Annotated in this window: 333 protein-coding genes, 4 tRNA genes and 9 pseudogenes (1 of these 346 cut by a window edge); 195 read left to right on the forward strand and 151 right to left on the reverse strand. The window is 60.8% G+C overall.

The window, feature by feature from the left end; genetic code table 11:
- Nucleotides 1-574 carry the 3' portion of a thiopurine S-methyltransferase gene (locus tag BM059_RS06715; protein WP_074937561.1) on the forward strand. 83 nt of this gene lie to the left of the window's left edge, so 574 of the gene's 657 nt are visible here — the last part of the coding sequence; its start codon lies off the left edge, out of view; it ends in the stop codon at nt 572-574.
- A gap of 59 nt (nt 575-633) precedes the next feature.
- Here the strand turns inward: BM059_RS06715 and htpX are convergent, their stop codons facing one another.
- The 3 genes from htpX to BM059_RS06730 all read right to left on the reverse strand — a co-directional run bounded on the left by htpX (nt 634) and on the right by BM059_RS06730 (nt 3264).
- Nucleotides 634-1506 (reverse strand): protease HtpX, encoded by an 873-nt coding sequence (gene htpX / locus BM059_RS06720; RefSeq protein ID WP_037000842.1) that lies wholly within the window; start codon nt 1504-1506, stop codon nt 634-636.
- 93 nt (nt 1507-1599) lie between these two features.
- Nucleotides 1600-2046 carry a hypothetical protein gene (locus tag BM059_RS06725; protein WP_074937562.1) on the reverse strand — a complete coding sequence of 149 codons (447 nt, stop codon included), beginning with the start codon at nt 2044-2046 and terminating at the stop codon, nt 1600-1602.
- Nucleotides 2047-2052: 6 nt separating this feature from the next.
- Nucleotides 2053-3264 carry a pyridoxal phosphate-dependent aminotransferase gene (locus BM059_RS06730; protein WP_037000845.1) on the reverse strand — a complete coding sequence of 404 codons (1212 nt, stop codon included), beginning with the start codon at nt 3262-3264 and terminating at the stop codon, nt 2053-2055.
- A 278-nt stretch (nt 3265-3542) separates the two neighbouring features.
- Between BM059_RS06730 and msrB the strand changes: the two genes are divergently transcribed.
- Nucleotides 3543-3938, forward strand: a complete 396-nt coding sequence (gene msrB / locus BM059_RS06735; protein WP_037000846.1) for a peptide-methionine (R)-S-oxide reductase MsrB — start codon at nt 3543-3545, stop codon at nt 3936-3938.
- A gap of 42 nt (nt 3939-3980) precedes the next feature.
- On the opposite strand, the gene BM059_RS25365 is transcribed toward msrB, so the two are convergent.
- Complete coding sequence (locus BM059_RS25365) at nt 3981-4154, reverse strand: PA1571 family protein (RefSeq protein ID WP_167364560.1); 174 nt, start codon at nt 4152-4154, stop codon at nt 3981-3983.
- A gap of 305 nt (nt 4155-4459) precedes the next feature.
- Between BM059_RS25365 and BM059_RS06740 the strand changes: the two genes are divergently transcribed.
- Genes BM059_RS06740 through BM059_RS06760 form a run of 5 tightly spaced genes read left to right on the forward strand, consistent with a single transcriptional unit; the run spans nt 4460 to nt 8772 of the window.
- Nucleotides 4460-5575, forward strand: a complete 1116-nt coding sequence (locus BM059_RS06740) for an ATP-NAD kinase family protein (RefSeq protein ID WP_074937564.1) — start codon at nt 4460-4462, stop codon at nt 5573-5575.
- A gap of 9 nt (nt 5576-5584) precedes the next feature.
- Complete coding sequence (locus BM059_RS06745; RefSeq protein ID WP_074937566.1) at nt 5585-6175, forward strand: DUF1287 domain-containing protein; 591 nt, start codon at nt 5585-5587, stop codon at nt 6173-6175.
- A complete protein-coding gene (locus tag BM059_RS06750) occupies nt 6172-6606 on the forward strand; it encodes a thiol-disulfide oxidoreductase DCC family protein (protein ID WP_074937568.1) in 435 nt (144 codons plus the stop codon). Before BM059_RS06745 ends, BM059_RS06750 begins: the two co-directional genes overlap by 4 nt.
- Entirely contained in the window at nt 6599-7006 is a 408-nt protein-coding gene (locus BM059_RS06755) for a DoxX-like family protein (RefSeq protein ID WP_074937570.1), read from the forward strand. The genes BM059_RS06750 and BM059_RS06755 overlap by 8 nt, the downstream gene beginning before the upstream one ends.
- An 8-nt stretch (nt 7007-7014) precedes the next feature.
- On the forward strand, nt 7015-8772 hold the full coding sequence (locus tag BM059_RS06760) for an ABC transporter transmembrane domain-containing protein (RefSeq protein WP_074937572.1): 1758 nt from the start codon (nt 7015-7017) through the stop codon (nt 8770-8772).
- A 7-nt stretch (nt 8773-8779) separates the two neighbouring features.
- Here BM059_RS06760 and rhtA read toward each other — a convergent pair whose 3' ends face one another.
- The 3 genes from rhtA to BM059_RS06775 form a co-directional block, all read right to left on the reverse strand.
- Nucleotides 8780-9631 (reverse strand): threonine/homoserine exporter RhtA, encoded by an 852-nt coding sequence (rhtA, locus tag BM059_RS06765; RefSeq protein WP_037000852.1) that lies wholly within the window; start codon nt 9629-9631, stop codon nt 8780-8782.
- Nucleotides 9632-9705: 74 nt separating this feature from the next.
- Complete coding sequence (ppnP, locus tag BM059_RS06770; RefSeq protein WP_074937574.1) at nt 9706-9987, reverse strand: pyrimidine/purine nucleoside phosphorylase; 282 nt, start codon at nt 9985-9987, stop codon at nt 9706-9708.
- A gap of 139 nt (nt 9988-10126) precedes the next feature.
- Nucleotides 10127-10675, reverse strand: coding sequence for a 3'-5' exonuclease (locus BM059_RS06775; protein WP_074937576.1), 549 nt, complete (start codon nt 10673-10675; stop codon nt 10127-10129).
- 180 nt (nt 10676-10855) lie between these two features.
- Between BM059_RS06775 and BM059_RS06780 the strand changes: the two genes are divergently transcribed.
- From BM059_RS06780 to BM059_RS06790, 3 genes are all read left to right on the forward strand, one after another.
- Complete coding sequence (locus tag BM059_RS06780) at nt 10856-11728, forward strand: NAD(P)-dependent oxidoreductase (RefSeq protein WP_074937578.1); 873 nt, start codon at nt 10856-10858, stop codon at nt 11726-11728.
- A gap of 73 nt (nt 11729-11801) precedes the next feature.
- Nucleotides 11802-12053: a YkgJ family cysteine cluster protein gene (locus BM059_RS06785; protein ID WP_074937579.1), complete on the forward strand. Its 252-nt coding sequence runs from the start codon at nt 11802-11804 to the stop codon at nt 12051-12053.
- Between the two features lie 66 nt (nt 12054-12119).
- Nucleotides 12120-12719, forward strand: coding sequence for an START domain-containing protein (locus BM059_RS06790; protein WP_083413239.1), 600 nt, complete (start codon nt 12120-12122; stop codon nt 12717-12719).
- 63 nt (nt 12720-12782) lie between these two features.
- Here the strand turns inward: BM059_RS06790 and gltA are convergent, their stop codons facing one another.
- On the reverse strand, nt 12783-14066 hold the full coding sequence (gene gltA, locus BM059_RS06795) for a citrate synthase (RefSeq protein WP_074937580.1): 1284 nt from the start codon (nt 14064-14066) through the stop codon (nt 12783-12785).
- Nucleotides 14067-14429: 363 nt separating this feature from the next.
- Between gltA and sdhC the strand changes: the two genes are divergently transcribed.
- The 12 genes from sdhC to BM059_RS06855 all read left to right on the forward strand — a co-directional run bounded on the left by sdhC (nt 14430) and on the right by BM059_RS06855 (nt 28703).
- Complete coding sequence (sdhC, locus tag BM059_RS06800; RefSeq protein ID WP_037051882.1) at nt 14430-14804, forward strand: succinate dehydrogenase, cytochrome b556 subunit; 375 nt, start codon at nt 14430-14432, stop codon at nt 14802-14804.
- Complete coding sequence (sdhD, locus tag BM059_RS06805) at nt 14798-15166, forward strand: succinate dehydrogenase, hydrophobic membrane anchor protein (RefSeq protein ID WP_037000860.1); 369 nt, start codon at nt 14798-14800, stop codon at nt 15164-15166. Before sdhC ends, sdhD begins: the two co-directional genes overlap by 7 nt.
- Before the next feature lie 3 nt (nt 15167-15169).
- Entirely contained in the window at nt 15170-16942 is a 1773-nt protein-coding gene (gene sdhA, locus BM059_RS06810) for a succinate dehydrogenase flavoprotein subunit (RefSeq protein ID WP_037000862.1), read from the forward strand.
- 11 nt (nt 16943-16953) lie between these two features.
- On the forward strand, nt 16954-17661 hold the full coding sequence (locus tag BM059_RS06815) for a succinate dehydrogenase iron-sulfur subunit (protein WP_013715382.1): 708 nt from the start codon (nt 16954-16956) through the stop codon (nt 17659-17661).
- Between the two features lie 249 nt (nt 17662-17910).
- A complete protein-coding gene (locus BM059_RS06820; protein WP_074937582.1) occupies nt 17911-20742 on the forward strand; it encodes a 2-oxoglutarate dehydrogenase E1 component in 2832 nt (943 codons plus the stop codon).
- A 64-nt stretch (nt 20743-20806) separates the two neighbouring features.
- A complete protein-coding gene (gene odhB, locus BM059_RS06825; RefSeq protein WP_037000864.1) occupies nt 20807-22033 on the forward strand; it encodes a 2-oxoglutarate dehydrogenase complex dihydrolipoyllysine-residue succinyltransferase in 1227 nt (408 codons plus the stop codon).
- Nucleotides 22034-22099: 66 nt separating this feature from the next.
- Nucleotides 22100-23536, forward strand: coding sequence for a dihydrolipoyl dehydrogenase (lpdA, locus tag BM059_RS06830; RefSeq protein ID WP_037000865.1), 1437 nt, complete (start codon nt 22100-22102; stop codon nt 23534-23536).
- 239 nt (nt 23537-23775) lie between these two features.
- Nucleotides 23776-24942, forward strand: coding sequence for an ADP-forming succinate--CoA ligase subunit beta (gene sucC / locus BM059_RS06835; RefSeq protein WP_037000866.1), 1167 nt, complete (start codon nt 23776-23778; stop codon nt 24940-24942).
- Nucleotides 24942-25829: a succinate--CoA ligase subunit alpha gene (gene sucD, locus BM059_RS06840; RefSeq protein ID WP_037000867.1), complete on the forward strand. Its 888-nt coding sequence runs from the start codon at nt 24942-24944 to the stop codon at nt 25827-25829. The genes sucC and sucD overlap by 1 nt, the downstream gene beginning before the upstream one ends.
- A 328-nt stretch (nt 25830-26157) precedes the next feature.
- Nucleotides 26158-27471, forward strand: coding sequence for a branched-chain amino acid transport system II carrier protein (gene brnQ / locus BM059_RS06845; protein WP_037000868.1), 1314 nt, complete (start codon nt 26158-26160; stop codon nt 27469-27471).
- Nucleotides 27472-27576: 105 nt separating this feature from the next.
- Nucleotides 27577-28311, forward strand: a complete 735-nt coding sequence (locus BM059_RS06850; RefSeq protein WP_037000871.1) for a DUF599 domain-containing protein — start codon at nt 27577-27579, stop codon at nt 28309-28311.
- Entirely contained in the window at nt 28308-28703 is a 396-nt protein-coding gene (locus BM059_RS06855; protein WP_037000872.1) for an MAPEG family protein, read from the forward strand. The genes BM059_RS06850 and BM059_RS06855 overlap by 4 nt, the downstream gene beginning before the upstream one ends.
- 42 nt (nt 28704-28745) lie before the next feature.
- Here the strand turns inward: BM059_RS06855 and BM059_RS06860 are convergent, their stop codons facing one another.
- Nucleotides 28746-29042: a hypothetical protein gene (locus BM059_RS06860; protein ID WP_074937584.1), complete on the reverse strand. Its 297-nt coding sequence runs from the start codon at nt 29040-29042 to the stop codon at nt 28746-28748.
- A gap of 180 nt (nt 29043-29222) precedes the next feature.
- Between BM059_RS06860 and BM059_RS06865 the strand changes: the two genes are divergently transcribed.
- From BM059_RS06865 to BM059_RS06900, 7 genes are all read left to right on the forward strand, one after another.
- The gene (locus BM059_RS06865) at nt 29223-29702 is read left to right on the forward strand and encodes a PaaI family thioesterase (protein WP_037000873.1); all 480 of its coding nucleotides are present in this window, start codon (nt 29223-29225) and stop codon (nt 29700-29702) included.
- A complete protein-coding gene (locus BM059_RS06870) occupies nt 29699-30145 on the forward strand; it encodes a PaaI family thioesterase (protein ID WP_037000874.1) in 447 nt (148 codons plus the stop codon). Before BM059_RS06865 ends, BM059_RS06870 begins: the two co-directional genes overlap by 4 nt.
- 58 nt (nt 30146-30203) lie before the next feature.
- Nucleotides 30204-31451, forward strand: a complete 1248-nt coding sequence (locus BM059_RS06875; protein WP_074937586.1) for an MFS transporter — start codon at nt 30204-30206, stop codon at nt 31449-31451.
- 244 nt (nt 31452-31695) lie between these two features.
- Nucleotides 31696-33594: a molecular chaperone HtpG gene (htpG, locus tag BM059_RS06885; protein ID WP_074937588.1), complete on the forward strand. Its 1899-nt coding sequence runs from the start codon at nt 31696-31698 to the stop codon at nt 33592-33594.
- A 136-nt stretch (nt 33595-33730) separates the two neighbouring features.
- A complete protein-coding gene (locus BM059_RS06890; protein ID WP_074937589.1) occupies nt 33731-37423 on the forward strand; it encodes a PAS domain S-box protein in 3693 nt (1230 codons plus the stop codon).
- The gene (locus BM059_RS06895) at nt 37420-38424 is read left to right on the forward strand and encodes an HD-GYP domain-containing protein (protein WP_074937591.1); all 1005 of its coding nucleotides are present in this window, start codon (nt 37420-37422) and stop codon (nt 38422-38424) included. Before BM059_RS06890 ends, BM059_RS06895 begins: the two co-directional genes overlap by 4 nt.
- Before the next feature lie 95 nt (nt 38425-38519).
- On the forward strand, nt 38520-39308 hold the full coding sequence (locus BM059_RS06900; RefSeq protein ID WP_074937592.1) for a dienelactone hydrolase family protein: 789 nt from the start codon (nt 38520-38522) through the stop codon (nt 39306-39308).
- 61 nt (nt 39309-39369) lie between these two features.
- On the opposite strand, the gene BM059_RS06905 is transcribed toward BM059_RS06900, so the two are convergent.
- From BM059_RS06905 to BM059_RS06935, 7 genes are all read right to left on the reverse strand, one after another.
- Complete coding sequence (locus BM059_RS06905; protein ID WP_037000883.1) at nt 39370-40149, reverse strand: DUF4394 domain-containing protein; 780 nt, start codon at nt 40147-40149, stop codon at nt 39370-39372.
- Nucleotides 40150-40334: 185 nt separating this feature from the next.
- Complete coding sequence (locus BM059_RS06910; RefSeq protein ID WP_074937594.1) at nt 40335-41048, reverse strand: anti-sigma factor; 714 nt, start codon at nt 41046-41048, stop codon at nt 40335-40337.
- Nucleotides 41045-41593: a sigma-70 family RNA polymerase sigma factor gene (locus tag BM059_RS06915; protein WP_037000885.1), complete on the reverse strand. Its 549-nt coding sequence runs from the start codon at nt 41591-41593 to the stop codon at nt 41045-41047. Before BM059_RS06915 ends, BM059_RS06910 begins: the two co-directional genes overlap by 4 nt.
- 119 nt (nt 41594-41712) lie before the next feature.
- On the reverse strand, nt 41713-42525 hold the full coding sequence (locus BM059_RS06920; RefSeq protein WP_074937596.1) for an XAC2610-related protein: 813 nt from the start codon (nt 42523-42525) through the stop codon (nt 41713-41715).
- A 248-nt stretch (nt 42526-42773) separates the two neighbouring features.
- Nucleotides 42774-43634: a pirin family protein gene (locus BM059_RS06925; RefSeq protein WP_074937598.1), complete on the reverse strand. Its 861-nt coding sequence runs from the start codon at nt 43632-43634 to the stop codon at nt 42774-42776.
- The gene (locus BM059_RS06930; protein ID WP_074937600.1) at nt 43631-44032 is read right to left on the reverse strand and encodes an OsmC family protein; all 402 of its coding nucleotides are present in this window, start codon (nt 44030-44032) and stop codon (nt 43631-43633) included. Before BM059_RS06930 ends, BM059_RS06925 begins: the two co-directional genes overlap by 4 nt.
- 115 nt (nt 44033-44147) lie before the next feature.
- On the reverse strand, nt 44148-45542 hold the full coding sequence (locus tag BM059_RS06935; protein ID WP_074937602.1) for a methyl-accepting chemotaxis protein: 1395 nt from the start codon (nt 45540-45542) through the stop codon (nt 44148-44150).
- Between the two features lie 250 nt (nt 45543-45792).
- Between BM059_RS06935 and BM059_RS06940 the strand changes: the two genes are divergently transcribed.
- A complete protein-coding gene (locus BM059_RS06940; RefSeq protein WP_074937604.1) occupies nt 45793-46803 on the forward strand; it encodes an amidohydrolase family protein in 1011 nt (336 codons plus the stop codon).
- 66 nt (nt 46804-46869) lie between these two features.
- A complete protein-coding gene (locus tag BM059_RS06945; RefSeq protein WP_074937605.1) occupies nt 46870-47334 on the forward strand; it encodes a DUF3859 domain-containing protein in 465 nt (154 codons plus the stop codon).
- Here the strand turns inward: BM059_RS06945 and BM059_RS06950 are convergent, their stop codons facing one another.
- The 5 genes from BM059_RS06950 to BM059_RS06970 form a co-directional block, all read right to left on the reverse strand.
- Nucleotides 47335-47721 carry a diacylglycerol kinase gene (locus tag BM059_RS06950; RefSeq protein ID WP_074937607.1) on the reverse strand — a complete coding sequence of 129 codons (387 nt, stop codon included), beginning with the start codon at nt 47719-47721 and terminating at the stop codon, nt 47335-47337.
- Entirely contained in the window at nt 47718-48422 is a 705-nt protein-coding gene (locus tag BM059_RS06955; RefSeq protein ID WP_037000894.1) for a lipopolysaccharide kinase InaA family protein, read from the reverse strand. The genes BM059_RS06950 and BM059_RS06955 overlap by 4 nt, the downstream gene beginning before the upstream one ends.
- Nucleotide 48423: 1 nt before the next feature.
- Nucleotides 48424-49113, reverse strand: a complete 690-nt coding sequence (locus tag BM059_RS06960; RefSeq protein WP_037000896.1) for a class I SAM-dependent methyltransferase — start codon at nt 49111-49113, stop codon at nt 48424-48426.
- An 81-nt stretch (nt 49114-49194) separates the two neighbouring features.
- Nucleotides 49195-50463 carry a sensor histidine kinase gene (locus BM059_RS06965; protein WP_074937609.1) on the reverse strand — a complete coding sequence of 423 codons (1269 nt, stop codon included), beginning with the start codon at nt 50461-50463 and terminating at the stop codon, nt 49195-49197.
- The gene (locus BM059_RS06970) at nt 50453-51136 is read right to left on the reverse strand and encodes a response regulator transcription factor (RefSeq protein WP_037000898.1); all 684 of its coding nucleotides are present in this window, start codon (nt 51134-51136) and stop codon (nt 50453-50455) included. Before BM059_RS06970 ends, BM059_RS06965 begins: the two co-directional genes overlap by 11 nt.
- A gap of 103 nt (nt 51137-51239) precedes the next feature.
- On the opposite strand from BM059_RS06970, the gene BM059_RS06975 reads away from it, so the two are divergent.
- The 5 genes from BM059_RS06975 (at nt 51240) to BM059_RS06995 (ending at nt 56725) form a co-directional block, all read left to right on the forward strand.
- On the forward strand, nt 51240-53198 hold the full coding sequence (locus tag BM059_RS06975; RefSeq protein WP_074937610.1) for an LTA synthase family protein: 1959 nt from the start codon (nt 51240-51242) through the stop codon (nt 53196-53198).
- Nucleotides 53199-53207: 9 nt separating this feature from the next.
- Nucleotides 53208-53933: a phosphatase PAP2 family protein gene (locus BM059_RS06980; RefSeq protein ID WP_074937612.1), complete on the forward strand. Its 726-nt coding sequence runs from the start codon at nt 53208-53210 to the stop codon at nt 53931-53933.
- Nucleotides 53930-54610 (forward strand): phosphatase domain-containing protein, encoded by a 681-nt coding sequence (locus tag BM059_RS06985; protein ID WP_074937614.1) that lies wholly within the window; start codon nt 53930-53932, stop codon nt 54608-54610. Before BM059_RS06980 ends, BM059_RS06985 begins: the two co-directional genes overlap by 4 nt.
- A gap of 4 nt (nt 54611-54614) precedes the next feature.
- Nucleotides 54615-54965, forward strand: a complete 351-nt coding sequence (locus tag BM059_RS06990) for a hypothetical protein (protein WP_074937616.1) — start codon at nt 54615-54617, stop codon at nt 54963-54965.
- Nucleotides 54966-55099: 134 nt separating this feature from the next.
- Nucleotides 55100-56725, forward strand: coding sequence for a methyl-accepting chemotaxis protein (locus tag BM059_RS06995; protein ID WP_074937618.1), 1626 nt, complete (start codon nt 55100-55102; stop codon nt 56723-56725).
- Nucleotides 56726-56780: 55 nt separating this feature from the next.
- Here the strand turns inward: BM059_RS06995 and fabB are convergent, their stop codons facing one another.
- The 3 genes from fabB to BM059_RS07010 form a co-directional block, all read right to left on the reverse strand.
- Nucleotides 56781-58001, reverse strand: coding sequence for a beta-ketoacyl-ACP synthase I (gene fabB, locus BM059_RS07000; RefSeq protein WP_037000906.1), 1221 nt, complete (start codon nt 57999-58001; stop codon nt 56781-56783).
- A gap of 11 nt (nt 58002-58012) precedes the next feature.
- Nucleotides 58013-58528 (reverse strand): 3-hydroxyacyl-[acyl-carrier-protein] dehydratase FabA, encoded by a 516-nt coding sequence (gene fabA, locus BM059_RS07005; protein ID WP_003240795.1) that lies wholly within the window; start codon nt 58526-58528, stop codon nt 58013-58015.
- Between the two features lie 224 nt (nt 58529-58752).
- Nucleotides 58753-60651 carry a response regulator gene (locus BM059_RS07010; protein ID WP_179529518.1) on the reverse strand — a complete coding sequence of 633 codons (1899 nt, stop codon included), beginning with the start codon at nt 60649-60651 and terminating at the stop codon, nt 58753-58755.
- A 288-nt stretch (nt 60652-60939) separates the two neighbouring features.
- Between BM059_RS07010 and BM059_RS07015 the strand changes: the two genes are divergently transcribed.
- From BM059_RS07015 to BM059_RS07065, 11 genes are all read left to right on the forward strand, one after another.
- Entirely contained in the window at nt 60940-61962 is a 1023-nt protein-coding gene (locus tag BM059_RS07015; protein ID WP_074937620.1) for an NAD(P)H-dependent glycerol-3-phosphate dehydrogenase, read from the forward strand.
- 29 nt (nt 61963-61991) lie between these two features.
- Nucleotides 61992-62339: a DUF4389 domain-containing protein gene (locus tag BM059_RS07020; protein ID WP_037000909.1), complete on the forward strand. Its 348-nt coding sequence runs from the start codon at nt 61992-61994 to the stop codon at nt 62337-62339.
- On the forward strand, nt 62336-62794 hold the full coding sequence (gene sixA / locus BM059_RS07025; protein WP_037000910.1) for a phosphohistidine phosphatase SixA: 459 nt from the start codon (nt 62336-62338) through the stop codon (nt 62792-62794). The genes BM059_RS07020 and sixA overlap by 4 nt, the downstream gene beginning before the upstream one ends.
- A gap of 180 nt (nt 62795-62974) precedes the next feature.
- Nucleotides 62975-64642 carry an AMP-binding protein gene (locus BM059_RS07030; protein ID WP_074937622.1) on the forward strand — a complete coding sequence of 556 codons (1668 nt, stop codon included), beginning with the start codon at nt 62975-62977 and terminating at the stop codon, nt 64640-64642.
- 55 nt (nt 64643-64697) lie between these two features.
- Nucleotides 64698-65141 (forward strand): hotdog fold thioesterase, encoded by a 444-nt coding sequence (locus BM059_RS07035; RefSeq protein WP_037000912.1) that lies wholly within the window; start codon nt 64698-64700, stop codon nt 65139-65141.
- 240 nt (nt 65142-65381) lie between these two features.
- On the forward strand, nt 65382-66185 hold the full coding sequence (locus BM059_RS07040; protein WP_074937624.1) for an AraC family transcriptional regulator: 804 nt from the start codon (nt 65382-65384) through the stop codon (nt 66183-66185).
- Nucleotides 66186-66229: 44 nt separating this feature from the next.
- Nucleotides 66230-66862 carry a LysE family translocator gene (locus BM059_RS07045; RefSeq protein ID WP_074937626.1) on the forward strand — a complete coding sequence of 211 codons (633 nt, stop codon included), beginning with the start codon at nt 66230-66232 and terminating at the stop codon, nt 66860-66862.
- A 98-nt stretch (nt 66863-66960) separates the two neighbouring features.
- On the forward strand, nt 66961-67764 hold the full coding sequence (locus tag BM059_RS07050) for an alpha/beta fold hydrolase (protein WP_074937627.1): 804 nt from the start codon (nt 66961-66963) through the stop codon (nt 67762-67764).
- A complete protein-coding gene (locus BM059_RS07055) occupies nt 67761-68624 on the forward strand; it encodes an alpha/beta fold hydrolase (protein ID WP_074937629.1) in 864 nt (287 codons plus the stop codon). Before BM059_RS07050 ends, BM059_RS07055 begins: the two co-directional genes overlap by 4 nt.
- A 139-nt stretch (nt 68625-68763) precedes the next feature.
- Nucleotides 68764-69567 (forward strand): DUF4892 domain-containing protein, encoded by an 804-nt coding sequence (locus BM059_RS07060; RefSeq protein ID WP_074937631.1) that lies wholly within the window; start codon nt 68764-68766, stop codon nt 69565-69567.
- A gap of 75 nt (nt 69568-69642) precedes the next feature.
- The gene (locus BM059_RS07065; protein WP_074937632.1) at nt 69643-70728 is read left to right on the forward strand and encodes an AI-2E family transporter; all 1086 of its coding nucleotides are present in this window, start codon (nt 69643-69645) and stop codon (nt 70726-70728) included.
- A gap of 67 nt (nt 70729-70795) precedes the next feature.
- Here the strand turns inward: BM059_RS07065 and BM059_RS07070 are convergent, their stop codons facing one another.
- Complete coding sequence (locus tag BM059_RS07070; protein WP_074937634.1) at nt 70796-71809, reverse strand: patatin-like phospholipase family protein; 1014 nt, start codon at nt 71807-71809, stop codon at nt 70796-70798.
- Nucleotides 71810-72042: 233 nt separating this feature from the next.
- On the opposite strand from BM059_RS07070, the gene BM059_RS07075 reads away from it, so the two are divergent.
- From BM059_RS07075 to BM059_RS07110, 8 genes are all read left to right on the forward strand, one after another.
- Nucleotides 72043-72321, forward strand: coding sequence for a hypothetical protein (locus BM059_RS07075; protein WP_037000920.1), 279 nt, complete (start codon nt 72043-72045; stop codon nt 72319-72321).
- The gene (locus BM059_RS07080; RefSeq protein ID WP_037000921.1) at nt 72321-72926 is read left to right on the forward strand and encodes a flavin reductase family protein; all 606 of its coding nucleotides are present in this window, start codon (nt 72321-72323) and stop codon (nt 72924-72926) included. Before BM059_RS07075 ends, BM059_RS07080 begins: the two co-directional genes overlap by 1 nt.
- 123 nt (nt 72927-73049) lie before the next feature.
- Nucleotides 73050-75017, forward strand: a complete 1968-nt coding sequence (locus BM059_RS07085) for a methyl-accepting chemotaxis protein (RefSeq protein WP_074937635.1) — start codon at nt 73050-73052, stop codon at nt 75015-75017.
- 95 nt (nt 75018-75112) lie between these two features.
- Nucleotides 75113-76030, forward strand: a complete 918-nt coding sequence (locus tag BM059_RS07090) for an AAA family ATPase (RefSeq protein ID WP_037000925.1) — start codon at nt 75113-75115, stop codon at nt 76028-76030.
- A complete protein-coding gene (locus BM059_RS07095; protein WP_074937637.1) occupies nt 76030-76986 on the forward strand; it encodes a DUF58 domain-containing protein in 957 nt (318 codons plus the stop codon). Before BM059_RS07090 ends, BM059_RS07095 begins: the two co-directional genes overlap by 1 nt.
- Nucleotides 76983-78965: a transglutaminase TgpA family protein gene (locus tag BM059_RS07100; RefSeq protein WP_074937638.1), complete on the forward strand. Its 1983-nt coding sequence runs from the start codon at nt 76983-76985 to the stop codon at nt 78963-78965. Before BM059_RS07095 ends, BM059_RS07100 begins: the two co-directional genes overlap by 4 nt.
- A gap of 73 nt (nt 78966-79038) precedes the next feature.
- Nucleotides 79039-79809 carry a CHAD domain-containing protein gene (locus tag BM059_RS07105; RefSeq protein WP_074937640.1) on the forward strand — a complete coding sequence of 257 codons (771 nt, stop codon included), beginning with the start codon at nt 79039-79041 and terminating at the stop codon, nt 79807-79809.
- Between the two features lie 106 nt (nt 79810-79915).
- The gene (locus BM059_RS07110) at nt 79916-80713 is read left to right on the forward strand and encodes an acyl-CoA thioesterase (protein WP_037000930.1); all 798 of its coding nucleotides are present in this window, start codon (nt 79916-79918) and stop codon (nt 80711-80713) included.
- 14 nt (nt 80714-80727) lie between these two features.
- On the opposite strand, the gene BM059_RS07115 is transcribed toward BM059_RS07110, so the two are convergent.
- The 5 genes from BM059_RS07115 to BM059_RS07135 all read right to left on the reverse strand — a co-directional run bounded on the left by BM059_RS07115 (nt 80728) and on the right by BM059_RS07135 (nt 85540).
- A complete protein-coding gene (locus BM059_RS07115; protein ID WP_244154387.1) occupies nt 80728-82221 on the reverse strand; it encodes a GGDEF domain-containing protein in 1494 nt (497 codons plus the stop codon).
- Between the two features lie 86 nt (nt 82222-82307).
- Nucleotides 82308-82769 (reverse strand): putative pterin-binding protein, encoded by a 462-nt coding sequence (locus tag BM059_RS07120; protein ID WP_167364561.1) that lies wholly within the window; start codon nt 82767-82769, stop codon nt 82308-82310.
- 133 nt (nt 82770-82902) lie between these two features.
- Complete coding sequence (locus tag BM059_RS07125) at nt 82903-83082, reverse strand: hypothetical protein (protein WP_074937644.1); 180 nt, start codon at nt 83080-83082, stop codon at nt 82903-82905.
- 82 nt (nt 83083-83164) lie between these two features.
- Complete coding sequence (locus BM059_RS07130; protein ID WP_074937646.1) at nt 83165-84628, reverse strand: methyl-accepting chemotaxis protein; 1464 nt, start codon at nt 84626-84628, stop codon at nt 83165-83167.
- A gap of 84 nt (nt 84629-84712) precedes the next feature.
- Nucleotides 84713-85540: a TatD family hydrolase gene (locus tag BM059_RS07135; RefSeq protein ID WP_074937647.1), complete on the reverse strand. Its 828-nt coding sequence runs from the start codon at nt 85538-85540 to the stop codon at nt 84713-84715.
- A 264-nt stretch (nt 85541-85804) separates the two neighbouring features.
- Here BM059_RS07135 and BM059_RS07140 point away from each other — a divergent pair, with 264 nt between their 5' ends.
- Nucleotides 85805-87220, forward strand: a complete 1416-nt coding sequence (locus BM059_RS07140) for an MltF family protein (protein ID WP_037000938.1) — start codon at nt 85805-85807, stop codon at nt 87218-87220.
- A 105-nt stretch (nt 87221-87325) separates the two neighbouring features.
- Nucleotides 87326-87760 (forward strand): DoxX family protein, encoded by a 435-nt coding sequence (locus BM059_RS07145; protein WP_037000939.1) that lies wholly within the window; start codon nt 87326-87328, stop codon nt 87758-87760.
- Nucleotides 87761-87823: 63 nt separating this feature from the next.
- Here the strand turns inward: BM059_RS07145 and BM059_RS07150 are convergent, their stop codons facing one another.
- The gene (locus BM059_RS07150; RefSeq protein WP_074937649.1) at nt 87824-88759 is read right to left on the reverse strand and encodes a LysR family transcriptional regulator; all 936 of its coding nucleotides are present in this window, start codon (nt 88757-88759) and stop codon (nt 87824-87826) included.
- Nucleotides 88760-88908: 149 nt separating this feature from the next.
- Between BM059_RS07150 and BM059_RS07155 the strand changes: the two genes are divergently transcribed.
- Nucleotides 88909-90138 carry an acyl-CoA dehydrogenase gene (locus BM059_RS07155; RefSeq protein WP_074937650.1) on the forward strand — a complete coding sequence of 410 codons (1230 nt, stop codon included), beginning with the start codon at nt 88909-88911 and terminating at the stop codon, nt 90136-90138.
- Nucleotides 90139-90201: 63 nt separating this feature from the next.
- Here the strand turns inward: BM059_RS07155 and BM059_RS07160 are convergent, their stop codons facing one another.
- From BM059_RS07160 to xthA, 4 genes are all read right to left on the reverse strand, one after another.
- Nucleotides 90202-90381 carry a hypothetical protein gene (locus BM059_RS07160; protein WP_074937652.1) on the reverse strand — a complete coding sequence of 60 codons (180 nt, stop codon included), beginning with the start codon at nt 90379-90381 and terminating at the stop codon, nt 90202-90204.
- A 9-nt stretch (nt 90382-90390) separates the two neighbouring features.
- Nucleotides 90391-91380, reverse strand: a complete 990-nt coding sequence (locus BM059_RS07165; RefSeq protein WP_036999379.1) for a TerC family protein — start codon at nt 91378-91380, stop codon at nt 90391-90393.
- Between the two features lie 162 nt (nt 91381-91542).
- Nucleotides 91543-92922, reverse strand: a complete 1380-nt coding sequence (locus BM059_RS07170; protein ID WP_074937653.1) for a substrate-binding domain-containing protein — start codon at nt 92920-92922, stop codon at nt 91543-91545.
- A 102-nt stretch (nt 92923-93024) separates the two neighbouring features.
- A complete protein-coding gene (gene xthA / locus BM059_RS07175; RefSeq protein WP_074937655.1) occupies nt 93025-93837 on the reverse strand; it encodes an exodeoxyribonuclease III in 813 nt (270 codons plus the stop codon).
- 324 nt (nt 93838-94161) lie between these two features.
- Here xthA and BM059_RS07180 point away from each other — a divergent pair, with 324 nt between their 5' ends.
- The 9 genes from BM059_RS07180 to BM059_RS07220 all read left to right on the forward strand — a co-directional run bounded on the left by BM059_RS07180 (nt 94162) and on the right by BM059_RS07220 (nt 112432).
- A complete protein-coding gene (locus BM059_RS07180) occupies nt 94162-94806 on the forward strand; it encodes a GNAT family N-acetyltransferase (RefSeq protein ID WP_074937657.1) in 645 nt (214 codons plus the stop codon).
- Nucleotides 94807-94874: 68 nt separating this feature from the next.
- A complete protein-coding gene (locus tag BM059_RS07185; RefSeq protein ID WP_074937659.1) occupies nt 94875-96605 on the forward strand; it encodes an autotransporter assembly complex protein TamA in 1731 nt (576 codons plus the stop codon).
- Nucleotides 96602-100282 carry a translocation/assembly module TamB domain-containing protein gene (locus BM059_RS07190; protein ID WP_074937660.1) on the forward strand — a complete coding sequence of 1227 codons (3681 nt, stop codon included), beginning with the start codon at nt 96602-96604 and terminating at the stop codon, nt 100280-100282. Before BM059_RS07185 ends, BM059_RS07190 begins: the two co-directional genes overlap by 4 nt.
- A 174-nt stretch (nt 100283-100456) precedes the next feature.
- Complete coding sequence (gene tpx, locus BM059_RS07195; RefSeq protein ID WP_036999390.1) at nt 100457-100957, forward strand: thiol peroxidase; 501 nt, start codon at nt 100457-100459, stop codon at nt 100955-100957.
- Between the two features lie 223 nt (nt 100958-101180).
- Nucleotides 101181-102410: an MdtA/MuxA family multidrug efflux RND transporter periplasmic adaptor subunit gene (locus tag BM059_RS07200; protein WP_074937663.1), complete on the forward strand. Its 1230-nt coding sequence runs from the start codon at nt 101181-101183 to the stop codon at nt 102408-102410.
- Nucleotides 102407-105499 carry an MdtB/MuxB family multidrug efflux RND transporter permease subunit gene (locus BM059_RS07205; RefSeq protein WP_074937665.1) on the forward strand — a complete coding sequence of 1031 codons (3093 nt, stop codon included), beginning with the start codon at nt 102407-102409 and terminating at the stop codon, nt 105497-105499. Before BM059_RS07200 ends, BM059_RS07205 begins: the two co-directional genes overlap by 4 nt.
- Nucleotides 105500-105647: 148 nt before the next feature.
- Nucleotides 105648-108752 carry a multidrug efflux RND transporter permease subunit gene (locus BM059_RS07210; protein WP_074937667.1) on the forward strand — a complete coding sequence of 1035 codons (3105 nt, stop codon included), beginning with the start codon at nt 105648-105650 and terminating at the stop codon, nt 108750-108752.
- Nucleotides 108749-110230 carry an efflux transporter outer membrane subunit gene (locus BM059_RS07215; RefSeq protein ID WP_074937669.1) on the forward strand — a complete coding sequence of 494 codons (1482 nt, stop codon included), beginning with the start codon at nt 108749-108751 and terminating at the stop codon, nt 110228-110230. The genes BM059_RS07210 and BM059_RS07215 overlap by 4 nt, the downstream gene beginning before the upstream one ends.
- 153 nt (nt 110231-110383) lie before the next feature.
- A complete protein-coding gene (locus tag BM059_RS07220) occupies nt 110384-112432 on the forward strand; it encodes a putative bifunctional diguanylate cyclase/phosphodiesterase (protein WP_074937670.1) in 2049 nt (682 codons plus the stop codon).
- 24 nt (nt 112433-112456) lie between these two features.
- Here the strand turns inward: BM059_RS07220 and BM059_RS07225 are convergent, their stop codons facing one another.
- Complete coding sequence (locus BM059_RS07225) at nt 112457-113464, reverse strand: TRAP transporter substrate-binding protein (RefSeq protein ID WP_074937672.1); 1008 nt, start codon at nt 113462-113464, stop codon at nt 112457-112459.
- Between the two features lie 312 nt (nt 113465-113776).
- Here BM059_RS07225 and tam point away from each other — a divergent pair, with 312 nt between their 5' ends.
- Nucleotides 113777-114538 (forward strand): trans-aconitate 2-methyltransferase, encoded by a 762-nt coding sequence (gene tam / locus BM059_RS07230; protein WP_074937673.1) that lies wholly within the window; start codon nt 113777-113779, stop codon nt 114536-114538.
- Between the two features lie 112 nt (nt 114539-114650).
- On the opposite strand, the gene nuoN is transcribed toward tam, so the two are convergent.
- The 13 genes from nuoN to BM059_RS07295 form a co-directional block, all read right to left on the reverse strand.
- The gene (gene nuoN, locus BM059_RS07235) at nt 114651-116135 is read right to left on the reverse strand and encodes an NADH-quinone oxidoreductase subunit NuoN (protein WP_074937675.1); all 1485 of its coding nucleotides are present in this window, start codon (nt 116133-116135) and stop codon (nt 114651-114653) included.
- Between the two features lie 4 nt (nt 116136-116139).
- Entirely contained in the window at nt 116140-117669 is a 1530-nt protein-coding gene (gene nuoM, locus BM059_RS07240) for an NADH-quinone oxidoreductase subunit M (protein ID WP_074937677.1), read from the reverse strand.
- 13 nt (nt 117670-117682) lie between these two features.
- On the reverse strand, nt 117683-119533 hold the full coding sequence (gene nuoL, locus BM059_RS07245) for an NADH-quinone oxidoreductase subunit L (RefSeq protein ID WP_074937679.1): 1851 nt from the start codon (nt 119531-119533) through the stop codon (nt 117683-117685).
- Nucleotides 119530-119838: an NADH-quinone oxidoreductase subunit NuoK gene (nuoK, locus tag BM059_RS07250; RefSeq protein WP_003460477.1), complete on the reverse strand. Its 309-nt coding sequence runs from the start codon at nt 119836-119838 to the stop codon at nt 119530-119532. Before nuoK ends, nuoL begins: the two co-directional genes overlap by 4 nt.
- Entirely contained in the window at nt 119835-120344 is a 510-nt protein-coding gene (gene nuoJ / locus BM059_RS07255) for an NADH-quinone oxidoreductase subunit J (RefSeq protein WP_036999417.1), read from the reverse strand. Before nuoJ ends, nuoK begins: the two co-directional genes overlap by 4 nt.
- A gap of 67 nt (nt 120345-120411) precedes the next feature.
- Complete coding sequence (gene nuoI, locus BM059_RS07260; protein ID WP_013715472.1) at nt 120412-120960, reverse strand: NADH-quinone oxidoreductase subunit NuoI; 549 nt, start codon at nt 120958-120960, stop codon at nt 120412-120414.
- 13 nt (nt 120961-120973) lie between these two features.
- A complete protein-coding gene (nuoH, locus tag BM059_RS07265) occupies nt 120974-121966 on the reverse strand; it encodes an NADH-quinone oxidoreductase subunit NuoH (protein WP_036999419.1) in 993 nt (330 codons plus the stop codon).
- Nucleotides 121963-124686 (reverse strand): NADH-quinone oxidoreductase subunit NuoG, encoded by a 2724-nt coding sequence (gene nuoG / locus BM059_RS07270; RefSeq protein ID WP_074937680.1) that lies wholly within the window; start codon nt 124684-124686, stop codon nt 121963-121965. The genes nuoH and nuoG overlap by 4 nt, the downstream gene beginning before the upstream one ends.
- Before the next feature lie 58 nt (nt 124687-124744).
- Entirely contained in the window at nt 124745-126091 is a 1347-nt protein-coding gene (nuoF, locus tag BM059_RS07275; protein WP_074937681.1) for an NADH-quinone oxidoreductase subunit NuoF, read from the reverse strand.
- Entirely contained in the window at nt 126088-126582 is a 495-nt protein-coding gene (gene nuoE, locus BM059_RS07280) for an NADH-quinone oxidoreductase subunit NuoE (RefSeq protein WP_036999423.1), read from the reverse strand. Before nuoE ends, nuoF begins: the two co-directional genes overlap by 4 nt.
- 1 nt (nt 126583) lies before the next feature.
- On the reverse strand, nt 126584-128365 hold the full coding sequence (nuoC, locus tag BM059_RS07285; protein WP_074937683.1) for an NADH-quinone oxidoreductase subunit C/D: 1782 nt from the start codon (nt 128363-128365) through the stop codon (nt 126584-126586).
- Nucleotides 128366-128428: 63 nt separating this feature from the next.
- Nucleotides 128429-129106, reverse strand: coding sequence for a NuoB/complex I 20 kDa subunit family protein (locus BM059_RS07290; protein ID WP_074937685.1), 678 nt, complete (start codon nt 129104-129106; stop codon nt 128429-128431).
- A gap of 10 nt (nt 129107-129116) precedes the next feature.
- The gene (locus tag BM059_RS07295; protein ID WP_013715479.1) at nt 129117-129530 is read right to left on the reverse strand and encodes an NADH-quinone oxidoreductase subunit A; all 414 of its coding nucleotides are present in this window, start codon (nt 129528-129530) and stop codon (nt 129117-129119) included.
- Nucleotides 129531-130115: 585 nt separating this feature from the next.
- Between BM059_RS07295 and BM059_RS07300 the strand changes: the two genes are divergently transcribed.
- Nucleotides 130116-131513, forward strand: coding sequence for a pectin acetylesterase-family hydrolase (locus BM059_RS07300; RefSeq protein ID WP_074937687.1), 1398 nt, complete (start codon nt 130116-130118; stop codon nt 131511-131513).
- Nucleotides 131514-131558: 45 nt separating this feature from the next.
- On the opposite strand, the gene BM059_RS07305 is transcribed toward BM059_RS07300, so the two are convergent.
- The 12 genes from BM059_RS07305 to BM059_RS07365 form a co-directional block, all read right to left on the reverse strand.
- Nucleotides 131559-132221 (reverse strand): hypothetical protein, encoded by a 663-nt coding sequence (locus tag BM059_RS07305; RefSeq protein ID WP_074937689.1) that lies wholly within the window; start codon nt 132219-132221, stop codon nt 131559-131561.
- A 147-nt stretch (nt 132222-132368) separates the two neighbouring features.
- Nucleotides 132369-133964 carry an isocitrate lyase gene (locus BM059_RS07310; RefSeq protein WP_036999433.1) on the reverse strand — a complete coding sequence of 532 codons (1596 nt, stop codon included), beginning with the start codon at nt 133962-133964 and terminating at the stop codon, nt 132369-132371.
- A gap of 555 nt (nt 133965-134519) precedes the next feature.
- Nucleotides 134520-135329 carry a secretin N-terminal domain-containing protein gene (locus BM059_RS07320; protein ID WP_074937691.1) on the reverse strand — a complete coding sequence of 270 codons (810 nt, stop codon included), beginning with the start codon at nt 135327-135329 and terminating at the stop codon, nt 134520-134522.
- Nucleotides 135326-135967 (reverse strand): DUF7931 domain-containing protein, encoded by a 642-nt coding sequence (locus BM059_RS07325; protein WP_074937693.1) that lies wholly within the window; start codon nt 135965-135967, stop codon nt 135326-135328. The genes BM059_RS07320 and BM059_RS07325 overlap by 4 nt, the downstream gene beginning before the upstream one ends.
- A gap of 8 nt (nt 135968-135975) precedes the next feature.
- Complete coding sequence (locus BM059_RS07330) at nt 135976-136401, reverse strand: GNAT family N-acetyltransferase (RefSeq protein ID WP_074937694.1); 426 nt, start codon at nt 136399-136401, stop codon at nt 135976-135978.
- Nucleotides 136394-137560, reverse strand: a complete 1167-nt coding sequence (locus BM059_RS07335) for a ribosomal protein uL16 3-hydroxylase (protein WP_074937696.1) — start codon at nt 137558-137560, stop codon at nt 136394-136396. The genes BM059_RS07330 and BM059_RS07335 overlap by 8 nt, the downstream gene beginning before the upstream one ends.
- Nucleotides 137561-137638: 78 nt before the next feature.
- The gene (gene purB / locus BM059_RS07340; protein ID WP_074937698.1) at nt 137639-139009 is read right to left on the reverse strand and encodes an adenylosuccinate lyase; all 1371 of its coding nucleotides are present in this window, start codon (nt 139007-139009) and stop codon (nt 137639-137641) included.
- Between the two features lie 148 nt (nt 139010-139157).
- The gene (locus tag BM059_RS07345; protein WP_074937699.1) at nt 139158-140021 is read right to left on the reverse strand and encodes a DMT family transporter; all 864 of its coding nucleotides are present in this window, start codon (nt 140019-140021) and stop codon (nt 139158-139160) included.
- A 2-nt stretch (nt 140022-140023) separates the two neighbouring features.
- Nucleotides 140024-140644 (reverse strand): high frequency lysogenization protein HflD, encoded by a 621-nt coding sequence (gene hflD, locus BM059_RS07350; RefSeq protein ID WP_074937701.1) that lies wholly within the window; start codon nt 140642-140644, stop codon nt 140024-140026.
- Nucleotides 140641-141753, reverse strand: coding sequence for a tRNA 2-thiouridine(34) synthase MnmA (gene mnmA / locus BM059_RS07355; protein ID WP_074937702.1), 1113 nt, complete (start codon nt 141751-141753; stop codon nt 140641-140643). Before mnmA ends, hflD begins: the two co-directional genes overlap by 4 nt.
- 161 nt (nt 141754-141914) lie before the next feature.
- Entirely contained in the window at nt 141915-142355 is a 441-nt protein-coding gene (locus tag BM059_RS07360) for an NUDIX hydrolase (protein WP_074937704.1), read from the reverse strand.
- 104 nt (nt 142356-142459) lie between these two features.
- Nucleotides 142460-144688, reverse strand: a complete 2229-nt coding sequence (locus BM059_RS07365; RefSeq protein ID WP_074937705.1) for an NADP-dependent isocitrate dehydrogenase — start codon at nt 144686-144688, stop codon at nt 142460-142462.
- A 357-nt stretch (nt 144689-145045) separates the two neighbouring features.
- Here BM059_RS07365 and icd point away from each other — a divergent pair, with 357 nt between their 5' ends.
- Nucleotides 145046-146302 carry an NADP-dependent isocitrate dehydrogenase gene (gene icd, locus BM059_RS07370; RefSeq protein WP_036999450.1) on the forward strand — a complete coding sequence of 419 codons (1257 nt, stop codon included), beginning with the start codon at nt 145046-145048 and terminating at the stop codon, nt 146300-146302.
- Between the two features lie 75 nt (nt 146303-146377).
- Here the strand turns inward: icd and cspD are convergent, their stop codons facing one another.
- The gene (gene cspD / locus BM059_RS07375; protein WP_036999451.1) at nt 146378-146647 is read right to left on the reverse strand and encodes a cold shock domain-containing protein CspD; all 270 of its coding nucleotides are present in this window, start codon (nt 146645-146647) and stop codon (nt 146378-146380) included.
- A 231-nt stretch (nt 146648-146878) separates the two neighbouring features.
- Here cspD and clpS point away from each other — a divergent pair, with 231 nt between their 5' ends.
- Nucleotides 146879-147241, forward strand: coding sequence for an ATP-dependent Clp protease adapter ClpS (clpS, locus tag BM059_RS07380; protein ID WP_003460431.1), 363 nt, complete (start codon nt 146879-146881; stop codon nt 147239-147241).
- 29 nt (nt 147242-147270) lie between these two features.
- The gene (gene clpA, locus BM059_RS07385; protein ID WP_036999452.1) at nt 147271-149541 is read left to right on the forward strand and encodes an ATP-dependent Clp protease ATP-binding subunit ClpA; all 2271 of its coding nucleotides are present in this window, start codon (nt 147271-147273) and stop codon (nt 149539-149541) included.
- Between the two features lie 95 nt (nt 149542-149636).
- Here clpA and infA read toward each other — a convergent pair whose 3' ends face one another.
- The 4 genes from infA to trxB all read right to left on the reverse strand — a co-directional run bounded on the left by infA (nt 149637) and on the right by trxB (nt 152442).
- Nucleotides 149637-149855 (reverse strand): translation initiation factor IF-1, encoded by a 219-nt coding sequence (gene infA / locus BM059_RS07390; RefSeq protein WP_002553999.1) that lies wholly within the window; start codon nt 149853-149855, stop codon nt 149637-149639.
- Nucleotides 149856-149992: 137 nt separating this feature from the next.
- Nucleotides 149993-150700 carry an arginyltransferase gene (locus BM059_RS07395; protein ID WP_074937707.1) on the reverse strand — a complete coding sequence of 236 codons (708 nt, stop codon included), beginning with the start codon at nt 150698-150700 and terminating at the stop codon, nt 149993-149995.
- A 54-nt stretch (nt 150701-150754) separates the two neighbouring features.
- Nucleotides 150755-151435 (reverse strand): leucyl/phenylalanyl-tRNA--protein transferase, encoded by a 681-nt coding sequence (gene aat / locus BM059_RS07400; protein WP_074937708.1) that lies wholly within the window; start codon nt 151433-151435, stop codon nt 150755-150757.
- A gap of 56 nt (nt 151436-151491) precedes the next feature.
- On the reverse strand, nt 151492-152442 hold the full coding sequence (gene trxB / locus BM059_RS07405) for a thioredoxin-disulfide reductase (RefSeq protein WP_074937710.1): 951 nt from the start codon (nt 152440-152442) through the stop codon (nt 151492-151494).
- Between the two features lie 194 nt (nt 152443-152636).
- Between trxB and BM059_RS07410 the strand changes: the two genes are divergently transcribed.
- The 6 genes from BM059_RS07410 to cysG all read left to right on the forward strand — a co-directional run bounded on the left by BM059_RS07410 (nt 152637) and on the right by cysG (nt 160405).
- Nucleotides 152637-155045, forward strand: coding sequence for a DNA translocase FtsK (locus BM059_RS07410; protein WP_394327996.1), 2409 nt, complete (start codon nt 152637-152639; stop codon nt 155043-155045).
- A 125-nt stretch (nt 155046-155170) separates the two neighbouring features.
- The gene (gene lolA, locus BM059_RS07415; RefSeq protein ID WP_074937713.1) at nt 155171-155797 is read left to right on the forward strand and encodes an outer membrane lipoprotein periplasmic chaperone LolA; all 627 of its coding nucleotides are present in this window, start codon (nt 155171-155173) and stop codon (nt 155795-155797) included.
- A gap of 3 nt (nt 155798-155800) precedes the next feature.
- Nucleotides 155801-157126 (forward strand): replication-associated recombination protein A, encoded by a 1326-nt coding sequence (locus BM059_RS07420; RefSeq protein ID WP_074937715.1) that lies wholly within the window; start codon nt 155801-155803, stop codon nt 157124-157126.
- Entirely contained in the window at nt 157123-157503 is a 381-nt protein-coding gene (crcB, locus tag BM059_RS07425) for a fluoride efflux transporter CrcB (RefSeq protein ID WP_074937717.1), read from the forward strand. Before BM059_RS07420 ends, crcB begins: the two co-directional genes overlap by 4 nt.
- Before the next feature lie 80 nt (nt 157504-157583).
- Nucleotides 157584-158864, forward strand: coding sequence for a serine--tRNA ligase (gene serS / locus BM059_RS07430; protein ID WP_074937718.1), 1281 nt, complete (start codon nt 157584-157586; stop codon nt 158862-158864).
- 152 nt (nt 158865-159016) lie between these two features.
- Entirely contained in the window at nt 159017-160405 is a 1389-nt protein-coding gene (cysG, locus tag BM059_RS07435; RefSeq protein WP_074937720.1) for a siroheme synthase CysG, read from the forward strand.
- A 57-nt stretch (nt 160406-160462) separates the two neighbouring features.
- Here cysG and BM059_RS07440 read toward each other — a convergent pair whose 3' ends face one another.
- From BM059_RS07440 to BM059_RS07470, 7 genes are all read right to left on the reverse strand, one after another.
- Nucleotides 160463-161461 (reverse strand): glutathione S-transferase family protein, encoded by a 999-nt coding sequence (locus BM059_RS07440; protein WP_074937722.1) that lies wholly within the window; start codon nt 161459-161461, stop codon nt 160463-160465.
- Nucleotides 161462-161550: 89 nt separating this feature from the next.
- On the reverse strand, nt 161551-162531 hold the full coding sequence (locus BM059_RS07445) for a glycosyl transferase family protein (RefSeq protein ID WP_074937724.1): 981 nt from the start codon (nt 162529-162531) through the stop codon (nt 161551-161553).
- The gene (locus tag BM059_RS07450) at nt 162528-162863 is read right to left on the reverse strand and encodes a TusE/DsrC/DsvC family sulfur relay protein (RefSeq protein WP_074937726.1); all 336 of its coding nucleotides are present in this window, start codon (nt 162861-162863) and stop codon (nt 162528-162530) included. The genes BM059_RS07445 and BM059_RS07450 overlap by 4 nt, the downstream gene beginning before the upstream one ends.
- The gene (gene tusB, locus BM059_RS07455; RefSeq protein ID WP_074937728.1) at nt 162860-163159 is read right to left on the reverse strand and encodes a sulfurtransferase complex subunit TusB; all 300 of its coding nucleotides are present in this window, start codon (nt 163157-163159) and stop codon (nt 162860-162862) included. The genes BM059_RS07450 and tusB overlap by 4 nt, the downstream gene beginning before the upstream one ends.
- Nucleotides 163159-163518, reverse strand: coding sequence for a sulfurtransferase complex subunit TusC (tusC, locus tag BM059_RS07460; protein ID WP_036999473.1), 360 nt, complete (start codon nt 163516-163518; stop codon nt 163159-163161). The genes tusB and tusC overlap by 1 nt, the downstream gene beginning before the upstream one ends.
- Nucleotides 163519-163911, reverse strand: coding sequence for a sulfurtransferase complex subunit TusD (gene tusD / locus BM059_RS07465; RefSeq protein ID WP_074937730.1), 393 nt, complete (start codon nt 163909-163911; stop codon nt 163519-163521). It lies immediately after the preceding gene.
- A 138-nt stretch (nt 163912-164049) separates the two neighbouring features.
- A complete protein-coding gene (locus BM059_RS07470; RefSeq protein ID WP_036999476.1) occupies nt 164050-164718 on the reverse strand; it encodes a Bax inhibitor-1/YccA family protein in 669 nt (222 codons plus the stop codon).
- A 165-nt stretch (nt 164719-164883) separates the two neighbouring features.
- Here BM059_RS07470 and BM059_RS07475 point away from each other — a divergent pair.
- The 15 genes from BM059_RS07475 (at nt 164884) to BM059_RS07545 (ending at nt 176721) form a co-directional block, all read left to right on the forward strand.
- Nucleotides 164884-164971 (forward strand) — tRNA-Ser (locus tag BM059_RS07475).
- Between the two features lie 162 nt (nt 164972-165133).
- Nucleotides 165134-165778, forward strand: coding sequence for a response regulator transcription factor GacA (gacA, locus tag BM059_RS07480; RefSeq protein WP_036999477.1), 645 nt, complete (start codon nt 165134-165136; stop codon nt 165776-165778).
- Nucleotides 165779-165780: 2 nt separating this feature from the next.
- Nucleotides 165781-167604 (forward strand): excinuclease ABC subunit UvrC, encoded by a 1824-nt coding sequence (gene uvrC / locus BM059_RS07485; protein ID WP_074937732.1) that lies wholly within the window; start codon nt 165781-165783, stop codon nt 167602-167604.
- Between the two features lie 33 nt (nt 167605-167637).
- The gene (pgsA, locus tag BM059_RS07490; protein ID WP_036999480.1) at nt 167638-168198 is read left to right on the forward strand and encodes a CDP-diacylglycerol--glycerol-3-phosphate 3-phosphatidyltransferase; all 561 of its coding nucleotides are present in this window, start codon (nt 167638-167640) and stop codon (nt 168196-168198) included.
- Between the two features lie 67 nt (nt 168199-168265).
- Nucleotides 168266-168341, forward strand: a tRNA-Gly gene (locus BM059_RS07495).
- Nucleotides 168342-168379: 38 nt separating this feature from the next.
- Nucleotides 168380-168453 (forward strand) — tRNA-Cys (locus BM059_RS07500).
- Between the two features lie 121 nt (nt 168454-168574).
- Nucleotides 168575-168661, forward strand: a tRNA-Leu gene (locus BM059_RS07505).
- Nucleotides 168662-168823: 162 nt separating this feature from the next.
- Nucleotides 168824-170134, forward strand: coding sequence for a tyrosine-type recombinase/integrase (locus tag BM059_RS07510; RefSeq protein ID WP_074937734.1), 1311 nt, complete (start codon nt 168824-168826; stop codon nt 170132-170134).
- Nucleotides 170135-170208: 74 nt separating this feature from the next.
- On the forward strand, nt 170209-171072 hold the full coding sequence (locus tag BM059_RS07515; protein WP_139220709.1) for a hypothetical protein: 864 nt from the start codon (nt 170209-170211) through the stop codon (nt 171070-171072).
- 82 nt (nt 171073-171154) lie between these two features.
- Nucleotides 171155-171409: a helix-turn-helix transcriptional regulator gene (locus BM059_RS07520; protein ID WP_074937738.1), complete on the forward strand. Its 255-nt coding sequence runs from the start codon at nt 171155-171157 to the stop codon at nt 171407-171409.
- Entirely contained in the window at nt 171406-171762 is a 357-nt protein-coding gene (locus BM059_RS07525; protein ID WP_074937740.1) for a hypothetical protein, read from the forward strand. The genes BM059_RS07520 and BM059_RS07525 overlap by 4 nt, the downstream gene beginning before the upstream one ends.
- Nucleotides 171763-171765: 3 nt before the next feature.
- Entirely contained in the window at nt 171766-172833 is a 1068-nt protein-coding gene (locus BM059_RS07530; protein ID WP_083413241.1) for a toprim domain-containing protein, read from the forward strand.
- Complete coding sequence (locus BM059_RS07535) at nt 172823-174727, forward strand: DUF927 domain-containing protein (RefSeq protein ID WP_083413242.1); 1905 nt, start codon at nt 172823-172825, stop codon at nt 174725-174727. Before BM059_RS07530 ends, BM059_RS07535 begins: the two co-directional genes overlap by 11 nt.
- A gap of 295 nt (nt 174728-175022) precedes the next feature.
- Nucleotides 175023-175493, forward strand: a complete 471-nt coding sequence (locus tag BM059_RS07540; protein WP_074937742.1) for a hypothetical protein — start codon at nt 175023-175025, stop codon at nt 175491-175493.
- On the forward strand, nt 175486-176721 hold the full coding sequence (locus tag BM059_RS07545) for a tyrosine-type recombinase/integrase (protein ID WP_074937744.1): 1236 nt from the start codon (nt 175486-175488) through the stop codon (nt 176719-176721). Before BM059_RS07540 ends, BM059_RS07545 begins: the two co-directional genes overlap by 8 nt.
- Nucleotides 176722-176856: 135 nt before the next feature.
- Here the strand turns inward: BM059_RS07545 and BM059_RS07550 are convergent, their stop codons facing one another.
- The 3 genes from BM059_RS07550 to BM059_RS07560 all read right to left on the reverse strand — a co-directional run bounded on the left by BM059_RS07550 (nt 176857) and on the right by BM059_RS07560 (nt 179166).
- Complete coding sequence (locus BM059_RS07550) at nt 176857-177657, reverse strand: hypothetical protein (RefSeq protein ID WP_139220710.1); 801 nt, start codon at nt 177655-177657, stop codon at nt 176857-176859.
- Between the two features lie 922 nt (nt 177658-178579).
- Complete coding sequence (locus tag BM059_RS07555; protein ID WP_074937747.1) at nt 178580-178870, reverse strand: addiction module antidote protein; 291 nt, start codon at nt 178868-178870, stop codon at nt 178580-178582.
- A 2-nt stretch (nt 178871-178872) separates the two neighbouring features.
- Nucleotides 178873-179166 carry a type II toxin-antitoxin system RelE/ParE family toxin gene (locus BM059_RS07560; protein ID WP_036999669.1) on the reverse strand — a complete coding sequence of 98 codons (294 nt, stop codon included), beginning with the start codon at nt 179164-179166 and terminating at the stop codon, nt 178873-178875.
- Nucleotides 179167-179326: 160 nt separating this feature from the next.
- On the opposite strand from BM059_RS07560, the gene BM059_RS25370 reads away from it, so the two are divergent.
- Nucleotides 179327-179497, forward strand: coding sequence for a hypothetical protein (locus BM059_RS25370; protein ID WP_167364562.1), 171 nt, complete (start codon nt 179327-179329; stop codon nt 179495-179497).
- Nucleotides 179498-179502: 5 nt separating this feature from the next.
- Here BM059_RS25370 and BM059_RS07565 read toward each other — a convergent pair whose 3' ends face one another.
- Nucleotides 179503-180171, reverse strand: a complete 669-nt coding sequence (locus BM059_RS07565; RefSeq protein WP_074937749.1) for a hypothetical protein — start codon at nt 180169-180171, stop codon at nt 179503-179505.
- A 176-nt stretch (nt 180172-180347) separates the two neighbouring features.
- Here BM059_RS07565 and BM059_RS07570 point away from each other — a divergent pair, with 176 nt between their 5' ends.
- Both BM059_RS07570 and galU (BM059_RS07575) read left to right on the forward strand, forming a co-directional pair.
- Nucleotides 180348-181709 (forward strand): UDP-glucose dehydrogenase family protein, encoded by a 1362-nt coding sequence (locus tag BM059_RS07570; protein WP_074937750.1) that lies wholly within the window; start codon nt 180348-180350, stop codon nt 181707-181709.
- A 42-nt stretch (nt 181710-181751) separates the two neighbouring features.
- Nucleotides 181752-182591 carry a UTP--glucose-1-phosphate uridylyltransferase GalU gene (gene galU / locus BM059_RS07575; RefSeq protein ID WP_036999484.1) on the forward strand — a complete coding sequence of 280 codons (840 nt, stop codon included), beginning with the start codon at nt 181752-181754 and terminating at the stop codon, nt 182589-182591.
- 48 nt (nt 182592-182639) lie between these two features.
- On the opposite strand, the gene BM059_RS07580 is transcribed toward galU (BM059_RS07575), so the two are convergent.
- Nucleotides 182640-183062, reverse strand: a complete 423-nt coding sequence (locus tag BM059_RS07580) for a VOC family protein (protein WP_074937752.1) — start codon at nt 183060-183062, stop codon at nt 182640-182642.
- Nucleotides 183063-183133: 71 nt separating this feature from the next.
- On the opposite strand from BM059_RS07580, the gene gorA reads away from it, so the two are divergent.
- The 5 genes from gorA to BM059_RS07605 all read left to right on the forward strand — a co-directional run bounded on the left by gorA (nt 183134) and on the right by BM059_RS07605 (nt 186871).
- The gene (gorA, locus tag BM059_RS07585) at nt 183134-184492 is read left to right on the forward strand and encodes a glutathione-disulfide reductase (RefSeq protein WP_074937754.1); all 1359 of its coding nucleotides are present in this window, start codon (nt 183134-183136) and stop codon (nt 184490-184492) included.
- A 7-nt stretch (nt 184493-184499) separates the two neighbouring features.
- On the forward strand, nt 184500-185123 hold the full coding sequence (locus BM059_RS07590; RefSeq protein ID WP_074937757.1) for a trimeric intracellular cation channel family protein: 624 nt from the start codon (nt 184500-184502) through the stop codon (nt 185121-185123).
- Between the two features lie 2 nt (nt 185124-185125).
- On the forward strand, nt 185126-185506 hold the full coding sequence (locus BM059_RS07595; RefSeq protein ID WP_074937758.1) for a VOC family protein: 381 nt from the start codon (nt 185126-185128) through the stop codon (nt 185504-185506).
- 164 nt (nt 185507-185670) lie between these two features.
- Complete coding sequence (gene galU, locus BM059_RS07600; protein ID WP_036999490.1) at nt 185671-186534, forward strand: UTP--glucose-1-phosphate uridylyltransferase GalU; 864 nt, start codon at nt 185671-185673, stop codon at nt 186532-186534.
- A gap of 166 nt (nt 186535-186700) precedes the next feature.
- Nucleotides 186701-186871 (forward strand): con-10 family general stress protein, encoded by a 171-nt coding sequence (locus BM059_RS07605; RefSeq protein WP_036999493.1) that lies wholly within the window; start codon nt 186701-186703, stop codon nt 186869-186871.
- A gap of 135 nt (nt 186872-187006) precedes the next feature.
- Here the strand turns inward: BM059_RS07605 and BM059_RS07610 are convergent, their stop codons facing one another.
- Nucleotides 187007-188389 (reverse strand): iron-containing redox enzyme family protein, encoded by a 1383-nt coding sequence (locus tag BM059_RS07610; protein ID WP_074937760.1) that lies wholly within the window; start codon nt 188387-188389, stop codon nt 187007-187009.
- 316 nt (nt 188390-188705) lie between these two features.
- Between BM059_RS07610 and BM059_RS07615 the strand changes: the two genes are divergently transcribed.
- Entirely contained in the window at nt 188706-189197 is a 492-nt protein-coding gene (locus tag BM059_RS07615; RefSeq protein WP_036999499.1) for an MgtC/SapB family protein, read from the forward strand.
- Nucleotides 189198-189279: 82 nt separating this feature from the next.
- On the opposite strand, the gene BM059_RS07620 is transcribed toward BM059_RS07615, so the two are convergent.
- The 8 genes from BM059_RS07620 to coxB form a co-directional block, all read right to left on the reverse strand.
- Complete coding sequence (locus BM059_RS07620) at nt 189280-189501, reverse strand: hypothetical protein (RefSeq protein ID WP_074937761.1); 222 nt, start codon at nt 189499-189501, stop codon at nt 189280-189282.
- A gap of 144 nt (nt 189502-189645) precedes the next feature.
- Nucleotides 189646-190641 carry a putative bifunctional lysylphosphatidylglycerol flippase/synthetase gene (locus BM059_RS07625; protein ID WP_074937763.1) on the reverse strand — a complete coding sequence of 332 codons (996 nt, stop codon included), beginning with the start codon at nt 190639-190641 and terminating at the stop codon, nt 189646-189648.
- 707 nt (nt 190642-191348) lie between these two features.
- On the reverse strand, nt 191349-191735 hold the full coding sequence (locus BM059_RS07630) for a hypothetical protein (RefSeq protein ID WP_074937765.1): 387 nt from the start codon (nt 191733-191735) through the stop codon (nt 191349-191351).
- An 84-nt stretch (nt 191736-191819) separates the two neighbouring features.
- Nucleotides 191820-192137, reverse strand: a complete 318-nt coding sequence (locus BM059_RS07635) for a hypothetical protein (protein ID WP_036999510.1) — start codon at nt 192135-192137, stop codon at nt 191820-191822.
- A 339-nt stretch (nt 192138-192476) separates the two neighbouring features.
- Complete coding sequence (locus BM059_RS07640) at nt 192477-193286, reverse strand: cytochrome c oxidase assembly protein (protein WP_074937767.1); 810 nt, start codon at nt 193284-193286, stop codon at nt 192477-192479.
- Nucleotides 193277-193630: a hypothetical protein gene (locus BM059_RS07645; protein WP_074937768.1), complete on the reverse strand. Its 354-nt coding sequence runs from the start codon at nt 193628-193630 to the stop codon at nt 193277-193279. Before BM059_RS07645 ends, BM059_RS07640 begins: the two co-directional genes overlap by 10 nt.
- On the reverse strand, nt 193630-196119 hold the full coding sequence (ctaD, locus tag BM059_RS07650) for a cytochrome c oxidase subunit I (RefSeq protein WP_074937968.1): 2490 nt from the start codon (nt 196117-196119) through the stop codon (nt 193630-193632). Before ctaD ends, BM059_RS07645 begins: the two co-directional genes overlap by 1 nt.
- 38 nt (nt 196120-196157) lie before the next feature.
- On the reverse strand, nt 196158-197048 hold the full coding sequence (gene coxB, locus BM059_RS07655; RefSeq protein WP_074937967.1) for a cytochrome c oxidase subunit II: 891 nt from the start codon (nt 197046-197048) through the stop codon (nt 196158-196160).
- A 147-nt stretch (nt 197049-197195) separates the two neighbouring features.
- Between coxB and BM059_RS07660 the strand changes: the two genes are divergently transcribed.
- Nucleotides 197196-197654, forward strand: a complete 459-nt coding sequence (locus BM059_RS07660) for a DUF2231 domain-containing protein (protein WP_036999516.1) — start codon at nt 197196-197198, stop codon at nt 197652-197654.
- A gap of 79 nt (nt 197655-197733) precedes the next feature.
- On the opposite strand, the gene BM059_RS07665 is transcribed toward BM059_RS07660, so the two are convergent.
- A complete protein-coding gene (locus tag BM059_RS07665; protein WP_074937770.1) occupies nt 197734-198147 on the reverse strand; it encodes a CopD family protein in 414 nt (137 codons plus the stop codon).
- Nucleotides 198148-198534: 387 nt separating this feature from the next.
- Between BM059_RS07665 and BM059_RS07670 the strand changes: the two genes are divergently transcribed.
- The 16 genes and pseudogenes from BM059_RS07670 to dctM all read left to right on the forward strand — a co-directional run bounded on the left by BM059_RS07670 (nt 198535) and on the right by dctM (nt 215681).
- Nucleotides 198535-198999: a ferritin-like domain-containing protein gene (locus tag BM059_RS07670; protein WP_074937772.1), complete on the forward strand. Its 465-nt coding sequence runs from the start codon at nt 198535-198537 to the stop codon at nt 198997-198999.
- 73 nt (nt 199000-199072) lie between these two features.
- Nucleotides 199073-199513, forward strand: coding sequence for a DUF2383 domain-containing protein (locus BM059_RS07675; protein WP_074937774.1), 441 nt, complete (start codon nt 199073-199075; stop codon nt 199511-199513).
- Between the two features lie 84 nt (nt 199514-199597).
- A pseudogene (locus tag BM059_RS07680) lies at nt 199598-200559 on the forward strand (GNAT family N-acetyltransferase).
- 497 nt (nt 200560-201056) lie between these two features.
- On the forward strand, nt 201057-202202 hold the full coding sequence (locus tag BM059_RS07685; RefSeq protein WP_244154388.1) for a GGDEF domain-containing protein: 1146 nt from the start codon (nt 201057-201059) through the stop codon (nt 202200-202202).
- A gap of 254 nt (nt 202203-202456) precedes the next feature.
- Nucleotides 202457-203026, forward strand: a complete 570-nt coding sequence (locus BM059_RS07690; RefSeq protein ID WP_074937970.1) for a hypothetical protein — start codon at nt 202457-202459, stop codon at nt 203024-203026.
- A 507-nt stretch (nt 203027-203533) separates the two neighbouring features.
- On the forward strand, nt 203534-203881 hold the full coding sequence (locus tag BM059_RS07695) for an MBL fold metallo-hydrolase (protein ID WP_074937779.1): 348 nt from the start codon (nt 203534-203536) through the stop codon (nt 203879-203881).
- A gap of 202 nt (nt 203882-204083) precedes the next feature.
- Nucleotides 204084-205019 carry a LysR family transcriptional regulator gene (locus BM059_RS07700; protein WP_074937781.1) on the forward strand — a complete coding sequence of 312 codons (936 nt, stop codon included), beginning with the start codon at nt 204084-204086 and terminating at the stop codon, nt 205017-205019.
- Between the two features lie 77 nt (nt 205020-205096).
- Nucleotides 205097-206287: a CaiB/BaiF CoA transferase family protein gene (locus BM059_RS07705; RefSeq protein ID WP_074937782.1), complete on the forward strand. Its 1191-nt coding sequence runs from the start codon at nt 205097-205099 to the stop codon at nt 206285-206287.
- A gap of 14 nt (nt 206288-206301) precedes the next feature.
- Nucleotides 206302-207279 (forward strand): hydroxymethylglutaryl-CoA lyase, encoded by a 978-nt coding sequence (locus BM059_RS07710; RefSeq protein WP_074937784.1) that lies wholly within the window; start codon nt 206302-206304, stop codon nt 207277-207279.
- Nucleotides 207276-207656: a VOC family protein gene (locus tag BM059_RS07715; RefSeq protein ID WP_074937785.1), complete on the forward strand. Its 381-nt coding sequence runs from the start codon at nt 207276-207278 to the stop codon at nt 207654-207656. Before BM059_RS07710 ends, BM059_RS07715 begins: the two co-directional genes overlap by 4 nt.
- Before the next feature lie 39 nt (nt 207657-207695).
- Nucleotides 207696-208637 (forward strand): D-2-hydroxyacid dehydrogenase, encoded by a 942-nt coding sequence (locus BM059_RS07720; RefSeq protein WP_074937788.1) that lies wholly within the window; start codon nt 207696-207698, stop codon nt 208635-208637.
- 12 nt (nt 208638-208649) lie between these two features.
- Nucleotides 208650-209831: a glycerate kinase gene (locus BM059_RS07725; RefSeq protein WP_074937790.1), complete on the forward strand. Its 1182-nt coding sequence runs from the start codon at nt 208650-208652 to the stop codon at nt 209829-209831.
- On the forward strand, nt 209828-212581 hold the full coding sequence (gene ppc / locus BM059_RS07730) for a phosphoenolpyruvate carboxylase (protein ID WP_083413243.1): 2754 nt from the start codon (nt 209828-209830) through the stop codon (nt 212579-212581). Before BM059_RS07725 ends, ppc begins: the two co-directional genes overlap by 4 nt.
- Nucleotides 212582-212690: 109 nt before the next feature.
- Entirely contained in the window at nt 212691-213629 is a 939-nt protein-coding gene (locus BM059_RS07735; protein WP_208606096.1) for a DctP family TRAP transporter solute-binding subunit, read from the forward strand.
- 142 nt (nt 213630-213771) lie between these two features.
- Nucleotides 213772-214401, forward strand: coding sequence for a TRAP transporter small permease (locus BM059_RS07740; protein WP_074937794.1), 630 nt, complete (start codon nt 213772-213774; stop codon nt 214399-214401).
- Nucleotides 214398-215681: a C4-dicarboxylate TRAP transporter large permease protein DctM gene (gene dctM, locus BM059_RS07745; RefSeq protein WP_074937796.1), complete on the forward strand. Its 1284-nt coding sequence runs from the start codon at nt 214398-214400 to the stop codon at nt 215679-215681. Before BM059_RS07740 ends, dctM begins: the two co-directional genes overlap by 4 nt.
- Nucleotides 215682-215690: 9 nt before the next feature.
- On the opposite strand, the pseudogene BM059_RS07750 reads toward dctM, so the two are convergent.
- Nucleotides 215691-215969: pseudogene (locus BM059_RS07750) on the reverse strand (LysR substrate-binding domain-containing protein); the annotation flags it as partial.
- A gap of 179 nt (nt 215970-216148) precedes the next feature.
- On the opposite strand from BM059_RS07750, the pseudogene BM059_RS25175 reads away from it, so the two are divergent.
- From BM059_RS25175 to BM059_RS07780, 5 genes and pseudogenes are all read left to right on the forward strand, one after another.
- Nucleotides 216149-216738 (forward strand): annotated as a pseudogene (locus BM059_RS25175) (transposase); the annotation flags it as partial.
- Nucleotides 216739-217151: 413 nt separating this feature from the next.
- Nucleotides 217152-217784 (forward strand): hypothetical protein, encoded by a 633-nt coding sequence (locus BM059_RS25180; RefSeq protein ID WP_139220711.1) that lies wholly within the window; start codon nt 217152-217154, stop codon nt 217782-217784.
- Nucleotides 217777-219663, forward strand: coding sequence for a helix-turn-helix domain-containing protein (locus tag BM059_RS07770; RefSeq protein ID WP_074937801.1), 1887 nt, complete (start codon nt 217777-217779; stop codon nt 219661-219663). The genes BM059_RS25180 and BM059_RS07770 overlap by 8 nt, the downstream gene beginning before the upstream one ends.
- 11 nt (nt 219664-219674) lie before the next feature.
- Nucleotides 219675-220661 (forward strand): TniB family NTP-binding protein, encoded by a 987-nt coding sequence (locus tag BM059_RS07775; RefSeq protein ID WP_041769449.1) that lies wholly within the window; start codon nt 219675-219677, stop codon nt 220659-220661.
- A 2-nt stretch (nt 220662-220663) separates the two neighbouring features.
- Nucleotides 220664-222121 (forward strand): TniQ family protein, encoded by a 1458-nt coding sequence (locus tag BM059_RS07780; RefSeq protein WP_013715599.1) that lies wholly within the window; start codon nt 220664-220666, stop codon nt 222119-222121.
- Here the strand turns inward: BM059_RS07780 and BM059_RS07785 are convergent.
- Together BM059_RS07785 and BM059_RS07795 are read right to left on the reverse strand one after the other, a co-directional pair.
- Nucleotides 222107-223261: a hypothetical protein gene (locus BM059_RS07785; protein ID WP_137006966.1), complete on the reverse strand. Its 1155-nt coding sequence runs from the start codon at nt 223259-223261 to the stop codon at nt 222107-222109. The two genes, BM059_RS07780 and BM059_RS07785, sit on opposite strands and share 15 nt — an antisense overlap.
- A 390-nt stretch (nt 223262-223651) precedes the next feature.
- On the reverse strand, nt 223652-224689 hold the full coding sequence (locus BM059_RS07795; protein WP_074937803.1) for a DNA-binding protein: 1038 nt from the start codon (nt 224687-224689) through the stop codon (nt 223652-223654).
- A gap of 182 nt (nt 224690-224871) precedes the next feature.
- On the opposite strand from BM059_RS07795, the gene BM059_RS07800 reads away from it, so the two are divergent.
- Nucleotides 224872-225831, forward strand: a complete 960-nt coding sequence (locus BM059_RS07800) for a site-specific integrase (RefSeq protein ID WP_074937805.1) — start codon at nt 224872-224874, stop codon at nt 225829-225831.
- A 62-nt stretch (nt 225832-225893) separates the two neighbouring features.
- Here BM059_RS07800 and BM059_RS07805 read toward each other — a convergent pair whose 3' ends face one another.
- Together BM059_RS07805 and BM059_RS07810 are read right to left on the reverse strand one after the other, a co-directional pair.
- The gene (locus tag BM059_RS07805) at nt 225894-227309 is read right to left on the reverse strand and encodes a heavy metal sensor histidine kinase (RefSeq protein ID WP_185965442.1); all 1416 of its coding nucleotides are present in this window, start codon (nt 227307-227309) and stop codon (nt 225894-225896) included.
- 2 nt (nt 227310-227311) lie between these two features.
- A complete protein-coding gene (locus tag BM059_RS07810; RefSeq protein WP_039588641.1) occupies nt 227312-227989 on the reverse strand; it encodes a heavy metal response regulator transcription factor in 678 nt (225 codons plus the stop codon).
- Between the two features lie 206 nt (nt 227990-228195).
- Between BM059_RS07810 and BM059_RS07815 the strand changes: the two genes are divergently transcribed.
- From BM059_RS07815 to BM059_RS07855, 8 genes are all read left to right on the forward strand, one after another.
- The gene (locus BM059_RS07815) at nt 228196-228555 is read left to right on the forward strand and encodes a co-regulatory protein PtrA N-terminal domain-containing protein (RefSeq protein WP_003139552.1); all 360 of its coding nucleotides are present in this window, start codon (nt 228196-228198) and stop codon (nt 228553-228555) included.
- Between the two features lie 167 nt (nt 228556-228722).
- Nucleotides 228723-229280, forward strand: coding sequence for a cupredoxin domain-containing protein (locus BM059_RS07820; RefSeq protein WP_043242880.1), 558 nt, complete (start codon nt 228723-228725; stop codon nt 229278-229280).
- Between the two features lie 147 nt (nt 229281-229427).
- Entirely contained in the window at nt 229428-229961 is a 534-nt protein-coding gene (locus BM059_RS07825) for a cupredoxin domain-containing protein (RefSeq protein WP_003246762.1), read from the forward strand.
- A gap of 79 nt (nt 229962-230040) precedes the next feature.
- Nucleotides 230041-230289 (forward strand): DUF2933 domain-containing protein, encoded by a 249-nt coding sequence (locus BM059_RS07830; RefSeq protein WP_003246761.1) that lies wholly within the window; start codon nt 230041-230043, stop codon nt 230287-230289.
- Between the two features lie 5 nt (nt 230290-230294).
- A complete protein-coding gene (locus tag BM059_RS07840; protein ID WP_167364563.1) occupies nt 230295-232658 on the forward strand; it encodes a heavy metal translocating P-type ATPase in 2364 nt (787 codons plus the stop codon).
- Nucleotides 232659-233100: 442 nt separating this feature from the next.
- A complete protein-coding gene (locus BM059_RS07845) occupies nt 233101-234045 on the forward strand; it encodes a chromate resistance protein ChrB domain-containing protein (RefSeq protein ID WP_244154389.1) in 945 nt (314 codons plus the stop codon).
- Nucleotides 234038-235399, forward strand: a complete 1362-nt coding sequence (chrA, locus tag BM059_RS07850; RefSeq protein ID WP_074937811.1) for a chromate efflux transporter — start codon at nt 234038-234040, stop codon at nt 235397-235399. The genes BM059_RS07845 and chrA overlap by 8 nt, the downstream gene beginning before the upstream one ends.
- 9 nt (nt 235400-235408) lie before the next feature.
- Nucleotides 235409-235732 (forward strand): rhodanese-like domain-containing protein, encoded by a 324-nt coding sequence (locus BM059_RS07855; RefSeq protein ID WP_015275857.1) that lies wholly within the window; start codon nt 235409-235411, stop codon nt 235730-235732.
- Between the two features lie 47 nt (nt 235733-235779).
- Here the strand turns inward: BM059_RS07855 and BM059_RS25805 are convergent, their stop codons facing one another.
- From BM059_RS25805 to BM059_RS07875, 5 genes and pseudogenes are all read right to left on the reverse strand, one after another.
- Nucleotides 235780-235881: a YHYH domain-containing protein gene (locus BM059_RS25805; RefSeq protein ID WP_449240072.1), complete on the reverse strand. Its 102-nt coding sequence runs from the start codon at nt 235879-235881 to the stop codon at nt 235780-235782.
- A gap of 14 nt (nt 235882-235895) precedes the next feature.
- A pseudogene (locus tag BM059_RS07860) lies at nt 235896-236327 on the reverse strand (TraX family protein); the annotation flags it as partial.
- On the reverse strand, nt 236327-236767 hold the full coding sequence (locus tag BM059_RS07865; RefSeq protein ID WP_031653255.1) for a YqaA family protein: 441 nt from the start codon (nt 236765-236767) through the stop codon (nt 236327-236329). The gene BM059_RS07865 and the pseudogene BM059_RS07860, both read right to left, overlap by 1 nt.
- Nucleotides 236768-237889 (reverse strand): nickel/cobalt efflux protein RcnA, encoded by a 1122-nt coding sequence (locus tag BM059_RS07870; RefSeq protein WP_074937813.1) that lies wholly within the window; start codon nt 237887-237889, stop codon nt 236768-236770. It lies immediately after the preceding gene.
- Nucleotides 237890-237897: 8 nt separating this feature from the next.
- Nucleotides 237898-238191 carry a metal-sensing transcriptional repressor gene (locus BM059_RS07875; RefSeq protein WP_015275852.1) on the reverse strand — a complete coding sequence of 98 codons (294 nt, stop codon included), beginning with the start codon at nt 238189-238191 and terminating at the stop codon, nt 237898-237900.
- A gap of 492 nt (nt 238192-238683) precedes the next feature.
- Between BM059_RS07875 and BM059_RS07885 the strand changes: the two genes are divergently transcribed.
- Together BM059_RS07885 and BM059_RS07890 are read left to right on the forward strand one after the other, a co-directional pair.
- Nucleotides 238684-239421, forward strand: a complete 738-nt coding sequence (locus BM059_RS07885) for a HupE/UreJ family protein (protein ID WP_074937817.1) — start codon at nt 238684-238686, stop codon at nt 239419-239421.
- Between the two features lie 12 nt (nt 239422-239433).
- A complete protein-coding gene (locus BM059_RS07890; RefSeq protein WP_074937819.1) occupies nt 239434-240114 on the forward strand; it encodes a transmembrane anchor protein in 681 nt (226 codons plus the stop codon).
- Between the two features lie 68 nt (nt 240115-240182).
- Here BM059_RS07890 and BM059_RS07895 read toward each other — a convergent pair whose 3' ends face one another.
- The 3 genes from BM059_RS07895 to BM059_RS07905 form a co-directional block, all read right to left on the reverse strand.
- Nucleotides 240183-241487 carry a HEPN/Toprim-associated domain-containing protein gene (locus tag BM059_RS07895; protein ID WP_074937821.1) on the reverse strand — a complete coding sequence of 435 codons (1305 nt, stop codon included), beginning with the start codon at nt 241485-241487 and terminating at the stop codon, nt 240183-240185.
- 33 nt (nt 241488-241520) lie between these two features.
- The gene (locus tag BM059_RS07900; RefSeq protein ID WP_074937822.1) at nt 241521-244499 is read right to left on the reverse strand and encodes a TrlF family AAA-like ATPase; all 2979 of its coding nucleotides are present in this window, start codon (nt 244497-244499) and stop codon (nt 241521-241523) included.
- Nucleotides 244500-245049: 550 nt separating this feature from the next.
- A complete protein-coding gene (locus BM059_RS07905; RefSeq protein WP_074937824.1) occupies nt 245050-245328 on the reverse strand; it encodes a helix-turn-helix domain-containing protein in 279 nt (92 codons plus the stop codon).
- A gap of 86 nt (nt 245329-245414) precedes the next feature.
- Between BM059_RS07905 and BM059_RS25475 the strand changes: the two genes are divergently transcribed.
- From BM059_RS25475 to BM059_RS07935, 6 genes and pseudogenes are all read left to right on the forward strand, one after another.
- Nucleotides 245415-245846, forward strand: a complete 432-nt coding sequence (locus BM059_RS25475; protein ID WP_208606094.1) for a hypothetical protein — start codon at nt 245415-245417, stop codon at nt 245844-245846.
- 11 nt (nt 245847-245857) lie between these two features.
- Nucleotides 245858-246433 (forward strand): DUF6088 family protein, encoded by a 576-nt coding sequence (locus BM059_RS25590; RefSeq protein WP_074937825.1) that lies wholly within the window; start codon nt 245858-245860, stop codon nt 246431-246433.
- 78 nt (nt 246434-246511) lie between these two features.
- A complete protein-coding gene (locus tag BM059_RS25810; protein ID WP_208606095.1) occupies nt 246512-246850 on the forward strand; it encodes an antitoxin Xre/MbcA/ParS toxin-binding domain-containing protein in 339 nt (112 codons plus the stop codon).
- Between the two features lie 393 nt (nt 246851-247243).
- Nucleotides 247244-248304, forward strand: a pseudogene (locus BM059_RS07925) (ATP-dependent nuclease); the annotation flags it as partial.
- A complete protein-coding gene (locus BM059_RS07930; protein WP_037058566.1) occupies nt 248294-249721 on the forward strand; it encodes a UvrD-helicase domain-containing protein in 1428 nt (475 codons plus the stop codon). The pseudogene BM059_RS07925 and the gene BM059_RS07930, both read left to right, overlap by 11 nt.
- Nucleotides 249722-249819: 98 nt before the next feature.
- Nucleotides 249820-250020: a heavy-metal-associated domain-containing protein gene (locus BM059_RS07935; protein ID WP_003139539.1), complete on the forward strand. Its 201-nt coding sequence runs from the start codon at nt 249820-249822 to the stop codon at nt 250018-250020.
- A 19-nt stretch (nt 250021-250039) separates the two neighbouring features.
- Here the strand turns inward: BM059_RS07935 and BM059_RS07940 are convergent, their stop codons facing one another.
- Genes BM059_RS07940 through bufA2 form a run of 4 tightly spaced genes read right to left on the reverse strand, consistent with a single transcriptional unit; the run spans nt 250040 to nt 252335 of the window.
- Nucleotides 250040-250354, reverse strand: a complete 315-nt coding sequence (locus BM059_RS07940; RefSeq protein ID WP_003139538.1) for a hypothetical protein — start codon at nt 250352-250354, stop codon at nt 250040-250042.
- 51 nt (nt 250355-250405) lie between these two features.
- Nucleotides 250406-251197, reverse strand: a complete 792-nt coding sequence (locus tag BM059_RS07945) for an HvfC/BufC N-terminal domain-containing protein (RefSeq protein ID WP_039588637.1) — start codon at nt 251195-251197, stop codon at nt 250406-250408.
- A complete protein-coding gene (gene bufB / locus BM059_RS07950; protein WP_074937827.1) occupies nt 251194-252030 on the reverse strand; it encodes an MNIO family bufferin maturase in 837 nt (278 codons plus the stop codon). Before bufB ends, BM059_RS07945 begins: the two co-directional genes overlap by 4 nt.
- A 44-nt stretch (nt 252031-252074) precedes the next feature.
- A complete protein-coding gene (gene bufA2, locus BM059_RS07955; RefSeq protein ID WP_004577564.1) occupies nt 252075-252335 on the reverse strand; it encodes a BufA2 family periplasmic bufferin-type metallophore in 261 nt (86 codons plus the stop codon).
- A gap of 290 nt (nt 252336-252625) precedes the next feature.
- Here bufA2 and BM059_RS07960 point away from each other — a divergent pair, with 290 nt between their 5' ends.
- From BM059_RS07960 to BM059_RS07985, 6 genes are all read left to right on the forward strand, one after another.
- Nucleotides 252626-252832: a co-regulatory protein PtrA N-terminal domain-containing protein gene (locus tag BM059_RS07960; RefSeq protein WP_074937829.1), complete on the forward strand. Its 207-nt coding sequence runs from the start codon at nt 252626-252628 to the stop codon at nt 252830-252832.
- Nucleotides 252833-253026: 194 nt separating this feature from the next.
- The gene (locus BM059_RS07965; RefSeq protein ID WP_074937831.1) at nt 253027-254832 is read left to right on the forward strand and encodes a copper resistance system multicopper oxidase; all 1806 of its coding nucleotides are present in this window, start codon (nt 253027-253029) and stop codon (nt 254830-254832) included.
- A 12-nt stretch (nt 254833-254844) separates the two neighbouring features.
- On the forward strand, nt 254845-255156 hold the full coding sequence (locus BM059_RS07970; RefSeq protein WP_003246749.1) for a hypothetical protein: 312 nt from the start codon (nt 254845-254847) through the stop codon (nt 255154-255156).
- The gene (locus BM059_RS07975) at nt 255146-256237 is read left to right on the forward strand and encodes a copper resistance protein B (RefSeq protein ID WP_074937833.1); all 1092 of its coding nucleotides are present in this window, start codon (nt 255146-255148) and stop codon (nt 256235-256237) included. The genes BM059_RS07970 and BM059_RS07975 overlap by 11 nt, the downstream gene beginning before the upstream one ends.
- 9 nt (nt 256238-256246) lie before the next feature.
- Nucleotides 256247-257089 carry a c-type cytochrome gene (locus tag BM059_RS07980; RefSeq protein ID WP_003139525.1) on the forward strand — a complete coding sequence of 281 codons (843 nt, stop codon included), beginning with the start codon at nt 256247-256249 and terminating at the stop codon, nt 257087-257089.
- Nucleotides 257079-257522: a DUF411 domain-containing protein gene (locus BM059_RS07985; RefSeq protein WP_074937835.1), complete on the forward strand. Its 444-nt coding sequence runs from the start codon at nt 257079-257081 to the stop codon at nt 257520-257522. The genes BM059_RS07980 and BM059_RS07985 overlap by 11 nt, the downstream gene beginning before the upstream one ends.
- 178 nt (nt 257523-257700) lie before the next feature.
- Here the strand turns inward: BM059_RS07985 and BM059_RS07990 are convergent.
- The 5 genes and pseudogenes from BM059_RS07990 to BM059_RS08010 form a co-directional block, all read right to left on the reverse strand.
- A pseudogene (locus BM059_RS07990) lies at nt 257701-259024 on the reverse strand (OprD family porin).
- A 155-nt stretch (nt 259025-259179) separates the two neighbouring features.
- Nucleotides 259180-259512 carry a DUF2790 domain-containing protein gene (locus BM059_RS07995; RefSeq protein WP_074937837.1) on the reverse strand — a complete coding sequence of 111 codons (333 nt, stop codon included), beginning with the start codon at nt 259510-259512 and terminating at the stop codon, nt 259180-259182.
- Nucleotides 259513-259657: 145 nt separating this feature from the next.
- Nucleotides 259658-262807: an efflux RND transporter permease subunit gene (locus tag BM059_RS08000; protein WP_074937839.1), complete on the reverse strand. Its 3150-nt coding sequence runs from the start codon at nt 262805-262807 to the stop codon at nt 259658-259660.
- Entirely contained in the window at nt 262804-264261 is a 1458-nt protein-coding gene (locus BM059_RS08005; RefSeq protein ID WP_039588624.1) for an efflux RND transporter periplasmic adaptor subunit, read from the reverse strand. The genes BM059_RS08000 and BM059_RS08005 overlap by 4 nt, the downstream gene beginning before the upstream one ends.
- Complete coding sequence (locus BM059_RS08010; RefSeq protein WP_074937841.1) at nt 264258-265520, reverse strand: TolC family protein; 1263 nt, start codon at nt 265518-265520, stop codon at nt 264258-264260. The genes BM059_RS08005 and BM059_RS08010 overlap by 4 nt, the downstream gene beginning before the upstream one ends.
- 1720 nt (nt 265521-267240) lie before the next feature.
- Here BM059_RS08010 and imuA point away from each other — a divergent pair.
- From imuA to BM059_RS08035, 4 genes and pseudogenes are all read left to right on the forward strand, one after another.
- Nucleotides 267241-267830: pseudogene (imuA, locus tag BM059_RS08020) on the forward strand (translesion DNA synthesis-associated protein ImuA).
- Nucleotides 267831-267837: 7 nt separating this feature from the next.
- Nucleotides 267838-269247 carry a Y-family DNA polymerase gene (locus tag BM059_RS08025; protein WP_074937843.1) on the forward strand — a complete coding sequence of 470 codons (1410 nt, stop codon included), beginning with the start codon at nt 267838-267840 and terminating at the stop codon, nt 269245-269247.
- On the forward strand, nt 269244-272312 hold the full coding sequence (locus BM059_RS08030; protein WP_074937845.1) for an error-prone DNA polymerase: 3069 nt from the start codon (nt 269244-269246) through the stop codon (nt 272310-272312). The genes BM059_RS08025 and BM059_RS08030 overlap by 4 nt, the downstream gene beginning before the upstream one ends.
- Before the next feature lie 336 nt (nt 272313-272648).
- Complete coding sequence (locus BM059_RS08035; protein ID WP_074937847.1) at nt 272649-273902, forward strand: OprD family porin; 1254 nt, start codon at nt 272649-272651, stop codon at nt 273900-273902.
- Between the two features lie 33 nt (nt 273903-273935).
- Here the strand turns inward: BM059_RS08035 and pdxR are convergent, their stop codons facing one another.
- Nucleotides 273936-275435 carry a MocR-like pyridoxine biosynthesis transcription factor PdxR gene (gene pdxR / locus BM059_RS08040; RefSeq protein WP_074937849.1) on the reverse strand — a complete coding sequence of 500 codons (1500 nt, stop codon included), beginning with the start codon at nt 275433-275435 and terminating at the stop codon, nt 273936-273938.
- 123 nt (nt 275436-275558) lie between these two features.
- Between pdxR and BM059_RS08045 the strand changes: the two genes are divergently transcribed.
- Nucleotides 275559-276764, forward strand: coding sequence for an NAD(P)/FAD-dependent oxidoreductase (locus BM059_RS08045; RefSeq protein ID WP_036999533.1), 1206 nt, complete (start codon nt 275559-275561; stop codon nt 276762-276764).
- 46 nt (nt 276765-276810) lie between these two features.
- On the opposite strand, the gene BM059_RS08050 is transcribed toward BM059_RS08045, so the two are convergent.
- The 4 genes and pseudogenes from BM059_RS08050 to BM059_RS08065 form a co-directional block, all read right to left on the reverse strand.
- Nucleotides 276811-277674 (reverse strand): helix-turn-helix transcriptional regulator, encoded by an 864-nt coding sequence (locus tag BM059_RS08050; RefSeq protein ID WP_036999534.1) that lies wholly within the window; start codon nt 277672-277674, stop codon nt 276811-276813.
- A gap of 206 nt (nt 277675-277880) precedes the next feature.
- Complete coding sequence (locus BM059_RS08055) at nt 277881-278384, reverse strand: hypothetical protein (protein ID WP_074937851.1); 504 nt, start codon at nt 278382-278384, stop codon at nt 277881-277883.
- Between the two features lie 165 nt (nt 278385-278549).
- Nucleotides 278550-279445 (reverse strand): annotated as a pseudogene (locus tag BM059_RS08060) (chemotaxis protein CheW).
- Between the two features lie 60 nt (nt 279446-279505).
- On the reverse strand, nt 279506-280528 hold the full coding sequence (locus BM059_RS08065; RefSeq protein WP_036999538.1) for a zinc-dependent alcohol dehydrogenase family protein: 1023 nt from the start codon (nt 280526-280528) through the stop codon (nt 279506-279508).
- A 218-nt stretch (nt 280529-280746) separates the two neighbouring features.
- Between BM059_RS08065 and BM059_RS08070 the strand changes: the two genes are divergently transcribed.
- From BM059_RS08070 to BM059_RS08090, 5 genes are all read left to right on the forward strand, one after another.
- Nucleotides 280747-281661: a LysR substrate-binding domain-containing protein gene (locus BM059_RS08070; protein WP_036999541.1), complete on the forward strand. Its 915-nt coding sequence runs from the start codon at nt 280747-280749 to the stop codon at nt 281659-281661.
- A 183-nt stretch (nt 281662-281844) separates the two neighbouring features.
- Nucleotides 281845-283083: a multidrug efflux RND transporter periplasmic adaptor subunit MexE gene (gene mexE, locus BM059_RS08075; protein WP_036999543.1), complete on the forward strand. Its 1239-nt coding sequence runs from the start codon at nt 281845-281847 to the stop codon at nt 283081-283083.
- A 27-nt stretch (nt 283084-283110) separates the two neighbouring features.
- On the forward strand, nt 283111-286290 hold the full coding sequence (locus BM059_RS08080) for an efflux RND transporter permease subunit (RefSeq protein WP_074937853.1): 3180 nt from the start codon (nt 283111-283113) through the stop codon (nt 286288-286290).
- Nucleotides 286287-287675, forward strand: coding sequence for an efflux transporter outer membrane subunit (locus tag BM059_RS08085; protein ID WP_074937854.1), 1389 nt, complete (start codon nt 286287-286289; stop codon nt 287673-287675). Before BM059_RS08080 ends, BM059_RS08085 begins: the two co-directional genes overlap by 4 nt.
- Nucleotides 287676-288126: 451 nt before the next feature.
- The gene (locus BM059_RS08090) at nt 288127-289452 is read left to right on the forward strand and encodes a sigma-54 dependent transcriptional regulator (RefSeq protein ID WP_074937856.1); all 1326 of its coding nucleotides are present in this window, start codon (nt 288127-288129) and stop codon (nt 289450-289452) included.
- A 9-nt stretch (nt 289453-289461) separates the two neighbouring features.
- Here the strand turns inward: BM059_RS08090 and BM059_RS08095 are convergent, their stop codons facing one another.
- The 9 genes from BM059_RS08095 to BM059_RS08135 all read right to left on the reverse strand — a co-directional run bounded on the left by BM059_RS08095 (nt 289462) and on the right by BM059_RS08135 (nt 297160).
- On the reverse strand, nt 289462-290676 hold the full coding sequence (locus BM059_RS08095; RefSeq protein ID WP_139220715.1) for a transporter: 1215 nt from the start codon (nt 290674-290676) through the stop codon (nt 289462-289464).
- A gap of 67 nt (nt 290677-290743) precedes the next feature.
- A complete protein-coding gene (locus tag BM059_RS08100) occupies nt 290744-291472 on the reverse strand; it encodes a hypothetical protein (RefSeq protein WP_074937859.1) in 729 nt (242 codons plus the stop codon).
- 32 nt (nt 291473-291504) lie between these two features.
- Complete coding sequence (locus tag BM059_RS08105; RefSeq protein ID WP_051563890.1) at nt 291505-292200, reverse strand: C39 family peptidase; 696 nt, start codon at nt 292198-292200, stop codon at nt 291505-291507.
- A gap of 59 nt (nt 292201-292259) precedes the next feature.
- Nucleotides 292260-293072 carry a hypothetical protein gene (locus BM059_RS08110; RefSeq protein ID WP_074937860.1) on the reverse strand — a complete coding sequence of 271 codons (813 nt, stop codon included), beginning with the start codon at nt 293070-293072 and terminating at the stop codon, nt 292260-292262.
- Nucleotides 293073-293119: 47 nt separating this feature from the next.
- The gene (locus tag BM059_RS08115) at nt 293120-293692 is read right to left on the reverse strand and encodes a hypothetical protein (protein WP_074937862.1); all 573 of its coding nucleotides are present in this window, start codon (nt 293690-293692) and stop codon (nt 293120-293122) included.
- A 1-nt stretch (nt 293693) separates the two neighbouring features.
- Complete coding sequence (locus BM059_RS08120; protein ID WP_074937864.1) at nt 293694-294101, reverse strand: hypothetical protein; 408 nt, start codon at nt 294099-294101, stop codon at nt 293694-293696.
- Nucleotides 294102-294466: 365 nt separating this feature from the next.
- Entirely contained in the window at nt 294467-296314 is a 1848-nt protein-coding gene (locus BM059_RS08125; protein ID WP_074937866.1) for a diguanylate cyclase, read from the reverse strand.
- Between the two features lie 100 nt (nt 296315-296414).
- On the reverse strand, nt 296415-296837 hold the full coding sequence (locus BM059_RS08130; RefSeq protein WP_074937868.1) for an MAPEG family protein: 423 nt from the start codon (nt 296835-296837) through the stop codon (nt 296415-296417).
- A complete protein-coding gene (locus tag BM059_RS08135) occupies nt 296834-297160 on the reverse strand; it encodes a DUF2834 domain-containing protein (RefSeq protein WP_074937869.1) in 327 nt (108 codons plus the stop codon). The genes BM059_RS08130 and BM059_RS08135 overlap by 4 nt, the downstream gene beginning before the upstream one ends.
- A gap of 108 nt (nt 297161-297268) precedes the next feature.
- On the opposite strand from BM059_RS08135, the gene BM059_RS08140 reads away from it, so the two are divergent.
- Nucleotides 297269-298084 (forward strand): helix-turn-helix domain-containing protein, encoded by an 816-nt coding sequence (locus tag BM059_RS08140; protein ID WP_074937871.1) that lies wholly within the window; start codon nt 297269-297271, stop codon nt 298082-298084.
- Nucleotides 298085-298213: 129 nt separating this feature from the next.
- The gene (locus tag BM059_RS08145; protein WP_074937872.1) at nt 298214-298567 is read left to right on the forward strand and encodes an MmcQ/YjbR family DNA-binding protein; all 354 of its coding nucleotides are present in this window, start codon (nt 298214-298216) and stop codon (nt 298565-298567) included.
- Here the strand turns inward: BM059_RS08145 and BM059_RS08150 are convergent.
- Both BM059_RS08150 and BM059_RS08155 read right to left on the reverse strand, forming a co-directional pair.
- Nucleotides 298553-299275: a DUF1294 domain-containing protein gene (locus BM059_RS08150; protein WP_074937874.1), complete on the reverse strand. Its 723-nt coding sequence runs from the start codon at nt 299273-299275 to the stop codon at nt 298553-298555. The two genes, BM059_RS08145 and BM059_RS08150, sit on opposite strands and share 15 nt — an antisense overlap.
- Entirely contained in the window at nt 299272-300102 is an 831-nt protein-coding gene (locus BM059_RS08155; protein WP_036999568.1) for an undecaprenyl-diphosphate phosphatase, read from the reverse strand. Before BM059_RS08155 ends, BM059_RS08150 begins: the two co-directional genes overlap by 4 nt.
- A gap of 249 nt (nt 300103-300351) precedes the next feature.
- Here BM059_RS08155 and BM059_RS08160 point away from each other — a divergent pair, with 249 nt between their 5' ends.
- The 4 genes from BM059_RS08160 to BM059_RS08175 are packed head-to-tail and all read left to right on the forward strand — an operon-like array spanning nt 300352 to nt 303776.
- Entirely contained in the window at nt 300352-301986 is a 1635-nt protein-coding gene (locus BM059_RS08160) for a methyl-accepting chemotaxis protein (protein ID WP_036999570.1), read from the forward strand.
- Between the two features lie 7 nt (nt 301987-301993).
- Nucleotides 301994-302608 carry a hypothetical protein gene (locus BM059_RS08165; RefSeq protein WP_036999575.1) on the forward strand — a complete coding sequence of 205 codons (615 nt, stop codon included), beginning with the start codon at nt 301994-301996 and terminating at the stop codon, nt 302606-302608.
- 50 nt (nt 302609-302658) lie between these two features.
- Entirely contained in the window at nt 302659-303228 is a 570-nt protein-coding gene (gene pnuC / locus BM059_RS08170) for a nicotinamide riboside transporter PnuC (RefSeq protein ID WP_074937876.1), read from the forward strand.
- On the forward strand, nt 303225-303776 hold the full coding sequence (locus BM059_RS08175; protein ID WP_074937878.1) for an AAA family ATPase: 552 nt from the start codon (nt 303225-303227) through the stop codon (nt 303774-303776). The genes pnuC and BM059_RS08175 overlap by 4 nt, the downstream gene beginning before the upstream one ends.
- On the opposite strand, the gene BM059_RS08180 is transcribed toward BM059_RS08175, so the two are convergent.
- Entirely contained in the window at nt 303744-304211 is a 468-nt protein-coding gene (locus tag BM059_RS08180) for a DUF3429 domain-containing protein (RefSeq protein WP_036999578.1), read from the reverse strand. The two genes, BM059_RS08175 and BM059_RS08180, sit on opposite strands and share 33 nt — an antisense overlap.
- Nucleotides 304212-304278: 67 nt before the next feature.
- Nucleotides 304279-305487, reverse strand: coding sequence for a sigma-54-dependent transcriptional regulator (locus BM059_RS08185; protein WP_083413245.1), 1209 nt, complete (start codon nt 305485-305487; stop codon nt 304279-304281).
- Nucleotides 305488-305714: 227 nt separating this feature from the next.
- Here BM059_RS08185 and BM059_RS08190 point away from each other — a divergent pair, with 227 nt between their 5' ends.
- From BM059_RS08190 to BM059_RS08205, 4 genes are all read left to right on the forward strand, one after another.
- A complete protein-coding gene (locus tag BM059_RS08190) occupies nt 305715-307589 on the forward strand; it encodes a di-heme-cytochrome C peroxidase (RefSeq protein ID WP_074937880.1) in 1875 nt (624 codons plus the stop codon).
- A 33-nt stretch (nt 307590-307622) separates the two neighbouring features.
- The gene (locus BM059_RS08195) at nt 307623-308816 is read left to right on the forward strand and encodes a catalase family protein (protein ID WP_074937882.1); all 1194 of its coding nucleotides are present in this window, start codon (nt 307623-307625) and stop codon (nt 308814-308816) included.
- Nucleotides 308817-308997: 181 nt separating this feature from the next.
- Nucleotides 308998-309264 carry a hypothetical protein gene (locus BM059_RS08200; protein WP_036999583.1) on the forward strand — a complete coding sequence of 89 codons (267 nt, stop codon included), beginning with the start codon at nt 308998-309000 and terminating at the stop codon, nt 309262-309264.
- A gap of 101 nt (nt 309265-309365) precedes the next feature.
- Nucleotides 309366-309593 carry a DUF1272 domain-containing protein gene (locus BM059_RS08205; RefSeq protein WP_036999584.1) on the forward strand — a complete coding sequence of 76 codons (228 nt, stop codon included), beginning with the start codon at nt 309366-309368 and terminating at the stop codon, nt 309591-309593.
- A 49-nt stretch (nt 309594-309642) separates the two neighbouring features.
- Here the strand turns inward: BM059_RS08205 and nfuA are convergent, their stop codons facing one another.
- From nfuA to BM059_RS08220, 3 genes are all read right to left on the reverse strand, one after another.
- The gene (nfuA, locus tag BM059_RS08210) at nt 309643-310227 is read right to left on the reverse strand and encodes a Fe-S biogenesis protein NfuA (protein ID WP_036999586.1); all 585 of its coding nucleotides are present in this window, start codon (nt 310225-310227) and stop codon (nt 309643-309645) included.
- Between the two features lie 70 nt (nt 310228-310297).
- Nucleotides 310298-311317, reverse strand: a complete 1020-nt coding sequence (locus BM059_RS08215) for an acyltransferase family protein (RefSeq protein WP_074937883.1) — start codon at nt 311315-311317, stop codon at nt 310298-310300.
- 166 nt (nt 311318-311483) lie between these two features.
- Entirely contained in the window at nt 311484-313760 is a 2277-nt protein-coding gene (locus BM059_RS08220) for a fatty acid cis/trans isomerase (RefSeq protein WP_074937884.1), read from the reverse strand.
- Nucleotides 313761-313912: 152 nt separating this feature from the next.
- Between BM059_RS08220 and metH the strand changes: the two genes are divergently transcribed.
- Together metH and osmE are read left to right on the forward strand one after the other, a co-directional pair.
- On the forward strand, nt 313913-317623 hold the full coding sequence (gene metH, locus BM059_RS08225; RefSeq protein ID WP_074937886.1) for a methionine synthase: 3711 nt from the start codon (nt 313913-313915) through the stop codon (nt 317621-317623).
- Nucleotides 317624-317775: 152 nt separating this feature from the next.
- On the forward strand, nt 317776-318108 hold the full coding sequence (gene osmE / locus BM059_RS08230) for an osmotically-inducible lipoprotein OsmE (protein WP_036999593.1): 333 nt from the start codon (nt 317776-317778) through the stop codon (nt 318106-318108).
- A gap of 37 nt (nt 318109-318145) precedes the next feature.
- Here the strand turns inward: osmE and BM059_RS25865 are convergent, their stop codons facing one another.
- Together BM059_RS25865 and BM059_RS08235 are read right to left on the reverse strand one after the other, a co-directional pair.
- Nucleotides 318146-318232, reverse strand: coding sequence for a small membrane protein YohP (locus BM059_RS25865; RefSeq protein ID WP_115291545.1), 87 nt, complete (start codon nt 318230-318232; stop codon nt 318146-318148).
- 79 nt (nt 318233-318311) lie between these two features.
- Nucleotides 318312-318659, reverse strand: a complete 348-nt coding sequence (locus BM059_RS08235) for a DUF1883 domain-containing protein (RefSeq protein ID WP_179527705.1) — start codon at nt 318657-318659, stop codon at nt 318312-318314.
- 82 nt (nt 318660-318741) lie between these two features.
- On the opposite strand from BM059_RS08235, the gene BM059_RS08240 reads away from it, so the two are divergent.
- From BM059_RS08240 to BM059_RS08250, 3 genes are all read left to right on the forward strand, one after another.
- Nucleotides 318742-319764, forward strand: a complete 1023-nt coding sequence (locus tag BM059_RS08240; protein WP_074937888.1) for a DUF5924 family protein — start codon at nt 318742-318744, stop codon at nt 319762-319764.
- A gap of 15 nt (nt 319765-319779) precedes the next feature.
- Nucleotides 319780-320829, forward strand: a complete 1050-nt coding sequence (locus BM059_RS08245) for an RNA methyltransferase (RefSeq protein ID WP_074937890.1) — start codon at nt 319780-319782, stop codon at nt 320827-320829.
- A 127-nt stretch (nt 320830-320956) separates the two neighbouring features.
- Entirely contained in the window at nt 320957-322840 is a 1884-nt protein-coding gene (locus BM059_RS08250; protein ID WP_074937891.1) for a methyl-accepting chemotaxis protein, read from the forward strand.
- 277 nt (nt 322841-323117) lie between these two features.
- On the opposite strand, the gene BM059_RS08255 is transcribed toward BM059_RS08250, so the two are convergent.
- Genes BM059_RS08255 through BM059_RS08270 form a run of 4 tightly spaced genes read right to left on the reverse strand, consistent with a single transcriptional unit; the run spans nt 323118 to nt 326899 of the window.
- A complete protein-coding gene (locus tag BM059_RS08255; RefSeq protein ID WP_139220712.1) occupies nt 323118-324194 on the reverse strand; it encodes a polyamine ABC transporter substrate-binding protein in 1077 nt (358 codons plus the stop codon).
- Nucleotides 324195-324243: 49 nt separating this feature from the next.
- Nucleotides 324244-324585 (reverse strand): cupin domain-containing protein, encoded by a 342-nt coding sequence (locus BM059_RS08260; protein ID WP_074937896.1) that lies wholly within the window; start codon nt 324583-324585, stop codon nt 324244-324246.
- A 40-nt stretch (nt 324586-324625) separates the two neighbouring features.
- Complete coding sequence (locus tag BM059_RS08265) at nt 324626-326032, reverse strand: NAD(P)/FAD-dependent oxidoreductase (RefSeq protein ID WP_074937898.1); 1407 nt, start codon at nt 326030-326032, stop codon at nt 324626-324628.
- A gap of 45 nt (nt 326033-326077) precedes the next feature.
- Nucleotides 326078-326899: an AraC family transcriptional regulator gene (locus tag BM059_RS08270; protein ID WP_074937900.1), complete on the reverse strand. Its 822-nt coding sequence runs from the start codon at nt 326897-326899 to the stop codon at nt 326078-326080.
- Nucleotides 326900-327015: 116 nt separating this feature from the next.
- Here BM059_RS08270 and BM059_RS08275 point away from each other — a divergent pair, with 116 nt between their 5' ends.
- Complete coding sequence (locus tag BM059_RS08275; protein WP_036999604.1) at nt 327016-327243, forward strand: DUF2970 domain-containing protein; 228 nt, start codon at nt 327016-327018, stop codon at nt 327241-327243.
- Here the strand turns inward: BM059_RS08275 and BM059_RS08280 are convergent, their stop codons facing one another.
- On the reverse strand, nt 327244-328305 hold the full coding sequence (locus BM059_RS08280) for an ABC transporter substrate-binding protein (protein ID WP_279626470.1): 1062 nt from the start codon (nt 328303-328305) through the stop codon (nt 327244-327246).
- Between the two features lie 430 nt (nt 328306-328735).
- On the opposite strand from BM059_RS08280, the gene BM059_RS08285 reads away from it, so the two are divergent.
- From BM059_RS08285 to BM059_RS08295, 3 genes are all read left to right on the forward strand, one after another.
- Entirely contained in the window at nt 328736-330394 is a 1659-nt protein-coding gene (locus BM059_RS08285) for a nitrite/sulfite reductase (protein ID WP_074937902.1), read from the forward strand.
- On the forward strand, nt 330378-330875 hold the full coding sequence (locus tag BM059_RS08290; protein WP_074937903.1) for a DUF934 domain-containing protein: 498 nt from the start codon (nt 330378-330380) through the stop codon (nt 330873-330875). Before BM059_RS08285 ends, BM059_RS08290 begins: the two co-directional genes overlap by 17 nt.
- A gap of 141 nt (nt 330876-331016) precedes the next feature.
- Nucleotides 331017-331418, forward strand: a complete 402-nt coding sequence (locus BM059_RS08295; RefSeq protein ID WP_021489115.1) for a transcriptional regulator — start codon at nt 331017-331019, stop codon at nt 331416-331418.
- A 238-nt stretch (nt 331419-331656) separates the two neighbouring features.
- Here BM059_RS08295 and BM059_RS08300 read toward each other — a convergent pair whose 3' ends face one another.
- Complete coding sequence (locus tag BM059_RS08300) at nt 331657-333351, reverse strand: DEAD/DEAH box helicase (RefSeq protein WP_036999609.1); 1695 nt, start codon at nt 333349-333351, stop codon at nt 331657-331659.
- Between the two features lie 289 nt (nt 333352-333640).
- Entirely contained in the window at nt 333641-334420 is a 780-nt protein-coding gene (locus tag BM059_RS08305; protein WP_036999610.1) for a spermidine synthase, read from the reverse strand.
- Nucleotides 334421-334556: 136 nt separating this feature from the next.
- Here BM059_RS08305 and BM059_RS08310 point away from each other — a divergent pair, with 136 nt between their 5' ends.
- From BM059_RS08310 to BM059_RS08345, 8 genes are all read left to right on the forward strand, one after another.
- Nucleotides 334557-335885, forward strand: coding sequence for a flavin-containing monooxygenase (locus BM059_RS08310; protein WP_074937906.1), 1329 nt, complete (start codon nt 334557-334559; stop codon nt 335883-335885).
- A gap of 2 nt (nt 335886-335887) precedes the next feature.
- Nucleotides 335888-336820 (forward strand): bile acid:sodium symporter family protein, encoded by a 933-nt coding sequence (locus tag BM059_RS08315; RefSeq protein WP_394327997.1) that lies wholly within the window; start codon nt 335888-335890, stop codon nt 336818-336820.
- Nucleotides 336820-337602 (forward strand): SDR family NAD(P)-dependent oxidoreductase, encoded by a 783-nt coding sequence (locus tag BM059_RS08320; RefSeq protein WP_074937911.1) that lies wholly within the window; start codon nt 336820-336822, stop codon nt 337600-337602. Before BM059_RS08315 ends, BM059_RS08320 begins: the two co-directional genes overlap by 1 nt.
- The gene (locus BM059_RS08325) at nt 337602-338342 is read left to right on the forward strand and encodes a sulfite exporter TauE/SafE family protein (protein WP_074937912.1); all 741 of its coding nucleotides are present in this window, start codon (nt 337602-337604) and stop codon (nt 338340-338342) included. The genes BM059_RS08320 and BM059_RS08325 overlap by 1 nt, the downstream gene beginning before the upstream one ends.
- Complete coding sequence (locus BM059_RS08330) at nt 338339-340132, forward strand: N-acyl-D-amino-acid deacylase family protein (RefSeq protein ID WP_074937914.1); 1794 nt, start codon at nt 338339-338341, stop codon at nt 340130-340132. Before BM059_RS08325 ends, BM059_RS08330 begins: the two co-directional genes overlap by 4 nt.
- A gap of 85 nt (nt 340133-340217) precedes the next feature.
- Nucleotides 340218-341564, forward strand: coding sequence for a class II 3-deoxy-7-phosphoheptulonate synthase (locus BM059_RS08335; RefSeq protein ID WP_074937917.1), 1347 nt, complete (start codon nt 340218-340220; stop codon nt 341562-341564).
- 162 nt (nt 341565-341726) lie between these two features.
- Complete coding sequence (gene loiP, locus BM059_RS08340) at nt 341727-342482, forward strand: metalloprotease LoiP (protein WP_074937919.1); 756 nt, start codon at nt 341727-341729, stop codon at nt 342480-342482.
- A 51-nt stretch (nt 342483-342533) separates the two neighbouring features.
- Nucleotides 342534-342923 (forward strand): lysozyme inhibitor LprI family protein, encoded by a 390-nt coding sequence (locus tag BM059_RS08345; protein ID WP_074937921.1) that lies wholly within the window; start codon nt 342534-342536, stop codon nt 342921-342923.
- Here BM059_RS08345 and BM059_RS08350 read toward each other — a convergent pair.
- The 4 genes from BM059_RS08350 to BM059_RS08365 are packed head-to-tail and all read right to left on the reverse strand — an operon-like array spanning nt 342920 to nt 345785.
- A complete protein-coding gene (locus tag BM059_RS08350; RefSeq protein WP_074937923.1) occupies nt 342920-344113 on the reverse strand; it encodes a winged helix-turn-helix domain-containing protein in 1194 nt (397 codons plus the stop codon). The genes BM059_RS08345 and BM059_RS08350 overlap by 4 nt on opposite strands.
- Before the next feature lie 14 nt (nt 344114-344127).
- A complete protein-coding gene (locus BM059_RS08355; protein WP_074937925.1) occupies nt 344128-344574 on the reverse strand; it encodes a DUF3291 domain-containing protein in 447 nt (148 codons plus the stop codon).
- Nucleotides 344575-344591: 17 nt separating this feature from the next.
- On the reverse strand, nt 344592-345536 hold the full coding sequence (locus BM059_RS08360) for a DMT family transporter (protein ID WP_074937927.1): 945 nt from the start codon (nt 345534-345536) through the stop codon (nt 344592-344594).
- A gap of 24 nt (nt 345537-345560) precedes the next feature.
- On the reverse strand, nt 345561-345785 hold the full coding sequence (locus tag BM059_RS08365; RefSeq protein ID WP_074937929.1) for a DUF1127 domain-containing protein: 225 nt from the start codon (nt 345783-345785) through the stop codon (nt 345561-345563).
- A gap of 97 nt (nt 345786-345882) precedes the next feature.
- On the opposite strand from BM059_RS08365, the gene BM059_RS08370 reads away from it, so the two are divergent.
- A complete protein-coding gene (locus tag BM059_RS08370; protein WP_074937931.1) occupies nt 345883-346737 on the forward strand; it encodes a LysR family transcriptional regulator in 855 nt (284 codons plus the stop codon).
- On the opposite strand, the gene BM059_RS08375 is transcribed toward BM059_RS08370, so the two are convergent.
- The gene (locus BM059_RS08375) at nt 346732-347499 is read right to left on the reverse strand and encodes a sulfite exporter TauE/SafE family protein (RefSeq protein ID WP_074937933.1); all 768 of its coding nucleotides are present in this window, start codon (nt 347497-347499) and stop codon (nt 346732-346734) included. The two genes, BM059_RS08370 and BM059_RS08375, sit on opposite strands and share 6 nt — an antisense overlap.
- A gap of 101 nt (nt 347500-347600) precedes the next feature.
- Here BM059_RS08375 and BM059_RS08380 point away from each other — a divergent pair, with 101 nt between their 5' ends.
- The gene (locus tag BM059_RS08380) at nt 347601-348563 is read left to right on the forward strand and encodes a LysR family transcriptional regulator (protein WP_074937935.1); all 963 of its coding nucleotides are present in this window, start codon (nt 347601-347603) and stop codon (nt 348561-348563) included.
- 94 nt (nt 348564-348657) lie between these two features.
- Here BM059_RS08380 and efp read toward each other — a convergent pair whose 3' ends face one another.
- From efp to BM059_RS08395, 3 genes are all read right to left on the reverse strand, one after another.
- Nucleotides 348658-349230, reverse strand: a complete 573-nt coding sequence (gene efp / locus BM059_RS08385; RefSeq protein WP_003460252.1) for an elongation factor P — start codon at nt 349228-349230, stop codon at nt 348658-348660.
- A 34-nt stretch (nt 349231-349264) separates the two neighbouring features.
- On the reverse strand, nt 349265-350407 hold the full coding sequence (earP, locus tag BM059_RS08390; protein WP_083413250.1) for an elongation factor P maturation arginine rhamnosyltransferase EarP: 1143 nt from the start codon (nt 350405-350407) through the stop codon (nt 349265-349267).
- A gap of 108 nt (nt 350408-350515) precedes the next feature.
- On the reverse strand, nt 350516-350722 hold the full coding sequence (locus BM059_RS08395; protein ID WP_017676961.1) for a hypothetical protein: 207 nt from the start codon (nt 350720-350722) through the stop codon (nt 350516-350518).
- A 502-nt stretch (nt 350723-351224) separates the two neighbouring features.
- Between BM059_RS08395 and BM059_RS08400 the strand changes: the two genes are divergently transcribed.
- Nucleotides 351225-352580 (forward strand): Fic family protein, encoded by a 1356-nt coding sequence (locus BM059_RS08400; protein WP_074937939.1) that lies wholly within the window; start codon nt 351225-351227, stop codon nt 352578-352580.
- Between the two features lie 5 nt (nt 352581-352585).
- On the opposite strand, the gene BM059_RS08405 is transcribed toward BM059_RS08400, so the two are convergent.
- Genes BM059_RS08405 through BM059_RS08415 form a run of 3 tightly spaced genes read right to left on the reverse strand, consistent with a single transcriptional unit; the run spans nt 352586 to nt 354826 of the window.
- The gene (locus BM059_RS08405) at nt 352586-353356 is read right to left on the reverse strand and encodes a hypothetical protein (protein WP_074937941.1); all 771 of its coding nucleotides are present in this window, start codon (nt 353354-353356) and stop codon (nt 352586-352588) included.
- Between the two features lie 36 nt (nt 353357-353392).
- Complete coding sequence (locus tag BM059_RS08410; protein WP_139220713.1) at nt 353393-354502, reverse strand: PIN domain-containing protein; 1110 nt, start codon at nt 354500-354502, stop codon at nt 353393-353395.
- A 54-nt stretch (nt 354503-354556) separates the two neighbouring features.
- Nucleotides 354557-354826, reverse strand: a complete 270-nt coding sequence (locus BM059_RS08415) for a DNA-binding protein (protein ID WP_074937945.1) — start codon at nt 354824-354826, stop codon at nt 354557-354559.
- A 133-nt stretch (nt 354827-354959) separates the two neighbouring features.
- Here BM059_RS08415 and BM059_RS08420 point away from each other — a divergent pair, with 133 nt between their 5' ends.
- From BM059_RS08420 to BM059_RS25480, 8 genes and pseudogenes are all read left to right on the forward strand, one after another.
- On the forward strand, nt 354960-355175 hold the full coding sequence (locus tag BM059_RS08420; protein ID WP_074937947.1) for a DNA-binding protein: 216 nt from the start codon (nt 354960-354962) through the stop codon (nt 355173-355175).
- Entirely contained in the window at nt 355172-355321 is a 150-nt protein-coding gene (locus BM059_RS25375) for a hypothetical protein (protein WP_167364564.1), read from the forward strand. The genes BM059_RS08420 and BM059_RS25375 overlap by 4 nt, the downstream gene beginning before the upstream one ends.
- Nucleotides 355318-355440, forward strand: a pseudogene (locus BM059_RS25725) (Arc family DNA-binding protein); the annotation flags it as partial. The gene BM059_RS25375 and the pseudogene BM059_RS25725, both read left to right, overlap by 4 nt.
- A gap of 121 nt (nt 355441-355561) precedes the next feature.
- Entirely contained in the window at nt 355562-355861 is a 300-nt protein-coding gene (gene pflM, locus BM059_RS25600; RefSeq protein WP_244154395.1) for a lysogeny maintenance protein PflM, read from the forward strand.
- A 4-nt stretch (nt 355862-355865) separates the two neighbouring features.
- Nucleotides 355866-356177, forward strand: coding sequence for a hypothetical protein (locus BM059_RS08430; RefSeq protein ID WP_074937952.1), 312 nt, complete (start codon nt 355866-355868; stop codon nt 356175-356177).
- Between the two features lie 361 nt (nt 356178-356538).
- Entirely contained in the window at nt 356539-356922 is a 384-nt protein-coding gene (locus BM059_RS08435; protein ID WP_074937954.1) for a hypothetical protein, read from the forward strand.
- Nucleotides 356923-356937: 15 nt separating this feature from the next.
- A complete protein-coding gene (locus BM059_RS08440; protein WP_074937956.1) occupies nt 356938-357117 on the forward strand; it encodes a hypothetical protein in 180 nt (59 codons plus the stop codon).
- A gap of 10 nt (nt 357118-357127) precedes the next feature.
- Nucleotides 357128-357330: hypothetical protein (locus tag BM059_RS25480; protein WP_083413251.1), on the forward strand; the 203-nt coding region annotated here is incomplete at its 3' end.

Below are 357330 nucleotides of genomic sequence, written 5' to 3' on the forward strand. Positions count from 1 at the left end.
GCACTGGGCTCGGCTCGGGCTCTCTGAGGAGGCGGCAGTACTGGTGCCGCTGTGTGGCAAGAGCCTCGACCTGGCCTGGTTGGCGGAGCAGGGCCATAGCGTGATCGGCGTGGAGTTGGCCGAGCGCGCGGTGCAGGATTTCTTCGCCGAGCGTGATGTGCAGCCGCAGATCGCTCAGCACGGCGCATTCAAGGTCTATCAGGCGGGCAAGCTGCGGATACTATGCGGCGACTTTTTCGCCCTGAGCCGCGAGGACGTTGCCGACTGCCTGGCGTTCTATGACCGCGCGGCGTTGATCGCGCTGCCAACGGAGATGCGCGAACGCTACGCTGCCCACCTGCAGGCGATTCTGCCGCCGACTTGCCAGGGCTTGCTGGTGACCCTGGTGTACGACCAGCAGCGCATGGATGGCCCGCCGTTCTCGGTCGCCGACGCCGAGGTCGCGCAGCGCTTCACGTCAGGCTGGGAGGTGCGTGAGGTGGAGCGCAAGGATGTGCTGAGCGGCAACCCGCGTTTTGTCGAGAGTCAGCTCGAGGCGGTGGAGGAGGTGGTGTTTCACCTCGCGCGTCGCTGATACGGCAGGGCTAATGAAAAAGGCGACCCGGAGGTCGCCTTTTTCGTGTGCAGCGTCGATCAGCCGCGGCGGCGCAGCGCTTCGATGCGATCTTCCAGCGGCGGGTGGCTCATCAGCAGGCCAGCCAGGCCATTCTTCAGGCCGCCGTTGATGCCGAAGGCGGTCAGGCTGTCGGGCATCTGCACCGGCACGCCCTGTTCGGCGCGCAGGCGCTGCAGCGCGGCAATCATCGCGCCGGTACCGGCCAGGCGGGCACCGGCTTCGTCGGCCTTGTACTCGCGTTTGCGCGAGAACCACATGACGATGATGCTGGCCAGGATGCCCAGCACCAGCTCGGCGAAGATGGTCGCGACGAAGTAGCCGATGCCGTGGCCGTCTTCGTTCTTCAGGATCGCCTTGTCGACGAAGTTACCGAATATGCGTGCGAAGAACATGACGAAGGTGTTCACCACACCCTGGATCAGTGCCAGGGTGACCATGTCACCGTTGGCCACGTGGCCGATCTCGTGGGCCAATACCGCTTTCACCTCATCCGGCGAGAAGCGCTCGAGCAGGCCCTGGCTGACGGCCACCAGTGCGTCGTTCTTGTTCCAGCCGGTGGCGAAGGCGTTGGACTCGTAGGCCGGGAAGATGCCGACTTCCGGCATCTTGATGCCGGCTTCGCGCGACAGCTCCTCGACGGTCTGCAGCAGCCACTGTTCGTGACGGGTGCGCGGCTGGGTGATGATCTGCGTGCCGGTGCTCATCTTCGCCATCCATTTGGACAGGAACAGCGAGACCAGCGAGCCGGCGAAACCGAACACGGCGCAGAAAATCAGCAGGCTGCCATGGTTCTGGCCGGTGAAGCGATCGACCCCCAGCAGTTTGAGGGTGATGCTGGCGATAACCAGCACCGCCAGGTTGGTGGCCAGGAACAACATAATGCGCATCATGGTGTGAACGGACTCCTCACGGGGAAAGACTTTTACTAATGCCGGCTATATAAGGGCGCCCTACAGGGGCTTTCAACTGGCGACTATTTCAAACTATGTCTCTTGGCCGTGCAGCGTGCTCTCGAACAGCAGGCGAGTGAGGCGGGCTGTGCGTTCGCCATGCTGCTGGGCGAGGGCTTCGCGCAGCTGAAAAGCCAGCGTGGCACGCACCCGGCGCACGCTCGGCGGCAACACTTCACCTTCGCGCAGGGCGTGAGGAATGGCGCGCGACAGGCGCAGAAAACCTTTTTCGGTCAGCACCGCCTGATCCAGCGCGTCGTAAGCGATGGTTGATTCGAAACGCAGATAACCTTCTTCGGCCAGCCACAGCAGGGCGCCCAGGCAGGCCTGGTGGCGCTTGCTGGGGAGGCCGAACTCGTCTGGCTCTTCACGCCCGATCAAGTCTTCCACGTACAGCGCCAACTTGCGTGGGAAGGCCTGATAGAGCATGAGCAGGCCGCTCGCGGCGTCCTTGTAGAAGTCGTCGATCTGCAGGTCCATGCCGGTTTACTGGCTGTAGCCCTTGAGGAAGTTGCCGATGCGGCCGATGGCCTGCTCCAGGTCGTCGACGCGGGGCAGGGTGACCACACGGAAGTGATCCGGCCACGGCCAGTTGAAGGCGGTGCCCTGGACGATCAGCAGCTTCTCCGACAGCAGCAGGTCGAGGACGAACTTCTCGTCGTTGTGGATCGGGCAAACCTTGGGGTCGATCTTCGGGAAGGCATACAGCGCGCCCATGGGCTTGACGCAGCTGACCCCAGGAATGTCGTTGAGCAGCTCCCAGGCGCGGTTGCGTTGCTCCAGAAGGCGGCCGTTGGGCAGCACCAGGTCGTTGATGCTCTGGTAGCCGCCGAGCGCGGTCTGGATCGCATGCTGGCTCGGTACGTTGGCGCACAGACGCATGTTGGCGAGGATATCCAGGCCTTCGATATAGCTCTGCGCCCTGTGCTTGGGCCCGGAGATGGCCACCCAGCCGGAGCGGAAACCGGCCACGCGGTAGCTCTTGGACAGGCCGTTGAAGGTCAGGCAGAGCACGTCCGGTGCCAGCGAGGCGGTGCTGATGTGCACGGCTTCGTCGTAGAGGATCTTGTCGTAGATTTCGTCGGAGAAGATCACCAGGTTGTGCTGACGCGCCAGTTCGACGATGTCCTGCAGCACTTCCTTGGAATACACCGCACCGGTGGGGTTGTTCGGGTTGATCAGCACCAGGGCCTTGGTGTTCGGCGTGATCTTGGCGCGCATGTCGGCGATGTCGGGGAACCAACCGGCCTGCTCGTCGCACAGGTAGTGCACCGGCTTGCCGCCGGACAGCGCCACGGCAGCGGTCCACAGCGGGTAGTCGGGCGCCGGAATCAGCACCTCGTCACCGTTGTTGAGCAGCGCCTGCATGGCCATGACGATCAGCTCGGATACGCCGTTGCCGAGGTAGATGTCCTCGATGGTGACGCCTTCGACCTGCTTCTGCTGGTAGTACTGCATCACCGCCTTGCGCGCGCTGAACAGCCCCTTGGAGTCGCTGTAGCCCTGAGCGGTGGGCAGGTTGCGGATGACGTCCTGGAGGATTTCCTCCGGCGCCTCGAAACCGAACGGCGCCGGGTTGCCGATGTTCAGCTTGAGGATGCGATGGCCTTCCTCTTCCAGACGCTTGGCGTGCTTGAGCACTGGCCCGCGAATGTCATAGCAGACGTTAGCGAGCTTGTTCGATTTGCTGACCTGCATGTAAAGAGTCCCGAGCTAAGGAGAGCCCGCGCAAACACGCTGCAAAATTCTCTCGACGAGGAATCTTGGCAGCCTGTAACGCGGGTGACAGACTGGGGTCGAATCATACGTGGCGCTCTGAGCGCGGCAAAGGTATCTGCCGGGCTTTTTTCTGGCCTGCCACAGGGCGCACAGTGACTGGGTAGTCGCGCACCGCCTGCCTTCGCAGCGGTCGACGCCAGGTTCTGGTGCTGCCTGCAACGCCGTGTACCGCCCATTACCGAGGAGGAACCCCGTTCGTGGATAAAGTCGACAAACCCCTGGATAGCTGGCGCGAAGAGCTGACTGACGAGCAGTTTCATGTCTGCCGATTGGGTGGCACGGAGCGGCCGTTTACCGGCGCTTATCACGACAGCAAGATCCCTGGCATCTATCACTGCGCCTGCTGTGGCGAGGCGCTGTTCGATTCGGACGCCAAGTACGACTCGGGCAGTGGCTGGCCGAGCTACTTCCAGCCGATCAACGACGAGGTGATCGCCAGCCTCGACGATTATAGCCATGGTATGCACCGTATCGAGGTCAAGTGCGCCAAATGCGACGCACACCTGGGGCACGTGTTCCCCGATGGTCCACGCCCGACCGGGTTGCGCTACTGCATCAACTCACTGTCGTTGAAGCTGGTGCCGAGCGAGTAAGACATGCCGCGCCAGGCGCGTCGAGTGCCTGGCGCGGTAGGCTCAGGCTTGCTGGCTGGCGCGTTGGCGACTTTCTTCCAGGTCGTCACACGCCTGTCGGATCATGTCTTCGGTAATCGGCACTTCGCGGCCCTGGCCGTCGATGATAAAACCGCCCACCGGCTCCTGCTGTTGCGCGGTAGCGGGGCATTGGGCGGCGTTGTCTTGCAAGCTCATGGCCTGTCTCCTCATCAGTGGTGAGCGCCAGTCTGGGACATCCAGATGAAAGCGCGGTGACAATTAGGAACCTGCTCAAAGTTTGCTGCGTGTCGGCCATGCTGCGTTGAAATCGGGCTCAGAAAGCTCATTTACTACTCGTAAACTCGAATGCGAGCCCAGTCCGTGCCTCGCCCGATTTCGCCTTGCCTGGCTCTAGCTCGCGATACTTTAAACAGATTCCAAGACGGCGGAACTCCGTCACAAAATACATTGCGAAAGTCGTATTGCAGGCTGCATGCCAGCCTGTATGGAACGAGGAATTCATGTCGCGTTTTCATATCGGTTTGATCATCAATCCACTGGCTGGGCTGGGTGGCCCGGCAGCCTTCAAGGGCAGCGACGGCATGGCTGAGCAGGCGCTGGCTCTGGGTGTCGAGCCAAAGGCCGCACAACGTACGCGCACCGCACTTGAACAGTTGTTGACCCTGCAAGAGCGCATAGAGTTCGTCAGTTATCCGGGCGCCATGGGTGGCGATCTTTTGGCGCAGATGGGCTTTGAGCATCGCCTGCTGGGGCAACTCGGCGCACAGCCAACCACAGCAGACGACACCCGCCAGGCGGTGCAGCAACTGCAGGACGCCGGCGTGGCCCTGATTCTCTTCGCGGGCGGTGATGGCACCGCGCGCGATGTCTGCGCCGCTGTCAGGGATGGGCAGCCGGTGCTGGGCATTCCGGCTGGGGTGAAGATCCAGTCCGGCGTCTACGCCATCAGCCCGCGCGCAGCAGGCGAGCTGACGGCGCGCCTGGTAGATGGCGGCCTGGTGCGACTGGCCAGCGGCGAAGTGCGGGATATCGACGAGAACGCCCTGCGTGAAGGTCGTGTGACTGCGCGCTGGTATGGCGAGCTGTGCGTGCCGCACGAGGGCGGCTATGTGCAGGCGGTCAAGCAGGGCGGTATGGAGTCCGAAGAGCTGGTGCTGGCCGATCTCGCCGCCTGGCTGGAGGCGGAGTGGGAGCCGGACGCGCGCTACGTGTTCGGCCCCGGTTCGACCTTGCACGGCCTAGCGCAGAATCTGGGGCTGGAAACCACCTTGCTGGGCGTCGATGTGATCGAAGCGGGGCAGGTGATTGCGCGTGACGTCAACGAAAGCGAACTGTTCGGCCTGGTCGATGGGCACCCGACTTACCTGCTGGTGACCGCGATTGGCGGTCAGGGCCATATCATCGGCCGTGGCAACCAGCAGATCAGCCCGCGCGTGCTACGCGCCGTGGGCCTGGAGCGCCTGCGCGTGGTGGCGACCAAGCGCAAGCTGGCGACGCTGGAAGGGCGGCCGCTGCTGGTCGACAGTGGTGACGTGAGCCTGGACGACGCCTTTCCCGATGCGGTGCGGGTCTGGGCCGGTTATAAGGAAGAGCTGCTGTATCCCTTGAGTCGATAGGAGATCGATATGCGAATGGTGATCGCGCTGCTGCTCTGGTCGCTGGCTTTTGCCGCGCAGGCCATCGAAGCGGACAGACTGGTACTCGATGCACGCAAGCAGGTTGGCGTGACCCTCAGCTATGACCCGGCCTACCGGAAGCTGAGCTATCCAGGCGGCGATGTGCCCATGGCCACCGGGGTCTGCACCGACGTGGTGATCCGTGCGCTGCGTCAACAGGGGTTGGATCTGCAGGAGTCAGTGCATCGCGACATGCGCGGTAACTTCGCCGTCTATCCGAAGAACTGGGGGCTGAGTCGCCCGGACAGCAATATCGATCACCGCCGCGTGCCCAATCTGATGACCTGGTTCAAGCGCCAGGGCTGGGCGCTTGCGGTCAAGCAGGATGCCTCGGCCTACCGCGCCGGCGATATCGTCACCTGGGATCTGGGGCGCGGCCTCACCCATATCGGCATCGTCAGTGACCGTCAGGCTGCAACGGGCACGCCGCTGGTGCTGCACAACATCGGGCGTGGCACGCAGGAGGAGGACATTCTGTTCGCCTACCGCATCACTGGCCATTACCGGCCGCTGGCGCAACAGGCGAGCGCTGGCCAATGACGCAGCAGTCGTTGCCACCGAATCTTGCTGCAGGCGAGCGTGTCGTCCTGTTCGATGGCGTCTGCAAGCTGTGCAATGGCTGGGCGCGATTCCTCATTCGGCATGACCGCCAGCGCCAGTTTCGTCTGGCTTCGGTGCAGTCGGCGCAAGGTCAGGCGCTGCTGGCCTGGTATGGGCTGCCGACCGACCGTTTCGACAGCATGGCGCTGATCGATGAGGCCGGGCTGCATGTACGTTCGAACGCGCTGCTGCGTATTCTCGCTCGCCTGCCCCAGCCCTGGCGCGCGCTTGCCTGGCTGCGCCTGATTCCGCGCCCGCTACGCGATTGGGGCTACGACCGCATCGCGCTGAATCGCTACCGCCTGTTCGGTCGACACGAGGTCTGCCTGCTGCCCAGCGCTGACCATGCCGGGCGCTTTCTGCATGACTGAACCGCGCCTGGCGCAGATCGCCTGGCTTGCGCGGCTGGCCCTGGCGCTGGTGTTCATCTGGCATGGGCTGGCGCCGAAGATTCTCTGGCTCAGCCCTGATGAGGTGGCGATGATCGCGGCCCATGGCCTGCCGGAGCATCCGCTGTTCGCGCCAGAGCTGATCGCGCGCGCCGGCGGCATTGCCGAGATCCTCCTGGGCATCGCGCTGCTGACGGTGCGTCGCCGGCGCTGGCCTTTGCTGGTTGCAGGCGCTGTGTTGCTGGTGCTGCTGCTTGATGTTGTGCTGCTCAGTCCCCATCTGTTGATCCAGGCGTTCAATCCGCTTTCGACCAACCTGGCTGCGCTGGCCTTGTGCGCAGTGGCCTGGCTGGCCGAAGCGCCCTCGGCTGCTGATTCCTGAGACCCGTCATGACATCGATACTTTCTTCCCGCCAGCGCGGCGCCATGCGTCTGGCCTGGCGTTTTATCGCGCCCTATCGCGGCCGAGTAGTGGGCGCGCTACTGGCGCTGATGTTCACGGCGGCGATCACCCTGTCCATGGGCCAGGGCATCAAGCTGCTGGTGGATCAGGGCCTGGCCACACAATCACCGGCCGCGCTGCGCCAGTCCCTGCTGCTGTTCTTCGTGCTGGTATTGGCGCTGGCCTTCGGTACCTATACGCGCTTCTATCTGGTGTCGTGGATCGGCGAGCGGGTGGTGGCGGACATCCGTCGGCGGGTGTTCGATCACCTGATCGAGCTGCATCCAGGCTTCTACGAGAGCAATCGCAGCTCGGAAATCCAGTCGCGGCTGACCGCTGATACCACCTTGCTGCAATCGGTGATCGGCTCGTCGCTGTCGATGGCGCTGCGCAACCTGATCATGCTGATCGGCGGCAGCGTGCTGCTGGTGGTGACCAATCCCAAGCTCAGCGGCATCGTCCTGTTGGCCCTGCCGCTGGTGGTGGCGCCGATCCTGTTGTTTGGCCGCCGCGTGCGCGCGTTGTCGCGGCAGAGCCAGGACCGTGTGGCTGATGTTGGCAGCTACGTGGGTGAGGTGCTGGGGCAGATCAAGACGGTGCAGGCCTACAACCACCAGAACGAGGACAAGCGCCGCTTTGGCGAATCCGCCGAGGCGGCTTTCGATGTGGCGCGCAAGCGCATTGCTCAGCGTTCGTGGTTGATCACCGTGGTTATCGTGCTGGTGCTCGGTGCGGTGGGGGTGATGCTCTGGGTCGGCGGCATGGATGTGATCGCCGGGCGTATCTCTGGCGGTGAGTTGGCAGCCTTCGTGTTCTACAGCCTGATCGTCGGCTCGTCCTTCGGCACCCTGAGCGAGGTGATCGGTGAGTTGCAACGCGCCGCAGGCGCCGCCGAGCGCATCGGCGAGCTGTTGCGTGCCAGTAACGCCATCGTCGCGCCAGAGCAGCCGCAGCATCTGCCGCAGCCGGTACAGGGGCGCATCGAGTTGCAGGGCGTGCGTTTCGCCTATCCGTCGCGCTCGGACAGCTATGCCATCGATGGCATCGACCTGCAGGTCGCGGCGGGTGAGACGCTGGCGCTGGTGGGGCCGTCCGGCGCTGGCAAGTCGACGTTGTTCGATCTGCTGCTGCGCTTCTTCGACCCGCAGGGCGGGCGCATCCTCATCGACGGCGTGCCGATTGATCAGCTCGACCCGCGTGAGCTGCGCGCCAGTTTCGCCCTGGTGTCGCAGAATCCCGCGCTGTTCTTCGGTTCGGTCGAAGACAACATTCGCTACGGTCGCCTGGACGCGAGCCAGGCCGAGGTGGAGGCGGCTGCGCGAGCGGCGCATGCCCATGAGTTCATCCAGCGGTTGCCGCAGGGTTACCTGACTCATCTCGGCGAGGCCGGGCTGGGGCTTTCCGGCGGCCAACGTCAGCGTCTGGCCATTGCCCGAGCCTTGCTCGCCGATGCACCGATCCTGCTACTCGACGAGGCCACCAGCGCGCTGGATGCCGAGAGCGAGCACCTGATCCAGCAGGCGCTGCCATCGCTGATGGCCGGACGTACCACGCTGGTGATCGCCCATCGCCTGGCCACGGTGAAGCAGGCGGATCGCATCGCAGTGGTCGAACAGGGCCGTTTGGCTGCCATCGGCAGCCATGCCGAGCTGATCGAGAGTAGTCCGCTCTATGCGCGTTTGGCCGAGTTGCAGTTCGGTAATTAACCGCCTGCTAGCTCTTGGGTCTGATGGTGGCAGCTGCCCCGGCCGAGGCGACGATGATCGCGCCGACGGCCAGCCATTGGCCCCAGAGTAGTTTCTCGCCGAGAAAGGCCAGGCCGCACAGCGCGGCGACTGCCGGCTCCAGGCTCATCAGGACGCTGAAGGTACGCGCTGGCAGGCGCGTCAGGGCGACCATTTCCAGGCTGTAGGGCAGGGCGGAAGACATCACCGCAACCCCCAGGGCGATGGGCAGCAGATCGAGGCTCAGCAGGTCGGTACCGGCATGCCAGACCCCGATAGGCAGCACCAGCAGGGCGGCTACCCAGGTGCCCAGCGCGACGGTGTGGCGGCCATGTTGGGCGCCGGCTTTCTGCCCGAAGATGATGTACAACGACCAGCAAACGCCTGCACCGAGCGCCAGGCCTGCGCCAAGCGGGTCGATGGCGCTCTGCGTGGCGCCAGTGGGCAGCAGCATCCACAGCCCGGCGATGGCCAAGATCACCCAGACGAAATCCAGCAGGCGGCGCGAGGAGAACAGCGCAAGAGCCAGCGGGCCGGTGAACTCCAGGGCCACGGCGATGCCCAGCGGAATGCTCTGCAGCGACATGTAGAACATCAGGTTCATGCCGCCCAGCGCCAGGCCGTAGGCGAGCAGAGCATGGCACTTGCGTAGATCCAGCTTGGCTCGCCAGGGCTGCATCACCAGCGACAGGATGATCGCGCCGAGCACCAGGCGCAGCGCCGTGGTGCCTTCGGCGCCCACCAGTGGAAACAGGTTCTTGGCCAGCGACGCGCCGCTCTGGATCGAGACCATGGCCACCACGAGCAGGGCGATGGGAACGAGAAGTGCACTGCGTGGCATGGGGCTATGTCCTGGTGCTGATCATCAAAGAAAAAACCGGCCGCGAGGGCCGGTTCTTCGTGGCGCTTGGTGGCTTAGCGGTATTCGCAGAGGTAAGCGGTGTCCACTGCAACCTTCAGCTGGAACTTGCTGTTGGCCTCGACGGTGAACTTGCTGCCGGCCTCATAGGTGCTCCAGCTGTCGCTGCCCGGCAGTTTGACGGTCAGGGCGCCGGCGACGACATGCATGACTTCCAGCTGGCTGGTGCCGAATTCGTATTCGCCCGGGGCCATCACGCCGATGGTGGCAGGGCCTTCAGCCATGCTGAAACCGATGGATTTGACGGTGCCGTCGAAGTACTCGTTGACCTTGAACATCTGCGCTTCCTCTGAAGGGGTTGGAAAAATCGCCGGGAGCCATTTTAAGCGTCGTGTAGCGACGACCCGAAGGGTGGCCGCCATGGCTGGCATGGCTATAAAAGGGGCGTCAGTATGCCCAAGCGCCTTTTCTTCGTCATCAGTCTTTGATGGGTAGCACCAGCGGCAGCAGGCGTGCGGTGTTGCGTGCATCCTCCAGGGCGCGATGCTGTTTTCCTTGAAATTGCATGCCGGCGAGCTGCAGCGCGCTGTGCAGGCCGACAGGGCGCTGTAATTGACGCGCCTTGGCGAAAGCCTGTTTCAGGTTGAGGTGCGGTAAATCGGCCAGCAGGCTGTGCAACTGGTGCTGACGCCATTCCTGCTCCAGCTGATGGCGGTCGTAATCGCCCCAGCTGCTCCAACCGACCAGGCGCGGTGTATGTTGCGTCAGCCAGCGTTCGAATTGGGCCCAGACTTGCGGCATTGGCGCCGCACCGTCGACATCGGCCTGGGTGATATGGGTGAGCTCGCGACAGAAGGCGGTTAGGCAGGGGCGACGCTGAGGCCTGATGAAGCGCTGAAAATGGTCGCGCTCATGACCGTCTGCTCCGACCAGGCTGGCACCGATCTCGATGATTTCCATTTCTTCCATCGCCCAGCCGCCTTCGTCGGTGGTGGCTTCCAGGTCGATGACTAGCCAATGCCCCATGGGCGCTCCTTAGAACCTGTCTGCGATCTGTTGCGCTTCGGCCCCGCTGCATTGAAAAGGTTCCTGGCGTCAGGATCAGGCTCAAGCTCTCTGAGCTAACCCGCTGGCAGTATGGAAGGCCTTTTTGGTCAGGGCAAACGTCGTGTTAGGCTCTGGCGCCTATATCTGGAGGAGGTTGGTATGGCAAAGGTCGCGTTTCTCGGCTTGGGCGTCATGGGTTATCCGATGGCTGGGCATCTGGCTCGCAAGGGGCATCAGGTAACGGTCTACAACCGCTCGCCGGGCAAGGCCGAACAATGGATGGGTGAGTACGCCGGCAGCAGCGCGCCGACACCACGTGAGGCGGTGGAAGGTGCTGAGCTGGTGATGTGCTGCGTCGGCAACGATGACGACCTGCGCAACGTGATTCTCGGTGAGCAGGGCGCGTTCGCCGGCATGGCGCCGGGCGCCATCCTGGTCGACCACACCACAGCTTCGGCCGATGTCGCGCGTGAACTGGCTGCCATTGCGAGCGAGCGCGGACTGGGCTTTCTCGACGCACCGGTATCCGGCGGCCAGGCGGGTGCAGTCAATGGTGTGTTGACCGTGATGGTCGGTGGCGAAGCGCACACTTACGCTGTGGCCGAACCGGTCATCCAGAGCTACGCGCGGATGATGCGCCTGATGGGCCCGGCCGGCAGCGGCCAGCTGAGCAAGATGGTCAATCAGATCTGTATCGCCGGCCTGGTTCAGGGGCTGGCAGAGGCGCTGAACTTCGCCCAGTGCGCGGGGCTGGATGGTCATGCGGTGGTCGATGTGATCAGCAAGGGCGCGGCGCAGTCCTGGCAGATGGAGAACCGCTACAAGACCATGCTGGCCGGCGAGTTCGAGTTCGGCTTCGCGGTCGACTGGATGCGCAAGGATCTGTCGATTCTGCTCGACGAGTCGCGCCGTAATGGCGCACAACTGCCGGTGACGGCGCTGGTCGATCAGTTCTATGCCGATGTCCAGGCCATGGGCGGCGGGCGCTGGGATACTTCCAGCCTGCTGGCGCGTCTGCAGCGTAACCGCTGATCGTGAAAGGTCTCGACGGACGGCGCGTGCCTGATTAGGATCGCCGCCGTTCGCTTCCAGCCGAGGTTGTTTCATGGAGTGTCGTGCTGGCTGCGGTGCCTGTTGCATCGCGCCTTCCATCAGTTCAGCGATTCCGGGCATGCCCGATGGCAAGCCCGCCGGCGTGCGCTGCATTCATCTCGATGCCGAGTTTCTCTGTGCCATTTTCGGGCGCCCGGAGAGGCCTGCGGTGTGTGCCGGGTTCAAGGCAGAAGAGCAGCTGTGCGCCAGTGATCGTGAAAGTGCCATTCGTATGCTGGGTTGGCTGGAGCAGGCAACTGCCTGAGGATATGAACCGCTTGCGGCCCATGTGGGTCGAAACGCAAACAGTCTCACCGGGAGTTGCACGAAGATGATGCGTTATTCCGTTCTGGCCATGCTGTTGTGTGCGACCGCTGCCCAGGCTGCCGAAAGGCAGTGGCAGCTGGAGCGCGAAGAAGACGGTGTGAGCGTTTACCTGGCCGAGGTACCTGGGTCCAAATACAAGGCTTATCGCGGCGTGGTGACGATCAAGGGCGATCTCGCTGCGGTGCAGGCCGCGCAGGAAGATGTCACGGGTTCCTGCGCCTGGATCTTCAGCTGTCAGCAACAGCGACTGCTCGAGACCAAGGGCGATGTCAGCGAGCTGTATACCCGTTTCGAGATGCCCTGGCCGGTCAAGGCGCGTGACTCGGTGATCCAGGTGACCACGCGCACCGACGCCGATGGCAGCATCACGCGACTGCTCAAGGCGGTGCCGGAGCGCTTGCCGGAGGAAAAGGACTTCGTGCGGGTGCAGCGCGTCGATGGCGAGTGGCACCTCAAACCGCTGGATCAGGGCCAGGTGGAGGTGATCTACGAGGTGCATACCGAGCCAGGCGGCAGCGTGCCTTCCTGGTTGGCCAACAGTTTCGTCGTCGATGCACCATTGCAGACGCTGCAGGGCTTGCGGGCTAAGGTCGAAGGCCGCTGAGCTGAAAAGTCGGCAATAAAAAAGGCTGCCAGATTGGCAGCCTTTTTTCGTTTCGCGGCGCTATCAGTCGCGGTTGGCCGGCAGATCACGCTGCTCGTAACCGGTGTACAGCTGGCGCGGACGGCCAATCTTGTACGGACCCGAGAGCATTTCCTTCCAGTGCGAGATCCAGCCCACGGTACGTGCGAGGGCGAAGATAACGGTGAACATCGAGGTCGGAATGCCGATGGCCTTGAGGATGATGCCCGAGTAGAAGTCCACGTTCGGGTACAGGTTGCGCTCTTTGAAGTAAGGATCGGTCAGGGCGATCTCTTCCAGACGCATGGCCAGTTCCAGTTGCGGATCGTTGGTGATGCCCAACTCGCCGAGGACTTCGTCGCAGGTCTGCTTCATCACGGTGGCGCGCGGGTCACGGTTCTTGTACACGCGGTGACCGAAGCCCATCAGTTTGAATGGATCGTTCTTGTCCTTGGCCTTGGCGATGAACTTGTCGATGTTCGACACGTCGCCGATCTCGTCGAGCATGGCCAGTACGGCTTCGTTGGCGCCGCCGTGTGCCGGGCCCCAGAGCGCGGCGATACCGGCTGCAATACAGGCGAACGGGTTGGCGCCCGAGGAGCCTGCCAGGCGTACGGTGGAAGTGGAGGCGTTCTGCTCGTGGTCGGCGTGGAGGATGAAGATCTTGTCCATCGCCTTGGCCAGCACCGGGCTGATCGGTTTGATCTCGCACGGGGTGTTGAACATCATGTGCAGGAAGTTTTCCGCGTAATTCAGGTCATTGCGCGGGTACATCATGGGCTGGCCCATGGAGTACTTGTAGGTCATGGCGGCGATGGTCGGCATCTTGGCCACCAGGCGCATGGCCGACACTTCGCGGTGCTGCGGGTTATTGATGTCCAGCGAGTCGTGATAGAAGGCGGACAGAGCGCCAACCACGCCGCACATGATGGCCATTGGGTGGGCATCGCGGCGGAAACCGTTGAAGAAGGTCTTCAGCTGTTCGTGAACCATAGTGTGGTTCTTGATGGTGCTGACGAACTGGGCCTTCTCTTCCTTGCTCGGCAGTTCGCCGTTGAGCAGCAGGTAGCAGGTTTCCAGGTAGTCGGACTGCTCGGCGAGTTGCTCGATCGGGTAGCCGCGGTGCAGCAGAATCCCTTTGTCGCCGTCGATATAGGTGATCTTCGACTCGCAAGAGGCGGTCGACATGAAACCAGGATCAAATGTGAACCGACCCGTGGCGGTCAGGCTCCGCACATCGATTACATCGGGACCAACAGTGCCGGTCAGAACGGGCAGTTCGACGGGGGCATTGCCCTCGATGATCAACTGCGCTTTTTTGTCAGCCATATGTGGCCTCCTAGTTATGCTTGAAATCATCAGACAGCCCCCCACGCAGGGCCCGCACCACTATAGTGGGATAAATCCGAAAGTCAATTTGCGAGAACCCAGGCAGTAGAAGGGTTTGAACGGTATTTTCAACGAAAAAAGGCCGCTATTTACGCCATTTGTTTAAAGGCCGCAATGCGCTTTTTGGGGGAGGGCATTGCATTGTCATTAGTCTGCTAACTGTCTATACTCTGCGGCCGACCGCCACAGGCTTTAGGGCCGTGTCATGGCGGTTGTCACTCATTGGGTGATGGGTACCTTGCCAGTGCACTTCCCAACAACTTTGCCCTGATCGTTAGGGGCTCTCAGTGTGATAAAAAAGCCGTGAATAGCCAACGACCTGTAAACCTAGACCTTCGGACTATCAAGCTTCCGATCACCGCTTACACGTCCATTCTTCACCGTATCTCCGGTGTCATCCTCTTTGTCGGTATCGCCATTCTGCTGTTTGGCCTCGACAAGTCGCTGGCCTCCGAAGAGGGCTTCGCCCAGGTGAAAGAGTGCCTGACCAGCCCGCTGGCCAAGTTCGTGATCTGGGGTCTGTTGTCCGCTCTGCTGTACCACCTGGTGGCCGGTGTACGCCACTTGATCATGGACATGGGCATCGGTGAGACGCTGGAAGGCGGCAAGCTGGGCTCGAAAATCGTCATCGCCGTTGCGGCGGTCGTGATCGTGCTGCTGGGGGTATGGATATGGTAACTAATGTCACGAATTTCTCGCGTTCGGGCCTCTATGACTGGATGGCTCAACGTGTTTCTGCGGTCGTTCTCGCGGCTTACACGCTGTTTCTGCTGGGCTATGTGATCTGTAATCCGGGTATGGGCTATGCCGAGTGGCACGGTCTGTTCTCGCATACCGCAATGCGCATCTTCAGCCTGCTGGCCCTCGTTGCACTGAGTGTGCACGCCTGGGTTGGCATGTGGACCATCTCCACCGACTACCTGACGCCGATGGCGCTGGGCAAGTGGGCGACTGGTGTGCGTTTCCTGTTCCAGGCCGTGTGTGGCATCGCGATGTTCACGATGTTCGTCTGGGGCGTGCAGATTCTGTGGGGTTTCTGATTCATGGCTAGCATCCGTACTCTTTCCTATGACGCCATCATCGTTGGTGGTGGCGGCGCCGGCATGCGTGCCGCGCTGCAACTGGCTCAGGGCGGTCACAAGACTGCCGTGGTCACCAAGGTGTTCCCGACTCGTTCGCACACCGTTTCCGCTCAGGGTGGCATCACCTGCGCCATCGCTTCGGCCGACCCGAACGATGATTGGCGCTGGCACATGTACGATACCGTCAAGGGTTCCGACTACATCGGTGACCAGGACGCTATCGAATACATGTGTTCTGTCGGTCCGGAAGCCGTGTTCGAGCTCGAGCACATGGGCCTGCCGTTCTCGCGTACCGAGCAGGGCCGCATCTATCAGCGTCCGTTCGGTGGTCAGTCCAAGGGTCCGGACAATCCGACTCAGGCCGCTCGTACCTGCGCCGCTGCCGACCGTACCGGTCACGCACTGCTGCACACCCTGTATCAGGCCAACCTGAAAGCCGGCACCTCGTTCCTCAACGAGTGGTACGCCGTTGACCTGGTGAAGAACCAGGACGGCGCCATCGTCGGCGTCATCGCCATCTGCATCGAGACTGGCGAAACCGTCTACATCCGTTCCAAGGCCGTGGTTCTGGCCACTGGCGGTGCTGGCCGTATCTACGCCTCCACCACCAACGCTCTGATCAATACCGGTGACGGCGTGGGCATGGCCCTGCGTGCTGGTGTGCCGGTGCAGGACATCGAGATGTGGCAGTTCCACCCGACCGGTATTGCCGGCGCGGGTGTACTGGTTACCGAAGGCTGCCGTGGTGAGGGTGGTTACCTGATCAACGCCCATGGCGAGCGCTTCATGGAGCGTTATGCGCCAAACGCCAAGGACCTTGCCGGTCGTGACGTAGTGGCCCGTTCCATGGTCAAGGAAGTCATCGCTGGCAACGGCTGTGGCCCTGACAAGGACCACGTGCTGCTGAAGCTCGACCATCTCGGCGAAGAAGTGCTGCACAGCCGCCTGCCGGGTATCTGCGAACTGTCCAAGACCTTCGCTCACGTCGACCCGGTCGTGGCTCCGGTTCCGGTTATCCCGACCTGCCACTACATGATGGGCGGCGTACCGACCAACATCCATGGTCAGGCCATCACCCAAGATGCCAATGGCAACGACAAGATCATCGAAGGTCTGTTCGCCGTAGGTGAAGTGGCGTGCGTATCGGTACACGGTGCCAACCGTCTGGGCGGTAACTCGTTGCTCGACCTGGTGGTATTCGGCCGTGCTGCTGGCCTGCACCTGGAAAAAGCGCTGAAAGAAGGCGTGGAAGCGCGTGGCGCCAGCGAAACTGACATCGAGCAGTCGCTGTCGCGTCTGGCTGGTGTCAATGAGCGCAGCACCGGCGAAGACGTCGCCCCGCTGCGTAAAGAGCTGCAACAGTGCATGCAGAACTACTTCGGTGTATTCCGTACTGGCGAATACATGCAGAAGGGCATCCAACAACTGGCCGACCTGCGTGAGCGCATCGCGAAAGTCAAAATCGCGGACAAGAGCCAGGCGTTCAACACTGCGCGTATCGAAGCGCTGGAACTGCAAAACCTCCTCGAAGTTGCTGAAGCGACCGCGATCGCGGCCGAGGTTCGTAAGGAATCCCGTGGCGCCCACGCTCGTGAAGACTTCGAAGAGCGCGATGACCAAAACTGGCTGTGCCACTCCCTGTACTTCCCAGGCGAGAAGCGCGTTGCCAAGCGTGCGGTCAACTTCGCGCCGAAGACCGTTCCGGCTTTTGAACCCAAGGTTCGGACTTATTAAGGGTGACTGATATGTTGCAAGTCAGTGTTTATCGCTACAACCCGGAGAAAGACGCTGCTCCGTTCATGCAGGACTTCCAGGTCGACACCGGCGGCAAGGACATCATGGTTCTTGACGTGCTGGCGCTGATCAAGGAACAGGACGAAGGTTTCTCTTATCGTCGCTCCTGCCGTGAGGGCGTATGCGGCTCCGACGGCATGAACATCAACGGCAAGAATGGCCTCGCCTGCATCACGCCGATCTCCGCTGCCGGCCTCAAGGGCGGCAAGCTGGTGATTCGTCCCTTGCCGGGTCTGCCGGTCATTCGTGACCTGGTCGTCGATATGAGCATCTTCTACAAGCAGTACGAGAAGGTGCAGCCGTTCCTGCAGAACGATACGCCGGCTCCGGCCATCGAGCGTCTGCAGTCGCCGGAAGAGCGCGAGAAGCTCGACGGTCTGTACGAGTGCATTCTGTGCGCTTGCTGCTCGACCAGCTGCCCGTCGTTCTGGTGGAACCCCGACAAGTTCCTCGGTCCCGCTGCACTGTTGCAGGCCTACCGTTTCCTGGCTGACAGCCGTGACACCAAGACCGCTGAGCGTCTGGCCTCGCTGGACGATCCGTTCAGCGTGTTCCGTTGCCGCGGCATCATGAACTGCGTGAACGTTTGCCCCAAGGGTCTGAACCCGACCAAGGCGATCGGCCACGTGCGTAACATGCTGCTGCAGAGCGGTACCTGATTCGCAAGTTGCTATACCTGTAACACCTGCGAGTCCGACTCTGGTCGGCCTCGCAGTAAAGCCAGAGCCGCAGCCCACAAAGCCGCGGCTCATACTCGAAAAATATGACGACCAGCAGGGGCATCCGGGCTGGTACCCGGACTATCTGCGGGAACCCAAGTGGCTTTATCCGAGTCGCAGCATCATGACTTTGATTAGGACCATGCGGTATTCGCGCCGATGGTGTCCCCTTACCGAGGGTGACCAAGCATGCAAGAAAGCGTGATGCAGCGCATGTGGGACAGTGCCCACCTATCCGGTGGCAACGCTGCCTACGTGGAAGAGCTCTATGAGCTCTACCTGCACGATCCCAACGCTGTGCCAGAAGAGTGGCGCACTTACTTCCAGAAGTTGCCGACCGACGGCAGCGCTGCAACGGACGTATCGCATTCGACCATTCGCGATCATTTCGTCCTGCTCGCCAAGAATTCGCGTCGTGCCCAGCCGGTTTCCGCCGGGGCCGTCAGCAGCGAGCACGAAAAGAAGCAGGTGGAAGTGCTGCGCTTGATCCAGGCCTACCGCATGCGTGGCCATCAGGCCGCCCAGCTCGACCCTCTGGGTCTGTGGGTGCGTACTGCGCCGTCTGACCTGTCGATCAATCATTACGGCCTGACCGACGCGGATCTGGATACCACCTTCCGCACTGGTGAGCTGTATATCGGCAAGGAAGAGGCAACGCTACGCGAAATCCGCGATGCGCTGCAGCAGACATATTGTCGCACCATCGGTGCCGAGTTCACTCATATCGTCGACTCTGGTCAGCGCAACTGGTTCGCCCAGCGTCTGGAAAGCGTGCGCGGTCGTCCGCAGTTTTCCGCCGAGGTTCAGGCGCACGTGCTCGAGCGCGTCACCGCTGCCGAAGGTCTGGAAAAGTATCTGGGCACCAAGTACCCGGGCACCAAGCGTTTCGGTCTGGAAGGCGGCGAGAGTCTGATCCCGCTGCTGGACGAAATCATCCAGCGCTCCGGCTCCTACGGCACCAAGGAAATTGTCATCGGCATGGCCCACCGTGGCCGTCTCAACGTTCTGGTCAACACCTTCGGCAAGAACCCGCGCGACCTGTTCGACGAGTTCGAAGGCAAGAAGACCGAAGGCCTGAGCTCCGGTGACGTGAAGTACCACCAGGGTTTCTCCTCCAACGTCATGACCGCTGGTGGCGAAGTGCACCTGGCGCTGGCGTTCAACCCTTCGCACCTGGAAATCGTTTCCCCGGTGGTCGAGGGTTCGGTACGTGCTCGTCAGGATCGTCGTAGCGACGCCAGTGGCGAGAAAGTGCTGCCGATCTCCATCCACGGTGACGCGGCCTTCGCCGGTCAAGGCGTGGTCATGGAAACCTTCCAGATGTCGCAGACCCGCGGCTACAAGACTGGCGGCACCATCCACATCGTGATCAACAACCAGGTTGGCTTCACCATCAGCAACCCGCTGGATGCACGCTCCACCGAGTATGCGACCGACGTGGCCAAGATGATCCAGGCGCCGATCTTCCATGTGAACGGTGATGATCCGGAAGCTGTGCTGTTCGTGACTCAGTTGGCTGTCGACTACCGCATGCAGTACAAGCGTGACGTGGTCATCGACCTGGTCTGCTACCGCCGCCGCGGTCACAACGAGGCCGACGAGCCGAATGGCACCCAGCCGCTGATGTACCAACAGATCGCCAAGCAGCGCACCACCCGTGAACTGTACGCTGACGCCCTGATTGCGGCTGGTGCACAGAGCAGCGATGACGTGCAGGCCAAGATCGACGAGTACCGCACTGCGCTGGACAACGGTCAGCATGTGGTCAAGAGCCTGGTCAAGGAGCCGAACAAGGAGTTGTTCGTCGACTGGCGTCCTTATCTGGGCCATGCCTGGACTGCGCGTCATGACACGCGCTTTGATCTGAAGACCCTGCAGGATCTGTCCGCCAAGCTGCTGGAGACTCCGGAAGGCTTCCTGGTACAGCGCCAGGTATCGAAGATCCTCGAAGACCGTCAGAAGATGGGCGCTGGCGGCCTGCCGATCAACTGGGGCTTCGCCGAGACCATGGCCTACGCCACTCTGCTGGTCGAAGGCCATCCGATTCGCATGACTGGCCAGGACATCGGCCGCGGTACCTTCTCGCACCGTCACGCGGTGCTGCACAACCAGAAGGATGCCTCGACCTACGTTCCGCTGAAGAACCTGTACGACGGTCAGCCGAAGTTCGAACTGTACGACTCCTACCTCTCCGAGGAAGCAGTGCTGGCCTTCGAATACGGCTACGCCACCACCACGCCGAACGCGCTGGTGATCTGGGAAGCCCAGTTTGGCGACTTCGCCAACGGCGCCCAGGTGGTATTCGACCAGTTCATCTCCAGCGGCGAGACCAAGTGGGGCCGTCTCTGCGGTCTGACCGTTCTGCTGCCGCACGGCTATGAAGGGCAGGGGCCTGAGCACAGCTCGGCGCGTCTGGAGCGTTACCTGCAACTGTGCGCCGAGCACAATATGCAGGTCTGCGTACCGACCACCCCGGCTCAGGTCTACCACATGCTGCGTCGCCAGGTGATCCGCCCGCTGCGCAAGCCGCTGGTAGTCCTGACGCCGAAGTCGCTGCTGCGTCACAAGCTGGCCATCTCGACCCTGGAAGATCTGGCCGAAGGCTCCTTCCAGACCGTGATCGGCGAGATCGATTCGCTGGATACGAAGAAGGTCGAGCGTCTGGTTCTGTGCAGCGGCAAGGTCTACTACGATCTGCTGGAGAAGCGTCGTGCCGAGGGTCGCGAAGACACCGCCATCGTGCGCCTGGAACAGCTCTATCCGTTCCCGGAAGACGATCTGACCGAAGTTCTGGCCCCGTACAAGAACCTCAAGCACATCGTCTGGTGCCAGGAAGAACCGATGAACCAGGGCGCCTGGTATTGCAGCCAGCACCACATGCGTCGCGTCGCCACTGCGCACAAGAAGTCGCTGCTCCTGGAGTACGCCGGTCGTGATGCGTCGGCAGCGCCTGCTTGTGGTTATGCGTCGATGCACGCCGAGCAGCAGGAAAAACTGCTGCAGGACGCCTTTACTGTTTAACGCCTTCATCCGGCAGGTGGCGAGCGCCGCCTGCCGGTAAACCGAATTTAAGGAAACGCATACAATGGCTATCGAGATCAAAGCCCCAACCTTCCCGGAATCGGTTGCCGACGGCACCGTGGCCACCTGGCACAAGAAGCCGGGCGAAGCGGTCAAGCGTGATGAGCTGATCGTCGACATCGAGACCGACAAGGTTGTGATCGAAGTGCTGGCCGAGGCCGACGGTGTCCTGGCTGAAATCATCAAGAACGAAGGCGACACTGTTCTCTCCAACGAACTGCTGGGCAAGCTGACCGAAGGTGGCGCTGCTGCCGCTGCTCCGGCTGCAGCCCCGGCCGCTGCTGCCCCTGCGCAGGCTGCTGCTCCAGCTGCCGCCGCTGGCGACGACGCCATCCTCTCGCCGGCTGCGCGCAAGCTGGCCGAAGAGAACGGCATCGACCCGAACAGCATCGCTGGCACCGGTAAAGGTGGTCGTGTGACCAAGGAAGACGTGGTCGCTGCCGTCGAAGCCAAGAAGAACGCTCCGGCCGCTCCGGCTGCCAAACCGGCTGCCGCTGCTAGCGCTCCGGTGGTGACCGCTGCTGGCGACCGCACCGAGAAGCGTGTGCCGATGACCCGTCTGCGTGCCAAGATCGCCGAGCGTCTGGTCGAAGCCCAGTCCACCATGGCCATGCTGACCACCTTCAACGAAGTCGACATGACCGAAGTCATGGCACTGCGTTCGAAGTACAAAGACCTGTTCGAGAAGTCCCACAATGGCGTGCGCCTGGGCTTCATGTCGTTCTTCGTCAAGGCGGCTACCGAGGCGCTGAAGCGCTTCCCGGCGGTCAATGCTTCGATCGACGGCAACGACATCGTTTACCACGGCTTCGCCGACATCGGTGTTGCTGTGTCCAGCGACCGCGGCCTGGTGGTTCCGGTACTGCGTAACGCCGAGCAGATGAGCCTGGCTGAAATCGAGAGCGGCATCGCCACCTTCGGCAAGAAAGCCAAAGACGGCAAGCTGTCGATCGAAGAAATGACCGGCGGCACCTTCACCATCACCAACGGTGGTACCTTCGGTTCGATGATGTCCACCCCGATCGTCAACCCGCCGCAGGCCGCGATCCTGGGTATGCACAACATCGTTCAACGTCCGATGGCCATCAACGGTCAGGTCGTTATCCGTCCGATGATGTACCTGGCGCTGTCTTACGACCACCGCCTGATCGATGGTAAGGAAGCCGTGACCTTCCTGGTGACCATCAAGAACTTGCTTGAAGATCCGGCTCGCCTGCTGCTGGAAATCTAAAAGCCAGTCTCCTCCACGACGGCCCTGTTCACAGGGCCGTCCGGTTTATTCGAGAAGGAATACGTTATGACCCAGAAATTCGACGTGGTAGTCATCGGTGCCGGCCCTGGTGGCTACGTAGCCGCCATCAAAGCAGCTCAGCTCGGTCTCAAGACCGCCTGCATCGAGAAGTACCAGGGCAATGACGGCAAGGTCGCCCTTGGCGGTACCTGCCTGAACGTCGGCTGCATCCCCTCCAAGGCACTGCTGGACAGCTCCTGGAAGTACCACGAAGCGAAAGAAGGCTTCGCCGTACACGGTATCGAAGCCAAGGGCGTGACCATCGACGTACCGGCCATGGTGGCCCGCAAGAACACCATCATCAAGAACCTCACCGGCGGTGTTGCCGGCCTGTTCAAAGCCAATGGCGTGACCCTGCTCGAAGGCCACGGCAAGCTGCTGGCTGGCAAGCAGGTCGAAGTGACTGGCACCGACGGCAAGACCCAGGTGGTCGAAGCCGCTCACGTGATCATCGCTTCCGGCTCCAAGCCGGTCGAGATCCCGCCGGCCCCGGTCGATCAGGACGTGATCGTCGATTCCACCGGCGCCCTGGAATTCCAGAGCGTACCGAAGAAACTGGGCGTTATCGGCGCGGGCGTGATCGGTCTGGAGCTGGGCTCGGTGTGGGCTCGTCTGGGCGCTGAAGTCACCGTACTGGAAGCGATGGACAAGTTCCTCGCCGCTGCCGATGAGCAGATCGCCAAGGAAGCCCAGAAGACCCTGACCAAGCAGGGCCTGGACATTCGCCTGGGTGCTCGCGTGACCGCTTCGGAAGTCAAGAAGAAGCAGGTCGTGGTCAGCTTCACTGACGCCAATGGAGAGCAGAAGATGACCTTCGACAAGCTGATCGTGGCCGTTGGTCGTCGCCCGGTGACCACCGATCTGCTGGCTGCTGATAGCGGTGTAGACCTGGACGAGCGTGGCTTCATCTTCGTCAATGACCAGTGCGAAACCAGCGTTCCGGGCGTTTACGCTATCGGTGACGTGGTACGCGGCATGATGCTGGCGCACAAAGCCTCGGAAGAGGGCGTCATGGTTGCCGAGCGCATCGCTGGTCACAAGGCACAGATGAACTACGACCTGATCCCGTCCGTGATCTACACCCACCCGGAAATCGCATGGGTCGGCAAGACCGAGCAGCAACTGAAGGCCGAAGGCGTTGCCGTCAATGTCGGTACCTTCCCGTTCGCTGCCAGCGGTCGCGCCATGGCTGCCAACGATACCGGCGGTTTCGTCAAGGTCATCGCTGACGCCAATACCGACCGCGTACTGGGCGTGCACGTAATCGGCCCAAGCGCTGCCGAGCTGGTCCAGCAAGGCGCGATCGGTATGGAATTCGGCACCAGCGCCGAAGACCTGGGCATGATGGTCTTCTCCCACCCGACGCTGTCCGAGGCGCTGCACGAAGCGGCCCTGGCGGTCAACGGTGGTGCGATTCACATCGCCAACCGCAAGAAACGCTAAGCGTGGCAGTGGCCGACCTGTTCGGCCACTCAAGTTGTTGTAAGCCACCGGGTAGGCGGGGCGTCGCGTAATCGCCTCGTCGCTGCGGTGGTGTTTGCAAGCAGAACCACGTCGGAAGGCCCGCGTCGAGTTCGACTCGCGGTGGAATATCTGGCGGACTGCTTCGGCAGTCACAGGTGGCGCGGTATCAAAAGTACAGCGCCGAATGCGCAATACCTAAACGAAGACGGTAGACAAGCATGAATCTTCACGAGTATCAGGGTAAGCAGCTGTTCGCTGAATACGGCCTGCCCGTATCCAAGGGCTTCGCGGTAGACACCCCGGAAGAAGCCGCAGAAGCCTGCGAAAAAATCGGTGGCAGCGAGTGGGTCGTCAAGGCTCAGGTCCACGCTGGTGGCCGCGGCAAAGCCGGTGGCGTAAAGCTGGTCAAGAGCAAAGAAGACGCCAAGGCCTTCGCCGCCAACTGGCTGGGCAAGCGTCTGGTGACCTACCAGACTGACGCCAATGGTCAGCCGGTCACCAAAATCCTGGTCGAATCCTGCACCGACATCGCCAAGGAACTGTACCTGGGCGCTGTAGTGGACCGCTCCAGCCGTCGCATCGTGTTCATGGCTTCCACCGAAGGTGGCGTGGACATCGAGAAAGTGGCCCACGAAACCCCTGAGAAGATCCTCAAGGCCACCGTCGATCCGCTGGTCGGCGCTCAGCCGTACCAGGGCCGCGAGCTGGCTTTCCAGCTGGGTCTGGAAGGCGATCAGATCAAGCAGTTCACCCACATCTTCGTTGGCCTGGCCAAATTGTTCCAGGACTACGACCTGGCACTGCTGGAAGTGAACCCGCTGGTAATCAAGGCTGACGGCAACCTGCACTGCCTGGACGCCAAGATCAACATCGACTCCAACGCCATGTACCGTCAGCCCAAGCTGCGCGCCATGCACGATCCGTCCCAGGACGATCCGCGTGAAGCCCATGCGCAGAAGTGGGAGCTGAACTACGTTGCGCTGGAAGGCAACATCGGTTGCATGGTCAACGGTGCTGGCCTGGCCATGGGTACCATGGACATCGTCAACCTGCACGGCGGTCAGCCGGCCAACTTCCTCGACGTAGGTGGTGGCGCGACCAAAGAGCGCGTGACCGAAGCGTTCAAGATCATCCTCTCCGATGACAACGTCAAAGCCGTACTGGTGAACATTTTCGGCGGTATCGTTCGTTGCGACATGATTGCCGAAGGCATCATCGGCGCGGTGAAAGAAGTCGGCGTGAAAATCCCGGTTGTCGTCCGTCTGGAAGGCAACAACGCTGAACTGGGCGCTAAAGTCCTGGCAGAAAGCGGCCTGAATATCATCGCGGCAACCAGCCTGACCGACGCTGCTCAGCAAGTCGTCAAAGCTGCGGAGGGCAAATAATGAGCGTCCTGATCAATAAAGACACCAAGGTTATCTGCCAGGGCTTCACTGGCTCGCAGGGCACCTTCCACAGCGAACAAGCCATCGCCTACGGCACCAAGATGGTCGGCGGCGTTACTCCGGGCAAGGGTGGCAGCACTCACCTGGGCCTGCCGGTGTTCAACACCGTCAAGGAAGCCGTAGAAGCCACTGGCGCTGAAGCGTCCGTGATCTACGTTCCGGCTCCGTTCTGCAAGGACTCGATCCTGGAAGCGGCCAACGGCGGCATCAAGCTGATCGTCTGCATCACCGAAGGCATCCCGACCATCGACATGCTGGAAGCCAAGGTCAAGTGCGACGAGCTGGGCGTACGCCTGATCGGCCCGAACTGCCCGGGCGTGATTACTCCCGGCGAGTGCAAGATCGGCATCATGCCGGGTCACATCCACCTGCCAGGCAAAGTCGGCATCGTGTCCCGCTCGGGCACCTTGACCTATGAAGCCGTGAAGCAGACCACCGACGCCGGCTTCGGCCAGTCCACCTGCGTGGGCATCGGCGGTGACCCCATCCCGGGCTCCAACTTCATCGATATCCTGAAGCTGTTCCAGGAAGATCCGAAGACCGAAGCGATCGTCATGATCGGTGAGATCGGCGGTTCGGCCGAGGAAGAAGCGGCTGCCTTCATCAAGGCCAACGTCACCAAGCCTGTAGTTTCCTACATCGCTGGTGTGACCGCTCCTCCTGGCAAGCGCATGGGCCACGCTGGCGCCATCATCTCCGGCGGCAAGGGCACTGCAGACGAGAAATTCGCTGCACTGCAAGACGCTGGTGTGAAAACCGTGCGTTCCCTGGCTGACATCGGCAAGGCCCTGGCCGAGCTGACCGGTTGGGAAGTCAAGAACGCCTAAGCGTTTCTGACCGTTTGCAGAAAGGCCACCTTCAGGTGGCCTTTTTGTTTGAGTGCGTTTTTGCCGCTGTCGAGTTGACCTCGAGCGATACCGGGTTTGGTAAGTGTTGCTGATGCGACAGTCAGTTACGCCAGTTCGACAGCTCGTCTAGCAACTGTGCTGCTGATGGGCGCTTTTCGTTAGTATTCGCGCCTTATCCCGTGTCCGTGGCGCCACAAGCGCCTGGCGATGCCTGCAGTGGTTCGAGCCAAACGCTCGGGCGACGTTTCCCCGATCCCTCAAGGAAACCCCCGCAACTCTTCGATTTCTGCTTCCGGTATTTCCCTTTATGACTCGTTTGAAAGGCTCGGACCTCCTGGCCCTCGGCTTCATGACATTTGCGTTGTTCCTTGGCGCAGGCAACATCATCTTCCCACCCAGTGCTGGCCTGGCTGCGGGCGAGAACCTGCTTCCTGCGGCCATCGGTTTTCTACTGACCGGTGTCGGTCTGCCGCTGCTGACCGTGGTGGCTCTGGCCCGCGTGGGTGGCGGCATGGACCTGCTTACCGCGCCACTGGGCAAGGTCGCCGGTGCCATCCTCGCGGTGGCGGTGTATCTGGCCATCGGGCCTCTTTTCGCGACACCACGCACCGCAGTGGTGTCGTTCGAGATGGGCATTGCCCCGTTCACCGGTAATGAGGGGGCGCCGCTGCTGATCTACACCCTGGTGTATTTCGCTGCCGTGTTGTTCCTTTCCCTCAATCCGGGGCAACTGGTCGACCGCATCGGCAAGTTCATCACGCCGGTGCTTTTGGCGGCGTTGCTGGTGTTGGGTGGCGCCGCTCTGTTCGCACCGGCGGGCGAGATCGGCGTGGTAGCCGAGAGCTACCGTGAGGCTCCGCTGGTGCAGGGTTTCCTGCAGGGTTACCTGACCATGGATACCCTCGGTGCGCTGGTTTTCGGTATCGTCATCGCCAGTGCCATTCGCGATCGCGGCGTTAGCGACGCCGGCCTTATCACCCGTTATTCGGTGACCGCTGGGGTCATCGCAGCCATCGGTCTCTCGCTGGTCTACCTGGCACTGTTCTACCTCGGCGCCACCAGCCAGAGCATCGCTGGCGATGCGCAGAATGGCGTCCAGGTGCTGACTACCTATGTGCAGCACACCTTCGGTAATACCGGTAGCCTGCTCCTCGCAGTGGTGATCACCCTGGCGTGCCTGACCACCGCCGTGGGGCTGCTTACCGCATGCGGCGAGTTCTTCAGCAAGCTGCTGCCAGTTTCCTACCGCAGCGTAGTGATCGTCTTCGGTATCTTCAGCCTGGTGGTGGCCAACCAGGGCCTGACCCAGTTGATCAGTTTCTCCATCCCGGTATTGGTCGGTCTTTACCCCCTGGCCATCGTGCTGATCGCCCTGAGCCTGGCCAACCGTCTGTGGCTTTCGCAGTCGTTGGTCTTCGTGCCGGTGATGACGGTAACCCTGATCTTCGGCGTGGCTGATGGCGTTGCCGCCACGCCATGGGCTGACAAGGTGCCGGCTTGGTTCGGGCAGTTGCCACTGGCCGGTCAGAGCTTGGGTTGGCTGCTGCCGGTGGCAGTGACGCTGGTTGTGATGGTGTTGCTGGATCGCATCCTCGGTCTGCGCCAGCGCGTTACCGCTTAAAACGAGCTGGAAACAAAACAAGGCTGCCCACAAGGCGGCCTTTTTTGTCGAACAAGGAAGCAGGCGCCCTGGCTATAATCGGCAGCAGTCTTACAAGGAGTTGGCATGCTCAACAGCTACCCGTACCTGCCTCATCTTCTGGCCGCACTCTGGTTCGTTCTGTGTTGGGGCGGCTATACCCGTTACGCCTCGGTGAAAGGCCAAACCACCCCCTGTCTCGCCAGCGTGCTGCACCTGTACCGTGAGGACTGGATGCGCCGCATGCTGCTGCGCGACAACCGCATTGCCGACGCCAACGTTATCGGCAACCTCGAGCGCAACGCCTCCTTCTTCGCTTCCAGTACGCTGATCATCCTGGCCGGTATCCTCACCGTGTTGGGCGCTTCGGATCGTGCCTTGTCGCTGCTGGCCGACATTCCTTTCGTGCAGCCAGCCAGTCGCGGGTTGTCGGAGATCAAGCTGCTGTGGCTGGGCGTCATCTTCGTCTACGCCTTCTTCACCTTCAGCTGGTGCATGCGTCAGTACAACTTCGCTGCCGTGCTGGTCGGTTCGGCGCCGATGGTAGGGGAGCGGCATGTCACCGAGCAGGAGCGCAAGGCCTTTGGCGAGCGCACGGCGCGTGTCATCTCGATGGCCGCCAACCAGTTCAACTTCGGTTTGCGTGCCTATTATTTCGGTATGGCGACACTGGCCTGGTTCATCAACCCCTGGTTCTTCATGCTGGTGAGCACCGGAGTGGTCGTGGTGCTGTATCGCCGAGAGTTCCATTCGGATGTGCTGGAAGTAATGGTCTATACCCCAACGCCGGCCGCTGAAGTGGCCAAGGAGAAGAGTGAATGAGCATTCCGTTCTGGTGCGTCTTTATCAGCGCCTTGTTGATCTTCATCGCCAAGGCGCCGGTGGCCAAGGCCATGGCTGCGGAGGGCGGTGGGCGCTACGACAACCATCATCCGCGTGCCCAGCAGGCACGCCTGACCGGCTTCGGCGCACGAGCCCTGGCCGCGCATTTGAACAGTATCGAGGCGTTCCCGCTGTTCGCGGCCGGTGTGCTGATGGCGCACAGCACGCAGACCTACGGCTATCTGATCGACATCCTGGCGATCACCTTCGTCGTCAGTCGCGTGCTGTATATGCTGTTTTACTGGTGGGATCTGCACTGGCAGCGCAGCCTAGTATGGGTGGTTGGCTTGGCCTGCAGCCTGTTGCTGATGATCAGCCCAGCGCTCAGATGAAAAAAAGGCCCGCATTGCGGGCCTTTTCTTTTTCGGCTGAGATTACTGGCCGTCGACAGCGTCTTTGGCTTCGTCGCCAGCATCTTCGATGGCGTCGGCCGCATCGCTGGCCGCATCCTCAATTTTTTCGCCAGTGGTAGGTTCGTTACCCAGGGCTTCGTTGGTTTTCTGTTCGATGGCGTCGCCGGTGTCTTTGGCTGCATCGCCCATGTTCTCCATGGCTTCGGAGACTGACTCCTTGGCCGACTCCATCTTGTCTTCCGGGGTTTTCTCGCAGGCGGCGAGACCCAGGGCAGTGGCAAGCAGCAGGGCATAAGTCAGAGGTTTGTTCACGGTCATCACTCCATGTGTGAGAGTTGTTAGTGGTTGGGTTGACCCCAAAGCGCACAGTCACTTCGAACGCCAGCGGTGTCGATTAGTTCCCTTGGCCCGAATGGGGGCAGCTGAGGCGGGTGTGACTCCAGGCGTAGGGCGCTATCATGCGCACCGTTTTCCGTGGCAGAACAGAGCGGCAGAGTGATGAGCGAGCAGTCGATTCAGGAGCGGGCGCAGCGGTTTCTAGCCGCGCTGCGTCATTGTCAGGTGCTGGGCATGAGTGTCGAGTCGGCTGATGGCAAAGGGCTGACGCTGCGACTGCCATACGCGCGGCACATCGTCGGCAATCCGGACACTGGTGTGATTCACGGTGGTGCCATCACCACGCTGATGGACACGACCTGTGGTATCTCGACGGTCTGCGTGCTGCCGGAGTTCGAAATCTGTCCGACCCTCGATCTGCGTATCGACTACATGCATCCGGCCGAGCCCGGCAAGGACGTGTTCGGTTTTGCCGAGTGCTACCGGGTCACGCCCAACGTCATCTTCACCCGTGGCTATGCCTATCAGGACGATCCTGAGCAGCCGATCGCCCATGTGGTCGGCGCCTTCATGCGCATGGGCAAGGCTGTGAAGGGTGGCGGTGAACTCAAGCAGAACATCCAGCAAGGCGGTGGCGAATGAGCGAGCTGAACCTGGAGCAGCTGGTGGCGCGTGCACATCAGCAGAACGACTATGACCCGCTGATCAGCCTGATTCCCTACGCCAAACTGCTTGGTATCGAGTGCCTGCGCCTGGGCGACGACATGGTCTTGCGTCTGCCGGCCAACCGCGACTGCATCGGTAACCCGGTGCTGCCAGCGTTGCATGGTGGGGTGATCGCCGGCTTCATGGAGCATGCGGCCATGCTTCACCTGCTGATGTTCATGGGCATCCCACATTTGCCCAAAATCATCGACTTCTCGATAGATTACCTGCGCGCGGGTCATTATCGTGACACCTTTGCGCAGTGCCAGGTCTGGCGCCAGGGGCGGCGAGTGGCCAATGTGGCGATCACCGCTTGGCAGACGAATCAGGCCGAGCCGATTGCCACCGCCCGTGCTCATTTCAAGGTCGATGAACCCTGAGTCGATGAGGCTCATGGCGGCACGGCTGCGCAGCGAAATCATGACAAGGATTCTGTAGATGGATGCGTTGCTGATAATTGGCGGCCTGTTGCTGATGCTGGCCGGCCTGGTCTGGCTGGTTATGCGTGCCTTCGCCACCAGCCTGTTGTGGGGCTGGGGCAGCCTGATCCCACCGATTACGCTGATCTACATGGTGCGCCACTGGGCGCGCGCGCGTGGTGCGGTCACGCTGATCGGGCTTGGCGTCATCCCGCTGGTGGTGGGCTTGACCTTGCTGGCCAGCAAGGACGCCGAGCGTCTGGCGGCGATCATTCGCCTGGACTGGCTAAAACCCGAGGTGCAGACGCCGGCGGAGCTGGCTATCGACCTGGGCGGCGAACTCAACGGTCAACCGTTTCGGCCGCAGCAGGGTGAGCTGATCGACGGTGTACTGGTGTTGCGTGAGGGGCTGGATTTCTTCGCCCTGCGCGAACTGAGTATTCGCCTGCCGCAGCCAGTCGACGGCGCCGTGCGCGTCGACGTGTTGCCACAGGACAGCGGCAATCTACCGGAAGTGGAACTGAGCTGGTTGCTGCCGGAGCAGGATCTGCCCGAGGCTCGTCGCCTCAGCCGTGGCTACACCTTGCACCTGGATCTGCAACCGCAGGCACCCAATCGGCTGGTCGGGGATTTCCATCTGGTCTTGCCGCCGCGCTTCAAGACCAGTCTCAGTGGTCGCGTCGAGCTGTACCGTGATCGCCTGCGCTATGTCGACGATCAGGTCGATACCCGCTACGACTCGCGCGATACCGTCGCCCATGTCGTGCAGGACTACCTGCAACGGCGTTTCGCCACGCGTGATGTGCGCGAGCTGAAACTGCCGGTGTTCACCTTCAAGGGCGACACGTTGGAGTTGCAGGTCGATGCGCAGGTTGCCGGGCGTAGCGAAAGCCTGCCGATTCGTCTGCATAAACGGCCCGAGCATGGTTGGGCGGTGGAGGGTGATCGTTTCCCGGCGTTGCCAGCCGTCGTGGCCAGGCAACCTGCCCAGCAGGCTGAAGTCGCGCCTGTCGAGGAGCGCCTGAGTCGCCCGGTCGACCGTCGCCAGCGCTTCAGCCTGGCACGTCTGCAGCGCAATCCCGAGCAGTATCGCAACCTCAGCATGCGCCTGAGCCGCGCCAGCGGCGGCACGGTGGAGGGCCGTTTCGTCGGTATCGATAACGATGGCAACATTCGCCTCAGTCAGCAGATGGGTAGTGGCGGCGGCCAGGCCAGCTTCAGCTTCAAATCGGAAGAAATCAGCCGCTTGGAACTGCTGGAACCGTAGCAACGGGTTTTGGCTAAGCCCTTGAAATTTATCTTGCTGGCCCCATTTGTAGGTCATCGCCGCAAGGGGGGCTTCTAAAAACGTAGGCGAGGCAGCCAGCGCAAGGCAAAAACGGGCGAAAAAGCGGAGTTTACGAGTTGTAAATGAGCATTTTGAGCCTGTTTTTAACGCAGCGATGGCAACGCAGGTAGTTTTTAGAGGTGCCCCATAGCGGTTCCTGTCCTACAGATGGAGTTAGAAGACCATGAGTGTGGAAACTCAAAAAGAAACCCTGGGCTTCCAGACCGAGGTGAAGCAGCTGCTTCACCTGATGATCCATTCCCTGTACTCGAACAAGGAAATCTTCCTGCGCGAGTTGATCTCCAACGCCTCCGATGCCGCTGACAAGCTGCGTTTCGAGGCGCTGGCCAAGCCCGAGCTGCTCGAAGGCGGCGCTGAGCTGAAGATCCGCCTGTCCTTCGACAAGGACGCCAAGACCGTTACCCTCGAGGACAACGGCATCGGCATGAATCGCGATGAGGTCATCGCGCACCTGGGCACCATCGCCAAGTCTGGTACTGCCGACTTCCTGAAGAACCTCTCCGGCGACCAGAAGAAGGACTCGCACCTGATCGGTCAGTTCGGCGTGGGCTTCTATTCGGCGTTCATCGTTGCCGATGAGGTCGAGGTCTTCAGTCGTCGTGCCGGCAGCCCGGCCAGCGAAGGCGTGCATTGGTCGTCGAAAGGCGAGGGCGAGTTCGAGGTTGCGACCGTCGAGAAAGCCGAGCGTGGTACCCGCATCGTTCTGCACCTGAAGAGTGGTGAAGAAGAGTTCGCCGATGGCTGGCGCCTGCGCAACATCGTCAAGAAGTACTCCGACCATATCGCGCTGCCCATCGAACTGCCGAAGGAGCATCACGGCGAGGACGAGCCGGAAGAGATCGAGTGGGAAGTCGTCAACCGCGCCAGCGCCTTGTGGACCCGTCCGCGTACCGAGATCAAGGACGAGGAATACCAGGAGTTCTACAAGCACGTCGGCCATGACTTCGAGAACCCGCTGAGCTGGAGCCACAACAAGGTCGAAGGCAAGCTGGAGTACACCTCGCTGCTCTACGTGCCGGGTCGCGCGCCGTTCGATCTGTATCAGCGCGAAGCGCCCAAGGGCCTCAAACTGTACGTGCAACGCGTGTTCATCATGGACCAGGCCGACCAGTTCCTGCCGTTGTACCTGCGCTTCATCAAGGGGGTGGTCGACTCCAACGACTTGTCGCTGAACGTCTCCCGCGAAATCCTGCAGTCCGGTCCGGTCATCGACTCGATGAAGTCGGCGCTGACCAAACGTGTGCTGGACATGCTGGAGAAGCTGGCCAAGGACAAGCCGGAGGATTATCAGAACTTCTGGAAAACCTTTGGCCAGGTGCTCAAGGAAGGCCCAGCGGAAGACTTCGCCAACAAGGAGAAGATTGCCGGTCTGCTGCGTTTCGCCTCCACCGCTGGCGAGGGCGACGAGCAATCGGTTGCCCTGGCTGACTACCTGGGGCGCGTCAAGGAAGGCCAGGACAAGATCTACTACCTCACAGGCGAAAGCTACGCACAGATCAAGAACAGCCCGCACCTGGAAGTCTTCCGCAAGAAGGGCATCGAAGTGCTGCTGCTCACCGATCGCATCGACGAGTGGCTGATGAGCTACCTGACCGAGTTCGACGGCAAGCAGTTGGTCGACGTGGCCCGTGGCGACCTGGATCTGGGCACGCTGGACTCGGAAGAGGACAAGAAGGCCCAGGAAGAGGTGGCCAAGGCCAAGGAAGGGCTGATCGAGCGCCTCAAGGGTGCGTTGGGTGAGCAAGTCGCCGAGGTGCGCGTGTCGCACCGCCTGACCGACTCGCCGGCGATCCTGGCGATTGGTGAGCAGGACCTTGGCTTGCAGATGCGCCAGATTCTTGAAGCCAGTGGGCAGAAGGTGCCGGATGCCAAGCCGATCTTCGAGTTCAACCCCGCGCACCCGCTGATCGAGCGCCTGGACGCCGAGCCGGATGAGGATCGCTTCACCGATCTGTCGCACATTCTGTTCGATCAGGCTGCTCTGGCCGCCGGCGACAGTCTCAAAGACCCTGCCGCTTACGTGCAGCGCCTGAACAAGCTACTGGTGGAACTCTCCGCCTGATTGGCTAAGCTGTAGAACAAGCCCGCTCCGGCGGGCTTTTCTATGGGCGCGATAGATCAGCCGGATTTGACAAGCGCAGCCCCGTCGTTTCAGATGCTGGCAATTGGCTGGCTTTTTGTCGGTACCCTGGGGTTGTATGTCGATTTTCGAGTTGTTCTTCATCATGGGTGCGGACCCAAGTGTCCTCGTGCTCAGTCGCTACGATGCTCCACTGGTGCTGTTATCGTTGGCAATTGCCGTGTTCGCTGCGGGTATGGCACTGCAATTGGCCGGTGAAGCGCGTGACAGCTCGCATCCGGTCGCCAGGCAAATCACCATTCTTACCGGTTCGCTCGCTCTCGGCGGCGGCATCTGGTCCATGCATTTTCTCGGTATGCTCGCCTTCGAATTGTGCGCGACGGTGCGATTCGATCTGGGCATCACACTGTTGTCGATGCTGCCGAGCCTGGGGGCGTCCTGGGTCGCGCTCAGCCTGTTGGCACGGCGTGATCTGAGCCTGTTGCAGCTGTGTGTGGGCGGCGTGCTGGTCGGTGCCGGTATCGGTGCCATGCACTACAGCGGCATGGCGGCGATGCAGATGGCGCCGCTGTTGCGCTATGACCCCTGGATGTTCGCTCTTTCCATTGTCGTTGCCGTAGCCCTGGCCATTCTTGCGCTGTGGGTACGTTTCGGCCTGGAAGGGCGTCTGCCGACCCTTTTGGCGCTGTTGCTCAGTGCTCTGGTGATGGGCCTGGCCATCAGTGGCATGCACTACACCGGCATGGCGGCGGCTCGTTTCGTCGGTACGCCCGAGTCGGATACGCCGATGGGCGTGGTCGATAGTCGCTACATTGCCATCGCCATCACGCTGCTGACCGTCGCGCTGACCGTTTTCGTAGTAGCGGTCAACACGCTGCTGCGCTATCGCCGCATGAGCCATCAGCTCAAGGCCAGCGAGCAACACCTGCGCTCGATATTCGATACGGCTCTGGATGCCATCATCACGGTGGACCATAGCGGTATCGTGCGCTCGGCCAACCGTGCGGTCTCGCGTCTGTTCGGTTGGACGCCACAAGAGTTGATGGGCATGCACATGCGCTCGCTGATGCCGACCCGTTATGTCGATCAGGTCGAAATGCTGCTAGCCGATTACCTCAGGACGGGGCACCTGACCCTGCCGGCGGGCGAGCAGGAGCTGGTCTGCCTGACTCGTGGCGGTGAAGAGAAATCTGTACGTATCAGCGTAGGTATCACTCATGCGGGTAGCCGTCCGCTGTTCGTGGTGTTCGTTGCCGATATCAGTGAGCGACAGGCCATGGAGAAGGCGCTGCGTGACAGCGAGCAGCAGTATCGCTCGCTGATCAGCAACATTCCGGGGGTGTCGTTTCGCTGCCTGCTCGATCGTGACTGGACCATGCTGTTCATCAGCGATGCCGTGCAAACCCTGACCGGTTGGAGTGCGGACGATTTCATCAGTCAGCGCTGTTCGATCGCCGACCTTTATCACCCGGATGACTACCAGCTCACTGCCAATCAGGTGATCGCGGCCATCGAGCAGGGGCGTAACTATACGGTCGAGTATCGTCTGTTCGACCGTGAGGGCAAGGAGCACTGGATTTGGGAAAGTGGCAGTGCGGTTTGCGACGAGAACGGCGTGCCGCGCTGGATCGATGGCGTATTGCTTGACCAGACCGAAACCAAGCGGCGCAACGCCGAGTACGAAGGCAAGGTCACCGCGATCAGCAAGGCCATGGCGCTGACCGAGTTCGATCTCGAGGGCAATATTCTGGAGGTCAACGATAACGCCCTGACGCTATTCGGTTATGAACCCGAGGAAGTCGTCGGTCGTCACCACACCATGTTCTGCTACCCGGACCAGATCGCGAGTGAAAGCTACCAGCAGGGCTGGGCCGACCTGCGAGCTGGGCACTTTCGTACCGGCGAGTATCGTCGCAAGGGCAAGGATGGGCGTGAGGTCTGGATTCAGGCCAGCTACAACCCGATCCTCGACACCGACGGCAAACCTTTCAAGGTGGTCAAGCTGGCGACCGACCTTACGCCGCGCCGGGTGATGGAGCAGGAGCTGCGTGCCGCGCGTGACCGTGCTGAAGCGGCCGCTGCCGCGCGTAGCAGCTTCCTGGCCAACATGAGCCATGAAATTCGCACGCCGATGAATGCCATCATCGGTTTCACCGATCTGCTGCTGGAGACGCCGCTATCCAGTGAACAGCGCCGTCACCTCAGCACCGTGCAGCATTCGTCGCGTTCGCTGCTGGGGTTGCTCAACGACATCCTCGATACCGCCAAGCTCGATCGCGGCGCCATCGAATTGGAACAGCTGGATTTCTCCCTGCGCGAACTCTGCGAGCAGGTTATCGCCAGCCAGCGTCTGGCGGCCGAGAGCAAAGGCCTGCAGCTTTATCTGGATTACCCGGCAACGCTCACCGAATTCTTCTGCGGTGACCCACTGCGTTTGCAGCAGGTGTTGACCAACCTGCTTGGTAATGCGGTCAAGTTCACTCTACACGGCGAGGTTCGTCTGAAAGTGACGGGCGAGCCGGGTGCCATGCGCCTGGCGGTGAAAGATACCGGTATCGGTATCGCAGCTGATCGGTTGGAGAAGATCTTCGAGCCTTTCGCTCAGGCCGATGCGTCGATGAGTCGACGCTTTGGTGGCACCGGCCTCGGTACCACCATCTCCCGGCAACTGGTTGAGCTGATGGGGGGGCGCTTGCGGGTCGAAAGCAGCGAAGGGCAGGGCAGTTGCTTCAGCGTCGAGTTGCCGCTGCGTGCCGGCAAGCGCCTGGCCTCGCAGCAACGTGCGGTGCTGCCAGAGTTGGGGCAGTTGAACATCCTGGCTGCCGATGACGTGCCACAGAATCTGGAACTGTTGCAATTGACCCTTGAGCACTTTGGCCATCGCGTGCGCTGTGTCGCCGATGGTGAAGGCGCGCTGCAGGCGTTCCTCGATGAACGTTTCGATCTGATCCTGATGGATGTGCAGATGCCAGGTGTCGACGGTCTGGAAGCGTCGCGGCGGATTCGTCAGCTGGAAGCCGCCGAGGCGCGAGAACCGACTCCGATCATTGCCCTGACCGCCAGCGTGCTCGACCAGGATCGCCAGGCCGCCCTGGATTCGGGGATGAACGGCTTCGCCTCGAAGCCGCTGGACGTCAATGCACTGCTGTGGGAAATCGCCCGACTGCTCGGCCTGACCGATGTGCCCAGCGCGGTGGTCAGCGCCACTCGTGTTGCTGACGATGGCCTGTTCGACTGGGTTCGTGGCAGCGGCCTGTGGGGTGGCCCGTTGCGCATGGCTCGGGCGATCAACGCCTTCATTGGCGAACAGCATGACCTGGCTGCGCGCCTCTCCCAGCTGCTGGCCGCACGAGACTGGCGCGAGGGCGAGGCTCTCGCGCATCGTCTGCATGGCGCGGCCGGCAATCTGGCCATGAGCAGTCTTGCGAGTTTGGGGCAGTTGGTCGAGCGGGCATTCCAGGCGCAGGACGAGCAGGCTTTGCCCGCACTGCTCGCGGAGCTCGAGCAGGCGCTGCAGACGGTCAGGGAGGTGGTGCCGCAGGTGCCGGATACCGAGTCTTCGACCGAAACCGCGGTGGTTGACTTGCGCTTGCTGTGTGAGCAGGCAATTCAACTGCGACAGGCACTGCAACGTGGTGGCCTGGATGATGAAGCCCTGGCCGCCATGGAGCAGACCGCCGAGGGGACAGGCTACAGTGCTGCTCTGAACGACGTGCGTCAGGCGCTGGATGACTTCGATTTCGATCAGGCCCTGCTGGGACTCGATCAACTGCTGCGGCAATTGCAAGACGAGGAAACGACCCCATCATGACCCTGGCTGCCGATACGCGTCCGCTGTTGCTGCTGGTCGATGACGAATCTACCAATCTACAGGTCCTGCGCCACATCCTGCAGGAGGACTATCGCCTGCTGTTCGCCAAGGAGGGTGCCCGTGCTCTGGAGATGGCCGAACGTGAGCGGCCCGATCTGATCCTGCTCGACGTGATGATGCCGGGCATGACCGGTTACGAGGTGTGTGAGCAACTCAAGGAAAATCCGCTGCTGCAGGCGATTCCGGTGATCTTCGTTACCGCTCTGGGCGATGTCGATGACGAGGCGCGCGGCTTCGAGGTCGGTGCGGTGGACTACATCACCAAGCCGGTGAGCCCGCCTATCGTGCGTGCCCGGGTGCGCACTCATCTGTCGCTGGTGCGTGTCGATGAGCTCAAGCAGACCCGCCTGCAGATCGTCCAGCGCCTGGGCATGGCCGCCGAGTACAAGGACAACGAGACGGGCCTGCACGTCATTCGCATGAGCCATTTCTCCAAGGTGCTGGCACTGGCTGCTGGTTTCAGCGAAAGCGCAGCCGAGGAGCTGCTCATCGCAGCGCCGATGCACGATGTCGGCAAGATCGGTATCCCCGATGCGGTGCTGCGCAAGCCGGGCAAGCTCGACGAGCAGGAGTGGCAGGTGATGCGCCAGCACGTAGAGATCGGTGCGCGGATCATTGGCGAGCACAGCTCAGGATTGCTGCGCACGGCGCAACTGATCGCCCTGTCGCACCATGAGAAGTGGGACGGTAGCGGCTACCCCAACGGCCTCAGTGGCGAGGACATCCCCCTGGAGGGGCGCATCGTTGCCATCGCCGACGTATTCGATGCGTTGACCAGCGTGCGTCCTTACAAGCAAGCGTGGACCGTGGAGGCGGCGGTGGACTTCCTGCGTGAGCAGAGTGGCCGTCACTTCGATCCGCGACTGGTCGAGCTGTTCATCGCTTGCCTGCCAGAGATTCTGCTAATCAAGGAGCGTTGGGCCGAACAGCCTGCCGCTTGAAACGTTCTGTCTAACTCCTGAGCGTTGCCGATTTGGCCATTGCCGTCTGCGCGGCTATTGTTAGGGACCTACCATTGCCAAGTGCAGGCCTCACCATGCAGAAGAAGACACTGGTTCCCCTGTTATGCGCGGCATTCGCCGGCCTCGCCGATGCGGCCGTCGTGACCAAGCCGATTGCTTATGAGATCGATGGCGAAGCCTTCGAGGGCGTGCTGGTTTATGACGACTCGGTGAGCACTCCGCGCCCCGGACTGCTGGCCGTTCCCAACTGGATGGGGGTGAATGAAGACACCGTGGCCAAGGCTGCACGCGCAGCAGGCAATAAATATGTAGTGTTTGTTGCCGACATGTATGGCAAGTCCATTCGCCCCAGCAATGCCGAAGAGGCTGGTGCCGCCGCAGGCGCGGTGCGTGCTGACCGTCCGCTGATGCGCAAGCGTGCTCAGGCTGCGGTTGAGGTGCTCAAGGCGCAGAGCGGTGAGGTGGCACTGGATCTGAGCAAGCTGGGCGCCATCGGCTTCTGCTTCGGCGGTGGCACGGTACTGGAGCTGGCCCGCTCAGGCGCGCCGTTGAAGGGCTTCGTGTCCTTCCACGGCAATCTGGATACACCCAACCCGGCCGATGCCAAGAACATCAAGGCGCCGGTGCTGGTGCTGCACGGTGCGGACGATCCGGCTGTGCCGCAGGAGCAGGTCGACGGTTTCGTCGCTGAAATGAAGGCCGCCAAGGTGGATTGGCAACTGGTCAGCTATGGCGGTGCGGTGCATTCATTCACTAACCCCAAGGCCAACGTACCGGGGCGCAACCAATATCATCCGGTGGTGGCCGCGCGGGCGTTCAAGGCGATGAACGATCTATTCGATGAGGTATTCGCCGAACAGTGATAGCGGCTTTACCGCGCGTTGAACGAAAGGCTGCGCCCAGTGGGCGCAGCCTTTTTTCGTCTTACTTCGTGGGCAGTACGGCGATGTCGATGATGCCGTCCGGCAGGTCGGCGATGTCGCCCAGGGTGGTGGGCTTGCCACTGGCCAGATCCAGCTGGTGCAGGGTCTTGCCGGTCAGCACGTAGGCCGTGTTGCCGCCTTTGCCATCGCTGGCGATGTCTATGGCAGCCGCCTTGAGACCATCAGCGACCTTGCCGACCACTTGCTGCACGCCATCGTTCGGTGGGTTTTGCAGCATCAGGCTGCTGTTGGCCAGGTCGATGTTGTATAGCGCAGTGCTCTGCGTGCCGGCGTAGGAGTTGGTGTAGGCGCCGGCAACTACCTGCGGCTGTTTGCCGGCGTAGGGGCCATCGGTGGCATAGGCAAGCTTGCCGTCTACCGCGACTTCACCGGTATCGACATTCACCCGCAGGTTGGTGCCGTCCGGGCTCATCAGGCGCAGACGGTCGGCCACCGGGTTGAAGTCGACCACGGCCTGGCCGCTGCCTGGCAGCGCGGTTTTCAGCTTGCTGCCTGCCGTTGCCTTACCGCTGGCAGCATCAAGGGTGTAGAGCTGATCGGTACCGCCGAGGAGGTAGACCTGGCCGCTGGCCGGACGTACGTCCAGGCCGCGCAGGTCGCTGGCGCCGCTGACGGCCATGTTACCGGTGACCTTGAGGCTGGCGACATCGACCTTGAACAGCTTGCCGTCGGCGCCCAGCGCGAGCAGTTCGGTGGCGCTGGCGGCACCTGCGCTCAGGGTCAGCAGGCCGGCGGTGCAGAGGGTAGTGATGCGTTTCATGGTTGTTCCTCACAAAGGTTTCAGCATCGAGACGAAGCCGGTTGGCCCGGCTTCGCAGGTGCCTCGACGAAACACCTGTGAGCTATACCCGCGAGGAACGGGGTTGGATGTCGGCGGATGAAAATATTTTTTCGGCAGATGAGCGATGGTTCAAAAGGTTGCCGGCCGAATGGCCGGCAACCTGCTCAGTTGACGCTGGCCAGCACGGCGCGACCGATATACAGCACCGGGCCGCTGGGGCGGTTATACGGCGAGCCGCCGGCCGGTTCCAGTGTCAGTTCGAACAGTTGCCCCGCCTGCACGGCGCCGATCTGTTCGGCAGGCAGACGCAGTGGCTGACCGGCTTCGACCAGGCCCAGCGAGCGTGGGCCGTCGGCCGGGTCGATCAGCGTCCAGAACTGCAAGGCGCGACCTTCAGGCACTTGGTCGGCGACCAGCGGATCGAGCTGCAAGGTGCCATCGCGGTTGACCTGGATGACCCAGCCCGGCTTGGCGGCTTCGCCGGGCTGTTGCAGCACCACGGTGTAGCGTTTGCCGGCGATATCCGGGGCGCGCAACAGCGGCGTCAGTACTGCGACCAGCAGTGCCATGGCCAGCGCGGCGGCGGTCAGACGCCAGGTCAGCAGGCTGTTCCACCAGTTGCTTAGCGGGCTCGAGCGTGGCGCTTCATGCAGGCCCAGGCTCTGCCTAATGCGGGGCCAGAGTGCCGGGGAGGGCGTCTGCGCCGGCAACTGGTCGCTCAGTTCGAGAAAGTGCCGCTCCCATTCCAGTGCCATGCGGGCGGCCTGCTCATCCTCTTCGAGCAACTGGCGTACCTCTGCTGCTTCCTGCTCGCTGAGTAGGCCGAGCAGGTATTCGCCAATCAGGGCACGGCGTTCTTCGGGATCGTGCGTAATCATGCTTGCAGACACTCCTGCAGCGCGCGCAGGCCGGCGCGGATACGGCCTTTGATGGTGCCCAGCGGTGTGCTCAGGCGGCTGGCGATCTGCTCGTGGGTCAGGCCACGGTAGAAGGCCAGTAGGATCGGATGGCGGCGCGGCCGTTCCAGGCGCTGCAGACAGCGACGCAGCAAACGCTGTTCGGATTGCTCCAGCGCCTGCGCTTCGGCCTGCGGGCTGTCGTCCAGCACGCGTTCAATGAAATCATCGTCCACCTCGGCATGTCGGCCGCTACTGCGCAGGGCATTGAGCACGCGGTAGCGCAGGATGCTGTGCACCCAGGCCCGGCCGCTGCCCAGTTCGCGCTGATAGCGCGTGGCGTGTTGCCAGATGCGCACGAAGGCGTCGTGCAGGCAGTCTTCGGCAATATCGCGCCGGCCCAACATGCTGATGGCCAGGCCGAGCAACTGCCCAGCCTCCTGCCGATAGAGCGCCTGGAAGGCACGTTCGTCTCCACGTGCGCAGGCTTCCAAGGTGCTTTCGTAATCGAAATCGCGATCTGCCATGGGTCATCCGTTGGCCTGAGAAATCCGCATGCAGCTTATACCCGGCAGCTGCGCTTCTGGATCACGCACAGGTAACAAAAAACTGCGGAGGCGTTGCAGTGCATGCAAAGGGTGAGGCTTCAGGGTTGCGCTTGGGCATAGGCCTGGTCGAGTGAAACCCAACGCTCCAGCGGCCCCTTGCGTGAGACGTAGCGAATCAGCAGCCAGTTGCTTTGCTGATCCAAGACTTCGCAGACGTCTCCTTCGATCAAATAGGCCTTGCTGCGGCTGGCTTGGTCTGGGCGGGCGTGGAGGTACAGGCGTGAGGCGGGCACCGTCCAGCGCTGCGGTTGGTCATCGTCGTCGAGCGCTCGGCTGGCGATGATCTTGCCCTGAGGGTTGAGGGTCTTCTCGAAAACGGCAAAGAACACGGGAGCATCGGGATCGTAGTCGTGGCGCACCAGCAGCGTCTTGTACAGCCAAGGTGTGCCGGAATCGTCGAAGCGGTAGGCGTCGTAGTACCAGCGCGGCCCGCTGCGGCAGTGGCTGTAGAGCGCCCGCTCTTCAGTGTTGGGTTGCAACTCCGACAGCTCCGAGCAATTGGCGCGCTCCGTCAGCCCAGGCGGCATCTGCAACCGCTCGAAGCGGTGCTGTGCCGGGCGGTAGAGGTAAAGGTGGTAGGCCGAGTTGACCATCCCGACCGGAACTCGAATCGCCAGATCCGGGTGGCCGTCGAAGTTGTAGTCCTCGATGTTGAAGCTCGGCGCCTCTGCATCGTTGCCTTCAGGGATGCTCAATGCAAGGCGGCTGCCGTCGGGTTGCTGCAGAAAATAGCGTTCGCCTTGTTGCTGTACCTGGGCATGCCGTCCGGGCTCAGATTCGAAATGGGGTAGATCGGCCAGGGCCAGGCTGGGCAGCAACAGCAGGCTGACGAGGGTGCGATACGAGGGCAAGAGGGCAATCCTTGGCGAGCGACAGGCGCCTTTCCAGGTTGTGTGAAAACTACTGCGCTCGATCATGCTGCGTTAAAAACAGGCTCGTGCGCGAGTCCGATCAAAATGCTCATTTACAACTCGTAAACTCGAATGCGAGCCCAGTGCGTTCTTCGCCTGTTTTGCGGGGCCGCCATCGGTATTGCCTGACCTTCGCTCGCTACGTTTTCACACGGCCTGTTTCAGCGCCTGTCTGCGGTTGAGCGGTTTCAGCGCGGCAGTTCGATGCGCGTGGTTTCGCCTGGCACCTGTGGCCAGTCGCCGGCGGCCCAGCGCTGGCGCGCCTGGTCGATCAGCTCCGGGGTGGTGGCGACGAAGTTCCAGTTTATCCGTCGCGGACCGATGGGTTCGCCGCCGATCAGGGCCAGGTGGCACTCGCCGCAGGCGCTGAGCAGAGGCGTTTCACCTGCCGGGATCACTGCCATGGTGTGCCTGGGCAGCGTCTCGCCATCCAGTTCCGCTTCACCATCGATCAGGTACAGGGCGCGCTCGCTGTGTTCGGCCGGGATCAGCAGGTTGGCACCGGCAGTCAGGCGTAGTTCGGCATACAGGGTCGGCGAGCGAACCGGTACCGGCGATTCGAGGCAGAAGCCGCTGCCGGCGATCAACGTGATCTGCACGCCCATGGCATCGCTGCGTGGCAGGGAGGCGGCCGGGTGATGGCTGTAGCTCGGCTCGCACTGCTCGTCGGCCTCTGGCAGCGCCAGCCAGACCTGCAGGCCGTGTGCCCGTTTGTTCTGGCCAAGTTGTGCCGGCGGCGTACGCTCGACATGGGCGACGGCGCGCCCTGCGGTCATCCAGCTCACGTCGCCTGGCCCCACCACCTGATCGGAGCCCAGGCTGTCCTTGTGCTGCAGTTGACCTTCGAACAGGTAGGTGAGGGTGGACAGGCCGATGTGCGGATGCTGGGCGATATTCATGCCGCTGCCGGCGGGATAGTCCTGCTCGAGCATGTGATCGAAGAACACGAACGGGCCGATGCTGCGAAAGCGCGCCGAGGGCAGCGGGCGCAGGATTGGCTGGCCGGCGATGTCCTCGGCGCGCGGGCGAATCAGTTGCAGCTCGCTCATGCCGGGGCTCCAGCCAGGCGGGTTTCGACCTGGATGTCGGTGCTGGTCATCAGCTTGTGGATTGGGCACTTGTCGGCGACGCGCAGCAATTGCTGGCGCTGCGCGTCGTCCAGCGGACCTTTGAGCGACAGCTCGACGATCAGGTGGTAGTTGCCTTCGCGTTCTTCGCTGTCGTCACGCTCGACGCTGACGTCGATGCCTTCCAAAGGCAGGCCGCGTTGGCGCGCGTAGAGCAGCAGGGTCATGGCCTTGCAGGTGCCGAGCGAGGCGTCGAACAGGTCGTGTGGATCGGGGCCGGCGCCCTCGCCACCAAGCTCGGTCGAAACATCGCCGAGCAGTTGGTGCGAACCGATTTCGATCTGCTGCTGCAGGCCCTTGCTGTTGTGAATACGGATCATGGCGCTTCCTTGTAGGCGTGACGGCAATGCCCGTCAGCCTAGGGGCTGTTGGCGTTTCGGCGCAAGCTGCGTTGCCGCGAGAAATGCCAACGGACCCTGATCCAGGCAGGACAGATCACACCAGCGCGGACAACCGCACATCGGCGCCCAGCACGCGCAGTAGCCGGCCCTGGCCGTCGACGATAGGCACCGACACGGTGAAGCAGAAGTCGTCGGTCGCCGAAGAACGGTAGACCTGGGTGATATGGCCGTCCATCCGTTCGACCACGGCGCGGAACCAGGGGCGCTGGCTCCAGTCGCGGCCACGACAGCTGGCCTGCTCAGTGTGCGCGACATCGGCGGCGAAGACGTTCTCGGAAACCTGTACACCGCGGTTGTCGACCAGGTAGAACAGCTCGAAACGGCTGTCGCGTGCCAGCGTATCGGCGAGCAGGCGTTCGGCGCCTGCCACGTCGCCTGCCAGTTCGGCGCGCGTTGCCAACTGCTCGACACTGGCGCGCACGGCTGCGTGGATCTCCAGGCGGAAGTCGCCAAGCCCGGCGAGCAGGCGATCACCATCCTCGCGCACCGCCTGACTGTGGTGCAGCACCTGGCCGGCCTTGCCGAGCAGCTCACCGGCCACCTGGGCGATGTTCTGTACATCGCCGTTGATCGAGCGCACGGCCTGGCCGATCTGCTCGGTACCGGCGGCGATCTGACCGACCTGGCCATCCAGGCGATCCATGGCCTGGCGCGTGCTGTCCAGTCCCTGGCTGACAGCAACAATGCCGGTGCGACCGTCAGCCACGGCCTGGTTCATGTGCTGGCCAGCATCACCGAGCTGCTGCATCCCGTCGCGAAAACGCTCAATGATGGTGCTGACCTGGCCGGTGGCATCGGTGGTGTGACCGGCCAGGCGGCGCACTTCCTCGGCGACCACGGCAAAGCCACGGCCGTGTTCGCCGGCGCGCGCGGCCTCGATAGCGGCGTTCAGCGCCAGCAGATTGGTCTGCTGCGAAATGCTGGCGATCACGCCGATGACCTTGCTCACTTCATCGAGTTGCCCGGCCAGTTGCTGGATCACCAAGGCCAGTTGCGCCTCGCTGGCGTCGATCACTTCGACCTGGCGCAGCACCGCCTGGCCGCTCTGTTGGCATTGGTTGAGGGTCGCGGAAACTTCGGCGGACAGGCGCGCGACCTCACCGGCACCAGGCACCAATTCGGCATCCAGAGTCGTGGTGACTTGCTCGCTGGCGCTGGCGATCAGTTCCGAGGACTGCGCCAGCGTCTGCCCACTCTGCTGGTTGGCGGCGGCGATGCGTGCCAGCTGCGGCGCATGTGCGGCGATGCCGACGGCGGCACCCAGGCTGGCGCGGATACGTTGCTGGAGACCCGCGCTGAAGTCGTTCAGGCGTGTCATCCATTGATAGTGCTCCGGTAGGCGAGTGGTGAGGTCGTGCTGTTGGAACAAAGCGTCCAATGCGGCCTCGTCCTGGGCCTTGCGGGCTGGCTTGCGCAGCAACTGCAACATGATGATTCCCCTGTCTGGTCTGCCTCAGACACTGCAAGCGAGGTGCCATCATCGGCCAGCCAGCCCATGGCCGTCCCAGGCCGTTAGCCGGCTATTTATGTTTCGATCTGGTGCGATCCGTGTTTGCCTGCGCCACATGAGGGCGGCGAGGTGAGCGGGGCTGATAAGTGCCCATAGAACTTGGTCAGTGGCTCGGCGGTCTATGCTGCTCGTACCGTCAGGAGGACTCACCTTGCCCATCTCTCGATCCATGCCATGGATACTTGCGCTCAGTGCCGCTATCGCGTGCAGCGCCCAGGCCCGCGAATACCGCTACAGCGATGCGCACCTGCACTATGTGGACTTCTTCCAGGAAAGCGCCGGCATGGATGAGTTGCTGGAGAAAATGGCGGAGAACAACGTCGATCACGTGATGTTCTCCGGCATTCCGGTGGCCAAGAAGTGGGACGAGGACGAGCCCAAGCGCCCGCGCTATTACGCCGGTGATGACGCCAATGCCTATTGGTACAGCGCCACCGACGTGTTCATCGCCGCCGCCTACAAGCGCTTGCCGGCCGAGCAGCGCAAGCGCTTCCACCCGTTTCTGTCCGGCTTCAACCCCAATGACAAGAACGCCGATGCGCATATCCGCCGCATGCTGGAGCTCGACCCTGGCCTGTGGCAGGGCATTGGCGAGGTCTTCACCCGCCACGACGACCTGACCGCGCTGATTCACGGCAGCGCGCCGCGCGCCAACAACGAGGCGCTGGCGCGGGTGTTCCACCTGGCCGCCGAATACGACCTGCCGGTGATGCTGCATTCGAACATCACCTCCAAGCGCGAACGTGAGCCGCTGTTTCTGGAAGAAATCGAGGCGCCGCTGCGTAACCACCCGCACGTGCGTTTCATCTGGGCGCATGCCGGTACCAGTGCCGAAATTCACCGTCACCAGGAAAAGCTCGACTTTCTGCTGGATACCGTAGAACGCATGCTTGGCCAGTACCCGAATCTTTATATCGACCTTTCCTGGACCATGTTGCGCCCCTATCTGCTGGACGAAAACGGCAAGCCTGATCCGAAATGGGTGCATCTGGTCAGCAGTTACCCGGAACGCTTCATGCTGGGCTCGGACGTGGTCGGCCGTTTCGGCAACCTGGGCGAGTATATGAAAGGCTTCGATCCTTTCCTCGATGCCTTGCCCGAGGACGTGGCGCATAAAGTGGCGCGCGACAACTTCCTCTCCGTGTTGCCGCGCAAGGTACAGGCCGAGCTGGATCGCTAGCGCATCTGTCATCAGGCTGTCACTCGGGCGTCATAGGCTCGCGCTCATCTCAACGAGGAGCGCACCATGCATTACACCCGAGTGGCCATGATGGCCGGTCTATTCGCCTGGGCAGGTCTGAGCCAGGCTGACGTCCGTGTCGACGGGCCGGTGGAATACGGCATCTTCAGCAGTCAGTATCAGGACTTTCAGCCTGGTGAGCGGGTACTGACCCGCAGCAATCAGGACATCGAGCGCACCGAGCAGGTTCCGGCCAAACTCGGCACCAAGTTCGGCATGCGCTACAGCCTGGCCGGCAAGCGCGAGGGGGATACGCCGCTAACGCTGCTGTACCTCACGCCGGGTGTGGTCACCCCGGATGGCCAGCGCCATGACAAGTTCGAAGTGCAGCAGAAGCTGGTAGTCGGTGCACCGCAGGACGTGATGGCTTTCGAGTTCACCGAACATCACGAAGTGGTGCCCGGCGAATGGCATTTCATCGTCTATCAGGGCGATCGCAAGCTGGCTGAGCAGCGTTTCACCGTGCGCTGATCAGAGCAGGATGATTGCCCAGGTCAGGGCGATCATCAGCAGCGCGACCATCTGCGCCGCGCTGCCCATGTCCTTGGCCTGCTTGGACAGTGGGTGCAGATTCAGCGAGATGCGGTCGACCACCGCCTCGATGGCGGAATTGAGCAGCTCCACCACTAGCGCCAGCAATGGCACCAGTACCAACAGCGCCCGCTCCGCGCGACTGACATCCAGCACGAATGCCAGCGGCAGCAGCACCAGATTCAGCCACACCAGTTGGCGGAACGCCGCTTCGCCCTGGTAGGCGGCGCGCAGCCCGGCGAGCGAGTAGCCGGTGGCGTCGAGAATACGTGCCAGGCCGCGACGGCCCTTGAACGACAACGCATCCAGATCGGGACTTTCGCTCATGGCTGCAGCCCGCCCCATGGTGTGCTTAGCGCATGCTGATAAGCCTGGCGCAGGTAGCGCATGTCGGCCTCGGGCATAGCGCCACGATGCCGATCCAGCTGGCCAAGGTCGCGCCGCGAAGCGCTGGAGGCGCGCCACCGTCTTCGGCTTTTTTCCAGATCCAGCAGGGCAATGTCTACATCACCATCGCCACGCACTTTGACGAATAGATGCTTTGCGTAGCAGCAGCCGTGTTGCCAGCCGCCCAGATGCAGGCGTGCAAGGGTGACCGCCAGGCGCTGCAGCATTACCTGGTTGAGCAGCGGCGCGCGGGGTTCGCTGTACCACTGCTCCAGGCTGATGAAACCTGGTAGCGCTTCGGTGACCAGCAGTGCCTGCCACTGCCCGCTTTGCTTGCGTGCGGCGCAGTAGACGATGTTCGGCGTGCGCACACCGAGGCGGGCGAGGGCGCGATAGGCCTGCAGCTCACGCAGAATGGTGGGTCGCCCCCATGGATGGCGCAGCGAGCGGTAGATGTGTCCGCTCTGGCGCTTGCAGAACAGCAGTGGCCGGCTTGTGTCCCAGTGTTGCAGCAGGCGCACACCACTTTCGCCGCCGCGTCGTTGATTGGCTGGCTCGACCCATTCGCCAGGGCTATGCCACCAGCGGTCGAACTCGGTCGAGGGCAGGGCGGTCAGTGCCTGTTCGCTGAGAATACCCATCTCAGACCACCTTGCGCAGAACGTAGGTGCGCCACATGGCGTAGCCGGGCAGGAAGTCCAGGTGGCCGAGAATGCTGAAGCCGGCCTGGTGGAACTCGCGTTCCAGCGTGCTGCGGGCGACGACGAAGCGGTTCTGGTTTTCCGCAGCGCGGCCCTGTGCAGCGCGGCGGGCTTCCAGGCGCTGGCGTTTCCAGGCCTTGTAGTTGCCATCGACCCACAGCGAGACGATCACCGTATCGCGGCTGACGCGATGAAACTCGCGCAGGATCGCCAGGCGGTGTTCGGCCGATTCGATGTGATGCAGCAGGCGGATGCAGAAGATGCAGTCCACCGCGTTGGCGCCCAGGTCGATAGCGAAAGCGGAGGTGCGGAAGCTGTTGACCCGCGCTACCACCTCGGGTGCCTGGGCGGCACGTGCGGTGGCGATCATGTCGGCCGAGTTGTCGGCGGCGAAGATTACCCGGTTCGGTTGTTCGCAGAGCATTGGCCAGAAACGTCCTGCACCGCAGGGCAGGTCGAGCACCAGATTCGGTTCATCGGCCATCTGCAGCGCGCGGCGCGCCACCTGCACGTCGCGCCAGTGCGACAGACGCCGGGAAAGGCCGTCCTGATGCTTGTGCAGGTATTGCTGGGCGTGCTCGAAATCGTACTTGCGGGAAAAATCCAGTTCGATGGGGCTAGGCTTGGGCATGACGAACGTCCCTTGGTGGATACGTTCGTCACCCTAAAGAGCCAGGCATCAAGTTCACGTCAAAGGGATGTGAAAATTTCGTCAAGTGTCGGGGTTCAGTGTCACTCGAAAGCGTGTATGGCCCGGTTCGCTCTGCAGGCTGACCTGCCAGCCCTGTTTGGCGCAGATGCGTTTGACCAGTGACAGCCCCAGGCCAAGCCCCTCGCCGCGTGCCTGCGCGCCGCGCACGAAGGGCTGGAAGATGCGCTCGTGCTGCTCGGCAGGAATGCCGGCGCCGCTGTCCTCGATACGGAAGGCGCCCTGTTCGAGGATCAGTCGCACACTGCCACTTTCGGTGTAGTGCAGGGCATTGCGCAGCAGGTTAGCCATCACCGTGCCGAGAAAGGTGGCGTTGTAACGGCCGTCGTCCTGGCCTTCCTCGGCCAATTGGAAGTCGAGACCCTTTTCCTTCATCAGGGCGCCCCAGCGACTCGCCTGTTCATGGGCGATGGTGGCGAGGGTACGGTCGCCGACGAACACAGCTTCATTACTCTTGTCGCGTGCCAGTTGCAGGAAGGTCTGTACCAGTTCGCGCATTTCCTCGCTGGCGCGGGCGATGCGCGCCACCTGTTCCTTCTCGCGCGGTCCCAGAGGCGCTTCGGCGAGCAATTCGCAGGAGGTGGCGATGACCATCAGTGGTGTGCGCAGTTCGTGGCTGACGTCACTGGTGAACAGCCGCTCGCGTTCCAGGGACTGACGCACCTGGCCCAGTGTGCTGTCGAAGGCCGCGGCCAACTGGCCGATTTCATCGTCGGGATAATCCGGTGCCAATGGCGGCGCCAGTGGGTGCAGCTGATCGCGATGGCGCACCTGCTGGGCCAGGCGGCTGATCGGCGCCATGACCTTGCGCGCCATCATCAAACCCAGGCCCCAGGCGGCGACCACCGTCAGCAGGAAGCCGGCCAGCACCACATTGAACAGCGCATTCTCGCGGGCTTCGAATTCCTGCTGTTCCTGCACCAGCATGTAGGTCTCGCCGTTGATCTTCTGCACGTAGACGTAGAACGCCTCGTTGCCGCTGACCACTTCGTTGAATCCCTCCTGCAAGCCGGTGTACTGCTCAGGAATCAGGTACTGGTCGTGGTAGGAGGAGAAGAACTGCGTACTGCTGTCCAGGCGTGGCGGGCGGCCCTGACGAATGTCCTCGTTGAGCGTTTCGCCCAGCTCGCGGCTCATCTCCTGGGAAACCAGGTGCTCTTCAATGAAGTGCACCACACCGACGATGCTCAGCGAGAACAGGCCGCTGACCATCACCGTCATCAATACGAAGGCGATCAGAATCCGCCGTTCGAAGGGCTGCTTAGACAGCATCGGCGCTCTCCGCCAGGCGATAACCGACACCATGGATGGTGTGCAGCAGGGGGGTGGGGAAAGGCTTGTCGAGCACCTGGCGCAGTTGATGGACGTGGCTGCGCAGGCTGTCGCTGTCCGGGCAGTCGTCACCCCACAGCGATTCTTCCAGCGCCTCGCGCCGCACCACGGCCGGGCTGCGCTGCATGAGGATGGCCAGTAGTTTGAGGCCCAGCGGGTTGAGCTTGAGCGGTTGACCGGCACGGCTGACGTGCAGGGTGTCGAGGTCGTAGCTGAGGTCGGCGACCTGCAGCTGGCGTTTGCGACTGCCGCGGCTGCGACGCAGGATCGCCTCGATGCGCGCCACCAGCTCGGACAGCGCGAACGGCTTGATCAGGTAGTCGTCGGCACCGGCGTTGAGGCCCTGCAGGCGGTCATCCAGGGCATCACGTGCGGTGAGCATGAGGATCGGCACCTCGCTACGGCCATCCTCGCGCAGGCGCTTGCACACCTGATAACCGTCGATGCCGGGCAGCATGATGTCCAGCACGATAAGGTCATAGTGGCCGCTGCTGGCCAGGTGCAGGCCGCTCAGGCCGTCCTGCGCGCAGTCGACTGAAAAGCCCTTGAGCTGCAGGTAGTCGAGCACGTTGGCGAGGATGTCTCGGTTGTCTTCGATGACCAGAATGCGCATCGCGGGGTATTCCTGAGTTTGACGATTTTTTCACACGGCTTTGACGAGAGGCTCACGGCACGCCTCGCACACTGCGGCACGTTCATCCTTCAAGGATCATACGATGCCTCGGCTTCAATACGCGCAACTTCGTTATCTGTCGATCATTCTGCTGGCCTGGCTGGCGGTTTTCTTCCTTACGCGCAGCGTGCTGCTGATCGCACATATGGGCGATGCCGGCGTCACCCTGGCGAACCTGCTTGGTCTGTATGGCGTCGGCCTGGTCTACGACCTCAGCTTCCTGGTCTACGCCGCAGCGCCGCTGGCGCTTTACCTGCTGCTATGTCCTGCCTGGTTATGGCAGCGCCGTTGGCATCAACGTCTGCTGATCGCCCTGATGGCCGTCAGCCTGTTCGCGATGTTCTTCACCGCAGTGGCCGAATGGCTGTTCTGGGACGAGTTTGGCGTGCGTTTCAACTTCATTGCCGTGGACTACCTCGTCTACTCCAAAGAGGTCATCGACAACATCCTCGAGTCCTACCCGATCTATCCGCTGCTGGCGCTGCTCGCAGCCTTGGCCATCGGCTTGACCCTGGCGCTACGCCGGCCACTGCGCGCTGCGCTGCAGGCACCGTGTTTACCACGCCTGCGTGCGGCCTATGCACTGGTCATGCTGGCATTGCTGGTCGGGCTGTGTAGCGGCCTGGTAGGACAGGACGTGCCACGCAGTCTGGGTGGCAATACCTACCAGCGCGAGCTGGCGAGCAATGGCCCGTACCAGTTCTTCGCCGCATTTCGTAACAACGAGCTGGATTATCAGCAGTTCTACGCCACCTTGCCCGATGCCGCGGTGGCCGAGCAGCTGCGCGCCGAAGTGGCCGAGCCCAATGCGCGCTTCATCGGCAGCGACCCGCAGGACATTCGCCGGCTGATCGACAACCCCGGTCAGGCGCGCAAGCTCAACGTGGTGCTGGTCACTATCGAGAGCCTGAGTGCCAAGTACCTGGGCAGCTTCGGCGATACCCGTGGGCTGACCCCGAACCTGGACGAGCTGCGCAAGCACAGCCTGGTGTTCACCAACTTCTACGCCACGGGGACGCGCACCGACCGTGGTCTGGAGGCGCTTACCCTGTCGGTGCCGCCGACACCGGGGCGCTCGATCGTCAAACGCATCGGCCGCGAATCCGGCTATGCCAGCCTCGGCCAGCAGTTGGGCGCGCAGGGTTACGACAGCGTCTTCGTCTATGGCGGTCGTGGCTACTTTGACAACATGAACGCCTTCTTTGGCGGTAACGGCTACCGCATCGTTGATCAGAGCAGCGTCGATGAGGCCGAGATGAGTTTCCAGAACGCCTGGGGCATGGCCGACGAGGACCTCTATCATCAGGCGATGAAGGTGGCCGATGCCGACCATGCGACCGGCAAACCGTTCTTCCTGCAACTGATGACCACCTCCAACCATCGCCCCTACACCTATCCCGAAGGTCGTATCGACATCAAATCGGGCGACGGCCGCGAGGGTGCGGTGAAGTACACCGACTACGCCATCGGCCAGTTCCTCGCCGAGGCGCGTAGCAGGCCCTGGTTCGACAATACGCTGTTCGTCTTCGTCGCCGACCACACTGCTGGCAGCGCCGGACGCGAGGATTTACCGGTGGCCAACTACCAGATTCCGCTGTTCATCTACTCGCCGCGCTACGTCAAACCGGCGGAGTACGCCGACGTGGCCAGCCAGATCGACGTGGCGCCGACGCTGCTCGGTCTGCTCAACCTGGACTACGTCTCCACCTTCTTCGGCCGCAACCTGCTGCGCGCCGACCATGCACCCGGCCGGGCGCTGCTCGGCAACTACCAGCACCTGGGCCTGTTCGACGGACAGAACCTGGCGATTCTCAGTCCGCGTCAGGGCATGCGCCGCCACGACGATGCCCTGGGCCTGAGCCGTGAGTGGCGGGTTGATGGCAGCGATCCGCTGCTGCATCGCGATATCGCGTACTACCAGGGCGCCAGTCATGCCTTTGGCAAGCGGCTGATCGCCTGGCACCCCGATGACCAACCGATCCAGCAGCTCAGCCAGCGCTAAGGAGCGACCATGCCGTCTCGTTATTTCGATTTTCGCCTGGCGTTGGGCATTCCGCTGCTGTTGATGGTGTGCATGCTGGTGATCGATCCCCGCCCAGTGGATTTCGCCCTGGCCAATCTGTTCTACCAGCCTGGCGAAGGCTTCATCGGTCGCCACAGCTTCTGGTTGGAAGACATTCTGCATGACCGCGCCAAGCAGGCGGTGATCGTGCTGGGTGTGCTGGCCATCGCCGGCTTTGTGCTCAGCCTGCTGCCGACGCGCTTGCGCGCATGGCGCCGTCAGCTTGGTTATCTGGTGCTGGCGCTAGGCCTGTCGACCTCGGTGGTCACGCCACTGAAGACGCTGACCGGCATGCACTGCCCCTGGAGCTTGAGCGAATTCGGTGGCCAGGAGCAGTTCACGCCGCTGCTCAGTGAGCGTGCACCCACGGCCAATCCCGGGCGTTGCTGGCCGGGCGGGCATGCCTCGGCCGGATTCTCGCTGCTGGCGCTGTTTTTCGTGCTGCGCGACCGCCGGCCGCGCCTTGCGCGTGCCGCTCTGGTCGTCGCGCTGGGGCTTGGTTCACTGTTTTCCCTGGGACGGATGCTGCAGGGCGCGCATTTTCTTTCGCACAACCTGTGGACGCTGCTGATCGACTGGGTGATCTGCGTGCTGACCTATCGCTGGCTGCTTTACCGCGTCCCAGTGACGCGTCGTTCGTATCAACAGCCCGTCTTGGGAGAAACCTGCCGATGAACCGATTCGTACACAGCCTGCGCCTAGTGCTGGCAGCCCTGATGTTCTTCAGTGCACTGCTGGCACTGCCCTTGAGCATGGCCTGGGGCGCGACGAGCGCGCCAGCCCCCTTGCAGGACGTGCGCCCGGCCAACTGGGCGCAACCCTTGGATACCCGTATCAATCTCTATCGCATGGCGCCCGATCTGTATCGCAGCGCGCTGCCAGCGGCGCAGGACTGGCCGCAACTGCAGGCACTCGGTGTCGCCACGGTGATCAATTTCTACCAGCACGGCGACGATCAATGGCTGGTCGATCCGCGCGTTCAGCAGGTGCATCTGCCGTTGCGCACGGACCGTATCGACGACACCGACGTCATCGAGGTGCTGCGCAGCATCCGCCAGGCGCAGAGTCGTGGCACGGTGTTGATTCACTGCAAGCATGGGCAGAACCGCACCGGGCTGATCGCCGCGCTGTATCGCGTCATCTATCAGGACTGGAGCAAGGAACAGGCCCTGGCGGAAATGCGCGGCGGTGGCTTCGGCGGTGAGGATCGTATGGGCGATGCCGAACGCTACCTGAGTGACGCCAACATTCCAGCGTTGCGTTCGGCCCTGGCCTCTGGCGCCTGCAGCACCAGCCCCTGGGCGATGTGTGCGCTCAAGGATCGCCTGCTGGGTGTGATCGAAGGAGCATGACGCCATGCGCCTCACACGCTTGCTGATCTGCGTGCTTGCACTACTGAACCTGTTCGGTTGCCAAAGCCTGCGCGAACAGATGCTGGCGGCCAATTATCCGCCGGCCTTCGTCGACGGTTTCGAGGCCGGCTGCGGCAGTGGGCGTTCGGCAGTCGGACCGCTGGGTCAATTCGACAAGGACGTACCACGTTATATGGCCGAGCCACTCTACACGCAGGGTTGGGATGACGGGTTTCGCCAGTGTGAGGACGTGCAGCGCATCGATGACTGGCAGGCGCGACGGGAGGAGCGGTGGCGCGATGATGAATGGCGCCAGCATGTCGACCAGGCGATAGCCAAAGCGCTGCGGCGCTAGATTTTTCGCTTATCCTTATAAAGTGCGCGGAAATAGCGCCGATAGCACGATGGGATCGGCGCAATCTCACCCGATTCCTAGCCAGGTATGGCCAGGGATGACTCGATTTCTGCGCGCAAAAGGAGTTTCACGACATGTCGCTGCGTAATCTTTCAATCGCTCCACGGGCTGCTTTGGGGTTCGGCCTGGTGGCTTTGCTGGTGTTGCTGCTCGGTTCATTTTCACTGTTCCAGATGACCGAGATGCGCAAGCAGTCGGAGGCTGTCGATCAGGATTGGCTGCCAAGCGTGATGGCACTGGGCGAGGTCAGCCAGGACATACTGCGCCTGCGTGCCGTGACGCTACGGCTGATGCTCAACCGCGAGCCGGAGGAACTACAGCGCAATCTTCGCTTGGCAGATGATCTGCGTAATGCGCTCAGTACGGCCGATTCATCCTACGAAAAGCTGATTTCCAGCAGCGATGAGCGAGGCCTTTATGAAGGCTTTCGCCGCGCCGAAGCGGCCTACTTGCAGGAGCAGGGCAAGATCGTCGCCTTCGTCCGCCAGGGCAATTTCGACGATGCCATTGTCGTGTCTCGTGGCACGCTCAATCAGCATGCCGATGAAATGACCCGTGCGTTACGCGATCTGTCCGAGCTTAACCGCCAGGGCGCTACCGAGGCGGCTCGCGAAGCCGGACAGGTGTTCGATTCGGCGCGTATCTGGGTGGTGGTGATGATGGTGTTGGCGGCTCTGGCCACCGTGGTTTTGGCGCTGTTGCTGACCCGCAGCATCGTCGCGCCGCTGGCGGAGGCGGTGCGTCTGGCCGAGGTAGTGGCGTCGGGTGATCTGACCCAGAACATCCTCGCCGAGGGGCGTGACGAGCCAGCACAGCTGCTCAATGCGCTTAAAAGCATGCAGCAGAGTCTGCGTACCACCATTCAGAGCATTTCCGATTCGTCCAACCAGCTGGCGTCGGCCTCCGAAGAGCTGCACGCGGTGACCGAGGATTCGACTCGTGGTCTGCATCAGCAAAACACCGAGATCGAGCAGGCCGCCACCGCGGTGAACGAGATGACAGCGGCGGTCGAGGAGGTGGCGCGTAACGCGGTGAGTACCTCCGAAGCCTCGCGCGAATCGAACGTCACCGCGCAGCAGGGCCGTGAGCAGGTGCGCCAGACCGTCGACTCTATCGGCCAGTTGGCTGCCGACGTCACCAGCACTTCGGGCGAGGTGGAGCAATTGGCCGAGCGCGTGCACGAGATCAGCAAGGTGCTCGACGTGATTCGCTCCATCGCCGAGCAGACCAACCTGCTGGCGCTCAATGCCGCCATCGAGGCCGCCCGTGCCGGCGACGCAGGTCGTGGTTTCGCGGTGGTGGCCGACGAGGTAAGAGCGTTGGCGCATCGTACTCAGCAGTCGACTCAGGAAATCGAGCAGATGATCGGCGGTATCCAGAGTGGTACTGATCGCGCCGTCAGCGCCATGCAAAACAGCAATGGCCGTGCCCGCTCCACGCTGGAGGTGGCCCAGGCCGCCGGTGTTGCGCTGGAGCAGATTACCCAGGCGATTTCCTCGATCAACGAGCGCAACCTGGTGATTGCCAGTGCGTCGGAGGAGCAGGCGCAGGTGGCCCGCGAGGTGGATCGCAACCTGGTCAACATTCGCGACCTGTCGATGCAGACCTCGGCAGGGGCCAATCAGACCAGTGCGGCGAGCCAGGAGCTGTCGCGCCTGGCGGTTGATCTCAACAACCTGGTGGCGCGCTTCAAGGTTTGAGGCAGGGCACAAAAGAAAACGGCGCCCGAAGGCGCCGTTTTCATGACCGCAGCGGTTACTTGCCGGCCCAGCGCTTGAGCACCAGGGTGGCGTTGGTGCCGCCGAAGCCGAAGCTGTTGCTCATCACGGTGTCGAGCTTGGCGTTCTCGACAGTGGTGAGCTGGATCGGCATGTCGGCCACTTCCGGGTCGAGCTCGTCGATGTTGGCCGACGCGGCGATGAAGTTGCCCTCCATCATCAGCATGCAGTAGATCGCTTCCTGCACGCCGGCAGCGCCGAGGCTGTGGCCGGACAGGCTCTTGGTCGAGCTGATCGCCGGAGCCTTGTCACCGAATACGGCACGCACGCCTTTGATTTCCGCGACGTCACCAACCGGCGTAGAGGTGCCGTGGGTGTTCAGGTAGTCGATCGGAGCGTCAACGGTTGCCAGCGCTTGCTGCATGCAGCGAATCGCGCCTTCACCGCTCGGGGCGACCATGTCGTAACCGTCGCTCGTTGCGCCGTAACCGACGATTTCCGCATAGATCTTGGCGCCGCGTGCAAGAGCGTGTTCCAGCTCCTCGACCACGACCATGCCGCCGCCACCGGCGATGACGAAACCGTCACGCTTGGCGTCGTAGGCGCGGGAGGCTTTCTCCGGCGTCTCGTTGTACTGGGTGGAGAGGGCGCCCATGGCGTCGAACAGGCAGCTCTGGCTCCAGTGTTCTTCTTCGCCGCCGCCGGCGAAGACCACATCCTGTTTACCCAGCTGGATCTGCTCCATGGCCTGGCCGATGCAATGCGCACTGGTGGCGCAGGCCGAGGAGATGGAGAAGTTGACGCCCTTGATCTTGAACGGTGTGGCCAGGCACGCCGATACGGTGCTGCCCATGGTGCGGGTCACGCGGTATGGGCCGATACGCTTGACGCCTTTCTCGCGCAGGGTATCGATGGCTTCCATCTGGTTGACGGTGGAAGCACCACCGGAACCGGCAATCAGACCGGTACGCGGGTTGGAAATCTGCTCTTCGCTGAGGCCGGAATCCTTGATCGCCTGTTCCATCGACAGATAGGCGTAGGCCGCAGCGTCGCCCATGAAGCGGAACAGCTTGCGGTCGATCAGTTCTTCCAGGTTCAGGTTGACCGAGCCGGACACCTGGCTACGCAGGCCCATTTCGGCGTAGGACGGATTGAAGCGGATGCCGGACTTGCCTGCACGCAGGCTGGCAGCTACGGCTTCTTTATCAGTACCCAGGCAGGAAACGATGCCCAGACCGGTGATCACTACACGACGCATGTGCAAGTCCTTCAAAAACTGTCGGTGGAGGTGAACAGGCCGACGCGCAGGCCTTCGGCGCTGTAGATCTCGCGCCCGTCGACGGCCACGGTGCCATCGGCGATGCCGAGGATCAACGAGCGGCTGATGGTGCGCTTGATGTGAATGTTGTAGGTGACCTTCTTGGCGGTCGGCAGCACCTGACCGAAGAATTTCACTTCGCCACTACCCAGGGCGCGGCCGCGGCCCGGGTTGCCTTGCCAGCCAAGGTAGAAGCCGACCAGCTGCCACATGGCGTCGAGACCGAGGCAGCCTGGCATTACCGGGTCACCCTCGAAGTGGCAGCCGAAGAACCACAGGTCCGGATTGATATCGAGCTCAGCGACGATTTCGCCCTTGCCGTACTTGCCGCCGGTTTCGCTGATGTGAGCGATACGATCGATCATCAGCATGTTTGGGGCGGGCAGTTGCGCGTTCCCCGGGCCGAACAGTTCGCCGCGGCTGCAGGCGAGCAGATCTTCCCGGGTGTAGGCGTTTTGTCTTGTCATGCGAGCTCCTCAATTGTCCCCACGCTTCTAAGGCTGGGCGAATCGTCCTGGCCGGCCATACCTGGTAGGCGTCTGCCGGCAGCCTAGTCATAGACTGTTGCGTTGTGGTGAAAGTCACAGCGCAGTGAGTACAGTTGTACTCTGCTGGTTCTGCATTGTCACATTAGGGAGCAGACCCTCGCAGTTTCCCTTTGTAACTCTGGCTTGTCACGGTAGCTACTCGCCTATGGTCGGGCTGGCAGCCAGCGCAGCAGAATGCGTTGCAAATCTGCTCGTTTGAACGGTTTTGCCAGGTAATCGTTCATTCCTGCTTCCAGGCAGGCTTCGCGGTCCCCCTGCAGGGCATTGGCTGTCAGGGCGATGATCGGCACCTGCTGCCCTGTTTCTAGCTGACGGATCTGTCGCGTGGCTTCGTAACCGTCCATCAAAGGCAGGCGGCAGTCCATCAGGATCGCGGCGTAGCCGTGCTGAGCGTAATGATGCACGGCCTGCTGGCCATCGCCGACCAAACTGACCTGATAGCCCAGGCTGCGTAGCATGGCTTCGATCACCGTCTGGTTGACCGGGTTGTCCTCCACCAGCAGCACTGCTTGGCCGTCGCCGCTGCCGAGCGTCTGATTGTCATTGCTCTGCGATTGCTCGCTGCAGGCCAGGAAGGGCAGCGGTATTTCCAGGGTGAACACCGAGCCCGCGCCCAACTGGCTCTCCGCACGCAGGGTGCCGCCCATGCGCTCGGCCAGGGTCCGAGCGATCGGCAGGCCAAGCCCTGTGCCGCCGTAGCGCCGAGAGATCGAGGTGTCGGCCTGCTGGAAGGCGTCGAACATATGCTCCAGGCGCTCGGCATCGACGCCGATACCGCTGTCATGCACTGCGCAGGTGAACCACAGCACCTGATCGTCCAGCTTCTGCCAGCGGGTCTCCACGCGAATCTGGCCCTCTTCGGTGAACTTCAGGGCGTTGCCGACCAGATTGACCAGGATCTGCCGGATGCGTGTGGGATCGCCGCGCACCTCCAACTGCTCCAGCCCTGGCTGGGTTTCCAGCAGCAGCTGCAGGCCGCGCTGATGGGCGCTGTGCTGGAACACCTGTACCGAGCCCTGCAGCAGCTCCAGCAGGCTGAAGGGAATGGCCTCGAGTTCCAGCGCGCCGCGTTCGATGCGCGAGAAATCGAGGATGTCGTTGATCACCTTGAGCAGGTGTTCGGTGGATTCGGTGGCCAGGGCGGCGTATTCGGTCTGTTCGTCATTCAGGCTGGTGGTTTCCAGCAGTTGCAGCATGCCCAGAACGCCATTCATCGGAGTGCGCAATTCGTGGCTCATCATCGCCAGGAAGTCAGACTTCGCACGGTTGGCTTGCTCGGACTCCTCGCGGGCCTGAATCAGCTCGGCAATCGCCTGCTGCTGCTCCTTGCCGCTTTGCTCGAGCGCGCGCGCCAGGTTGTTGATGTGTCGGGCCAGGTCCGTCAGTTCGTCGTTGCCGCGCTCGACCAGGGACGGACGGTAGTCGCCACTCTGAATGCGCTCCAGGGCCTGGCCCATGGCGCTGAGCGGTTGTGCCAGACGCCTGGCCAGGCGACGAGCGAGCAGGAAGGTCAGCAGCAGGGCGAACAATGAAAGAACGCCGGCCTTGAGCAGAATTTCCTGCTGGCGGGTGTTGAAGGTGTCGTTGGATATGCCTACCACGACCCGGCCCAGGTAACCGTCGCCGAGCGCCTTGCCAAGCGGTGGCAATGTCTGTGCGAGGGGGGGCGGCCCCTGCAGGCGAATAGGCGCTTGGAATACCTCGACCTGCGGGGTGCTATGGCCTTGCTCCTTGGGGCGCTCGACGTAGACCAGGATGTTGTCGTCGCGGTCGCGAACTTCGGCAAAACGCACGTCGGGAGTGCTGAGGGTGGCGCGCAGCAGGGTTTCCAGCGTGTTCAGATTGCCATTGAGCACGCCGTACTCGGTGGCCGGTGCGAGTTGATTGGCGATCAACTGGCCGGTATGGCCCTGCTCCTGACGCAGATCCTGCAGGCGCGTGAAGGTCAGAAATCCAGTCAGCAACAACGTCAGCAATAACGCCGGGCCGACACTGATCAGCTGGGTACGGGTGTGGATGTTCCAGCCGCGGCGCAGGCCGATGGCCGTACCGTCCTTGGCTGGTTGTGGCTCTGCTGCCTGCTGACGAGCGGAGCAGGGCGGAGGCAAGGGGCTGCCTGTGGGCACGAATCGTCCTTGGCAATTAACGTCGATCCGGCATGTTAACCGACCCGCCGCGCTTTGCCAGTCTCAGGCGCACGCACTCTGCGGTAATTCTCGTTTGGCACCTTCGATGGGCGGTCAGTACTGAACTTTTGCCCTGGCCGGGTACTCTCGGCTCCGTATAATGCCCGCAGACCGCCATCACGGATGGCCTCATTCGGAAGACCTATGACACAGCTCCAACCCATTGCCGTACTCGGCGGCGGCAGCTTCGGCACCGCCCTGGCCAATCTGCTGGCGGAGAACGGCCAGCGCGTTATGCAGTGGATGCGTGACCCCGAGCAGGCCGAACAGATGCGCCAGAGCGGGGAAAACCCGCGCTACCTGAAGGGCGTCAAACTGCATTGCGGTATCGAGCCGACCAGCGACCTGAGCGGTGTGCTACAGCAGGCCGAGCTGGTGCTGGTCGCGTTGCCTTCCAGTGCCCTGCGCGATGCGCTGCAACCGGTTGCGCCGCTGCTGGCGGGCAAGATGCTGATCAGCACGACCAAGGGCATCGAGGCCAAGACTTTCAAACTGATGAGTCAGATTCTCGAAGAGATCGCACCTGACGCGCGCATCGGCGTGCTGTCCGGGCCGAACCTGGCCAAGGAAGTGGCCGATCACGCGCTGACTGCGACGGTGATCGCCAGTGAAGACGAAGAGCTGTGTCTGCGTGTGCAACAAGCCCTGCACGGCCGCACGTTCCGCGTCTACGCCAGTGCCGATCGTTTCGGCGTCGAGCTCGGTGGGGCGCTGAAGAACGTCTACGCCATCATGTCTGGCATGGCGGCGGCGCTGGGTATGGGCGAAAACACCAAGAGCATGCTGATTACCCGCGCCCTGGCGGAGATGACCCGTTTCGCGGTCAAGCTTGGCGCCAACCCGATGACCTTTCTCGGCCTGGCAGGCGTCGGCGACCTGATCGTCACCTGTTCGTCACCGAAGAGTCGCAACTATCAGGTTGGCTTTGCCCTGGGCGAGGGCCTCAGTCTGGAGGAGGCTGTGCAGCGCCTTGGCGAAGTCGCCGAAGGGGTCAATACGCTTAAGGTACTCAAGGCTCGTGCCGAAGAACTGGACGTGTACATGCCGCTGGTCGCAGGTCTGCATGCCATTCTTTTCGAGGGGCGTACGCTGGCTCAGGTCATCGAACTGCTGATGCTCGGCGAGCCCAAGACCGATGTCGATTTCATCCCCACTGCGGGCTTCTGAGCCCGGCAGCCAATCAAGGAGCGTGAGTCATGAGTGATGAAAAACAGGAACTGGAGCGTGAGTCGATTCTGCTGCGCATTCTGTGGATGGTGATTTTCGTCATCGTCTGGCAACTGGCTGAGGTGGTGCTCGGTGCAGTGGTGTTGCTGCAACTAGGCTATCGCCTGTTCTACGGGGCACCCAATGCCGGGCTGATGGGCTTCGGCGACAGCCTGAGTCAGTACCTGGCGCAGATCGGCCGTTTCGGCACCTTCAATACCGATGAAAAACCCTGGCCGTTTGCCGATTGGCCGACGCCACGTGCGCCGGAAGGCGAAGTCGCACACAGCATTCCGCCAGCGCCGCACCCCGTGCGCGACGAAGAGCCCAAGCTGTGAGGCTATGGTTGCTGCGTCATGGTGAGGCCGAGCCGCAGGCTGCCAGCGATGCGGCCCGCGAGCTGACGGCCCATGGTCGCCAGGAGGTGCAGCAGGCAGCGGCTCAGCTCGCCGGTCGGCCATTGACCGCCATTGTTGCCAGCCCCTATGTACGTGCTCAGCAAACGGCCGAGTTGGTGCGCAGCGAACTGGGCTTCGCCGGCAAAGTCGTCACGGTGCCCTGGTTGACTCCGGACAGTGACCCGCGTGATGCGCTGAAGTATCTCGATGAGCGCGAAAGCGCCGAAGTGCTGCTGGTCAGCCACCAGCCGCTGATCGGTGCGCTGGGTGGGCTGCTGGTGCACGGTCATCGTCAGGAGTCGCTGCCCATGCGCACTGCCAGCCTGGCAGAGCTGGAAGGCGATATTCCGGCTGCAGGGCTGATGGAACTGCTGGCGCTGATCCACCCCCGTTGACCTTTGCCCTGTGGCTCCGCTTGCGGCGCTGCAGTCGCGTGATGCCCGTTTTATCGCCCCTGAAGGCAAATATTCCAGGCGAGAAACATTTCTTAACTTGCACCTCCTTTGTCTGCGTGGAATATTCAACCAAGCAAGTGCTTGGTTGATTCCTACAAAAACAACAAAGGAGGAAGCCCTGTGGCTGATGTAATCCGTTTGCCGCTCGAGCTGTTCTACGAACGTGAAGCAAGGCACCCGAACAAACGCTACATGGTGCAACCATTGGGGGGCGGCCAGCTGCTGGAGCTGAGCTGGGCCGATGTCGGCGAACAGGCTCGCCGTGCAGCCAATTGGCTGCGAAACCGCGAGCTGCCGCCGGGCAGCCGTATCGCCATCATCTCCAAGAACTGTGCGCACTGGATCGTGACCGATCTGGCCATCTGGATGGCCGGTCATGTCTCGGTCCCGCTCTATCCCAATCTCACTGCCGACTCCATACATCAGGTACTGGAGCATTCCGAAGCGGCTCTGGCCTTCGTCGGCAAGCTCGACGACTGGGCTTCGATGGCTCCGGGCCTGCCGCCGGGCCTGCCGACTGTCAGCCTGCCACTGCATCCACATGGCGACTTCGATTACCGCTGGGATGACCTGCAGCGCAGTGCGCCGATTCAGGATGACCCCAAGCCTGCAGCCAACCAGCTGGCGACCATCATCTATACCTCTGGCACTACCGGCACACCCAAAGGCGTGATGCACAACTTCTCCAACTTCGGCTTCGCCGCCAGCAACGCCATCAAGCTGTTCGGCGTGGGCGAGGATGATCGACTGATCTCCTACCTGCCGCTGTGTCACGTGGCCGAGCGCATGTTCGTCGAGCTGGCGTCGCTCTATGCGGGACAGACGATCTTCTTCGCCGAAAGCCTGGATACCTTCCTCGAAGACCTCAAGCGCGCGCGGCCAACCGTGATGTTCGGCGTGCCGCGCATCTGGACCAAGTTCCAGATGGGCGTGTACAGCAAGATGCCAGCGCAGAAACTCGAGCGCCTGCTGCGGCTGCCGATCATCGGCCGCTTCATTGGGCGCAAGGTGCTGGCCGGTCTGGGTCTGGACGCAATTCGCTATGCGCTGTCCGGCGCCGCGCCGGTGCCCGAGGCGCTGCTCAACTGGTATCGCCGTCTGGGCATGGAGATCCAGGAGGTCTACGGCATGACCGAGAACTGCGGTTATTCCCACGTCTGCCTGCCCGGCAAGTTCAAACAAGGCTGGATCGGCCAGAACAATCCGGGCGTCGAGGTGCGCATCGCCGAGGATGGCGAAGTCCAGGTGCGTAGTGGCGCGACCATGCAGGGCTACTACAAGGACCCAATCAAGACGGCCGAGACGCTGACCGACGATGGCTTCCTGCGTACCGGCGACAAAGGCGAGCAGGATGCCGAAGGTAATCTGCGCCTCACCGGGCGTATCAAGGAAATCTTCAAGACCAGCAAGGGCAAGTACGTGGCACCTGCGCCGATCGAGAACCGCATCGGCGAACACTCACGTATCGAGCAGGTCTGCGTGGTGGGCGATGGTCTGCCGCAGCCGATTGCCCTGTGCGTGCTCTCGGACGCGGGGCGTCAGGAGGCAGCCAACGACAGCCGCGAGGAACTGGAGAGTAGCCTCAAAGCGTTGCTCGCCGAGGTCAACGGTCGTCTCGATCATCATGAGCGGCTGCAAGGCCTGGTGCTGGTCAAGGAGGTCTGGGCGGTGGAGAACGGTTTCCTCACCCCGACGCTGAAGATCAAGCGCGCGGTGATCGAGGGCACTTACGGCGAGCGTTTCGCCGAATGGCAGCAGCGCAGCGAAGCCGTGCTCTGGCACGATTGAGCCTGAGCGGGCCGGCTTGACCGGCCCTGTTTTCAACGCACAAGGAGCGCTCCCCATGGGATTGTGGCAACGAACGCCCGATATCGATGCACTCAACGCGACCCTGAAAAACAGCATTGGCGAGGTACTGGACATTCGCTTCGAAGCCTTCGACGACGAATCGCTCAGCGCCAGCATGGTGATCGACTCACGTACCCATCAGCCTTACGGCCTGTTGCATGGCGGCGCGTCAGTGGTGCTGGCGGAAACACTGGGCTCCACCGCCAGCTACCTGTGCATCGACAGCAGTCGTTTCTACTGCGTCGGCCTGGAGGTCAACGCCAACCACCTGCGTGGCCTGCGCAGTGGACGTGTGCACGCGGTGGCGCGGCCAGTGCATCTGGGGCGTACCACGCATGTCTGGGACATTCGCCTCAATGGCGACGACGGCAAGGCCAGTTGCATCTCGCGGCTGACCATGGCCATCGTGCCCTTGGGCGAGCAGCCTCCGAAGCTCTGAGAGCCTGTTCAAAGTCTGCTGCGCGTCGGCCATGCTGTGTTGAAATCAAGCTGGAACGCCAGCCCGGTCAAGTGCTCATTTACAACTCGTAAACTCGAATGCGAGCCCAGTGCGTTCTTCGCTTGATTCGCGGGGCCGCCATCGGTATTGCCTGGCTCTAGCTCGCTAGCCTTTGAAAAGGCTCTGATATCTGCAATTTCATCCAAGATTTGCCTGATCCATGGCGCTACAGTACGCGTCATGGACCAGATCACTCACATTCAAAGCAGCTTGCCCGGCGTTCGCCTGATCGACGCCGAGTACCGCCGCTTCGCCTTTCCCCGGCATTTTCATCTGGAGTACCACGTCGGCCTGCTGATTCAGGGGCAGCATCGCTACGCCTATGGTGGTGAGCGTCGGCATGTCGGGGCAGGGGACGTGCTGCTGATGGCGCCGGAAGGGATTCATGACGGCGCCTGCCTGGAGGGTCAGAGTTACCGCATACGAGTGATGGCCTTCGATCCCTCCTGGTTGGATGAAGCCAGTCGCACCTTGAGTGGCGGCTGTCAGGGCGCGCCGCGTTTGACCACCAGCAGCTTGCGCCATCCTTTGTTATCGCAACATCTGCAGCGATTTCACGCGGCGATGCTGGAGGGTTCGCAACTGGCGCAGGAAGAGACGCTCTGGCAGGCATTGGCCCATCTGCTGGAAATGGGTTCGACCTTGCGCGTCAGCGAGCCGGACCGTGTCTTCGACGCGCGCACTTGGCAGCAACTGCGTGACTGGCTGGAGAGCCGCCTGGACGATCCGCCCGCGCTGGAGGAAATCGCCGCCTTCTGCGCCATGAGCCCCTGGCAGGCTCTGCGGCGTTTCCGTCAGCACACCGGCTTGCCACCGCATCAGTGGCTGATGCAGCTGCGTCTGCAACGGGCGTTGCCGCTGGTGTTGGCCGGGCAGCCCTTGAGCGATATCGCCTTGCGCCTGGGCTTCTATGATCAGGCGCATTTCTCGCGGCTGTTCCGCCGCACCTACGGTCTGCCACCTGCGCGCCTGCGTCAGGGCTGATCCACCCCGCACACCTCGTATTTTTCAATTTCCTGGAGATCACCATGCAGGAGACGTCCGTCTTGCTGTCGCTGGCTGCCGTGTTCGCGGTCGCTCTTATCAGTCCCGGCCCGGATGTGGCGTTGGTGGTGCGCACCGCCCTGCATCAAGGGCAGCGTGCAGGTTTGCTCAGTGCGCTGGGCCTGGCGTGCGGGATTCTTCTGCACGGCACGTTGGTGCTCAGTGGCGTGGCCTTGCTGCTCAGTCGTACCGAATGGCTGTTCGATCTGGTGCAAGTAGGTGGGGCGCTCTATCTGGGCTGGTTGGGCGTTACTGCGGTGCGCGCCTGGTGGCGCGGCAGTGCTGGCCCAAGGCGCCTGGATGGCGAGCTGGCGCCCTCGATGTTCGGTCCCTGGCTGCGCGGTGTGTTCACCAACCTGGGCAATCCCAAGGCACTGGTGTTTTTCCTGGCCCTGCTCAGCAGCCTGGTGCCGGCCGATATGTCGGTGCCCGGCAAGGTGGCCTGTGCCGCACTGTTGTTCGGTCTCAGCCTGTTCTGGTTCAGCCTGCTGGGTATCACGCTGAGCCGCCCGCTGATGCGCCAGCGACTGCTGCAGGTGGCGCCGAGCATCGACTTCGTCTGCGGCCTGGTATTTATGTTGGTGGCGGCCAGTATCGTCGGGCGCCTGCTGTTATAGCCCTGACCATTGCGCCGCCATCAATGGCCGTTACGGTCATTGCCGCGGGGCCATGGCTGCCGGAGAATCCGGGTATGTTCGCTTTTCGAGTGTGATGCATGCCGCAGCCGATCTTCTTCGCTCATGCCAACGGCTTTCCGTCTGCCACCTACGGCAAACTGTTCGCGGCCCTGGCGCCGGATTTTCAGGTGCGGCACCTGGAGCAGCACGGCCACGACCCGCGTTTCCCGGTCAATGACAACTGGTCGAACCTGGTCGATGAGCTGATTCATCACCTCGAGGGCGGCGACGAAGCTGTCTGGGGTGTCGGTCATTCGCTGGGCGGTGTGCTGCATTACCACGCGGCCTTGCTTCGCCCCGAGCTGTACCGTGGGGTGGTGATGCTCGACTCGCCGGTGCTGACCCTGGCTGACCGCATGGTGATTCGCGCCGCCAAACGCTTTGGCTTCATCGACCGCATCACCCCCGCCGGCCGTACCCTGGGGCGCCGCGAAGCCTTTGCCGATCTGGTCGAGGCGCGGGCGTACTTTGCCGGCAAGAGCCTGTTTCGCCGTTTCGACCCCGAGTGCCTGGATGCCTATGTCAGTCACGGCCTGCAACTGGGCGAGCAGGGGCTGCGCCTGAGGTTCGACCCGGCCACCGAGATCAGTATCTATCGCAGCGTTCCGCATACTTCGCCGGGGCGGCCGCAGCAGTTGGCAGTGCCGCTGGCCATGGTCCGAGGCCGTCACAGCCGGGTGGTGCTGCCGCATCATGCGCATCTGCTGCGGCGTATGCCGCGCGCCGAATATCACAACCTGCCTGGCGGGCATATGTTCCCGCTGGAGCGCCCACAAGCCACCGCCGAGTTGCTGCGACAGCTGTTCAGGCGTTGGGCCGGTAGCCAGGAGCAACGTGCATGAGCATGGATTTCGAGGAAGTTCGTCTGAGCCTGCCACATATCGAGTTGGCGGCTCATCTCTACGGGCCGGAGGATGGTGTGCCGGTTCTGGCCCTGCACGGCTGGCTGGATAACGCAGCGAGCTTCGCGCGTTTGGCGCCGAAGCTGGAGGGGCTGCGTATCGTCGCCCTGGATTTTGCCGGCCACGGTCACTCCGAGCATCGCTGCGCTGGCGCCGGCTATGCGCTTTGGGACTATGCCTTTGATGTGTTGCAGGTCGCCGAGCAGTTTGGCTGGGAGCGGTTTTCCCTCCTGGGGCACTCCATGGGGGCGATCACGGCGGTGTTGCTGGCAGGGGCGATGCCGGAGCGAATCGCTCGTCTGGCGCTGATTGACGGCCTGGTGCCTCATACCGGTGAAGCCGAACAGGCGCCGGAGAAACTGGGCGAAGCCTTGCGCGCCAGGCAGGCACTGACCGATAAGCGCAAGCCGGTGTATGCCGAGATGGCGCGTGCTGTCGAAGCGCGCATGAAAGGCGTGGGTGCGGTCAGTCGAGAGGCGGCCGAACTGCTCGCCCAGCGGGGGCTGATGCCGGTACCGGGTGGTTACACTTGGCGCACCGACAGCCGCCTGACTCTGCCGTCGCCGCTGCGCCTGAGCTGGGCGCATGCGCAGGCGTTCGTTCGTGCGCTGCAATGTCCGGTCAGCCTGGTGTTGGCAGAGCAGGGCATGATGGGCACGCAGTCGGCCGTGCGCAGCTTGTTGCAGGATCTGCCATTCGAGGTGCACCGTCTGCCCGGTGGTCACCATCTGCATCTGGATGATGAAACCGGCGCGCAGCTCGTAGCGGATTGTTTCAATCCATTCCTGCGCTTGCCTTGACTTGCCTGCGGTCGTGGGGAAAGGTGTGGCGGTCTGCCATGGAGGATCGCATGATCGACCCGTTAAACGTCGTCACCCACTGCTTCGCAAGCCCGCCTGCCGCTTCCCTTCAACCGGCTTGCCCTCGATGACGGGGCGTATGAAGCTGTTTTCTGCCGTGCTTGCCACCTTCTGCAGCGGTGCTGTGCTGGCAGCCGATCTACCTGGCAGTCGCGATCTTGAGGTATTGCCGCGTTTTCCCGCCAGCCAGATCGTCGCATTCAAGGAAGCGCCTGATGTCGAGCGTATTTACCCGCAAGGCTCGATTCGCCGCATCAGCGGACGCTTGCGTTTTGAGCGCGAGGTTCTCGTTCAGGGCCAGCACCGTGCAGTGACCTACGAATTGCCGCGCACCCACAGCGCCGATCAGGTTTTCACTGCGTCACGGGAGGCGTTACTGGAGCAGGGGGCCGAGCTGCTCTACTGGTGCCAGGGCCGTGAGTGCGGCGCGAGCAGCCTGTGGGCAAACTCGGTATTCGGTAATTCCACGCTGTATGGCTCCGACGATCAGCAGGCCTACGCGCTGTTGCGCCTGGCCGAGCCGAATCATGAGAGCTTGCTGGCGATGTATAGCATCACCCGCGGTAATCGCCGTGCCTACCTGCATGCCGAGCAACTGGATGCCGAGGCACCGTTGGGTGACCTCCTGCCAACCCCCGCGACCCTGCTGCGTCAGCTACGCACCGATGGCCAGCTGAAACTGCCTGACGAGGCGAAGGCCGACAGTGCCTGGGTAGAAGTGCTGGCGCGCAGCCTCAACCTCGACAGCACCTTGCGCGTCAGCCTGGCCGGCAGCCAGGCCGAGGCCTGGCGTGAGGCTCTGGTCGAGCAACGCGTGCGTGAAGCGCGTCTGGAACTCGGCGACACTGCGGATGACGCACTGAGCGTGCGCTTGTTGCGTTAAGCTAGCGCTCGCAATCGCCTATAACAGAGCGCCCGTAAGGGCGCTTTGTCGTTTCGTCGAAGGGAGTTTCGCTTGATGGCCACTAATGATCGTCTGCTGGTGCAGATTCTGCTGCTCGGCCTGCTGGCAGCCAGCCTCTGGGTGTTGGCGCCATTCTGGTCGGCGCTGTTCTGGGCTGCCGTACTGGCCTTCGCCAGCTGGCCGCTGATGCGCCTGCTGACACAACTGCTCAATGGCCGTATGTCGCTGGCGGCGGGCATACTCACCGGTGTCTGGGTAGTGCTGGTGGCGGTGCCGCTGGTCTGGCTGGGCTTCAACCTGGCCGATCACATCAAGGACGCCAACGCGTTGGTCAAGGATCTGCAGGTCGAAGGCCTGCCGCCACCGCCGAGCTGGCTGGCCAGCATCCCGCTGGTCGGCGATCGTCTGGTGGAGTTGTGGCGCACCATCGATCAGCAGGGCGCAGCCTTCTTCGACACCGTGCGGCCCTATCTGGGGCAGGTCGGCAACTGGCTGGTGGCGCGCAGCGCGAAGATCGGTGCCGGCATGGTCGAACTGGCCTTGAGCCTGGTGCTGGTGTTCTTCTTCTACCGTGATGGGCCACGTCTGGCAGTGTTCGTGCACAGCCTGCTGGAGCGCCTGATCGGCGAGCGTGCCGATCATTACCTGGAACTGGTCGCCGGCACCGTGCAGCGTGTGGTCAATGGCGTGATCGGTACCGCCGCGGCGCAGGCGGTGCTGGCCTACATCGGTTTCGTCATCGCCGGGGTGCCGGGTGCGTTGGTGCTGGGACTGCTGACCTTCGCCTTCAGCTTCATCATGATCCCGCCGCTGATCTGGGGTCCGGCCGTGGCCTGGTTGGTGTGGCAGGGCGAGATCGGCATGGCGATCTTCTTGGGCATCTGGGGCTTCTTCATCATCAGCGGGGTAGACAACATTCTCAAACCCTACCTGATCAGCCGTGGCGGCAATCTGCCGCTGGTGGTGGTGCTGCTCGGGGTTTTCGGTGGCATCCTGGCGTTCGGCTTCATGGGCCTGTTCCTTGGCCCAACCTTGCTGGCAGTGGCCTACAGCCTGCTCAGCGACTGGGTGGCAAACAAGACACCAGTCGCCGAAGCGGTGGTGGACAAACCGCTGCCGGGCGAGGAGCCACGCGGCTGAGCCGCAGGTCAGGTGGGGCGTAGGGCGGGTGCAACCCGCCGTTATCTGGCGGGTTTCAGCGTACTGATCAGCCGCGTTCGCTTTCGTACTTGTCGAGGGTGTCGCGAGCGATCTGCCGACCCAGCATGATCAGCTCCGGAGCTTTGTAAAACTCGAAGAAGCGGCAGGCCCGCTTGGGTACGTTGATCAGGACATCGGGTGGGTAACCGGCGATCTTGTACTGCGCCAAAGAGGTCTGCATCACCTCGAAGCTCTGGTTGACCAGCTCCAGCAGCGACGCCGGCCCGCTGAACTCGGCTACCCGTGAGCCACTGGCGGATTTCGGTGCCGGTTCGTCCTCGTCCACCTTGCGGCTTGGCGCCGCGGCCGGGCTTACATCATCGGCCAGTAGCTGCTCTTCGGCGAGCAGCAGGGTTTCATCCTCACTCTTGCGGCGAAAGCTCGGCAGGCGCGAGCCGAGGCTGTTCATCAATTGATCGATGCGGCCTTTGAGGGCAGCGGGACGTTCGATCACCGGCAACTGGTAGTGATTCTGGTTGGTCGCATTGAGGTTGACCGCGATGATCAGGTCGCAGTGGCTGGAAACCACCGGCACGATCGGCAGTGGGTTGAGCAGGCCGCCGTCGACCAGCATGCGCTTGCCCTGGATGACAGGGGTGAACAGGCTGGGAATTGCCGCCGACGCGCGCATCGCCTGATGCAGGCAGCCCTCCTGAAACCAGATTTCCTGCTGATTGGTCAGGTCGGTGGCGACAGCGGTAAAGGGGATGTCGAGATTTTCGATGTCCACGTCACCGACGATTTCCTGAATACGCCCGAATACCCGCTCGCCGCGGATGGCGCCGAGACGAAAGCTGACGTCGAGCAGGCGCAGCACGTCGAGATAATCCAGGCTTTCCGTCCATTCGCGGTATTCGCGCAGCTTGCCTGCGGCGAAGATGCCGCCGACCACCGCACCCATGGAGCAGCCGGCGATGCAGCCGATTTCGTAGCCGCGCGCTTGCAATTCCTCGATCACGCCGATGTGCGCATAGCCGCGCGCACCTCCCGAGCCCAGTACCAGCGCCACTTTCTTGCTCATCGATGATTTCCCTCTGTGAAGGCTCCGACCTTACTCGGGCGGTGGGGCTCAGCCAAGGGCGCGTTTGCTAGAATCTGTCGGCTGACGTCCCGGAAGGTAGATGGGCTCGCTATCCGTCCGTCGGCGTCGGTATGATCGGGCAAGCGAAGCGGCGGGTACCGGGCACTTTCCCTATGCCGCAGCGTCATAGACTGGGCCAACCCGTAGTCATATCCGTTCGAGGAGTGTGGTCGATGAAACTTTGGATCTGTTTGCCGCTGCTTGCGGTGGCGCTCACCGGCTGCGCCGGCAAGACCGTCTACCGCGATACCTGCGCCAATCAGCTGGATGCCGCCTGGAAAGAACTGAGCATCGCCGAGGCCGAAGGCTTCGCCGGTACCGTGAGCTATTCCAAGGCATTTTCTCTGCTCACCGCTGCCAAGACCCAACAGCAGTTCGAAGCCTACGCAGGCTGCACCAGCAAGGCCGAACGTGCGCGCTTCTACATTCGTGAATCGCGAGCGGGGCGTTGATGCTGCTCGATTTTGCTGCTCTGAGCCCACTCGAGGCTTATCGCTGGATGGCTTCCAGTGTCACGCCACGACCCATCGCCTGGGTCTCGACCCGTTCGGCCGAAGGTGTGGCCAATCTGGCACCGTTCAGTTTCTTTCAAGTCATCAGCGACAATCCGCCGACGCTGCTGGTCAACGTCAACACCCGTGACGATGGCAGCCTCAAGGACACCCTGCGCAATGCCCAGACCAGCGGTGAACTGGCGATTCAGCTGGTCAGCTTCGCGCAGGCCGAAGCGATGAACGCCAGTGCCGCGATCCTGCCCCACGAAGTCAGCGAATTCGCCCACTGCGCCATTGCCAGCCAGCCCTGCGAGCGCATCGACGTGCCGCGTGTCGCCGGTGCTGCAGTGACCTTCGAATGCCGGGTGGCGCAGATTCAGCCTTATCCGGCGCAGCAGCCCAACTGCCATCTGATCTTCGCCGAAGTGCTACTGGCGCACATCGATGACGCGGTACTCAACGAGCAGGGGCGTATCGACCCGCTCAAGCTCGACCTGGTCGGCCGTCTGGGTGGCAGCGCTTACTGCCGTACGCGTGACCTTTTCCAAATGCAGCGGCCCTGAATCCGTTCTGAAAACGACGCCCAGATAACTCTCCCGGCCATCTCGGTGTTTGCTGGCTTGTCGCCAGTAGCGCTGCGATCCTATGTTCCAGAATTGTCAGGCTGTAGTAGGCAGGGGGATGTCATGGGGCGCTCATTGAGCAACCGGCTGGCCAGCATGAGCACGGCCAGCAAGTTGATGCTGGGTTTCGCGCTGGTATTGATGCTGACCGCTCTGGTGGCTGTTACTGGTCTGCTGGCATTACGTGAAGTCAGTGCCGGTGCCGAATTGCAGCAGCGCATGAGTGCGCTCAGCGAACAGGTCCTGCGTATGCGCCAGAGCGAGCAGGCGTTCGCGCTGAGTGGCGACAGCCAGCACGCCGAGCGCCTGGCAGAGCAGGCTGAGAGCATTTTGCAGGCCGGCCTGGCACTGCAAGGTGAGCTCGATAGCGACACAGCGGCGATCCTGGCTCAGGTCGAACCGGCACTGGCCGACTACCGCAGCGCCTTTGCTCGTTACGTCGAGCTGACCGACAACATGCAGCTGTCCTTGCAGGCAGCCGACTGGCTGGTGGTCAGCGCCGCCAACAGCCTGGATCTGCTGCAGGAAGGGCTGGCCGAGGACGGTGTCGACCTGCTCAAGAGCAGCCAGGGCGCGCAGGGTGGCGACTCGGTGGAACAGGCCGGCAAGGTCAGCAAGATCCATCAGTTGTTGCTGCAGGCGCTGGACCAGGCCCGCCAACGTCTGGAGGCCAGCCGGCGCAGCGACAACAGTGAGCAGACACAGATCGCCCAGGCCGGCGAAGCGCAGGCACTGGCTGCCGAATTACGTGATGCGTTGGACGATCCTGGTTACGCCGCGGTATTGGGCGAGGTGGTGGTCAACGTCGACTCCTTCAACGAGCGTCTGAAGGAGTACGCCACCCAGCTGCAACAGCAGAAACAGGTCTATGAGCAACTGGTGGCTCAGGTCGAGCAGTTGCTGCAGCGCGTCGAGTTGGCCCTGGACGCTCAGCGCCAGGCCATGCACGCCGAGCGTCAGGCCAGCAGTGGTCTGATCGTCGGTGCGGCGGCGCTGGCGCTGCTGTTCGGGCTGGGCGCGGCGATCATGATCAGCCTGGCCATCGTGCGTCCGCTCAAGCGGGTGATCGGCTTGGCCGAGTCCATCGCCAAGGGCGATCTCAGCGTACGTATCGAGCAGGATCGTCGCGACGAAATCGGCCAGTTGCTCGCCGCGATGCAGGGCATGGCGGGTAACTTGAGGGAAATGGTCGGCCGCCTGCAAGGCGGTGTGGCGCAGATTTCCAGTTCTGCCCAGACGCTGTCAGCCGCTGCCGAACAGACGCGCCAGGGCGTCAATGGTCAGAAGTTGGAGACCGATCAGGTTGCCACTGCCATCAACCAGATGGCCGCCACCGTGCACGAGGTGGCGCGCAATGCCGAAGCGGCAGCGGCTTCCACCGAGCAGGCCGATCAGCGTGTCGTTAGCGGTAGTCAGGTGGTGCGTCAGACCCTGCAGCGCATCGAACAATTGGCCAGTGCCATGGACGCCACCACCGTGAGCATTCAGCGTCTGAGCCAGGACACTCAGCGCATCGATGCGGTGCTCGACGTGATCAAGAGCGTGGCCGAGCAAACCAATCTGCTGGCACTTAATGCGGCCATCGAGGCAGCGCGCGCCGGTGAACAGGGGCGCGGCTTCGCGGTGGTCGCCGATGAAGTGCGGGCGCTGGCCAAGCGCACCCAACAATCCACTGCCGAGATCGAATCGCTGATCGCGGCTCTGCGCGAGGGCAGCCGCCGCGCCGTGGCGGACATGGAGCAAAGCGCCAGCCTGGTGAGCCTGACGGTTGGCGATGCCAATCAGACCGAGGGCGCCCTGGCGACGATTGCCGAAGCGGTGAGTCTGATTGCCGAGATGAATCAGCAGATCGCCGCAGCGGCTGAACAGCAGACCGCGGTGGCCGAGGAAATCAGTCGTAGCGTCACCTCGATCCGCGATATTGCTGACCAGTCAGCCACCGCCATGGATGAAACCGCCGCGTCGAGTATCCAGTTGGCGGAGCTTGGGCGCGAACTGCAGGGTATGGCTGGGCATTTTCGTCTGACATAGCGTCTGGCCTCACAGATTCGTGAGCAAAAATGTCATAGCGCTTTGCCCTGCACGGGCGCCCCAGTAGCATCGATGCTCTGCATAAGGAGTAAACGATGCGAACCAAACTGGATGCTTGCCTCGACTCGGTCAATCAGGTGGTGCTGGGGAAAGAGGCGCAGGTGCGCCTGGCGCTGACCTGTCTGCTGGCGCGTGGTCATTTGTTGATCGAAGACCTGCCTGGCATGGGTAAGACCACGCTCAGTCACGCATTGGCGAGGGTGCTGGGCTTGAGCTTTCAGCGCATTCAGTTCACCTCCGATCTGCTGCCGGGCGACATCCTCGGCACCTCGGTCTTCGACAAGGACAGTGGGCAGTTCGTCTTCCACCCAGGGCCGATCTTCGCCGAGCTGGTGCTGGCCGACGAGATCAACCGTGCCACGCCGAAGAGTCAGAGTGCGCTGCTTGAAGCCATGGAGGAGGGGCAGGTGACCATCGAGGGCGCGACCCGACCGCTGCCCGAACCGTTTTTCGTCATTGCCACGCAGAATCCGGTCAGCAGTGGCGGCACCTTCGCCTTGCCAGAATCCCAGCTCGACCGCTTTCTCATGCGTCTGTCGCTCGGTTATCCGGCGCAGGCTGCAGAGCGGGCGTTGTTGCTCGGCGATGCCCGGCGCGATCTGCTGCCGCGCCTCGAGCCGATCCTGGATCACGCCGAGCTGGCGCGCCTGCAGGCACAAGTGCCCAAGGTGCGCGCCAGTGATGCCTTGGTCGACTACGTGCTGCGTCTGGTCGAGGCGACGCGTAGTCAGCCGCAGTTCGCCTGGGGGCTGTCGCCGCGCGCCAGCCTGGCTTTGCTCGCCGCTGCCCGGGCCTGGGCGCTGCTGGCCGAGCGTGATTACGTGATTCCCGAGGATGTGCAGGCGGTGCTGCCATCGGTGGTCGGGCATCGCCTGCGTGAACGCGCCGATCCGACCGGCCATGGTGGCGGCAGTCTGGTGCAATGGTTGCTGCGCGAAGTACCGGCACTCTGATGCGGGCAGCACTGAAACCGCTCTGGCGGCGCTGGCTGGCCAGGCGAATTCCGCCGGCGGCGAGCGTGCGCCTGAACCAGCGCCGTATCTTCATTCTGCCCAGTCGGGTCGGTGCTGTTTTTGCCGTGGTGCTGTTGCTGATGTTGTTGGTGGGCATCAATTACCAGAACAGCCTGGCCTATGGCCTGACCTTCCTGCTGATGGCGGTATTCGTCGTCACCATCTTGCATACCTATCGCAACCTGGCCGGGTTGGTGCTCAAGGCCGGCGGCGGCGGGGCGGTGTTCGTTGGCGAACAGGCGCGCTTTCGTGTGCGCCTGGAAAGCCGCGAGCGTGAACACCAGGCCGTTGCACTGGGCTGGCCGCCAGCTGAGCTGGTGGTGCGCGACGTGCCGCGTGAAGGCCTGACAGAGGTCGACCTGAGCCTGCCGGCAATACGGCGAGGCTGGTTGCGCCCCGAGCGGCTGCGGGTGGAAAGCCGTTTTCCCCTGGGTCTGCTGGTGGCCTGGAGCTGGGTCGACCTGGACCAGGCGGTGCTGGTCTATCCGCGGCCATTGCAGGGCGACCTGCCGGTGTCCGCGGGCTTGGGTGACGAGGAGGAGGAAGAGGGCATGCGTGCCCGCGGCCAGGGCGCTGACGATTTTCAGGGTTTGCGCGAGTACCAGCCAGGTGACTCGAAGCGGCGTTTGGACTGGAAAGCCTACTCGCGCGGCCAGGGCCTGTTGGTCAAGGACTTCGCCATGCTCAGCGGCCGTGACCTGTGGCTGGACTTCGACAGCCTGGGAGGCGACAGCGAAATGCGTCTGTCGCTGTTGTGCCATTGGGTGTTGCAGTTTTCCGAGCGCCAGCAGGCATTTGGCCTGCAACTGCCGGGGCAGGTGATTGCGCCGGATTATGGTGAAGGTCACCGCGATGCCTGCCTGCGTGCTCTGGCCCTGTTCGGAGCGCGTGCATGAGCAGCCTGGGTATCCCGAGAGTCGCCCTGACCTGGCTACTGGTCGCCCAGGTGCTGGTGATTGTGCCGCATCTGGTGCACTTGCCGCTGTGGATGATCGCCTTGTGGCTGGGCGCTGCCGGCTGGCGTGTGCAGATTTTTCGCATGCGTGCGCGCTATCCCAATGGCTGGGCCAAGGGTGGCCTGATGCTGCTGGTGCTGGCGGGCATTCTGTTGTCGCGAGGCACGCTGGTCGGATTGGACGCCGCGGTGGTGTTGCTGATCGCCACCTTTATCCTCAAGTTGCTGGAGATGCGCACGCGGCGTGATGCGCTGGTGCTGATCTTCCTCGGCTTCTTCTGCGTGGTAACCGCCTACCTGTTCGAAGACGGCATCCTGGCTGCGCTCTACAGTCTGTTGCCGGTCACGGCGTTGCTGGCTGCATTGGTCGGTCTGCAGCACAGCGGTTTTGCCGAACGCCCTTGGCCAACCCTGCGCCTGGCTGGCGGCCTGATGCTGCAGGCCATACCGCTGATGGTGCTGTTGTTCGTGTTCTTTCCGCGGCTGGGGCCGCTGTGGTCGCTGCCGCTACCCAGCGACAAGGGCGTCACCGGCCTCTCTGACAGCATGGAGCCTGCCGATATCGCCGAACTCAGTCGCTCCTCGGCGCTGGCTTTTCGCGCCAGTTTCGCAGGTGAAGCACCACCGCGAGGGCAACTGTATTGGCGTGCCCTGACCCTGGAGCGCTTCGATGGCAGGCGCTGGTCGCAGTCCAGTTACGCCGATGTGCCGATCACACCGAAATGGAGCAAGGCTGGCGAGCCGCTCGACTACAGCATCATCATGCAGCCCAGCGGCAAGCGCTGGCTGTTCGCTCTGGACGTCGGCGAGATGGACCAGGACAGCGGGCGGATGATGAGCGATTTCCGTTGGCAGAGGCTGCGGCCGGTGGATCGACCGCTGCTTTACCAGGTGCGCTCCTGGCCCGATGCCGTGCGTGAGGCACAGGTCGAACCGCCGGGTATGCGTCAGGCGCTGCAATTGCCCCAGCAGGGCGACCCACGCAGTCGCGCCTGGGCGGCAGAACTGAAGGCGCAGTACCCGCAGAGTGATGCGCTGGTAGCGGCAGTGCTGCAACATTTCAACCGTGAGCCCTACGTCTATACGCTGCGTCCGCAGCCTCTGGGCCGTGACAGCATCGATGATTTCCTGTTCAACACCCGGCGCGGTTTCTGCGCGCACTATGCCGGCGCGATGACCTTCGTCCTGCGTGCAGCGGGCATTCCTGCGCGGGTGGTCGCCGGCTACCAGGGCGGCGAGCTCAACCCCAATGGCAACTACATCCAGGTACGCCAGTTCGATGCGCATGCCTGGGTCGAGTACTGGCAACCTGGGAAGGGCTGGCGCAGCGTCGATCCGACCTTTCAGGTCGCCCCCGAGCGTATCGAGCGCGGCCTGGAAGAGGCTCTGGGTGAGGAAGATGGTTTTCTCGACGACCAGCCGTTCTCGCCGCTGCGTTACCGCGAACTGGCCTGGCTCAACCAGTTGCGTATGAGTTGGGAGAATCTCAATTACGGCTGGCAGCGCTGGGTGCTGGGTTATCAGGGTGAGCAGCAGCTGAAACTGTTGCAGAACTGGTTCGGCAGTTTAGATTGGCAGCGCCTGGCGCTCGCTCTGGTAGGCACTGGAGGGCTGCTGCTCGGTCTGTTGGCGCTCTGGCTGCTCAAGCCCTGGCAGCAACGCGCTGATCCGCAGCGCCAGGTTTTTCGAAAGTTCGAGCGCCTGCTGGCGCGCCATGGCGTACGCCGGGAAACGGGTGAGGGGGCGCGCTCCTTCGCCATGCGTGCCGGGCGGCAACTGCCTGGGCAGGCGCAGCAGATCGAAGCGTTCGCTCGTTGTTTCGAGCAGCAGCGCTACGCTGCTGAACCTGTTTCGCGTGCGGCTTTGTTGCAAGCACTGAGAGAGTTGCGCCAGGCATTGCCCTTGCGCTGGTCGCGCTAGCGACTATCGGCCACTTGTGGGGGATGGGGGTCAGGCTGTTAGCCTGGTATGTCGTCGTTAGGGAGGAGCGAACATGAGCAATTTCATCGAGCACTGCCTGGAGCGTGTTCTGGCCTTGCAGGTGCGCCTGTATGCCTGTCAGGCGCGGCTGGCTGACTGTACCGACACGGAAGCGCTGCATGACCTGCGCATCGCCCTGCGGCAATTGCGCAGCCTGTTACGGCCACTGCGCGGTCTGCAGGCTGTCGATGCGCTGGAGCAGGGCGCAGCAGTGCTGGGGCGTCTCAGTGGCCCGCTGCGTGATCGCGAAGTATTGGTCGCCGAGCTGGCGCGAATGGGCCTGGCCCATCTGGCGCCTGCCGATGAGGCGCAGCGCGCTGCCGGATATGCCGCAATCGCGCGCAGCCGCGAACTGGCGGAACTGATGGCGTTGCTCGATGGCTGGCCGGCGAATTGGTACGAAGCTGCCAGGCAGGGCCAACTGAAGAGCGTGAACAAGCGCATTCGGCGTCGCTTGCAGCGCCAGCAGAGGCAGCTGGCCAGCGCCTTGCGCGATCCTGAACATGACCGTCACCGCTTGCGTCTGCTGATCAAGCGCGTGCGTTATGCCGCCGAAACCTATCCGGCACAGAGTCGTTTGAACAAGGCGGCGCAACTCAGGCTCAAGCGTGCGCAGAGTGCGTTGGGTGACTGGCATGACCACCTGCAATGGCTGGCACAGGCTGAGGCACACGAATCGCTGCGTCCTTGTCGACCCCTCTGGCTGCAGGCCCAGCTAGCTGCCGAACGCCGCGCCGATGACGCCTTGTTAGCGCTGTATGGTGACCTGCCCAGTCCTGGGTAAGGTGTCATTTTCGCCGCCAATATGACCGAATAGGCATTCTGATGGGCTATCGTTCAACTGCCGCCATCCCCTAAGATCGTCGCCATCGAAGAGTCCCGAGGTGCGTATGATCTTTTCCGAAATGCTCGACGCGGTGCGCCGTGATCCCGAAGCTGTGGTGATTCCGGCTGAATGGGGGCAGGGGCGCGCCAGTTTCGGCGGCCTGGTGGCGGCATTGGCGTTCGAGGCGATGCGCGCCAAGGTGCCGCAGGGACGACCGGTGCGTTCGCTGGCCATCACCTTCGTCGGGCCCGTGGCGCCGGATGTTCCGGTCAGTTTTCAGGCCGAAGTGCTACGCGAGGGCAAGGCAGTCAGCCAGATGTTCCTGCGTGCGTTGCAGGACGGTCAGGTGGTGACCGTGGTGCAGGGCAGCTTCGGTGCGTCGCGTACTTCGGCGATTGCCGTGGAGGCTCTTGCTGCTCCGCAGATCGCGCCGGTCGAGCAATGTCAGGAGCTGCCCTACGTACGCAATGTCACACCGGAATTCACCCGCTTTCTGGCCATGCGCTGGGGGATCGGCGGCATGCCGTTCAGCAACACGCCGTCGCGGCAGATGGGCGGCTGGGTACGCCTGCGCGGCGAGAACCAGCCACAGGCGCTCAGCGAAGCTCATTTGTTGGCGCTGGTCGATGCCTGGCCGCCTGCGGTATTGCCGCACCTGAAAAGCCCGGCACCGGGTAGCTCGCTGACCTGGACCATCGAGTTCGTCCAGCCCCTGCAAACCCTCAGCAGCGAGGACTGGTGCCTGTACCGTGCGGATATCGAGCATGCCCGCGATGGTTACGGGCACGTGGCGGCGGCGATGTGGAGTTCGGCGGGCGAATTGATCGCCCTGAGCCGGCAGACCGTGACGGTATTTGGCTGAGCTGCCGGGGTGCTTCAGTTAGTGGCCCAGGCTACGCGGTTGCGCCCAGCGCTCTTGGCTTTGTAGAGTGCCGCGTCAGCTCGCCCCAGTGCGCCTTCCAGGGGCTCGGCCGGGTGCCGGCTGGCCAGGCCAATACTCAGCGTGAGCCTTACCTGCTCGCCGTTCGCGCGGGGTAGCGGCATGGCCTCGACACTGGCACGCAGGCGCTCGGCTACTTGTATGGCGTCGATCTGATCGGTCTGCGCCAGTAGCGCGGCGAATTCTTCGCCACCCAGGCGACCGATGATGTCGACCTCGCGCAACTCCTTCTTGAGCAGTTCCCCCAGCGTGGCCAACACCTTGTCGCCGATCTGGTGGCCGTGGGTGTCGTTGATCTGCTTGAAGTGGTCGATGTCGAGCATCAACAGGGTGCAGGGTTGATCAAAGCGTTCTGCAGTCTTGAGCAACTCCTGGGCGCGCTGCATGAAGGCGTGCCGATTGCTCAGGCCGGTAAGGGCATCGGTGGTGGCCAGTACCAGCAGCTCCTGCTCCATGCCTTTGCGCAGGCTGATGTCATAGCTCCAGATCAGTTGCGCCGGGCCGCCGCGATATTCCAGTAGGCGTCCGGAAACCACGCCCCAATAGGGAGGCTCGCCGGCCAGCAGGCCTTCCCAGTCATCGACGCGGTGACGCGCCAGCAGTGCTTCGCGAAAGTGCAGGGCTTCACGGGCATTACAGAACAGGCGGTTGAGCGAAAAGTCGCTGGCCTGGTCAAGGCTCAGTCGCTGCATTAGGCGCTGGTTGACGAAGTACACCTGCTTGCCGCTACTGTCGGCCAGTACCACATCGCTGGGGCTGGCATCGAGAATTTGCTTGAGCAGGGCTTGGCCCTCGGCCAGCTCGGCGGTACGTTCCGTTACGCGCTGCTCCAGATGCTGGTTCAGCTCGGTCAGGTTGCGCGACAGTTCACGAGCCTCGCGGTAGTTGCCGACCAGGCGCAATACCAGCAGGGAGACCCCGATCAGCAATCCCAGCAGCGCCCAGCCCAGGCCGGTGAAATAGTCGTAAAGGTGCTGGCGCTCGGCATCCAACTCGTTGGCCAGGGATATATTGGTAGCGACCATCACCTCGTGCATCGGCTTTTGTAGCCTAGGCAGGCTCTCGGCGGCCTGCTCGGCGACTTGCCTGGTAGCGGCTGCATCGCCCCATTGCGCCTGCTCATCCCATTGGCGGCTGAGGCTGATGACGCGCTGCAGGGTGCTCTCCGCCGCCGGGCGTGATTCGGGGAGGAAGTCGAACAGGTGCTGACCTTCCAGCGGCTGAGTGAGGCTGCGCAATACCTGCACACGCACCACCAGGTCGTCAGGTACTAACTTGCCTTTGAGTAGGTCCTGTGAGGCCAGCAGCAGGCGATCCATTGCCATGTGAATCTGGTAGGCCTGCCAGAGCTCGCTGTGCAAGGTCGGCAAGGCAAGCTGCCTGGCTTTCTTCTGCACCAGCCAGAGTGAGCCGGCGACGGTCAGGGTCATGGCAATTACCAGCACTGCCAGAGCGATGAGTTTGAGTCGAGAGTTTCTGGCTTGGGCCGTGGCCGCTGGTTTATCTGACATGGGATTCACTCGACATGGATCTCGCTGAGCTGCCAGATGGAGCGGTTGTAGAACATCTGCTGGTGCAGTTCGGGGTGATCGTCGAAGGGATAGATCAGATAGAGCGGGCCATAGTCGCGAATGGACATGAAACGGCCATCGAGTTGATAGGCCACCAGTGGATCGTAGCGCTGGATATCCTCGTAGGGGATGAGGACCGAATAGTCATTGAGTGCCGTGGTATGCAGCGGTCGGCCGTTATCGGCATCTGGAATGTGTCTGAGCAACTGCTGGAGGGGGACGCCCAGCCAGCGCTGTGTGGCGCCTTCCGAGGTGCGCAGTTGTATGGATGCCTGTGGCAGTTCCTGTAACTGGGCGATGCTGAATGTCAGGCGCTGGCCGTCGGCCAGGTGCACGGTCAACGCCGGACGATCCAGCGGGTAGGGCGCGGGCTCGGCATTGGCGTGCAACTGGTAAAGAAACGTCAAAAATAAAGTGACAAAAAAATGTCGTAACGGCGACATACTGCTGTCTTTGGCCAAAATTTTGTCGACTCTATCGCATTGTGACCGAAATCCTCAAATCGTCTGACGAGCGGACATTTGGCTACTTTTGTTTACGTCAGGTGCGCCACTGGACGCCGCTGAACAGAAAATCCGGAAAGGTCACGAACTGCTCGAGTGGCGGGCGCTTGCCGCTGAAGGGCTCTGCTTGCTGCAGTTCAAGACCATGGTCGTGCGCCGGCAGGACCCGTGCCGTGTACAGATCGATGGCAGCGAGGCTGAGCGGGACGAAACGCAACTGTCAGAACCCGATCAGCAGGCGTGTCAGCACAGCAGGAGCAGTGGCACGACGATCAGGCACAGAGGCAGGTTGGGGCGGCTTACAAGCGCAATTGGCGGATGGCCTTGTTCAGCTCACCTGCCAGTTGGGCGAGTTGCTGGCTGGTGGCGGCCGATTCGAGGGTCTGGCCGACCGTCTGTTCGGTCACGTCACGGATGCCCACCACCGAGCGGCTCATTTCTTCGGCGACCTGGCTCTGCTGCGTTGCGGCCACGGCAATCTGCGTATTGCTGTCGCGCATCAGCGCCACGGCGGCGGTGATCGCCGCCAGGGATTCGCCGGCTTCTTGCGCCAGTTGCACGCAGTGGTTGGCGTTCTCCGAGCTTTCGCGCATGAACTCCACGGCGTCGCGAGTGCCGCCTTGCAGGTTGCCGATCATCTGGGTGATTTCGTCGGTGGAGTCCTGCACGCGCTTGGCCAGGTTGCGCACTTCATCGGCGACCACGGCGAAGCCACGGCCCATTTCGCCGGCGCGAGCGGCCTCGATGGCGGCGTTGAGGGCGAGCAGGTTGGTCTGCTCGGCAATGCCGTGAATCACGCCGACCACGCGGCTGATGTGCTGGCTGTCCTCGGCCAGGCGCTCGATGCTACCGGCGCTCTGGCGTACGCCTTGCGACAGGGCTGCGATGGATTGCTCGACACGCTCGACCACCTGCTGGCCAGCGCGCGCCAGCTGATCGGCATTGAGAGACTGGTCGCGGGTGGTGCCGGCGTGATCGGCAATGTGCTGGACGGTCGCCGACATCTCGTTGATCGCGGTAGCGGCCTGATCGGTTTCGCTCTGCTGGCTGAGCATGCCCTTGCGCACAGAGCCCATGCGCTCAGCCATGACGCGTGTGCCGCTGTCGAGTTCGCTGGCTACCTGGCCGACGGTGCCGACCACGCGCTGATAACCGGCTTGCATGGCATTGAAAGCGGCGGCCATCTGGCCGACTTCGTCGCGACTGTCCAGGGGGGCGCGCAGGGACAGGTCGCCGCTACGTTCGGCTTGCAGCATCACGTCCTTCAGGGTGTTGAGGTGGCTGAGCAGAAAGCGGATCAACAATTGCGATGCAGTCAGCAGCAACAGCATCAGCACGGCGACGGCAGCAGCGTAGGTCAGCGCGTGTTGAGCGAACAGGTCGAGCAGGCTGGGCGCGCGCGCCATGACCGCGAGGCTGCGTCCATCGCCGAGGGTGACACGCTGCGCACCGATTACCGGTAAATCGCCGAACCAGGCGTCATGCTCCAGTGCCTGCCAGCCGCTGGCGTCAGGAGCGCCTTGAGCGCCTGCTAGGCTGCCTTGCAGTGCCTGGATATCGGCTGCGTTGGGCAACGCGGCCTGCTGCGGCCACTGTTGCAGCAGGCGTGCCTGGGCCGCGGCTGCCTGGCGCGCATCGACGCTACGCGCCTGCTGTTCGGTATTCAGGGCGAACAGCACCAGCATCAGGCTGATGACGAAGGCAACGGCGTTGACCGCCCAGAATTTGTACTTCAGAGAAAGATTGCTGATCCAGGCGCCCATGCTGTTGTTATCCGTCTCGTTGTGTTCGCTGTTGGCTAAGTGCCAGCAGTATGCCGTGGGTAATAGCCAGAGTCTTGACGTCAATCAATACTCTGGTGCCGCGCCATCCAGTATGGCGGGTAGATCGAAGAACGCCCGCGCACAGGCAGTGGTCTGCGCGGCCAAGATTTCCTCGCTTTGCCCGCGGTGCAGCGCCACCTCCCGCAGCACTTCACCGAGAAAGGCGGGTTCGTTGCGCCCGCTCTTGGGTTTTGGCCGCAGAGTGCGCGGTAGCAGGAAGGGCGCATCGGTTTCCAGCATTAGGCGCTCACCGGGAATATCCTTGAGCAGCGGATGCAGGTGCGTGCCGCGGCGTTCGTCGCAGACCCAGCCGGTGATGCCGATATGCAGGTCGAGGTCGAGGTAGGCATAAAGTGCAGAGCGTTCGCCGGTGAAGCAGTGCACCACGGCCGCAGGAAGTCGGTCGCGATAGTCACGCAGGATTTCCAGCAGGCGCTGACTGGCTTCGCGTTCATGCAGAAACACCGGCATCTGCAGCTCGACGGCCATGGCCAGTTGTTCTTCCAGAGCTTTTGCCTGCGCCGGCCGAGGCGAAAACTCACGGTCGAAATCCAGCCCGCATTCACCCACGGCACGCACCTGTGGCTCGGCCAGCAAAGCCTTGAGCGTGCGGCTGCTGGCATCGTTCCATGAGCTGGCGTCATGGGGGTGCACGCCGGCAGTGCTGAACAGGCGCTGGCCGCTGTCATCCAACTGTCGGCAAAGCGCAAGGCTCGCTTCGCTTTCGTTCAGACTGGTGCCGGTCAGTACCATCTGGCACACGCCGGCTGCATAGGCGCGTTCGAGCAGTGCTTCGGCCTGCGCAGCGAGGCTGGGGTGGGTGAGATTGACGGCGATATCGATGAGTTGCATGGTGCCACCTGTTGAGCGCGAAGGGGCAGAATAGCAGACGCCGTCCGTTCGTCAGAAAGCCGATTTAAAACAATAAGTTGTTCGCTATTTTTAAGGTTGATGCAAGGTTGTGGGGTGGCGCGGTAGCGCTTGGCTGTGCCAATCTCCGCGCCCCCGTGCCTCGTTGGCAGGGCTACGGTCAGTCGCCGTCTGTCGCGTATCGGCGAGCAGCAGGCCAGCAACCGGATGAGGCTTCGGCGGTCAACCGCCTTTCCTGGAGAGTCGATGTCGCGATTGCTGCTGATCCTCTGCCTGTTGGCCATGCTGCCGCTGCCGGTCAGCGCACGCCTGGCCGGCCCGCCCGAGGTCGGTAGCCAAACCCGCAGCGCCCGTGATCTACCCACGATCCGCAGCAGCGGCGAACTGCGCGTTTTGGTCAATCAGAGTCGCAACAGCTCGGGGTCTGTCAAGGGCCAGAGCATCGGTGTCGAGTACCACCGCTTGCGAGCATTCGAGCAGTACCTCAACCGCAATTCCCGAGACGGCCGCAGCCTCACGCTGAAGATCATCCCCAAAGCCAAGGATCAGTTGCTCGGCGCCCTGCAGCGCGGCGAGGGCGATCTGGTTGCCCCTGGCGAACTGCTCAATGTGCGCACCGGGCACGATGTCAGCGCCAGTACGGCGATTCGCCGAGAAGTGCCGTTGGTGCTGGTATCGAAGCAGGGCAACCGGCATTACCGCAGCCTTGAGCAGTTGGCCGGGCGTAGCCTCTCGTTGCCGGCAGGTAGCGCCGTAGGTGAGGCGCTGCGATTGATCAACCAGCAATTGGCGGATCGCAAGCTGCCGCCTATCGTGGTCGAGTGGGTAGATCCCAGCCTGGCCGTCGAAGACGTGCTGGAAATGGTCCAAGCCGGCATCTTCGAGCGCACTGCAGTGGAGCTGCCGATCGCCGAGCGCTGGGCCAAGGTGATGCCTAAACTGCGTGTCGACAAACATCTGGTTCTGGCGCGCGATGGCGACATGAAATGGTTCGTGCGCCCCGATGCGCCGATGCTGCGTGCCAGTATCGACCGTTTCTTCAGTGGCTATCAGAGCCCGGCCGATCAGGATGCTGCATTCCAGCGAGTCTATCGCCGTCTGTACAAGGTGCATTCACCCCTGGGGCGTAACGAACGCCAGCGCCTGGAGAAGGTACGTTCGGTGTTGCAGCAACACGCCGAGCAGCAGGGTTTCGACTGGCTGATGCTGGCTGCCCTGGCGTTCAAGGAGTCGACCTTGAATCCATCAGCGCGCGGTGCGAGTGGGGCGACCGGGCTGATGCAGATCACTCCGGCGGCGGCACGCAGCGTCGGGGTGAGCAACATCCAGAATATCGATGGCAACGTTCAGGCCAGCAGCAAGTACCTGGCAATGATCCGCCGCAATTTCTTCAACAGCCCGCAGCTCAACGAGCGTGAACGCATGGCCTTCGTGCTGGCGGGTTACAACCTGGGCCCGCAACGGGTGCAGAGCCTGCGTGCCGAGGCGCGCAGACGTGGGCTCAACCCCAATCAGTGGTTCTTCCAGGTCGAGCGTGTGGCCATGGAGCAGATGGGGATGGGCGTAGTGAGCTATGTGAATGCGGTGAATAAGTACTACCTTGCTTATGACCGTGAGCGCTATTTGCTCGAGCCGCAGGGGCGACGTCTGACGGCTAATTGAATATCAAATTAATCGATTCATATAAGCGGTATTTTGCTGTTCTATGATCAAATAAATTGGATATTCTATGCGCCATCTACCCCACACAACGAAGGAAGCCTTGCAATGAACAACCTGATCAAAAGCATTACCGCCAGCCAAGCCGGCCTGGGTATCACCATCCTGCGCATCGTCGCTGGCATTACCTTTGCCGCCCACGGCTCGCAGAAACTGTTTGGTTGGTTTGGCGGTTATGGTCTGGCGGGTGTTGCGCAGTGGATGGAGAGCATCGGCCTGGCGCCGGGCTATCTGATGGCGCTGATGGCGGGTAGTGCAGAGTTCTTCGGCGGTGTGGCGCTGATCATCGGTCTGCTGGTGCGTCCTGCTGCAGCGGTGCTGGCGGTGACCATGCTGGTGGCGATCTTCACCGTGCACCTGGCCAACGGCTTCTTCATGAGCAACAACGGCTACGAGTTCGCTCTGGCCCTGCTGGCCATCAGCGTCGCACTGGTATTCGAAGGTGCTGGCAAGCTGTCGATCGATAGCAAGCTCGCTCGCTGATTCGCTCCCGCAACAACGAGAAGGCCCGCATCTGCGGGCCTTCTTGCGTTCAGGGGCGGGCAATCATGCAGCAGGCGCTTGCTCGGCCTTTTTCTCCTGAGCGGCGACCTGTTGCGCCAGTTCGATCATCTGCTCGCGCATCCAGCGGTTGGCCGGGTCCTGATCGGTGCTCTCGTGCCAATACAGGTGGGTTTCCAGCGCGGGGACGTCACCGACCGGCAGCGTCACATGGTGCAGGTTGTGGCGGCGGGCGAAGCGTTCCGGCACGGTCATCACCATGTCGGTCTGTTGCATCACGCTGCTGGCCATCAGGTAGTGCTGCGAGCGCAGGGCAATCTTGCGCTGGATACCCATCTTGCCCAGTGCCAGGTCGACGTAGCCGAGGCCACTGCGCCGGCTGGAGATGTGGATGTGAGTCAGCGACAGGTATTCGTCGAGGCTGATCTTTTCCTTGGCCAGCGGATGGCCGGGGCGCATGGCGCAGACGTAGCGATCATCCAGCAGCTTGACGTGACGAACCTGCGGGTCGGTGTTCAATGGTGCGTCGACGGCAAAATCGAGACGGCCGGCGGCCAGTTCCTTGGTGGTTTCGCGGCGCTTGGCCAGGAAGCTCTCGATGCACACGTTCGGTGCCAGGCGACGCAGACGCTGGAACAGCGGCGGCAGGAGAATCTGCTCCGACAGGTCGGTCATGCTGATGCGGTAGGTCTTGCCGGCCTGTTGCGGGTTGAAGGTGCGGCTTTCCTGCACGGAGACGCGCAGCAGCTGCAGGGCGTTGCGCACCGGGCCGATGATGTTCTGCGCCATGGGTGTCGGCACCATGCCTTGGGCAGTACGCACGAACAGCGGGTCGTTGAAGGTTTCGCGCAGGCGGGCGAGGGCGTTGGAAACCGCTGGCTGGGTGATGCCGACGATCTGTCCGGCACGGGTCAGGTTGGCCTCGGTGTAGATGGCGTCGAAGACGATGAAGAGGTTCAGGTCCACCTTGGTCAGGTTCATGCCGGCAGTGCTCCAGGGGCGTCGATATCAATCGATCATATATCGGTTATGAATGTTCATACACGCTGAAAATAGGTTCGATAAATCTTAAGTGCTGTTCTAGCATCATTTCCACAACCTCTCACCCTTTGTCACAAACAGGTAACCCCATGGATTTCGCCTATTCCCCGAAGGTTCAAGAGCTGCGTGAACGTGTCAGCGCATTCATGGAAGCGCACGTCTATCCGGCCGAAGCGGTATTCGAGCGGCAAGTGGCCGAAGGTGATCGCTGGCAGCCGACCGCGATCATGGAAGAACTGAAGAACAAGGCCAAAGCCGAAGGCCTGTGGAACCTGTTCCTGCCCGAGTCCGCCTACGGCGCGGGCCTGACCAACACCGAGTACGCGCCGCTGGCCGAGATCATGGGCCGCTCGCTGATCGGCCCGGAGCCGTTCAACTGCGCTGCGCCGGATACCGGCAATATGGAAGTGCTGGTGCGTTACGGCAACGAGGCGCAGAAGCAGCAATGGCTGGAGCCGCTGCTGTCCGGCGAGATTCGCTCTGCCTTCGCCATGACCGAGCCGGGCGTGGCCTCCTCGGACGCCACCAACATGCAGGCCAACGCCCGCCGTGAAGGTGATGAGTGGGTGATCAATGGCCGCAAGTGGTGGACCTCCGGTGCCTGCGACCCGCGCTGCAAGGTGATGATCTTCATGGGCCTGACCAACCCGGACGCGCCGCGTCACCAGCAGCACTCGATGATCCTGGTACCGATGGATGCGCCGGGTGTCACTGTACTGCGCCCGCTGCCGGTATTCGGCTACGACGATGCGCCGCATGGCCATGCCGAGGTGCTGTTCGAGAACGTGCGGGTGCCCTATGAGAACGTGCTGCTGGGCGAGGGGCGTGGTTTCGAGATTGCCCAGGGTCGTCTCGGCCCAGGCCGCATCCACCACTGCATGCGTTCGATCGGAATGGCCGAACGGGCCCTGGAGCTGATGTGCAGGCGCGCCGTGAGCCGCACGGCCTTCGGCAAACCCCTGGCGCGCCTGGGTGGCAACATCGACCACATCGCCGATTCGCGCATGGAGATCAACCAGGCGCGCCTGCTGACCCTCAACGCGGCCTACATGATGGATACCGTCGGCAACAAGATCGCGGCCAGCGAGATCGCCCAGATCAAGGTGGTGGCGCCCAACGTGGCGCTGAAGGTGATTGACCGGGCAATTCAGATGCACGGTGGCGCCGGGGTCTCCAACGACTTCCCGTTGGCTTACTGGTACGCCATGCAACGTACCCTGCGCCTTGCCGACGGCCCGGACGAGGTGCATCGCGCCGCCATCGGCAAGTACGAGATCGGCAAGTACGTGCCGCGTGACGTGATGAAAGCCAGTCGCTGATTCAGCGGCTCCGTATAAAGAAGAGGCCCGCTTGTGCGGGCCTCTTCTTTAATGTCTGCGAGCTCAGGGCAATCTGTCGTCCGAGCGTTGCTCCTGATCCAGCCAGTCCAGGCGCACATGCAGTTGCGCGGCGAAGGTACGTGCCGCCAGTTCTTCTTGAAAGGTCAGTGCGCGACGCCCGAATCGTACCTGCCAGAGCAGTTGGCCCTGGCGCTCGATGAGTTCTATGCAGACTTCGGGCATTGCTTCTCCTCAGGTGGCGCTGGCCTTGTCGCGCGTCTTCAGCAGCGACAACAGCACGCCGCCAGCCAGCAGGCCCAAGGTTACGCCAAGTGAGAGCAGGGCTGGAACCTTGATCAGGTCGTGCAGGAAGATCTTGCCGCCGATGTACATCAGCACCAGCGCCAGGGCGTACTTCAGGTAGATGAAGCGGTGCATCAGCGCCGCCAGGGCGAAGTACAGCGCGCGCAAGCCAAGAATGGCGAAGATGTTCGAGGTGTAGACGATGAACGGGTCCTGCGAGATGGCCAGCACCGCCGGCACGCTATCCACCGCGAACACCAGGTCGGCCAGTTCGATCAGCACCAGTGCCAGTAGCAGCGGGGTGGCATAGAGCAGTGGCTTGCCGCTGACCTTGTCCTTCAGGCGCACCAGGAACTTGCCTTCGTGCAGGTCGTCGGTCACACGAATGTGCTTGCGCACGAAGCGGATCACCGGATTCTGCGCCAGGTCTGGATGCGACTCTTCGTCACCGCCACTGCGCAGCATCTTGATGCCACTGAACAGCAGGAAGGCGCCAAAGATGTAGAGAATCCAGTCGAACTGCTGCACCAGGGCCGTGCCCAGGCCGATCATGATCGCGCGCAGGACGATGACCCCGAGAATGCCCCAGAACAGCACGCGATGCTGGTACTTACGCGGGATGTTGAAGTAGCCGAGGATCATCGCCATGACGAAGACGTTGTCCATCGACAGCGATTGTTCCACCAGGAAACCGGTGTAGTACTCCATCGCCTTGGTGCCGCCGAGCTGCCACCAGATCCAGCCGCCGAAGGCGACGCCGACACTGAAGTAGCCCGAATACAGCAGCAGGCTCTCGCGCATCTCGATTTCATGCTGATCGCGATGCAGCACGCCGAGGTCGAGTACCAGCAGGATGATGATCAGTGCCAGAAAGGCCAGCCAGAACCAGCCGGGGGTACCGAAGATGGGGGATGTCAAAAAGGCAAGTAGAGCGTCCATGAGCCCTCCCTTATGTCTGCCTGAGTTGAAAGAAATCCACTCAGTGACTCCGACATCACGGTGAGAAAACTCACCGCCAGAGGGGCCCGGCGTCACGCGGTGCGAAGACTAACGCTGAGTCGACAGGCTGCCAAGCCCCCTGGTGGGGAATATTTTCTGCGGTCAGTAGACCCAGACTTCGACCCGCCGATTGCGAATGCGACCGTTGTCCTGATCATTGGCTGCCACTGGCAGCTCACTGCCCATGCCGGTGATCTCGCGAAACAGCACGCCCTGTCTGGCCAGCTCGCGGCGCACTGCCATGGCGCGCAGTTTCGACAGCAGCTCGGCGCGTTCGGGGTCACTCTTCGGGTCGCCGAAACCGACCAGCACCACCTTGTTCTGCAGCTTGTCGTGTTGCTTGAGATAGTCCAGCACCCGCTGCAGATCGCGCTGGGCCTTGTTGTCCAGGGTGGCGCTGCCTTCCTGGAAACGGAAGTTCACCGACAATCGCTGGGCTTGCTGTGCCAGTTGCCGATAATCGCTGGGCATCTGTGCATCGGCCGTCACCTTCACCGTCTGCACGGTCTGGGCGATGAAACCGCTGCTATCAACGATGGCCTGGCCGCGGGGGCTATGGGTGAATTCGATCAGTGCACGCGCCCAGGGATTGCTCAACTGAGGATCGTTATAGATGAACAGACGACGCGCCAGGGGATAGTCCTCGGTGGCGATCAGCGTGGTACTCGGCGGCATGGGCTGCGAATCGCCAGCCGCGACGGCGACAGCCTTGGCCTGGCGAATGTAGGGCAGGCCGATGAAGCCGATGCCGTTGGGATCGCTGCTCACCGAGTCGGACAGTTGATTGCTGGACTCGAAGCGTTGTGCGGCGGCGGCGAGCGTGCGCCCGCCCGGTGCCAGCACCAGCTCCTTGAAGGTGTCGTAAGTGCCGGAGTTGTCATCGCGCGCATAGGGACGAACCTTGCCAGGCTTGCCACCCAGCGCCGCCCAGTCATCGATCCCCCCGGAGAACAGCTGTGCGATCTGCTCGACACTGAGCGCGGTAATCGGGTTCGATGGGTGAACGATGATCGCCAGGCCGTCGATGGCGATGACCTGCTCGCTCTGCGGGCTATGCATGTCGCCCAGCGACGCCAGGGAGGCGGCTTCGCCATCCTTGATCGGCCGCGACGAGGCGGCCAGATCGGCACTGCCATCCTTGAGTGAGGTAAAGCCGGTGCCTGAGCCGTGCGCCGCCACCTCGACTACGATCAGGCGGCCATCGCTCTGGCGTGCGAGCAGGCGTTGCTCGTTCTCACGGGAGCCATTCTCGCTACGAATGTCATGCAGCCCTTGAGCCTCGAACAGCCCTTTGATCAATTCCGGGCCAAGCTTGGCACCGATGGTGTTGGAGCCCTGGATGCGCAGCACTGGTTGATCGCCTTCGGAGGCGGGCAGGGCAGCGAAGACCGAAAGGGGCAAGGCGTAGCAGATGAAACCGATCAGCAGCAGTGACAGAGTACGACCCCAGAGGTCGCGGTCGGCGGACAGGGCGTGCGGCATGCGGCAGGCACCTTCTAATGGGTGAGAGGAAGTGCCGCGCAGATTAAGTCAGTCAGATTGCAGTGATATGACGGCGTGCGTGATCTGCACGCCTCACGTGTTTCAGCTCAGCTCCAGCCAGATCGGCGCATGATCGGACGGCTTTTCCATGCCGCGCAGATCGTAGTCGATGCCGGCATCCTTGAAGCGCGCCTGCAGCGGCTGGCTGGCGAGGATCACGTCGATACGCAGGCCGCGCTTGGGGTCGTCTTCGAAGCCACGGCTGCGGTAGTCGAACCAGCTGAAACGATCATTCACCTCAGGATTGAGGTGGCGGAAGCTGTCCACCAGGCCCCAGCTCTTGAGGGTCGCCAGCCACTCGCGCTCCTCCGGTAAGAAGCTGCACTTGCCAGTTTTCAGCCAGCGCAGACGGTTGGGCTCGCCGATGCCGATGTCGCAATCTTCCGGGCTGATATTGATGTCGCCCATCACCACCAACGCCTGCTGCGGATCGAAGCGCTCTACCAGCAGTTGCTGCAAGTCGGCATAGAAACGCTGCTTGGCCGGGAACTTCACTGGATGGTCGCGGCTTTCGCCCTGCGGGAAATAACCGTTCATGACGGTCACCGGGTTGCCGTTGTCGTCGGCGAAGGTGCCGTAGATGAAGCGCCGCTGAGCGTCCTCGCCGTCACCAGGGAACCCCTTGTGCAGGCTCAGCGGCGCCTGGCGCGAGAGCAGGGCGACGCCGTAGTGGCCTTTCTGGCCGTGGTAATGCACGTGGTAGCCGAGCTGGCGGATCTCCGCTTCCGGAAACTGCTCATCGGCGACCTTGGTTTCCTGCAGGCCGATCACGTCTGGCTGGTGTTTTTCGATCAAAGCTTGCAGCTGATGAGGGCGCGCGCGTAGGCCATTGATATTGAACGATACGATTTTCATGGGCAGCGGGTCCTGGGCAAAAGGCGATGCTAGCCGATCCTCGACGCTCGCGGCCAGCGCCTGGCGGGTGCCGGGTGGTGATGCTAGGGTCTGTACTAAAAGTCGCTGAGCGAAGGTCAGGCAATATCGATTGCGGCCCCGCAGAAACAGGCGAAAAACGGTCGGAGTCGCGCTCGACTTTACGAGTTGTAAATGAGCATTTTGATCGGGCTCGCGCACGAGCCTGTTTTTAACGCAGCATCACCGAGCGCAGGCACTTTTCGTACAGAGCCTAAGTTGGCTGTGAGGCGCCTGACCCACAACTTATAACAACAGAGGTCCACCATGCCCCATAACGCTCCTGCAGAAGTGCGCATGCTCAATGGTGGTTACGCCCGCGAGGTGCGCTCGCTGCTCTACCATGCCTATCGCCATGAGCCGACCTTTGCCTACCTGTTCGAAGCCGAACGGGCGGGTTTCGACCAGCGCGTGCGCGCGACGATTCGCGAACTGGTGCAGCAGCATTTCGCCGAAGACCTGCCGGCTATCGGCCTGCTGATCGATGATCGGTTGATCGGCGCGGCACTGATCGCACCGCCACAGCGTCGTCTGGACATCACCGAAAGCTGGAGCTGGCGTCTGCGCATGCTGCTGAGCACCGGCTTCGGCTGCACCAAGCGCTACCTCGAATACCACGATGCGGTACTCGCCAGCCTGCCGCCCGGTCCTTACCACGTACTGCCGCTCCTGGGCATTCACCCGGAGTTTCAGGGGCAGCATCGCGGCGAGCAGCTGCTCGAGGCGCTGCACGACTGGTGCGCGCAGGACAGCGGTTCGCAAGGGGTGGTGCTGGATACTGGTAATGCGCGCTATCTGGAGTTCTACCGGCGCCAGGGTTACGAAGAAATTGGTGAGCTGGCCATCGGCCCGGTGGTCGAGCACGTGTTCTTCCACCCCAACCCGCAACCGGTGGTCAGAGCCAGCGCCTGAACCCCGGCTGTCTGGCTGAAACGCAACGGCTCTGGCGCGGGCTGTACTCCGTGGTAGCATCCCTCGCCATGAGTGTATATGGACATATTCGGCGCAGCCTGGTGCTGCTGCTGCTGATCAGTACGGGTGCCTTCGCAGCGAGCGAGCTTGACGTAAGAGTCACCCCGAGCAATTCGGCTCTCAAGGCCAATATCGAAGGTTATGTCGGCAGCCTCGATGGACTCGATGCGCAGTCGCTGCGGCGCATGCGCCGTATCGCCGAAAACGAGGCCGACAAGGCTGCTCAGGCCCTGGGTTATTACCAGGCGCGCATTCGTAGCCGTATCGAGGAGGGCGAAACCCCACGCCTGGTGCTTGAGGTCGAGCCCGGTGAACGCATTCGCCTGCGCAACGTCGACATCCGTATTGAAGGTCCCGCCAGCGAGCTGTCAGCCTTTCGCGTACCCAGCGCCAGTCGCCTGAAAGCCGGCTCGGTGCTCAACCATGGACGCTACGAGGACGCCAAGCGGCTGATCCAGAATCAGGCCTCGCGCTACGGTTTCTTCGACGGCCGATTCTCCCGTCAGCGCTTGGAAATCGATCCGGCTGCTGGCGTCGCCGATATCGAACTGGTGTTCGTCAGCGGGCCACGCTACAGCCTGGGCGATATCGCCTTCAGTGGTGACTTCCCGTTCGATGAAGAGCTGTTGCTGCGCATGGTGCCGTTCGACCCGGACACGCCGTACGACTCCGAGTTGATCGCCGAGCTGTATCAGGCATTGCAGTCCAGCGGCTATTTCGAGTCGGTGCGGGTCGATGCCATTCCCACCCAGGCCAATCAACTGCGCATTCCCGTGACGGTAGCGCTGCAGGTGCGCGAGCCGCGCACCATGGGACTGGGGCTGGGGTTTTCCACGGATGTCGGGCCGCGTCTGCGCGCCAACTGGACGCGCCACTGGCGCAATCCGCAAGGGCATAGCTACGGGGTGGAAACCGAGTTGTCCGCGCCGCGGCAGAACGTTGGCCTGTGGTATGACATCCCCGGTGATCCCCCACTGACCGACAAATTGCGCCTGGCTGGCGGCTATCAATACGAAGAGTTGGCCAGCAATGACAGCCTGAGCCGGCTGCTCACCCTTGGCCCGGAATGGCACAGCCAGCGCTCTGGCGGTTGGCAGCGCGTGCTGTCGGTGAAGTGGCAGCGCGAAGAGTATCGCCTGGGTGACGACTCCGGGCTGAGTACTCTGTTGATGCCCGGTGTCAGCTATTCGCTGCTGCGCAGCGACAACCGCCTCGATCCGAACCAGGGCTACCGCGTGCAGTTCGACCTGCGCGGCGCCGTCGATGGTGTGCTCTCAGATGCCAACGTGCTGCATGGCAACGTCATGCTCAAGGGCCTGACCACCGTATTCGACAATCACCGTCTGCTCGGCCGTGTGCAGTTCGGTGGCACCGAGACCAATGGTTTCTCCTCGGTGCCGCCGTCGCTGCGTTTCTTCGCCGGCGGTGATCAGAGCGTACGCGGTTACGACTACCAGAGCCTGTCGCCGGAGAACAACCAAGGCGACAAGATCGGCGGCCGCTACCTGTTCGCCGTCAGCGCCGAGTATCAGTACAGTCTCACCGACAAGTGGCGCCTGGCGACCTTCATCGACCAGGGCAATTCCTTCAATTCGCTGGACATCCCTACCTTGAAGACCGGCGTCGGTTTCGGCGTGCGCTGGGTTTCGCCGGTTGGCCCGCTGCGCCTGGACCTCGCCCATGCGCTGGATGATGACGGCGGTGTGCGCCTGCATTTCTCCATGGGGCCTGAGCTATGACCCGGCGCCTGTTGAAATGGCTGGCTGGCGGTCTACTCGGCCTGGTGTTGCTGCTCGCCGCGGCACTGTGGACGCTGTTTGGCACTCAGGGCGGCAGCCGTTGGCTGCTGGCGCAGGTACCCGGCCTGCAGGTCGATAACTTCGTCGGGCGTCTGGGCGGTGCCTGGCAGGCGGATGCGCTGCTCTGGCAACAGGACGAGATGCGCGTGGAGCTGCAGCAACTGGACATGGCCTGGTCGCCGTCCTGTCTGTTGCGCCTAACGCTGTGCGTCGAGCGCCTGCATCTGCAGCAGGCAGCGCTGAACCTGCCACCAAGCGGTGAGCCAAGCAGCGAACCGCTGAGCCTGCCGAGCCTGAATCTGCCGCTGCGCTTGCAGCTTGGCGATATTCAGCTGGGCGAGTTGCGTCTGGATGGCCAGACGCAACTGAGCGATCTCGAACTGATCGCCAGCTGGAACGAGCAGGGCGTCGACCTGCAACGCCTGACGCTGCAACGTGATGACTTGAGCCTGGATGTCAGCGGTCGCTTGACGCCGCAGGGCGACTGGCCGCTGGCCTTGAGTGGGCGCCTGCAGTTGCCGGAGGTGGATGGCAAGCCCTGGCAGATCGCCTTGCAGATCGGCGGTGAGTTGCAGCGCAGCCTTGAGCTCGACGCGGACAGCAGTGGATACCTCGATGCTCGCCTGCAAGGCAAGGTGCAGGCCTTGGCGGAGCATTTGCCTGCCGAGTTGCGCCTGACCAGTCGCGACTTCCAGGCCAGTAGCGCCTTGCCGCCAACCTTGCACCTGCAGGATCTGCAATTGACGGCCAAAGGCGACTTGGCGGCTGGCTATCGCGTCGACGGCAGCGCCAATCTGCCTGCCGAGCAGGCGCCGATGCCGCTGACCTTGAGCGGACGTGTCGATGCTGCCGGCGCAGATATCGACTTGCTGCGCATCCAGGCGCAAGAGCAGCACCTGCAGGTCCAGGGCAAGCTGGCCTGGAGCGAGGCCTTCAGTGCCGATGCGCAGCTGGACTGGCTGGATTTCCCATGGCAGCGCCTGTACCCGATGGACGAGCCGCCACCGGTGGCTCTGCGTAACCTGCAGGCCGAGGTCAGCTATAGCGAAGGTAATTACCTGGGTAACTTCGCGGCGCAATTGCAGGGCCCCGCTGGAGACTTCAGCCTGAGCAGTCCGGTCAGTGGCGATCTTGGCCAGGTCAGCTTGCCGCAATTGCAACTGGTGGCTGGCCAGGGTCGCGCCGAAGGTGTGGTCAAGGTCGGTTTTGCTGACGGCATCGACTGGCAGGCGATGCTGCAGCTCAGCGCCCTCGACCCAGGTTATTGGCTGGCGGAGATGCCCGGTGATCTGGCCGGTCCGCTGAATACCTCGGGCAGCTTCAATGCCGGCTCGCTGCAGGCCAAGGCCGATATCGACCTCAATGGCCGCCTGCGCGGCCAACCTGCGCAATTGCAGGTGCAGGGTGCCGGTGCCGGCGAGCAGTGGCAGCTGGAACGGCTACTGGTGCGCCTGGGCGACAACCGGATCAGCGGCCAGGGCGCGCTGGATCAGCGTTTGCGGGGCCAGCTGGAGTTGGCCTTGCCGCGCCTGGGGCAACTCTGGCCCGGCTTGCAGGGCCAAATACAAGGCCAACTGTCCGTGGCCGGCACTTTGCAGGCGCCACAAGGCCAGCTGGCGTTGAGCGGTGAGCGCCTGGCCTTTGGTGACCCCAGCCTGCGGCGCCTGCAATTGGATGCGACGCTGGATGCACGGCAACAGGCAAAAATCGGTTTGAATCTGCGTGGTATCCGTATCGGTGACACCTATCTGGGGCGCTTGCAGGCCGACGGTCGTGGCGATCAGCGTACGCAGGCGCTGGACATCGATCTGCAAGGCCCGCTGCTACAACTGGCCTTGGCCATCAATGGCAACCTCAGCGAACAGGGCGATTGGCGCGGGCGCATCGCCAGCGGTCGCGTGCAGAGCGGTGGACAGGACTGGCAACTGCAGCAAGCAGCGAGCCTGGAACGCCTGGCCAGCGGGCGGTTGAATCTGGGGGCGCATTGCTGGCAATCCGGGGATGCCAGCCTCTGCGGTGGGCAACAGCGGCTGATGCCACAGCCCAGCCTGGACTGGCGTCTGCAGAATTTTCCCCTGGCCAGCCTGCAACCCTGGCTGCCAGAGGATTTCGCCTGGCAGGGGCGGTTGGACGGTCAGCTGAAGGTCGAGCTGCCCGATAGCGGCCCCAACGGTCAGGTCACGCTCGATGCTGGCGGCGGCAACCTGCGTATTCGTCAGCCGGATGAAGAACAGTGGCTGGATTTTCCCTACGACAGCCTGCGCCTGGACAGCACGCTGCGCCCGCAGCGGGTGGACAGCGAGCTGCGCTTCGTCAGCCGACGTTTGGGGGAGCTGGTGTTGCAGGCGCAGATCGACCCGCGCCCGGCGAACAAACCGGTCAACGGCGAGTTTCGTTTGAATGGTTTCGATCTGGCCGTGCTGCGTCCCTTTGTACCCATGGCGGACAAGCTCGAAGGCACGCTGCAGGGCAACGGCAGCATAAGTGGTCACCTGTTGGCGCCGCAGATCAACGGCCAACTGCGCCTGGACGGCGGCGAGCTGTCCGGCAACCAGCTGCCGGTCAGCCTGGAGGGCTTGCAGCTGCAGGCGTTGATCGCCGGCGAGCAGGTGCAGCTATCGGGCGATTGGCGCAGCGGCGAGCAAGGCCGCGGCAGCTTGCGTGGCCAACTGACCTGGGCCGAGGGGCTCAGTGGCGATCTGGCGCTGCAGGGGCAGCGTCTGCCGGTGAAGGTCGAGCCCTATGCCGAGTTGGAGGTCGAGCCGGATTTGCAACTGCAGTTGCGTGAGCAGCAGATGGCGGTCAGTGGCAAGGTCGGCGTACCGCGGGGTGTGATCAGCGTGCGCGAGCTACCGCCGTCAACGGTGAAGGTTTCCGGTGATGCACGGGTGGTTGGGCGTGAGGTGCCGGAGGCCGAGCAGGGCATAGGCATCGCCATGGATGTCGATGTCGAGGTCGGGCAGGACAAGCTGGCCTTCAGCGGCTTCGGCCTGAGCGCCGACCTGCGCGGGCGCGTACACATCGGCGATAACCTCGATACCCGCGGTGAGCTGGATCTGGTCAACGGCCGCTATCGCGCCTACGGCCAGCGCCTGACCATCCGTCGCGCACGTCTGCTGTTCACCGGGCCGATCGATCAGCCATTCCTCGATGTCGAGGCGATTCGCCGGGTCGATACGGTCGTCGCCGGTATCCGCCTGTCCGGCAGTGCCGAGCAGCCCAGTACCACGGTCTTCGCCGAGCCGGCCATGAGCCAGGAACAGGCGTTGTCCTATCTGGTGCTGGGGCGACCGCTGGGGCAAAGCACGGGTGACAACAACATGCTCGGCCAGGCAGCGCTGGCGCTTGGTCTGGCCGGCAGCAGTTCGATCACCACTGGCCTGGCCAACAGCCTGGGCATACAGGATTTCCAGCTCGACACCGAGGGCAGCGGCGTGACCACCAGCGTGGTGGCCAGCGGCAATATCACCGAGCGCCTTAGCTTGCGTTACGGTGTCGGCGTGTTCGAGCCGGCCAATACCATTGCCCTGCGTTACGAACTCAGTCGCCGTCTGTACCTGGAGGCCGCCAGCGGCCTGGCCAGTTCGCTCGACCTGTTCTATCGGCGGGATTTCTGATGGGGGCGCGATATTTCGCTAAATCCCTACATGGCTGCGGGTGTATCGGCAGCGCTTCTGCGCTAGTCTGGACGCATGGTCGGGCCGTGACCTGCCATTCGATGGAGCATTCGCCACGGCGAACCCCATGTCACACATTTGCCCTTCAACCCCCTGAACGATAAGGAAACTCTCATGGCGCAAGTCACTCTCAAAGGCAACCCGGTGCAGGTCGATGGTCAACTGCCGCAGGCCGGCCAACAGGCTCCGGCTTTCAGCCTGGTCGCTGGCGACCTGAGCGACGTCACCCTGGCCAGCCTGGCCGGCAAGCGCAAGGTGCTGAACATCTTCCCGAGCGTCGACACCCCGACCTGCGCCACCTCCGTGCGCAAGTTCAATGCCGAAGTCAGCCAACTGAACAACACCGTGGTGCTGTGCATCTCCGCTGACCTGCCGTTCGCCCAGGCGCGCTTCTGCGGCGCCGAAGGTCTGGACAGCGTGGTCAACCTGTCGACCCTGCGTGGTGCCGACTTCCTCAAGAACTATGGCGTGGCCATTGCCAGCGGCCCGCTGACCGGCCTGGCCGCGCGCGCCGTGGTGGTTCTGGATGAAAGCGACAAGGTGCTGCACAGCGAGCTGGTTGGCGAGATCGCTGACGAGCCGAACTATGCCGCTGCCCTGGCCGTGCTCAAGTAATCGGCAAGTAAAAACAGACGGCCTGCTTAGCAGGCCGTTTTTATTTGTGTACCAAGGCGAACGTTCGGGGTACCTCGGCAGTCTCTTGCCGGCCCAAGAATTTATCGCGGACACAAACAGTTAGTAACGTAAGGGGAGGGTAAAAAGCGGGTAAATGGGCTTTGCTTGACGCGGGCCAGTGCTTATCGTTCCGACTCCCACCAGAAGTGACCTCGCGCCTGCCATGTCGAATGCCCCCTCGTCCTCCTCTAACACCTCCCGCCAATGGCTGATCGGCCTCACGCTGCTTGCCGTGCTGCTTCTGCTGCTGTGGTGGTTCTGGCCGAGCACGCCGCAAGGCCAGCAGATAGGCCGTGGCCGCTTCGGTGACATGGGGCCAGTGCCGGTGCGTGTGGCCGAGGTCACGCAGGGCGAGTTTGCCATCGAGCTCAAGGCGCTCGGCACGGTCACGTCCTATAACACGGTCAACGTGCGCTCACGGGTCGATGGTGAACTGGTCAAGGTGCTGTTCGATGAGGGCCAGCAGGTCAAGGCCGGCGACCTGCTGGCGGTGATCGATCCACGCCCTTATCAGGTGGCCTTGCAGCAGGCGCAGGGGGCGTTGCAGGAAAACCAGGCGCAATTGAAAAACGCCGAGCTGGACCTGCAGCGCTACAAGGGCCTGTACGCCGAAGACAGCATTGCCAAACAGACCCTGGATACCCAGCAGGCCCTGGTCAATCAGTACCGTGGCAGCCTGCAGAGCAACCAGGCGGATGTCGCCACGGCCAAGCTCAACCTCGACTTCACCCAGATCCGCGCGCCCATCGATGGCCGTCTCGGTCTGCGTCAGCTGGATGTCGGCAACTTGGTCAGCAGCGGCGACACCACGCCGCTGGTGGTGATCACCCAGGCCGACCCGATTGCGGTGATCTTCACCATTCCCGAAGGCGACCTGCCGGCCGTGCTGCAACGCCGCCGCGACGGCAGCGTCCTCACCGTTGAAGCCTGGGACCGTGGCGAGCGCCTGAAGCTGGACGAGGGCGTGCTGGAGAGCCTGGACAACCAGATCGACACCACCACCGGTACGGTCAAGCTCAAGGCGCGTTTCGACAACGCCGAGCAGATGCTTTTCCCTAATCAGTTCGTCAACGTGCGTCTGCGCGTCGATACCCGCGAGGCTGCCACCATCATCCCGTCCGCCGCGGTGCAGTTCGGCACCCAGGGCACATTCGTCTATGTGGTAGACGGTGATAACAAGGTGAGCGTCCGGCCGCTCAGCATCGCCGCCAGTGATGCCGAACGCAGCATGGTTACCGAAGGCGTGCAGCCGGGTGAGCGACTGGTGCTGGAAGGCACCGACCGCCTGCGTGACGGCAGTGAGGTTGAAGTGGTCGACCCGCAGGCTGGGCAAACGCCCAAGGCTGAAGGGCAGGGTGAACCTGGCCAGGCTGCCGCCCGGAACGACGCATGAACATCTCCCGCCCCTTCATCCTGCGGCCGGTTGCCACCACGCTGTTGATGGTGGCGATCTTCCTCAGCGGTCTGATCGCCTATCGTCTGCTGCCAGTCTCGGCGCTGCCGGAGGTGGATTACCCGACCATCCGCGTGCTGACTCTCTATCCCGGTGCCAGCCCGGATGTGATGACCAGTGCCGTGACGGCGCCATTGGAGCGCCAGTTCGGGCAGATGGCCGGGCTCAAGCAGATGTCTTCGACCAGCTCTGGCGGCGCCTCGGTGATCACCCTGCGCTTCAATCTGGACGTCTCCCTGGCGGTGGCCGAGCAGGAAGTGCAGGCGGCGATCAACGCGGCGAGCAACTTGCTGCCTGGTGATCTGCCGGCACCGCCGGTGTACAACAAGGTCAACCCCGCCGATACGCCGGTACTGACGTTGGCGGTCAGCTCAAAGACGCTGCCGCTGCCGCAGGTCAATGACCTGGTCGATACCCGTCTGGCGCAGAAGCTGGCGCAAACCAGCGGCGTTGGCCTGGTGACCCTGGCCGGCGGGCAGCGTCCGGCCGTGCGTATTCGCGTCAACCCGGAGGCGCTGGCGTCCTACGGCCTGAGCCTGGCCGACGTGCGCAACCTGATCACCGCCAGCAACGTCAACCAGCCCAAGGGCAATTTCGATGGACCCACGCGGGTTTCGCAGCTCGATGCCAACGACCAGCTGAAATCCGTCGAGGAATACCGCGAGCTGATCCTCAACTACGAGAACGGCTCGGCGCTGCGCTTGAAGGATGTCGCCGAGATCATCGATGGCGCCGAGAATGAGCGCCTGGCAGCCTGGGCCAACCGTAACCAGGCGGTGCTGGTGAATGTACAGCGCCAGCCCGGCGCCAATGTGATCGATGTGGTCGACCGCATCCAGAGCCTGCTGCCGCACCTGACCGAGGGTCTGCCGGCCAGCGTCGAGGTCAAGGTACTCACCGACCGCACGCAGACCATCCGTGCGGCCGTGCGCGACGTGCAGCACGAGCTGCTGCTGGCCATCGCCCTGGTGGTGATGGTGACCTTTCTGTTCCTGCGCAAGCTGTCGGCGACCCTGATCCCGTCCATCGTCGTGCCGTTGTCGCTGATCGGCACCTTCGGCGTGATGTACCTGGCCGGTTTCACCATCAACAACCTGACGCTGATGGCGCTGACCATCGCCACCGGCTTCGTGGTCGACGACGCCATCGTCATGCTGGAGAACATCGCCCGTCACCTGGAGGAGGGCGAGACACCGCTCAACGCCGCGCTCAAAGGCGCCCGGCAGATCGGCTTCACCCTGGTCTCGCTGACTCTGTCGCTGATTGCCGTACTGATTCCGCTGCTGTTCATGGCCGACGTGGTGGGGCGGTTGTTCCGCGAGTTCGCCATCACCCTGGCGGTGGCCATCCTGATTTCCCTGGTGGTGTCGCTGACCTTGACGCCGATGATGTGCGCGCGCCTGCTCAAGGCGGAAAAGCCGGAGAGCGAAGGGCGTTTCTATCAGATGGCCGGCGGAGTCATCGACGCCATGATCGCGCGCTACGGCGTGTGGCTGCAGTGGGTGCTCAAGCATCAGCCGCTGACCCTGCTGGTAGCCGTGGCGACCCTGGGCCTGACGGTGTTGTTGTACCTGGCCGTGCCCAAGGGCTTCTTCCCGGTGCAGGACACCGGGGTGATCCAGGGTATTTCCGAGGCGCCGCAGTCGATTTCCTTCAGCGCCATGAGCGAGCGCCAGCAGCGCCTGGCCGATGTGATTCTGCGCGATCCGGCGGTGGCCAGCTTGTCCTCGTCGATTGGCGTGGACGGTGATAACCCGACGCTCAACAGTGGCCGCCTGCTGATCAACCTGAAGACCCATGCCGAGCGTGATGTCACCGCCAGTGAGGTGATCGAGCATCTGCGCCCGGAGCTGGCGAAGATTCCCGGTATCGAGCTGTTCATGCAGCCGGTGCAAGACCTGACCATCGAGGATCGCATCAGTCGCACCCAGTTCCAGTTCACCCTCGAGTCGCCCGACAGCCCGCTGCTGGAGGCCTGGACGCCGCGCCTGGTCGAGGCGCTGCGCGAGCAACCGGAACTGACCGACGTAGCCAGCGACCTGCAGAACCGTGGTCTGCAGGTGTACCTGGATATCGATCGCGATGCGGCCGCGCGCCTGGGTATCAACGTCGGTAACATCGACGATGCGCTTTACGACGCCTTCGGCCAGCGCCAGATCAGCACCATCTACACCCAGGCCAGCCAGTACCGCGTGGTGCTGGAAAGCCGCGATGGTGGGCGCATCGGCCTGGCCGCGCTGCGCCAGATCCACGTCGCCACCGGCGACGGCCAGCAGGTACCGCTGTCATCCCTGGCACACATCGAGGAGCGCCCGGCCAGCCTGTTGATCAACCACATCGGTCAGTTCCCGGCGGTGACCCTGTCGTTCAACCTGGCGCCGGGCGTATCGCTGGGCGAGGCGGTCGCCGTGATCGAGCGGGTCGAGCAGGAAATCGGCTTGCCCGGTGGCATCAACAGTCAATTCCAGGGCGCTGCCGAAGCGTTCCGGGCATCGCTGTCGTCGACCTTGCTGCTGATCCTGGCGGCCATCGTCACCATGTACATCGTGCTCGGCGTGCTCTACGAGAGCTACATCCACCCGATCACCATTCTCTCCACGTTGCCGTCGGCCGGCGTCGGCGCGCTGCTGGCGTTGCTGCTGACGGGTAATGACCTGGGGTTGATTGCCATCATCGGCATCATCCTGTTGATCGGTATCGTCAAGAAGAACGCGATCATGATGATCGACTTCGCCCTCGACGCCGAACGCCATCAGGGGATGGCGCCCGAGGCAGCGATCTACCAGGCGGCGTTGCTGCGCTTTCGGCCGATCCTGATGACCACCCTGGCGGCGTTGTTCGGTGCCATTCCGCTGATGCTCGCCTCGGGCTCTGGCGCCGAGCTGCGTCAGCCGCTGGGCCTGGTGATGGTCGGCGGGCTGCTGGTCAGCCAGGTGCTGACGCTGTTCACCACGCCGGTGATCTACCTGTACTTCGATCGCCTATCGCGGCGTTTCAGCGGGCGTAGCGCTGCCGGAGTGGTGGTATGACTGGTGCGTGGCTTTTCCTCCCCTCTCCCGCTTGCGGGAGAGGGGCCGGGGGAGAGGGCGGGTGTCGCGCTGTTCTATCGGCCCTCTCCCCAACCCTCTCCACTAGGCGTGCCCCCAATAAATGGGAGAGTGAGCAGGCCATGCCCTCATGAACCTCTCCGCGCCCTTCATCCGCCGTCCTGTGGCCACGCTGCTGCTGAGCCTGGCGATCATGCTGCTCGGCGGCGTCAGCTTCGGCCTGTTGCCGGTGTCGCCGCTGCCGAACATGGACTTCCCCGTGATCACCGTGCAGGCCAATCTGCCTGGGGCCAGTCCACAGATCATGGCCTCTACGGTGGCCACGCCGCTGGAGCGCTCGCTGGGCAGCATCGCCGGCGTCAACCAGATGAACAGCAACAGCAGCCAGGGCAGTACGCGGATCATGGTCGAGTTCGACCTGAACAAGGACATCAACACCGCCGCGCGTGAGGTGCAGGCTGCTATCAACGCCGCCCGCGAGCTGTTACCCAGCGGCATGCGCACCATGCCCAGCTACCGCAAGATCAACCCGTCGCAAGCGCCGATCATGGTCATCTCGCTGACCAGCGATACCTTGAACAAAGGGCAACTGTACGACGTGGCCTCGACCATCCTGGCGCAGAAGCTGTCGCAGGTCACTGGCGTCGGCGAAGTGCAGATTGGCGGCAGTTCGCTGCCTGCCGTGCGGGTGGCGCTGGAGCCGCGTCTGCTCGATCAGTACGGCATTGCCCTGGACGAAGTACGCCAGGCCATCGCCGCCAGCAATGCGTTGAAACCCAAGGGCGCAGTGGAAGACCCGCAGCGCCGCTGGCAGGTGCAGGCCAGCGACCAGTTGGCCAAAGCCGCCGATTACACGCCGATGATCATCCGTTACCAGAATGGTGCTGCCGTGCGCCTGGGCGATGTGGCGACCGTCACCGATGGTGTCGAGGATCGCTACAACAGCGGTTTCTACAACGACAAGGAAGCGGTGCTGCTGGTGATCAACCGGCAGAGCGGGGCGAATATCCTGCAAACCATCAGCGACATCCGCGCCGAGCTACCGGCCTTGCGCGAGGTGATGCCGGCCAGCGTCAAGCTGGAGGTGGCCATGGACCGCTCGCCAGTGATCCGCGCCACCCTGCACGAGGCCGAGCAGACCCTGCTGATTGCCGTGGGCCTGGTGATTCTGGTGGTGCTGGCGTTTCTCGGTCGCTGGCGGGCGGCGCTGATCCCGGCGCTGGCGGTGCCGGTGTCGCTGATCGGCAGCTTTGCCGCCATGTATCTGCTGGACTTCTCGCTGAACAACCTGTCGCTGATGGCGTTGATCATCGCTACCGGGCTGGTGGTGGATGACGCCATTGTGGTGCTGGAGAACATCTCCCGGCACATTCGCAATGGCGAGAATCCGCTGGACGCGGCGCTCAAGGGCACGCGCGAAGTGGGTTTCACCTTGCTGTCGATGAACCTGTCGCTGGTCGCGGTGTTCATCTCCATCCTGTTCATGGGCGGCATCATCGAGCGCCTGTTCCGTGAGTTCTCCCTGACCCTGGCCGTCGCAGTGGTGATTTCCCTGCTGGTGTCGCTGACGCTGACGCCGATGCTCTGCGCGCGCTGGCTCAAGGCTGAGGAGGAGCAATCGCGCAGCCGTCTGCAACAATGGGGTGATCGTGTGCAGGCGCGCGTACTGGCGTTCTACGCGCGCAGCCTGGACTGGGCCTTGCGCCACTCGTTGCTGATGCTGCTGAGTTTTCTCGCCACCATCGCGCTGAACGTTTATCTGTTCGTCAGCGTGCCGAAAACCTTCATGCCGCAGCAGGACACCGGCCAGTTGATCGGTTTCATCCGCGGTGACGACGGCCTGTCGTTCCAGGTCATGCAGCCGAAGATGGAGATCTTCCGCAACGCGGTGCTGGCCGATCCGGCGGTTGAGAGCGTGGCAGGCTTCATCGGCGGCAGCGGGGGCATCAACAACGCCTTCATGATCGTGCGCCTCAAACCCATCGCCCAACGCAGCGATTCGGCGCAGGACGTGATCAACCGCCTGCGCAACACGGTGCCCAAGGTGCCGGGTGGGCGCATGTTCCTCATGCCGGATCAGGACCTGCAGATGGGCGGGCGCCAGGGGCGCAGTTCGGAAAACGAATACATGCTGCTGTCCGACGACCTCGACGCGCTGCGCACCTGGTTGCCGAGGGTACGCGAGGCGCTGCGCGCGCTGCCGGAGCTGACTGGCATCGACGCCCGCGAAACCGAGGGCGCACAGCAGATTCGCCTGGTGGTGGACCGCGAGACGGCGAGCCGTCTGGGCGTGGACATGGACATGATCACGGCAGTGCTGAACAACGCCTTTAGCCAGCGCCAGGTGTCGACCATCTACCAGGCGCTGAACCAGTACAGCGTGGTCATGGAGATCAATCCCAAGTACGCCCAGCATCCCGAGGCGCTGGATCAGATCCAGCTGATTACCGACGACGGTGCGCGCGTGCCGCTGTCGGCCTTCGCCCGCTGGGAGCGCAGCCTGGAGAACGACAGGGTCAGCCACCAGGGCCAGTTCGCTGTGGAGAATATCGGCTTCTCCCTGGCCGAGGGCGTCAGCCTGGACCAGGCAACCCGTGCCATCGATGTTGCCATTGCCCGGCTCAACCTGCCGACCGAAGTGCAGGGCACGTTGGGCGGTACCGGCGCCGCCTTCCAGAAGGCGCAGGACAACCAACCGCTGATGATCCTGCTGGCGCTGGTGGTGGTGTACCTGGTGCTGGGCGTGCTCTACGAGAGCTACGTGCACCCGCTGACTATTCTTTCGACCTTGCCGTCTGCCGGAGTCGGCGCCTTGCTCGCGCTGCAGTTGGTGGGCATGGAATTCAGTCTGATCTCGCTGCTGGGACTGTTCCTGCTGATCGGCATCGTCAAGAAGAACGCCATCCTGATGGTTGACCTCGCCCTGCAGCTGGAGCGCGGCGAGCGCCTGAGCCCGCAGGAATCCATCCGCCAGGCCTGCCTGCTGCGCTTCCGACCGATCATGATGACCACCCTGGCCGCTATTCTCGGCGCCTTGCCGCTGGTACTGGGCAGCGCCGAGGGTTCGGAAATGCGCCAGCCGCTGGGTATCACCATTGTCGGTGGCCTGGTGCTGAGCCAGATGCTGACGCTCTACACCACTCCGGTGGTCTACCTCTACTTCGACCGCCTGCGCCATCGCGTCAACCGCTGGCGCGGCGTGCGTACCGATGCTTCGTTGGAAAATCCGCTATGAACCGAGCTCCCTTCGCCCGAACACTCGTCTCCCTGCTGCTGGCTGGCGTACTCGGCGGCTGCGCCCTGGGGCCTGACTATCAGCGCCCCGAACTGGTTGCGCCTGCGCAGTTCAAACAGGCCGAGGGCTGGAAGGCTGCCGCACCGGCCGACGCTCTGGAGCGTGGCAACTGGTGGGCGCTTTACGGCGATGCCGAGCTCAATGCATTAGTCGAGCGTCTGCAACTGTCCAACCAGAACCTGGCAGCCGCCGAGGCCCAGTACCGCCAGGCACGTGCTTTGGTACGCGGTGCGCGGGCCAGCTTCTACCCGACGCTGTCCGGCAGTGCCGGGGTGACAAGGGCTGGGCAGGGCGGCGGTGACAGCACCATACGCACCGCCGATGGCGTCGCCGTGAGTGGTTCGGGGGCGTCACGCATCTCCAAGAGCTATGACCTCAGCCTCAATGCCGCCTGGGAGCTGGATCTCTGGGGCAAACTGCGCCGAGGTCTGGAAGTCAGTCGTGCCGATTTCGACGCCAGCGCGGCCGATCTGGCTGCGGCGCGCTTGAGCCTGCAGAGCGAGCTGGTGCAGAACTACCTGCAACTGCGTGTCCTCGACGAACAGAAGCGCCTGCTCGATGCCACTGTCGCGGCTTATGCGCGCTCGCTGCGCCTGACCGAGAACCAGTACCGTGCCGGCATCGTGCCCAAGTCCGACGTGTCCCAGGCCACCACCCAACTCAAGAGCACCCAGGCGCAGGCCATCGATCTCGAGTGGCAACGCGCGCAGCTCGAACATGCCATCGCCGTGCTGGTGGGCGTGAGCCCGGCCGAGTTGGCCATCGCACCACGCGAAAGCTTGCCGGCACTGCCTGAGGTGCCCGTGGCGCTGCCTTCGCAGCTACTCGAACGTCGCCCTGATGTCGCTGCGGCCGAGCGCCGGGTGATGGCAGCCAACGCACAGATCGGCGTGGCGGAAGCGGCCTGGTTCCCGGACCTGACCCTTTCTGCCTCCGGCGGCTACCGCGGCAGCAGCTTCGCCGACTGGATCGAGGTACCTAACCGCTTCTGGTCGCTGGGTCCGCAACTGGCGTTGACCCTGTTCGATGGCGGTGCACGCCGTGCCGAGCTGGAACGTAGCGAAGCCGCCTATGACCAGACCGTTGCGCAATATCGCCAGGCGGTGCTGGACAGCTTCCGTGAGGTCGAGGACTACCTGGTACAATTGCGCGTGCTGGAGCAGGAGAGCGGCGTGCAGCAAGAGGCACTGGATGCGGCGCGCGAGTCACTGCGCCTGATCGAGAACCAGTACCGCGCCGGCACCGTCGACTACAACAGCGTGGTCACCGTACAGGCGACGGCGCTGAACAACGAGCGTACCAATCTGACGTTGCTCGGCAGCCGACTGACTGCCAGCGTGCAGTTGATCGCGGCCCTGGGTGGCGGCTGGCAGCTGCAGCAATTGCACGATAGTGAGGCCAGCAAGACAGGGCAGTAGAGTGGTCTTCGTGCACGCACGATTAACCTGACCTGCGGGCTAAGTTTCCGCTAAGATTCGCACTCTAGTATCAAGTGATCGCAACTGGCTATCAGGGATGTAGGGCAGCTATCGCCCTTCGGTCGTGCGTCTTTTTCTGCTCAGAGTCCCACGATGCTGATTGGTAGTTACGATTTCGCCCTGGTCTTTCTCTCGCTGTGCGTGGCGATCCTGGCGTCCTATACCGCTCTCGATCTGGCTGGGCGCATTGCCAGCGCCACTGGCGCGGCGCGCGTACTGTGGATAGGCGGCGGTGCCGTGGCCATGGGCATCGGCATCTGGTCGATGCATTTCGTCGGGATGCTCGCCTTCAGCTTGCCGATAGACCTGGGTTACGACCTCGCCATCACCCTGCTTTCGCTGGCCATCGCCATGCTTGCCTCGGGCTTTGCGCTGTGGCTGGTCAGCCAGCCTGAATTGCCGGCCTGGCATCTATGCCTGGGCGCCGTAGCCATGGGCGCCGGCATTGGCGCCATGCACTACATCGGCATGGCCGCGATGCGCATGCAGCCAGGCATCGTCTATGACCCACTGCTGTTCGCGCTGTCGCTGCTGATCGCTGTCGCCGCTTCTGGCGCCGCCTTGCTGATTGCCTTCCGCCTGCGTCGCCACACGCGCCATGTGCGTCTGTTGCGCGGCGGGGCGGCAGTGATCATGGGGGTTGCGATCGTCGGCATGCACTACACCGGCATGGCGGCCGCGAATTTCCCCGAAGGCAGTTTTTGTGGCGCGGCCTTCAGTGGCCTGGACAGAGGTTGGCTGGCCAGCCTGGTGATCGTCACCACCCTTGCCGTGCTGGCCATCGCCTTGCTGACTTCGATTCTCGATGCGCGCCTGGAAGCGCGCACCGAGCTGCTCAGCAGCTCGCTGGCCAAGGCCAATGCCGAACTGACACAGCTGGCCCTGCACGATGGCCTGACCAAGCTGCCCAATCGCCTGCTGCTGGAAGACCGCATCAGTCAGAACATCCTCAAGATGCAGCGCAATGGCGGTTATTTTGCCTTGCTGTTCATGGATCTGGACGGTTTTAAGCCGGTCAACGATGCCTTTGGTCATCACGTTGGCGATCAACTGTTGGTGGCGGTGGCGCAGCGTCTGCGGGCCCACCTACGCGCCAATGACAGCCTGGCGCGCATCGGTGGCGATGAGTTCGTGCTGCTGGCCGAACTGCGCCATCCGGATGATGCCGCCAATGTGGCCAGCCATGTGGTGGGGCTGCTCAACCAGGTTTTCGATATCGACGGTCATGAGCTGCGCGTCTCCACCAGTGTGGGTATCGCGTTGTATCCGGGAGATGGCATTGACCAGCAGGCGCTGCTGATCAACGCCGATGCTGCGATGTATCACGCCAAGAGTCTGGGCAAGAACGGTTACAGCTTCTTCGAGAGTTCGATGAACAATAATGCGCGGCAGCAGCTGCAGTTGCTGCATGACCTGCGCGTTGCCCTGGAGCGCGGCGAGCTGCGCCTGCACTACCAGCCAAAATTCGCCAGCGGCTCTGGTCGCATGCTAGGTGCCGAGGCCTTGCTGCGTTGGCAGCATCCGCAGCAGGGATTGCTGGCACCGGTGCATTTCATCGGGCTGGCGGAGAAGACCGGGCTGATCATTCCCATCGGTGATTGGGTGTTGGATGAAGCCTGTCGGCAGATGCGTCTATGGTACGAGCAGGGCCATCAGGACTGGCGTGTGGCGGTGAATCTCTCGGCGCTGCAGTTCTGCCATGGCGAGCTGGTGGAAACGGTGCGTGCAACCCTGGCCAGGTATGCGCTGCCGGCCAACTGCCTGACCCTGGAAATCACCGAAAGCACCGCCATGCACGATGTCAGCGCCAGCCAGCAGATACTCGAGCGGCTCGCCGAAATGGGTGTGGACATCGCCATCGACGATTTCGGCACCGGCTACTCCAGCCTGCTTTATCTCAAGCGCTTGCCAGCCAACGAACTGAAGATCGACCGCGGCTTCGTGCGTGATCTGGAACACGATGGCGACGATGTAGCCATCGTCTCCGCCATCGTCGCCCTGGGCCAGGCGCTGGACCTGCGCATCGTTGCTGAAGGAGTGGAGACGCCCGAGCAACAGGCGTTCCTTACCAAATTGGGCTGTGACTCGCTGCAGGGCTATTTGCTCGGGCATCCATTGCCGCCCGAGCATATTCCCAGTTGATCGGCCTCTGGCGGATTTCCGCCGTCAATTGCGCTGCTTGCGATTGACCGTCTGCGCCGCCTTGATCACGTCGCTGCCGATCACCGATTCGAACTGCTGCCATACCGGACGCATGGCGTTGCGCCAGGCTTCGCGTTCTTCACCGCTGAGGGTGATCAGTTGGCTGCGCCCCGAGTCGAGGATGCGCTGGCGGTCGGTCTGGTTGGCGGCTTCGGCCTGTTTGTTCACCGCATAGGTGACTTCATCGATGATGGCTTCCAGCTCCACGCGGATCTGATGCGGGATGCTGTACCAGAAGCGCGAGTTGCTCACCAGCATGTAGTCCAGCACGCCATGGTTGGTTTCGCTGATGAAGGGCTGCACCTCATGCAGTTTCTGGCTGTAGATGTTCGACCAGGGGTTTTCCGCGCCTTGCACCTGGCCACTCTGCAGCGCCTTGAACACTTCCGCGAAGGGCAGTTTCTGCGTATTGGCGCCAACCTGACCAAATTGCGCCTCCAGCACCGCCGAGGGCTGAATGCGGAAGCTCAGGCCATTGGCATCGCCGGGGGTATGCAGCGCGCGCGTCGCGGAGAGCTGCTTCATGCCGTTGTGCCAATAGGCCAGGCCGACAATGTTGTGATCCTCCATCGAGCGCAGCAGTTGGCGGCCCTTGGAGCGCTTCTGGAAACGGTTGACCGCTTCGATGTCATCGAACAGGAAGGGCAGGTCGAACACCTGCAGCTGCTTGGTATACTGCTCGAACTTGGCCAGCGATGGCGCCAGCAGCTGCACTTCATCGTTGCGCAGCGCTTCCAGCTCGTTGGCGTCCCCGTAGAGGCTGGAGTTCGGGTAGACCTCGACCTTCACCTTGCCAGCCAGGCGCTCTTCGACCAGTTGCTTGAACATCAGGGCGCCCTGGCCCTTGGGCGTGCCATCGGCGACGACGTGGGAAAACTTGATCAGGATAGGTTCATCGGCCAGTGCCGTATTGGCACCGAGGGAGGCTAACGCCAAGGCGCAGACGGCCAGAGCGCGGACTGGATTGAACATACTGCTTCCTTTTCTTCTTGTCGGTTGTGGCGCCTTCGGGGCGTCTCTAGTGTTGGTCGCTCCACTGTTCTGCTGCGGGGTGTTGGCAGCGCCCCAGACAGTTCAGAGCTGGTCCTTGTATGGCAAGGGTTATGCCAGTGTGGCGAATTTCCGCCAGCCTGCCTGGGCTGGTAAAAAGCCTGTGACCCAGCGCACAGAGGGTGGCGGATAACCGCCATGTTGCGACGCCTTTGCAGCGGAAATCTGCCGGTGGCGAAGCGCTGCACGCGGCCTGCTATCCTGTGCCGCTCGAATCAAGCCCAGGAGTTTCTGATGAGTTGGTCCGCCCAGCAGTATTCCCTGTTCGAACGCCAGCGTACCCGCCCCGTGCATGATCTGCTGGCAGCGGTGCCGCGTAATGACATAAAGCTGGCCGTCGATCTGGGTTGCGGTCCTGGCAACTCCACTGCCGTGTTGCAGGCTCATGCGCCAGAGGCGCGGGTCATCGGCATCGACAGCAGTGAAGACATGCTGCGTGCAGCGCGTGAGCGACTGCCACAGGTGAGCTTCCAGCTGGCGGATATCCAGTGCTGGCAGGCCGACAGCGCGCCGCAACTGATCCTGGCCAATGCCTCGTTGCAATGGCTGCCCGATCACGCCCAGCTGTACCCACGGTTGCTCGCGCAGTTGGCGCCTGGTGGCTGGTTGGCGATCCAGACACCGGACAACCTGCAGGAGCCGGCGCATCGCCTGGCCCGTGAAGTGGCGGCAGAGGGGCCGTGGGCTGCACAAATCGGCGAGGTGCGTCATGCCGAGCGACACAGCGCGCAGACCTACTACGACATTCTCGGTGCTCAGGCCAGCGAACTGGATATCTGGCGCACCACTTACTTCCATGTGCTGGACGATGCCGCAGCGGTGGTGGAGTGGTTCAAGTCCACGGCGCTGCTGCCGTTTTTGCAGCCGCTGGATGCCGAGCAGCAGGTGGCTTTCCTTGAACGCTATCAGGTGGCGATCAGTGAGGCCTATCCGGCGCAGGCCGACGGGCGCGTGCTGCTGCCGTTTCCGCGGCTGTTTCTGGTGGCGCGGCGATAGGGCAACACGTTGTTGCGGCTGAAGCCCCTCCCACAGAGCGTCCGAGGACTTGTGGCAGGGGCTTTAGCCGCGACCCTTGAAGAAAAAGCCCCGCATCTGCGGGGCTTTTCGTTTACTGCGCCAGGGCAACCAGGCCGGCGTGCTGCACCAGTTCCAGCAGCGGCTGTGGGTACACACCGATGATGAAGGCGAGCAGGGCGACGACAAGCAGCATGATGCCGCCAGCACGCTGACCCCAGTCGAAGGGGGCGTCGTGGCGATGCATGTTGGGTTCGCGCATGAACAGCGTGACCATCACCCGCAGGTAATAGAACACACCGATAGCACTGCCCAGTACCATGGCACCGAGCAGCCACCACAGCTGCGCCTCGACACCGGCAGCGATCACGTAGAACTTGCCGATGAAGCCTGCGGTCAGCGGAATACCGGCCAGCGACAGCATCATCACCGTGAGCACGGCGGTCAGGTACGGACGACGCCAGAACAGGCCGCGGTACTCGTACAGCGCATCGGCATCACGACCACTGTAGGGCGTGGACATCAGGGTGATCACGCCGAAGGCGCCGAGGCTGGTCAGCACGTAGGTGGCCAGGTACACGCCCACGGCCTCCACAGCCAGGCCCTTGCTGGCGATAAGCGCCACCAGCAGATAACCGAAGTGAGCGATGGAGGAGTAACCCAGCAGGCGCTTGAGGTTGTTCTGCAGCAGCGCCAGCAGGTTGCCGATCAGGATCGAGGCGATCGCGATCAGCGTCAGCAGCTCGTTCAACCAGCCGCCGCTCATGGCTGGGGATATTTGGTACAGGCGCAGCAGCACGGCGAACACCGCTACCTTGCTGGCGGTGGCCAGAAACGCGGCCACCGGTGCCGGAGCGCCTTCGTAGACATCCGGCGTCCACAGGTGGAAGGGCACCAGCGACAGCTTGAAGGCCAGGCCGATGAGCATCATGCCGATGCCGATCTGCACCAGCTGGCTGCTTTCACGCGCCAGGCTGACGCCGATATCAGCGAACGCCAGATTGCCCGATTCGGCATACAGCAGCGCCATGCCGAACAGCAGGAAAGCTGAGCCGGCTGCCGACAGCACCATGTATTTGATGCCGGCTTCCAGCGAACGTTTGTTGAAGAAGGCGTAGGCGATCATGCCGTAGGTCGGTACCGACAGCAGCTCAAGACCGATGAACAGGCCCGCCAGATGTTGGGCACTGACCAGCACCAGGCCGCCAGCAGCGGAGAGCAGCACCAGCAGGTACAACTCCTCGCGGTTGCCCGGATAGCCCTTGCCCGATTCGCCGCCCAGGTAAGCGTGGATCAGCGTGATGCAAGCCAGGCTGGCGGCCAGCACCAGGGCCATGTAGTAGCAGGCGAACGTGTCGATCAGCAGCAGCGGGGTGACCTGCAGCGGCGCCACCTCCAGCGTCGGGATCAACGACAGCAGCGCCAGGTTCAGGCCCACTACCGAGAGCATGAAGGTCAGCGCGTGATTGCGCTTGGCGGCGATGGCTAGCATCACCACCACCACGGTGAGGCTGGTCACCAGCAGCGGCAGCAGGGCGATCAGGTGTTGCAGGGTGAATTCGACAGCGTGATGTTCCATAAGACTATCGGCCCGAAGCGAGTTGATTGAGGGCGCTTTCCATCCACTGCTGCACGCCATGCATGCTGGCAGCGGAAGTATCGAGCACCGGCTGCGGGTAAACGCCGAGCAGGATAAGCAGGGCGCCAAGGCCGAGCACCATGGTCAGCTCGCGGGCTTTAAGGCCCGGCAGCGGCGCTTCCTGCTGCACCGGGCCGAAATGGGCGCGATGGATCATTGCCAGGGCATAAACCGAGCCGAGCACCAGGCCGGTGGCGGCCAGCACCACGACCCAGGGTGCACTGGGGAAGCTGCCGAGCAGGATGAGGAATTCGCCGACGAAGTTGCCAGTGCCCGGCAGACCGAGCGCGGCAGCCGCGAAGAACAGGCTGATGGCCGGCAACCAAGACATGCGCGCCCAGATTCCGCCCATCTGGCGCAGGTCACGGGTGTGCACGCGCTCGTAGAGCTGGCCGCAGAGGATGAACAGCGCGGCAGCGGACAGGCCGTGGGCGACCATCTGCACCACTGCGCCCTGCAGGGCGATCTGGCTGCCCGAGTAGATGGCGATCAGCACGAAGCCCATGTGCGAGACGCTGGAATAGGCGACCAGGCGCTTGATGTCGGTCTGTGCGAACGACAGCAAGGCGCCGTAGATGATGGCGAACACACCGAGCCACTGGGCGATTGGCGCGAACTCGGCCGATGCATTGGGGAACAGCGGCAGGGCGAAGCGCAGCAGGCCGTAGGCGGCGGTCTTCAGCAGGATGCCGGCCAGGTCTACCGAGCCAGCAGTCGGCGCCTGGGCGTGGGCATCCGGCAGCCATGAGTGCACCGGCACCACCGGGAACTTCACCGCGAAGGCGACGAAGAAACCCAGCATCAGCAGGTATTCAGTGCCTGGCGCCAGTTGGGTTTTCAGCAGGTCGGCGTAGTTGAAGGTCAGCACGCCGGTCTGATTGAAGTGCACGAACACCAGGGCCAGGATCGACACCAGCATGATCAGACCGCTGGCCTGGGTGAAGATGAAGAACTTGGTGGCGGCGGTGATGCGGGTACGACCGTCGCTGCCGCTATGACCCCAGAGCGCGATGAGGAAGTACATCGGCACCAGCATCATTTCCCAGAAGAAGAAGAACAGGAACAGATCGACGGCGAGGAACACACCGACCACGCCGCCAAGAATCCACATCAGGTTGAGGTGGAAGAAGCCGACGCGGTTCTGGATCTCGTTCCACGAGCAGAGCACCGACAGCACACCGAGCAGGCCGGTGAGCACTACCATCAGCACGGACAGACCGTCCATCGCCAGGTGGATGGTGATCCCCAGGCGCGGGATCCAGTCGATGACGAACTCGTGCGCCCAGCGCGGCTCGCCGCCAGGTGCCGGGGCCAGGGTGAAATCACCGCTGACCCACAGCCACAGGCCGAGGCCGAACAACAGGCCCATGGTGATCAGGGCGATCCAGCGCGGCAGCACGGGGCCGAAGCGCTCACCTTGCCAGCACAGCAGGCCGCCGATGAAGGGAATCAGGATTAGCCAGGGCAGAATCATCAGGCTGTTTTCCTTAACTCAGAAAGAGGATGGCGGCGAGCACCAGTACGGCGCCCCCGGCGATCGAAGCGGCGTACCAGCGCACCTGGCCGTTCTCGCTGCGTACCAGTGCGGCGTTGCCTCCACGCGCGAGCAGCGGAATCAGGCCGATGCCGCGGTCGATGGGGTCGCGGCGCAGCAGGTGGCAAAGCAGAAGGTAAGGGCGCACGAACAGCTTGTCGTAGAGCCAGTCGAAGCCCCAGGCGGCGAACCACAGGGCGCTCAGCAGGCGACCCGGCGCGCTCTGCGCCACGGCAGTGGCGACGCGGCGCTGACCGAGGAAGAGCAGGGCGGCGATGACGATGCCGCTGACTGCGACCAATCCCGACAGCAGCTCGACGCTGTGCTTGGCCTCGCCACCGGCATGGCCGACGCTCTGCGGCAGCACGCCGGCCAGCGGTGGGGTGATCCAGGCGCCGATGAAGGTCGACAGAACGATCAGCACCAGCAGCGGCAGGTTGTGGGCGATGCCATGACCGGCGTGGGCCTCGGTCTTTTGCTCGCCGTGGAAGGCGATGAAGATCAGGCGGAAGGTGTAGATCGAGGTCAGGAAGGCACCGACCAGACCGGCGTAGAGCAGCTCGCTATGGCCACTGGCGAAGGCTTCCCAGAGGATCTCGTCCTTGGAGTAGAAGCCGGCAGTCAGCAGTGGCAGGGCAGCCAACGCCGCACCGCCGACGACGAAGCTGGCGTAGGCCAGCGGCAGCTTCTTCCACAGACCGCCCATCTTGAAGATGTTCTGCTCGTGGTGGCAGGCATGGATCACCGCACCGGAAGCGAGGAACAGCAGGGCCTTGAAGAAGGCGTGGGTCATCAGGTGGAAAATCGCCGCGTCCCAGGCGCCGACGCCCAGGGCGAGGAACATGTAGCCGATCTGGCTCATGGTCGAGTAGGCGAGGATACGCTTGATGTCGGTCTGCACCAGGGCGGCAAAGCCGGCCAGCACCAGGGTCACGCCGCCGACGATGCCGACCAGCTCGAGAATTTCCGGGGTCAGCAGGAACAGGCCATGGGTACGGGCGATCAGGTAGACGCCGGCGGTGACCATGGTCGCCGCGTGGATCAGTGCCGACACCGGGGTCGGACCGGCCATCGCATCGGCCAGCCAGGTCTGCAGCGGCAGCTGGGCGGATTTACCCACCGCGCCGCCGAGCAGCATCAGGGTGGCGAGCCACAGCCAGGTATCGCCGGCCACGTATTGCTGTGGTGCCACCAGCATCAGCTCCTGAATGTTCAGGGTGCCGAGGTTGATGAACAGCAGGAACATGCCAATCATCAGGAACACATCACCGACGCGGGTGACGATGAACGCCTTGAGCGCCGCGTTACCGTTGGGCACGTGCTTGTAGTAGAAGCCGATCAGCAGGTACGAGCACAGGCCCACGCCTTCCCAGCCGAAGAACAGCACCAGCAGGTTGTCGCCAAGTACCAGCAGCAACATGCTGAAGATGAACAGGTTGGTGTAGGCGAAGAAGCGCGAATAGCCTTCTTCACCGCGCATGTACCAGCTGGCGAACAGGTGGATCAGAAAACCCACGCCGGTGACCACGCCGAGCATGGTGGCGGACAGGCCATCCAGGTGCAGGGTGAAGCTCGGTGCCAGGCCTTCGACGCTCATCCACTGCCACAGAGTCAGGCTGTAGGCGCCGCTGGCCGGCGGATTGCCGAGAAAGGCGGCGATTACCCAGGCAGCGCTGGCGGCCGCCAGGCCGATGGAGCCGACACCGATCACAGCACTGGTGTTTTCCGAGAAGCGTCCGCGCGAGAAGGCCAGCAGCAGCCAGCCGAGCAGCGGGAAGAATAGAGTCAGGGCTAGAAGGTTCATCCGCGCATCTCGCTGGCAGCGTCGATATCCAGAGTGTTGAAGCGGCGATATAGCTGCAGCAGGATCGCCAGGCCGATGCTGGCCTCGGCGGCTGCCAGGGTGATCACCAGGATGAACATCACCTGGCCGTCAGCCGCGCCCCAGCGGGCGCCGGCAACGACGAAGGCGAGCGCGGCGGCATTCATCATCACTTCCAGACTCATCAGGATGAACAGGATGTTGCGCCTTACCATCAGACCGACCAGGCCGATGCAGAACAGCACACCGGCCAGGGCCAGGCCGTGTTCCAGAGGTATGCCGGTCATACGGTTGGCTCCTTGGCGTCATGGCGGCCCAGGTGATAGGCGGCGACCAGTGCGGCGAGCAGCAGCATGGAGGCCAGCTCCACGGCCAGCAGATAGGGGCCGAACAGGCTGATGCCGACGGCCTTGGCCTCGACCGTGGTGTGGCCGATGTGGGCGTCGCTGACGTGGTTCAGCAGCACATAGAGCAACTGGCTGAGCAGTAGGCCGCTGAGAATCGCTGGGCCAACCCAGATCCCGGGCGTCAGCCACTTGTGCTCCTGCTCGGCGGCAGCCGGGCCGAGGTTGAGCATCATCACCACGAAGACGAACAGCACCATGATGGCGCCGGCATAAACGATGATTTCCAGCGCGCCGGCAAAGGGCGCACCGAGGGCGAAGAACACCATCGACACTGCCAGCAGCGAGACGATGAGGTAGAGCAGGGCATGCACCGGGTTGGTGTTGGTGACCACCCCGACCGTTGCTGCCACCGCCACACCGGCGGCGAAGTAGAACGCGAATTCCATCAGAGGCTCCTCATTGCACCCCGCTCCCGCTTGCGGGAGAGGGGCTGGGGGAGAGGGTAAGAAAGAGTCATGGCAGCAGGCTCTTGACGTTGATCGGCTCGGCCTCGTTCTGCGCGGCGCCCTTGGGCTTGCCAGCGATGGCCATACCGGCAACGCGGTAGAAGTTGTAGTCCGGGTTCTTGCCGGGGCCGCTGATCAGCAGGTCTTCCTTCTCGTACACCAGATCCTGACGCTTGAACTCGCCCATCTCGAAGTCGGGGGTGAGCTGGATCGCGGTGGTCGGGCAGGCTTCCTCGCACAGGCCGCAGAAGATGCAGCGCGAGAAGTTGATACGGAAGAACTCCGGGTACCAGCGACCGTCGTCGGTCTCGGCCTTCTGCAGCGAGATGCAGCCCACCGGGCAGGCCACGGCGCACAGGTTGCAGGCCACGCAGCGCTCTTCGCCGTCGGGGTCGCGGGTGAGGACGATGCGACCGCGGTAGCGCGGCGGCAGGTAAACCGGCTCTTCCGGGTATTGCAGGGTGTCGCGCTTGCGAAAGCCATGGCTGAAGACCATGGCCAGGCTGCGCAGTTGGGTGCCGGTACCGACCAGCACGTCCCATATGTATTTGAACATTCTGTGGTTCTCCTTACTGGGCCGTGGCCAGCACGACGGCGCCGGTCACCAGCAGGTTGATCAGGGTCAGCGGCAGGCAGAACTTCCAGCTGAAGGCCATGACCTGGTCATAGCGCGGACGTGGGATCGACGCGCGCAGCAGGATGAAGATCATGATGAAGAAGGCCGTTTTCAGCGCGAACCAGAAGAACGGAATCTGCGGCAGGATGCCGAACGGGCCGTGCCAGCCACCGAAGAACAGCGTTACCAGCAAGGCGGACACGGTGACGATGGCCACGTACTCGCCAACGAAGAACATGCCCCATTTCATCCCGGCGTATTCGATGTGGTAACCATCGGCCAGCTCCTGCTCGGCTTCCGGCTGGTCGAACGGGTGACGGTGAGTCACGGCGACGGCAGCGATGAAGAAGGTACAGAAGCCGAAGAACTGCGGAATGATGAACCACAGGTTCTGCGCCTGGTAATCGACGATGTCGCGCATGTTGAACGAGCCGACCTGCGCCACCACGCCCATCAGCGCCAGGGCCAGGAACACTTCGTAGGACACGGTTTGCGCCGAAGCACGCAAGGCACCGAGCAGGGCGAACTTGTTGTTGCTTGCCCAGCCGGCGAACAGCACGGCATACACCGAAAGACCCGCCATGGCGAAGAAGAACAGGATGCCGATGTTCAGGTCCGCCACGCCCCAGTTCGGGGTGATCGGGATGATGGCGAAGGCCATCAGCATCGCCGAGAAGGCGATCATCGGCGCCAGGATGAAGATGAACTTGTCGGCGAACGGCGGCGTCCAGTCCTCCTTGAAGAACATCTTGATCATGTCGGCGGCGATCTGAAACATGCCGAACGGCCCCACACGGTTGGGGCCGTAACGATCCTGCCACCAGCCGAGCAGACGGCGCTCGATGAAGCTCAGCAGCGCGCCGCAGACCACCACCACCAGCAGGATGACGATGGCCTTGAGTACCGCAATGACGATCTCGATCAGTTCGGGCGTCAACCAGCTCATTGCGCGGCCTCCTGCAGCAGGGTCACGCTGGCACCGGCGACTGCTGCCGGAATGCCCGGCAAGCCAACCGGTAGACCGACCAGGCCGACGGCCAGATCATCACGCACCTGCAGCGGCAGGCGCAGCGCCTGACCGTTGACGCGCAGGGCCAGCAGTGCTCCGTCGTTCACGCCCAGGCGTGCCGCTTCCTCACGAGCCAGGGCCACGTACGGCTCGGGTATGCGTTCCTGGATCGGTTTGGCGCGTGCGGAGTTTTCCTCGCTGCCGAACAGGTGGTGCAGTGGCGCCACCTGCCAGGTGCCGGCTGCCGGATTGAACGCTGCATTCACGGCGAACCAGGGCAGGGCGTTACCGGCGGCTTCGAGCAGGCGCACGCCGGGGTCGCCGGCACGCAGATGACCACCGACCTCGTCCTGGAACTTGTTCCAGGCCTGTGGCGAGTTCCAGCCCGGCGACCAGGCGAACGGAATCTGCTGCCGATCTTCCTTGCTGCCTGAATAGCCTTCCATGGAGAAGGCGAAGGCGGTGTCCTGATCCTGCGGCTGACGCGGCTCGTGCACGCTGATATTGGCGCGCATGGCAGTGCGGCCGCTGTAGCGGTGCGGCTCGCGGGCGAGCTTGAGACCCTTGATACGGAACGAGGCGCTCGGCGCGGCGTCCTTGATGCCGGCCAATAGCGGGTTGCTTGCGGCACAGACCTCTGTGACCTGATCCAGTTGCGTCCAGTCCACGGCCTTGCCTTGCAGGGTGCTGTGCAGGGCATGCAGCCAGCGCCAGCCTTCGCGGATCAGGATGTCAGCGTCGTAGTAGCTCGGCTCATAGACCTGGAAGAAGCGCTGGGCGCGGCCTTCCAGGCTGACCAGGGTGCCGTCGCCTTCGGCGAAGGAGGCCACCGGCAGCAGCAGGTGGGCGCGTTCGCTGGTGGCGGTGCGCTGGTGATCGGCGACGATCACCGTCTGCGCAGTGCTGAGCGCCGCATCGACCTTGGCGGCATCGGCGCGGCGGTACAGGTCGTTTTCCAGCACGATCACGGCATCGGCCTGGCCACCATTCAGGGCTTGCAGTGCGGCATCGACGGAGTCGCCGCCCTGCTCTTTATCCAGAAGCAGTGCCAGGCCCAGGCTGTTGGCCTCGGGTACTACCAGGCTCAGCGAGCCGTTCTTTTCACGGTTCTTCAGTGCACTGGCGATGTTGGCGGCAGCTTCGATCAGGGCTTTGTCGCCCAGCGAGGCGCCAGAGACGATCAGCGGGCGGTTGGCGGCGAGCAGGGCGTCGGCGATGCGCTGTACCAACGCTTGCGCTTCGGCTTCCAGGCCGTCGACAGCCGGGGCACTCGGGTCGATGGCGTGGGCCACGGCGAAACCGATGCGAGCCAGATCGGCCGGCGCGGCGTGCACGCTTTCGGCGGCCACGTCATCCAGGCGGGTTTCCGCGACGCTGGCGATAAACAGCGGATGCAGGGCGTGCTGGGCGACGTTCTGCACGGCCGCCATGTGCCAGTCCTGAATCCGCGCGCCGGCAGCGATCTCGGTGGCCTTGCCCTTGACTGCCTGACGCAGGGCCAGGGCCATGCGCGCAGCGGTCTGGGTCAGGTCTTCGCCGAGGACGAAGATAGCGTCGTGCAGCTCGACGTCGCGCAGAGTCGGCGTTGGCAGCGGGCCGTTCTGCAGGATGTCACGGATCAGGCGGATGTTCTCCAGCTCGCCCGCAGCGATACCACTGTAGTAGTTGTCGGCACCCACCAGTTCGCGCAGGGCGAAGTTGGATTCCAGGCTGGCACGCGGCGAGCCGATGCCGATCACACGCTTGCCTTTGAGCAGCTCGGCGGCCTTGTCCAGCGCAGCATCGATGCCGATGGCCTGGCCAGCCAGCAGCGGCTGGCGCGGGCGATCTGCGTTGTTGACGTAGCCATAGCCGAAGCGGCCACGGTCACAGAGGAAGTACTGGTTCACCGAGCCGTTGAAGCGGTTCTCGATGCGGCGCAGTTCGCCGTAGCGCTCACCGGGGCTGATGTTGCAGCCGCTGGAGCAGCCATGGCAGATGCTCGGGGCGAACTGCATGTCCCACTTGCGGTTGTAGCGCTCGGAGTGGGTCTTGTCGGTGAACACGCCGGTCGGGCAGACCTCGACCAGGTTGCCGGAGAATTCGCTTTCCAGCGTGCCGTCCTCGACGCGGCCGAAGTACACGTTGTCGTGCGCGCCGTAGACGCCGAGGTCGGTGCCGCCAGCGTAGTCCTTGTAGTAGCGCACGCAGCGGTAGCAGGCGATGCAGCGGTTCATCTCGTGGGCGATAAACGGGCCCAACTCTTGGTTTTGATGAGTCCGCTTGGTAAAGCGATAGCGGCGGGCGTTGTGCCCGGTCATCACCGTCATGTCCTGCAGGTGGCAGTGACCGCCTTCCTCGCACACCGGGCAGTCGTGCGGGTGGTTGGTCATCAGCCATTCGACGACGCTGGCGCGAAACGCCTTGGATTCCTCGTCGTCGATGCTGATCCAGGTGTTGTCGGTGGCAGGCGTCATGCAGGACATGACGATACGACCACGGGTGTCGTTCTCGTCGTTGTACTGCTTGACCGCGCACTGGCGGCACGCCCCGACGCTGCCAAGCGCCGGGTGCCAGCAGAAGTAGGGGATATCGAGTCCGAGGGACAGGCAGGCCTGCAAGAGGTTGTCTGCACCATCGACTTCGAAATCTTTGCCGTCTACGTGGATAGTGGCCATTTCTTTAAGTCTTCGTTTACCCGCTGGTTAAAGCGGCTGGCTAAGGGAATTCGTCTGTTCAGCTCGCGGTCGCTGGCGTGCGAGGCGTAGTCGCCACCTGGGCCACGCCGGCCTCGAACTCGTCACGGAAATACTTGATGGCACTGCCCAACGGCTCCACGGCGCCTGGCGCGTGAGCACAGAAGGTCTTGCCCGGGCCGAGGAAATTGACCAGGCCGAGCAGGGTCTGGATGTCTTCGCGGGTGCCTTCGCCACGTTCCAGGGCGCGGAGGATCTTCACGCTCCACGGCAGGCCGTCGCGGCACGGTGTGCACCAGCCGCAGGACTCGCGGGCGAAGAACTCTTCCATGTTGCGCAGCAGGGAGACCATGTTGATCGAGTCGTCCACCGCCAGCGCCAGGCCGGTGCCCATACGCGTGCCGACCTTGCCGATGCCCCCGGCGTACATCTGCGCCTCAAGGTGCTCGGGCAGCAGGAAGCCGGTACCGGCGCCGCCAGGCTGCCAGCACTTGAGCGTGTAGCCGTCACGCATGCCGCCAGCGTAGTCCTCGAACAGCTCGCGGGCGGTGATGCCGAACGGCAGTTCCCACAGGCCGGGGTTCTTCACCTTGCCGGAGAAGCCCATCAGCTTGGTGCCGTGGTCTTCGCTGCCCGGGCGGGCGAGGCCCTTGTACCAGTCAACACCGCCCGAAACGATGGCGGGCACGTTGCACAGGGTTTCGACGTTGTTGACGCAGGTCGGTTTACCCCACACGCCGACAGCAGCCGGGAACGGCGGCTTGGCGCGCGGGTTGGCGCGGCGGCCTTCCAGTGAGTTGATCAGCGCGGTTTCTTCGCCGCAGATGTAGCGGCCGGCGCCGGTGTGTACAAACAGCTCGAAATCGAAGCCGCTGCCAAAGATGTTCTTGCCGAGCAGGCCGGCGGCCTTGGCTTCCTCGATGGCGCGGTTGAGGTTGGCCGCAGCGTCGACGTACTCGCCACGCAGGAAGATATAGCCGCGATAGGCCTTGAGCGCGCGCGCGGAGATCAGCATGCCTTCCACCAATAGGTGCGGCAGCTGTTCCATCAGCATGCGGTCTTTCCAGGTGTTGGGTTCCATTTCGTCCGCATTGCACAGCAGGTAGCGGATGTTCATGGATTCGTCGGCCGGCATCAGGCCCCACTTCACGCCCGTGGGGAAGCCTGCGCCGCCACGGCCCTTGAGGCCGGATTCCTTGACGGTCTGCACGATGTCGGCCTGGGCCATCTCGGTCAGTGCCTTGCGTGCGGCCGCGTAGCCGTTCTTCTGCTGGTATTCCTCCAGCCATACCGGCTGGGCGTCGTCACGCAGGCGCCAGGTCAGCGGATGGGTTTCTTCGCTGCGGGTGATGCGGTTGGCTGGGCCGATGGAGGTGAGCGCTTTCATTGATAGGCCTCCAGCAGCTTGGCGACGCCGTCGGGCTGGATGTCGCCGAAGGTGTCGTCGTCGATCATCAGCGCCGGAGCCTTGTCGCAGTTGCCCAGGCAGCACACCGGCAGCAGGGTGAAACGCTCATCGCTGGTGGTCTGGCCAAGGCCGATGCCGAGCTGCTTCTGCATCTCACTGACCACGGATTCATGGCCACCGATGTAGCAGGTCATGCTGTCGCACACCCGGATGATGTGGCGGCCGACCGGCTGGCGGAAAATCTGGCTATAGAAGGTAGCCACACCCTCGACGTCGCTGGCGGGAATGCCGAGGATCGCGCCAATGGCATCGGCGGCGCCGTCTGGCACCCAGCCGCGGGCCTTCTGCACGATCTTCAGCGCTTCGATGCTGGCGGCGCGCGGGTCTTCGTAGTGGTGCATCTCGTGCTCGATGGCCGAGCGTTCGGTTTCGCTGAGGGTGAAACGGTCGGTCTGAATTAGCGTATTCATGTCAGCGGTCCACGTCGGCCATGACGAAGTCGATACTGCCCAGGTAGGCGATCAGGTCCGCCACCATGCTGCCGCGGATCACCGAGGGGATCTGCTGCAGGTGGGGGAAGCTGGGGGTGCGAATCCGGGTGCGGTAGCTCATGGTGCTGCCGTCGCTCGTCAGGTAATAACTGTTGATGCCCTTGGTCGCCTCGATCATCTGGAAGGCTTCGTTGGCCGGCATGACCGGGCCCCAGGAAACCTGCAGGAAGTGGGTGATCAGGGTTTCGATGTGCTGCAGCGTGCGCTCTTTCGGCGGCGGCGTGGTCAGCGGATGATCGGCCTTGTACGGGCCTTCCGGCATGTTCTTCAGGCACTGGTCGATGATGCGAATGCTCTGGCGCATCTCTTCCACGCGCACCATGCAGCGGTCGTAGGCATCGCCATTGGCCGCCAGCGGCACCTCGAAATCAAAATGCTCGTAGCCGGAGTAGGGGCGCGCCTTGCGCAGGTCGAAGTCGCAACCGGTGGCGCGCAGGCCGGCGCCGGTGGTGCCCCATTCCAGCGCTTCCTTGGTGTTGTACTGCGCCACGCCGATGGTACGGGCCTTGAGGATGCTGTTCTTCAGCGCGGCTTTCTCGTATTCGTCGAGTCGCTTGGGCAGCCAGTCGACGAATTCCTTGACCAGCTTGTCCCAGCCGCGCGGCAGGTCGTGGGCGACGCCGCCGATGCGGTACCAGGCCGGGTGCAGGCGGAAACCGGTGATCGCCTCGATCACCTTGTAGGCGCGCTGGCGGTCGGTGAAGGTGAAGAACACCGGCGTCATCGCACCGACGTCCTGGATGTAGGTGCCGAGGAACAGCAGGTGGCTGGTGATGCGGAAGAACTCGGCCATCATCACGCGGATGAAATCGACGCGGGCCGGCACCTTGATGCCGGCGAGTTTCTCCACCGAGAGCACGTAGGGCAGGTTGTTCATCACCCCACCGAGGTAGTCGATGCGGTCGGTGTAAGGGATGAAGCTGTGCCAGCTCTGCCGTTCGGCCATCTTCTCGGCGCCACGGTGGTGGTAGCCGATCTCCGGCACGCAATCGACGATCTCTTCGCCGTCGAGTTGCAGGATGATGCGGAAGGCACCGTGTGCGGACGGGTGGTTGGGACCGAGGTTGAGGAACATGTAGTCCTCGTGCTCGCCGCCACGTTTCATGCCCCAGTCTTCGGGACGGAATCGCGCGGCTTCTTCCTCAAGCTGCTGCTTGGCCAGGGTCAGGCTGAACGGATCGAATTCGGTGGCGCGCGCCGGGTAGTCCTTGCGCAGCGGGTGACCTTCCCAGGTCGGCGGCATCATGATGCGGCTCAGGTGCGGGTGGCCGGTGAAGGTGATGCCGTACAGATCCCAGACTTCGCGTTCGTACCAGTTGGCGTTGGGCCAGATACCGGTGGCGGTGGGCAGGTTGAGGTCGCGCTCGGACAAGGCCACCTTGATCATCACGTCACTATTACGCTCCAGCGACATCAGGTGATAGAACACCGTGAAGTCGGCGTCCGGCAGGCCGCGACGCTGGGTACGCAGGCGCTCGTCGACGCCGTGCAGGTCGTAAAGCATCACGTAGGGGCGCGGCAGGTTGCGCAGGCAGGTGAGCACTTCGATCAGGCGCTCACGGGCGACCCAAAGCACCGGCACGCCGGTGCGGGTCGCTTGCAGGGTGAAACTGTCGTCGCCAAAGCGAGCGCGCAGTTCGGCGACGACGTCCTGGTCGTCAGCCTTGTAAGGCGGTATGGACACAACGGTGTCTTGAGTCATGGTCTCGGTCGCTGTCGATCAACGTAGAAAGTGGGCGTGACGCTTGCGCGGGCAAGCATCGGCTCAGACTTCGTCGGGGCTACGCAGGTTGGTAACGGCGATTCGCTGCTCGCGACGCTGTTCCTTTTGCGAAGGCATTTCGGCACGGTAGACGCCTTGATCGCCTACGACCCAGGATAGCGGGCGGCGCTCCTGGCCGATGGATTCCTGCAGCAGCATCAAGCCTTGCAGGAACGCCTCGGGACGGGGCGGGCAGCCGGGAATGTAGACGTCCACGGGGAGGAATTTGTCCACGCCCTGAACGACCGAGTAGATGTCGTACATGCCGCCGGAATTGGCGCATGAACCCATGGAAATGACCCACTTGGGCTCCAGCATCTGCTCATAGAGACGCTGGATGACCGGCGCCATCTTGATGAAGCAGGTGCCGGCGATGACCATGAAGTCGGCCTGACGGGGTGATGCCCGAATGACTTCGGCACCGAAGCGCGCCACGTCGTGCGGGGCGGTGAAGGCCGTGGTCATCTCTACATAGCAGCAGGACAGACCGAAGTTGTACGGCCACAAGGAATTCTTGCGCCCCCAGTTGACCGCGCCGTTAAGCGCGTCCGAGAGCTTGCCCATGTAGATGTTCTTGTGAACCTGATCCTCTAGCAGCGGGTCGGAAACGACCTCCCGCTGGCCGATAGGATAAGCCTCGTTGGGCGCATCCGGGTCGACCCGAGTAAGTTTGTATTGCATCGCCAAAGCCTCATTGTTTTAGCTTCGCCTGCCGTTCGCGACGTCCCTGCGGAGCCCAATCGAGCGCGCCGATACGCCAAAGATAGACAAGACCTGCCAACAGAATTGCTATGAAAACTGTAGCTTCGATCAGGCCCGCCCAGCCGCTTTCGCGTACCGAGACTGCCCAAGCGAAGAGATAGAGGGCTTCAACGTCGAAGATCACGAAAAGCATCGCGACCAGATAGAATTTTGCTGACAGGCGCAGACGCGCGCTGCCGGTGGGAAGCATGCCCGACTCGAAAGGCTCGTTCTTGCTGCGTCCCCAGGCCTTGCTGCCGAGCAGACTGGAAACACCGAGCATGAAGGCGATGAGCCCACAGACACCCAGCAAGAACACAGCAAAAGCCCAGTTATGGGACATGGTCGTTACCGCATCAGGCATGCCGGTACTCCTTGAACTAAGGAACGGCTTTTAATTAATTAGCTGACAAGCACCACCAAGGGTGCTGACGCAAAGTGTGTATACAATACTATGTGCAAGGAACCTGTAAGTAAATTTTTCAAAGAAAAATTATTCTTGCAGATTGATCATTTCTGTCGAGCTTGTGATTGACTTCTTTCGATCATATCGATCTTGCTCGAGCTGTCTGGTCAGGCACCTTCAGGACTATAGTCCAGGGCTGACACTGCGCAATTCGCACACCTAATTCACCTGACTAATCTGCCTCATTTCGACGACTTATGAGCCTCGGCGAGATGAGCATTTCATTGCCACTTTGGTGCTAAGGCGAAAGCAGCAGAGCAACTGTACGAAAATTCCTGTATCGAATAAGAAACGATGTTATTTATCACTAATTATTATTCTTCCAGGCATGTCGACTCTCCGATCTTGTACTAGCGTGCATGAATCGCCGCAGAGCGATGCGCTACCGAATCGAGCAGTACCCACCATCCGCTGGGTCTGCGAAGTTGCCCCTGCCTGGGCATGCCGACCCTTCGTACGCATAACAACATGAGGGGTTTTGCCATGCCTGTCGTCTTGTCTACGTCGCGTGTCATTCCTGTCGTTCTGCTGTTGGCCCTCAGCGCACCTGCCAGTGCCGAGCTAGGGGATTACAGTTTCTGGCAGGGTCTGAGCAACCTGGTGTCACCGCCCAAGGCCGACAATCCGGTGACACCTGCGCAACGCCTCGGTCCCTATCCGCTCTTGGCCAACCCCAGCGGCTTCAACAGCGGATTCAAGCCCGGCAACTACTACGGCTGGCAAACGATCCAGATGGCGCCGCAGACCGGCGCGGTGTGCGGCAATGGTTCGCCCTACAAGTTCTTCATCAACCGCGTACCGAACACGCGCAACACCATCGTCTACCTGGAAGGTGGCGGCGCCTGTTGGGACTACGCCAGTTGCAGCGGGCAAAGTGGCATACGTGGCGCACGCAACCCGGATGGCATTGCCAATGACTACATGTCGCTGCTCAACCCGGGCGCCAGCCTGGTCAGCCCCTTCGTCGTGCGTTTGCACCCCTGGACGCGAGTCAAGACGCAGAACTGGAACATGGTCTACGTGCCGTATTGCACCGGTGATATCTACTCCGGTGACAAGGTGGCGATATATGAAGACCCGCAGGGGCAGAATCAGCCTCTGGTGTGGCACCACAACGGCCTGCGTAACATGCGCGCGGTGGCGGGCTGGCTGAAGGACAATCTGCCACGGCCGACGCAGATGTTGACCACCGGATGCAGTGCGGGTGGTGCGGGCAGCCTGACCAATTACGCCAACCTGCGCCAGGACATGGCCCCGGATCGGGGCTATCTGATCAACGATTCCGGCCCGGTCTACAGCGCATTGGCCGGCGACAATCAGGCGTACCCGTCGTATCCGCTGCAGACGTTTATCCGTCAGGCCTGGGGCCTGGACGCGCCTCAGGGCCCCTTGCAGTACCTGCAGGCGCGCTTGCCAGGTTTCAATCGCAATGACCTGGGCACGCTGTATTCGGCGCTTTCGAGTAACCTGCCGGGGGATCGTATGGGGCATACGCATTTCTGGCAGGACCTGAACTATTCGTCCTATTCCTACGAGCGCTTCTATCCAGAGATCGGCAGCGCGCCGGATCAAGCGACCAGGGAGGCGTTGATCAAACAGCGCTGGGCGACAGACACCACAAGGCTGCGCAGCCAGCTGGCCAGCCTGGGCAATGTCGGTGGTTATTTCCCGCAGTTTCGCAACGTCAACGAAAGCCACTGCACCAGCATCATCGAGTTCGCCAATGCCGACATTCAGGAGCAGAGCCTGCAGCTGGACAACTTCGTCAGCAGCGTCCTCAATGGCAGTGGGCAGGTACTGGATGCCTCTGAAAGCAGTGACGTGGCCGATCGCAACAAGCCCTTCAACCTGCTCTATTACCTGCTGGACCAGTTGCTCTGATCCGGCGATAAGGCAGCGCTGCGGCGGCCTGGGTTGCCGTAGCGCTCAGTTTTCCGGGCTCTGCCTGTAGCTGCGCTCGCGCGCCTCTTGCAGGCGTTGACGTAGATACTGGTCGCGAGTGAGTCCATCGGGAATGCTCTGCAGGGCCAGCACTTGCTCGACGATGCGTTTTTCTTCGGTTTTGTAGCGTTCGAAGTTGGGATCCGGCTGTTGCGTCAGTCTGGCTTCGCGCTCTGCGCTGATGGCCTGATAGCGTTTTATCAATGTTTCAGCGCGTGTTTTCTGCTCGGTTTCGTTCTCACTGACGGCTTTGATCAGGGCGATCTGCAGCAGCAGAGCTTCGCTCAGTGCCAGTTCCCCTCGCTGTTCCATCGCGTCTAGCCCTTGGCTCAGCTCCCGCGCCTGCGCTTCGCGTTTTTCTGCGTCGAGCTGCTGTGCGTGCTCGATGAAGTCTCTGTAGCGCTGATGAAACGCCAGGCGCTGCTCCTGTTGCTGGATCTCGGGGCGAGCCAGCAGTTGCAGCTGTGCCGTACTGAAGTTTGTCGCTGGAGGCGGGGTGTTGCCTTGTGTGGTTTGAGATGGCGCTGCTTGCTCAGGAGCGAAGCTCGGGTGTTCTTCGGTGGAGGGGCGTTGCCAGTACCAGGTCAGGGCAGCGCTGCCGGCCAGGAGGCAACTGCCTAATAGCAGGATAGAACGAGGTGAGGGCATGGGCATGCTCCACAGGGCGTCATCTGAGCTTAGGAGCAGCGAGGAGGGTTTGCTTGCGAAAACGCAGGCGAAAAAAACCCCGGCAAGCCGGGGCGGATTAGGCAATTGGCCGCTGCGGATGCGTGGTCCGCAGCGGAGGAACCGTTCTTAGTGGAACTGGTTCATGGTGTTGTCTTTACCGCTGGCCTTCAGAGCAGCTTCGCCAGCGAAGTACTCCTTGTGGTTGTCGCCGATGTCGGAGCCAGCCATGTTCTGGTGCTTGACGCAGGCGATACCCTGACGCAGTTCCTGACGCTGAACACCTTTCACGTAGGCCAGCATGCCCTGGTCGGCGAAGTAGCCTTTAGCCAGGTTGTCAGTCGACAGAGCGGCAGTGTGGTAGGTCGGCAGGGTGATCAGGTGGTGGAAGATGCCAGCCTGAGCCGAACCGTCGCGCTGGAAGGTACGGATCTTCTCGTCGGCAACCTGGGCCAGTTCGGTTTCGTCGTACTCGACGCTCATCAGTTTGGCGCGGTCGTAGGCGGAAACGTCCTTGCCTTCGGCAGCCATGGCATCGAATACCTGCTGACGGAAGTTCAGGGTCCAGTTGAAGGACGGGCTGTTGTTGTAAACCAGTTTGGCATTCGGGATGGTCTTGCGGATTTCGTTGACCATGGCCGCGATCTGGCCAACGTGCGGCTTCTCGGTTTCGATCCACAGCAGGTCTGCACCGTTCTGCAGGCTGGTGATGCAGTCCAGTACGCAGCGCGCTTCGCCGGTGCCAGCACGGAACTGGAACAGGTTGGACGGCAGACGCTTCGGACGCAGCAGTTTGCCGCCGCGGTTGATCACAACGTCACCGTTGCCCAGGTCGGCAGCAGAAACTTCTTCGCAATCGAGGAAGCTGTTGTACAGGTCGCCCAGGTCGCCTGGCTCGTTGGTCACGGCGATCTGCTTGGTCAGGCCGGCGCCCAGGGAGTCGGTACGAGCGACGATCACGCCGTTATCGATGCCCAGCTCGAGGAAGGCGTAGCGAACGGCGGCGATCTTGGCGAGGAAGTCGGCGTGAGGAACGGTCACTTTACCGTCCTGGTGGCCGCACTGCTTCTCGTCGGAAACCTGGTTCTCGATCTGGATGCAGCAGGCACCGGCTTCGATCATGCGTTTGGCCAGCAGGTAGGTGGCCTCCGGGTTACCGAAGCCAGCGTCGATGTCGGCAATGATCGGCACGATGTGGGTTTCGTGGTTGTCGATCTGCTTCTGGATCTCGGCAGCCTTGGCCTGGTCGCCAGCTTCGCGAGCGGCATCCAGAGCGGTGAACAGCAGGTCCAGTTCGCGGCTATCGGCCTGACGCAGGAAGGTGTACAGCTCTTCGATCAGGTCGGAGACGGCGGTCTTCTCGTGCATCGACTGGTCCGGCAGCGGGCCGAAGTCAGAGCGCAGGGCAGCGACCATCCAGCCGGACAGGTAGAGGTAGCGCTTGTTGGTGGTCTTCAGGTGCTTCTTGATCGAGATCAGCTTCTGCTGACCGATGAAGCCGTGCCAGCAACCCAGCGACTGGGTGTAGACGGAGGAGTCGGCGTCGTACTCTTCCATGTCCTTGCGCATGATGTCAGCAGTGTACTGAGCGATTTCCAGACCGGTCTTGAAGCGGTTCTGAGCGCGCATACGGGCGACGGACTCGGGGTTGATAGCGCTCCAGCTGCTGCCGAACGTCTCTTTCAGAGCGGCTACAGCCTTGATGTCGTTTTGATATGCGGACATGGTCAATCCTTCAAAAAATGTGTTGGTTGAGCACCGACTACCCACTCAATGCGTGCACGGATGCAACGGCTGCGGGAGGCTTCCACTTCGACGACAAGAAAACGGCTGGGGCGAGGATTGCCCGCGAGGAGGGGGATGTGGCGAACAGTTCGAGAACATCGCGTTGGCCGGCTGGCTCGTGGAAACCTTGGGCACCTGCTGTGTTCGAGCTGTTTGACGCTAACGCTTCCCCGTCCCTCAGGACAACTTCGTTCCAGTCGCAACCTCGTCGTACGGCCTTGTGGGCTGTTGGGACACGGATCATCACGAAGTACTTCGGGGTGATCTGGAGATCCTTTTCAGGACCCCTGGCTAGCGGGAGCGAGGCCATCATGCCTCTGGGAAAATGCTTCGTCAAACGTTTTGTAGTGGTTTTTTAAAACTACTACATATTCAGTCGGCGACTGAGCAGTCACGTGCTGCAGCCCATGGGGCGGGCGTTTCAGGCATTTCGCGGGTTGCGTGGATTGTCCATCCTACTTGTCGGGGTAGGGGCTTCGACTTTGGTCGGGGGTGTCAGTCGAGCGCTTCGACCTTCAGGCGCAGCGACATGTCTTCGCGGCCCTGGGTGGTGTGTCGGCGCAACACGTCGCTGCCGCTGGAGCTGGTCTGCTGGCTGACGCCGCCGAGGGTGATCCACTCGCCGAGACGGCCGCTGACGCGCGTATCGGTGCTTTGCACGTCGATGACGCCGGGGCGATGGTCATTGATCCGGTCACGCTGGCTGTTGATGGATACATGCACCAGCTCGCCAGAAAGGCTGGCGGTCACATAGAAACCGCGGGTCACGTCGCGGTACTGGGTGTCCTGGTAGACCTGGCCGTAAGGCCCGCTACTGGTGGTGGTCAGCGGCACGCTCTGGCCGACCTGAATCAGCGCCGGGTAGCCTTCGGTCGCCTGTACCTGCTGGGTGCCACCGCCACGGCTGTCGGTACTGCGGCGGATGATGCGCACCTGGTCGCGGCCATTCACCTCGCCACGGCCGACCTGAACCTCGGCGTTGCCGGCGCTGAGGGTGCCATCGACGCGATAGCCACGGTCGTTCTGATAATTGCTGTCGGTGCTTTCCACGGTGATCAGCAGGCGCCGAGGGCGAGTGTCGAGTTGTTGCAGCAAAACGCGCACTTCACCGATCTTGGCCGGTGATGCATTGACGATCAGCTGGTTGCCATAGGCGCTGACCTTGCCCTCGTTGCCAAGCATCGACTGCACCACGCCGAGCACGTCGTCGGCGGTGCGGTAATTCAGCGGGATCACCTCAGTGGCTGCATGTAGCGGCAGGCACAGGCCGAGAAGCAGGGCGGCGAACAGCGTGCGCAGGGTCATAGCAGAAAGCTCCGCAGATCGGGGTCGGTGATGCTGGTGTCCCAGGCCTGGTCGAACTGGGCCTGACGTTGGCGCACCCGCGACGGATCGTTGTACAGGGTATAGCCGGACTGCTGGTCGAGTTCAGGGCGCAGAAGCAGCCCTCTGTCGTCGGCGATCAGGTAGGCCTGTTCCTCGCTGGCGTAGTCCGGGTTGAGTTTGCGGATATGCAGGTTGGAGGACAACCGGCGTGACAGGGCGAGCAGGCGATGGCCTTCCTTCACGGCCCGAGTCGGGTCGCGCAGGAGGATGCGCAGGCGCGCCCGCGGGCTGCTCAGCAGGAACCGGGTGCAGGCCTGTTGCACGCTGCTGTGGTGATAGAGCCAAGGCTCCAGGTCATCGCTGTACAGGCACAGGTTGCGCTGCGCCTGCTGGATCAGGGCTAGGACGTGAGCCCGCGCTTGCTGGGGCTGGCTGAATCGCTCCAGACGCTCGTGCTGGCCCAGAACGAAGGGTGCAGGTTCCCATTGCGCGGCATCTGCGGTGACGGGTTCTGGATTGTGCACGGCAAAACGCCCCGGTGATTCGAATTCGATGGCCGCCAGCTCGCTGTGCTCTGGCGTATCGATCGCTTCGACCGGGGCATTTTGTTTGTCCATTACGGCCTCTACTGGCTGGTGCGCACCATATCCACGTGCGAAATGCCGGCGTCGAGGTATTCGTCGCTGACAATCCTGAAGCCTAGCCTTTCATAGAACGGCGTGGCGTGCACCTGAGCGGTGAGCATTTGCTGATGCAGGCCGCGCTTTTCCGCTTCGGCAATCACCGCTTGCATCAGTTTTTCGCCTACTTTCAGGCCGCGCCAGTCCTTGAGCACCGAAACGCGGCCGATATGGCCATCGGGCAGCAAGCGCGCGGTGCCGACCGGATAGTCGCCTTCCTCGGCGAGAAAATGCACGGCGTCGGTATCTTCGGCGTCCCACTCCAGTTCCGGCGGTACCGATTGCTCGGCGACGAAAACGCTGTCGCGGATACGACGAAGCTCGGCATTGTCCCTATGCCAGTCCGCGACACGGACAGTGATCTCACTCATCGGCAAATCCCAGGCTGCCTTGCTTGACCAGCTCCAGCAGCAGGATACGCCCCTCGTCGTCGGCCAGCCAGGCGCCGAGGTTTTCCACATGTAGCGCATCGGCACTGCAGACCAGCTTCAGCAACTGGCACAGGCGGGCCGAAACCAGGCGGCTCTGGCCGCTGGCGAACAGCACCAGGTCTTCACCGACTTCCGACCAGGCCATGCGCGCGCTGGGGTTGCGGATGAGGATGGCGCCGTCTTCCAAGGCGCCGAGGAAGCCTTCTTCCTCGATCTCGATGCCGGCAACCAGCTCCGGGTACTTGGGTTCGGTCATGAACTGGCCGAACCAGGTCATCAGCAGGCGCTCGTCGCTCATGTGCTCATTGAGCAGGGCCTTGAGGCGCTCCAGGGCGTCGCGCTGGATCTGGTTGGGATCCTCGCTCGGCTGAATGTCGGCGTCGCTGTAACGCTCTTCGTCGGGCAGGAACTGGCCGAGAAAATCGGTGAAATGGGTCAGTACTTCAGCGGCGCTCGGCGCGCGGAAGCCCACGGAATAGGTCATGCAATCATCCTCAGCGGTGCCACAGTGGGCGAGGCATGGCGGCAGGTAAAGCATGTCGCCGGGTGCCAGCACCCATTCATCGGTTGGTTCGAATTGCGCCAGGATCTTCAGATCGGCGTGGGGTAGCAGCGGGCTGTCGGAGTCACACATCTGGCCAACTTGCCAGCGGCGATGACCGTGAGCCTGCAGCAGGAATACGTCGTAGTTGTCGAAATGCGGGCCGACGCCGCCACCGGGGGCGGCGAAGCTGATCATCAGGTCGTCGATGCGCCACTTGGGCAGGAACTTGAAGTCCTCCAGCAGCTCGGCCACTTCCGGGACGAACTGGTCGACGGCTTGCACCAGCAGCGTCCAGTCGCGCTCGGGCAGATCCTGGAAGGTGTCTTCGTTGAACGGGCCGCGCTGCAGTTCCCAGGGGCGTTCACCGTGCTCGATCACCAGGCGCGACTCGACTTCTTCTTCCAGCGCCAGGCCGGCCAGTTCGTCCGGGCTGATCGGGCTTTCGAAGTCCGGGATCGCCTGGCGTACCAGCAGCGGCTTCTTCTGCCAGTAATCGCGCAGGAATTCACGGGCTGTGAGGCCGCCTAGCAATTGCAGCGGAGTATCAGGATTCATCAGTAAGCCCTTGAAATAGATAAAAACCTTAAAACAAAAACGCCCGGCTCAGCCGGGCGTCCTCGAGGCTGGTTACGTTCAGATACGCTTGGCCTGGGCCACGGCGTTGCCAATATAGTTCGCCGGGGTCAGTTGCTTGAGCTCTTCCTTGGCGGGGGCTGGCATGTCCAGGCCGTCGATGAAGGCCAGCAGGACCTCGGAGCTGATGCCCTTGCCGCGGGTCAGCTCCTTGAGCTTCTCGTACGGATTCTCGATGGCGTAGCGACGCATGACGGTCTGGATCGGCTCGGCGAGCACTTCCCAGCAGGCGTCCAGATCTTCAGCAATTTTCTGAGCATTGAGCTCCAACTTGCTGATTCCCTTGAGGCTGGCTTCATAAGCGATAACGCTGTGAGCGAAACCGACGCCCAGGTTGCGCAGCACGGTGGAGTCGGTCAGGTCGCGCTGCCAGCGGGAGATCGGCAGTTTGCTGGCCAGGTGTTGGAAGATCGCGTTGGCGATACCCAGGTTGCCTTCGGAGTTCTCGAAGTCGATCGGGTTGACCTTGTGCGGCATGGTCGAGGAGCCGATCTCGCCAGCGACGGTCTTCTGCTTGAAGTAGCCGAGGGAGATATAGCCCCACACATCACGATCGAAGTCGATCAGGATGGTGTTGAAACGGGCGATGGCGTCGAACAGCTCGGCGATGTAGTCGTGTGGTTCGATCTGAGTGGTGTAGGGGTTCCAGGTCAGCCCCAGATCACCTTCGATGAACTGACGCGCGTTGGCTTCCCAATCGATGCTCGGGTAGGCCGACAGGTGGGCGTTGTAGTTGCCCACGGCGCCGTTGATCTTGCCCAGCAGTGGCACGGCGGCGACCTGAGTGATCTGGCGCTCCAGGCGATAGACGACGTTGGCCAATTCCTTGCCCAGGGTGGTCGGCGAAGCCGGCTGGCCATGGGTGCGCGAGAGCATCGGCACATCGGCAAACTTGACTGCCAGCTCGCGGATGGCGCCTGCCAGTTGCTTCATCAGCGGCAGTATCACGTTGTCACGGCCTTCGCGCAGCATCAGGGCGTGGGACAGGTTATTGATGTCCTCGCTGGTGCAGGCGAAGTGGATGAACTCGCTGACCTTGTCCAGCTCCGGCAGCTTGGCCGCCTGCTCCTTGAGCAGGTACTCCACGGCTTTCACGTCGTGGTTGGTGGTGCGCTCGATCTCTTTCACGCGCTCGGCGTGCTCGACCGCGAAGTTCTCGGCCAGCTCGTTGAGTACGGCGTTGGCTTCGGCGGAGAAGGGTGCGACTTCCGGGACGCCTTCATGGGCAGCCAGACGCTGCAGCCAGCGCACTTCGACCAGTACGCGGCTACGGATCAGGCCGTATTCGCTGAAGATGGGGCGCAGGGCGCTGGTTTTGCCGGCGTAGCGGCCGTCGACGGGGGAAACCGCGGTGAGCGAGGAAAGCTGCATGTAGGCGTTCTCGGGCTGTCGGGCTGAAAAGCCATCCTGGGTCACTGCGCATTGCGTCTGCTTCGATGAAGCAGGCTCTAGCTCAGGCACCTGGACGACCTCTGACGAAAAGGGCGCACATCATACATGAAAACCAGCGTTTGGCCGCCTATGCCCGGCGTCTGGCGACCGATAACAGACTGGCGGCGAAGATCAGTGCCGCGCCGAGCAGCGATAGGCTGTCTGGCGTCTCGCCCCAGAGCAGCCAGGCGATGAGGCCGGCGAAGACGATGGCCAGGTAGGCGATGGGGCCAATCAGCCCTGGCGGGGCCAGGCCGTAGGCGCGCGACATGATGAGCTGACTGGCGGTGGCCAGCAGGCCGATGCCGAGCAGCCAGCCAAGCTGGTTGGCGTCTAGCGGTTGCCAGCTCCAAGTCAGCGGGATGGCGGAGAACAGGGCGCTGAACAGTGAGAAATAGAACACGATGCGCGTCGCTGGCTCGCTGTCGCTCATTTCACGGATGGACACGAAGGCGAAGGCTGCCAGCAGGCTGGCCGCGAGGCCGATCAGGGCGGGGCCTTCGAATAGCGCAGCGCTGGGCTTGGCCACCAGCAACACGCCGCACAGCCCGATCAGGCTGCTGACCAGCATGCGCCGAGTCAGCGGCTCCTTGAGCCAGATATGCGCGATCAGCGGGGTGAACACCGGCGCCGAATAGGTGAACAGCATGGCATCGGCTAGCGGCAGGTGGGCGATGGCGTAGAAGAAGCAGTACATCGCCGCCAGGCCGTAGGTGGTGCGCCACAGATGGGATTTCAGCCGCGTCGTGCGTAGCGGGCGAACGCCGCGCACCAACAGCAAGGGCAGGAAGAACAGCACGCCGACCAGGTTGCGGAAGAACACCACCGACTCATTGTTGACGCTGGCGGATATCTCGCGGATGCCGACGCCGGTAAAGGCGAACAGCAAGGCCGAGAGCGCCAGCAGCAGGGCACCCTGAAGGGGTTTGACGCTGCGGCTGGCGGGTTCCATGGTCAGCTTCGAGTTAGCTCGTAGAGTTCTTTGAGCAGCTTGCTGCGGCTGAACACCAGTTGCCAACGATGACCGCCCAACTGGCGCCACAGGCGTGCCGAGCGGATGCCGGCGAGCAACAGGGCGCGGATTTTCGCGGCATTGTTCGGCTGCTGCAAAAAGCGCATGTCGCCATGCACCTGGATGCGCTGGCGGAAGGTGCTGATGGTGTCCTGATACAGGCCGCCGCAGCCGGCGATGACGTTGTCATGAACCAGGCCGAAGTGCTCGACCTGTTGCTGGATCTGATCCAGGCGGCTGCCCATGACCTGCAGCATGTCGCCACGCTTGTCCAGTTGGCGCTCCAGGCCGATCATCGCCAGCGAATAGCGCAGCGGCTCGCGCTGCAGGGCCGATGGGTTGCGCTCCAGCGAGCTGATCAGTGCACGATAGCCATCACGCAGATTGAGGTCGTCGCCGCCGTACACGTCCAGCGTGCTTTTCGGGTCGCGTGCCAGCAGGCTGCCGAGCATGCAGCCCATCGAGGCTTCGCTGACCTGGCCGGTGCGAGCGATCTTGTCCGCCAGCACTGCTGCTTCGAAGACGGCGCCGAGGGCGACCAACTGCTCCTGAATCGGACTCATCGGGCGTCCTCGTACCAGGCTTCGGCGACTTCGATCACGCCGCCACCGAGGCACACTTCGCCATCGTAGAACACCACGGACTGGCCCGGTGTGACGGCGCGCTGCGGCTCGTCGAACACGGCGCGGTAGCCGTTCTCGGTCTTCTCCAGGGTGCAGCGCTGGTCGCTCTGGCGGTAGCGCACCTTGGCGGTCAGGCGGCGCGGGCTGCTCAGGTCCAGCGGGTTGACCCAGTAGATGTCCGAAGCGAGCAGGGCGCGGGAGAACAGCCAGGGGTGTTCGTTGCCTTGGCCGACGATCAGCACGTTGCGCGTCAGGTCCTTGCGCAGCACGTACCAGGGATCATCGCTGGCATCCTTGAGGCCGCCGATACCCAGGCCTTGGCGTTGACCGATGGTGTGGTACATCAGACCGTGGTGACGGCCGATGACCTGGCCCTCGGTGGTCTCGATATCGCCCGGCTGGGCCGGCAGGTACTGCTTGAGGAAGTCGCTGAAGCGGCGTTCGCCAATGAAGCAGATACCAGTGGAGTCCTTCTTCTTCGCCGTGGCCAGTTCGTACTTCTCGGCAATGGTGCGCACCTGTGGCTTTTCCAGCTCGCCGACCGGGAACAAGGTCTTGGCGATCTGCTCGCCGCCGACGGCATGCAGGAAGTAGCTCTGGTCCTTGTTCGGATCCAGGCCCTTGAGCAGCTCGGTACGGCCGTCGACGTCACGGCGACGCACGTAGTGACCGGTGGCGATCAGGTCGGCGCCGAGGCTCAGGGCATAGTCGAGGAAGGCTTTGAACTTGATTTCGCGGTTGCACAGGATGTCCGGGTTCGGCGTACGGCCGGCCTTGTATTCGGCCAGAAAGTGCTCGAACACGTTGTCCCAGTATTCCGCGGCGAAGTTGGCGGTGTGCAGCTTGATGCCGATGCGGTCGCATACGGCCTGAGCGTCGGCCAGGTCGTCCATGGCGGTGCAGTACTCGGTGCCGTCGTCTTCGTCCCAGTTCTTCATGAACAGGCCTTCGACCTGGTAACCCTGCTCCATCAGCAGCAGGGCGGAAACGGACGAATCGACGCCGCCGGACATGCCGACGATCACGCGTTGGGTGCTAGGTGCTTGCATGGGAATCTGCGAGTGAAGCCTGAAAAGCCGTCGAGTTTACCAGAAAGCCCACGAGCGTAGCCCGGATGAAATCCGGGACGGGCATGGCAGCTTTCTATGTTGCCGCCGATAGCAGGGGCGCTATGCATACGGCTCCCCTGGCTTACGGCATGCACTCGTAATCAATCGCGCAGCAGCTCCAGCGGCCCGCTGACGCCGGCCAGGCAGTCATCCACGCATTGCAACACCAGCTCGCTGCGCCAGCGTTCGGGCTGGGCTGCCAGCTCGTCGCGCGTCAACCAGGTAATGCCGCTGATATCGCTGTCCAGCTCGCGTTCTGGGTCGTGGCGCACGGGGCGGGCGATGAAGCAGATGCGCTGATAGGTAACGCCATTGCTCGGCGCGGTATAGAGATAGATGCCGAGCAGGGCGGTGAGCTCCACCTCCCAGCCGGTCTCCTCGAGCGTTTCGCGCAACGCGGCTTGGCGTAGCGACTCATGGGCTTCCAGGTGGCCGGCGGGCTGATTGAGCACCATACGGCCTGCCTTGAACTCTTCGACGAAGAGAAAGCGCCCCTGGTCTTCGATGACCGTGGCGACGGTGATTTGGGGTTGCCAGTCCATATTCGCTCTCTCAAAGATTATTTGCTGGATGAAGCCCTGGAAATTATCTATATCCATGAAAAACCCCGGCACAAGGCCGGGGTTCTTTTTACACCTGGGCCTTATCAGGCATTCAGTGCGGTCAGAGCGGCGTTGAAGGTGGCGCTCGGGCGCATCACCTTGCTGGTCAGCTCAGGGCTGGAGCGGTAGTAGCCACCGATTTCGACCGGTTTGCCCTGTACGGCAGCCAGTTCACCAACGATGGTCGCTTCCTGCTCGGTCAGTTGCTTGGCCAGCGGCGCGAAGTGAGCTTTCAGCCCTGCGTCATCGTTCTGTTCGGCCAGGGCTTGAGCCCAGTACAGCGCCAGGTAGAAGTGACTGCCACGGTTGTCGATCTCGCCGACCTTACGCGCCGGGGACTTGTTGTTGTCCAGCAGCTTGCCGGTGGCCTGATCCAGGGTCTTGCCCAGTACCTTGGCTTTGGCGTTGTTGGTCTTGATGCCGGTTTCTTCCAGCGACACGGCCAGGGCCAGGAACTCGCCCAGGGAATCCCAGCGCAGGTAGTTCTCTTCGACCAGCTGCTGTACGTGTTTCGGAGCCGAACCGCCGGCGCCGGTTTCGTACATGCCGCCACCCGCCATCAGCGGAACAATGGACAGCATCTTGGCCGAGGTGCCCAGCTCCATGATCGGGAACAGGTCGGTCAGGTAGTCACGCAGTACGTTACCGGTCACCGAGATGGTGTCCTGGCCACGGATCATGCGCTCCATGGAAACGCGGATGGCTTCGTTGTAGCCCATCATGCGGATGTCCAGACCGCTCAGGTCGTAATCCTTGAGGTACAGCTCGACTTTCTTCTGCAGCTCGCGGTCGTGAGCGCGCTCCGGGTCCAGCCAGAAGATGGCCGGGGTGCCGGACTGACGAGCGCGGGTAACGGCCAGCTTGACCCAGTCGCGAATCGGCGCGTCTTTGGTCTGGCAGGCGCGCCAGATGTCGCCGGCTTCGACTTCGTGCTGCATCAGCACGGTGCCATCGGCAGCGACGACGCGCATGGTGCCGTCGGCGGTCATTTCGAAGGTCTTGTCGTGGGAGCCGTATTCTTCGGCTTTCTGCGCCATCAGGCCAACGTTCGGTACGCTGCCCATGGTGGTCGGGTCGAAGGCACCGTTGGTTTTGCAGAAGTTGATCATTTCCTGATAGATGCGAGCGTAGGTGCTCTCAGGCATGACGGCCTTGGTGTCTTTCTGCTTGCCGTCCTTGCCCCACATCTGGCCGGAGTTACGGATCATCGCCGGCATCGAGGCGTCGACGATGACGTCGCTCGGGATGTGCAGGTTGGTGATGCCCTTGACCGAGTCGACCATGGCCATTTCCGGGCGATGGGCGTAAACCTCGTGGATGTCGTGGAGAATTTCTTCCTGCTGGGAAGCGGGCAGCGACTTGATCTTGTCGTAGACGCTGCTGATGCCGTTGTTCGGGTTGACGCCCAGTTCCTTGAACAGGTCGCCGTACTTGTCGAACACGTCCTTGTAGTAAACGCTGACAGCGTGGCCGAAGACGATCGGGTGGGAGACCTTCATCATGGTCGCCTTGACGTGCAGGGACCACATCACGCCAGTGTTCTTGCAGTCTTGCAGGGTCTTCTCGAAGAAGTCACGCAGCTTGCCGCAGCTCATGAACATGCTGTCGAACACTTCGCCTTCCTGCAGGGCGAGCTGTTTCTTGACTTCGACCTTGCCGTCCTTACTGACGAACTCGATGCGCACGTCACCGGCCTTGGCCATGGTGATCGATTGCTCGCTGGAGAAGAAGTCGCCGCCGCGCATGTAGTCGGCGTGGGACTGCGAAGCCATGCTCCATTTGCCCATGCTGTGCGGATGCTTGCGGGCGTAAGCCTTGACCGCAGCAGGCGCGCGACGGTCGGAGTTGCCTTCACGCAGAACCGGGTTTACGGCGCTGCCCAGAATCTTCGCGTAGCGGGCGCGAACTTCTTTGTCTTCTTCGCTCTGCGGATCTTCCGGGAAGCCAGGAATGTTGTAGCCCTGAGCCTGCAGCTCGGCAATCGCGGCCTTGAGCTGTGGGACGGAGGCACTGATGTTCGGCAGCTTGATGATGTTGGCGTCGGCTTGCAGAGTCAGTTCGGCCAGCTTGGCCAGGTCGTCATCGATGCGTTTGTCGGCGTCCAGGCGGTCGGCAAAGCTTGCCAGGATCCGTCCAGCAAGAGAGATGTCGCGGGTTTCAACGGAGATGTCAGCCGATGCGGCAAAGGCTTCTACAATGGGCAGAAGCGAATAGGTAGCAAGGGCCGGAGCTTCGTCGGTGAAGGTGTAGATGATCTTCGAAGGGGTGGACATTTAGGGTTAACTCTCTTCTTTGCTGAGCGCGCATAGAAACTCGACCTGCACGGGTAGGCGCTTGAGCCCCATGGTTGGGGCCGGGTCGAGGACTCGCCGCGGTGATGTTGGATGCACCCGTAGAGTGTCGAGCATTCGAGCCGGCAAACAGTGGTGGCCGTTTACCGAATTCAAGAGGTTGCTGCCTGGTTCCAGACAGGTAGCCCCTTATGACTCGTTAGTCACCTAAGCAGTATACCACTGCGGCACCGCGCCGCAGAATGCCCAGTTGAATAAGACCTTTGCACATGTGTTTCACCGGGCGCTTTGCGCTACTCTCGGGGATGCACACTGTCTAACCACAAGATGGAGTCCAGCATGGGATACCAAAAGATCCAGGTGCCAGCCACCGGTGACAAAATCACCGTCAATGCCGATATGTCACTGAGTGTTCCGAACAACCCGATCATCCCGTTCATCGAAGGTGACGGCATTGGTGTCGATATTTCCCCTGTGATGATCAAGGTCGTCGATGCGGCCGTCGAAAAAGCCTACGGCGGCGCTCGCAAGATCTCCTGGATGGAAGTTTACGCCGGCGAGAAAGCTACGCAGGTTTACGATCAGGACACCTGGTTGCCGAAAGAGACCCTCGAAGCCGTACGCGATTACGTGGTTTCGATCAAAGGTCCGCTGACCACGCCTGTTGGTGGCGGCATCCGCTCACTGAACGTGGCCCTGCGCCAGGAGCTCGACCTCTATGTCTGCCTGCGCCCGGTGCGCTGGTTCGAGGGCGTGCCCAGTCCTGTGAAGAAACCAGGCGACGTCGATATGGTGATCTTTCGCGAGAACTCCGAAGACATCTACGCCGGCGTCGAGTGGAAGGCCGGCAGCCCAGAAGCCGAGAAGGTCATCAAGTTCCTCACCGAGGAAATGGGCGTCAAGAAGATTCGCTTCACCGACATGTGCGGTATCGGCATCAAACCGGTTTCCGAGGCCGGTACCAAGCGCCTGGTGCGCAAGGCGTTGCAGTACGCCGTGGACAACGACCGCAGTTCGGTAACCCTGGTGCACAAAGGCAACATCATGAAGTTCACTGAAGGTGCCTTCAAGGAGTGGGGTTACGAGATCGCACGCGAGGAGTTCGGTGCCGAGCTGCTCGATGGCGGCCCGTGGATGCAGTTCAAGAACCCGCGCACGGGCAAGAACATCGTGGTCAAGGACGTGATTGCCGACGCCATGCTGCAGCAGATCCTGCTGCGCCCGGCCGAATATGACGTCATCGCCACGCTCAACCTCAATGGCGACTACCTGTCCGACGCCCTTGCAGCTGAGGTCGGTGGTATCGGTATCGCGCCGGGCGCCAACCTGTCCGATTCCGTAGCGATGTTCGAAGCAACTCACGGCACGGCGCCGAAATATGCCGGCCAGGACAAGGTCAACCCGGGCTCGGTCATTCTCTCTGCCGAGATGATGCTGCGTCACATGGGCTGGGCCGAAGCGGCTGATCTGATCATCAAGGGCACCAACGGCGCCATTGCCGCCAAGACCGTGACCTATGACTTCGAACGTCTGATGGAGGGCGCGAAGCTGATGTCGTGCTCCGAGTTTGGCGACGCGATGATCAACCATATGTGATCAGTTGGCTGATCCAGAGCGTGAAAAAAAGGCCGGTCACATGACCGGCCTTTTCATGGCGATTTGCCAGGATACTCAGGCTTCGACAGTGCTCGCGATAGCTTGCGCCTGGGGTAAGGCCGCAGGGGCCTCCTGATTGGCGGTCACCGCGCTGATATTGACGGCATGCAGCCCCTTGGGGCCTTGCACGATCTCGAAGCAGACCGGCTGGCCGGCCTTGAGCGTTTTATAACCTTCCATCTGGATGGCCGAGTAGTGGGCGAACAGGTCCTCATCTCGGCCATCGGCCAGGATGAACCCATAGCCTTTGGCGTTGTTGAACCACTTGACCTTACCGCTGAGCATGCTGATATCCCTCTGCAAAGGACTCCATCTCTGGAGTATCATCCACTTCGATTCCGCGCGATAACCAACCAGGCTGGGCGAAGGCGTGGAATCCCTGATACCCGCTTATGGGTATTCATTTGTTGTAACACCCTTTTGCCGTTAGTCAAGGCTATACGGCGGATGGCTGAGAACTCAGTCAAACTCCCTCTAGCATCCCCGTTCGCCCGGCCCTGAACCTCTGATTTCAGCATGCATGCAAGTAGCCAGATTCGACTAACATTCAATCAGGATCACCCGGCAGAGCACGAGGATGACTCCTCTGGTATTGCTGTTCAGGAATCCAAGCCAGCATTGCAGGCACCACCGATGTACAAGGTGGTCTTATTCAATGACGACTACACCCCGATGGATTTCGTCGTCGAAGTGCTCGAAACGTTTTTCGGCATGAACCGGGAGCTGGCAACCAAGATCATGCTGGCCGTCCATACAGAAGGGCGTGCGGTATGTGGTGTGTACACCCGCGATATTGCGGAGACCAAGGCAATGCAGGTCAACCAATACGCGCGAGAGAGCCAGCATCCGCTACTCTGTGAAATAGAGAAGGACGGTTAACGCCGGCCACTTGGGTATGAGGTGAAGCTATGTTGAATCGAGAGCTCGAAGTCACCCTCAATCTGGCTTTCAAGGAGGCCCGTGCCAAACGTCATGAGTTCATGACGGTCGAGCACCTGCTGCTCGCTTTGCTGGACAACGAAGCTGCGGCCAGCGTTTTAAGGGCTTGCGGGGCCAATCTCGACAAGCTGCGCCATGATTTGCAGGAGTTCATCGACTCCACCACGCCGCTGATTCCTCAGCACGATGAGGACCGCGAAACCCAGCCGACGCTGGGCTTCCAGCGTGTCCTGCAGCGTGCGGTATTCCACGTGCAGAGCTCCGGCAAGCGTGAAGTGACCGGCGCCAACGTACTGGTTGCGATCTTCAGCGAGCAGGAAAGCCAGGCGGTGTTCCTGCTCAAGCAGCAGAGCGTCGCCCGTATCGATGTCGTCAACTACATCGCCCATGGCATCTCCAAGGTGCCCGGACATGGCGATCACCAGGAAAGCGACCAGGACATGCAGGATGAGGAGGGCGGTGAATCGTCTGCCTCAAGCAATCCGCTCGATGCTTACGCGAGCAACCTCAATGAGCTGGCTCGTCAGGGGCGTATCGATCCGCTGGTCGGGCGCGAGCATGAGGTCGAGCGAGTTGCACAGATTCTCGCGCGCCGCCGCAAGAACAACCCGTTGCTGGTGGGTGAGGCCGGGGTAGGCAAGACCGCTATTGCAGAAGGTCTGGCCAAGCGCATCGTCGACGAGCAGGTGCCTGATCTGCTGGCCGATAGCGTGGTCTATTCGCTCGACCTTGGCGCATTGCTGGCTGGCACTAAATACCGTGGCGACTTCGAGAAGCGCTTCAAGGCGCTGCTCAACGAGCTGCGCAAGCGCCCGCACGCCATCCTCTTCATCGACGAGATCCACACCATCATCGGTGCGGGCGCGGCATCGGGCGGGGTCATGGATGCGTCCAATCTGCTCAAACCCGTATTGTCGTCTGGCGAGATTCGCTGCATCGGCTCCACTACCTTCCAGGAATTTCGCGGCATCTTCGAGAAGGATCGCGCGCTGGCGCGGCGCTTCCAGAAAGTCGACGTGGTCGAGCCTTCGGTGGAGGATACCGTCGGCATTCTCAAGGGGCTCAAGGCGCGCTTCGAGCAGCACCACCACATCGAGTACAGCGACGAGGCCCTGCGTGCAGCGGCCGAGTTAGCTGCGCGCTACATCAATGACCGGCACATGCCGGACAAGGCCATCGACGTGATCGACGAGGCAGGCGCCTACCAACGTCTGCAGCCGGAAGACAAGCGGGTGTCACGTATCGAGGTGGCTCAGGTCGAAGACATCGTCGCCAAGATCGCGCGGATTCCGCCAAAGCATGTGTCCAGCTCCGACAAGGAACTGCTGCGCAATCTGGAGCGTGACCTGAAGCTCACCGTCTTCGGTCAGGATGCCGCCATCGATTCGCTCTCGACCGCAATCAAGCTGTCGCGTGCCGGCCTCAAGGCGCCGGACAAGCCGGTCGGTTCCTTCCTGTTCGCCGGCCCCACAGGCGTGGGCAAGACCGAGGCTGCGAGGCAGTTGGCCAAGGCGATGGGTATCGAGCTGGTGCGTTTCGACATGTCCGAGTACATGGAGCGCCATACCGTGTCGCGTCTGATTGGTGCGCCGCCGGGTTACGTCGGTTTCGATCAGGGCGGCTTGCTGACCGAGGCGATCACCAAGCAGCCGCACTGCGTGCTGTTGCTCGATGAAATCGAGAAGGCGCATCCGGAAGTCTTCAACCTGCTGCTGCAGGTGATGGACCATGGCACGCTGACCGACAACAACGGGCGCAAGGCGGATTTCCGCAATGTCATCCTGATCATGACTACCAACGCTGGTGCCGAAACCGCCTCGCGTGCGTCGATCGGCTTCACTCATCAGGATCACTCCACCGATGCCATGGAAGTCATCAAGAAGAGCTTCACGCCGGAGTTCCGCAACCGCCTGGACACCATCATCCAGTTCGGCCGCCTGAGTCACGAAACCATCAAGAGCATCGTCGACAAGTTCCTCACCGAACTGCAGGCGCAGCTGGAAGACAAGCGTGTCACGCTGGAAGTCAGCGACGCGGCGCGCAGTTGGCTGGCCGAGCGCGGTTACGATGTGATGATGGGTGCGCGGCCGATGGCGCGCTTGATCCAGGACAAGATCAAGCGTCCGCTGGCAGAAGAAATCCTCTTCGGCGAGTTGGCCGAGCATGGCGGCGTGGTGCACGTCGACGTCAAGGATGGCGAGCCCAGCTTCGAGTTCGAGACGGCGGCGGAGGTCGCCTGATCGAATGGCCTCACGGACACTGAAAGCCTCGCTGGCTTTCAGTGAACCAACGAAAACGCCCGGCATATGCCGGGCGTTTTCGTTTGGTGCTTGGCTTAACGGGCGCGGTAGGTGATGCGGCCTTTGCTCAAGTCATAAGGCGTCAGTTCAACACGCACCTTGTCACCAGTGAGAATGCGAATGTAGTTCTTGCGCATCTTGCCAGAGATGTGCGCGGTAACGACGTGCCCGTTTTCCAACTCCACGCGGAACATGGTGTTGGGCAGGGTGTCGACGACAGTGCCTTCCATTTCGAAGCTGTCTTCTTTCGACATGCAGTAAAGCCCTCGGTATCCAGGAAATGGCCCGGTGCAACTGGCGCCAGGCAAAAGCGGCGTGCATTGTGCCCGAAAACAGGGGGCTGCGCCAAGGGGCTTGGATTGTCGAGCGTGTTGAATGGTTGGCCAGGCGGCTAGGTAAGCATTGTCCAGCGCTGGTTGACGAAGAGTTCGATCGGGCGGTACTGGGTCTTGTAGTTCATCTTGCGGCAGTTCTTGATCCAGTAGCCGAGATAGACGGCCTCCAGCCCCAGGCGTTCGGTTTCACCGATTTGCCAGAGGATGGCGAAGCGGCCAAGGCTGCGGCGCTCTTCGGCTGGGTCGTAGAACGTGTAAACAGCCGAAAGGCCATTCGGCAGAGCGTCGGTGACGGCGATGGCAACCAGTCTGCCCTGCAGGCGGAACTCATAGAAGTGTGAAAATGGCAGATCGCGCACCAGAAAGGTCGAGAACTGGTCACGACTCGGCGGGTACATGTCGCCGTCGGCGTGGCGCAGCTCGATGTAGCGCACATAGAGCGCGTAATACTCTTCGGTAAATGTCGGGCGTACGCAGCGAACGACGATATCTTCATTGCGTTTGAGGATGCGCCGCTGCTGGCGGCTCGGGGTGAAGCGCGCTGCCGGGATACGTGCGGGGATGCAGGCAGTGCACTGCTGGCAATGCGGGCGATAGAGGTGATCGCCGCTACGGCGGAAGCCCAGCTCCGACAGTTCGGCATAGACCAGCACGTCCATGGGCTGGCTGGGGTCGAGAAACAGGGTGGTGGCCTGCTCTTCCGGCAGATAGCTGCATGGATGGGGTTGAGTGGCGTAGAACTTCAGGCGGGCCAGCTCGGTCATGGCGTCGTCTCGCAAAGGCCTGACTAAGAGTGTAAGCCAGGCTTGGCCGCTCGACTAGGCGAGCCAATCCGCTGTGGTTGGCAGATCGAGATGGCGCTGCAAGTACTCGGCGAATGTGGCGCGCGGAATGGATCTGGCGCCGAAACTGTGCAGGTGCTGTGTGGGCATCTGGCAGTCGATGAGCACGAAGCCCCATTGCTGTAGCTTGCTGACCAGCGTGGCGAAACCAACCTTGGAGGCATTGTCGGCGCGGCTGAACATGGATTCGCCAAAGAACAGCTGGCCCATGGCCAGGCCATAAAGCCCGCCAACCAGCTCACCGTCACTCCAGACTTCCACGGAGTGGGCGATGGCGCGCTGGTGCAGTTGCAGGTAGGCGTCCTGCATGCCGCGGGTGATCCAGGTGCCATCGGCGTAGGCGCGCGGCTCGGCGCAAGCTTTTATCACAGCCGCAAAATCCTGGTCGAAGGTGACGCTGTAGCGATTTTGTCTCAGTAGCTTGGCCAGGCTGCGAGAAACGTGCAGCTCCTCGGGGAGCAGCACCGTGCGCGGATCGGGTGACCACCAGAGGATCGGTTGGCCATCGTCGAACCAGGGGAAGCAGCCGTGGCGGTAGGCGCTGATCAGTCGGTCGGCACTTAGGTCGCCGCCGGCGGCGAGCAGGCCATTGGGTTCGCGCATGGCTTTTGCCAGTGGCGGGAACTGCAGTGAGTCACGTTGCAGCCAGGTCAGCATGTGCGCTTGTCCAGCGGAGGAGGGGAGGGCGAGCGATGGCGCTCGCCCTTTTGCCATCAGTTACCGTCGAGGAATTTCTCGACATCCAGTGCTGCCATGCAGCCAGCGCCGGCCGAGGTGATGGCCTGGCGGTAGACGTGATCGGCCACGTCGCCAGCGGCGAATACACCCTCGATGCTGGTGGCTGTGGCATTGCCTTCGCTGCCGCCTTTGATCTTCAGGTAGCCGTCATGCATGTCCAGCTGGCCGACGAACAGCTCGGTATTGGGCTTGTGGCCGATGGCGATGAACACGCCGGCCAGTGCCAGTTCTTTGCTGCTGCCATCGGCGGTGCTTTTCAGGCGTACGCCGGTCACGCCGGTCTGGTCGCCCAGTACTTCGTCCAGAGTGTGGTTCCAGTGCAGGCGCATGTTGCCGTTCTCGACCTTGTCGAACAGCTTGTCCTGCAGGATCTTCTCTGAGCGCAGTTTGTCGCGACGGTGCACCAGGTGCACTTCCTTGGCGATATTGGACAGGTACAGCGCTTCTTCCACGGCGGTGTTGCCGCCACCGATCACAGCGACCACCTGGTTGCGGTAGAAGAAACCGTCGCAGGTCGCGCAGGCGGAAACGCCCTTGCCGGCAAATGCTTCTTCTGACGGCAGTCCCAGGTACTGGGCGCTGGCGCCAGTGGCGATAATCAGTGCGTCACAGCTGTAAGTGCCGCTGTCGCCCTTGAGGACGAAGGGACGGTTCTGCAACTCGGCGGTGTGGATGTGGTCGTAAACGATCTCGGTGTCGAAACGCTCGGCGTGCTTTTGCATGCGTTCCATCAGCGCCGGGCCGGTGAGGCCTTCGACGTCACCCGGCCAGTTGTCCACTTCGGTGGTGGTGGTGAGCTGACCGCCAGGCTGGATGCCGGTAATGACCACGGGCTTGAGGTTGGCACGCGCGGCATAAACGGCGGCGCTGTAACCGGCAGGGCCGGAACCCAGGATGATCAGGCGGGAATGCTTGACTTCGCTCATAAAAAACCCCCATAAGCCTTTGTCACAAAAGAGAATGCGTGCTCCAATTGAGCCGCATGGAAGCTGCTGGCGGCTATGCTACACCGAAGCGGGGTGGGTGCGGGAGCTTGGCAATTGGCCTCGGCGTCAGGCTGGCTCTACAATATGCCGCTTCTGCGGTTAACCATCAGATGGACGCGCCAAGGGCGCAGGAAATGGCTGTTTTGAAGAATTCCACCACCCAGATTATCGACTGGCGTCAGAAGCTTCAGTATCGACTGAAGGAAGGCGCATTGATCGCCCTGGGCGCGATGTGCCTGTACCTGCTGATGGCACTGTTGACCTATAACGTCGCTGATCCGGCGTGGGATAACAGTGTGCAGGTCGAGCGCATCATCAACGCCGGCGGCAGTATTGGCGCCTGGCTCTCCAGTGCGCTGTTCGGCGCGCTGGGCTACTTCGCCTATATATTCCCGCTTCTGCTGGCGGCCAAGACCTGGCAGGTATTCCGCACCCGTAATCAGCCCTGGCACTGGAATGGTTGGCTGTTTTCCTGGCACAGCATCGGCCTGGTTTTCCTGATTCTTTCCGGCGCTGCGCTGGGCGATATTCACTTCGCTGCGGCCTCCGGCATGCAGGGCTCCGGTGGCGGCATGCTCGGTGCCAGCCTCGGCGATCTGGCCGTACATGCGCTGAACGTGCAAGGCAGCACACTGGTATTCCTGGCGCTGTTTCTGTTCGGCTTGACCGTTTTCACCGATCTGTCCTGGTTCCGCGTGATGGACCTGACCGGCAAGATCACCCTTGATCTGATCGAACTGATTCACGGCGCCATCACCGGCTGGTGGAACGCACGCAGTGAGCGCAAGCAGATGAAGATTCAACTGCGCGAGCTAGACGAGCGGGTCACCGAGGTGGCTGCGCCGGTGGTGTCGGACCGCCGCGAACAGGCCAAGGTCAAGGAGCGCCTGCTCGAGCGTGAAGAGTCGCTGAGCAAGCACATGAGCGAGCGTGAGAAGCGCCCCGCGCCGGTAATCGCGCCGCCACCCGTGGCCAAGGCGCCAGAGCCAAGCAAACGTGTGCAGAAGGAAAAGCAGGCGCCCCTGTTCGTCGACAGCGCGGTGGAAGGTACCTTGCCGCCGATTTCCCTGCTCGACCCAGCGGAAGCCAAGAAGGTCGAGTATTCGCCTGAGTCGCTCAAAGGCGTCGGCCACCTGCTGGAAATCAAACTCAAGGAATTCGGCGTCGAGGTCGCGGTAGATTCGATCCATCCAGGCCCGGTGATCACGCGCTACGAAATTCAGCCGGCCGCTGGCGTCAAGGTCAGTCGCATCGCCAACCTGGCCAAGGACCTGGCGCGTTCGCTGGCTGTGACCAGTGTGCGTGTCGTCGAGGTCATCCCCGGCAAGACCACCGTCGGTATCGAGATTCCCAACGAGAATCGCCAGATCGTACGTTTTTCCGAAGTGCTGTCGACCCCCGAATACGATGATGCCAAGTCGCCGGTCACCCTGGCACTGGGGCACGACATCGGTGGCAAGCCGGTCATCACCGATCTGGCCAGGATGCCGCACTTGCTGGTGGCTGGTACCACCGGTTCCGGTAAGTCGGTGGGCGTGAACGCGATGATTCTGTCGATTCTGTTCAAGTCGAGCCCGGAAGACGCCAAGCTGATCATGATCGACCCGAAAATGCTGGAGTTGTCGATCTACGAAGGCATCCCGCACCTGCTTTGCCCGGTCGTCACCGACATGAAGGAGGCGGCCAACGCCTTGCGTTGGAGCGTTGCCGAAATGGAGCGCCGCTACAAACTGATGTCGAAGATGGGCGTGCGTAACCTGGCCGGCTTCAATCGCAAGGTCAAGGACGCTATCGAAGCTGGCGAGCCATTGGCTGACCCGCTGTTTCGCCGTGAAAACATGGAGGACGAGGCGCCGCTGCTCAAACCACTGCCTACCATCGTCGTCGTGGTCGACGAATTCGCTGACATGATGATGATCGTCGGCAAGAAGGTCGAAGAACTGATCGCACGTATCGCCCAGAAGGCGCGTGCGGCTGGCATTCACCTGATTCTCGCCACTCAGCGCCCCTCGGTGGATGTGATCACCGGCCTGATCAAGGCCAACATCCCGACCCGTATGGCGTTCCAGGTATCGAGCAAGATCGACTCGCGCACCATCATCGACCAGGGTGGCGCCGAGCAGTTGCTGGGGCACGGTGACATGCTCTACATGCCGCCCGGCACCAGCTTGCCCATTCGTGTTCACGGCGCCTTCGTCTCGGACGATGAGGTGCATCGCGTGGTCGAAGCCTGGAAGCTGCGTGGCGCGCCGGATTACAACGAAGACATCCTCGCCGGCGCCGAAGAGGGCGGCAGCGGCTTCGAAGGCAGCAGCGGCGGTGAAGGTGGCGAGGGCAGCGAGGAAGACCCGCTGTACGACGAGGCTGTCAACTTCGTGCTGGAAAGCCGTCGCGCGTCGATTTCCGCGGTGCAGCGCAAGCTGAAGATTGGCTACAACCGCGCTGCGCGAATGATCGAGGCAATGGAAATGGCCGGTGTGGTCAGCTCGATGAATACCAACGGCTCACGCGAAGTGCTGGCACCCGGTTCCGCTCGCGACTGAATGTGTCTACGCGCGGACAATGCGCTGAATCAGCGGTCTACAGAATTTCACGGCAGCCAAGTGCTGCCGAGCAACGCGAGGTGCGGAGTCGCCTCGCCACTCTCATACGGATTCAAGGGGTTTATATGCGTGTTATTCGCCTGCTGATGCTGGCTGCTCTGAGCTTTACCCTGCTGACCGCCCAGGCTGATGAAGAGGCGGCCACCAAGCGTCTGAGCGAGCTGCTCAGCCAGGCACAGACCATCAGTGCGCGCTTTTCTCAGTTGACCCTCGACGCCAGCGGCACCCAGCTGCAGGAAACTGCCGGGGAACTGCTGCTCAAGCGTCCGGGCATGTTCCGCTGGCACACCGACCAGCCGATGGAGCAATTGCTGGTGTCCAACGGCGAGAAAGTCTGGCTGTACGACCCGGATCTCGAGCAGGTCACCATCCAGACCCTCGATCAGCGCCTGACTCACACACCGGCGCTTTTGCTGTCCGGTGACGTGTCGCAGATTCGCGAGAACTTCGAGATCGACTACAAGGAAGGCGGTAGCGTGGTCGACTTCATTCTCAAGCCCAAGGCCAAGGACAGCCTGTTCGATAGCCTGCGCCTGTCGTTCCGCAACCGTGTGCTCAACGACATGCAGTTGATCGACAGCATCGGCCAGCGCACCAATATCCTGTTCCTCAATGTGAAGATGAACGAGCCGGTCGATAACGGCCAGTTCACCTTCGACATTCCTGAAGGCGCGGACGTCATCCAGGAGTAACGCGTGGATCTGTTTGGCCGCCAACCCGTCGCGCAGCCTCTGGCTGCGCGTTTGCGTGCAACCAGTCTGGACGAATACGTCGGGCAGGAGCATGTACTGGCGCCGGGCAAGCCGCTGCGTGAGGCGCTGGAGCAGGGCGCTTTGCACTCGATGATCTTCTGGGGGCCGCCCGGCGTGGGTAAAACCACCCTGGCACGGCTGCTGGCCAAGGTTACCGACGCGCATTTCGAAACCATTTCCGCGGTGCTCTCCGGGGTCAAGGAGATCCGCCAGGCCGTCGAGGTGGCTCAGCAACATGCTGCGCAATACGGTCGCCGTACTATCCTCTTCGTCGACGAAGTGCACCGCTTCAACAAGAGCCAGCAGGACGCCTTCCTGCCCTATGTGGAAGACGGCACGCTGATCTTCATCGGCGCTACCACCGAGAATCCCTCGTTCGAGCTGAACAATGCGCTGCTATCGCGTGCGCGCGTCTACGTGCTCAAGAGCCTCGACGAGGCAGCGATGCGCAAGTTGGTCCAGCGTGCGCTAACCGATCCGAAAGGCCTGGGCGAACGCCGCCTCAGCCTGCCGGACGAGGCCTTTCAGATTCTTCTGGCTGCAGCCGATGGCGATGGCCGTCGCCTGCTCAACTTTCTCGAGAATGCCGCCGACCTGGCCGAGGACGATGGCGAGCTCGGCGTGGAGTTGCTGCAGAATTTGCTGGGTGATAGCCGGCGGCGCTTCGACAAGGGCGGCGAAGCCTTCTACGACCAGATATCCGCGCTGCACAAGTCGGTGCGCGGCTCCAGCCCGGACGGTGCACTGTACTGGTACGCGCGCATGCTCGATGGCGGCTGCGACCCGCTGTATATCGCCCGGCGCGTGGTGCGCATGGCCAGCGAGGACATCGGCAACGCCGACCCGCGCGCCTTGACCCTGTGCCTCAATGCCTGGGACGTGCAGGAGCGTCTGGGTAGCCCGGAAGGCGAGTTGGCTGTGGCGCAGGCCATCGTCTACCTCGCTTGCGCACCGAAGAGCAACGCGGTGTACACGGCTTTCAAGACCGCCATGCGCGATGCCGCTGAGCAGGGCTCGCAGGAAGTGCCGCTGCACCTGCGCAATGCGCCGACCAAGCTGATGAAGCAGCTCGGTTATGGCGATGAATACCGTTACGCCCACGACGAACCCGATGCCTATGCGGCGGGTGAGGATTATTTCCCCGAAAACCTGCAGCCGCGTCAGTATTACGATCCAGTGCCGCGTGGCCTCGAGCTGAAAATCCGCGACAAGCTGCAGCACCTGCGTCAGCTCGACGCCAGTAGCTCCAGGCAAAGGAGAAAGCCATGATTCGTGTAGCGCTCGCTGTCGCCGTAGGGGGCGCGGCTGGTTCGGTTATGCGCTTTCTGGTTGCCAGCTGGGTAGCCGGTAACTGGCCTCGGCATTTCTACTTGGGCACCTTTGCGGTAAACGTCATCGGTTGCCTGCTGATTGGTCTGCTGTCAGGTCTGTTCCTGACCCGTACCGACCTGCCGCTGGAGCTGCGTACCGGGCTGATTACCGGCGTTCTGGGCGGCTTCACCACCTTTTCGTCTTTCAGTCTGGAAATCATGAAACTGATGGAGGGCGGTCGCGCTCCCGAGGCCTTCGGTTACCTGGCATTCAGTATCATTGGTGGCCTGCTGGCTGCATGGGCCGGTCTGAGCCTGGCTCGATTGGCATCCTGACCCGCTAAAGCTTTACACTCGGCAACCAGCGTCACGCTGGTGGCCGCAATCTTTTTTAGTCGATGTATTGAGACCCGAACATGCTCGATTCCAAACTTGTCCGCACGCAACTCACCGAAATTGCCGAGCGCCTCGCCACCCGTGGCTTCGCCCTCGACGTCGCCCGCTTCGAGGCCCTGGAGAGTCAGCGCAAGTCAGTACAGGTGCGCACCGAGCAACTGCAGGCCGAGCGCAACAGCCGTTCCAAATCCATCGGCCAGGCCAAGGCGCGTGGCGAAGACATCGCGCCGCTGCTGGCGGAAGTCGACCAGATGGGCAGCGACCTGGAGGCCGGCAAGCGTGAGCTGGACGCCATCCAGAGCGAGCTGGACAACCTGCTGCTGAACATTCCCAACCTGCCGCACGAGTCCGTGCCGGTCGGTGCCGATGAAGACGGCAACGTCGAGGTTGCGCGCTGGGGTACGCCGCGCAGCTTCGATTTCGAGGTCAAGGATCACGTCGCCCTCGGCGAGCAACACGGCTGGCTGGACTTCGAGACCGCTGCCAAGCTCTCCGGCGCGCGTTTCGCTTTGCTGCGCGGGCCCATCGCGCGCCTGCATCGCGCCCTGGCGCAGTTCATGATCAACTTGCACACCGGCGAGCATGGTTACGAAGAAGCCTACACCCCGTACCTGGTACAGGCGCCGGCGCTGCAAGGCACCGGTCAGTTGCCGAAGTTCGAGGAAGACTTGTTCAAGATCGTCCGTGAAGACCAGGCCGATCTGTACCTGATCCCGACCGCCGAGGTGTCGCTGACCAATATCGTCGCCGGCGAGATTCTTGATGCTAGACAGCTGCCACTGAAGTTCGTCGCCCACACGCCATGCTTCCGCAGCGAGGCGGGCGCTTCGGGCCGTGATACACGCGGGATGATCCGCCAGCACCAGTTCGACAAGGTCGAGATGGTGCAGATCGTCGAGCCGTCCAAGTCCTTCGAGGCGCTGGAAGGCATGACCGCCAACGCCGAGCGTGTGCTGCAACTGCTGGAGCTGCCGTATCGCAAGCTGGCCCTGTGCACCGGTGATATGGGCTTCTCTGCGGTGAAGACCTATGACCTGGAAGTCTGGGTGCCGAGCCAGGACAAGTACCGCGAGATTTCGTCCTGCTCTAACTGCGGCGACTTCCAGGCGCGCCGCATGCAGGCACGCTATCGCAACCCGGAAACCAACAAGCCAGAGCTGCTGCATACGCTCAACGGTTCCGGTCTGGCGGTTGGTCGCACCCTGGTGGCGGTACTGGAGAACTACCAGCAGGCCGACGGCAGCATTCGTGTGCCCGAGGTTCTGAAGCCCTACATGGGCGGCATTGAAGCGATCGGCTAAGCCGGTGTAAGCGGGGTAGTGCGGCTACCCCGGTTATATAGCGCGCCTGACGATGGGCGCTGTGCGCACCAAGGCCTTTCAGCGTAGTTCGGTGCGCATGGCGCCCCCTACGAACCCGTCGTTCGCCTTCCTACCTCATTCGAGGCTGACTTATGCAATTCCTTCCGCTGTTCCACAAGCTGCAGGATCGCCCGGTACTGGTGATCGGCGGTGGTGAGGTTGCGCTGCGCAAGGCGCGCCTGTTGAGCGATGCCGGTGCTCGCCTGCGTGTGGTCGCCCCGGAGATCCGTAGCGAGTTGCAGGCGCTGGCCGGCGCTGATGGCATGTTCCAGCGCGGCTATGCAAGCAGTGATCTGCAGGGCGTAGCCCTGGTCATCGCCGCCACCGATGACGTCCCCCTAAATGCGCAGATTTCAGCTGACGCCCAGGCGCTGGGCATTCCCGTCAACGTGGTGGATGCGCCGGCGCTGTGCAGCGTGATTTTCCCCGCCATCGTCGATCGCTCGCCGCTGATCGTTGCGGTCAGCAGTGGCGGTGATGCTCCGGTGCTGGCACGGCTGATCCGCGCCAAGATCGAGACCTGGATTCCGGCCACCTACGGCCAACTGGCCAACCTGGGCAAGCGTTTCCGTGAGCGGGTCAAGCAGCTGTTTCCGGACGTGCAGCAGCGCCGTGTGTTCTGGGAGGACGTCTTTCAGGGGCAAATCGCCGAGAGCGTTTTTGCCGGCAAGCCGGAAGAGGCCGAGCGCCTGCTGGAAGCGCGTGTGGCCGGCGCTACGCCGCGCGCACTGGGCGAGGTGTACCTGGTCGGTGCCGGGCCGGGCGATCCCGATCTGCTGACCTTCCGCGCCTTGCGCCTGATGCAACAAGCCGACGTCGTGCTGTACGACCGCCTGGTGGCGCCCGCCATCATCGAGTTGTGCCGGCGTGATGCCGAGCGTATCTATGTCGGCAAACGCCGCGCTGATCACGCCGTGCCGCAGGAGCAGATCAACCAGTTGCTGATCGACCTGGCTCGTCAGGGCAAGCGCGTGCTGCGTCTTAAAGGTGGGGATCCGTTCATCTTCGGTCGCGGCGGTGAGGAGATCGAGCAACTGGCGGCAGAAGATATTCCCTTCCAGGTGGTACCGGGCATCACCGCTGCCTCAGGTTGCGCGGCCTATGCCGGCATCCCGTTGACTCACCGCGACCATGCGCAGTCGGTGCGCTTCGTCACCGGGCACCTCAAGGATGGCAGCAGCGACCTGCCGTGGAAGGATCTGGTCGCGCCAGGGCAAACCCTGGTGTTCTACATGGGGCTGGTAGGGCTGCCGGGTATCTGCGAACAGTTGATCGCTCACGGCCGTTCGGGCGCGACGCCTGCGGCATTGGTGCAGCAGGGCACCACGCAGAATCAGCGTGTCTTCACCGGTACCCTGGAGACCTTGCCGCAACTGGTGGCCGAGCACGAAGTGCACGCGCCCACCCTGGTGATTGTCGGGGAAGTGGTCACCCTGCGTGACAAGCTGGCCTGGTTCGAAGGCGCTCAGAACAGCATCTGACGCTTTTGATGACTGAAGCCTCATTGTCGAGGCTTCAGTCACTCTCCGCTGTCACTTCTAACGTTGAAACACGCCTTTGCCCGGCAGGTGCTGGCGATCATGCGCGTGGGTGAAATCCTGCAGTGGCCCTTTGGGGATCACGCCGGTCGGGTTGATGGTGGCGTGGCTGGCGTAATAGTGCGATTTGATGTGAGTGAAATCCACCGTCTCGGCGATGCCCGGCCACTGATACAGTTCGCGCAGCCAGTTGGACAGGTTCGGGTAATCCTCGATGCGCCGCAGATTGCATTTGAAATGCCCGTGATAGACGGCATCGAAGCGGATCAGCGTGGTGAACAGGCGAATGTCTGCCTCGGTCAGGTATTCGCCGACCAGGTAGCGGTTTTCGTCCAGTAGCGTTTCCAGTTCATCGAGCATGGCGAACAGCTCGTCGAAAGCCTCTTCGTAGGCCTCCTGCGTAGTGGCGAAGCCTGCGCGGTAAACGCCGTTGTTCACTGCCGGGTAGATGCGCTCATTGAGCTGGTCGATACGCTCGCGTAGCGGCTCGGGGTAGAAGTCCAGGCCGTTGCCGGTCAGGCCGTCGAAGGCGCTGTTGAACATGCGGATGATTTCCGCCGACTCGTTGCTGACGATGCCACTGGTTTGCTTGTCCCACAGCACGGGCACGGTGACGCGGCCGGTGTACTGACGGTCATCGGCGGTGTAGCGCTGATACATGTGGCTCAGGTTATCCAGGTGATCACCGCTGGAGCCGAAGTTGCGGTCGAAGGTCCAGCCTTGTTCGCGCATCAACCAGCTCACCACTGATACATCGATCAGCGACTCGAGGCCTTTGAGTTTGCGCAGGATCAGCGTGCGATGAGCCCATGGGCAGGCCAGGGACACATAGAGGTGATAACGCCCGGATTCAGCCTTGAAACCACCATCACCACTTGGCCCGGCGCTACCGTCTGCGGTTACCCAGTTGCGGCGTTGTGCACTTTCGCGCTCGAAGCGGCCACTGTTGCCGGTGTCGTACCACTGGTCATGCCAGCGTCCATCGATCAACAAGCCCATAACGCGTGCCTCCGTCTTGAATGAACCTGGAGTCTAACGTTATGAAGTCGATTGAAAGGTGGAAAAAGCTGGCTTAAACAATCGACTGACTAGATTGAAAAGCGTGCATCCCAGCGTTGCTGGGCCTGCTGGAATGCCTCTTCACGGCCCAGACCTAGCCCGCGCAGGGCGACGGCCATGGTGGCGATCACCGCCAGGCGACCGTAAGGATCATCGTGCTCGCCGCGCCAGAAGGCGCCCAGCACGGCCGGGTCGAGTCGCTCGGGTTTGACATGGCGCTGTGCTGACAGCGCGGGCCATTCTTCGTCCCAGTTCTCGCCAGCGAGCGTGCCATGCAGATGGCACGTACCGTCCGGGTTGGCCTCGATCTCGCCGCCTTCGCCCTTGATCACGATGGCGTGATCACCCAGCAGGCGACTGGTTTCGCGATGCACGGCCTGATAGCCGGGATGGAAGATGCTTTGCAGCCCGCAGCGGGCGCCAAGTGGATTGATCACTCGCGCCAGGGAATGGATCGGCGAGCGCAGGCCCAGGGTGTTGCGCAGATCGATCATGCGCTGCAGTGCCGGCATCCAGTCGCCCAGGTAGCTGTAGGCCAGGTTGTGCTGGTCGAGCGCCGCTCCCACTGCTTGCCAGTCCTGGCAGCAGGGGATATCCAGTTGCGCCAGCAACTGCTCGGTGTACATGCGCCCTGCGGTATGAGCACCACCGCCGTGCATGAAGATACGCACGCCACTGGCGGCCAGCGCTTTGGCGGCCAGCAGGTACCAGGGCAGATGGCGTTTCTTGCCGGCATAGCTGGGCCAGTCCAGGTCGACCGGGATTTCAGGCGCGGCGAGCCGTGGGCGGATGGCCTCAGTGAAGCCGGCGAGCTCTTCGGCGCTCTCTTCCTTGTGCCGCAGCAGCATCAGGAAGGCGCCGAGCTGGGTGTCTTCGACCTTGCCGTCGAGCAACATGCCCATGGCTTCACGGGCTTCCTCGCGGGTCAGACCACGCGCGCCGCGCTTGCCCTTGCCGAGAATACGTACGAATTGGGCGAAGGGGTGTTCGGCGGGCGTGATCAGGTTCATAGGCAATTGGTCGGTTTTGGCAGGCCGGCGAGCTTGGCGGCGAGTTTGGCGGGCGTGCCCTTGAACAGGCGATTGAGGTGCAGGCTGTTGCCCTTTTCTGTGCCGAGTTTCAGGGCCGCATACTTGATCAGCGGACGGTTGGCTGGCGACAGCTGGAATTCCGCGTAGAAGGCGCGCAGCAGGTCGAGGATCTCCCAGTGCTCAGCGCTTAGCTGCAGCCCCTCTGCGGCGGCCAGCGCCTCGGCTACGGGGCGCGACCAATCCTGCAGGTCGATCAGGTAGCCGTCCTTGTCCAGGGCGATGTCACGTCCGTCGACGTTGAGCGTACTCATGGCCAGCTGTTGACCTTGGCGTAGCGAGTGCACAGCTCGACGAACCCCGGATAGTCGACGACCTGAGCACGCTCGGGCGCCTGTAGCGCGCGAGCAGCAAGGTCTTCATCCAGAGCGTAGAGCGCAACACTGGCAGGCATCAATTGCAGCGCCTGCAGGTTGGCGGTGCCGGGCTGCAGTGCGTAGACCGCATCGCCACTGAGCAGCAATGCGTCATTGGCGCCTAGCAGACGCAGGCAACTGGCCAAACGGCTATCAGCGAACGGCGAATGGGAGAGGATATGCAGGGTGGCCATCAGAGGGTGATCACCTGGTCATAACGATCGAGAAGGGCGGTCAGCGCTGTGTCGTCGAGTTGCTGTACCGCCAGATTCAGTTCTGCATCGCTCAGGCCGCGTTCGGCCAGGCTGCGCTGGCTGGCATACAGTTCCTCGACGCCGAACATCGGCAGGGCCTGGAGGTTGGCGCCGAGGTCTTTCTGTTGCAGCTGGCCGGGCTGTTGTCCGGTGCTGAGCTGAAACACACCGTCATCGAGAAACAGCATGCCGATGGGCAGGTCGAAAGCGCCGCCGGCCAGGGCGATATCCAGCGCCTCACGCGCGCCGGGACCACTCCAAGGCGCCTGGCGGCTGATGATCAATAGTGATTTGCTCACTCACGAGCCTCCGAAACAGACAAGTCGGTCGGCTTGCTGCGCCGCTTCATGCAATTGGCCCAGCCCGGATAGATCCCACGGTGCTTCCAGGTTGGCAGCGGGCCTGGCATAGCGCTGCGCTTCCTCGCCATTGAGCACGCCACGACGCAGTGCGGCGGCGATGCAGACCACTGCGTCCAGCCCGTTGGCGGTAACGAACTCGCGCCATTCACTGGGCAGATCAAGCTCGTCCTGCGGGCTGACCACGTTGCTGGCGGCGCTGTGCACACCGTCCTGATAGAAGAACAGGCGAACGATCTCATGGCCGCCAGCCAATGCGGCCTGGGCAAAGCGCAATGCGCGACGCGAAGCGGGCTGGTGAGGGGCGGCGAACAGGGCGATGGCAAACTTCATGGGGCGTCCGACGAGGCAAAACTGGGCCAATGATAAGGCCAGGGTGCCCGGCAAACAAAGAATCACTGCAGCAAAGACAAACAGGCGCGCAAGAAAAAGCCCGCCGAAGCGGGCTTTAGGGGGGGGGGCGAACGGCTATCAGTCGTCGCCGCCCATGATGCCGAAGATCTGCAGCAGGCTGATGAACAGGTTGTAGATCGACACGTACAGGCTGATGGTGGCCATGATGTAGTTACGCTCACCACCATGGATGATCGCGCTGGTCTGGAACAGGATGCAGACCGAAGAGAACAGCACGAAGCCAGCGCTGATCGCCAGTTGCAGGCCGCTGATCTGGAAGAAGAAGCTGGCAACGATGGCGCCCAGCAGAACGAAGAAACCGGCGGTGATGAAGCCGCTGAGGAAGCTCATGTCCTTGCGGGTAGTCAGCACGTAGGCGGACAGGCCGAAGAACACCAATGCGGTCATGGTGAAGGCGGAGCTGATGACTTCAGCACCGTTGGCCATGCCCAGATAGCGGTTGAGGATCGGGCCCAAGGTGTAGCCCATGAAACCGGTCAGCGCCAGGGTGGAAAGCAGGCCCCAGGAAGAGTTGCGCAGCTTGGCGGTGAGGAAGAACAGGCCGTAGAAACCGATCAGCACCACGAAGATGTTTGGATAGGGAACATTGGCGCGCTGGCTGAGGAAGGCGACCAGGCCACTGAAGGCCAGGGTGATGGCCAGTAGACCGTAGGTGTTGCGTAGAACGCTGCTGACTTCCTGTTGCTCAACCTGAGAATGGTTGAGTGCATAATCTCGCTCTTGCATGGCGACGCTCCTGTGGCTACGAGGCTTTCAATTCGAATGTATTGGATCATAACAGAGCGGGATTGCCTGCCAAGACTTAGAGTTTGACAGTGTGTTGCGTTCCGGTAAGATTGCCGCCCGCACTACTGCGGAGGTTTGAGTGTCAGCCTCCGCACTCAAGAATTTGGAAGCGTGGCCGAGTGGTTTAAGGCAACGGTCTTGAAAACCGTCGATGGGCAACTATCCGTGAGTTCGAATCTCACCGCTTCCGCCAATTCTCCAATTGCCTTGACGCAATTTCTGACCTTAATCTGGCGCTTGCTTTTTGACGGCGGTGCACCAAGCTAGGTCAGACCCTGGCTTTTTGCTATGGTGGCCGGCAAGTTCAACCTCACCGTCGCTGCACGGTGGCTGACTAGGTGCAACGAGGTGGCGATTGATTAGGGTCCTGGTTGTCGACGATCACGATCTGGTTCGCACGGGTATCACCCGCATGCTGGCCGATATCGACGGTCTGCAAGTCGTAGGTGAAGCCTGCACTGGCGAAGAAGCCCTGCTCAAGGTCCGCGAACTCAAGCCCGACGTCGTCCTGATGGACGTGAAGATGCCCGGCATCGGCGGCCTTGAAGCCACTCGCAAATTGATGCGCAGCCATCCCGATATCAAAGTCGTCGCCGTTACCGTGTGCGAGGAAGATCCGTTCCCGACGCGCTTGCTGCAGGCCGGTGCTGCCGGATATCTGACCAAGGGCGCGGCTCTGGATGAAATGGTGCAAGCCATTCGCCTGGTATTCGCCGGCCAGCGCTACATCGACCCTCAAATCGCTCAGCAGCTGGCGCTGAAATCCTTCCAGCCGCAGAACAATGGCTCGCCATTCGATCTGCTGTCCGAGCGAGAGATCCAGATCGCCCTGATGATTGCCAACTGTCACAAGGTGCAGAACATCTCGGACAAGCTGTGCCTGTCGCCGAAGACGGTCAATACCTACCGCTACCGCATCTTCGAGAAGCTCTCCATCACCAGCGACGTCGAGTTGGCTCTGCTCGCGGTTCGCCACGGCATGGTCGACGCCGTTAGCTGAAAATGTCCGCACCATTCGATTCGAGTGCCTTCCTGGCGACCTGCAGTGGTCGCCCCGGCGTCTATCGCATGTTCGATAGCGAGGCCCGCCTGCTCTACGTCGGCAAGGCGAAAAACCTCAAGAAGCGCCTCGCCAGTTATTTCCGCAAGACCGGCCAGGCGCCCAAGACCGCCGCCTTGGTGGCGCGCATTGCGCAGATCGAAACCACCATCACCGCCAACGAGACCGAGGCGCTGCTGCTCGAGCAGACGCTGATCAAGGAATGGCGACCGCCGTACAACATCCTGCTGCGCGACGATAAATCCTATCCCTACGTGTTTCTCTCCGACGGCGAGTTCCCACGCCTCGGCATTCACCGTGGCGCGAAAAAGGCCAAGGGGCGCTATTTCGGCCCCTATCCCAGTGCGCTGGCCATTCGCGAGAGCCTGAGCCTGCTGCAGAAAACCTTCCTGGTTCGCCAGTGCGAGGACAGCTACTACAGGAACCGCACGCGTCCCTGCCTGCAGTACCAGATCAAACGTTGCAAAGGTCCCTGCGTCGGCTTGGTCAGCCCGGAGGAGTACGCCGAAGACGTGCGCCACTCGGTGATGTTTCTCGATGGCCGCAGCAATGCCTTGAGCGAGGAACTGTCGGCCAGCATGGAAAAGGCCTCGATGGCGCTGGAATTCGAGCGCGCGGCGGAACTGCGCGACCAGATTTCTATGCTGCGGCGCGTGCAGGACCAGCAAAGCATGGAAGGTGGCACCGGTGACGTCGACGTGGTCGCGGTGATGCTCACGCCTGGCGGCGCCTGTGTGCACCTGATCAGCGTGCGCGGCGGGCGCGTGCTGGGCAGCAAGAATTTCTTCCCGCAGGTGGCGATTGAAGAGGAGGGCGGCGATGTGCTGATGGCCTTTCTCGCCCAGTACTACTTGGGCAATGCCGAGCGCGACCTGCCCAGCGAACTGATCGTCAACGTGCAGCACGAAGACTTCGCCACGCTGATCGAGGCTATCGAGTCGCTACGTGGTCGCAGCCTCAGCATCAGCCTGCGGGTGCGCGGCACGCGAGCCCGTTGGCAGCAGTTAGCGGTGACCAATGCCGAGCAAGCACTGGCGGCGCGCCTGGCTAATCGGCAGCACCTGGCTGAGCGTTTCGACGCGCTGGCTACCGTGCTGGAAATGGACGAACCGCCGCAGCGCATGGAGTGCTTCGATATCAGCCATTCCAGTGGTGAGGCGACGGTCGCCTCCTGCGTGGTGTTCGGCCCGGAAGGCCCGCTGAAGTCCGACTATCGCCGCTTCAATATCGAGGGTGTCACCGCTGGCGATGATTATGCCGCGATGCACCAGGCGCTGACCCGGCGCTTCAGCAAGATCAAGGATGGCGAAGGCAAGTTGCCCGATGTGCTGCTGGTGGACGGTGGCAAAGGGCAACTGGCCATGGCTCGTGAAGTGCTGCAGGAGCTGGCCGTGCCGGATCTGATCCTGCTCGGTGTGGCCAAGGGCACGACGCGCAAGCCTGGCCTGGAAGTGCTCTACCTGAACGACGCCGAGCATGAGTTCACCTTGCCCGGCAATTCGCCGGCACTGCACCTGATCCAGCAGATCCGTGACGAGTCACACCGTTTCGCGATCACCGGGCACCGTGCGCGCCGTGGCAAGACGCGGCGCACCTCGACGCTTGAAGAGGTGGCAGGGATCGGCCCGAAGCGGCGGCGCGAGCTGCTCAATCACTTTGGCGGCCTGCAGGAATTGTCCCGTGCCAGCGCCGAAGAAATCGCCAAAGCGCCCGGAATCAGTAAAAAGCTCGCCGAGTTGATTTATGACACTCTGCACAGCGAGTAGAATGCCCGCTCACCTCGCAGCCTAGTTGTGCCGATGAACATCCCCAACTTGCTTACCGTGCTCCGGGTCGCGCTGATCCCGGTCTTCATCTTGCTGTTCTATTTACCGTTCTCCTGGAGCTATTGGGCTGCCAGCGGAGTCTTCGCGGTTGCTGCCTTGACCGACTGGCTCGACGGCTATCTGGCCCGCCGCTGGGAGCAGGGCACCCCCTTTGGCGCCTTCCTCGATCCGGTGGCGGACAAACTGATGGTGGCAGTGGCGCTGGTATTGCTGGCGGCTGAACACTCCAATCTCTGGCTGACCTTGGCCGCGGCGACCATCATCGGTCGCGAGATCGTCGTATCCGCTCTGCGTGAATGGATGGCCGAGATCGGTGCTCGGGCGCATGTAGCCGTGTCCAACCTTGGCAAGTGGAAAACCGCGGCGCAGATGCTCGCGCTGGTCATACTGCTGGGTAACCCGCCGGTATTTACCTTCTGGGTTGTGCTCGGATATACCCTGCTGGTGGTCGCAGCGGTGCTGACATTGTGGTCCATGCTGCAGTACCTGCTGGCTGCCTGGCCACACCTCAGCACCACCTCGGAAAAGAAATAAGTATTTTTGAATCAAAGGGTTGACGGCGCGTTTCGATTCTATAGAATGGCGCCCGTCGACAAGACAAGCGGGAATAGCTCAGTTGGTAGAGCACGACCTTGCCAAGGTCGGGGTCGCGAGTTCGAGTCTCGTTTCCCGCTCCAGTTTTACACGAGTCGCCAAGGCGGCTCGTTTGCTTCATGGCTGAGTTGCAGAGTGGTTATGCACCGGATTGCAAATCCGTGAACGCCGGTTCGATTCCGACCTCAGCCTCCAATATAAAAGGCCTCGTAGATCCATGATTTACGAGGCCTTTTTCATTCTCCCTGGCGTGCCTTTGCATGCCTTGCGAGGACGCAGAGGGCTGTATATAGTCCGCCCTTCGCACAGCGCTGCCGCCCGAATGGCGAAATCGGTAGACGCAGGAGACTTAAAATCTCTCGCCAGCAATGGCGTGCCGGTTCGAGTCCGGCTTCGGGCACCAATGACATGATTTCAGATGTTCCCTAGTGAACCTGAAACCTACTAAAACCGGCACTCTCAGCCGGTTTTTTTGTGCCCGTATGTTTTCAAATGATTCTGTACAACCCCGAATTTTAGGGATACGTTTAGGGATACGCATGGTTCGACGGAAAAACGTATCCCTATGGCTCGCACTGTAACGCCGCTCACAGACCCGAAATGTGAGGCCGCAAAGGCCCGCGACAAGGATTACAAGCTATTCGACGGGCAGGGCCTCTATCTGCTGGTCAAGCCCACGGGGGTTAAATCCTGGCGGTTCAAGTACACCAAGCCGGACGGGCGGGCCGGTTTGACTGCTTTCGGGAACTATCCAGCTTTGACGCTGAAGGGCGCGCGCACCCGTCGTGCCGAAGCGCTGGCATTGCTCGCCGAAGGCATTGACCCGGTAGAGGCTGCCAGGCTGGCGAAAGTCGAAGAGGCCGCCAAGAGCACCAACACTTTTGAGGCGGCGGCTAGGGCCTGGCACAAGGCCGGGGCGGCGAAGTGGTCGGCCGGGCACGCGGCCACTGTACTTAGCCGCATCGAATCGCACCTATTGCCTGAGCTGGGCGCGCGCCCACTGGCTGACCTGAAGAGTATCCCGTTGTTGATGAAGCCGCTGAAAGCTGCCGAAGCCGCCGGCAAGCTGGAGCTAGCCGGCCGTCTGCGTCAGTACATCGACGGCATCTTGAGGTTGGCAGTGCAGCACGGCCAAATCGACTACAACCCCGCCCGCGATTTGTCCGGGGCCACCGCTACCAGAAAGGCCGTGCATCGTCCCGCCTTGGCGCTGGAGCGCTTACCCGAGCTGCTGGGGCGCATTGAAGCCGACCAAGGCCGGGCCTTGACTAGCCTGGCTGTGCGTTTGGCCCTGGTGGTGTTTATTCGCTCCAGTGAGCTGCGTTTTGCCCGCTGGCCCGAGGTGGACTTTAAACGTGCGCTCTGGACGATACCGGGCGAGCGTGAAGCTATCGAAGGGGTGAAGTTCTCCCAGCGCGGCGCAAAAATGAGAACGCCCCACCTGGTGCCGTTGTCACGGCAAGCCCTGGGGCTGCTTGGCCAAATCCACGTGCTGTCCGGCAGTTATGAGCTGGTATTTCCCGGCGACCACTACCACTACAAGCCGATGAGCGAAAACACCATAAATAAGGCGTTACGGCGCATGGGCTACGACACCAAGACGGAGCTTTGCGGGCACGGTTTCCGGGCCATGGCATGCAGTGCCCTAGTCGAGTCGGGCCTGTGGTCGCGGGACGCGGTAGAGCGCCAGATGAGCCACCAAGAGCGCAACGGCGTGCGGGCGGCGTATATCCACAAAGCCGAACATCTGGAGGAACGCCGACTGATGGTGCAATGGTGGGCTGACTATCTAGATGCAAACCGTGAGCGGCATGTCACGCCGTATGATTTCGCCAATCGGGGCGGGGCGAACGTGGTGGCAATGAAGCGAGCCTAATTTTTTATATCGCCAATCTTGTAAAAAACACCAGCAGCGTAGTTGCGGATTTAATACTTCGCCCGGAGCTTGAAGTGAACATGAAGACGATTACGGAAAATAAAGCAATGGAAATGCTGTGCGAGCTAACGGGTAAAAAAATCACGCCAGACGATATGAAAGAGCTTGCTGATTTTGGCGTGGTTCCGGCCTATATGATTTTTTGTCCTCGTGACAAGGAAATGTATCCTGGGAACAACTTCTTTGTAATTAATGCCGCCTATGACGACCCTTCTTTAATGAATGGCTTTGAGGCAGAAACAAAAAAAATCCCCTACCCACTCCGAGAGGGTGGGGTATTCAAAATGGCGGAGTGGGTGTGTTTTGGGAGCGGGGAGGTCCCAACCCTAAGAACGATGAGCTACAGAGCCTTTGCTAGGAGGGCCGGCGGGCAGCTAGATAAGATTGAAGAGAAGCACTTTGTGCGGGCCTACACGCAAGTTGAGATTAGGCGTTCAGTGGGTAATGTGAAGAAATATCTAGATGAGGGCGACTACCAGAAAGCAGTGCATGATTATTGCGACTCTTCTGATGCCTTCGATATAGAGGCAACAGGAAATTGGCGAGGGATGAGCCCATTCACTGACGCTCCCGATTACATTAGTCCAAATAAGAGAACAAAAGCCAAAAGCGAAAGCCCTAATAGCTCCAAAATTAGAGACTCCGACCTCACAACAATCTCTGCACTGCTACAGATCGTCAATTCGCTCGCCAAAGAAGTCAAAGGCAGAGAGTGGGCGCAAAAAGACATAACGACCGAAATTCTGAATACTTACCCCGGGGCCATCGGAAGCCGAACGATTGCAAGAATCCTCAAGGATGCTAAAGACAGGCGAAAGGTACTTCTTACTGATGGCCGCCAACTGAGCGAGCAATGGGCCACACTGCCTCAGGACTAACCAAACCGGTATTTTTGCAATTGCAATGACTCCGACGAGTAGGGTGCATAACGTGATAAGCCTCAACCACACAGAGGCCCTTATGCACCCGAACAACCCCCAATCAACTAAAGGCCTGATCCGTCAGCCCGCCCTCTGCCAATGGCTGGACGTGACCCGTTCCGGCCTCGCCAAGCTCAAGGCGAAAGACCCGACCTTTCCCAAACCCATCAAGGATGGTGACGCCCGCCAGGCTGCCGCCTATTACGTCGTGGCCGAGGTGGACGCCTGGTTGCAAGCCAAGATTGCCGCGCGGGATAAGGCCCAGGCCGATAGCTCCAAGGGCGCGGCACAATGAGCACCCCGAACTACTGGCGGGAACTGCTCGCCACCCCGGCAGCATCCGCCGCAGACAGCCTATCTGGGCATGTCGACCGCCTGGAGCGGTTGGCCTGTATCGCCGAGTGCCAAGGCGAGCGCTTGAGCACCGGCATTGCCGCCATCGGCGAACTGTTGGACGGCGCAACAGGTGCCGGCCATGTCGATGACGGTTTGGCCGTCGCCATTTGCTCGATGCTGGCCGCGCTGGCGGGGCTATCGGCAGAGCTGGCAACCGTCACCCGTAACGCGCACGGCACCTTGGCCGGCATCCGCGCGGCCGCGCATTGCAGCCCGGCAACTCCCCACCCGTCACCCGTAAGCCAGGACTAACCCATGAGCTATTTTCAACAGCGCCGCGAGGCGTTGCCGGGATCGGCTTGCCTGAAGAAAACCCGGATCGTCGAAGACATTCGCGCGGTGGCCGCTGTCGCGTTGCAGCACGCTGCCGCATTGGTGCCGGAGCTACTGCCGGAAGGCACCCGCAAGAGCAGCGAATGGGTTGCCCGCAACCCCACGCGAGCCGACCGACAGGCCGGGAGCTTTTCGGTTTCCCTGGTGGACGGACGCTGGCATGACTTCGCCTGTGGCGACGGCGGCGGCGACTTGGTGTCGCTGGCCGCCTATCTGTGGGGCGTGAATCAGGCGGACGCCGCGTGCGACCTGGCCCGCCGGCTTGGGCTGCGCCTCCACGCGCTGGATGGGCGGCAGGACACTGGCGATAGTCACGACGACGGCCAACGTCGGCGGTTGGCGGCGGCAAGGCTGGAGGCAGAGCAGCGTACCGCCCGCGAGGCCGAGCAGAAACGCCACAAGCAACAGACCGCCGCCGACTTCGCTCGCCGACTGTGGCAGGCCAGCGCCGCCGCCAACCCGGCGCACGCCTATCTGGCGGCGAAGCGGTTACACGCCCAAGACCTGCGCGAGTATCGCGGCGAGCTGCTTGTGCCGTTGCTCAACACTGCCGGCGAGCTGGTGAACCTACAACGTATCGGCGCCGACGGCGGTAAGCGCTTTCTGTTTGGCGGCCAGGTGCTGGGCGCCTTCCACCTGCTGGGCCAAGTCGAGCCGGGGCGGCGCTTGTTCGTCTGCGAGGGCTGGGCGACCGGCGCCACGCTGTTTGAACACTACGAAGGCGCCGATGCCGTGGTATGCGCCATGAATGCCGGCAACCTGCGCCCGGTAGCCCAGGCCCTGCGCGCCAAGTACGGCAGTCTGATTGAGCTGGTAATAGCCGGCGACGACGACCGCCTAAGCGATGGCAATCCCGGCCGTACGGCTGCCGATGCTGCCGCCCTGGCGGTCGGGGCCATGGTGGTGTTCCCCGAGTGGCCGGCGGGCGCGCCACTGGAACTGTCCGACTTCAACGACCTGCACTGCTGGGACGCTGCCCATGACCGATAGGCCAAGCCAAACGGAGCCGGGCGAGACATTTGGGGCGGCCGGCCAGGGGGAAGCGACGCCCAGCGGCAAGCGGCCGAGCAAACCCGCCAGCAAGCCCGCGCCCAAGAAGCGCAAGGCGAAGATCAAGCACCCCACGGTTACGCCGGCCCGGCCGAGCTGGGCCACCTATGCCAGTTGGGTACAGACGCGGCAAGGCCACGTCCTGGCCCCCGGCCTTTACTTCCACGGCATCCGCGACGATGCGGAAACCGACACGCTGGTTTGTTCGCCACTGGAGGTGCTGGCTATTACCTGCGATGAGCGCGGGGAGAACTTCGGCCGACTGCTGCACCTGCTGCCCAAAGGGGCGAGCGCCTGGAAGCAGTGGGCGGCACCGATGGAGATGCTGGCCGGCGACGGCGCCGAGCTGCGTGCGGTGCTGCTCAACATGGGCGCAACCATCCCGCACAAACAGCGGCAAGCGCTGATGGACTACCTGATGAGCAGCAGCCCGGAACGCCAAGCCATGGCGGCGACGCGCACCGGCTGGTATGGCCCGGCACTGTTCGTCATGCCGCGCCGAGTCATCGGCGGCGGTGACGTGGTGTTTCAGTCGACCGAGGCCGGCGGCCATGAATACGACACGGCCGGCGACCTGGCCGGCTGGCAGGCCGAGGTGGCCGCCCGTTGCCTGGGTAATCCGGTGCTGATTCTTGCCGTCTGCGCGGCCCTGGCCGGGCCTTTGCTGACCCTGCTCGACGCCGACGGCGGCGGCTTCCACCTGCTGGGCGATAGTTCCAGCGGCAAAAGCATTGCGCTGGCCGTGGCCGCCAGCGTGTGGGGTAAACCGCGCGACTTCCTTCGCACGTGGAACGCCACCAGCACGGGACTGGAGGGCGTGGCCACGCTGCGCAATGACACCCTGCTTGTGCTCGACGAAATCGGCGAAGCCAAGCCCCAGGATGTGGGCGGGATCATCTATGCCCTGGGCAACGGCACCGGCCGCCAACGCGGCAAGGTGTCGGGCCTGCCCCGCCAAGTGCAGAAGTGGCGGGTCATGGTGCTGTCCAGCGGCGAGCTGACCATGAGCAAGCACATGGAAAGCGCCGGAATGCGCAGCAAGGCCGGCCAAGAGCTGCGCCTATTGGACGTGCCCACCTATCGCCGCTATGGCGCCTATGACAACTTGCACGGCCTGGGCCTGCCCCATGAGCACACCAGCGAGGATGGCCGCAAGGGTGCCGGCCGGGCATTCGCCGACACCCTCAAACGCGCGACGGCGCAACACTACGGCCAACTTGGGCCGGCCTTTGTCGAGCTGCTGGTGGCACGCGAGCCGACTGCCGAGGCCGCCGCCGAGCTGGAAGCCTTGTTCGCCGACATGCGCCAGGGCTTCCCCATCGGCACCGGGCAGGATGCGCGGGCGGCGGCGCGATTCGCCATCGCCGCCCTGGCTGGCGAGCTGGCCATACAGGGCGAGTTGCTGCCGTGGGCGCAGGGCACCGCCATCGCCGCGATGCGGGAACTGTTCGGCGCTTGGGCCGAGTTCCGGGGCCGTGGCCAGTCCGAAGACGCCAAGATCATGCGGGCGGTGTCCACCTTCATCGACCGCCACGCCGCCCGCTTCGCCAACATCGACGGTACGGACGGCGCCGCCGTGCATGACCGCGCCGGCTGGTATCGCGCCCATGGCGACGGCCGCCTCTACCTGTTCACCGCGCAGGCGCTGGCCGACGCCGCCCAGGGCTTCGATACGCGGCGCGTGCTGGCCTGCCTCGACAATGCCGGCGCCATCGCCGAACGCGACAACGACCGCGACGGCCGCCTGACCAAGCGTGTGCGGGTCAAGGGTGAAGGCGTCGCGCGGGTCTACGTGGTCAATCCCGCCGCCTTGCTGGCCGCCTTGGAGGAATAGCCATGGCAGACCAGAAATCGCCAACCGGGAAACCCCGGGTCACACCGGGAACAAACCGCCAGGTCCAGCAAGCGCGGGTCTTTGCGGGCGCCGTTGCTGGGTCACAGACCGGGAACACACCGGGAACAGCGGCCAGGCTTTTTGTTCCCGGTGTTCCCGGTGTTCCCGGTCAAAACCAATACCGGGAACAGCTACAGCCCCCGTCGTTGCTGGTTGTTCCCGGTGTTCCCGGTGTGACCCAGGCCAACAGCAGGTAGCGCGCTGCAATGGACCAGCGAAAACGGCGCCGCTCGACTTGGCGGCCCTGGGCGCATTCGTTCGGCGGTCGCAACCCGTCACCAACAACGCAGAGCACGGCAGCCCCTCGAATCTGCCCGCCGCGCAGTGGCTGGAACTGCTGGCGGCCGTGCTGGGTTGTTCGCCTGACTGGTTGCTGGAAAGCGGGCGGGTGGATGCCGACGACCTCGCCGCGCGCGGGCGTATCAGTGACGCCGCCCGGTTGATTCGCTCGCACGGCTGGACAACGCCACCGCGCCCGCTGCGTTCGCCGACACCGGCCGGCGATGCCAGCACCACCGCAGCATCGCCTTTGCCCTGGCTGGTGGCCCGCGACGCCTACCTGAGCCACGTCATGGCGTGCGGCATCTGTCGTGCCCACCTCCCCAAATCCCCCACGCACTGCCCGGCCGGCGCCGAGCTGCGCACGCACTACGACCAGCAAACCACACGCCATATCACCTCAACCCTGGAGACTCCCCATGTCTAAATCCGTTGCCGTCAGCCTGTCCGAAGCCGCAATCAAGCGGCATGCAGGCGACAGCGCAATCACCCAACTGCGCGACACCCAGCGTCCTCTGCGCTTTCGCTACCGCCAGAACCGCGAGCGGGGCAGTTTCTACGTCGTGACGCGCGCCCAGGGCAAAGAGCACTGGCACAAGCTCGGCAACTATCCCGACCTCACCGTTAAGGCGGTGTTGTCGGTGCTGCCCAACGTCATGCAGCGCCTGGCCATCGAGCCACAATCGGGCGCGCTGTCCACGTCCGGTTGGTCGACCGTCGGCGAGGTGCTGGAGTGGTATACGCATCGCGTCGCGCACGACGGCAACCTGAGCAAGAACCGAAAGGCCACGGCGCGCTCGGCGGTGAAGTGCCAATTGCTGCCCTGTCTCGGCGCGCTGCGCTTGGTCGAACTGAACCATGCCACGCTAGACACCAAGCTGATGTGGCCGCTGCAATCGCAATACAGCGTGGCGCATGTGCGCTTGGTGTTCGGTGTGCTCAAGGTCGCATTCAAGCAGGCCGCGAGCCTGGGCCTGATCGGCAAGAACCCAATGGCCGACATGACCTTTACCGACTTCATCAAGACCAAGATCAAGCCGAAAGATGCGCGCTTGCGTCCGGTCGATTGTGAACGCCTGCTGGAGCATTGGGCCGCCCGTTACCGTCACGAAACCACGGCGGTCGCCCTGGCGGTGCTGATGCTGGCCCACGGCACGCGGATCGGTGAAACCCGCCAAGCCAAGTGGCGGCACTTCGACCTGATCGGCAAGACCTGGCATATCCCAGCCGTCGACACCAAGACCAAGAAAGCCCACACCCTGCCACTCACCGCCCAGGTGTGCGCCTTCCTGGCCCGCTATCGTGCTAGCCAGGTGGCCCGAGGTTATGACGGCGCCTACCTGTTCCCCGGCGTGCAGGGCCGCCCCTTCAGCGAAATGCAGGCGCAGTTGGCGTTTACCGCGTTGTCGGGCGAGCAATGGACCAGCCACGACCTCAGAAAAACCGCGCGCACCGCCTGGGCTGACCTGGGCGTCGATTACCTGATCGGCGAGCTGCTGCTGAACCATGCGCTGAAGGCCCTGGACGTGACCTATATCCACACCACGGCCGAGGCACAGAAACGTCAGGCTCTGGAGCGCTGGCATGCCTGGCTCGATGAGCGCGGCTTTGCCGCCCTGCACAGTGCGACGGGGGCGACTGACGCCAGGACATAAGCGAGACAGGCCAACCCCAGCCCCTCCCGCCCAGGCCAGCGCCGGCGGGGCTGGGCAGGAGGGTCAGAAATTGATTACAGGGGAGTAGGTATGAGGGCGTATTATCTCTGTCGAAACAGCTTTGCTGAATGTTGACTAATCATCCGGCCATTCAATTTTTCTTAGTGCACTAATCTCTTTCTGAACAAAATCTGCGAAATCAAAGGTAATTGCCGTCCGCGTTCTATCGATTGCAGATTGATGAGAAAGTTCATCATTTATAAAACCGGGCGACAACATGTTGAGCAAGCTATCTAGGTGCTCTTCATTAAAACTCTTCGGCGCAAGAATGGATGGGTCTTTCTTGGCGCGTTCTGGAAGTGTTTTGATATCTAGTAATGCTTGCTTTTGTGCTTCCTCCAGCTTGGCGGCTATGTTGTTGATGGTTAGTTTTAAGTGGGAGTTGTCAGTGCTGCTAAGGACTGTTTCTGATTTGCTTTTTTCTACTCTGTCCCTCAAGCATTGCGCTGCATCTATCTTCAGTATGCTGTCACCAAGTTCATTACGATTTTCAGGGATTCTTGTTTTAGGTGGTTCCATGAGACCAGAGCAAAATGGTGCTGCATAGGCGATACCTTCGATTAGTTCTTGGCGGTCGCGCTTATAAAGTTCGCGCTCTTTAAACTCAAGATTAATGGTTGCTGCCTTTAATTTCTCATTGGTTTCATTTAGTTCAAGCTCTCGGCGAGCGATGCCTTCCTCCAGTGTCGCTACTTTGTATAGGGGAATTACTGTGAAATAAAACACGCCTATGGTAAGGGCGAACAAGCCAAACTGTGACATGTGGCTGATTCGCGAAAGCCATATGTCTAATGTGCTTGTGACGCTATCTGCTTGCGGCTCTCTAGAGCTGGAGGGGCTTCTTGATATGTTTTGTGTTTTTCTTTGGCGCTTCATGTGGGGTCCGTTCCCAGAGTGGGCAGTTGCTAAAAACGCTATCAGAAAACCTATTAACAGGGGCAGACATTCGCTACCGCATCGCTAGTGCCGCAAGTGGGCAGGTTTCCTTACAGTGGGTCCCTCTAACCATTGATTCGACGTCCACGGTCGACAGGCCCGCGCGGTTCGCGAATTTTCCGGCCCGGCGAAATCGCTGCCTTTTGTCCACCTTTTTTGGACAGAAAGCAGGCAAATAGAGCACCTAACGCGTTGTTTTTCCTCGCATCTACCGCCTCATAGAAAGGTGGCAAGGTGGACATGGCAAGCACACCGCCGCAAGCCAAACACGCCACAACCCGTGCTGCCACCGGCTCTAGCGCGCATTCGGGGGGAGGGGTGGTCAAATCCCTGTAACCTCACAGACTCGACACCGAGCGCCTAGCCTTTTACACACGACCGCGAAATAAAAAATTCTGATGTCAGCCCATGCCTGTCTACTCAGTATCGTTACGCGTCACGCCTCCGCATACGAGGGTAGAGCCAGATTTAGGGATACGTTTAGGGATACGCTTCTCTTTCGAGATGGATGCCGCTCAGTATTGGCGAGGCCTGTGGCTGACTGTTCGGCTCCGGCTTCGGCACCATTGACATGATTTCAGATGTTCCCATATGACTCTGAAACCCAATTAAACCGGCCTCTGCAGCCGGTTTTTTTGTGCCGTATGTTCCGGTATGTGTCTGTACGTATGCCTATTTTAGGTAGGGTTTTACCCCGTTAACACGGACACTTTCTAGTAAGTTCACACGGGTATCGTTTGGACAGAAAGCAAAGCCGCCAGGAGGCGGCTTCAATTGACGCACGGTAGAACTTGCTTTCGCCCTTTCTGCGTCGCTGGCTCAACTCAGAGTCAGACTCCTTGCCGGCTTAGCCGGTGATGGATCAGGTATGGGCCGGGGTAGCGTGCAGTTCAATGCCCAGGGCATGCATGACCTTGATCACGGTATCGAACCGTGGTTGCGCGCCGGGGGCGAGGGCCTTGTAGAGACTCGCACGACCCAGGCCAGAGTCCTTAGCTATCTGCGACATGCCGCGTGCTTTGGCCACATGGCCGATCGCGCGGATCAGTTCATCAGTGTCGCCGTCGGCCAGGACTTGAGACAGGTACTCGCTGACTGCCTCTTCACTGTCGAGCAGCTCAGCCATGTCGAATGGGATCAGGGTATGAGGCATGATCAAACCTCCTTTGCCAGTTTCTTGGCCTGCCGGATATCAGCAGGTTGTGTGCTCTTGTCGCCGCCTACCAACAGGACAATGACTATGCCGCCACGGACGGTGAAGTACAGGCGGTAGCCAGCGCCTACATCAATGCGCATTTCAGACACTCCATCACCTACAGACTTCACATCACCCAGGTTGCCCGCGGCGGCTCGATCAATACGGCGCGCGATTGCAACCTTGGCCTTGAGATCGCGTACGGCGGAGTGCCAGTTGGCGAAGGTCTTTGTCTGCTGGATGAGGTATGCCATGGGATGCATTGTATCCGAGTGGAGACACTCTGCAAAGTTCTGGCTGCTGGCAGGCGGCAACAGCCAGATTCCCGCTACCCATGGGGAAAGTTCATCCTGTGGTTTCCCCCGCTTGGGTGGTCGGGCCTGTTCTGGATGGGGCGCCTGGGGAGACGAGAGGATGACCACGATTGATCGGGTGGAAGACCTACCAGATTGGTTTGATCTGGATAAATACGAGGGCAGCGGACAATTTCGTACTGTTGATTGGTTTGGCAGTCTGTGTGCTCGAAAAGAGAAATATTCAGGGCTGCTACCTGATTCGCGGCGTGGTAAAGGCGCTACGCGATGAAGGCTTCATTCCTGAGCCGGTTGTAGGCTCGTGACCGGATTCTCCACGAACACCAGCTGCGACTCATGGCTGTACTTATAAGGTGTCGTTTCGGCATCGGGCGAGTGGTATTTGACGTTGGTAACGGCCAGGCCGATGTGTTTGCTGTTGCTGTCGCCTTCGAAGACATTGATGAAGACGTTGTTGCCTTCGCAGTCGCGCTCGACATAGGTGCCGCAATTGCCGGTGTTGTCCGATTCGCTGGCGGTAAACAGGGCTGTGGTCGACCAGCCATCGAACACCACCAGCGAGTAGCTGCTTGCCGATGAGCCTTGCCCCGAGCCTGAACCGCCGATGATCACGGCGGAATGGCTGTCGCTGTAGTCATCGAGAGTACGGATCTGGTTGTACTGGCCACCGAACTCCTCCAGTGACCGCGCTTCGCCGATCTGCGGGCGCACAAGCAGGTAGCCAGCCCAGAAGTTACGACCGGCGTTCTCATACGCCACGGAAGCGAGATAGGCCTGTTCGCCACCCTTGAGCGTGACGGGCAGCAGCTTCTGGATGGTCGGGCCCATTTCGTTGATTTCTTCTGGAGACCAGGCGGCGATCTGCGTGGACGACGGTGGCGTGGGGGCGGCGGCGAAGGCCGAGCAGGCAGCAGAGAAGGTGAGGGCGGTAACCAGTGAGCGCATGACTGTTCCCTGTAGTCGGTTGGCTTCCAATGCTGCGAGGCAGCGTTGCGTCGAAGATACAAGCCACCTTGGGCCAACGCCAGCGGATGACGTTTGTCATCATTGTTTCGCCGCACCGTCACATCGCTGCCACGGCGATTGGTTGCAATTGCAGCAAAGGCCTGGAGGGTGCTGCGATGCAGATATGCGTGATAGGAGCGGGATACGTGGGGCTGGTGACGGCCACCTGCTTTGCCGAGATGGGCAATCAGGTGGTCTGCGTCGAGCGCGACCCGCAACGCGTCGCGATGCTTTCGCGAGGCGAAGTGCCGATCTACGAGCCTGGCCTGGAAGCGATGCTCAAGGCGCAACTGGCAGGCGGGCAGCTCAGTTTCACCTCGCAGCTGCAGGCTGGAATCCGGCGCGCCGAGGTCATCTTCATTGCGGTGGGCACGCCCAGCGGTGAAGACGGTTCGGCCGACCTGAGCCATGTGCTGGCGGTTGCCGACGAGTTGGGTGTACGACTCGATCACGCGTGCCTGGTGGTGGACAAATCCACGGTGCCGGTGGGCACTGCCGAGCGCGTCGAGCAGCGTATCAATGCGGGCCTGGCGCGTCGGGATAAACGTGCGCGGGTGATGGTTGCGAGCAACCCGGAGTTTCTCAAGGAAGGTTCTGCGGTCGAGGATTTCATGCGCCCGGATCGGGTGATCGTCGGCTGCGACGATGAGCGCGGGCGCGAGCTGATGCGCAGGCTGTACGCGCCGTTCCTGCGCAATCACGACCGCCTGCTGTGCATGGGCGTGCGTGCTGCTGAGTTCAGCAAGTACGCGGCCAATGCCTTCCTCGCCACCAAAATCTCGTTCATTAACGAGATGGCGGCTATTTGTGCACGGCTGGATGTCGATATCGAGGAGGTACGCCGTGGCATCGGCAGCGACAGGCGCATCGGCACGCACTTCATCTATGCCGGCTGTGGCTACGGCGGCTCGTGTTTTCCCAAGGACGTGAAGGCATTGATCCGTACAGCCGAATACGAGGGCATCGAACCGGGCATCCTGCGGGCGGTCGAGGCGCGTAACGCGCTGCAGAAGACGCTGCTGTTCCAGGCCCTGCGTGAGCATTTCAACGGTCACCTGCAGGGGCGGGTCGTCGCGCTTTGGGGGCTGGCGTTCAAGCCCGGTACCGATGATCTGCGCGAGGCGCCCAGCCTGGTGCTGCTCGACGCACTGCTGACGGCCGGCGCCAAGGTGCAGGCTTGCGATCCGGCCGCAACGGCGGCTGTCGCCATGCGCTATGCGTCGGCCGTGGAGGCGGGGCAGTTGGTGCTGAGCGAATCTCCTTACGCTGTCTCCCAGGGTGCCGATGCGCTGGTGCTGGTCACCGAGTGGAAGCAGTTTCGTCAGCCGGACTTCCCGCGTATCCGCGCAGCCATGCGTATGCCGGTGCTGTTCGATGGGCGCAATATCTATGACGCCGATCAGTTGGCTGAGCTAGGTTTTCTTTATCGTGGCATCGGCCGGCCTGCAAGCGGTAGTTGTAAGGCTAGCGCGGCTTGATAGACTGAGCGCGCATTCCAACCACCCCTATTAGGGAGTCCCATGATCAAGAAATGCCTGTTCCCCGCTGCCGGTTATGGCACGCGCTTCCTGCCTGCTACCAAGGCAATGCCCAAGGAAATGTTGCCGGTGGTGAACAAGCCACTGATTCAGTATGGGGTTGAAGAGGCACTCGAGGCTGGCTTGAGTCAGATCTCCATCGTCACCGGTCGCGGTAAGCGTGCACTGGAAGATCACTTCGATGTGAGCTACGAGCTCGAACACCAGATTCAGGGCACCGACAAGGAGAAATACCTGGTTGGCATCCGTCGCCTGATCAACGAGTGCAGCTTCTCCTACACCCGTCAGGTCGAGATGAAGGGGCTGGGCCATGCCATCCTCTGTGGTCAGCCACTGATCGGCGATGAGCCGTTCGCCGTGGTATTGGCCGATGACCTGTGCCTGAACCTCGAAGGCGACAGCGTCCTGGCGCAGATGGTCAAGCTGTACAACCAGTTCCGCTGCTCCATCGTCGCGATTCAGGAAGTGCCGAAGGACGAGACCTCCAAGTACGGCGTGATCGCCGGCGAGATGATCCGCGAGGACATCTACCGCGTCAGCAACATGGTGGAGAAACCCAAGCCCGAGGACGCGCCTTCGAACCTGGCGATCATCGGACGCTACATCCTCACACCGGACATCTTCGACCTGATCCGCAGCACGCCGCCGGGCAAAGGTGGTGAGATCCAGATCACCGACGCGCTGATGCGCCAGGCCCAGCAGGGCTGCGTGATGGCGTACAAGTTCAAGGGCCAGCGCTTCGACTGCGGCAGCGCCGAGGGTTACATCGACGCGACCAATTTCTGCTTCGAGAACCTGTACAAAACCGGCAAGGCGTTCTGATAAGCCTGCAGGTCAACGAAACGCCACCTTCGGGTGGCGTTTTGCATTTCAGGGGATGAGCATCTGTTCCGAGCCAGGCCCGAGTGGCTGGCCGTAGCTGAACTCGACGTAGTTACCAGCCGGGTCGCGCAGGCCGCAGTAATAGCCAACCGGGTAGGGTTCGTCGCGCGGTGGCCAGATCAGGCAGCCATCGTCTTCGGCCATGGCGGCGATGCGGTCGACCTCTGCGCGGCTGCCCAGGGCAAAGCCGAAGTGGCTGTAGTCATTGGCAGCCAGGTGGCGGTCTTGCCCACCCGGCATGATGACGAAGATGAACTGGTACTCCTTGCCCGGCTCGGCCATCCAGACGATACGAGTGCCCTTGCCAGGGCGCTCGTGGATGACCTGCATGGCGCAAAAGCGCTGGTAGAAGGCGATGCAGGCATCGAGATCGGGCACGTGCAGGGCCAGATGGGTCAGGGTAGGGCGCATGGGGTTCTCCTCTGCCTATCAGCTTAGCGCCGGCCTTTACGGTATGCTCCTCGTCTGCCAAGGAGATACCCATGAGTCACGACTTTGACCTGTTCGTTATCGGCGCCGGTTCCGGCGGCGTACGTGCGGCGCGCTTCGCCGCTGGTTATGGTGCCCGCGTTGCGGTCGCCGAGAGCCGCTATCTGGGCGGTACCTGCGTCAATGTCGGTTGCGTACCGAAAAAACTGCTGGTGTACGGCGCGCATTTCGCCGAGGACTTCGAGCAGGCCTCAGGTTTCGGCTGGTCGCTGGGCGAAGCGAATTTCGACTGGCCTACCTTGATCGCCAACAAGAACCGCGAGATCGAACGCCTCAATGGCATCTACCGCAACCTGTTGACCAACAGTGGCGTCAGTCTGTTCGAAGGTCATGCGCGTATCGTCGACGCGCATACCGTCGAAGTGAACGGCCAGCGTCATAGCGCCGAGCGCATCCTGATCGCCACCGGTGGCTGGCCGCAGATTCCCGATATTCCTGGGCGTGAGCATGCCATCAGCTCCAACGAGGCCTTCTTCCTCAAGCAGCTGCCCAGGCGCGTATTGGTGGTGGGCGGCGGCTATATCGCCGTAGAGTTCGCCTCGATTTTCCATGGCTTGGGCGCTCACACCTCGCTGCTCTATCGCGGCGACCTGTTCCTGCGTGGCTTCGACGGTGCGGTGCGCGAGCACTTGCGCGACGAGCTGAACAAGAAGGGCCTGGACCTGCAGTTCAACGCCGATATCGCCAACATCGAGCGTCAGGCCGACGGTAGCCTGGCCGCGACGCTCAAGGACGGCCGCGTTCTGGAGGCTGATTGCGTGTTCTACGCCACCGGTCGCCGGCCGATGCTCGACAACCTCGGCCTGGAGAACGTCGAGGTCAAGCTGGATAAACGCGGCTACATCGAAGTCGATGACCTGTTCCAGACCTCCACGCCGTCGATACTCGCCCTCGGCGACGTGATCGGCCGCGTGCAGCTGACCCCGGTTGCGTTGGCCGAAGGCATGGCGGTAGCGCGTCGGCTGTTCAAACCCGAGGAGTACCGGCCGCTGGATTACAGCATGATCCCCACCGCCGTGTTCAGCCTGCCGAATATCGGCACCGTTGGCCTGAGCGAGGAGCAGGCCATCGAAGCCGGGCACAAGGTGAAGGTCTTCGAGAGCCGCTTCCGGCCGATGAAGCTGACGCTCACCGAAAACCCCGAACGCACGCTGATGAAGCTGGTCGTCGATGCAGGTAGCGACCGCGTGCTCGGCTGCCACATGGTCGGCCCCGAGGCCGGCGAGATCGTTCAGGGCCTGGCTGTCGCACTGAAAGCCGGTGCGACCAAGCAGATCTTCGATGAGACCATCGGCGTGCACCCCAGCGCCGCCGAGGAGTTCGTCACCCTGCGTACGCCGGTCAGCCGCTGAGGACAGCATGGAAAAGCTTTTCTATTTCGCCGACCTGTTCGGCGTTGCGGTATTCGCCATCACCGGTGCGCTGATGGCGGGGCGCAAGTCCATGGACCTGTTCGGCGTGTTGGTGATGGCCATCGTCACCGCACTGGGTGGCGGCACGCTGCGCGACCTGATTCTGGACAATCATCCGGTCAGCTGGATTCGCGATGACACCTACATCCTGATTGCCTCCCTGGCGGCGCTGGGCACGGTGGCCTGGGTACGCATGACCCGGCCGATTCACGAGAAAGGCCTGTTGATCGCCGATGCCTTCGGCCTGGCTGTGTTCACCGTGTATGGCACCGAGCTGGCGCTGCAGCACGGCACGCCGATCAGTACCGCGGTGATCATGGGGGTGATGACCGGCGTGGTCGGAGGGGTGATTCGTGATGTGCTGTGCAACGAGATTCCGCTGATCTTCCAGAAAGAAATCTACGCCACAGCCTGCATCGCCGGCGCGCTGACCTTTATCGGCCTGCGCACCCTGGGCACGCCGCACTGGCTCGATACTGCAGCGGCGATGTTCGTGGTGCTGGCAGCGCGCCTGGCGGCGATCCACTGGCACCTCGGGTTGCCACGTTTTCATCTGTTGGACAGGCATTAAGCATGATCGAGAGACTGGACCGCCTAGTACTGACAGTGGCGGATATCGACGCCACCGTCGACTTTTACGAGCGCGTGCTGGGTATGCGTCACGAGCGTTTCGGCGCAGGGCGCAGTGCTCTGGTATTCGGCCAGCAGAAATTCAATCTGCATCAGGCGGGGCGTGAGTTCGAGCCCAAGGCGATCAAGCCGACGCCGGGCGCCATCGATCTATGCTTGATCACCCTGTGGCCGCTGCAGCGGGTCATGGCGCATCTGGCCGAGCAGGGCGTGACGGTGGAGGAAGGGCCGGTGGCGCGCACCGGCGCCATTGGCCCCATCGAGTCGGTGTATTTTCGCGACCCGGACGGCAACCTGATCGAAGTGAGCCGCTATCCCTCATAGAGACGCCTTGTTTGCAGTGGCACATCTGCATTCGAGGTGCTGTGGGTGTGCCGAATTTTGCAAAAATGCGTCGACGAAGCGACCTCGTCTGGAAATATCTTGAACCGCAAAGGTTCTAAACGGGTCAGGTTCTAGTACCGAATCATTCAACTGGTACAGAACCCATGATCAAGAAATGTTTGTTTCCCGCAGCCGGTTACGGCACCCGTTTTCTTCCCGCTACCAAGTCGATGCCCAAGGAAATGCTGCCGGTGGTCGACACCCCGTTGATCCAGTACGGCGTCGAAGAAGCACTGCAGGCCGGGCTCAATGAAATTGCCATCGTCACCGGTCGCGGCAAGCGTTCTCTGGAGGATCACTTCGATATCAGTTACGAGTTGGAGCACGAAATCTCCAACACCGGCAAGGAAAAATCCCTCAGCGGTGTTCGTCACCTGATCGATCAATGCACTTTCTCCTACACCCGTCAGGTGGAGATGAAGGGCCTTGGCCACGCCATTCTGACCGGCCGCCCATTGATCGGCGATGAAGCCTTCGCCGTGGTGCTGGCCGACGACCTGTGTCTGAACCTCGACGGCGACGGCGTGCTGACCCAGATGGTCAAGCTCTACGAACAATTCCGCTGCTCCATCGTCGCCATCCAGGAAGTGCCGATGGACGAAGTCTCGCGCTATGGCGTGATTGCCGGCGAGGCGCTGCGCGACGATATCTTCCGCATCGACAGCATGGTGGAGAAGCCCAACCCGGAGGACGCGCCGTCGAATCTGGCGATTATCGGCCGTTACATCCTCACACCGGATATCTTCGAGCTGATCAAGCAAACCGAACCGGGCAAGAGCGGCGAAATCCAGATCACCGACGCGCTGATGAAGCAGGCCCAGCAGGGCTGCGTGCTGGCCTACAAGTTCAAGGGCCGCCGCTTCGATTGTGGTTCGGCCGAAGGCTACGTGCAGGCCACCAATTTTTGCTTCGAGAATCGCCACAAGACCCATCCGGTCACTGCCAGCCCACAGCTCAAGGCTGTCTGAACGCCTGCCAGGTCCCTTTAGTGTAGAGATGGCGCGCGCTGCCGAGGGCGATGCCGGCAGCGCTGGCGCCGAAGGTAAAAAAAGCCTGAACGACTCGCGGCTGGGCCTGCCTGACTTCAAGTGGGGGCAATAACGCCTCGCGAGTCACTATCAGGAGGTACCAGCAATGGCGACCAGCAAAAATCCGGGTAACTTCGCAAACGATCGTCAAAAGGCATCCGAAGCAGGCCGCAAAGGGGGCCACAACAGCGGTGGCAACTTTGCCAATGACCGCCAGAGGGCCGCTGAAGCGGGTCGTAAGGGTGGTCAGAAGAGCCAGGCCACTCGAGATTCGTGACGGCTTCGTGACGATCTGACCAAGGTCCGCGTTCGCGGGCCTTGGCGTTTCTGGATCAGCCCGCGCCGCTATGGCTACCTGCTTCTATGCAGAGGCAGGCTGCTTCGAATTAAGTAGATTCAACAGACCGCACCGTTACTGGATCAGCGCCGCAAAGGCTCGAGTGGCTGCCAGACCAGTGTTGGACCAATGCTGCCCAGGTGCTTGCAAAGCGATCAGTCGGAACTCGCGACGATAGGCATCCAGGTTTTGCAGCTCCTCGATCAGATCGCGGCCCGTTTCGCCAGGTTGCGCAGCGCCAGCCAGTGAAAGGGCAGCCCTGTATCTGCGCCGTGGCCGGAAGGGTTTTGCTCGTACCTCCGGTTGCCAGCTGCCGGCGATCCAGTCGTGCAGCAGCTGGCGCTCATAGGGGCTGAACATGCCAAACATGGCGGCCCCCGGCCCCTGGATCAAGCGCCAGAAACGGCTGCAGGCCGGGTCGGTGTCGCGCCGTATCCAGTCGTTGTGCTGCAGTGCTTGGAGAAAACTCTCCAAACTGTCGGAGCTGCACAACCATTGATTGACCGTGCGCCCTGCGATACGGAAATAGTCGGAGTGCATCTGGCTAGCAACCGTGCGCTTCTGCTCGAGCATCTGCAGCACTTGCTGGTGCAGATCGAAACTGTCGATCACTGCCGTGGAGCCCATACCCAGTCTATTGAGCATGTAGCCGCGCATCACGCGCTGGTAGAACGCTTGCGCGTCGCCGGTGCGCGGCAGGTTGGTCAGGACGCTCTGTACAGCCTTGGCCGCGTGCCCGCCAGAACCACTGTCGATGTTCATGTGTAGCTGGAAATAGTAAGTGTCGATGTCCAGCTCCTTCAGCTCGTAGGCGCTGATCAGCATGTCCAGCGGCAACTGTTCGTGGCCAAGGTTGTAGCCGATCACTTCGGGCAGGAACTCTTCGGCCAGCAGGCCAAGCGCCAGTTGGATCGCGCCTTGGCGATACAGCCCATCATCCAGTTCGAGAATGTCCTCACAGCCCTCGCTGGCCAGCAGGCGCCGGTAGAGCAATGCGTGATTCTGCGATGCAACGCCATCGCCGAGTTCATCTAGGTAGGTGCGTACCAGCGGGTAGACGCGATAGTCGCGCCAGTGGGGCAGTACGCCATAGAGCCAGGCACCGTCGACCAGTTTGGTCGGCGCGACAGCGCGGAGAAAGTGCAGGGCATCAGCCTTGCGCGGGAAGTAACGCCGTCCTTCGCCTGCGTGGCGCCCGTTGAGATAGTCCGCGTAATCCTGCGTAACGCGCTGCTGCTGACGCGTGGACCAGTCCGCCAGTTCATAGGGGCTCTGTGGCAGTTCGCAAGGCAGCTCGGCTACTTCCTGCAGGCACTCCAGAAGAAACTCTCGTGCCTGCGGATGGCCAGGCTCAGGCTCGTCCATCAGTTGCTTATAAAGGCTCTGCAGCGGGCCTGAGGCAGGAGTTAGAGAAATGCGCTGGGCGCCGTGGCTGTCGATGAAACTGGCAATCGACATGAATCAAAGCTCCTGAATAAATCCATCTATAAGAGGACGATGTGCTGCATAGGAGCAGTGACCTGAGCAAAAATTCCCTATGAATTTTCGCCTGCGAAAACCACATAAAAGAGCTTGAACTCATGCCGCTGAACGGGCCTCAACTACAGGCTTCACGGGGCCAGGCAAATCACCGCTGCCGATGTGACGGGGCACAGGGAAAAGGCCTGGCGCCTAGGCTGGATTCCTGTGACTGGACAGGCCGCGACAGAAGATTGATCGAACCTCTGCACGTCTGGTCGCTCAGATCAGGGAACAGTCGCGCCGGGGCCGTGCTATGGACATCAGCGAACGCATTCTTGCCACCCTGATCATGGAGTTTTCCGACCTCGGCCAGGTCGAGCACATGACCCGTGCCACTTTGCGCCTGTTGCTGGCGACACTGCTTGGCGGCCTGCTCGGTTATGAGCGCGAGGTGACTGGCAAGGCCGCCGGTATGCGCACGCACATGCTGGTGTGCACGGGCGCAGCGATCTTCGTCATGGCGCTGGAGCAGGATGGCGGCGACAGCGACGCCATGAGCCGGGTTATCCAAGGCGTCGCTGCAGGCATCGGTTTTGTCTGCGCTGGCACGATTCTCAAGGGTCAGCGTATGTCCGATGTGCATGGATTGACCACCGCCGCAGGGCTATGGGCCGCCGCTGCCATTGGCGTGGCAGTGGGGCTTGGGCGCGAAGCGACAGCGGTACTGGCGACATTGCTGGTGCTGTCCGTGCTGCACATTGTTCCGCTGATATTCGTGCCTGGCGGCAACGACAGAGACACCTAGCTGACGGCGCGCTTCCTGATCGCATTATTTCGGAAGGGCACCGATGCCGGTGCGTGGCGGGGAGTTGAGGTCTGCAGTCCGTTCAGCGCTGGACGCGGTACGTCGGTGTAACGCTGCCTTTCTTCGACTGCAAGACGCGGGTGACCTGCACATCGCTGAATTCGCTGGGCCACTCGAAGGTATGAAGGGCGCTCAGGTAGAAGCGCGCCTGATAGGGCGTGAGCTGTTCGCGGTCGGATTCCACCTGCACGCTATGCGACTGGTCGTGCAGGGTATAGCTGATCAGATGCAATGGTTTGGTCATCTCGTGCCTCCGGTTTTGCTGAACGATGTGAGATAGACCCGCTCAATACGCTCGCAAGTTCCCGCCATCCGCCGGGCGGTACGTGTGGCGCGGCCCTCAGGGCGCGCCACACGCCTGTCCCAGCAGTGTCTGGAGCCCCCTGCATCAATGCGTTGCTGATTCAACTTGCTCGGGATGCACGTCAACCTGCTGTTCGCTGCACTGGCGCATGGCTCTCGCACGTTTTTCCAGTGCCAGGTAGGTGGCGCTGGCCACTAGCAGTGGCAGCAGGTAATAGAGCACACGGTAAGCGAGGAGGGCGGCGATCAGGCTAGCCTGACTGTGCTGGTGCTGCAGCAGGGCGAGAAACACTGCTTCCAACACCCCGAGCCCGGCAGGAATCTGCGCCAGCAGGGCTGCCATGCTGCCGATCAGCAACACACCGAGTACTGAGGAGTAGGTGGCGCCATCGGGCAATAGCCAGTAGATCAGGGCTGCCATCAACGCCCAGTTGCTTGCACCGAAGCACAGCTGCAGCAATGCGATGCGCAGCGAGGGCAGGCTCACCGAGCGCGCTCGCAAATGCCAGACGCGCTGCCGGGAAAAGGCGCAAATGCCGACGTAAGCACTGACCAGCCCGAGCAAAGCAAAGCCTAATAACTGCAGGCTGAGCATGCCCAGTGCCCAGTGGCCCGGCAGCTCTACCAGGCGCAGGGAGAAAATCACCCCGGCCAACGCCATGTAACCGGTCCAGTTGGTCAGTACGCCGAGGCTGAGGATGCGCGTCACTGTCGAGGCGCTCAGGCCAAGGCGCATGTATGGCCGATAATGCATCGCCGCGCCGCCGATCCATGTGCTGAGGTTGAGGCTGAAGGCATAACGAACCATCGCCACCGGCATGATCTGCCGCACTGGCAGACGATGGCGGCTGTACTGGCGGCCAAGCAGGTCGTAACAGCCAAGCGCCACGTAGCTGGCGAACGCGATCAGTGCGCCCACCAGCAAGGTTTGCACGCTGTAATCGCTGAACGCCTGATGCACTTCACCCCAGTCCAGATCACGCGCCAGTGTGTACAGCAGCGCGGGCACCGTCAGGAGGAAGAACAAGGTCAATGCGCGTTTGCCCCAGCGCATCCAGGGGTTGTTCTGAACGCCATTCATCCAATCTTTTCCTCTTCATAGCCGCGGGCCTTTTCGTCTGGCCCCAGCGGCTTCAGGTCTTTGCGGTGCGTCGACAGCCAGCCGGTATGGGGCTGTGAGGGCGTACGACGGCCGGTCAGGTAATCTCTCCGTTATCCTTGGTGACGGAACTACGCGGACAAAGAGCTGTTCGGCACGCTGCAGATGCCCGAGCGTGGAATAACTGCAGCACCTCATGAACATTCCCGTGAGGCGAGCAAGGGGGCGCTGGCCATCAGCAGTGCTATACAGCCCAGAGGTTTCACGACTCAGTGCGTAAACTTCAGAAACAGTGATCTCGTCAATAAATGAGAGCACTCACCTCGAGCGCATGATTGAGTGCGGCAAGTACTTATTTTTAATGCAAAAATATTAATCAATCACTTTTGCACATGGAGGCATTTATTTGGCTCACACAACCACGCCCCCGATAGTTGCTACAGGCGATATAAGTGCGCAGGTTTGGATATGTCCTCTTGCCGGCACTCTATCGTCATGTAATAAATCATGTTATCGATCAAGCCATTTGCCAGAGTGCTTATCGTAACTCACCATGAAAAATACCTACTATTAACATCACTCATAGATATAGAGAGCCACTTGGATAATTCGTTCAGATAATTTGGATGATCGGAATATTTACAGCAAAATAAAAAATTAAAAATATCGCTCAAGAGCGTCAAGGACGGCTAAAAGGTGTGATTGGACTTGATCATTTCAATCGTCATGTTGGACGGTATGTTCATGCTGGCTTCATGGGAATGGCTACGTTGTATGTCCCGGCAGGTAAGAATCGAGCGACTGAACTCGATGGTGCTATCAGGGTGAGCGGCGATATGCTCGTCCTTGCTGCAACCCTGACAGAGCGGTTCGACCAGCGCTTCGCTGTGCACCTGGTAGCAGTTGCTATCGATCTCCTGCAAAGAACGCTGCATCGCCTGGGCACTGGGTACCGATTGGGACAACATCACCGCCAGCGCGGGTGGCTGAAAAGGCTGCCAGATCAGCAAAACCACCAGGCAGGTCGAGCCAGCCATGTAAGGCCACTCGTACATCAGCTGGTGCCGATAAGGCATATGCCTTCTGCTTCTCCCTCGCAGGTCTTCGGGCTTTTCGCCGGCCGCTTCTGAGTCGTTGCGTCTGGGCATTTGCGCATCTCCTCATTTCTGGGTGAGTTTTCTCATGGCCCATAAGCGAGAGAGACGCGTACGAAAGAGCGGTTCGCGCGAGTAGGTAGGCAGCTGTGTAGTACTGCAGTGTTTGATTGCTTCGTTGATCGACTCCGCATTTTCATCCAGAGCCATATCGAAATGAATCAGACGAATGAACTCCTGCGGCGGACAACTGCCATCGAGCACACGGACCAACCGCCGCTGCTCATGAGCAATGGTAAGTACGATGCTACCATCTGGCCTGGGCGTCATATCGACTTCGTAATTGGCTAACGCCGATTTGATGTTTTCCAAATCATGTTTCATGAGTCTCTCCTTAACAGCACTCATGAAACATAACGGTGAACACACTGCATACCAACAGTTGGGACGATTGGTAAAAATAAATTTCAAAATGACATCATTCGCCAAGGTTGTACGAACGGGTATGGAATATATGATCATGCGCCAGGGCACAGCCATCGAAATAACCGTGCGCAGAGCATTGGCGAGTGAGCAAAAGTCTTGTCGGCCCAAGTAAATAAAGCGCTTTGCTGTTTCAGGAAAATAGTTTGAACTAATTATTCTGGACGATTTCGTTTCAAGACGAAAAGAACAGAAAACTAGACAATAGCTGTACAGAACCCGCTATTCGATCTGCTCGCTTCAATGCGCGTCCGCAGCCTGACGGCGCCAGATACGCGTCAACCAGCGCCAACTGATCCAGCCGGCAGCGGCCAGATAAACCAGGCTGCCAGGCACCCACATCAACAGGCCAGCCAGTTGTTGGTCTGCCAGGTCGCGGGACTCGCCATAGAAGGTCGTGTTGCCGAAGGTCAGCAGGGCGCCGAGCAAGCCGGTGTGCATCAGCGTTAGCAGAATGGCCATCAGCGCATGCGGTACCTGGCGAGGGTTGGCGCGTAGGCACGACCACCAGAACAGCCAGGCACTGAACAGGAAGCAGGCGTGTTCGATGGCGTGCCACCAGGTGTTATCCAGCGCCAGCATGTACAGGCTCGGGGTGTGCCAGACCCAGATCATCGCCCCGTGCAGCATGGCCAGCGCCACCGGATAGCGACCGCTGCGCAGAATCGCGTTGGATACCGGCGCCATCCACTTACCAAGGACTGCGCGCCATTGCGGCAGGGGACGGCCCAGCGCCCAGAGCGGCGCGATGACGATCATGAACAGCATGTGCTGCACCATGTGCATGCTGGTGCTGGTTTCTGCCCAGTCATCGATGGGGCCGAGCACCGCCAGTACGGTGATGATCATCGCCAGGTGCATCCACACCGCCTCGCGCCCGTGCGGGCGCGCCTTGCGGCAGCCAAGAATGTAAAACAGCCAGGCAGCACCGAGCAGCAGGGCGCTCAGCAGCAACGGTACACGTTCATTCAACTGCAGATGGCCATCGAGCAGGCCGTGGGCGCTGGCAGTAGCGGGTAGCAGGAGCAAGGCGAGCACGATCACAGGCATGGCGGCAGGCTCAAGATGGGCAGGGCAACGAAGACGGTGGCGATGGCGCCGATCAGGTTCACGCCTGCGGCCAGACGTGCCACGAAGCGTGCAGATTGACCTTCACATTCACTCCTGGCCGCGCGTTGAAACAGGCGGGCCAGCGCAAGCAGCAGTACGACGGTAACCAGGCTGAACATCGCGAGTAGGGCATTCAGCCAAGTCCATTGCCCCTGCGCAGGATCAGGCGGCGCCAGTGCGCAACCAACCGATAAACCGCCATAAAGCGCGACGAACCAGACACTCCAGAGCACCAGCCCGAGGGGCACATGGATCGGGTTGTAAGGCGAGCGTATCTGCTGCATCAGACGCCTCCGAAGGTCGGCGGGAACAGCACCACGCTGCAGTAGGTAATCCACATGACGGCCAGGCTGTACTGCCAGAGCTGCTCGACCACCAATGGCTCGTAAGGCGTGCGCTTGCACACGTAGCCATACTGCACCCGCAGCGCCTGCAACGCGCTGAGCACGCTTGCCAGCACCCCATGGGCGAGGCTGTAGACGAGCATCACCACGATCACGGCATCATGCGCAGTGGCGCGCGGTGCCAGGTCTCCGGCCAGCAGAGCCCAGAGCAGCAGCCCGGCGTGCAGGGCGCCCAGCAGCGCCACTCCGACAAAGCAGCTGATCAGCGTTCTCGGCTCACCCTGGCCCTGGCGCAGACGGCGCAGCACCGGGCGTTGCCAGAGCACGGCGATGCTCAACAGGACGGCGCTGGCCAGCAGCACGCGCTGATCAATTACCGGATCGTCCGGCACCAGCCAGTTCGGCGATACCGTCCACAGGTAGAACCAGCCAAATAACAGCGACAGGTACAGGGCACCGTTGGCCAGCAGGGTCACGCCCATACCCCACAAACCCGGGCCATCGCAGGTGCGCGAATGCAGCGGCGGTTCGCCAGGCTGCACGCGTGCATCTGGCGCTGCCAGCGGGTGCGCGCCGTTTTCCCAGCTCCAGCGCAGCAGCACCAGCACGGCAATGAGGCTGGCTGCCAGCGCGCCCCAGTAGAGTTTGCTGAGCAAGCCCAGGCAGGTGAGTGCGATGAACAGCGCGGCCATGAACGGCCACCAGCTGTTGCCGGGTAGGTGGATGATCTCGCGCACCTTGCCCGTCAGCGGCTCGATGCCCCAGGTTTCCCGTCGGCCATGGTCGATCACGGTGAGGGCGAACTCGCCACGGTCGATGCGCGCCTGCAGATCAGGCTCTTGCCACAAGGGGTGGCGGTTGCGCACTGGCGGCAGGCTGACGAAATTGTAGGGGCTGGGCGGCAGATGGGTGCTCCACTCCAGGGTATCCGCGTTCCAGGGATTGTTCGTGGCCTTCTGGCCGAAGCGAAAGTGCAGGACGATATCCAGCAGCACCGTGGCGATGCCGATGGCCATGATGAAGCTGCCGATCGAGGAAATCAGGTTGGGCAGGTCCCAGCCGAGGCCGGACTGGTAGGTGTAGATCCGCCGTGGCATGCCCATCAACCCGGTCCAGTGCATGATCAGGAAGGTCAGATTGAAACCGATGAACACCAGCCAGAACCCCCACTTGCCAAGGCGCACCGACGGCATGCGCCCGGAAAAGTGCGGCAACCAGTAATAGATGCCGGCCAGCAGCGGGAAGAACATGCCGCCCACCAGCACGTAGTGCATGTGCGCCACCACGAAGTGGGTGTCGTGCACCTGCCAGTCGAAGGGTACCAACGCCAGCATCACTCCGGTCAGCCCGCCGCAGACGAAGATCACCAGAAAACCCACCAGCCACAGCATCGGCACGTGATACAGGGGCCGTCCGACCCACAGCGTGGCGATCCAGGCGAACACCTGGATGCCAGTCGGGATCGCCACCAGCATGCTCGCGGCGGAAAAGAACGCCTGCGCCAACTGCGGGATGCCGACGGTGAACATGTGGTGCACCCACAGGCCGAAGCTGATGAAACCGGTGGTGAGGATCGCCAACACCACCCAGCGGTAGCCCACCAGCGGGCGCTGGCAGAACACCGGCAACAGGGTGGAAACGATACCGGCCGCGGGCAGGAAGATGATGTACACCTCGGGATGGCCGAACAGCCAGAACAGGTGCTGCCAGAGAATCGGGTCACCACCGCGCGCCACCTCGAAGAATGGCAGGCCAACGGCGCGCTCCAGCTCCAGCAGGATGCTGCCGAGGATCAACGGCGGGAACCCGACCACGATCATCATGGCCATGACCAGGATGTACCAGGCGTAGATCGGCATTTTGTTCAGCGACATGCCTTCGGCGCGGGTACGCAGGATCGACACCACCAGTTCGACCCCGGCCGATACCGCGGATATCTCCACGAAGGTAATACCGATCAGCCAGAAGTCCGAGTTCGGGCCGGGGGTGTGCACGGCGCTGGACAGCGGCGTGTACATGAACCAGCCGGCCTTGGGCGCGACGCCCAGCAGCAAACTGGCGCAGAGAATCAGCCCACCGAACAGGTAGCACCAGTAGCCCAGCGCCGACAGCCGTGGGAACACCAGGTCGCGTGCACCGAGCATCTTCGGAATCAGGTAGACCGCCAGGCCTTCCATCATCGGCACGGCGAAGAGGAACATCATCACCGTGCCATGCATGGTGAAGACCTGGTTGTAGACGTCTGGCTCAAGAAAGTCGTAGCCGGGTATCGCCAGCTGCGTGCGTACCAGCATCGCCAGCAGGCCGCCGAACAGGAAGAACCCGAGCCCGGTGAGCATGAAACGAATGCCGATGGTGGTGTGATTGACGATGGTCAGCGACTTCCAGCCGCGCGGGTTGCCCCAGACGTCGTTGAACTGATCGTGCATCTGCTCCTGGGCGGCAACCTGTTCGTTGTGTGGCGTACTCACGGGCGCAGGGTCTCCAGCCAGTCGGCGATGGCGCTGAGGTGGTCGGGGTCGAGATCGTCATGCAGCGGCATGGCATTGCCGGGTTTGAGTCGCTGATGCTCGTGCAGCCAGCGCAGCAGCGCGCCGGGCTCGTTGCTCAACACGCCGGCGCCGAGTGATGTTCGTGCGCCGACATCGCTGAGGTCCGGCGCACGTGCGCCTTCACTGACGCCGGCCACGCGATGACACAGGCCGCAATGAGTCGCGAAGGTGTCGCCAGCCGGGCCGGGCAGGGCGCTGATCTGTTGTTCGCGGCGCGCCTGCAACCAGTTGCCGAAGTCGTCTTCTGCGTGAGCCTGCACGTCGAGAATCATGTGAGTGTGCTGCGTGCCGCAGAACTCCGAGCACTGGCCACGGAAGGTGCCGGCCTGATCGGCCTGCAGACGGGTGCGATTGTCCCGGCCGGGGATCATGTCGATCTTGCCGCCCAGGCGCGGCACCCAGAAGGAATGGATGACGTCGGCGCTGGTGACGTCGAGGTCCACCGGCCGACCGACCGGCAAGTGCAGCTGATTGGCGGTGACCACGCCGCTGTCCGGGTAGCGCACCTCCCACCACCATTGATGGCCGATCACCTCGATGCGCATCGGCTGCTCGCCGGCCAATGGCAAGGGCAGCATGCGATGGCCGATGGGGATGCCGAACAGCAGCAGGAGCAGCACGCTCAACGTCGGCAACAGCAGTCCGCCGCCGACCAGCCAGCGCAGGGTCAGTTGACGGGCACGAGCGGCATCCATCTGCGGACGCTCGCGGCGCATGGCATGTATCCACAGTGCCGTGACCACGACCAGCACCAGGGTGGCGAAGGCGCACATCGCCCACCACAGCACCGCCACCTCGCGCGCCATCGGCCCAGCCGGGTCGAGCGTCGACTGCGGCCCCTCGCAGGCGACGAGCAACGGAACTGCCAGCGTCAGCGTGGTCAACTTGAAACAGGGGGCCAGCCATTTGCGCCCCTGTTTCTCATCATCATTCATTCGATCAGGGAGGCCCGGATGGCCGAAGTGAAGGAAGTAATCGTCAGTCGCGCCGCCATTGCCGGGCACCCGCTGCATCCGATGATGATCCACTTTCCTGTTGCCGCCCTGCTGGGCCTGGTGGCGACGGATATCGCCTACCTGATGCTGGCAGATCCATTCTGGGCCCGCGCCAGTCTCTGGCTGGCGGGCGTCGGGGCCTTCGGTGGCTGGGTCGCCAGCCTTGCCGGGCTGGTCGACCTGCTCACGGTCAGCAGCATCCGACGCAAGATTACTGCCTGGTGCCACGCCATCATCGCCGTGATGATGCTGTCGCTGGCATCGCTGAATTGGCTGCTGCGCTATGCAGGGCCGGAGCAGGGCATGGAACGCTGGGCGCTGTACCTGTCGCTGCTGACCGCCGCCCTGATCGGCCTGGCGGCTTATCTCGGCGGGCGTCTGGTGTACGAGCATGGCGTGGGCGTCGACACACGCTGATCGACTCGGCTCCGGCTTGCCAACTACGGGGAGGTAGGGAGAGCAGGGCAGGCCGGGCATGTTCAGGCGTCCTCCGTGGTCAGAATGGCTTGGCTAGCACCAGCCAGAGCGTGGCGCCGATCAGCGCGCTGAGCAGCACGCCGATCAGCAGGCAATCGCGCCGTAGCGCAGATTCAGCGACACGCTCGGTGCGCAGAATCAGCACGCCGCACAGGGCGTGACAGAGCACCATTGCCGCGACGGTGGTGAGCTTAACGATCAGCCAGGGGGCGAAAATCGATTCACGCAGAAACAGCACCGTGCCCGAGCCGATGGCCAGCAAGGCGGCTGGCGTGGCGATCAGGTTGAAGACCGTGCGCGTGAGCTGGGCATGGTCGTGATAGAACCCGTCATCGCTGCTGCGCGCACTGGCGGCGATCATCGCCGGCAGGTACAGCAGTGCACCGCACCAGCCGATCAGCGCCATGAAATGCAGCAGTTTGAGCAGTGGCATCGATGCTCTCCCGTGCGTCCGTTCGTTCCGAGCACGTGGCCCTGGAGGGCAGGCCACGACGTTGTGACTGCCTGGCTGGATGTGAGTTCGGCTGCTCTGCCGAGCAAGCCGCTGTCGCCTCCCGAATGAAAAGAACGAACCGCCGCCCGGGGAAGCAAGAGGCGCGCTCGATTTGTCACCGATGCCTCGCCACGCTCCCCTGGTAGAAGAGTTCGCGACTCGCCCTGCGTTCAAGCTTTTTGTCAGGACGATGACGAACGCCACAGCCTGACTGCCGACAGGAATATTCCCTGAACGATCAGCGCAGTCTGTACGTCGGAACCATGTAAGACCCACGACGGGACATACCACCAAGCAATGGCCGTTAAGTCGGCTCGGAGGCAATTCATGGCTCTCACAGACGATCGTAAAGATCTGGTACGCACCCTCAACAAGCTGATCGAAACCTGCAAGGACGGCGAGGCCGGCTTCAAGGTCTGCGCCGAAGACGTCAAACGACCCGACATGAAGCAACTCTTCTCGCAGCGCTCGCGGCAATGCGCCGAAGCGGCGGAGGAACTGCAACGGGCCGTGCTGCACCTGGGTGGTGAGCCCGAGGACAGCACCAGCGTGGGCGCAGATCTGCACCGCCGCTGGGTCGACCTGAAATCACTGATCACCGGCAAGGACGAAGAGGCGATTCTCAACGAAGCCGAGCGCGGTGAAGACGTAGCCAAGGAGCGCTACAGCGAAGCCCTGACTCAAAACCTGCCAACGGAAATCCGCACGCTGGTCGAGCGTCAGTATCAGGGCGTGCTGCGCAATCACAACGAAGTCAGGGCAATGCGTGACGCTGCACGCGCCAAGAGCTGACTTCCATCTACCGGGTGCCGCGCGCACCCGGTGTGATTGCCACGCACAGGAGAGCCATGTGGGAGGCGTCTGCATGCCAACCTTGGACAAAACCCTCACTCAGCTCAACCACCTCCTGATGAGCTGTCACGATGCTCGCCTGAGTTATCGGCGACTGGCTGGCAGAGCGAGCACATCCGAGCAGCAGCGTCTTTTCAACGAACGCGAACAGCAATGCTCGGCGTTGATCGACTGCTTGCACACACAGATCCTGACCTACGGCGGCCGCCCGGCGCAGCACCTGAGCCTGCTGGGCGCTCTGCGCCATGGTTGGAGAAGCTTTACTGTCTTGCTGCTGCCAGAGCTTGGGCGAACACGCATACGGACTGCCTTGCATAACGAGCAGCGGATACGCCATGGCGTCGAGCAGGTGTTCGCAGAGCAGTTGTCGCCACGGTTTCGTCAGCAGTTGCTGGAACACCGCAGCCTCAGCGTCGACTTCGAAAGTCGTGTCAGGGCGAAACTGGAAACGTAGAGGAGGGCACCTGTCAGGTTTTAAGCCGTGTCTCGGCATTGACCGCGTTATGCCTTAAAATAGCCGGTTGCCGAAAGAACCGTCATGGCCATAGCCATGAAGGGCTTTCATCCTTACAGATAAGTACGGTGAAGATGAACAAGCCTTTCATTTCGCTGTGCCCAGAAATTACTCGGGCACATGCACTGACACTGATGGATTGGTTGAAGGATGAGCGCGTGACTCGCTATCTGAGCGATTCGCGCGATGTCTGCCGATCCATCGAGCAAGCCATTGATCGCACGCAATTGCCGATCCTGACCCATCTATTCAACCGGGGCGGCCGTTTTTTCATGGCCTACGACCGGTATGACGCCCCTGTGGGTTTTGTTCGCCTGATCAAGACCGGCTCAGATTGCGAGATAGTCCTGGCCATCGGAGACAGCGACAAATGGGGGCGAAACCTTGGTGCAGGCACGATCCGCGAAGGCATGAAGCTGGCCTTCCTCGACATGCGGGCCGGGAAACTCATCGCCAAGATCCACTCGGACAACAAGCGTTCGCTGAAAGCTTTTCTGCGCAGCGGTTTTCTGCTCGAGAGCGAAACACCGACCTTGAAAACATTTTCCATGACGTCGGGGCGCTATCTGCAGTTCTTGCGTGAAGATGCCGTTGGCGACTCAGGTGGGATCTACATCACTGAGGTCGACAAGGCCAGGTTAGAGAGCCTGATCGCGCTCGAGGAAGGTCCGGCCGTTGTTGAGCTCGAGCATGAGCTTGAACGGGCCATCGTCGTCAAACCGGATCAGGTGGCGTGCAATGTCGTCACGATGAACTCCAGAGCCTTGCTGCAGTTGGACGACGAAGAGATCGAAGTTGCCTTGGTCTATCCAGAAGACGCTAACAGCAGTGCTGGCAAGTATTCCGTGTGTTCCGAGATCGGCGCGGCCATCCTCGGTTACCAGGAGGGAGACGCCATCGACTGGCGGATCTCCGAGCGGACCCGCCGAATTGAAATCCGGAAAGTGCTTTACCAACCGGAGGCAGCGGGTGATTTCCACCTGTGATTGCTAGCGTTCGCTCATCAGGCACGCAGGCCCCAATAGAACGGGGCCTCGATCTGGATTCTCAAGCAGCCGCAAAAGAAACTCGCCCGGTAGGCACCGCGCGGGTTTCTTTTTGCCCAGGCCGATTCACCTCTCTCGCCCAGTCCTCCCCCCCCTGTAGGAGAGGACTTGTTCGCGAATTCCTCAACCCCACCGAAGAACTGCAGCCAATCGCAAACCTTCTTCTTACCCAATCCAGATACCACCGATCAAAACCCGACCCTCTCTCCAGGGCGATCCCCAAATGGGAAGGGCAGCCCCCACCGCGCCATATTCCCTTCCATTGCTTCCCCGGTTATCTGTGACTAGGATCTGCAGTATTAAATAGCCATGCCAATACAGTAGAAGCGCCGAAGGGATTCCAGGTTGCGGGTGCTTCCATCAATTGTTCTTGCTCGGCTGCTATTGCTGTCCCTCCTACTTACGCGAGTCCTATGACCACCTCCGTCATCCTCGGCATGCTCTGCGCGCATCTATTGTGTTTTTGCGTGATGTTCCTGCTCATCAGTACCCGGCTGAACGGCAAGAAAATGGGCATGGAAGTCTTCGCCCTGGGCAACCTGCTGCTCGGCCTCGCTTATATCCTGCAATTGCTCGACGGCCCGCCGGACTGGGGCTTCATGAGCGTCGTAAACCACACGCTGACTCTCTGCGCTCCGGTTGCCTACTTGCTGGGCGCCATGCGCTTCTTTGACCGCCCAACCCCAGTGCTGCGGCCATTGCTCGCACTGGCTGCTGGCTACTCGGTACTGCAGGTGCTGGTGCAACTGACGCTCGGCGACGCGGCCCGCCATGCCCTGTTGGCAGGCTTTTGCGTATTGCTCTTTTTGGGCATGACAGTCGCCGTGCTTTATGGCCGACGGAGCTTTGCCAAAGATCTGCACGTCGAAATGACGGTGTTCGCCGTGCTGATCGCCGGTATCTGCATCCTCAATGCCGCGAAGTTCGCCATGATCCTCAATGGCGGTGTGGCGGCGCTGGATATGAGCAGCGGCTTCCAGAAAGTCTTCTATATCTACATGTCGTTCCTCGCCACCGTGCTGCCGCCCTGCGCGGTATGGCTGGTGCTGCGCCGTCTCACCGACGAACTGCGCACCCTGGCTGCGCACGACCCGCTTACCCGACTGCTGAACCGACGCGGGCTGATGGATGCCCTGGACGCACACTTCCGCTCCCGCACGGCCGCGCCGGCCTATCTGCTGATCGTCGATATCGACCACTTCAAAAGCATCAACGACACCCACGGCCACAACGTCGGCGACCTCGTTCTGAGTCGTGTTGCCGACGTGCTCAAGGCCAACTCTCGCCAGGGCGATCTGATCTGCCGGCTGGGCGGGGAAGAGTTCGTGGTCATCGCCCTGGATACGGACAGGGCCGGCGTGCTGCAGCTGGCAGAGCGTATGCGTTCAGCGATTGAACAAAGCGAAGTACCCGGCACTGCTATGAAGCAACCGATTCGCTGCACGGCGACCATTGGCGTTTCGGATGAATTCACCAGCGCGCATGCGTTCGATGAGTTTCTGCAGCAGGCCGATGCGGCGTTGTATCGGGGGAAGGCGGCGGGGCGCAATCGTGTCGAATGGGAGCTTGCGCAGGAGGTCTAGCGAGTCATATACAGCGAGCCAAATTCTGCAAACCGGGGTAATCGTAATCCGCCGGACGCTTCGCTCAGAGCAGCATCGCCATCGAATACATCTTGTTTGAGGCATTCGCCTAAATCATCCGTCTCGACCGCAAATTAAGCACCTTCGCTTCACACTCTTTGAGTGGTGGCATGTGGCTATTATTTAGTTTGCTCTCTGCAATTTTGGTTATACAAGGGAGTTGTAATGCGGCAATTTAATAGTGAGGTGAGTTGGTGAGCCGAGTTATCAATCGCGTCATCCGCCAAGCTGCTGAAAGTCTGGGGAGCAGCCTTGATCAGTTTTATCCTTCATATGGTCGGAACGGCCTAAACGAACGCAATCTCACGTACCAGATGGCCAAGGCATTCGAATCGCGCAGCGATGCCTATGCGTTCATGGAGGTACCGTTCCTTAATACTGCGACCGGCCGCTATGACTATCGTATCGATTGCATGTTGTTCGATAAGGATCGGGCGCTCTTCGTCGAGTGTAAGCGTCTGTACAAACCTGAGAAAGCCCAGCAGTTAATTGTCGATTTGCAGCGTATGAACGCCGAAAACCTTGCGCCGGTGCTGGAGAAGTTTACTGCTGAAAAGCCTAGAAGCCGGTCGGTCTATCGGATGATATTAGCTGAAACATGGCAGAAACCCATCACTGAATGGTGGAAAAGCAGTAACTCTGGCAGAACTTGGGACGGCTCCTGGCTACCAGAAGATCGTGGCGTTATTGAGGTCAAGACTTTTGACAATGGCAAGACACTGTACTGGTTGTACGCATACGAGCCGTTGCTGTTCTCCAACTAAGTGCGTCGAAGAGGGGGAGGTGTTGGCTGATGCCCGGCTATCACCGACTGGTAGCCGCAGGCAAGAGTTAATCCTAGCGGGAGATTACTCACGTTCTAGGGCAATCTGAAAAGTCGATCAGTGCCCGAAGCCTTAGGCGCGGAGCTGGAGTAGGAAGAAGGTCCGGCCTACCTGTTCAGTGCTACAGCCTCGTTGGGCAAAGCTGCGTCAGTCGTGTGAATTTCCCCAGAGGCAATGCTCCCGAAAAATGTGGGCCTTGAACGGCAGGCTTTATCAGTGGGCTCGATGCATTTTAGGGTACTTCCCACTACAAGCCGTTATTATTGATGGGAGAGGCCAGAAGCGATGTCCCACATTGGCTTCCAAGAAACAAGTGGAGTCTCACATTGCCTTCCAAAGCGCAGTCGAAGTCCCAAGTTGCCTTCCAATGCCATCAAAAAAGCAAGTCGAATCCGGCCAAAAGTCCCAGACTGCCTACCGCGAAAGGCGGAAGATGATTGGTCGAGGATGCTGCGCTGTTGCCGTGACCGCGCGCTGATCTTCTCGGTGTATGATCAGGGCGTCGAACATAAAGTGACCTTGTGGGGCGGTACCGGACTTAACTTCGGCCCGGATCGTCAGCGCATTCTCGCGTATTCTGCGTCGGCCGAGCGTTTCCGTGTATTGGCCAAAGAGCAGGGGGCCGACATTTTCATGTCGAACCATCCGTCCCGTGATGGCGCGCGAGAACGCTTGCCCATGCTCAAGCAGCGTCAGCCCGGTGAGGCCCACCCCTTTGTCGCAGAGTCAGCGCAGGTACAGGGTGCATTAGAGTTGCTGCGTGACTGTTCCTATGCGCAGGCTCTTAAGCTTTGAATCAAATAGTCTATTAGTCGCGCGACACAGTCAATCAAACGAGATCGTTTGCGCTTAGGTGGTGGTCAGAGGCTTTTACCATTTAGCTTTCAAGCTTGTTAGGCTGTGTCCAAGGCGAAGATCTTTGCTTAGCCATGTCTCGCAGCGTACCTGGTGCAGGATGCATAGTGCCGGGCAAAGGAACGAGAGGAACGCTACCTATATGATCAACCCCTTGCACTTCGATCTGCAGTCTCTGCGCTTGTTTATCCTTGCCGCTGAGTCTGGAAGCCTGACGCGAGCTTCCGAACATGCGCACTTAACGCTTTCTGCTGTTAGCAAACGTATCGCGGAACTGGAGCGTACGGCCGACTGTGCACTGTTCGTGCGTCTGCCGCGTGGGTTGGAGCTGACCCCGGCCGGACAGGGACTGCTTGAGCATGCTCGTACCATCCTCGAAGGCGTTAACCGTATGGCGTCCGATATCAGCGACTTCGCAGTTGGGGTGCGTGGGCATGTGCGTGTGTGGGCTAATACATCCGCTGTAGTGCAGTTTCTGCCCAGGGACATCGCCAGCTTTCTCGCCTTACATCCCCAGGTGCGGATTGGTCTTGAAGAAAAGCTCAGTGAGCAGATCGTCGAGGCAGTGGAGGATGGTAAAGCTGATATCGGAGTCTTTGCGGATAACGTGCCCGCTCCTGGGCTAGAGCGTTTGCCTTACCGCCAGGATCGACTGATTCTGCTTGTTCCGCCTGGTCATCCTCTGGCTGAGGTAGAGCGGACAAGTTTCGCCGATACCTTGGACTACGACTATGTCGGTCTGGCTGCGGGCAGTTCGCTACTTAGACGACTGACCGATGCCGCTGTCGCAGCCGAGAAGATCCTTCGCTTACGTATCCAGGTCAGTAGCTTCGATGCTATCTGCAGGATGATCGAAGCGGGTTTGGGTATCGGTATTCTGCCGGAGATAGCGGTGCGCGCCGAACTGCTTGGCGCGGGTTTGCGTGCGGTACAGCTCAGCGATCCTTGGGCCGTTCGGACGCTCTGGCTGGGTGTCAAATCAGCCGATGCTCTGCAGCCGGAGGCTCGCAAACTGTGGGATTACCTGGGGCAGGCCGCACTCCCTACAGACCCTTTCCATTCTGGAAAGGGTCGTTGAAGAACCTGACATTTTCACTCTGGCCTGACTGATCGACCATCAACCCATCACAACGCTTATGACAAGGGTGATGGGAAATGGACATGCCACTCAAAGGCCTAAGGGTCATCGAGCTGGGTCAACTGATCGCGGGTCCCTTCGCGGCCAAGATGCTCGCCGACTTCGGTGCAGAGGTCATCAAGGTGGAGCCACCGGAGGGGGGCGATCCGCTGCGCAAATGGCGCTTGCTGCACGAAGGCACGTCTGTTTGGTGGGCTGCGCAGTCACGCAATAAGCGCTCTCTCACCCTTGATCTGCGGCAGGCCGAGGGGCAGGACGTAGTTCGCAAATTGGTCGCGGACGCCGATGTGCTGATCGAGAACTTCCGTCCGGGCACACTTGAAAAGTGGGGGCTGGGCTGGGAATCACTGCATGCGCTTAACCCTCGTCTGGTGATGCTGCGTGTATCAGGTTACGGGCAGAGTGGTCCTTACCGTGATCGTCCAGGGTTCGGTGTGATCGGCGAATCCATGGGAGGGTTGCGTCACCTCAGCGGTGAGCCGGGGCGCACTCCTGTGAGGGTCGGCGTGTCCATCGGTGACTCCCTTTCGGCGCTGCATGGTGTCATTGGGGTATTGCTTGCCTTACGTCAGCGAGATCAGAACGGCGGAGTGGGGCAACAGATCGATGTGGCGCTGTATGAATCTGTATTCGCCATGATGGAGAGCCTGCTGCCAGAGTACTCACGTTTTGGCGTCGTTCGCCAGGCGGCCGGTAGCAGTCTCCCAGGGATCGCTCCCAGTAATGCCTATCGCTGCCGGGATGGTCGTTACGCGCTGATCGCTGGTAATGGCGACAGTATTTACAAGCGGCTGATGGAGATGATCGGCCGTCAGGATCTAGCTGAGGATCCCGCACTTGCGACCAATGATGGTCGCGTCGCTCGGGTCGATGCCATCGACGAGGCGATCAGCGCCTGGACTGCAGAGCGTGATCTTGAGGCCGTGCTCGCAGCACTTCACGAAGCGCGTATTCCCGCCGGAAAGATTTATGACGCGGCCGATATCGCCAGTGACCCGCACTACCAGGCGCGTGACATGCTCCTGCCCGGTCAATTGCCGGATGGTACGCCTATCACACTGCCCGGCATCGTTCCCAAGCTGTCCAGTACCCCTGGAAGCATTCGTCGCCCTGCTCCCACCTTAGGGCAGCACACGGATGAAGTGTTGAGCGAGCTGAACATTCCTGCTGAAACCCGCGCCGAGTGGCGTGAACGCGGCATCATCTGACGGAGACTTCTACCATGCAACAACGCCTCTATTTTCAGGAGGTCGCCACCCGCGACGGTTTTCAGAATGAAGCGACATTCATCGAAACGGCCGACAAGATTGCGCTGATCGATGAGCTCAGTCAGTGCGGTTACGCCAAGATCGAAGTGACTTCCTTTACCTCGCCCAAAGCTATCCCGGCTTTGCGGGATGCTGAAGCTGTCATGCACGGCATCAGCCGTAACCCCGAGGTGGAATACACGGTTCTGGTGCCAAATGTTCGGGGTGCCGAGCGTGCGCTGGCGTGCGCTATCGATGAAGCCAATTTGGTGATGTCGGTGAGCGAAAGTCACAACCGTGCAAATCTACGCATGACGCGAGAGCGTTCCTTCGAACAACTGCGCGAGGTCGTCCAGGTCATTGGTCAGAGTCCTGTGGCGGTCAATGTCTCGCTCTCTACTGTCTTCGGTTGCCCGATGGAGGGTGATATTACCGATGACGAAGTGCTTCGCTGGGTCGAGCGTTTCGCCGAACTGAACGTTCGCGGTGTGACGCTTTGTGATACCACCGGGATGGCCTACCCGAGCCAAGTCGAGCGCTTGTGTCGGCAAGTACGGGCACGCTTCCCCCAGTTGCAGTTGACCCTTCACTTCCACAATACCCGCGGAATGGCTCAAGCCAATGTGCTGGCGGCTATCGCGGCGGGCATCGACCGCTTCGACGCCTCTCTCGGCGGGCTGGGTGGTTGCCCTTATGCCCCTGGGGCGAGTGGCAACGCTTGCACTGAAGACTTGCTGCACATGCTCGACTTGATGGGGTACGACACCGGGATCGACCTTTCCCGCTTGTTGGGTGTCGCCGCACGCTTGCCTGCTTTGGTCGGTCACGAAGTGCCGAGCCAAGTGCTGCGAGCTGGACGCCGTCTTGATCTGCACCCGGTACCTGCGCATGTCAACTCGATGGATAAACAGGTCGCCGTTTCCGCCGGTATCACTCAAGGAGCCTCGCAATGATTGACCACCTCGATCACCTCGTATTGACCGCCAGTGACCCTGAAGCGACCACTCACTTTTACACCCAGGTACTCGGCATGCGCCTGGAGACCTTCGGTAACGGTCGAATCGCGTTTTGTTTCGGTAATCAAAAAATCAACCTGCATGTCCGTGGCCGTGAATTCGAGCCTAAAGCGCACTTGCCTGTACCTGGGGCTCTGGATCTCTGCTTCATCGCCAGCGATTCCCTCGATGAAGTGATCAAGCACCTTCAGAAACTCGACTGGCCGATTGTCGAGGGGCCTGTGATGCGCACCGGTGCGACGGGGCCGATTCGTTCGATCTACCTGCGTGATCCCGATCTTAATTTGATCGAGATTTCCGAGCTGGTTGGCTGAGCTCAACCGCGTGCTTAACGATTGACGAAGGTTTCTCTGATGAATGTAGTGTTTCTCGACAGCGACAGCCTGCCTCTGAGCCTGTCACGTCCAGCCTGGGTAAGCAGCTGGAATGACCGTCCCGCGACCTTGCCTGCAGATCTGCTGCGCGCACTTGCCGGTGCGGATATCGTCATCACCAACAAGGTTCGCCTGACGCGCGAGACGTTGCGGCAATCGCCTAATGTGCGGTTCATCTGCGTTGCTGCAAGTGGCTATGACTGCGTCGATGTTGCGGCCTGCCGTGATCTGGGCATTGCTGTCGCAAACGTCCCGGCGTATTCGGCACAGAGCGTAGCGGAATCCGTCATCGCCTCTGTATTTGCTTTACGCAGACAGTTGTTTGCATACCGCGACGCTGCGCTGCGCAAGTGGTCTTCATCCTTGCATTTTTGTGTGCATGCACAGCCGGTTCAGGATGTGCGTGGCGCCGTGCTCGGCATCATCGGCAAAGGTGCAATAGGACAGGCGACTGCCCGTTTGGCCGAGGCTATCGGCATGCAGGTGCTCTTTGCCGAGCACCGTGGCCGAGTCGATGTGCGGCCTGGATATGTGGCATTTGATGAGGTTCTGCAGTACAGCGATGTGATCAGTCTGCATTGCCCGCTGACACCTGAATCGCATGCGCTGATTGGCGAGGCCGAACTGGCGCATATGCGTCCTGGCGCCTTGTTGATCAATACCGCGCGAGGTCCTTTGATCGATGAGCAGGCACTGATTGCGGCCCTACGCAGTGGGCATCTAGGTGGTGCTGCGTTGGATGTCCTTGTCTGCGAACCTCCAGCGGCCACTCAGCCGTTGCTCAATCTCATGCATCCCAATTTGATCGTCACGCCTCATGTGGCGTGGGCTAGCCAAAGCAGCTTGCAGGCCCTGGCAAAAGCCATCACCGAAAACCTCTCGGCATTTGCCAGTGGAAACCCGATCAATCTGGTGTCCTGACAGGGGGCTCGAATGTCATTCACTACCCGACATTCTGCTGATGAGCTTCGCATCCTGGTTGCACCTGACTCATTCAAGGGCAGTCTGGATGCGATAGAAGCAGCGGCGTGCATGGCACGTGGGATAGCTCGTATGCTGCCGGGCTGCTCGATTACGCAGCTACCCATAGCCGATGGCGGCGAGGGGAGTGCCGAGGTTGTTTCAAGCGCACTGGATGGACAATGGGCGTCGCTTGAGGTCACCGATGGAAACGGTGAGCCAAGAGTGGTCGCTTATGCCAGTTGTCGAGACAGTTCAATAGGTGCATTCGCGATCCTGGATGTGGCCAGCATCGTTGGTTTGCCCCATGCCCGGATTGCTCCACAACTGCGAACTACACGAGGGATCGGTGAGGCGTTGAGATTGCTCCATGAGCGTGGCGAGCGAACCATCGTTCTTGGGTTGGGCGGAACCGCCACGATGGAGGCGGGTAGTGGTTTGCTCTCCGAGGTTGCGTTGCATTTTTACGATGCTCAGGGGCGTAGCTTTCATCCCACGTTCGACACCCTCGACCAGATTACTCAGGTTGATCGTCGCACCGACCATCACTGGCTCAGCGAGCTGCGCCTGATTGCGCTCACCGATGTGGAAAGCCCACTGACTGGCCCTAAGGGTGCCAGCATGGTCTTCGGTGCACAAAAAGGCTTTACCAACCTCTCTAGCGCTGACCGTTGTCTTGGACGATTTGCCGAGCGATGTGAAGCTTTTTGGGGGGCTGGTTACAGTGCTGCAGCAGGTGCGGGTGCAGCAGGGGGGCTGGGCTTCGCCTTGGCTCTGCTCGGTGCTGAGTTGCAGCCGGGAGCGACCTTTATATCGGACTGCCTGGCCTTGCCGAAGCGTATGGCCGACTTCGACTGGGTCATTACGGGAGAGGGTTGCTCCGATCGACAGACCCTCTTGGGAAAAGGACCTGCTCATATTGCTGCGTTGGCCCAGACGCAAGGCGTTCCGGTATCGCTGTTGAGCGGTGCAATTCAGGACGCGCAGGATCTCGAAGGTCTCTTCGATGGTTGTTTCTCCATCGTCCCTCATCCGTCGCCTTTGGCATTTGCAATCGCGAATGCTGCTGAGCTTCTCGAGCAAGCCAGCTCGCATCTCGCATCATTTTACGGCGCTGTGCATCGTCATTCGCGGCAGGCCAGGAGTCTTCCATGACTATTAATCCATTCCATGCTCGAAAAGTGCTCATTCAGGCTCGTGATGGGATGCCAGATGCTGGTGAGCGTGCGCGTCTTCTGCTGCGTGAGCTGGGTAGTATCCTTGGGCAGGTTATCCATCAGGCAGAAGGTGAGCGACTGTTCAACCTGATTGAAGACATACGTCGCTTGACCTTGAAAATTCACTGTGACGGCCAGTCTAAAGATCAGCAGGCGCTGACTGACTTGCTCCGAACCCTTTCAGCTGCAGACGCGATCGTTGTCCTGCGCGCATTCACCTACTTTATCCACCTGGGTAACGTCGCAGATGATGTAGCTCTAAGTGAAAACGTACGCGAGCGACAAATACGTCAGGGGGACGACCTATCCCTATTTGGCTCGCTGCAGCAACGTATGCGGGACGCCGGCCTATCCGAGGCGCAGATCCGCGAGCGCCTGCATGAAACTCAAGTCATGCCCGTTCTGACGGCACACCCCACTGAGGTGCAGCGTAAGAGCGTGATCGATGTCGAACGTCGCATTACCGACCTTTTGCAGCGTCGTAGCCGCGAACAGCTGACGCCTTCCCAGCTTCACGCGATTCAAGCCGAATTGCATGCAAGCATTGAAGTTCTGTGGCGCACACGACTACTGCGAAACACACGACTTACCGTGCAGGACGAAATCAATAACGTTCTGGCTTATTTCCCGCGCACATTGCTTGCAGCTGTACCTGCCTGTCAGCAGCTTGCATCTCACCACCTCGGGCAGACGTCACAGCCACTGGTCCGGCTTGGATCTTGGGTAGGAGGGGATAGAGACGGCAATCCCAATGTGACAGCTGAGACCTTGACGCATGCGGTCCGTAGCGGTGCGGAGCTGATTTTTTGTCATTACCAGGAGCAGCTCGCTCATCTGGTTCGCGAATTACCGTTGTGCGATGCACGCAGCCCCGTCACTGAGGAGGTGCGCGCGCTCGCTGAGGTCGCCAGTGATTGTTCCGCACACCACCAGGATGAGCCCTATCGGCGCGCGCTGCGACACATCCAAGTGCGTCTCCATGCCACTCAAGAGCGTCTTTTGGGCGGTAATTCGACGTCGCTGTCCTATGTCAGCCCAGAGAACTTTCTGGACGATCTTCAGGCAATACACAACTCACTGAAGCAGCATGGACTTGGCCATGTTACGCAGGGAAGGTTGGCGTCATTTGTACAGGCCGTCAGGCATTTCGGTTTTCATATGGCAACGATCGACCTGCGTCAGTGCTCCGACGTTCATGAGCAGGTGATTTGTGAAGTGCTCGCGCATGCCGATATATGCGACGACTATTCGCAGCTCAGCGAGGAGGGCAAGGTGAGTCTCCTTGACGGTTTGCTAAATACCGCTCGGCCGGTACTGGATACTCACCATCATTGGTCGTCGAAAACACAGCGCGAACTCGATGTACTGACGATGGCTGCGCGTATTCAGCATGACTACGGCAGCAAGGCCCTTGAAAATCACATCGTTTCGCACTGCCGCTCTGTCTCGGATCTTCTCGAAATTTTGCTACTCGCTCGCGAGTCTGGCTGCATGAATGACGGCTTGTGCAGCCTGAACATCGTGCCGCTCTTTGAAACCATTGCTGACCTTCGCCGTGCTCCGGTAATCATGGGTCAATGGCTGGCTTTACCACTGGTTCGCAGCATGCTGGACAAACGCGGCGGCTGGGTCGAGATCATGCTGGGGTACTCCGACAGCAATAAAGACGGCGGATTCCTGAGTGCCAACTGGGAGCTGCATAAAGCAGGACGTGCACTGCGTGACGCCTGTGTAGCGCAAGGTTTCAAGGTGCGCTTCTTTCATGGCCGAGGCGGCTCTGTGTGTCGTGGCGGCGGGCCTAGCCGCGCCGCGATCCTGGCCCAGCCGAATAAATCGGTGATGGGGCAGCTACGGCTGACCGAACAGGGCGAAACCATCGGCAACAAATATCCGGATCCCGACGCAGGGCTTCGTCATCTCGAAGCACTGATAGCCGCCACTTTAGAGGCGAGCTGTCTACCCGGCGAGCATGATGCCTATGAGGAGTTCCATCATGTGGCTGAAGTGCTCAGTGAGCATGCATTCGGCCAGTATCGTTCATTGGTGCACGAAGACGCGTACTTCGCCGAGTTCTTCCGCAATGCCACCCCATTCACTGAAATAGGTCGTATCAACATCGGCAGTCGTCCGGCTGCACGCAGCGACAGCATGAACATTCAGGATCTGCGCGCGATTCCATGGGTTTTCAGCTGGTCTCAATGTCGTCTGATCCTGCCCGGTTGGTTCGGTTTCGGCAGTGCCATATCGGCTTACCGCGAAACGCACGGGGCGAAAGGTGACCAGCAATTGATCGCGATGCTGCGCCGCTGGCCGTTCTTCCAATCAATGTTCGCCAACTTGCGCATGGTACTGGCCAAGGTCGACTTGACGATATTCGAACGTTATGTCGACCTGATTTCTGCACACGGATACGCCCAGCGCTTACACGGCATAATCAAAGCTGAGCACCTGCTGACAAGCAAAGCTGTTCAATGGTTAAGCCAGTATGAGGACGGCTCGCAAGATGATGGTGCAAGCGCATCCCTCAATAGTCGGCTCGTCTATCTCAATCCTCTGAATCAGCTGCAAGTCGAATTGTTGCGCCGTACACGTGAGCCAGGGATTGAGGCTGAAGAATTACGCCAACTGCGTATTGGCGTACATCTGAGCATCAATGGCATCGCTTCAGGTCTACGCAACAGCGGCTGAGTCCTTGTTTAACTGAAGTACCCCATCCAAAAATAACAATGAGGTAACTGTTATGTGCAAGCGTATTGCTCACTTTCTCTTAATCGGCTGCTCACTGATCTTTGCATGCATGGCAAAGGCCAATAATGATCCAATCACGATAAAATTTGCTCATGTTGTGGCTGAACATACGCCCAAAGGGCAGGGCGCTCTTCTGTTCAAGAAATTGGCTGAGGAGCGCTTGCCTGGAAAGGTCAAGGTTGAGGTCTACCCTAACTCCTCTCTTTTTGGAGACGGGAAGGAGCTAGAAGCTCTGCTACTGAATGAAGTTCAACTGTTGGCCCCCGCGCCTGCAAAACTCGATAAGTTCACGAAGAAGCTACAAGTCTTCGATTTGATGTTCCTTTTCGATGATGCGGCTGCTGCTGAGCGCTTTCAGAAAAGTGAAAAAGCTCTGGCGCTTCTCTCAACCATGGAGGACAAAGGGCTAAAAGGACTTGCGTACTGGTCTAATGGCATGCGCCAGTTCACTTCCAACAAGCCCCTGCGTGAGCCGAGAGATGCGCGTGGTATGAAGTTCCGCGTGCAGCCTTCTTACATCTGGGATGAGCAATACGTTGCACTGCGGGCTGTACCGCGCAAGATGGCTTTTGCTGAGCTCTACCAAGGGCTGCAAACAGGGGTAGTAAATGCGTCCGATAATCCATGGTCGAATATATTCAGTCAGCGCCATTATGAGGTTCAGAAATATGTGACTGAAGCCAATTTGACAATGGGCAATTACGTTCTTTTGACGAATACGAAGTTTTGGAATGGCTTGCCGGATGATGTGCGCCATGAGTTGGATGAAATAGTTGTAGAAGTAACAGATGCGGTGAACAAGCAGGCTGAACAGTTGAATCGAGAGGATAAGCAACGAATTGTCGAATCAAATACAGTCGAAGTGATTACGCTTACTCCTGAGCAGCGTTCTCACTGGCGAGAAGCTGTGCAGCCAGCTTGGAAGAAATTTGAGGCTGAAATCGGTATCGACCTGATTAAAGCAGCGCAAGCCGCAAATAATCCTTAAGCGTTTCCCCTGGCCGTTCGGGTCCACGCCCCCGAGCGGCTTTTTTTGGAGCACGAAAACTCTATTTGCCGTTTTTCAGGCAATAGATTTCGGAGAAATTCGCTCGCTTTCATACAACTACAAAAGATCGACGGAGATACCCATGAACGCTTATCAGCGCGTCTGGGAGCACTTCGAGGAAGGCTTCATTGCTTTCCTCCTGGCGGCCATGACGCTGATCACTTTCGTCTACGTGATCCTCAACAACTTCTACACCCTGTTCTATTGGCTGGGTGACCATTTCGGCGGTAACGAGTTTCTACTCGGCATCGGCGACGCCATTCTCGACATGGCCCAGGCGATGACCTGGAGCAATGCCCTGACCAAGGCCCTGTTCGGCTGGCTGATCTTCTTCGGCCTGGCCTACGGCGTGCGCACCGCCGGCCATATCGGCGTCGACGCCCTGGTCAAACTCGCCCCGCGCGGCGTCCAGCGCGTTATCGGCATCATCGCCTGCTCGGCCTGCCTGGGCTACGCCGGTCTGATCGCTGTCGGCAGCTTCGATTGGGTGCACACCCTGTTCAAGGCCGGCATCGGCGCCGAAGACCTCGGCCATTGCGGCATTCAGCAATGGCACATCGGCATGATCGTGCCGTTCGGTTACGCCATGGTGTTCGTCCGTTTTCTGGAAATCCTCGTCCGTATCCTGCGCAACGAGCAGACCGGTCTCGGCCTGGCTGACGAAGCCGCCGATGCCCTGAAGATCAATGAGCACGAGGAGCCCAAGCAATGACCGTTCTGTTCCTCTTCCTGCTGCTGTTCCTGCTGATGTTCATCGGCGTGCCGATCGCCGCATCGCTCGGCCTCGCCGGCTCGATCACCATCATGCTGTTCAGCCCGGACTCGGTGCGCTCGCTGGCGATCAAGCTGTTCGAGACCTCCGAGCACTACACCCTGTTGGCGATTCCGTTCTTCCTGCTCTCCGGTGCCTTCATGACCACCGGCGGCGTGGCGCGTCGTCTGATCGACTTCGCCAACGCCTGCGTCGGCCATATCCGTGGAGGTCTGGCCATCGGTGCGGTGCTGGCGTGCATGCTGTTCGCTGCGCTGTCCGGTTCGTCGCCGGCGACCGTGGCCGCAGTGGGCTCCATTGCCATCGCCGGCATGGTGCGTTCCGGTTACCCGCAGGCGTTCGGCGCCGGCATCGTGTGTAACGCCGGCACCCTGGGCATCCTGATTCCGCCGTCGATCGTGATGGTGGTGTACGCCGCCGCCACCGAGCAGTCGGTGGGCAAGCTGTTCATGGCTGGCGTCATCCCCGGCATCATGCTCGGCGTCGTATTGATGGTGGCGATCTACATCGTCGCGCGCATCAAGAAGCTGCCGGCCCTGCCGCGTGCCAGCTTCCGCGAGTGGTTGCGCGCTGCACGTGAGGCGTTCTGGGGCCTGCTGCTGATGGTGATCATCCTCGGTGGTATCTACACAGGCATGTTCACCCCGACCGAGGCCGCGGCCGTGGCGGCGGTGTATGCCGGCTTCGTCGCCCTGTTCGTGTACAAGGACCTGAAGATCCGCGAGTGCCCGAAGGTGCTGCTGGAGTCCGGCAAGCTGACCATCATGCTGATGTTCATCATTGCCAACGCCATGCTCTTCGCCCACGTGCTGACCACCGAGCAGATTCCGCAGACCATCACCGCCTGGGTGGTGGATCTGGGTCTGCAGCCCTGGCAGTTCCTGCTGGTGGTGAACATCGTGCTGCTGATCGCCGGTGCCTTCATGGAGCCGTCAGCAATCATCCTGATCCTGGCACCGATCCTGTTCCCGATCGCCATGCAACTGGGCATCGACCCGATCCACCTGGGCATCATCATGGTGGTGAACATGGAGATCGGCCTGATCACGCCGCCAGTGGGGCTGAACCTGTTCGTCACATCGGCGGTGACCGGCATGCCATTGACCGCAGTGATCCGCGCGGCCATGCCGTGGCTGATGCTACTGCTCAGCTTCCTGATGATTATCACCTACATCCCGGCCGTGTCCATGGCCCTGCCGAACTGGCTGGGGGTGAGCTAGGCAACCGTCGATACCGAAGGCAGCATCGTTCTGACGCAGCACAATGCAGTTGTGCTGCGTCAGGTCCTTGGGGCTTTCGGGATTGCCGAAGGCTTCCAGATAGGAGGGGGCTGCGCACAGTCTGCGTCTGTTCGCAGCAATCTTGCGGGCAATCAACCGGGAGTCGGGCAAGTCCCCGAAGCGGATGGCAACGTCCGGCAGGTTGATCGGCCGGTCTGTCAGGTGCAGTTGTACCTCGACCTCCGGATAGAGCCGGACGAAGGAAGAAATTGCAGGGCAGACATGCGTAGAGGCGCGAAGGTCTGTGCATTAGACGAAACGAGGAGGGCGCCAGAGTCCTACGGGCTCTCGCTTAATCACTGGCTGGGTCAGCATATCTCTGGGCGTGAGGGAGGAGGGGATGTGTAGTGGTCTACTGATCCCGGGCACCGATTTAGGCGAAAATCCTCGCCATAGAGAGGTGTCTGATGAGCAAGCAACGACGTACATTTTCCGCCGAATTCAAGCGAGAGGCTGCTGCCTTGGTATTGGACCAGGGTTACAGCCATATCGAGGCCTGCCGCTCACTGGGAGTGGTGGACTCGGCATTGCGCCGTTGGGTGAAGCAGCTCAAGGCGGAACGCCAAGGCGTGACCCCGAAGAGCAAGGCGCTGACGCCCGAGCATCAGAAGATTCAGGAGCTGGAAGCCCGGATCAACCGGCTGGAGCGGGAGAAAGCGATATTAAAAAAGGCTACCGCTCTCTTGATGTCGGACGAACTCGATCGTACGCGCTGATAGACCAGTTGAGTGAGCAGGAGCCAGTGGAAGTGGTCTGTTCAGCCTTCGATGTGGCGCGGTCTTGCTAATACGCCCACCGTCTTCGACGACGCCATGTCGATGCTCGCCGCGTTGCGCTACGCAGCCAGGTCAACCAGTTGTTCAGCCAGAGTCGAGGCTCGGCCGGCAGCCGCAGCATCCTCGGCATGCTGCGCGAAGACGGCGTGACAATCGACCGCTTCCGCGTGCGTCGGTTGATGCGGGAGTTGGGGCTGGTCAGCAAGCAGCCGGGGTCACATTAAGTCGGTCAGATTTTCGGCCACAGTCTCCTTTATGCACTTTATTTGGAGACGCTCAGGGAGGGCGACCATCAATACCTGATTGATCTTTAAGTATTTTCTTTGAACGGGATTTGTCTCCTTTTTGATCAGAAGGCTCAGACACTTGCGACTCCGTAATAGTGAAAACAAATTAATTTGAAACTTTTCCCCCAGTCGCTAAAAGCGACTTTGACTGAATAGCCTTTGGCGATTTTCAATTCAATTAATTATTACCAATCTGCTTCTTATCTCCAAAGATTCTGAGTTGCGCAGAATTTCCCACCATAATTCTTGAGAATTTGAAACTTTAACGCTCGCTCTGCAAATATGAAACTTTTGTAAGCTGCTAATTTGCCAGGGAATTATAGTGCACAAGCTGAGAGGCCATATAAATGGCAGCCTTTATTACATTGGAAGCAAGGGGTAGGCCGGCGGGCGCGCCTGAGTTTCTGGCATACAGCCCTAAGCAGAATACCCAGGTAAGGCTTTACTGTCGACCGAGCTTCTGGCGCTGGGCTGGGCTAGAGTTTAATCCCTTTGCCACAGAAGTGCTTGTAAATCAGGCTACTTTAAATTTGGAGAGCAAAAAAGTATCAGTTGCAATTCAGTACGAAATGCATGGCGTTTTACATTTTATCTTTTCCAGGCGTGAAGTCACCGAAAATACTGAAGCTGAGATAATCGAGTATTGCGATAGCTGCGATATCAAAGCTGAATTCTTAGGGGCTAAATGCCTGAGTGAAGAGCAGACGTACGCAGAAAATTTGCTTTGCATGTTGTCGTATATTAACAAATATAGAGAGATCTTCACTGAGAAGAATCTTGAATTTGCATTTCATTCGATTGATCGAAGCAAGGGAACAATAAGCAACTCAGTTAATGACTTGCAGGCTAGATATGGCGAAGGCGCAGCGGCGCTGCTGTTTGAGCTTGTCAGGCGGGGCAGGGTAGGGCTATTTGATGTTCGATGCAAAAGAATCAGTGGATTAACTCAGCTAGATGTCATCCGGGTGAGACATGAATGACTCCACTCGCTTTTCTCGCCGTGAGTTCCTTGCTGCTGGGAATTCATGTGATGCGTGGAGGTGTATAGATGTTGATCTTATTGCCGAGGATATAAGAGAGGCAACAGATAACAGAATTAAAGCAATTAGAGCTTATCTAAAGAATGGAGCCACCCTGCGCGAGATAGAAGATGCGTATGGTCTTTCGCGAGCAACACTGTATAGATCCATTAATAGATGTCTTGCATTGGATACGGATGGAGTGGTTATTGGCTTCAAAGGAGCCATACCATATAGGCGCATTGGCGAGAAAAAATATAATCGTGAGAAAGATCTAGGCTATTCGAATGATGGAGTGACTCAAGGAGATGCCGGGGCATTTAGCAAACTAATAGCTGATCATCCTGAAATAAAGTCCTGGCTGGAAAAAATCGCTCGAAATTATAAGCCAAGGAGCCAAGGTGGCGTTAGCTTCGACGTTATACATAATGCATTCTTAGTGCATTGCACATCATTGTCGATCAGTAATGATCAATATCCATTCAACCGAAAGACACTCGCCCGCTCAGCCTTGAGAGAACATCTAAGGTCGAAGAGCAAAGAGTTGAAGGCGCTAGATGAAAAAGAAAGGAATGCCTCTGACATAAATTACAATGTGCCTCCTACCGATATTCTGCAGCAGGTAGAGACTGACGGCCACATGCTCGACATCCGATTGGTCATTGAAGAATTAGACAGTTTCGGACAGCCAATCAGATACGAAATCTTAAGAGTTTGGCTAATACTACTCATTGATGTCTTTTCGCGCTGTGTACTGGGATACTCCATTGCTTTAGGCCATACGTACGACCAGATTGATCTTTTAAAAGCTATATTCAACAGCTTAACACCTCATCAAAAGCAGCCCCTGATTACGCCAAATGTTCATTATTCGACCGCAGGAGGGTTCCCAAGTGAGCACGGCTACGCTTGGGAAACTTGGTCAACTCTCAAGCTTGATAATGCTTGGGCCCATAAGGCCACGAATGTTGTCCGAGTTCTTCATGATCGAGTAGGGTGTGTTGCTGAGTTTGGCCGCCCTCATACACCTAATGATCGAGCCATTATTGAGCGATTCTTTTTGTTTGTTGTGCAGCATTATTCGCATAGGATTATTGGCACGACCGGCAGTGATAGTCGAGATAAAATAATTGAACGCTTATCTCCCAAGTCGAAGAACCCGCTGAAGCTACTGCTTACACTAGAAGAGCTAAAAAGTACCATTGATATTTTGATCTCTGACTACAATGGTCGGCCCCACTCGTCGTTGCAAGGTCATTCACCACTGGGGGTGTTCTGTCTTTGTGGCGATCAGAACTCTCTTCCACCCAACACATTGCCTGACGCTCTCAGGGAACCGACCTTATTTTCAATGGCTCGGGAATCGGTGGTCGTTCGAACCTCATCAAAATACGGTGGTGCTTACGTTAACTTTGCATATCTAAAGTATAAAAACCCTGACGTCCTTAGAAGTGACTCCGTTGGCAGGCACATGTTTGTAGAGTATTCACGTGAAGACGTTTCATTTCTTCGGCTATTAGATGAAGACGGCACCTTTGTGGGAGTTCTAAGAGCCCCCCACCCTTGGTACTTACAACCGCACAGTCTCAAAGTTCGAAGCGAGTTATGGAAGGCTACGAAGCAGGGGCAATTTCAATTTGCACGTAATGAAACACCAACTGAGGCTTTTCGGCGTTTAAAATTGGCTACTGGTGACACTTCGCGAAGAGTCGCTACCACCTTATACAAGGAAACGGGGCGTGTTAGTGAAGATCCATCTTCAGTTAAGGGCCGTGACGGTGATACGCCAGAGAGACTTAATCATCAGCGTGTCAAGTTGACCAAGGTCTTCACGCTCTGAGAGGATGGAGTATGGATATCAAAGATATACGGCCAATCCGAATTGAAGAACATCCAGTAAGTAGTAAGACTTATTTAATTCCTACTTATTCCATCGGTGAAACCTATGCGATGGTACTGAAAGCCATTAAGCGACTCGACTCAGGGTTGGTTATTTATGGGCGCGTCCGCTACGGTAAAACGCGAGCAATGCTGTACTGCAGGCAATGTTTAAGTATTGATTTTCCAAGTATTCCAGTGGCTATATTCTTCGCTGAACGCGATCTGTCGCCCAGTAAGGGCGGCTTCTATACCTCTTTGCTGGAGGTCGTTGGGCATGCCAAATGGGAAGATCATTGCAGCATTAGCATCAAAAAATCCAGATTAAAGAATTTTATTATTGATGCAGCGTTTAATGATCCCCGTAGGGTTTTTATTTTATTCATTGATGAAGCATCAAGATTGCTGCCGATTCACTATGACTGGATCAAAGATCTATACAATGCCCTAATGGAGAAAAGTGTTACGTTGTTGCCTATCTTGGTGGGGCAGAGTCAGTTGCTAGGCCATAAAGAAACTTTGCTAAAAGCTGGTGAGGAGGGGGAGGCCATAGTTAATCGGTTCCTTCTGTATGAACACTCATTTCGGGGAATTCGTGACAAAGAGGATTTCGTAGAGTGCCTTGGCTATTATGATAGCGCCGTCTTTCCGGAAGGAAGTAATTGGCCCTATACGCGCTTCTTCTTCCCTGAAGCGTTTGCCGCCGGACTTCGACTGCAAGATTATGGAGATATGCTCTGGGATGCATTCAAAGAGTCCTACAAGGGGCTAGGGATCAAGGCTGACATGGAGATTCCGATGAAGTATTTTACGAAAACCATTGAAATCCTCCTGACTGAATACTGCGAGAGTGATAGCGCGAGTTTCTCGCTTTCTCCGGCGGTCTGTATGTCGCTCATTGAAGAGTCCTGGTTCGCGGTTGCCACCCGCAACTCTAAAATAGCAAATACGTTAGCCTAGACATGATCATTACTCTGCGTGACGAGCTGTTGCGTTCTAAACAGAGATACAGTGGGATAAGGCCGCGATATATTCCATACGAGTCAGTTTATTCAATTCTTTCCAGGTTTGGATTGTTCAACGTTGTTGCTGGCGGGGCTCTGATTGAAATCATCAAACAACATTGTAACCCTCAAATATCCGGCAATAGACATTGCAGGCATTTAGCTTATGTTGAGTCTTTGGGAGTGACTGGCCTACAAGGCTTATTTGGCCTGAGCCTGACGCAGGCCAAGTCTTTATTTCTTTCGCCAACTTTTATTGACCCTGAAAGACATGTGGCTTCTGAGCTTCGATATTGCCCCATTTGTTTGTCGCAAGGCCGGCATTACACGCTATTTCAATATCAGCTCATTGAGGCATGCCCAGTACACTCTGTTGACTTGCTTAATCATTGCCCGCACTGCGCTGCACTTGTGAGTTACAAGTTTAATGCTGCCTTATTCAAGCATCCCTATGGCTGTTGGCGCTGCGGTCGCCAGCTTGGATGTGGGCGTGATCCTCAATCGTTACGGTTCATCAGCGCTCATGGTATGCAGCGCTTGCGGCAGTTCCATAGGATGCTGGGTGGCGAGAACAAGCACCTTGTGTTCGATATCGTCGGCCCAGCAGATCTTCATTGCGATAATGTATTGCAGCTGTCGCATTCCGTTCAGCAGTTTACGCGAGTGGAGGCAGACCTATTTTCTAATCTGCAAGTAATGGCCTGTGATCATTCATTCCAATCTGCGCTGCGCCAGTACCCTACATTCTCGCGCTTCTCTAGGGCAAATCAAGAGGAAGTAGGGGTGGAGAGTGAAATCCTAATCAATGAGTTGGTTAGTATTTCGAAGTCGATTTTCAGAAATATCAAGAAAAACCATTTGGCTGAAATTCGTTTAACTGACAAATCTTTAGAGCTATTGTGGCGTGACGTTCAGGGGGTTTTACTGCCTGCTAACTATTATACTGTGCTCGCTTACATTGATTGGTTATGCTATTGGCGCCAGGCTAAAGTGCCATGTGAATTACTGCGTTCGGCGCATAGCAGCAGGGTGAAAATGGCTGCATGGATAGCGGAGAAGAAAAGGCATAGCCTGTTCCGGCAGACAAGTCCTGAAGCCGAGCGCTGGTTGCTTCGACAAATGCTGGGCTGTGAAGTTGTCACTCTACTCAAACGGCAGATGGAGCAGAGACAGTTGTTGACCCAAGGCGTAGATGCGCCGGACTGCACCGATGTTCCATATCGACGAATTTTGCACCCCGTATGTTGGGCTGTAGTTTTCAGTGAACAGAGTGGTCGTCCACCGAGCATGACATTTATATCGGCTCATTCATGGAATACGGATCGTAATGAAAGTCACTCAGGATTACCATCTGCCGAGGCAAGGTCTCTTCATGGCCAGAGTTTGCAAAAGGTTTTCCGTCTAATCAACGCTTGAACTTTTATTCTTGATGACCGTATCCCAATCAACTTGCTCGTCATTCACCGGTGGTCCTTCGTCCGCTGAGCTTCGCTGTAGTGATATTTTTCGGACGGCTGCATCCCAGTCATCATCTTCATCCTCCTCTTCAGTCGAATTCTGACCAGCAAACAGGTCCTTGGTGAACCTTTTTAACGCCTTGGTAAATGCCGCTTCTTCTTGGGGTAAGAGGTCGGGTGTTGATGGCCCTTCGGGGACGTAGTAATGCTCAAATCCATATAAACCGCCCGCATATCGATAATGGCGCTCCAGGATTATCTCAACCTCATTTTCGGTTAGGGCACGCCAGTGCGCCCCATCCCTGCGATTCATAAGCCAGTGGGATTGTAAATCCATCAAGTCAGCATTTTCGCAAAGGAGGGTAAAGGTGCTTACAGCTGTCATATGATCCAGCTTCACTTTGCCGTTGGCGCGGTGATACATCCACTCTAGAGGTCTGCGATTTATTTGAATGCTATCAAAGCTCAACTGGACAAGCTCGGATGGGCTAAAGTCATATCCCCAGGTCAGTAAGATTAAGGCAAGGTCGCGCTCGGCTTGAGGGCTTTGCGCCAAATGGCGCCGGAAGACGTTTAGAACTCTTGCAGACTCTTGTGCCGATTTATAAGTGAACACTTTGTTGCGCGTCACCCATCGGAACTGCCGGTAAAAAGGGAGCAACTCGTGCAGTAGTTTGTGAGCATCTATTGCTTTGTATCGATGGTGTTGCCACCGGATGACGGATAAAACCATCGAGGCTACTTGCTGACAACTAAGCTCATCAGCATTTAGTAACCCTGACCCAAGCAATTTATTCTCCAGGTTCGCTGATAGTAAACGCCCTGGCATCGCCGGGCATGGATAAAGCGCGACGTGGCTGAGAAAGAAGTCTTTGTAGATAAAGGCTAAAGGGATTGGCCTATCGATCGTGATTTCGTAGGTTGCTTGCAACCAAAGATCAAAGTGCTTCAGGTCGCGTCGGATTTTCACCGACTTTCGGTAAGGAAAGTCCAAAGCGAAATGTTCCGCATCACTTGCCCTTGGTATATCTTCGGCTGGCTGGCTCATTATTGGATCGCTCGCTGTTGTGAAAGCGGCATGACCTCGCAGCGCACGCATGCTCGTATCTGAGTTTAGCTCTGACTGCGTCGATTGTAGGTGCGATCCTCGGCTGCACCTGGCCCACGGCCCAGACCGGTATGCGCGTCCATTATTGCTGTCTTACGGTCACAGAACACCCTCAGCCTCAGCGGCACCACACGCATGCCCCATGGCTGCCAACTCGGCTTTGATTCGGCGATGGCCATAGATCCCATTCAACTCATGGTGGATGGTGCGGTTCCCCTTGCTCAGACGCCGATTCGCCATCTCTCTCGCCAAAGGTGGACGCTGCCAGGCATAAAGAACTACCTCACCGCCGGCGTGCTGAAATTCCCTTGCCTGGCCCGCGAGCATCTCTCGCAATTTGTCTTTCGTTGGCATTCATGTCCTGTTACGGGCCAATAGTTGTCACTTAGCCGAGGACTGATTAGGGCAGTCGCCTGTACTAACTCTTTTAAGCGCCGGCTCTTGGACTGGCGGTGGCAAATGTCCAAGCGCCTTCAATTGGGCAGTAGCTTTGGCTAGCTGTTGCTCCAGGGTCTGTACTTGCTCTGTTTGCACCGTGCGGGCCTCATCGAGTTGAGCCACCTCTCCCTGCAGGGCCTGACATCGCTGCTCCAGCGTTTCATTCGTACGCCCCATACTGGTTAGAGCGCTCTGAGTGCTCACCAAAGCCTGATCCCTCTGCGAGAGGAGCTGCTCCAGTGCATGCTGATCCTTCTGATGCTGCCGCGCCTCGGTGACCAGTCGTGCATTGTCACGGTTCAGCTGAGTCAACTCGTCCTGCTTGATCATCAGCGTTTGTTGCAGCTGGCGTACCTCGGCCTGAAGCTGGCTGATCTGAGCGTCGTGGCGGCGCTGCTCCTGTTCTCGCTGTTCCTTGCTGGCTTGGCGGTAATGCTCCATGCCGTCACGAGCGTGCTGATGCATGTCCTCAAGCGACTGAATGCGCTCATCGCGCTCTTTGACGCGCACCTCCAGATCCCGAAGGGATTGAACCATTCGAGCGTTGTCGATTTCGATAACTTGCCGCTGTTGCTGTTCTCGAAGAGCCAGCTCCTGAGCTGCTTGTAGCTGCTGCGCCAGGCTCGAACTCTGTGATTCGAGGTCTCGCATTCGGGCCTCGAATACGGCCGACTGCTGCTGTACCGCCGAGCGTTCGCGCCTCAGCGTTTCGTGGGCTTCGACCACGGACTGCTGCGCCTCTTGTTTCAGTTGGTCCAGCAACTGTCCCATCAAATTTGTCAGCGGTCCACTCAGCGAATCCCCCGACAAGGTCGGCTCGCTCTCGGCCTCGAGCTCCTTCAGATAGCGGTGGATCGTGCTCTTGGAGCCGGTGTTACCCAGTTCGATGCGAACCGCATCGATGCTGGGGTAAATGCCGCGAGCTAGGAGGTCATTCCTGGCTTTCTGCACGACAGCTTTGTTGACGCCACCGCGGGCCATAAGTGGGCCTCCTGACAATTTCGTTCTGTGGTATGTACTATGTAGATACATGGCACTTTATCAAGAATTTTATTTTTGTTCTGCTTCTATTCTAGAATTGGGTAATCACGAATTATCCAAGGTGAAGCGCCATTTTCGTCGTTTGGCAGTCGCTCACCGGTACACCAAGGGGATGCGCTCAGATGAGCCAGGAGATTGAGCGGTACCTGCAGGCCGGCACCCGCGCCAACACGCGGCGCAGCTACCAGCAGGCGCTTGAGCACTTCGAGGTGACTTGGGGCGGCTTCTTGCCGGCGACCAGCGATGCCATCGTGCGCTACCTGGTCGACCACGCCGCCACGCTGTCCAGCAACACGCTCAAGCTGCGCCTGGCAGCCCTGGCGCAGTGGCATGTCAGCCAGGGTTTTCCGGATCCAACCAAGACCCCACTGGTCCGTCAGGTCCTCAAAGGCATCCGTACGCTGCATCCGCGTCAGGAGAAGCAGGCCGAACCCTTGCAGCTGCGCCAGCTCGAGCAGTGCGTGTTGTGGTTGGAGCGGACTGGCGATCAGGCCCGTGCCGAGGACGACTGGCCGCGGATGCTGCGCTGTTGGCGTGACCGCGCGTTGATCCTGATCGGCTTCTGGCGGGCGTTCCGCAGTGATGAGTTGTGCCGCCTACGAGTCGAGCACATCCAGGTAAGGCCTGGGGAGGGCATGCAACTGTTCCTACCCTGGAGCAAAGGTGACCGGGACAACCAAGGCCAGACCTTTAGCGCGCCGGCGCTGGCCAGGCTGTGCCCGGTACAGGCCTACGTCGACTGGATCAGCCTGGCGGGCATTGCGCGCGGGCCGGTCTTCCGTGGAGTTGATCGCTGGGGGCACTTAGGTGAGCAGGGTTTGCACCCAAATAGCGTTGTCCCACTCATGCGCGCCGTCCTGCAGGCGGCAGGGCTGCCTGCGGAGCTGTACAGTAGCCACTCGCTGCGCCGCGGTTTTGCCACCTGGGCTACCCGCAGCGGCTGGGATCTCAAAGCACTGATGCAGTACGTTGGCTGGAGCGATGGTCAATCCGCATTGCGCTATGTCGAGAGCACAGGAGTGTTCCCTGGGCAGCTGAGTGCGCTACAACATATCTCAAACTGGCCCGAGGGACTGCCATAAGACCGCCTTCGGCGGCCCCGATCCGCACCTAGCCGCGCACTGGGAACACCAGCCAAGTTGGGCTAGCGGTTGGCAGTAGCCGACTTACCGCCAGACCGACAACAGTGGTGATGGGGGAATTCGATATGAAAGCCCGTGAGACCCGCCGCTGAAGTACACCAGATGCGGCCTTTGTGAGCCTCAATGATGGAGCGGGTGATGGCAAGACCGAGCCCGGCATTGCTCGGGCTTCCCTCCCGCCGAGCGGGGTCAACCCGGTAAAAGCGGTCGAAGAGCTTCTCTAGATGCTCTGAGCTGATTGTGTCCCCTGGGTTCTCAATGCTGAAGGTTGTGGAGCCCGCTGTCTCGCGGATCAAAACCGAAATTGTATGTCCCGCCGGCGTGTAGCGCAGTGCATTGGACAGCAAGTTGGAGAGTGCACGATCAAGCATCAGCCGATCTCCCAGCACTTGGCCTGTGCCTGTGAGCGATAGTTCAATGCCATGTTCTTCGGCCAGAAGGTGGTAGTAGTCAAACAGCTTGAAGACTACGTCGGCCAGTTCGATCCTGGCCTGCTCGGGGATGATCAGGCCATTATCAGCCTTGGCCAAGAAAAGCATGTCATCAATCATCCGAGACATGCGCTTCAAGTCCTCCAGGTTGGAGTAGAGATTCTCTTCATAGGCATTGATATCGCGTTTCTTGCTCAGCACGACCTCGGTGTGGGTCATCAGGTTGCTAACGGGCGTGCGTAGCTCGTGGGCAATGTCGGCCGAAAAATTGGAGAGCCTAACGAAGGCATCCTCTAGCCGAGCCAACATCGCATTGAAGGATAGAACCAGTTGCTGAAGTTCCCGCGGCACTGGTTCGAGAGGGATTCGTTCCTGTAACGAGCGAGCGGACATCCCGGAGGCCACATGAGTGACTTGCCGCAGAGGCCTAAGGCCGCTGCGAGCAACCACCCAGCCGAGCGCGGCACTGAACAGGGCACTGATGACCAATCCAATCCAGAACCATCGTTGCAGCGTGTCGAAAAAGTGTGTGTGATTGGTGACGTCAAGAATCAGCAAAGCTGTGAGCGGCTCAGCCTGATCGGCTACCGAGATTTGCGCCGTCATGCCGCGGTACATGTGTTGGCCGTTCTGCCACTCCCACATGCTCTGCTCATTTTCACGTCTGAAACGCTCTGGTACTTCGACTGCTCTGGGGTCGGAGAACAGTACAGAACCGTCACTGGCCAGGATAGTGGCCGCCAGATCCTGATGGGCTCCCAGCAAGGCTCGCAACTGCGGTAATTCTTCCGAAAGGCTCGCTTCACCGCGAGCATTGTTGAGGATATGTTTGGCGGATTCGAGTTTCTCCACCAGGGCCTGCCGATCCAGCATCTTGAAGTGGTGCTGGCTGAGCATATTGAAACTCAGCCCTGCTACCGTCAGGACTGCAATTACCGCGGACATGAACATCAGGCTCATGCGTGCTGTCAGCGAAAGGTGCTTCATATTCACTCCGGCGCATCCATCATGTATCCCATGCCGCGGGCGGTATGAATCAGCTTGAGATCGAAATCGTCATCGATTTTTGCGCGTAGCCGGCGTACCGCGACCTCAATGACATTGGTGTCGCTGTCGAAGTTCATGTCCCAAACCTGAGAGGCAATCAGCGACTTCGGGAGCACTTCACCGCGTCGGCGCAGCAGTAACTCCAGTAGTGAAAATTCCTTCGCCGTCAGGTCAATTCTTTTCCCGCCCCGGACAGCACGTCGCTTCATCAGATCGACTTCCAGATCGGCAATTTTCATGGTGGTCTGCGTCGGCGAACCATTACCTCTGCGCAACAGCGTTCTGACCCTGGCCAGAAGCTCTGAGAAAGCAAATGGCTTGATCAGGTAGTCGTCCGCACCCAGCTCCAACCCTTTAACGCGGTCTTCCACACCATCGCGTGCCGTCAAGAACAGTACGGGGACGTCTTTTCCTGCTGCGCGCAACATGCGCAGCACTTCCCAACCGTCCAGCCCAGGCATCATTACATCCAGAATTAGCAGGTCATAGGCTTCGCTAAGTGCATGCTGAAGGGCATCTGTGCCGGTCATAACCCGGTCGACATTGAACCCAGCCTCGGTGAGACCTTGCTGGAGGTACGTACCGGTTTTGGGTTCGTCTTCAGCTACCAGTAGTTTCATGTGTGCAGACTCCAAAAGTCGGGTGGCCTGAGTTTGCAGGCAAACCGCGGCCCCAACCAGAAGCTTACGAAAATGTAATTCTGACTTCAGCTCACTGACAGGGTGGCTTGTCTAGGGTGCAAGCATGAGTACTAGGTTGTGCTCTCGGCCCTCGACAGACCAAAAGCAGAGGTGCCGGCCATAGTTTGCACTGATGGAGACTGCCCATGAAATCGCTGAAACCTTTGCTTCTGGTTGGTTCGCTACTGCTGTCTTCCATGGCTTGGGCCGAAGGGGGCAGCGACCGTGTATTCGAGCGCATCCAGCAGATGCGCGACAAAGCAGAAGCCGTGCTGATCCAGGCGGAGAAGGCCCCGGTCGGCGAGCGGCATGTGCACATGAAGGAGCATATGAACATGCTCGAAGACATCATGAGCCAGCTGCACAACGAACATCCCGCGCCAAACATGTCTGCCGAAGAGCATCTGGCCTGGATGGAAAAGCATGACAAGCTGGTAGACGACGTGCTGGGTCAAATGATTCGAGAGCACAAGCTGATGATGGCCGACAAGGAATGCCATCAGTAAAGATTTCCCCCATCTTACAGGCCTTTCGTGATTGCTCCTTCGGCCTAGCGGCGCCTTTATGGCGCCGTGCTTTTTCCCAGCTGACGCAATTGTAGTTTTGGGGTCAGCGGCCTGGCAGCAAGCGGGGAATAGCATGAGATTTCCAGCACCCATCTCGAGGTCTCACCATGAAACGCTTACCCCTTAAACTGCTGATCAGCACTCTGTTCATCAGCACCACCTTTCCGGCATTTGCCGAGGTCGGCGGCAGTAGCAATGGCATTGGGCAGCAGGCCCAGGCGACGCCAGCGACTCGTACCATCTTGGTAAAGATGGACGACATCAACTACAGCCAGAAAACGATCGATGTGAAGCCAGGTGAAACCGTGCGCTTCGTTCTGAAGAACGAGGGCGCGTTGATGCACGAGTTCAACATCGGGCAGGCAGCGTCCCAGCTGGAGCACCAGCGCAAGATGGCGTCCTTGTTCAAGGACGGCACACTGACCCCGACCGGCATGGCCGAGCGCATTGTCTGGCATGAGCGTTATGGCACGGGAGACTCCAACCCTCCAGGCTATCCGGAAGTCATCAAAGCCAAGCATGACGACCCGAACGCGGTTCTCGTCGAGCCCGGCACAACCAAAGAGTTCGTGTGGACCTTCCCTAAGGCGGGCAGTTTGAGCTTCGCCTGTACATTGCCTGGGCATTACCAGGCGGGGATGGTCGGTGAGTTTGCTCTGCGTTAGTCCGGCATCGGTGCTACCCGTTGGCCGCGAGCTGGGTAGCACCGATCTGACGAACCTTACTGCGATGTAGTTTTCACGTCAGCGTACCGCCAGCTGCACCTCATTAGCATCGGGACTCATCCCTCCTCAACACCTCAGAGGCACACCATGAAACTCAGACCCGCTTTCATAATCACCACCCTTGGCTTGCTGCTCAGTGCTGCCAATGCGCTGGCCAGCCCGGGCCACAAGAAAGACAGTATTGGGCAACCGGGAGACGGTCAGGCAGTAGATCGCACCATCGAAGTCCGGATGGGGGACATCTTCTTCGAACCCAAAGCAATGGAGATCAAAGCAGGCGAGACAGTTCGCTTCGTCCTGAAAAATGACGGTGCACTGCTACACGAATTCAATCTTGGCAAAGCGGCATCCCATGCCGCGCACCAGAAAGAGATGGCCGCGATGTTTCAGAACGGCACGCTGTCCCCTACAGGTGCACATGACATGAGCAATATGGGCCATGCCATGGGCGGCATGAAGATGGTCGGTATGGAACACGATGACCCCAACAGTGTTCTTGTCGAACCTGGAGCACGCGAAGAGTTGATCTGGACCTTCTCCGCCGCCACCGAACTGGAGTTCGCCTGCAATATTCCAGGACATTATCAGTCGGGAATGGTCGGTAAGGTGACCGTACGCTGACGTTTATTGATACTCGCCAACTCCGTCCAGTCTGAGACACCTATACTGATCCGGCCGCCATTGAAACGAGGCTATTGTCGTGGACCATACCCATCACACCAGTACCACTGAGCCGCCTTTTTGGAAGAGCAAGATTGGCATTGCGCTGATCATGCTGGCCGTAATCGGCATCTTCTATGTAGCGCGTGAGCATTACGGTCATCTTTCGCAGGCCCTGCCGTACCTCATCCTGCTGCTATGCCCGCTGATGCATCTGTTTGGCCACAATCACGGCGGGCACTCCCACTCCAGCAGCACCGCTGTTTCCAAGGACGAAGAAAGGACATAGATCGCATGCAAAAGACCTCCTGCCATCATGACCAGGATCATTCACATAACTCGCACGCCCACTCCGAGAGCCAGCGCGACCCGGTGTGTGGCATGGAGGTCAAACCTGATGGCCCTTATCGCGAGAGCTTTGAAGGGAAGGCCTATCATTTCTGCAGTGCGAAGTGCCTAGAGAAATTCCAAGCAGATCCTCATCAGTACATGAGCCATCAGTCTCATGGGGAGCATCACCAGCACGCGACTCCAGCACCCACATCGACACCTGTAGGTGCTGAATACACCTGCCCGATGCATCCAGAAATCCGTCAACCGGCTCCCGGAAACTGCCCGATCTGCGGGATGACGCTGGAACCTGTCATCCCGGAGCTGGAAGAGGAGGAAAATCCAGAGCTGAAGGACTTCTCGCTGCGGTTCTGGTGGACCCTACCGTTGACCGTCATCGTGACCGTATTGGCGATGGCCGGCCATTCCTTGCAACTGTTTCATGGCACGACCCAGAACTGGGTCGAGCTGGCTCTGGCGACGCCCGTGACGCTATGGGGTGGCTGGGTATTCTTCACCCGCGGCATTGACTCCATCCGCCACCGCAGCCCCAACATGTGGACCCTGATCGGTTTGGGAACGGCCGCTGCCTACCTCTACAGCGTGGCCGCTACCTTGGTTCCGCAGTGGTTTCCGGCGGCCTTTGCCCAGGACGGACGTATCGGCGTCTATTTTGAAGCAGCCGCAGTGATTATCTCACTCACGCTGTTGGGCCAAATGCTCGAACTCAAGGCCCGCTCGCAGACTTCGGCAGCCATCAAGTCACTGCTGAGGCTGGCACCAAAGACTGCGCGTCGCATCAAGCCCGATGGCCAGGAAGAAGATATTCCGCTGACACATGTCCATCAGGGCGACCACCTACGTGTCCGGCCGGGAGAGAAAGTCCCGGTGGACGGTACGGTTCTAGAGGGTGAGAGCGCCGTCGACGAGTCGATGCTTACCGGAGAACCGTTACCCGTGACCAAGCGGGTAGGGGATGCCCTTATCGGTGCCACCATGAACACCCATGGAAGCCTGGTGATGGAGGCGCAGAAGGTCGGTGCCGAGACCATGCTGTCGCAGATCGTTCAGATGGTGGCCAGAGCCCAACGTTCCAAGGCCCCCATGCAGCGTATGGCTGATGCGGTGGCAGGGTATTTCGTGGTCGGGGTGATCCTGATCGCGATTCTGACCTTCTTCGGCTGGGGGCTATTAGGGCCGGAATCAGGCTGGGTATTTGGCCTGATCAATGCGGTGGCGGTGCTGATCATTGCGTGTCCCTGCGCCCTGGGTCTGGCAACCCCGATGTCCGTCATGGTTGCGACTGGCAAGGCCGCTAGCAGCGGTGTGTTGTTCCGCGATGCCAGCGCCATCGAAAATCTATGCAAGATCGACACGCTCATCGTCGACAAGACTGGAACCCTGACTGAGGGGCGTCCCGTATTCCATAGTGCGGAAGGGACAGGCGGTTACGACTCCAATGAAGTGCTGCGCCTGGCTGCTAGTCTCGACCAGGGTAGTGAGCACCCGCTGGCTCATGCCATAGTCGATCATGCGCGCGGTCAGGGCATTGCACTGGTCAAACCGGACACTTTCGAATCTGGCTCGGGTATTGGTGTGCGCGGCCAGGTCGATGACTATCAGCTGCAGCTCGGCAACACCGCACTGATGGACGAGGCGGGCGTCGATATTACCCCGCTGCGCAATCGCGCCGAGCAACTGCGTCTGGGAGGCATCAGCATCATCTATTTGGCCGTTGATGGCCGCCTGGCGGGACTACTGGCCGTTTCCGATCCGATCAAGCCTACTTCTCAACAGGCTGTCTCCAAGCTTCAAAGCGAAGACGTAAAGGTCATCATGGCCACTGGTGATGGCCTCACCACAGCAAGAGCCGTGGCGCAGCAGCTCGGAATCGAGGAAGTGCATGGTGAGGTCAAACCGCAGGATAAGGAGAAACTAGTCGCCGATTTGCAGGGCTATGGCCGTCTTGTCGCCATGGCGGGTGACGGTATCAACGATGCGCCCGCCCTGGCCAGGTCTGACGTAGGTATCGCCATGGGCACCGGTACCGATGTGGCGATGAACAGCGCCCAAGTGACGCTGGTCAAGGGAGATCTGATCGGCATCCTGCGAGCGCGCACCCTGTCAGTGGCAACCGTGAAAAACATGAGGCAGAACCTCGCCTTTGCGTTCATCTACAACGCGATGGGAATCCCGCTAGCAGCGGGGCTGCTGTACCCGCTGACGGGGCATCTTCTGTCGCCCTTGATTGCTGCGCTGGCGATGAGTGTCAGCTCGGCGTCGGTGGTCTTCAATGCTCTGAGGTTGAAATCAACGGACATCGGATAGGCTTCCATACCACCGACCAGGTGATTATTCAGAAGCGCATCTGACCGGAAAATGCCGTACGGTAGTTTCCGGTCCGACCTATCTTGAGTATTCGCATTGGTTCCGACACTAATTCGCATGCCTAACCAACACTGATTCGCACGCAAAACCGACACAACGCGTTTTTCAAAATCGACAGCCTTTCGCACACGTCGACACCTATTCGCATCCTCCGACAGCCATTCGCACGCCCCGACACCGATTCGCATCCCTCCGGCAGCCATTCGCACGCCACCGACACCGATTCGCATCCCTCCGACAGTCATTCGCACCACACCGACAGTTCGCTTTGCCGGTGCCCGGAGATAAGCAGTCACTGACGCTGCAGAGCCCATATCGCAGTTCCAAATAGAGCAGCCGCAGAGTAATGTAGAGATCGAACATATTTGGTGAGATCGCTACATTGATCAATTGGCTATGTCTCGTGATGGCACTGCCTACGGCAAATGCCGCCGAGCGAATGCGGGCTTGGCGGACGCTGAAGAGTGCAGGAGCTGCCGTTCTTCGCGACGGCGTGTACCTATTGCCGGATGGCTCGGCTAGTCGTGAGGTACTGGAGTCCGTCGAGCGTGATGTGCTGGATAGTGGTGGCTCGGCGTCGCTCCTGCCGGTCACTGATCCCCAGGGTGAGCGCTTCATACCTCTCTTTGACCGTGGCGACGACTACACCAGGTTGCGCTCGGAGGTTGAGCCCCAACTGGCCCAGCTGACGCCCGAGAACGCACTGGCGACTGCTCGCCAGGCCCGCAAGCTGCGCAAGTCGTTCGCGCAGATCCAAGCCATCGACTTCTTTCCGGGCGCAGCTCTGCAACAGGCAGACGCGCTGCTGCGTGACCTCGAAGTGGCCATCAACCGCGCGCTTTCCAAGGATGAGCCCACCAGCCACGAGCAAATCATCGAGCAACTCGACCCGCGGGACTATCAAGGGCGAACCTGGGCGACTCGCCAGCGCCCCTGGGTGGACCGCCTGGCCAGCGCCTGGCTGATCCGCCGCTTCATCGATCCAGATGCCAGCATCCTCTGGCTTCCCTCTCTTGATGCATGCCCTGCGGAAGCACTTGGGTTCGATTTCGATGGTGCCCAGTTCAGCCATGTCGGCAACAAGGTCACCTTCGAAACCCTGCAGGCCAGCTTCGGGCTGAAGGCTCCAGGGCTTCAGCGCGTAGGGGCTCTAGTTCACTACCTGGACGTGGGGGGCGCGCAACCCACAGAAGCAACGGGTGTAGAGCGCGTACTGGCCGGACTGCGAGCCAGCATCGAAAACGACGATCAGTTATTGGCTGCGGCCTGCGCCATCTTCGATGGGCTGCTGGCTGCATTCGGCAAGGAAGGACAGAGTGATGAGTGAGACAGCCATGCAAGCGACAGAGCAAGACCAGGACAGGGTAGAAAAAATTGGCCTACTCGAGGCATTTCTGTTCTGGCTGAAACTCGGTTTCATCAGCTTCGGTGGCCCAGCCGGGCAGATCTCGATCATGCACCAGGAGCTGGTGGAGCGGCGGCGCTGGATCTCGGAGCGCCGTTTCCTGCATGCGTTGAACTACTGCATGCTCCTGCCAGGCCCGGAGGCTCAGCAACTGGCCACCTATATCGGCTGGCTCATGCATCGCACTTGGGGTGGGGTGATCGCCGGCGTACTGTTTGTGCTGCCCTCACTGTTCATCCTGATCGCCCTGTCCTGGGTCTACATCGCTTTCGGCGAAGTGCCGGTGGTGGCGGGATTGTTTTACGGCATCAAACCCGCCGTCACCGCCATCGTTGTTCAGGCTGCCCACCGTATCGGTTCACGCGCGCTGAAAAACAACTGGTTGTGGGCGATCGCTGCTGCCTCCTTCGTGGCGATCTTCGCCCTCAATATCCCGTTCCCGCTGATCGTTCTAGGGGCGGCCATGATTGGCTACCTGGGCGGACGCTATGCCCCGGACAAGTTCAGCGTCGGTGGTGGGCATGGGGCATCCAAACAGTCCTATGGGCCGGCATTGATCGACGATGACACGCCACCGCCGGCGCATGCGCGCTTCCGCTGGTCGCGCTTGGCTCTGTTGGTCGCCGTAGGAGCTGTGCTGTGGGCCTTGCCGATGGGGCTACTGACCGCCCTGTATGGTTGGGAGGGCACCCTGACTCAAATGGGCTGGTTCTTCACCAAGGCTGCTCTACTCACCTTCGGCGGTGCCTATGCGGTATTGCCGTATGTCTATCAGGGCGCGGTAGGCCATTACGGCTGGCTGACCCCCACCCAGATGATCGATGGCCTGGCGCTGGGCGAGACCACCCCAGGGCCGCTGATCATGGTGGTGGCCTTCGCGGGCTTCGTTGGTGCCTATGTGCATCAGGTCTTCGGGCCAGAACAGGCATTCCTTGCCGGCGCTGTAGCAGCCAGCCTCGTCACCTGGTTTACCTTCCTGCCCTCGTTCCTGTTCATCCTCGCCGGCGGGCCGCTGGTGGAATCCACCCACAACGAACTGAAGTTCACCGCGCCGCTGACCGGCATTACTGCTGCGGTGGTTGGCGTCATCCTCAACCTGGCGCTGTTCTTCGGCTATCACGTGCTGTGGCCTGAGGGTTTTGCTGGCAGCCTCGATTGGCCCTCGGCGTTGATCGCTGTCGGTGCCGCAGTCGCACTTTTCCGCTTCAAGCGTGGAGTCATCCAGGTGTTGGTGGGATGTGCTCTTGTGGGTTTGGCTATCCACCTGTTGCGTTAGGGAGAGGTTATGGAGCGCATATCGATTCGCGAGCTCGCTGAGTGGCAGGCTTCAGGTCGCTGCTTTGAGTTACTCGATGTGCGCCGAGCTATCGCACGCAACGCTGACGGAGCACAGATCGCTGAGGCGAAATGGTATGACCCCGAACAGCTTTTCTCTTGGAAGGATCAAGTGCCACGGGATCGCCCCGTGATTCTTTACTGCGCTCATGGGCATGAGATCAGCCAGGGGTGTGCCGCTACTCTCTGGGCAATGGGACTGGATGCGCGGTATCTCGTCGACGGCTTTGCAGGTTGGCGTGAAGCCAAGCAGCCGGTGTGCGATTTGGTCTAGCCATCTGGTTCTGACCGCCTCACGAGAGGCGACCAGCACTGCCTAAATCAATGGCAGTGGTACTCGCCCGTGGAGTGGTTGGTATGGCAGCCCTTCGAGTCGGTGCCTCCGCTATGGGCAACTGCGACAGCAGAGGACAGGGCAATCACGGTGGCGATCAGGGCGGCAGCAGGACTCCAAACGCGCCGTACATCAGCCGATCATGAAGCACTGTCGCAACGGTCAGCGTGAATAGCCCCAGCATCAAGCCTGCACGATCGCTGTGATGGACACTCCAAGCAACTATGAGCCCCAACATCAGTGTCGGCATGACATTCAGCGTATTGCTCATCTCGGACAACGCCCGATACGGCAGCTCGGATATGAGGCTGAAAGCCAGTAGCCAGCTCAGATAGCGAAAGTTGTTATCGCTGTACAGATCTCCTGGGCGTGAACGTGACACGTTGGCGGCAGTACCCACGCAGAACAGTGGGAAGGCGAAGCGTCCAACCACGAACAGCCAGGCTGTCTCTTCAGGCCAGAGATAGCGCAGGTGGTCTATGACCATCGTCAGCATGGCAAGCCATTTGACCAGATCCAGGCTGGTCGAGCGCATTACCCCATGATCCCGAGGGTCACCACGGTGAGCACCAAGTATCGAGCAGCCTTGGCCAGCAGCACGATCAAAAAGAAGCTCCAAAAGGGTTCGCGCATGACGCCGGCAATCAGGGTCAGCGGGTCGCCAATGATCGGCACCCAGCTCAGCAGCAGTGACCAACGACCGTAGCGGTGGTAGGCCCGCTGCGCGCGGGCCAGCTTGTCGTCACTGACTGGAAACCAGCGCTTGTGCCGGTAACGCTCAATGTAGAGACCGAGCAGCCAGTTGAGCGCGGAACCCAGAACGTTTCCTGCTGTAGCCACCACCAACAGCATGACCACCGAGTAGTTGCCACTTATCAGCAGGCCGGTGAGCACTGCCTCGGACTGTGCAGGGATCAAAGTCGCGGCACTGAAGGCCGCGAGGAATAGGCCCAGGTAGCCTGATAGCTCCCACATTTAGGCGGTCAGACCGATCCAGCCATGAACGCCGACATAGATACCGACACCAATGATGAGCACGCTCGAGAGGTAGGGCGCGCGACGCGCGACTGCCCCCAGCCATGGCCAACGATTAGAGGCCTGGCGAGCGCCTACTGCGGCAGCTGCGCCGACGGACACCAGCGTCAGCGCCAGACCGACACTAAAGCACAGCACCAGAACAGCCCCGAGTGCGACTTCCTTCACCTGCAGGCACAGCAACAACACCGTGATTGCGGCGGGACAAGGGATCAGTCCCCCGGTCAGGCCGAATAGGATGATCTGCCCAGTGGTGACGTTGCGGTTATTGAAGCGGTTGCGGATGTCGTTGGCGTGGGCTCGCTCATGAGCATCCTGATACCCCTCCACCGACAGCTCCAGGCCCTGCAGATTGGAATGGTCGTGGCCGTGGTCGTGCTCATGGAAATCGAGGTCGTAATCGTGCGAATGGCCCACGTGACCAAGGCTCAGGCGCGCGGTGAACTGATGGGGTTCGGGGATCTCTGACTCCGACTCCAGGTATTCGCCGCACTGCACAAAGCGGAATAGCTGAGCTGTTCCGTCTGGGCGTGTCGTCGACAGGCTCACGTCCTCTGCCGGCCAGGAATGGCCACTCAGGGTGCGCAAGCGCCAGCGCGGGGGAACACCTTCTTCAAAGATCGAAAGCTCGATACGCCCGTGTCCGGTATCGATTCGGCGGGTCTCATCGTGATGGTGATCATGCGCGTGATCACCTTCTTCGAAACGCCACATCTGCTCCCCACGCCAGGTGCGCCAGAGCATCCACAACGCGATGGTGATGATGATCGCGGCAGAAGCGAGCTGGAAGTACGGCTCTGTCGTTTCGGCATTCAGGTTCTGGCCCAGATACATGCCACCCATGGCCACCAGCCAGACCACTGCTGTGTGCGAGATTGTCGCTGCCAAACCCAGCAGGATTGCCTGCTTTACGGTGCCCCGGATGGCGACGATGAAGGCCGCCATCATGGTCTTCGAGTGGCCCGGCTCCAGGCCATGCAATGCCCCCAGGAGGATAGCGCTGGGGAAGTACAGCCAAGCGTGGGACGCACCCTGCTGCAGTAATTCGGCAAAGCTCGACATAGGGAGACCTACAGGTACTTCGTGATCTGCTTGAAGTCTTCAAGGGAGGTGCGCTCGCCAGTGGCGAGAGCGTCCATCGTGTGCTCCAGACAGTGATCGATGTGATCTTGAATCAGGGTGCGCTTGGCCTGGCACACGGCCTTCTCAACGGCATGCAGCTGCTGCGCGATATCAACGCACTCACGACCATCCTCGATCATGGTGATGATGCTGCGCAGATGACCCTCAGCGCGTTTCAGGCGCTTCACGACATCGCTGTGGCTCTGGTGCCGATGGCCATGGCTGTGCTCGTGATCGCTCATGCCTTGAGTCCTATGTCTCGATGATTTACGCTCGCATCCTATCCCCCTGGGGGGATACGGTCAAACGACCCTATTCGCTCATCGCGAGATGCAAGACATAGAAAAATGGCTAGTCGTAGCGCCTCGAAGAAACCCGTTATCGCATTGATACTGGCCTTGCTATTGGCCTGGGTAGGGCATTCGCTGGCCGCCATCAAGACTCCGCTGATACCGGGTGATTACTCTGGCGCTGTGCCCCATGGTCATTCCCATGATGTGGACGCGCCGGCGTTCCCGAGCCACAAACATGCGGCTGACCATAGCCATGAGATCCCTTATCTCGGGTCGGCGCTGACACTGCTGTCACGCCCCGAGCGGGAAACCCCTCCCAACGCGTTGCGGGCAACTGTCCCTGAAGTGCCGATCTACCTGATCGAACGGCCACCACGCTCTAGGTTGTGTTCTGAAACCGGCCGCCTTGCGGCCCAGACCACTACAACCTAGGAAATCGTTATGAATTCGCTTCCCCTGAGCGGGGCAACGGCGCCGATCGCACGCCTGCGTCGACCGCTTTTTCTGCCCCTGCTTGCCATCGCTCTACTGATGGCAGTCATGCCTGAGGCGCTGGCCCACGGTGTGCCCGAAGGAGACAAGGGCTTCATCCAGGAAAGTACCGGCGTGATGTTGATGCCCTTCATCTATATGGGCGCCAAACACATGATCACCGGCTACGACCACCTGCTGTTCCTGTTCGGTGTGATCTTCTTCCTCTACCGCCTGAAGGACGTAGGGCTGTACGTCACGCTGTTCGCGCTTGGTCACTCCATCACCCTGCTCTTTGGGGTGCTGAGCAACATCAGCATCAGCTCTTATGTGATCGACGCCATCATCGGCTTTTCGGTCGTCTACAAGGCCCTGGATAACCTCGGCGCCTTCCAGCGCTGGTTTGGCTATCAACCCGACACCCGCGCAGCAACGCTGATCTTCGGCCTGCTTCATGGCTTCGGTCTGGCTACCAAGATCCAGGAGTTCGAGATCTCTTCTGACGGCCTGATCGCCAACCTGATTGCCTTCAACGTAGGTGTCGAGATCGGCCAGCTACTGGCTCTCGGCGGCATTCTAATTCTGATGGGCTACTGGCGACGTACCGCCAGCTTCTGGCGCCACGCCTATACCGCCAACGTCGCCATGATGAGCGCCGGCTTCTTGCTCATGGGCTACCAGATCACCGGCCTGATCGTCTCTCAGTAAGGAATTCTTTCTATGTTCAATACCAAGCTTCCGACCCTTAACGAACTCCCCTCGACAGCACAGCTACTGCGCTCCACGATCATCGCGGCAATCATTGCCTGCGTGCTTCTGGTTACTGTGGTAATGCCTTCGGAATATGCGATCGACCCCACTGGCGTGGGCCGAGCACTTGGACTCACCCAGATGGGTGAGGTGAAGATCCAGCTGGCTGACGAGGCCCGCGCCGATGAGGTCGCAGCTCAGACTCCAACTCCGCCGCCAGCTGAAGCTATCGCCGTAGCACCTACCGCCCCGGCAACTTCCCCATCAGCTCCTGTCGAGGTCATTCCCGCTCCAGAGCAACCGACTGCGCCTGAGCAGGCAGCTGGTCTGCAGCATGAAATGAGCATCACCTTGAGCCCGAACCAGGGCGCCGAAGTGAAGTTGGAAATGAAGCAGGGAGCCAAGGTGAACTACCTCTGGACTGCCAATGGCGGCGTCGTTAACTACGACACCCACGGCGATCCTTACAACGCGCCGCGCGACTTCTACCACAGCTATGGGAAAGGACGTTCAACCGCGGAAGACTCGGGTGTTCTGGAGGCTGCATTCGATGGCAAGCACGGTTGGTTCTGGCGCAATCGAACTAGCAAACCGGTGACAGTTACCCTGCGCACTCAGGGCGATTACATCAGCATCAAGCGCGTAATCTGACTTCACCAGGCAGCCCTGAATGGGGCTGCCTTCAATGCCTGCAGGCCATACGGCTAGAGCTCTGCGTGCTATTCCACAGAGTGCATTTGTTCAGCCATCTGACTGCACTGTCGTAAAAGAGCACCTAGCACGATTCGTAGCTTGCTCACGTCGTACTCATTGGCGGCGATAGCCTCTGCACTCGCTTTGTAGAACGCATCGGCATAGCTTTCCTTGAAGTCAAGTGAGCCTTGATAGACATCCAATTTCTCTTTGTAGTTCGTCCAAGTCACTTGCGGTGGATTGCGGTCTTTCAGTCGCAGATCCAAATAGCATTCGATCGCCGCAGCTCGACCATTGAGATCAGCGTTGGATACCCCATCAGGGCCTCGTGCGGGAAAACTGCGCAGCTCCTCTAGGTCAGGAAGGACCATCGCGCACATGTTCACGGGGAAGTTGAAGCGCTGCAGGCTGCGGAACGCATCGTGACCTTCTGCGTCGTTGTCAAAGAGAAAAACGACTCGATTGTGGACGTCGATTTTGACGAGCCCTTCCGCGAATTTGGCCAGGTTGCCCGTGCCAGAGAAAGGGTGCCGATCTGCCACTTCCATGAACTTGAAGAAGTCCTGAACCTCAGGGAGAAGGAGCGCGATTGCTCGCTTCAGGATGTGGGTGTCAGATGATCCTTCCGTTGCAATTAAGTACGTTTGGGTGCGACGTGCGCCGGCAACAAAATCACTGTTCTGCGCCCAGCCTGCGCTAACGAATTTACCGTAGTCCCAGACGACCTCAAGGTCTAAATTTTCTGGATTTTCGGCAAGAACTCTCAGCGTTGAATAGGGGCTGAGAAACCCTAGCAGGTTGCCAAAATGACTTCGCTCGGAGTACCCGCCAGTCTCTCGATACAGAGCGCCTGCCGGCAGTTGCTCTATGGCGGCCTCGTGCGAGAAAAAACCGCGTTTTGCCCTGTGCTCCTCGTCGTAGTCAGCGTTGTACTCGTCGCTAAGTTTGCTCACGGCATAGGTTCGTATGAAGGCTACGAACTGATCGAAATCCAGCAGCCCAGATGTGTCAGTTCGCTCAGGGGCTTCCGTATCCAGTCGCTGCTCGTGATCCTGCATTGCGAGGCGATCATATTCGGCCTTTACCGCTGGGAGCGTATAACCAAGCAGTTCGAGTCTTGGAATGAGCGACCTAAGCGGACGACAAAAGCACATTTCACTCTGGGAGACGTCCTCGTCAGGGTGTTGCTCGTAGTACTCATAATTGATGTATTTATGGCGTCGACGCTTACGATCTAACTCTTGGAAGAGCATCCCATGGTCGATGCCCATATAGGTCGTGTTGTAGGTGAGCTCGATGTCGCCCACGGTTAACGTGATGGGTGTGCTCATCGGAACTCCTAATGATGCTGCTCTCGGCTGACTTTATCTGTCGAGTCGAACCCTTAGCCTTCTTGCTCGCTCCTGGAAAGCTGTCGTGCCTCCTTCGAGGATTTCGCAAACAGATTGCCGAATCTCCTCGTTTTCTAGCCCACCTGATATGTAGGTGATCGGAGGCAGGCCACCATCTACATTGGGGCCTGACGCGGCCACAATGATTTGATCGGCATCAGTATTAATGACCAAGTTTGCGTTGTGGGTGACCATGATCACCTGACGCTTTGCCTTCGCTGCAATGAAAAGCGACACCAACTCATCGAACACCGACTTGGGGTCTAAGTTTTCTTCAGGCTGGTCGATGATCAGGGGACGATCGTCCGCATCATCTAGTGCTAGATACAGGAGCAAAAGGACGATGCCCCGCGTTCCAGGAGAGAGCTTTCGAATATCGACGCCGTCGTAGGAAATTTCATAGCGAACGGTCAGGTGATCGGTTCCAAAAAGCCAATGTGCAAACTGCTTCGACCAGGCACGAAACTCAGTTTGCTGGGACTGTACATAAGGCGCATGTGTTAGCAGATCCTTGCTGTACTTTTCCATGAAGGAGGTCATCGCTTCCTGCACTTCCGGTGCCGAGCCGGTTTCCCACGCTGCCTTTAGTTCTTGGATGGCTGCTTTGATTAGTGAGCCGCGGCCATAAAATGGACCAGCCTTCCGCCGATCAAGTAGTTCCTCCTCGGCGATTGTTCCCCAGCTTTCAACATCGGCTATGCGGCGAACCGAGAAGCTGAGTTTTTTGAGGGTGCCGGAAGATGCTGCGAGCCGGGCCATTAATGGTTCATACAAGCTGGCCAACGCGTTCTGCTCGTTAATAATGGCGTCGAAAACGCGTCCGTACGTGTCATTACGCTCGGCTTGCAAGGCCTTGCGACGGGCCTCGGCTCCAACTGCATCAGCGAGGCGTGACTCGAGTACCTGAAGTGCAGTGTTTTCCTGCGCGATCCGTGCTGCTAGCGTCGTGTACTGATCCCGCACGATCTTGTCAGCACTGAACAGTGCCTCAAGGCGTGTCATCTCAGCTGCGATGGGCGCTAGTGGTAGCTTAGAGAGATCGGTAGCCCCATCGATAAGAGGGACATTCGGATCGCCAAGCGGTGGTGCGATGCCATTTAATTTACGGACTTCTCCGTCGGCCCACTTGATGTATGACGCGAGGCCCTCATCGACGTCGCCCTTATACACCAGCAAAAAATCGTCCCACTGCTGGTCGCTTAGTCCGCTGTTCGAATGACGCTCACGAGCTTGGCGAAGCATTTCTGGTGCACGCGTCGCGCGCATGCTTCGAACTTCATCCTGCAGCGCTTCATAGGTCCGACGCTGGTTGCCGAAGGATTGAATCTTGGAGCGAAGGCTTTGAGCCACCTGGCTGAGTTCGGTGTGGCGATTAACGTGGGCCTCAGTGCCTTTGACGACCAGCTTTGCCAGGTCAGCGTTGTAATCTGCGATCAGCTTCTTCTTCTGAGCGACTTGGGTAGTCAGCGCGGCTACGAGGCCTTCCTTTTCAAGCTCGGTAGCAATTCGACTTGAGATGTCTTCTAGCGCGCCGGCTTCGCGCTCACGAGCCTGTTGGAATCGTGCAGTGAGCTGATCTCGAAGCTCTGCGAAATCAATGGCACCGTCGCGATCATCCGGCGAGTGCGAATCAAAAATGACTCGCTCGATCTCCTCTACAAGACCATCAGAAACACCTTTAGCCGAGCAAAGCTCCTCGACGAACTGCTGAGACAAATAGCGCGCCCGAGGAAATGACAAATGCCCATTCGCATCCCTGCCATCGAGGGAGCGCGTAATCTCTGCTCCACCGCCCCAGGATAGCGTCGTTGAAGCATCGCCAAGCAGCTGGCGTGCACGGGCAAGGAATGATGGGCTGATAGCTTCATCAGCACTCCATCCGAATGGCGAAATCGCCTCACAACCTGCGGCGATTATGTCTGCCAAGGCGGTCTTACCTGAGCCACGCGCGCCAATGATTGCTACTAAGCCTGGGTTCAGCGGTATGTCCGGCGTTGTTAGCCAGTCCGCGTCATCGATCCTGACGTGAGAGATGACTTGGGAAGGCATTGCCGTACGGGGTGGCACTTCTCCAACATAGGCCCGACCTTCGGGATCAATGCAGGCCTGGCGAAGCGAGTCGAACTCCAGCCCTCCTTTGATCCACGAAAAACGATTGTCGACAGGCTGCCCCACCGATTGTTGGTTATGGGAGTCACTCCCATGCAAACAAGGCTTACAACCGTCATATCGACTGCGCAAGTCAGCTGCAGTCACACCAGGCCGCAGGCCAAGCCAGAACTCTCGCTGAGACAGACTGCTCGAGAAAATGATGTGGGCGAACTTCTCGATTTCCTGGCGAACCGTTGCATCGGCAGCCTGGCGCAATCCGGACGTACCATCACCAGACCCACCGGCTACCGCGATCAGGATATTTTTCTTTGCCCATTCACTCTCGTGAAAGACCTTTCGCAGCAGGTTGAAATTGACTTTGAACTGCGTTGCGCCGTGCCGTAGAGCCGCCTCATCATCAATGATCGACTGGTCAGCACGCTTGCCGAGCTTGATCAGCTCTTCGCGTGTGCAGTCAAAGTTGTCATTGAATGCTGGAAACTGAAGCCGCTTGAGGAGGCGTTTGACCTCAGACAAATGCTCCGGGTCTTCCGGGCTTACCAAGAGGTGGATGTTCACGAACCCCGACTTTGCAGCTACATCGAGGCGCAGCTCGATGTTGGGGAAAATTAGCTTCACGCCTGGCAATCGGCCTGCGGCTTTGTGCCTGAGAAACTCTTCGTAGGTGTCCGTAACGTAGTAGTCAGTTACGGCAATGGCTTCGATCTGTGGCGTTAGTTTCTCGAGGCTCGAGAGATACTCTCCCCACGGATTTGCAGATCCAAACTGATTGTTGAGCACGGTGCCAGGAGCATGAATATGTGGTTCCCACCGATGCCACTCTGAACCCCGACTAATCATTTGAAGTCCTCACGACCAAAGTTTCCATCCCTTGAGTGCGCAAGGCGCTACCCGTTTGAACCTGATGCAGCATAGTCAGCACGATCGGAGCTTCCGAATTGAGTGCTTTGACAGTATGGCAATGTGCCGCTTTCTCCGAGTGCTGTCCATGACAAGGAGGCGTTTGATGGTTGGGGCTGCTGTGACCGCCGGGATAGGGCGACTGGTTAACAATCGACCAATTATCTATGTCGAGATAATTGCAGATAATTCCCGCGATCCGTTGCTGGCTTTGAGGACCGGAAACCTTGCCAAAGGTCTGAATCAGAGCGGTTGAGTACAGCGGAGCCTAGGTTTCATATGAGGCAGCAACAACGTCTGAGGCACCCGTCCGGTGGCACAGCGCTGGAACTGCTGTACCAGAAATGACAAAGGCGGCCTCAACGAGACCGCCTCAACCAAGTTTCATCACCGGTATACACACCCGGGAGAGGAAGCTCTTGGGCAGGTGCCAAGAATAACACCAATCAAAACGTCACTGCGAAGGCAATGCCGCCACGTCGAGCCGCCTTCAGGTAGACCGTAGATCCGCAATCTCAGCATGGATGCTGTTGAGAATCTGATCCGCCTCGCCCTCCGGTGCCTGTTTTAGATAGGCCAGGATGAGTAAAGAGGCTGGGTGAACCGAAAGAATGGCGGCGACTTGCTCAATCTTCTCCAGCGAAGGCTTCCATTTACCGCGCTCAATTGCACTGATGTAGCTCTGGCTGGGGCCCAGTCCTTCCTGGGGCAATTCCCTCTGTTGCCGAAGCTCTTTAATCACCAGCCCAAGCGCTTCATTCAGTTCCACTTTTGCTGCCTCGCAAAAGGAACGATGAAGCCTTTTCGAGGACAAATGAGCTATGCTGTATATAGCTTAAATGTGGAAAGCCATCGATGTTCACCACCCACCGGCATGCTGAAATCCCGCTCGCGCCAATATTTGGGGAGCCTTACCAGCTGTGGCGCTTTGTTGAGCTCGAGCAGCATCGTCCCTGGTTTTGCGTAACCCTCAACATTGGCAAGGGTAGAGCGAGCTGGAGAACGATGTACCTTGTTGCGTCCGAGGCCGAGCTGGAACAAATGCTGGAAGATACAGCTGCCAGCGCCAAAGTAGAGGACGTGCAAGTAATCACTCCCGCACGGCTGAATGGAACCGGCGCATGGCAGATGGAACCGCTTGCAGAGCTGGTCCGCATCTTCGATACCGATGACAAGGTATTGGGCTATGACCTCAAGACCGCGTCAGGGATTATCTACTCAGATAGAGATCACACCCCCTCGACCGACGTGGGACGCGCTCAAATCTACCGCTCCACGGCTGCCTAACTGCACGCGCCATGAGCAGTCTCGCTGAGGTAATACTCACGCGAGTAGGGTGTCTACCTGAAGGGAGTCTGCTGTCGACTCGAGACCTTCTGCACCTAGGTAGTCGCAGTGCAGTGAACCAGGCTTTTTCCCGGCTAGCGAAGGATGGGCATTTGCTACGAGTGGCGCGCGGTCTATACGTAGCGCCAGTCACCACACGCTTCGGTAAGCGTTCTCCTGTGCCGGAGATGGTGATCCGTTCCCTGGCTGTGGCAACCCGAGAGGTAATCGTCGCCAACGGTGCATGGTCGGCCAATGCCTTAGGCTTGACGCGGCAGATGCCTGTCCGGCAGATATTCCTCACCGGTGGTCGGTCGCGAATCCTGTATTTGGGTAAGACCGAAATAGTGATCAAGCATGCGCCGAAGTGGCAGATGGCTCTCGGGGACTCCTTTGCGGGTCAGGCGGTTCGAGCACTGGCCTGGTTGGGGCCACCTCAATCACGTGGGGCCGCGGTGAAGCTGAAAAAACTGCTACCTGCTTGCGAATGGCGGGCTCTGCAATCAACTAGATCCCTGCTCCCGGCCTGGATGGCGGAGCTTATCTGACACACAAGGCGGGATCTCTGAGATATGACAGTCGGAGCACTTCATCGTCGGTTGGGTTTACCTACAACGCATTAGCAGATGCACCATGCCGCCCTGGATGGACTCCCGACAAAACTGGCTGCAGATCTAGCACATGAGTTAGGCCTGCCATCCTCTCAGGTCGCAAAGTGGATCGGAGCATCACCTCGCCGGGCCGTCATGTCTCCACGGTCAAGTGAGGTCCTCTATCACCTTGTCGAGGTTTTGGATGCTCTTCTGGATCTCTATGACGGCAATCTTGATGGAGCCCTTAGATGGCTGACCTCGCCTAATCTGGCGCTGGCAGCTGAACGGCCGGTAGATCTGCTCGTTACGGAGCCTGGCTGCCGGGCAGTGCTCCAAGTCATCCGTTCCATGGAGCATGGCCTGCCTGTCTAACAGCCTCCAATCGGTTAAAGAAGCGCACGCCTGACCACGGCGTCCCTATCAAAAATGGCAAGTTTCTGACTTATAAGAGAGGCGAGAGGACTCCGTCCGCCCGGCTAGTGGAGCAAATCGAGCAGCAGGTACCGCGATCAGCTCGGAACCTGAATCATCCGCTTTGGCAGGTGCTCCGGACGTCAAAGTCGATCAAGACCTCAGCGTGCCAGTGGGTCCGGCAACTTGATCCTGAGATCCAGCGATTTGCGTTATCAAACGGAGAGGTGTCGATGGGCTGGGGGCGCCATACCTTGGAACCGTTGGAGCGGCGTGCAAGCCTGGATAGCCTTGCCGCTCTTACAATTATGCTCCGCCTCCATCATGAGCAAGGAAACCTGCTGGCAGTGTCGGATTTCGGTTGGAGCGATGCCACAAGCACTCCTTGACGCACATTCTGTGTCGATTGGCGAGGGTGCGATCGCGCTGCACAGCGACACAGGCATCCCCTTCGCTCCCTTGGCACGGGCTCGTCGCGATTGCTAGTGGCAGGGTTGCAAAGAGCTGCAGCTAGCGCCGCGCCAATTGCTCTTGTCGATGAGGTGGAATATGGGCTTGAACCTCATCGGCTCATGCGATTCTTGGACTCCCTGGGCGCAAAGGACGCTGCCGCTCCGCTGCAGGTCTTCATGACGACTCACTCACCGGTCGCGCTGCGCGAATTGTCCGGCAGCCAGTTATTCGTTGTTCGGTCTGGGCCTCAACGCCACAGCGTTATGGCGGCAGGGGAGGCCAACGAAGTACAAAGTACCCTTCGGAAGGACCCAGAGGCATTCCTCGCCAAATCCATTATCGTTTGCGAGGGTGCCAGCGAGGTTGGCTTCGCGCGTGGCCTTGACCAATGGTGGGGCAGCCTTGGCGCTACCTCATTCCTGGCTCATGGTGGCGCTTATGTGGACGCCGGCGGGGGAAGTCCCGATAACAGTCTTATCCGTGGAACGGCACTTCAGAACCTAGGCTATCGCGTGATGGTTTTTGTAGACGCCGACAAACCTTCGACCGCAGGGCTACCTGAAGCATTCTTGGCCGCAGGCGGACAAATTCTGACATGGCGACCAGGTCTCACTCTGGAGGACGAGATCTTCCGCCATCTCAGTGACCAAGCACTCGATGCACTTCTGGCGAAAGCCGAAACAATAGTGGGTGCAGAGCTGATGAATGCGCACATCCAGACGAAGTCCCAAGGACGTGTGACACTACATGACATCAAAGCTGAAAGACTTATTCAGGGCTACTTGCCCGCGACGCGAGAGCTTTTGGGAGCTGCATCTCGTATCCGCAACAGCGGGTGGTTCAAGTCGTTGACAACCTATCAGGAGGTTGCAAGGGACATCGTCGGCCCGTCTCTACAGAACGCCGACCCGGGCTTCATGGCAGTCACGAATCAGCTCTGGACGTTTACAAGTGCCCCTTGAGATCGATCTTTTCGCTATTGAGCGTGGCTCCATAACAGCCCCCGCAGGTTGTGGAAAAACGCAATTGATTGCCGAGACGCTCATCGCGCATAGGCAGAGCAAACCCATACTCGTACTGACGCACACGAACGCAGGCGTTGCGGCCTTACGGGCACGCCTGAGACGAGCCGGCGTTCCTAACTCCGCATATCGAGTCTCCACCATTGATGGATTCTCGATGCGCCTCATCGCTAAGTTCCCAGCGCGAAGCGGCCATAACCCACAGATCTTACAGCTCCACCAGCCCAACACCGACTACCCTGCAATTCGGCACGCCGCCATGCTGTTACTGCAGGCAGGCCACCTTGCTCAGCCTCTCCGTGCCACTTACGCGCGCTTGCTTGTCGACGAATACCAGGACTGCAACGTCGTCCAGCACGCCATCGTGTCAGGTTTGGCCCAGGTGCTACCGACCTGCGTGCTCGGTGACCCAATGCAAGCCATCTTCGACTTTCGTGGCAATCGACTGGTGCATTGGGCGAATGAGGTGCAGCCCCTGTTCCCCGCGGCAGGAGAGCTGAGGATACCCTGGCGCTGGCGGCTGGCCGGAGCTGAGAACCTTGGGCAGTGGCTACTCGCCATACGGCAGCAACTTCAAGTTGGCCAGCCGGTGGATCTGCGCACGGCTCCGGCAGAAGTGCGCTGGGTGCAGCTCAACGCCGGGACCGAAGTCCAGCAGCGGCTGGTGGCCGCTAGAACCGAGTCACCCAACGCTCGGGGCAGCGTCCTCATCATCGGGGACTCCATCAACGTGCAAGGTCGCCATCAGCTCACGAGCCAGACACCCGGCGCCATGGCCGTCGAAGCCGTCGACCTAAGGGACCTCGTCAACTTCGCCAGGAACTTTAACCTGCAGGGTGCCAATGCTCTGGCACAACTTGCGGAATTTGCTTCAAGCGTGATGACGGGGGTAGGTGCAGCAAACCTGCGAACGCGTGTGGAGTCTCTGCGCACAGGACGTGCCCGAACGCCACCGACCCCGGCCGAGGCCGAGGCCGTCGCATTCGTCGGGGAGCCAACACCGCAGCGAGCACTCCTTGTGCTCAACGCCCTCGCCGAACAGCCGGGGGCACGGGTGTACCGACCGGAAGTTCTGCACTGCTGCCGGTCCGCTATGCAAGCTGTGGCGGGAGGTACAGCCGACTTTCTGAGTGCAGCCATTCAAGCGCGAGAACGCAATCGACACCTTGCCCGCCCCATCGCAAGACGCTCGGTAGGCAGCACATTACTTCTCAAGGGGCTCGAGGCGGATGTCTCGGTTGTTCTGCATCCTGAACTTATGACCGCTCAGAATCTGTATGTCGCCCTGACGAGGGGCGCAAGGCACGTAGTGGTGTGTTCATCGAACCCCATCCTGATGCCTGTGAACAACGGCTGAGCCTTATTGTTGCGTTTGCGCACTTGACCTTGCCATCGTGTCAAGGTCGATACTGTCTGTGCGGTAACTTGAGCCGCGGACGAAATGAGGTGAGAGAGATGTTCAGCCTGAATGTTTCGGGTATGGGTTGTGGCAGTTGCGTCAGCAAAATCACGAAGGCCATCCAGACGCTGGATCAGGACGCACGCGTAGAGGTGGATCGGGCAGCCGGCAAGGTCACTGTAGAGAGCACAGAAAGTGCCGAATCGATCCGCGAGCTGATCCAGGAGCTTGGTTATGCGGCCCAGGTCAGCGCTTGAGCGCTGGCCTGCCGACCGACTAAATCTCCAGTTCTGAGAGCTCTTTCAGCCCGTGAATACTGGTGACCTCGTTAGTAATACCTTCATCCCCATCTCGGCCGCGAAGCCAGTTTGAGTGATCGCCTGGCTCGCGCATTTCCAGCGTGTCATAGGAGTAGCGCTTTCGCTTGAACAGGCTTTTCAATGCGGCGAACTCGTGGCTTTTCTCGTCTTCTATTCCGACGACTTTTCCTACAAGCGCCTCCCAATGACCGACGCCGTCGGCCAGCATCGCCTGGTAAGTCTCTGGGTCCAGCAAGGCTTGCTGTTTGAAATGAATGATGCGGTGTGTCATAGACGCGCTCGGGAGTGGCCAAAGAGAAGCCGCTAGCCTATAGGTTCCGGGTCATTCGTGAATAGTTGCCCTGAGCTTTAGCAAACCTTCGTTGACCCACAATTTCAACCAAGTTGCGGCCTGCAGGGGGGCTTGCTCTCCATGTGTTGCGCTCAATGACTCGCAGAGTTCGGCGAACGATCCACCCTCGACGAAAAACCGCAATGCTGACGCCTCTTCTGGCTCCAGGCTTCGGTACTGGCATACGAGGTTATGACGCCAGACCAGACAGTCTCGATTCCCGGCTGGTTGGGTGGCAACGGGAAGCAGATCCCCAGACTTGGCAGCCTTCCACAGCGCCAGGGTGTTGTACTGCAATCGCAGCCATCTGGCAGATGGAGTCAGGGAAACCCTGAATGAAACCCAGTCTTCAGCCGAAAACTCACTGATGGCCTGCAGTGAAAGCGCTTCGACATCCTGAGCATCGAAAGCCAGTGTAAAAGCCCACTCCAGCTCCGCGAGTTCGCGCATCGGTGAAAGTTGAGGTTCCGCAATGTAGCTGCGAATGAACTCGGGCAGCTTTTCACCCAGCCAGCGAATGCTGAAATGCCGCGGTGGCCAGGCGGCGATATAGGCCAGTGCGAGTTGCTCGAACGACTCTTCTCCCAGCCATTGCTGCAGCGCCGGGAAATCCTCGCGCAGCACCGCCAGCAGGCGCGAGCGATAGGCGTTATGGTAGATCCGCAGGCCTTCGAGGGCACTCAGCGCAGTGCAACCCCGGACTTGCTCCAAAAGCTCGTTGGAGGGCAGGGCACCATCTGTCAGGTAAGTTTCAAATGCAGTCTGTAAGGCGCTTAGGCTCAAAGGGTTGCCCTCGATATCACGCCATTGGCGATAGCTCGGGCATGCTCCAACTCGGATAACAGATCCTCGAACGGTGGAAAATGATCATCCCGCTCGATCAACGTCGACGTTGGACCCAAGTAGCTCAAAGTCTTGCTGTAGAGTGCCCAAACCGGGTCAGCGATGGGCTGGTCGTGGGTGTCGATGAGGTATTGCCCGTAATCGCTATGCCCGGCCAGGTGAATTTGACGAATCCGCTCGTGCGGCAATTCCAAGATGAACTGCCATGGGTCGAAATCCTGATTTCGTGCGCTGACGTAGACGTTGTTCACGTCAAGGAGCAATTCGCAACCGGTCAGGAAACTCAGTTCCGAGAGAAACTGCGATTCGCTCATGCTGGACGTCTTCCACTGCACGTAAGAAGAAACGTTCTCCAGCACAATGGGACGTTCCAGAACATCCTGCACTAGACGCACCCGCGCGGCGACATGCAGCAGGCTTTCTTGGGTAAACGGCAGCGGCAGCAGGTCGTGGAGTTGATGGGCGTTGCCGCGACTCCAGCACAAGTGGTCGGAAACCCACTGGGGCTGTACCCGGTCCGCCAGTTGCTTGAGCTGTCGTAGGTAGCCCATGTCCAGGTTATGCGAACCGCCGATCGACAGCGATACTCCGTGCATCACCAACGGGTATTGCTCGCCAATCGCATCGAGAAAGTAGAGGGCCTTGCCACCGCCCACCAGGTAATTCTCGGAAATGATCTCAAACCAGTCGACCGCAGGTCGCTGTTCAAGAATCTGCTGGTAATACTCACTGCGAAGGCCAAGACCGAACCCCAGTGTTTTGTGCTTACTCATTCAAGACTCCAGCAGGGGAGTGGCAGGCACTCCCCGCAACGGCATTATTCGCTGGTCTTACCACCGGCCTCATCGCACTTGGCCTGAGTCATCAGCTTGAAACCCTGGCCTTTACATTCTCCCTGGCCTTTGCAGGCATTTTTGGCGGTCATGCAGTCGTTCTGGCCCTTGCAACCGTTGACGCCGAAGCACTTCACTTCAGCTGCTTTGGTGTCCTGGGCGGCCTGGACAGGCAGGGTAGCAAACAGGCTGGCGGCCACGAGAGCCAGAGCGGCACCGGTAGCGACGTTGGATTTATTCGACATAGTGACAATCTCTCTTAATTGTTGGTGGTCTTATCCGCGGGTGCGAATGACCCTGATTAGCTTAGGCATCGCTGCCGTGCATGCCCTCCCAAGAAATTCGCAAGGCTTTATGAGGGCATGAAAGACAGTACCGAGCCTTCTGGATGGGCTACAAGAAAGAAATAGCAACCTGACAGAACCGTAATGTTCGGCTCAGGTTGCTGACAGGCCCTCTTAGTTAACGTGACATCGAGCCTAAAGCTCGGCCTCTGCAGCTGCAGGGACCACTTAACTTACGAGGAATACCCAAAATGAAATCGATCAAAGCTCTGTTTGTAGTTACTGCTCTGAGCATCTCCAGCTTGGCAATGGCTGAAGGTGGTGCTGACCGAACCTTCGCGCGCATGGAGCAGGCACGCCAGACGTCTCTGGAGGCCTACCGGGTGGCCCAGCAGCAGAAAGTTGAGGCTCCTGTAGCCAGCAGTCCAACCGAGCAAGCAGAGCACACCAACTGCTGAAGTCATCTACCTTACAGAAATGTAATCACCCGGATGGTTGAAATATGGCAGTTTCATACTGCTCTTCGTCGGTAAGGCATTGTGCAATGCACCGACGTGGAAAGTTGAGGGGTAAATCCCCGACATTGAAGCAGCCATGAACCCGAGACCGGGCACACCATCACCGGCTCATTTGACGGATTGGACAAAACGGCATGCAAAGCAAAACCACAAGGCGCACCTTCGTCAAAGGCCTGGCAGCCACCGGTATTATCGGCGGACTTGGCCTGTGGCGCACGCCGGTCTGGGCGGTGAACAGCCTCGGCCAGCCCAACGTACTGACTGGTAACGAATTCGACCTATTCATCGGTGAAACCCCGGTGAACATCACCGGCGCAGCGCGCACGGCCATGACCATCAACGGCTCGCTCCCTGGGCCGATTCTTCGTTGGCGCGAAGGCGATATCGTCACATTGCGCGTGCGCAACCGCCTCAAGGAGGACACCTCCATCCATTGGCACGGCATCATCCTGCCGGCGAACATGGATGGTGTTCCTGGCCTGAGCTTCCATGGCATCGCCCCTGATGGCATGTATGAGTACAAGTTCAAGGTCAACCAGAACGGCACCTACTGGTATCACAGCCATTCTGGGCTCCAGGAGCAGGTCGGCGTATACGGTGCGCTGGTCATCGATGCCAAGGAGCCCGAGCCCTTCAGTTACGACCGTGATTACGTCGTGTTGCTGAGCGACTGGACGGATGAAAATCCAACGCGGGTACTGGCCAAGCTCAAGAAACAGTCGGACTACTACAACCAGCACAAACGCACCGTTGGTGACTTCATCGATGACGTAAGCGAGATGGGTTGGTCCGCCGCCGTAGCCGATCGCAAGATGTGGGCCGAGATGAAGATGAGCCCGACGGATCTCGCTGACGTCAGTGGCTACACCTACACCTACCTGATGAATGGCCAGGCACCTGATGGCAACTGGACCGGCATATTCAAACCAGGCGAAAAGATCCGCCTGCGGTTCATTAATGCCTCGGCTATGACCTATTTCGATGTGCGCATCCCAGGCCTGAAGATGACTGTGGTTGCGGCCGATGGTCTGCACGTCAAACCGGTCAGCGTCGACGAGTTCCGTATCGCCGTGGCCGAGACCTACGACGTGATCATCGAACCAGACAGCGAACAGGCCTATACCGTGTTTGCCCAATCCATGGACCGCACTGGCTATGCGCGCGGCACCCTTGCTGTACAGGAGGGGTTGAGTGCACCAGTACCCAGCCCCGACCCGCGTCCGCTGATTGCCATGGGCGACATGGGTATGGATCACGGCAGCATGGGCGGTATGGATCACGGGAACATGGCCGGAATGGACCACGGCAGTATGGCGGGCATGGATCATGGGAGCATGCAGGGTGGCATGGCCGGCATGGATCACAGCCAGATGGCTGGAATGGATCATTCGGGCATGGCAGGCATGGCAGGTGCCATGCAGGCACACCCAGCCTCAGAGACCAACAACCCGCTGGTCGATATGCAAACCATGACACCAACGCATAAGTTGGACGACCCAGGTATTGGTTTGCGAGACAACGGCCGACGCGTCCTCACGTACTCTGACCTGCGCAGCACCTTCCTCGACCCGGATGGTCGCGAACCAAGTCGCACCATCGAGCTGCACCTTACCGGGCACATGGAGAAATTCTCCTGGTCCTTCGATGGCATCAAGTTCTCTGACGCCGAGCCTCTGCGCCTCAAGTACGGCGAGCGTGTTCGCATCACGCTGGTCAACGACACCATGATGACTCATCCGATCCATCTTCATGGCATGTGGAGCGACCTGGAGGATGCGAACGGCAATTTCCTGGTGCGTAAACACACCATCGACATGCCGCCAGGTTCCAAGCGCAGCTATCGGGTGACCGCCGATGCGTTGGGGCGTTGGGCCTATCACTGCCACCTGTTGCTCCACATGGAAACGGGCATGTTCCGTGAAGTCCGTGTGGATGAGTAAAGGAGATTTCTGATGAGTACTTTTATGAAGCGTAATGCCCTGTTTGGCAGCGCAGCGATGTTCAGTCTTTTGGCTGTTCTGCACGCGCCGACGTCATTGGCAGGTGAGGGGCACAGCGAGCACGAACAACATGCTGCCGAGTCGGCTGCGCCCGACGCCAGTGACAAGCCTGCAGATCAATCGAAAGGCAAGGCCGCTGGCCATCAGATGGATCATGGCGCCATGGACCATGAGGGTATGAACCATGACGATATGGGGCACGAGAAGATGATGGATAAGCATGGCGGCACCGAAGCCGAAGCAGGTTCGAACCATGACCACTAGGTTTTCACGCCCGTCCCTCATAGCGCTGGCCGTGTCGCTGAGTGCACTCAGCGGCGGCGTTACCCAGGCTGCGGAAGAAATGGATCATTCGGCAATGGGGCACGGCTCCATGTCGATGGACCACAGCCAGATGGGCCACGGTTCCGCCAAAGCGCCGATGGAGGGCATGGATCACAGCAAGATGGATCATGGTGCCATGCAGAGCGAATCGGGCAGCATGGACCATAGCCAGATGGGCCACAGCCAGAGCCAAGAGAAGGCCCCAGCCATGGACCACAGCAAGATGGGACACGGCACCATGCAGGGACAGATGGAGGGCATGGATCATTCGAAGATGAACCATGGCTCCGCTGAAGCCCCGAGAACTACCAGTCGTACGCCGATTCCCGTTCTGACGGATGCTGATCGCCAAGCGGCTTTCCCGCCACTGCCTGGCCACAAGGTGCATGACAGCGCCATCAACAGCTTTTTCCTGCTCGATCAGCTCGAATACCAAGACGCAGATGAGGGCAGCACCCTGGCCTGGGATGCGTCGGGTTGGGTAGGCGGTGATATCAACCGGGTCTGGTTCCGCTCCGAAGGCGAGCGTACCAACGGCGTTACCGAGGACGCTGAATTACAGCTGCTGTACGGCCGCTCGATCGGCCCTTGGTGGGATGTCGTCGCGGGCGTTCGCCAGGACTTTAAACCGGAGTCGCCGCAGACTTGGGCTGCCTTCGGTATCCAGGGCATGGCGCTTTACGCCTTTGAGGCCGAAGCCACGGCCTTCGTCGGCGAGAATGGCCAAACTGCTGCCCGACTGGAGGGCGAGTACGACATTCTGCTGACCAACCGGCTGATTCTCCAGCCAACTGCCGAAATGAACTTCTACGGCAAGAACGATCCTGAGCGAGGTGTGGGGTCTGGGTTGGCAAATACCGAGTTCGGCTTGCGTCTGCGTTACGAGATTGTCAGGCAGTTTGCCCCCTATATCGGGGTTTCCTGGAGCCGCTCCTATGGCAACACGGCAGACATGGTGCGCGACGAGGGCGGTGATGTAGACGAGGCGCGTTTTGTCGCCGGTATCCGGATGTGGTTTTGAGAACCTGACATGAAAAGAACAATTAAAACTTTGGTGGCGGCCGGCGTGGTCGGTAGCACAGCTGTCCTGGCCGGCGCCTACTTTGGCGTGGTCAACGTGGGGGCCGACGATCCCCATTTTCCTGCAGTGCATGCGTTTCTCACGATGGCCCGTGACCGCTCTATCGAAGTCCGTTCGCGGGACATCGAGGTTCCCAACCTGGATGATCAAGCTCTTATTCGCGCCGGTGCGGGCAACTACAACTCCATGTGTATCGGCTGTCATTTGGCGCCAGGTGTGGCGGAGACCGAGCTAAGCCAATCGCTTTATCCTGCGCCCCCCAACCTCGCCAAGATCGGTGTCGATGGCAATCCGTCAGCAGCGTTCTGGGTGATCAAGCATGGCATCAAGGCAACGGGTATGCCTGCGTGGGGCAAGAGCATGGGAGACGAGTACATCTGGGGCATGGTTGCCTTCCTCAACCAACTGCCGACGATGGATGCCAAGCAATACCAAACACTCGTCGCATCCAGTGGCGGCCATCAGCACGGTGGTGGGGAAACGCAGATGCATAACCATGAAGGACAGCACGGCGACAACAAGCCTGGCCATCATGACAATAGTGGCGGTGGCGATGACCATCATGGATCAGGTGATGCTGGAGAGCCTGGTCATCACGATGCCGCGGCTACGGATAGCGAGGGTGGCTCCGCACCTAAGGCAGGTCACCATTCGGATATGAGTGGCGATGACCACCATGCTGGAGATGAGGCGTCGTCCAACGGAGGTGATCATCACGCCGAGCAGGCTCCGAACGCCTCGCCCAAGACCCACACCCACGCCGATGGCAAAGAGCACGTACATGAAAGCTAAATATCTGGCCTTACTGGCCGCTCTCTCCGTCACGCCTGCGGTTCAAGCAGCTGATGCCCTGACGATTGATGTCCATCGTGATGCCAATTGCGGATGTTGCAAGAAGTGGATTTCACACCTCGAAGCGAATGGCTTCAAAGTCGTCGACCATGTTGAAAGCAACATGACAGCAGTGAAGCAAAGACTGGGCGTCGCGCCACGGTTAGCGTCTTGCCACACCGCGGTGATTGACGGCAAGTTCGTCGAAGGTCATGTGCCGGCGGCTCAGGTCATCGAACTCACCAAGCGCGATGATCTGCTGGGCATCGCTGTTCCCGGGATGCCGGCGGGCTCCCCCGGCATGGAAGTCGATGGCGTACAGCATGCCTACCAGGTCATTGGCTTGACCAAGACGGGTTCTGATCAGGTCGTTGCAGAATATCCCGCCCAGTAGTACTGCCTGCCAGCACGGCCGCTTGTGTGTAGTGGCCGACTCATTTTCATACGTCCTTTAACCTAAGTAAAAAAGGCGCCCTAGGGCGCCAAGGGCTGTCTCCAAACCAAAGGAGCACTACGAGGGGACAGCAGGACCAAGGAGCGAGCGGGGCAATCAACCCGCTCGCTTGCCAGGGTTAGAGAACTTCCAGCGGGTACTCGACAATCAGGCGGAACTCATCCAAATCCGACTCGAAGTCGGTGGCGCGAGTCGTGGCTTGTCGAATGCGAAAGGATATGTCCTTCAACGACCCAGACTGCACAACGTACTTGGCCTCGATGTCCCGCTCCCAGCGCTTCTGGTTGGTCAACGGATCGCCGTTGTCATCACGGCGCATATAGACTTCGTTGGCGTTGCTGTAGTCGGCATCCCAGCCCTGGGCATATCGAGTCATGAAGCTCAATCCAGGCACACCGAAAGGCTCCATATCCAGGTCATAGCGCACTTGCCATGACTTCTCCTTCGGCGAGTTGAAGTCGCTGTACTGGATGGAGTTGTCGAGGTAGATGGAGTCCGATTGGCGCAAGTAGTCGAAGTCATCATCGCCATTGTTGCGCTGGAGACCCACCAGCACTGTATGAGCGCCGAATTGGATGCCGACCTTGCCGCTCCAGATGTTGTTATCGAAGCTCCCGAGGAGCTGCCTCCCTTCATCGACCGCCTTGTAGTAGTTCAGCCCGCCGATCAAGGCGACATCGTCCGCAAGCGGGTAGCTCAGCGTGGTGCCCGCGTAATATTGATTCCAGGCATCCTAGGCGGCTGGTGTAGAGACTAAAGCCGACGTTGTCATTAAGCGTGTAATCACCACCGAAATAGGCGATCCATGGCGAGTCCACTTCGCCCGCGTAGAAGGTAGCGAAGCCGTCGCGCATGCTGCTGGTATTGGGTTGGCTCATCGAGTGGAGGCGACCGCCTTGAAGCGACAGTCCTTCCACGCTGCTGTTGAGCACGGTGATACCTCGGAAACTCTCCGGTAAAAGCCGCGCATCACCGTATTGGACGACAGGGCTGACAGGAAAGACGTCGCCTACCTTGATCTCGGTATCCATGAACCGAGTTTTCACCGCGCCCCCCAATTTGGAGTAGTTGTCCTCAGCCTGCCCAAGGCTGTTGTAAGGCATTACATCGACTGAGCCCCCGGCACCAGAACGGCCGTCGCCGGTGTCAAGCTTGAGCCCTAGCATGGCAAAGGCATCGACACCAAAGCCTATGGTGCCCTCGGTGAAACCAGACTCGAATCTGCCTATCACGCCATGCGCCCACTCTTCCGAATAGCCATTACCCGAGCTGCTGGACTGGCCTTTACGGAAATCGCGGTTGAAGTAGAGATTTCGATTGAGAATGGTCAGGCTGCTGCCTTCGATAAATCCCTCGCCTTTCTCGCCGGCGGCCATTGCAGCTTGCCCGGTACTGACGCTCAGAGTGAGCAGAGAAAGTCCTAACAGGGTTCTGTTATTCATAAATGCTCCTGATGTTATTGGCAGTTGTCATTGTGTGGTCGCATATATGTGCCAAGCGCGCTGGGCATAACCAGCGCGCCTTGGCCATATTTCCACATGCCAAATAACGTCAGGGTGACTTGAAAATTACTTTTCAGTCAGCGCGATGTCATTTATCAGTTTTGGTTTTGGCAACCTGTCCCGGCTGCCCGGTATTCAAGAATATTCAGATCGCCATTGGAGTCCTCGTAGGTCATCTGGGCCGGCATCACACCGCAGCTAGAGTCCGTCGGGGTAGTGGCCACGACCCTGGCGATATCGAGTTTCATGCCGTAGCGGTAATGAATAACTTCAGGCGGATTCTTTCCGTTAGCGGCAGCATACTCTTGCATGGCCTGCTCATTGGCCTGAATCATCCGACCATAAACACGATCAGCGCCGCCTTCTGCCAGAGTGGCAGAGGAAACAACCATAGCGGCAAGGGCTGCAATAACTTTGAGGCTTTTCATGTTTAATCACTCCTTCAAGGTGGTGATTAAAATATATCCGCTCAACCTGTCATAAAAATGAAGTCAAAGTTACATCGCCGTAATGCTTCCTGCCGCGTTACCCGGGCGAGTCAGCTTGGCGCGTGGCTTGCCCGGGTTTGTAAAGCTATAGCTCCTGCGGTGCGCGAACCTTCTGTGTACGCTGCCTTCGCATCAGCCAGTACGCGGCCGGCAAAACCAACATGGACATCAGCGGCGCGGTAATCATGCCGCCGACCATGGGCGCGGCGATGCGCTTCATCACCTCAGATCCGGCACCTCCGCCCCAGAGGATTGGCAACAGGCCGGCGATGATCACGGCCACCGTCATCACCTTGGGCCGCACACGCAGCACCGCGCCTTCACGAATTGCCTCCAGTAGGGCCGGATCACCGCTGCGCCCGGTATCCACACGCGCATGCCAGGCGTTCTTCAGGTACAGCAGCATGATCACCCCGAACTCGGCCGAGACGCCGGCCAGGGCGATGAAGCCCACGCCGGTGGCCACCGACAGGTTGAAGCCGAACCAGTAGAGCAGCCAGATGCCGCCCGACAGGGCAAAGGGCAGGGTGGCCATGATCAGCAGGGCCTCGCCGAAGCGGCTGAAAGTCAGGTAGAGCAGCACGAAGATAATCAACAGAGTCGCCGGCACCACCCAGGCCAGCCGCGCATTGGCGCGCTCGAGGAATTCGAACTGACCGGAGTAGGAGACGGTCATGCCGGCGTCGAGTTGTACCCGCTCGGCGACGCGCTGCTGCAGCTCGCGCACGGTCGAGGCCAGGTCGCGCCCGCGGACATCGACATAGACCCAGCCGGACAGTCGCCCGTTCTCGCTGCGCAGCATCGGCGGCCCTTCGGTCAGACTAACCTGGGCGACGGTGCCCAAGGTGATCTGCTGGCCGGCTGGGGTGAGGATCGGCATACGCCGTAGTGCCTGCGGACTGTCTCGCCACTCCTTGGGATAGCGCAGGTTGATCGGGAAGCGGGCCAGTCCTTCAACCGTCTCGCCAATATTTCTGCCGCCGATTGCGCCCGATACCACCGTCTGCAGATCGGCGATGCTCAGGCCATAGCGCGCCGCGGCCAGTCGATCGATCTGGATATCCACATAGCGACCTCCGGTCAGGCGTTCTGCCAAGGCCGAACTCACCCCAGGCACCTCTTTGGCCACGGCCTCGATATCGCGCGTTATGCGCTCGATGTCGACCAAGGAGGTTCCGGACACTTTCACCCCAATGGGGCTCTTGATCCCCGTCGCCAGCATGTCGATGCGGTTGCGGATGGGCGGCACCCAGATATTGGACAGCCCGGGGACCTTCACCGCGCGGTCCAACTCCTCGACCAGCTTCTCCGGCGTCATCCCGGCTCGCCATTGCTCGCGCGGCTTGAACTGCACCGTGGTTTCGAACATTTCCAGCGGTGCTGGATCGGTGGCGGTCTCCGCACGCCCGGCCTTGCCGAATACCCGAGCCACTTCGGGCACCGTGAGGATCATCCTGTTGGTTTGCTGCAGCAACTGGGTTGCCTTGCTCGCCGGCAAGCCGGGCAGGGCCGAGGGCATGTACAACAGGTCGCCCTCGTCCATGGGCGGCAGAAACTCTCCTCCGAGTCTGCTGAGGGGCCAGAGACTGGACAAAAAGACCAGCAAGGCCAGCGCCAGGGTCACTTTTGGCCAAGCCAGCACCCACTCCAGTACCGGCCGGTATGCGCCGATCAGCCAGCGGTTCAAGGGGTTCTGTTGTTCGCTGGGGATATGCCCGCGAATCCAGTAGCCCATCAGCACCGGTACCAAGGTGACCGAGAGTCCGGCGGCAGCCGCCATGGCATAGGTCTTGGTGAAGGCCAGCGGGCCGAACAGGCGGCCTTCCTGGGCCTCCAGGGTGAAGACCGGGAGGAAGGACAGGGTGATGATCAGCAGGCTGAAGAACAGCGCCGGCCCGACCTCGACCGCGGCTTCGCCGATCACCCGCCAGTGCGCCTCGCCCTGTAGCTGCTCACCAGGGTGTCGAGCCTTCCAGGTTTCGATGTGCTTGTGCGCGTTCTCGATCATCACCACGGCGGCGTCGACCATAGCGCCGATGGCGATGGCGATCCCGCCGAGCGACATGATGTTGGCATTGACGCCCTGGTAGCGCATGACGATGAAGGCCATGAGGATGCCCAGGGGCAGGGTGATGATCGCGACCAGCGACGAGCGCAGGTGCCAGAGGAAGAGCAGGCAAACCAAGGCCACCACCACGAACTCTTCCAGCAGCTTGTAGCTGAGGTTATCGATGGCGCGGTCGATCAGTTGCGAGCGGTCATAGGTGGTGACCACCTCGACGCCGGCCGGCAGGCTGCCCTTCAGGCTGTCCAGCTTGGTCTTCACCGCGGCGATGGCATCGCGGGCATTCTTTCCGGAGCGTAGGATGACCACGCCGCCTACCACTTCACCCTGGCCATCCAGCTCGGCAATGCCACGCCGCATCTCTGGCCCCAGCTGAATGGTGGCTACCTGACCCAGCAGCACCGGAACTCCGCTGGCCGAAGCCCGCAGCGGCACATTGCGGAAATCCTCCAGGCTCTCTAGATAGCCTGAAGCCCGCACCATGTACTCGCGCTCCGCCAGCTCCAGGATGGCGCCGCCGGTTTCCTGATTGGCGCTCTTCAGCGCCGCTTCGACCTCCTGCTGAGTTACCCCATAAGCCACCAGCTTTTGCGGATCGAGCAGCACCTGATACTGCTTGACCATGCCCCCGAGGGTAGCCACTTCGGCCACGTTGGGTAGGCTCTTGAGCTCGTACTTGAGGAACCAGTCCTGCAGCGCCCGTAGCTGCGCAAGATCATGTTGGCCGCTGCGGTCGACCAGGGCGTACTGGTAGATCCAACCCACGCCCGTGGCATCCGGCCCGAGGGTGGTGGTAACACCCTCGGGCAGGCGCTCCTGCGCCTGGTTGAGGTACTCCAATACGCGCGAGCGCGCCCAGTAGAGGTCGGTATCGTCCTCGAACAGCACATAAACGAATGAGTCACCAAAGAACGAGTAGCCGCGCACCGTCTTCGCCCCCGGTACCGAGAGCATGGTGGTCGCCAGTGGGTAGGTCACCTGGTTCTCGACGATCTGCGGCGCCTGTCCGGGAAAGCTGGTTCTGATGATGACCTGGGTATCGGACAGGTCCGGCAGTGCATCCAACGGCGTGTTGCGCAGCGACCAGACGCCCAGGGCGGTGATGAACAGGGTCGCCAGCAGCACCAGGAAGCGATTGCCGATAGACCAGTGGATCAGGCGCGCGATCATGGCCGCTCTCCTTGATTGACGAGCCGCTCGACCCGCAGGCCGGAATCCGTCTGGCGGACGCCGATACGCACGTGATCCCCGGGCTTAAGCCCAGCCGCTACTTCGGGGCTGGCCAGTGGAAATGCCATGGTCATACCGGGCATATTCAGGCTCTCGAATGGCCCGTGCTCCAGGGTGACTTCCTCAGCGTCCAGAGCGCGAATCACACCATGGGACTCATGTAGTTCCTTCTCATTGTCCTGCTCGGCATGGCTGGCCATGATGCCCTGCAGGCTGGCTTCCGAATCGATGAGGAACTGGCCGGAGGTGACGACCGCCTGACCTTCCTCTAGGCCGGACAGCACTTCGAGGCGCCCATCGGCCTCGCGGCCCAGACTGATTTCCTGGGGACGGTAGCGTCCGTCGCCTTCGGCCAGCATCACCAATGCACGCTTGCCGGTGCGAATCACGGCTTCACTCGGCACAAGAAGCGCGGGTTGTTCGACGGTACTGTTCAGGCGTACGGCGGCGAACATGCCGGGGCGCAACTTACCGGCAGGGTTGGGTAGCTCGCTGCGTACCGTGAGCGTGCGCGTTTGCGGGTCGGCACTCGGCAACAAAGCGATGACGCGGCCCTGCAGCGGTTGCCCGGGGAAGGCGGTCAGGGTGGCGCGGATGTCAGCCCCAACCTGAACCATTCCAGCCATTGCTTCGGGTATCGCCGCATCGAGCCAGACCGTGGACAGCCCGTTGATCCTGGCCAGGTCCTGACCCGCCTCCACGGTCATCCCGGCGCGTACCTGCAAGGCTTGGAGCTCGCCGGCGATAGGTGTGGTGAGGGTTTGCACCGCCCGCGGTTTGCCGCTGCGGCGAACCTGCTCGATCAACGCTTGAGGCATGCCGAGCAGGCGCAGGCGCTCTTGGGTCGCACTTATCAAGCGAATGTCAGCGGTACGCAGTACCGCCAGGAACTCCAACTGCGCGGCGAACCACTCGGGAATCAGCAGGTCGACCAGGGGGGTACCGGCAGGCAGCACATCGCCCGGGGCACGCCCGTAAACCCGCTCGACGAATCCGCCAGCGCGAGCCTGGAGGTTCGCCACCTCTCGCTGGTTATAGGCCAGGGAACCGACCGCCTCGATACCCGAGGGCAGTACACCGCGGATCACCGGAGAAGTTCGCATTCCGAGGCTTTGCACGGCTTGAGCGGGGACGCTCAGGACAGACGGATCCTGCTCGGATCCCGCGTATTTAGGGACAAGCTCCATATCCATGAAAGGTGACTTGCCCGGTTTATCGAAGCGCTGCTCGGGCTGCATCGGGTCGTACCAATAGAGCACCTTGCGCTCGTCCGTCGGTGCAGAACTGGGCAGAACCTCATGTTTGGCCTGCCGCTGGGCCAGCCAGTAGCCGCCTGCCGCGCCAATGCCCACGGCCAGCAAGGCGACCGCAAAACCAAATGCCGATATCTTCATCTCAGTCCCTCCACATAGGCGTAATACAGGCTTGCGGAGAGCTGGCTCAACTTGCGCTGCTGTTCAATCTGCCGCAGCTGCGCCTCGATCAGGTCGCGCTGTGCGGTAATAACGGATGTGAGCTGGCTGTTACCGGCTTGGTAGGCGGCTAGTTCGAGATCGGCCCGTTTGCTTGCAAGCGGGATCAAGGTTTTTTCGGTGCGTGACAAGGTCCTGCGCAGTTGCTCAAGCTCGGCAATACCGCCTTCAAGCTCAGCCTGATGGGCGCGCAGTAACGCCTCCTGCTCGGCTTCCATCTGCGACACGCTGTGCTGCCTGGCATTGATCTTGGGCCCCTGACGTGTGCCTACGAACAACGGCAGGTCGAAGGTGAATTGCACCATCACCATATCGCCGAACTGGTTGTCGCGATTGTTGTAGGCAAACTCGACACCCCAGTCGGGAGTCTTTTCGGCGATGGCCTCGTTCAGCTCGGCGCTAGCCTCGCCGACTCGGGCCGAGGCAGCGCGCAACTCAGGGTGTGAGGCAATGCGTTGCGGCAGGTGCGGTGCCTCCAGGCTCAGATTGGGAACACCTCCTTGCAAAGGCTGATCGGCCTCGTTGCCTATCCAGCGGCGCAGCTTGGCACGAGCCACTGCTACATCGCGATTCAGCTCGTCTCGCCGATCCTGCAATGCCAAAGCTTCCTGGTCGGCCTGCAACAGCTCGCCAGGCTGAGCACTACCGCCGGCAATCAGCGATTGCACGGTCGAGCGGAGCATCTCGAGCTGACGATCCAGTTGATCGAAGAGGCCAACACTGCGTTCGGCGTAGTACACGTCCAGCCAGCTCACTGCCGTCAGGCGCTTGATTCCCAACTGCATGGCACGTTGCTCGGCTTCGGCCCGCGTCATGGAGGCTTCGGCCAGTTGGCGACGGGCCAGACGCTTGTCGCCGTTTGGTACCTCCTGCATGAGTCCAATGCGGCGCATGGTCATGGAGTCACGATTCAGGGTGTAACGGTCAGGGCCTTCGATCAGCAGGTTGTCGATGCCTAGAATAAGCTTGGGATCGGGCAGGGCGTCTGCGGGCCCTACAGCCTGCTGTGCCGATGCCACCTGCGCCTGGCGCGCGAGGTTCTCAGGGGCACTCTGCTCGGCCAGAGCTTGGGCTCGTTCGAAGGTTAGGGGCTGCGCCTGCGCGGCAAGCCAGGGAGCTGCCCAGAATGCGGCAGCCAACACGCCGAGATAGCCACGGCGTGTGAAAAGGAAAGCGGGCATGCTTTCGCCTCCAATGCGATTGATCGAGGTCGCCACCAAAAACGTGGTCGCGACGATGCGCCTGGTTTAAAGGCGCGAAGATCACTGCATTAGACGAAACGAGGAGGGCGCCAGAGTCCTGCGGGCTCTCTCTTAATCACCGACTGGGTCAGCAATATCTCGGGGCGTGAGGGAAGAGGGGATATGCTCTTGATAACGGTGGTCTGGAGAAGTCCTCCGGTCTTGCATTCCTGGCCGGATTTGCAGGGGGACTTACTGGCCACCCCATCAGACTTATCCATTTGCTCGCAGCACGGAGCATCGGCCATTGCATGGCCCTGATGATCGGCGCTCTGCATCGGGCAAGGCTGTGCCGGCATGCTGAAAGCCATACCGCCGAAGGTCGGCAGCACGAGACTAGCAATCATTACCAGGATCAATCCAATTCGACGCACAGCAATTCACCAGGCGGGCGATAGGGCGACGATAGCAGATTGCCCCGAGGCATGAACGCTCCTTTTGGCAATAGTGTTGATTTGGATCAAATAGAGTGTCATGCAGGGTATCAATCGGGCTCAACTGGTAGCTCCGTTTAACCGGATTTCTCAAGCTCGTAGGGTTCGCACCACCCGCTAGGCGCGCTAGCACAAGACCGGCCTCGCTAGCCGTTCAGTCGAGCCCCAAGTAGGAATTGGGGGCCTGGTCAAACATACTGTTGCTTAGGCGAGATGCAGGGGCTGCCTGCTTCGAGCAGGCCCAATCAGGCACCAAAAGCGAATTCTATAATCGCTCTATAATCACTTTATAATCGACTATAAACCAGATTCTAGAGCGCCCGGCGCTGCCTAAAAAGCCGATCAGTTGCTGTATGCATGTGTCACTTAGATACTGCATACAAGGAGCCCGAAGGAGGGGTGTTTGATCGGGGAGAATGCGCTACCTAGCAAGCGCAACCCTGTACGATACGGACGTCGACTCAGGCTTCTCTACTTCAAGCCGTTACTATTCATAGAAGAGACCAGGAGCAAAGTTCCAAATTGACTTCCAACAAACAGGTGGAGCCCCACATTGCTTTCCAATGCTGTCAAAGAGCAGTTCGCATCCACGCGGCCCGTGTGTCATACCCTGAAGGTGTCTCCTTGGAGTCTCAAATTTGTCGATTCACAGAAGATGAAGTTTCAAATTTTGCTTCCAAACCGCTCACGAGAGAGGTGTTCAGGTGCTTTCTGTTTCAAATTCACCCGATCACAAGAGACACCCGATCAAGAAGGGGCATCTGGCCCAATACGTTATTTAACATAATATACATTATGCGAATCGAAGACTTATCCATCGCGGGGCCTTTCAGCCACAATTTGGCCAGGCTGAATCACTCACTTTGCTCTCCAAGTACCTGAAACTCCGGCTTTATCGATCACTGCCATGATCCATGCAACCCATGGGCGTTGAAAACGTTCGCTCTGCCTTTCTTTCGTCGACGGCCCGAAACGCGTAAAGCGATAGGTTCTTTGCACGCATATGGATGGGTTCGCTTCGATTCAGCTTATGCGCAACAGGATGGAGCGCCTGGGTTGCACGCAGACCGCGACGCCCTATATCCACATGGAGTTTACCCAGGCTGGTCCATGCGGCTGACTTGTCCGCACATCGACATCTAAGTCGATCAACTCATCGCGATTCCCTTGACCCATGCATTGGCTCACACAATACTGTATTCATATACAGTATTTGGTCATTTCCCATGTCATCCGTGGTTGCGCTTGACCGATTGATCGACGCTCGTCGTGTGTGGCGAGGCCAAGTCGTTTCATCGCCATCGGGCGCCAATTTTTCAACTGGACACCCGTTTCTCGACGCTGCATTGCCAGGTGGCGGCTGGCCCAAGGCTGCCCTTAGTGAAATTCTCACGGCTGCGCCAGGCACCGGCGAGCTGAGTCTGCTGTGGCCGACCATTGCCAAGCTTACGGCTGCGGGCGAGCGGGTCGTGTTGGTCTCCCCTCCTCATCTGCCCTACCCCCAGGCCTGGATTGATGCGGGTATCGATTTGCGTCAACTGAGCATCATCCATACCAGTGGCCGCGACGCTTTATGGGTTGTGGTGCTGTGTTGAGCTGGTTGCGTCAGAGCGATGATCGTTCGTTGAGGCGCCTGCAGGTGGCTGCCGGTACCGGGCAAACCCTGGCGTTCGCTTATCGACCGCAGGCAGAAGCCGCCAATCCTTCACCGGCAGCGCTGCGCCTGGTGCTCGAAAGCCAACCAGCACAGCTGCGGGTGATCAAGTGCCGGGGCGGTTTGCCGCCAGCGCAGCCGCTCGCGTTTGCTTGGCATTGAGCCATTCATGCTCTGGGCTTGCATTTTGTTGCCACAACTCGCCATGGACGGCGTACAGCGTCACCGCGCCGATGTTGATGAGCCGTTGGTGTTGCTTACCGGCTCATCACAACGACGCATACTGCAGGCCGTCAATCCAACGGCCCGCGCCCTGGGACTGAAGCCTGGTCAGTCACTGACAGCGGCACAGGCGCTGACGCGCGGGTTTGCTACGGCGGAATATGACCCTGTAGCCATCGAGCGATGGCAACAGTTTCTGGCCGCCTGGGCCTATGGTTTCAGTGCTCAGGTCAGTCTTCATTATCCGCGCTGCCTGCTGCTGGAGGTGCAGTCCAGCTTGGGCTTGTTCGGCCCCTGGCCGCGTTTCGAAGCACGTCTACGCGCTGAGCTTTCGGCACTAGCCTTCCAGCACCGCATCGCCGTGGCGCCAAACCCGGCGGCCGCGCGGGTGCTGGTCAACGTCGGTGATGGGCTGCTGGCAGGTGATGGGCAGACGCTCAAACGGATACTCGATCCATTGCCAGTGGATAGGCTTGGGCTTTCCGCCACGGTAACCACTGCCTTCAAACGCATGGGGCTCAGGCAGTTGCGGCAGCTGTTGGCTCTGCCGCGTGACAGCCTGGCCAAGCGGTTTCCTGCTGAAGTGCTTGGCCATCTCGATACCCTGCTGGGCCATCGTCCACTGGCGCTGGAATTCTTCAAGCCTGCGGATGTTTTCGATGCCCGTATCGAGCTGAATTTCGAGGTGGCATCGCATCAGGCACTGCTGTTCCCGCTACGCCGCTTGACGGCCGATCTGGCGGCTTACCTGGCCGGCCGTGACAGTGGCGTACAGCGTTTCGCCTTGTCTCTCGAGCATCGAGCGGGTGCCGACACCCTGGTGCAGGTGGGCTTGCTCAGTGCCGAACGCGACCCTGGCATGCTGTTCGAATTGACTCGCGGCCGTCTGGAACATCAACAGTTACCAGCGCCGGTGCTGGCCGTACGGCTGGTGGCTCGTGAGTTGCCGGTGTTCATGCCGCAGCATCAGCAGCTGTTTGATGAGCGTCCACAGCAGAATCAGCCTTGGGAGCAATTGCGTGAGCGGCTGCGTGCACGGCTGGGTGATGACGCACTGCACAGCCTTGGTGCCAGAGCGGACCATCGCCCTGAACGCGCCTGGGTGAGCGAGCCGACAAATACGCTACTGCCCGTCAGTGGCCCACGCCCAGGTTGGCTGTTGAGCGAGCCACAGCCATTGCGGGATATCTCGCTACGCATTCTCTCCGGCCCGGAGCGAATCGAATCCGGCTGGTGGGACGGTGAGGACATCCGCCGCGACTACTACGTGGTGCAGACCCGTACCGGGCAACGCGGCTGGGCCTTCCGCCCGGTCGGCAGTGACGGTCCATTGCTGCTGCACGGCTGGTTCGCATGAGCGATTACGCCGAGCTGCATTGCCTATCGAACTTCAGTTTCCAGCGCGGCGCGTCCAGTGCGCAGGAGTTGTTCGAGCGTGCCGCAAGGCTGGGCTATCGCGCCTTGGCGATCACCGATGAATGCACCTTGGCGGGCATCGTGCGTGCCTGGGAGGCATCGAAGAACAGCGGCGTAAAGCTGATCGTGGGCAGTGAGGTGCTGATCGAGAATGGCCCGAAACTGGTTCTGCTGGTCGAGAATCTGCAGGGCTATCAGGCACTTTGTGGCCTTATCACCCGGGCACGGCGCCGAGCGGCAAAAGGTACATACCGACTGCTGCACGAGGATTTCCCTGCGCAGCTCGATGGGTTGCTGGCCATCTGGCTCAGCGAAGGCAGCCCTACTACCCTGCCCTGGCTTCGCTCGGTATTCGCCGAACACCTGTGGCTGGGCGTGGAATTGCACCGGAGTGCGGGCGATGCTGCACGCCTGCAGCACCTGCTCGAACTGGCAGGCGATCACGATCTGCCAGCTGTGGCCTGTGGCGATGTACACATGCATGCCCGTGGCCGCCGCGCCTTGCAGGATTGCATGACTGCTATCCGCCACCATCTTCCCGTGACCGAAGCCGGCGCCTACCTGTTTGCCAATGGCGAGCGGCATCTGCGCCGAGTTGATGAGCTGGTCGAGCTGTATCCGCCCGAGCTGCTCGCCCAGGCCCTGCGCATCGCCGAGCGCTGCCACTTCGATCTCGATCAGCTGGAGTATCACTACCCGCACGAGTTGGTGCCTGCAGGTCATGACGCCACGTCCTGGCTGCGCGTTCTGGTGGAGCGTGGCGCTGCCGAGCGTTGGCCCGAGGGTGTGCCGAACGTCGCTCGTGCGCAGATCGAACACGAACTGGCACTGATCGCCGAGCTGGAATACGAAAGCTACTTTCTGACCGTGCACGACATCGTCCGCTTCGCCCGTGAACAACGCATTCTCTGCCAGGGCCGAGGTTCAGCGGCCAACTCGAGTGTCTGTTTCGCCCTGGGTATCACCGAACTGGACCCGACGCACAGCAGGCTGTTGTTCGAGCGTTTTCTCTCCCGTGAGCGTAACGAACCGCCGGATATCGACGTCGACTTCGAGCATGAGCGGCGTGAAGAGGTGATCCAGTATGTGTTTCGCCGTTATGGCCGAGCGCGTGCGGCGCTTACGGCTGTGGTCAACACCTATCACGGCGCCGGGGCGATACGCGACGTCGCCAAGGCCCTTGGCTTGCCGCCTGATCAGGTCAATGCCCTGGCTGACTGCTGTGGCCGCTGGAGCAACGGCCCACCATCGGCCGAGCGCCTGATGGAAGCGGGGTTCGACCCACAGAATCCACTGCTCAGGCGCGTGCTGATCCTGACTGGTGAGCTGATCGGTTTCCCCCGCCACCTATCACAACATCCCGGTGGTTTCGTCATTTCCGAGCACGCCCTCGATACGCTGGTGCCGGTGGAAAACGCGACGATGGCGGAGCGCACCGTCATCCAGTGGGACAAGGACGATCTGGACATGATCGGCCTGCTCAAGGTCGACGTGCTGGCGTTGGGTATGCTGAGCGCGTTGCGCCGCTGTTTCGGCCTGATCGAGCGCTACCGGGGCACGCAGTGGACGCTGGCGACCCTGCCTAAGGAAGACCCGGCCACCTACGCCATGATCAGCCGCGCAGACACCATCGGTGCGTTCCAGATCGAGTCCCGCGCGCAGATGGCAATGCTGCCGCGCCTGCGCCCGAACACCTTCTACGATCTGGTGATTCAGGTGGCCATCGTCCGTCCGGGGCCGATCCAGGGCGACATGGTGCATCCCTACCTGCGTCGGCGAAACGGCGAAGAACCGATCGACTACCCCTCTGATGAACTCAAGCCGGTCTTCGAGCGCACGCTCGGCGTGCCGCTGTTTCAGGAGCAGGTCATGGAGTTGGCCATCGTCGCAGCCGAGTACACACCCGGCGAGGCGGATGAACTGCGCCGCAGCATGGCCGCCTGGAAACGTCATGGCGGGCTCGAACCGCATCGCCAGCGACTAACCTCGCGCATGCTGGAAAAGGGTTACACGCAGGCTTTCACCGAACGGATATTCCGCCAGATCGAGGGCTTCGGTAGTTACGGTTTTCCCGAGTCGCACGCGGCCAGCTTCGCCCTGCTCGCCTATGCCAGTTGCTGGCTGAAATGCCACGAGCCCGCAGCCTATGCTTGCGCTCTGGTCAACAGTTGGCCGATGGGCTTCTACAGCCCGGATCAGGTACTGCAGGATGCACGGCGGCATGATGTAGAGGTGCGCTCCGTGGACGTACGTTACAGCGACTGGGATTGCAGCCTGGAGTCGAATGAACATGGCGAGCCGGCCATCCGCCTGGGGCTGAGGATGATTCGCGGCTTCCGCGAGGCCGATGCGCGGCGTATCGAACAGGCGCGCCAGTGCGGCGCATTCCGTGATGTCGAAGACCTTAGCCAGCGTGCGTTACTGGATGCATCGGCACGCGAGCACCTGGCCGATGCTGGCGCGCTAAGCAGCCTGGTAGGTGATCGCTATCGGGCGCGCTGGGCAGTCTCTGGGGTCGAGGAACAACTGCCGCTGTTTGCAGGCGTGCCTGCGCCGACTGAAGAAGTCTCGAGCCTGCCGGTACCGTCGCCAGGCGAAAACCTGCTGACCGACTATGCCACCCTTGGCACCACGCTCGGCCCACATCCTCTTGCCATGCTGCGCGAGGCATTGCGCGCCCAGCGCTGCCGCAGTTCCGATGATTTGCAGGCGATTGAGCACGGCCGCCCCGTCAGCATCACCGGCATGGTGATCGGCCGGCAAAGACCGCAAACCGCCAGCGGGGTTATTTTCGTCACCCTCGAAGATGAGTTCGGCCTGGTCAACGTGGTTGTCTGGCACGACCTGGCCGAGCGGCAGCGACGAGTTCTGGTGCAGTCGCAAATGCTGCGCGTCGATGGCCACTTGGAGACCGTCGACGGTGTGCGCCACGTAATCGCCGGACGCCTGACGGACATGACGACGCTGCTGATGGGGCTGGATATTCGCAGTCGCGATTTTCACTGAGCCGTCGGCTGCACCACCAAGCACCGTACGAACGCAAAAAAAAGGCCGCACTGGATCACCAGGCGGCCACAAGTCGTCTTAACCAAAGGAGATGAAGTGGAGCCAGAGCGTCGGCTTGCGGGAGTGATACAAAAGCCGCCGCCCGTGGAATCTTCATCGGGGTGAAGCCTATCGTCCTTCGCCGCCAATACCGCATCGAAGTCGTTGATAGTGATCATCAATCCGCTTGAATAGTGCATCTTCAGGCTGGGTGGTAACTCTAAGCGCGCCCTCTGGGCCGGGCCTTACCTCGATGTGAGGCGCGTTTAGAACAGCACACCAACACCGGGAGCACTCATGCACAAGAAGCACTGTCTCGCGCTGGCTTGCAGCCTCGCGCTGGGCGGGCAGTTGGCTCATGCCAGCAGCCAGTCCGAAGCCAATGGTTTCGTCGAGGACGCCAGCCTCAATCTGTTGCTGCGCAACGCCTACTTCAACCGTGATTACAAAGACAACACCAACGATGCCAAGACTTGGGGCCAAGGCTTCATCGCCACTTTCGAGTCCGGCTTCACCCAAGGCACCGTCGGTTTCGGCGTCGATGCTTTCGGCCTGCTCGGGGTCAAGCTCGACAGCGGCCGCGGTCGCAATTACCGCGCCTTCTTCGACACCGATAGCGAAGGCCGTCCGGTGGACGATCTGTCCCAGGCCGGCGGTGCGGTGAAACTGCGCGTTGCCAATACCGTGATCAAGTACGGCAACCAGTTCCCTTCCCTACCGGTTCTAGCCCATGACGACAGCCGTCTGCTGCCCCAGTCCTTCACTGGCACGCTGGTTACCAGTAACGAGATCGAAGGCTTGGAGCTGAACGCCGGCCGTTTCACCGCTGACAGCCCGATGGGCGACTCGGCACGCGATCCCAACCGCCTCAAGAGCATCGACGTGCTCGGCGGCAGCTACGCCGTCAGTGACGATCTGAGCCTGGCGGTCTATCACGCCGACCTCGAGGACATGTACAAACGCTACTACGCCAACGTCAATTACAACCTGGCGCTGGCGGCTGATCAGGCGCTCAATTTCGACTTCAACATCTACCGCACCAAGTACGACACCGGCTCGGTGGCTGCAGTGGATCTCGGCGGTGATGGCCAGGGGGATCGCAACACCATCTGGAGTCTGGCGGCCAAGTACAGCATCGGCGCCCATGCGTTCATCGTCGCGCATCAGCGCAACAGCGGCGATGCTGGCTTCGCCTATGACTACGGCGATGGCGGCGCCAGTATCTACCTGGCCAACTCCTATTACTCGGACTTCAACCTGAAGGACGAGCGCTCCTGGCAGGCCAGCTACGAGCTGGACTTCGCCGAGTACGGTGTGCCGGGCCTGCGCTACAAGTTCGCCTACGTACGCGGTGATAACATCGATACCGGCAATGACAACAACGGCACCGAACGCGAGATATTCAACCAGATCGGCTACACCATCCAGAGTGGTGCCGCCAAGGATCTGCATCTGCGCCTGCGTAACTCCATCTACCGTTCCAGCACCGACGTAGGGCCGGATCTCAACGAGATTCGCGCCTTCGTCGAGTACCCGCTGAGCATCCTCTGATGGCGACTGCCCCGGCTTCGGCTGGGGCAGTTCTCAGCCTCGCAGCGCCTGCGCAACGGCCTTGGCAGCCTCCTCGATGGCGCGCTCCTCGTAAGGCGCAAAGCCCATGACCAAGCCTGGGCCACGTGGGTTGATGCAGTAACGCGACAGCGGCATGGCATCGATCCCCTCAGCACTCAAACGGTCAAAAGCCTGCTGTTCGTTCTCCACCTGCAAACGGCAGGCGATATCCATGCCTGCACGAATTTCCGGCACATCGATCAGCCCTCGCCAATGCGTGTGCGCGGCTTCAGCGAAGGCAGCGGCGCGCGCTGCGTAGATCTTGCGCATGCGCCGCACGTGGCGATCGAAATGGCCCTCATGGATGAAGTCGGCCAGCACCGCCTGCGCCAGGCTGTTGGCATGCCGTGACATCAGCGCCGACGCGCGGGTGAAGCTCTCGATCAAGTGCGGCGGCATTACCAGATAGGCCAGGCGAATCGAAGGAAACAGCAGCTTGCTGAAGGTCCCAGCCATGATCACCGAGTGCTCAGTGCCTGGCATCGAGCGCAATGCCGGAATGGGCTTGGCGATGAAACGGTATTCGCTGTCGTAGTCGTCCTCGAAGATGTAACTGCCCTGCTCCGCTGCCCATTTCAGCAAGGCCAGACGCCTAGCCGGCGACAGCTCACCCCCCAACGGCGCCTGTCGTGACGGGGTGACATAGGCCAGCCGAGCGCCTGGTGCCAGGCGTATTCCCTCGTCCACCTTGAGGCCGGAGCCATCCACCTGCACGTCCACTCGCCTCACGCCAGAGATGTCCATCAACTGCCGTGCGCCGGGGTAGCCGGGGTCTTCCATCCATACCTCGGAATCACCTGGCGCCAACAAGCGCAGGCAGATATCCAGCCCCTGTTGCACGCTGCCAAGCACCAGGATGCGCTCGGGCGAAACCTGCACGCCACGGGCGATGGCCAGGTAGCCGGCAATGGCCTCGCGCAACTCAGGCAGCCCCGCCGGGTCGGCATCGAGCAGCATCGTCAGACGCGAGCTACGCAGTTGCTGAGTGTGCAACTTGCGCCACAGATCGATGGGAAAGGCGCTGATATCACCACGGTGCGGAAAGAACGGGCGCAGGCCATTTGGCAATGTGCGCCGAGAGAAGATGGGCTCGATCTGGGTCAGACGCTTCAGCCAGGGCGTGTCGGGCGCTGTGCGCTTGCCTTCCACCTCGGCCACCACCTTGCGCCGAACGTATCCGGCATTCAGCGTCGGATCCGGCAATACCTCGCTAACGCGCGTACCGCTGCCGGTGCGCGCTTGCAGATAGCCTTCGGAAAGCAGCTGTTGATAAGCCGCCTGCACCGTGCCGCGCGCCAGGTTGTAGTGCTCGGCCATGGCGCGCGTGCTAGGCAATTTGCTGCCTGCCGGCAGGCGCCCGCCCAGGATCGCGCCACGCAGCGACTCATATAGCCATCCCTGCAGGCTAGTCCCCTCTTCTGGCGTTCCCAGTGGCAGAAAGAGCACCTGCGGTGGCGCTTTGTCGACTGGCATAAGGGCTCCAAAGTGGACTAGTTATTTATGCAGATATTGGATCAATACCATGATCCAAAACAACCTCACAATCGATCCCGTCGTCAGCCAACACCTTTCTTCTCAACTACGGGAATTCACGATATGAAACAGCAGATACTGATCATCGGTGCCGGTTTCGGCGGTATGTGGAGTGCGCTGAGCGCGGTTCGCCTGCTGGACCAGCACGAGCGCCTGGATGTTGCCGTCACCCTCCTCGCCCCCCAAGCCGAACTGCGCGTACGCCCACGCTTTTATGAAAGCGACCTGGTCACTACCGTCGCCCCGCTCGGCCCACTGTTCGATGCAGTCGGTGTGCAATTCGTGCAAGGCAGCGCGACGCGCATCGATGCCGCCGGGAAACGAGTCATCTACCGTGACGCGAGTGGCGCCCAGGCTGAATTGAAGTTCGACCGCCTGATTTTGGCATCCGGTAGCCAGGTCGCCCGGCCGCCACTGGCCGGTATCGACCGCTTCGCCTTCGATGTCGACAGCCTGGAGTCGGCACAACAACTCAACATCCACCTGCAGGGCCTGCGCGATAAACCGGACAGCCAGGCACGCAATACCGTGGTGGTGGTCGGTGGTGGTTTCACCGGTATCGAAACAGCCACGGAAATGCCGGCGCGGCTGCGCGCCATCCTGGGTAGCGAGGCCGATGTGCGAGTGATCGTGGTCGACATGGGTAAACAGGTCGGCAGCGCCATGGGTGAGCAGATCGCCTCGGTGATCGCCGAAGCCAGCGATACCCTGGGTGTGACCTGGAAGCTCGGCAGCCCGGTGTCGATGGTCGACGAGCATGGTGTGCAGTTGGATAACGGCGAGCGCATCGAAGCCAGCACCGTGGTCTGGACTGTCGGCGTGAAAGCCTCGCCACTGACGCAGCAAATCGACGGCGAGCGCGATGCCTTTGGCCGCCTGCACGTCGACCGCAATCTCAAGGTGCTGGGCCAGGACGCCATCTACGCCACTGGTGATACCGCGTATGCCGCGGTGGATGATCGCGGCAACCACGCACTGATGACCTGCCAGCACGCCATTGCCCTCGGTCGCTCTTCCGGTAACAACGCTGCAGCCGATCTGCTCGGTGTCGCGCCGACGCCTTACAGTCAGGTCAAGTACGTCACCTGCCTGGATCTGGGCGCCTGGGGCGCGGTGTTTACCGAAGGCTGGGAGCGCAAGGTGGTGCTGACCGGCAAAGAAGGCAAGGCGATCAAGACCGAAATCAATACTAAGTGGATCTACCCGCCAGAGGCAAAGCGCGAGATTGCCCTGGCTGCTGCCGATCCGCTGATTCCGGTCGTGGCCTGATCGATGTAACCAGCCCAGGGCGCGATTTGCCCTGGGCTGGCGGTATTCAGTCGCTGTAAATCTGCACCTGCAGCTTCGCGGGCGGGTCTTCGCCTTCGGCCCGCGACCATTCACCTGGCGGTTGCCCGACATGCTGGACGAAGGTGCGCGAGAACGACGCCTGCGATGCGTAGCCCACCGCATCGGCGACTACCTTGATCGGCATCCCTTCAAGCAATAGATCCTGCGCCACCTTCATGCGCCAGGCCGTGACATAGGCCATGGGCGTCATGCTCATGACCTCGGCAAACAGCGCGGCGAACTTGGTGCGCGACATCTTCGCCAACTCGGCCAGACGCTCCACGCTCCAGGCTTCCTGAGGTTCCTGATGGATGCAGATCAAGGCAGGCCCCAGCTGGCTATCCTGTAGCGCATACAACAGGCCACTGGTGATGCGACCTTCGCTCACCGCGCGACGCACGAGTAAGACGAACACGTATTCGAACAGCAGATTCAGCGCCTTGTTGCGCCCAGGTGCCGGTGTGCGGAACTCATTGACCAGCGAGCCGATCACCGGCCCGAGCTGTTCCAGGGCGCTCAGCGGAAACACCAGCGTTTCCAGCAGGCCCAGTGGAAACGGCTGCTGCCCTGAACGTCCGAACTGGAACGAGGCGCAGATCAGGTCAACGCCGCCGGGCTGGTGCGCGCGCAGCTTGTAACAGCAGGTGCTGGGGCAGAACAGCACGCTCGGCTCACTGATCGCGATGCGCGGCTTGTCGGCATGCACCATATCCAGCGCGCCTCGCTCGATCACGTGGATGAATGCCATACCAGGGGGTTTGTCCAGCACCAGGGTACCGTCTACCGGGCCGGCGAATAACAGTCGCCCTTGCAGGCTCGTGCGATCGAAGAACTCGGAAAGAACATCCATATTGGCGGCGTCCTGATTAAAGATTCTCTAGGTTGTGAAAGTAAAACCGGTTGCAACCCATGGGGTTGAACTGTCGTAGATTCATAGACAATTTCGCCGATGAAAATTCCAACCGTCATTCACCAAAATTGAGAATCTCCACGATCCGTTTACCCGAGCATTCCCCCCCTCCTTCCCGAAAGATTCGTCAACCCGGCTGCCACCGATCAGATCAATCCGTAAGAGTGGCCATCTTCTTGCGACTGGGCCTGCATCTTGGCGCGCTCCTGCATGCGCTGGGCGATCTCCTCTTCGACTGCCTTCTGTTGCTCAGGTGGCAGCGCCTCGATCTCCTCTTCGGTCATGCCCATTTCCTTGAGTATGCTGTCGCGTACTTTTTCGGCGGGGGTCATTGCCATGTAAGCCTTGAAGGCCTCCAGTGCAGCGTTACCACCCTCGTCACCCAGCGGCTTTTCCACGTGCCCGGAACCGACGGATGTCTCCACCTCGCCCTCCGACGCGTTCTGCAGGGCAACCCGCAAGCGGGCAAAGCCCTCCTCCGTGGCCTGTCTGGCGCGAAACTCGCGCTCGGAATCGGCGTTCGCCGTGCGCGTGGTCTTCTCCACGTTGCGCGCTAGTTGGGCCAGATCGCCCTGCTCTTCACTCTGCTTGTTGCGAAATCCCGTCAGCGATATGCCGCCGTAGCTGCCAATGCCTCCAATCGTGCTCATGCCGTGCTCCTTGACTGAGTTGCAATTGCCAGGCGCACTGATACAAGGCGCATGCCAGCCCACAAGGCGCACCTAATACATTGAAAATATTGGCTTTTATTTTGGATCAGGAAAAAGGCCTGGCAAGCCTTTGCCGTTTCGCGGCAAGGGCTTGCAGTCGCCGTCTCAGTATTGCCCGCTCATCTGCCGAAAGGCATCGAGCAACGCTTGGCTGAGATCGACCGAGGAGAACTTGGTCAGCACCGCGTTGGCACCTACCGAGCGCGCCTTCTCGGTATTCATGGTGCTGTCCAGCGAGGTATGCAGCAGCACGTAGGTGCCGGCGATATCAGGACTGCGGCGAATTTCCTGAACCAGGCTGTAGCCGTCCATCTCGGGCATTTCGATGTCCGAGACCAGCAACTCGAACGGCATACCGGCCTGCTGATAGTCGTGCAGTTGTTCCAGCGCGGCCTGAGCACTGCGCACCGCGGTGCAATCGAGCCCCAACTGACGCAAGACATTGAGTGTTTGCTGCAACGCGACTTGCGAATCATCCACCAACAGCACACGGCGGCCCTGCAGCAGGCGGCCATCCTGGCCATCGAGCAGTTGCCCGACGGGCGCTTCTTCGAGTGCCGGTGCAATGTCGTGCAGCACCTTCTCGATATCGAGAATCTGCACGATGGCGCCGTCGATCTGGGTCACGCCGGTGATGAAGGCGCGATTGCCGGAACCGGCAGGAGGCGGCCGCACGTCGCGAGTGGAGCACTGCACAATGCGCTCGACCCCCTTCACATGCAGGCCCTGACGCGAGCGGCTCACCTCGGTGACGATCAGACAACCGTCGTCCTCGTCAGCGGCGCACCGCGCTCACCGATGGCGCGCGCCAGATCGATCACCGTCATCGCCGCGCCACGCAGGGTGGCGATACCGCGCACATTAGGGTGACGACTGGGTAACTTGGTCAACGCAGGGCAAGGAATGATCTCGTTGACCTTGAGCAGGTTGATCCCCAGCAGGCGGCCGCTATGCAGACGAAACAACAACAGCGATAGCGCGTCGCCAATAACCATACTCATGCAGCTTTCCTTGAACGAACGGTAACCCTACCGGGTATAGCGACCAGCTGGCTGCGGACTTTAATCCGCAGCCAGTTTCAAGGCCACTCGCCCACGGTTCGGGCAGGTTTCCATGTAACGGTGCGCTTCGACGAAATCCTCGAAGTCGAACACCTTGTCGATCACCGGGGTCAGCAAGCGGTCGGCGGTCATCTGGTTGATGTGCGTCAACGCGCGCTGCACTGCCTCGTTGTTCGGCTCAATGCCCAGTTCCGGGCAACCGGTGAAATCCAACACGCAATGACGGAAGAACTGCAGATGCTTCTTGAACGCTGCGCAAGCCGGAAAAGCCGTGTCGTTACCGCCGTTGATGCCGTACAGGATCAATTTGCCGCGCGGCGCGGCAATGTCGCCCAGCAGCTTCATCTGCGGGCCGGCGCACTGATCGAGAATCACCTCGACGCCTTTGCCTTCGGTGTAGCGCTCGACTTCCAGAACCAGGTCCTGCTCTTCGGTCGCGATCACCTTGTCAGCACCCAGGCCACGCAGGAACTCACGGTCCTCCGATGAACTGGTGGAGACGATGACCTTGGCGCCCAGCGCCTTGGCCAGTTGCACGGTCTGCGGTGCCATGCAGTGGCTGGCCTCGGTGATCAGCACGTGCTGACCGGGCTTGAGATGCGCAAGATCGATCAACGCCAAGTAACCGAACAGCAAGCTGGTGTAATGCACGCTGGCTTCGAGCGGGCTGAGCACCTCGGGATAACGGGTCAGGGCGTGGCTGGGCATCAGCACCAGATCACCCCAGGTCGGATAACGGTTCGGCGTGCTTGCCGGGAAACCGGCAACGGCGGTGCCGACTTCAAGGTCGCTTACACCGTCGCCCAACGCGGCCACGGTGCCGGCCAGTTCGAAACCGGTACCGGCAGGAAGCTTGGCCTGCTCGGCCGCCAGGTTCTGCCGCCACAGCACGTCTTTCCAGCCAAGGCCGACCGCCTGAACGCGCACCAGCACCTCACCAGGGCCGGGCACGGGCGTCGGAACCTCTTCGTACTGGAGCACATCGGCATCGCCGAACTTATGAAAACGGATCATGCGGGACATCGCTTACCTCGAGCTTGATCGCGGATTAACACTTCAATGACTGTGGACTCTATCCGCTGTGCGGCGGCGACACTATCAGACTCTATCGATAGTCTTCATGCCTGTCAGTGATTCAGCGGCTTTCAATCCGCTACACACTGCCCGTACTATTGCCCGGGCAAAGGCTCTCATTAGCAGCGCCGTGCTGACAAGGCCCGTATCCCTCGAATGGTACCCGGATGAACCGCAACGACCTGCGTCGCCTCGACCTGAACCTGTTGATCGTCTTCGAGACCTTGATGCACGAGCGCAGCGTGACGCGGGCCGCAGAGAAGCTGTTTCTCGGTCAGCCAGCCATCAGTGCGGCGCTCGCCCGCCTGCGCACCCTGTTCGACGATCCCCTGTTCGTGCGCACCGGTCGCAGCATGGAACCGACCCCACGCGCGCAGGAAATCTTCGCTTTGCTTTCGCCGGCGCTGGATTCGATTTCCACCGCCGTCAGCCGTGCTGCAGACTTCGACCCCGCCACCAGCAAGGCAGTGTTTCGCATCGGCCTGTCCGATGATGTCGAGTTTGCTCTGCTGCCCGCCCTGCTCCGTCGTCTGCGCGCCGAAGCGCCTGGCGTAGTGCTGGTGATTCGCCGTACCAACTACCTGATGATGCCCGGTCTGCTGGCTTCCGGTGAAATCTCGGTGGGCGTGGCCTACACCGAGGAGCTGCCGGCCAACGCCAAGCGCAAGATTCTGCGCCGCAGCAAGGCCAAGCTACTACGCGCCGATACCGTACCCGGTGCGCTTAGCCTCGATGATTACTGCGCGCGCCCGCATGCGCTGGTGTCCTTCGCCGGCGACCTGACCGGTTTCATCGACGACGAACTGGCCAAGGTCGGGCGTGAGCGTCACATCGTACTGGCCGTGCCGCAGTTCAACGGCCTGGCCAGCCTGTTGGCGGAAACCGATATCGTCGCCAGCGTGCCGGACTACACCGCTGCCGCCCTTACCGCAGCGGGCGGCCTGCGCGCCGAAGAACTGCCGCTGCAGACGCAGACCTTCGAACTGCACATGGCCTGGCGTGGCGCCCAGGACAACGACCCCGCCGAGCGCTGGCTGCGCTCGCGTATCCAGATGTTCTGCGGCGATCCCGATAGCCTTTGAACATCCGGTAACGCACCATCCAAGTGCCGCCAGGAACCTTCACGCACCGTCATAGATCGAAATTGATATAAGTCCATCTTTTATCATTCCCGATGATATTGAAATTCATGGCGTTCGATTCGTAGCCCTCCAAGACTCACCGCAGACTCCGCCCATCCACAAATCCGACTGGCGGAGTCACCCATGGAACAGCAGCACAAGAACATCTGGATATTCCCCCTGGCCCTCGCCGGCGTCCTCGCACTCAGCGGCTGCGACCAGGCTGCGCAGACTCAAGCGCAAATGCCCGCCCCCAAGGTCAGTGTCGCCGAAGTGATCGAGCAGCCGATCAACGAGTGGGACGAGTTCACTGGCCGTCTCGAAGCACCGCAGTCCGTTGAAATCCGCCCGCGCGTCTCCGGTTACATCGACAAGGTCGCCTTCGCCGAAGGCACCCTGGTGAAGAAAGGCGATCTGCTGTTCCAGATCGACCCGCGCCCCTTCCAGACTGAAGTCAAACGCCTCGAAGCCCAGCTACAACAGGCCCGTGCCAGTCAGGCACGCGCCGCTAACGAAGCGCGCCGTGGTGAGCGTTTGCGCCAGAGCAACGCCATCTCCGCCGAACTGGCCGATGCTCGCGCCAGCGCCGCTACAGAAGCTCAAGCACAGGTCGCAGCGATCGCTGCCGAACTGGAAAACGCCCGCCTCAACCTCGGTTTCACCCGTATCACCGCCCCCATCGATGGCCGCGTCAGCCGCGCCGAAATCACCGAAGGCAACCTGGTCGGTGCCGGTGAAAGTCTGCTGACCTCGGTGGTGTCCACCGACAAGGTCTACGCCTATTTCGACGCCGATGAGCGCGCCTTCCTCAAGTACATCGAGCTGGCGCGTCAGTCCGGCGCCGACGCCCGTGGCGCCAGCCCGGTGTACCTCGGCCTGTCCGATGAAACCGACCATCCGCATCTGGGTCAGCTGGATTTTCTCGACAACCAGGTCAACCCACGCACCGGCACCATCCGTGGCCGCGCCGTGTTCGACAATCAGGACGGCCGCTTCACCCCGGGTCTGTATGCCCGTCTGAAACTGGTGGGCAGCAAACCCTACGCCGCCACCCTGATCAAGGACGAAGCGGTCGGCACCGATCTGGGCAAGAAGTACGTGCTGGTGCTCGGTGACGACAATGCCGTGGCCTACCGCTCCATCGAGTTGGGGCCAAAGCTGGAGGGCCTGCGTATCGTCCGAAGCGGCCTGAGCAAGGGCGAAAAGATCGTGGTCAACGGTCTGCAACGCGCCATGCCCGGCTCCACTGTCGATCCGCAACCAGTGTCCATGGCCGATGACAGCACCCTCGAACAGCTGGCCCGCATGCGCCAGGCCGTCGATGGCAGCCAGGCCCCGCGTATCGCCGCCGAAAAAATCGATGCTCGCTCGCCGCGTGGCTGATCCAGCCTGCGCCTTGAGGAAAGACCCATGAATTTCTCGCAATTCTTCATCCAGCGGCCGATTTTCGCCGCGGTGCTGTCGCTGCTGATCCTGATCGGCGGCGCCATCTCGCTGTTCCAGCTACCGATCAGTGAATACCCGGAAGTGGTGCCGCCCACCGTGGTGGTGCGTGCCGACTTCCCCGGCGCCAACCCCAAGGTGATCGGTGAAACCGTCGCCTCGCCGCTGGAGCAGGCCATCGTCGGTGTCGAGGGTATGCTCTACATGTCGTCGCAATCGACCATCGACGGCCGCCTGACGCTGACCGTGACCTTCGCCCTCGGCACCGACCTGGATAACGCCCAGGTGCAGGTGCAGAACCGCGTCACCCGCACCATGCCGACCCTGCCCACCGAAGTGCAGCGTCTCGGCGTGACCGTGGACAAGGCCTCCCCGGACCTGACCATGGTGGTGCACCTGACCTCGCCGGATCAGCGTTACGACATGCTCTACCTGTCCAACTACGCCGCGCTCAACGTCAAGGACGAGCTGGCGCGCCTGGACGGCGTCGGCGACGTGCAGTTGTTCGGCATGGGCAACTATTCGCTGCGCGTCTGGCTCGACCCGAACAAGGTAGCCTCGCGCGGGCTGACCGCCACCGACGTGGTCAACGCCATCCGTGAACAGAACCGTCAGGTCGCCGCCGGTGCCCTCGGCGCGCCGCCTTCGGATGCCGGTAACAGCTTCCAACTGTCGATCAACGCCCAGGGCCGTTTGGTTTCCGAGGAAGAGTTCGAGAACATCATCATCCGTGTCGGCGACAACGGTGAGATCACCCGCCTACGCGACATTGCCCGCATTGAACTCGGCTCCAACCAGTACGCCCTGCGCTCGCTGCTGGACAACCAGCCGGCGGTCGCCATCCCGGTGTTCCAACGTCCCGGCTCCAACGCCATCGATATTTCCGACTCGGTGCGCGAGCGCATGGCCGAGCTGAAGAAGTCCTTCCCGCAAGGCATGGACTACGAAGTGGTGTATGACCCGACCATTTTCGTCCGCGGCTCCATCGAGGCAGTGGTGCACACCCTGCTCGAAGCTGTCGTGCTGGTGGTGCTGGTGGTCGTGCTGTTCCTGCAGACCTGGCGTGCTTCGATCATTCCGCTGGCTGCCGTGCCGGTGTCCTTGATCGGCACCTTTGCAGTCATGCACATGTTCGGCTTCTCGCTCAACGCCCTGTCGCTGTTCGGCCTGGTGCTGGCCATCGGTATCGTGGTGGACGACGCCATCGTCGTGGTGGAGAACGTCGAACGTAACATCGCCCTGGGCAAATCGCCGGTCGAGGCCACTCGCCAGGCCATGAAAGAGGTGACCGGCCCCATCGTCGCCACGGCCCTGGTGCTGTGCGCCGTGTTCGTGCCGACGGCCTTCATCTCCGGCCTGTCGGGCCAGTTCTATCAGCAGTTCGCACTGACCATCGCCATTTCCACGGTGATCTCGGCCATCAACTCGCTGACCCTGTCGCCGGCCCTCGCCGCCATCTTGCTCAAGGACCATCACGCGCCGAAAGATGCCTTCTCTCGTGGGCTCGACAAGCTGTTCGGTGGCTGGCTGTTCGCCCCGTTCAACCGCATGTTCGAACGCGCCAGTAACCGCTACGTCGGTACTGTGCGTCGCGTGCTGCGTGGTAGCAGCATCGCCATGCTGATCTACGGTGGCCTGCTGGTGCTCGGTTACCTGGGCTTCTCCAGTACGCCGGCCGGCTTCGTGCCGCAACAGGACAAGCAGTACCTGGTGGCCTTCGCGCAGTTGCCGGATGCCGCCACCCTGGATCGCACCGAGGCGGTGATCAAGCGCATGAGCGAAATCGCCGGCAAGCATCCGGGCGTGGAAAACACCGTGGCCTTCCCGGGCCTGTCGATCAACGGCTTCACCAACAGCCCCAACAGCGGCATCGTTTTCGTCACGCTCAAGGACTTCAGCCTGCGCAAAGACGCAAACCTGTCTGCCGGCGCCATTGCCGCCGAGCTCAATGGCCAGTTCAGTGAGATTCAAGAGGCGTACCTCGCCATCTTCCCGCCGCCGCCAGTACAGGGGCTGGGCACCATTGGCGGCTTCCGCCTGCAGATTCAGGACCGTGGCAACCTGGGCTATGAAGAGCTGTATACGCAGACCCAGAACATCCTCAACAAGGCCCGCCAGTTGCCGGAGCTGAACCCGATGTCGGTGTTCACCAGCTACCAGGTCAACGTGCCGCAGGTCGATGCCGCCATCGACCGTGAAAAGGCCAAGACTCACGGCGTGGCCATCGATGACATCTTCGACACCCTGCAGGTGTACCTGGGCTCGCTGTATGCCAACGACTTCAACCGTTTCGGCCGCACCTACCAGGTCAACGTCCAGGCCGACCAGCAATTTCGCCTGGAACCGGAGCAGATCGGTCAGCTCAAGGTACGCAACAACCGTGGCGAGATGGTGCCGCTGTCGACCTTCGTCAAGGTCGATGACAGCGCAGGTCCCGATCGGGTGATGCACTACAACGGCTTCCTCACCGCCGAGATCAACGGTGCCGCCGCGCCGGGTTACAGCTCGGGCCAGGCCGAAGCGGCCATCGCCAAGCTGCTCAACGAGGAACTGCCGATCGGCATGACCTTCGAGTGGACCGATCTGACCTACCAGCAGATCCTCGCCGGCAATACCGCGATCTTCATCTTCCCGCTCTGCGTGCTGCTGGCCTTCCTCGTGCTGGCCGCCCAGTACGAAAGCTGGAGCCTGCCGCTGGCGGTGATCCTGATCGTGCCGATCGTGCTCTTCACCGCCATCACAGGGGTGATCATCGCGGGCCTCGACAACAACATCTTCACCCAGATCGGCCTCATCGTGCTGGTGGGCCTGGCCTGCAAGAACGCGATCCTGATCGTCGAGTTCGCCAAGGAGAAACAGGAAGAAGGGCTTGATCGTGTCGCAGCCGTGCTCGAGGCCTGCCGCCTGCGTCTGCGCCCGATCCTGATGACCTCGATCGCCTTCATCATGGCCGTGGTACCGCTGGTGCTGTCCAGCGGTGCAGGTGCCGAGATGCGCCATTCCATGGGTGTGGCGGTGTTCTCCGGGATGATCGGTGTGACCTTCTTCGGTCTGCTACTGACACCTGTGTTCTATGTCCTGATCCGCGGTTCCGTCGAAAAACGCGAAGCCCGCAAAGCCGCCCGTCTGCAGGAGTCGCATGCATGAAAGCCTTTGCCCCCGCCCTCCTGACCCTGGCGCTGTCGGCCTGCGCCGTTGGCCCGGACTACCGAACGCCGGTGACCGATCCAGCGCGCATTGCCGCGCTGGAAGCGGCCGATTACGACCGCAGCCGTTTCGAAGCCGCCTGGTGGCAGCAATTCGACGACCCGACGCTGAATCAACTGGTGCAGCGTTCGCTACAGGACAACCGCGAACTGCACGTGGCCTTCAACCGCCTGCGTGCTGCACGGGCGATCCGTGATGATGTGGCCAATGACCGTTTCCCCACGGTCACCAGCCGCGCCAGTGGCGAATTCGGCAAGGCTCAGCAACCGCCAACCAGCGATGAACGCATCCGCCAGGAGCGCTACGACCTGGGCCTGGACATGGCCTGGGAAGTGGATCTGTTCGGCCGCATCCAGCGCCAACTGGAAGCCAGCGAAGCCCGAATCGAACTGGCAGAGGCTGACTATTACCAGTTACAGGTCAGCCTGATTGCCGAACTGGTCGATGCCTATGGCACCCTGCGTGGCGCGCAACTGCGCGAAAACATCGCCCGCGAGAACCTGAAGAATCAGCAGGACTCGCGCGCCATCACCGAGCAACTGCGTGACGCTGGCGTCGGCAACGAGTTGGACGTACTGCGCGCCGATGCCCGCCTGGCCGCCACCGAAGCCAGCCTGCCGCAACTGCAGGCGCAGCAGGTGCGTGCGCAGAACCGCATCGCCACCCTGCTCGGCCAGCGCCCAGAGCAATTGCAGGTCGACCTAACGCCCAAACCATTGCCGGTGATCGCCAAGGCGCTGCCGATTGGCAACCCGGCCGAACTGCTGCGTCGTCGCCCGGATATCCAAGCCGCCGAGCGCCAGCTGGCGGCGGCCACCGCTGAAGTCGGTGTCGCCACCGCTGATCTGTTCCCGCGCGTCAGCCTGTCCGGTTTCCTGGGCTTCACTGCCGGCCGCGGCTCGCAACTGGGTGCATCGGCGGCACGCGCCTGGGGCGTCGCACCCAGCATCAGCTGGGCCGCGTTCGATCTGGGCAGCGTGCATGCACGCCTGCGTGGTGCCGAGGCCGAGGCCGATGGCGCACTGTCGCAGTACGAGCAGCAGGTCCTGCTGGCGCTGGAGGAATCGGAAAACGCCTTCAGCGATTACGCCAAACGCCAGCAACGCCTGGTGGCCCTGGTGCGCCAGGCCGAAGCCAGCCGTGCAGCGGCTGATCAGGCGGCAATTCGCTACCGCGAAGGCACCGTGGATTTTCTCGTGCTCCTGGATGCCGAACGTGAACGCCTGGCTGCCGAAGATGCCCAGGCCTCAGCCGAGGTGGAGCTGTACAGCGGCATCGTCGCTATCTACAAAGCGCTTGGCGGTGGCTGGCAGCCACAGGCCTGATCCCTCTCCCCTCCTTCGCTTGGCAGTTGCTTGAAATCGAAGGGGGGGTATATATGAAGTTGTCGAATTTCCTTTCTTCTAATTATTTCTGACTGGCATTCCTGTCCAGGCACTCAGTATTTATAAATGCCACGTCATGGCAATGTGCCCTCATCGCCACAAATAATTAATCTTTCAAAAGATCAGCCATACATCGGATGGCGAGGATTTAACTTGCCTTGCAGGTGGTATCAACTATAACTCTCCAGACTTGGAACTATTTACCTAACCAATAAATATTAAAATACCTTGCTTATGACTCACAGGCATTTAAATAGGTGAATTCATGCACGGTCGTACCGAATTAATCCGTGCATATTAAGTGCTTCCGATAGGTGGACTGCAAAGCATCCATCATGCCAAGAAACAACCTGCGAGCGCTGTATCTGCCCGTCAAGGCAAAGGAGTTCGTATGCTGGGTTCGCTTGACCATCCCAGACGCCTGTTGATCGTGGAACCTGTAAGCGACTGCGAGCGACTCATTCCCGAGCTGCAAGCGAATAAATGGTTAGTCGACCACGCTGACCTCAATAGCAAGATCGATCCAATTTATGATGTGTGTGTCATTTGCCTACAAGCGCACCACCTCGACTATCTGGAGCGGATAAAACAACAGATTCGTGACAGCCAGACCGAGTGGATCGCGGTAATGAGTGACAGCCTGCGTGGTAATACGGGGCTGGCAAACTTCATATATGAATGGTTCTTCGATTTTCACACGCTTCCTTTTGACTTATCCCGCCTGCATTGCACACTGGGCCGCGCCTCAGGCATGGCCCGTCTGTATCGTCGTATCACCTCGCCCCCGACACTAACGGCTGGAGAGTTACTGATCGGTCAAAGTCAGTCGACTCAAGAGCTACGTCGCTTGATCGACAAGATTTCCCCAACTGATGCCTCTGTCCTGATAACGGGTGAAAGCGGCACAGGCAAAGAGCTGGTTGCGCGCCGTCTGCACAACCAGTCTCGGCGGGCCGCAGGCCCTTTCGTGGCGATCAACTGTGGTGCCATCTCCGAGCAGTTGATCCACTCCGAGCTGTTCGGTCACGAAAAGGGAGCATTCACCGGCGCCAGTCAACGCAAGATTGGTCGTATCGAGTCAGCGGAAGGCGGAACGTTGTTTCTCGACGAGATAGGTGACCTGCCCCTGGAAATGCAGGCGAACCTGCTGCGCTTCCTCCAGGAAATGACCTACGAGAGGGTTGGCTCCAGCAAGAGCATGACGGCAAATGTACGTGTACTGGCAGCGACCCACATAGACCTTGAGGCGGCCATCTGTGCGGGGCGGTTTCGCGAGGATCTCTATTACCGCCTGAATGTGCTGCAGATACAGACGACCCCTCTGCGCCTGCGCAAGGAAGACATTGCCTTGTTCGTCGAACATTTCTCTCGCCAGTACGCCAGCGAGATAGGCCGTCGCCCGCGCAAATTCAGTGATAGCGCAATGAACACGCTGATGAGCCACGACTGGCCCGGAAACGTGCGAGAGCTGGCCAACCGTGTCAGGCGTGCTCAGGTTCTCGCCGAGGGCCGCCAGATAGAAGCACACGATATCGGCCTGGCCGTAACCGCCTCCATGCCTTGCCGCCCGCTAGATGACTACTTGCTGAGCGCCGAACGCCAGGCACTCGAAGATGCCCTGATGCATTACTCAACCAACATGAGTAACGCCGCACGTTCGCTGGGTGTGTCACGACCAACCTTCTACCGATTGCTGCACAAACACCAACTGCGCTGACACGGCTGTTCAGAAGTAGTAGGGAAACTTGATGCTGAACGAGAAGTCCGGCGCGTCGGGTGTCAGTCCGATTGACAGGTTGGGCACGATGGTCAGCTTGTCGCTCGCGGCAAAGGTCATGCCTATGTTGAAGTAAGCGGCGTTGGCATCGCTGCCAGCGATGGTCTGCCAGCCCTGCCCTTCAGGCTTTATCTTGCTCCGCTGACTGATCAGCTCACTGAACGACATCGACATGCTTGCACGTTCGTTGAGCGCGAACGCCACACCCAGGCCGAACTGAAACCAATTGCCCAGATCCACCTTGCCCGGCACCTTGACCCCTCGCTGCGGGCTGATGTCGTCATAGCTTTCCTCAAGGTTGTAGGTGTACGAAAAATTGCCAAACACCACTGTGGGATCGAGGGTCTTGACCAACGTGATACCGGGCGTGATGGACCACACGCCGTTGCCCGTCGGCAGATCTTCCGGGATGCTCAGGTTGTCGTTCCCCGCCACGCGGTCGAGTTTTATCCCGTAGGGTTCAACACCGGTCGGAGCCTTGACCCTCAAGCTCAGGACCACGTCCGGGCTGCCTTCGTCTTCATCCAGCAACTTGTAGGCAATGCCCATGTTGACGTCTCCGAGCCGGGCATCACCCGTCACGGTCGCCTCACTGACCGATGTGCTGGAACCGCCAGCGCCTGCCGACTGATAGGTACTTTCGCGGTAGATCCACGGCGTGTTGATATCCAGCTGCCAACGTTGTGCCCAGTTGTAGCGGCCGGTCAGATCGAAAGTGAAGGTGTCGGCATTGATCTGATCCACGCCGATATTGCCCAGGAAGATCGCATCCAGGGCCAGAAAACCGTTGAGAAACAGCTGGCGTGAATCGTAGTGGCTGTAGGTGATTCCTGGTTCGATGCTGAACGTACCACCGCCGAAGAAGCCACTCGCCTCCTGATACAGGTTTTCCACGCTCGCGGGAGGCTCGGCGTTATCTTTCAAGGCAGTTCCATACCCGGCCGACGCTTCTGCACTGGCCATCTGAGGGTTGCGTGACTGAGGCGTAGCGCCGTTACCTGCCGCTGCCGCCCTGCCCTCGATCTGGCGCAGCCGCTGCTCAAGCACCATCAAGGCGTTCTGCTGTGTCTGATAACTGGCGCGCAGCCCTTGCAATTCCTTCTGCAGGGCCTCGACCTGGGAGTCGTCGGCCGCAAAAGCCACCAGACTGAAACAGACACTCATGCTGAACGTGACGAAGACGCCATATGCTGGGCGCATATACCGGATCCTTGTGCCGTGTGGACACCTGTCAGTAGCCGTGAGGGCGCAAGGCCCGAATTTGCTCGATGCAGTTCTCGAGATTGAGATTTCGCGGGTTATCACGTAGCGCGACGTTCAGGGCCGCCAGGTTGCGGACGTTGTTCAGGGTGCCGGAGATATTGGCGTGCTGCGCCACGCCGCCACCGATTTGCTGGCTACTGGAACCCTGCCCCTGGCTGGCATTCAAGGCGATGCTGATACCGCCGGCGCGAGTGCTGACGTGAACCAGGCCGGCTGCATTGCTGAAGTCCTGGCTGCCGTTCCAGGGCTGTGCATCGGGATCGACAGGTACGTCGCCATTGCCCGTTGTGATTCGTAGCCGCAGATCATTCAGGCCGGTATTGAGATCACCGGCCGTGCGCACGCTTTGCACGATGCCTTGCACGTTTTCCAGGCCAGCACCGCCAGTGATGGTGCCACTGCCTGCTGTAACGTTGCCGTTGCCGGGCGAACTGATCTGGCGTACGTAGAGCGACGGCTGGATCTGACCATTGGCCACGTTCAGGGCCACCTCAGCACCGATGACCTGGCCCGCACTGTTCTGCCAGGTAGACGTCATCACCACACCGAAACTGATGATGCGATCCGGCAACACATAACGACCCCGCAGTTGCGCCAGTTCCTGATCGCTGACCTCGACGGGCTGGAACAAGGTGCTGGCGCCAACCGGTAGACTGGCGGCGAGAATGCTCGCCGCTAGCCATAGTTTTTTGTGCATGACCAACCTCCTGGGCAATCGGCCCAAGTTGGTTAAAAGAAGTCACTCTGGATGAAACCGAACTCCATCAGTTCGGCATCCCTGACGGGACTGAAGTGATCGATGCGGCGCTTCGCCGTCAGCGGTTCCGGTGGTGTCAGCAGTGCATTTTCGCGGTCGTAGCCAGGGCCGATCAGCGCGAAAACGATACCGTTCCATCCCTTGCTGAACTCGCTGAGCCCCATCTTCTTGTGCCCCAGCACGGGGTCGCCGATATAGACGTAGCCGCGGTAGGTACGCTGCAGCACGACAAAGTGCTTGTAGCCACGGACATCGAGCAAAACGATGGCGGGAATCTTGATGCTGTCCAACTGCTGGGCATCAATGCGATAACCACGCGCCCTCAGTCCCAGCGTGGCGGCGTAGTTCTTCATGTCGAGCATGGAGAATCCTTGAGTGCGTACCAGATCGGCATCCGCACTGGCCAGCATGCCCCTGATCACATCCTCTTCGCGCAGCGCCAAGCCGTAAGCCTGGTTGAGAATCGTCGCCATGGCCGCTGCACCGCAGCTGAAATCGGTTTGCTGCTCGACCAGGTTGGAAAAACGCCGCTCACGGATGCTCTCCACCTGTATATGGGCCAAACCACCATTGGGCAGCACGGCAAGGCGTAGTTCTGCAGCACCGGCCAGCGAACAGAGAGCCAGGCAAAGGCAGCAGGTAAAAAATCGAGATCTGGAGCCGAACATGGTGCCTCCAGCATAAGGAGGCGGCGCTATCGATACAGAACGGCAGCGCCGCCATTTCCCTACTGAGCTACACAGGCGTTGCAGCCGGCGGCGATAGCCAGGCTGTTGCTTTGCTGATTACCACCACCGGCGGCAATGTTGACGCCCACGTTGCCCGAGGCATTGGCCAGCGAATCGCTCAGGCTGGCGTTATTGACCACCGGGGTCTGTGGCGTGCGCGGGTTATAGCCGCCACCGCCGAATCCGAAGCCGCTGGCTACAGTGGGCAGGGCTGCATCGACCTCGAACACGTCGCCAAGCTTGTTCTCCGTCTCGTTGCCGCTGGAGGTCTGGGTAATAGTCGACGCCGCAGTAGCGACCAGGGCGTTCTCCGACGCGGCGATCGACATGTCGTTTTTCTGTTGGTTGTAGTTGCCGGCTGCAACGTTGATCGCAACGTTGCCGGTCGCTTCGTTGGCACTGCCCAGCACGCTGGCATTGTTGGGGTTGCCGTAATTGGTCAGGGTGTTGTTATAAGCCTGCTGATCCACACCAATGCTGGCACTGGCACTGCTGGAGGCGAGACCTCCGAACACGAACGCGGCATCGGCGGTCGCAATGGCTGCAGCATTGGCCTGCTGGTTGTTGTCACCGGCGGCCACGTTGACACCGACGTTACCCGCTGCACCATCCAGCGATCCATCAATGCTGGCCGTGTTCTTGGTCTCGTTGTTGATCACATCGTTGCTGTGATTGATTTGCGTGTCGTCGACGCTCGCGTTGGCGCCATTGGGGTTACCGTAGCCACCTCCGAAGCCTTCGGCCTGGACAGTGGTTGCCAACATCGCGGCCAGAGCAAAAGCCAGAGGACTTAGCAGTACTGAGTGTTTCATGGTGTTCTCCTTGCGGTTTTGGGTGTTGACCTTTGTTGCGGCAGGGCTCAATCCACCACCCTGATGCTGAGGTGATTGGCAGAACGGTTGCCAATACCCGCACTCTGGTTCAACTGCACCACGCCACGGCTACCGGCGAAGGCCTCGTTGCTCATGTCAACTCGACGCTCGCCACCCAGGGTGGATACGGTTGAAGCTGAATCGTTGGGGCGCGTTACGCTCTGAGCGAGAGCGCTGTCATCCAGACTCTCCGGCGCGGCGATCAGCGCCACGCTTGCAGAATTGATCTGCTGGTTGGCGATGCCAGCGGCCTGGTTGATGCCGACAATGCCACTGCCGTTGCTGAAAGAATCGCCGGTGATGGAGGCTTGGGTATCAAGTGGCAATGTGCGCTGGAGGAGGTTTTCCTGCCGCTGCACCACGGTGTTCGTTGCCACGCCATCCACCCCCACAGCAAGGGTGCGAGTGTTTACCTGCTGCTGCAGATGGCCCGCAGCCTGGTTGACAGCCAGATTGCCCTGGTAAGCCTGGCCACTGGCGTCGATGCTGGCGCTCATGCTGTCGGCCTCCGCCGACAGGCTGAGCAGCAGCACAATGGAAAACAGCCAATGCTCGCGCATGTCAGCGCCCTCCTATGCTCTGCAAAGGGCGCAAACCTTGCTGCACGCTGCGATTGACCTGATCGGCAATGCCGTTGCTGCGTGCACCTCCCGCGTGGCCCGAACCAAGAACGGGAATACCTTGGTGAGTAGCGGTAGGAATTGGTGTGCCGAGACTTCCCTGGAGCAATCGCTGCGGAAGTGCCAGACCGCTGGAAACGCCGGCAAAGTCGCTGTCACCGAGCTCGCCAGTGACCCCTGTGGCGATGCTGCCGGGATTGACCACGCGCGGATGTGGATCCGGGACTATTGGATTGACCGTTGCCACGCGCGTCTGCACGTCGCGGCTGATGATCACGTCGCCATCACCCGCCTGGGCTACGCCCACCAGCATGGTTACCAAGACCAATATGCAGCAATCCCGCTTCATGCTCGGCATCCTCTCAAGGGTGTCGCTCAATGAGCACACCACTCTCGAAGACAAAGCATGGCTTGGGCCAATATTTACTTATGCTTTTAGAACAATCACTTACAGAAATGTCTTAACTCAGACGAGAGCGTTTTGTTAAGCAGCTGAGACAGCCCAGACCGCACAGAACGTCCGATAAAAGCGTCGCGACCGCTCAAGCCCGAGGGTTTCTGTGGGAAAAGTGGGAGTGTTAAGCGCCTGATTCAGATTGAGCCGGTGCAACGCCATCCGTTGCTCCAGCGAGTCAACCAGGAAGATAAATAAACTCTGCTGTCATTCGTTACTGGCGCATAAACCGCTAATTCGCGAACTGGCAATACACCTGGCTAGCCAACCTCAACGCGATTACGCCCCAGCGCCTTGGCGCGATAAAGCGCTGCATCAGCTCGCTGCAACAACGTCTGCAGGGGAAGTTCTGCCTCGGCCTGCATGGCTGTTACACCTACGCTGATGCTGACGTGGCCTAAGGGCGAACGAACATGAGGCAAGGCCAGCGCCGCCACTGACTGCACCAGCTTCTCCGCCATGCCCTGCGCACTGGCCAGACTGGTAGCCGGTGCCAGGAAAACGAACTCTTCGCCGCCATAGCGCGCCACCAGATCGCTGGAACGGCTGATGGTCGTGGCCAGCGCAAGCGCAACCTGTTGCAGACAACTGTCACCTGCGAGGTGTCCGTAATGGTCGTTGTAAGCCTTGAACCAATCGACATCCACCACCGCCAGGGCCAACGGCTCGCCCATTCGCTGGGCGCGTTTCCACTCCTTGGCCAATACCTCGTCGAAATGACGACGGTTGGCGATGCTGGTCAAGGCATCGGTGAGGCTCAGGGTTTCCAATCGGCTGTTGAGCACCTGTAGCGCTTCGGTCCGTTCAGCTACACGCGCCTCCAGCTCACGCTCGGAGCGTTGCAGGCTTTGCACCAGTTGCTCCTGCGTCTGCAACAACCTGGCCTGCGCCTGGAGCTTTTCCTGGCGCATGACGTTGATACGGTCAGCCAGGGCGAAGGCCAGCAACAGCATCTCCAGCGACGAGCCGATCTGCAGACCGTCCACGGTAAAGGCGTTGGTCGGCAATATGCCCATGGCGCGCAAGCTGGTGGTGGCCCCGCCGAGAATCAGCAGGCCGAAGGCTGCGAGAAAGAAGTAGGCACTGCGTTGACGCTTCAAGGCGCAGGCCAAAGCCACCCCCATCATCACGAAGGCCGTGAGCAGATTGACCACGACGGCCACACGTGAAACCTGCGGTAAGGCAACGGCATAGAGCAGAGGGGAAGCCAGGTACAACGCCACCAGCGCCAGCAACCAGCGGTCGACCCGCGGCAGCAGACGGGCTGTCTGCAGCATGCTGCGCATGAATAACAGCATGCCGCTCAGCGCCAGTGATGCCCCCGAGTAATAGGCCACGTTGGAGTTGAGTGGCAGGCCGAACAGCGTCCAGTCCGGTGCCATGCCGTTCTTGATGGTCAAGGCGCAGACGGCGCACAGTACGAAGGTCACGTAGAGCAAGTAGATGCGTTCTCGCAGGGCGATGAACAGCATCAGGTTGAACAAGATCATCGCGACGGCAATGCCCATATAGCCGGATCGCGCCATGTAGTCCTCGCGCTCGTAGGCCTGAAAACCTTCGACGGACCAAAGCTGCAGCGGCACCAGAAGGCCAATGCTCGACTCGACCCTCAGGTAGACCGCCTGCTGCGAGTGCGCCGCAAGGTACAGCGGGAAGACGAAGTTGCGGTTGTCATAGGCCTTGCTGGTTTGCGGTCGATCCGCCCCGGTGCGCCAGGCGCGATAGCCGCCCTGCTCGTCCGGCAGGTAGGCATCGACATGGGAGATGCGCGGGTTGTCCAACACCAGCAAACGGTTCAGCGCCTGGTCGCTGGAATTGCCAATATCCAGGCGAAACCAGTAAGCCGAACGCGTGAACCCCAGGGCGAAGGACGCGCTAGCGGCCTGCTCGACGCGAAATCGCCCAGCGACCTCGGCAGAGCGGACATCCACCAGCGTCAGCGCGCGCGAGGGATCTTCCAGCAACCCGACATGGGTGGTCAGGATCAACGGCTCCTGATCCATCGCCGTAGCATCGAGCTGGCGAACACCCGCCCAGGCCGACGAAGCGAATATCGACAGGCTGAGCAGTATCCAGAGGGCGAACCGAAAACGCTGATGGGTGTTCATGCGGGATATCGACTGGCGTTCGAATGACACCAGCTCGCGAGTGATCACAGGAAGGCGAGTCTACAAGACAACTCAGGGCGCTGCCAAAGTGCCATGACGATCAGAGCAGCGCCTTACCGATCATTGCTGCCAATACCAGCAGGCAAGCCAATCCCACCCCGTAGGCCAGGCTCCGCCAGGGTTGCCAGCCGCCCAGGTACGTCAGCGTATGGATTGCACGGGCGACGGTGAATGCGCAGAACAGCAAACCCGTCACGTCGTCCGGCGTCTGCAGCGCAATGGCAAGAGCGCCGAGCACGAAGAACAGCGGAATATTCTCCAGGTCGTTGGCCCAGGCACGGGCAGCACGCCGTACCTGGGGTAAATCCTGCGCCATCACGGCGCGGCCAACGAAGGCTGCATCCTCGACATTGGCGAAGGCTCGATACCTGAGCCGGAAGTAGCCCTGGTAACAGGAGATCACCAGCATCTTCAGAAACAGCGCCAGCACGCATAGACCGTACAACTGCAAAAGACCGTTCACCGCCGCAGCTCCAGCGGGCGCGTGCGCAAGAAGCCCTCGACCACGATGTAGGTCAGCGGCCCGATGGAGGCGAAGACCACGGTCAGTGTCAGGTACGGCAGGATCGAAAACAGCGAGCGGCCCTTAGCCCGTGCGTCCCGGTACATCCAGAGTGCGGCCAGCGATGCCAGCAGATAGAGATCGATGACCACCTGAGCGGTGTCGGGCCGCGACAGCAGCTCCAGGCCGAAAGCGAGCAGAGACTGCTCGGCCATCGCCATGCTCCAGGCGGTATAGAGCGAGAACGCCAGCAAGGCGACGAGTGCGAGGTAAGGTCTGCTCATGGGCGGCTCCTGATCGATGATGCGAGCAACTTAGTGATAGGCCCGCCCTACGTTCTATGACCTGTCAGGTCATAGACGTCGCCTCACCCGAACTGCCAGACTCTGCGCATGAATGCCTATCTGCCGCCTCGCACGCTCCCTGCCACGTCCGCAGGTCTACAACTGCGCATGCTCCGTCGCCAGGCAGGCCTCAGCCAGCTCGACCTGGCCCTGATCACCGGCATGTCCCAGCGCCATATCAGTTGCATCGAAACCGGTCGCGCCAGGCCGAGCCCTGCCACCCTGCACGCCCTGCTGATGGCACTGGAAGCCCCGTTGGAACAGTGCAACAACCTGTTCCTGGCCGCCGGCTATGCGCCGCGCTACGGTTCCTTGCCGCTCACTTCGCCATCTCTGGAGGCCATCCGTGGAGCCATCGGCCATGTGCTGCAGGCCAACAACCCCGCCCCGGCGATCGTCCTCGGCAGTCAATGGCAGGTCATGGCTGCCAACGCCAGTACGGCCGCACTGTTCGCCCTGCTGGGGTTGCCAGCGAATGCCGCCGATGAACTCAACCTGCTGGTGACACTGTTGCAGCCAGGTGGCCTGGGCGATCATCTGCTCAATGCCGACGAAATCCGCTCGGTCGCCTGGCAACGCGCCTCTCGTGAAGCCCTGGAGAATCCTGAGCTGGCCACTTTGCTGGCAGGCTTGCCGATGCCATCCGGGCCGGCGTCGCTGGCCAACGACGCTCCCCCGCTGGTGATGACCCACATCGACTCACCCGAGGGGCAACTGAGCTTTCTCTCCACCTTCACCACCTTTGGCATGCCGCTGGACATCACGGTGGCCTCGTTGCGTATCGAGCACCTGATCCCGGCAGACCCGCACACCTGGCAGGTCATGACCCAGGCCTACGAAAACAGCATCAGGCCCTCGACATGACCCAGCAAATCCAGGATGCCCTGGACCTCCTGAGTCGCCACGTTGGTAATGCCCGGAGACAGATCGAAGTACTACGCACGGCTTCCAACGCCCGATAGACTGCCCCTTGGAACTGCCAGGGAGATGCCAATGACAACCGATCAGATCGCCGCCTTCTGCCTCGCCCTGCCGGGTGCTCGCGAAGACCTCAAATGGGGCAGTAACCAGGTGTTTTCCGTGGCGGGCAACAAGATGTTCGCCATCCTCCACTTCATTGGCGAGGACCTGGCCTTCAAGGTCGATAGCGACCTGTTTCTCGGCTATGTCGATCGGCCGGGCATCCGCCCTGCGCCTTATCTGGCCCGCGCTCACTGGGTCAGCATGAGCGCCCAGCGCTTGCCATTGGGCGACGATGAACTGCGCCAGTTACTCACGCGCTCGCATCAACTGGTGGTGCGCAAGCTGCCCAAACGCCTGCAACCCGGCTTGCTACTGGACGAATAAGGGGATGTGACGGGCGATGTAGGCGCCATCGAGCAACAGCAGATCGATCCAGAGCAGTTGATGAGCGACAACGATCAGCCAGAAAACGGCTTGATAGGACACTTTGCGCGTCTTGTGCCGGAAGGTCTGCTGCGCGATCAAAGCCCCCGGCCAACCACCGGCCAGCTCGACCAGGTGCAGGGTGTTTTCTGCCGTGCGCCGGCTACCGCTCTGAGCACTGCGTTTATCCAGCCAGTACTGCAGAAAACTCAGCACGCTGGCCAGCAGATAAAGCGGCAATACCCACCAGAGCCCCTTGCCGAACAGTTTCACGGCGCCAAGCGACGGCAGGACACAGAGCAAAGCAAGCATCAAGGCCTTGCTAGAGAAGTGCTGGATGGAGCCCTGCGTCGCTGGCCGATGCGTGAGTTTGGCGGCAGGCTTTCGCGCTACGGGTGCAGCCTTGCCAGGCGTTTTCGGTTTACGCCGGATCGCCTGACGGTCAAGGCTCAGCTCGCCAGCCAGGCGCAAATGCTCGGCACGCGGCCGACCGCGCGGGTCACGCCCCTCGATGAACAGCACCTCGTCGTCCGGCTGCGGGCGACGGTCACCTCGCATTACCGAGATATGCGCGAAGACCTCGGTACCTCCGTCCTGCGGCAGGATGAAGCCAAAGCCCTTGGCATCGTCCCAGCTTTTCAGGCGCCCCTTGCGCTCGTTGCCGATCACGGTTGCGCTGTGCTCCAGTCGATCAAGTGCAACTGCCAGGTGGCGAGAATCACCAGGCCGAAGGCGATGCGGTACCAGGCGAACACAGCGTAACTGTGGCTGGTGATGAACTTGAGCAAGGCACGCACGGTGATCATCGCCACGATGAAGGTGCTGACGAAGCCGATGGCGAAGATTGGCAAGTCGCTCATCTGCAGGATGTCGCGGTACTTGAACAGCGAATAGACCGTGGCCGCGACCATGGTCGGCATGGCCAGGAAGAAGGAGAACTCGGTGGCAGCCTTGCGCGACAGGCCGAATACCAGGCCGCCGATAATGGTGGCGCCTGAACGCGATGTGCCCGGAATCAGCGCCAGGCATTGAGCGAAACCGACCTTGAGCGCCAGCTTCCAGGTCATGTCGTCGACCGACTCGGCCTTGATCGCGTGTTCGCGCTTCTCCGCCCAGAGCATGATGACGCCGCCGATGATCAGCGCCATCGCCACGGTGATCGGATTGAACAGCCAGTGCTCGATCAGGTCGGCGAAGGCCAGACCGAAAATCACTGCCGGGATGAACGCCAGCAGCAGATTGAAGGTGAAACGCTGGGCTTTCGGGTCATTGGGCAAGCCCACGACCACGCCGAGCACTTTCGCTCGGAACTCCCAAATGACCGCCAGAATGGCGCCGAGTTGGATAATGATCTTGAACGCTGTAGCGGTTTCGCCATTGAAGCCCAGCAAGTCACCGACCACGATAAGGTGCCCGGTGCTGGAAATGGGCAGGAACTCGGTCAGGCCTTCCACTATGCCCAGAATCAGGGCCTGAAAGGCCATCCAGATATCCATCAAATCCCCCAAAGCGCGGCAACTACCTACGCGTAAATTTAGAACGTGGAGCGTGGCCCCGGCCGTGGGACACAAGTCAGTCGCGGAGGTTCCTGGCAACGGTCTAACGCGGTGCTATTCAGGTTCTTTGCCGGGCTGCCGAAATGCTATCAGACAACTAGAGTGAATAATGCCTTGATGTGACAGTATTGCCCTGTGCCCGTCGAGGCAGACCTGAAGCCGACAATTACAACAATCAGGAATTCGTCCATGAACAGCTTGCGTAGTCTTCCCATCAGCCGACGTCTTTGGCTGATTCTCGCGTTGGCCATCCTGACGCTGGTCTTGCAGGGCGCCTATATGCTGCGCCAGATCCACACCGACCTGTACAACGGCAAATCGGAAAAGACCGAGCATGTGGTACAGAGTGCCGCCGGCATTCTCAAGCACTTCCACAGCCTGGAAAGTGCCGGCAGTCTGAGCCGCGAAGAAGCGCAAAAACAAGCCATGGAAGTGGTCCGCGGTCTGCGCTATGACGGCCAGGAGTACTTCTGGATCAACGACATGACGCCCGTCATGCTCATGCACCCGATGAATGCCAAGCTCGAGGGCCAGAACCTTTCCGGCTTCAAGGACCCGGACGGCAAGGCGCTGTTCAACGAGATGGTCGCCATCACCCGCAGCCAGGGGGCCGGTCAGGTTGACTACCGCTGGCCGAAGCCCGGTGCCAGTGATCCGGTACCGAAAATTTCCTATGTCGAGCTGTTCCAGCCCTGGGGCTGGATCATCGGCTCTGGTGTCTATGTCGATGACGTGCAGGCGGAGTTCCGCGCCCAGGCGATGAAAGCCATGAGCATCGGCCTGCTGATCGCCGTGTTGCTGGCGGCGCTGGTGGTGCTGATTACCCGCAGCATCGTGCAACCACTGCAGGCGGCAGTGGACGCCATGGCCAACATTTCCAGCGGCGAAGGCGACCTGACCCGCAATCTCGACACCCATGGTCGTGACGAACTCACCGCGCTGGCCACCTATTTCAATGCCTTTACCGAGAAGCTGCGCCACGTGATTCGGCAGATGCTCGACTCGGCAGGCTCGCTGGATCAGGCCGCACGTTCGCTGGGCGACATCTCCAGCGAGGCGCAGCGCCATAGTCAGCAACAGGCGCAGCAGATGGAGCTGGTGGCGACCGCCGTGAACGAAGTGACCTACGGCGTGCAGGACGTGGCGAAGAACGCCGAACACGCCTCCAGCGAGATGCACACTGCCGAGGATCAGGCCAGCCAGGGCCAGCAGAACATCGAAGCGAGCCTGCGCCAGATCGGCCAGCTTTCGGGCACCATCGACAAGGCGGTCGAAGTCATTCAGTCGCTGGCCAGCGAAAGCACGCAGATCGGCAGCGTGCTGGAGGTGATTCGCTCGATTGCCGAGCAAACCAACCTGCTCGCCCTCAACGCCGCCATCGAGGCTGCCCGCGCCGGCGAACAGGGCCGTGGCTTCGCCGTGGTCGCCGACGAAGTCCGACTGCTGGCGCAACGGACGCAAACCTCAACCGCCGAGATTCAGGGCATGATCGAGCGCCTGCAAGGCAACTCCGAGGCAGCGGTCAAGGTGATCAACGAAAGCAGTCGGGCCTCTCAACTGACCGTGGAGCAAGCCAGCCAGGCCGGCGAAAGCCTCGCCCAGATCGCCCAGTCGCTGCGCAACCTCACCGGGCTCAATGCCTCGATCGCCAGCGCCACCCTGCAACAGTCCCACGTGGTGGAAGACATCAACCAGAACGTCACACAAACGGCCGCACTGGCCCACAACACCGCCGAGTCCGCCGAGCAGTCGAGCGCGGCCAGTCAGCACCTCAAGCAACTGGCCGACCAACTCAATCGTCTGCTTGGGCAGTTCCGCGTATGAGACAAGCATGAGCAGCATGCAGCATCAGGAAGTCGATTTCAGTCGACCACAGAACCAGGACCTGATCTGGGACCTGGACAGCATGGCCCGTCGCGAGCTGGCCGAGCGCTTCATCAAGCTGTTCGAGAACCGCCTGTGCGTCTATTCCGAATCGGTGGGGCAGCTGTACACCAACTACAGCCTGCATTTCCCCACCGATCTCGGTCGCAAGATGGTGGTACTGCCCAACCCCTACGCCTTTCACGACACCCTGCATGGCATCGATAGCCAGGCCATTCGCAAGACGGGCCTGTGCGTCTTGCCAGGCCGGGTTCTGGGCAAACCAGGCTTGCTACTCAGCACGCAGATCAAGGATGGTGGACCGGCGCCCAAGACCATGCCGTTCAAGCCCGCGCTGGCGCAGATCATCAGCAACCAGAAGAAGATCGGCGATCTGTTCCTGCCGGTGCTAATGAAGGGTGATCTGCGCGAGTTCGACCAGCAAATGCCCTATATCCACCTGCATCGCCTACAACTGGCGCGCCTTGAACGACTGTCGAGCTTCGAGCGCGACGACATTCAGCAGACCATCACCCGCAAACTGCTGATGCTCTATCGACAAGCCGACAGCCTGGTGTGCTGAGTCGGCGTCCCCAGTACAATCGCCACCCTTTCCTAGTTTGAGGACGCCGGATGTCCTGGCTCGAACTCATTGCTGCCGGGCTCGGCATCGTGGCGGTCTGGCTGACCGTCAGACAGAACCCCTGGTGCTGGCCCATCGGCCTGGTAATGGTGCTGCTGTATGCCTGGCTGTTCTATGACTGGCGCCTGTATTCCAACCTGCTTCTGCAACTGCTGTTCGCCGCGCTGCAGCTGTATGGCTGGTGGCAGTGGACCCGCGGCGGCGAACGCCACGATGGGCGCACCGTCAGCCGCCTGGGCGTGGCCGCAGTGCTGACTGGACTGCTGAGCGGCGCGCTCGGTGCCGGGCTGCTCGGCTATCTCATGGCCACCTACACTGACGCCAGCTCGCCCTGGCTGGATTCGGCGCTGACCGCCTTCAGCCTGGTCGCGCAGTGGTGGATGGCGCAGAAGCGTCTGCAATGCTGGACGCTCTGGGTGGTGGTGGACCTCTGCTATGTCGCCTTCTTTCTGTACAGCGAGCTGTTTCTCACCGCAGGCCTTTACGCCGCCTTCACGGCTCTGGCCATCAGCGGCTGGCTCAGTTGGCGACGCGACCCAGCACTGCGGAACGCGGCATGAAAGTTCTGGTGCTGACCGGCCCGGAGTCCAGCGGCAAGAGCTGGCTGGCGGCGGAAATACAGGCGCGCTTCGGTGGCGTGGTCGTGGGCGAGTACGTACGCCACTTCATCGACGCGCAACAGCGCGATACCTGCTACGCCGACATCGCCGAGATCGCGCGCGGCCAGTTGGCCTGGGAAGATGCGGCACGGGCAGCCACACCCGCACTGCTGATTCTCGACACGCACCTGTTGAGCAACATGCTGTGGAGCCAATGCCTGTTCGGCGATTGCCCCTCATGGTTGGAGGGCGAGCTGTTGGCGCGGCGTTATGACCAGCACCTGTTACTCGATCCCACCGGCGTGCCCTGGGTCGAAGACGGCCAACGCTGCCAGCCACAGTTGGTCGAGCGTCAGGCCTTTCATCAGGCCTGCAGAGACTGGCTGCTGGCTAACGGGCAGCGCTTCAGCGAACTGTCCGGCGACTGGGGCCAACGCCGCCAGGCCGCACTTGAGCATGTCGCAGCGCTACTCGGCTCAACTGATCAGCACGCTGGCCCAGGCCACTAGCAAGCTCAAGCACACCACCAGTGTCAGTGGCGTGCGCAGTGCCGGGTACCACTGTGGCGCCAGCCCCACCCGCACGGCGTGCATGTCGGCCAGGTACAGGCCGACGAAGGAGAACAGGAAGATCGGCAGCGACAAGCCCATGGGCAGCCCACCGGCCAGAGCAGCCCACCCCAGCAAAGGCGGTATCACCGAAAGCCCCAGCTGCAACTTGGCCTTCTCGTCTGCCTCCTCGCCACGCATGGCCAAGCCCCAGTGAATGGCGCCCATGAAGGCCAGAATCACCGCGGAATAATCCAGCAATGCGTCAAGCACGAACGGACGCCAGCCCAAGGGAATCACCCAGATCCCCAGCGCGCCCCCGACGAATGGAACCAGCCCTGCATACCCCAGCAAAACAGCCAATTTTGGCGGCTTCTCGGCGTCGAACGGGTGCATGACAATCTCCTTGGCGACAGTTTGCCAAGCACCTTAGCAGCGTTTATCGAGCGTTACAGCAAGGGCCTCAGCGCAAGCGATGCTTGTGCAGCAGTCGATAGAAGGTCGGCCGCGATATTCCGAGCGTGCGCGCCGCCTGGCTCATGTTGTGGGTATAGCGAGCGAGGACATCGTTCAGCGCCTGCCGCTCGGCCCGCAGGATGTAGTCCTCCAGCGTCACGGGGGCATCGATGCTGGCCTGCATTGGCTGCAGCCCGAGGTCAGCGGCAAGAATCTGTCGGCCCTGAGCCAGCACCAGGGCGCGCACCACGCGATTGCGCAACTCACGCACATTGCCGGGCCAGGCATGGCTGATCATGGCATCTACCGCCTCGTCGCTGAAACGGCGGTGATGGCGAGCGACCGTAGCGCCAAGCTGCTTGGCGAAATGCTCGGCCAGTAGCAACAGATCGCCAGGGTGCTCTCGCAGAGTCGGCGTGTGCAGTTGCCGGGCCGCCAACAGTTGAAACAGATCCGGCCGGAAGCGCCCCTGCTGAACCGCCGGCATCAGCTCGTCTCGATCCAGGGTGAACAGCGCTGCATGCGGATGGCGCTGCAGGTGATCCAACAGCTTTTGCTGATCCGCTTCAGCCAGTTGCCCAGGGTTTTCCAGCAGTACACTGCTTACCGTTGCAGCGCTGAGCGCAGTGACATCGAGTTCTTCGGCGCAATCGATACAGCGCAGGTAATGTGAAGCACGGGGTGAACGCTGGTGCAGCAATCGCGCCAGCAGGTGCTTACCGCTGCCGGGTTCGCCACTGATGAGCAACGGACCCTCATTGCGCCCCAGAGTATCCAGCAGCTTGCGCAAGCTGCGCGCAGGGCCGCTATTACCGAGAAACTGCAGTGGCGCTCGCCCGCCTTTCAGTCTGGACAATCGAGTAGCCGCCTGAGCCTGAAGCAAGGTTTCCAGCAATCGCGGCATTTCTGGCGGAATCGGCAGCGTTGCGAAGAGCCCTTCGCCGGCCAGCTGTTCACAGGCTTGCATCAATCGTGCGTCGTCCACCAAGGCTACGCCCCCCAGTCCAGAGCACTGCAACTGCTTGAGCAGCGCAGGACTGGGAGGCTGATCGAGATGCAGCAGGAGCGCATCAGCAACATGGCTGGCGAGCATTTCCGGGGAGCAAGGCTTCAAGGTCCAGCCGGCAGCCTGCAATGGCTGGAGCAAGGTGTCGTATGCATCGAAAGGTTCAAGCACCAATAATTGCCGGGATGCGAAGGAAACTGCCTCGAACATATTCCATCCTTGGCGCCATTATTTTGTAATCCCAATAAAAACAATACTTTGGCGCGTGCAATTGTAACGCTAGCAAGAACTTTGACGCCCCATGGATCATTTCTCTATATCCATTGTTCCTGCTGGTTATTGCGCGCCGCTTCAGATCACAGCGATGGCATCTTGCCAACGCTGTGCAGTATTGGCATAACAAGCAACTTAATAAGAACGCCACAAGGATGTCTCTGATGCGTCTGCTCCGCCGTACCCTCAAGCTCATCCTTCTGTTGGCCCTGATCGGCGTCGCAGTGGCGCTGTATTACGTGGCCAATCCCAACCTCCCGGCGTATCAGCAGCCGAACCAGTTGCACTATTTGCAGCAGTGGAGCGAGGAGCAGCGTCAGACCTACTACTACACGCCCCAGGGCACCACAGTTAAAGGCCTGCGCTATGACTGGTTCAACGCGCTGGAAATGCCGTTTGGTAAGGAAAAATTCGCCCGCCTCGACTACCTCGCCCGCTTCGGTTTTCTCACCGATCCGAAGCAGCAGCCCAGCGATCTGAACCCCGGCAATCTGCCGGTCGGGTTTACCCGCCACCAGGACAGCGAGAGCGGCGAGCATTTCCTCGATATCAGTTGCGCGGCCTGTCACACCGGCGAATTGCGTTATAGAGGCCAAGCCGTGCGCATCGACGGTGGCGCGGCCCTGCACTCCCTCGCCTCCACCGTCCCCACCCTGCGCGGCGGCGGTTTCGGCCAGGCGCTGGGCATGAGCATGGCCTTCACCTACTACAACCCGCTGAAATTCCGCCGCTTCGCTCAGCAAGTGTTGGGTGACCAGTACCCACAAGGCCGTGATCAGCTGCGTGAAGATTTCAAGCAGGTGCTCGACAGACTGCTGGCGACGGCATTCAACGATTGGCATCGTGGCCTGTACCCGACCGAAGAGGGATTTGGCCGCACCGACGCCTTCGGCCGCATTGCCAATACCGTGTTCGGTGATGTACTGGACGAGGCCAACTACCGCATTGCCAACGCGCCGGTCAGCTATCCGCAACTCTGGGATATCTGGAAGTTCGACTGGGTGCAGTGGAATGGCTCGGCCATGCAGCCGATGGCGCGTAACGTCGGCGAAGCCCTTGGCGTCGGCGCCAGCCTGCATCTGCTCGACGAGCACGGCAAAGGCGTCGCCGAAGCGGATCGCTACGCTTCCAGCGTGCGCCTGCATGACCTCTACACCCTCGAAGAAACCTTGAAGCGGCTGCAGCCACCGAAATGGCCGGAAACCGTCTTCGGCAAGGTAGACCTGCCGCTGGCCAGCCGCGGTAAGGCGCTCTACACCGAGAATTGCGCCTACTGTCACGCCCCGGATCCCAAGCCCCGTGATCAGCGCCTGGCGCCTGCGCGCGACCCCGAATGGAAGATGCGCGTTGTGCCGATCAGCATCGTCGGCACAGACCCGACCACTGCCGATAACATCGCTGACCATCGCTTCGACATCAGCCGCCTGGGCTGGACCAAGGCTGAACTGTCGCGCCTGGATGTGAAGCTGTTCGGTTCCAGCCTCGATGATGTCGATTTCAAGAGCATTTCCAGTGCCAAGGGCCTGGCCTACATCACTGCCTACGTGGAAAACCGCGCTTATCAGGATGCCGGTATCGCACCACGCCAGCGCAAGGAAATGGACGGCTATGGCCTGCCCATCGGCGTTCAGGAAAAGCGCGGCTACAAGGCCCGTCCCCTCGACGGCATCTGGGCTACTCCGCCCTTCCTGCACAACGGTTCGGTGCCCAACCTGTTCGAGTTGCTGTCACCCGTGTACGAGCGGCAGGCACAGTTCTGGGTTGGCGACTTCGAATTCGACCCGGTGCGCGTGGGCTATCGCAGCGACGAGTTCCCAGGCGGATTCCTGCTCGATACCCGCATCACTGGCAATAACAATGGCGGTCATGAGTTCCGCGATGGCTGTCGCCAGGAAGGTGTAATCGGACGCGCCCTGTCGCCGGACGAGCGCCTGGCCCTGATCGAATACCTCAAAGTGCTCGGTAATGCTGACCTGGAAACTCAGCTCAGCCAGGCACCGGTGCGTCCCTGGACACCTGGCCCCAACTGCGAAGGCTGATTTCAACCGATACCTAGAACAAGGATTGCAACGATGTTGAAACGCTTCTGGCTCTGGCTCGGTCGTCTGCTCGGCAAACTGCTGTTCACCGTCGCTCTGGTCGGCCTGATTGGCTGGGGAGTGGGCGAAGCTTATTACGCCTGGAAATTCTCCGGCCCGGTCTCCACGCAAGAACAGATCGCACCGGATGAAGCGGCGCTGACCCGGCTGATCATCGAAGATGCGGTGCGCATCGTCGAGCAACACCGCGATAACACCCGCGTGCTGCGTGACGCCCACGCCAAGGCCCATGGCTGCGTGAAAGCCGAGGTGCAGGTGCTGGATACGCTGGATGCGTCACTGCGCCACGGCGTGTTCAGCGAACCCGGGCATACTTGGCAAGCCTGGATGCGTCTATCCAACGGTAACGCCTATCCCCAGTTCGACCGTGCCCGTGATGCACGCGGCATGGCCATCAAGCTGCTCGACGTGCCTGGCGAGAAACTCATGAAGAGCCCGGCGCACGCAGGCGAGCAAGACTTCGTGATGTTCAACCATCCGGCCTTTTTCGTTCGCGACGTGGCGGAGTACCACAGCAATTTCGCCGCCCAGGCCGATGGCAAGAAGGTTCAGGCCTTCTTCCCCAGCTGGGACCCGCGCACCTGGGAGCCTCGTCACCTGGTCATTGCCCTGAAAACCCTGGCTCCAGCGCCAGAAAGCCCTGTGGCCACCACCTACAATTCCATCGCGCCCTTCAAGCTCGGTGAGCTGAACATCAAGTACCGCGTGATACCTGCACCGCAGAACTGCCCACCCTACGAGCTGCCAGAGCAGAACAACGCCCTGCCCAACTTCCTGCGCAATGCGCTTTACCAGCAGCTGTCACTGGACCGCGCACCTGCGTGCTTCGAGTTGCAAGTGCAAAAACAGAATGCGCAGTACTACATGCCAATCGAAGATCCGAGTGTCGAGTGGAGCGAAAAGATATCGCCCTTCGAAAGCGTTGCACGTATTACCGTGCAACCTCAGGACTTCGATAGCCGCGAACAAAACCTGTTCTGCGACAATTTGTCCTTCAACCCCTGGCATGCCCTACCAGAACACCGCCCGATCGGCGGCATAAATCGCTTACGCAAATCGGTATATGAGGCAGTCAGTGCCTATCGGCATCAGCGTAACGCGCCAGCCCCCGCTGTTACTGCGCCGCAGCCGAGTGAAGAAGAAACCGAGTTGGAACTTTCGCAGTAGAAAGTTGTAACCCGCAAGACGCCTGAAGTGTTCACCAGGACACTTTACGGCGGCAATAAAACTTTTTTCAGTAACGTGTGACTTATGGGTTCGCTGCGTTCATCAACAGTAATGTAAGGCCAACAGCAATAACCTGATGGCCGCAATTAATTACTGGGATCAACTCGGAGAAACCGAACCCATGAACACTCCGCTGCGTTTTAACGAAGCCCTGCTGATTGCCGATCGCGCCTTCCGCCCGTTCCAGTGCGTAGCCTGGGCTCCGCAGGACGGCACCGGCGTCGTCAGCATCAGCGTCATCGACCGCACCAACACCCGCCTGCTCGGCCGCCAACTGTCCAGCGCCACCTACAGTGACCCGCAACAGCTGGAAGCTGCGCTGCAGCGCTCCCGTGACGAGCTGCGCAGCCAGGGCTTCGACCTGGCGCCGTGGAGCATGCCGGAGTAACTCGTTTCGGGGCGCCTTGCGCGCCCCTCGATTTGCCCGTTGCGCTTAGCCCCCGGCGACTGCAGACTGCTGCGATCACCCACTGTGCCGAGCTTAGCGCCATGCTTGAACTGCGCCCCAATTGCGAGAACTGTGACTGCGATCTACCTGCAGCCAGCAGTGACGCCCTGATCTGCTCCTTCGAGTGCACCTTCTGCCGTTCCTGCGCGGAATCCGTTCTGGCGCTGCGCTGCCCGAATTGCAGCGGTGAACTGGTAAAGCGCCCTATTCGCCCAGCCGAAAAGCTCGAGCGCTTCCCCGCTTCCAGCACGCGCGTACTCAAGGCCTGAAATGAAAAGGGGCGACTCCGGTCGCCCCTTTTACATCTGCTCTGGCCTATCAGTAGTAGGCGTTCTCGCGGTTGCTGTGATCGGTCACATCACGCACACCCTTGAGTTCAGGAATGCGCTCGAGCAAGGTTTTCTCGATGCCTTCCTTGAGGGTGTAGTCAGCCTGGCCGCAGCCCTGGCAACCACCACCGAACTGCAGTACGGCGATGCCCTCTTCGACCACATCGATCAAAGTGACCTGGCCGCCGTGGCTGGCCAGGCCGGGGTTGATCTCGGTCTGCAGGTAGTAGTTGATGCGCTCGTTCAGCGGGCTGTCCTCGTTGACCATCGGCACTTTGGCATTCGGCGCCTTGATGGTCAGCTGGCCACCCATGCGGTCGGTGGCGTAGTCGACGACTGCGTCTTCCAGGAAAGCCTCACTGATGCCGTCGATCCAGGCAGTGAAACTGGCCAGGCCAACGGCGGTGTCTTCAGGTTTCTGCTCACCCGGCTTGCAGTAGGCAATGCAGGTTTCCGCATAAGGCGTACCTGGCTGAGTGATGAAAACGCGAATGCCGATACCCGGAGTGTCCTGCTTGCTCAGCAGCTCGGCCAGGTAGTCTTCGGCAGCTTGGGTAATGATGATGGCGCTCATGGCAACTCCTCACGGTCATGCGGCGAATTGTACGCCAAGTGACGCCCTGAATATAGTCCTACTAATTTACTCAGGATAGTGACTGCAGCCTTCCTGAGTCGGTTCGCTGGCCGACCCAGAGCTTGGCGCGGACGAAAAAGCGCTTTTCGATCAACTCGTAGCTGCCCCAGGCTGCCACTGCGATCACCGGTATGCAGGCAGCGATGACCAGGGTCGGCTCAAGATCGAGTCTGGCCTGCAGATACCAGCCCAGCGATAGCACGATCACGTGCAGCAGATACACCGAGTACGAGCAATCACCCATATGACTAAACAGGCGATTGCCCCTGAACCAAGGCTCCATGGCGATGCAGGCGGCGACTATCAAGACACTCGGTACGCCCCAATGCAGTAAACGCATGGAGTTGTCGAAGTGGTAGATGGTCAGCAGCGCTGCACTGATGACCAGCAGTGGCAGCCATAGGCCCTGACGAATCCAGCCCCGTTTGTAGATCACGCCCAGGCATACCCCGAGGACGAACTCATAAACGATGCTGTTGCGGTAGAAATCGCTCATCCACGGCTGCGTTGCCAGCAGGCTGAACGCTGCCAGGGCCAGGACGATGAATAGCAGGCGCAATCGCTCGGTAAAGACGAAAGCCAAGGCAAACAGCAGGTAGAAGAACATCTCGTAATTCAGCGTCCAGCCGACATTGAGCGTCGGATAGAGTCCAAACCCGCCGGGATTCTCGGCCGGGATGAAGAACAGCGAGAGCAGCAGATGATGCAGGTCGAACTCCTGCACGGGCATCACCGGGTTGACGAAGGCGATGATCAGCGCCGCAATCAGCGAGTAGAGCCAATAGGCCGGGACGATACGCAGCACGCGATTGAGCATGAAGCGCCAGGGCGTGATGCTCTTGCCCTGGGTGGAGAGATAGATCACCAGGCCGCTGATGACGAAGAAGATGTCGACGCCAACAGCACCCCTTTCGGCAAACAGGCGGCCGACGAAGCTGTCAGCCTGAAAATCGAAGAACACCTGCATGACATGATGAAAAACCACAACCCAGGCTGCCAACGCCCGTAACGCCTGTACTGAAACCAACATTGAACCGCCATTCCCCCTGTTGCCGAGATCGAAACCGGGTTGCCTGGAAACAGGCAACCACAGGGTCCGACCGCAGCACAGCGAGAAAGATCAGCGCAGCGAAACAATGAACGACGGGGTGTAAGCCGCGCAGCAGACACCTCAGCGTCTGCCGCGCCAGGTCATGCTAGAGATTCTGGTAGCGATTCATATCCAACACCCCCGCCTCAATTGGCTGGGTTTCACGGATACGCTCGGCCAGATCGTGGAAATAGCGCCAGAACTCGGGATGACTGCGGCGCACGCCCCAACGCTCGACGATAGTCTCGAAGGACTTGGCGTCGCTGACAGCCTCCATCTGCTTGACGAAGGCATCCACCTCAGCGGCTTTGACGTTGAACAGGAAGTTCGGGTAGCTGCTCAGCACTTCCGGGTAGATGGTCAGGGTGTCCAGGCGCGGTTGATAACGCAGCTCCTCGCCCAGCATGAACGCCACGTTGCTATGCGCGCGGTTGCGCAGCAGGCTGTAGATCTCGCGCGAACCGTCGCTCAGCTCCACCCGCAGCATGGTTGCTTCCGGCAATTGATCGATCACCCGCAGGCCACCGGCCGGGCGGCTGGCCAGGCGCGCCAACGCCTGCTCGGTATGTTGCAGTTCCTTGGGCAGGCCATCGCGATAGCAATGCGCGCCCGTGCAGCGGTTGATCGGATCAGGGCGCGCATTGAGCTTGGCGTAGCGCTGCAGCAGCTGTTCGGCGAACTGCTTCTTCGGATCGTTGCCGGCCAGGCCAATGGCGCTTGGTGAGCGGTGATCGACCGAGGTGTAGTCCAGCAGCATCTTCAACTTGCCGCTGTTCTGATACCAGTCATCCAGATAGGCCTCCCGCGAGCGGGCCGGCAACAAACGCAGGAAGTTGACCTCGGCACCGTTGCGGATCAGGTCGAAATACAGGCGCGTCTGTGCCTGATGCGAGACGTTACCGAACACGTCGAAATTGACCACCAACTGGTAGTAGGTGCGCTCCAGCAGCGGATAGTCCAACCACCACAGGGTCTGCGGAATCTCGCCGAGCAGGCCTTTGCGCACCGAAGCGCTGTCGTGCTGACGGAAGATCGACAGCAACGCGTTGTCGTTGCCACTCCAGATGTGCGCCCAGTCCGCGGCAGGTGCGTCAGCATAGGCGTCCTTGCGCAGGTTCTCGTAATCATTGCGCTTGTCGCGGTAGTTACGCCACAGGCCCAACAGATCGCCAATGTCATCGAACTGGCCAGGCATGGCCAGCAGCGGCGTCGCCTCGCGCTGATATTCGGCATCGGTGATATAGAGATCGTGCTCCGGCGCCTGGAACACGGCCCAGAAGTTGTCGCGAATCACGTCAGTGGCGATCTGCCCGCGGCACACCGGGCCACGGATGAAGGTGCGTACGAAGTACTCGGCGTTATCCAGCATGAACTGGTAACGCGCCCGCGCCGGAATCGCGGCGAAGGTTTCGAAGGGATTGGCGCGGCGCTGCGCACCGTAGCCTGGCACGGCATCCAGCGCCCAGTCCTCGCCAAAGAACAGCTCCTTGACCCGCGCCAGCTTGGCGTCACCCAGCGGATAGGTGATGTGCGTCTTGTGCACGATCACGCCCTGGATCGGCCAAAGGCGGTAATAGAACTCGGTGCCCGGATCATCGTTCGGGCGGCGTGTGGCGATGGGGTCGATGGGTTTGCCGCTGGGGGTGCGCGAACGCACCATCTGGAAGAAGTGGCCGGGCTCACCACCCTCGAAGTGCAGGTGGGCGAGGAACAGGTGCTCGTACAGCCAGCGCGACACCAGGTCCTGCCGTGCGCCGGGCGCATTCATGAAGCTTTCCCACTCCGCCACCTGGCGCAACTCAACCGCGCTGGGCTTTAGCGCCTGTTCGGCGACCGGCGCGCCCTGCGCCAACCATTGCTCCAGAGTGGCGTATTCATCATCGTTCAGGCCGGTCACCGCGAACGGCATACCGCCATGGGGGTTCTTCTGCGCGTAGGCGGCGAACTCGCCCGGCAATGGGCAGCTGTTGCTGCGGGTAATGGCAATGTCGAGGTTGTCAGGGAGCTTCGCGTTGGGCTCCAGCGGCTCGCTGCGACCCAGCTCGAGCATGCGCTTAATCAGTGCCGCCTGGCCGTTCTCGCCATCGAGCACCGAATGAAAGTCGCGTTTACGCCAGGCCGCTTCGCCTTGCGCGTCCAGATACAGGCGCGTGGTCGCTTGCGCCTCGCTGCGCATGCCGTCGTAGACCAGTTGCTTGCTGGCGCCACGCAAAATGCCTTCACCGCTGCCGAGATTGAGCTGGCACGGTGCGTCGTAGCAGGTGTGGCAGGCCACGCACTTGTGGGTAAGGATAGGTTGCACGTCGTCGATATAGGAAATCGCTTCCGCACGGGCCAGGCCTGCTGCGAAAGAAAGAAGAAAAAGAGCAGCAGGCTTGAGCATGACCACATCCTTGATTGCGATGCTGGCAATTCTAACGAGACGGCGTCCACAGCAACATGAATGAAATTCATGGAAAGGCCGCCAATGCTCCAGAACCCTGCAGCTTTGCTATCATCGCGCACCTTTGTTTCCGCTTTGCTCAGGTAGTTCTCATGTCCGATCGCAGCGCCCGCCTCCAAGCCCTCCAGCAAGCCCTGAAGGAGCGCATCCTGATCCTCGATGGCGGCATGGGCACAATGATCCAGAGCTACAAGCTCGAAGAGGCCGACTACCGTGGCGAGCGCTTCGCCGACTGGCCGAGCGACGTGAAGGGCAACAACGACCTGCTGCTGTTGACCCAGCCGCAGATCATCGCTGCTATCGAAAAGGCCTACCTGGATGCCGGCGCCGACATCCTGGAAACCAACACCTTCAACGCCACCCAGGTGTCGCAGGCCGACTACGACATGGAGTCGATCGTCTATGAGCTGAACGTCGCCGGTGCGCGCGTGGCTCGTGAAGTGGCCGACGCCAAGACCCTGGAAACCCCTGATCGCCCGCGTTTCGTCGCCGGCGTTCTAGGCCCTACCAGCCGCACCTGTTCGATCTCTCCGGACGTCAACGACCCCGGCTACCGCAACGTCACCTTCGACGAGCTGGTGGACAACTACACCGAAGCCACGCGCGGCCTGATCGAGGGCGGCGCCGACCTGATCCTGATCGAAACCATCTTCGACACCCTCAATGCCAAGGCGGCGATCTTCGCCGTACAGCAGGTGTTCGACGAAGACGGCGTCGAACTGCCGATCATGATCTCCGGCACTATCACCGACGCCTCCGGCCGCACCCTGTCGGGCCAGACCACCGAAGCGTTCTGGAACTCGGTGGCCCACGCCAAACCAATTTCCGTGGGCCTGAACTGCGCCCTTGGCGCTGCCGACCTGCGTCCGTACCTGGAAGAGTTGTCGAACAAGGCCGGCACTCACGTGTCCGCGCACCCCAACGCCGGCCTGCCCAACGCCTTCGGTGAGTACGATGAGACGCCGGCGGAAATGGCGGCGGTGGTCGAAGAGTTCGCCGCCTCTGGTTTTCTGAACATCATCGGCGGTTGCTGCGGCACCACGCCGGGGCATATCCAGGCCATCGCCGAAGCGGTCGCCAAGTACCAGCCGCGCCCGATTCCGGACATTCCGAAAGCCTGTCGCCTGTCCGGCCTCGAGCCGTTCACCATCGACCGCAAGTCGCTGTTCGTCAACGTCGGCGAGCGCACCAACATCACCGGTTCGGCCAAGTTCGCCCGGCTGATTCGTGAAGAGAATTACACCGAAGCCCTGGAAGTCGCCCTGCAGCAGGTGGAAGCCGGCGCCCAGGTGATCGACATCAACATGGACGAGGGCATGCTCGACTCCAAGGCGGCCATGGTGCGCTTCCTCAACCTGATCGCTGGCGAGCCGGACATCTCCCGCGTACCGATCATGATCGACTCCTCCAAGTGGGAGGTGATCGAGGCGGGCCTGAAGTGCATCCAGGGCAAGGGCATCGTCAACTCCATCTCCATGAAGGAAGGCGTCGAACAGTTCAAACACCACGCCAAACTGTGCAAGCGCTATGGCGCCGCCGTGGTGGTGATGGCCTTCGACGAGGTCGGCCAGGCCGACACCGCCGCGCGCAAGAAGGAAATCTGCCAGCGCAGCTACGACATTCTGGTCAACGAAGTGGGCTTCCCGCCGGAAGACATCATCTTCGACCCGAATATCTTCGCCGTGGCCACCGGCATCGAGGAGCACAACAACTACGCCGTCGACTTCATCGAGGCCTGCGCCTTCATTCGCGACAACCTGCCCTACGCCTTGAGCTCGGGCGGTGTGTCCAACGTGTCGTTCTCGTTCCGTGGCAACAACCCGGTGCGCGAAGCGATCCACTCGGTGTTCCTCTACTACGCGATCCAGAACGGCCTGACCATGGGCATCGTCAACGCCGGCCAGTTGGAAATCTACGACGAGATCCCCAAGGAGCTGCGTGATCGCGTCGAGGACGTGGTGCTCAACCGCACGCCGGGCGGCACCGACGCCCTGCTGGCCATCGCCGACAACTACCGTGGCGGCGGTGCCGTCAAGGAAGTCGAGAACGAAGAGTGGCGCTCGCTGCCGGTCGACAAGCGCCTCGAGCACGCGCTGGTTAAGGGCATCACCGCATTCATCGTCGAAGACACCGAGGAGTGCCGCCAGCAGTGTGCGCGGCCCATCGAGGTCATCGAGGGCCCGCTGATGAGCGGCATGAACATCGTTGGCGACCTGTTCGGCTCGGGCAAGATGTTCCTGCCCCAGGTGGTCAAGTCCGCCCGGGTGATGAAACAGGCGGTCGCGCACCTGATCCCGTTCATCGAGGCCGAGAAAGGCGACAAGCCGGAAGCCAAGGGCAAGATCCTCATGGCCACCGTGAAAGGCGACGTGCACGACATCGGCAAGAACATCGTCGGCGTGGTGCTGGGCTGTAACGGCTACGACATCGTCGATTTGGGCGTGATGGTGCCGGCGGAGAAAATCCTGCAGACCGCCATCGCTGAGAAGTGCGACATCATCGGTCTGTCCGGCCTGATCACCCCGTCGCTGGACGAGATGGTTCACGTTGCCAAGGAAATGCAGCGTCAGGGCTTCAGCCTGCCGCTGATGATTGGCGGCGCCACCACCTCCAAGGCGCATACCGCGGTGAAGATCGAGCCGCAGTACAAGAACGATGCGGTGATCTACGTCACCGATGCCTCGCGCGCCGTCGGCGTGGCTACCCAACTGCTGTCCAAGGAGCTCAAGCCCGACTTCGTGCAGCGCACCCGCGACGAATATGTGGTGGTGCGTGAGCGTACCTCCGCGCGCGCCTCGCGCACCGAGCGCCTGAGCTATGCCGATGCCATCGCCAACAAGCCGGCCTTCGACTGGAAGGGTTACGTCGCGCCCAAACCGACCTTTACCGGCGCGCAGGTGCTGGACGATATCGACTTGGCGACCCTGGCCGAGTACATCGACTGGACACCCTTTTTCATTTCCTGGGACCTGGCTGGCAAGTACCCGCGCATCCTCACCGATGAGGTGGTTGGTGAAGCGGCCACCGCGCTGTTCGCCGATGCCCAGGCGATGCTGAAAAAGCTGATCGACGAGAAACTGATCAGGGCTCGCGCCGTGTTCGGCTTCTGGCCGGCCAACCAGGTCGCCCATGACGACATCGAAGTCTACGGCGACGACGGCAAGCCCCTGGCCAAACTGCACCACCTGCGCCAGCAGACGATCAAGCCCGATGGCAAGCCGAACCTGTCGCTGGCCGACTTTGTCGCACCGAAGGAAAGCGGCATCACCGACTATGTCGGTGGTTTTATCACCACCGCCGGGATTGGCGCCGAGGAAGTGGCCAAGGCCTACGAAGCCAAGGGCGACGACTACAACTCGATCATGGTCAAGGCCCTGGCCGACCGCCTCGCCGAAGCCTGTGCCGAATGGCTGCACGAGCGCGTGCGCAAGGACTACTGGGGTTACGCCAGCGATGAGCAACTGGACAACGAGGCGCTGATCCGCGAGCAGTACAAAGGCATCCGCCCTGCCCCTGGCTACCCGGCCTGCCCCGATCACACCGAGAAGGCCACACTGTTCAAGCTGCTCGACCCCGAGGCCGATTACCACACGGCCGGCAAGAGCGGCGTATTCCTCACCGAGCACTACGCCATGTTCCCTGCGGCGGCGGTGTCCGGCTGGTACTTCGCACACCCTGAGGCGCAGTACTTCGCCGTGGGCAAGGTCGACAAAGATCAGATCGAGCAGTACAGCAAGCGCAAGGACCAGGACATCGCCGTCAGCGAACGCTGGCTGATGCCCAACCTGGGTTACGACGACTGATACAAAAGAGCCCGCACTAGCGGGCTCTTTTACTTCATGCAGTGACGAACACGAGGCGACTCGCGCCGATCATCGAAAAACTCGAACTCTCATGCATGAGCGCAGCTCCAACACATGTCGAGCCACTTCGGCTCATTCGACGGAGCGATGACATGTACAAGCACAGCCTTGCAGTAATGGCCGTAGCGGCCGTGATGAGTGGTTGCTCGACCTTCGAGAACCCGACCGACTACGTGACCTTTCGCAATGAGCCTCTGGTCAAGCAGGTCGACCACGGCATGACCAGAGATCAGGTAAGCACCCTCGGTGGCCCGCCTTCGTCGGAAGTACCGAACAGCGTGACCGGCGGCTCCTGCAACAACTACGTGCTGAATGTCGATGGAGTGGAGCAGCCCTATTACGTGGATTTCGACGTCAACGGTCGGGTCGACAGCAAGGGCTTCATGAGCTGCGAGCAGCACCAGGGCAACCAGCGCCGCCTCTGAATCGAATGCGCCCCGCTGCCCGCAGCGGGGCCATTGATTAGAAGATCAGTTTCAGCAGGCCGATAACCACTATCAGGCCAATGATGAAAATGATCCCGACAGTACCGCCGAGAAACTTCAGCATGATGACTCTCCTTTTGCGAGGTTCACCCGTTGTGACCTCGAACAGGACGTCAGCGTTTAGCTTTTTTCTTGTGCTGCAGCTACGCGGGACGGCGGACGATCTTGATGCTGTATTCCATCTGCGGCTTGCGCGTCACGCTCACCGCGCGACGACTGACAGTATCCAGAGTGATGTTCCAGAAACCGCTGGAGGGCACGCGGATCTTCGCCGGGAACTTGATGAAGGCGCCGCCGTGGTAGCTGTGTCGACCGCGGTTCCTGAAGGCACGGAAGTTCGCGTCGTTCATCAGGCGGATGTTGCAGGGCTGCGAACATTGGATGACCACCAGATCGCCCTCTTCCAGATGCTCGCGTTGATGGATGAATTTCATCGTTTTCGGACTCGGTGGTGAAACGGGGGCGCAATAGTGCCGCAAGCGGCCCGGCATCGCCAGCGCCGCTGACGACTCACTTGCACGCAATGCTCGCCCTACCTAGGATGCCCGCCCAACACCGTAACGCGGCTCTTCCATGAAAGTCCTGCTCGACCGTATCCCCACCCTGCTCGCCCTGCTGCGCCGCTACCCCGGTCTGGTCGCCCTGTTCGGCTTTTGCTCCGGTTTAGCCAGTTTTCTCCTGGTCGACCGCCAAGCGCACCTGGCCAAGGTGCTGGGCGCGGTGCTGCTGGTCAGTTGGCTCTGGCTGATCCTCGAGAACCTGCTGCGTGAGCGCATTGCCCGGTGTTTCGGCTTCGAGTTGCCGCTGCCGCTGCTGCGCTACGGCACGCAGATGATCCATCAGGAGAGCCTGTTCTTCGTCCTGCCATTCTTCTTCATCACCACCACCTGGAACAGCGGACAGTTGCTCTTCAGCGGCCTGCTGACAGCTGCCGCACTGGCTTCGATCACCGACCCGATCTACTACCGCTGGTTGGCGCCACGGCGCTGGCTGCTGCTTATCTTTCACAGCCTGACGCTGTTTGCGGTGATGCTCACCGCGCTGCCGGTCATCTTTCACCTCAGCACGCCGGAGAGCTACCGCATCGCCCTGGCGGTTGCCACGGTGCTGGCACTACCGAGCCTGCCCGGTCTGATCGGTTTCGCTGGCTGGCGACGCATTCTGCTGTTGGCAGCACTGCCTATGGCGATGGCCAGTGCAGGCTGGATGGCGCGGGTCTGGGTGCCACCGGCGACGCTGTGGCTGACCGAAGTGGCGATCAGTGATCACTTCGATGGTGCGCAACGCACGCCGGGTGAAAGCCTGGAGCGGGTCAGCCCGGAACAAATGCGTAACGGGCTCTACGCCTACACCTCGATCAACGCGCCGCGCGGCCTCAACGAGCGCATCTATCATGTCTGGCAGCACAACGGCGAAGAAGTCGATCGCATTGCGCTGGACATCAACGGCGGGCGCAAGGAGGGCTATCGCGCCTGGACGCACAAGCTCAACTTCCCGGCCTCGCCCGAAGGCCGCTGGCAGGTGCGCGTGGTTACCGAAGCCGGACAGATGATCGGCGCGCTGCGCTTCGACGTGGTCGCTCCCACGGCCAAGTGATAGCATGCGCGCCCCATGCAGCTCACCGAACTCAACCAACGCCTCGCCGACCTTGGCGCCAAACCCCAGCATATCGGGCGCATTACTCGTGCCTGGCTGCAGGGCAAGGCGTTGGACACCGGCACCAAGCATCAGAAGACCGAGAATTTCCTGCCGTTGACGGTACGCGAGGGGCTGCCAGCCATCGCGGCAAATCTCGAGCAACTGGCGCGGGTCAGCGCCGAGCACCCAGGCGCCGATGGCTCCTCGCGCCTGCTGGTGGAGCTTGCCGACCGGCAAATGGTCGAAAGCGTACTGCTGCCGCGAGACGGCCTGTGCATCTCCAGCCAGGTGGGCTGCGCCGTAGGCTGCACCTTCTGCATGACTGGTAAAAGCGGCCTACTGCGCCAGCTCAGCAGCGCCGAGATGGTTGCCCAGGTCGTGCTGGGCCGCCGCCGCCGTGCCGTGAAAAAGGTGGTGTTCATGGGCATGGGCGAGCCGGCGCACAACCTCGACAACGTGCTGGAAGCCATCGACCTGCTTGGCACCGAGGGTGGTATCGGCCAGCGTAACCTGGTGTTCTCAACGGTTGGTGATCCGCGTGTGTTCGAACGCCTGCCCAAGCAACGCGTGCGCCCTGCCCTGGCCCTGTCGCTGCACACCACCGATGCCGAGCTGCGCCAGCGCCTGCTGCCCAGGGCTCCGCGCATCGATCCCGAAGAGCTGATGGAGTTGGGCGAAGCCTACGCGCGAACCATCGATTACCCGATCCAGTACCAGTGGACGCTGCTCAAGGGCATCAACGACAGCCAGGAAGAGATGGACAATATCCTGCGTCTGTTCAAGGGCAAGTTCGCCGTGCTCAACCTGATCCCCTACAACAGCCTGGAAGCAGATGAATATCAGCGCCCCGGTGGCGAACGCATCGTCGAGATGGTGCGCTACCTGCACAGTCGTGGCGTGCTGACCAAGGTGCGCAACTCGGCTGGCCAGGATGTCGACGGCGGCTGCGGCCAACTGCGCGCCCGCACGGTGGATGTGGTCAATACCAGTCGCCTGCACAGAAAGCTCAAGAACGGTACCTGAGAGCCGATACAAGAGCGTACAGAGAGACCACACGTCCCGCTGGCGAAAAGCCGGCACTGTATTTGCCTTGTAGACAACTGCCTTGCATGGATGCAGCCCCGTCGTCTTGGTGCCCAGGAGCCCATTCATGAAAATCGCCCACAAGGTCGGTATCGCGGCCGCTACCGTGCTGTTCCTTACCACCAGCTTGCTGTCGCTGTCCCAGGTCAGTCAGGTTCGCGACACCCTGCGCAGTCAGGTCGAATCGAGCATTGCCGAGTCGAGCAACGCACTGGCCAGGCAGATCGAAAACTGGCTCAACGCCAAATTGCGCCTGATCGACCTGATGTCGCAGACCATCGATAGCAACTACAGCCCTGAAGAAAACCAGCGCGTGTTCGATTCGCCGCTGCTCAAAAGTGAATTCATCCTGGTTTTTGGTGCACTGGAAACCGACGGCAAGCCAATCAAGAACAGCAACGACTGGAAACCCAGTGCCGATTGGGACGGCCGCAAACGCCCCTGGTACGCGACCGGCAAGGCGGGCAGCCAGGCCGTGCTGACCGAACCCTACGTCGACTCCACCACCAATGAAATCCTCATCTCCGCCGTGGCTCGGATCAGCAACGCTGGCCAGTTTCTCGGCGTGTTCGGTGGCGATATCCGCCTGCAATCAGTCGCCGATGCAGTCAACACCCTGGACTTCAATGGCGCCGGCTACGCCTTCCTGCTCAGCCGCTCGGGCAACATCATTTCCCACCCCAATGCCGAGTACAACGGCAAGCCCTACAGCGCATTGTTCGATGGCCAGAGCCCGGCGCTAGGCAAGGAGCTGCGTGAAGTCGAAGCTGGCGGCAAGAGCCTGCTGGTCTCCTTCACCCCGTTACCCAACCTGCGTGGCATGGACTGGTACATCGGCGTCGTGCTGGACGAAAGCGTGGTGATGGCAGAGGCCAACCGCCTGACCTGGCTGGCCGTGGTCGGCACCGTGATTGGCGTGGCCATCAGTCTGGTGGTGCTGGGCCTGTTGATGAACAGCCTGCTCAAACCACTGGGCCTGCTCAACACCTCACTGCGTGAAATCAACAGCGGCGAAGGTGACCTGACCCGCCGCCTGGCGATCACCAGCAACGACGAGATCGGCGAACTGTCGCAGGAATTCAATCGCTTCCTGCAGACCCTGCAGACCTTGATCGGCGAGGTCATGGGCAGCTCGCATCAAGTACGTGAAAGCACTGCCCTGACTTCCAACGAGTCGGAACAGGCCGCGCGCCGCCTGCAGGAACAGCTGCAGGAGCTCGATCAACTGGCCACCGCCATGCAGGAAATGGCCTCGACTGCCGAGGAAGTGGCACGCAACGCCCAGGCTGCAGCCCAGGCCGCCGTTGCCGCCAACGAAGAAACCGAGAACGGGGTGCGCGTGGTCTCGCAATCGAGTTCTGCGATTCGCCACCTGGCCGACGAGATGGACGAAACCAGTCACGCGATCAACGAACTGGCCAAGCTCAGCCACAACATCGAGTCGATCCTGCAGGTGATCACCAGCATCGCCGAACAGACCAACCTGCTGGCACTGAACGCGGCCATCGAAGCGGCACGGGCCGGCGAGTCCGGTCGTGGCTTTGCCGTGGTGGCTGACGAAGTACGCTCGCTGGCCTCGCGTACGCAGCAGGCGACTCAGGAAATCCGCCAGATGATCGACCAACTGCAAGGCGGCGTGCGTCAGGCCGAGAACCGTATGCAGCAGAGCCGCGATACCGCCAGCAAGACCGCCGAGGATGCAGGCGCGGCCAACGACATGCTCGGCCGCATTCGCGAGGCGATCACCCGCATCAACGACATGAACCTGCAGATCGCTACCGCTGCCGAAGAGCAGAGCGCGACCACCGAGGAGATCAACCGCAACACCACCAACATTCGCGACATCAGCCATGAACTGGCTGGCGGTGCCGAGCAACAGGTGCGCCAGTGCGCCTCGATGGTGGAGCAGGTCGGGCAGCAGGATCGCCTACTGGGCCGCTTCAAGGTCTGATGCCTGAATGACCTTGTCGTAGGAGCGAGCTCTGCTCGCGAAGCTTTTTGTTCATGAGCAAAGCTCACTCCTACTGGAAAAGAAAACGCCGCGAACCTGCAAAGGCTCGCGGCGTTTCTCTTGGGAGATCAGCATCAGGAGTTTCTGAAAAAACTCACAGTCACTCCCGCGAAGGCGGGAGCCCAGGCGTTGCAGACTTTCTGGATTGCCGCCTGCGCGGCAATGACGGCGTTTTCAGACCTTCCCAGGCAATGCCAGGACTCGATTCATCCAGCAATCAGACGCCGCTCTTCACCTTGCTCCAGATGCGCGTGCGCACCCGATCGATCTTCAGCGGCATGGCTTCCAGGGTGTACAGCTTGTCCATCACTGACTCCGGCGGGTACACGGTCGGGTCGGCCTTCAGCTCCGGATCGACCAGACCATCGGCCTTGGCATTGCCGTTGGCGTACTTCACATGATTGCTAATGGCCGCCATCACCTCGGGCTGCAGCAGGTAGTTCATGTAGGCGTAGCCACCCTCCTCGTTGCTGGCATCGACCGGCATCGCCACCATGTCGAACCAGATCGGCGCGCCTTCCTTGGGAATCTCGTACTGGATCTTCACCCCGTTGCCCGCTTCAGCGGCACGGGCGCCAGCCTGCATGATGTCGCCGGAGAAGCCGACCGCCATGCAGATCTCGCCGTTGGCCAGATCGCCGACGTATTTGGAAGAGTGGAAATAACGCACGTTCTTGCGCATTTCCATCAGCAGCGCTTCGGCGCGTTTGTAGTCCTCGGGGTTCTTGCTGTGGTGCGGCAAGCCCAGGTGATGCAGGGCAATCGGCAGCATTTCCGGGCCATTATCGAGGATGGCGACGCCGCACTGGTTGAGTTTGGCCAGTTTGGCCGGGTCGAACAGCACGTCCCAGCTGTCCATCTTGACGTCATCGCCCAGCACCGCACGGACCTTGTCGACGTTGTAGCCGATCCCGGTACTGCCCCAGAGATAAGGGAAGCCATGCTCGTTGCCCGGGTCGTTGACTTCCAGCGCCTTCATCAGCAGCGGGTTGAGGTTGGTCCAGTTCGGCAACTTGCTGCGGTCGAGTTTCTTCAGCGCACCGCCCTGAATCTGCCGAGCCATGAAGTGGTTGGAGGGGAACACCACATCGTAGCCCGAGCGCCCAGCCATGAGCTTGGCGTCCAGCGTCTCGTTGCTGTCGTAGACGTCGTAATGGGTGCCCAGGCCGCTGCTCTTTTCGAACTGTTTGAGGGTGTCCGGGGCGATGTAGTCGGTCCAGTTGTAGATGCGCACGCTGTCAGCGGCATGGGCGGTGCCGGCCAGGATCAGGCACGGCAGGAGTTTCTTCAGCATGGGATACCTCATGAGTTGTTGTTCTAGGCAGCACTGAAAAGGCGCTGATTCAGAAGATCAGCACATAGGTCTTGCGAACCGTTTCTTGTATGTCCCAGATACCGACGGTATTGGCCGGCATCATCAGCGCGTCGCCGGCGCGAATCTCGATGGGCTCGCCGCCGTCAGGGGTGAAGGTGCAACGCCCTGCGACGAAGTGGCAGAACTCCTGCTGCACGATCTGCCGGCGCCAGCGCCCCGGCGTGCACTCCCAAATTCCGGTTTCCACGCCATCACTGCGCTCGACACTGGTGGTCGACGTGATCGCCACCGGCTCGCTCAGGGGCACGGCGACCGGGTTAGACGCTTCCAGGGCGACGTTGGGGGTGTTGCGAAAATGGGTGATGTTCATGTGGACTCCAGGTGAAAGATCGACGAGCACTGACGCCCGCTCAGCCCATCAGGCTTTCCATGCGCACGGCCACGGCCTGCGCCAGACGGCGACGCCAGGCAGAGCTGCGCGGGTTGGCGAGAACTTCGTCCTCATGGACGAAACTGCGGATGATCGCGTTGTAACCAAGCCAGCGACAGGGTTCTGGCTCCCAGCGGCTCAGGCTGGAAATCGGGCTGTCGCTCAATACCCAGGGCTGGCGCAGCAGTTCGCTGTCGCGCCCGAGAATCAGGTCGGCCAGGGTGCGCCCACCGAGGTTGCTGGCACCGACGCCCTCGCCGCCATAGCCGCCAGACAGCGCGATACGGTTGCGCGTGTCACGCAGCATGTGCGGCTGGAAACGTCGCGCCATGCCCAGATTGCCGCCCCAGGAATGGGTGAAGCGCACGTTGCGCAACTGCGGGAAGATTTCGCCCATCAGGTAGCGGCGCAGGCCCAGTTCGTCATCGGTGAGGTTGAAGTCGCTGCGCAGGCGTCCGCCAAAGCGGTAACCACCGCGCGCACCGAAGATCAGCCTGTCATCGAGGCTGCGCTGGCCATAGGTGACCTGACGGCTGAATTCGCTGAAGGCCTGCCCGCGCTCAAGGCCGATACCGGCCCAGACGTCCGCCGGCAGTGGCTCGGTGGCAACGATCAGGCTCTGCACCGGCAACTGGTGATTTCCCAGCGGCGGCAAGCTGGCGGCATACCCTTCGATGGCCGGCACCACCCAATCAGCCGTGACCCGGCCGTGAGCCGTGCGCACCAGGCCAGGCTGCCAGTCGATCACCGGGCTGCGCTCGTAGAGTTCGACACCCAGTCCCTCGACGCAGCGCGCCAGCCCCCGCACCAGCTTGGCAGGCTGGATCGTCGCGCAATGCGGGCTGTACAGCGCGCCGTAGGCATTGGCCAGGCGCAGCTGTGCGGTCAGTTCGCTTGGTGCCAACCAGCGGTAATCGTCTTCGCTCAGGCCCAGCGCACGCAGTTCGTCGAGATATTCACGCAGGCGTACTTCCTGCTCGGGATAGCGCGCGGCGCAATACAGCACGCCGCCCTTGCGCAGGTCGCAGTCGATACCTTCCCGGGCAACCACCGAAGCCACTTCATCGGGAATGCCGTGCAGCAGATCGAAGCCCGCCTTGCGCTCGGTCGCTGGCAGACCGGCGAGCAGGCGATCCTCGCCGAGCAGATTGCCCATCAGCCAGCCGCCATTGCGCCCGGACGCACCGAAACCGGCGGTTTCGGCCTCCACGATCACCACGCGCAGCTGCGGCGCCTGGCGCTTAAGGTAATAGGCGGTCCACAGGCCGGTGTAACCCGCGCCGATGATCGCCACGTCGGCGTGCAGCTCGGCTTGCAGGCTGGGCCGCGCCTGCAGCGGATCATCGAGCTGATCCATCCACAGACTGATGTTGTGCCAGGGATTCATCCACGCCTCCGTCATCAATCGATGACACAAGGCTAGTAGTGGCGATCAGTCGTTGTCTTGCGTGCGTGCCCGCGAGGAAATCTGCTTGAGATAGGCCGTGGGCGACAGCCCGGTATGACGCTTGAAGCAGCTGTAGAAAGCCGACAATGAGTTGAAGCCGGCGGCAAAGGCCAGCTCATCGATACGTTTCAGATCGCTTCCCGCCTGCAAGCCATCGAGCAGATGCTGCAGACGTGCCCGGTTGACGTAGCGGTAGAAGCTTTCGCCCAACACCTGATTGAGCAGATGGGAAATCTGGTTGCGGCTATAACCGGTGGCCACCGCCACCTGCTGCAGATCCAGTTCGGGGTCGAGGAAGGGCTGGCTGCGCTGAAAATAATCCTGCAGATCCTGCGCCAGTTGACCGAGCTGACGGGTCGACAACCCCAGGCGGCTGATCGCCGGGCGTGAGCTGGTAGCCTCGCCAGCGCCACGCGCCTCACGTACCAACGTGGCGTATTCGTTGATGCGCCAGATCAGCCCATCGCGCACGGTAATGGCTTCGCCGGTGCGGAACGACACCAGCCCTTCCCCACCCTGCAGGCTGGTGCAGTACTGGATGAAGGCGGTGTGGCCGTCGATGCGGATGCGATCGACGTGTTCCAGCAGCTCGCCAGGACGGCGCGGCAGGTTGTTCTCGACGTACTCGCGCAGCTCACCCAGGCGCATGCAGCGCTGCTGATAGAAGTCGTTGTACTCAATCTCCGGGTGATACAGCGCCATCACCGCCTCAAGGTCACGGTGCTTCCAGCTCAGGTGATAGCGCAGGATGGTCTCGCGGGTACGCTCGGTCTGCGCGGTATCGTCGGGGAAAAGATCGTCAGGCATGGTCAAGGTCGGTGGTCAGCGCTCAGGCAGATTGCCTGATTCGCCGGAGCCAGCCTAGCCCTCGTGCTGGCTCGACGGTTGCGGACTATGCTTGCAGGACAGACGGAGAGGCGACCATGAACGATCAGGACAAAGACCCCGAGCAGGCCCCGCTGACCCTGCGCGAGATGTTGCAGAGCATACTGGCGGCAGCGCTCGGCGTGCAGAGCGGGAAGAACCGCAGCCGCGACTTCAGTCGCGGCAAGCCCAGCCACTTCATTCTGCTCGGCGTTCTCTTCACCGCTTTGTTCGTTGTGATACTGCTGGTGGCGGTAAAACTGATTCTGCACCTGGCGACCGGCTGATCACTCCAGCAGGGATGCGATCGAGCAGTCATAGCGCTGCTGCTGCGGGTGCTTCAGCAGGCTGAACTGGCGAAAATCCATGTCGATATCCGGTCGGGCGAGGCGTTTCAGCAGCGTCTTCGACTGTGTCCTATTCACCGTACGTAACAACCGCGCCACTTGGTCTTTGCCACCATGCTCGACGAAATCCAGTCCTTGGGCATGATCATTGAGCATCACCAGAGCGCAGGCGCCCAGCAGAAAGTGGCCGCTGGCCAGGACCTCGATGCGTCCATCGATGCGCGTCTGCAGCACGCGATCCGAGTTGTTCAAGGCGGCGTAGTGCAGCTCTCTACCCAACTCTGCGGCCGCGCGCATCACGCCAAAAGCCATTTCATCATTGGCGGACCAGACCAGGCTGACTTGCGGATAGCGCGGCAACAGGCCGATTGCCTGTTCATAGGCTCGTTGCTCCTGCCACTCACCGTGCACAGCCTGCACCAGCTTGATATGCGGTGCTCCATTCAACGCACGCTGCAGGCCCGCCAGGCGCAGGATCGAAGAAGGCGTTTGCTTGACCCCGGAAAACGCCAGCAACTCGGTCGACTGGCCCTTGGCGAGGGCGATCAGATCACGCCCCATCAAGTAGCCGGCCTCCTCGTCGTTGGGTACCAGGCTACCCAGCCAGTTGCCATGGCGTTCGCGGCTACCACCAATCAGGGCCTGCTGCTCCTCGGTCAGCGTGCTATGCAAGGCAAACAGCTTGACCTTGCTGTTCTCGAACAGGCGCAATACCACCGGCCCCTGGAACTGCTCGTTGGTAAAGATCAGGTAATCGGGATGCTCACCATCGAGCACCTGCCGCGCATTGCCCAGCATGCGCGCCGGGTCACGCTCGCCATACAGCACCTTCAGCTCGATGCCGAGATCACCGGCGGCGTCCTGCATGTAGCGGCTGTAATCGGTCCAGAAGCGTTCGCCGGAGTAACCCGGGTTTAGAAACACCACCGTTGGCGCACGCGGCTGCGCCAACGCCAATGCATAGCAAAGCAATAACCCCAGGCCCAGCACCCACCTGTTCACGACGCCTCTCCCCAATTGACGGGCGCAGTATAGGGTGCAAATGATAAAAGGCCGACCGCTAATGCGCGTCGGCCTTCGATCTCACTGTCCGCTGACCCAGAAAACCGCCGTGCCCACGGCCAGCAGGATCAGGCAGAAGATCGCCCAGGCATCGGTGACGCTGTCGGTGTTTTCCGTCTCGGTATGTTCGCTCATGGCTCCCCCTCTTCTTGTGCTTTTGGGTGACGCACACTGTATTTAAGACCAGCCTCAGCCATCGCTCAAACCATATGGTTATGCTTTGGAGCAGTCTTATTCCTTAAACTCAGGTTTATATATTCAAACATCACTTTTACGCATAAACCTGAGCTGGTATCGTGCCCCGGCTCCTCGGGGAGTGCGCGGCCGTGCGCGCTGATTGGCAGTAAGTAGCCTGAAAACAGGACCCTTCATGTACGTATATGACCAGTACGATCAAAAGATCGTCGAGGATCGCGTCAAGCAGTTCCGCGATCAAACCCGCCGCTACCTCGCCGGAGAGTTGAGCGGCGAGGAATTCCGTCCGCTGCGCCTGCAGAACGGTCTGTATATCCAGCGTTTCGCGCCCATGCTGCGCGTCGCCGTGCCTTACGGCCTGTTGTCGTCCGCCCAGGTTCGCGTGCTGGCGCGCATCGCCCGTGACTACGACAAAGGCTATGCCCACATCAGCACCCGGCAGAACGTCCAGTACAACTGGCCGGAGCTGGAGGACGTGCCGGAGATTCTCGCCGAGCTGGCGACCGTGCAGATGCACGCCATCCAGACCAGCGGCAACTGCATCCGCAACACCACCACCGACCAGTTCGCCGGCGTGGCCAAGGACGAGATCGTCGATCCGCGCCCGTGGTGCGAAATCATCCGTCAGTGGTCGACCTTCCACCCCGAATTCAGTCACCTGCCGCGCAAGTTCAAGATTGCCGTCAACGGCGCAGTGAGCGACCGTGCCGCCATCGAAGTGCACGACATCGGCCTGGAAGCGGTGAAGAACGCAGCCGGTGAACTGGGCTTCCGCGTTTCCGTCGGTGGCGGCCTGGGTCGTACCCCGATCGTCGGCAGCTTCATCAACGAATTCTTGCCGTGGCAGCACCTGATCAGCTATCTCGACGCCATCCTGCGTGTTTACAACCGCTATGGCCGTCGCGATAACAAGTACAAGGCGCGCATCAAGATTCTGGTCAAGGCGCTAACCCCGGAAGTGTTCGCGCAGCGCGTAGACGCCGAATGGGCGCACCTCAAGGATGGCCCGACCACCCTGACCGAAGCCGAAGTCGCCCGCGTTGCCGCGCACTTCGTCGATCCGGCCTATCTGACCCTGCAGGACGAAGACGCCCTGCTCGCCCAGCAGAACGCCGAACACCCTGGCTTCGCCCGCTGGCGCGAGCGCAACACCTTCGCCCACAAGAAGCCTGGTTACGTTGCCGTGACCCTGTCACTCAAGCCCACCGGTGTGGCGCCGGGCGACGTTACCGACAAGCAGTTGGACGCCATCGCCGACCTGGCCGATCGCTACAGCTTCGGCGAAGTGCGCAACAGTCACAACCAGAACATCATCCTCGCCGACGTCGAGCAGCGTCAGCTGCTGGCCCTGTGGGGCGAGCTGCGTGAGCAAGGCTTCGCCACGCCGAACGTGGGCCTGCTGACCGACATCATCTGCTGCCCGGGTGGCGACTTCTGCTCGCTGGCCAACGCCAAGTCGATCCCGATCGCCGAAGCCATTCAGCGTCGTTTCGACGATCTCGACTACCTGTTCGACATCGGCAATATCGACCTGAACATCTCCGGCTGCATGAACGCCTGTGGTCACCACCACGTCGGCCATATCGGTATCCTTGGCGTCGACAAGAAAGGCCAGGAGTTCTATCAGGTATCGCTCGGCGGCAGCGCCGGTCGTGACGCCAGCCTGGCGCAGATCCTCGGCCCATCTTTCGCCGAAGCGGACATGGCCGACGTGATCGACAAGATCATCAAGGTCTACGTCGAGCAACGCACCGAAGAAGAAAGCTTCCTCGATACCTACCGCCGCGTCGGTATCGACCCGTTCAAGGAGCGCGTCTATGCAGCGAATCATTAAGAACGGTCAGGTGGTCGACGAGACCTGGCACCTGCTGGCCAAAGACGTGACCCTGGACGCCATCCCCAACTGCGACGACATCATCGTGCCGCTGGCGTTGTGGGCCGAGCATGCGCATGCGCTCAAGGCCCGCGATGGCGGCCTGGGTGTGTGGCTGGAAGCGGGCGACGAAATCGAGGAAATCGCCGATGACCTCGCGCACTTCCAGGTCATCGCCCTGGAGTTCCCGGCCTTTACCGATGGCCGCCACTCCTCCACCGCCTACCTGCTGCGCACTCGCTACAGCTACAAGGGCGAAGTCCGCGCCATTGGCGACGTACTGCGCGACCAGCTGTTCGCCCTCAAGCGCGTGGGTTTCGACGCCTTCGCCCTGCGTGCAGACAAAGACCCGTTCGACGCCCTGAAGGCCTTCGAGGAGTACAGCGAGGTCTATCAGGCGTCAGCCGATCAGCCGCAACCGCTGTTCCGCCGCCGCGCCTGACCACTGGCAGCTACGCGCCCAAAACGCCCCGACTGGTTCGGGGCGTTTTGCTTTGTAGATCCCCCCACGCGCAATTAGGTCGAACCGTCTGCCGCCCTCGAAGTCGGACCTTATGAGTCCATTGCATAGGGAGAGACAGCCATGAAGCATGACTGGGACCTGATCGAACGCCTGCTGCATGAGGCACAGAACTCCGCTGGCAAGCCGTTTGCGCCACGCCGCTACGCCGAAGACTTGGCTGCGGAACGGGAAAACGCGGGCGATCCCGTACACGATCTCGACCACCTGCGCGCCGAGGCCACTCGCTATGAAGCGCGCCTGCTGGAAAGCGGTTTTATCGAGCCGCGTCCGGAAGACCAAGGCGGCAATGGTGAAAACTTCGTGCTCACCGCTCGCGGCGCACAGTTGCTGAGCATGCTCGACAGCAGCATCCCCGGCAGTGAGCACCCGCGCGAGGTGCTCGATGAAGCTGGCGCGGCGGCACTGACGCCGGAGGTATTCGACCGCCTGGCGCCCAAGGCCAATCTCAGCGAAACCGGCTGACAGGCTGCTGAAAAAACTACCTGCGTTGCCATTGCTGCGTTAAAAACAGGCTCAAAATGCTCATTTACTACTCGTAAACTCCGCTTTTTCGCCTGTTTTTGCCTTGCACTGGCTGCCTCGCCTACGTTTTTCAACGGCCTGTTCTCTGCTCTTACACAAACACAAACGAAAACGCCGCGCCCTGTCAGGGGCGCGGCGTTTTCAGTTGATCCTGTGGCGAGGCGCAAGGCCTAGCGGATCAATCCTCGCGATAGCGACGAAGCTTCAGGGCCTTGCCAGCGACACGAGTGTCTTTCAGCTTGCCCAGCAGACGGTCCAGGCCGTCTTCCGGCAGCTCGACCAGGCTGAAGGTTTCACGGATCTGAATACGACCGATCGCTTCGCGCGCCAGGCCACCTTCGTTGAGGATGGCGCCGAGCAGGTTCTTCGCGGCGATGCCGTCACGAGTACCCAGCGCGGTGCGGCAACGCACACGACCTTCGGTCAGCGGCACCGGTGCACGGCGTTCGCGGTATTCGCTGCGCTCACCACCACGATCAGCACCACGGTCGCTGTCGCGCTCACGACGCTCACGCGGAGCACCGCCAGCGCCCGGCACCAGCGGCTGCTCGCGCTCGACAGTGGCCAGATCCAGGGCCTGACCGTTGGTGGCCTTTTTCAGCAGCGCAGCGGCCAGGGCACGCGGGCTGCAGCCGATATCGGCGGTCAGGCGGTCGAGCAGATCGCCATGACTTGCTTCGGCATCGGCCACCAGCGGCGCCAGACTGTTGGTCAGTTTCTTGATGCGGGCATCGAGAACCTGCTGGCCGTTCGGCAGTTTGACCTCACCGACCTTCTGCCCGGTGACGCGCTCGATCACCTGCAGCATGCGACGCTCACGCGGCGTCACCAGCAGCAGCGCACGGCCATCACGACCGGCGCGACCGGTACGACCGATACGGTGTACGTAGGACTCTGGATCGTACGGCATGTCGACGTTGAAAACGTGGGTGATGCGCGGTACGTCGATACCACGAGCAGCCACGTCGGTCGCCACGACGATATCCAGGCGGCCATCCTTGAGCGATTCGATCACTCGCTCACGCTGGTTCTGGGCGATATCACCGTTCAGCGCAGCAGCCTTGTAGCCTTTGGCTTCCAGGGCACTGGCCAGATCCAGGGTGGCTTGTTTGGTACGCACGAAGGCGATCAGCGCGTCGAAATCCTCGACTTCCAGCAGACGCAACACGGCGTTGGTCTTCTGGTCGGCGTGGATCATCAGATGCGCCTGCTCGATGCGCGAGACGGTCTGAGTCTTGGCAGCGATCTTGATGTGTTGCGGCTCACGCAGGTGCTTCTCGGCAATGGCGCGAATCGAGTGCGGCAGCGTGGCGGAGAACAGCACGCTCTGGCGGCTTTCCGGCATGGCTTCGAAGATCACTTCGAGGTCATCCATGAAGCCCAGCTTGAGCATTTCGTCGGCTTCGTCGAGTACCAGGTACTGGATGGTCGACAGCACTTTCTCGTCGCGACGCAGGTGGTCGACCAGGCGACCAGGCGTGGCGACGATGACCTGAGCGCCCTGGCGGATGGCCTTGAGCTGCGGGCCCATCGGCGCGCCACCATAGACGGCGACCACATTGAGGCCAGGCATCTGCTTGGAATAGGTTTCAAACGCGGTGGCGACCTGCAGGGCCAGCTCGCGGGTTGGCGCCAGAATCAGTGCCTGTGGCTCACGCTTGGCCGGGTCGATTTTCGACAGGATCGGCAACGCGAACGCTGCGGTCTTGCCGGTGCCGGTCTGGGCCTGGCCGATCATGTCCTGGCCGGCGAGGATCACCGGAATGGCCTGCGACTGGATCGGAGACGGCTCTTCGTAACCAACGGCGGTCAGAGCGGCGAGAATATTGGAGTGAAGTCCGAGCGCGGCGAAGCCGCCGATTTCCTGGGTCATGGGTCTGCCTCAAGTGCATCCGCAAAGACCCATGTTCCAAAGCTGCGCATGCCGTGTAAGACCTTGTGGGTCACCCTGGCAGCCTGGTCGGCGGGGATTTGCGAAAACGTGATGAAAGTGAATCGTCAAGGATAGTCCGCTGGGGACTGGCTGCCGGGTGTTAATTTCCCGGGCGAGTTGCACTACCTGAACGTGGCCAGAAAATTGGCCGGCGCGAACTATACCGGAAAATCCTGACTCGGGTGCTGGTTTTTATCTATTGGCACGCATCCAACCGCTCAACGGCGCATCAAGTGGCCGGGCGCAGCGCTTCGATCAGCGGTTGTAGCGAGTACCCCAGGCGTGGCGCCAGCTCGCCAGCACGCATCTGCAGGCGCCCCATGTTCAAGCGCTGTTCGAGTTCGGCGGGGATCAGCAGCACCACGTTGCCCTCCTTCACCGGGCACTCCCAATAGTGCCGGTGATAGAGGCCGCGCAGCAGTGCCGCGCCAAGCGGCTTGCCGTCATTGCCTGCCCATTGGTTGATGATCAGCCAGCCGCCCGGGTTGAGTTTTTCGCGGCAGCGCTCGAGAAACCGCCAGGCCAGATGCCCGACGCCCGGCCCCTGGTCGGTGTACAGATCAAGAAAGATCAGGTCAGCGGTTTCCGCGCTGTCCAGCAATTCGGTGGCATCGCCGATGCGAATGGTCAGCCGTGGGTCATCGTCCAGGCCGAGAAATTCCATGGCCAGGCGCGGTACGTCCGGGCGCAGTTCGATGGCCTCGACGTCCTCCAGCGGCAGGAACTTCAGGCAGGCCTGGGTCAGGTTGCCGGCGCCAAGACCGAGGAACAGCGCCGTTTCCGGCGCGTCGTGGCACAGCGCGCCTAACAGCATGGCGCGGGTGTAGTCGTACTCCAGCCAGCTGGGATCGCCCTGGAACACGCAACTCTGCTCGATGGCATCACCGAACTCGAGAAAGCGGTAGGCGCCGATCTGCACCACACGGATCACTCCGAAGGCATCACGCACCTCGGCCAGCAGCACCTCGTCCTGCTGCTGCAATTCGTCGTCTGGTGGCAACCCTGGCATCGATACCTCTCCCACAGTGACATCCCGTACCACAAGAGCCGGGCTAAAGGCGCCGATTGTCATTGAAGGCGCTGCCCCTGGTCACGCAATAATTCCAACACTTGCGCAGCTACTCATAACAATAACGAGGTTCGTCATGTACGCCATCATAGGTGCCGGCCCCATGGGCCTGTGCACGGCCCGACAATTGAAGAAACACGGCATCGATTTCGTCGGCTTCGAACTACACAGCGACGTTGGCGGCCTGTGGGACATCGACAACCCGCACAGCAGCATGTACCACTCGGCGCATCTGATTTCCTCCAAGGGCACCACCGAGTTTCGCGAGTTCCCGATGCGTGCCGAGGTGGCGCCCTACCCGCACCAGAGCGAAATGCGCCGCTACTTTCGCGACTATGCCCGGCAGTTTCGTCTGTACGAGCATTACCAGTTCGACACCCGCGTGGTGCAGCTGCAGCGCCTGGATCAGGGCTGGAAGCTGATCAGCGAGCGCAACGGTGAGCAACGCGAATGGCGCTTCGACGGTGTGCTGATCGCCAACGGCACCCTGCATACGCCCAACCTGCCGCGCCTGCCTGGCGATTTCAGCGGCGAGCTGCTGCACTCAAATACTTACAAGAGCGCCGATATCTTCGCCGGCAAACGGGTGCTGGTGGTCGGCTGCGGTAACTCGGCCTGCGACATCGCCGTCGACGCCGTACATCGCGCCACCTCGGTGGATCTCTCGGTACGCCGGGGCTACCACTTCCTGCCCAAGTTCATCCTCGGCAAGCCCACTGATACCTTTGGCGGTGCGATCAAGCTGCCGCGCAGGCTCAAGCAACTGGTCGACGGCCTGCTGGTGCGCGCCCTGGTCGGCAAGCCCTCGCAATACGGCCTGCCCGACCCGGACTACCGCCTGTACGAATCGCACCCGGTGATGAACTCGCTGGTGCTGCACCATATCGGCCACGGCGATATCCGCCCCCGCGGCGACATCGCCGCAGTGAGCGGGCAAAGCGTGACCTTCGCCAATGGCGAACAGGCCGAGTACGACCTGATCCTCATGGCCACCGGCTACAAACTCGACTATCCCTTCATTGCCCGCGACGAATTGAACTGGCCACAAGAGGCCGGTGCACCCCAGCTGTACCTCAATGTCTTCCACCCCGAGCACGACGACCTGTTCATGCTCGGCATGGTCGAGGCCTCCGGCCTGGGCTGGCAGGGGCGTGACGAGCAGGCGCAGCTGGTGGCGCTGTATATCCGTCAGTTGCAGGCGGCCAGTCCTGCGGCCCTGGCTCTGCGCCAGACCATTCGCGCCCAGGCCAGCCAGCGCCTGGATGGCGGTTATCGGTACCTGCAGCTGGAGCGCATGGCCTACTACGTGCACAAGGACAGCTATCGTAGACGCATCGCCGAACACAGCGCCGCGCTGCAGCGTGAGCTGACCAACGACGGCGTACTCGCCGCGCAGGAGGCATGAGCATGGACTCGATCAATATCGCCTTCGACCCCAGCAGCCTGGTGCTGATCAACCTGATTGTCGCCCTGATGATGTTCGGCGTGTCCCTGGATCTGCGTGCCGAGGATTTCCGCCGTATCGCCCGCGCGCCCAAGGCACCAGTGATTGGCATGCTGGCGCAGTTCGTGCTGCTGCCGGCGTTGACCTGCCTGGCCTGCTGGGCCCTGGCCATCGAGCCGCAACTGGCCCTGGGCATGACCCTGATCGCCGCCTGCCCAGGCGGCAGTTTCTCCAACATCATGACCTGGATGGCGCGCGGCAACGTCGCGCTGTCAGTGAGCATGACCGCCGTTTCCAGCGTCGTCGCCAGCGTGCTGACACCGCTCAACTTCGCCCTGTACGCCTGGCTCAATCCACACACGCGGCCGTTGCTGACGCAGATCGAACTGGACCCGCTGAGCTTGCTGCTGGTCGTACTGCTGGTGCTCGGTTTGCCTCTGCTGGCAGGCATGTGGATCGGCCGACGCTTCCCGCAACTGACGCTGAAAGTGGAAAAGCCCCTGCGCCTGTTCGCCTTGCTGGTAATGCTCGGTTTCGTCGCACTGGCGTTCAGCCGCAACCTCGAGCAGTTCACTCGGCATTTCCATCTGTTCTTCTGGCTGGTGGTGGCGCACAACGCCCTGGCGCTGAGCATTGGCTACCTCAGCGCACGCCTGAGCGGGCTGCCGGTGGCCGACCGCCGCGCCCTGACGCTGGAGGTGGGTATCCAGAATTCGGCGCTGGGTCTGGTGATCATCTTCACCTTCTTCCCGCAGGCCAGCGGCATGTTGCTGATTGCTGCGTTCTGGGGTTGCTGGCATCTGGTGTCCGGCCTCAGCCTGGCCTGGCTGTGGTCACGCAGGCCACCTGAGACCGACGCCGTGCTGAGACCTTTGTCCAGCACAGGAGAGCGATGATGCGCGTGATCCTGATCACTGGCGCCGCCAGCGGCCTCGGCTGGCAACTGGCGCGCGCCTGTCACGCACGTGGCGATGCCCTGCTGCTCACCGATATCGATGCCAGCGGTCTCGCGGCTCGCGCCGATGAACTGGGCAGTGAGCGCGTACTGGCCCTTGCTGGCGACATCACCGACCCCGAGTTGCATGCACGCCTGCTCGACGGCTGCCAGCAGCGCTTCGGCCGGTTGGACGTGCTGATCAACAACGCCGGCATCACCCACCGCTCGCCCACGCTGCGCACCGATCCCGCGGTATTTCGCAAGGTCATGGCGGTGGACTATCACGCACCGCTGGAACTGACCCTGGCCGCCCTGCCGCTGCTGCGTGAAAGCCGCGGCCAGGTGGTCGCCATCGGCTCCATGGCCGGCTGGATGCCGGTGCTCGGCCGCGCCGGTTACTGCGCCGCGAAAAGCGCTCTGGGCCAGGCCTTCGAGGTGCTGCGCGCCGAGATCGCCCGTGACGACATCGGTCTGCTGATGGTCTATCCGAGCTTTCTCGATACCCCCATCGACCGCAATGCCCTGGGCGGCGATGGCAAACCGGCCGGCCATGCTCGCTCGACCATCGGCAGAATTCGCAGCGCCGACTGGATGGCAAGCCTGATTCTCGAGGCACTGCAGCAGCGCCGCGAACGCCTGTTCCCTGATCGTGGCAGCTGGCTGGCGAGCCTGCTCTGGCGCCTGGCGCCGGCGCTGTACCACCGCAAGATGAGCCAGCGTTTCGCCGGGGAGATCAGCTGATGGCCCTGGCGCCCTACGCCCTCGGCGGCTTCATTCTGCTGGCCTACACCCTGGAGGCCGTCACCGGCTTTGGCAGCGTGGTCATCGCTCTGTCGCTGGGTGCATTGCTGCTGCCCATCGATCAATTGCTGCCGATCCTGGTGCCACTGAACATCTGCATGACCGGCTACCTGGTGCATCGCCACTGGCAGCAGATCGACCGCCGCCTGCTGCTTGGCACCCTGTTGCCCGGCATGCTCATCGGCACGTTACTCGGCTATTGGCTGCTGCCTTATCTGGACACCCAGGCGCTGAAGGTCGGCTTCGGTGCGCTGATCGTCTGGTTCGCCGGCCGCGAACTATGGCGCCTGCGCCGGGCGAGCGCACCGCCACAACGCCCGGCCTGGCTGACTCGCGTCATTACCATCGCCGCCGGCCTCAGTCATGGCCTGTTCGCCTCGGGTGGTCCGCTGCTGGTGTACGGCCTGGCTGGCACCCAACTGGACAAAGCGCGGCTGCGCGCCACTCTGGTCACGGTCTGGTTCACCCTCAACAGCCTGCTTACCCTCGCCTTTCTGCTCGACGGCCGCCTGCTGCCGGCATTGCCTCAGGTGCTCACCTACGCCCCGCTTCTGCTGCTCGGTGTGTGGCTGGGCGAACGCCTGCATCGACGCTTCGACGAGCGTCATTTCCGCCTCGCCATCTACATCCTGCTGTTGGTCACCGGCATTCTGCTGCTGGCGCCCTGGAGACTGCCATGAGCTACGACATCATCATCAACAACGGCCTGTACTTCGACGGCACCGGCGCGCCGGGCGCAATCCGCCATATCGGTATCCGTGACGGCAAGGTCGAGGTACTCAGCCTCAGCCCGCTGGCCGAGGCCGGTTGCCCCGAGGTGATCGACGCCAAAGGCCAGTGGCTCACCCCCGGCTTCCTGGAGATCCACTCGCACTACGATGCCGAGGTGATCGCCGCACCCGCACTGAAGGAGTCGGTGCGCCATGGCGTCACCAGCGTGACCATTGGCTCCTGCTCCATCAGCATGGTGCTGGCCGACGCCGAGGACTGCTCCGACCTGTTCACCCGCGTCGAAGCGGTGCCGCGCGAGTACGTGCTGCCGATCCTCAAGGAAAAGAAAACCTGGCGCGACGCCGCGGGTTATCGCGCCTTCTACGACCAGTTGCCGCTGGGGCCGAACGTCAATTCCTTCCTCGGCCATTCCGAACTGCGCGTGGCGGTGATGGGCCTGGAGCGCGCCACCAGCCGGGTGACGCCGAGCGACGCCGAACTCGCGCGCATGGAGCAACTGCTCGAAGAGGCGCTGGACGCTGGCTGCATCGGCCTGTCGGTGATGACCACGCGGCTGGACAAGATGGACGGTGACCGCGCCTGGTCCAGCCCGTTGCCGTCGACCTTCGCCAACTGGAAGGAATTCTCTCGCTTGTTCGCCGTGCTGCGCCGGCGCGGCGCCGTGCTGCAGGGCGCGCCGAACGCGGTGACCAAGGTCAACGTGTTCGCCTTCCTCTGGCAGGCCCATGGCTGGTTCAGGAAACCGCTGAAATGCACCATGCTCACGGCGCTGGATCTCAAGTCACAGCCGCTGCTGCACCGTTTCACCCGCCTTTCCGGCTGGTTGGCGAACAGGGTACTGCGCGGCCACTTCCGCTGGCAGACCCTGCCGGCGCCCTTCACCCTGCGTCTGGAAGGGCTCAACGTGAATGCCTTCGAGGAATTCGGTGCCGGCGAGATCCTGCGCAACATCAAGGACCCGGACGAGCTCTACGCCAAGGTCAAGGAGCCGGCGTTCCGCGCCCTGTTCAAGAAGCAGGTAAAGGCCGTGCTGACCAAGGGCCTGTGGCACCGCGACTTCTCCGACTGCTGGGTGACCGAATGCCCGGACGCCAGCCTGGTGGGCAAGAACTTCAAGCAACTGGGCCAGGCGCGCGGCCTGGATGCGGTAGACGCCTACTTCGAACTGGCCTGCCAGTACCGCGAGGCGCTGAAATGGACGACCTGCTACGGCAACCAGCGCGAACCTGTCATGCGCAAGCTGCTGGCCAGCCCTTGGACGCACCCTGGCTTCGCCGACTCCGGCGCGCACCTGCGCTCCATTGCCCAGTACAACTTCCCGCTGCGTTTTCTCAAGTACGTGCGTGATGCGGAGCTGGCCGGCGAGTCGTTCATGGAACTGGGCAAGGCCGTGCGCCGCTGCAGCGGCGAGCTGGCCGACTTCATCGGCGTCGATGCCGGCTACCTGCGCGTCGGTGATCGTGCCGACCTGGTGCTGATTGATCCCGCTGGACTCGACGATACGCTGGATGAACTGCACGAAGCGCCGATGGAGGTGCTCGGCCTGGTGCGGGTGGTCAAGCGCAACGATGCAGCGGTCGCGCTGACACTTATCAACGGTCGTATCGCCTATCGACGCGGCCAGGAATACCCATATGACCTGGGCAAGGCGCAGCGCTATGGACGCTTCCTGCCAGCGCGTGATGTATCGCCGCGCACGCTGCCTGCGCGGGCATTCGAACCGGCCCCGGCGTCATGAGCCGCAGCGTTGGCGATACACGTACGAGCCGCAGGGCTTATCGGTTACCATGCGCCTCCGCCTGATCAACCGCTAGAGACGCAGCATGTCGAACGCCTGGAGCCCCGAAAGCTGGAGGGCCAAGCCCATCCAGCAGCAGCCTGAATACCCTGATGCCGCGCATTTGACCCGCGTCGAGCAAACCCTGGCCGGCTACCCGCCGCTGGTGTTCGCCGGCGAGGCACGCGAGCTGCGTCGCCAGTTCGCCGAGGTCACCCAGGGCCGCGCTTTCCTGCTGCAGGGCGGCGACTGCGCCGAGAGCTTCGCCGAGTTTTCCGCCGCGAAAATCCGCGACACCTTCAAGGTGCTGCTGCAGATGGCCATCGTCATGACCTTCGCTGCCGGCTGCCCGGTGGTCAAGGTTGGGCGCATGGCTGGCCAGTTCGCCAAGCCGCGCTCGTCCGGCAGCGAAACCATCGATGGCGTCACCCTGCCCGCTTACCGGGGCGATATCGTCAACGGCATCGGTTTCGACGCTGCCAGCCGCGTGCCCGATCCCGAGCGCCTGATGCAGGCCTATCACCAGGCCACCGCCAGCCTCAACCTGCTGCGCGCCTTCGCTCAGGGCGGTTTTGCCGACCTGCACCAGGTGCACCAATGGAACCTCGATTTCATCGCCAACTCGGCGCTGGCCGAGAAGTACCATCAACTCGCCGGCCGCATCGACGAAACCCTGGCCTTCATGCGCGCCGTGGGCATGGACAGCGCCCCGCAGTTGCGTGAAACCAGCTTCTTCACCGCTCACGAGGCGTTGTTGCTGAACTACGAAGAAGCCTTCGTCCGCCGCGACAGCCTCACCGGCCGCTGGTATGACTGCTCCGCGCACATGCTGTGGATCGGCGACCGCACCCGCCAGCTGGACGGCGCGCATATCGAGTTCATGCGCGGCATCGAGAACCCCATCGGCGTCAAGGCCGGCCCGAGCATGGACCCGGACGAGCTGATCCGCCTGATCGACACGCTCAACCCGGACAACGATCCGGGTCGCCTCAACCTGATCGTGCGCATGGGCGCAGACAAGGTCGAAGCGCACTTCCCGCGCCTGCTGCGCAAGGTCAAGGAAGAGGGTCGTCAGGTGCTGTGGAGCTCCGACCCGATGCACGGCAACACCATCAAGGCCAGCAGTGGCTACAAGACCCGCGACTTCGCGCAGATTCTCAGCGAAGTCCGGCAGTTCTTTGCCGTGCATCAGGCCGAAGGCACCTACGCCGGCGGTATCCATATCGAGATGACCGGGCAGAACGTCACCGAGTGCATCGGCGGCTCGCGCCCGATCACCGAGGACGGCCTGTCCGACCGTTACCACACCCACTGTGACCCGCGCATGAACGCTGACCAGTCCCTGGAGCTGGCCTTCATGATTGCCGAGACGCTGAAGCAGGTACGCCGCTGACCATTCAAGCCCTGGCCACTGGCCAGGGCGCGAACCGGCTCGCACATCTTCTGTGCGCTATCCGGCATAATGTCGCCCCGTCGCGAGCACCGCACAGGTGTCAAAGCAACACCCAGCCGAAAAGGACTCGCGGCCAACACCCCCCAACAAGGACGATGAACCATGCAACTGCGCACCACCCTCTCCGCTTTCGCCCTGTCCAGCGCTGCACTGCTGACCGGCTGCCAGAACATGTCTCCCGACGCCATGCTGCAATCCGGGCTGATGGCCGTACAAGCGGCGACCCTCAGCGACGCCGAAGTACGCAGCATGTCCGACCAGGCATGCGCCGAAATGGATGCCGAAGCCAACATCGCCGGCCCGAATAGCCCGTACAGCAAGCGTCTGGACAAGATCGCCAACAACCTCGGCCATCAGATCAACGGCACGCCGATCACCTACAAGGTTTACCAGGCCGACGAAGTCAACGCCTGGGCCATGGCCAACGGTTGCGTGCGCGTCTACAGCGGTCTGATGGACCTGATGACCGACAACGAAGTGGAAGGCGTACTCGGCCACGAGATCGGCCATGTCGCACTCGGCCACAGCAAGAAAGCCATGCAGACCGCCTATGCCACCACTGCCGCGCGCAACGCCGCAGCTGCGTCGGGCAACGGCACCGTCGCAGCCCTGTCAGCCTCGCAGCTCGGCGCCCTGGGCGAACAGCTGGTCAATGCGCAGTTCTCGCAAAGCCAGGAAAACGCCGCCGACAACTTCTCCTTCGACCTGCTGACCCAACGCAACATCCCGCGGGATGGCCTGGTCACCGCGTTCGAGAAGCTGGCCCAGCTGGGCGGCGGCGAAAGCAGCATGTTCTCCTCGCACCCGGGCTCCAGCGACCGCGCCGCCAACATGCGTACCCGCCTAGCGACCAAGTAAAGGTGATGTCCAGGGGCTGCAGTGCAGCCCCTGTCTCATTGGGAGATTGCCATGTCGATACTGCGTAACGGCTTGCTGCCGCTCACTCTGCTGCTGCCGCTCGGCGCATGGGGCGATTACGACAAGCAGTACCAGGCCTGCTTGGACGCCAGCGGGATGATCAACAACGCTAGCGTCGCCGGCTGCGCCGAAGGTGTATCGGAAACAGTGAAGAAGGAGATGAACCGCGTCTACCAGCAGCTGTTCCTCAAACTGCAGGACGACGCGCCGCAGGACGCCGAACAACTGGAAACGGCGCAAAAGGCCTGGTTGGTTTACCGCAACGGCCAGTGCGACCTGCAGGGCAAGCGTATCGGCTCACCGATGTACTACACCTGCCCGATGGAGCTGAACATCCAGCGCGTGGAGGAACTGAAGTTCCTGCTGGAAAACGGCGGCTAATCGAGCACGCCGCGCAGGCTGACGCTCGGCGCCAACCACACCTCATCCAGGCCCAACCAATGGGCCAGCGCACGCAGCGAATCGCCCAGTGCCTGGCGTGCCTCCTCGCTTAAAACTGCCTCTTCCAAATGCACGGCATGCACTGCCAAACGCCCGGCTGCGCGCTCGCTGCGCAGGTCCACCCGCGCCAGCAGGCGTTCGTGATGCAGAAACGGCAGCACGTAGTAACCGTACACGCGCTTGGCCTGCGGGGTGTAGATCTCCAACCGATAGCGAAAGCCGAACAACCGCTCGGTGCGCTCGCGCTCCCAGATCAACGAATCGAACGGCGACAGCAATGCACTGTGGCGCACACGCCGGGGGATGCGCGGCTCGTTTCGACAATAGGCCGCCTGCCGCCAGCCCTGCACCGTGACGGGCAACAACTCGCCCGCCTCCACCAGTTCGGCGATACGGCGCTTGCTGTCACTGACGTCCAGCCGGTAGTAGTCGCGCAAATCGCGCTCGCTCGCTACGCCCAGGGCATCAGCCGAACGCAGCAACAGGCGGCGCTGCGCTTCGGCCTCATCAAGCTCCGGGTGGTTCAGCACATCCCTGGGAATGACCCGCTCCGGCAGGTCGTACAGCCGTTCGAAGCCACGCCGCCCGGCAACCGTCACCTCGCCGGCGGCGAACAGCCATTCCAGCGCCGTCTTTTCCGCGCTCCAGTCCCACCAGGGGCCAGCCTTCTCGGTGCGCGAGGAAAGGCTGCCGGCGCCCAGCGCACCACGCTCGCGCACGGCTTGCAGCACACTGTCCAAAACATCGCGACGCTCGACGCCGAACTTCGCCAGTTGGCTGTAGATGCCCTGCCCATCCGCGGCCCGGTGCATACGCCAACGCAGCAAGGGGTAGAGCTCCAGCGGCAACAGCGAGGCCTCGTGCCCCCAGTACTCGAACAGGCGCCTGCGCCGCGCGCGACCCCAAGCAAGTTCATCGAGGTGCTCGGCCTGGTAATGACCGAGCCGGGAAAAAACCGGCAGGTAGTGCGAACGCACCAGGGCGTTGACCGAGTCGATCTGCAACACGCCCAGGCGTTCGATCTGTGCCTGCAGTTGCCTGTGGGCGATGGCGCCACGTGGCGTACGCCCGAAGCCCTGGGCAGCCAGGGCCAGGCGGCGAGCTTCAGCGAGAGAAAGTGAGAGCGTCATGGCGACTCAGCCTATCAGGCTGGCGCCGCGAACGCATGACGGAAGGTAAAGGCCTGCGCCGTCGCGCCATGCTCACGCAGATGAGCCAGGCGCTCAGCGGCCTCGCTCACACCTGGGCGGTGACCCGCCGGCACCCACCACAGCACCTGATGCGCCTGCTCGACGCGTTCGAACCATTCGCGACGGCGCTTGAGCATCTCGGTATGCGCCGATTTGTAGACGTAATCGCTGAGCGACTGCACGTCCTGCCAGAGCGACATATTGACCAGCACGTCGTCCCCGAACGGGCGGATCGCCGTGGCGTCGCCCGCCTCGTCCTGCAAACGCCAGACATAACCGGGCGAACCTTCGGCCAGGGCGTTGATACGCTCCAGATTGGCGACGAAGTCAGCCATCTCTGGTGACTCCAGCGGCGCCTTCATCCAGGCAATATTCAGTTGAGCCAGGTGATAAGCAGACAATTTCCAGCCTCCTTGCGTCAGGGTTGCTGCGGCAAGCCTCGCCAGCCGGCCAGACGGCGACGCAACCAGGCCTCGCTGCTGACCAGGGTGATGCCCGACAGCACCAGTGCGGCGCCGATGATGAAATTGAGGGTCAGTGGCTCATCCAGCACCAACACGCCAAAGCTGACGCCAAACAGTGGGGTCATGAAGGAGAACACCGCCATGTTCGAGGCCAGGTAGCGGCGCAGCAGCCAGAACCAGGTCAGGTAGGTGAAGAACGACACCACCACGCCCTGCAGCAGGATGCTGGCGATGGCCACAGGCGTCCAGCGCAGTTGGGACAGGTCCACCACTATCAGTGCATAGGCCAGCAGCAGCACGAACGCCACCGCCAGTTGATAGAACAAAGTCAGCCCGGGCGGCGCCTCGGACAGACGCGAACCCCGCACGACGACCGTGGTAGCGCCCCAGGCCATGCCTGCACATAGCCCCAGTACATCGCCGAGCAGCATACTGCGATCGATCTCGGCCCAACTACCACCTACGCCGAAGGCCATCACCACACCGCCGAAACACAGCGCGATCCCCAGCCACTGCAGGCGACGCAAGCGCTCGCTAGGTAACAGCAGATGCAGGCCCAGCGCCGAGAAAATCGGTGCCGTGTAAAGAAACACCGCCATATGCGAAGCCGTGGTGTAGCGCAGGCCCAGCGCGATAAAGAAGAACTCCAGCGCGAACAATACGCCGGCCAGAACCCCAGCCAGCCAAGTTGAACTGACCCACTCACGCCAACCGCGCTGCCACAGCAACAGCAGGCCGACCAGCAGTGCGGCAATACCTGAGCGCAAGGCCACCTGAAGCATGGGCGCGATATCATCCGCCGCCAGCTTGATCGCCACCTGCTGGCTGCCCCAGATGGCGCACAGCAGCAGCATCAACTGGAACAGGAAAAAATCGGCGCCCTTGCGTACCGCGGTCATTCAGTAACTCCTGTCATGTGTCACTCACTTTCTCAACGGGTCATCCCAGAACGGCCGTTCGGCCTCCTGCAGCGCATCGGCTCGGGACAGTCCCAGGTCCTTCAATGCAGCATCATTCAGTTGCGCCAGCTGTGCCCGCTCGCGAGCCAGTTGACGCCAGCGCCGCAGCATACGCCATACACCGCCCAGCGACGGCAACCGTTCGAAGTGGATGGCCTGAGCCAACGCATAACCTTTCTGACCTTTCATCTTTTCGCCCTCCCTGTGGGGTTGGCGTCAGTGTCGGGTCGCGCTTAAGATCAATCCAACGAATGTTTCTTATGGCATCCATCTCGAGGATTGATGAATGGCCTTCCACCCCAGTATTGATACCGAATTGCTGCGCAGCTTCGTTGCCATCGCCGACACCGGCGGTTTTACCCGCGCCGCAGAAACGGTCAATCGCACCCAGTCGGCCGTGAGCATGCAGATGAAGCGGCTGGAGGAGGACGTGGTGCAGCGTCCGCTGTTCGAGCGCGACGGCCGCCAGGTGCGGCTGACGCCCGAGGGCCAGGTGCTGCTGGGCTATGCGCGGCGCATTCTCAAGCTGCATGGCGAGGTGCTCAACACGCTGCGCGAACCGCATATGGTCGGTGCCGTGCGCATCGGCACGCCGGACGACTACGTGATGCGCTTTCTGCCGGAGATTCTCTCGCGCTTCGCCCAGGCCTATCCGCTGGTGCAGGTGGAGGTACATTGCGAGCCGTCAGGGCAGTTGCTGCTGCGCCAGGATCTGGACCTGACCATCGTCACCCGCCAGCCCGGCAAGGAGATCGGCCAACTGCTGCGCCAGGAGCGCTTCGCCTGGGCCGTGGCCCAAGGCTTCTGCCCGCACGAGCAGAACCCCATGCCGCTGGCCATGTTCAACGCAGACTGCTTCTGCCGTGAATGGGCCTGCAACGCGTTGGATGCGATGAGCCGCCCCTACCGCATCGCCTACACCAGCCCCAGCCTGTCGGCGATCTTCGCGGTGGTGCGTGCCGGCCTGGCCGTCACTGCGCAGTTGCAAAGCCTGATCACCCCTGACCTGCGCATCCTCGGTGAAGCCGAAGGCCTGCCCCTGCTACCGCTGACCAGCATCGTGCTGTTACGCAACGAAAGCAGCCAGTCACCCGTAACCGAGTGCCTGGCCAATCACATCATCGAAGGTTTTCGCTTATAAGCTGCCGCTCGACTCCAGCGCCAACATCAGCGCACAGAGCAGCAGGAAACCGCAGAACAGGCTGCGTAGCAGGCGCTCCGGCAACGAATGCGCCAGACGCACACCCCAACTGATGCTGAGCAAGCCACCCACTGCCAGCGGTACGCCCATCCACCAGTTGACGTGATCGTGCAACGCATAGGTAAACAGCGTAACCCCGGTGCTGGGCAACGCTAGCGAAAGCGAGAGCCCTTGCGCCACCACCTGAGTGGTGCCGAACACACTGGTCAGCACTGGCGTCGCCACCACTGCTCCACCCACCCCGAACAGGCCGCCCATGGCACCGGACACACCGCCCAGCACGCCAAACCAGCCCCAGTGATAATGCAGCTCGCCGCTGGCCGGCGTCTGAGCCATCAGCATGCGCACCAGATTGTAGGCAGCCAGTGCCAGCAGGAAACCGACGAAGGCCCAGCGCATCGTGCGCGAATCCATCTCCACCGCATACAGCGACGCCAACCAGGCACAGAAGAAGCTGGTAACGCCGAGTAGCAGGGCATAGCGCAAATCGATGCGATTGCGTTGATGGTAACGCCAGATCGCCAACATCACGTTCGGCACCACCATCACCAGTGCAGTCCCCTGAGCAAGCTGTTGGTCGAGCCCGAAGACAATGCCCAGCACAGGAATGGCGATCAGGCCACCGCCGATGCCGAACAAACCACCCAGCGTTCCCAGGCCAAGGCCCAGCAACAGATTCAGCAACAGGTCGAACAGATTCATTGCGCCTCCAGACAGTAGGCGCATGTTAATCAGTCGTGGCTAGCGCGGAAACGCATAGCAACGCACAATGGCTTTGCTTACATCGCACAAGCAGTCCTGCCATGAACCCCGATACCCTGACCGCCCAACTGGAACTCTTTCTCGACGTTTTGGAAACCGGCAGCTTCTCTGCAGCGGCCAGGCGCCATCCGCTCACGCCCTCGGCAGTGGCACGACGCATCGACGCCCTGGAGCGCGCCATGGGCAGCAGCCTGTTCAGTCGCACTACTCATGCAGTGCGCGTCACTCCGGCCGGCCTGGCGTTTGCCGAACGCGCCCGGCGCATCCTCGCCGAGTTGCACCTGGCGCGCGCCGAGGCCGTCTCACTGAGCAGCGCACCAGAAGGCCTGATCCGAATCGATGCGCCCTCGCCTTTCGGCAGGCGCCATCTGGGCCCGGCGATTGCCGAGTTCTTGCGCGCCAACCCCGGCCTGGACGTACAACTGCGCTTGATCGACAGCTTCATCGACCTGCAAGGCGAACACCTGGGTGAAGTGGATATCGTCGTGCGTATCGGCCCCCTGCCGGACAGCCGCCTGGTGGCCACGCCTCTGGCATCCATGACCCGCATCGTCTGCGCCAGTCCGGACTACCTGCGCCGACGCGGCATCCCACGCAGCCCGCTGGAGCTGGAGCAACACGACGGCCTCGACTGGGATAGCCTGGCGCCTCCCTACGCCTGGCGCTTCGAAGTCGATGGCAAGCTGCAGCAGTGCAAGCCCAAACGCCTGCGTCAGACCAGCAACAACGCCGAAACTCTGCTGTTCAGTGCCCTCGCCGGCCTTGGCGTGGCGCATCTGCCCACCTGGATGAGCAGCGAGCACCTGCAACGCGGCGAGCTGATCCCGCTGTTCTGCGAACAGGGCCTGCCGCCCGTTGAGCCAGTGAGCATCTACGCCTTGCGCCTGGAGCGCGAAGCCAGCCCGCGTACACGCTTGCTGCTGAGCTTTCTCAAGCAGCGCTTCGGCTTTCCGCCGCCCTGGGACCAGGCACTGCAAGCCAGCCTGGCCATCCCGCAGCAGTAAGGCTTGTGTGGGGGCGGCTTCAGCCGCGATAGCGCCCTGAAAATCAGGCACAAAAAACCCGGCGACTAGGCCGGGTTTCTCGTGCAGCTTACGCTCAGGCCGGAGCCTGGGTGCGGCCCTTGTAGGAACCGTCACGGGTATCGATCTCGATCCAGTCGTCGATGTCGACGAACTCGGCAACCTTGATCTCGGTACCGTTGCGCAGCTTGGCAGGCTTCATCACCTTACCGGAGGTGTCGCCACGAGCAGCGTTCTCGGTGTAGACAACCTGACGCACGATGGTGGTCGGCAGGTCAACGGAGATCACTTTGCCTTCGAAGAACACGGCTTCGCAGACGTCGCTCATGCCTTCTTCGATGAACGGCAGAACGCTTTCCAGATCTTCGGAACGCAGCTCGTAAGAGTTGTACTCCGGATCCATGAACACATAGTCCTCACCGCTGATGTAGGACAGGTTCACTTCCTTGCGCTCGAGAATCACCGGCTCCATCTTGTCGTCGGCTTTGTAGACGGTCTCGGTCTTGGAGCCGTTGAGCAGATTCTTCAGCTTCATCTTGACGATGGCGCTGTTACGACCGGACTTGGTGAACTCGGCCTTCTGGATCAGCCACGGCTGGCCATCGATAAGGGCCACGCTGTTGACTCTCATTTCTTGTGCAGTTTTCATGCGGATATCCGAAATATGCGGGAGGTACAGAAATCTAGGCCGCGTATGATAGCCAATTTCGGTAAAACTGTTCCAGCGCCATGGCAAGATCCGGCCGGGCGGCCTGATCATCACACCATTGTTCGGCATGTCGCTGCACTGCCGGCCAGACGTTAAGTAGCCCAAGCCAGGCCATTTCCATCCCTTCGCCGGCATTCCATGCCCGCCACAACTCGACTTGACCGGCAGCCACCTCAGGCGCCAGACCGGCGTTATAAATCGCCAGAAACGCCTCGAGTTTGTCCCTATGCGCCCCCTCCTCCTGCGGGTAGATGTGCCAGAGCATCGGCCGCCCCGCCCATTGCGCACGGATGAAGGAATCCTCACCACGCACCGCATTGAAGTCGCAGCACCACAGCAGGCGGTCGTAGTCATCCTGGGCCACGAAAGGCAACACATGGATCAGCAGCTTGCCGCAGCACCGCTGATCCCCTGGCACCAAAGGCGCGCCCCCCAGCCAGAGCTGCAGGTCAGCGAGAATCTTGCCCTGCGGCACCAGCAACTGAGTCGATTGCGCGTCGGCCGCAAGCGCATCCAGCCAACCGGCCAGGCCGGCATTCTCATAAGCGAACAGCGAAATCAGCCGCGCTCCTGCTTCACGCGCCACGCCGAGTGACTGCAAAAAAGCCCGCTGCGCCTGCACATCCGCCTGAAAGGCGCGTCGCTGTGTCAGCAGATCAGCCTCGCGCAGCAAACCGCCCGTGCCCTCGACGAACCCCGGAAAGAAGAAGAACTTCTGCAAGCCTCCAGGCTGCGGCGATGGCAAGCCATGACAGCCGGCGACCCAATCCTCGGCGCTGAGATACTCCAGGTTCAGCCACAAACGGCGGCTACCGCTGGCAACCATCGCGTCTATATACGACGGCGGCAACTGGCAGGCGAAAGCCTCGATCACCACCTCGGCTGGCTCGACCAGGGGGAACGGCTCACGCCATTGGCGCACCTCGACACCAGAGCAATGCTGGCTCTCGACACTGGCACTTGCGTCAGGACACAAGCGCACGAATGCCCCCAGATCATCGACCCACAGGCGCAGCGCATGCCCCTGCTCGGCCGCCAGTTGCCGGGCCAGCCGCCAGGTCACGCCGATATCACCGTAGTTGTCCACCACGCTGCAGAAGATGTCCCACCTGGCCACACGGCGCCCCTTCAGAAAAATGATCGCCATTCTAACCGGCGCGCAAGAAAAAGCCCGCCAGAGGCGGGCCAAGGGGAGCGCTGGAGCGAGCGCGGGGTAAACAGTGAATCAGGCCAGCAGCGAGTCGCCCTCACGGCGAATAGCGCTACTGAGCAGCCAGACCGCCTGGCAAGCCAGCGCAGCCTCACGAGAAGCGAAAGGGCCGGCTTTGGGCTGACCATCTACCATCACCAGCCAGCACGCCATATGACCATCGGACCTGAGCTCAGCCGGTACGGCACTACCAACCAGGGAAACCACATCGATACGGGACATCATGACCTCCAATCCAACTCAATCTCTGTTGGGCTCAACAGTAGGCCGATGCCTCGCCAGACAGAAATCAGTGCTCTCGATAGTGACCATGGATATTGCCAATGGCTGCATCAGGGATGCAGTGAGGGCGGAATACAGGCGATGGAAGACGATCCTCTAGGCTGGGTCAGGCTTGAGATAGATCGGAGGGGAAGAGCAAAAGCAAAAAGCCCCGAAAACTTGTTAGCTTTCAGGGCTTTAGGTATTGCGAAAGTGGCGGTGAAGAAGAGATTCGAACCCGTTTCGGTAGCGTGTCAATCCGTGCCAACCCCGCTCAATACGGGGCTTACGCCCTGCCCGTCTGCTCGATTCGTTGCTATTTGGCTCTATGATTTCGACACTTTTTCGACACATCTCACGCCGACATCACGAACACCACATCTCATTTTTCCTGCTTTTTGAGACGAAAATCCGAAGGCATGATAGGCTACATCTCAATTGCTAGACTTTTTGAGATAAGACCATGATCAAGTATCCACCCGAGCTTGTTCCTAACCCCTTCCTGAGCATCAGCAAGACTTGCCCCGAGCATGTGGGAGAGTTTCTGGAGCTATCCAATGCTTTAGATCAACGGGGTAGGTACCTCCATTACGACAAGCTTAGATTCCGGTTGCCTGCTGGCCTGGACCACTCTCTAGCTTGGTCGGTAATCAAGGCTGCTAGAAACCGGCAGCTATCTGATGTTATCTCGTTGGGCGAACCTATAAAGGTTTGCAGGATGCTGCTAACTCCGGCGATGCAAATGGCTATCTCGGAGACAGACCGGCACACGACAACCGCGGCCTTGGAGTGGATGAGTACAAAAATTGGTGAGCAAAAGCACATCGAGTACTTACTCAAAGACCTCGTTGAAGACGAAGCGATTAGCAGCAGTCAGCTGGAAGGCGCAGCCACAACCACCAAGGTTGCGAAAGATCTACTCAAAAGACAAAGAACACCTAGAACACCTGACGAAAAAATGATTCTTGGAAACTACAGGATGATGAACTTCGCCTGGAAAAGCCGAGACAGAGAACTGACAATCGACTTGATAGCAGAGCTACACCAAGTGGGTGTGGAAGGTATTGATGATGATCGCTACTATCCTGGCGCCTTTAGAGTTAATGATGACGTTGTAGTTGAGGATGGCGACGGAAATATTGTGCATACTCCACCGCCAGCTGCTGGACTTGAAAGACGCCTTAGTAAATTATGCGAATGGGTTAATTCAAATCATACTGATATTTCAAGCAATAACTATATTCACCCACTAATAAAGGCCTCCATTCTGCATTTTGCTATTGGCTATGAACATCCATTCAGAGATGGAAATGGGCGCGTAGCGCGGTCTCTTTTTTACTGGCTTATGTTTAAGCATGAATTTGCCGCATTCAGATACATTGCCATAAGCACACTACTTAAGTCCGCGCCCGCCCAATATGGCAAAAGCTACCTGTATACCGAGTCAGACCAAATGGACTTAACCTATTTTCTTGACTTTCAAGCAAGAATCATCATACGAGCCATCAGCGAATTCAAGAAAGCCTATGAAAACACACTCAAGGACATGACTGAATTTAATGTATTCCTTTACGAGTCCGGGCTGTATGGAAAGCTTTCAGACAAGCAAAAGGTCATACTTCAAGTGGCAAAGAGTGGAAGAGCAAGAGAGTTTACCGCGACAAATGTACAGGACAACTTGGGCTGTTCTTACAATACAGCATCAAGCGCGCTGAATGGTCTAGTTGAAAACAAACTATTTCAAAAACAAAGACAAGGAAGAGAGTGGGTATTCAGCATGATACCTGCAAAAGAAATCATTAAGTCCTGGAGCAAATAAGCCCACTACCCCATCGGATTAAAGCTACTCGCCGCAGAGCAATAGCGCGTTTTCATGCGATCACTGCTTGTCTTACGGTCATTGTCATAGCGGGCGCGCCAGGTTCGGCACTCTTCGTGAAAGTGCTGCTTGGCGGCCTTACGGCATTCGCGGTAGTTGATAGATCCGCGCCGGTGATTGGCGCAAACGCTGGTGCCATCGATGTAGTTGTTCACCGATAGCCATTCAGCTAAATAGTTCGTGCCGCCGTTCCAGCTCTTGATCCACTTAGAAGTACGCTCGCGGCTTACCTGCTTGGCTTGGCGCTGCAGCGTTTGCTGGGGTGCCTGGGCGATTCGATGGGTTGCGGGCGGTGTGTAGGTACTGGCCGGCGGCTTGGGCGTGTAGTTCTTGTCACTGAACACGTTCCGCGAACTGGCAATCGCCCTCGCCTTTTCTTCCTCTGTCCACTCCATCGAAGCGTATGGCTGAGGCTGGTTTACCGGCTCGTATGCAACCTGTTGCGCGGGTGGATCGATGGGGATAGATGGCAAGCTTATAGGCTCTTCCGGCTCGCTGTAAGGCTGTGCCGCCGGTTGTTGGCTGAACAGCGGTTTGCCGTCTACGTGGATCGCCTGCTTGAGCTGGTCAACATTGATCACGATTGGCTTGGCAAACAACGCGATCACGCCCCAGGTAATCGCCGAACCCACGCCCAGTATGACAACCATTCGCCAGGGACCGGGCTTTTTCTTGCTGCGTAGATAGTCTGGTGCGTCGTCCCAGTCGCTTTTCATTTCTCTTCCTTGGGCTAACCTACAAACTTGTTATTATTAATCCCATTCAAGACCGTCATTTGCTATCTGTTCACGTACCGGCTTGTAAGAAAGATCTATTGCAGCGTCCTCAAGCCACAACTCATCAATTTCCGCATTAACAATAAGCCCATTTTCGTATCTAAGACAGACATAGACTTGAATTGCCTCAATGCAGCGAGTACTGAGCTCATATTCCTCAAGATATATGTAGCACTTGTCTTCTGGATCCCAAGGGGAACTATCGTAGTCGGTAACCGTAAAGTCAGCACAAAAATCAACTTTTACTGTCAGTTCTATTTCGGCACCATCCCTCTCCGAATCGATTATATTAATCGCCTCCACAGCAACACTTAAAGCGTCGACGTCAGCAACCTCATACTCAAACTCTTCCAAATCACTACAGCTAAATGCCGCTTCCTTCAAGGCCTCGCCTATCGCTTCTGTTATTTTATCCTTCAGAGCCTCGAAGGCCTTGCTTGCAAGCCTAGCAGGCTCAGCTAAGTCAGCCTCATACTTATTCACCAAGCCAATAAAATCATCCAGCCTCTCCAAATAGATCATCCTATCCGGAAATTCCTCGCAGTATCGCTCCATATCTTTATCAGAGCTAACAACGTAAACTGGCATTGACCGGGCTTCGGCAGTCGCCCGCACTATCTCCAAAGCAAAGGCATCAGGAAATTCATGTTTCTTTCCCGGACTCCCAAAGGGAGGTCTGCTTGAGAAATACCTATCAAAAACAGCGCCAGAGTCCACCGTACTAGTTTCAAGCAACTCTACTTCCTCAGTCGCTTTAAATTCTTCATAAGCAGCCATCGCTCGTTCTAAGACGGCCCCCTTATCCCTTCCTTTAGAAGAAAATTCACGAGGCAGCCCCCCAAATGCACTTAGAAAAGCTAGGTCACGGTTAATTTTTTTTGCTGCCGCTAGCGACTCTTCAGCTCTCGAAATAATGTGCCCCATTACTTCTTTGTCAATTACATCTGGTAACAAAACCCTTATATATTGACTATCTGCAAACTCTTCTAGCTTTGCTAGTACATGCTGACCAAATTGAAAATTTTTGTTCTCATATGATGAAGTATCAATGAAAACAAGCCCTGTTCTTAGTCCTTCGTCACCCATGCTCTTAATCCTTCTTTCGGGCATACCAACGCCTAGCCACTTCCGTTGTAATCGCTATCCCGCGTTTTGATTGGGCAAGTTTGAATCGGCCTCTTCGTATCCTGGCGATACCTGGCCTTTTGCAGGGTCTACCTCTCCCCTCCACAGCCACAGCTCGTACTGAGGGAATACCTTCAGCAGCTCCTCTAGATCCTCGATCCGGGTCTTCACCTTCCGATTGGTCGCAACGGTCTGCCACCGCTGGCGCTCCTTGATCGTAGTGGCCTCAGCCAGCTTGGTGGCCCCAATGTGCCTCACAAGAGTTCTAAGCCTTTCCTCGATCATTCCAAAAAGCTCTTATGATTGATGAATAATTTATTGATAAATAATTCATCAAAAGCCATCATGACCTTGCGCTGATAAATAATTCATCAAGGGGACATTTTGTCCTAATGGCACGAATAGTGACGGAACGAGCATGGAACTGGAAGAGCTGGAACCTTCGAAGCTGATAGGCCCGCAACAGGACGTGGAAACCGTCGAGTCCTGGGCCGACCGCAACGGCCTGACCTACGGCGTAGCACGCGCCTGGGCAATGAAAGGCGTTCTCCCCACCGTAAAGCTAGGCAAGCGCCGCATGGTCAATAGCGCCCTGCTCCGCACCTGGCTGCTGGAACAGGAGTGGACGGCATGAATCCTCCCTTCTATACGCAAGCCGCCTTCGCCGCCCTGGCCGGTGTTGCCGTCGAGCAAGTCGCGCACTGGATCAGAACCGGCGCCGTCGAGAGCGTGAAGCTCGGCAAAACCCGCGTGGTGCTGTTTGCGGGGGTGAACCAATGAGCCGCACTGACCCGCAATTCAAGCTGCGCATGCCGCCAGCCCTCCGCGCTCAGGTTGAGCAAGCCGCCGAACAGGCCAATCGCTCCCTGAACGCCGAGATTGTCACCCGCCTGCAAGCCAGCTTCGCCCAGGCAAAGCCCGAGGTGTCGGCCAATGACCAGCACGAGCCAATATCTGCTGTCACACCCCAGGGAGTGCGGCTGTCCGGGCTGCTTCGCCCGCAATCCCCAGGGCAAGTACATGGCGTTCGTGCGACACCCGCACCCCGAGAACTGCGACTGCTCTGTGTGCTACGTCAATCGAAACTGGGCGACGCTCCCAACATCGTCTCCATCGACTACCTGCCGATCCACACCATGCACCGACTGCCGCCCCGCGCAATGGTCCGTGGTAAATGGTCGGACCCACGTTACGCCGGCCTATACCTGCGAGAAACACAAGCCGTCCAGCCGACCGCCGAAGTACTGGAGCGTTGTGCTCGACACCGGCAAACCAACGCCCTTCGTGCCCCTGCGCGAACCGTTCGAGCTGGTGGGGTGAACGCATGACCGTCTCCTTCCGTGCTGGCCGCTATCTGGTTGCCCTGCTCTGGAATTCGGCGCCTTGGGGCTTCATCGGTTTTGCCGTCGGCTGCGTGTTTGGCACGTTGCAGGCCGTTGAGTTGCTGGAGACGGTAGACGACTACTTCTATCAGGCAATGGCCAAGGTTGTTCACCAGTGCGCCCCCAGCGATCTGGCCAACGCCTCCGATGCTGAACAGGTCAAGGGCCGCGCTCCCGGCTCGTCGGATCACGCTTCACCGATCCGGCGAACGGAAGCACGGGCAGAGCGAACCCTTGAACACCCACCACCCTGAATAGCCTCCGCTCGTGAGTGTGGGGCAGCTCCACCGCCCCGCGCTCCCGAGCCCTCGGCGGCAAGAGTGGGATGACAAGGGCAACGCCCTTGGTGTTCTCCAGACTCATGAATCAAATTGAAGTATCGGAATAATTAAAAGTGTCATTGCAGCACTATTTATCTCAATAAGCAGCGGCACACGTTATTTATTCAAGAGTGATTTTTTAGCTTTTCAGTAGCGTATAACTAGGTACGCAAACCCGTTGCAAGCCGCGTAAATACTGGCATTGGCGAACTTAACAAGTTCCTCTGCCTGGGCTAACTCGGCCTGCAAAAGGGCAAAACCGCGCAATAACGCGCAACTAAGCGAGGAAACACAAATGGCACGTTCGACCATGGAAGTTGCATTTCTTGGCACTCAGAAACTGGCGTTCAACCAAAACGGCACCGACGTAAAAATCGTCAAGGTGTTTTACGGCGATGAGCCAGACGGCATCACCGAAAACGGCCTGTCCATTGTGAGCATGGATGTGCCTGCCGACGTTGCAGATGAGGTGTTCGCCTCTGGTGCCCAATTTGCCCCGCTCGAAACGGTCCGCATCACCTTCGAAGTGGCGCGTGCTGGCAAGCAGAAAGGTAACAACCTGGCTGTGCATATCGAGGCGGTGAACCCGAAAGGCCAGGCCGCCAAGCCTGCTGCCCCGCAAGGCACCCAACAACAGCCCAAGCCGACCGGCACCCAGCCGGACGCGGCCAAGGCCTAACGGGAGGGCGCCGCCGTGCTGATCGTTGATCGCGTGCTGTGCGACTGCTGTGGGCAGCCCATGGGCCAACTCTACAACCAGTCCGCCCCCCAGCCCGACCTGCTGCCCGATCTGAACAAGGCGCCCGCCCTCGTCATCTGCCCCGACTGCATCGCCATGGCTGAGGTCATCCGTGACCCCAGCTTGGCGGAGTAAGGGGGCCTGTATGTCGGTCGTTGCTGTTCAAGTGTGCATGCAGTGGACCACCAACGCGGATGCATCGGTGTCCTGCTCGCAATACGGATGGCAACAGGCCTACCTGATTCCTCCTGAGGCCGCTGGCTATGTAGACATCTTAGTCTCAGGGGGATTTTCGCCAGAGGCGTTCGGCATTGGTTTTGGCGGAACGCTGATGGCTTTCGCAATCGG

This window comes from Ectopseudomonas composti (genome assembly GCF_900115475.1).
GTDB lineage: Bacteria > Pseudomonadota > Gammaproteobacteria > Pseudomonadales > Pseudomonadaceae > Aquipseudomonas > Aquipseudomonas composti.

Bases quoted from the DNA above. Each gene is read 5' to 3' on its own strand.
- BM059_RS07885 (WP_074937817.1), top strand. From the start codon at position 238,684: ATGAATTCGCTTCCCCTGAGCGGGGCAACGGCGCCGATCGCACGCCTG.
- BM059_RS07615 (WP_036999499.1), top strand. From the start codon at position 188,706: ATGGACATCAGCGAACGCATTCTTGCCACCCTGATCATGGAGTTTTCC.
- BM059_RS07965 (WP_074937831.1), top strand. From the start codon at position 253,027: ATGCAAAGCAAAACCACAAGGCGCACCTTCGTCAAAGGCCTGGCAGCC.
- BM059_RS07855 (WP_015275857.1), top strand. From the start codon at position 235,409: ATGGAGCGCATATCGATTCGCGAGCTCGCTGAGTGGCAGGCTTCAGGT.
- BM059_RS07525 (WP_074937740.1), top strand. From the start codon at position 171,406: ATGAGCACCCCGAACTACTGGCGGGAACTGCTCGCCACCCCGGCAGCA.
- BM059_RS07555 (WP_074937747.1), bottom strand. From the start codon at position 178,870: ATGCCTCATACCCTGATCCCATTCGACATGGCTGAGCTGCTCGACAGT.
- BM059_RS07840 (WP_167364563.1), top strand. From the start codon at position 230,295: ATGCAAAAGACCTCCTGCCATCATGACCAGGATCATTCACATAACTCG.
- BM059_RS07865 (WP_031653255.1), bottom strand. From the start codon at position 236,767: ATGTGGGAGCTATCAGGCTACCTGGGCCTATTCCTCGCGGCCTTCAGT.
- BM059_RS06980 (WP_074937612.1), top strand. From the start codon at position 53,208: ATGCCGTCTCGTTATTTCGATTTTCGCCTGGCGTTGGGCATTCCGCTG.
- metH (WP_074937886.1), top strand. From the start codon at position 313,913: ATGTCCGATCGCAGCGCCCGCCTCCAAGCCCTCCAGCAAGCCCTGAAG.
- ppc (WP_083413243.1), top strand. From the start codon at position 209,828: ATGACTATTAATCCATTCCATGCTCGAAAAGTGCTCATTCAGGCTCGT.
- BM059_RS06935 (WP_074937602.1), bottom strand. From the start codon at position 45,542: ATGTTGCAGTTGCTGCGCAAGCCAGCCCGCAAGGCCCAGGACGAGGCC.
- BM059_RS06775 (WP_074937576.1), bottom strand. From the start codon at position 10,675: ATGGGGCATTGGCTAGTCATCGACCTGGAAGCCACCACCGACGAAGGC.
- BM059_RS07110 (WP_037000930.1), top strand. From the start codon at position 79,916: ATGATCTTTTCCGAAATGCTCGACGCGGTGCGCCGTGATCCCGAAGCT.
- BM059_RS07550 (WP_139220710.1), bottom strand. From the start codon at position 177,657: ATGAAGCGCCAAAGAAAAACACAAAACATATCAAGAAGCCCCTCCAGC.
- tusB (WP_074937728.1), bottom strand. From the start codon at position 163,159: ATGGCCACCCTGCATATCCTCTCCCATTCGCCGTTCGCTGATAGCCGT.
- BM059_RS06955 (WP_037000894.1), bottom strand. From the start codon at position 48,422: ATGGGTATTCTCAGCGAACAGGCACTGACCGCCCTGCCCTCGACCGAG.
- BM059_RS08195 (WP_074937882.1), top strand. From the start codon at position 307,623: ATGTTGAAACGCTTCTGGCTCTGGCTCGGTCGTCTGCTCGGCAAACTG.
- BM059_RS07020 (WP_037000909.1), top strand. From the start codon at position 61,992: ATGAGTGATGAAAAACAGGAACTGGAGCGTGAGTCGATTCTGCTGCGC.
- BM059_RS07695 (WP_074937779.1), top strand. From the start codon at position 203,534: ATGCTGCGCTGTTGCCGTGACCGCGCGCTGATCTTCTCGGTGTATGAT.
- BM059_RS06940 (WP_074937604.1), top strand. From the start codon at position 45,793: ATGCCATGGATACTTGCGCTCAGTGCCGCTATCGCGTGCAGCGCCCAG.
- BM059_RS08330 (WP_074937914.1), top strand. From the start codon at position 338,339: ATGAGCTACGACATCATCATCAACAACGGCCTGTACTTCGACGGCACC.
- BM059_RS06780 (WP_074937578.1), top strand. From the start codon at position 10,856: ATGGCAAAGGTCGCGTTTCTCGGCTTGGGCGTCATGGGTTATCCGATG.
- mnmA (WP_074937702.1), bottom strand. From the start codon at position 141,753: ATGCAAGCACCTAGCACCCAACGCGTGATCGTCGGCATGTCCGGCGGC.
- BM059_RS08365 (WP_074937929.1), bottom strand. From the start codon at position 345,785: ATGAAAGGTCAGAAAGGTTATGCGTTGGCTCAGGCCATCCACTTCGAA.
- BM059_RS07320 (WP_074937691.1), bottom strand. From the start codon at position 135,329: ATGACCCTGCGCACGCTGTTCGCCGCCCTGCTTCTCGGCCTGTGCCTG.
- BM059_RS07660 (WP_036999516.1), top strand. From the start codon at position 197,196: ATGGCCGAAGTGAAGGAAGTAATCGTCAGTCGCGCCGCCATTGCCGGG.
- BM059_RS08000 (WP_074937839.1), bottom strand. From the start codon at position 262,807: ATGATCGCGCGCCTGATCCACTGGTCTATCGGCAATCGCTTCCTGGTG.
- BM059_RS07335 (WP_074937696.1), bottom strand. From the start codon at position 137,560: ATGAATCCTGATACTCCGCTGCAATTGCTAGGCGGCCTCACAGCCCGT.
- BM059_RS07200 (WP_074937663.1), top strand. From the start codon at position 101,181: ATGTCGAATGCCCCCTCGTCCTCCTCTAACACCTCCCGCCAATGGCTG.
- BM059_RS06945 (WP_074937605.1), top strand. From the start codon at position 46,870: ATGCATTACACCCGAGTGGCCATGATGGCCGGTCTATTCGCCTGGGCA.
- nuoM (WP_074937677.1), bottom strand. From the start codon at position 117,669: ATGATTCTGCCCTGGCTAATCCTGATTCCCTTCATCGGCGGCCTGCTG.
- BM059_RS08105 (WP_051563890.1), bottom strand. From the start codon at position 292,200: ATGTTCGGCTCCAGATCTCGATTTTTTACCTGCTGCCTTTGCCTGGCT.
- BM059_RS06985 (WP_074937614.1), top strand. From the start codon at position 53,930: ATGAACCGATTCGTACACAGCCTGCGCCTAGTGCTGGCAGCCCTGATG.
- BM059_RS08090 (WP_074937856.1), top strand. From the start codon at position 288,127: ATGCTGGGTTCGCTTGACCATCCCAGACGCCTGTTGATCGTGGAACCT.
- BM059_RS06975 (WP_074937610.1), top strand. From the start codon at position 51,240: ATGCCTCGGCTTCAATACGCGCAACTTCGTTATCTGTCGATCATTCTG.
- BM059_RS06900 (WP_074937592.1), top strand. From the start codon at position 38,520: ATGCAGAAGAAGACACTGGTTCCCCTGTTATGCGCGGCATTCGCCGGC.
- BM059_RS08030 (WP_074937845.1), top strand. From the start codon at position 269,244: ATGAGCGATTACGCCGAGCTGCATTGCCTATCGAACTTCAGTTTCCAG.
- BM059_RS07140 (WP_037000938.1), top strand. From the start codon at position 85,805: ATGTCGCGATTGCTGCTGATCCTCTGCCTGTTGGCCATGCTGCCGCTG.
- BM059_RS07810 (WP_039588641.1), bottom strand. From the start codon at position 227,989: ATGAAACTACTGGTAGCTGAAGACGAACCCAAAACCGGTACGTACCTC.
- sucD (WP_037000867.1), top strand. From the start codon at position 24,942: ATGAGCGTCCTGATCAATAAAGACACCAAGGTTATCTGCCAGGGCTTC.
- BM059_RS07980 (WP_003139525.1), top strand. From the start codon at position 256,247: ATGAAAAGAACAATTAAAACTTTGGTGGCGGCCGGCGTGGTCGGTAGC.
- BM059_RS08200 (WP_036999583.1), top strand. From the start codon at position 308,998: ATGAACACTCCGCTGCGTTTTAACGAAGCCCTGCTGATTGCCGATCGC.
- BM059_RS07960 (WP_074937829.1), top strand. From the start codon at position 252,626: ATGAAATCGATCAAAGCTCTGTTTGTAGTTACTGCTCTGAGCATCTCC.
- BM059_RS06850 (WP_037000871.1), top strand. From the start codon at position 27,577: ATGCTCAACAGCTACCCGTACCTGCCTCATCTTCTGGCCGCACTCTGG.
- aat (WP_074937708.1), bottom strand. From the start codon at position 151,435: ATGCTGACCTGGCTGCAACGTGACTCACTGCAGTTCCCGCCACTGGCA.
- BM059_RS08125 (WP_074937866.1), bottom strand. From the start codon at position 296,314: ATGAACACCCATCAGCGTTTTCGGTTCGCCCTCTGGATACTGCTCAGC.
- BM059_RS08100 (WP_074937859.1), bottom strand. From the start codon at position 291,472: ATGCACAAAAAACTATGGCTAGCGGCGAGCATTCTCGCCGCCAGTCTA.
- BM059_RS07890 (WP_074937819.1), top strand. From the start codon at position 239,434: ATGTTCAATACCAAGCTTCCGACCCTTAACGAACTCCCCTCGACAGCA.
- loiP (WP_074937919.1), top strand. From the start codon at position 341,727: ATGCAACTGCGCACCACCCTCTCCGCTTTCGCCCTGTCCAGCGCTGCA.
- BM059_RS08370 (WP_074937931.1), top strand. From the start codon at position 345,883: ATGGCCTTCCACCCCAGTATTGATACCGAATTGCTGCGCAGCTTCGTT.
- BM059_RS07135 (WP_074937647.1), bottom strand. From the start codon at position 85,540: ATGCAACTCATCGATATCGCCGTCAATCTCACCCACCCCAGCCTCGCT.
- BM059_RS07520 (WP_074937738.1), top strand. From the start codon at position 171,155: ATGCACCCGAACAACCCCCAATCAACTAAAGGCCTGATCCGTCAGCCC.
- BM059_RS07410 (WP_394327996.1), top strand. From the start codon at position 152,637: ATGGCTGTTTTGAAGAATTCCACCACCCAGATTATCGACTGGCGTCAG.
- BM059_RS07090 (WP_037000925.1), top strand. From the start codon at position 75,113: ATGCGAACCAAACTGGATGCTTGCCTCGACTCGGTCAATCAGGTGGTG.
- BM059_RS08250 (WP_074937891.1), top strand. From the start codon at position 320,957: ATGAAAATCGCCCACAAGGTCGGTATCGCGGCCGCTACCGTGCTGTTC.
- BM059_RS07570 (WP_074937750.1), top strand. From the start codon at position 180,348: ATGCAGATATGCGTGATAGGAGCGGGATACGTGGGGCTGGTGACGGCC.
- BM059_RS06865 (WP_037000873.1), top strand. From the start codon at position 29,223: ATGAGCGAGCAGTCGATTCAGGAGCGGGCGCAGCGGTTTCTAGCCGCG.
- nuoN (WP_074937675.1), bottom strand. From the start codon at position 116,135: ATGGAACATCACGCTGTCGAATTCACCCTGCAACACCTGATCGCCCTG.
- gltA (WP_074937580.1), bottom strand. From the start codon at position 14,066: ATGGCTGACAAAAAAGCGCAGTTGATCATCGAGGGCAATGCCCCCGTC.
- BM059_RS07800 (WP_074937805.1), top strand. From the start codon at position 224,872: ATGAGCCAGGAGATTGAGCGGTACCTGCAGGCCGGCACCCGCGCCAAC.
- BM059_RS06815 (WP_013715382.1), top strand. From the start codon at position 16,954: ATGTTGCAAGTCAGTGTTTATCGCTACAACCCGGAGAAAGACGCTGCT.
- BM059_RS08045 (WP_036999533.1), top strand. From the start codon at position 275,559: ATGAAACAGCAGATACTGATCATCGGTGCCGGTTTCGGCGGTATGTGG.
- BM059_RS07670 (WP_074937772.1), top strand. From the start codon at position 198,535: ATGGCTCTCACAGACGATCGTAAAGATCTGGTACGCACCCTCAACAAG.
- gorA (WP_074937754.1), top strand. From the start codon at position 183,134: ATGAGTCACGACTTTGACCTGTTCGTTATCGGCGCCGGTTCCGGCGGC.
- sdhD (WP_037000860.1), top strand. From the start codon at position 14,798: ATGGTAACTAATGTCACGAATTTCTCGCGTTCGGGCCTCTATGACTGG.
- BM059_RS08145 (WP_074937872.1), top strand. From the start codon at position 298,214: ATGACAACCGATCAGATCGCCGCCTTCTGCCTCGCCCTGCCGGGTGCT.
- BM059_RS08260 (WP_074937896.1), bottom strand. From the start codon at position 324,585: ATGAACATCACCCATTTTCGCAACACCCCCAACGTCGCCCTGGAAGCG.
- nuoL (WP_074937679.1), bottom strand. From the start codon at position 119,533: ATGAACCTTCTAGCCCTGACTCTATTCTTCCCGCTGCTCGGCTGGCTG.
- BM059_RS08270 (WP_074937900.1), bottom strand. From the start codon at position 326,899: ATGCCTGACGATCTTTTCCCCGACGATACCGCGCAGACCGAGCGTACC.
- BM059_RS06745 (WP_074937566.1), top strand. From the start codon at position 5,585: ATGCGAATGGTGATCGCGCTGCTGCTCTGGTCGCTGGCTTTTGCCGCG.
- galU (WP_036999490.1), top strand. From the start codon at position 185,671: ATGATCAAGAAATGTTTGTTTCCCGCAGCCGGTTACGGCACCCGTTTT.
- BM059_RS06755 (WP_074937570.1), top strand. From the start codon at position 6,599: ATGACTGAACCGCGCCTGGCGCAGATCGCCTGGCTTGCGCGGCTGGCC.
- BM059_RS07345 (WP_074937699.1), bottom strand. From the start codon at position 140,021: ATGGAACCCGCCAGCCGCAGCGTCAAACCCCTTCAGGGTGCCCTGCTG.
- BM059_RS08305 (WP_036999610.1), bottom strand. From the start codon at position 334,420: ATGCCAGGGTTGCCACCAGACGACGAATTGCAGCAGCAGGACGAGGTG.
- pdxR (WP_074937849.1), bottom strand. From the start codon at position 275,435: ATGCCAGTCGACAAAGCGCCACCGCAGGTGCTCTTTCTGCCACTGGGA.
- BM059_RS07815 (WP_003139552.1), top strand. From the start codon at position 228,196: ATGAAATCGCTGAAACCTTTGCTTCTGGTTGGTTCGCTACTGCTGTCT.
- BM059_RS07085 (WP_074937635.1), top strand. From the start codon at position 73,050: ATGGGGCGCTCATTGAGCAACCGGCTGGCCAGCATGAGCACGGCCAGC.
- BM059_RS07685 (WP_244154388.1), top strand. From the start codon at position 201,057: ATGCTCTGCGCGCATCTATTGTGTTTTTGCGTGATGTTCCTGCTCATC.
- tam (WP_074937673.1), top strand. From the start codon at position 113,777: ATGAGTTGGTCCGCCCAGCAGTATTCCCTGTTCGAACGCCAGCGTACC.
- BM059_RS07700 (WP_074937781.1), top strand. From the start codon at position 204,084: ATGATCAACCCCTTGCACTTCGATCTGCAGTCTCTGCGCTTGTTTATC.
- BM059_RS07450 (WP_074937726.1), bottom strand. From the start codon at position 162,863: ATGAGTACGCTCAACGTCGACGGACGTGACATCGCCCTGGACAAGGAC.
- BM059_RS07185 (WP_074937659.1), top strand. From the start codon at position 94,875: ATGAGTGTATATGGACATATTCGGCGCAGCCTGGTGCTGCTGCTGCTG.
- BM059_RS07620 (WP_074937761.1), bottom strand. From the start codon at position 189,501: ATGACCAAACCATTGCATCTGATCAGCTATACCCTGCACGACCAGTCG.
- fabA (WP_003240795.1), bottom strand. From the start codon at position 58,528: ATGACAAGACAAAACGCCTACACCCGGGAAGATCTGCTCGCCTGCAGC.
- BM059_RS08115 (WP_074937862.1), bottom strand. From the start codon at position 293,692: ATGCGCGAGCATTGGCTGTTTTCCATTGTGCTGCTGCTCAGCCTGTCG.
- BM059_RS08295 (WP_021489115.1), top strand. From the start codon at position 331,017: ATGAAGCATGACTGGGACCTGATCGAACGCCTGCTGCATGAGGCACAG.
- BM059_RS07300 (WP_074937687.1), top strand. From the start codon at position 130,116: ATGCCTGTCGTCTTGTCTACGTCGCGTGTCATTCCTGTCGTTCTGCTG.
- lolA (WP_074937713.1), top strand. From the start codon at position 155,171: ATGCGTGTTATTCGCCTGCTGATGCTGGCTGCTCTGAGCTTTACCCTG.
- xthA (WP_074937655.1), bottom strand. From the start codon at position 93,837: ATGAAAATCGTATCGTTCAATATCAATGGCCTACGCGCGCGCCCTCAT.
- icd (WP_036999450.1), top strand. From the start codon at position 145,046: ATGGGATACCAAAAGATCCAGGTGCCAGCCACCGGTGACAAAATCACC.
- BM059_RS06965 (WP_074937609.1), bottom strand. From the start codon at position 50,463: ATGCTGTCTAAGCAGCCCTTCGAACGGCGGATTCTGATCGCCTTCGTA.
- BM059_RS08135 (WP_074937869.1), bottom strand. From the start codon at position 297,160: ATGAGCAGACCTTACCTCGCACTCGTCGCCTTGCTGGCGTTCTCGCTC.
- ctaD (WP_074937968.1), bottom strand. From the start codon at position 196,119: ATGCACGATCAGTTCAACGACGTCTGGGGCAACCCGCGCGGCTGGAAG.
- BM059_RS07645 (WP_074937768.1), bottom strand. From the start codon at position 193,630: ATGCAGCAGATACGCTCGCCTTACAACCCGATCCATGTGCCCCTCGGG.
- BM059_RS06870 (WP_037000874.1), top strand. From the start codon at position 29,699: ATGAGCGAGCTGAACCTGGAGCAGCTGGTGGCGCGTGCACATCAGCAG.
- BM059_RS07720 (WP_074937788.1), top strand. From the start codon at position 207,696: ATGAATGTAGTGTTTCTCGACAGCGACAGCCTGCCTCTGAGCCTGTCA.
- BM059_RS06725 (WP_074937562.1), bottom strand. From the start codon at position 2,046: ATGGACCTGCAGATCGACGACTTCTACAAGGACGCCGCGAGCGGCCTG.
- BM059_RS08315 (WP_394327997.1), top strand. From the start codon at position 335,888: ATGGACTCGATCAATATCGCCTTCGACCCCAGCAGCCTGGTGCTGATC.
- crcB (WP_074937717.1), top strand. From the start codon at position 157,123: ATGATTCGTGTAGCGCTCGCTGTCGCCGTAGGGGGCGCGGCTGGTTCG.
- nuoE (WP_036999423.1), bottom strand. From the start codon at position 126,582: ATGAATACGCTAATTCAGACCGACCGTTTCACCCTCAGCGAAACCGAA.
- BM059_RS07735 (WP_208606096.1), top strand. From the start codon at position 212,691: ATGGCAAAGGCCAATAATGATCCAATCACGATAAAATTTGCTCATGTT.
- BM059_RS08175 (WP_074937878.1), top strand. From the start codon at position 303,225: ATGAAAGTTCTGGTGCTGACCGGCCCGGAGTCCAGCGGCAAGAGCTGG.
- BM059_RS07215 (WP_074937669.1), top strand. From the start codon at position 108,749: ATGAACCGAGCTCCCTTCGCCCGAACACTCGTCTCCCTGCTGCTGGCT.
- BM059_RS08410 (WP_139220713.1), bottom strand. From the start codon at position 354,502: ATGGGTGACGAAGGACTAAGAACAGGGCTTGTTTTCATTGATACTTCA.
- BM059_RS07015 (WP_074937620.1), top strand. From the start codon at position 60,940: ATGACACAGCTCCAACCCATTGCCGTACTCGGCGGCGGCAGCTTCGGC.
- BM059_RS07325 (WP_074937693.1), bottom strand. From the start codon at position 135,967: ATGGACAAACAAAATGCCCCGGTCGAAGCGATCGATACGCCAGAGCAC.
- BM059_RS08065 (WP_036999538.1), bottom strand. From the start codon at position 280,528: ATGTCCCGCATGATCCGTTTTCATAAGTTCGGCGATGCCGATGTGCTC.
- htpX (WP_037000842.1), bottom strand. From the start codon at position 1,506: ATGATGCGCATTATGTTGTTCCTGGCCACCAACCTGGCGGTGCTGGTT.
- BM059_RS07535 (WP_083413242.1), top strand. From the start codon at position 172,823: ATGACCGATAGGCCAAGCCAAACGGAGCCGGGCGAGACATTTGGGGCG.
- BM059_RS07145 (WP_037000939.1), top strand. From the start codon at position 87,326: ATGAACAACCTGATCAAAAGCATTACCGCCAGCCAAGCCGGCCTGGGT.
- BM059_RS08070 (WP_036999541.1), top strand. From the start codon at position 280,747: ATGAACCGCAACGACCTGCGTCGCCTCGACCTGAACCTGTTGATCGTC.
- BM059_RS08120 (WP_074937864.1), bottom strand. From the start codon at position 294,101: ATGAAGCGGGATTGCTGCATATTGGTCTTGGTAACCATGCTGGTGGGC.
- BM059_RS08055 (WP_074937851.1), bottom strand. From the start codon at position 278,384: ATGAGCACGATTGGAGGCATTGGCAGCTACGGCGGCATATCGCTGACG.
- BM059_RS07590 (WP_074937757.1), top strand. From the start codon at position 184,500: ATGGAAAAGCTTTTCTATTTCGCCGACCTGTTCGGCGTTGCGGTATTC.
- BM059_RS07180 (WP_074937657.1), top strand. From the start codon at position 94,162: ATGCCCCATAACGCTCCTGCAGAAGTGCGCATGCTCAATGGTGGTTAC.
- BM059_RS06895 (WP_074937591.1), top strand. From the start codon at position 37,420: ATGACCCTGGCTGCCGATACGCGTCCGCTGTTGCTGCTGGTCGATGAC.
- BM059_RS07075 (WP_037000920.1), top strand. From the start codon at position 72,043: ATGAAACTTTGGATCTGTTTGCCGCTGCTTGCGGTGGCGCTCACCGGC.
- BM059_RS08320 (WP_074937911.1), top strand. From the start codon at position 336,820: ATGCGCGTGATCCTGATCACTGGCGCCGCCAGCGGCCTCGGCTGGCAA.
- BM059_RS06990 (WP_074937616.1), top strand. From the start codon at position 54,615: ATGCGCCTCACACGCTTGCTGATCTGCGTGCTTGCACTACTGAACCTG.
- efp (WP_003460252.1), bottom strand. From the start codon at position 349,230: ATGAAAACTGCACAAGAAATGAGAGTCAACAGCGTGGCCCTTATCGAT.
- BM059_RS07160 (WP_074937652.1), bottom strand. From the start codon at position 90,381: ATGCCCGAAGTCTGCATAGAACTCATCGAGCGCCAGGGCCAACTGCTC.
- BM059_RS07310 (WP_036999433.1), bottom strand. From the start codon at position 133,964: ATGTCCGCATATCAAAACGACATCAAGGCTGTAGCCGCTCTGAAAGAG.
- BM059_RS07970 (WP_003246749.1), top strand. From the start codon at position 254,845: ATGAGTACTTTTATGAAGCGTAATGCCCTGTTTGGCAGCGCAGCGATG.
- BM059_RS07705 (WP_074937782.1), top strand. From the start codon at position 205,097: ATGGACATGCCACTCAAAGGCCTAAGGGTCATCGAGCTGGGTCAACTG.
- BM059_RS07625 (WP_074937763.1), bottom strand. From the start codon at position 190,641: ATGAATGGCGTTCAGAACAACCCCTGGATGCGCTGGGGCAAACGCGCA.
- nuoF (WP_074937681.1), bottom strand. From the start codon at position 126,091: ATGAAAGCGCTCACCTCCATCGGCCCAGCCAACCGCATCACCCGCAGC.
- brnQ (WP_037000868.1), top strand. From the start codon at position 26,158: ATGACTCGTTTGAAAGGCTCGGACCTCCTGGCCCTCGGCTTCATGACA.
- BM059_RS07675 (WP_074937774.1), top strand. From the start codon at position 199,073: ATGCCAACCTTGGACAAAACCCTCACTCAGCTCAACCACCTCCTGATG.
- BM059_RS07050 (WP_074937627.1), top strand. From the start codon at position 66,961: ATGCCGCAGCCGATCTTCTTCGCTCATGCCAACGGCTTTCCGTCTGCC.
- nuoJ (WP_036999417.1), bottom strand. From the start codon at position 120,344: ATGGAATTCGCGTTCTACTTCGCCGCCGGTGTGGCGGTGGCAGCAACG.
- BM059_RS08265 (WP_074937898.1), bottom strand. From the start codon at position 326,032: ATGAATCCCTGGCACAACATCAGTCTGTGGATGGATCAGCTCGATGAT.
- BM059_RS08430 (WP_074937952.1), top strand. From the start codon at position 355,866: ATGACCGTCTCCTTCCGTGCTGGCCGCTATCTGGTTGCCCTGCTCTGG.
- BM059_RS06855 (WP_037000872.1), top strand. From the start codon at position 28,308: ATGAGCATTCCGTTCTGGTGCGTCTTTATCAGCGCCTTGTTGATCTTC.
- BM059_RS08005 (WP_039588624.1), bottom strand. From the start codon at position 264,261: ATGAAGATATCGGCATTTGGTTTTGCGGTCGCCTTGCTGGCCGTGGGC.
- BM059_RS07165 (WP_036999379.1), bottom strand. From the start codon at position 91,380: ATGGACGCTCTACTTGCCTTTTTGACATCCCCCATCTTCGGTACCCCC.
- BM059_RS07545 (WP_074937744.1), top strand. From the start codon at position 175,486: ATGTCTAAATCCGTTGCCGTCAGCCTGTCCGAAGCCGCAATCAAGCGG.
- BM059_RS08165 (WP_036999575.1), top strand. From the start codon at position 301,994: ATGAGCAGCATGCAGCATCAGGAAGTCGATTTCAGTCGACCACAGAAC.
- BM059_RS07775 (WP_041769449.1), top strand. From the start codon at position 219,675: ATGGATATCAAAGATATACGGCCAATCCGAATTGAAGAACATCCAGTA.
- BM059_RS08400 (WP_074937939.1), top strand. From the start codon at position 351,225: ATGATCAAGTATCCACCCGAGCTTGTTCCTAACCCCTTCCTGAGCATC.
- BM059_RS08180 (WP_036999578.1), bottom strand. From the start codon at position 304,211: ATGCACCCGTTCGACGCCGAGAAGCCGCCAAAATTGGCTGTTTTGCTG.
- BM059_RS06750 (WP_074937568.1), top strand. From the start codon at position 6,172: ATGACGCAGCAGTCGTTGCCACCGAATCTTGCTGCAGGCGAGCGTGTC.
- BM059_RS06950 (WP_074937607.1), bottom strand. From the start codon at position 47,721: ATGAGCGAAAGTCCCGATCTGGATGCGTTGTCGTTCAAGGGCCGTCGC.
- BM059_RS25180 (WP_139220711.1), top strand. From the start codon at position 217,152: ATGGCAGCCTTTATTACATTGGAAGCAAGGGGTAGGCCGGCGGGCGCG.
- BM059_RS08255 (WP_139220712.1), bottom strand. From the start codon at position 324,194: ATGCTGAAGAAACTCCTGCCGTGCCTGATCCTGGCCGGCACCGCCCAT.
- BM059_RS07330 (WP_074937694.1), bottom strand. From the start codon at position 136,401: ATGAGTGAGATCACTGTCCGTGTCGCGGACTGGCATAGGGACAATGCC.
- trxB (WP_074937710.1), bottom strand. From the start codon at position 152,442: ATGAGCGAAGTCAAGCATTCCCGCCTGATCATCCTGGGTTCCGGCCCT.
- BM059_RS08245 (WP_074937890.1), top strand. From the start codon at position 319,780: ATGCAGCTCACCGAACTCAACCAACGCCTCGCCGACCTTGGCGCCAAA.
- BM059_RS07725 (WP_074937790.1), top strand. From the start codon at position 208,650: ATGTCATTCACTACCCGACATTCTGCTGATGAGCTTCGCATCCTGGTT.
- BM059_RS07105 (WP_074937640.1), top strand. From the start codon at position 79,039: ATGAGCAATTTCATCGAGCACTGCCTGGAGCGTGTTCTGGCCTTGCAG.
- nuoG (WP_074937680.1), bottom strand. From the start codon at position 124,686: ATGGCCACTATCCACGTAGACGGCAAAGATTTCGAAGTCGATGGTGCA.
- htpG (WP_074937588.1), top strand. From the start codon at position 31,696: ATGAGTGTGGAAACTCAAAAAGAAACCCTGGGCTTCCAGACCGAGGTG.
- BM059_RS07715 (WP_074937785.1), top strand. From the start codon at position 207,276: ATGATTGACCACCTCGATCACCTCGTATTGACCGCCAGTGACCCTGAA.
- BM059_RS08420 (WP_074937947.1), top strand. From the start codon at position 354,960: ATGGAACTGGAAGAGCTGGAACCTTCGAAGCTGATAGGCCCGCAACAG.
- pflM (WP_244154395.1), top strand. From the start codon at position 355,562: ATGGCGTTCGTGCGACACCCGCACCCCGAGAACTGCGACTGCTCTGTG.
- BM059_RS07710 (WP_074937784.1), top strand. From the start codon at position 206,302: ATGCAACAACGCCTCTATTTTCAGGAGGTCGCCACCCGCGACGGTTTT.
- BM059_RS08220 (WP_074937884.1), bottom strand. From the start codon at position 313,760: ATGCTCAAGCCTGCTGCTCTTTTTCTTCTTTCTTTCGCAGCAGGCCTG.
- BM059_RS07875 (WP_015275852.1), bottom strand. From the start codon at position 238,191: ATGAGCGATCACGAGCACAGCCATGGCCATCGGCACCAGAGCCACAGC.
- BM059_RS07665 (WP_074937770.1), bottom strand. From the start codon at position 198,147: ATGCCACTGCTCAAACTGCTGCATTTCATGGCGCTGATCGGCTGGTGC.
- BM059_RS07115 (WP_244154387.1), bottom strand. From the start codon at position 82,221: ATGACCCTGACCGTCGCCGGCTCACTCTGGCTGGTGCAGAAGAAAGCC.
- BM059_RS08080 (WP_074937853.1), top strand. From the start codon at position 283,111: ATGAATTTCTCGCAATTCTTCATCCAGCGGCCGATTTTCGCCGCGGTG.
- BM059_RS07640 (WP_074937767.1), bottom strand. From the start codon at position 193,286: ATGCCTGTGATCGTGCTCGCCTTGCTCCTGCTACCCGCTACTGCCAGC.
- BM059_RS07070 (WP_074937634.1), bottom strand. From the start codon at position 71,809: ATGAGCAAGAAAGTGGCGCTGGTACTGGGCTCGGGAGGTGCGCGCGGC.
- BM059_RS06860 (WP_074937584.1), bottom strand. From the start codon at position 29,042: ATGACCGTGAACAAACCTCTGACTTATGCCCTGCTGCTTGCCACTGCC.
- nfuA (WP_036999586.1), bottom strand. From the start codon at position 310,227: ATGAGCGCCATCATCATTACCCAAGCTGCCGAAGACTACCTGGCCGAG.
- BM059_RS07895 (WP_074937821.1), bottom strand. From the start codon at position 241,487: ATGAGCACACCCATCACGTTAACCGTGGGCGACATCGAGCTCACCTAC.
- pnuC (WP_074937876.1), top strand. From the start codon at position 302,659: ATGTCCTGGCTCGAACTCATTGCTGCCGGGCTCGGCATCGTGGCGGTC.
- BM059_RS06915 (WP_037000885.1), bottom strand. From the start codon at position 41,593: ATGGCAGATCGCGATTTCGATTACGAAAGCACCTTGGAAGCCTGCGCA.
- infA (WP_002553999.1), bottom strand. From the start codon at position 149,855: ATGTCGAAAGAAGACAGCTTCGAAATGGAAGGCACTGTCGTCGACACC.
- BM059_RS07985 (WP_074937835.1), top strand. From the start codon at position 257,079: ATGAAAGCTAAATATCTGGCCTTACTGGCCGCTCTCTCCGTCACGCCT.
- BM059_RS06905 (WP_037000883.1), bottom strand. From the start codon at position 40,149: ATGAAACGCATCACTACCCTCTGCACCGCCGGCCTGCTGACCCTGAGC.
- BM059_RS08285 (WP_074937902.1), top strand. From the start codon at position 328,736: ATGTACGTATATGACCAGTACGATCAAAAGATCGTCGAGGATCGCGTC.
- BM059_RS08415 (WP_074937945.1), bottom strand. From the start codon at position 354,826: ATGATCGAGGAAAGGCTTAGAACTCTTGTGAGGCACATTGGGGCCACC.
- BM059_RS08345 (WP_074937921.1), top strand. From the start codon at position 342,534: ATGTCGATACTGCGTAACGGCTTGCTGCCGCTCACTCTGCTGCTGCCG.
- BM059_RS07440 (WP_074937722.1), bottom strand. From the start codon at position 161,461: ATGGGCTTGTTGATCGATGGACGCTGGCATGACCAGTGGTACGACACC.
- BM059_RS07470 (WP_036999476.1), bottom strand. From the start codon at position 164,718: ATGCAAGAGCGAGATTATGCACTCAACCATTCTCAGGTTGAGCAACAG.
- BM059_RS08375 (WP_074937933.1), bottom strand. From the start codon at position 347,499: ATGAATCTGTTCGACCTGTTGCTGAATCTGTTGCTGGGCCTTGGCCTG.
- nuoI (WP_013715472.1), bottom strand. From the start codon at position 120,960: ATGTTCAAATACATATGGGACGTGCTGGTCGGTACCGGCACCCAACTG.
- galU (WP_036999484.1), top strand. From the start codon at position 181,752: ATGATCAAGAAATGCCTGTTCCCCGCTGCCGGTTATGGCACGCGCTTC.
- serS (WP_074937718.1), top strand. From the start codon at position 157,584: ATGCTCGATTCCAAACTTGTCCGCACGCAACTCACCGAAATTGCCGAG.
- tpx (WP_036999390.1), top strand. From the start codon at position 100,457: ATGGCGCAAGTCACTCTCAAAGGCAACCCGGTGCAGGTCGATGGTCAA.
- BM059_RS08140 (WP_074937871.1), top strand. From the start codon at position 297,269: ATGAATGCCTATCTGCCGCCTCGCACGCTCCCTGCCACGTCCGCAGGT.
- BM059_RS07870 (WP_074937813.1), bottom strand. From the start codon at position 237,889: ATGTCGAGCTTTGCCGAATTACTGCAGCAGGGTGCGTCCCACGCTTGG.
- BM059_RS08190 (WP_074937880.1), top strand. From the start codon at position 305,715: ATGCGTCTGCTCCGCCGTACCCTCAAGCTCATCCTTCTGTTGGCCCTG.
- sucC (WP_037000866.1), top strand. From the start codon at position 23,776: ATGAATCTTCACGAGTATCAGGGTAAGCAGCTGTTCGCTGAATACGGC.
- BM059_RS08160 (WP_036999570.1), top strand. From the start codon at position 300,352: ATGAACAGCTTGCGTAGTCTTCCCATCAGCCGACGTCTTTGGCTGATT.
- BM059_RS07130 (WP_074937646.1), bottom strand. From the start codon at position 84,628: ATGGGCGCCTGGATCAGCAATCTTTCTCTGAAGTACAAATTCTGGGCG.
- BM059_RS07060 (WP_074937631.1), top strand. From the start codon at position 68,764: ATGAAGCTGTTTTCTGCCGTGCTTGCCACCTTCTGCAGCGGTGCTGTG.
- BM059_RS08155 (WP_036999568.1), bottom strand. From the start codon at position 300,102: ATGGATATCTGGATGGCCTTTCAGGCCCTGATTCTGGGCATAGTGGAA.
- BM059_RS08185 (WP_083413245.1), bottom strand. From the start codon at position 305,487: ATGTTCGAGGCAGTTTCCTTCGCATCCCGGCAATTATTGGTGCTTGAA.
- BM059_RS06820 (WP_074937582.1), top strand. From the start codon at position 17,911: ATGCAAGAAAGCGTGATGCAGCGCATGTGGGACAGTGCCCACCTATCC.
- BM059_RS06925 (WP_074937598.1), bottom strand. From the start codon at position 43,634: ATGAGCGAGCTGCAACTGATTCGCCCGCGCGCCGAGGACATCGCCGGC.
- BM059_RS07820 (WP_043242880.1), top strand. From the start codon at position 228,723: ATGAAACGCTTACCCCTTAAACTGCTGATCAGCACTCTGTTCATCAGC.
- lpdA (WP_037000865.1), top strand. From the start codon at position 22,100: ATGACCCAGAAATTCGACGTGGTAGTCATCGGTGCCGGCCCTGGTGGC.
- BM059_RS07190 (WP_074937660.1), top strand. From the start codon at position 96,602: ATGACCCGGCGCCTGTTGAAATGGCTGGCTGGCGGTCTACTCGGCCTG.
- BM059_RS07565 (WP_074937749.1), bottom strand. From the start codon at position 180,171: ATGCGCTCACTGGTTACCGCCCTCACCTTCTCTGCTGCCTGCTCGGCC.
- fabB (WP_037000906.1), bottom strand. From the start codon at position 58,001: ATGCGTCGTGTAGTGATCACCGGTCTGGGCATCGTTTCCTGCCTGGGT.
- coxB (WP_074937967.1), bottom strand. From the start codon at position 197,048: ATGGCGCGCGAGGTGGCGGTGCTGTGGTGGGCGATGTGCGCCTTCGCC.
- BM059_RS07825 (WP_003246762.1), top strand. From the start codon at position 229,428: ATGAAACTCAGACCCGCTTTCATAATCACCACCCTTGGCTTGCTGCTC.
- BM059_RS06890 (WP_074937589.1), top strand. From the start codon at position 33,731: ATGTCGATTTTCGAGTTGTTCTTCATCATGGGTGCGGACCCAAGTGTC.
- BM059_RS07395 (WP_074937707.1), bottom strand. From the start codon at position 150,700: ATGACCGAGCTGGCCCGCCTGAAGTTCTACGCCACTCAACCCCATCCA.
- BM059_RS07510 (WP_074937734.1), top strand. From the start codon at position 168,824: ATGGCTCGCACTGTAACGCCGCTCACAGACCCGAAATGTGAGGCCGCA.
- BM059_RS07900 (WP_074937822.1), bottom strand. From the start codon at position 244,499: ATGATTAGTCGGGGTTCAGAGTGGCATCGGTGGGAACCACATATTCAT.
- odhB (WP_037000864.1), top strand. From the start codon at position 20,807: ATGGCTATCGAGATCAAAGCCCCAACCTTCCCGGAATCGGTTGCCGAC.
- BM059_RS07605 (WP_036999493.1), top strand. From the start codon at position 186,701: ATGGCGACCAGCAAAAATCCGGGTAACTTCGCAAACGATCGTCAAAAG.
- chrA (WP_074937811.1), top strand. From the start codon at position 234,038: ATGAGTGAGACAGCCATGCAAGCGACAGAGCAAGACCAGGACAGGGTA.
- BM059_RS07290 (WP_074937685.1), bottom strand. From the start codon at position 129,106: ATGCAATACAAACTTACTCGGGTCGACCCGGATGCGCCCAACGAGGCT.
- BM059_RS07305 (WP_074937689.1), bottom strand. From the start codon at position 132,221: ATGCCCTCACCTCGTTCTATCCTGCTATTAGGCAGTTGCCTCCTGGCC.
- BM059_RS08435 (WP_074937954.1), top strand. From the start codon at position 356,539: ATGGCACGTTCGACCATGGAAGTTGCATTTCTTGGCACTCAGAAACTG.
- mexE (WP_036999543.1), top strand. From the start codon at position 281,845: ATGGAACAGCAGCACAAGAACATCTGGATATTCCCCCTGGCCCTCGCC.
- BM059_RS07210 (WP_074937667.1), top strand. From the start codon at position 105,648: ATGAACCTCTCCGCGCCCTTCATCCGCCGTCCTGTGGCCACGCTGCTG.
- BM059_RS06995 (WP_074937618.1), top strand. From the start codon at position 55,100: ATGTCGCTGCGTAATCTTTCAATCGCTCCACGGGCTGCTTTGGGGTTC.
- BM059_RS07630 (WP_074937765.1), bottom strand. From the start codon at position 191,735: ATGCCTTATCGGCACCAGCTGATGTACGAGTGGCCTTACATGGCTGGC.
- ppnP (WP_074937574.1), bottom strand. From the start codon at position 9,987: ATGTTCAAGGTCAACGAGTACTTCGACGGCACCGTCAAATCCATCGGT.
- uvrC (WP_074937732.1), top strand. From the start codon at position 165,781: ATGTCCGCACCATTCGATTCGAGTGCCTTCCTGGCGACCTGCAGTGGT.
- BM059_RS07780 (WP_013715599.1), top strand. From the start codon at position 220,664: ATGATCATTACTCTGCGTGACGAGCTGTTGCGTTCTAAACAGAGATAC.
- BM059_RS08205 (WP_036999584.1), top strand. From the start codon at position 309,366: ATGCTTGAACTGCGCCCCAATTGCGAGAACTGTGACTGCGATCTACCT.
- BM059_RS08110 (WP_074937860.1), bottom strand. From the start codon at position 293,072: ATGAAACACTCAGTACTGCTAAGTCCTCTGGCTTTTGCTCTGGCCGCG.
- cysG (WP_074937720.1), top strand. From the start codon at position 159,017: ATGCAATTCCTTCCGCTGTTCCACAAGCTGCAGGATCGCCCGGTACTG.
- BM059_RS25370 (WP_167364562.1), top strand. From the start codon at position 179,327: ATGACCACGATTGATCGGGTGGAAGACCTACCAGATTGGTTTGATCTG.
- BM059_RS08215 (WP_074937883.1), bottom strand. From the start codon at position 311,317: ATGTTGGTTTCAGTACAGGCGTTACGGGCGTTGGCAGCCTGGGTTGTG.
- cspD (WP_036999451.1), bottom strand. From the start codon at position 146,647: ATGCTCAGCGGTAAGGTCAAGTGGTTCAACAACGCCAAAGGCTATGGG.
- BM059_RS08050 (WP_036999534.1), bottom strand. From the start codon at position 277,674: ATGGATGTTCTTTCCGAGTTCTTCGATCGCACGAGCCTGCAAGGGCGA.
- BM059_RS25810 (WP_208606095.1), top strand. From the start codon at position 246,512: ATGCACCATGCCGCCCTGGATGGACTCCCGACAAAACTGGCTGCAGAT.
- BM059_RS07065 (WP_074937632.1), top strand. From the start codon at position 69,643: ATGGCCACTAATGATCGTCTGCTGGTGCAGATTCTGCTGCTCGGCCTG.
- BM059_RS07155 (WP_074937650.1), top strand. From the start codon at position 88,909: ATGGATTTCGCCTATTCCCCGAAGGTTCAAGAGCTGCGTGAACGTGTC.
- BM059_RS08310 (WP_074937906.1), top strand. From the start codon at position 334,557: ATGTACGCCATCATAGGTGCCGGCCCCATGGGCCTGTGCACGGCCCGA.
- nuoK (WP_003460477.1), bottom strand. From the start codon at position 119,838: ATGACCGGCATACCTCTGGAACACGGCCTGGCCCTGGCCGGTGTGCTG.
- BM059_RS25865 (WP_115291545.1), bottom strand. From the start codon at position 318,232: ATGCTGAAGTTTCTCGGCGGTACTGTCGGGATCATTTTCATCATTGGC.
- BM059_RS06910 (WP_074937594.1), bottom strand. From the start codon at position 41,048: ATGATTACGCACGATCCCGAAGAACGCCGTGCCCTGATTGGCGAATAC.
- BM059_RS07785 (WP_137006966.1), bottom strand. From the start codon at position 223,261: ATGCGTGCGCTGCGAGGTCATGCCGCTTTCACAACAGCGAGCGATCCA.
- BM059_RS07975 (WP_074937833.1), top strand. From the start codon at position 255,146: ATGACCACTAGGTTTTCACGCCCGTCCCTCATAGCGCTGGCCGTGTCG.
- tusD (WP_074937730.1), bottom strand. From the start codon at position 163,911: ATGAAGTTTGCCATCGCCCTGTTCGCCGCCCCTCACCAGCCCGCTTCG.
- BM059_RS07295 (WP_013715479.1), bottom strand. From the start codon at position 129,530: ATGCCTGATGCGGTAACGACCATGTCCCATAACTGGGCTTTTGCTGTG.
- sdhA (WP_037000862.1), top strand. From the start codon at position 15,170: ATGGCTAGCATCCGTACTCTTTCCTATGACGCCATCATCGTTGGTGGT.
- BM059_RS07150 (WP_074937649.1), bottom strand. From the start codon at position 88,759: ATGAACCTGACCAAGGTGGACCTGAACCTCTTCATCGTCTTCGACGCC.
- hflD (WP_074937701.1), bottom strand. From the start codon at position 140,644: ATGAGTCCGATTCAGGAGCAGTTGGTCGCCCTCGGCGCCGTCTTCGAA.
- BM059_RS25365 (WP_167364560.1), bottom strand. From the start codon at position 4,154: ATGAGCTTGCAAGACAACGCCGCCCAATGCCCCGCTACCGCGCAACAG.
- BM059_RS07225 (WP_074937672.1), bottom strand. From the start codon at position 113,464: ATGTTCAATCCAGTCCGCGCTCTGGCCGTCTGCGCCTTGGCGTTAGCC.
- BM059_RS06970 (WP_037000898.1), bottom strand. From the start codon at position 51,136: ATGCGCATTCTGGTCATCGAAGACAACCGAGACATCCTCGCCAACGTG.
- bufB (WP_074937827.1), bottom strand. From the start codon at position 252,030: ATGAGTAAGCACAAAACACTGGGGTTCGGTCTTGGCCTTCGCAGTGAG.
- BM059_RS07100 (WP_074937638.1), top strand. From the start codon at position 76,983: ATGAGCAGCCTGGGTATCCCGAGAGTCGCCCTGACCTGGCTACTGGTC.
- BM059_RS07580 (WP_074937752.1), bottom strand. From the start codon at position 183,062: ATGCGCCCTACCCTGACCCATCTGGCCCTGCACGTGCCCGATCTCGAT.
- BM059_RS08010 (WP_074937841.1), bottom strand. From the start codon at position 265,520: ATGCCCGCTTTCCTTTTCACACGCCGTGGCTATCTCGGCGTGTTGGCT.
- BM059_RS08240 (WP_074937888.1), top strand. From the start codon at position 318,742: ATGAAAGTCCTGCTCGACCGTATCCCCACCCTGCTCGCCCTGCTGCGC.
- BM059_RS08085 (WP_074937854.1), top strand. From the start codon at position 286,287: ATGAAAGCCTTTGCCCCCGCCCTCCTGACCCTGGCGCTGTCGGCCTGC.
- BM059_RS06960 (WP_037000896.1), bottom strand. From the start codon at position 49,113: ATGCCCAAGCCTAGCCCCATCGAACTGGATTTTTCCCGCAAGTACGAT.
- BM059_RS07560 (WP_036999669.1), bottom strand. From the start codon at position 179,166: ATGGCATACCTCATCCAGCAGACAAAGACCTTCGCCAACTGGCACTCC.
- dctM (WP_074937796.1), top strand. From the start codon at position 214,398: ATGACCGTTCTGTTCCTCTTCCTGCTGCTGTTCCTGCTGATGTTCATC.
- BM059_RS08290 (WP_074937903.1), top strand. From the start codon at position 330,378: ATGCAGCGAATCATTAAGAACGGTCAGGTGGTCGACGAGACCTGGCAC.
- clpS (WP_003460431.1), top strand. From the start codon at position 146,879: ATGCATGCAAGTAGCCAGATTCGACTAACATTCAATCAGGATCACCCG.
- BM059_RS08275 (WP_036999604.1), top strand. From the start codon at position 327,016: ATGAACGATCAGGACAAAGACCCCGAGCAGGCCCCGCTGACCCTGCGC.
- BM059_RS08095 (WP_139220715.1), bottom strand. From the start codon at position 290,676: ATGAGTGTCTGTTTCAGTCTGGTGGCTTTTGCGGCCGACGACTCCCAG.
- nuoH (WP_036999419.1), bottom strand. From the start codon at position 121,966: ATGAGCTGGTTGACGCCCGAACTGATCGAGATCGTCATTGCGGTACTC.
- BM059_RS08235 (WP_179527705.1), bottom strand. From the start codon at position 318,659: ATGCCGGGCCGCTTGCGGCACTATTGCGCCCCCGTTTCACCACCGAGT.
- BM059_RS25475 (WP_208606094.1), top strand. From the start codon at position 245,415: ATGTTCACCACCCACCGGCATGCTGAAATCCCGCTCGCGCCAATATTT.
- BM059_RS06785 (WP_074937579.1), top strand. From the start codon at position 11,802: ATGGAGTGTCGTGCTGGCTGCGGTGCCTGTTGCATCGCGCCTTCCATC.
- clpA (WP_036999452.1), top strand. From the start codon at position 147,271: ATGTTGAATCGAGAGCTCGAAGTCACCCTCAATCTGGCTTTCAAGGAG.
- BM059_RS07360 (WP_074937704.1), bottom strand. From the start codon at position 142,355: ATGGACTGGCAACCCCAAATCACCGTCGCCACGGTCATCGAAGACCAG.
- BM059_RS06740 (WP_074937564.1), top strand. From the start codon at position 4,460: ATGTCGCGTTTTCATATCGGTTTGATCATCAATCCACTGGCTGGGCTG.
- BM059_RS08405 (WP_074937941.1), bottom strand. From the start codon at position 353,356: ATGAAAAGCGACTGGGACGACGCACCAGACTATCTACGCAGCAAGAAA.
- BM059_RS07095 (WP_074937637.1), top strand. From the start codon at position 76,030: ATGCGGGCAGCACTGAAACCGCTCTGGCGGCGCTGGCTGGCCAGGCGA.
- purB (WP_074937698.1), bottom strand. From the start codon at position 139,009: ATGCAGCTTTCCTCGCTCACCGCGGTTTCCCCCGTCGACGGCCGCTAC.
- BM059_RS07770 (WP_074937801.1), top strand. From the start codon at position 217,777: ATGAATGACTCCACTCGCTTTTCTCGCCGTGAGTTCCTTGCTGCTGGG.
- BM059_RS07530 (WP_083413241.1), top strand. From the start codon at position 171,766: ATGAGCTATTTTCAACAGCGCCGCGAGGCGTTGCCGGGATCGGCTTGC.
- BM059_RS08360 (WP_074937927.1), bottom strand. From the start codon at position 345,536: ATGACCGCGGTACGCAAGGGCGCCGATTTTTTCCTGTTCCAGTTGATG.
- BM059_RS25590 (WP_074937825.1), top strand. From the start codon at position 245,858: ATGAGCAGTCTCGCTGAGGTAATACTCACGCGAGTAGGGTGTCTACCT.
- BM059_RS07205 (WP_074937665.1), top strand. From the start codon at position 102,407: ATGAACATCTCCCGCCCCTTCATCCTGCGGCCGGTTGCCACCACGCTG.
- BM059_RS07610 (WP_074937760.1), bottom strand. From the start codon at position 188,389: ATGTCGATTGCCAGTTTCATCGACAGCCACGGCGCCCAGCGCATTTCT.
- BM059_RS06790 (WP_083413239.1), top strand. From the start codon at position 12,120: ATGATGCGTTATTCCGTTCTGGCCATGCTGTTGTGTGCGACCGCTGCC.
- BM059_RS08025 (WP_074937843.1), top strand. From the start codon at position 267,838: ATGCTCTGGGCTTGCATTTTGTTGCCACAACTCGCCATGGACGGCGTA.
- BM059_RS25375 (WP_167364564.1), top strand. From the start codon at position 355,172: ATGAATCCTCCCTTCTATACGCAAGCCGCCTTCGCCGCCCTGGCCGGT.
- BM059_RS07635 (WP_036999510.1), bottom strand. From the start codon at position 192,137: ATGAAACATGATTTGGAAAACATCAAATCGGCGTTAGCCAATTACGAA.
- BM059_RS06760 (WP_074937572.1), top strand. From the start codon at position 7,015: ATGACATCGATACTTTCTTCCCGCCAGCGCGGCGCCATGCGTCTGGCC.
- BM059_RS07740 (WP_074937794.1), top strand. From the start codon at position 213,772: ATGAACGCTTATCAGCGCGTCTGGGAGCACTTCGAGGAAGGCTTCATT.
- bufA2 (WP_004577564.1), bottom strand. From the start codon at position 252,335: ATGTCGAATAAATCCAACGTCGCTACCGGTGCCGCTCTGGCTCTCGTG.
- pgsA (WP_036999480.1), top strand. From the start codon at position 167,638: ATGAACATCCCCAACTTGCTTACCGTGCTCCGGGTCGCGCTGATCCCG.
- BM059_RS08335 (WP_074937917.1), top strand. From the start codon at position 340,218: ATGTCGAACGCCTGGAGCCCCGAAAGCTGGAGGGCCAAGCCCATCCAG.
- BM059_RS06730 (WP_037000845.1), bottom strand. From the start codon at position 3,264: ATGCAGGTCAGCAAATCGAACAAGCTCGCTAACGTCTGCTATGACATT.
- osmE (WP_036999593.1), top strand. From the start codon at position 317,776: ATGTACAAGCACAGCCTTGCAGTAATGGCCGTAGCGGCCGTGATGAGT.
- BM059_RS07940 (WP_003139538.1), bottom strand. From the start codon at position 250,354: ATGACACACCGCATCATTCATTTCAAACAGCAAGCCTTGCTGGACCCA.
- BM059_RS08300 (WP_036999609.1), bottom strand. From the start codon at position 333,351: ATGACCCAGGAAATCGGCGGCTTCGCCGCGCTCGGACTTCACTCCAAT.
- BM059_RS06875 (WP_074937586.1), top strand. From the start codon at position 30,204: ATGGATGCGTTGCTGATAATTGGCGGCCTGTTGCTGATGCTGGCCGGC.
- BM059_RS08035 (WP_074937847.1), top strand. From the start codon at position 272,649: ATGCACAAGAAGCACTGTCTCGCGCTGGCTTGCAGCCTCGCGCTGGGC.
- BM059_RS07935 (WP_003139539.1), top strand. From the start codon at position 249,820: ATGTTCAGCCTGAATGTTTCGGGTATGGGTTGTGGCAGTTGCGTCAGC.
- BM059_RS07045 (WP_074937626.1), top strand. From the start codon at position 66,230: ATGCAGGAGACGTCCGTCTTGCTGTCGCTGGCTGCCGTGTTCGCGGTC.
- BM059_RS07805 (WP_185965442.1), bottom strand. From the start codon at position 227,309: ATGAAGCACCTTTCGCTGACAGCACGCATGAGCCTGATGTTCATGTCC.
- BM059_RS06930 (WP_074937600.1), bottom strand. From the start codon at position 44,032: ATGATCCGTATTCACAACAGCAAGGGCCTGCAGCAGCAGATCGAAATC.
- BM059_RS07795 (WP_074937803.1), bottom strand. From the start codon at position 224,689: ATGGCCCGCGGTGGCGTCAACAAAGCTGTCGTGCAGAAAGCCAGGAAT.
- BM059_RS07220 (WP_074937670.1), top strand. From the start codon at position 110,384: ATGCTGATTGGTAGTTACGATTTCGCCCTGGTCTTTCTCTCGCTGTGC.
- BM059_RS07055 (WP_074937629.1), top strand. From the start codon at position 67,761: ATGAGCATGGATTTCGAGGAAGTTCGTCTGAGCCTGCCACATATCGAG.
- BM059_RS07080 (WP_037000921.1), top strand. From the start codon at position 72,321: ATGCTGCTCGATTTTGCTGCTCTGAGCCCACTCGAGGCTTATCGCTGG.
- BM059_RS08325 (WP_074937912.1), top strand. From the start codon at position 337,602: ATGGCCCTGGCGCCCTACGCCCTCGGCGGCTTCATTCTGCTGGCCTAC.
- BM059_RS07445 (WP_074937724.1), bottom strand. From the start codon at position 162,531: ATGAACCTGATCACGCCCGCCGAACACCCCTTCGCCCAATTCGTACGT.
- BM059_RS08380 (WP_074937935.1), top strand. From the start codon at position 347,601: ATGAACCCCGATACCCTGACCGCCCAACTGGAACTCTTTCTCGACGTT.
- nuoC (WP_074937683.1), bottom strand. From the start codon at position 128,365: ATGACTCAAGACACCGTTGTGTCCATACCGCCTTACAAGGCTGACGAC.
- BM059_RS08350 (WP_074937923.1), bottom strand. From the start codon at position 344,113: ATGACGCTCTCACTTTCTCTCGCTGAAGCTCGCCGCCTGGCCCTGGCT.
- BM059_RS07035 (WP_037000912.1), top strand. From the start codon at position 64,698: ATGGGATTGTGGCAACGAACGCCCGATATCGATGCACTCAACGCGACC.
- BM059_RS07170 (WP_074937653.1), bottom strand. From the start codon at position 92,922: ATGCCGCACGCCCTGTCCGCCGACCGCGACCTCTGGGGTCGTACTCTG.
- BM059_RS07595 (WP_074937758.1), top strand. From the start codon at position 185,126: ATGATCGAGAGACTGGACCGCCTAGTACTGACAGTGGCGGATATCGAC.
- rhtA (WP_037000852.1), bottom strand. From the start codon at position 9,631: ATGCCACGCAGTGCACTTCTCGTTCCCATCGCCCTGCTCGTGGTGGCC.
- BM059_RS08395 (WP_017676961.1), bottom strand. From the start codon at position 350,722: ATGTCCCGTATCGATGTGGTTTCCCTGGTTGGTAGTGCCGTACCGGCT.
- BM059_RS07995 (WP_074937837.1), bottom strand. From the start codon at position 259,512: ATGAAAAGCCTCAAAGTTATTGCAGCCCTTGCCGCTATGGTTGTTTCC.
- BM059_RS07040 (WP_074937624.1), top strand. From the start codon at position 65,382: ATGGACCAGATCACTCACATTCAAAGCAGCTTGCCCGGCGTTCGCCTG.
- BM059_RS07365 (WP_074937705.1), bottom strand. From the start codon at position 144,688: ATGTCCACCCCTTCGAAGATCATCTACACCTTCACCGACGAAGCTCCG.